The 454783-nt window shown below is 70.9% G+C and carries 406 protein-coding genes, 6 tRNA genes, 3 rRNA genes, 1 other RNA gene, 4 pseudogenes and 2 riboswitches (2 of these 422 cut by a window edge); of the genes and pseudogenes, 199 read left to right on the top strand and 221 right to left on the bottom strand.

Translation table 11 applies throughout. From position 1 onward, the window contains the following. The 4 genes from ssrS to rpiA form a co-directional block, all read left to right on the top strand. Positions 1-47: non-coding RNA, 6S RNA (gene ssrS, locus E2170_RS09845), on the top strand; it begins 139 nt to the left of the window's first position. A gap of 51 nt (positions 48-98) precedes the next feature. Continuing rightward, on the top strand, positions 99-680 hold the full coding sequence (locus E2170_RS09840) for a 5-formyltetrahydrofolate cyclo-ligase (protein WP_133000484.1): 582 nt from the start codon (positions 99-101) through the stop codon (positions 678-680). Then, a complete protein-coding gene (locus E2170_RS09835; protein WP_133000483.1) occupies positions 677-1159 on the top strand; it encodes an EVE domain-containing protein in 483 nt (160 codons plus the stop codon). Before E2170_RS09840 ends, E2170_RS09835 begins: the two co-directional genes overlap by 4 nt. Then, positions 1156-1803: a ribose-5-phosphate isomerase RpiA gene (rpiA, locus tag E2170_RS09830; RefSeq protein WP_133000482.1), complete on the top strand. Its 648-nt coding sequence runs from the start codon at positions 1156-1158 to the stop codon at positions 1801-1803. Before E2170_RS09835 ends, rpiA begins: the two co-directional genes overlap by 4 nt. 57 nt (positions 1804-1860) lie before the next feature. On the opposite strand, the gene E2170_RS09825 is transcribed toward rpiA, so the two are convergent. The 7 genes from E2170_RS09825 to E2170_RS09795 form a co-directional block, all read right to left on the bottom strand. Continuing rightward, on the bottom strand, positions 1861-2403 hold the full coding sequence (locus tag E2170_RS09825) for a hypothetical protein (protein ID WP_133000481.1): 543 nt from the start codon (positions 2401-2403) through the stop codon (positions 1861-1863). Beyond that, on the bottom strand, positions 2390-2914 hold the full coding sequence (locus E2170_RS09820; protein ID WP_133000480.1) for a hypothetical protein: 525 nt from the start codon (positions 2912-2914) through the stop codon (positions 2390-2392). Before E2170_RS09820 ends, E2170_RS09825 begins: the two co-directional genes overlap by 14 nt. A gap of 133 nt (positions 2915-3047) precedes the next feature. Beyond that, positions 3048-3161, bottom strand: a 5S ribosomal RNA gene (gene rrf, locus E2170_RS09815). A 170-nt stretch (positions 3162-3331) separates the two neighbouring features. After that, positions 3332-6209 (bottom strand): 23S ribosomal RNA (locus E2170_RS09810). 206 nt (positions 6210-6415) lie between these two features. Beyond that, positions 6416-6492, bottom strand: a tRNA-Ile gene (locus E2170_RS09805). 16 nt (positions 6493-6508) lie between these two features. Beyond that, positions 6509-6584 (bottom strand) — tRNA-Ala (locus E2170_RS09800). A gap of 96 nt (positions 6585-6680) precedes the next feature. Next, positions 6681-8225: ribosomal RNA gene (locus E2170_RS09795) — 16S ribosomal RNA — on the bottom strand. Together the 16S, 23S and 5S rRNA genes with 2 tRNA genes alongside form the textbook arrangement of a ribosomal RNA operon. A gap of 662 nt (positions 8226-8887) precedes the next feature. Between E2170_RS09795 and E2170_RS09790 the strand changes: the two genes are divergently transcribed. Then, positions 8888-9334 carry a DUF192 domain-containing protein gene (locus tag E2170_RS09790; RefSeq protein ID WP_133001161.1) on the top strand — a complete coding sequence of 149 codons (447 nt, stop codon included), beginning with the start codon at positions 8888-8890 and terminating at the stop codon, positions 9332-9334. A gap of 68 nt (positions 9335-9402) precedes the next feature. On the opposite strand, the gene E2170_RS09785 is transcribed toward E2170_RS09790, so the two are convergent. Then, positions 9403-9588: a rubredoxin gene (locus E2170_RS09785; RefSeq protein WP_133000479.1), complete on the bottom strand. Its 186-nt coding sequence runs from the start codon at positions 9586-9588 to the stop codon at positions 9403-9405. Between the two features lie 77 nt (positions 9589-9665). Here E2170_RS09785 and thiE point away from each other — a divergent pair, with 77 nt between their 5' ends. Genes thiE through E2170_RS09770 form a run of 3 tightly spaced genes read left to right on the top strand, consistent with a single transcriptional unit; the run spans position 9666 to position 12503 of the window. Continuing rightward, the gene (gene thiE, locus E2170_RS09780) at positions 9666-10325 is read left to right on the top strand and encodes a thiamine phosphate synthase (RefSeq protein ID WP_133000478.1); all 660 of its coding nucleotides are present in this window, start codon (positions 9666-9668) and stop codon (positions 10323-10325) included. Continuing rightward, complete coding sequence (hemL, locus tag E2170_RS09775) at positions 10322-11623, top strand: glutamate-1-semialdehyde 2,1-aminomutase (RefSeq protein ID WP_133000477.1); 1302 nt, start codon at positions 10322-10324, stop codon at positions 11621-11623. The genes thiE and hemL overlap by 4 nt, the downstream gene beginning before the upstream one ends. Then, the gene (locus tag E2170_RS09770) at positions 11607-12503 is read left to right on the top strand and encodes an ion transporter (protein WP_133000476.1); all 897 of its coding nucleotides are present in this window, start codon (positions 11607-11609) and stop codon (positions 12501-12503) included. The genes hemL and E2170_RS09770 overlap by 17 nt, the downstream gene beginning before the upstream one ends. A gap of 18 nt (positions 12504-12521) precedes the next feature. Here E2170_RS09770 and E2170_RS09765 read toward each other — a convergent pair whose 3' ends face one another. From E2170_RS09765 to E2170_RS09755, 3 genes are all read right to left on the bottom strand, one after another. After that, positions 12522-13727 carry an acetylornithine transaminase gene (locus E2170_RS09765; protein ID WP_133000475.1) on the bottom strand — a complete coding sequence of 402 codons (1206 nt, stop codon included), beginning with the start codon at positions 13725-13727 and terminating at the stop codon, positions 12522-12524. A 70-nt stretch (positions 13728-13797) separates the two neighbouring features. Further along, entirely contained in the window at positions 13798-14616 is an 819-nt protein-coding gene (locus E2170_RS09760) for an SDR family oxidoreductase (protein WP_133000474.1), read from the bottom strand. 95 nt (positions 14617-14711) lie between these two features. Continuing rightward, complete coding sequence (locus E2170_RS09755) at positions 14712-15377, bottom strand: protein kinase family protein (RefSeq protein ID WP_133000473.1); 666 nt, start codon at positions 15375-15377, stop codon at positions 14712-14714. A 51-nt stretch (positions 15378-15428) separates the two neighbouring features. On the opposite strand from E2170_RS09755, the gene E2170_RS09750 reads away from it, so the two are divergent. Next, the gene (locus E2170_RS09750; protein ID WP_243708137.1) at positions 15429-17429 is read left to right on the top strand and encodes a bifunctional DedA family/phosphatase PAP2 family protein; all 2001 of its coding nucleotides are present in this window, start codon (positions 15429-15431) and stop codon (positions 17427-17429) included. Here the strand turns inward: E2170_RS09750 and E2170_RS09745 are convergent. The 3 genes from E2170_RS09745 to E2170_RS09735 form a co-directional block, all read right to left on the bottom strand. Continuing rightward, positions 17426-17986: an LON peptidase substrate-binding domain-containing protein gene (locus E2170_RS09745; protein ID WP_243708136.1), complete on the bottom strand. Its 561-nt coding sequence runs from the start codon at positions 17984-17986 to the stop codon at positions 17426-17428. The two genes, E2170_RS09750 and E2170_RS09745, sit on opposite strands and share 4 nt — an antisense overlap. A 99-nt stretch (positions 17987-18085) precedes the next feature. Then, positions 18086-19462, bottom strand: coding sequence for a UDP-N-acetylmuramate:L-alanyl-gamma-D-glutamyl-meso-diaminopimelate ligase (gene mpl, locus E2170_RS09740; protein WP_279432866.1), 1377 nt, complete (start codon positions 19460-19462; stop codon positions 18086-18088). Between the two features lie 4 nt (positions 19463-19466). Beyond that, positions 19467-20033, bottom strand: coding sequence for an adenylate kinase (locus tag E2170_RS09735; RefSeq protein WP_133000470.1), 567 nt, complete (start codon positions 20031-20033; stop codon positions 19467-19469). 126 nt (positions 20034-20159) lie between these two features. On the opposite strand from E2170_RS09735, the gene E2170_RS09730 reads away from it, so the two are divergent. Beyond that, entirely contained in the window at positions 20160-21416 is a 1257-nt protein-coding gene (locus tag E2170_RS09730; RefSeq protein ID WP_133000469.1) for a 6-phosphofructokinase, read from the top strand. Positions 21417-21425: 9 nt separating this feature from the next. Here E2170_RS09730 and E2170_RS09725 read toward each other — a convergent pair whose 3' ends face one another. Continuing rightward, positions 21426-21932, bottom strand: a complete 507-nt coding sequence (locus E2170_RS09725) for a hypothetical protein (RefSeq protein ID WP_133000468.1) — start codon at positions 21930-21932, stop codon at positions 21426-21428. A gap of 178 nt (positions 21933-22110) precedes the next feature. Here E2170_RS09725 and E2170_RS09720 point away from each other — a divergent pair, with 178 nt between their 5' ends. After that, the gene (locus E2170_RS09720; protein WP_133000467.1) at positions 22111-24141 is read left to right on the top strand and encodes a sodium-translocating pyrophosphatase; all 2031 of its coding nucleotides are present in this window, start codon (positions 22111-22113) and stop codon (positions 24139-24141) included. 634 nt (positions 24142-24775) lie between these two features. Here E2170_RS09720 and E2170_RS09715 read toward each other — a convergent pair. Next, on the bottom strand, positions 24776-25429 hold the full coding sequence (locus E2170_RS09715; RefSeq protein WP_133000466.1) for a hypothetical protein: 654 nt from the start codon (positions 25427-25429) through the stop codon (positions 24776-24778). A 124-nt stretch (positions 25430-25553) separates the two neighbouring features. Continuing rightward, on the bottom strand, positions 25554-27125 hold the full coding sequence (locus tag E2170_RS09710) for a M91 family zinc metallopeptidase (protein ID WP_133000465.1): 1572 nt from the start codon (positions 27123-27125) through the stop codon (positions 25554-25556). 242 nt (positions 27126-27367) lie between these two features. Between E2170_RS09710 and ppa the strand changes: the two genes are divergently transcribed. Beyond that, positions 27368-27901 (top strand): inorganic diphosphatase, encoded by a 534-nt coding sequence (gene ppa, locus E2170_RS09705; RefSeq protein ID WP_133000464.1) that lies wholly within the window; start codon positions 27368-27370, stop codon positions 27899-27901. A 46-nt stretch (positions 27902-27947) separates the two neighbouring features. Here ppa and E2170_RS09700 read toward each other — a convergent pair whose 3' ends face one another. Then, positions 27948-28640: an ion channel gene (locus tag E2170_RS09700; RefSeq protein WP_133000463.1), complete on the bottom strand. Its 693-nt coding sequence runs from the start codon at positions 28638-28640 to the stop codon at positions 27948-27950. A gap of 151 nt (positions 28641-28791) precedes the next feature. Between E2170_RS09700 and E2170_RS09695 the strand changes: the two genes are divergently transcribed. Continuing rightward, positions 28792-29568, top strand: coding sequence for an RNase A-like domain-containing protein (locus E2170_RS09695; RefSeq protein ID WP_133000462.1), 777 nt, complete (start codon positions 28792-28794; stop codon positions 29566-29568). A 21-nt stretch (positions 29569-29589) separates the two neighbouring features. Then, positions 29590-29877, top strand: coding sequence for a contact-dependent growth inhibition system immunity protein (locus E2170_RS09690; RefSeq protein ID WP_133000461.1), 288 nt, complete (start codon positions 29590-29592; stop codon positions 29875-29877). Positions 29878-29890: 13 nt separating this feature from the next. Here E2170_RS09690 and E2170_RS09685 read toward each other — a convergent pair whose 3' ends face one another. From E2170_RS09685 to E2170_RS09665, 5 genes are all read right to left on the bottom strand, one after another. Next, the gene (locus tag E2170_RS09685) at positions 29891-30478 is read right to left on the bottom strand and encodes a DUF4136 domain-containing protein (protein ID WP_133000460.1); all 588 of its coding nucleotides are present in this window, start codon (positions 30476-30478) and stop codon (positions 29891-29893) included. Between the two features lie 109 nt (positions 30479-30587). After that, complete coding sequence (gene thiC, locus E2170_RS09680) at positions 30588-32468, bottom strand: phosphomethylpyrimidine synthase ThiC (protein WP_133000459.1); 1881 nt, start codon at positions 32466-32468, stop codon at positions 30588-30590. An 81-nt stretch (positions 32469-32549) separates the two neighbouring features. After that, a riboswitch (TPP riboswitch) is annotated at positions 32550-32647 on the bottom strand. Between the two features lie 36 nt (positions 32648-32683). Next, a complete protein-coding gene (locus E2170_RS09675; protein WP_133000458.1) occupies positions 32684-33739 on the bottom strand; it encodes a 2-oxoacid:ferredoxin oxidoreductase subunit beta in 1056 nt (351 codons plus the stop codon). Further along, positions 33736-35589 carry a 2-oxoacid:acceptor oxidoreductase subunit alpha gene (locus E2170_RS09670; protein WP_133000457.1) on the bottom strand — a complete coding sequence of 618 codons (1854 nt, stop codon included), beginning with the start codon at positions 35587-35589 and terminating at the stop codon, positions 33736-33738. Before E2170_RS09670 ends, E2170_RS09675 begins: the two co-directional genes overlap by 4 nt. Continuing rightward, complete coding sequence (locus E2170_RS09665; protein ID WP_133000456.1) at positions 35586-37424, bottom strand: FAD-dependent oxidoreductase; 1839 nt, start codon at positions 37422-37424, stop codon at positions 35586-35588. Before E2170_RS09665 ends, E2170_RS09670 begins: the two co-directional genes overlap by 4 nt. Before the next feature lie 172 nt (positions 37425-37596). Here E2170_RS09665 and E2170_RS09660 point away from each other — a divergent pair, with 172 nt between their 5' ends. Next, complete coding sequence (locus E2170_RS09660; protein WP_133000455.1) at positions 37597-38544, top strand: homoserine kinase; 948 nt, start codon at positions 37597-37599, stop codon at positions 38542-38544. A gap of 25 nt (positions 38545-38569) precedes the next feature. On the opposite strand, the gene E2170_RS09655 is transcribed toward E2170_RS09660, so the two are convergent. After that, positions 38570-41635 carry an efflux RND transporter permease subunit gene (locus tag E2170_RS09655; protein WP_133000454.1) on the bottom strand — a complete coding sequence of 1022 codons (3066 nt, stop codon included), beginning with the start codon at positions 41633-41635 and terminating at the stop codon, positions 38570-38572. Further along, a complete protein-coding gene (locus E2170_RS09650; protein ID WP_243708181.1) occupies positions 41632-42723 on the bottom strand; it encodes an efflux RND transporter periplasmic adaptor subunit in 1092 nt (363 codons plus the stop codon). The genes E2170_RS09655 and E2170_RS09650 overlap by 4 nt, the downstream gene beginning before the upstream one ends. A gap of 92 nt (positions 42724-42815) precedes the next feature. Here E2170_RS09650 and E2170_RS09645 point away from each other — a divergent pair, with 92 nt between their 5' ends. The 3 genes from E2170_RS09645 to E2170_RS09635 all read left to right on the top strand — a co-directional run bounded on the left by E2170_RS09645 (position 42816) and on the right by E2170_RS09635 (position 45632). After that, positions 42816-43472 (top strand): TetR/AcrR family transcriptional regulator, encoded by a 657-nt coding sequence (locus E2170_RS09645; protein WP_133000452.1) that lies wholly within the window; start codon positions 42816-42818, stop codon positions 43470-43472. Positions 43473-43603: 131 nt separating this feature from the next. Next, a complete protein-coding gene (locus E2170_RS09640) occupies positions 43604-44257 on the top strand; it encodes a protein-L-isoaspartate O-methyltransferase family protein (RefSeq protein ID WP_133001159.1) in 654 nt (217 codons plus the stop codon). A gap of 25 nt (positions 44258-44282) precedes the next feature. Continuing rightward, a complete protein-coding gene (locus E2170_RS09635; RefSeq protein WP_133000451.1) occupies positions 44283-45632 on the top strand; it encodes a TolC family outer membrane protein in 1350 nt (449 codons plus the stop codon). Positions 45633-45656: 24 nt separating this feature from the next. On the opposite strand, the gene waaA is transcribed toward E2170_RS09635, so the two are convergent. Further along, positions 45657-46964, bottom strand: a complete 1308-nt coding sequence (gene waaA / locus E2170_RS09630; protein ID WP_133000450.1) for a lipid IV(A) 3-deoxy-D-manno-octulosonic acid transferase — start codon at positions 46962-46964, stop codon at positions 45657-45659. A 68-nt stretch (positions 46965-47032) separates the two neighbouring features. On the opposite strand from waaA, the gene lpxL reads away from it, so the two are divergent. After that, entirely contained in the window at positions 47033-47938 is a 906-nt protein-coding gene (gene lpxL / locus E2170_RS09625) for an LpxL/LpxP family Kdo(2)-lipid IV(A) lauroyl/palmitoleoyl acyltransferase (RefSeq protein WP_133000449.1), read from the top strand. Here the strand turns inward: lpxL and E2170_RS09620 are convergent. The 5 genes from E2170_RS09620 to E2170_RS09600 all read right to left on the bottom strand — a co-directional run bounded on the left by E2170_RS09620 (position 47932) and on the right by E2170_RS09600 (position 51973). Further along, positions 47932-49287 (bottom strand): O-antigen ligase family protein, encoded by a 1356-nt coding sequence (locus E2170_RS09620; protein ID WP_133000448.1) that lies wholly within the window; start codon positions 49285-49287, stop codon positions 47932-47934. The two genes, lpxL and E2170_RS09620, sit on opposite strands and share 7 nt — an antisense overlap. Further along, on the bottom strand, positions 49271-50398 hold the full coding sequence (locus E2170_RS09615) for a glycosyltransferase (RefSeq protein WP_133000447.1): 1128 nt from the start codon (positions 50396-50398) through the stop codon (positions 49271-49273). Before E2170_RS09615 ends, E2170_RS09620 begins: the two co-directional genes overlap by 17 nt. A gap of 25 nt (positions 50399-50423) precedes the next feature. After that, a complete protein-coding gene (locus E2170_RS09610) occupies positions 50424-50618 on the bottom strand; it encodes a zinc-finger domain-containing protein (RefSeq protein WP_133000446.1) in 195 nt (64 codons plus the stop codon). Positions 50619-50681: 63 nt separating this feature from the next. Further along, on the bottom strand, positions 50682-51386 hold the full coding sequence (locus E2170_RS09605) for a cupin domain-containing protein (protein WP_133000445.1): 705 nt from the start codon (positions 51384-51386) through the stop codon (positions 50682-50684). After that, positions 51383-51973 carry a malonic semialdehyde reductase gene (locus E2170_RS09600; protein ID WP_133000444.1) on the bottom strand — a complete coding sequence of 197 codons (591 nt, stop codon included), beginning with the start codon at positions 51971-51973 and terminating at the stop codon, positions 51383-51385. Before E2170_RS09600 ends, E2170_RS09605 begins: the two co-directional genes overlap by 4 nt. An 89-nt stretch (positions 51974-52062) precedes the next feature. On the opposite strand from E2170_RS09600, the gene E2170_RS09595 reads away from it, so the two are divergent. From E2170_RS09595 to E2170_RS09585, 3 genes are all read left to right on the top strand, one after another. Beyond that, positions 52063-53049 (top strand): mitochondrial fission ELM1 family protein, encoded by a 987-nt coding sequence (locus E2170_RS09595; RefSeq protein ID WP_133000443.1) that lies wholly within the window; start codon positions 52063-52065, stop codon positions 53047-53049. Between the two features lie 87 nt (positions 53050-53136). Continuing rightward, positions 53137-53622 (top strand): Mpo1 family 2-hydroxy fatty acid dioxygenase, encoded by a 486-nt coding sequence (locus E2170_RS09590; RefSeq protein WP_133000442.1) that lies wholly within the window; start codon positions 53137-53139, stop codon positions 53620-53622. A 119-nt stretch (positions 53623-53741) separates the two neighbouring features. Beyond that, complete coding sequence (locus E2170_RS09585; RefSeq protein WP_133000441.1) at positions 53742-54629, top strand: DMT family transporter; 888 nt, start codon at positions 53742-53744, stop codon at positions 54627-54629. A gap of 15 nt (positions 54630-54644) precedes the next feature. Here the strand turns inward: E2170_RS09585 and E2170_RS09580 are convergent, their stop codons facing one another. Further along, positions 54645-55511 carry an NAD-dependent epimerase/dehydratase family protein gene (locus tag E2170_RS09580; protein ID WP_207914989.1) on the bottom strand — a complete coding sequence of 289 codons (867 nt, stop codon included), beginning with the start codon at positions 55509-55511 and terminating at the stop codon, positions 54645-54647. 165 nt (positions 55512-55676) lie between these two features. Here E2170_RS09580 and E2170_RS09575 point away from each other — a divergent pair, with 165 nt between their 5' ends. The 6 genes from E2170_RS09575 to E2170_RS09550 all read left to right on the top strand — a co-directional run bounded on the left by E2170_RS09575 (position 55677) and on the right by E2170_RS09550 (position 61611). After that, positions 55677-58508 carry a monovalent cation/H+ antiporter subunit A gene (locus E2170_RS09575; RefSeq protein WP_133000439.1) on the top strand — a complete coding sequence of 944 codons (2832 nt, stop codon included), beginning with the start codon at positions 55677-55679 and terminating at the stop codon, positions 58506-58508. A gap of 20 nt (positions 58509-58528) precedes the next feature. Then, entirely contained in the window at positions 58529-58891 is a 363-nt protein-coding gene (locus E2170_RS09570; RefSeq protein WP_133001158.1) for a Na+/H+ antiporter subunit C, read from the top strand. Then, on the top strand, positions 58888-60438 hold the full coding sequence (locus E2170_RS09565; RefSeq protein WP_133000438.1) for a monovalent cation/H+ antiporter subunit D: 1551 nt from the start codon (positions 58888-58890) through the stop codon (positions 60436-60438). The genes E2170_RS09570 and E2170_RS09565 overlap by 4 nt, the downstream gene beginning before the upstream one ends. Further along, complete coding sequence (locus E2170_RS09560; protein ID WP_133000437.1) at positions 60435-60926, top strand: Na+/H+ antiporter subunit E; 492 nt, start codon at positions 60435-60437, stop codon at positions 60924-60926. Before E2170_RS09565 ends, E2170_RS09560 begins: the two co-directional genes overlap by 4 nt. A 68-nt stretch (positions 60927-60994) precedes the next feature. Further along, positions 60995-61237: a K+/H+ antiporter subunit F gene (locus tag E2170_RS09555; protein ID WP_133001157.1), complete on the top strand. Its 243-nt coding sequence runs from the start codon at positions 60995-60997 to the stop codon at positions 61235-61237. Beyond that, complete coding sequence (locus tag E2170_RS09550) at positions 61234-61611, top strand: Na+/H+ antiporter subunit G (protein WP_133000436.1); 378 nt, start codon at positions 61234-61236, stop codon at positions 61609-61611. The genes E2170_RS09555 and E2170_RS09550 overlap by 4 nt, the downstream gene beginning before the upstream one ends. A 9-nt stretch (positions 61612-61620) precedes the next feature. Here the strand turns inward: E2170_RS09550 and E2170_RS09545 are convergent, their stop codons facing one another. From E2170_RS09545 to hppD, 4 genes are all read right to left on the bottom strand, one after another. Further along, a complete protein-coding gene (locus E2170_RS09545) occupies positions 61621-62574 on the bottom strand; it encodes a sodium:calcium antiporter (RefSeq protein ID WP_133000435.1) in 954 nt (317 codons plus the stop codon). A gap of 59 nt (positions 62575-62633) precedes the next feature. Next, the gene (locus E2170_RS09540) at positions 62634-63257 is read right to left on the bottom strand and encodes a lectin (protein WP_243708135.1); all 624 of its coding nucleotides are present in this window, start codon (positions 63255-63257) and stop codon (positions 62634-62636) included. Between the two features lie 94 nt (positions 63258-63351). After that, positions 63352-64674, bottom strand: coding sequence for a homogentisate 1,2-dioxygenase (hmgA, locus tag E2170_RS09535; RefSeq protein WP_133000434.1), 1323 nt, complete (start codon positions 64672-64674; stop codon positions 63352-63354). Positions 64675-64964: 290 nt separating this feature from the next. Then, positions 64965-66062: a 4-hydroxyphenylpyruvate dioxygenase gene (gene hppD / locus E2170_RS09530; RefSeq protein ID WP_165942213.1), complete on the bottom strand. Its 1098-nt coding sequence runs from the start codon at positions 66060-66062 to the stop codon at positions 64965-64967. 77 nt (positions 66063-66139) lie between these two features. Between hppD and E2170_RS09525 the strand changes: the two genes are divergently transcribed. Then, positions 66140-66625 carry a MarR family winged helix-turn-helix transcriptional regulator gene (locus E2170_RS09525; RefSeq protein ID WP_133000433.1) on the top strand — a complete coding sequence of 162 codons (486 nt, stop codon included), beginning with the start codon at positions 66140-66142 and terminating at the stop codon, positions 66623-66625. Between the two features lie 74 nt (positions 66626-66699). Then, positions 66700-68313 (top strand): tetratricopeptide repeat-containing sulfotransferase family protein, encoded by a 1614-nt coding sequence (locus E2170_RS09520; protein ID WP_133000432.1) that lies wholly within the window; start codon positions 66700-66702, stop codon positions 68311-68313. Positions 68314-68332: 19 nt separating this feature from the next. On the opposite strand, the gene E2170_RS09515 is transcribed toward E2170_RS09520, so the two are convergent. The 4 genes from E2170_RS09515 to E2170_RS09500 form a co-directional block, all read right to left on the bottom strand. Beyond that, positions 68333-69904, bottom strand: coding sequence for a peptide MFS transporter (locus tag E2170_RS09515; protein ID WP_243708134.1), 1572 nt, complete (start codon positions 69902-69904; stop codon positions 68333-68335). 162 nt (positions 69905-70066) lie between these two features. Next, on the bottom strand, positions 70067-71560 hold the full coding sequence (locus E2170_RS09510) for a peptide MFS transporter (protein ID WP_165942248.1): 1494 nt from the start codon (positions 71558-71560) through the stop codon (positions 70067-70069). 197 nt (positions 71561-71757) lie between these two features. Beyond that, positions 71758-73341, bottom strand: coding sequence for an AbgT family transporter (locus E2170_RS09505; protein WP_133000430.1), 1584 nt, complete (start codon positions 73339-73341; stop codon positions 71758-71760). Positions 73342-73433: 92 nt separating this feature from the next. After that, positions 73434-74309 carry a tryptophan 2,3-dioxygenase gene (locus E2170_RS09500; protein ID WP_133000429.1) on the bottom strand — a complete coding sequence of 292 codons (876 nt, stop codon included), beginning with the start codon at positions 74307-74309 and terminating at the stop codon, positions 73434-73436. A gap of 148 nt (positions 74310-74457) precedes the next feature. On the opposite strand from E2170_RS09500, the gene E2170_RS09495 reads away from it, so the two are divergent. The 7 genes from E2170_RS09495 (at position 74458) to E2170_RS09465 (ending at position 84107) form a co-directional block, all read left to right on the top strand. Next, positions 74458-78132, top strand: a complete 3675-nt coding sequence (locus tag E2170_RS09495) for a Calx-beta domain-containing protein (protein WP_165942212.1) — start codon at positions 74458-74460, stop codon at positions 78130-78132. A 160-nt stretch (positions 78133-78292) separates the two neighbouring features. Beyond that, positions 78293-79366, top strand: coding sequence for a pyruvate dehydrogenase (acetyl-transferring) E1 component subunit alpha (gene pdhA / locus E2170_RS09490; RefSeq protein WP_133000427.1), 1074 nt, complete (start codon positions 78293-78295; stop codon positions 79364-79366). Continuing rightward, positions 79363-80373, top strand: a complete 1011-nt coding sequence (locus E2170_RS09485; RefSeq protein WP_133000426.1) for a transketolase C-terminal domain-containing protein — start codon at positions 79363-79365, stop codon at positions 80371-80373. Before pdhA ends, E2170_RS09485 begins: the two co-directional genes overlap by 4 nt. A gap of 61 nt (positions 80374-80434) precedes the next feature. After that, positions 80435-81862, top strand: a complete 1428-nt coding sequence (locus E2170_RS09480; protein ID WP_133000425.1) for a dihydrolipoamide acetyltransferase family protein — start codon at positions 80435-80437, stop codon at positions 81860-81862. 154 nt (positions 81863-82016) lie between these two features. Continuing rightward, on the top strand, positions 82017-82778 hold the full coding sequence (locus tag E2170_RS14155; protein WP_133000424.1) for a peptidoglycan DD-metalloendopeptidase family protein: 762 nt from the start codon (positions 82017-82019) through the stop codon (positions 82776-82778). 67 nt (positions 82779-82845) lie between these two features. Continuing rightward, a complete protein-coding gene (locus tag E2170_RS09470; RefSeq protein ID WP_133000423.1) occupies positions 82846-83706 on the top strand; it encodes a HEAT repeat domain-containing protein in 861 nt (286 codons plus the stop codon). Between the two features lie 17 nt (positions 83707-83723). Continuing rightward, positions 83724-84107, top strand: coding sequence for a VOC family protein (locus tag E2170_RS09465; protein ID WP_133000422.1), 384 nt, complete (start codon positions 83724-83726; stop codon positions 84105-84107). A 52-nt stretch (positions 84108-84159) separates the two neighbouring features. Here the strand turns inward: E2170_RS09465 and E2170_RS09460 are convergent, their stop codons facing one another. From E2170_RS09460 to E2170_RS09415, 10 genes and pseudogenes are all read right to left on the bottom strand, one after another. Next, positions 84160-85113, bottom strand: a complete 954-nt coding sequence (locus tag E2170_RS09460; RefSeq protein WP_133000421.1) for an MBL fold metallo-hydrolase — start codon at positions 85111-85113, stop codon at positions 84160-84162. 70 nt (positions 85114-85183) lie between these two features. Further along, positions 85184-85495, bottom strand: coding sequence for a hypothetical protein (locus E2170_RS09455; RefSeq protein ID WP_133000420.1), 312 nt, complete (start codon positions 85493-85495; stop codon positions 85184-85186). A 119-nt stretch (positions 85496-85614) separates the two neighbouring features. Then, positions 85615-86820, bottom strand: a pseudogene (locus E2170_RS09450) (tryptophan--tRNA ligase); the annotation flags it as partial. A 171-nt stretch (positions 86821-86991) separates the two neighbouring features. Further along, on the bottom strand, positions 86992-87192 hold the full coding sequence (locus E2170_RS09445) for a CsbD family protein (RefSeq protein WP_133000418.1): 201 nt from the start codon (positions 87190-87192) through the stop codon (positions 86992-86994). Positions 87193-87319: 127 nt separating this feature from the next. After that, entirely contained in the window at positions 87320-87475 is a 156-nt protein-coding gene (locus E2170_RS09440) for an entericidin A/B family lipoprotein (protein WP_133000417.1), read from the bottom strand. Positions 87476-87611: 136 nt separating this feature from the next. After that, entirely contained in the window at positions 87612-88535 is a 924-nt protein-coding gene (gene rocF / locus E2170_RS09435) for an arginase (protein ID WP_133000416.1), read from the bottom strand. Positions 88536-88595: 60 nt separating this feature from the next. Then, positions 88596-88671: transfer RNA gene (locus E2170_RS09430), tRNA-Thr, on the bottom strand. A 29-nt stretch (positions 88672-88700) separates the two neighbouring features. Next, positions 88701-89519: an SPOR domain-containing protein gene (locus E2170_RS09425; protein WP_133000415.1), complete on the bottom strand. Its 819-nt coding sequence runs from the start codon at positions 89517-89519 to the stop codon at positions 88701-88703. A gap of 9 nt (positions 89520-89528) precedes the next feature. Continuing rightward, complete coding sequence (locus E2170_RS09420) at positions 89529-90269, bottom strand: type III pantothenate kinase (protein ID WP_133000414.1); 741 nt, start codon at positions 90267-90269, stop codon at positions 89529-89531. Continuing rightward, the gene (locus E2170_RS09415) at positions 90266-91306 is read right to left on the bottom strand and encodes a biotin--[acetyl-CoA-carboxylase] ligase (protein WP_133000413.1); all 1041 of its coding nucleotides are present in this window, start codon (positions 91304-91306) and stop codon (positions 90266-90268) included. The genes E2170_RS09420 and E2170_RS09415 overlap by 4 nt, the downstream gene beginning before the upstream one ends. Before the next feature lie 105 nt (positions 91307-91411). Between E2170_RS09415 and E2170_RS09410 the strand changes: the two genes are divergently transcribed. Together E2170_RS09410 and E2170_RS09405 are read left to right on the top strand one after the other, a co-directional pair. Further along, positions 91412-91681, top strand: coding sequence for a hypothetical protein (locus tag E2170_RS09410; RefSeq protein WP_133000412.1), 270 nt, complete (start codon positions 91412-91414; stop codon positions 91679-91681). Between the two features lie 9 nt (positions 91682-91690). Continuing rightward, positions 91691-92440: a M90 family metallopeptidase gene (locus E2170_RS09405; protein WP_425477850.1), complete on the top strand. Its 750-nt coding sequence runs from the start codon at positions 91691-91693 to the stop codon at positions 92438-92440. A 7-nt stretch (positions 92441-92447) separates the two neighbouring features. Here E2170_RS09405 and E2170_RS09400 read toward each other — a convergent pair whose 3' ends face one another. From E2170_RS09400 to dusA, 5 genes are all read right to left on the bottom strand, one after another. Next, positions 92448-93842: an ATP-binding protein gene (locus E2170_RS09400; RefSeq protein ID WP_243708179.1), complete on the bottom strand. Its 1395-nt coding sequence runs from the start codon at positions 93840-93842 to the stop codon at positions 92448-92450. Between the two features lie 70 nt (positions 93843-93912). Then, positions 93913-94599, bottom strand: coding sequence for a response regulator transcription factor (locus E2170_RS09395; protein ID WP_133000410.1), 687 nt, complete (start codon positions 94597-94599; stop codon positions 93913-93915). A 67-nt stretch (positions 94600-94666) separates the two neighbouring features. Next, the gene (locus E2170_RS14240) at positions 94667-95041 is read right to left on the bottom strand and encodes a PepSY domain-containing protein (RefSeq protein WP_425477849.1); all 375 of its coding nucleotides are present in this window, start codon (positions 95039-95041) and stop codon (positions 94667-94669) included. Positions 95042-95223: 182 nt separating this feature from the next. Continuing rightward, a complete protein-coding gene (locus E2170_RS09385) occupies positions 95224-96135 on the bottom strand; it encodes an arginine deiminase-related protein (RefSeq protein WP_133000408.1) in 912 nt (303 codons plus the stop codon). Between the two features lie 13 nt (positions 96136-96148). Beyond that, a complete protein-coding gene (dusA, locus tag E2170_RS09380) occupies positions 96149-97159 on the bottom strand; it encodes a tRNA dihydrouridine(20/20a) synthase DusA (protein WP_133000407.1) in 1011 nt (336 codons plus the stop codon). Between the two features lie 211 nt (positions 97160-97370). Between dusA and E2170_RS09375 the strand changes: the two genes are divergently transcribed. Beyond that, a complete protein-coding gene (locus tag E2170_RS09375; RefSeq protein ID WP_133000406.1) occupies positions 97371-97565 on the top strand; it encodes a heavy-metal-associated domain-containing protein in 195 nt (64 codons plus the stop codon). 48 nt (positions 97566-97613) lie between these two features. Here the strand turns inward: E2170_RS09375 and cueR are convergent, their stop codons facing one another. From cueR to E2170_RS09345, 6 genes are all read right to left on the bottom strand, one after another. Beyond that, complete coding sequence (cueR, locus tag E2170_RS09370) at positions 97614-98036, bottom strand: Cu(I)-responsive transcriptional regulator (RefSeq protein ID WP_133000405.1); 423 nt, start codon at positions 98034-98036, stop codon at positions 97614-97616. After that, entirely contained in the window at positions 98033-100318 is a 2286-nt protein-coding gene (locus E2170_RS09365) for a heavy metal translocating P-type ATPase (RefSeq protein ID WP_133000404.1), read from the bottom strand. The genes cueR and E2170_RS09365 overlap by 4 nt, the downstream gene beginning before the upstream one ends. A 58-nt stretch (positions 100319-100376) precedes the next feature. Next, complete coding sequence (locus tag E2170_RS09360; RefSeq protein WP_133000403.1) at positions 100377-100841, bottom strand: hypothetical protein; 465 nt, start codon at positions 100839-100841, stop codon at positions 100377-100379. An 11-nt stretch (positions 100842-100852) separates the two neighbouring features. After that, a complete protein-coding gene (locus E2170_RS09355; RefSeq protein ID WP_165942211.1) occupies positions 100853-101293 on the bottom strand; it encodes a copper resistance protein NlpE N-terminal domain-containing protein in 441 nt (146 codons plus the stop codon). 68 nt (positions 101294-101361) lie between these two features. Beyond that, positions 101362-102078: an HAD family hydrolase gene (locus E2170_RS09350; RefSeq protein WP_133000401.1), complete on the bottom strand. Its 717-nt coding sequence runs from the start codon at positions 102076-102078 to the stop codon at positions 101362-101364. 106 nt (positions 102079-102184) lie between these two features. After that, a complete protein-coding gene (locus tag E2170_RS09345) occupies positions 102185-102556 on the bottom strand; it encodes an EF-hand domain-containing protein (protein ID WP_133000400.1) in 372 nt (123 codons plus the stop codon). A 237-nt stretch (positions 102557-102793) separates the two neighbouring features. Between E2170_RS09345 and E2170_RS09340 the strand changes: the two genes are divergently transcribed. Next, complete coding sequence (locus tag E2170_RS09340) at positions 102794-103990, top strand: PQQ-dependent sugar dehydrogenase (protein ID WP_133000399.1); 1197 nt, start codon at positions 102794-102796, stop codon at positions 103988-103990. A 31-nt stretch (positions 103991-104021) separates the two neighbouring features. On the opposite strand, the gene E2170_RS09335 is transcribed toward E2170_RS09340, so the two are convergent. Further along, positions 104022-104414 carry a hypothetical protein gene (locus E2170_RS09335; RefSeq protein WP_133000398.1) on the bottom strand — a complete coding sequence of 131 codons (393 nt, stop codon included), beginning with the start codon at positions 104412-104414 and terminating at the stop codon, positions 104022-104024. Positions 104415-104512: 98 nt separating this feature from the next. Between E2170_RS09335 and E2170_RS09330 the strand changes: the two genes are divergently transcribed. Continuing rightward, a complete protein-coding gene (locus E2170_RS09330) occupies positions 104513-104785 on the top strand; it encodes a hypothetical protein (RefSeq protein WP_133000397.1) in 273 nt (90 codons plus the stop codon). Positions 104786-104801: 16 nt separating this feature from the next. Here E2170_RS09330 and E2170_RS09325 read toward each other — a convergent pair whose 3' ends face one another. From E2170_RS09325 to E2170_RS09300, 6 genes and pseudogenes are all read right to left on the bottom strand, one after another. After that, positions 104802-105269 carry a YbjN domain-containing protein gene (locus E2170_RS09325; protein WP_133000396.1) on the bottom strand — a complete coding sequence of 156 codons (468 nt, stop codon included), beginning with the start codon at positions 105267-105269 and terminating at the stop codon, positions 104802-104804. A 28-nt stretch (positions 105270-105297) separates the two neighbouring features. Then, complete coding sequence (locus E2170_RS09320) at positions 105298-106158, bottom strand: EcsC family protein (RefSeq protein WP_133000395.1); 861 nt, start codon at positions 106156-106158, stop codon at positions 105298-105300. A 100-nt stretch (positions 106159-106258) separates the two neighbouring features. Next, a complete protein-coding gene (locus E2170_RS09315; RefSeq protein ID WP_133000394.1) occupies positions 106259-107344 on the bottom strand; it encodes a hypothetical protein in 1086 nt (361 codons plus the stop codon). A 63-nt stretch (positions 107345-107407) separates the two neighbouring features. Beyond that, positions 107408-108217, bottom strand: coding sequence for a TSCPD domain-containing protein (locus E2170_RS09310; protein ID WP_133000393.1), 810 nt, complete (start codon positions 108215-108217; stop codon positions 107408-107410). Positions 108218-108290: 73 nt separating this feature from the next. Continuing rightward, positions 108291-108560: pseudogene (locus E2170_RS14235) on the bottom strand (hypothetical protein); the annotation flags it as partial. Between the two features lie 366 nt (positions 108561-108926). Further along, positions 108927-111086, bottom strand: coding sequence for an adenosylcobalamin-dependent ribonucleoside-diphosphate reductase (locus E2170_RS09300; RefSeq protein ID WP_133000392.1), 2160 nt, complete (start codon positions 111084-111086; stop codon positions 108927-108929). Between the two features lie 462 nt (positions 111087-111548). Between E2170_RS09300 and E2170_RS09295 the strand changes: the two genes are divergently transcribed. From E2170_RS09295 to E2170_RS09265, 7 genes are read left to right on the top strand one after another with little or no spacing between them, the layout of a single operon-like run. Continuing rightward, positions 111549-113000 (top strand): Do family serine endopeptidase, encoded by a 1452-nt coding sequence (locus E2170_RS09295; RefSeq protein ID WP_133000391.1) that lies wholly within the window; start codon positions 111549-111551, stop codon positions 112998-113000. A gap of 28 nt (positions 113001-113028) precedes the next feature. Continuing rightward, entirely contained in the window at positions 113029-113391 is a 363-nt protein-coding gene (locus E2170_RS09290) for a hypothetical protein (protein ID WP_133000390.1), read from the top strand. A 5-nt stretch (positions 113392-113396) separates the two neighbouring features. Then, positions 113397-113951 (top strand): phage holin family protein, encoded by a 555-nt coding sequence (locus tag E2170_RS09285; protein ID WP_243708133.1) that lies wholly within the window; start codon positions 113397-113399, stop codon positions 113949-113951. Positions 113952-113961: 10 nt separating this feature from the next. Continuing rightward, on the top strand, positions 113962-114504 hold the full coding sequence (locus tag E2170_RS09280) for a protein sip-5 (RefSeq protein WP_133000389.1): 543 nt from the start codon (positions 113962-113964) through the stop codon (positions 114502-114504). Between the two features lie 16 nt (positions 114505-114520). Continuing rightward, the gene (locus tag E2170_RS09275; protein WP_133000388.1) at positions 114521-115654 is read left to right on the top strand and encodes an AI-2E family transporter; all 1134 of its coding nucleotides are present in this window, start codon (positions 114521-114523) and stop codon (positions 115652-115654) included. 20 nt (positions 115655-115674) lie between these two features. Then, positions 115675-116415, top strand: a complete 741-nt coding sequence (locus tag E2170_RS09270) for an HAD family hydrolase (RefSeq protein WP_133000387.1) — start codon at positions 115675-115677, stop codon at positions 116413-116415. Further along, complete coding sequence (locus E2170_RS09265) at positions 116412-117788, top strand: leucyl aminopeptidase family protein (protein WP_133000386.1); 1377 nt, start codon at positions 116412-116414, stop codon at positions 117786-117788. The genes E2170_RS09270 and E2170_RS09265 overlap by 4 nt, the downstream gene beginning before the upstream one ends. A gap of 90 nt (positions 117789-117878) precedes the next feature. Here E2170_RS09265 and E2170_RS09260 read toward each other — a convergent pair whose 3' ends face one another. The 6 genes from E2170_RS09260 to E2170_RS09235 all read right to left on the bottom strand — a co-directional run bounded on the left by E2170_RS09260 (position 117879) and on the right by E2170_RS09235 (position 123909). Further along, positions 117879-118271, bottom strand: a complete 393-nt coding sequence (locus E2170_RS09260) for a hypothetical protein (RefSeq protein ID WP_133000385.1) — start codon at positions 118269-118271, stop codon at positions 117879-117881. A 138-nt stretch (positions 118272-118409) separates the two neighbouring features. After that, entirely contained in the window at positions 118410-119012 is a 603-nt protein-coding gene (locus tag E2170_RS09255; RefSeq protein ID WP_133000384.1) for a response regulator transcription factor, read from the bottom strand. Then, positions 119009-120238, bottom strand: coding sequence for a sensor histidine kinase (locus tag E2170_RS09250; protein WP_133000383.1), 1230 nt, complete (start codon positions 120236-120238; stop codon positions 119009-119011). Before E2170_RS09250 ends, E2170_RS09255 begins: the two co-directional genes overlap by 4 nt. 19 nt (positions 120239-120257) lie before the next feature. Continuing rightward, on the bottom strand, positions 120258-122111 hold the full coding sequence (locus E2170_RS09245; RefSeq protein ID WP_133000382.1) for a CIA30 family protein: 1854 nt from the start codon (positions 122109-122111) through the stop codon (positions 120258-120260). A gap of 107 nt (positions 122112-122218) precedes the next feature. After that, positions 122219-122995: an ABC transporter permease gene (locus E2170_RS09240; protein WP_133000381.1), complete on the bottom strand. Its 777-nt coding sequence runs from the start codon at positions 122993-122995 to the stop codon at positions 122219-122221. After that, on the bottom strand, positions 122995-123909 hold the full coding sequence (locus E2170_RS09235) for an ABC transporter ATP-binding protein (RefSeq protein ID WP_133000380.1): 915 nt from the start codon (positions 123907-123909) through the stop codon (positions 122995-122997). The genes E2170_RS09240 and E2170_RS09235 overlap by 1 nt, the downstream gene beginning before the upstream one ends. 149 nt (positions 123910-124058) lie before the next feature. Between E2170_RS09235 and E2170_RS09230 the strand changes: the two genes are divergently transcribed. From E2170_RS09230 to E2170_RS09215, 4 genes are read left to right on the top strand one after another with little or no spacing between them, the layout of a single operon-like run. Beyond that, on the top strand, positions 124059-125294 hold the full coding sequence (locus E2170_RS09230) for an efflux RND transporter periplasmic adaptor subunit (RefSeq protein WP_133000379.1): 1236 nt from the start codon (positions 124059-124061) through the stop codon (positions 125292-125294). Between the two features lie 36 nt (positions 125295-125330). Further along, the gene (locus E2170_RS09225; protein ID WP_133000378.1) at positions 125331-126023 is read left to right on the top strand and encodes an ABC transporter ATP-binding protein; all 693 of its coding nucleotides are present in this window, start codon (positions 125331-125333) and stop codon (positions 126021-126023) included. Between the two features lie 28 nt (positions 126024-126051). Then, entirely contained in the window at positions 126052-127218 is a 1167-nt protein-coding gene (locus E2170_RS09220) for an ABC transporter permease (protein WP_133000377.1), read from the top strand. A gap of 13 nt (positions 127219-127231) precedes the next feature. Next, positions 127232-128557, top strand: a complete 1326-nt coding sequence (locus tag E2170_RS09215; RefSeq protein WP_133000376.1) for an ABC transporter permease — start codon at positions 127232-127234, stop codon at positions 128555-128557. Between the two features lie 20 nt (positions 128558-128577). Here the strand turns inward: E2170_RS09215 and rarD are convergent, their stop codons facing one another. The 6 genes from rarD to E2170_RS09185 form a co-directional block, all read right to left on the bottom strand. Then, positions 128578-129486, bottom strand: coding sequence for an EamA family transporter RarD (gene rarD / locus E2170_RS09210; protein WP_133000375.1), 909 nt, complete (start codon positions 129484-129486; stop codon positions 128578-128580). After that, on the bottom strand, positions 129483-130445 hold the full coding sequence (gene yedA, locus E2170_RS09205) for a drug/metabolite exporter YedA (RefSeq protein WP_425477848.1): 963 nt from the start codon (positions 130443-130445) through the stop codon (positions 129483-129485). The genes rarD and yedA overlap by 4 nt, the downstream gene beginning before the upstream one ends. A 206-nt stretch (positions 130446-130651) precedes the next feature. Further along, positions 130652-132838, bottom strand: coding sequence for a carboxy terminal-processing peptidase (locus E2170_RS09200; RefSeq protein WP_133000373.1), 2187 nt, complete (start codon positions 132836-132838; stop codon positions 130652-130654). A gap of 165 nt (positions 132839-133003) precedes the next feature. After that, entirely contained in the window at positions 133004-134014 is a 1011-nt protein-coding gene (lipA, locus tag E2170_RS09195; RefSeq protein ID WP_133000372.1) for a lipoyl synthase, read from the bottom strand. Positions 134015-134117: 103 nt separating this feature from the next. Then, positions 134118-134828 (bottom strand): lipoyl(octanoyl) transferase LipB, encoded by a 711-nt coding sequence (gene lipB / locus E2170_RS09190; protein WP_133000371.1) that lies wholly within the window; start codon positions 134826-134828, stop codon positions 134118-134120. Then, positions 134816-135094 (bottom strand): DUF493 family protein, encoded by a 279-nt coding sequence (locus E2170_RS09185; protein ID WP_133000370.1) that lies wholly within the window; start codon positions 135092-135094, stop codon positions 134816-134818. The genes lipB and E2170_RS09185 overlap by 13 nt, the downstream gene beginning before the upstream one ends. 164 nt (positions 135095-135258) lie before the next feature. On the opposite strand from E2170_RS09185, the gene E2170_RS09180 reads away from it, so the two are divergent. Continuing rightward, a complete protein-coding gene (locus tag E2170_RS09180) occupies positions 135259-136176 on the top strand; it encodes a CsgG/HfaB family protein (protein WP_133000369.1) in 918 nt (305 codons plus the stop codon). Between the two features lie 48 nt (positions 136177-136224). On the opposite strand, the gene E2170_RS09175 is transcribed toward E2170_RS09180, so the two are convergent. From E2170_RS09175 to mltB, 3 genes are all read right to left on the bottom strand, one after another. Then, positions 136225-137451: a D-alanyl-D-alanine carboxypeptidase family protein gene (locus E2170_RS09175; RefSeq protein WP_133000368.1), complete on the bottom strand. Its 1227-nt coding sequence runs from the start codon at positions 137449-137451 to the stop codon at positions 136225-136227. A gap of 76 nt (positions 137452-137527) precedes the next feature. Further along, the gene (locus tag E2170_RS09170; protein ID WP_133000367.1) at positions 137528-139027 is read right to left on the bottom strand and encodes a septal ring lytic transglycosylase RlpA family protein; all 1500 of its coding nucleotides are present in this window, start codon (positions 139025-139027) and stop codon (positions 137528-137530) included. Further along, positions 139024-140178 carry a lytic murein transglycosylase B gene (gene mltB / locus E2170_RS09165; RefSeq protein WP_133000366.1) on the bottom strand — a complete coding sequence of 385 codons (1155 nt, stop codon included), beginning with the start codon at positions 140176-140178 and terminating at the stop codon, positions 139024-139026. The genes E2170_RS09170 and mltB overlap by 4 nt, the downstream gene beginning before the upstream one ends. 134 nt (positions 140179-140312) lie before the next feature. Between mltB and E2170_RS09160 the strand changes: the two genes are divergently transcribed. Next, positions 140313-141053, top strand: coding sequence for a hypothetical protein (locus E2170_RS09160; protein WP_133000365.1), 741 nt, complete (start codon positions 140313-140315; stop codon positions 141051-141053). A gap of 45 nt (positions 141054-141098) precedes the next feature. Here E2170_RS09160 and rodA read toward each other — a convergent pair whose 3' ends face one another. From rodA to E2170_RS09135, 5 genes are read right to left on the bottom strand one after another with little or no spacing between them, the layout of a single operon-like run. Continuing rightward, the gene (gene rodA, locus E2170_RS09155) at positions 141099-142211 is read right to left on the bottom strand and encodes a rod shape-determining protein RodA (protein ID WP_133000364.1); all 1113 of its coding nucleotides are present in this window, start codon (positions 142209-142211) and stop codon (positions 141099-141101) included. Next, entirely contained in the window at positions 142208-144241 is a 2034-nt protein-coding gene (mrdA, locus tag E2170_RS09150; protein WP_133000363.1) for a penicillin-binding protein 2, read from the bottom strand. Before mrdA ends, rodA begins: the two co-directional genes overlap by 4 nt. Then, positions 144241-144726 (bottom strand): rod shape-determining protein MreD, encoded by a 486-nt coding sequence (mreD, locus tag E2170_RS09145; protein ID WP_133000362.1) that lies wholly within the window; start codon positions 144724-144726, stop codon positions 144241-144243. The genes mrdA and mreD overlap by 1 nt, the downstream gene beginning before the upstream one ends. Continuing rightward, positions 144723-145691 (bottom strand): rod shape-determining protein MreC, encoded by a 969-nt coding sequence (gene mreC, locus E2170_RS09140; protein WP_133000361.1) that lies wholly within the window; start codon positions 145689-145691, stop codon positions 144723-144725. Before mreC ends, mreD begins: the two co-directional genes overlap by 4 nt. 23 nt (positions 145692-145714) lie before the next feature. Beyond that, on the bottom strand, positions 145715-146758 hold the full coding sequence (locus E2170_RS09135; RefSeq protein ID WP_133000360.1) for a rod shape-determining protein: 1044 nt from the start codon (positions 146756-146758) through the stop codon (positions 145715-145717). A 274-nt stretch (positions 146759-147032) separates the two neighbouring features. On the opposite strand from E2170_RS09135, the gene E2170_RS09130 reads away from it, so the two are divergent. Continuing rightward, entirely contained in the window at positions 147033-147965 is a 933-nt protein-coding gene (locus tag E2170_RS09130; protein ID WP_133000359.1) for a carbohydrate kinase family protein, read from the top strand. Between the two features lie 103 nt (positions 147966-148068). Here the strand turns inward: E2170_RS09130 and E2170_RS09125 are convergent, their stop codons facing one another. The 5 genes and pseudogenes from E2170_RS09125 to E2170_RS09105 form a co-directional block, all read right to left on the bottom strand. Beyond that, entirely contained in the window at positions 148069-148548 is a 480-nt protein-coding gene (locus E2170_RS09125) for a hypothetical protein (RefSeq protein ID WP_133000358.1), read from the bottom strand. A gap of 98 nt (positions 148549-148646) precedes the next feature. Next, a complete protein-coding gene (locus E2170_RS09120; protein ID WP_243708132.1) occupies positions 148647-149402 on the bottom strand; it encodes a hypothetical protein in 756 nt (251 codons plus the stop codon). Positions 149403-149568: 166 nt separating this feature from the next. After that, positions 149569-151557 (bottom strand): annotated as a pseudogene (locus tag E2170_RS09115) (M1 family metallopeptidase); the annotation flags it as partial. 115 nt (positions 151558-151672) lie between these two features. Next, complete coding sequence (gene ubiE, locus E2170_RS09110) at positions 151673-152431, bottom strand: bifunctional demethylmenaquinone methyltransferase/2-methoxy-6-polyprenyl-1,4-benzoquinol methylase UbiE (protein WP_133000356.1); 759 nt, start codon at positions 152429-152431, stop codon at positions 151673-151675. Between the two features lie 7 nt (positions 152432-152438). After that, positions 152439-153902: a metallopeptidase domain-containing protein gene (locus E2170_RS09105; RefSeq protein ID WP_133000355.1), complete on the bottom strand. Its 1464-nt coding sequence runs from the start codon at positions 153900-153902 to the stop codon at positions 152439-152441. Between the two features lie 136 nt (positions 153903-154038). On the opposite strand from E2170_RS09105, the gene E2170_RS09100 reads away from it, so the two are divergent. Continuing rightward, complete coding sequence (locus E2170_RS09100) at positions 154039-154494, top strand: nucleoside deaminase (RefSeq protein ID WP_133000354.1); 456 nt, start codon at positions 154039-154041, stop codon at positions 154492-154494. Between the two features lie 61 nt (positions 154495-154555). Here the strand turns inward: E2170_RS09100 and E2170_RS09095 are convergent, their stop codons facing one another. Next, positions 154556-155101 (bottom strand): carboxymuconolactone decarboxylase family protein, encoded by a 546-nt coding sequence (locus E2170_RS09095; RefSeq protein ID WP_133000353.1) that lies wholly within the window; start codon positions 155099-155101, stop codon positions 154556-154558. 109 nt (positions 155102-155210) lie between these two features. Between E2170_RS09095 and E2170_RS09090 the strand changes: the two genes are divergently transcribed. Then, a complete protein-coding gene (locus E2170_RS09090) occupies positions 155211-156056 on the top strand; it encodes an AraC family transcriptional regulator (protein WP_133000352.1) in 846 nt (281 codons plus the stop codon). Positions 156057-156081: 25 nt separating this feature from the next. On the opposite strand, the gene E2170_RS09085 is transcribed toward E2170_RS09090, so the two are convergent. The 11 genes from E2170_RS09085 to E2170_RS09040 all read right to left on the bottom strand — a co-directional run bounded on the left by E2170_RS09085 (position 156082) and on the right by E2170_RS09040 (position 166659). After that, the gene (locus E2170_RS09085) at positions 156082-156516 is read right to left on the bottom strand and encodes a hypothetical protein (RefSeq protein WP_133000351.1); all 435 of its coding nucleotides are present in this window, start codon (positions 156514-156516) and stop codon (positions 156082-156084) included. Between the two features lie 139 nt (positions 156517-156655). Continuing rightward, entirely contained in the window at positions 156656-158053 is a 1398-nt protein-coding gene (gene hslU / locus E2170_RS09080) for an ATP-dependent protease ATPase subunit HslU (protein WP_243708131.1), read from the bottom strand. 2 nt (positions 158054-158055) lie between these two features. Then, entirely contained in the window at positions 158056-158607 is a 552-nt protein-coding gene (gene hslV / locus E2170_RS09075) for an ATP-dependent protease subunit HslV (protein WP_133000350.1), read from the bottom strand. Positions 158608-158664: 57 nt separating this feature from the next. Continuing rightward, the gene (gene xerC / locus E2170_RS09070) at positions 158665-159567 is read right to left on the bottom strand and encodes a tyrosine recombinase XerC (RefSeq protein ID WP_133000349.1); all 903 of its coding nucleotides are present in this window, start codon (positions 159565-159567) and stop codon (positions 158665-158667) included. 77 nt (positions 159568-159644) lie between these two features. Then, a complete protein-coding gene (locus E2170_RS09065) occupies positions 159645-160325 on the bottom strand; it encodes a DUF484 family protein (RefSeq protein ID WP_133000348.1) in 681 nt (226 codons plus the stop codon). After that, positions 160322-161194: a diaminopimelate epimerase gene (dapF, locus tag E2170_RS09060; RefSeq protein WP_133000347.1), complete on the bottom strand. Its 873-nt coding sequence runs from the start codon at positions 161192-161194 to the stop codon at positions 160322-160324. The genes E2170_RS09065 and dapF overlap by 4 nt, the downstream gene beginning before the upstream one ends. After that, positions 161181-161459 carry an LPS translocon maturation chaperone LptM gene (lptM, locus tag E2170_RS13820; protein WP_165942209.1) on the bottom strand — a complete coding sequence of 93 codons (279 nt, stop codon included), beginning with the start codon at positions 161457-161459 and terminating at the stop codon, positions 161181-161183. The genes dapF and lptM overlap by 14 nt, the downstream gene beginning before the upstream one ends. A gap of 9 nt (positions 161460-161468) precedes the next feature. Beyond that, positions 161469-161891, bottom strand: coding sequence for a YbaN family protein (locus tag E2170_RS09055; protein ID WP_243708130.1), 423 nt, complete (start codon positions 161889-161891; stop codon positions 161469-161471). 52 nt (positions 161892-161943) lie between these two features. Then, entirely contained in the window at positions 161944-164130 is a 2187-nt protein-coding gene (locus E2170_RS09050; protein ID WP_133000345.1) for a S9 family peptidase, read from the bottom strand. Between the two features lie 57 nt (positions 164131-164187). Then, entirely contained in the window at positions 164188-166320 is a 2133-nt protein-coding gene (locus tag E2170_RS09045) for a prolyl oligopeptidase family serine peptidase (RefSeq protein WP_133000344.1), read from the bottom strand. Between the two features lie 75 nt (positions 166321-166395). Next, a complete protein-coding gene (locus E2170_RS09040; RefSeq protein WP_133000343.1) occupies positions 166396-166659 on the bottom strand; it encodes a hypothetical protein in 264 nt (87 codons plus the stop codon). 117 nt (positions 166660-166776) lie between these two features. On the opposite strand from E2170_RS09040, the gene E2170_RS09035 reads away from it, so the two are divergent. Beyond that, a complete protein-coding gene (locus E2170_RS09035) occupies positions 166777-167409 on the top strand; it encodes a lipocalin family protein (RefSeq protein WP_133000342.1) in 633 nt (210 codons plus the stop codon). 10 nt (positions 167410-167419) lie between these two features. Here E2170_RS09035 and E2170_RS09030 read toward each other — a convergent pair whose 3' ends face one another. Next, positions 167420-168388, bottom strand: coding sequence for a helix-turn-helix transcriptional regulator (locus tag E2170_RS09030; protein WP_133000341.1), 969 nt, complete (start codon positions 168386-168388; stop codon positions 167420-167422). 14 nt (positions 168389-168402) lie between these two features. Then, on the bottom strand, positions 168403-169791 hold the full coding sequence (locus tag E2170_RS09025) for an FAD/NAD(P)-binding protein (protein ID WP_133000340.1): 1389 nt from the start codon (positions 169789-169791) through the stop codon (positions 168403-168405). A 191-nt stretch (positions 169792-169982) separates the two neighbouring features. On the opposite strand from E2170_RS09025, the gene E2170_RS09020 reads away from it, so the two are divergent. The 3 genes from E2170_RS09020 (at position 169983) to E2170_RS09010 (ending at position 172854) form a co-directional block, all read left to right on the top strand. Further along, entirely contained in the window at positions 169983-171815 is a 1833-nt protein-coding gene (locus tag E2170_RS09020; RefSeq protein WP_133000339.1) for an SLC13 family permease, read from the top strand. 1 nt (position 171816) lies between these two features. After that, positions 171817-172041 (top strand): hypothetical protein, encoded by a 225-nt coding sequence (locus tag E2170_RS09015; RefSeq protein ID WP_133000338.1) that lies wholly within the window; start codon positions 171817-171819, stop codon positions 172039-172041. 132 nt (positions 172042-172173) lie between these two features. Beyond that, on the top strand, positions 172174-172854 hold the full coding sequence (locus tag E2170_RS09010; protein WP_133000337.1) for a DUF481 domain-containing protein: 681 nt from the start codon (positions 172174-172176) through the stop codon (positions 172852-172854). A 10-nt stretch (positions 172855-172864) separates the two neighbouring features. On the opposite strand, the gene hemC is transcribed toward E2170_RS09010, so the two are convergent. The 6 genes from hemC to E2170_RS08980 all read right to left on the bottom strand — a co-directional run bounded on the left by hemC (position 172865) and on the right by E2170_RS08980 (position 179880). Next, entirely contained in the window at positions 172865-173776 is a 912-nt protein-coding gene (hemC, locus tag E2170_RS09005; RefSeq protein WP_133000336.1) for a hydroxymethylbilane synthase, read from the bottom strand. Between the two features lie 24 nt (positions 173777-173800). Continuing rightward, the gene (locus E2170_RS09000; RefSeq protein WP_133000335.1) at positions 173801-174523 is read right to left on the bottom strand and encodes a LytR/AlgR family response regulator transcription factor; all 723 of its coding nucleotides are present in this window, start codon (positions 174521-174523) and stop codon (positions 173801-173803) included. A gap of 85 nt (positions 174524-174608) precedes the next feature. Beyond that, complete coding sequence (locus tag E2170_RS08995; protein WP_133000334.1) at positions 174609-175277, bottom strand: alpha/beta hydrolase; 669 nt, start codon at positions 175275-175277, stop codon at positions 174609-174611. Between the two features lie 58 nt (positions 175278-175335). Then, the gene (locus tag E2170_RS08990; RefSeq protein WP_133000333.1) at positions 175336-176367 is read right to left on the bottom strand and encodes an energy transducer TonB; all 1032 of its coding nucleotides are present in this window, start codon (positions 176365-176367) and stop codon (positions 175336-175338) included. A gap of 70 nt (positions 176368-176437) precedes the next feature. Further along, a complete protein-coding gene (mdoH, locus tag E2170_RS08985; protein WP_133000332.1) occupies positions 176438-178357 on the bottom strand; it encodes a glucans biosynthesis glucosyltransferase MdoH in 1920 nt (639 codons plus the stop codon). Further along, positions 178345-179880: an OpgD/OpgG family glucan biosynthesis protein gene (locus E2170_RS08980; protein ID WP_207914960.1), complete on the bottom strand. Its 1536-nt coding sequence runs from the start codon at positions 179878-179880 to the stop codon at positions 178345-178347. Before E2170_RS08980 ends, mdoH begins: the two co-directional genes overlap by 13 nt. Positions 179881-180032: 152 nt before the next feature. On the opposite strand from E2170_RS08980, the gene E2170_RS08975 reads away from it, so the two are divergent. Beyond that, positions 180033-181292 carry a TerC family protein gene (locus E2170_RS08975; RefSeq protein ID WP_133000331.1) on the top strand — a complete coding sequence of 420 codons (1260 nt, stop codon included), beginning with the start codon at positions 180033-180035 and terminating at the stop codon, positions 181290-181292. Positions 181293-181361: 69 nt separating this feature from the next. On the opposite strand, the gene E2170_RS08970 is transcribed toward E2170_RS08975, so the two are convergent. Continuing rightward, positions 181362-181955, bottom strand: coding sequence for a YceI family protein (locus tag E2170_RS08970; RefSeq protein ID WP_133000330.1), 594 nt, complete (start codon positions 181953-181955; stop codon positions 181362-181364). A 315-nt stretch (positions 181956-182270) separates the two neighbouring features. Here E2170_RS08970 and E2170_RS08965 point away from each other — a divergent pair, with 315 nt between their 5' ends. From E2170_RS08965 to E2170_RS08955, 3 genes are read left to right on the top strand one after another with little or no spacing between them, the layout of a single operon-like run. Continuing rightward, a complete protein-coding gene (locus E2170_RS08965; protein WP_133000329.1) occupies positions 182271-182978 on the top strand; it encodes a pirin family protein in 708 nt (235 codons plus the stop codon). Between the two features lie 15 nt (positions 182979-182993). After that, positions 182994-183578, top strand: coding sequence for a cytochrome b (locus E2170_RS08960; protein ID WP_133000328.1), 585 nt, complete (start codon positions 182994-182996; stop codon positions 183576-183578). 4 nt (positions 183579-183582) lie between these two features. After that, positions 183583-184140, top strand: a complete 558-nt coding sequence (locus tag E2170_RS08955) for a YceI family protein (protein ID WP_133000327.1) — start codon at positions 183583-183585, stop codon at positions 184138-184140. A gap of 36 nt (positions 184141-184176) precedes the next feature. Here E2170_RS08955 and E2170_RS08950 read toward each other — a convergent pair whose 3' ends face one another. From E2170_RS08950 to dtd, 7 genes are all read right to left on the bottom strand, one after another. After that, entirely contained in the window at positions 184177-185073 is an 897-nt protein-coding gene (locus E2170_RS08950) for a pirin family protein (RefSeq protein WP_425477873.1), read from the bottom strand. Positions 185074-185154: 81 nt separating this feature from the next. Next, a complete protein-coding gene (locus E2170_RS08945; RefSeq protein WP_133000325.1) occupies positions 185155-186264 on the bottom strand; it encodes an alkene reductase in 1110 nt (369 codons plus the stop codon). Between the two features lie 140 nt (positions 186265-186404). Then, positions 186405-187613 carry a beta-ketoacyl-ACP synthase I gene (gene fabB / locus E2170_RS08940; RefSeq protein ID WP_133000324.1) on the bottom strand — a complete coding sequence of 403 codons (1209 nt, stop codon included), beginning with the start codon at positions 187611-187613 and terminating at the stop codon, positions 186405-186407. A gap of 2 nt (positions 187614-187615) precedes the next feature. After that, on the bottom strand, positions 187616-188128 hold the full coding sequence (gene fabA / locus E2170_RS08935; RefSeq protein ID WP_133000323.1) for a 3-hydroxyacyl-[acyl-carrier-protein] dehydratase FabA: 513 nt from the start codon (positions 188126-188128) through the stop codon (positions 187616-187618). A gap of 493 nt (positions 188129-188621) precedes the next feature. Next, positions 188622-190010, bottom strand: coding sequence for an MBL fold metallo-hydrolase RNA specificity domain-containing protein (locus E2170_RS08930; RefSeq protein WP_133000322.1), 1389 nt, complete (start codon positions 190008-190010; stop codon positions 188622-188624). Positions 190011-190091: 81 nt separating this feature from the next. Beyond that, on the bottom strand, positions 190092-191969 hold the full coding sequence (gene rpoD, locus E2170_RS08925) for an RNA polymerase sigma factor RpoD (RefSeq protein WP_133000321.1): 1878 nt from the start codon (positions 191967-191969) through the stop codon (positions 190092-190094). A gap of 56 nt (positions 191970-192025) precedes the next feature. Further along, complete coding sequence (gene dtd / locus E2170_RS08920) at positions 192026-192466, bottom strand: D-aminoacyl-tRNA deacylase (protein ID WP_133000320.1); 441 nt, start codon at positions 192464-192466, stop codon at positions 192026-192028. A gap of 46 nt (positions 192467-192512) precedes the next feature. Here dtd and E2170_RS08915 point away from each other — a divergent pair, with 46 nt between their 5' ends. The 3 genes from E2170_RS08915 to E2170_RS08905 are packed head-to-tail and all read left to right on the top strand — an operon-like array spanning position 192513 to position 195470. Next, positions 192513-193439, top strand: a complete 927-nt coding sequence (locus E2170_RS08915; protein ID WP_133000319.1) for a lauroyl acyltransferase — start codon at positions 192513-192515, stop codon at positions 193437-193439. Beyond that, positions 193436-193927 carry a PH domain-containing protein gene (locus tag E2170_RS08910; RefSeq protein WP_133000318.1) on the top strand — a complete coding sequence of 164 codons (492 nt, stop codon included), beginning with the start codon at positions 193436-193438 and terminating at the stop codon, positions 193925-193927. Before E2170_RS08915 ends, E2170_RS08910 begins: the two co-directional genes overlap by 4 nt. Continuing rightward, positions 193905-195470 (top strand): PH domain-containing protein, encoded by a 1566-nt coding sequence (locus tag E2170_RS08905; protein ID WP_243708129.1) that lies wholly within the window; start codon positions 193905-193907, stop codon positions 195468-195470. The genes E2170_RS08910 and E2170_RS08905 overlap by 23 nt, the downstream gene beginning before the upstream one ends. An 18-nt stretch (positions 195471-195488) precedes the next feature. Here E2170_RS08905 and E2170_RS08900 read toward each other — a convergent pair whose 3' ends face one another. Then, positions 195489-196409, bottom strand: a complete 921-nt coding sequence (locus tag E2170_RS08900; protein WP_207914959.1) for a glycosyltransferase family 2 protein — start codon at positions 196407-196409, stop codon at positions 195489-195491. Between the two features lie 56 nt (positions 196410-196465). Here E2170_RS08900 and E2170_RS08895 point away from each other — a divergent pair, with 56 nt between their 5' ends. Next, positions 196466-197293 carry a glycosyltransferase family 2 protein gene (locus E2170_RS08895; RefSeq protein WP_133000317.1) on the top strand — a complete coding sequence of 276 codons (828 nt, stop codon included), beginning with the start codon at positions 196466-196468 and terminating at the stop codon, positions 197291-197293. Here E2170_RS08895 and E2170_RS08890 read toward each other — a convergent pair. Next, positions 197226-198290: a CDP-glycerol glycerophosphotransferase family protein gene (locus E2170_RS08890; protein WP_207914986.1), complete on the bottom strand. Its 1065-nt coding sequence runs from the start codon at positions 198288-198290 to the stop codon at positions 197226-197228. The genes E2170_RS08895 and E2170_RS08890 overlap by 68 nt on opposite strands. Here E2170_RS08890 and E2170_RS08885 point away from each other — a divergent pair. The 3 genes from E2170_RS08885 to E2170_RS08875 all read left to right on the top strand — a co-directional run bounded on the left by E2170_RS08885 (position 198286) and on the right by E2170_RS08875 (position 202076). Further along, positions 198286-199101, top strand: coding sequence for a glycosyltransferase family 2 protein (locus E2170_RS08885; RefSeq protein ID WP_133000316.1), 816 nt, complete (start codon positions 198286-198288; stop codon positions 199099-199101). The genes E2170_RS08890 and E2170_RS08885 overlap by 5 nt on opposite strands. A 10-nt stretch (positions 199102-199111) precedes the next feature. Continuing rightward, entirely contained in the window at positions 199112-201049 is a 1938-nt protein-coding gene (asnB, locus tag E2170_RS08880; RefSeq protein ID WP_133000315.1) for an asparagine synthase (glutamine-hydrolyzing), read from the top strand. A gap of 88 nt (positions 201050-201137) precedes the next feature. Beyond that, complete coding sequence (locus tag E2170_RS08875; protein WP_133000314.1) at positions 201138-202076, top strand: glycosyltransferase family 2 protein; 939 nt, start codon at positions 201138-201140, stop codon at positions 202074-202076. On the opposite strand, the gene rsmB is transcribed toward E2170_RS08875, so the two are convergent. The 3 genes from rsmB to def are packed head-to-tail and all read right to left on the bottom strand — an operon-like array spanning position 202066 to position 204978. Continuing rightward, a complete protein-coding gene (gene rsmB / locus E2170_RS08870) occupies positions 202066-203505 on the bottom strand; it encodes a 16S rRNA (cytosine(967)-C(5))-methyltransferase RsmB (RefSeq protein WP_243708128.1) in 1440 nt (479 codons plus the stop codon). The genes E2170_RS08875 and rsmB overlap by 11 nt on opposite strands. After that, positions 203502-204422, bottom strand: coding sequence for a methionyl-tRNA formyltransferase (gene fmt, locus E2170_RS08865; RefSeq protein ID WP_133000312.1), 921 nt, complete (start codon positions 204420-204422; stop codon positions 203502-203504). Before fmt ends, rsmB begins: the two co-directional genes overlap by 4 nt. A gap of 43 nt (positions 204423-204465) precedes the next feature. Beyond that, positions 204466-204978 (bottom strand): peptide deformylase, encoded by a 513-nt coding sequence (def, locus tag E2170_RS08860; RefSeq protein WP_133000311.1) that lies wholly within the window; start codon positions 204976-204978, stop codon positions 204466-204468. A 197-nt stretch (positions 204979-205175) separates the two neighbouring features. Between def and E2170_RS08855 the strand changes: the two genes are divergently transcribed. The 7 genes from E2170_RS08855 to E2170_RS08825 all read left to right on the top strand — a co-directional run bounded on the left by E2170_RS08855 (position 205176) and on the right by E2170_RS08825 (position 212953). Further along, positions 205176-206291 carry a LysM peptidoglycan-binding domain-containing protein gene (locus E2170_RS08855; RefSeq protein WP_133000310.1) on the top strand — a complete coding sequence of 372 codons (1116 nt, stop codon included), beginning with the start codon at positions 205176-205178 and terminating at the stop codon, positions 206289-206291. Positions 206292-206367: 76 nt separating this feature from the next. Next, positions 206368-207519 carry a DNA-processing protein DprA gene (gene dprA, locus E2170_RS08850; protein ID WP_133000309.1) on the top strand — a complete coding sequence of 384 codons (1152 nt, stop codon included), beginning with the start codon at positions 206368-206370 and terminating at the stop codon, positions 207517-207519. Positions 207520-207546: 27 nt separating this feature from the next. Further along, positions 207547-208020 carry a DUF494 family protein gene (locus E2170_RS08845; RefSeq protein ID WP_133000308.1) on the top strand — a complete coding sequence of 158 codons (474 nt, stop codon included), beginning with the start codon at positions 207547-207549 and terminating at the stop codon, positions 208018-208020. 173 nt (positions 208021-208193) lie between these two features. Further along, positions 208194-210734, top strand: a complete 2541-nt coding sequence (locus tag E2170_RS08840; protein WP_133000307.1) for a DNA topoisomerase I — start codon at positions 208194-208196, stop codon at positions 210732-210734. 67 nt (positions 210735-210801) lie between these two features. Beyond that, complete coding sequence (gene tsaC / locus E2170_RS08835) at positions 210802-211365, top strand: L-threonylcarbamoyladenylate synthase type 1 TsaC (protein WP_133000306.1); 564 nt, start codon at positions 210802-210804, stop codon at positions 211363-211365. Between the two features lie 80 nt (positions 211366-211445). Further along, entirely contained in the window at positions 211446-212270 is an 825-nt protein-coding gene (locus E2170_RS08830) for a DUF4124 domain-containing protein (RefSeq protein WP_133000305.1), read from the top strand. A 38-nt stretch (positions 212271-212308) separates the two neighbouring features. Beyond that, positions 212309-212953: a DUF4124 domain-containing protein gene (locus tag E2170_RS08825; protein WP_133000304.1), complete on the top strand. Its 645-nt coding sequence runs from the start codon at positions 212309-212311 to the stop codon at positions 212951-212953. On the opposite strand, the gene E2170_RS08820 is transcribed toward E2170_RS08825, so the two are convergent. Then, positions 212950-213615, bottom strand: coding sequence for a DUF2242 domain-containing protein (locus E2170_RS08820; RefSeq protein WP_243708127.1), 666 nt, complete (start codon positions 213613-213615; stop codon positions 212950-212952). The genes E2170_RS08825 and E2170_RS08820 overlap by 4 nt on opposite strands. 78 nt (positions 213616-213693) lie before the next feature. Continuing rightward, complete coding sequence (locus E2170_RS08815; protein WP_133000303.1) at positions 213694-214341, bottom strand: 2-hydroxychromene-2-carboxylate isomerase; 648 nt, start codon at positions 214339-214341, stop codon at positions 213694-213696. 158 nt (positions 214342-214499) lie between these two features. Between E2170_RS08815 and E2170_RS08810 the strand changes: the two genes are divergently transcribed. Beyond that, the gene (locus E2170_RS08810) at positions 214500-214859 is read left to right on the top strand and encodes a DMT family protein (protein ID WP_133000302.1); all 360 of its coding nucleotides are present in this window, start codon (positions 214500-214502) and stop codon (positions 214857-214859) included. A gap of 36 nt (positions 214860-214895) precedes the next feature. Here the strand turns inward: E2170_RS08810 and E2170_RS08805 are convergent, their stop codons facing one another. Beyond that, positions 214896-215234, bottom strand: coding sequence for a YegP family protein (locus E2170_RS08805; protein ID WP_133000301.1), 339 nt, complete (start codon positions 215232-215234; stop codon positions 214896-214898). Between the two features lie 596 nt (positions 215235-215830). Here E2170_RS08805 and E2170_RS08800 point away from each other — a divergent pair. The 3 genes from E2170_RS08800 (at position 215831) to E2170_RS08790 (ending at position 217450) form a co-directional block, all read left to right on the top strand. Then, positions 215831-215904, top strand: a tRNA-Pro gene (locus tag E2170_RS08800). Position 215905: 1 nt separating this feature from the next. Further along, positions 215906-215973, top strand: a tRNA-Lys gene (locus tag E2170_RS08795). Between the two features lie 355 nt (positions 215974-216328). Next, positions 216329-217450: a slipin family protein gene (locus tag E2170_RS08790; RefSeq protein ID WP_133001145.1), complete on the top strand. Its 1122-nt coding sequence runs from the start codon at positions 216329-216331 to the stop codon at positions 217448-217450. 69 nt (positions 217451-217519) lie between these two features. Here the strand turns inward: E2170_RS08790 and E2170_RS08785 are convergent, their stop codons facing one another. The 5 genes from E2170_RS08785 to E2170_RS08765 form a co-directional block, all read right to left on the bottom strand. Next, positions 217520-218035: a YciI family protein gene (locus E2170_RS08785; RefSeq protein ID WP_207914958.1), complete on the bottom strand. Its 516-nt coding sequence runs from the start codon at positions 218033-218035 to the stop codon at positions 217520-217522. 85 nt (positions 218036-218120) lie between these two features. Further along, positions 218121-218897 (bottom strand): SDR family oxidoreductase, encoded by a 777-nt coding sequence (locus E2170_RS08780; RefSeq protein WP_133001143.1) that lies wholly within the window; start codon positions 218895-218897, stop codon positions 218121-218123. A 5-nt stretch (positions 218898-218902) separates the two neighbouring features. Next, positions 218903-220798 (bottom strand): signal peptide peptidase SppA, encoded by a 1896-nt coding sequence (sppA, locus tag E2170_RS08775; RefSeq protein ID WP_133000300.1) that lies wholly within the window; start codon positions 220796-220798, stop codon positions 218903-218905. A 75-nt stretch (positions 220799-220873) separates the two neighbouring features. Next, positions 220874-222238, bottom strand: a complete 1365-nt coding sequence (locus E2170_RS08770; RefSeq protein ID WP_133000299.1) for an MATE family efflux transporter — start codon at positions 222236-222238, stop codon at positions 220874-220876. A 13-nt stretch (positions 222239-222251) separates the two neighbouring features. Then, positions 222252-223769 carry a DUF3106 domain-containing protein gene (locus E2170_RS08765; protein WP_133000298.1) on the bottom strand — a complete coding sequence of 506 codons (1518 nt, stop codon included), beginning with the start codon at positions 223767-223769 and terminating at the stop codon, positions 222252-222254. A gap of 440 nt (positions 223770-224209) precedes the next feature. On the opposite strand from E2170_RS08765, the gene E2170_RS08760 reads away from it, so the two are divergent. Continuing rightward, positions 224210-226429 (top strand): primosomal protein N', encoded by a 2220-nt coding sequence (locus E2170_RS08760; protein WP_133000297.1) that lies wholly within the window; start codon positions 224210-224212, stop codon positions 226427-226429. Positions 226430-226684: 255 nt separating this feature from the next. On the opposite strand, the gene E2170_RS08755 is transcribed toward E2170_RS08760, so the two are convergent. Next, a complete protein-coding gene (locus E2170_RS08755) occupies positions 226685-227554 on the bottom strand; it encodes an NYN domain-containing protein (RefSeq protein ID WP_133000296.1) in 870 nt (289 codons plus the stop codon). A gap of 52 nt (positions 227555-227606) precedes the next feature. Here E2170_RS08755 and E2170_RS08750 point away from each other — a divergent pair, with 52 nt between their 5' ends. Both E2170_RS08750 and zupT read left to right on the top strand, forming a co-directional pair. Beyond that, entirely contained in the window at positions 227607-228890 is a 1284-nt protein-coding gene (locus E2170_RS08750) for an NAD(P)/FAD-dependent oxidoreductase (protein WP_133000295.1), read from the top strand. Continuing rightward, positions 228887-229696: a zinc transporter ZupT gene (gene zupT, locus E2170_RS08745; protein WP_133000294.1), complete on the top strand. Its 810-nt coding sequence runs from the start codon at positions 228887-228889 to the stop codon at positions 229694-229696. Before E2170_RS08750 ends, zupT begins: the two co-directional genes overlap by 4 nt. Positions 229697-229795: 99 nt before the next feature. On the opposite strand, the gene rpoH is transcribed toward zupT, so the two are convergent. From rpoH to rhlB, 7 genes are all read right to left on the bottom strand, one after another. Further along, positions 229796-230671 carry an RNA polymerase sigma factor RpoH gene (rpoH, locus tag E2170_RS08740; RefSeq protein WP_133000293.1) on the bottom strand — a complete coding sequence of 292 codons (876 nt, stop codon included), beginning with the start codon at positions 230669-230671 and terminating at the stop codon, positions 229796-229798. A gap of 166 nt (positions 230672-230837) precedes the next feature. Beyond that, positions 230838-231551 carry a hypothetical protein gene (locus E2170_RS08735; protein WP_133000292.1) on the bottom strand — a complete coding sequence of 238 codons (714 nt, stop codon included), beginning with the start codon at positions 231549-231551 and terminating at the stop codon, positions 230838-230840. Further along, positions 231548-232234, bottom strand: a complete 687-nt coding sequence (gene ung / locus E2170_RS13900; protein WP_133001142.1) for a uracil-DNA glycosylase — start codon at positions 232232-232234, stop codon at positions 231548-231550. Before ung ends, E2170_RS08735 begins: the two co-directional genes overlap by 4 nt. Positions 232235-232257: 23 nt before the next feature. Continuing rightward, the gene (locus E2170_RS13895; protein WP_133001141.1) at positions 232258-233055 is read right to left on the bottom strand and encodes a response regulator; all 798 of its coding nucleotides are present in this window, start codon (positions 233053-233055) and stop codon (positions 232258-232260) included. A 53-nt stretch (positions 233056-233108) separates the two neighbouring features. Next, positions 233109-234056 (bottom strand): permease-like cell division protein FtsX, encoded by a 948-nt coding sequence (gene ftsX / locus E2170_RS13890; RefSeq protein ID WP_133000291.1) that lies wholly within the window; start codon positions 234054-234056, stop codon positions 233109-233111. Continuing rightward, entirely contained in the window at positions 234049-234741 is a 693-nt protein-coding gene (gene ftsE / locus E2170_RS08715; protein ID WP_133000290.1) for a cell division ATP-binding protein FtsE, read from the bottom strand. Before ftsE ends, ftsX begins: the two co-directional genes overlap by 8 nt. A 160-nt stretch (positions 234742-234901) precedes the next feature. Then, positions 234902-236737: an ATP-dependent RNA helicase RhlB gene (gene rhlB / locus E2170_RS08710; protein ID WP_133000289.1), complete on the bottom strand. Its 1836-nt coding sequence runs from the start codon at positions 236735-236737 to the stop codon at positions 234902-234904. Between the two features lie 220 nt (positions 236738-236957). On the opposite strand from rhlB, the gene trxA reads away from it, so the two are divergent. Both trxA and rho read left to right on the top strand, forming a co-directional pair. Further along, positions 236958-237284 carry a thioredoxin gene (gene trxA, locus E2170_RS08705; protein ID WP_133000288.1) on the top strand — a complete coding sequence of 109 codons (327 nt, stop codon included), beginning with the start codon at positions 236958-236960 and terminating at the stop codon, positions 237282-237284. 203 nt (positions 237285-237487) lie between these two features. Next, entirely contained in the window at positions 237488-239242 is a 1755-nt protein-coding gene (gene rho / locus E2170_RS08700; protein ID WP_133000287.1) for a transcription termination factor Rho, read from the top strand. A 51-nt stretch (positions 239243-239293) separates the two neighbouring features. Here rho and E2170_RS08695 read toward each other — a convergent pair whose 3' ends face one another. Next, positions 239294-240190: a hypothetical protein gene (locus E2170_RS08695; protein ID WP_133000286.1), complete on the bottom strand. Its 897-nt coding sequence runs from the start codon at positions 240188-240190 to the stop codon at positions 239294-239296. 196 nt (positions 240191-240386) lie between these two features. Between E2170_RS08695 and E2170_RS08690 the strand changes: the two genes are divergently transcribed. Then, positions 240387-242738, top strand: a complete 2352-nt coding sequence (locus tag E2170_RS08690) for an FdhF/YdeP family oxidoreductase (protein WP_133000285.1) — start codon at positions 240387-240389, stop codon at positions 242736-242738. A 39-nt stretch (positions 242739-242777) separates the two neighbouring features. On the opposite strand, the gene E2170_RS08685 is transcribed toward E2170_RS08690, so the two are convergent. Both E2170_RS08685 and E2170_RS08680 read right to left on the bottom strand, forming a co-directional pair. After that, the gene (locus E2170_RS08685) at positions 242778-243650 is read right to left on the bottom strand and encodes an energy transducer TonB (RefSeq protein WP_243708126.1); all 873 of its coding nucleotides are present in this window, start codon (positions 243648-243650) and stop codon (positions 242778-242780) included. A 32-nt stretch (positions 243651-243682) separates the two neighbouring features. Then, complete coding sequence (locus tag E2170_RS08680) at positions 243683-244897, bottom strand: NAD(P)/FAD-dependent oxidoreductase (protein WP_133000284.1); 1215 nt, start codon at positions 244895-244897, stop codon at positions 243683-243685. 147 nt (positions 244898-245044) lie between these two features. On the opposite strand from E2170_RS08680, the gene E2170_RS08675 reads away from it, so the two are divergent. Continuing rightward, a complete protein-coding gene (locus tag E2170_RS08675) occupies positions 245045-247168 on the top strand; it encodes a PQQ-dependent sugar dehydrogenase (protein WP_165942208.1) in 2124 nt (707 codons plus the stop codon). A 26-nt stretch (positions 247169-247194) separates the two neighbouring features. Here E2170_RS08675 and E2170_RS08670 read toward each other — a convergent pair whose 3' ends face one another. The 6 genes from E2170_RS08670 to E2170_RS08645 form a co-directional block, all read right to left on the bottom strand. Then, entirely contained in the window at positions 247195-247344 is a 150-nt protein-coding gene (locus E2170_RS08670) for a hypothetical protein (RefSeq protein ID WP_207914957.1), read from the bottom strand. 34 nt (positions 247345-247378) lie between these two features. After that, complete coding sequence (locus tag E2170_RS08665) at positions 247379-248155, bottom strand: energy transducer TonB (protein WP_165942207.1); 777 nt, start codon at positions 248153-248155, stop codon at positions 247379-247381. 58 nt (positions 248156-248213) lie between these two features. Beyond that, positions 248214-251486: an ankyrin repeat domain-containing protein gene (locus E2170_RS08660; protein ID WP_133000281.1), complete on the bottom strand. Its 3273-nt coding sequence runs from the start codon at positions 251484-251486 to the stop codon at positions 248214-248216. Continuing rightward, positions 251479-251751, bottom strand: a complete 273-nt coding sequence (locus E2170_RS08655; RefSeq protein WP_133000280.1) for a YcgL domain-containing protein — start codon at positions 251749-251751, stop codon at positions 251479-251481. Before E2170_RS08655 ends, E2170_RS08660 begins: the two co-directional genes overlap by 8 nt. Before the next feature lie 99 nt (positions 251752-251850). Beyond that, on the bottom strand, positions 251851-252864 hold the full coding sequence (cydB, locus tag E2170_RS08650) for a cytochrome d ubiquinol oxidase subunit II (protein WP_133000279.1): 1014 nt from the start codon (positions 252862-252864) through the stop codon (positions 251851-251853). Beyond that, positions 252864-254273: a cytochrome ubiquinol oxidase subunit I gene (locus tag E2170_RS08645; protein WP_133000278.1), complete on the bottom strand. Its 1410-nt coding sequence runs from the start codon at positions 254271-254273 to the stop codon at positions 252864-252866. The genes cydB and E2170_RS08645 overlap by 1 nt, the downstream gene beginning before the upstream one ends. Positions 254274-254436: 163 nt before the next feature. Between E2170_RS08645 and E2170_RS08640 the strand changes: the two genes are divergently transcribed. After that, positions 254437-256827: a S9 family peptidase gene (locus tag E2170_RS08640; protein ID WP_133000277.1), complete on the top strand. Its 2391-nt coding sequence runs from the start codon at positions 254437-254439 to the stop codon at positions 256825-256827. Between the two features lie 9 nt (positions 256828-256836). Here E2170_RS08640 and E2170_RS08635 read toward each other — a convergent pair whose 3' ends face one another. Then, entirely contained in the window at positions 256837-257424 is a 588-nt protein-coding gene (locus tag E2170_RS08635; RefSeq protein ID WP_165942206.1) for a cysteine dioxygenase family protein, read from the bottom strand. A 155-nt stretch (positions 257425-257579) separates the two neighbouring features. On the opposite strand from E2170_RS08635, the gene hemF reads away from it, so the two are divergent. Beyond that, positions 257580-258512, top strand: a complete 933-nt coding sequence (hemF, locus tag E2170_RS08630) for an oxygen-dependent coproporphyrinogen oxidase (RefSeq protein ID WP_133000275.1) — start codon at positions 257580-257582, stop codon at positions 258510-258512. Between the two features lie 26 nt (positions 258513-258538). Here hemF and glk read toward each other — a convergent pair whose 3' ends face one another. Together glk and polA are read right to left on the bottom strand one after the other, a co-directional pair. After that, positions 258539-259516, bottom strand: coding sequence for a glucokinase (glk, locus tag E2170_RS08625; protein ID WP_133000274.1), 978 nt, complete (start codon positions 259514-259516; stop codon positions 258539-258541). Between the two features lie 279 nt (positions 259517-259795). Continuing rightward, positions 259796-262564: a DNA polymerase I gene (gene polA / locus E2170_RS08620; protein ID WP_133000273.1), complete on the bottom strand. Its 2769-nt coding sequence runs from the start codon at positions 262562-262564 to the stop codon at positions 259796-259798. Between the two features lie 76 nt (positions 262565-262640). Between polA and E2170_RS08615 the strand changes: the two genes are divergently transcribed. From E2170_RS08615 to E2170_RS08600, 4 genes are all read left to right on the top strand, one after another. Then, a complete protein-coding gene (locus E2170_RS08615; protein ID WP_133000272.1) occupies positions 262641-262934 on the top strand; it encodes a DUF2782 domain-containing protein in 294 nt (97 codons plus the stop codon). Then, positions 262925-263659: a DUF502 domain-containing protein gene (locus E2170_RS08610; RefSeq protein WP_207914956.1), complete on the top strand. Its 735-nt coding sequence runs from the start codon at positions 262925-262927 to the stop codon at positions 263657-263659. Before E2170_RS08615 ends, E2170_RS08610 begins: the two co-directional genes overlap by 10 nt. 160 nt (positions 263660-263819) lie before the next feature. Then, on the top strand, positions 263820-264422 hold the full coding sequence (locus E2170_RS08605; protein ID WP_133000271.1) for a manganese efflux pump MntP: 603 nt from the start codon (positions 263820-263822) through the stop codon (positions 264420-264422). 98 nt (positions 264423-264520) lie between these two features. Beyond that, a complete protein-coding gene (locus E2170_RS08600; protein WP_133000270.1) occupies positions 264521-264766 on the top strand; it encodes a hypothetical protein in 246 nt (81 codons plus the stop codon). A gap of 3 nt (positions 264767-264769) precedes the next feature. On the opposite strand, the gene uvrD is transcribed toward E2170_RS08600, so the two are convergent. Beyond that, complete coding sequence (uvrD, locus tag E2170_RS08595) at positions 264770-266950, bottom strand: DNA helicase II (protein ID WP_133000269.1); 2181 nt, start codon at positions 266948-266950, stop codon at positions 264770-264772. Between the two features lie 70 nt (positions 266951-267020). Beyond that, positions 267021-267650: a TIGR00645 family protein gene (locus E2170_RS08590; protein ID WP_133001138.1), complete on the bottom strand. Its 630-nt coding sequence runs from the start codon at positions 267648-267650 to the stop codon at positions 267021-267023. Positions 267651-267827: 177 nt separating this feature from the next. Here E2170_RS08590 and E2170_RS08585 point away from each other — a divergent pair, with 177 nt between their 5' ends. From E2170_RS08585 to E2170_RS08555, 7 genes are all read left to right on the top strand, one after another. Beyond that, a complete protein-coding gene (locus E2170_RS08585; protein ID WP_133000268.1) occupies positions 267828-268529 on the top strand; it encodes a glutathione binding-like protein in 702 nt (233 codons plus the stop codon). A 175-nt stretch (positions 268530-268704) separates the two neighbouring features. Then, a complete protein-coding gene (locus tag E2170_RS08580; RefSeq protein ID WP_133000267.1) occupies positions 268705-271011 on the top strand; it encodes a S9 family peptidase in 2307 nt (768 codons plus the stop codon). A gap of 126 nt (positions 271012-271137) precedes the next feature. Continuing rightward, positions 271138-272334, top strand: a complete 1197-nt coding sequence (locus E2170_RS08575) for a beta-ketoacyl-[acyl-carrier-protein] synthase family protein (RefSeq protein WP_133001137.1) — start codon at positions 271138-271140, stop codon at positions 272332-272334. Then, positions 272331-273128 (top strand): beta-ketoacyl synthase chain length factor, encoded by a 798-nt coding sequence (locus tag E2170_RS08570; protein ID WP_133000266.1) that lies wholly within the window; start codon positions 272331-272333, stop codon positions 273126-273128. Before E2170_RS08575 ends, E2170_RS08570 begins: the two co-directional genes overlap by 4 nt. Continuing rightward, positions 273121-273954: a glycosyltransferase family 2 protein gene (locus E2170_RS08565; RefSeq protein ID WP_133000265.1), complete on the top strand. Its 834-nt coding sequence runs from the start codon at positions 273121-273123 to the stop codon at positions 273952-273954. The genes E2170_RS08570 and E2170_RS08565 overlap by 8 nt, the downstream gene beginning before the upstream one ends. Continuing rightward, positions 273954-275606 carry an NAD(P)/FAD-dependent oxidoreductase gene (locus E2170_RS08560; protein ID WP_133000264.1) on the top strand — a complete coding sequence of 551 codons (1653 nt, stop codon included), beginning with the start codon at positions 273954-273956 and terminating at the stop codon, positions 275604-275606. The genes E2170_RS08565 and E2170_RS08560 overlap by 1 nt, the downstream gene beginning before the upstream one ends. 25 nt (positions 275607-275631) lie before the next feature. Continuing rightward, a complete protein-coding gene (locus tag E2170_RS08555) occupies positions 275632-276885 on the top strand; it encodes a cation:proton antiporter (protein WP_133000263.1) in 1254 nt (417 codons plus the stop codon). Between the two features lie 33 nt (positions 276886-276918). On the opposite strand, the gene E2170_RS08550 is transcribed toward E2170_RS08555, so the two are convergent. The 10 genes from E2170_RS08550 to E2170_RS08505 all read right to left on the bottom strand — a co-directional run bounded on the left by E2170_RS08550 (position 276919) and on the right by E2170_RS08505 (position 284688). Next, entirely contained in the window at positions 276919-277407 is a 489-nt protein-coding gene (locus E2170_RS08550) for a hypothetical protein (protein WP_207914955.1), read from the bottom strand. Between the two features lie 81 nt (positions 277408-277488). After that, positions 277489-278241 carry a 3-oxoacyl-ACP reductase FabG gene (fabG, locus tag E2170_RS08545; RefSeq protein WP_133000262.1) on the bottom strand — a complete coding sequence of 251 codons (753 nt, stop codon included), beginning with the start codon at positions 278239-278241 and terminating at the stop codon, positions 277489-277491. A 7-nt stretch (positions 278242-278248) separates the two neighbouring features. Further along, positions 278249-278695 (bottom strand): hotdog family protein, encoded by a 447-nt coding sequence (locus E2170_RS08540; protein ID WP_133000261.1) that lies wholly within the window; start codon positions 278693-278695, stop codon positions 278249-278251. Further along, complete coding sequence (locus E2170_RS08535) at positions 278692-281040, bottom strand: MMPL family transporter (protein WP_133000260.1); 2349 nt, start codon at positions 281038-281040, stop codon at positions 278692-278694. Before E2170_RS08535 ends, E2170_RS08540 begins: the two co-directional genes overlap by 4 nt. Then, positions 281037-281714 (bottom strand): LolA-related protein, encoded by a 678-nt coding sequence (locus tag E2170_RS08530; protein WP_341777141.1) that lies wholly within the window; start codon positions 281712-281714, stop codon positions 281037-281039. The genes E2170_RS08535 and E2170_RS08530 overlap by 4 nt, the downstream gene beginning before the upstream one ends. Beyond that, complete coding sequence (locus E2170_RS08525; protein WP_133000259.1) at positions 281605-282609, bottom strand: lysophospholipid acyltransferase family protein; 1005 nt, start codon at positions 282607-282609, stop codon at positions 281605-281607. Before E2170_RS08525 ends, E2170_RS08530 begins: the two co-directional genes overlap by 110 nt. Next, complete coding sequence (locus E2170_RS08520; RefSeq protein ID WP_133000258.1) at positions 282606-282884, bottom strand: ApeI family dehydratase; 279 nt, start codon at positions 282882-282884, stop codon at positions 282606-282608. Before E2170_RS08520 ends, E2170_RS08525 begins: the two co-directional genes overlap by 4 nt. An 18-nt stretch (positions 282885-282902) precedes the next feature. Further along, positions 282903-283679 (bottom strand): lysophospholipid acyltransferase family protein, encoded by a 777-nt coding sequence (locus E2170_RS08515; RefSeq protein WP_133000257.1) that lies wholly within the window; start codon positions 283677-283679, stop codon positions 282903-282905. Positions 283680-283717: 38 nt separating this feature from the next. Continuing rightward, positions 283718-284401 carry a COG4648 family protein gene (locus tag E2170_RS08510; RefSeq protein ID WP_133000256.1) on the bottom strand — a complete coding sequence of 228 codons (684 nt, stop codon included), beginning with the start codon at positions 284399-284401 and terminating at the stop codon, positions 283718-283720. A gap of 20 nt (positions 284402-284421) precedes the next feature. Continuing rightward, complete coding sequence (locus E2170_RS08505) at positions 284422-284688, bottom strand: phosphopantetheine-binding protein (protein WP_133000255.1); 267 nt, start codon at positions 284686-284688, stop codon at positions 284422-284424. 66 nt (positions 284689-284754) lie between these two features. Here E2170_RS08505 and E2170_RS08500 point away from each other — a divergent pair, with 66 nt between their 5' ends. The 6 genes from E2170_RS08500 to aroE all read left to right on the top strand — a co-directional run bounded on the left by E2170_RS08500 (position 284755) and on the right by aroE (position 291379). After that, complete coding sequence (locus E2170_RS08500; protein ID WP_243708177.1) at positions 284755-286110, top strand: NAD(P)/FAD-dependent oxidoreductase; 1356 nt, start codon at positions 284755-284757, stop codon at positions 286108-286110. Positions 286111-286124: 14 nt separating this feature from the next. After that, a complete protein-coding gene (locus tag E2170_RS08495; RefSeq protein ID WP_133001134.1) occupies positions 286125-287126 on the top strand; it encodes a chorismate transformation FkbO/Hyg5 family protein in 1002 nt (333 codons plus the stop codon). A gap of 204 nt (positions 287127-287330) precedes the next feature. Then, positions 287331-287759 (top strand): post-PEP-CTERM-1 domain-containing protein, encoded by a 429-nt coding sequence (locus E2170_RS08490; RefSeq protein WP_133000253.1) that lies wholly within the window; start codon positions 287331-287333, stop codon positions 287757-287759. Continuing rightward, complete coding sequence (locus E2170_RS08485) at positions 287752-289356, top strand: PA domain-containing protein (RefSeq protein ID WP_133000252.1); 1605 nt, start codon at positions 287752-287754, stop codon at positions 289354-289356. Before E2170_RS08490 ends, E2170_RS08485 begins: the two co-directional genes overlap by 8 nt. A gap of 81 nt (positions 289357-289437) precedes the next feature. Further along, entirely contained in the window at positions 289438-290427 is a 990-nt protein-coding gene (gene hemB, locus E2170_RS08480) for a porphobilinogen synthase (RefSeq protein ID WP_133000251.1), read from the top strand. A 112-nt stretch (positions 290428-290539) separates the two neighbouring features. Beyond that, positions 290540-291379 carry a shikimate dehydrogenase gene (gene aroE, locus E2170_RS08475; RefSeq protein ID WP_133000250.1) on the top strand — a complete coding sequence of 280 codons (840 nt, stop codon included), beginning with the start codon at positions 290540-290542 and terminating at the stop codon, positions 291377-291379. Between the two features lie 39 nt (positions 291380-291418). Here aroE and E2170_RS08470 read toward each other — a convergent pair whose 3' ends face one another. Beyond that, positions 291419-291958, bottom strand: coding sequence for a gamma carbonic anhydrase family protein (locus E2170_RS08470; RefSeq protein WP_133000249.1), 540 nt, complete (start codon positions 291956-291958; stop codon positions 291419-291421). 32 nt (positions 291959-291990) lie between these two features. Between E2170_RS08470 and E2170_RS08465 the strand changes: the two genes are divergently transcribed. The 14 genes from E2170_RS08465 to E2170_RS08400 all read left to right on the top strand — a co-directional run bounded on the left by E2170_RS08465 (position 291991) and on the right by E2170_RS08400 (position 308380). Next, positions 291991-293406: a coniferyl aldehyde dehydrogenase gene (locus tag E2170_RS08465; RefSeq protein ID WP_133000248.1), complete on the top strand. Its 1416-nt coding sequence runs from the start codon at positions 291991-291993 to the stop codon at positions 293404-293406. Positions 293407-293651: 245 nt separating this feature from the next. Then, complete coding sequence (locus E2170_RS08460; RefSeq protein ID WP_133000247.1) at positions 293652-294926, top strand: tyrosine-type recombinase/integrase; 1275 nt, start codon at positions 293652-293654, stop codon at positions 294924-294926. A gap of 22 nt (positions 294927-294948) precedes the next feature. Then, positions 294949-295527: a hypothetical protein gene (locus tag E2170_RS08455; protein WP_133000246.1), complete on the top strand. Its 579-nt coding sequence runs from the start codon at positions 294949-294951 to the stop codon at positions 295525-295527. 104 nt (positions 295528-295631) lie between these two features. Then, complete coding sequence (locus tag E2170_RS08450) at positions 295632-295976, top strand: helix-turn-helix transcriptional regulator (protein ID WP_165942205.1); 345 nt, start codon at positions 295632-295634, stop codon at positions 295974-295976. Further along, positions 295973-296167 (top strand): hypothetical protein, encoded by a 195-nt coding sequence (locus E2170_RS08445; RefSeq protein WP_133000244.1) that lies wholly within the window; start codon positions 295973-295975, stop codon positions 296165-296167. The genes E2170_RS08450 and E2170_RS08445 overlap by 4 nt, the downstream gene beginning before the upstream one ends. After that, the gene (locus tag E2170_RS08440) at positions 296151-297191 is read left to right on the top strand and encodes a DUF1376 domain-containing protein (RefSeq protein ID WP_133000243.1); all 1041 of its coding nucleotides are present in this window, start codon (positions 296151-296153) and stop codon (positions 297189-297191) included. The genes E2170_RS08445 and E2170_RS08440 overlap by 17 nt, the downstream gene beginning before the upstream one ends. Beyond that, positions 297173-298051 carry an ATP-binding protein gene (locus E2170_RS08435; RefSeq protein ID WP_133000242.1) on the top strand — a complete coding sequence of 293 codons (879 nt, stop codon included), beginning with the start codon at positions 297173-297175 and terminating at the stop codon, positions 298049-298051. The genes E2170_RS08440 and E2170_RS08435 overlap by 19 nt, the downstream gene beginning before the upstream one ends. Positions 298052-298187: 136 nt before the next feature. Beyond that, entirely contained in the window at positions 298188-298469 is a 282-nt protein-coding gene (locus tag E2170_RS08430) for a hypothetical protein (RefSeq protein WP_133000241.1), read from the top strand. A gap of 26 nt (positions 298470-298495) precedes the next feature. Continuing rightward, a complete protein-coding gene (locus E2170_RS08425; protein ID WP_133000240.1) occupies positions 298496-299107 on the top strand; it encodes a hypothetical protein in 612 nt (203 codons plus the stop codon). 446 nt (positions 299108-299553) lie between these two features. After that, positions 299554-299760, top strand: coding sequence for a methylation-associated defense system helix-turn-helix domain-containing protein MAD1 (gene mads1, locus E2170_RS08420; protein WP_133000239.1), 207 nt, complete (start codon positions 299554-299556; stop codon positions 299758-299760). After that, complete coding sequence (locus E2170_RS08415) at positions 299757-302135, top strand: type I restriction-modification system subunit M (RefSeq protein WP_133000238.1); 2379 nt, start codon at positions 299757-299759, stop codon at positions 302133-302135. The genes mads1 and E2170_RS08415 overlap by 4 nt, the downstream gene beginning before the upstream one ends. Continuing rightward, on the top strand, positions 302132-303166 hold the full coding sequence (locus E2170_RS08410) for a phosphoribosyltransferase-like anti-phage protein (protein WP_133000237.1): 1035 nt from the start codon (positions 302132-302134) through the stop codon (positions 303164-303166). Before E2170_RS08415 ends, E2170_RS08410 begins: the two co-directional genes overlap by 4 nt. Next, positions 303166-305253: an NADAR family anti-phage protein gene (locus E2170_RS08405; protein WP_243708124.1), complete on the top strand. Its 2088-nt coding sequence runs from the start codon at positions 303166-303168 to the stop codon at positions 305251-305253. Before E2170_RS08410 ends, E2170_RS08405 begins: the two co-directional genes overlap by 1 nt. Before the next feature lie 58 nt (positions 305254-305311). Beyond that, complete coding sequence (locus tag E2170_RS08400; protein ID WP_133000236.1) at positions 305312-308380, top strand: type I restriction endonuclease subunit R; 3069 nt, start codon at positions 305312-305314, stop codon at positions 308378-308380. 152 nt (positions 308381-308532) lie between these two features. Here E2170_RS08400 and E2170_RS08395 read toward each other — a convergent pair whose 3' ends face one another. Together E2170_RS08395 and E2170_RS08390 are read right to left on the bottom strand one after the other, a co-directional pair. Next, a complete protein-coding gene (locus E2170_RS08395; RefSeq protein ID WP_133000235.1) occupies positions 308533-309126 on the bottom strand; it encodes a hypothetical protein in 594 nt (197 codons plus the stop codon). Further along, positions 309123-310328 carry an XRE family transcriptional regulator gene (locus tag E2170_RS08390; RefSeq protein ID WP_207914954.1) on the bottom strand — a complete coding sequence of 402 codons (1206 nt, stop codon included), beginning with the start codon at positions 310326-310328 and terminating at the stop codon, positions 309123-309125. Before E2170_RS08390 ends, E2170_RS08395 begins: the two co-directional genes overlap by 4 nt. 120 nt (positions 310329-310448) lie before the next feature. Between E2170_RS08390 and xth the strand changes: the two genes are divergently transcribed. Further along, positions 310449-311222 carry an exodeoxyribonuclease III gene (xth, locus tag E2170_RS08385; protein ID WP_133000234.1) on the top strand — a complete coding sequence of 258 codons (774 nt, stop codon included), beginning with the start codon at positions 310449-310451 and terminating at the stop codon, positions 311220-311222. On the opposite strand, the gene E2170_RS08380 is transcribed toward xth, so the two are convergent. The 3 genes from E2170_RS08380 to E2170_RS08370 all read right to left on the bottom strand — a co-directional run bounded on the left by E2170_RS08380 (position 311206) and on the right by E2170_RS08370 (position 314338). Continuing rightward, entirely contained in the window at positions 311206-312456 is a 1251-nt protein-coding gene (locus E2170_RS08380) for an MFS transporter (protein ID WP_133000233.1), read from the bottom strand. The two genes, xth and E2170_RS08380, sit on opposite strands and share 17 nt — an antisense overlap. Positions 312457-312605: 149 nt before the next feature. Next, positions 312606-312863 (bottom strand): GlsB/YeaQ/YmgE family stress response membrane protein, encoded by a 258-nt coding sequence (locus E2170_RS08375; protein ID WP_133000232.1) that lies wholly within the window; start codon positions 312861-312863, stop codon positions 312606-312608. A gap of 95 nt (positions 312864-312958) precedes the next feature. Next, on the bottom strand, positions 312959-314338 hold the full coding sequence (locus E2170_RS08370) for an AMP-binding protein (RefSeq protein WP_133000231.1): 1380 nt from the start codon (positions 314336-314338) through the stop codon (positions 312959-312961). 114 nt (positions 314339-314452) lie between these two features. Between E2170_RS08370 and E2170_RS08365 the strand changes: the two genes are divergently transcribed. From E2170_RS08365 to E2170_RS08310, 12 genes are all read left to right on the top strand, one after another. Further along, positions 314453-315073, top strand: coding sequence for a 4'-phosphopantetheinyl transferase family protein (locus E2170_RS08365; RefSeq protein WP_133000230.1), 621 nt, complete (start codon positions 314453-314455; stop codon positions 315071-315073). 55 nt (positions 315074-315128) lie between these two features. Further along, positions 315129-315785, top strand: coding sequence for a 16S rRNA (guanine(527)-N(7))-methyltransferase RsmG (gene rsmG, locus E2170_RS08360; RefSeq protein ID WP_425477872.1), 657 nt, complete (start codon positions 315129-315131; stop codon positions 315783-315785). A 69-nt stretch (positions 315786-315854) separates the two neighbouring features. Further along, a complete protein-coding gene (locus E2170_RS08355; protein WP_133000228.1) occupies positions 315855-316643 on the top strand; it encodes a ParA family protein in 789 nt (262 codons plus the stop codon). After that, entirely contained in the window at positions 316640-317572 is a 933-nt protein-coding gene (locus E2170_RS08350; RefSeq protein WP_133000227.1) for a ParB/RepB/Spo0J family partition protein, read from the top strand. Before E2170_RS08355 ends, E2170_RS08350 begins: the two co-directional genes overlap by 4 nt. A 303-nt stretch (positions 317573-317875) precedes the next feature. After that, on the top strand, positions 317876-318112 hold the full coding sequence (rpmB, locus tag E2170_RS08345; protein WP_133000226.1) for a 50S ribosomal protein L28: 237 nt from the start codon (positions 317876-317878) through the stop codon (positions 318110-318112). A gap of 10 nt (positions 318113-318122) precedes the next feature. Continuing rightward, complete coding sequence (gene rpmG / locus E2170_RS08340) at positions 318123-318287, top strand: 50S ribosomal protein L33 (protein ID WP_133000225.1); 165 nt, start codon at positions 318123-318125, stop codon at positions 318285-318287. A 213-nt stretch (positions 318288-318500) separates the two neighbouring features. Next, on the top strand, positions 318501-319121 hold the full coding sequence (locus E2170_RS08335; RefSeq protein WP_133000224.1) for a hypothetical protein: 621 nt from the start codon (positions 318501-318503) through the stop codon (positions 319119-319121). Positions 319122-319155: 34 nt separating this feature from the next. Next, entirely contained in the window at positions 319156-321033 is a 1878-nt protein-coding gene (locus E2170_RS08330; protein ID WP_133000223.1) for a flotillin family protein, read from the top strand. 61 nt (positions 321034-321094) lie between these two features. Next, on the top strand, positions 321095-326416 hold the full coding sequence (locus E2170_RS08325; RefSeq protein WP_133000222.1) for a DNA repair ATPase: 5322 nt from the start codon (positions 321095-321097) through the stop codon (positions 326414-326416). A gap of 2 nt (positions 326417-326418) precedes the next feature. Further along, positions 326419-327165: a hypothetical protein gene (locus E2170_RS08320; RefSeq protein ID WP_133000221.1), complete on the top strand. Its 747-nt coding sequence runs from the start codon at positions 326419-326421 to the stop codon at positions 327163-327165. A gap of 33 nt (positions 327166-327198) precedes the next feature. Further along, positions 327199-328302 (top strand): toxic anion resistance protein, encoded by a 1104-nt coding sequence (locus E2170_RS08315; RefSeq protein ID WP_133000220.1) that lies wholly within the window; start codon positions 327199-327201, stop codon positions 328300-328302. A 25-nt stretch (positions 328303-328327) separates the two neighbouring features. Further along, positions 328328-331786, top strand: a complete 3459-nt coding sequence (locus E2170_RS08310) for a hybrid sensor histidine kinase/response regulator (protein WP_133000219.1) — start codon at positions 328328-328330, stop codon at positions 331784-331786. 51 nt (positions 331787-331837) lie between these two features. On the opposite strand, the gene E2170_RS08305 is transcribed toward E2170_RS08310, so the two are convergent. Together E2170_RS08305 and acs are read right to left on the bottom strand one after the other, a co-directional pair. Next, positions 331838-332506, bottom strand: coding sequence for a response regulator transcription factor (locus tag E2170_RS08305; RefSeq protein WP_133000218.1), 669 nt, complete (start codon positions 332504-332506; stop codon positions 331838-331840). 6 nt (positions 332507-332512) lie between these two features. Beyond that, positions 332513-334456: an acetate--CoA ligase gene (gene acs / locus E2170_RS08300; RefSeq protein ID WP_133000217.1), complete on the bottom strand. Its 1944-nt coding sequence runs from the start codon at positions 334454-334456 to the stop codon at positions 332513-332515. Between the two features lie 109 nt (positions 334457-334565). Between acs and E2170_RS08295 the strand changes: the two genes are divergently transcribed. The 6 genes from E2170_RS08295 (at position 334566) to E2170_RS08270 (ending at position 341234) form a co-directional block, all read left to right on the top strand. Continuing rightward, a complete protein-coding gene (locus E2170_RS08295; protein WP_165942204.1) occupies positions 334566-336383 on the top strand; it encodes a putative nucleotidyltransferase substrate binding domain-containing protein in 1818 nt (605 codons plus the stop codon). After that, positions 336383-337012, top strand: coding sequence for an exonuclease domain-containing protein (locus tag E2170_RS08290; protein WP_133000215.1), 630 nt, complete (start codon positions 336383-336385; stop codon positions 337010-337012). Before E2170_RS08295 ends, E2170_RS08290 begins: the two co-directional genes overlap by 1 nt. 114 nt (positions 337013-337126) lie before the next feature. Further along, positions 337127-338497, top strand: coding sequence for a DcaP family trimeric outer membrane transporter (locus E2170_RS08285; protein ID WP_425477847.1), 1371 nt, complete (start codon positions 337127-337129; stop codon positions 338495-338497). Between the two features lie 30 nt (positions 338498-338527). Continuing rightward, positions 338528-338785 (top strand): DUF4212 domain-containing protein, encoded by a 258-nt coding sequence (locus tag E2170_RS08280; RefSeq protein ID WP_133000214.1) that lies wholly within the window; start codon positions 338528-338530, stop codon positions 338783-338785. A gap of 10 nt (positions 338786-338795) precedes the next feature. Then, on the top strand, positions 338796-340574 hold the full coding sequence (locus E2170_RS08275) for a sodium:solute symporter family protein (protein WP_133000213.1): 1779 nt from the start codon (positions 338796-338798) through the stop codon (positions 340572-340574). A gap of 135 nt (positions 340575-340709) precedes the next feature. Continuing rightward, positions 340710-341234, top strand: coding sequence for a hypothetical protein (locus tag E2170_RS08270; protein ID WP_133000212.1), 525 nt, complete (start codon positions 340710-340712; stop codon positions 341232-341234). Between the two features lie 9 nt (positions 341235-341243). Here the strand turns inward: E2170_RS08270 and E2170_RS08265 are convergent, their stop codons facing one another. The 3 genes from E2170_RS08265 to E2170_RS08255 form a co-directional block, all read right to left on the bottom strand. Next, complete coding sequence (locus E2170_RS08265) at positions 341244-342500, bottom strand: putative Na+/H+ antiporter (RefSeq protein ID WP_133000211.1); 1257 nt, start codon at positions 342498-342500, stop codon at positions 341244-341246. 67 nt (positions 342501-342567) lie between these two features. Then, on the bottom strand, positions 342568-342936 hold the full coding sequence (locus tag E2170_RS08260) for an EF-hand domain-containing protein (protein ID WP_133001130.1): 369 nt from the start codon (positions 342934-342936) through the stop codon (positions 342568-342570). Between the two features lie 52 nt (positions 342937-342988). Further along, positions 342989-344197, bottom strand: a complete 1209-nt coding sequence (locus E2170_RS08255) for a DesA family fatty acid desaturase (protein WP_133000210.1) — start codon at positions 344195-344197, stop codon at positions 342989-342991. Between the two features lie 152 nt (positions 344198-344349). On the opposite strand from E2170_RS08255, the gene mutM reads away from it, so the two are divergent. Genes mutM through E2170_RS08240 form a run of 3 tightly spaced genes read left to right on the top strand, consistent with a single transcriptional unit; the run spans position 344350 to position 348633 of the window. Continuing rightward, complete coding sequence (gene mutM / locus E2170_RS08250; RefSeq protein WP_133000209.1) at positions 344350-345174, top strand: bifunctional DNA-formamidopyrimidine glycosylase/DNA-(apurinic or apyrimidinic site) lyase; 825 nt, start codon at positions 344350-344352, stop codon at positions 345172-345174. 44 nt (positions 345175-345218) lie between these two features. Further along, a complete protein-coding gene (locus E2170_RS08245; RefSeq protein WP_133000208.1) occupies positions 345219-345782 on the top strand; it encodes an ECF-type sigma factor in 564 nt (187 codons plus the stop codon). Positions 345783-345807: 25 nt separating this feature from the next. Next, positions 345808-348633: a serine/threonine-protein kinase gene (locus E2170_RS08240; RefSeq protein ID WP_133000207.1), complete on the top strand. Its 2826-nt coding sequence runs from the start codon at positions 345808-345810 to the stop codon at positions 348631-348633. A gap of 12 nt (positions 348634-348645) precedes the next feature. Here E2170_RS08240 and E2170_RS08235 read toward each other — a convergent pair whose 3' ends face one another. Together E2170_RS08235 and E2170_RS08230 are read right to left on the bottom strand one after the other, a co-directional pair. After that, positions 348646-349269, bottom strand: a complete 624-nt coding sequence (locus E2170_RS08235) for a thymidine kinase (protein WP_133000206.1) — start codon at positions 349267-349269, stop codon at positions 348646-348648. A gap of 9 nt (positions 349270-349278) precedes the next feature. Further along, a complete protein-coding gene (locus tag E2170_RS08230) occupies positions 349279-350052 on the bottom strand; it encodes an SEL1-like repeat protein (RefSeq protein ID WP_133000205.1) in 774 nt (257 codons plus the stop codon). 92 nt (positions 350053-350144) lie between these two features. Between E2170_RS08230 and E2170_RS08225 the strand changes: the two genes are divergently transcribed. From E2170_RS08225 to E2170_RS08215, 3 genes are all read left to right on the top strand, one after another. After that, a complete protein-coding gene (locus tag E2170_RS08225) occupies positions 350145-352124 on the top strand; it encodes a UvrD-helicase domain-containing protein (RefSeq protein ID WP_133000204.1) in 1980 nt (659 codons plus the stop codon). 100 nt (positions 352125-352224) lie between these two features. After that, entirely contained in the window at positions 352225-353121 is an 897-nt protein-coding gene (locus E2170_RS08220) for a 5'-nucleotidase, lipoprotein e(P4) family (RefSeq protein ID WP_133000203.1), read from the top strand. Positions 353122-353389: 268 nt separating this feature from the next. Beyond that, positions 353390-354937: a hypothetical protein gene (locus E2170_RS08215; protein ID WP_133000202.1), complete on the top strand. Its 1548-nt coding sequence runs from the start codon at positions 353390-353392 to the stop codon at positions 354935-354937. Here E2170_RS08215 and E2170_RS08210 read toward each other — a convergent pair whose 3' ends face one another. From E2170_RS08210 to E2170_RS08190, 5 genes are all read right to left on the bottom strand, one after another. After that, the gene (locus E2170_RS08210) at positions 354938-355651 is read right to left on the bottom strand and encodes a hypothetical protein (protein ID WP_133000201.1); all 714 of its coding nucleotides are present in this window, start codon (positions 355649-355651) and stop codon (positions 354938-354940) included. It abuts the gene before it with no gap. Between the two features lie 72 nt (positions 355652-355723). Next, complete coding sequence (locus tag E2170_RS08205) at positions 355724-356083, bottom strand: hypothetical protein (protein WP_133000200.1); 360 nt, start codon at positions 356081-356083, stop codon at positions 355724-355726. A 77-nt stretch (positions 356084-356160) separates the two neighbouring features. Beyond that, positions 356161-356763 carry a hypothetical protein gene (locus tag E2170_RS08200; protein ID WP_133000199.1) on the bottom strand — a complete coding sequence of 201 codons (603 nt, stop codon included), beginning with the start codon at positions 356761-356763 and terminating at the stop codon, positions 356161-356163. Between the two features lie 118 nt (positions 356764-356881). Then, a complete protein-coding gene (locus E2170_RS08195; protein ID WP_133000198.1) occupies positions 356882-357184 on the bottom strand; it encodes a hypothetical protein in 303 nt (100 codons plus the stop codon). 3 nt (positions 357185-357187) lie between these two features. Then, positions 357188-357397 carry a hypothetical protein gene (locus E2170_RS08190; RefSeq protein WP_133000197.1) on the bottom strand — a complete coding sequence of 70 codons (210 nt, stop codon included), beginning with the start codon at positions 357395-357397 and terminating at the stop codon, positions 357188-357190. A gap of 159 nt (positions 357398-357556) precedes the next feature. On the opposite strand from E2170_RS08190, the gene E2170_RS08185 reads away from it, so the two are divergent. After that, positions 357557-358129, top strand: a complete 573-nt coding sequence (locus E2170_RS08185; RefSeq protein ID WP_133000196.1) for a GNAT family N-acetyltransferase — start codon at positions 357557-357559, stop codon at positions 358127-358129. Here E2170_RS08185 and E2170_RS08180 read toward each other — a convergent pair. The 13 genes from E2170_RS08180 to E2170_RS08120 all read right to left on the bottom strand — a co-directional run bounded on the left by E2170_RS08180 (position 358099) and on the right by E2170_RS08120 (position 369926). After that, positions 358099-358686, bottom strand: a complete 588-nt coding sequence (locus tag E2170_RS08180) for a hypothetical protein (protein WP_133000195.1) — start codon at positions 358684-358686, stop codon at positions 358099-358101. The genes E2170_RS08185 and E2170_RS08180 overlap by 31 nt on opposite strands. Next, positions 358686-360335 (bottom strand): LysM peptidoglycan-binding domain-containing protein, encoded by a 1650-nt coding sequence (locus tag E2170_RS08175; RefSeq protein WP_165942203.1) that lies wholly within the window; start codon positions 360333-360335, stop codon positions 358686-358688. The genes E2170_RS08180 and E2170_RS08175 overlap by 1 nt, the downstream gene beginning before the upstream one ends. A gap of 134 nt (positions 360336-360469) precedes the next feature. Further along, positions 360470-361171 (bottom strand): hypothetical protein, encoded by a 702-nt coding sequence (locus E2170_RS08170; RefSeq protein ID WP_133000193.1) that lies wholly within the window; start codon positions 361169-361171, stop codon positions 360470-360472. 21 nt (positions 361172-361192) lie between these two features. Next, complete coding sequence (locus tag E2170_RS08165) at positions 361193-361675, bottom strand: hypothetical protein (protein WP_133000192.1); 483 nt, start codon at positions 361673-361675, stop codon at positions 361193-361195. Continuing rightward, complete coding sequence (locus E2170_RS08160) at positions 361672-363021, bottom strand: FliI/YscN family ATPase (protein ID WP_133000191.1); 1350 nt, start codon at positions 363019-363021, stop codon at positions 361672-361674. Before E2170_RS08160 ends, E2170_RS08165 begins: the two co-directional genes overlap by 4 nt. After that, positions 363018-363707 (bottom strand): FliH/SctL family protein, encoded by a 690-nt coding sequence (locus E2170_RS08155; RefSeq protein WP_133000190.1) that lies wholly within the window; start codon positions 363705-363707, stop codon positions 363018-363020. The genes E2170_RS08160 and E2170_RS08155 overlap by 4 nt, the downstream gene beginning before the upstream one ends. Further along, positions 363704-364354, bottom strand: coding sequence for a hypothetical protein (locus E2170_RS08150; protein WP_133000189.1), 651 nt, complete (start codon positions 364352-364354; stop codon positions 363704-363706). The genes E2170_RS08155 and E2170_RS08150 overlap by 4 nt, the downstream gene beginning before the upstream one ends. A 3-nt stretch (positions 364355-364357) precedes the next feature. Continuing rightward, positions 364358-365128 carry an EscJ/YscJ/HrcJ family type III secretion inner membrane ring protein gene (locus E2170_RS08145; RefSeq protein WP_133000188.1) on the bottom strand — a complete coding sequence of 257 codons (771 nt, stop codon included), beginning with the start codon at positions 365126-365128 and terminating at the stop codon, positions 364358-364360. 16 nt (positions 365129-365144) lie between these two features. Next, complete coding sequence (locus E2170_RS08140; protein WP_133000187.1) at positions 365145-365576, bottom strand: hypothetical protein; 432 nt, start codon at positions 365574-365576, stop codon at positions 365145-365147. A 24-nt stretch (positions 365577-365600) separates the two neighbouring features. Further along, positions 365601-365933 carry a hypothetical protein gene (locus tag E2170_RS08135; protein ID WP_207914953.1) on the bottom strand — a complete coding sequence of 111 codons (333 nt, stop codon included), beginning with the start codon at positions 365931-365933 and terminating at the stop codon, positions 365601-365603. A gap of 42 nt (positions 365934-365975) precedes the next feature. Further along, entirely contained in the window at positions 365976-367169 is a 1194-nt protein-coding gene (locus tag E2170_RS08130; RefSeq protein ID WP_133000186.1) for an FHA domain-containing protein, read from the bottom strand. Between the two features lie 59 nt (positions 367170-367228). Continuing rightward, on the bottom strand, positions 367229-369265 hold the full coding sequence (sctV, locus tag E2170_RS08125; RefSeq protein ID WP_133000185.1) for a type III secretion system export apparatus subunit SctV: 2037 nt from the start codon (positions 369263-369265) through the stop codon (positions 367229-367231). Between the two features lie 271 nt (positions 369266-369536). Next, positions 369537-369926, bottom strand: coding sequence for a FliO/MopB family protein (locus E2170_RS08120; RefSeq protein ID WP_133000184.1), 390 nt, complete (start codon positions 369924-369926; stop codon positions 369537-369539). 90 nt (positions 369927-370016) lie between these two features. Between E2170_RS08120 and E2170_RS08115 the strand changes: the two genes are divergently transcribed. The 6 genes from E2170_RS08115 to sctT are packed head-to-tail and all read left to right on the top strand — an operon-like array spanning position 370017 to position 374985. Continuing rightward, the gene (locus E2170_RS08115) at positions 370017-371123 is read left to right on the top strand and encodes a sensor histidine kinase (protein WP_133000183.1); all 1107 of its coding nucleotides are present in this window, start codon (positions 370017-370019) and stop codon (positions 371121-371123) included. Beyond that, on the top strand, positions 371120-371725 hold the full coding sequence (locus E2170_RS14150; protein ID WP_133000182.1) for a response regulator transcription factor: 606 nt from the start codon (positions 371120-371122) through the stop codon (positions 371723-371725). The genes E2170_RS08115 and E2170_RS14150 overlap by 4 nt, the downstream gene beginning before the upstream one ends. Continuing rightward, on the top strand, positions 371712-372866 hold the full coding sequence (gene sctQ, locus E2170_RS08105) for a type III secretion system cytoplasmic ring protein SctQ (protein WP_133000181.1): 1155 nt from the start codon (positions 371712-371714) through the stop codon (positions 372864-372866). Before E2170_RS14150 ends, sctQ begins: the two co-directional genes overlap by 14 nt. Before the next feature lie 3 nt (positions 372867-372869). Further along, positions 372870-373931 carry an EscR/YscR/HrcR family type III secretion system export apparatus protein gene (locus E2170_RS14145; protein WP_279432864.1) on the top strand — a complete coding sequence of 354 codons (1062 nt, stop codon included), beginning with the start codon at positions 372870-372872 and terminating at the stop codon, positions 373929-373931. A 1-nt stretch (position 373932) separates the two neighbouring features. After that, positions 373933-374199, top strand: coding sequence for a type III secretion system export apparatus subunit SctS (gene sctS, locus E2170_RS08090; RefSeq protein ID WP_207914952.1), 267 nt, complete (start codon positions 373933-373935; stop codon positions 374197-374199). A gap of 3 nt (positions 374200-374202) precedes the next feature. Continuing rightward, entirely contained in the window at positions 374203-374985 is a 783-nt protein-coding gene (gene sctT / locus E2170_RS08085; RefSeq protein WP_133000180.1) for a type III secretion system export apparatus subunit SctT, read from the top strand. Here sctT and sctU read toward each other — a convergent pair whose 3' ends face one another. Then, positions 374986-376050, bottom strand: coding sequence for a type III secretion system export apparatus subunit SctU (gene sctU, locus E2170_RS08080; RefSeq protein WP_133000179.1), 1065 nt, complete (start codon positions 376048-376050; stop codon positions 374986-374988). Between the two features lie 216 nt (positions 376051-376266). Between sctU and E2170_RS08075 the strand changes: the two genes are divergently transcribed. The 5 genes from E2170_RS08075 to bamE all read left to right on the top strand — a co-directional run bounded on the left by E2170_RS08075 (position 376267) and on the right by bamE (position 381813). Next, positions 376267-376587: a hypothetical protein gene (locus E2170_RS08075; RefSeq protein WP_133000178.1), complete on the top strand. Its 321-nt coding sequence runs from the start codon at positions 376267-376269 to the stop codon at positions 376585-376587. A gap of 39 nt (positions 376588-376626) precedes the next feature. Continuing rightward, a complete protein-coding gene (locus tag E2170_RS08070) occupies positions 376627-377304 on the top strand; it encodes a hypothetical protein (protein WP_133000177.1) in 678 nt (225 codons plus the stop codon). Between the two features lie 74 nt (positions 377305-377378). Beyond that, a complete protein-coding gene (locus E2170_RS08065) occupies positions 377379-378326 on the top strand; it encodes a hypothetical protein (protein ID WP_243708123.1) in 948 nt (315 codons plus the stop codon). Positions 378327-378375: 49 nt separating this feature from the next. After that, a complete protein-coding gene (gene plsB, locus E2170_RS08060; RefSeq protein ID WP_425477846.1) occupies positions 378376-381060 on the top strand; it encodes a glycerol-3-phosphate 1-O-acyltransferase PlsB in 2685 nt (894 codons plus the stop codon). A gap of 147 nt (positions 381061-381207) precedes the next feature. Next, positions 381208-381813: an outer membrane protein assembly factor BamE domain-containing protein gene (gene bamE, locus E2170_RS08055; RefSeq protein ID WP_165942202.1), complete on the top strand. Its 606-nt coding sequence runs from the start codon at positions 381208-381210 to the stop codon at positions 381811-381813. Between the two features lie 23 nt (positions 381814-381836). On the opposite strand, the gene E2170_RS08050 is transcribed toward bamE, so the two are convergent. Then, positions 381837-382052, bottom strand: a complete 216-nt coding sequence (locus E2170_RS08050) for a YdcH family protein (protein ID WP_133000173.1) — start codon at positions 382050-382052, stop codon at positions 381837-381839. A gap of 156 nt (positions 382053-382208) precedes the next feature. Next, complete coding sequence (locus E2170_RS08045) at positions 382209-384398, bottom strand: Ig-like domain-containing protein (RefSeq protein ID WP_133000172.1); 2190 nt, start codon at positions 384396-384398, stop codon at positions 382209-382211. Positions 384399-384613: 215 nt separating this feature from the next. Between E2170_RS08045 and E2170_RS08040 the strand changes: the two genes are divergently transcribed. The 5 genes and pseudogenes from E2170_RS08040 to E2170_RS08020 all read left to right on the top strand — a co-directional run bounded on the left by E2170_RS08040 (position 384614) and on the right by E2170_RS08020 (position 389897). After that, positions 384614-386443 (top strand): tetratricopeptide repeat protein, encoded by a 1830-nt coding sequence (locus E2170_RS08040; RefSeq protein ID WP_165942201.1) that lies wholly within the window; start codon positions 384614-384616, stop codon positions 386441-386443. Positions 386444-386455: 12 nt separating this feature from the next. Further along, a pseudogene (ttcA, locus tag E2170_RS08035) lies at positions 386456-387343 on the top strand (tRNA 2-thiocytidine(32) synthetase TtcA); the annotation flags it as partial. 210 nt (positions 387344-387553) lie between these two features. Continuing rightward, entirely contained in the window at positions 387554-388459 is a 906-nt protein-coding gene (locus tag E2170_RS08030; protein WP_133000169.1) for a recombination-associated protein RdgC, read from the top strand. Positions 388460-388526: 67 nt separating this feature from the next. Continuing rightward, positions 388527-389330: a M48 family metallopeptidase gene (locus tag E2170_RS08025; protein WP_133000168.1), complete on the top strand. Its 804-nt coding sequence runs from the start codon at positions 388527-388529 to the stop codon at positions 389328-389330. Positions 389331-389381: 51 nt separating this feature from the next. Next, entirely contained in the window at positions 389382-389897 is a 516-nt protein-coding gene (locus E2170_RS08020; protein WP_133000167.1) for a hypothetical protein, read from the top strand. A 7-nt stretch (positions 389898-389904) separates the two neighbouring features. Here the strand turns inward: E2170_RS08020 and E2170_RS08015 are convergent, their stop codons facing one another. Further along, positions 389905-390747: an alpha/beta fold hydrolase gene (locus E2170_RS08015; protein WP_133001126.1), complete on the bottom strand. Its 843-nt coding sequence runs from the start codon at positions 390745-390747 to the stop codon at positions 389905-389907. Next, positions 390747-391712, bottom strand: coding sequence for a ferrochelatase (gene hemH / locus E2170_RS08010; RefSeq protein WP_133000166.1), 966 nt, complete (start codon positions 391710-391712; stop codon positions 390747-390749). The genes E2170_RS08015 and hemH overlap by 1 nt, the downstream gene beginning before the upstream one ends. 185 nt (positions 391713-391897) lie before the next feature. Here hemH and E2170_RS08005 point away from each other — a divergent pair, with 185 nt between their 5' ends. From E2170_RS08005 to E2170_RS07985, 5 genes are all read left to right on the top strand, one after another. Further along, positions 391898-392833, top strand: coding sequence for a lipid-binding SYLF domain-containing protein (locus E2170_RS08005; protein WP_133000165.1), 936 nt, complete (start codon positions 391898-391900; stop codon positions 392831-392833). Positions 392834-392911: 78 nt separating this feature from the next. Next, positions 392912-393136 carry a Sec-independent protein translocase subunit TatA gene (tatA, locus tag E2170_RS08000; protein WP_133000164.1) on the top strand — a complete coding sequence of 75 codons (225 nt, stop codon included), beginning with the start codon at positions 392912-392914 and terminating at the stop codon, positions 393134-393136. A 21-nt stretch (positions 393137-393157) separates the two neighbouring features. Then, positions 393158-393634, top strand: a complete 477-nt coding sequence (tatB, locus tag E2170_RS07995) for a Sec-independent protein translocase protein TatB (RefSeq protein ID WP_133000163.1) — start codon at positions 393158-393160, stop codon at positions 393632-393634. After that, the gene (tatC, locus tag E2170_RS07990; protein WP_133000162.1) at positions 393621-394373 is read left to right on the top strand and encodes a twin-arginine translocase subunit TatC; all 753 of its coding nucleotides are present in this window, start codon (positions 393621-393623) and stop codon (positions 394371-394373) included. Before tatB ends, tatC begins: the two co-directional genes overlap by 14 nt. Further along, positions 394373-395089 carry an RDD family protein gene (locus tag E2170_RS07985; protein ID WP_133000161.1) on the top strand — a complete coding sequence of 239 codons (717 nt, stop codon included), beginning with the start codon at positions 394373-394375 and terminating at the stop codon, positions 395087-395089. The genes tatC and E2170_RS07985 overlap by 1 nt, the downstream gene beginning before the upstream one ends. Before the next feature lie 15 nt (positions 395090-395104). Here the strand turns inward: E2170_RS07985 and E2170_RS07980 are convergent, their stop codons facing one another. Together E2170_RS07980 and E2170_RS07975 are read right to left on the bottom strand one after the other, a co-directional pair. Continuing rightward, positions 395105-396001: a hypothetical protein gene (locus tag E2170_RS07980; protein WP_133000160.1), complete on the bottom strand. Its 897-nt coding sequence runs from the start codon at positions 395999-396001 to the stop codon at positions 395105-395107. 68 nt (positions 396002-396069) lie between these two features. Next, the gene (locus tag E2170_RS07975) at positions 396070-396798 is read right to left on the bottom strand and encodes a glutamine amidotransferase (protein WP_133000159.1); all 729 of its coding nucleotides are present in this window, start codon (positions 396796-396798) and stop codon (positions 396070-396072) included. Positions 396799-396909: 111 nt separating this feature from the next. Here E2170_RS07975 and glyQ point away from each other — a divergent pair, with 111 nt between their 5' ends. From glyQ to E2170_RS07955, 4 genes are all read left to right on the top strand, one after another. Then, positions 396910-397821: a glycine--tRNA ligase subunit alpha gene (gene glyQ / locus E2170_RS07970; protein ID WP_133000158.1), complete on the top strand. Its 912-nt coding sequence runs from the start codon at positions 396910-396912 to the stop codon at positions 397819-397821. 4 nt (positions 397822-397825) lie between these two features. After that, on the top strand, positions 397826-399934 hold the full coding sequence (glyS, locus tag E2170_RS07965; RefSeq protein ID WP_133000157.1) for a glycine--tRNA ligase subunit beta: 2109 nt from the start codon (positions 397826-397828) through the stop codon (positions 399932-399934). 86 nt (positions 399935-400020) lie between these two features. Next, on the top strand, positions 400021-401928 hold the full coding sequence (locus E2170_RS07960; RefSeq protein ID WP_133000156.1) for an autotransporter assembly complex protein TamA: 1908 nt from the start codon (positions 400021-400023) through the stop codon (positions 401926-401928). Positions 401929-402020: 92 nt separating this feature from the next. Continuing rightward, positions 402021-405860 (top strand): translocation/assembly module TamB domain-containing protein, encoded by a 3840-nt coding sequence (locus tag E2170_RS07955; protein ID WP_425477871.1) that lies wholly within the window; start codon positions 402021-402023, stop codon positions 405858-405860. Positions 405861-405876: 16 nt separating this feature from the next. Here E2170_RS07955 and E2170_RS07950 read toward each other — a convergent pair whose 3' ends face one another. Next, positions 405877-407151 carry a sialidase family protein gene (locus tag E2170_RS07950; RefSeq protein ID WP_133000154.1) on the bottom strand — a complete coding sequence of 425 codons (1275 nt, stop codon included), beginning with the start codon at positions 407149-407151 and terminating at the stop codon, positions 405877-405879. Positions 407152-407178: 27 nt separating this feature from the next. On the opposite strand from E2170_RS07950, the gene E2170_RS07945 reads away from it, so the two are divergent. Both E2170_RS07945 and E2170_RS07940 read left to right on the top strand, forming a co-directional pair. Then, complete coding sequence (locus tag E2170_RS07945; protein ID WP_133000153.1) at positions 407179-407640, top strand: putative signal transducing protein; 462 nt, start codon at positions 407179-407181, stop codon at positions 407638-407640. Between the two features lie 124 nt (positions 407641-407764). Beyond that, positions 407765-410173, top strand: coding sequence for a Tex family protein (locus E2170_RS07940; protein WP_133000152.1), 2409 nt, complete (start codon positions 407765-407767; stop codon positions 410171-410173). Between the two features lie 9 nt (positions 410174-410182). On the opposite strand, the gene E2170_RS07935 is transcribed toward E2170_RS07940, so the two are convergent. Beyond that, positions 410183-413170 (bottom strand): ligand-binding sensor domain-containing diguanylate cyclase, encoded by a 2988-nt coding sequence (locus E2170_RS07935; RefSeq protein ID WP_243708174.1) that lies wholly within the window; start codon positions 413168-413170, stop codon positions 410183-410185. 158 nt (positions 413171-413328) lie between these two features. On the opposite strand from E2170_RS07935, the gene E2170_RS07930 reads away from it, so the two are divergent. The 3 genes from E2170_RS07930 to E2170_RS07920 are packed head-to-tail and all read left to right on the top strand — an operon-like array spanning position 413329 to position 414889. Continuing rightward, positions 413329-413724 (top strand): hypothetical protein, encoded by a 396-nt coding sequence (locus E2170_RS07930; RefSeq protein ID WP_133000150.1) that lies wholly within the window; start codon positions 413329-413331, stop codon positions 413722-413724. A gap of 5 nt (positions 413725-413729) precedes the next feature. Further along, positions 413730-413909: an oxidoreductase-like domain-containing protein gene (locus tag E2170_RS07925; RefSeq protein WP_133000149.1), complete on the top strand. Its 180-nt coding sequence runs from the start codon at positions 413730-413732 to the stop codon at positions 413907-413909. A gap of 59 nt (positions 413910-413968) precedes the next feature. Then, the gene (locus E2170_RS07920) at positions 413969-414889 is read left to right on the top strand and encodes a cation diffusion facilitator family transporter (protein WP_133000148.1); all 921 of its coding nucleotides are present in this window, start codon (positions 413969-413971) and stop codon (positions 414887-414889) included. Positions 414890-414905: 16 nt separating this feature from the next. Here E2170_RS07920 and mnmG read toward each other — a convergent pair whose 3' ends face one another. Then, complete coding sequence (gene mnmG / locus E2170_RS07915; RefSeq protein ID WP_133000147.1) at positions 414906-416792, bottom strand: tRNA uridine-5-carboxymethylaminomethyl(34) synthesis enzyme MnmG; 1887 nt, start codon at positions 416790-416792, stop codon at positions 414906-414908. A 408-nt stretch (positions 416793-417200) separates the two neighbouring features. Continuing rightward, positions 417201-418061, bottom strand: coding sequence for a hypothetical protein (locus tag E2170_RS13885; RefSeq protein ID WP_207914951.1), 861 nt, complete (start codon positions 418059-418061; stop codon positions 417201-417203). A gap of 125 nt (positions 418062-418186) precedes the next feature. Between E2170_RS13885 and E2170_RS07905 the strand changes: the two genes are divergently transcribed. Both E2170_RS07905 and E2170_RS07900 read left to right on the top strand, forming a co-directional pair. Continuing rightward, positions 418187-419143 (top strand): pyridoxal-phosphate dependent enzyme, encoded by a 957-nt coding sequence (locus E2170_RS07905; protein ID WP_133000146.1) that lies wholly within the window; start codon positions 418187-418189, stop codon positions 419141-419143. Beyond that, on the top strand, positions 419140-419766 hold the full coding sequence (locus E2170_RS07900; RefSeq protein WP_133000145.1) for a YdcF family protein: 627 nt from the start codon (positions 419140-419142) through the stop codon (positions 419764-419766). Before E2170_RS07905 ends, E2170_RS07900 begins: the two co-directional genes overlap by 4 nt. Positions 419767-419781: 15 nt before the next feature. Here E2170_RS07900 and E2170_RS07895 read toward each other — a convergent pair whose 3' ends face one another. The 6 genes from E2170_RS07895 to bioB form a co-directional block, all read right to left on the bottom strand. After that, positions 419782-420417, bottom strand: coding sequence for a hypothetical protein (locus tag E2170_RS07895; RefSeq protein WP_133000144.1), 636 nt, complete (start codon positions 420415-420417; stop codon positions 419782-419784). A 94-nt stretch (positions 420418-420511) separates the two neighbouring features. Continuing rightward, positions 420512-421411: a malonyl-ACP O-methyltransferase BioC gene (bioC, locus tag E2170_RS07890; RefSeq protein WP_133000143.1), complete on the bottom strand. Its 900-nt coding sequence runs from the start codon at positions 421409-421411 to the stop codon at positions 420512-420514. Further along, positions 421408-422220 carry an alpha/beta fold hydrolase gene (locus tag E2170_RS07885; protein WP_133001125.1) on the bottom strand — a complete coding sequence of 271 codons (813 nt, stop codon included), beginning with the start codon at positions 422218-422220 and terminating at the stop codon, positions 421408-421410. Before E2170_RS07885 ends, bioC begins: the two co-directional genes overlap by 4 nt. 8 nt (positions 422221-422228) lie before the next feature. Further along, positions 422229-423275 carry a multidrug resistance efflux transporter family protein gene (locus E2170_RS07880; protein WP_243708122.1) on the bottom strand — a complete coding sequence of 349 codons (1047 nt, stop codon included), beginning with the start codon at positions 423273-423275 and terminating at the stop codon, positions 422229-422231. After that, complete coding sequence (gene bioF, locus E2170_RS07875) at positions 423238-424437, bottom strand: 8-amino-7-oxononanoate synthase (protein ID WP_133000141.1); 1200 nt, start codon at positions 424435-424437, stop codon at positions 423238-423240. Before bioF ends, E2170_RS07880 begins: the two co-directional genes overlap by 38 nt. Positions 424438-424446: 9 nt before the next feature. Next, complete coding sequence (gene bioB / locus E2170_RS07870; protein WP_133000140.1) at positions 424447-425511, bottom strand: biotin synthase BioB; 1065 nt, start codon at positions 425509-425511, stop codon at positions 424447-424449. A 49-nt stretch (positions 425512-425560) separates the two neighbouring features. Here bioB and E2170_RS07865 point away from each other — a divergent pair, with 49 nt between their 5' ends. Continuing rightward, complete coding sequence (locus E2170_RS07865; protein ID WP_133000139.1) at positions 425561-426307, top strand: ComF family protein; 747 nt, start codon at positions 425561-425563, stop codon at positions 426305-426307. Positions 426308-426311: 4 nt separating this feature from the next. On the opposite strand, the gene E2170_RS07860 is transcribed toward E2170_RS07865, so the two are convergent. Together E2170_RS07860 and ubiA are read right to left on the bottom strand one after the other, a co-directional pair. Continuing rightward, entirely contained in the window at positions 426312-427997 is a 1686-nt protein-coding gene (locus E2170_RS07860) for an MFS transporter (RefSeq protein ID WP_133000138.1), read from the bottom strand. Further along, positions 427997-428899, bottom strand: coding sequence for a 4-hydroxybenzoate octaprenyltransferase (ubiA, locus tag E2170_RS07855; protein WP_133001124.1), 903 nt, complete (start codon positions 428897-428899; stop codon positions 427997-427999). Before ubiA ends, E2170_RS07860 begins: the two co-directional genes overlap by 1 nt. Between ubiA and E2170_RS07850 the strand changes: the two genes are divergently transcribed. From E2170_RS07850 to E2170_RS07835, 4 genes are all read left to right on the top strand, one after another. Further along, the gene (locus E2170_RS07850; protein ID WP_133000137.1) at positions 428898-429632 is read left to right on the top strand and encodes a hypothetical protein; all 735 of its coding nucleotides are present in this window, start codon (positions 428898-428900) and stop codon (positions 429630-429632) included. The genes ubiA and E2170_RS07850 overlap by 2 nt on opposite strands. 30 nt (positions 429633-429662) lie before the next feature. Next, entirely contained in the window at positions 429663-431198 is a 1536-nt protein-coding gene (locus E2170_RS07845) for a T6SS phospholipase effector Tle1-like catalytic domain-containing protein (RefSeq protein WP_133000136.1), read from the top strand. A gap of 52 nt (positions 431199-431250) precedes the next feature. Continuing rightward, a tRNA-Arg gene (locus E2170_RS07840) sits at positions 431251-431327 on the top strand. Between the two features lie 209 nt (positions 431328-431536). Next, entirely contained in the window at positions 431537-432271 is a 735-nt protein-coding gene (locus tag E2170_RS07835) for a cupredoxin domain-containing protein (protein WP_133000135.1), read from the top strand. Positions 432272-432293: 22 nt separating this feature from the next. Here E2170_RS07835 and E2170_RS07830 read toward each other — a convergent pair whose 3' ends face one another. After that, a complete protein-coding gene (locus E2170_RS07830; RefSeq protein ID WP_133000134.1) occupies positions 432294-433586 on the bottom strand; it encodes an FAD-dependent oxidoreductase in 1293 nt (430 codons plus the stop codon). 100 nt (positions 433587-433686) lie between these two features. Between E2170_RS07830 and E2170_RS07825 the strand changes: the two genes are divergently transcribed. The 4 genes from E2170_RS07825 to zapE all read left to right on the top strand — a co-directional run bounded on the left by E2170_RS07825 (position 433687) and on the right by zapE (position 437593). After that, positions 433687-434202 (top strand): c-type cytochrome, encoded by a 516-nt coding sequence (locus E2170_RS07825; protein ID WP_133000133.1) that lies wholly within the window; start codon positions 433687-433689, stop codon positions 434200-434202. Between the two features lie 80 nt (positions 434203-434282). Further along, positions 434283-435725 (top strand): ExeM/NucH family extracellular endonuclease, encoded by a 1443-nt coding sequence (locus E2170_RS07820; RefSeq protein WP_133000132.1) that lies wholly within the window; start codon positions 434283-434285, stop codon positions 435723-435725. A 55-nt stretch (positions 435726-435780) separates the two neighbouring features. Continuing rightward, positions 435781-436452, top strand: coding sequence for an alpha/beta hydrolase (locus E2170_RS07815; RefSeq protein WP_133000131.1), 672 nt, complete (start codon positions 435781-435783; stop codon positions 436450-436452). Then, positions 436445-437593 carry a cell division protein ZapE gene (gene zapE / locus E2170_RS07810; protein WP_133000130.1) on the top strand — a complete coding sequence of 383 codons (1149 nt, stop codon included), beginning with the start codon at positions 436445-436447 and terminating at the stop codon, positions 437591-437593. Before E2170_RS07815 ends, zapE begins: the two co-directional genes overlap by 8 nt. 32 nt (positions 437594-437625) lie before the next feature. Here the strand turns inward: zapE and E2170_RS07805 are convergent, their stop codons facing one another. The 3 genes from E2170_RS07805 to E2170_RS07795 form a co-directional block, all read right to left on the bottom strand. Next, positions 437626-439581: a choice-of-anchor X domain-containing protein gene (locus tag E2170_RS07805; RefSeq protein ID WP_133000129.1), complete on the bottom strand. Its 1956-nt coding sequence runs from the start codon at positions 439579-439581 to the stop codon at positions 437626-437628. Positions 439582-439773: 192 nt separating this feature from the next. Next, positions 439774-441342 carry a hypothetical protein gene (locus tag E2170_RS07800; protein ID WP_133000128.1) on the bottom strand — a complete coding sequence of 523 codons (1569 nt, stop codon included), beginning with the start codon at positions 441340-441342 and terminating at the stop codon, positions 439774-439776. Positions 441343-441468: 126 nt separating this feature from the next. After that, positions 441469-443922: a winged helix-turn-helix domain-containing protein gene (locus tag E2170_RS07795; RefSeq protein ID WP_133000127.1), complete on the bottom strand. Its 2454-nt coding sequence runs from the start codon at positions 443920-443922 to the stop codon at positions 441469-441471. A 134-nt stretch (positions 443923-444056) separates the two neighbouring features. Then, a riboswitch (cobalamin riboswitch) is annotated at positions 444057-444278 on the top strand. Positions 444279-444463: 185 nt separating this feature from the next. On the opposite strand from E2170_RS07795, the gene E2170_RS07790 reads away from it, so the two are divergent. The 6 genes from E2170_RS07790 to E2170_RS07765 all read left to right on the top strand — a co-directional run bounded on the left by E2170_RS07790 (position 444464) and on the right by E2170_RS07765 (position 449855). Next, positions 444464-447004, top strand: coding sequence for a ribonucleoside-diphosphate reductase subunit alpha (locus E2170_RS07790; RefSeq protein ID WP_133000126.1), 2541 nt, complete (start codon positions 444464-444466; stop codon positions 447002-447004). Between the two features lie 164 nt (positions 447005-447168). Further along, positions 447169-448230 (top strand): ribonucleotide-diphosphate reductase subunit beta, encoded by a 1062-nt coding sequence (locus tag E2170_RS07785; RefSeq protein WP_133000125.1) that lies wholly within the window; start codon positions 447169-447171, stop codon positions 448228-448230. Positions 448231-448246: 16 nt separating this feature from the next. Then, entirely contained in the window at positions 448247-448771 is a 525-nt protein-coding gene (locus E2170_RS07780) for a flavodoxin (protein WP_133000124.1), read from the top strand. Further along, complete coding sequence (locus E2170_RS07775; protein ID WP_133000123.1) at positions 448743-449084, top strand: thioredoxin family protein; 342 nt, start codon at positions 448743-448745, stop codon at positions 449082-449084. The genes E2170_RS07780 and E2170_RS07775 overlap by 29 nt, the downstream gene beginning before the upstream one ends. Then, positions 449081-449521, top strand: a complete 441-nt coding sequence (locus E2170_RS07770) for an acyl-CoA thioesterase (RefSeq protein ID WP_133000122.1) — start codon at positions 449081-449083, stop codon at positions 449519-449521. Before E2170_RS07775 ends, E2170_RS07770 begins: the two co-directional genes overlap by 4 nt. A gap of 31 nt (positions 449522-449552) precedes the next feature. Further along, a complete protein-coding gene (locus E2170_RS07765) occupies positions 449553-449855 on the top strand; it encodes a DUF2789 domain-containing protein (protein ID WP_484496904.1) in 303 nt (100 codons plus the stop codon). 25 nt (positions 449856-449880) lie between these two features. Here E2170_RS07765 and E2170_RS07760 read toward each other — a convergent pair whose 3' ends face one another. Then, complete coding sequence (locus tag E2170_RS07760; RefSeq protein WP_133000120.1) at positions 449881-453198, bottom strand: S41 family peptidase; 3318 nt, start codon at positions 453196-453198, stop codon at positions 449881-449883. A gap of 130 nt (positions 453199-453328) precedes the next feature. Between E2170_RS07760 and E2170_RS07755 the strand changes: the two genes are divergently transcribed. Then, on the top strand, positions 453329-454642 hold the full coding sequence (locus E2170_RS07755) for a M20 family metallopeptidase (RefSeq protein ID WP_133000119.1): 1314 nt from the start codon (positions 453329-453331) through the stop codon (positions 454640-454642). 75 nt (positions 454643-454717) lie between these two features. Beyond that, on the top strand, positions 454718-454783 hold the start of the coding sequence (gene queF / locus E2170_RS07750; RefSeq protein WP_133000118.1) for an NADPH-dependent 7-cyano-7-deazaguanine reductase QueF. Its footprint extends 765 nt past the window's final position; 66 of the gene's 831 nt are visible here — the first part of the coding sequence; its start codon is at positions 454718-454720; its stop codon lies off the right edge, out of view.

The following is a 454783-nucleotide window of genomic DNA, read 5'->3' as shown; positions in this document are numbered from 1 at the left end:
CCCCGGGTTCAAGGTCGTTTGGCTCGCATCGACATGGCGGAGGACGTATTCCTTCTTCCCGCTGGCCGCCAGGCCGCTTGCCCCGTCGCGATGGCGGCATGAGCGGACGGCGCGCCACCCTTCGCCGCCTGATGCGCGAGCGCCGCCGCGAGATGCCGCCGCCCGCCCGCATTGGCGCGGCCGATGGCCTGGCCGGGCAGCTGCTCGCCCTGCCCCTGCCGCCTGGCGCACGGGTTGCCGGCTACTGGGCCGCCGACGGAGAGATCGCGCTGCATGCCTGGCAACTCCGGTTGCCACGCGAAACCACCTACTGCCTCCCGGTACTGCACGGGGACGGCCGCCTGCGCTTCGCACCCTGGCGTCCGGGTGAGGCCGTGGCTCCGAACCGTTTCGGCATTCCCGAACCGGTGGTCGAAACGGGCGAGCTGCTGGATCCGGAAGCACTGGATCTCGTGGTCGTGCCCCTGGTCGGCTTCGATGTGCGCTGCCACCGCCTGGGCATGGGCGGCGGCTGGTACGATCGCAGCTTCGCGTTCCGCCACCTGCAGCCGGCACCTCCCAGGCTGGTCGGTGCCGCGTTCGCATTCCAGCAGGTCGACGACGAGCTACCCAGCGAAGACTGGGACGTCCAGCTCGACGCCATCTGCACCGACCAATCCACCCTGTTCCGACCCGCATGAGCACTGGCAAGCGCAAGCGATACTGGCTGATGAAGTCCGAGCCCGAGGACTTCTCGATCGAAGACCTCGAGCGCGTCGGCACCGAACCCTGGACCGGCGTGCGCAACTACCAGGCGCGCAACTTCATGCGCGACGGCATGCAGGTCGGCGATGGCATCCTGTTCTACCACTCCAACTGCGAGGTGCCCGGGATCTACGGCATCGCCGAGGTGGCCAGCGCCGCCTATCCGGACCCCACCCAGTTCGAGCGCAAGTCGAAATACTTCGATGCCAAGGCGACGCTCGAAGAGCCTCGCTGGATGCTGGTCGACGTGGGTTTCGTGCGCAGGTTCGGCGCGCCGGTCACGCTGGCAGCCATCCGCGACCGGGCCGACGCGCTGGGGGAGGAATTCGCCCTGATCCGCAAGGGCACCCGCCTGTCCGTGCTGCCGGTGACCGCCGCGCAGTGGAAGATCCTGCTGGCCATGGAGCCGAAATGAGCGAAGCAAAGCGCCTGGCCGGCGAACAGGCCATTGACTACGTCGAGGACGGGATGATCGTCGGCGTGGGGACCGGTTCCACCGTGGCGTACTTCATCGACGCGCTGGCGGGGATCCGCGACCGCATCGCCGGCGCGGTGTCCAGCTCCGAGCAGAGCACCGAGCGCCTTCGCGGGCACGGCATCGAGGTGCTCGACCTCAACGCCTGCGGCCCGATTCCGCTCTACGTCGACGGCGCCGACGAATGCGACCCGGGCAAGCGCCTGATCAAGGGCGGCGGCGCCGCACTCACGCGCGAGAAGATCATCGCCGAGGCCGCGGCGAAGTTTGTCTGCATCGTTGATCCGTCGAAGGAAGTGCCGGTGCTCGGCCGCTTCCCGCTGCCGGTGGAGGTGATCCCGATGGCGCGCAGCCTGGTCGGCCGCGAGATCGTGGCCATGACCGGCGGCCAGCCGGTGTGGCGGCAGGGCACGGTGACCGACAACGGCAACTGGGTTCTGGACATCCACGGCCTGTCGATCACCGACCCGGTGGCGCTGGAGCAGGCCCTGAACCAGGTGCCCGGCGTGGTCAGCGTCGGCCTGTTCGCGCGCCGGCCCGCCGACGTGGTGATCGTCGGCGGAACGCCTCCGGTAGTGCGCTGAGCCAGTCGGCTGCCGCGACCTGGCCCGCGATCCGGGCCAGGAGCACACGGTGTCTGCTCAGGAGCCGATATTTTCGTCGTAGGTAACGGCCAGGTAATGGATGGCCGTACCCGGAGAGAGCCTACACTGCAGCGCCGGGCGGAAAATATGCTCCGGATAGCCAGCGATCTCGACCGGCTGCCAGGTCATGGCCACGCCGCGCTGCCCCGAGTACACGTCCGCGGACTTTGTGCGATAGATGACCTCGCCCTGCTCATGCCCCTCGACAAAGGTACAGGTCACGCGGCCGGAACGCTGGCCGGTCGCGCCCGCCTCGACCAGGACCTTCATCGCACCACGGCCGCCCGGGCGTGGATCCCCTCGCAGCGCGCAGGAAACGAATACGGTGCTGGTGCCCTTGTTCACCAGGCTCAACGGACGGAAATCCACGCCTTCGGCGTAGGCGAAAGTCGCCGGCTGGCAGATCGACGAAGCACCCTGGAAGTCATAGCGAACCACTTCAGCCGCGAACGTTGCACCGGAAGCGGCGGAAAGCACCAGTGCGGACAGCAGCGCGGTCACGCTCGCGGGCAGACGCCCGCCGGCCTCAGGCGCCGACATTTTCGTTGTACTCGCGACGAGTGTGCTGCAGCGAGGTCTGCGAGGGCAGCAGACAACTCAGAGAGGGGCGATCAATGCCCGACGGCTTGGCGTTGGAAACCTCGCCCGGCACCCAGGCCAGTTCGGCATAGCCACCGGCCGGGACGCTGACCGTCTTGGGGACGTAAACCGCGAACTCGAGCCCGCCGGTCTGGTGGCCATTGACCAGGGTACAGGTCACGCTGCGGGCGGCACTGCCGGCGTTGCCGACCACGATCGACAGCCGCTTGGAGCCTCGTTCGCTGCTGCTGCGATCGTCGCCCTGCCAGTTGCAACTCGCGTACATGTTCCCGGTCCCCTCGTTCACCAGCGCGAGCGGGCGATAGCGCGTGCTCTGGGAGAAGGCGAACGTGGATGCCTTGCACATGCCGGTCGCGCCCTGCACGTCGACGCGCGGCAATTCTGCCGCACCGGCGGCTGGCAGCAGGAGCAGGCAGACTGCGGAAATCAGGAGGCTGGCGGTACAGCGCATGGACGTCACCGGTATGGGGGAGGTCGCACACGTTAGCCGAAGCGGCCAACGGCGGCAAGGTGAGCCGGACGGGCTCCGATGATCGCGCAAAGAAAAACCCCGCAGCCGTGGCTGCGGGGTTTTGGGGTAAAGACCCTGGCGATGACCTACTCTCGCATGCTGGATGCACACTACCATCGGCGCGTTCACGTTTCACTTCCGAGTTCGGAATGGGATCGGGTGGTTCCATGAAGCTATTGTCACCAGGGAGAGGGTGGAGGGTCGCGGGCCGTTGCCGGCTTGACGCGCACACGCTCTCGTTGGTTTGCCTCCGAACGGAACTGGATACAGTTCCGCCTTCGGCGAATAAGTCAGGGACGTAGCGAACTTTGTGCCGAACATCGACGCGTCGTCGAGTCCAAGGCCACTTGAGGTTATATGGTCAAGCCACACGGATCATTAGTACTGGTTAGCTCAACACCTTGCAGTGCTTACACACCCAGCCTATCAACCACCTGGTCTTGATGGTTCCTTCAGGGGGCTTGTGCCCCGGGAGATCTCATCTTGAGGCGCGCTTCCCGCTTAGATGCTTTCAGCGGTTATCGCTTCCGAACGTAGCTACCCGGCAATGCCACTGGCGTGACAACCGGAACACCAGAGGTTCGTCCACTCCGGTCCTCTCGTACTAGGAGCAGCCCCTCTCAAATCTCCAACGCCCATGGCAGATAGGGACCGAACTGTCTCACGACGTTCTGAACCCAGCTCGCGTACCACTTTAAATGGCGAACAGCCATACCCTTGGGACCGACTACAGCCCCAGGATGTGATGAGCCGACATCGAGGTGCCAAACACCGCCGTCGATATGAACTCTTGGGCGGTATCAGCCTGTTATCCCCGGAGTACCTTTTATCCGTTGAGCGATGGCCCTTCCATACAGAACCACCGGATCACTAAGTCCTACTTTCGTACCTGCTTGATCCGTCGATCTTGCAGTCAAGCACGCTTATGCCTTTGCACACAGTGCGCGATGTCCGACCGCGCTGAGCGTACCTTCGAGCTCCTCCGTTACTCTTTGGGAGGAGACCGCCCCAGTCAAACTACCCACCATACACGGTCCCCGATCCGGATAACGGACCTAGGTTAGAACGTCAAGCACGACAGGGTGGTATTTCAAGGATGGCTCCACTGCAGCTAGCGCCACAGTTTCACAGCCTCCCACCTATCCTACACAGACGAACTCAACGTTCAGTGTAAAGCTATAGTAAAGGTTCACGGGGTCTTTCCGTCTTGCCACGGGAACGCTGCATCTTCACAGCGATTTCAATTTCACTGAGTCTCGGGTGGAGACAGTGCCGCCATCGTTACGCCATTCGTGCAGGTCGGAACTTACCCGACAAGGAATTTCGCTACCTTAGGACCGTTATAGTTACGGCCGCCGTTTACCGGGGCTTCGATCAAGAGCTTCGCCTTGCGGCTGACCCCATCAATTAACCTTCCGGCACCGGGCAGGCGTCAGACCCTATACGTCCACTTTCGTGTTTGCAGAGTCCTGTGTTTTTGATAAACAGTCGCAGCGGCCTGGTATCTGCGGCCCCCCTCAGCTCAGCCACGCACGTGGCCACCAAAGGGGGCGTACCTTCTCCCGAAGTTACGGTACCATTTTGCCTAGTTCCTTCACCCGAGTTCTCTCAAGCGCCTGAGAATTCTCATCCTACCCACCTGTGTCGGTTTACGGTACGGTCTGCACAAGCTGAAGCTTAGGAGCTTTTCCTGGAAGCGTGGTATCAGTCACTTCGCTCTAATGAGCTCGTCTCGGTGCTCGGAATAAAGGATCCCGGATTTGCCAAAGATCCATTCCTACCGCCTTTCCCCAGGACAACCAACGCCTGGTAGACCTAACCTTCTCCGTCCCTCCATCGCACTTGTGCGAGGTGCTGGAATATTAACCAGCTTCCCATCGACTACGCATTTCTGCCTCGCCTTAGGGGCCGACTCACCCTGCGTCGATTAACGTTGCGCAAGGAAACCTTGGGCTTTCGGCGTGCGGGCTTTTCACCCGCATTATCGTTACTCATGTCAGCATTCGCACTTCCGATACCTCCAGCAGACTTCTCAATCCACCTTCGCAGGCTTACGGAACGCTCCTCTACCGCGCATACAAAGTATGCACCCCAAGCTTCGGTTCCATGCTTAGCCCCGTTAAATCTTCCCCGCAGACCGACTCGACCAGTGAGCTATTACGCTTTCTTTAAAGGATGGCTGCTTCTAAGCCAACCTCCTGGCTGTCTGTGCCTTTCCACATGGTTTTCCACTCAGCATGGAATTTGGGACCTTAGCTGTGGGTCTGGGTTGTTTCCCTTTTCACGACGAACGTTAGCACCCGCCGTGTGTCTCCCGCATAGTCTGTCCTGGTATTCGGAGTTTGCCATGGTTTGGTAAGTCGCAATGACCCCCTAGCCATAACAGTGCTCTACCCCCAGGAAGATTCGTGCGAGGCGCTACCTAAATAGCTTTCGAGGAGAACCAGCTATCTCCGGGTTCGATTAGCTTTTCACTCCTAATCACACCTCATCCCCTACCTTTGCAACGGGAGTGGGTTCGGGCCTCCAGTACCTGTTACGGTACCTTCACCCTGGGCATGACTAGATCACCCGGTTTCGGGTCTACTGCCCGCGACTATGCGCCCTTATCAGACTCGGTTTCCCTTCGCCTCCCCTATACGGTTAAGCTCGCCACGAACAGTAAGTCGCTGACCCATTATACAAAAGGTACGCAGTCACCCCGAAGGGCTCCTACTGCTTGTACGCACACGGTTTCAGGTTCTATTTCACTCCCCTCTCCGGGGTTCTTTTCGCCTTTCCCTCACGGTACTGGTTCACTATCGGTCGGTCAGGAGTATTTAGCCTTGGAGGATGGTCCCCCCATGTTCAGACAGGGTTTCTCGTGCCCCGCCCTACTCACTTTTCATCATTCCGGCCCTTTCGCATACAGGGCTGTCACCTTCTATGGCCAGTCTTTCCAGACTGCTTTGCTAGAACCGGAACAACTTTTGGGCTGCTCCCCGTTCGCTCGTCGCTACTGGGGGAATCTCGGTTGATTTCTTTTCCTACGGTTACTTAGATATTTCAGTTCACCGCGTTCGCCTTGCATGGCTATGTATTCACCATGCAATACCTCTTGCGAGGTGGGTTTCCCCATTCGGACATTGCCGGATCAAAGCTTGTTGCCAGCTCCCCGACACTTTTCGCAGGCTACCACGTCCTTCATCGCCTCTGACCGCCAAGGCATCCACCGTGTGCGCTTATTCGCTTGACCATATAACCCCAAGTCGCCTCGGGGTCGTCGCGCGAATATCAACGACAACTTCAAATGTAGGGCCTCTAGGGCCCCGCCTTAGCCTCAACGACACGTTTGGATATTCGTCTCAAACGCTCGCTACGTCCCTGGTTTTCAAAGAACACGGATCGGCCACAGTGCCAATCCGCTTCAAAATCTTTATGTGTGCGCAGAAACATCCAGGGTGGTGGGTCTGGGAGGACTCGAACCACCGGCCTCACCCTTATCAGGGGTGCGCTCTAACCACCTGAGCTACAGACCCAATGTCTTCCCCAGCGTGGTGGAGCCAGTCGGGATCGAACCGACGACCCCCTGCTTGCAAAGCAGGTGCTCTCCCAGCTGAGCTATGGCCCCGTATAAAGGGGTCGGTTCCCGGCTTTCGCCGTGGAACTCCTGGATGCAGGTCACTTGTGCGGACGCCTGACAGGCAATTAGCTGTCTTTAGTCTCTAAAGGAGGTGATCCAGCCGCACCTTCCGATACGGCTACCTTGTTACGACTTCACCCCAGTCATCGGCCACACCGTGGCAAGCGCCCTCCCGAAGGTTAAGCTACCTGCTTCTGGTGCAACAGACTCCCATGGTGTGACGGGCGGTGTGTACAAGGCCCGGGAACGTATTCACCGCAGCAATGCTGATCTGCGATTACTAGCGATTCCGACTTCACGGAGTCGAGTTGCAGACTCCGATCCGGACTGAGAGAAGGTTTCTGGGATTGGCTTGCCCTCGCGGGTTCGCAGCCCTCTGTCCTTCCCATTGTAGTACGTGTGTAGCCCTGGCCGTAAGGGCCATGATGACTTGACGTCATCCCCACCTTCCTCCGGTTTGTCACCGGCGGTCTCCTTAGAGTTCCCACCATTACGTGCTGGCAACTAAGGACAAGGGTTGCGCTCGTTGCGGGACTTAACCCAACATCTCACGACACGAGCTGACGACAGCCATGCAGCACCTGTGTCACGGTTCCCGAAGGCACCAATCCATCTCTGGAAAGTTCCGTGCATGTCAAGGCCAGGTAAGGTTCTTCGCGTTGCATCGAATTAAACCACATACTCCACCGCTTGTGCGGGCCCCCGTCAATTCCTTTGAGTTTCAGTCTTGCGACCGTACTCCCCAGGCGGCGAACTTAACGCGTTAGCTTCGATACTGAGTTCCTAGTTGAACCCAACATCCAGTTCGCATCGTTTAGGGCGTGGACTACCAGGGTATCTAATCCTGTTTGCTCCCCACGCTTTCGTGCCTCAGTGTCAGTGCTGGTCCAGATGGCCGCCTTCGCCACGGATGTTCCTCCTGATCTCTACGCATTTCACTGCTACACCAGGAATTCCGCCATCCTCTACCGCACTCTAGCCTGCCAGTATCCAATGCAATTCCCAGGTTGAGCCCAGGGCTTTCACATCAGACTTAACAAACCACCTACGCACGCTTTACGCCCAGTAATTCCGAGTAACGCTTGCACCCTTCGTATTACCGCGGCTGCTGGCACGAAGTTAGCCGGTGCTTATTCTTTGGGTACCGTCAGAACAACCGGGTATTAACCGATTGCTTTTCTTTCCCAACAAAAGAGCTTTACAACCCGAGGGCCTTCTTCACTCACGCGGCATGGCTGGATCAGGCTTGCGCCCATTGTCCAATATTCCCCACTGCTGCCTCCCGTAGGAGTCTGGGCCGTGTCTCAGTCCCAGTGTGGCTGATCATCCTCTCAGACCAGCTACGGATCGTCGCCTTGGTGGGCCATTACCCCTCCAACTAGCTAATCCGACATCGGCTCATCCAATCGCGCAAGGCCCGAAGGTCCCCTGCTTTCACCCGTAGGTCGTATGCGGTATTAGTCCCGGTTTCCCGAGGTTATCCCCCACGACTGGGCAGATTCCGATGTATTCCTCACCCGTCCGCCACTCGCCACCCGGAGAGCAAGCTCTCCTGTGCTGCCGTTCGACTTGCATGTGTTAGGCCTGCCGCCAGCGTTCACTCTGAGCCAGGATCAAACTCTTCACTTAAAATTGCTGGACCGAAGTCCAAACTTTTGAGTGCAGTCGTCGTCCAGCCCAAATTACTCACTGCATTTGCATGCTTTGAATCGACTTGGTTCTGTTCGAACGTCTGCAAGATGGACAACCATCCACTTGCCAGACGCCCGCACAAGTCACCTGCGCACACTGTCAAAGATCCGGGGAGAGGCCTCAGCGCCTTCTCCGCGACCCCCGTCGTTTCCTCCGGGGTGAGCCGCCCATTATAGCGCGGCTTTTGCTTCCGTCAACACCCTGTCGGGCATTTTCTTCAGCGTCCCTGGACTTCGTGGCCAGAGGCCGTTCCGTCCAGGGGAGCCGCACATGATAGCGCGGCTTTTGCTTCCGTCAACACCCTGTGAGGGGTTGATTTCAGCCTCCCTTGTCTTGGCGGCCCGGAGGCCGTTTCCGTCAGGGGAGCCGCACATATTAGCGCGGTTTCGGAGAACGTCAACACCCTGTGAAGCGGCTTTTTCGTTCTCCCCCGCCTCGTCGTTGCCGGTCGTGCCGGCCGCTCCGTGGCGGGGCGCGCATTGTGCAGCGCCTCGAGGACTTTGGGAAGGGGGCAATGGGAATTTTTCCTGCTTGACCGCGAAGCCGCGCTCCAAGACTGTTGTCCTACATCTCCCGACCCGCAGGAAAACCACATGCGCATGCCGCTCGTCGCACTCCTACTCTGCTGCACCAGCGTGCTGGCAACCGCATGCGCAAGCGACGGGCGGTGGGTCGAGCTGGCGGGCGAACGCTACCTGGTGGAAGTCGCCGACGATGATGCGGAGCGTGCGCGCGGCCTGATGTTCCGCGACTCGCTCGCCGAAGGCCACGGCATGCTGTTCATCCACGACCGCGAGGAACGCCAGGCCTACTGGATGAAGAACACGCGGATCCCGCTCGACATCCTCTACTTCGATGCCTCGCTGCAGCTGGTGACCCAGCAGCGCAGCGTGCCGCCGTGTTCGGCGGGGGATCGCTGCCCGCCCTACCCCAGCCGTGCGCCCGCGCTCTACGTGCTGGAGCTGAATGCGGGCGAAGCGCGGCGACTGGACCTCAAGGACGGCGCGGTGCTGGAACTGGGGCCCGACATCGCCCCGGGGCGCTGAGGCGCCGCGCGCCGGACATCCACCCGGCCGGACATGAAAAGGGCCGCCCCGGGGCGGCCCTTGCCGTTTCAGACGACCATCATCTCGAAGTCGTCCTTGGTCACGCCGCAATCCGGGCAGGTCCAGGTCTCGGGAACGTCCTCCCAGCGGGTGCCGGGCGCGATGCCCTCTTCCGGCAGGCCCAGGGCCTCGTCATAGATGAAGCCGCAGACGACGCACATCCAGGTGCGAAAGGCGGGGGCGGAGTCGTTCATCGGATAATGCGCTGGCGGCTGCGTGCACGACGCGGGCCGCCATTGTCACACCCCGCCCGCACACAGGAAACCACGCGATGCACGACGCCGGATCCGCATACGCGCAGCCCGCGCCCCTCGGACGCGGGCTTTACCTGCTCACGCCGGACGAGAACGACACCGCGCGCCTGCTGGAGCGGACGAAGCCGGTGATCGGCTTCGCGCGCCTGCTGCAGTACCGCAACAAGCAGGCCGATCCCGCGCTCGCGAGGAAGCAGATGGACGTCCTGCTGCCGCTGTGCCGCGAACACGGCGTGCCGCTGCTGGCCAACGACGACTGGCGCCTCGCCCAGGCGAGCGGCGCGCAGGGCGCGCACCTGGGCGAAGACGACGGCGGACTCGAGACGGCGCGGCAGGCGCTCGGCCCTGGCGCGATCATCGGCGCATCCTGCTATGACAGCCTCGACCACGCCGCGGCCGCGGCGGCCGCCGGCGCGAGCTACCTCGCCTTCGGCGCATGCTTTCCTTCGCCGACCAAGCCCCGGGCGCGGCGCGCGACGCCGGCGCTGCTGCGCGAGGCAAAGCGCTTCGGCCTGCCCGTGGTGGCGATCGGCGGCATCACTCCGGACAATGCCCGCATCGTGGTCGACGCCGGCGCCGACCTGGTCGCGGTGATCAGCGGCGTGTTCGACGCGCCCGATCCCGCAGCGGCCGCGCAAGCCTATCTCCACGCCTTCACAGGAACCCAAGCGCAATGAAGCACGACAAGTCACAGGCCCTGTTCTCGCGCGCGACGCAGCTGCTGCCCGGCGGCGTCAATTCGCCGGTGCGCGCGTTCAAGTCGGTGGGCGGCGATCCCTTCTTCGTCGAGCGCGCCGACGGCGCATACCTGCACGACGTCGACGGCAACCGCTACATCGACTACGTGGGCTCGTGGGGGCCGATGATCGTCGGCCACAACCATCCGGCCGTGCGCGAGGCGGTGGCGCAGGCGATCGGCAGCGGCCTGTCCTTCGGCGCGCCCTGTCCGGCCGAAGTGACGATGGCCGAAACCATCACCCGCCTGGTCCCGACCTGCGAGATGGTGCGCATGGTCAACTCCGGCACCGAGGCCACGCTGTCGGCGATCCGGCTCGCGCGCGGCGCGACCGGGCGCCAGCGCATCGTCAAGTTCGAGGGTTGCTACCACGGCCACGGCGACTCTTTCCTGGTGAAGGCGGGTAGCGGCATGCTCACGCTCGGCGTGCCGACCTCGCCCGGCGTTCCCGCGGGACTGAGCGAGCTGACCTCGACCCTCAGCTACAACGATTTCAAGGGCGCGAGCCAGCTGTTCGACGAGGTCGGCGCCGAGGTCGCGGCGGTGATCATCGAGCCGGTGGTCGGCAACGCCAACTGCCTGCCGCCGCGCGAGGGCTACCTGCAGCACCTGCGCGAACTGTGCACGAAGCACGGCGCGCTGCTGATCTTCGACGAGGTGATGACCGGGTTCCGCGTGGCGCTGGGCGGAGCGCAGGCGCGCTACGGGGTCACGCCCGACCTGACCACCTTCGGCAAGATCATCGGCGGCGGCATGCCGGTGGGCGCCTATGGCGGCCGCCGCGAATTGATGGAGCAGATCGCGCCCGCGGGCCCGATTTACCAGGCCGGCACGCTCAGCGGCAATCCGGTGGCGATGGCGGCGGGCCTGGCGATGCTGGAGCTGATCCAGGCCCCGGGCTTCCACGACCGGCTCGAAGCGACCGCGAACACGCTGTGCGACGGTCTCGAGGACGCCGCGCGCGCGGCCGGCGTGCCGCTGACCACCAACCGCGTCGGCGCGATGTTCGGGCTGTTCTTCACCGATGCGAAGGTCGACACCTACGCCGGTGCGACCGCGTGCGACATCGGCGCCTTCAACCGCTTCTTCCACGCCATGCTGGAGCGCGGCGTGTTCCTGGCGCCGTCCGCGTACGAGGCGGGCTTCATCTCCAGCGCCCACGACGACGCGGTGGTGGAAGCGACGCTGGAAGCCGCGCGCGGCGCGTTCAGGGCAGTCGCCGATGCAGCCGCCCGCTGACGGAGAACGGCCGGCCGAAGCCGGGCCGAGCCCGTTCGAGCGCGATTTCCTGCCGGCGTCGGAGCAGGGCGCGCGCCACCTCTGGTACCGGCGGATCTTCCACCACGACGCGCCCGACGAGCGCAACTTCGACCTCGTCCTGATCCTGGTCATCCTCGCCAGCGTCGTGGTGGTGATGCTCGACAGCGTGCCCGCGGTCAAGGCGCGCTGGCATGCCTGGCTGTACGCCCTGGAATGGCTGTTCACGCTGGCCTTCGCCTTCGAGTACGCCGTTCGCCTGTGGGTGGTGAAGCGGCCGCTGCGCTACGCGACCAGCTTCTTCGGCGTGATCGACCTGCTGGCGATCCTGCCCACCTTCCTGTCACTGCTGTTTCCCGCCAGCGCTTCGTTCGCCGTGATCCGCGCGTTGCGCCTGCTGCGCGTGTTCCGGGTGCTGAAGCTGGTCGAGTACTCCAGCGAGGCCGGCGTCCTGATCCAGGCGCTGCTGCGCAGCCGGCGCAAGATCTTCGTGTTCATCGCCACGCTGCTGACCATCGTGGTGATCTTCGGTGCGCTGATGTACGTGGTCGAAGGCCCGGAGCACGGCTTCACCAGCATCCCCACCGGCATGTACTGGGCGATCGTGACCGTGGGTACCGTGGGCTTCGGCGACGTCGCCCCGGCCACCGGCCTTGGCCGCTTCATCACCTCGGTGCTGATCGTCATCGGCTACAGCATCATCGCGGTGCCGACGGGCATCTACACCGCCGAGCTCGCGCGCTCCCTGCAGCCGCGGCGGCGGCGGGTCCGCTGCACCGAATGCGGGCTGCCCGACCACGAGGCCGACGCCTGGCACTGCCGCAAGTGCGGCCGGGCGCTGGCGCCCGAAGACGCCGACTGAGCGGCGCCGGCGGGATGCTCAGCGCAGGGCGGCCTCGAGCCGCTCGAGGCCTTCGGCCACGTCCGCATCGGTGATGGTCAGCGCGGGCACGAAACGCAGCACGTCCGGGCCCGCCTGCAGAAGCAGCAGGCCCTGCGCCGCGGCGCGGTCGAGGATCTCCGCCGCGCGGCCGGCATGCTCAGGCCTCAGCACCGCGCCCAGCATCAGCCCGCGGCCGCGCACCTCCTGGAACAGTCCGTGCCTGGCGTCGATGGCCGACAGGCCCTCGCGCAGCGCGACCGCCTGCCGCGAGACGTTGTCCACGACCGCAGGCGACGCGATCTTGCGCAGCGCCACGCGCGCCACGGCCGCCGCCAGCGGATTGCCGCCAAAAGTGGTGCCATGGTCGCCGAACTGCATGGCCGCGGCGGCCTTCGCGCCCACCAGCATCGCGCCGATGGGGAATCCACCGCCCAGCGCCTTGGCCAGGGTGACGATGTCCGGCACCACGCCGTCGTGCCAATGCGCGAACAGCTTGCCGGTGCGGCCCATGCCGCTCTGGATCTCGTCGAGCACCAGCAGCGCGCCGTGGCGGTCGCACAGCGCGCGCACGGCCTGCAGGAAGCCGGGCGCCGCCGGCAGCACGCCGCCCTCGCCCTGCACAGGCTCGAGCATGACCGCGGCGACGTCGCCACCGGCCATCGCGGCCTCCAGCGCGGCGACGTCGTTGAAGTCCACGTAGCGGAAGCCGCCGGGCAGCGGCTCGTAGCCGGCCTGGTACTTCGGCTGCGCGGTGGCGGTGACCGCCGCCAGCGTCCGGCCATGGAAGCTGCCGCGGAAGGTGACGATGGTGCGGCGCACTGGCTCCCGGCCCTGCGCCGCCGCCCACTTGCGCACGAGCTTGATGGCGGCCTCGTTGGCCTCGGCGCCGGAGTTGCAGAAGAACACGCGCTCGGCGAAGCGCGAGGCCTGCACCAGTTCCTGCGCCAGGCGCAGCGGCGGCTCGCTGTGGAAGACGTTGCTGGTGTGCCAGAGCCGGCCGGCCTGCTCGACCAGCGCGGCCACCAGATCGGGATCGGCATGCCCCAGGTTGCAGACCGCGATGCCGGCAGAGAAGTCGACGTACTCGCGCCCCTCGCTGTCCCACAGTCGCGCACCCTGGCCGCGCTCGAGCACCAGCTCGCGCTGGCGGTAGACCGGCAGGTAATGGTCGCGGCCGAGGGCCAGCAGGTCGTTCAGGGACATGGGAGCGGTGCGTGCGGATGGGCCGGGCATTGTCTCACCCGGCCCGCGGGTGCCGGGCCGCGCGCCGCCCTCAGTCGAGGAACAGGTCGGGGAACAGCGGCTTCGAGGAGTCCACGGCATATCCGGACAGATCGGTGACGCCGGCTTCGGCCAGCACCTCGTCGTCGATCAGGAAGCGGCCGCTGAAACCCTTGGCCTCGCGCACCAGCACGGCATGCGCGGCGTCGGCCATGATCTCGGGCCGGCGGCCGTTGCCGGGCTCCACGCCCGGAATCATGTTCAGCGCATCGGTACCGATGATGGTGCGCGGCCACAGCGCGTTCACCGCCACGCCCTTCGGCCCGAACTCGGCGGCCAGGCCCAGGGTCACGAAGCTCATGCCCATCTTGGCCAGGGTGTAGCCGGTGTGCGGCCCCCACCACTTCGGGTCCAGCGAGGGCGGCGGCGCAAGGGTCAGGATGTGCGGATTGGCCGCCTCGAGCAGGTGTGGCAGGCAGGCCTGGGCGCAGAGGAAGCTGCCGCGGGCATTGACCTGCTGCATCAGGTCGAAGCGCTTCATCGGCGTGTCCAGCGCGCCGCGCAGCCAGATCGCGCTGGCGTTGTTGACCAGGATGTCGATGCCGCCGAAGGCATCGACGGTGGCCGCGACCGCGGCGCGCACCTGGTCCTCCTCGCGGATGTCGCACTTCAGCGCCAGGCCCTGGCCGCCGGCCTCGGTCACTGCGCGCGCGGCGGTATGGATGGTGCCCGGCAGCTTCGGGTTGGCCACGTCCGACTTGGCGGCGATGGCGACGTTGGCGCCGTCGCGCGCGGCTCGCAGGGCGATGGCGAGGCCGATGCCGCGCGAGGCACCGGTGATGAAGAGGGTCTTGCCGGCAAGGCTGGTCATGGCGGGCGATCGCTGTGGGAGCGGCTATAGCCGCGATGCAGGGATGATAGGGCAGGCCATCGCGGCTATAGCCGCGCCCACAGCAGAACCCCGGTTCAAGGCTTCGGGCCCTGCCCCTCGTTGTCCTCCCACTTCAGGATCCGGCGGGTAACGAAGCGGTACACCGGCTTGCCGGTGGCGAACCAGGCCTCGCGCAGCCAGGAGGTGCGCTTCAGCACCCGGCGCTCGACCGGGGTTATCGCACCGGGGCAATAGGTGCGCTTGTGCTTGAGCAGGTGGCGCAGGTCCTCGCGCGCCAGCAGGCGCATCCAGCGCGAGCGCGGCCGGCCGCGCACGGCAAGCTGGAAGTCGATGATCGCCGGGCGGCCGTCGTCGAGCACCAGCCAGTTGGCCTCCTTGGCCAGGTCGTTGTGGGCCACGCCGCGGCGGTGCAGCTGCTGCAGCAGGCGCCGCGCGCGACGGAAGTACGCCAGCTCCCCGCGCGGCGGGCGCTGGTACATCGCGTCGCCGGCCATGTAGCTGCGATCGAGCACGCGCCCGTCCCAGGCCAGCAGCTGCGGCACGTCGGCCATGCCGGCCACCGCCTGCAGGCCGCGGGCCTCGCGTCGCGCCAGCCACCACGCCGGCAGGCGCAGCCACCAGGGCACGTGGCGCAGGTCGCGGCGGACGAACGGCGTGCCGTCAGCGGCGCGCATCAGCGCGATGCGGCCGAAGCTGTCCGCCTTCAGCGCCGCGACCTCGACTGAACCCGAATGATCCATCCCGGCATTGTAGGCGGCGCAAGGCGGCCAGCCGCTGCCATAATTCCCCCGGTGAGTGCCTGGTTCGACAGCCTCGTTGCCTGGATCGGCGCCCATCCCGTGGCCGCCGGCGTGGTCATATTCCTGATCGCGTTCTGCGATGCGGTGATCATTCTTGGCGCCATCGTGCCCGCGCTGCCGATGCTGTTCGCGATCGGCGTGCTGATCGGGCTGGGCGAGATCTCCGGTCCCTACGCCATCGCCTGCGCCGCGGCCGGCGCCCTCCTCGGCGACGCCAGCAGCTACTGGATCGGCCACCGCTGGGGCCCGCAGCTGCGCGCCACCTGGCCCTTCAGCAAGTACCCGCAGCTGCTCGATCGCGCGGAAGTCCTCTTCCGCCGCAACGAGATCAAAGGCATCTTCATTGCCCGCTACGTCGGCCCGGTGCGCCCCTTCGTGCCCGCGATCGCCGGCATGGCGCGGATGCCGCTGCGCCGCTACGTGCCGACCAGCGTGGTCGCGGCGATCAGCTGGGCGGTGCTGTTCCTGGCCCCGGGCTGGCTGTTCGGCGAGGCCTACGAGGCCGTGGCCGCGGTCGCCGACCGCCTGGCGCTGGTGGTCGGCGCGCTGCTGGCGGCCATCGCCCTGGCCTGGGCGGTGGTGCTCTACAGCTACCGCTGGTTCGCCAGCCACGCCGACGCCCTGCTCGCCCGCGCCCTGCGCTGGACCCGCGACCATCCGCGCCTGGGCCGCTACGCCGCCGCCCTGATCTCGCCCAACCGCCCCGAGTCGGCCTCGCTGATCCTGCTGGCGGCCTGCCTGCTCGCGATCGGCATCGCCTGGTTCACCCTGCTGGCGACCATGCTCGCCCGCGGCGAGCCGCTGGCGCTGGACCTGCGCATCCACGACGCGATGTACGCCCTGCGCAACCCGCTGGCCGACCGGCTGATGGCGGCGCTGGCCTCGATCGGCGACCCGGTGGTGCTGGCCCTGCCGGTGGCGCTGTCGACCCTGTGGCTGCTGTGGCGCCGTCGCTGGATGGCCGCCGCGCACTGGCTGGCGGCGCTGGCCTTCGGTCTGGTGCTGACCGCGGCGCTGGAAGCGGCGATCGACATGCCGCGACCGCCGACCGCGCTCAGCGGCTTCGGCTTCCCCTCGGTGGGCCTGACCATGACCACGATCACCTTCGGCTTCTTCGCCGTGCTGATCGCGCGCGAGCTGCCGGGGCGGCAGCGGGTCTGGCCCTACCTGGTCTCGGGCGCGGTGGTCGCGGTGCTGGGCTTCGCGCGGCTGTACCTCGGCGCGCACTGGCTGACCGACCTGGTCGGCGGGATGCTGCTGGGCATCGCCTGGCTGCTGGCCCTGGGCATCGCCTACCGCCGCCACGTGGCGCGCTCGTTCTGGATGCGGCCGCTGGCGCTGCTGTTCTACGGCGCCTTCCTGGCGGCGGCGGCATGGCACGCGCCGCGCGCCGTGGATCCGCTGCTGGAACGCTTCGCACCGCTGCCGCCGCCGGCCAACATCGACCTCGCCACCTGGTGGCAGGACGGCTGGGCGGAGCTGCCCTGGCAGCGCAACGAGGCCGATGCCAGCCACCGCTGGCCGCTGGACGTGCAGGTGGCCGGCCCGCTGGCACCGCTGGAATCGCAGCTCGCCGCCCGCGGCTGGATCACCCAGCCGCAGGCCGACTGGCGCGACACCCTGCTGCTGCTCGACGACGACACACCGGCGCTGGAGCAGAAGGTGCTGCCGGCCACGCTCGGCGCCAGCGCCGAGGCACTGCTGATGCGGCGCGAGCTCGACGACGGCCGGATCCTGGTGCTGCGCCTGTGGCGGGCGCCGCGGCAGCCGCGCGACGGCACGCCGCTGTGGATCGGCACGGTGCAGACCCTGACGCACCTGCGGCCCTTCGACTTCTTCGGCCTGTGGTCGCCCGACGCCGACACCGATGGCGCCTACGCCCGGCTGCGCGAGGACCTGGAAGGCCTGGAGCAGCGCGAAGACCCGCATCCGGCCTCGGGCGAACCGGTGCTGCGCCTGCAGTTGCCGCGGGTGCCGGTCAGCGCGCCCTAGCCGATCAGGGCCAACAGGCCATCCAGCCTGGCGTGCGGATCGTCGATCGCCAGCAGCTCCATCCGCCGCTCCTCCGCCATCGGCAGCATCTCGAGCAGGCGCCAGCCGACCCAGGCGGCATCGTCGAGCTCGCCCTCGTCGCCCGGCGGCTTGCCGACCTGGTCGAAGATCCGCTCCAGCAGGGTGCCCAGCAGCGCGTGCTGCGGACGCAGGCGGGTCGGCACCGGCGCGTCCGCGCGCCACTCGACCTCGGCCTCGACCAGGCCGTTGTCGCGTACCCGGGTGCGGGCGACGCGGAAGCGCCGCGCGCCGCGCACGCGCAGGGTGAGCAGGCCGTCGTCGCCGGTGCCGAAGTCCTCGATCACCGCCTCGGTGCCGAACCCGGCCGGCACCGCGGGCGCGCCGACCTCGGGGCCTTCGGCGATCAGGCAGATGCCGAAGCCGCCGCCGCTGCGCCCGCACTCGCCGACCATGTCCAGGTAGCGCGGCTCGAACACGCGCAGGCCGAGCACCGCGCCGGGCACCAGCACGGCCGGCAGCGGGAACAGAGGGAGCATCGTGGTCTCGGCCATCGGGCCGCAGTCTACGCGCCCGCTGGCTCAGCGCCGCGTCGACGCCCCCGGCACGAGGCGCGGTGCGCAGCGCACGGCCGCCCGTCAGGCGTCGCGCAGCATCGCCAGGAAGCGCCGCGGCGCGCCGTCGAAGCCGCCGTTGGACATGAACACCACGTGGTCGCCTTCGCGCGCGATCGCTCGCAGGCTGGCCAGCAGCGCGTCCGCATCCGGCACCGCCACGCCCTGGCCGCCGAGCGCGCCGACCACCGCGCCCGCGTCCCATTCGAGCTCCGGCCGGTGCAGGAACACCACCGCGTCGGCCAGCGCCAGCGAAGGCGCCAGCGCCGCCGCGTGCGCGCCCAGGCGCATCGAGTTGCTGCGCGGCTCCATCGCGACCACGACCCGGCCGGCCGTGCCGACCTTCGCGCGCAGGCCTTCGAGCGTGGTGGCGATCGCCGTGGGATGGTGCGCGAAGTCGTCGTAGACGCTGATCCCCCCGGCTTCACCCAGCAGTTCCATGCGCCGCTTCACGCTGCGGAAGCCCGCCAGCGCCGGCAACACCGTGGCCACGTCGACGCCGACCGCATCGCAGGCGGCCAGCGCGCCGAGCGCGTTCATCACGTTGTGGCGGCCGAGCAGCGGCCAGCGCACCTCGCCCACTGCCACGCCATCCTTCAGCACTTCGAAGGCGCTGCCGTCGTCGGCCAGCAGCCGCGCGCGCCAGTCCAGCGGCGCGCCCTGGCCGGGGTCGATGCCGAAGCGGTCCACCGGCGTCCAGCAGCCCATGGCCAGCACCTCGGCCAGGTGCGGGTCCTCGCCGTTGACCACCAGCCGGCCGCGGCCGGGCACCGTGCGCACGAAGTGGTGGAACTGGCGCTGGATCGCGGCCAGGTCCGGGAAGATGTCGGCGTGGTCGAATTCGAGGTTGTTGAGCACCGCGACCCGCGGCCGGTAGTGCACGAACTTCGAGCGCTTGTCGAAGAAGGCGGTGTCGTATTCGTCGGCTTCGACCACGAATTCGCGGCCGCCGCCGATGCGCGCGGACACGCCGAAGTCCTCGGCCACGCCGCCGATCAGGAAGCCGGGCTCGCGCCCCGCAGCCTGCAGCAGCCAGGCCAGGATCGTGGTCGTGGTCGTCTTGCCGTGCGTCCCCGCCACCGCGATCGTGTCGCGGCCGGGCAGTACGTTGTCGCGCAGCCACTCGGCGCCCGAGGTGTAGGCCGGGCCGTGGTCGAGGACATGTTCCACCGCGGCGTTACCGCGCGAGAGCGCGTTGCCGATGACCACCTGGTCGCAGCCGGGCGAGATGTGCGCCGGGTCGTAGCCCTGGCGCAGGCCGATGCCCAGCCGTTCCAGCTGGGTCGACATCGGCGGATACACGGCCTGGTCGCTGCCCTCGACCTTGTGGCCAAGCTCGCGCGCCAGCGCGGCGACGCCGCCCATGAAGGTGCCGGCGATGCCGAGGATGTGCAGCTTCAAGGCGTCAGGACCGTCCGAGCGCCGCCAGGATGCGGGCAAAGACCTCGTCCAGGCTGCCGACGCCGTCGACCACGCCCAGCTTGCCGGCGTCGCGGTAGAAGCCGATCACCGGCGCGGTCTGCTCGTCGTAGACCTGCAGGCGCTTGCGCACCGATTCCGGATTGTCGTCGGCGCGGCCCTCGGCCTGGGCGCGACCGGCCAGGCGCTCGATCAGCAGTTCGTTGTCGACCTCGAGCTGGACCGCGGCGTCCATGGGCTGACCGATGCGCTCGAGCAGGGCATCGAGCGCGGCGGCCTGGGCCAGGTTGCGCGGGTAGCCGTCGAGGATGAAACCATCGGCCATGTCCTCGCGCGAGAAGCGGTCTTCCAGCATGCCCAGCAGGATCTCGTCGGAAACGAGCTCGCCACGGGCCATGACTTCCTTCGCCTGCAGGCCCAGCGGGCTGCCGGCCTTCACTTCGGCGCGCAGCAGGTCGCCGGTGGACACGTGCGGCACCTGCAGGTGCTCCTTCAGGCGGGTGGCCTGGGTTCCCTTGCCCGAACCGGGCGCACCAAGCAGTACCAGTCGCATCGAACGCTCCATATCTGATCGCAGGGCGTGGACCCGGCGGGGCGTAGAATCCACCACCTGCGGCCTTCACCGCGCCAGCTTACCGTAATCCACCCCCCGTCCCGAAGCCCCTTGCACGGTGCCACGATGCCCAAAGGCAACCTGTTCTACGCCCAGTCCGGCGGCGTCACCGCCGTCATCAACGCCACCGCCTCGGCGGTCATCACCGAGGCGCGTGCGCGCAAGGTCCGCGTGTTGGCCGGCCGCCACGGCATCCTCGGCGCCCTGCGCGAGGAGCTGATCGACACCTCGAAGGAGCCGGCGGCCGCGATCCGCGCCCTGGCCCACACCCCCGGCGGCGCCTTCGGCTCCTGCCGCTACAAGCTCAAGTCGCTGGAAGACGACCGCGCGAAGTACGAGCGCCTGCTCGACGTGCTGCGCGCCCACGACGTGCGCTGGTTCCTCTACAACGGCGGCAACGATTCGGCCGACACCGCCAACAAGGTCTCGAAGCTGGCGGCGGAGTTCGACTACCCGCTGACCTGCATCGGCGTGCCCAAGACCGTCGACAACGATCTGGTGGTCACCGACTGCTGCCCGGGCTTCGGCTCGGCGGCCAAGTACACCGCGGTCTCGGTGCGCGAGGCGGCGCTGGACGTCGCGGCCATGGCCGATACCTCGACGAAGGTGTTCGTGTACGAAGCCATGGGCCGCCACGCCGGCTGGCTGGCCGCGGCGGCGGGCCTGGCCGGCGACGGCCCCGACGCCGCGCCGCACCTGATCCTGTTCCCGGAGCGGCCTTATGACGAGGCCGACTTCCTGGCTCGCGTGCGGAAGGTGGTCGACCGCGTCGGCCATTGCGTGGTGGTGGCCAGCGAGGGCATCCGCACCGCCGACGGCAGCTTCGTCGCCGACGCCGGCGGCGGGAAGGACTCCTTCGGCCACACCCAGCTCGGCGGCGTGGCCTCCTACCTGGCGGGGCGGGTCAAGGACGGCCTCGGCCTGAAGGTGCACTGGACCCTGCCCGACTACCTGCAGCGCTCCGCGCGCCACATCGCCTCGAAGACCGACCTCGACCACGCGATGGCCGTGGGCAAGGCCGCGGTGCGCTACGCGCTGGAGGGCCGCAACGCGACCATGCCGGCGATCATCCGCAGCTCGGACGCGCCCTACCGCTGGAAGATCGAGCCGGCGCCGCTGGACCGGATCGCGAACCGCGAGAAGACCATGCCGAAGGGCTTCATCCGCCGCGACGGCTACGGGATCACCGCCGCCGCACGAAAATACCTCGAGCCGCTGATCCGCGGCGAGGCCTACCCGCCCTACCGCCGCGACGGACTGCCGAAGTACGTCGAGCTCCGCAACACGCCGGTGAAGAAGAAGCTGCCGGCCTGGGAGGGCTGAGAGCGGCGGTCAGCCGCCGCAGGCCTTGCCTTCGACACCCATCTCCGCGGCGAACATCGGAGTGGCCGCGATCTTCCCGGCGGCGGCGGCTTCCTTCGCCTCACCGACGTAGATCCGCGACTGGCCCTGGCCATCGAGTTCGATGGTCTGGTCGACGGGCTTGCGCCAGACCCGCACCACCGCCTGCTGCGAGGGGCAGGCGGCATTGGGTACGCGCAGCAAGTCGTTGAATACCCAGCCCTCGGCCTGCGACGGGCGGGCCTTGGCGGCATCCACGAAGCGCGCACGCGGCTGGCAGTTGGGGCTGGTGCGCACCACCGCATAGCGATAGGGCTCGGCGGGGTCGCCGGTGAAGGCGCCCTCGATGCGCGCGCAGGCCTCGGGAATCTGGCGCAGGGTGTGGACGACGCCCACCGCCTGCGGCTCGACCGCGGGGCGGTCGATCTCGGGCTTCGGGTCGGCGGCCAGCGCCGGGGTCGCGGCGGCGGCGAGGAGGGTCAGGACGGCAAGGCGCATTGCGGGACTCCGCAGGTTCATGGCTGGCGCGCAGGCTCGCACGGGGCGCCTGAATCGGGTCTCCACACCCGCGCCGACGCGCTGCAGCGCCGCAATACCGCGCCGTAGGCCTATGCCATAGTCGGGCGGTTCCGACTGAAAGCAGGTTCTTTTCGTCCACACCCTGGGGAGGGTTTCAATGCTCGAGCAACAAGGACTGTGGCTGGCACTTGCCTGTGCCGGCCTGGCGATCGTCTACGGCATCTTCTCCGCGCGCTGGATCCTGGCGCGTCCCGCGGGCAACGAGCGCATGCAGCAGATCGCTGCCGCCATCCAGGAAGGCGCCGGCGCCTACCTGCGCCGCCAGTACACCACCATCGCCATCGTCGGCGTCGTGCTGTTCCTGGTGATCGGCTTCGTGCCGGCGCTGGGCTGGGCCACGGCGATCGGCTTCGCCATCGGCGCGGTGCTGTCGGGCGTGGCCGGCTTCATCGGCATGTTCGTCTCGGTGCGCGCCAACGTGCGCACCACGCAGGCGGCCACCGTCGGCCTGAACGAGGCGCTGGCGGTCAGCTTCCGCGGCGGCGCGGTCACCGGCCTGCTGGTCGTGGGCCTGGGCCTGCTCGGCGTGGCCGGCTACTTCATGTTCGTGATCGGCGAGGGCCGCGATGCGGCGGCGGTGGAAGCCGCCCTGCAGCCGATGATCGGCCTGGCCTTCGGCTCCTCGCTGATCTCGATCTTCGCGCGCCTGGGCGGCGGCATCTTCACCAAGGGCGCCGACGTCGGCGCGGATCTCGTGGGCAAGGTCGAGGCCGGCATCCCCGAGGACGACCCGCGCAATCCGGCGGTGATCGCCGACAACGTCGGCGACAACGTCGGCGACTGCGCCGGCATGGCCGCCGACCTGTTCGAGACCTATGCGGTGACCATCATCGCCTCGATGCTGGTCGCGGGCATCAGCTTCGCCACCTACGGCTGGGCCGGCGTGGTGCTGCCGCTGGTGCTGGGTTCGGCCGCGATCGTGGCCTCGATCATCGGCACCTTCTTCGTCAAGGTGCGCCCGGGCGGCAAGATCATGAACGCGCTGTACCGCGGTCTGGCCGTGTCGGGCGTGCTGGCGGCGGTGGCGTTCTGGTTCATCACCCGCGGCATGTTCGAGGCCGATCTGGCGATGCCGCTGTTCTGGTGCGCGATCGTCGGCCTGGTGCTGACGGCGCTGCTGGTGGTGATCACCGAGTACTACACCGCGACCGAGTATTCGCCGGTGCAGGAAGTGGCGCGCGCCTCGGAAACCGGCCACGGCACCAACGTGATCGCGGGGCTTGCGGTGTCGATGAAGTCGACGGCGGCGCCGGTGATCGTGGTCGCCGCGGCGATCTGGGCCTGCTACGCGGTGGCCGACCTGTACGGGCTGGCGATCGCCGCAACCGCGATGCTGTCGATGGCCGGCATGATCGTGGCGCTCGACGCCTACGGCCCGATCACCGACAACGCCGGCGGCATCGCCGAGATGAGCGGCCTGGATCCCGCGATCCGCGAGACCACCGACGCCCTCGACGCGGTGGGCAATACCACCAAGGCGGTGACCAAGGGCTACGCCATCGGTTCGGCCGGCCTGGCGGCGCTGGTGCTGTTCGCCGACTACGCGCACAAGCTCGATGCCTCGGGCACCGCGGTGAACTTCTCCATCGACAACCCGAACGTGGTGATCGGCCTGCTGATCGGCGGCATGATCCCCTACCTGTTCGGCGCGCTGGCGATGCAGGCCGTGGGCCGCGCCGCGGGCGCGGTGGTGGAAGAGGTGCGCCGCCAGTTCCGCGAGATCGCGGGGATCATGGAGGGCACCGGCAAGCCGCAGTACGACCGCGCGGTCGACCTGCTGACGAAGTCGGCGATCAAGGAAATGATCATTCCCTCGCTGCTGCCGCTGGTGATTCCGATCATCGTCGGCCTGACGCTGGGCGCGGACGCGCTCGGCGGCCTGCTGATGGGCACGATCGTGACCGGCCTGTTCCTGGCGATCTCGATGTGCACCGGCGGCGGCGCCTGGGACAACGCCAAGAAGTACATCGAGGAAGGCCACCACGGCGGCAAGGGCTCCGAGGCGCACAAGGCCGCGGTCACCGGCGACACCGTGGGCGATCCCTACAAGGACACCGCGGGCCCGGCGGTGAATCCGCTGATCAAGGTGACCAACATCGTGGCCCTGCTGCTGGTGCCGCTGCTGTAGGAACGGCCACTCCCCACCCCTGCCGTGGATCACGGCCGGGGTGCCGGGGACAGAAATGGAAAAGCGGCCTGCGGGCCGCTTTTTTGTTGTTCACCCGACTCCGCATGATGGCAATGATGCGTGGCTGTGGCGCAGTGCGCAGGTACTTGCCAGGTCGGTGCCTTGTCCGCTCGGTTGCAGATCGGAGCGGCTTCGTTGGAGAGCTCGCTGCCCGCCCCGTACACAGGGGGTGTGCTCCCCCGGCCGCCTCCGCGTCCAGCTACGGAAGCCGGCCGCCGGCCATCCATGGCCGGCTGTCCGCACACCCCCTGTGTACGGGACGGGCTGTGGCATTACTCGGCTTCGGGTCGAAGGGCAATAGCGAAGAGCAAAGGCCAAGAGCAAGAGCCACAAGCCAAGAGACGGCGCGCTGGAGCCGTTGTTTGTTTCCGGCTCGCGGGGACTTCTTCGCCCGCGACGCTCTTTTCTTCCAGATCGCAGAGGCAGTCGGGCCCGCCGTGGAGGCAGGGGGGATGTCCAGAGCCGGCCATGGATGGCCGGCGGCCGGATATGGGAGCTGGACGCGGACTCTATCCGGCTGGGCATCCCCCCTGCCTCCACGGCGGGCAGCGAACATTCCCAGCGGAGAGTGCGCTCAGTCTGCTTCGAACCCGCCGGCTGCAACGTCGAACCACGGCGTGCACAGCCGCTGCTGGCTCTCGGCGACATCGAACGACGCTGTCCACACCGCGACCTCGCCCTCCGATTCCGAGGCCTCGAACGTGGTCTCGTCGAACGGCGCCACGCCCAGGCACCAGCGCACGCGCTCCAGCCCCACGGCCAGCGACAGGTCGAACTCGAAGGCGCCGTCCACGCTTGCGCCGGGCGCCAGCCGGGTCGCCAGCGGCACCGGCGGCACCGTGGGCGTCGGCTGCGGCAGCGCGCGCGCGACGTGTGAAAGGGTCAGGGAGACATCGTCGGCCTGTTCGAAATGCGGCGCGGGCACCTCTCCGGCCTTGAGCCGGCCGGTCAGCACGGCGTGGCGGTCGCCGCGGTCGAACACCGCCAGCGGCGCATGGCCCGTGTTGCTGATGCGATAGCGCACGGCAAGCCTTTCGCCGTCGGGATCGAAGGCCACCTCCAGGGTCGCGCCTTCACCATCGATGCGGGTTCGTGCCACCCGGTCTTCCTCATGCGTGGATGCGGCGCCGGGCTGCGCCGCGGCCGTTGCAGGATGCGGCAAAGACAGGGCCGCGGACAAGGCGGCGACCATCGTGGCGCCGGCGAAGGGGATCGACTTGCGGGTCATGCTTCACCTCTGACGGGTGCGTCCACGCGGAACGCCGGTACGCACAGACTGGACGAAACAGCAGCAGCCTGCGGTGAAGGCAGGCTGCGGCTGCCCGGCGTCCATGCCGGCCGGGTCGAAGTGATCAGAGCGCGTAGCTCGGGCGATCCGGCAGGCCCAGTTCCTCGCGGATCCCGTTCTCGGTCAGGTGGTCGGGATTGGCGGTGGTCGGCGGGGTGCTGGGGTCGCCATCGAAGTCATAGGCGGGGGCGGAAGTCTCCAGGCCCACGGCCTGGCGCTCGGCATTGGGGACGCGGCCGGAGTCAGGGCCCTCGCCGCGGTAGGTGCCCGGCTGGAAGGTGCCGTTCACGCCGTTGTAGGCATGCGACATCTCGTGGTACAGCACCACGACGGGCGCGGGGAAGGCGTCCATGTGGAAGGAGGGGTTGTAGCTGATGTCGACGTTGCCGCCGGCACCGGCGCGGCCGTTGATGATGTCGGCATCGCGGCTGAAGGTCTGGGCGTAGCCGTTCTGCTCGTTGGCCAGCTCCTTGATGGTGACCACGTTGCCCTTCACGTCGGCGGCCTTGTCGAACTCGGCCAGCATCTGCTGCCCCACTGGGGACGCGCGCAGGAAGTCGAGCTCGGCCTGGATGCGCTGCACGAAGGCGTCCGAGCCCTCGACCTTGATCGTGTGGCCGACGTTGGCGTCGATGGCGACGTTGACCACGGTCGGCTTCGCGCCGGTGGCGGCGTTCACCAGGTCGCCGACCTCGGCGTAGACCGTGGCGTTGACGCCGGCGTTGTCGATCGTGTCGTCGCCGGCACCGGCGTAGACGGTGCTCTTGCCCTCGCCCACGGCGATGCGGTCGTTGCCGGTGCCGCCGGAGAGGATGTCGCTCTTGCCGGCGCCGGTGATCACGTCGTCGCCCGCGCCGCCCTCGATGAAGTTGGTGCCGGCGCCGGCGGTGATCTCGTCGTTGCCGTCGCCGCCGTGGATGATGTTGACGCCGTCGCCGCCGGTGATCACGTCGTTGCCGCTGCCGCCGAAGATGTCGTCGCGGCCGGCGCCGGAGAAGATGGTGTCGTTGCCCGCGCCGCCGTCGATGCGGTCGTCGCCGGCACCGGTGGTGATGGTGTCGTCGCCGTCGCCGCCCTCGACCACGATGTTGACCCTGACGTTGGGCGCGACCTCGATGACGTCGTCGCCGGCGCCGGCGCGGATGGTCAGCTCCTGGCCTTCGCCGAGACGGACCTCGTAGCTCTCGCCGTTGACGTTCACGTCCAGGGTGCCGTCGTCGCGCTGCTTGACCCCGATGCTGTCGTCGGCGGCGCCGGTGGTGAACACCAGCTGGTCGCTGCTGACGTACTGGCCGTCGGCGACGGTGCGCTCGCGCGCGACCTCGACGCCCTTCCCGGTGTGCAGCGGATCGACCACGATCGGCTTGCCGTCCGGGGTGCTGCGCTGGGTCCGCTCGCCGGCATTGTCGGCGGTGCCGTCGATCTTCGTGCCGTCGCCCTCGGGGGCATCGACATCCAGGGCATCGCCGCCGCCGATGACATCGATCGGGCGCGGCGCCGGGGCCTCGCTGCCCAAGGCGTCGGGACCGTGGTCGTGGCCATGGCCCGGGGCCTCGGGGTTGTTCCAGTACCCCGCTCGCTCGAACTGGGCGGTGGCGCTGGCGCCGGGATCGAAACTGGCGGACTGGATGCTCATGCGGGGGCTCTCTCGCTGGTGGATACGGTGGCGTACTGTGTAATCCGCCCGTCATGTCGCCACCAAGCTGGGGCGTGCCCCACCTCGGGTCAGCCCTGTAGCCTTTCCGAACGCCCCACGGGCCCCGAAAGCCCGTCCTTCCGCCGTTTGCTGCGTCGCAGCAGCCTGCCGCGTAGAATGGGCGCCTTATCCCCACCCCGCGGCCCGGGCACCCTCCCGCCGGCCGCCCGACTGGAGCCACCATGGGCCTGGACCACGTGAAGACCGGCAAGAATCCGCCGGACGAGATCAACGTCATCATCGAGATCCCGAAGGACGCCGAACCCGTCAAGTACGAGGTCGACAAGGAGTCCGGCGCGATCTTCGTCGACCGCGTGCTGTCCACTCCGATGCGCTATCCCTGCAACTACGGCTACGTGCCCGACACCGTCTGCGGCGACGGCGACCCCGCCGACGTGATGGTGATCCTGCCGCTGCCGCTGGTGCCGGGCTCGGTGATCCGCTGCCGCCCGGTGGGCGTGCTGAAGATGACCGACGAGGCCGGCAGCGACGAGAAGCTGCTGGCGGTGCCGGAGCCCAAGGTGTTCGCCGGCTACGCGCACATCACCGACATCGAACAGGTCTCCGGCCACTGGCTGGAGCGCATCGGCCACTTCTTCGAGCACTACAAGGACCTGGAGAAGGGCAAGTGGGTGAAGCTCGACGGCTGGGGCAACGCCGCCGAGGCCAAGGCCCTGCTGGTCGACGCGATCGAGCGCTACCGCAGCGCGGGCTGAGCGCCCGCCGCGCGCCGGCCCACGGGGCTGGCGCGCCACCGCCGGCTCAGCGGCCGGCCTTGCCGCGCTGGCGCACGATGCTCAGCGCGATGAGCCGCGACACCACCGCGGCGATGTAGCCGACCCCGGCGAACTGCTCCAGCATCACCAGCACCCGCGCATAGGGCAGCAGCGGCATGACGTCGCCGTTGCCGGTGCCTGACAGCGTGGAGAAGCTCAGGAACAGCAGCTCGATCCAGCGCCGCGGCCGCTCGGGCTCGACCACGCCGCCGAAACTGCCCGGCGCGATCGCCTGGCAGACCAGGAAGGCGTAGGCGAAGCCCCAGGCCAGCAGGGTGAAGGCCGCGGCGGCCGCGAACAGCTCGTCCGCGGTCACCGTGTGGTCTTCGAGCATGTACACGATCAGCGCGCCGGCGGCGTAGAAGTACAGCAGCGACTCCAGCGCCGCCGAGGCGGCGGCCAGCGCCGGCAGGCCGAGCGCGATCGCCGCCACCGCCAGCAGCATCGCCGGCACCGCCAACGCCCAGGCGAACCAGTTCGCCGCATGGCTGCGGAACACCACCCAGACCGCCAGCGGCACCGCCACCAGGGTGAAGGCGCTGAACAGCACGCGACTGTCGCGGCCGTCCATCAGCGGATACGCCAGCAGGCTGGCGAGCTGCACCGCGAGCAGCAGCGCCGAGGGATGCCTGGCCGCGATCGCGGGCCAGCGCAGCGGGGAACGTGGACGATCGGGCATCGGCGAAGTGTGCACTGCCGCCGCGACCGCCGCATCCGCGCGCCGGCATCGCCACGGGTAGACCCGAGCCTCGGGCAGGCACCAGCTGTCCGCGTCCTGCCCCGCCGCCTAGGCTTTCCGGCTTCCCTCCCCCGAAGAGGTTGTCGCCGGTATGGATGTCGCCCGAGCCCTTTCACCTGCGACCGAATGGTCGCTGTCCGCGCTGCAGGCCCCCGCAGGCCGCATGGCCATGGCCGCCGCGTCCGATCCCGATGCCGATCTCGCCGCGCACATCCAGGACCTGGCCGACGCCGGCGAGATCGAGGAATTCCTTGGACAGGTCCTGGACGCGATCGTGCTGGCCGGCGGTGACCCGACCTTCGGCGAACACCTTGATCCCCTGCTCGGCCGCATCCGCGACGCCCTGGGCGAACTCGACACCCGCCAGCTTCCGCGCGTCGAGCGCGATGCGGTCGAGGCCACCCTCGAGGAACTCGATGCCCACCTCGGCACCGGCGAGGTCGATGGGCCCGACGGCCCCGATGAACCCGACGGCCCGGGCCAGGTGCCCGGCGGCGGCCTGGAAGCCCATGAAAACGTCGGTGGCCACCTGATCGAGCGCCACGTTGGCAAGAGCGAGGAGTGGCTGGTCGACCGCGTGCGCCGCGAGAACATCAGCGCCGCCTCCAGCTTCCGCGATCTTCCCGAGGCCGAACACTTCGTCGCCGCCACCCTCGCCGAGCACCAGGGCCGCATCGACGCCTGGGTCGACGGCCAGGGCGGCAACCGCTTGGTGATCGACGCCCGCTTCGACGCCAGCACCGGCATCTCGGTCTCGCGCGGCGACGACAGCGCCGAGGACGTGTTCTCCGTGCGCCTGGTGCTGGAGCGCTCCAACGCGCTCGACACCGGCTACCGGATCGTGACCGGCTATCCTTCAGCGCCCTGATCCCGAAGACGAGCCCCACGCATGAGCGACACGCCCGCGCTTGAGAACTTCCTGTCCGCCTACTTCCACCAGGACTGGGCGATGGAACACGACACCGCCGACGGCGTGGTCGCGGCCTACCTCGACAGCGAGGCGGACGCGGAGATCGTCGCGGTGCGCGACGACCTTGCCCGCATCGCCGCCGAAGGCCTGGACGAGGCCACGCTGGGCGCGCGGCTGCAGGGCCTGGGCAGCGAGTACGACCCGACCCGCGACGGCGGCAGCTGGCAGGGCTGGCTGGCCGCGCTGCAGGCGGCCTTCGCGCGCTGACCCTTGGCCGGGCTCAGCGCGCCCCGGCCTGATGTGGATAGGCCGCGAAGATGTCGCGGATGGTCGAGTCGATGGCCGCGTCGCGCGCGGCGGCATCCTGGTTGCGCGTGACCCGGCCCACCGCGATGCCCTCCCACACCAGCGCATTGCGCCCCGCATCCACGAGGTCGATGTTCATCGTGCCCTCGGTGTAACGGTGCACCGTGGTGCGGTCGCTCCAGTAGGGCACGGCGACGTAGCGGCGGGCGCGATAGCTGTAGTAGTAGGCGTAGTCGACGTCGGGGATGGTGCTGACGTCGGTGCGCTGCTGCATGTAGGCGTTGATGTTGAGCCACAGGTCGGGATTGTCCTCGCTGTAGCGGTAGCCGCGCGCCTCCATTTCGGCGCGCGCGGCGGCCTTCATGCGGCCGCTGACCAGGCTGGCGTAGCCCTCGCGCTCGATCGCCAGCGGCGAGTAGAAGGCGAAGGTCCGGTAAGCGGAGAAGTCCGCGCGCGGGTCGGAATCCGAGCTGATGCGCGGGCCGGTGGCGCAGGCGGCGAGCAGCCCCAGCAGGAGCGCGGCAAGCAGCCAGCGGAGGGAGGAAGGACGGATGAGGGCCATGGCCTGGATCTCCTGGACTGGATGCCGCGAACCTAGCACGGCGGCTGCCGCCGCCAGGTGATGCGGACGCCCGGAAGGGCGTCCGTTCGCCGGGGTACTTTCGCGCCGTTCAGCCCGGGCGGTAGACCTCGGCGCCCTGGGCGCGGAATTCGGCGGACTTTTCCGCCATCCCGGCCTCCAGCGCCTCGGCGGCCTCGTCGATCCCCTGCCCCGCGGCATAGTCGCGCACGTCCTGGGTGATCTTCATGCTGCAGAAGTGCGGGCCGCACATCGAACAGAAATGGGCGAGCTTGTGCGCGTCCTTGGGCAGGGTCTCGTCGTGGAACTCCTTGGCCTTCTCCGGATCCAGGCCGAGGTGGAACTGGTCCTCCCAGCGGAACTCGAAGCGCGCCTTGCTGAGCGCGTTGTCGCGGACCTGGGCGCCCGGATGGCCCTTGGCGAGGTCTGCGGCATGGGCGGCGATCTTGTAAGCCATGATCCCGTCGCGCACGTCCTCGCGGTTGGGCAGGCCCAGGTGCTCCTTGGGCGTGACGTAGCAGAGCATCGCGGTGCCGAACCAGCCGATCATCGCCGCGCCGATCGCGCTGGTGATGTGGTCGTAGCCCGGTGCGATGTCGGTGGTCAGCGGGCCCAGGGTGTAGAACGGCGCCTCGCCGCATTCGGCCAGCTGCTTGTCCATGTTCTCCTTGATCAGCTGCATCGGCACGTGGCCGGGGCCTTCGATCATGGTCTGCACGTCGTGCTTCCAGGCGATCTTCGTCAGTTCGCCCAGGGTTTCCAGCTCGCCGAACTGGGCGGCGTCGTTGGCATCGGCGATGCAGCCCGGGCGCAGGCCGTCGCCGAGCGAGAAGGCCACGTCGTAGGCCTTCATGATTTCGCAGATGTCCTCGAAGTGGGTATAGAGGAAGTTCTCCCGGTGGTGCGCCAGGCACCACTTGGCGAGGATGCTGCCGCCGCGCGAGACGATGCCGGTCACCCGCTTCGCGGTCAGCGGCACGTAGCGCAGCAGCACGCCGGCGTGGATGGTGAAGTAGTCCACGCCCTGCTCGGCCTGCTCGATGAGCGTGTCGCGGAAGATTTCCCAGGTCAGCTCCTCGGCGCGGCCGTCGACCTTTTCCAGCGCCTGGTAGATCGGCACCGTGCCGATCGGCACCGGCGAGTTGCGGATGATCCACTCGCGGGTTTCGTGGATGTGCTTGCCGGTGGACAGGTCCATCACCGTGTCGCCGCCCCAGCGGATCGACCAGACCAGCTTCTCCACCTCCTCCGCGATGCCCGATGACACCGCGCTGTTGCCGATGTTGGCGTTGATCTTGGTGAGGAAGTTGCGTCCGATGACCATCGGCTCGCTTTCGGGGTGGTTGATGTTGTTGGGCAGGATGGCGCGGCCGCGGGCGATCTCGTCGCGCACGAACTCCGGGGTGATGATCTTCTGGATGCTGGCGCCGAAGGCTTCGCCGGGGTGCTGGCTGCGCAGCATCTCATCGCGCACCAGTTCCAGGCGCTGGTTCTCGCGGATGGCGACGTACTCCATCTCCGGGGTGACGATGCCGCGGCGGGCGTAGTGCATCTGGGTGACGTTGGCACCGGCCTTGGCGCGGCGCGGCAGCAGGCGCGCCGGGAAGCGCACCGCGTCGAGCTTCGCATTGGCCTCGCGCGCGCGGCCGAACTCCGAGCTCAGCGCCGGCAGCGGCTCGGTGTCGCCACGCTCCTCGATCCAGCGCGCGCGCAGCGCCGGCAGGCCGGCCGAGAGGTCGATGCGGGTATCGGGATCGGTGTAGGGACCAGACGTGTCGTAGACGGTGACCGGCGGATTGTCCTCGCCGCCGAACAGGGTCGGCGTCTTCGTCAGCGCGATCTCGCGCATGGGCACGCGCAGGTCGGGGCGCGAGCCTTCGACGAAGATCTTGCGCGAGCCCGGGATCGGGCGGGTGACCGACTCCGAAAGCTGGTCGGTCTGCTGCTGCAGCGGTGAGGGCACGGCGTTCATCGGCATCGTCCTGGAGTGGCGGGACGAAGCGGCGGCGCATGCTGCGGACGGATCGGGAGCCGGCATGTCCGGCGGCGATACGGCGCATCCTGCGAAGCTTCCCTACGGCGGTATCAACCGCGTCAGGTTCGAAGGGACTGTCTCAACCGCGCCTTGGCGCGGTACCCCCGCTTCGGGCGCCATTTGACCACGACGGGCGGCCCGGGCGCCATGGCTCACCTCAGCGCGGCGTTGATCTTCGCCAGCGCGGCGGCGCCCGGCCCCAGCTCGGCCGGCCCCAGCGCATTCAGCGGGGTGTCCACCGTGCCCAGGTGCGCGTGCAGGTCCTCGGCGCCGGGGTCGACGTAGAGCAGGCCGGTGACCACCTCGCCGCGGGCGTGGCGCTGCTGCACCAGGTTCATCGCCGCGATCCGGTCGCGCGGGTCGTAGCCGGCGTCGAGCTTGTGCAGGCGCAGCAGGCTGCCGTCGTGCTGGGCGACGTCGATGGTGGTGCCGGCGTCCTGCTCCAGCTCGATCGCCGTGCGCGGCGGCATCACGTCGAGCCGGTTGACCGCCTCGTTGTGCTCGCGCACGTAGTCGTAGCTCTTGGTGCTGCCGGCATGGTTGTTGAACGCCACGCAGGGGCTGACCACGTCGATGAAGGCGGCGCCGCGGTGCGACAGCGCGCCCTTGATCAGCGGCACCAGCTGCTGCTTGTCGCCGGAGAAGCCGCGGCCGACGTAGCTCGCGCCCAGCTGCAGCGCCATGGTCACCAGGTCGAGCGGCGAATCGGCGTTCGCCACGCCCCTCTTCGACACCGAGCCCTGGTCGGCGGTGGCCGAGAACTGGCCCTTGGTCAGGCCGTAGACGCCGTTGTTCTCGACAATGTAGGTCATGTCCACGCCGCGGCGGATCGCGTGCACGAACTGGCCGATGCCGATGGACGCGGAATCGCCGTCGCCGGAGACGCCGAGGTAGGTCAGCGAACGATTGGCGAGGTTGGCGCCGGTCAGCACCGAGGGCATGCGCCCGTGCACGGTGTTGAAGCCGTGCGACTGGCCGAGGAAGTAGTCCGGGGTCTTGGAGCTGCAGCCGATGCCCGAGAGCTTGGCGATGCGGTGCGGCTGGATGTCGAGCTCCCAGCAGGCCTGGATGATCGCCGCCGAGATCGAGTCATGCCCGCAGCCCGCGCACAGGGTGCTGATCTTGCCCTCGTAGTCGCGGCGGGTGAAGCCGATGGCGTTGCAGGCCAGTGTCGGGTGGTGCAGCTTGGGCTTGGTGAGCCAGGTCATGCCACCTTCTCCTGTCGCGCCGACGGGCGCAGGTGGTCGCCGATCGCGCCGCTGATGAAGCGCGCGGTGACCGGGGTGCCGTCGTAGTGCAGCACCGCCACCAGGCGCGCGGGATCGGTGCCGAAGGCGTCGATGAGGAGCAGGCGCAGCTGCGCGTCGCGGTTCTGCTCGACCACGAACACCTGCTCGTGGCCGTCGATGAAGTCGCGCACGGAGTCCGGGAAGGGATAGGCACGCACCCGCAGCGTGTCCAGCGCGATGCCGGCCTCGCGCAGCTGTTCGATGGCCTCCGCCATCGCCGGGCTGGTCGAGCCGTAGAAGATCGCGCCGAAGCGTGCCGGCGCATCCGCCTGCGACGGCGCCGCGCTGGACAGCACCGGCTGCGGTACCAGCGCCTTCGCGGTGTCGAACTTCTGCAGCAGGCGCTGCATGTTGTAGACGTAGTCCGGACCACGCTCGGAGTACTGCGCCTGAGGATTGCGGGATGTGCCGCGGGTGAAATACGCGCCCTTGTCGGGATGCGTGCCCGGCCACGTCCGCCACGGAATGCCGTCGCCGTCGACGTCCTTGTAGCGCGCGAACTCGCGTCCGGACTCCAGGTCGTCGGCGGTCATCACCTTGCCGCGGTCGTAGCCGCGGGCGTCGTCCCATTCGAAGGGCTCGCACAGGCGCTGGTTCATGCCGATGTCGAGGTCGGTGAGCACGAACACCGGCGTCTGCAGCCGGTCGGCCAGGTCCAGGGCGGCGGCGGCGAAGTCGAAGCACTCGCGGGGATCCTCGGGAAACAGCAGCACGTGCTTCGTGTCGCCGTGCGAGGCGTGGGCGCAGGCCAGCACGTCCGACTGCTGGGTGCGCGTGGGCATGCCGGTCGACGGCCCGCCGCGCTGCACGTCGATGATGGTCACCGGGATCTCGGCGAAGTAGGCCAGGCCGATGAACTCGTTCATCAGCGACACGCCTGGCCCCGAAGTGGTGGTGAACGCGCGCGCACCGTTCCAGCCGGCGCCGACCACCATGCCGATCGAGGCGATCTCGTCCTCGGCCTGGATGACCGCGTGGCGTGCCCGGCCCTCGTCGTCGGTACGGAACGTCCGGCAGTACTTCTGGAAGCCCTCGGCCAGCGAGGACGAGGGCGTGATCGGGTACCAGGCACAGACCGTGGCCCCGCCGTAGACGCAGCCCAGGGCCGCTGCGTCGTTGCCGTCGACGAAGATCCGGTCGCCGACCGCGTCCGCCGGCCACACCCGCAGGCCGATCGGATGCGGCAGGTTCGCCACGACCCATTCGCGCCCCATGTGCAGGGCGGCGACGTTGGGCGCCTGCAGCTTCGGCTTGGCCTTGTACTGCTCGCCGATCAGCGCCTCGACCACAGCCATGTCGATGTCCAGCAGCGCCGACAGCGCGCCGACGTAGGTGATGTTCTTGAACAGCTGGCGCTGGCGCGGGTCGTCCCAGGCGGCGTTGCAGATCTCGGTCAGCGGCACGCCGATCACGGTGATGTCGTCGCGCAGCCGCGCGCGCGCGATCGGCTTGCTGCTGTCGTGGAACAGGTAGCCGCCGGGCTCGATCTCGGCGACGTCGGCGTCCCAGGTCTGCGGGTTCATCGCCACCATCAGGTCGACGCCGCCGCGCCGGCCCAGCCAGCCGGCCTCGCAGACCCGCACCTCGTACCAGGTCGGCAGGCCCTGGATGTTGGAGGGGAAAATGTTGCGCGGGCTGACCGGCACGCCCATGCGCAGGATGGCCTTGGCGAACAGCTCGTTGGCCGAGGCCGAACCCGAGCCGTTGACGTTGGCGAACTTGACCACGAAGTCGTTGACCGCCTGCAGCGGCGAGTGGCCCGGGGTCATGCCGCCTCCTTCGCGCGGTCGGCGCGGCGGTCGCCGCCGGCATGGGTCTCCAGCAGCAGGAACTTCTGCATGTCCCAGGCGCCGGTGGGGCAGCGCTCGGCGCAGAGGCCGCAGTGCAGGCAGACGTCCTCGTCCTTGACCATCACCCGGGTCGTCTTCAATGGCTCGGACACGTACAGCGGCTGCTCCGTGTTCAACGCCGGCGCGGTCAGCCGCGTGCGCAGCTCGGCCTCCTCGCCGTTGGCGGTGAAGCTGATGCAGTCGGTCGGGCAGATGTCGGCGCAGGCGTCGCATTCGATGCACTTGTCGCGGGTGAACACCGTCTGCACGTCGCAGTTGAGGCAGCGCTGGGTCTCCTTCCAGGCGGTGGCGGCGTCGAAGCCCAGCTCGACCTCGACGTGCATGCTGTCGAGCTTCTTCGCCGCCTCCGACCACGGCACCGCGAAGCGCTCGTCATGCGAGACCGCGTTGTCGTAGCGCCACTCGTGGATGCCCATCTTCTGCGATTCCAGCGTCACGCCGGGCGCGGGCCGCTCGTGCGTGTCCTCGCCCTCGAGCAGGCGGTCGATCGTGATCGCGGCGGCGTGACCGTGCGCCACCGCCCAGATGATGTTCTTCGGCCCGAAGGCGGCGTCGCCGCCGAACAGCACCTGCGGCAGGGTCGACTGGTGGGTCACCGCGTCGACCACCGGCATCCCCCATTCGTCGAATTCGATGCCGAGGTCGCGCTCGATCCACGGAAAGGCGTTCTCCTGTCCAACCGCGATCAGCACCTCGTCACAGGGGATCACCTCGTCCGGCTCGCCGGTCGGGACAAGCTTGCGGCGGCCGCGTTCGTCGTACTCGGCGCGCACGCGCTCGAAGCGCATCCCGGTCAGCCGCCCGCTGGCGTGCTCGAAGGCCTTGGGCACGCGGTAGTCGAGGATCGGGATGCCCTCGTGCATCGCGTCCTCCTTCTCCCAGGGGCTGGCCTTCATCTCGTCGAAGCCCGAGCGCACCACCACGCGCACGTCCTCGCCGCCGAGCCGCCGCGCCGAGCGGCAGCAGTCCATCGCGGTATTGCCGCCGCCCAGCACCAGCACGCGGCGGCCGACACGCGTGACGTGGCCGAAATAGACGTTGGCCAGCCAGTCGAGGCCGACGCGGATGCTGGCCGCGCACTCTTTCCGCCCCGGCAGGTCGAGGTCGCGCCCGCGCGGCGCGCCACTGCCGACGAAGACCGCGTCGAAGCCCTGCGCCAGCAGCTCGCGCATCGACTCGATGCGCGTGTCGCCGACGAAGTCCACGCCCATGTCGAGGATGTAGCCGGTCTCCTCGTCGATCACTTCCTCCGGCAGGCGGAAGCGCGGCACCTGGGTGCGCATGAAGCCGCCGGCCTTCGGATCGGCCTCGAACACCGTCACCGCATAGCCCAGCGGCGCGAGGTCGCGGGCGACCGTGAGCGACGAAGGCCCGGCGCCGACGCAGGCGACACGGCGCCCGTTGCCCTGCGCCGGCGGCTTCGGCATCCGCCCGCGCACGTCGCCCTTGTGGTCGGCGGCGACGCGCTTGAGCCGGCAGATCGCCACCGGCTCGGGCTTGTCGCGCATCGACGCGGGGCCGTTGTTCTCCTCGACCCGGCCGCGGCGGCAGGCGGGTTCGCAGGGCCGGTCGCAGGTGCGGCCGAGGATGCCCGGGAACACGTTGCTCACCCAGTTGACCATGTAGGCGTCGGCGTGGCGGCCGGCGGCGATCAGGCGGATGTATTCAGGAACCGGGGTGTGCGCGGGACAGGCCCACTGGCAGTCGACGACCCTGTGGAAGGTGTCGGGCTTGCTGATGTCGGTCGGCTTCACTGCGCCCCCCGTGGCTGGCTGGCCGGACGCGCCGGCGGTCGCTCGCGGACCCAGTCTAGGCGCAAGCGCGCGCAGGCATTGCCGCGCCGCAGCACGGCCCAGGGGCCGGCCCGATCGCGCGGATACGGTCCCTGCCTGTCCGCGATACGGTGCAGGATGGGAGAATCCCGGCATGGATCCACAGCATCGGCAGGCCCGCGCCTTCGCCCCGGCCAGCGTCGGCAACATCGGCGTCGGCTTCGACCTGCTCGGGCACGTCATCGACGGGCCGCGGGACCTCGCCACCGTGCGCCTCGTCGACGAGCCCGGCGTGCGCGTGGACGCGGTGCGCGGCGAGGTGCGCGGCATCGAAAGCATTCCGCTGGAGGCCGAAGCCAACACCGCCGGGCGCGCGCTGATGGCCCTGCGCGAGGCGCTCGGCCTGACCCAGGGCTTCGCGGTCGAACTCGACAAGGGCATTCCGCTGGGCTCCGGCCTCGGCGGCTCGGCGGCGTCCTGCGTCGCCGCCCTGGTCGCGGCGAACGCGCTGCTGGAACAGCCGCTGTCGCGAGAGGCGCTCTACCCCTTCGCGCTCGAGGGCGAGTGGGCCTCGACCCACAGCCGCCAGGGCGACAACGTCGGGCCGATGCTGGTCGGCGGCATCGCACTGGCCACGCCGACCCGGTTGCTGCGCCTGGACGCGCCCGACTGGCTGCACTGCGTGGCGATACGGCCCGACCTGGTGCTGGAAACGCGGCATGCGCGCGCCGTGCTGGCCGAGCCGTATCCGCTGGCACAGGTGGTCGCGCATTCAACGCATCTGGCGCTGTTCCTCACCGGCCTGGCACGCGCGGACGCCGCCATGATCGGCGAAGGCCTGCGCGACATCCTGGTGGAACCGCGGCGCGCGCCGCTGATCCCCGGCTTCGCCGCGGTGAAGCAGGCCGCGCTCGACCACGGCGCGCTGGGCGCCAGCATCTCCGGCGGCGGACCCTCATGCTTCGCATGGTTCGCGACGCGGGACGCCGCGGAGGCGGCGCTGCCGGCAATGGTGGAGGGCTTCGCCGCCGCCGGCCATGCCGCACGGGGTTACGTATCGCGCGTTGCAGGCCCACGCGCCGAAGTGACGGAAATGCAGTGAGCCCAAGCCCTCCGTACCGCGCCCATCAAGCCGCCGGCTCGTCCCGCCGCACCCGGAACCAGGCCGCATACAGCGCCGGCACGAATAGCAGGGTGAGCACGGTCGCCACGGTCAGCCCGCCCATGATCGCCACTGCCATCGGCCCGAAGAACACGCTGCGCGACAGCGGGATCATCGCCAGGATCGCCGCCAGCGCGGTCAGCACGATCGGCCGGAAGCGGCGCACGGTGGCATCGATCACCGCGTCCCAGCGCGCATGCCCGGCATCGATGTCCTGCTGGATCTGGTCGACCAGGATGATCGAATTGCGCATCACCATGCCCGCCAGCGCGATCGTGCCCAGCAGGGCCACGAAACCGAAGGGCACGCGGAACACCAGCAGGAACAGCACGGCGCCGACCAGCCCCAGCGGCGCGGTGGCGAACACCAGCAGGCTGCGCGGGAAGCTGCGCAGCTGCAGCATCAGCAGCGTCGCCACCACGATCAGGAACAGCGGCATGCCGGCCTTGATCGAATCCTGCCCGCGCCCCGAATCCTCCAGGGTGCCGCCGGTCTCGAGCAGGTAGCCCGCCGGCAGGGCCTCGCGGATGCCCTCCAGTGTCGGCAGGACCTGCGCCACCACGGTCGCCGGCATGGCATCGCCGCGCACGTCGGCGCGCACGGTCACCGTCGGCAGGCGGTCGCGGTGCCAGATGATGCCGTCCTCGAAGGCGTATTCCAGGCGCGCCACCTGCGACAGCGGCACCGGCTGGCCGTCGGCCCCGTGCACCACCAGGTCGCCGAGCGCGTCCAGGCCGGTGCGCTCGTCCAGCGGCCCGCGCACCAGCACCTCGATCAGTTCGTTGCCTTCGCGGTAGACGCTCACCGCCTGCCCCGACAGCGAGGCCGACAGGAAGCGCGCCAACTGCTGCGAATCCACGCCCATCACCCGCGCGCGTTCCTGGTCGACCACCAGGCGCACCACCTTGCTCGGCTCGTCCCAGTCCAGGTTGACGTTGGCGACGTGCGGGTTCTCGCGCACCCGGTCGGCGACCTCGCGGGCGATCGCGCGCGCCTGGTCGGCGTGTTCTCCGGAGATGCGGAACTGCACCGGATAGCCCACCGGCGGCCCGTTCTCCAGCCGGGTCACGCGCAGCTGCAGCTCGGGAAACTGCGGCGCCACCTCGTCGACCAGCCAGTCGCGCAGCGCCTCGCGGGATTCGACGTCACGCGCCAGCACCACGAACTGCGCCAGGTTGGTCTGCGGCAGCTGCTGGTCCAACGGCAGGTAGAAGCGCGGCGAACCGCTGCCGATGTAGGCGACGTGGTTGTCGATCCCGTCGCGCCCGGCCAGCAGGTCCTCCAGGCGCAGCGCGGCGGATTCGGTCGCGCGCAGCGAAGCGCCCTCGGCCAGCTCCAGGTCGACCATCAGCTCCAGCCGCTGCGAATCCGGGAAGAACTGCTGCGGCACGAAGCGGAAGCCCAGCAGCGACAGCACCAGCAGGGCCACCGTCGCCGCGATCACCAGCCAGCGATGCACCAGGCACCAGTCCAGCAGCCGGCGAAGCCGGCGGTAGAACGGCCGCTGGTAGGGGTCGTGGTCGTGCGCCTGCGCCGGATGGTCGGGCAGCATCTTCTCGCCCAGCCACGGAATGAACAGCACCGCCGCCACCCACGACACCACCAGCGCGATCGTCACCACCTGGAACAGCGAGCGCGTGTACTCACCCACCGACGAAGCCGCCGTCGCGATCGGCAGGAAGCCCGCCGCGGTCACCAGCGTCCCGGTCAGCATCGGGAAGGCGGTGTGCGTCCAGGCATAGCCGGCGGCCGCCAGCCGGCTGTCGCCCTGCTCCATGCGGATGGCCATCATCTCCACCGCGATGATGGCGTCGTCCACCAGCAGGCCCAGCGCCAGCACCAGGGCGCCCAGCGAGACCTTGTGCAGGCCGATGCCGAACCAGTGCATCGCGGCGAAGGTCATCGCCAGCACCAGCGGGATCGACACCGCCACCACCAGGCCGGTGCGCAGGCCCAGCGAGAAGAAGCAGACCAGCAGCACGATCACCACCGCCTCGACCAGCACCTTCACGAACTCGCCCACCGACTCGCGCACCGCGGCCGGTTGGTCGGACACCTTGTGCAGCGCCATGCCCAGCGGCAGCGTGGCCTGCAGGCGCTCGGCCTCCGACGCCAGCGTCTCGCCCAGCGCGAGGATGTCGCCGCCGTCGCGCAGGGCCACGCCGATGCCGATCGCGTCTTCGCCCATGAAGCGCATCCGCGGCGCGGCGGGGTCGGCGTAGCCGCGGCTGACCTCGGCCACGTCGCCCAGGCGCAGGGTGCGGTCGCCGGCGCGCACCGGCAGCGCGCGGATGTCGTCGATCGAACGGAAGGCGCCATCCACGCGCAGCTGCACGCGATCGCTCCCGGTCTCGACGAAGCCGGCCGCCGCCACCGCGTTCTGCTGCGACAGCGCCTGCTGCACCGCCGCCAGCGGCACGCCGAGGTTGGCCAGGCGGGCGTTGCTGGCCTCGATGAAGACCTTTTCGTCCTGCAGGCCGATCAGCTCGACCTTGCCGACGTCGGGCTGGCGCTGCAGTTCCAGCTCGATGCGTTCGGCGTAGTCCTTGAGCACGGCGTAGTCGAAACCTTCGCCGGTCAGCGCGTAGATGTTGCCGAAGGTGTCGCCGAACTCGTCGTTGAAGAAGGGCCCGATGACCTCCGACGGCAGCGTGGCGCGAATGTCGCCGACCTTCTTGCGCACCTGGTACCAGAGGTCGGGAACATCGCGCGAGGGCAGCGAGTCCGCGGCCATGAAGATCACCTGCGATTCGCCCGGCCGCGAGTACGAGCGGACCATCTCGTAGCGGCCGGTTTCCATCACCGCGCGCTCGATGCGGTCGGTGACCTGGCGTGCGACCTCGTCGGCGGTGGCGCCCGGCCACAGGGTGCGCACCACCATGGCCTTGAAGGTGAAGGGCGGATCCTCGGACTGGCCGAGCTGCCGGTAGGACCAGGCGCCGACCAGGGCGGCGACCAGCATCACGTACAGGACCAGGCTGCGGTTGCGCAGCGCCCATTCCGACAGGTTGAAGCGGGACCCGCCGCTCATCGCGCCGGCGCCACGACCGCGCGATTTTGCCGGTCGACCGCGGTGACCTCCTGGCCTTCGCGCAGCAGGTGGCCGCCGGCCACCACCACCCAGTCGTCCGGCGACAGGCCGGCGACCACCGGCACCTGCTCGGCGCCGAAGTCGCCGGCATCGATCGCGACCGCATGCACGCGGCCATCCGCGAACACCCAGACCGACGCCCCGCCACCGTCAGCGGCCTGCACCGCCGAAAGCGGCACCGACAGCGCCGAACCCTCGTGGGCGGCATGCACCTTGGCACTCTGCCCCAGCGCGACGCGCGCGGCGTCGGCCTCGTCGATCGCCACGCGCGCGGCATAGGTGCGCGCGGCCGGGTCGGCGGCCGGCGAGATCTCGCGGAACCGCCCGCGCAGGCGTTCGCCCGGCGCATTCCACAGTTCGACCTCCACCACCTGCCCCACCGCGTAGTCGCCGACCGCCGATTCCGGCAGCGCGATCGCCACCTCGCGGCCGTCGTCGCCGGCCAGCGTGAACACCGCCTGCCCGGCCGCGACCACCTGGCCGGCCTCGGCCTGGCGACTGGCGACCACGCCGTCGGCCGGCGCACGCAGTTCGGCGTAGCCGGTCTGGTTGCGCGCGACCTCGACCTGGGCGCGGGCGGCGCGGACCTCGCCCTCGGCGGCGCGCCAGGCGGCCTCTTGCGCGTCCATCGTCGAGCGGCTGACCAGTTGGTCCGCGGCCAGCGCGGCGTAGCGGGCGCGATCAGCCGCGGCGCGCTTGAGCTGCGCCTCCGCGGCCGAGAGCTGGGCCTCGGCGGCGCGGGCCTGGGCCTGGAAGTCGCCGGGATCGATCACCGCCAGCAGCTGGCCGCGGACGACCCGGTCGCCGACATCGACCTCGCGCCGCACCAGCTCGCCGCCCACGCGGAAGGCCAGCGGGCTTTCCTCGCGCGCGCGGACCTCGCCCGGGAAGCTGCGGGCGACGCCCGGCGCGGACTGCGGCTGGGCTACAAGCACGGGGCGCGCGGGCGCCGGTTCGGCCCTGTCGCCGCCGCAGGCGCTCAGCGCAAGCACCAGGGAAACGGCCACCGCACAGCAGATTCCGCGCATAGACGACATGGGAGCTCCTGCTGCAGGCCTGCGGCCCTGTTCCGGGTCGGCGAATGCTATAGTTACCAAACTCCACGGTCCAGTATTTATCGATGCCCAAGCCAAGCGACAGCCAGGCACCCCAGCGCCCCGCACCCGGACGCCCCAAGGACCTCGCCAAGCGCGCCTCGATCCTCGAGGCCGCCAAGTGCATGTTCCTGGCGCACGGCTTCGAGGGCGTGAGCATGGACCAGATCGCCGCCCGGGCCGGGGTGTCCAAGCTCACCGTGTACAGCCATTTCGGCGACAAGGAAGCCTTGTTCGTCGAAGCCGTCGAGCACTACTGCGACGAGCAGGTGCCCGCGGCGCTGTTCACCCCCGCGCCCGAACAGCCGCTGCGGCCGCGCCTGCTGGGCATCGCGCGCGCGGTGCACGCGCTGATCGCCTCGCCCGAGGCGGTCTCCGCCTTCCGCCTGATGTGCACGCCGGTGCCCGTGGGCTCGCAGCTGCCGGACATGTTCTGGAACGCCGGCGCCGGCCACCTCCAGGCCGGGTTCGCGGCGCTGCTGGAACGGCGCACCGCCGCCGGCGAACTCGCCGTGGACGACTTCGCGCGGGCCGCGGGACAGTTCTTCGCCCTGCTCAAGGGCGACCTGCATCCGCGTCTGCTGATGGGCTGCGGCGCCCCGCCCGGCTACGACGCCGAGGCCCACATCGCCGCCACCGTCGACATGTTCCTTCGCGCCTATGCCCCGCCCCCTGCGCCCTGACGCCGCCGCCACCCGGCCCGGTGACTTCCGGCACTCAATCCACGACCGCGGCCGCGGCGATGCTGTCAACGCCACGCCGCAGGATTCCCAGTAAAATGGCCGGTCACCCCGACCAGCCAGGCCCCGACACCATGACCCTCGATTTCGCCAAAGCCCGTGAAGCCATGGTCGAGCAGCAGGTCCGCCCCTGGGACGTGCTCGACCCGCGCGTGCTCGACGTCCTCCTGCGGCTTCCGCGCGAGGCCTTCGCGCCGGCCGTGCACCGCGCGCTGGCCTATACCGACATCGCGCTGCCGCTGGCGCACGGCGAATCGATGCTGAAGCCGGTGGTCGAGGGCCGCGCCCTACAGGCACTGGCGCTCGAAGGTTCGGAGGACGTGCTCGAGATCGGCACCGGCAGCGGCTTCACCGCCGCCTGCCTCGGGCGCCTGGCGCGCTCGGTGACGACGATCGAGCGCCACGAGGACCTGGCCACCGCCGCGCAGGCGACGCTGCTGGGGCAGGGCGCCACCAGCGTCTCGGCCGTGCACGCCGACGCCTTCGCCTGGGAGCCGGGCCGCCAGTTCGACGCCATCCTGGTCGGTGGCGCGGTGGACGCGATCCCCGAACGCTTCCTCGGCTGGCTGCGCCCCGGCGGCCGCATGTTCATCGTGCGCGGCCGCGCGCCGGCGATGGAGGCGGTGCTCGTGCACGCCGACGTCAACGGCCCGCGCCTTGAATCGTTGTTCGAAACCGACCTCGCCTACCTGGCAGGCGCAGCGCCGGTCCCGGCGTTCGCGTTCTGACCGCCGCCCCTACAAGGATCCCCCGATGACCCGTCGCCCCCTCGCCCTCGCGCTCATCCTCGCCCTGGTGCCCGCCGCGGCCTCGGCCGAAGACCTGCTGCAGACCTACGAGCTGGCACGCAACAGCGACACCCAGCTGGCGATCTCCGAAGCCAACCGCGACATCTCGCGCGAAGGCCGCGTGCAGGCGCGCGCCGCACTGCTGCCGCAGATCAACGGCAGCGCCTCGCTCAGCCGCAGCTACGCCGCCGGCGTGGACGGCGACGCGCGCAGGCGCAGCGTCGGCGTGGACCTGAGCCAGACCGTGTTCGACCTGGGCGCGATCTCCAACCTGCGCGCGCAGCGCGACCTGGACACCGCCGCCGGCTTCGACCTCGAGGCCGCCAACCACGAGCTGATCACCCGCACCTCGGCCGCCTACTTCAACGTGCTGGTGTCGATCGAGACCCTGGCCGCCGCCGAAGCCGCCGAGGCCGCGCTGCAGAAGCAGTTCGACTTCGCCGACAAGCGCCTGGAGGTCGGCCTGGCGCCGATCACCGACGTGCACGAGGCCCGCGCCCAGTACGACGCCGCCCGCGCCAACACCATCCTCGCGCGCAACGCACTGGAAGACGCCTACCAGGCGCTGGCCGAGATCACCGGCCGCCCGGTGCGCAGCCTGCGCGCCCTGCCCGAGGACTTCCAGCCGCAGGCGCCGGAAGGCAATGGCCTGGAGCGCTGGCTGGCCACCGCCAGCGAGAACAACCCCTCGCTGCGCGCGGCCGAGTACAACGTGAGCGCGGCCGAGCACAGCGTGGCCACCGCCCGCGCCGGCCACCTGCCGCGGCTGACCCTGGGCGCCGGCTACGACAACGGCGCGGCCTGGGGCGACCTGGGCACCGGTGGCGGCACCGGCACCTCGACCGGCGAAGGCCACAGCGTGGGCCTGACCCTGACCGTGCCGATCTTCGCCGGCGGCGCCACCCAGTCCCAGGTCCGCCAGGCGCTGTCGCGCCGCGACATCTCCGAGCAGTACCTGGAGCAGGCCCGCCGCTCGCTCGACCGCAACACCCGCAACGCCTACCAGACCGTCGTGGCCGGCGTCAGCGAGATCGAGGCCCGCCGCCAGGCACTGGTCTCCGCGCGCAGCGCCTACGAGGCCTCGCAGGTCGGCCTGGAAGTCGGTACCCGCACCGTGGTCGACGTGCTGATCAACCAGCAGAACCTGTTCAACGCCGAACAGCAGTACGCGCTGGCCCGCTACAACTACCTGCAGAACCGCCTGCTGCTGGCCCAGGCCGCCGGCACGCTCGGCATCGACGACGTGCGCGAGATCAACCTGCTGCTGTCCGCCGAGGCGGCAATGCCGGACACCCAGGTGGGCAGCGGCGGCTGAGCCCCGCGACCAGGCGACACCCGATCACGCCGGAGGAAGCTCCGGCGTGATCATTTCCAGGGTCCGCGCCAGCGCGCCCCGCCCTTCTTTCACCAAGCGCAGGCCTGCGTCCGCCATCGCCGCGCGCGCCGCGTCGTCGGCCAGCAGGGCCTCGAGCTCCGCACCCACGGCCTCGGCATCGGCGCCGATGCGCAGCGCGCCGGCATCCTCCATCCGCTGCGCGATGTCGGCGAAGTTGTGCAGGTGCGGCCCGGTGACCACGGCCACGCCCAGGGCCGCGGGTTCGAGCAGGTTGTGCCCGCCCACCGCCTGCAGGCTCCCGCCGACGAAGGCGACCTGTGCGCAGGCATAGAAGTGCACCAGCTCGCCCAGGGTGTCGATGACGAATACGTCGTCCTCGGCATCCGGCCACTGCGTGAGCTTGCGCGTGGCCACCCGCCAGCCGGCCTCGACGCAGGCCTGGGCCACCGGCCGGAAGCGCTCGGGATGGCGCGGCGCCCACAGCAGGACCAGGCCCGGCCAGCGCGTGCGCAGCCGGCGGTGGATGGCGATCACCGCGGCCTCTTCCTCTGGATGGGTACTGGCGGCGATCCAGGCGATCCGGCCGCCGTCGTGTTCCCGGAAGGCCGCCGCGGTGCGGCGAACGGCGTCGTCGACCTTGATGTCGAACTTGAGGTTGCCTAGCACCGACACTGCATCGGGCAGCGCACCCAGCCGCACGAAACGCTCGCCGTCGGCCTCGGACTGCGCCGCCACCCGAGACAGGGTGCGCAGCGCGCGACCCACCAGCGGCCGCAGCACGCGATAACCGCGCAGCGAGCGCTCCGACAGCCGCGCATTGACGAGGTAGGCGGGCACGCCATGGTCGCGGCAGCAGAACAGCAGGTTGGGCCAGAGCTCGGTTTCCATCACCAGCGCCAGCCGCGGACGGAAGTGGCCGAGGAACCTGCGCACCGCGCCCGACAGATCGTAGGGCAGGTAGACGTGCTCGACGCGATCGCCCCAGAGCGCGCGCACGCGCGCCGAGCCGGTCGGGGTGATGGTGGTGACCAGCAGGCGCTGGTCCGGCCGCTGCTCCAGCAGGGCGTTGACCAGCGGCGCGGCGGCGTTGACCTCGCCCACCGAGACCGCGTGCACCCAGATGCAGCCTTCCTCCAGTGGCGGCGTGCCATAGGCGGCATAACGCTCACCCCAGCGCTCCAGGTACTCGGCCTGGCGGAAGCCGCGCCAGATCAGGTGATAGACGGTGACCGGGACGAGCACGTACAGCACGGCCGAATACAGGCCGCGCAACAGGCGTTCGACGGCGCGGTCTCGGGGGGCGGCCTCCATGCGCCAAGGATAGCGAAGCCACCGCGGCAGCGGGCGGACGCCGACGCAACGCCCGGTAGAATCCCTCCATGGCTGGAGCACAGGACAAACCGCCGCTGGGACCACGGCACTGGCCGACCTGGCTGGGCATCGGCGCGATGGCGCTGCTCGCTCGCCTGCCCTGGCCGCTGCAGCGCGCACTCGGCCGCGGCATGGGCGGCCTGCTGCTGCGCGCGCTGCCTTCGCGGCGGCGCGTTGCCGCGCGCAACATCGAACTGTGCTTCCCGGAACTCGACGCAGCCGCGCGCGAGGCCCTGCTGCGCCGCCACTTCGCCGCCATCGGCATCGGCCTGTTCGAATTCGCGCGCGCCTGGTGGGGCTCGGTGGAACCGCTGCGCCGCGGCCTGGTGGTCGAGGGCCTTGAGCACATGGAGGCCGCGCGCGCCGGCGGCCGCGGGGTGATCGTGGTCAGCGGCCACTTCACCACGCTCGAGGTCTGCGGGCGGCTGATGTGCGACCACGTGCCGCTGGCCGGCATGTACCGGCCGCATGCGCAGCCGGTGATGGAATGGGCGGTGAAGCGCGGCCGCGCACGCTACGCCGCGGCGATGTTCCCCAAGCAGGACCTGCGCGGCAGCGTGCGCCACCTCAAGCGCGGCGGCCTGCTCTGGTACGCGCCCGACCAGGACCCGAGCCGCGGCGATGCGGTCTACGTGCCCTTCTTCGGCCGTCCCGCGCACAGCCTGACCTCGACCCACCAGCTCGCGCGCATGTCGGGTGCGACGGTGCTGTTCTACCAGCACGCGCGTCGCGACGACGGCGGCTACACGCTTCGCCTGTTCCCGGCCAGCGAGGGCTATCCCTCGCGCGATGCCACCGCCGACACCGCCGAGGTCATGGCCGCGATCGAAACCATGGCGCGGGCGGCGCCGGAGCAGTACCTCTGGATCCACCGGCGCTTCAAGCGCCAGCCCGACGGCGGCTCCGCCTACTGAGGCGGCGGCGCGGACGCAGCGCCTTCGTCCGCGTCGCCGGCGCGCGCCAGCAGGCTGCCGGCGTAGAGCGCGGCCAGCATCAGGGTCAGCGCACCCCAGAAGGTCGAATAGAAGGCCAGGTGGGTGTTGAGCGGGAACACGGTGACCAGCAGCGCCAGCATCGCCGGGCCGGCGCGCCGGCGCGCCGCGGCGCTGGCATAGCGCCACGCGCGCAGGGCCAGGGCCACGCCCGACAGCCATAGCAGCAGGCCGACGATGCCGGTCTCGCTCAGCACCTCGAGCACGATCTGGTGCGCGTGCAGCGCGGGGCCCTCGCCCCAGGCGGCGATCGCCCCATCCTCGGGGTCGCAGGCCGGGAAGGCTTCGCGGAAACCGCGCGCGCCGACGCCATTGACCGGGTGCTCGCGCACCATGCACAGCGCCGCGCCCCAGATCCGCGTGCGCCCGGACAGCGCGGCGTCGACGCCGGCCTCGTTGTCCTGGAAAGCCTGGGTGGTGCGCTCGAATCGGCCGCGCACTTCGGGCGAAGCCAGGCTGATCGCCACCGTCGCCACCACGCCGATCGCGAACACCAGCAGCAGCCGCCGCCAGCCCAGCAGGCGCCAGCCCGACAGCAGCAGCACCAGGGCATAGGTCAGCCAGGACGCGCGCGAGCCGGCAAACACGATGACCACGCCGATCGCCGCGGCCGCGAGCACCCAGCCGGCGGTGCGCCAGCGGCGCCCCGCGGCATACAGCGCGAACGGCGACAGGCTGGCCAGCACCAGGCCGAGCTTGAGGTTGCAGGGCCCGAGCACGCCGCCCAGGCGATCGGCGCGCGCCAACTCGTCGAGGTCGCACATCGGCCGGCCGCTGATCGCCTGCTTGGCGGCGTCGATGCCCCAGAACAGCGGGCTGGCGTCGAAGACCACCTCGACCAGCGCGTCCAGCGTCCAGATCCCGACGATCACGGCCAGGCCGGTGAAGGTCAGGCGCCGGCCGCGGTCGTCGGCCACGGCGATCGCCACCAGCCAGAGGAAGGGCAGGTAGCGCAGGTCGACCGCGGCCTCGCGCAACGCGCGCCCGGCGTCGACCGAGCCCACCGCCGACAGCAGTTCCGGCAGCCAGTAGGCGAAGAACAGCACGCTGGTCAGCGCCCAGGCCGGGCCGCTCAGCAGCTGGGCGCCGCCGCGGAAGCGGCTGGTGCCGAGCTTGATGATCGCCGTCAGCGCTCCCAGCACCACGATCGCCTCGGCATAGCCGGGGGCCGGCCACAGCGCGACGAAGGCCAGCACCCAGTGCGGGGCCCAGCGCCATCCGGTGGCGGTCGCGTGCGGCGCCGCGGGCGCGATGTCAGCGGAGTTCGTCATAGACCCTGAGCGTGGCGTCCTGCATGGACCGGAGCGAATACCTGTCGGGAACGGCGGGAATCGTAGCCGCTGCGGAACGATCGCGCGCGAGCAGCGCGGTCGCGCGGGCGCACAGGGCACCGGCATCGAAGGCCGGCACTGCGCCGTCGGGCTGGAGTTCGCGCAGCAGTTCGCCGACGCCCCCGTGGTCCCAGCCGAGCACCGGGCGACCCACCGCCAGGGCTTCGATCACGGTGCGGCCGAAGGCCTCGGGCTTGCGCGAGAGCTGCAGCACCAGGTCGCAGGCGGCATAGGCGGCGGCGATGGCGTCGGTCGGAGGTGTGATCGCCAGCGCGTCGGCAACGCCCAGCGCCTGCGCCTGCGCCTCGAGCTCGGCGACATAGGCCGCGCGCGCCGGGTCGAGGGCGCCGGGCATCCACAGGCGGGCATCGAGGCCGTCGGTGCGTAGCGCGGCCAGCAGGTCGATGGCATCGGCATGGCCCTTGAGGCGGGTGCCGCGCCCGGGCAGCAGCAGCAGCGGGCCCTCGCCACCCAGGCGGGGATCGGCCGTGGCCGCGGCGGCGCGCGCGGCGCGGTCGGGCAGCGGCGCGCGCGGGAAGGCGGACGCGTCGATGCCGCGCGGAATCACGCGCAGGCGCTCCGGTTCGGTGCCGGGGTAATGCTGCAACACGTAGTCGCGCACGGTGGCGGACACGCAGACCACGCGCTCGCCGCGGGTCATGACCTCGCTGTAGCGCGAGGGCGAATTGAGTCCGTGCACCGTGGTGACGAAGCGAGGCCGCGATGCCGCCGGCAGGCCGCGCAGCGCACGCCAGCCGATCCAGGCCGGCAGCCGCGAGCGCGCATGCACGATGTCCACGCCCTGCTCCACGACCAGCCGCCGCAGCGGGCGCACCAGGCGCAGGGTGGCCAGCGACTTGCGGCCGAGGTCGAGGTCGAAGTGCTCCGCGCCCGTCGCACGCAGCGCCGGCAGCAGCCGGCCGCCGGCCGAAGCGACCAGCGCGCGGTGCCCGGCCGCCACCAGCGCCGCGGAGATCTCCAGCGTGGAGCGCTCGACGCCGCCCGACTCCAGGGCCGGGAGCAACTGCAGGACGGTCAGTGGCCGGGGCATGCGCCGGCGGCGCGCGGCGCCGGGCTCAGTCGACCAGGACGAAGTGGGCGCCGCAGTAGGGACAGTCGGACTGCCCGCCCTCGCTCTCGATCGGCAGGTAGACGCGCGGGTGCGAGTTCCACAGCGCCATCGACGGCAGCGGGCAGCTCAGCGGCAGGTCGGCGCGACGCACCTCGTACTGCTTCTGGGCGTTGGCGGGCTGCGGCTGGGCGGTGGACATCGTGGCGGACCGGGGTTGCGGGGACGGCGACAGTTTAGCCTGCCACGGCGCCGCTGGCCCGGTTCAGGCCGGCAGCGCGAGCAGCAGCAGACGGGCCGGGCCGCCGCAGGATGCGGAGACGGACGCGGGCGCGTCGGTGCTGCCGACGAGCCAGCCAAACCCATCGCCGGCGGACAGGTGCGTGCCGTCGGCCGCGGCCGTGGCCAGTGGCGCGTCCGCCCCGCCGCACGCGATCACCTCTCCCTCCAGCACTTCGAGCCAGCAACGGCCACCCGCGCACGCGGGGATCGCGACCGGCATGTCTGGCTCCAGGTCGACCAGCGTCGCTCCGGGCGGCGGGTGCGGCGCCACCGCAGGCACCGCGTTCACGCGGTCGGGCTGCAGCCAGGCTTCGAGCAGGCGCAGCGGCGCATCCTTCGACGCATTGCCCAATCGCGACGCCAGGCCGTGGCCGGTACTGATCCACAGCGAACCACCGGCGGACACGCGATGGCGCCCGAGGTCGCCGCAGTCGGCATCGAGCGCGCCATCGAGCACCAGCAGCAGCCGCTCCATGTTGGCCACGCGGCCCTCGTCGCGGACGGCGCCGGGTACCCAGTCCTGGCGCGAGAGCACGCGCAGCGCGCCCCAGCCCATCCAGGCGCGGTCGATGGCGTCGCCGCGGGAAAAGGCCTCGACCGCGACGATGCCGTCGCGGCTGGAACGCGCACGTGCCGAGGCCGGGCGCAGCCGCGCCGCGCCGGGGCGGGTGTCGCCGCTGCCGTTCATTCGATGCGCGCGGCCTCGTCGAAGGACAGCCGCGGCGAGCGCGGGAACAGCTGCGCCGGGTCACCGTGGCCGAGGTTGACCAGGATGTTGGAGCGGATCGAGGTGCCCTTGAAGAAGGCCTCGTCGACCATGGCGTTGTCGAAGCCGCTCATCGGCCCGCAGTCCAGGCCCAGCGCACGCGCGGCCAGGATCAGGTACGCGCCCTGCATGCTCGAGCCGCGCAGGCTCACGCGCTCCAGGCGCGCCTCGTCGGAGCCGGCGAACCACGAGCGCGCGTCGGTGTGCGGGAACAGCACCGGCAGCTTGTCGTAGAAGGCCAGGTCATGGCCGACGATCACCGTCACCGGCGCGGCCAGGGTCTTGTCGCGGTTGCCGTCGCTCAGCGCCGGCGCCAGCTTCGCCTTGGCCTCGGGCGAGCGCACGAACACGAAGCGTGCCGGACAGGAGTTGGCCTCGGTCGGGCCGAACTTCACCAGGTCGTACAGGGCGCGCAGGGTGTCGTCATCGACTTCGCCGCCGATGGCGTTGTGGGTGCGGGCTTCGCGGAACAGGCGGGCGAACGTGGCGTCGGACAGCGCTTCGGACATCAGGATCCCTCGGTGGTTCGGTGGTGGCAGGGCGCCAGTGTAGAGTCCCGACGGTGATTCCACCGCCCCTCGGCCGCAACGCCATGGCCATGAACACTGCAGACGGCGCCCCCGCCGGCGTGCCCGCGCTCAGCGACGGACGCGCCGGCAACGCCCGCCAGGCGCTGGCGCTGGCCGCGGCGCTGGCGCCCGCGCCGCGCGAACTGGTGCTGGCGCCGCGCACGCCCTGGCGCTGGCTGGCGCCGCGCCGGCTGCCGGGCGACCGCAATGCCTTCGGCCCGGACTTCGCGGCGCTGATGGCCGCGCCGCCGGCACTGGCCGTGGGCTGCGGCCGGCAGGCGGCGCTGGCCACGCGCATCCTGCGCGGACACGGCGCGCGCGTGGTCCAGGTGCTCGATCCGCGACTGCCGACGCGGCACTGGGATCTGGTGGTCGCCCCGGAGCACGACGGGCTGCACGGCGACAACGTCATCACCCTTGCCGGCAGCCTGCATCCGGTCGACGAGGCCTGGCTGGCGCAGGCGCGCGCTGCGTTCCCGGCCCTGGCCGCGCTGCCCTCGCCGCGCATCGCGGTGCTGGTCGGCGGTCCGAGCGCGCACGCCGACCTCGGCGTCGCCGGTTTCGAGGCGCTGATGGCCGCGGCCGAAGCCATGGCCGCGCGCGAAGGCGGCAGCCTGCTGGTGGCCGCCTCGCGGCGCACGCCCGACGCGGTGCGCGCGGCACTGCGCGGGCGCCCGCGACAGGTGCCGACCCTGGCCTGGGCCGACGCCGGCGACGGCGCCAACCCCTATGCCGGCATGCTCGCCTGGGCCGACCGCATCGCCTGCACCGCCGATTCGGTGAACATGCTGTCCGAGGCCTGCGCCACGGCGGCGCCGGTGTTCGTGCACCGGCCCGAGGCCCTGCGCGGGCGCCCGCGGCGCTTCGTCGACGACCTGCTCGCGCGCGGGCGGATCCGGCCGCTGGACGCCGATGCCCGGCCCTTCGAGGCCACGCCCCTGCGCGAGACCGCGCGCGTCGCCGCCGAGGTCCGCCGCCGGCTCGGGCTGCGCACCACCGGCGCCGCGGAGTCCTAGCCGCGCGCCGCGGCCGACGACGCCGCGTCGCGAACCGGCCGCGGATTGGCCTATGCTCGGGGCAGGCAGCGACCGGGGGAACCGACCATGGCAGCAAGCGCGCACGCGGACCGTCCGATCGACCGCTGGTTCGACAGCTATTCCGGCGACCATCGCAACGGCACCAACCAGGCCATCCACGTCTTCGCGGTGCCGGCGATCCTGTGGAGCGTGATCGCCCTGCTGTGGTGCATCCCGGCGCCGGGCACGCTGTTCAAGCCGGGAATCTGGGCGGCGCTGCCGATGTTCGCGGCCTGGCTGTTCTACCAGCGCAGTTCGCGCCCGCTGGGCGTGGGCATGCTGCTGGTGTTCCTGGGGCTGTCGGCGTTGACCTGGTGGCTGTTCGGGGAACTCGGCCGCATGGGCCTGCTGAAGCTCGCCATCGCCGTGTTCGTGATCGCCTGGATCGCACAGTTCATCGGCCACAAGATCGAAGGCGCCAAGCCCAGCTTCCTCACCGACCTGGTCTACCTGCTGATCGGGCCGGCCTGGGTGCTGTCCAAGCTGTACCGGCGACTGGGCCTGCGCTGGTAGCCGGCCTCGCGGCGCCGCGTGCTCATCACAAGCAAGCGGCAGGGCCGCGAAACGCAGCGTGCCACCGCGCGATGCCGGCCGCGCCCCCAAAGCGCCGTCGCCAGGGGCGACAATGACGCATGTCCCCCCGTGACCTCTTCCTGATCCTGGCCATCTGCACGGCCTGGGCGGGGAACTTCCTGTTCTCCGCCTACGCCCTGCTCGAGATCCCGGCCTTCCTGTACACGGCGCTGCGCATGGCGATCGTGGCCCTGGTGCTGGCACCGTTCCTGAAGCCCGTTCGCCGCGAGCAGTGGCCTCGCTTCCTGGCGGTGGCGCTGTGCATGAACGTGCTCCACTTCGGGCTGAGTTTCTGGGCGTTGCGCCTGGCCGGCGAGCTTTCCGCGGTCGCGATCGTGATGCAGAGCTACGTGCCGATGTCGGCGCTGCTGGCCTGGGCGGTGCTGGGCGAACGCTTCGCCTGGCGCACGGGCACCGCGATCGCTGTGAGCTTCATCGGCGTGCTGGTGATCGGCTTCGACCCCTCGATCATCGACAAGCCGGCGGCGATGCTGGCGATGCTGGTCTCAGCCGGCTTCCTGTCACTGGGCACGGTGATGATGCGGCGCCTGGGCGGGATCGGCATGGTCACCCAGCAGGGCTGGAGCGCCATGATCGCGGTGCTGCCGCTGCTGGCGATCAGCCTGGCTTTCGAACCCGGCGGCCTGGCGGCGCTGGCCACGGCCAGCCCGCGCGCCTGGATCGGCGTGAGCTACTCGGCGCTGGTCGCGTCCCTGCTCGGCCACGGCGTCTACTTCCTGCTGCTGCAGCGCCACCCGGTGGCCCAGCTCACGCCCTGGCTGCTGCTGACGCCACTGCTGGCAGTGCTGCTGGGCGTCGTGTTCTGGGGCGACCGGCCGGGGCCGCAGCTGTGGATCGGCGGCGCGCTGGTGCTCGGCGGCGTGGTGGCGATCGCGCTGCGGGCGATGGCCAAGGCGCGGCCGCTGCCACCGGCCCGCGACATCTGAGACGCGGCCGCGCGCTCAGCGCGGCCCGAACATCGCGGCGTCGGGCCTGAACGGCCGCGGCGCATAGCCGAGCGCAGCCGCCGCCGGCGCGATGTCGAACACCAGGTCCTGGCGCAGGCGCGCCTGCGCCCCGGCACCGAAGCCCTGCAGGCGGCCGCCGGCACGCAGCGCGGCGGCCAGCGCCGAGAACAGCGGCGCCGGCAGCTCCAGCAGCCGCGCCGGCGGATCGAGCGCCGCCAACACCCGCGCCACCATCTCGCGATAGGCCAGGGTCTCGCCACCGGGCAGGTCGTAGCCGCGGCCGCCGGCATCGCGCGCGGCCAGCGCCGCCATGGCGGTGTCGGCAAGGTCGTCGACGTGCACCGGCTGGCGCAGCCCGACCGCGCCGCGCGGCAGCGGAAACACCCGCCAGCGCCGCGCCATGGCCGCGATCCGGCTGAGGCTCTGGTCGCGACCGGCGCCGTAGACCAGGGTCGGGCGCAGCACGATGGCCTCGCCCCCGCGCGCGCGCGCCGCGGCGAACAGCGCGGCTTCGGCGGTCGCCAGCCGCTCCGCCAGTTCGCGCTCGGCAGCTTCGGCCGAATCCCGCTTCACCGCGAGGCTGGTCGAGCCGAAGGCCACCATCCGTGGCGCCGCGACGCCGGCCGTCGACTGCCAGCGCGCGTAGTGGTCCAGCGGACCGCAGCTGAGGATGGCGTCGTAGCCACCGGCCAGCGCCGGCATCGCCTCGAAACCACCGCGCAGCCAGCGGATCCCCGGCCGCTCCGGACGCACCTCGCGCGAGGTCGCATCCACCGTCCACCCCGCCTGCAGCAGGCGTTCGAGCACCGCGGCACCCACCTGCCCGCTGCCGCCGAACACCAGCGCGCGCCGGCCGCCCACGGTCACGGCCGCGGCTTCCGGGCGGTCTGGGGAACGCGCAGGACGATGGAACGCATCGGACCAGCATAGGCGAGAGCGGACACCGGGCGTGACATCCGGCGCTGCTAGAATCTCCCGGATGGCCGTGCGGAGCGCGGCTTCCCCCTGCAAGACCCAAGGACACCGATGCTAGAACTGATGCTGGCCCTGCCCTTCGTGCTGGCGCTGGTGCTCGCGATCCTGCGCGACGCACCGGCGAAGGCGGTTGCCTGGCTTGCCGGCCTGGCACCGCTGCTGGCGCTGGCGGTGCTGGTATGGCTGACGCCGGCGGTGATGGCCGGCGACATCCCCCGCACGATGCACGAATGGCTGCCGCAGGCCGGACTGGCCTTCAGCCTGCGCCTGGACGGTCTGGGCTGGATGTTCTCGCTGATGGTGCTGGCGATCGGCGCCCTGGTGGTGCTGTACGCCCACTACTACCTCGGCCCGCAGGAAAAGACCCGACGCTTCTTCTGCTTCCTGCTGCTGTTCATGGGCGCGATGCTGGGCATGGTGCTGTCGGGCAACCTGCTGCTCACCGTGGTGTTCTGGGAGCTGACCTCGATCAGTTCCTTCCTGCTGATCGGCTTCTGGTTCCAGCGCGACGACGCCCGCGAGGGCGCGCGCATGGCCCTGACCATCACCGCCGCCGGCGGCCTGGCCCTGCTCGGCGGCGTGGTGATGATCGGCCGCGTGGTCGGCAGCTACGAGCTCGACGCCGTGCTGGCCTCCGGCGACGCCATCCGCGCCCACGCGCTCTACCCCTGGATCCTCGGCCTGGTGCTGGCCGGCGTGTTCACCAAGAGCGCGCAGTTCCCGCTGCACTTCTGGCTGCCGCACGCGATGGCGGCGCCGACCCCGGTCTCGGCCTACCTGCACTCGGCGACGATGGTGAAGGCCGGCGTGTTCCTGCTGGCACGCCTGCACCCCTCGCTGGCGGGCACCGACCTGTTCTTCTACGTGGTGTCCACGGTCGGCGCCTTCACCCTGCTGGTGGGCGCCTGGAACGCGATCTTCCAGCACGACATCAAGGGCGTGCTGGCCTATTCGACCATCTCCCACCTCGGCCTGATCACCCTGCTGCTCGGCCTGTCGACGCCGATGGCGGTGGTGGCGGCGATGTTCCACATCCTCAACCACGCCACCTTCAAGGCCTCGCTGTTCATGGCCGCCGGCATCGTCGACCACGAGGCCGGCACCCGCGACATGCGCCGCCTGGGCGGACTGCGCCGGCTGCTGCCCTACACCAGCGCGCTGGCGATCACCGCCTCGCTGGCGATGGCCGGCATCCCGCTGCTCAACGGCTTCCTGTCGAAGGAGATGTTCTTCGCCCAGGCGCTGGAGATCGAGGGTCACGTGGCGATGCGCAACTTCATCACCGTCGCCGCCTTCCTGTTCGCGACCTTCGGCGTGGCCTACAGCCTGCGCTTCGTGCACGACACCTTCTTCGGCCGCGGTCCGCGCGCGGTCGAGAACGAGATCCACGAGCCGCCGCGCTTCATGCAGGTGCCGGTGGCGGTGCTGGTGGTGGCCTGCGTGGCGGTGGGCATCGCGCCGCAGTGGACGATCGGCCCGGCGCTGGACACCGCCGCGCGCGGCGTGCTCGGCGACAACGTGCCCGAGTACAGCCTGGCGATCTGGCACGGCATCAACACCCCGCTGCTGATGAGCCTGGGCGGCGTGGTCTGCGGCGTGCTGCTCTACGCGGGCCTGCGGCGGCTGCTCGACCTGCACGCGGTGGTGCGCCAGTCGCAGGGCCGCAAGCTGTTCCACCTCAACATCGAGGCGCTGTTCCGCTTCGGTCGCCGCTTCACCCACACGGTGGCCAACGGCAGCATGCAGCGCAGCCTGCTGTGGCTGCTGATGGTGGCGGTCGCCGCCGGCGCCGCGCCCTTCGTCGCCGCCTGGGGCGAGCCGACGCAGCCGGTGGTGTTCGCCGGCCAGCCGATGGTGCGCCTGGCCTGGGTGCTGTGGTGGATGCTGGTCTGCTGCGCGCTGGCGACGCTGGCGCTGTACCGCCATCGCCTGGTCGCGGTGCTGGTGATGGGCGGCTGCGGGCTGGCGGTGAGCATGACCTTCGTCGCGCTGTCGGCCCCTGACCTGGCGCTGACGCAGCTGCTGGTGGAACTGGTGACGGTGGCTCTGATGCTGTTGGGCCTGCACTACCTGCCCAAGGATTCGCCGCCCGAACGCTCGCTGCCGCGGCGCCTGCGCGACGGCACGGTGGCCCTGGCCGCCGGCCTCGGCACGGCCGGCCTGGCCTGGGCGATGATGACCCGGCCACCGGTGAACGCCGCGGCCGCCGAGATCACCGCGCGCTCGCTGCCCGAGGCCTGGGGCACGAACATCGTCAACGTCATCCTGGTCGACTTCCGCGGCTTCGACACCTTTGGCGAGATCACCGTGTTCGGCATCGCCGGCCTGGTGGTGCACGCGATGCTGCGCCGCGCGCGCATGGCGCCGGAGAAGGTCATGCCCGGCCCGCCGGTCAAGCTGCCGGTGCCGGCCGACCTCGCGCAGATGATGTTCCCGCTCACGCTGGTGGTCTCGATCTTCCTGTTCCTGCGCGGCCACAACGCGCCCGGCGGCGGCTTCATCGCCGGCCTGACGCTCGCCGTGCCGCTGCTGATCCAGTACGTGATCCAGGGCGCGGCCTCGGTGGAGTCGCGGTTTGGCTTCGACTACATCCGCATGATCGGCATCGGCCTGCTGGTGGCGCTGATGACCGGCGTCGCGGCGATGCTGCTCGACCTGCCCTTCCTCACCAGCGGCCACTACGACCTCGAGGTGCCACTGCTGGGCACCATCCCGCTGGCCAGCGCCGCGGCCTTCGACCTGGGCGTCTACCTGGTCGTGTTCGGAAGCACCATGCTGATCCTGTCGATGATGGGCACCCTCGAGCCCTCCAAGAAGATGATCGCCCACCGCGGCGCGATCGATCCCGCCTCGCGCTCGGCCATCACCGGGGAGGCGGCATGACGTTCCTTGACATGGTTTCGCTGGAAGCGGCGATCGCCAGTGGCATCGGCGTGCTGGTGTTCGCCGGCGTCTACCTGGTGCTGCGCGCGCGCAGCTTCGACGTGATCCTCGGCCTCACCCTGCTGTCCTACGCCACCAACCTGCTGATCTTCTCCAGCGGCCGCCTGACCGTGGGCAAGCCGCCGGTGCTGCGCGAGGGCGTGGAAGCGACCCTCGCCAACCACACCGACCCGGTTCCGCAGGCGCTGGTGCTGACCGCGATCGTGATCTCGTTCGCGATGACCGCGGTGAGCATCGTGCTGGCCATGCGCAGCCGCGCCGACAACGACAGCGACCACGTCGACGCCGGCGACGTCCGCGACGAGCGGGAGAGCGGCCGATGACCCAGCTCCCGATCCTGCCGATCCTGCTGCCCCTGCTTGGCGGCGCGCTATCGCTGCTGGTCGAGCACCGCCGCATCGGCACCGTGGTCCAGCGCTCGGTGGCCTGGACCTTCATGCTCGCCACCCTGCTGGCGTCGGTCCTGCTGGTCATGCGCGCCCACGACGGCAACGTGCTGGTCTACCTGCTCGGCGACTGGCCGGCGCGCATCGGCATCGCGCTGATGGTCGACCGGCTGTCGGCGCTGATGGTGCTGGCGACCTCGCTGCTGGGGGTGGCCTGCCTGCTGCACGCCTGCTCGGGCTGGGACCGGCGCGCGCCGCACTTCCACGCCCTGTTCCAGCTGCAGCTGATGGGCCTCAACGGCGCCTTCCTGACCGGCGACATCTTCAACCTGTTCGTGTTCTTCGAGGTGATGCTGATCGCCTCCTACGGCCTGCTGCTGTCGGGCGGACGCGGCGTGCGCATGAGCGCGGGCCTGCACTACGTGGCCTTCAACATCGCCGCCTCGACCCTGTTCCTGATCGCGCTGGGCATGATCTACGGCGTATTCGGCACGCTCAACATGGCCGAACTGGCCGAGCGCGTGGCGGCGGTCCCGGACGCCAGCCTGCCGCTGGCCAAGGCCACGATCGGCCTGCTGCTGGTGGTGTTCTGCGCCAAGGCCGCGCTGCTGCCGCTGTACCTGTGGCTGCCGGAAGCCTACACCCGCGCGCCGGCGGCAGTGGCGGCGCTGTTCGCGATCATGACCAAGGTCGGCATCTACGCGGTGCTGCGGATCAGCTCGCTGCTGCTCGGCGAGGATGCCGGGGCCATGACCGGCTACGGCTGGGACTGGATGCTCCCGGCCGCGGTCGGCGGGCTGGCGCTGGCCACGCTCGGCGTGCTCGCGGCCTCGCGCCTGCGGGTGCTGGTGGCCTATGTGGTGCTGGTGTCGGCGACGACGCTGTTCATCGCCTTCGGCCTGCGTTCGGCCGGCACGATCGCCGCCGGCCTGTACTACCTGGTGCACAGCAGCTTCGTGGCGGCGGCGCTGTTCCTGATCGCCGACCTGGTGCGCCGCGGGCGGGGCGACGCCGGCGACGCCCTGCGCGCCTTCGTGCCGGCGCCGGGCGTGCGGGTGATGGCCGGCGCCATGTTCATGGTCGGCGCGATCTCGGTCGCGGGCCTGCCGCCACTGTCGGGCTTCATCGGCAAGACCCTGCTGCTGCAGGCGGTGCCCGAGGCCGACCTGCAGTGGGCCTGGCCGGCCCTGCTGGGCAGCAGCATGCTGGTGATCGTGGGCCTGACCCGCGCCGGCACCCGGATCTTCTGGAAGCCGGCGCCGGTGCAGGCCTCCCCGGCCGGCGACGGGCCGCGCAACGCCCGCGGCCGCCTGCGGCTGCCGGAGACCATCGCGACCATGCTGCTGTTGTCCTACGGCGTGGCGATGGCGGTGGTGCCGGGCCCCGTGACCGCCTACACCCGCGCCACCGCCGAGCAGCTGCTGGCGCCGGCGACCTACATCCAGCAGGTGCGCGCCGCCCTGCAGCAGGAGCGACTGCCATGAACCGCCGCGACTTCCTGCCGTCGCTGCCGCTGACCCTGACCGTGATCGTGTTCTGGCTGCTGCTGGTGTCCGAAATCAACCTCGCCCAGTTCAGCCTGGCCCTGGTGCTGGGCCTGGTGATCCCGCTGTACGCTGCGCGCATCGACCGCGAATTCGCGCGCATCGGCAGCCTGCGCCCGCTGCCGAAGCTGCTGCTGGTGCTGATGGTCGACATCGTGATGAGCAACGTGCGCGTCGCGCGCCAGGTGCTCGGGCGCGAGGCGAAGATCCATTCCGGCTTCATCTGGTACCCGCTGGACCTGGAGAACATCCACGGCATCTCCGCGCTTGCCTGCATCATCACCCTCACCCCGGGCACCGTCACCGCGGCGCTGTCGGACGATCGCCGCTACCTGCTGGTCCACGTGCTCGACCTCGACGACGAGGCCGCGCTGGTGGCCGACATCAAGCGCCGATACGAGTGCCCGCTGATGGAGATCTTCCCGTGAACACCCCCGAACTCGACGGCATCCAGCTGTTCGGCCATGGCCTGGTCGACATCGCGATCGGCGTGTCGATGTACGTGGTCGGCGCGGCCATGCTGATGGCCCTGTGGCGGCTGCTGCGCGGCCCCACGGTGCCCGACCGCATCCTCGCCCTGGACACGCTCAACGTCACCGCCATCGCCGAGCTGATGCTGCTGGGCATGTACATCAAGAGCGCCGTCTACTTCGAGGCCGCGCTGGTGATCGCCATGCTCGGCTTCGTCAGCACGGTGGTACTGAGCAAGTACGTGATCAGGAGGGACATCGTCGAATGAGCATCTTCTGGGAACTGCTGCTGGTGGTCCTGCTGCTGACCGGCAGCTTCTTCATCCTGATGGGGGGGGTGGGCCTGGTGAAGCTGTCGGAGTTCTTCCGCCGCCTGCACGCACCGACCAAGGCCAGCACCCTGGGCGTGGGCTGCGTGCTCGCGGCCTCGGTGGGCTACCACCTGTTCATCGACAGCGACCCGCAGCCGCGCGAGCTGCTGATCACCGCGTTCCTGTTCATCACCGCGCCGATCAGCGCGCACCTGATGTCCAAGGCCGCGCTGTCGCTGCGCATGGACGAATGGCCGCAGCTGCCGGGCAAGTCCGACGAGGACACCCACGTGCCGCCGCGTCCGGACGGCAGCGACGACGACGGCTATTGAGGCGGCGGCTCAGCCGAGCAGCGCGAACTCCAGCACCACCCAGGCCGCGAAGGCCACCAGCAGCAGCCCGCCCTCGCCGCGGCTGACGGTGGTGTTGCCGCGCAGCACCGGCACCAGCAGCAGGGCGAACAGGAAGGCCACCGGCAGCTCCAGGCGCACGAAGGAGGCCGGCACCGGCACGTGGCCCCCGATCGCGGCCATGCCGCCCAGCACCACCAGCAGGTTGAACAGGCTGGAGCCGACGACGTGGCCGGCGACGATGTCGCCCTGACCGCGGCGCGCGGCGGCGATCGCGGCGGCGGCCTCGGGCAGCGCGGTGCCGATCGCCACCAGCACCAGGCCGGCAACCAGGGAGTCCATGCCCAGGGCATGGCCGATGGCGGGGATGTGCGCCACCACCCAGCCGGCGCCGAACCACAGCAGCACCACGGCCAGCGCCACGCGCACCAGGTTCTGGGCCAGGCCACCGCGGGTGGCGGTGAAGGCGTCGATCTCTTCGCGCACCTGCGGCGACTCGTCGCTGGCGCGCAGCGCGGTGAAGGCCACCACGGCCACGAACACCAGCAGCAGGGCCACGCCCTCGATGCGCGACAGGCCGCCGTCGAGCGAGAGCACCACCACGCCCACCGTCGCCAGCAGCAGCACCGCCAGCAACGGCTTCAGCACCCGCCAGCCCAGCACCAGCGGCGCCGCGAGCGCCGCAACACCCAGGGTCAGGCCGATGTTGGCGATGTTGCTGCCCACGGCGTTGCCCAGCGCCAGCGCGCGGTCGCCCGCGGCCACCGCGCGCGCGTTGACCGCGAGCTCTGGCAGCGAAGTCGCCACCGCCACCAGGCCCAGGCCCAGGGCGAAGCGCGGGATGCGCAGGTGATTGCCCAGGCCTGCGGCACCCTTGACCAGCGAATCGCCGCCGAGCGCCAGGAACAGCAGGCCCAGCAAGGTGAATCCGATCGCCTCGAACATGTCCGTCCCCTCCGTTCAGCGCCCGGGCCCGGCCATCGCGGCCGCGTCCGTGGTCCGTATCAGCCGCAGCCTTCGACGTAGCCGATCTGCGGCGGCAGGCCCACGCGCCAGCTGCTCACGCGGCCGTCGGCACCAAGCTCGAAGAACAGGCGCGAGGGCACGGTACCGGCGTCTTCGGGGCTCATCAGCACCTTGGCACCCTCGACGTACTTGTGCGGCGCGACCTGCAGGCGCTTGCCGTACAGGCCCTCCAGCGCCGCTTCGTCCATGCCGACGCGGCCGCCGCCCGGGGCGGTGATCGCATCGGACTCGACGCTGTAACGGACCAGCAGGTCGTCCTCGAACATGAAGGCCGGCCCGCCGTCGTGGTCCTGTCCGGTCGGGACCAGCAGGTGGCAGGCCATGGGATCGGCGACCGCGCCGGCCGCTTCGAGGGGGTTGCCGTTCCAGTCGGCACGCGCCTCCTCGGCCGTCATGCCGAAGTCCAGCGTGCCGTAGCCGTCCATGCGCGAATCGCCCGAGGCCGGGATCGCAGGGGCCGCACCGGGCGGCTCGGTGCCGGGCTCGATGGCCTCGATCGCGTCGGCGGCCGCGTCGACCCCCGCCTCGGCGGTGCGTTCGGCGTTGCAGGCCGCCAGGGCAAGGGACAGGGCCAGCAGGGCGACGGCGGGGACAGGGCGCATGCGGTTGCTCCGGGTGATGGGAGCCCAAGGCTACGACAAAACCGTGCGCAGGCGGCGTGCAGGCGGGGGGGGGCGGCGGGCGGTCGCGCGCCTGTCAGCCGGCCTTGAAGTGCTTGCGCAGCCCCGCCCAGCAGGCCTGGTAGCCGCGCTGGCGGTGGGCGGCGTCGTGCGCCTGCCGCGTGGGCCGGATCACCGCGCGGGTCTCGAACATGAAGGCCATGGTGTCGGCGATCACGTCGGGCTTCGACAGATCGGCGCTGGAGGCCTTCTCGAAGGTCGCCGCGTCGGGGCCGTGGCCGGTCATGCAGTTGTGCAGCGAGCAGCCGCCGGGCGCGAAGCCCTCGGCCTTGGCGTCGTAGGCGCCGTGGATCAGGCCCATGAACTCGCTGGCGATGTTGCGGTGGAACCACGGCGGCCGGAAGGTGTCCTGCGCCACCAGCCAGCGCGGCGGGAAGATCGCCAGGTCCATGTTGCCCACGCCCGGGGTGTCGCTGGGCGAGGTCAGCACCAGGAAGATCGACGGATCCGGGTGGTCGAAGCTGATCGAACCGATGGTGTTGAAGCGGCGCAGGTCGTACTTGTACGGCGCGCAGTTGCCGTGCCAGGCGACCACGTCCAGCGGCGAGTGGCCGATGGCCGCGCGCCACAGGTGGCCCTGGAACTTCGCGACCAGCTCGAAGTCGCCCTCGTCCTCCTCGTAGGCCGCGACCGGGGAGAGGAAGTCGCGCGGGTTGGCCAGCCCGTTGGAGCCGATCGGGCCGAGGTCGGGCAGGCGCAGCATGGCGCCGTAGTTCTCGCAGACGTAGCCGCGCGCGGCGCCGTCGGGCAGTTCGACGCGGAAACGGATACCGCGCGGCACCACCGCGATCTCCTGCGGCTCCACGTCGATGACGCCCAGCTCGGTGGCGATGCGCAGGCGGCCCTGCTGCGGCACGAACAGCAGCTCGCCGTCGGCGCTGTAGAAGAAGCGCCCCTGCATCGACGCATTGGCCGCATACATGTGGATGCCCACGCCGGTGCCGGCCGCGGAGCCGCCGTTGCCGGCCATGGTGAACAGGCCATCGACGAAGTCGACCTTCGCCCCATCGGCGGGCATCGGCAGCGGATCCCAGCGCAGCTGGTCCGGCGTCACCGGGCCCTGGCCGAAGTCCTCGTGCAAGCGTGGCTGCACGAAGGGCTCGAAGCTGCCGTGCATCGCCGCCGGCCGGATCCGGTACAGCCAGCTGCGCCGGTTCTCGTGCCGCGGCGCGGTGAACGCCGTCCCCGACAACTGCTCGGCGTACAGCCCGTGCGCCACCCGCTGCGGCGAGTTCCGCCCCACCGGCAGCGCCCCGGCCACCGCCTCGGTCGCGAACTCATTCCCAAAACCCGACATGTACTCGGTCACGGCTCTCTCCCGGAACGGCTTGAACAGCATTTTTGCCACGGATGACGCGGATGGGCGCGGATTTGCACGGATAGAGCAAAAGCTCTTTTCAGCCACGGATTTGCGCGGATTACGCGGATCTGGCCGAGGCAAGGTTGCTGCCGGAAGCCAACTTGTAAAGAGCAAGTGCGGAGCGTGGTGGTGGTGCCGGCCCCGGCCAGATCCGCGTAATCCGCGCAAATCCGTGGCAAAAAAAGCCCTTCCGCTTTTTCAACCCTTCCCGCTCTATCCGTGCAGATCCGCGCCCATCCGCGTCATCCGTGGTAAAGCGAAGCGTGCTTTTAAAGCACGCCCCGCTTCATCTGGTCGCGCTCGATGCTCTCGAACAGGGCCTGGAAGTTGCCCTCGCCGAAACCCTCGTTGCCCTTGCGCTGGATGATCTCGAAGAAGATCGGGCCGAAGGCGTTCTGGCCGAAGATCTGCAGCAGCTTGCGCTGCTTGGTCTCGGGGTCTGCGTCGATCAGGATCGCGTTCCTGCGCAGGCGGTCGACGTCCTCGCCGTGGTCGGGCACGCGCTGGTCGATCACGTCGAAGTAGGTGTCGGGGGTGTCAAGGAAGGCGATGCCGGCTTCGCGCATCTTCTCCACCGACTCGTAGATGTCGTCGGTGAACAGCGCGATGTGCTGGATGCCCTCGCCCTTGTAGTCGCGCAGGTACTCGTTGATCTGGCTCTTCTCGTCGCTGGACTCGTTGAGCGGGATGCGCACCACGCCGTCGGGCGCGGTCATCGCCTTCGACAGCAGGCCGGTCTTCGCGCCCTTGATGTCGAAGTAGCGGATCTCGCGGAAGTTGAACAGCGTCTCGTAGTAGTCCGACCACTTCTGCATGTTGCCCAGGAACAGGTTGTGCGTGAGGTGGTCGATGAAGGTCAGGCCGAATCCGCGCGGGTGCTGGTCGACGCCCGGCAGCGGCTCGTAGTCGGCATAGACATCGCTGCTGGCATCGTCGATCAGGTAGAGCATGCAGTCGCCGATGCCCTTGATCGCCGGGAAGTCGACGGCGCCGGTCTCGGGCTTGAAATCGGCCTTTTCGCCGCCGTTGGCGAGCACGTGGTCGAGCACTTCGCCGGTCGGGGTCTTGAAGCGGATCGCGAAGCCGCAGGCCGAGGGGCCGTGCTTGGCCGCGAAGTCGGAGGCGAAGGAGTCCGGCTCCTCGTTGAGCAGGAAGTTGATCGTGCCCTGGCGGAACAGGGTGATCGCACGCGCGCGGTGCTTCGCGACGGCGGTGAAGCCGAGCTTCTCGAGATAGTCGCGCATGCGCGCGCCCTGGCCCTCGGGCGCGGCGAATTCGACGAACTCGAAGCCGTTGATGCCCATCGGGTTCTCGAAGGTGGTGACCTGCATGCCGAGGTTGGGCTGGGCCTGGGTCTGGGCGCTCATGGCGGCTCCTGGGAGTGGACGGGAGGGAGGCGCTGTTATAGTTTCATATGAAACCAGTTGCAAGGCGCGACGCAGCAATGAGCCGATCCCCAGACACCCCCAGCGGCCGCGCGACGGACGCGGATACCGGCGCGCTCCTCGACCTCGAACGCTTCCTGCCCTACCAGCTCAGCGTGCTGTCGAACGTGGTCAGCCAGGACATCGCCCAGGCCTACGGCGAGCGTTTCGGCCTGGCGGTCACCGAGTGGCGGATCATCGCCGTGCTCGGGCGCTTCCCGGGCCTGTCGGCGGTGGGCGTGGCCGAGCGCAGCGCGATGGACAAGGTCGCGGTCAGCCGCGCGGTGGCGAGCCTGCTCGAACGCGGCCTGCTGCACCGGGAGACCCACGGCGAGGATCGCCGCCGCTCGGTGCTCGAACTCAGCGAAGCCGGGCGGGCGGTCCATGCCGAGGTGGCGCCGCTGGCCCTAGCCTACGAACGCGAACTGCTCTCGCCGCTGGACGAGGACGAGCGCGCGCAGTTCTCGCGCATGCTCGACAAGCTTGGCGAACGCTACGGCCTCTAGCGGGTCATTCCAGCGGATCACGCGCTACAGTCGTCCGGATATCCGCGGCCACGGCCGCGCCAGCAGACTGCACGATGCCGCCAGACACCGGTCCCGCGGACCGTCCCATCACCACCACCAGCGCCGATGCCTGGCGGCAGGCCAATGCGCTTGCCGCGGCCCGCGACTGGGCCGGGGCCGCCGAAGCCTGCGAGCGCCTGGTCGAGGCCGCGCCAGGCGACGCGGCGGCCTGGATCGGCCTGGCCAAGGCCCGCGGCCGCAACGGCGAGTACCGCGCGATGCACGCCGCCGCGATGCGTGCCCATGCCTGCGGGCCGCGCAGCTGGCCGCACGCGCTGGCGCTGGCGCGCCTGTTGCGCGACCTGCACGAGACCCGCGCACTGGCGCAACTCTCCGCGACCCTGGCCGCCGACGCCGATGCCGCCGCGATCGACGACCTGGTGGCGCTGGCCGACCTGCTCGGCGACGAAGACCTGCACGACGACGCCCTCGCCTGGCTGGATCGCGCCGTCGCGCGCGAACCCACGCACGCCCCGGCGCGCTACGTGCGCGGCAGCGCGCGCCTGTTCACCGGCGACATGGACGGCGCCCGCGACGACCTCGAGCAAGCGATCGCCACCACGCCGCATTTCGCCCACGCCCACCGCCGCCTGTCGCAGCTGCGCGCGGAGGATCCGGCAAGCGCGCGCGCGCGCATCGAACGCCTGCGCGCCGAACGCGCGCGCGTGGCGCAGGGCAGCGAGCACGACGTCCACTTCAGCCACGCCCTGTTCGATGAACTGCACGACCTCGGCGAGCACGAGGCCGCCTGGCCCGAACTCGAACGCGGCATGCGCGCCAAGCGCGCCAGCCTGCGCTACGACATCGCCGACGACCTGCGCCTGGTCGAAGCCATCCGCGCGCGCTGCGACGCCGGCTTCGTCGCCGGACCCGGCTTCGAACCGGCCGCGGACACACCGGCCCCGGTGTTCATCGTCGGCCTGTTCCGCTCCGGCTCCACCGTGCTCGAACGCATGCTCGGCGGCCACTCCGCGATCGCCGCGGGCGGCGAGAGCATGGGCTTCGCGGCGGCGCTGCGCCTGGCGACGGACCACCGCAGCCGCGGGCTGGTGGACGAGGCCATGCTGGAGCGACTGGACACGGTCGACTGGCCGGCACTGGGACGCGCCTTCATCGAAGCCAACGCCTGGCGCGCGCAGGGCCGCGCGCTGTGGACCGAGAAGCTGCCGACCAACGCCCTGCTGCTGGGCTGCATCGCCCGCGCGCTGCCGCAGGCGCGCTTCATCCACACCGTGCGCGCACCGATGGACGTCTGCTTCTCCAACCTGCGCATGCTCTACGGCGGCTTCGCGCCCTGGTCCTACGACCAGGCCGAACTGGCCGCGTGGCACCAGGCGCATGCGGCCCTGATGGCGCACTGGCACGGCGTGCTCGGGCCCCGGCTGGTCGACGTGGTCCACGACAACCTGCTGCGCGCGCCGGAAGCGGAGCTGCGGCGCGTCCTCGGCCACCTGGGCCTGGACTTCGATCCCGCCGTGCTCCGGCCCGAACGCCGCGGCGGCACGGTGGCCACCGCCAGCGCCGCCCAGGTGCGCTCCGGACTGAGGGCGCCGCGTCCGCCGGACTGGCTGCCCTACCGCGACCACCTCGGCCCGCTCGCGGCGGGCCTCGGGGTCGAGCCGCGCTGACCCGCGCGGCGCCTGCGCCTCAGCGGCGCTCTTCGGTGATGTCGATCCCGGCCGCCGCGGACTCGGCCAGCTCCGACTGCCCTGCCAGGTCGTCGTCGCGCAGGGTGTCGAGGTGCATCAGCTTGCGGATCAGCGGCGCGATCACCAGCATCACCACGCCCACGCCCACCGCCAGCCAGCCGACGTTGGAATAGACCTCCAGCACCTTCTCCGGCCCGGCACCTTCGCCGCCGGTCGCGGCCGAGATCAGGCCCGCGGCGAAGTTGCCGGTGGCCGAGGCGAAGAACCAGGCACCCATGATCAGGCTGGCCATGTGCGCCGGGGTCAGGCGGTTCATCGCCGACAGGCCGACCGGCGACAGGCACAGCTCGCCCATGGTGTGGATCAGGTAGATCAGGAAGATGTAGACCACCGGCGTCGCGCCGGCCGTGGATGCGTTGGCGCCGGCGACCAGCGCCAGGAAGCCCGCGCCCACCAGCACCACGCCGATCGCGAACTTGGCCGGCGTGGACGGCTCGAAGCCGCGCTTGGCGAGCCCCAGCCACATCATCGCGAACAGCGGCGCCAAGGCGATGATGTACATCGAGTTCAGCGACTGGAACATCGAGGCCGGGACTTCCCAGCCGAAGATGTGGCGATCCACCGAGCGGTCGGTGAACAGGTTCAGCGAAGCGCCGGCCTGCTCGAACAGCGCCCAGAACAGGATCGAGCCGATGATCAGGTACATCGCGGCAATGATCCGGTTGCGCTCCTCGCGCTGGAGCTTGAACACGGCGGTGAACAGCACGTAGCCGACCAGGATCGCGCCGGCGCCACCGAGCAGGAAGCCGACCAGCTTCTGGTGCTGGATCATGAACCACACCAGGCCCACGGCCGCGAAGCCGAGCACGTAGAGCAGCCATTCGAACTTGATGCCCATCACCGGCGCCGCCAGGCGCTGCGGATCGCGCGACTCGCCGCGGCCCATCAGCAGCGGCTTGCCGACCACGAACACCACCAGGCCCAGCAGCATGCCCACGCCCGCCGCGCCGAAGCCCCAGGCCCAGCCGTAGGTCTGGCCGAGGTAGCCGGCGATCAGCGAACCGAGCATCGCGCCCAGGTTGATGCCCATGTAGAAGATCGTGTACGCCGGGTCGCGGCGGATGTCGGTGCGCGGATACAGCTGGCCGACCATCACCGAGATGTTGGCCTTCAGGAAGCCGGAGCCGACGATGATGAAGGCCAGCGCCAGCCAGAAGATGTTGAGCTCGGCCGCGCCCTGGCCGCCGTCGCCCTCGAAGGCCATCAGGAAGTGGCCGAAGGTCAGCAGCACCGCGCCGAACAGCACCGCCTTGCGCTGCCCGAGGTAGCGGTCGGCGAGATAGCCGCCCACCACCGGCGCGATGTACACCAGCGCGGTGTAGGCGCCGTAGATCACCGAGGCCTCGGAGTCCGAGAACATCCAGTGCTGGACGAGGTAGAAGATCAGCAGCGCGCGCATGCCGTAGTAGGAGAAGCGCTCCCACATCTCGGCGAAGAACAGCATGAACAGGCCGCGCGGATGGCCCAGGATGGTCTTCTGCTCCTCGGCTGCGTATGGATTCGGGGTCACTCGCTACTCCGTGATTGCGCCCGGGCTTCTGCGGGCCGAATCCGCCAAGTTAGCGCGATGCAGGTGCGCAATGGAAGCTGAACGGGGCATCCGGACGCGCGAACGGCGGTCCGAAGGCCGCCGTCCATGGCCTTCTCCCGGGCGCCGGAACGCCCGCAGGCCCTACTTCACCCCGTGCATCAGCCGCTGGATCAGCGGCGCGATCAGGAACAGCAGCACGCCGGCGCCCAGCAGCGCCCAGAAGCCGAAGGTGTAGCCGGCGTGCGCCGATTCGACCGTCATGCCGCCCTCGCCGCTGACGCTGGAGGCGAAGATGCCCGACAGGTTGTTGCCGATCGCGATCGACAGGAACCAGCCGCCCATCGCCAGGCCGGTCAGCTTGGCCGGCGCCAGCTTGGTGGTCATCGACAGCCCGATCGGCGACAGGCACAGCTCGCCCACCGACTGGATGACGTAGACCATGAACAGCGTCCAGAACGGGATCTTCAGGGTCTGCGGATCGACCATGCCCGACAGCGCCAGCATCAGCAGCAGGAACGCCAGGCCGTTGAAGATCAGGCCGAGGCCGAATTTACGCGGGATCGACGGATTCGCCTTGCCCATCTTCACCCACAGCCAGGCCATGACCGGCGCGAGCGTGATGATGGCGATCGAGTTCACCGACTGGAACCAGCCGACCGGGAAGATCCAGCCGCCGAGGTCGCGGTTGACGATGTTCTGCGCGAGGAAGTTGAACGAGCTGCCGGCCTGTTCGAAGAACATCCAGAACAGCACGTTGAAGCCGAAGATGATCAGCATCGCGATCACCATGTCGCGCTGCCGGGAACCCTCGCGGATGCCCTCCACCAGCAGCATGATCGCGGGCACGATGAACAGCGCCAGCAGGATCCAGTTGAGGACGCCGGCCTCGATGGTCAGCAGGAAGTAGTACACCGGGACCGCCGCCACCGCGCCCACGGCCACGGCCAGCACGCGGCCCAGGCCCGGGGCGTCGGCCGGGGGTGCGCCGATGCCCTTGAGCTGGCTGCGGCCGAACCAGAACCACACCAGGCTCAGCACCATGCCCAGGCCCGAGGCGAGGAACACCACCTTGTAGGCCGGCATCGCTTCGGTTCCGAAGACCTTGTCGGCGAGGATGCCGGTCAGGATCGGCGCGATGAAGGCACCCATGTTGATGCCCATGTAGAAGATGGTGAAGCCCGAGTCGCGGCGCTCGTCGCCGGTCGCGTAGAGCTTGCCGACCATGGTCGAGATGATCGGCTTGAACAGGCCGTTGCCGACGATCACGGTGGCCAGGCCGAGCTTCAGCCAGGCGTCGCTGGGAACCGTGATCAGGAACAGGCCCGCGGCCATGAACACGGCACCGAGCAGGATCGCACGCTGGTAGCCGATCAGCTTGTCGGCGACGTAGCCGCCGAAGATCGCCGCCGCGTAGACCAGCGCCAGGTAGGCACCGTAGAGCTCGCTGGCCGGCGCCTCGCCCGAGGCGTCGCCGTTGTGGAACTGGGCCACGATGTACAGGACCAGCGCCCAGCGCATGCCGTAGAAGGCGAAGCGCTCCCAGAACTCGGTCATGAACAGCATCCACAAGGGACGCGGGTGGCCCATGACCTGGGCGAATTCCGGAATGGCGGCGCCGCCAGCCGGCTGCTCCATGCCCGGCCCTGCGGGCTCGACGCGGTTCGAATTCATGCTCTGTGACTCCCCGGTGGATGGATCGGACTTCCGCCCACCCGGGTCCACGGGCTTCGGCGGCGCCACGGCCGCGCTTTCGCCGGTCGTACCGGGCGCAAACTTAGCCCGGACGGGGTGCTTTGGGAACTGCCGTCGCCCGTGGCCCCGGCTCCCGGGGCTCAGGCCGCGGGATAGACGTAGCTCGCCCCCACGCCCAGCGGCACGCCGAAGGCCCAGAACGCCAGCAGGAACAGCGTCCACAGCACCGACAGCGCGATCGAGTACGGGATCATGGTCGACACCAGGGTGCCGATGCCGGCCGACGTCACGTAGCGCTGGCAGAACACCACGATCAGCGGGAAGTACGGCATCAGCGGCGTCAGGATCGTGGTCATCGAATCACCGACGCGGTAGGCGGCCTGGGTCAGGTCCGGCGACACGCCCAGCTGCATCATCAGCGGCACCATGATCGGCGCCAGCAGCGCCCACTTGGCCGAGGCCGAGCCGATGAACAGGTTGACCACCGCGGTCATCAGGATCAGGCCGATGATCGTCATCCACATCGGCAGGCCCAGGGCCTTGAGGAAGTCCGCGCCCTCGACCGCCATGAGCGTGCCCAGGCCCGAGCCGTTGAAGCCGGCAAGGAACTGGGCGATGAAGAAGGCGATGACGATGTAGTAGCCTAGGCCCGACATCGACTTCGTCATCGCCGCGATCACGTCGCGATGGCTCTTCACGGTGCCGGCGACGTAGCCGTAGACCACGCCGGGCAGCAGGAAGAACACGAAGATCAGGGCCACGATCGACTGCATCACCGGCGCCGCCGCGACCAGCAGCGGGTGGCTGCCCTCGGGCACCTGGTCGGCGGCCGCGCGCCAGGGGCTGGTCTCCGGCCACAGGCTCAGCGCGAACAGCACGCCGGCCACCGCCATCGCCGCCAGCGCCCAGCCCAGGCCGCGCTTCTCGGCGGCCGACAGCGGCTCCATCGTCGGCAGCTCGCGGGTGTCGCCGTCGACCTGCATGCGCTGCAGCCGCGGCTCGACGATGCGGTCGGTGACGAACCAGCCGATGGCGATGACCAGGAACGAGGACGCGGTGGTGAACACCCAGTTGTTGAGCGGGTTGACCACCAGCGCGGGATCGAGGATGTTCGCCGCGCTCTGGGTGAAGGTGGCCAGCATCGGGTCCAGCGACGAGGGCACGAACAGGGTCGCCGAGAAGCCGCCCGACACGCCGCAGAACGCCGCCGCGATGCCGGCGATGGGGTGGCGGCCGGCGGCGTAGAAGATCACTCCGCCCAGCGGGATCACCAGCACGTAGCCGGCATCGACCGCGACGTGGCTGAGCACCGCCACCGCGACCAGGGCCGGGGTAAGCAGCTGCTTGGGCGTCACCGACAGCGCGCGGCGCAGGGCGGCGTTGATGAAGCCGGTGTGCTCGGCCACGCCCAGGCCGAGCATCGCCACGAGCACCACGCCCAACGGTGCGAAGCCCAGGAACACCCGGACCATGTTGGCCATGAACGCGGTCAGCGACTCGCCGGAGAGCTGGTTGACGATGCGGATCGGCTCGCCGCTGCGCGGATCGGCGGCGGCGAAGTCGATGCCCGACAGCGCCCAGGACAGCGCCCAGACCAGGAGCATCAGCAGCAGGAACAGCATCGCCGGATCGGGCAGCCGGTTGCCTATGCGCTCGATGGCATCGAGGGCGCGGGCCATGGCGCCGCGCGGCGCCGTTGCGGTGTCCGGATCGGGTTGCTGCATGCGGGATTCCCCTGATTGCCAGGGGGCGATCCTAGCAGGCACCGGCGCGGGCGCCCGCGCCGGGATCCTGCCGCCGGATTCCTCCAGTGCGTTCAGTACGCGGCGTCGGCGCCCTTGCCGCCGATCCGGGTGCGCACCTCGAACAGCTCGGGGAAGAAGGTCAGGTCCAGCGCCTGCTTGAGAAAGCCGACGCCGCTGGAGCCCCCGGTGCCGCGCTTGAAGCCGATGATCCGCATCACCGTGCGCATGTGGCGGAAGCGCCAGAGCTGGAACTCGCTCTCCAGGTCCACCAGGTCCTCGCAGAGGTGGTAGGCCTCCCAGTCGGCGGCGGTGTCGGTGTAGATGCGTTCGAACACCGGCACCAGGTCCTCGTCCATGACGTGCGGGCGGGTCCAGTCGCGCTCCAGGTGGCGCTCCGGCACGGCGTGGCCGGTCCGGGCCAGGTGGCGCAGGGCCTCGTCGTACAGGCTGGGCGCCTCGAGCGCGCCGCGCAGCATCGCCTGCGCCTCCGGGTCGTGGGCGAAGACTTTGAGCATGCCGGCATTCTTGTTGCCGAGCAGGAATTCGACCGTGCGGTACTGCGCCGACTGGAAGCCCGAGGACGGCCCCAGCAGGTCGCGGAACTCGGCGTACTCGGAGGGCGTCAGCGTCTCCAGCACCGACCACATCGCAGTGAGCTGGCGCAGCACGCCCTTGCAGCGGGAGAAGATCTTCTGGCAGGGATCCAGGCGGCCCTCGCGCAGGTGGCCGACGGCGGCCTGCAGCTCGTGCACCAGCAGCTTCAGCCACAGCTCCGAAACCTGGTGCTGGATGATGAACAGCATCTCGTCGTGGTGCGGCGGGCTGGACACCGGCTCCTGGGCCGACAGCAGCCGGTCCAGGCGGAGGTAGCCGCCGTAGGTCATGCGCCCGGACAGCTCGGTGTAGATCCCGGCCTCGAGGGCACGTTCATTCTTTTCAATGCTCATGCGTGAAAGGTTAACGCAGGGCGTCCGTACGGCCACGGATGGATCGGCTCCCGGCAGGCCACGGCCTGTCACCCCGTTGCCGCACGACTGCTGCACAATCGGCCGGTCGCGGCGGGGGCCGCGCAGCCACTTCCAGGGGATCCACCACATGCAACCGAATCCGCGCCGCCTGGCGCTCGCGCTCGCCCTTTCCGCGGCCATCGCCGCCGCGCAGGCCAACGATACGCCGCAGACCCTGCCCTTCTCGCAGGACTGGACCAACATCGGCCAGATCACCACCAACAACGACTGGTCGGGCGTGCCCGGCATCATCGGCTTCCGCGGCGATGGCCTGGCCGGCGGCACCGCGGCCGATCCGCAGACGATCCTGGGACCGGATTCGCCCGGCGTGGTCAACGTCATCGCCAACCACGCCAACCCGAACACCAACAACACCGGCGGCGTGGCGGAGTTCCACATCGACAACCCGGTGGTGGCCCTGCAGGGCAGCGGCACCGCGCGCGCGCCCTACCTCCGGATCCATCTCGACACGCGCGGCGCCAGCGGCATCCAGGTGTCCTACCTGCTGCGCGACGTCGACAGCAACAACGACAACTCGGTGCAGCCGGTGGCGCTGCAGTACCGCGTCGGCGGCATCGGCAACTTCATCAACGTGCCCGAAGCCTTCGTCGCCGACGCCAGCAACGGCCCGGGCCTGACCAAGGAAACGCAGGTCTCGGTCACCCTGCCGGCGGCGGTCGACAACCAGGCGCTGGTCGAGCTGCGCATCATGACCGCCGACGCCGTGGGCAGCGACGAGTGGATCGGCATCGACAACATCAGCGTCGTCGCCGGTGGCGGCGGGAAGGTCGATCCGGTGATCAACGTCGGCGATGCCAGCGTGGCCGAGGGCGACTCCGGCACCAACAGCCTGACCTTCCAGGTCAGCCTGACCCAGCCCGCGGGCAAGGGCGGCGTGAGCTTCGACTACGCCACCGTCGACGGCACCGCGACCGCCGGCAAGGACTACATCGCCGCCAGCGGCAGCGCGAGCATTGCCGAGGGCGAGCAGTCGGTGTCGCTGCCGGTCAGCGTGCTCGGCGACACCGTGGTCGAGCCCGACGAGACCTTCAGCCTGCAGATCTCGAACGTCAGCGGCGCCCAGGACGGCACCCTGGCGGGCACCGGCACCATCCTCAACGACGACTTCGTGACCATGCCGATCTCCGCGATCCAGGGCGCGGGCGCGACCTCGCCGCTGGAGGGCGAGGTGGTGGTCACCACCGGCATCGTCACCGCGCGCAAGAACAACGGCTTCTTCATGCAGACGTCGGACGCCGAGGCCGACGACAACGAGGAGACCTCCGAGGGCCTGTTCGTGTTCACCTCCGCGGCCCCCGGCCCGGAGGCGGCCGTGGGCAACCGGGTGCGCGTGCAGGGCACGGTGCTGGAGTACATCCCCGCCGCCGACCCGCACCAGCTGCCGATGACCGAACTGAGCTTCGCCACCGTCACCCAGCTGTCCACCGGCCACGCCCTGCCGGCACCGGTGGTGATCTCGGCCGAAAGCGCCCTGCCCGACGGCGGCCTCGACCAGCTCGAGCGCTACGAGGGCATGCGCGTGGTGGTGCCCAACGCGCGCGTGGTCGCGCCGACCCGCGGCAACACCAACGAGACCCAGGCCACCTCCACCGGCAACGGCCAGTTCGCCGTGGTCGCCGACGGCGTCGCGCGCCCGCTGCGCGAGGCCGGCATCCAGGTGCCCGACCCCGACCCCAGCGGCACCACCGCCACCGCGATCCCGCGCTGGGACTTCAACCCCGAGGTCATCGCGGTGGACAGCGACACCATCGGCGCGCCGCAGGCCAACCTGGCCGCCGGCTGCGTGATCATCGACGACACCCTGACCGGCCCGCTGGACTACACCTTCCGCCGCTACACGGTGTATCCGGAAACCACGCTCGCGATCGAGTGCGGCGGCCTCGACCAGCCGCGCTCCTCGGTGCTGCCGGGCGACGACCACGCCAGCTTCGCGACCTACAACCTGCAGCGCTTCTTCGACACCGTGAACGACCCCGGCATCAGCGAGCCGGTGCTGACCGCGGACGCCTTCGCCAGCCGCCTCAACAAGGCCTCGCTGGGCATCCGCGCCTACATGCATTCGCCCGACGTGATCGGCGTCAGCGAGGTCGAGAACCTCAACGCGCTGCAGGCGCTGGCCGCGAAGGTCAATGCCGACGCGGTGGCGCTGGGCCAGCCCGACCCGGGCTACGTCGCCTACCTCGAGGAAGGCAACGACGTCGGCGGCATCGACGTCGGCTTCCTGGTCAAGGCCGGAGAAATCGGCGCGTCGCTGCGGCGCGTGCAGGTGCTCTCGGTCGAACAGGTGGGCGCGGACGCCACCTGGACCTACGACGGCGACGGCTCCACGACCCTGCTCAACGACCGGCCGCCGCTGGTGCTCGACGCGGTGGTGAACTTCGCCGACGGCCGCGAGCTGCCGGTGACGGTGGTCACCGTGCACCAGCGTTCGCTCAGCGGCATCAACGACGAAACCCCGCTCGGCACCGGCACCAACGGCGACCGCGTGCGCCAGAAGCGGCAGAAGCAGGCCGAATTCCTGGCCGGCATGCTGCAGGACATGCAGCAGGCCGACCCGGAGCGCAAGCTGATCGTGCTCGGCGACTTCAACGCCTTCGAGTTCAACGACGGCTACGCCGACGCCATGGGCACCGTGACCGGCATGCCCTCGGCCGATGCGACCACCGCGGTGAATGGTGACGGCGCCGACCTGGTCGAGCCGGACATGTACAACGCGACCTTCGGCGTGCCGGCGGAAGAGCGCTATTCGTTCGTGTTCGAGAACAACGCCCAGTCGCTCGACCACATCCTGGTCAACGACGCGGTGCTGGCCTCGCCGCTGGTCAACTCCTGGACGATGAGCCACGCGCGCATCAACGCCGACTTCCCGGAGACCGCGCGCAACGACGCCAACAGCGCCGCGCGCCTGTCCGACCACGACCCCTCGGTGCTGCTGCTCCGGCTGCAGGCGATCCAGTTCGCCGACATGCAGGCCGTGGTGACCGCCCCGCAGCCCTCGGTGGCCGTGGCCGGCACCATGACCTGGCTGGTCGAGGCCACCAATGCCGGTCCGGATGCGGCACAGTTCCCGGGCCTGGGCATCGCGGTCGACGCCGAACTGCCGGGCCTCACGGTCACGGCCCCGAGCGGCTGGACCTGTGAACCGGGCAGCGTGACCGGTGGCCAGACCACCGCCGCGTGCACCGCGGACGAGCTTGCCGTTTCGCAGCCGGCCGGATTCAGCGTCCAGGCCGCGGCGCCGCCGGAAGCGGCCGGCTCCACGGTCACCCTGACCGCGGCCGCGACCTCGCAGACCGAGGACCCGGAGGCCGGCAACGACAGCGACAGCGCGGCGATCTCGGTCGCAAGCATCGCCGACCTGTCGGTGCAGGTGTCCGGTCCGGCCGTCTTCCCGCGCACGGCACCGACAAGCTGGTCGGTGGTGGTGGCCAACGACGGCCCGTCGCCGGCGCCTTCACCGGTGCTGGACGTGGCGGCCTCGGTGCCCACCGCGCGCGTGACGCTCGAGGTCGCGCCGGGCTGGACCTGCACGCCCGCGGCCGCGTCGTCGTTCCGCGCGACCTGCATCGCCGACGACGGCGCCCTGGCCAGCAGCGAAACCCTGCTGTTCACGGTGACCGTGGACACCACGGGCAAGCTGATGCCGCCGATGTTCTCGATCGAGGTCGACGTGGACTCGGCGGCGACCGATCCGGCGCTGCACGACAACAGCGATTCCATCCAGGTGAAGATGGGGCGCTGAATCCGGCCATCGCCGGGATGCAAGCAGGAGCGCGGCCCCGGCCGCGCTCCTTTTTTTCGCACCGCGGCGGGCCGACCGCCCTTGCCGCACCGCGCAACAAACCCCGAACATCGTCCGGGTATCATGTCCGGCTCCCGTGGATGACCGAGCACGTGACCGCATGAGCGTTGCCGCGACCTTCGAAATCGAATATCTCCAGTACCTTGGCCCGGATGGCACCCTGGTGGCCGAGCTGCCGCCGGAAGCGCCCTCGGCGACCGAAATCCTGCCGCTGTTCAAGCAGATGCTGCTGGTGCGCACCTTCGACGCCAAGGCCATCGCCCTGCAGCGCACCGGCAAGCTCGGCACCTACGCCGCCTGCCTGGGCCACGAGGCCACCCACGTCGGCATTGGCGCCGCGATGCGGCCCGAGGACGTCTTCGCCCCCAGCTACCGCGAGTACGGCGCGCAGTTCATGCGCGGCGTGAAGCCGCGCGACGTGCTGATGTACTGGGGCGGCGACGAACGCGGCAACGATTTCTCCGGCCCGAAGCACGACTTCCCCTGGTGCGTGCCGATCGCGACCCAGTGCCTGCACGCCGCCGGTTCCGCGCTCGCGTTCAAGCTGCGCGGCGAGGATCGCGTGGCCGTGACCTGCTGCGGCGACGGTGGTTCGTCGAAGACCGACACCTACGCCGCGATCAACTCCGCCGGCGCCTACGCCCTGCCCTTCATCCAGTGCATCATCAACAACGGCTGGGCGATCTCGGTGCCGCGCAAGGCGCAGACCGGCGCCAAGACCCTGGCGCAGAAGGGCCTGGCCGGCGGCCTGCACTGCCTGCAGGTGGACGGCAACGACCTGTTCGCCGTGCTCGAGGGCATGCGCCGCGCGATGGCGCGCGCGCGTTCGGGCGAAGGCGGCAGCGTGATCGAGTTCATGACCTACCGCCTGCACGACCACACCACCGCCGACGACGCCCGACGCTACCGCGACGACGCCGAGGTCAAGGACGCCTGGACCCGCGACCCGATGACCCGCCTGCGCACCTGGCTCAGCGCCCAGGGCGCCTGGGACGAGGCGCAGGAGAAGGCCTGGATCGAGGAGTGCGGCCGCATGGTCGACGAGGAAATCAACGCCTACCTGGAGAGCAAGGTGCAGCCCGTGGAAGCCATGTTCGACTACCTCTACGCCGATCCGCCGGCCGACCTGCTGGAGCAGCGCGCCGCCGCCATCGCCGCGGAGAAGCGTTCGTGAGCGCCGCGGCGAAGAAGGACGCGGCGCCGGCCGCGATCACCCTGATCGAGGCGATCACCCAGGCGCTGGCGTACGAGATGCGCAACGACGACTCGGTCGTGGTGCTGGGCGAGGACGTGGGCGTCAACGGCGGCGTGTTCCGCGCCACCGCCGGCCTGCAGGCCGAGTTCGGCGACCAGCGCGTGATCGACACCCCGCTGGATGAAACCACGATTGCCGGTTTGACCGTAGGCATGGCCGCGCAGGGCATGAAGCCGGTGGCCGAGGCCCAGTTCGACGGCTTCGTCTACCCGATGCTCGACCACGTGATCTGCCACGCCGCGCGCTTCCGCTACCGCACCCGCGGTCGCCTGACCTGCCCGATGGTGCTGCGCGTGCCGTGGGGCGGCGGCATCCGCGCGCCGGAGCACCACTCGGAGGCCAACGAGGCGCTGTTCACCAACGTCCCCGGCCTGCGCGTGGTCCTGCCCTCCTCGCCGGCACGCGCCTACGGCCTGCTGCTGGCCGCGATCCGCGAGCCGGATCCGGTGATCTTCATGGAGCCCAAGCGCATCTACCGCCAGTACAAGGAGCTCGTGCCCGACGACGGCGAAGCGCTGCCGCTGGACGTGTGCTTCGTGCTCCGCGACGGCACCGACGTCACGCTCGTGACCTGGGGCGCGCAGGTGAAGGAAACGCTGGAAGCCGCCGAGGCCCTGGCGAAGGACGGCATCAGCGCCGAGGTCATCGACGTCGCCACGCTGACACCGCTGGACTTCGCCACCATCGCCGAATCGGTCGCCAAGACCGGCCGCTGCGTGATCGTGCACGAGGCGCCCAAGACCGCCGGCTTCGGCGGCGAGATCGCCGCGCGCCTGGCCGAGGAGTGCATGTACGACCTGCTGGCCCCGGTCGAGCGCGTCACCGGCTACGACACCCACATCCCGCTGTTCCGTCTGGAAATGAAGTACCTGCCCAGCGTCGAGAAGATCGTCGCCGCGGCGAAGCGGACCATCGCCGCCGGCTGAGGCCGGCGCGCACGACAAATACGCAAACGCTCCCGCGAGCACCGATTTCCCGAGGACCGACATGGCCGACAAGAAGACCTTCCACCTCCCCGACCTCGGCGAGGGCCTGCCCGACGCCACCATCGTGGAGTGGTACGTCAAGGAGGGCGACACCATCCGCCTGGACGACAACCTGGTGTCGATGGAGACCGCCAAGGCCGTGGTCGACGTGCCCTCCCCGGTCTCGGGCAAGGTGCTGAAGCTGGCCGGCGCCGCCGGCGACGTGGTGATCACCGGCGCGATGCTGGCCGAGTTCGAGATCGATCCCAGCCTGCCGCAGCGCGCCGAGGGCCAGGACACCGGCCACCACCACGGCGGTGGCGGCCATGGCGTCGGCAGCCAGGACCCGGCGCCCGACGACAGGGTCGTGGCCTCCGACGAAGGCGGCGCGATCAGCGACGCCGGCGAGCCCGCGCCCAAGGGCGAGGCCGGCGGCGAGCGCAGCGACAGCGGCACCGTGGTCGGCGCGATGCAGTCGTCGGACGCCGTGCGCAGCGAGCAGGCGGTCGCCGTGGGCGGCGTGCGCGCCATGCCCGCGGTGCGCGCGCAGGCGCGCAAGCTCAAGGTCGACATCACCCGCGTACAGGGCACCGGCGCCGACGGCACCGTGACCATGGCCGACGTGAAGCGCGCCGCCGCCGACGGCTCCGCGGCGATCGGCGCCGCGCCTGCGGCCGCCCCGGCGGCCCCGGCCGCGCAGCGCCCCGCTGCCGCACCCGCACCCGCACCCGCCGCGCGCGACGCCGGCGACCGCACGCGCCTGTCCGCCTCCGGCAAGCCCATGCGCACCCAGCCGCCGGGCGTCGCCGCCAGCGGCCAGCCCGAGCAGCTCAAGGGCGTGCGCCGCAACATGGCGCGGGTCATGGCCGACGCCCACAGCAAGGTGGTGCCGACGACGCTCGTCGACGACGCCGACCTGCACGCCTGGGTCGGCAAGCAGGACATCACCGCCCGCCTGATCCGCGCCATCTGCGCCGCGGCGAAGGCGGTGCCGGCCCTCAACGCCTGGTTCGACGGCGACAGCCTGACCCGCACGATGCATCCGCAGGTCGACATCGGCATCGCCGTCGACACCGAGGACGGCCTGTTCGTGCCGGCCCTGCGCAACGCCGACGTGCTCGACCCCGCGGGCGTGCGCGCCGGCATCCAGCGCCTGCGCCAGCAGGTCGAGGACCGCAGCATCCCCGCCAGCGAGCTGTCGGGTTACACCATCAGCCTGTCCAACTTCGGCATGTTCGCCGGTCGCTACGCCACGCCGGTGGTGGTGCCGCCGTGCGTGGCGATCGTCGGCGCGGGCAAGCTGAGCCAGGACGTGGTCGCGGTGATCGGCGGCATCGAAGTGCATCGCCGCATGCCGATCTCGCTGACCTTCGACCACCGCGCCGCCACCGGCGGCGAGGCCGCGCGCTTCCTCAAGGCGCTGCTCGACGACCTGTCGCTGCCGGGCTGACACTGCAGCAGACCGGAAGCGGCAGCCCGCCGCTTCCGGGTTTCCCCCAGGTATCCGGGTCGATTTCCCCTGGCGATGATCGGCGGGTGCGCGGAACCCGCGCATCCGGCGCGGCCAGCAGGCCGTGTCGCCATGCCGGAAAGGGGAGATCCACATGCGCCGTCGCCCGCTCACCCGCCTTGCCCTGCTCGCCGTGCTCGCGTCCCTCGGGACCGCCGCCCACGCGGCACCCGCCTTCCAGCTGCCGTTTCCCTGCAACCAGACCTGGTCGGGCCAGACCCGCACCAACCATTCGCCACAGCGCTCGATCGACTTCAACCGCGCCAACGATCTTGGCGACCCGGTGGTCGCTTCGGCCGCGGGCAGGGTCACCGTGGTGCGCAACCTCGGCAACACCAGCTATGGCCGCTACGTCGTGATCGACCACGGCGGCGGCTGGACCACCTACTACGCCCACCTCAACTCCTGGTCGGTGTCGGTTGGACAGCAGGTCTCGCGCGGCCAGCGCATCGGCACCGTCGGTTCCACAGGCGGTTCCACCGGTCCGCACCTGCACTACGAACAGCGCCGCAACGGCTCCGCCGTCAGCATCGTCTTCAACGGCAGCGGGGCCTACTACTGGGGCACCCGCAGCTACACCAGCCGCAACGGCTGTGGCGGCGGTGGCGGCGCCGCAGGCACGGTCCGCACCAACGGCGCCAACCTCAACGTGCGCAGCGGTTCGTCCACCAGCCATTCCATCGTCGGCTCGCTCGCCAACGGCGCCAGCGTGAGCATCCAGTGCCAGACCCGCGGCCAGTCGATCGCCGGCTACTATGGCACCAGCAACATCTGGAACCGGATCGGGACGGGCCGCTTCATTCCGGATGCCTACACCTACACAGGCTCGAACGGTTTCGTCGCACCACAATGCTGACCCCTTGCCCCACCGGGTTCCGGCGCCCGCCCTGCACGGCGGGCGGCCGTGACGCGTGGGAGTTGCGATGAGTCGCCGCGGCCTGGTCACCGGCCTGGCCGTGGCCGTTCTGGCCGCTGCGTTGCTTGTCGCGACGTGGATTCGGCAGGCCGGGCCGGGTACCGCGCCCACGGTGACGGACGCCCTGCCCGGCGGCGCTGCGCCTTCCGCGGAGGGCGCGGCACTGGCGATGCAGGGCAACGCCACCACCTGGGGCGTCCCGGACGGGGACGCGCGCCGGGCGCTCATGCAGCGCTATGCCACCGAGCTCGATGAAGACGTGCGTGGCGCCCTGCTCGCCGAACTGCAGCGACATCCCGACGACGAACTGCGCGACTTCGCACTCGAACTCGTGTCCGGCGGCGACGCCGCGACCCGCCTACGCGGCTACGACCTGCTGGCCGCGTTCCCGCTCGATGCTGCGGAGGTCCGCGACGCGGTACTCGCCGGCCTGGGCAACGAACGCGATCCACAGGTGCTCGCCCAGGTCGTCGGCCTGGCCGTTCCGACGGTGTTGCCGGCCTCGGACACCGAGCCGATGGCCGATGCCCTGCAGGCGCTCACCAGCCACCGTGATCCGGACGTGCGCGCGCGCAGCGTGGTTCACGCCGCGCAATGGGCCGAGCCGGAGCAGGCGAGGCAACTGCTCACCCGGGCCATCCTCGATGAGTCCCCGCAGGTCCGGCACGCCGCCATTGCCGGCGTGATCGCCACACGTGCGCACTCCCCGCAGCTGAAGGAAGCCCTGCTGTGGACCGCCAGCGACGCGGGCACAAGCGACGAGCAACGCGCGGCGGCGGTGTTCGCCCTGCAGTGGTACCGTCTGGACGACAAGGAGTACGCGATTTACCGCCAGGCCGAGAGGGACACCGGCGGCCACGCCCACTGATATCCCGGAGCAGCCCCATGACCCACCACAGCCGCTTGTCCACCTTCGTGCTGGATTGCCGGGTCGACGACCTGGCGCCGCATGTGGCGTTCTGGAGCCAGGCGCTGGGCAAGCGCGTGCAGTCGGCGGACGAGGACGGCGACGGCAAGTACGCGCGCCTGTGCACCGAACGCGACGAGCCCATCCTGCTGCTGCAGAAAGTCGGCCATGACAGCCGCATCCACCTCGACATCGAGGCCGACGACGTCGACGCCGAAGCCTCGCGCCTGGAAGCCCTGGGTGCGAAGCGGATCGAAAAGATCCACACCTGGTGGGTGATGGAGGCACCCAGCGGCCACCGCTTCTGCGTGGTGCGCATGCAGCGCACGCCACCGGGGCCGCACCTCAACGCCTGGGACTGAGCGCGCCAGCCGGCCGCAGCTTCTGCATGCCCCGCTGCGGTCCCGCGCGCGATCAGGCCGTCTGTGCCTTCTTCCGCTCCCGCTCCAGCCACACGGCCAGGCCCTGGGCATTGAGTTCGATGTCCAGCGCTAGCAGTTCGGGCACCGTCCGCTCCGGGTCGGAGACGCCGTGGATCCGCGCGCGGTCCACGTAGAGCTTCGTCAGCGCCTGCTTCAGCGCCTCGTGGCGGTCGGGCGCATCGGCCAGAAACTGGGCCAGCGCGACCATCGCGTCCACCTGTTCGACCAGGCGCAGGCCGACGCGCTGCACGTCGCCGCGCACGGCGCCGTAGTGGGTGACGTGGCAGGCTGCCGGCTGCCTGGCGAGCATGCGCCGGATCGAATCCTTCATCTGAGCCGGATCGAACTGCACCGGCGAGGTGGTCGGGATCACGAAGGCGCTGCCGCCGACGTCGAATTCCCGGTAGGAGATGCCGAAGCTGTCGCCGGTGAACCAGGTACGGCTGCGCTCATCCCACACCGAAAGATGGTGCAGGGCGTGCCCCGGCGTGTGCGCGAGCAGCAGCGGCCGCCCGGCAAGGTCGACGACATGGCCATCGGCGGCCTCCACCACCCGCTCCGGCGGCGCCGGCACCAGCCCGCCGTAGGCCTGTTCGAACAGCGCGTCGCCGTAGACCTGGCGCGCGCTGGCGATCAGCTTCGCCGGATCGATGAGATGCGGTGCGCCGCGCGGATGCACCACCAGCTTCGCCGCCGGCAGTTCCCGGAGCAGCGCGCCCGCGCCGCCGGCATGGTCGAGGTGCACATGGGTGGCGACGACGAAATCCACGGCATCGCGCGCCAGGCCCGCCGCGTCCAGCGCCGCGAGCATGGTCGGCACGCTGTGCAGGGTGCCGCAGTCGATGAACGCCGCGCGCCCAGATTCCACCAGCAGGTAGGCGGCGCAGAACGCGGGGCGTTCGCCGAAGCCGGTGTCGATGAGGGTGATGCCATCGCCAGGTTGCACGCTCGGAACTCCGTTGCAGGCCAGCCCCGAGTCTAGTGCCCGCGGCGTCCGCGGGCCCTCCTGCCTTGGTCTAGGTCCTGCGCCGGAACAGCATCGCGCGCACGACGAACGCCACCAGCATCGCGCCCAGGAACACGCCGTAGCCGGCCGCGGTCGCGAGGATCTGCCGCCACATGCGCCCGTGCGCCGGGTCGGCGATGTCCTGCAGCCAGTACAGGCTGGCCACGAACAGTCCGAGCGAGAGCGCCACGGCGGCGAGGTCGTAGAGGCGACGCGCGAACCCGCGGGGCTGGCGCGGGTAGATCCAGAACAGCACCGACAGGATCAGGAACCACGGCAGGAACAGGATCAGGGTCAGGTTGACCTCGACCAGCGGATTCATTCCGCATCCTCCGTGAAGCGTTCCAGCGCGCGCAGCAGCGCCTCGGGGTCGACGCCCTCGCCCAGGCCGCCGATGTGTGCATCGTCCAGCCACACGCGGCCGGCGCCGTCGACGCGCGGTGCGACGGCGCCGGATTTCAGCAGGGCGACGATGCGCCCGACCTCGCGCGGCGATTCGAAGCCCTCGCCCTGCAGCAGGAGCAGGTCGCCATCGACCAGCTTGAAGTGGAAGCGGCCGTCGGCCTCGCGGTACTGCTTGAACGCCGGCGGCGCGGTCTTCGCGGCATCGTCGCCGGTATCGCTGCCGCCGCCATGCACGGCCGCCAGGTCGCGCAGGCCCACGGCGTGCCGGAGGTGTGCGAGGAAGGGCCGCGCCTGCTCGTCGCGCAGCCGCTCACCGCCGACGCGCAGGATGCGCTCGATCCCGGCCGGATCGGCGGACAGTGACTGGTAGCGCTCACGCAGTGGCGCCAGTTCGGCGTCGATGCGCTCGAAGACCTGCTCCTTGGCCTCGCCCCAGGCGACGCCGGCGGCGAAGGACCTGGCCATGGCTTCGGCCTCACCCCCGTCGGCGAAGGCCTGGTAGAGCTGGAACAGGGCGGAACCCCCGGTGTCCTTGGGCTCGCCCGGCGCCCGCGAGTCGGTGACGATCGAGAACACCAGCCTGCGCAGCTGTTCGCGCGGCGCGAACAGCGGGATGACGTTGTCGTAGCTCTTGGACATCTTGCGGCCGTCCAGGCCGGGCAGGGTCGCCACCTGCTCCTCGATCGCGGCCTCGGGCAGGGTGAAGTGCTCGCCATAGACGTGGTTGAAGCGCTGCGCGAAGTCGCGCGCCATCTCGATGTGCTGCACCTGGTCGCGACCCACCGGCACCTTGTGCGCGTTGAACAGCAGGATGTCGGCGGCCATCAGCACCGGGTACATGTACAGGCCCGCGGTGACGCCGGCGTCCTCGTCCTGGCCCTCGTCGCGGTTGCGGTCGACCGCCGCCTTGTAGGCATGCGCGCGGTTGAGCAGGCCCTTGCCGGCCACGCAGGACAGCAGCCAGGTGAGCTCGGTAGTCTCGGGCACGTCGGACTGGCGGTAGAAGGCCACGCGCTCGGGGTCGAGCCCGCAGGCCAGCCAGCTGGCCGCGATCTCAAGCGTCGAGCGCTGCACGCGCACCGGATCCTGGGTGCTGATCAGGGCGTGGTAGTCGGCGAGGAAGAAGAAACTCTCGACGTCATCCGCCGCGCTCGCCGCCACCGCCGGGCGGATGGCGCCGACGTAGTTGCCGAGGTGGGGAACGCCGGTGGGCTTGATGCCGGTGAGGACGCGCAGGCTCATGAAAAGGCCGGAAGATTGGGAACGGCGCATTTTAGCCCGCGCGGGGGGCACTGGCCGGACCCGCGCCCCTTGGGACCATGCCCGTGTCCCGAATGCACGACGGGCCGGCAGAGGCCGGCCCGTCGTGCGTACTACATCGTGGATCAGTGGACCGGGGCTCCGGTCGGGAACTCAGTCGAGGGTCTTCTCGAATTCGCGGACCTCGCGCTCGGCCTGCTCGCGCTCCCAACCGTACTGCTCCTGCAGCTTGCCGGCGAGGTATTCGCCGTTGCCCTCCGCGACGTCGAACACGTCGTCGGTGAGCTTGCCCCACTTGGCCTGGGCCTTTCCCTTCACCTGCGTCCACTTGCCGGCAATGATGTCCTTGTTCATGGTCTTACCTCGTTCGATGGGGGAACGATCTCCGCGATGCGGAGGATCGGGGTCCATCCTGCCCAAGCGGCCATGGTGGTGCGGTCAAGGATTCGTTGCGCCGGTCTTCACTTCGATGACCCGGCGTTCAGCGCGGATCGGTCGCACCGGTGTCTTCGGCGGCGTCCTCGACCTTCTCGCCGACCTTCTGCACGTCCTTGCCCGCACCCTTGACGGTGTTGCAGGCGGACAGCATGCCGACAGAGAACATCGAGATCAGGCACAGCAGGGCAATACGCTTCATGGGACTCTCCAATGGTGGTCAATGCCGCGGGCGTGATTCGCCCGGGTCGGACCATGAAACGCAGGCAGGGGTGAAAATCGCGTTTAGACGCCGCCCGGGCGGCCCGGGAGCGGCGGTGTCCATTCATGGACTGCGCTCAGTCGCGCATCAGCGTGGACTTGCCGAACAGGCTTTCCACCAGGTCCACGGCCAGCCGCGCAGTGCGGTTGCGGCGATCAAGCGCGGGATTGACCTCGACCACGTCGAGCGAGTCGGCACCGCCGGCGTCGGCGATCATCTCCATCATCAGCTGCGCCTCCCGATAGTCGAGGCCACCGGGAACGCGGGTGCCGGTGCCCGGCGCGATGGAAGGATCGAGCACGTCGACATCGAAACTCACGTGCAGGTGGGTGTCGGCGTCGATGCCGGCCAGCGCCTCCTCCATCACCTGCTTCATGCCGACCTCGTCGATGTAGCGCATGTCATAGATGTCCAGGCCGTGCTCGCGCACCAGGCGCTTCTCCTCCGGGTCGACCGAGCGGATGCCGATCTGGCGCACGTCGGCCGGCGAGATCATCGGCCCCTGCCCGCCCAGGTTGACCAGCACATCGGGCCCCAGCCCGCAGAGGCAGGCCACGGGCATGCCGTGGACGTTGCCCGAAGGCGTGATGGCGGAGGTGTTGAAGTCGGCGTGGGCGTCGAGCCAGAGCACGCGCAGGCGCTTGCCCTTCGCGCGACAGTGGCGGGCGACCGCGGCGATCGAGCCCATGCCCAGGCAATGGTCGCCGCCCAGCATCACCGGCATGCGTCCGGCCTCGAGTTCAGCCGCCGACATCTCCATCACCGCGCGGTTCCAGGCCACGACCTCGTCGAGGTGGCGGTAGCCGTCGACGGGCGGCATCCACGGATTGCGCGGCCCGCTGACATCGCCGCGGTCGACCACATCGACCCCGCGTGCGGCCAGTGCCTCGACGAATCCCGCCACGCGCAGCGTCTCCGGGCCCATGGATGCCCCCCGCGTGCCGGCTCCCACGTCGGTGGGCACGCCGAACACGGACACGGGCTGCAGTTTCAGGGACATGGGGTTCCTCCAATGGAAAGTCGGCGATCCGCGCAGGGGGCGCATGCGCCACGCGCATCGTGGTGCCGGCAGTCCGATTCGAACGGACGACCTACCGCTTACAAGGCGGTTGCTCTACCAGCTGAGCTATGCCGGCACGATGCGCCACGTCGGGCGCGCCGCATTCTAGCCTGCCGTGGTGGCATCCACGATGCCGGCGCAGCCGATGTCCCGCGCCTGCGCCGCGCCGGCCGCGCGGCGCGCGGCCTCGGCGTCGAACCCCGGCCCCGCGGCCACGTCCAGCCAATGGCGCGTGCCGGCATCGCCGACGGGCTGCGCCAGGGCCGGGAAGCCGGCGGCGCGCAGCGCCGATTCACGACGGCGGGCGGCGGCTTCGCTGCCGTAGCGGCCCAGCGCGATGCCGTTGGCCTCTTCGCCGCCCGGCACGACCAGCAGGTCGTCGAAGCCCGCGGCCCTGATCTTCGCCGCCAGCGCATCCGCCGCCGCACGGTCGGCCTGCGGTGCCATCGCCACGCGCCAGCCGCGGGGGGCCTCCACCTGGTCGCGAACGCGCATGCGCGCCGCGCCCAGAGGTTGCAGCAGCCCGCGGGCGGCGGCGACCGGGGACGCATCCGCGAAGGGACCGAAGCTGAAACAGCGCAGCTCGGCGACACCCTGCGTGGACGCGGCGGCATCGGCAACCTGCTGCGGAGCCGCCACGACCGCGGGCGTGCCACTCCCGGCGGAAGGTCCGTTGGCGTGGTCGCCTGTCGCCGCGGCCGGGACGGCCGTCGGCATGGCCTCCGGTTCGCCGGCAGGTGCGGGCGCCGCGACATTCCCGCTGGCCGCACCGTCCGCCGACGTTTCGCCCAGCAGTTGCAGCCGCGGCACGTCGTCGGGCTGCAGCCACGCTGGCGGCGACGACGGCCCCGGGCGCAGCAGCCACCAGGTGGCGACGCCGAAGTTGAGCATGACCATGAGGACAAGCAGTGCGCGTGCGGGCATGGCCGGATTCTAGCCCGCGCGCGCAGGTTGCCGCGCCAGCCGCGCGAGGCCTTCCATGACCAGTGAAGGCGCGTGCACGGCATCGTCCAGGTGCGGTAGCAGCGCGCGCGCGCCACCGCCGTGCAGCAGCAGCATCGGCGCCTGCCCGGCGCGCGCGGCGGCGGCTTCGCGGCTGCGTGCGACCAGACCCAGTGCGGCGCCGAGACAGCCCGCCGCCAGCGCGTCGGCCGTGTCCACGCCGAAGTCCATCGCCGAACCCCCCTCGGCGGGCAGCTGCGACGCGCGCGCATGCAGGGCTTCGCGCATCAGGGTAGGCGAGGGCGCGATGCTGCCGCCATGGTGGAGGCCCTCGGCATCGAGCAGGTCGACGGTCAGCGCCGTGCCCACCCCGATCACCAGCGCCCAGCCGCGCGCATACGCACGCGCACCGACCATGGCCAGGGCGCGGTCCACGCCCAGCCGGGCGGGCTCCGCGTAGCCGACGCGCACGTCCGCCATGGTGCGCTCCACCCGCACTTCGACCACGCGGGCGGCACGCGGCACCAGCGCCTGCAGCAGGGATGCGCGCAGCGCAGCGGGACCCACGCTGGCCAGCCATGCCACTTCGATCCGCGGCGGCAGGGCCGCGGTCCAGGCCGGGTCAAGCACACCGCCTTCGTGTGCGAACGCGACCACGTCGCCGGCGCCGCCGGCACCGAGCGCCGCCAGCTTGAGCCGGGTGTTGCCGAGGTCGAACAGCCAGTCGCTCACGCCGCCACCCGGCGTGCGCGCAGGCTGGCCTCGCCAGCATGGAAGTGGCGTTCCGCGCCGTCGATGTCCACGCGCAGCGCGCCATCGGGCGCCAGGCCCAGCGCCCGGCCCGCGTGCACCCTGTTGCCGGCGCGCACGTCGACCGCACGGCCCGACAGCGCGTCCAGCGCGGCGTGGCGCGGCAGGAAGGGGCCCAGGCCATCGTGATCGAACTGCGCCAGCGCCGGCACCAGGCGCGAGACCAGGGCCGCGGCCAGTGCATCGCGCGAAGGCGGCGTCGGATGCCCGAGGCCCGCCAGGTCGCACCACGGCTGGTCGATCGAAGCCGCAGCGGCCGCGGGCATGCGCACATTGAGGCCAAGCCCGACCACCGCGCGCACCGGCCCCGCATGTTCGCCGCCACCCTCGACCAGCAGACCGCCGAGCTTGCGCAGCACACCGTCCGCGGGATCGGGCACCACAAGGTCGTTGGGCCACTTCAGTCGCACCCTGCCGTAGCCGAGCCCGTGCAGGGCCTCGGCCGCGGCCACGCCGGCGACCAGGCCCAGCCCGCCCAGGCGAGCCAGTCCGCCCTCGAAGCCGCGCGAGAGCGACAGGTAGAGATTGGCTGCCAGCGGCGACGCCCACTCGCGTCCCAGCCGCCCGCGCCCGCCCAGCTGCCGCTCAGCGAACAGCACCTCGACGCCGCGTGCCGGCGTGCGCCGCCGCAGCAGCTCGCTGTTGGTGGAATCGATCGTCCAGGCGACCACGGGGCCGTGCACGGCCTCGCGGACATCGGCGGACAGAGCAGCGGCGATCGCGTCGGCATCGAGCAGGTCCGGGGGCGCATCCAGCGAATAGCCGAGCCCGGGCCGCGCACTGACCGCGACGCCGGCGGAGCGCAGGGCCTCGATCCGCTTCCACACCGCGGCCCGGGTCAGGCCCGCCTCGCGCGCCAGTGTGTCGCCCGACACCGGCCCGGCGGCCAGGCGCAGCAACAGGGCCTTTTCGGCGGCATCGACCTCGCGCGGGGCCAGGGCTTCGTCATGGGCGGGCATGGCCGGATTATCACACCTGGCGGAGATCCGGCCCGCCAGCGCGTGCATGTCACCGCCAGCCATGTATGATCCGGAGGTTCACCCGGTCATCGAACAGGCTCTGCCATGTCCGTCCGCGCCCTGCCCATCGCCCTCCTGCTCTGCCTCGCCCTTCCGGCGGAGGCCCGCGATGCGCGCATGGCCAGCGCCGGCGGCGACGGCTCGTCCTGCACCGCCGACTACCCGGCCGGCGCCGCGCCCGACGTCGATCCCGCGCGAGCCGCCAGGCGCCAGGATTCGGAGAAGCCGGCGATTCCCCGCGGCACGACGGGCACGGATGTCGACGCCACGCGCCCGCCACGCTGGCACAGCTTCCTGCCAGGGATGTTCCGCTAGGGGCGAAGCGTGATCAGGCGCCTCTTCCGGCGCCCCCCCGCCGACATCGATCCCGGCACCTGGCGGCAGGTCCGCCGCGACGTGCCCTGGGTGGCCGCGCTCGACGAAGAACGCGATGCGCGCCTGCGCGCGCTGGCCGCGCGTTTCCTGCACGAGAAGGCCATCACTCCGGTCGGCGACCTCGCGCTCGACGATGCCGCGCGCGCCTCGCTGGCCGCACTGTGCTGCCTGCCGCTGCTGGAGTTCGGCGCCGAGGGCCTGCACGGCTGGTCCCAACTGCTGGTGTATCCCGACGCCTTCCGCGTCGACCGCAGCCATGTCGACGCCGCCGGCGTGATGCACGAGTGGGAGGACGACCTTGCCGGCGAAGCCTGGGAACACGGCCCGCTGGTGCTGTCCTGGGCCGACGTCGCCGCCGACCTGGAGACCCCGCGCGAGGGCTTCTGCGTGGCGGTGCACGAGATGGTGCACAAGCTCGATGCGCTCGACGGCCTGCTCGACGGCACCCCGCCGCTGCCGCGCGCCTGGCAGCGCGAATGGGCTCGCGACTTCCAGCAGGCCTACGACGCCTTCGTCGAGCGCGTCGACCGCGGCCTGCACACCCCGATCGACCCCTATGCCGCCGAGGCGCCGGAGGAATTCTTCGCCGTCTGCAGCGAGTACCACTTCAGCGATCCGGCCCTGCTCGCGCGCGAGCTGCCGCCGGTCGCCGCACATCTGCGGCGCCTGTACGGTCCCTCGCCCTTCGCCCACGGCTGAGCCGCGGTCACAGCCCCGGAGGCAGCCGCACCAGGAAGCGCGCGCCGCCCAGCTCCGGCGATGCCGACACCTCCATCTCGCCCCGATAGCTGCGCACGATGTCCTGCACGATCGACAGGCCGATGCCATGGCCCTGCACGCGCTCGTCGCCGCGCACGCCGCGCTGCAGGACATGGGCGATGCGCTCGGGCGGGATGCCGGGTCCGTCGTCGTCGACCATGAGGACCAGCCCCGGCCGCCGCTTCGGCGCGCTCTCGCCCTGTTCGACGGTGAGCAGCACGCGTGACCGCGCCCACTTGAAGGCGTTCTCGAGCAGGTTGCCCAGCAGCTCCTGCAGGTCGCCCGGCTCGCCGTGGAAGCGCGCCTCCGGATCGATCTCGAACTCGCACACCGCGCCCTTGGCGGCGTAGATTTTCTCCAGCCCGCGCACGATGCCATCGGCGTAGGGCTCGATCTCCACCGGCGCAGCGAACAGCTGGTGCCCGCCCGACGCCCCGCGGCTGAGCTGGTAGCTCACCAGCTCGTTCATGCGCTGCACCTGGTCGGCGACGTCGGCGCGCAGCTCAGCCTCGCCGGCGTCGCTGTCCAAGCGCGTGCGCAGCACCGCCAGCGGCGTTTTCAGGCTGTGCGCGAGGTCGGCCATGGTGTTGCGCTGGCGGTCGAGGTTCTGGCGTTCGCTTTCGACCAGGGCATTGATGCTCTCGGTCAGGGGCTCGAGCTCGCGCGGGTGCAGTTCGCTCATGCGGTCGGCCTGGCCGCGCTGCACGCGGTTGAGCTCGGCCACCACCCGGCGCAGCGGCAACAGGCTCCAGCGCAGCACCACGGCCTGCAACAGCAGCAGCACCAGGCCGGCGATACCAAGGTAGCCCCAGAGCGCGGCGCGGAACACGCGGACCTGCTGCGGCAGGATGCCGGCGTCCTCCATGATGTAGATCGTGTACGGGAACTCGGCCTCCGGACGCTGCTCGAGGTCCCAGATGAAGCCCTTGCCGTAGCGCAGCACCTCGCCGTAGGCGCCGTCGCCGTGGGTGATCGCCAGCGGGCCTTCGAACTTCTCGAGGCCGCCCTCCAGCAGTTCCGCCTCGGGAAGTTGCGGGCCACGGGTGGACTCCGACGACCAGTTGCCATTGGGCAGCACCACTTCGGCGTACAGGCCGCTGCCCGGGCGCTCGAAGCGCTCGTCGGGCTGGGTATAGGGCGGGATCAGGTTGCCGGCGCGATCGAATTCGATGTCGCGCGCGTACGAGGTTGCGTAGCTGCGCAGGCGGTCGCGCTGGAGTTCGCTGGCGACGTCGACGAAGGCGCGATCCAGGGCGTAGCCTGCACCGGCCAGGAAGGCGAGCAGGCCCAGGCTCGCGGCCAACAGCTGCCGCGCCTGCAGCGAGCGCGGCCTCCAGGCCAGTGTTCCTTGCTTGCTCCCCTGCCCCACGCCGCCTCCTGCCGCCCGCGGGCGCGCCCTGCGCCCGCCGGGCTCAGCCCTCGCCGTTGCGCGGGATCGCGAAGCGGTAGCCGCGGCCGCGCACGGTCTCGATCGGCTTCAGCGTACCCTCGGGGTCGAGCTTCTTGCGCAGGCGGCCGATGAAGACCTCGAGCACGTTGGAGTCACGGTCGAAGTCCTGCTGGTAGATGTGCTCGGTGAGGTCGGCCTTCGAGACCAGTTCGCCGGCATGCATCATCAGGTACTCGAGCACCTTGTACTCGTAGCTGGTGAGGTCGACGTTGCTGCCGTTGACGGTGACCGTCTGCGCGGCCAGGTCCAGCACCACCGCACCACATTCCAGGGTCGGCTTGCTCCAGCCCGCGGCGCGGCGCACCAGGGCGTTGATGCGCGCCAGCAGCTCCTCGACGTGGAACGGCTTGACCAGGTAGTCGTCGGCGCCCTGCTTGAGGCCGTCGACCTTGTCCTGCCAGCTCGAGCGCGCGGTCAGGATCAGCACCGGGAACTGCTTGCCCTCGTCGCGCAGGGCCTTGACCAGCTCCATGCCCGACATCTTCGGCAGGCCGAGGTCGATGATGCCGACGTCGAATGGAACCTCTCGGCCCATGTACAGGCCTTCCTCGCCGTCCTGCGCGGCGTCGACCGCGAAGCCTTCGCGCTTCAGGCGCGCGGCGAGGGTCTCACGCAGGGGGGCTTCGTCTTCGACCAGGAGGATGCGCATCGATATCTCCAGTAGGTCCGCCGCGGACATCCGCGCCGGGCTTGGGGGCTCACGCTAGGGTGCGAATTCAGTCGTCGTCGCCACGTGTAGGACGCGGCGCGCGGCGCGAGCTCGGGTCGTCCATGTAGACGCGCACGCGGCCGCGGTCGTCGACCACCTTGACCCGGCTGATGTCGCGTCCGTCGTAGGGCACGCGTTCCGCGCTCAGTACCTGCCCGCCGGTCCGGCTCTGCACCCGCCGGACGGAGTCGGCCAGCGCGTCGTTGCGGGCGGCCCGCGGCGACGGCACGACGGGACGCTGGGGACGGGCCGCCTGTTCGGCGGCTCGAGGCGGTGGCGTGGCCCCACGGGCCGGGCGACGGCCGTCGTCAGCATGCGCCAAGCCTGTCAGCGCAAACGCGGCCGACAGGCAGGCAACCAGGGACAGGCGACAGGCGGTCATGGCGGGCATTTTCAAGAGAATACAGAAAGTTACGCGCCCGGACAGCCGAAGCCCCGGGGCGATGCGGAGATTCTCGGAAGCAGGCGGTGAATTGGTCCTTAACTTTTCCGGCCCCTTGGCGGCCCCGGCTCCCTCCCTGTTCATAATTGGCCGGGCCCCGCCCGGACAGAGATCCCGGCCGATCAGTAGATCTCGGCCACGCAGCAGCGCAGCGAGCCGCCCGCGGCCTCGATCGCGTCCAGCGGCACGCCGCGGACCGCGAAGCCGGCCGCGGTGAGCGCCTCGCGGCTGGCCGGCGCCAGGGCCTGCGCCGCGCGTTCGCTCATCCACACCGAATCGTCGGACAGGCTGATGGCGTTGCCGGCAAAGGCGGCCTGCTCCTGTGCCGACAGCAGCACCGCGTGCGGCGCGTACAGCGCGGCGATGGCCTCGACCACGGCCGGGTCGGCGATGCCCGCCGGACAGATGATCGCCGCGCGCCCGGCCAGCACCGCCAGCACCACGTTGGTGTGGTACTCGCCGGGCGCCAGGTCGAACATCAGGGTCGCACGCAGGCCCAGGGCCTCATGCATCAGCCGCGCGCCTTCTTCGTCGCAGCGCTCGGACAGGCCGCACAGGCCGAGGCCACGGGCACGGTCGATGGCCAGGGCGCCGGTCAATTCGCAGGGATGCGGCTGCCGCGACAGGTCGCGCTCGGCGTAGCCAAGCATGTCGCGGAAGAAGCCGCGGATGTCGGGGCGCTCCGCCTCGCGCTGGCGCACCGGGTGGCGCATGCGCCCGACCACCAGGCCGCCGGCCACGGTGGCGAAGACGTTGTTGGGGAACAACGCGTCGGGCGCGCCGGGAATGCCCGGGAAGCACAGCGTCGGCAGCACCCCGGACAGCGCGCGTTGCAGGCCGCGGTGCTGTTCCGAAGCGCGCACGGCATCGAAGCCCTCGACTTCGGCCATGTAGCGGTTGTCGGTCGCCGATTCCTCGGCGCGGCCGAAGCCGTCGGGCGCGACCAGGAAGGCGGCGCGCGCGGTGGCGGGGCCAAAGTCGGGGGCACAGCTGCGGGCGAACTCGAGGAAGCTCGCGGTGTCGCGGGTCAGCATGGTTGTCGTGTCCTCAGGCAGCGGCGCGATCCGCTCCGCCGGTGTGTGAAAGGGCTTCCTCCACCAGCGCCCAGCCGGCGCCGGGCCGGTGCGCACCCTCGCTGAGCACCTGGCGGAAGGCGCGGCCGCCGCGCTCGCCATGGAACAGGCCTAGCAGATGGCGGCTGATGTGCTTGAGCTGGGCGCCGCGCGCGAGCTGGGCTTCGACGTAGGGCCGCATCGAACGCAGCACGTCGGCGCGGGTGGACAGCTCACCGCCGTACCAGGCCACGTCGAGCCGGTGCAGCAGCCAGGGATCGTGGTAGGCGGCGCGGCCGAGCATCGCGCCGTCGACGTGTCCCAGGTGCGCGGTGGCCTCGCCTTCGTCGGCGATGCCGCCGTTGACGATCACGGCGAGCTCCGGCCGCTCGCGCTTGAGCGCGTAGGCCCAGTCGTAGCGCAGCGGCGGCACCTCGCGGTTCTCCTTCGGCGACAGCCCCTTGAGCCAGGCGTTGCGCGCATGGACCACGAACATCCGGCACCCGGCGTCGGCCACGGTGTCGATGAAGGCGAGGAAACGCCCGTACTCGTGGTCGTCGTCGACGCCCAGGCGGCATTTCACCGTCACCGGCACGTCCACCGCCGCGATCATCGCCGCCACGCTGTCGGCGACCAGCGCCGGCTCGCGCATCAGGCAGGCCCCGAAGCGGCCGGCCTGCACCCGGTCGGAGGGGCAGCCGACGTTGAGGTTGATCTCGTCGAAGCCGTGTTCCGCGCCGATCCGTGCGGCCTGCGCCAGCAGCGGCGGCTCGCTGCCGCCGAGTTGCAGCGCGACCGGGTGTTCGACCGGATCCGCCGCCAGCAGCTTCGCGCGGTCGCCGTGGATGACGGCGTTGGCGTGGACCATTTCGGTGTACAGCCGGGCGTGCGGCGCGAGCAGGCGATGGAAGACCCTGCAGTGGGAGTCGGTCCAGTCCATCATCGGGGCGACGGACAGGCGGATGGAGGCCGCATAGCGCGATTCTCGACGCGGATCCGGTGTCATCACTGCGTCCTGTTGCCTGTCTACCGCGGTCATCGTCTGGCCCTGCAACAGCCTCTGGGCACGGGTGGGCGTGCCGGGACGCATAGGTTACACGGCCACCTCCGGACGCTCCGGCGGACCATCCGGCGCAGGCCACGGCCTGGCACAGGCTTGACCTTGCCACCGTGGCAAGCCCCAAGCTGTCGGCAGACCCCACCATGGCGGAACCCCCATGCGATTCCATCTCGAAGACATGACCTGCGGCGGCTGCGTGCGCGGCGTGACGCGGGCGATCCAGTCGGTCGATCCCGGCGCGAAGGTCGAGGCGGACCCGCCCAGCCGCACGGTCGAAGTCACCACCACTGCGACACGCGAACAGATCGAAGCGGCGCTGGCCGAGGCCGGCTTCCCATCGGGCGCTGGCTGAGCCTCCACGGCGCCGGCCGCTGCCGGTCCGGTCCGCGTGGCGTTGGCGTCAGGCGGATGCCGCGCCGCGCGTGCCGCCTTCGCCATCGTCCTCCAGCCCGGCCAGGATCGGACAGTCCGGCCGGTGATCGCCGGCGCAGCAGTCGGCCAGGGTGCGCAGCGTGTCGGCCATCTGCCGCAGCTTCGCGATCCGGCCCTCGAGGTCGGCAATGTGCGCCTGCGCCAGGCGCTTGACGTCGGCGCTGCGGCGCGACCGGTCGCTCCACAGGCCCAGCAGTTCTTCGATTTCGACCACCGCGAAGCCGAGGTCGCGCGCGCGGCGGATGAAGCGCAGCCGGTGCACGTCGGCGTCGCCGTACAGGCGGTAGCCGGCCGCGCTGCGTTCGGCCGGGGGGATCAGCCCTGCGTCTTCGTAGTAGCGGATCATCTTCGCGGACACGCCGGATGCCGCCGCGGCTTCACCGATGTTCATGCCTGGCCTTCCTCCATGCCGGCCGCCGGCGCTGGCGGCGTGAACCCTCGCAGCCGCAGCGCGTTGCCGAGCACGAACACGCTCGACAGCGACATCGCGCCGGCGGCCAGGATCGGCGAAAGCAGGATGCCGAAGGCCGGGTACAGCACGCCCGCCGCCACCGGAACCAGGGCGGTGTTGTAGGCAAAGGCCCAGAACAGGTTCTGGCGGATGTTGCCGATGGTCGCCTTCGACAGCGCGATGGCATTGGGCACGCCCTGCAGGCTGCCCGACATCAGCACCACGTCGGCCGCCTCCACGGCGATGTCGGTGCCGGTGCCGATGGCCAGGCCGACGTCGGCCTCGGCCAGCGCCGGGGCGTCGTTGATGCCGTCGCCGACGAAGGCGAGGCGACCGTGGGCGGCCTTGAGCCGGCGCACCGCATCGACCTTGCCCTCGGGCAGCACCTCGGCCACCACCTCGTCGATGCCCAGGCGCGCGGCGATGGCCTGCGCGGTGCGGGCGTTGTCACCGGTGACCATCGCGACCTTCAGCCCGAGCGCATGCAGCGCCGCGATCGCCGCGGGCGTGTCGGGCTTGACCGGATCGGCGACCGCCAGGATCGCCGCCAGTCGCCCGTCGACGGCGGCGTACAGCGGCGACTTGCCCTCGCCGCCGAGCCTGGCGGCCGTGGCTGCGAACGCGTCCGCGTCCAGCCCCAGCGCGCGCATGTAGCGGTCCGCGCCGACCTCGACGCGACGCCCCCCGACACCGGCGCACACGCCCATGCCGGTGACCGACTCGAAGTCGCCCGCTTCCGGCACCGCGATGCCAGCCGCCTCGGCGGCATCGACGATCGCACGCGCGATCGGGTGCTCGGAGCGCGACTCCACCGCCGCCACCAGGCGCAGCACCTCGTCGCGCGCGAAGCCCTCGGCCAGTTCCAGGTCGGTCAGCGCAGGCCGACCTTCCGTGAGCGTGCCGGTCTTGTCCACCGCGACCACGGTGGTGTCGCGGAGCAGCTGCAGCGCCTCGCCCTTGCGGAACAGCACGCCCAGCTCCGCGCCGCGGCCGGTGCCGACCATGATCGAGGTCGGCGTGGCCAGGCCCATGGCGCAGGGACAGGCGATGATCAGCACCGCCACCGCGTTCACCAGCGCCAGCCCCAGCGCAGGCTCGGGGCCGAACAGCATCCACGCGAGGAAGGTGAGCAGCGCCGCCAGCATCACCGCCGGCACGAACCACAGCGTGACCCGGTCGACCAGGGCCTGGATCGGCAGCTTGCCGCCCTGCGCCTGCTCGACCAGGCGGATGATCCGCGCCAGCACCGTGTGCGCGCCCACCGCCGTCGCACGCACGGTCAGCGCGCCCTGCTGGTTGACGGTGCCGCCCACCACGGCGGCGCCGACCGGCTTTTCCACCGGGACCGGCTCGCCGGTGATCATGGATTCGTCGACGAAGCTGCGGCCTTCGACCACCTCCCCGTCCACCGGCACACGCTCGCCCGGGCGCAGCTCCAGCAGGTCGCCCGGTACGACGTCGTCGATCGGGATCTCGACCGAGCGCCCCCCGCGCACGACGCGCGCGAGCTTCGGCTGCAGGCCGACCAGGCGCTGGATCGCCTCCGACGTGCGCCCCTTGGCGCGCGCCTCCAGGTAGCGGCCCAGCAGCACCAGGACCACGATCACCGCCGCCGCCTCGTAATACACGTTGACCGTGCCCGCGGGCAGCAGCCCCGGAGCGAAGATGGCGACCACCGAATAGCCCCAGGCCGCGAGCGTGCCCACCGCCACCAGCGAGTTCATGTCCGGCGCCAGGCGCAGCAGCGCGGGGATGCCGGCGACATGGAAGCGACGCCCCGGGAACAGCAGCACCAGGGTGGCGAGGACGAACTGGATCAGCCAGCTCCGCTGCATGCCCAGCGAATGCTCGACCCAGTGGTGCATCGCCGGCACCAGGTGCGCGCCCATCTCCAGGATGAACACCGGAAACGCCAGCGCCGCCGCCAGCAGCAGCTCCCGCCGCAGGACACCGCGCTCGGCCTCGCGGCGCGCGGCCGCGTCGTCGGCGACGGCGGCGCCTTCGGGGTCGATCGGGCGCGCGTCGTAGCCTGCCTTGTCCACGGCCGCCAGCAACGCCTCCAGCGGCACGGCGCCCTGTACGCGGGCGCGCTCGGTGGCGAGGTTCACGCTGGCGTCGTCGACGCCCGGCACCGCCCTGAGCGCGCGCTCGACGCGGCCTACGCAGGACGCGCAGGTCATGCCTTCGACGGAGAGTTCGGTGGTGGCGTTGGTCGGGGACATGGGCGCAGCCTAGACCTTCCCATGATGTGAAGGTCAAGCGCCGGCCATCCGCGCCTGCTCAGTCAGTGGCGTCGGGCAGCGGCCGCCCCCAACGCGCATAGCTTTCGGCGATGCCCTCGCGCAGGCGCCGGGCGCGCGCGTCGCCCGGCTGCACGCCCAGCGTCCTGGCGATGTCCTCCCAGGCCTCGTCGGGCGCGGCGGCCCGGGCCTCGAGCACGCCGCGGCAGGGCCGGCCGGACACGCGCGCCAGCGCGCAGGCGTAGTACAGATCGCCCGGCCCGCGGCCCTGCTTTTCCAGCAGGTCCTCGATCAGCGGCCGCGGCGCATCGAAATAGCGCACCAGTTCGTCGACGAAGGCGTCGGGGTAGCGCGCGGCATAGACGGCGACGTCGGCCAGCCGGGCGTCGACCACGGCGTCGCCCGTGCGCGGCGCGTCGGCGCCGGAGCCATCCTCGCCGAGGACGGTGGCGGGCATGGCAAGCCACAACAGGGCGGCAAACAGCAGGGGAAGTCGAAGATCCATGGCACTCCGGTTCAGGGATGGCGGCCGACGGGCAGCAGGACATCGCCCTCGCGCCCCGGGAATGCGCGGCCGCGCGGGTCGCGCACCTGCAGCCCACCGCCGCGCAGCAGGCCATAGCGGCGCAGGCCGCCGGTGCTGGGCTCAAGGCTGAGCACGGTATTGTCGAGCCGCCATTGGCCGGCCTCGTCGAAGCGCATGCTGCCGTCGACCGCAACATACACCTCGACCAGTTCGTACAGGTGCTCCCCGCCGCTGCGCTTGAGCACCAGCCGGGTGTCGATGACCTGGCAGTCCGCGCAGGGCAGGCTGCCACGCCATTCCACCGCGCCCTCGCCCGCGCCGAGGCCGGACAGGGTCGCATCCGCATCCGTGCCCGGACCACCGCCGCGGCCGCAGCCGGCGGCCAGGCCGAACAGGATCAGCGCGAACAGGAGGGTGCGGAGCCATCGCATGCCCCGATTGTGCCGCAGGCAGGAGGCGCGGCGCGCACCGGACTGGACCGGCACACGCCGCGCGTCGATCATGCGGCCTGCAGGATCGACCGCAGCGCGGCCGGCAGGCCGGCGGCGGAGTCGAGGGTGCGCATGCGCGCGCGATGGCCCTCATCGACCTCCGCCTCGCGCTCGTGCGCCCAGGTCGTGTGGTAGGGCAGGTGCACACCCCAACCGCCCAGTTCGAGCACCGGCGCGATGTCCGAACGCAGGGAGTTGCCGACCATCACGAACTCGTCCGGTGCGATCGCGAACTCCTCCAGCAGCCGGCGGTAGGTCGACACGTCCTTCTCGCTGACGATTTCGATGCGGCGGAACAGCGCGGACATGCCGGAATCGCGCACCTTGGCTTCCTGGTGGAACAGGTCGCCCTTGGTGATCAGCACCACCGGCAGGTCGGCGGCAACCGCCTCGACCGCGTCGCGCACGCCCGGGAGCAGTTCCACCGGGTGGCGCAGCAGGTCCTTGGCGAGGACGACGATGCGGTGCAGGTCGGCGGCGCTGATGCGGCCGCCGGTGATGTCGATCGCGGCCTCGATCATCGACAGCGCCATGCCCTTCACGCCGTAGCCGAAGACGGCCAGGTTGGCCTTCTCCACCGCGTACAGGCGCTCGCTGGTGCGGACGTCGCCGTTGACGTAGCAGGCGATGATCGCCTCGAAGTCGCGCTGCGCCTGGTCGAACCAGTCCTGGCTGCGCCAAAGGGTGTCGTCGGCATCGAAGCCGACCATCTTGATACTGGCCATCGGGCCATTATCCGGGAAACGGAAACGACGCGGCGGCGGCATTGCTGCCGCCGCCGCGTCCGGGCGGTCACCAGGGCCGCCCGAAGCGGCCCCGTGACGATGCTGCTTACTCCTCGCCGCCGCCGGCCTGGGCAGCGTGGGCGCGATACTCTTCGGGAGTGAGTTCGCCATCACCGTCGGCATCGGCCTCGCTGAACACCGCGGCCAGCGCCGGCAGCGCCGCGGACTCGGCCTGCGAGATCGTGCCGTTGCCGTCGGCATCGACGTCGTTCCAGCCAAGCTGGCGGCTTTCGGGCTGGGCATCGGTCGCCTGCTGCGCGGCCTGCTGGGCGTCCTGCGCGGCCTCGGCGGCCTCGGTCGCGGCTTCCTGCGCCTCGCGGACCTCGGGGCTCACTGCGCTCTGGGCAAAGGCCAGCGGCATGGCGAGCGCGGCGCCCAGGGCGACGACAGTGGCGATATGCGTGCGTGCGTTCTTCATCAGGGGATTCTCCTCAGCGGATGCGGGGGCATCCGGCAGGTTCAGGGGGATGTCGCGGCCGGCGCGTTTCCCGGCCACGGCGACACCCTGCAATGCCACGCATTAACCCCGCACCCTCCACGATCCGCGCGTCGACATGGCGTTAACCACTCGTGGGGCCGGAGCGGTTATGGCCCGGGATGCGTCGACCCGCTGCGTACCGGATACTGGGGATCCACCACGTCCGGAGCCGATGCGATGAACCTGAACACCCTTGCCGCCGCCACCGCGTTCGCCCTCGTCCTGGCCGCCTGCAACGGCAGCGCGCGCCCCGCCGAAGACGCCACCGCCGCGGCGCCGGACGCGCAGGCGGCGCCGGAACCCGATGCAGGCGCAGGCGCCGCGGGCGACGGCCGGCCGTTCGAGGTCGACGTCATCGCCGTCCTGGACGAACCCTGGGCCATGAGCTTCCTGCCCGACGGCCGCCTGCTGGTCACCGAGAAGAAGGGGCGGCTCAAGCTGGTCGACGTGGAGACCGGCGCCAGCCAGGACGTCGCCGGCGTGCCCGAGGTCGCCTACGGCGGCCAGGGCGGCTTCGGCGACGTGGTCCCGCACCCCGCTTTCGCCGACAACGGCATCGTCTACCTCAGCTACGCCGAGGCCGGCGGCCGCGACACCCGCGGCGCGGCGCTGGCGCGCGCGAAGCTGGCCACCGCCGACGACGGCAGCGCGGCGCTGGAAGGCTTCAAGGTGATCTGGCGCCAGGTGCCCAAGGTCAGCGGCCAGGGCCACTACGGCCACCGCATCGCCTTCGACGGCGAAGGCAAGCTGTGGCTGAGCTCGAGCGAGCGCCAGAAGTTCGACCCGGCGCAGGACATGGCTTCGAACCTGGGCAAGATCCTGCGCCTGGAGGACGACGGCAGGCCGGCGACCGGCAATCCCTTCGCGGCCGACGGCGGCGTGGCCGCCGAGGTCTGGTCGCTGGGCCACCGCAACGTGCTCGGCCTCGCCTTCGACGCGCAGGGCCGGCTGTGGGACGTGGAAATGGGCCCGGCCGGCGGCGACGAACTCAACCTCGTCGAGCGCGGCGCCAACTACGGCTACCCGGTCGTCTCCAACGGCAACCACTACGACGGCCGCCCGATCCCCGACCACGACACCCGTCCTGAATTCAACGCACCTGCGGTGACCTGGACGCCGGTGATCTCGCCCTCGAGCCTGGTGTTCTACAGCGGCGACGCGTTCCCCGCATGGCAGGGCAGCGCCTTCATCGGCGGCCTGTCGTCGCAGTCGCTGGTGCGCGTCGAGTTCGATGGCGCGCAGGCGCGCGAGGCGGAGCGCTTCGAGATGGGCAAGCGCATCCGTGAAGTCGAGCAAGGGCCGGAAGGCGGCCTGTGGCTGCTCGAGGACGGCGAAGGCGGACGGCTGCTGAAGCTGCTACCCGCCGGCGGCTGAGGCCGGGCAATGCCGCCCGCATCGCGGGCGGTCAGGGCAGGACGGTCCCCGAGGCGATCACGGCACCGTCTTCCAGCATGCGGAAGCCGCGGCTGCCATCGTCCGGCAGCCGTACCGCCGCTGTGCAGATCAGCCGGACCTCGTGGCTGCTTCCTGGTGCAATCTCGGCCAGTTCGCCACGCTCGATGCCGCAGCGTGTGCGGTCGCCGCCATCGAACTCGAATTCGCCGCGCCAGGCGCCGGCAATCGCCACCGCGCGACCGCCGTCCGCCGTGGCGAGCATGTCCAGGCGTACCGGGATCGGCCGCTTGCCGCTGAAGTCGAGCCGCGGCGGCTCAGGTACGGCCGCCGCCGGCGCCGCGGACTGGGGCGCGCCACCGCAGGCGGCGAGGACAAGCGGCAGCAGCATCGGGATCCAGCGCATGGTTTCTCCGGGACTCTTGGTGCCGCGGGCATCGCGGCCATTCATCGCGCCTGCACGCGAGCCTGACATAGTACGGTGCCCCGACCGATGCGACACCGATGACCACCGCGACGCCCACCCACGATGCCGACTCCGAACTCGAACAGGCGATCGCCGGGCTCGAGGACGAGATGGCCGATCTGCAGCTCAGGCACCGTGATCTGTTCGCCTATGCCAACGCCTGGGCGGAGCGCCACGATGCGATCATGCGGCTGGCACCGCCGGACCTGCGCGAAGCCACCGAGGCACGGCTGCGCCGCATCGCCATCCGCTGGGGCCTGGCCGACGGCATGCGCATGACCCGGCAGTTCCCGGCCCTGCGCCAGGCCTGAGCCGGGATCGCACGGATCAGAAATCCACTGCGCGGGTGAAGTCGCCCAGGAGCTGCCCGAAGATCTCGACCTGGCTCTGGATATGGGCGGCGTGGCTGCTGTGCAGGACCTCGAAGTCGTAGTGCAGGAACGGGTCCATCTCGTCGTCCAGGCTCATCCGCCCGTAGCGGTAGCGGCTGTTGTAGACGTTGGCCACCTGCAGCGACGTGCCGCTCTCCAGGTCCAGCCCGACTTCGAGCTGCAGCGAGCCGCAGCGGCCTTCGCTGCAGTCGTAGAAGTTCATGTAGGCGTTGAGGTCGTTGATCCGGAACTTGATCATCGGATCGCCCTCGCGGTCCTCGAGCATCTCCGGTTCCAGCGACATGCCCTGCAGCACGGCCATGGCCTCGGCGCCGGTCACGCCCCGGCCGTCGGCGGCCAGCACGGGCGCGGCGGCCAGCGCCATCAACGGGGCCAGCAGGCCCGCGGTCAGTCGTCGCATCATCGTGTCTCCCCTGTGGTGGCCGCAAATGCTAGCCGAAACCCGCGCCCTTGCGGTCCTGCACGGCGGCATCGGCGGTGCCCAGCGCTTCATAGGCCCGGCGCACCGCCTCCACGCCATGCTGCCGCTCCAGCCGGCGCACGGTGAAGTGGCCGCGGGCCATGGCCTGGAAGTGGCGCATGAACAGCGTGTTGAGCGCGGCGCCGGTCGCCGCACCGACCACCGGCACTGCCTGCAGCGCCAGTTTCTGGCTGACGTTGACCGAGAAGCGCGAGGCGATCGCCGACAGCAGTTGCACGATCAGCGGTCCACCCTTGCCGACCAGGCCGTGGACGGCGACGTATTCGGCGGCGGCGGCCACCTGCTGGGCCAGCACTGCGCGCGCGGCGAAGTAGCCCGACTCGGTGCCGTCGTCGCTGCGGGCGCGGCCGCCCATGGTCAGCACTTCGAAGCAGGCCAGCGTCGTGGCCGGATCGTCCAGGGGCTCGCCTTCGGCGCGGGCGATCTCGGCGATCGAACGCAGGATCAGGGTCGTGGTCAGCGGCAGCTCGACCGCCAGTCCGGGCAGGCCGAAGGCGCCACCGGCGGCCCCGCTCGCGGCCACGGCGACCGCGTGCGTGCGCGTGCGCGGTGCCGGCGACGCGGCCTTGCCCAGCGTCGCCACCGCCGCGCGCAGCGACTGCTGCAGGGCCTTGCGCACCAGCGAATTGACCAGCTTCGTGGCCGGTGCCGGGAGGCGCTTCTCCATCACGTATTCCAGCGGCGCACCGACCAGGTTCGCCAGCTGCGCGGCGAGGCCGGGGTTCTCGAGCAGGGCACGCGCGCGCCCGAGCTCCCCGATCGCGGCGGCATCGAGCACGGTGGACGCGGGCGGCGGAAGCGGCGCGGGCATCTGCATGCCGCCCACGTTAGCGCAGCGGGCGTCGGGGCTGCGACAAGGTCCATGGCCACGCTGGCCCGTCGAACGACAGGTGGCCTGCCCTGCGTCGGGGTCAGCCCGCCGGGGACGGCTCCTTCGCCGCCACCGGCGCGCCTTCGCCGGACCAGTCATGGTCGTGGTCGCCATCGAGCAGGCGCATGCGGCGGCGCTCGATGCGGAGCTCGCCGGCGGCGCGCACGGTGCGGGTGGACTCGAAGACCTCGGGTACGCCCGTGGAGATCCGGAACAGCACCCGGCCCTCGTCGATGATCGACATGTCTTCCATGACCTGCCTGCGCGCCTCCTCGGGCACGTCGATGCCGTACATCGTCCCGGCCGCGCGGAGCGCGATCTCCGCGGCCTTCTCGCGGTCCATGTGCGTCGTCCAGGCCAGGACGGCATCGTCGGATCCCGGCTCGCCCAAGTGCACCAGCAGAGACACCCGCGCGGGCAGCGCACCGCCGCCGATGGGGTTGTCGATCTCCACGTCGACCTCGTAGGGCGTGTCGACCTCGAGCTCGGCGTCGAAGGCATCGTTGAACATGGCCACGTCGCGCGACAGCAGGACGCCGAGGATCGCCGGATCGGTCATGCGCTCGACCATGCCGTCGACGAACTCGAGCGCCTGCGCGCGGGCCGCGGCGGTCGTCGCCTCGTCGCCCTCGCCACCGGCGGACTCGACTCCGGCGGCGAACAGGGCCAGGAAGCCCTCGCGCATGGCCGGCCGCATGCGCGCGGCCAGGGCGTCGATGTTGCGCAGGCCGGCGTAGTTGCCGGCCGCGTCGAGATCGACCTCGAGCCGGACGTCGGCCAGCGAATCCATCATCTGCTGCATCACGGCCTCCTGCCCTTCCCCGCCCTCGAGCTGCTGGTAGCGGGTGTCGGCGAAGGACCACTCCTGCACGAAGCCGTCCTCGCGCGCCTCGGTGATCCGCAGGGTCTCGATCGAGGTGGTGCGGGAGCTCTCCCGGCCGCCCTCGCCCACGCTGACGTCGTGGTCCTCGGTCGCATAGCGCAGCGCCATGCCCTCGCGCCAGGGCGTGACCCAGTGGACCGTCGGGACGGCGGCGGGCGCACGGTTCTTTTCCACCTGGGCGGCCACCGGCCAGGCCAGCGCGAGCAGCAGCACCGCGCCCAGGGCGCGGCGTTTCACATCCACCATCATGTTCTCCCCCGGGCGCCCCCGCGCCCCATGTCGCCGCTCAGCCGGATACCACCCGGCTCAGCCGCACTTCGAATAGCCGCAGTTCAGGCAGGTCGCGCAGCCATCCATGATCACCAGGGCCTTCGTGCTGCACTTGTGGCACATGGTGGCCGAGGGCGGGAAGCTGGTGCCCTCGCCGGTGACCGCGATGTCCTCGCCGCTGCGGTCGGCGCCCTGGTCGGCGAACAGCCCGCCCACCGGGCCAGCATCGGCCGCGGCTACGCCGGCGTCACTGTTTTTTTTTGAGCGGTCTTCGTACTGGCGGCGCTTTTCCTCGATCAGCGCGCGCTGCGCCGGGCTCAGGTCCGGGTCGTGGATCATGCCGATCGACTTCAGGTGGTCCTCGACGATGGCGCCGAGCTCGGCCACCAGCGACGGCATGTACACGCCGCCGGCCTTGAAGTAGCCGCCGCGCGGATCGAACACGGCCTTCATCTCCTCCACCAGGAAGGTCACGTCCCCGCCCTTGCGGAACACGGCCGACATGATGCGCGTGAGCGCGACGATCCACTGGAAGTGGTCCATCGACTTCGAGTTGATGAAGATCTCGAACGGTCGCCGCGACTCGTGCTCGGTGCCGGCGTTGAGCACGATGTCGTTGATGGTCACGTACATGGCGTGCTCCACCAGCGGCGACTTGATCTTGTAGGTGCTGCCGACCAGCACCTCCGGGCGCTCGATGCGCTCGTGCATCTGGATGACTTCGGCCGTCGGCCGTTCGGCGGCGGCGTCCTGCGCGGCCGGGGCATCGGCGCGCGCGGCGGCCTTGTCGCCCTCGGCGGTTGCGACGGAGTAACCAGTGATTTTCTTCTCGATCCTGACGGCCATGACGCGTGTTTCCTGCTGTTCGTTGATGCCGGCCTGCCCCGCGGACGCGGGGCAGGCGGGCCGGATTGCCTTACTTGCCGGCGACCTTCTTCGTCGCCTTCTTCGCCACCTTCTTCACCGCCTTCTTCGTGGCAGCGGCCTTCTTGGCGACCTTCTTCGTGGTCTTTTTGACCGTCTTCTTGACGGCGGCCTTCTTGGCGGTCGCCTTCCTGGCCAGGGTCTTCTTCGCCACGGCCTTCTTCGCCGCCGCCTTCTTGGCGGTCTTCTTGGCGGCCTTCTTCACGGTGCGCTTGCGCTTGAGCGCGGCGGCCTCGGCCTTGGCGCTGGCGCTGGTGGCGGCCAGCGAGGTCTTGGCCTTGGCCACCCGCTTGGACACGGCCTTCTTCGCCTTGTCCGCGGTCTTGCCCACCGTCTTCTTCGCGTCGCCGGCGGTCTTCGTCACCGCCTTCGTGGCCTTGCCGGCGGTCCTGGCGACGGCCTTCTCGGCCTTGCCCGCCGCCTTCTTCGCCTTCTTCACCGCCTTCGACGCGCGTTTGGACACCGCACTGCCGACTTCCTTCGCCTTGTCGGCGACCGCCTCGGCGGCGGAGCCCAGGGTCGCGGCGACCCCATTGCCGTTGCTCATCGTGTTTCCCTCGTCGTCATGTTGGCGGGCGGGGCGCCCGCGGTGGGAAATGTAGCGCGGTCCAAGCCCTGCAGAGAGCCTTCCTCAGAATTTTCCGTAGTAGCCCTCTTTCAGGGCGTCGAAGAGGTTGGCGGCGGTGTGGGTCTCACCGTCGTACTCGATCTCCTCGTTGCCCTTCACCTCCACCGTGCTGCCGTCCTCGAGCTCGAAGCGGTAGGTGGTGTTGGCGAGGTCGGAGTCCTTCACCAGCACGCCCTGGAACGCGGCGGGGTTGAAGCGGAAGGTGGTGCAGCCCTTCAGGCCCTTCTCGTGGGCGTAGAGGTAGATGTCCTTGAAGTCCTCGTAGGGATAGTCGGTCGGGACGTTGGCGGTCTTGGAGATCGACGAGTCGACCCACTTCTGCGCCGCGGCCTGGACGTCGACGTGCTCCTTCGGGCTGATGTCGTCGGCGGAGATGAAGTAGTCCGGCAGCTGCGCGGCCGGATCCTCGCTGAAGGGCATGGCCTCGGCGTTGACCAGGTGGCGGTAGGCCAGCAGCTCGAACGAGAACACGTCCACCTTCTCCTTGGACTTCTTGCCCTCGCGGATCACGTTGCGGCTGTAGTGGTGCGCGAAGGAGGGCTCGATGCCGTTGGAGGCGTTGTTGGCCAGCGACAGGCTGATGGTGCCGGTGGGCGCGATCGAGCTGTGGTGGGTGAAGCGCGCGCCGGTCTCGGCCAGCTGCTCGACCAGCTCCGGGGCGACGCCGGCCACCTGCTGCATGTAGCGGCTGTAGCGGGCGTGCAGCACCTTGCCGGGGATTTCCTGGCCGACCTTCCAGCCGTCGGCGGCCATCTCGGGGCGCTTGCGCAGCATCTCGGCGGTGACCTCGAAGCGCTCCTCCATGATCGGTGCCGGACCCTTCTCCTGGGCCAGCACCAGGCCGGTTTCCCAACCTGCCACGGCCATCTCGCGGGCGATGCGCTCGGTGAACTCGCAGCTCTCCTTCGAGCCGTACTTCATCTTCAGCATGGTCACCGTCGAGCCCAGGCCGAGGAAGCCCATGCCGTGGCGGCGCTTGCGCATGATCTCGTCGCGCTGCTGCTGCAGGGGAAGCCCGTTGACCTCGACCACGTTGTCGAGCATGCGGGTGAACACGCGCACGACCTCCCTGTATTCCTCCCAGTCGAACTCGGCCTGGTCGGTGAAGGGGTCGCGCACGAACTTGGTCAGGTTGACCGAGCCCAGCAGGCAGGCGCCGTAGGGCGGCAGCGGCTGCTCGCCGCAGGGGTTGGTGGCGCGGATGTTCTCGCACCACCAGTTGTTGTTCATCTCGTTGACGCGGTCGATCAGGATGAAGCCCGGCTCGGCGTAGTCGTAGGTGGACACCATGATCATGTCCCACAGGTGCCGGGCCTTGACCTTGCCGTAGACCTTGCAGGCCACCAGGCCGTCGTCGCGGACGACGTAGCCCTGGTGCTGCGGCCAGTCGCGCCAGACCACCTGGCCGGCGTCGGCCAGGTCGATGTCGCCCTGTTCCTTCTCGTTGATCGGGAACACCAGCGGCCAGTCGGCGTCGGCCTTCACCGCCTCGATGAAGCCGTCGGTGACCAGCAGCGAGAGGTTGAACTGGCGCAGGCGCCCGTCCTCGCGCTTGGCGCGGATGAAGTCGCGCACGTCGGGGTGGCTGACGTCGAAGGTGCCCATCTGCGCGCCGCGGCGGCCGCCGGCCGACGACACGGTGAAGCACATCTTGTCGTAGATATCCATGAAGGACATCGGGCCGGAGGTGTAGGCGCCGGCGCCGGCGACGAAGGCGCCGCGCGGGCGCAGGGTGCTGAACTCGTAGCCGATGCCGCAGCCGGCCTTGAGCGTCAGGCCGGCCTCGTGGACCTTCTCCAGGATGCCGTCCATCGAGTCGACGATGGTGCCGCTGACGGTGCAGTTGATGGTGCTGGTGGCCGGCTTGTGCTCGAGCGCGCCGGCGTTCGAGGTGATGCGGCCGGCCGGGATCGCGCCGCGGCGCAGCGCCCAGAGGAAGCGCTCGTTCCAGTACTTGCGCTTTTCGGGCGTTTCCTCGGCCTCGGACAGGGCGCGCGCGACACGCTGGTAGCTGCCGTCGATGTCGGCGTCCAGCGCTTCGCCCTGCTTGGTCTTCAGGCGGTACTTCTTGTCCCAGATGTCGACCGAGGCCGGCTGCATCGGGATGTCCTGGCCGGTGCCAGCCATCGTGTTCTTCACAGCCTCCAGGCGAACCGTGCTCATGCTGCTTCCATCTCCTTCATCCTGCCCGGTCGTGCGCGAACCGGGCGTCGTCGTGTCTGTTGTATTCCGTGCCGGTCGCGGGGCCCGCTGCACGGGTCGCGCCGACGGCAAAGCCGCAAGCGCGCGCCGCGCGCCATGCTGCTGTCATCGTCTTCGTCTGCGGGCCGCGATACCGTGCATGCGAACCTCCCCCTGGTCCTGCCATTACCCGGCCCGCAACAACTAGTACTGGGCCAAGCCCGCCTGCCTGACCCCAAGATGTTGTGGCCGACAGGGGATGACCCTAAGGCCGGCGAAGGGCGAAGTCAATTGCCGGATGCGGCATCCTGCGCGAGCCCTGCGCTGTCGCCGTTCGCACATGAACTTGAGACGTACGACACACCTGTTCAGTCTCGACCGGTGCGCCGACCCGGGCGACACTTCACGGTCCCGAGACCCTGCAACCGGGATAAAGACAGACCGATGCCTGCACCCACCCGCACCACGCTGCTCGCCCTCGTCACCGCGGCCGCCTTCGGCGGCTTTGCCGCGACCCTGGTCCGCGGCGCGCTGGAATCCCCCGTCCGTGCCGAACCCGCCACGGCCGCGACCGTGCCCATGGCCGCCACCCTGCCGGCCGCCGTCGACGGCCAGGCCCTGCCCTCGCTGGCGCCGATGCTGCGCGGGGTCACCCCCGCGGTGGTCAGCGTCCATTCCAGGCAGCGGGTGCGGATCAACAATCCCTTCGCCAACGATCCCTTCTTCCGGCGCATGTTCCCCAACATCCCCGATGAGCGGATCAACGAGTCGCTGGGCTCGGGCGTGATCGTGGATGCCACCCGCGGCTACGTGCTCACCAACCACCACGTGATCGAGGGCGCCGACGAGGTTTCGGTGACCCTGTCCGACGGCCGCACCCTGGCCGCCGAGTTCGTCGGCTCCGACGCCGACACCGACGTCGCGCTGATGAAGATCCCGGTGCCCGGCGACGGCCAGCCGCTGCAGGCCATCGCCCTGGCCGACAGCAGCACGCTGCAGGTCGGCGATTTCGTGGTCGCGGTCGGCAATCCGTTCGGCGTCGGCCAGACGGTGACATCGGGCATCGTGTCCGCGGTCGGCCGCAGCAACGTGCCCGGCGTGGGCTACCAGAACTTCATCCAGACCGACGCCAGCATCAACCCCGGCAACTCCGGTGGCGCGCTGGTCAACCTGCGCGGGGAACTGGTCGGCATCAACACCGCCAGCTTCAACCCGCGCGGCAGCATGGCCGGCAACATCGGCCTGGGCTTCGCGATCCCCGCCAACCTGGCGCGCGGGGTGATGCAGCAGCTCGCGTCCACCGGCGAGGTGCGGCGCGGCACGCTCGGCATCGACACCCAGGACCTGGACGACCGCCTGGCCGCCAGCCTCGGCTTGCCCGCGGGCAGCCGCGGCGCGGTGGTGACCCGCGTCCACGCCGATTCCGCCGCGGCCGCCGCCGGCCTGCGCGCGGGCGACGTGGTCGTGGCCGCCAATGGCGAACGCATCGCCGACAGCGAGGCCCTGCGCAACTTCCAGGGCCTGCAGCCGGCTGACGCACGCGTCGCGCTCGACATCCGGCGCGACGGCGAGCCGCTGCAGCTGCAGGCGACCCTGCGCGAGCAGCCGCGCGCGATCGCCGGCCAGCAGCTCGACCCGCGCCTGGCCGGCGCCAGCTTCGCCGAGCTGCCCGAGGCGCTGCGCCGCAGCGGCCTGGCCGGCGTGCTGGTGGAAGACGTGGCCAACGGCAGCCGTGCCGCGCGCAACGGCCTGCGCGCCGGCGACGTGGTGGTGGCGGCCGCCGGCGCCCGCGCCACCGACCTGTCCGCCCTGCGCACGGCGGTGGCCGGATCCCCCCAGCAACTGGTACTGCGCATCCAGCGTGGCCGCGGCCAGGGCAACCTGGCCATGGAATGATGTTTCCCGACCCCCAAGGAGAACCGCGATGAGCCCGACCCACACCGACAACCTGAAGTCCAACCTGTCCGAAGCCGGCAGCCACCTGAAGCAGGCCGCTTCCGACACCGCCGACGCCGTGCGCGGCGCCGCCGCCGCCGCGGGCGAGGAAATGCGCCTGGGCCGCGCCAACCTGAAGGCCGATCTCGCCGACGGCGCGATCGCCGGGCTCTCCGCGCTGGAGGAAGCCGCCGGCGCCGGCAGCGAGCAGGTCGACCAGCTGCTGGAGAAAGGCCGCGACCTCGTCGACAGCGCCGCCGACCTGATCCGCGAGCGTCCGATCGCCTCCTTCGGCGTCGCCTTCGCCGCCGGCTGGATCATCGCCAAGCTCGCCCGCGGCAGCGACAGGTAAGCCGCGTGGAGCAGGCGCCCCCCAACGGAGCCCGGCCCGGTCCCGAGGACGGCGCCGGCCGCCGCCCCGACGACGGTCCCACGCCCGACCTGGCCGAATCCCTGCGCGAGCTCAGGGACAGCGGCAAGGCCGGGCTGGGCGCCGCCGGGGATGCGGCCCGCGCGCTGCGCGACCTGGTGGCCGCCGATGTCTCCCTGGCGCGCAGCGCGGCCGGGCGCGCGGCGGTGTTCGCCGGGATCGCGGTCATGTTCGGTGCCTCGGCCTGGCTGCTGCTGATGACCGCGCTGATCGTGGTGCTGAGCAACCGGGTCGGGCTGCCCTGGTGGCTGTCGCTCTCCAGCTGCGGGGCGCTCAGCCTGCTCGCGGCCTGGCTGGCGCTGCGCAAGGCCACCGGCTATTTCGAACACACCCGGCTCAAGGCCACGCGCAGGCAACTCGCCCGCCTGGGCATCGGCGAGCTGTCCGACCTGATGCCGCCCCCCGGAACGCCCGGCTCCGCACGCGAGGCCGGCTCGGCCGCCGAGGCCGAGGCGCGCCGGAGCGGCAAGACGCCACCGTGAGGCAATGGACATGAGCTTCGAACAACTCCAGGCCAAGGTGGCCCGTGCCGAAGACGCGCTGGAAGCGCACGAGCGCCAGGTGGCCGCGGATTTCCGCGTACTCGGCACGTGCTGGCGGCAGGCCTGGTCGCCGCCGCGCGTGATCGGGGCCGGCCTGGCGGCCGGGTTCCTGGCCGGCTGGGTGCGGCCCGGGCGGGCCGTGGCGGGCGTGCAGCCCGCGCGCTGGCTGCAGCTGGCGGGCAGCCTCGCCGGCCTGGTCGGCTCCATCCAGGCGGCGTTCGCGGCCTCGGAAGCGCAGGACGCCGCCGGCGAAGCCGGAGCGGTGGCCGCGGCAGCGGCGACGGGCACGGTGCCGGCGGCTGCGGCCGCCGCTGCGGGCGCTGGCGTGGGTGCTGGCGCGGGCGTGGGCGTGGGCACGTCGGCCGCCGCGGCCGACCTGCCCCGCGGGCCCTCGGCGGTTCCACCAAGCGCGCGCCGCTTCGTACCCGACCCGCAGTGGGACGCGCCGCCGCGGCCGGCCGAAGCCGCCACCGACGTGTCCGAAGGCCGCTGACGGCCCCGCGCCCGCCATGAGCAGCGGCGACGAAACCCTCCGCGGACCCGTGCCGGTGCCAGGCGACGACCCGACCGGACCGGCCGAAGAGCCACAGGTACCGCCGCCGCGCCCGCGCGCACCGACCGCCGTCGTGGTGCTGGCCTGCCTGGCCATGGGCTACACGCTGTGGGCGGCCCAGGGCGTGATCCTGCCGGTGCTGCTGGGAATGTTCTTCGCGCTGGTCGGCAATCCGGTGATCCGCCTGCTGCGGCGCCTGTACGTGCCGCGCTTCCTCGCCGCGCTGCTGGTGGTGGCCGGCGGCATCGCCGGCACCGGCCTGCTCGGCAAGCAGCTGCTCGCGCCCGCCGTGGACTGGATGCAGGAAGCCCCCCGGCAGATGCGCCAGGTGGGCCGCGAGCTGGGAAAGCTGGCCAAGCCGGTGCACGAGGCCAACCGCGTGGCCGAGGACATCGCGCGCCAGGCCAGCGGCGGCGACGCGCGCAAGGTGGAAGTGGTGCGCACGGTGCCCGACGATCCCTATGCGCTGCTCATGCGCGCCCCGCAGGTACTGGGTTCGGTGCTGGCGGTGGTGCTGCTCACGTTCTTCTTCATGGTGTTCGGGGAAGACCTGCAGCGCCGCGCGATCGCGCTGCTGCCCACGCGGCAGCGCAAGAAGATGACCGTCGAGATCATGCAGGCGATCGAACACGACGTCTCGCGCTACGTGTTCACCATCAGCCTGATCAACGCTGGCGTGGGCCTGGTGCTGGCGGCGGTGCTCCACTTCGCCCTCGGCCTGGACGTGCCCGAGGCCCTGCTGTGGGGCACGATCGCGATGCTGCTCAACTTCGCGCCCTACGTCGGCCCGGCCATCGGCGTGGTGCTGATGCTGCTGATGGGCTTCGTGACCTGGGACGAGGTCGGCCGCTCGCTGCTCCCGGCGGCGATCTACCTCGGCCTGCACACGCTCGAGGGCCAGCTGGTCACGCCGCTGGTGCTGGGCCAGCGCATGCAGCTGTCGCCGCTGGTGCTGATCCTCGCCCTGCTGCTGTTCGGCTGGCTCTGGGGCATCGTCGGGCTGCTGCTCGCCGTGCCGCTGCTGGTCTGCGTGAAGCGCGTGCTGGCGCGCATCGAGGGCATGGACGGCTGGGCGCGGCTGCTCGGCTGACCGCGCCGTACAATGGCCGCATGGCCTTCGCCGCCCGCGCCATCACCCTCGACCTCGACGACACCGTCTGGCCGTTCGCCCCCATCGGCGCGCGCATCGAGCGCGTGCTTGACGACTGGATGCGGCGGCACAGCCCGGCGACCGCGGACATGTTCCCGGTGGAGGCGATGCGCGCGCTGCGCGAGCGCGTGGCGGCGGAGCACCCCTCGCTGGCGCACGACATGTCCGCGCTGCGGCGGCTGACGCTTGAAGCCGCGCTGCGCGAGAGCGGCGGCGACGTCGCGCTGGCCGAAGCCGCCTACGAGGCCTTCTTCGCCGAGCGCAATCGGGTGGAGTGCTATCCCGATGCGATCGACGCGCTGGAGCGGATCAGCGCCCGGCTGCCGGTGGCGGCGCTGAGCAACGGCAACGCGGACTTGGCGCGCATCGGGCTGGACCACCTGTTCACCGCCCAGCTCAGCGCCTGCACCTTCGGCAGTGCCAAGCCCGACCCGGCCATCTTCCTCGCCGCCTGCGAGCTGCTGGAACTGCCGCCCGGCGAGGTCCTGCACGTGGGCGACCACCCCGAGGCCGATGTCGCCGGCGCCGCGCGCGCCGGGCTGCGCAGCTGCTGGATCAACCGCGCCGGCGACGACGGCCGACGCGCGGCCTGGACCCTCGCTGGGGTCGAGCCCGACCTGCATTTCGATTCCCTGGCCGGACTGGCCGACTGGCTGGAGCAGGCCCTGCCGGCCACACGCATACGGAGCACGCACACATGAACCCCGACACCGCCTACGCCCCCGCCGGCAGCACCGGCACCCGCCCGCTGCACGTCGTCGACAAGGAGGGCTTCGCGGCCTGGCGCGCGACGCAGCCGGCCGGCGTCGCCGCCTGGCTCGACGCCCACGGCTTCGACGCCTCGCCGGGCAGCTGCCTGGTGCTGCCGGGCGCGGACGGCGTGCCGGCGGCCGCGGTGCTCGGCATCGGCGATCCGCTCGATCCCTGCGCCTATGCCCACGCCCCATGCGCGCTGCCGGCCGGCGACTGGGCCCCGGCCGGCGATCCCGGCGCCGACGCACTGCGCGCGCTGCAGCTCGGCTGGGGCCTGGGCAGCTACGACTTCGCCCGCTACCGCAAGGCCCGGCCGGCGCGCGCGCGGCTGGCGCTCGACGCGCTCGACGACGAAGTGCGGGACGTCCTGGCCGCGACCGTCCGCGTGCGCGACCTGGTCAACACGCCCACCCAGGAGATGGGCCCGGAGCAGCTGGAGGCCGTTGCCCGCGGCATCGCGGAAGCACACGGCGCCCGCTTCGAGGCGATCACCGGCGACGCCCTGCTCGAGCAGAACTTCCCCGCCATCCACGCCGTCGGCCGCGCCTCGCACCGCGCGCCGCGCCTGCTCGCGCTGCGCTGGGGCGAAGACGCGCACCCGCACGTCGCGATCGTCGGCAAGGGCGTGTGCTTCGACACCGGCGGCCTGGACCTCAAGCCCGCCGACGGCATGCGCAACATGAAGAAGGACATGGGCGGCGCCGCGCACGCTATCGCGCTGGCCGAGCTGGTGATGGCGCGGAAACTGCCGCTGCGCATCACCCTGCTGGTGCCGGCGGTGGAGAACGCGATCGGCCCGGATGCGTTCCGCCCGGGCGAAGTGATCGCCACCCGCACCGGCGTCAGCGTCGAGATCGACAACACCGACGCCGAGGGCCGCGTGATCCTCGGCGACGCACTGGCCTACGCCGGCGAACAGGAGCCGGAACTGGTCCTCGACTTCGCCACGCTCACCGGCGCCGCGCGCATCGCGCTCGGCCCCGACCTGCCGGCGCTCTTCAGCAACGACGACGCCGTCGCCCAGGCCTGGCTCGACGCCGGCATGCAGGTGCGCGACCCGCTGTGGCGGATGCCGCTGTGGCGGCCGTATCTGCGCTACCTGACCAGCAAGGTCGCCGACCTTGCCAACGCCGGCTCGAAGATGGCCGGCAGCGTGACCGCGGCCCTGTATCTGGAGCGCTTCGTGCCGAAGGACATGCCCTGGGCGCACCTGGACACCTACGCCTGGAACGACGGCGATCGCCCGGGTCGCCCGGCCGGCGGCGAGGCGCTGGGGCTGCGCGCGGCCTACGGCATGCTCAAGGCGAAGTCGGGCGGCTGATGGGGCGTCCGCGCGGCTGGAGCGGATGTCCGGTCGGCGCGGAAACGCAGGCCCCCCTGCCGGTACCGCTGGGCAGCCGCAGCGGTGCCCTCAGCGCAGCCAGCCGCGCGTGACGGCGCGGCGCGCGTACCAGAACAGGAAGACGGCGATGCCGATGATCACAAGCGTCATCGGCAGCCCTGATGCGCCCGAGGCCTGCCACGCCGGCGTCAGCGCGTAGACCGCGACCATCTGCACCAGCACCGAGGCCAGCGACAGCGCGAACAGCGGCATCGCCCAGCGCCTGCGCAGCAGCAGGCCCAGCGAACCCAGCGCGCCGGCGAACACCGACAGGCCGTAGAAGACCGCCAGCCACGCGGGCATCGCCTCGTAGACCACGCGCTGTTCGTCAGGCATCGCGGCGATCTGCTCGGGCGTGAGGCCGGTCTGCAGGAAGAACATCGTCACGCCGATCAGGTTCCACGCCAGGGCGAGAACCGACACGGCGCGAAACGAAGCTGGCGTAGCAGTGGCCATGCGTCGACTCCCGGACTGTGGAAGAGGCAGCCTACGCCCGCGGGCGATCCTGTGGGTAGTGCCCGCTCCCTGGAAGAAGCGCCAGCCGCCATGCCGGCACTGCCGCTAGAGCCAGCCCTTCTGCCGCGCCAGCCGCGCGGCCTCGATGCGGTTGCCGACGCCGAGCTTGCCGATGGCCTCGGACAGGTAGTTGCGCACCGTGCCCTGCGAGAGATTCAGCGCAGCGGCGATCTCGCCGGCGCTGCGGCCTTCGCCCGCCAGGCGCAGCACCTGGCGCTCGCGCTCGTTGAGCGGATCGGCGTCCGACCAGGCCTCCAGCGCCAGCTGCGGATCGATCGCGCGGCCGCCCGCGTGCACGCGGCGCAGCGCCGCGGCCAGCTCCTCCGCCGGGGCGTCCTTGAGCAGATAGCCCTGCACGCCGGCATCCAGCGCGCGGCGCAGGTAGCCGGCGCGCGCGAAGGTGGTGACGATGACGACCTTCGTCGCCAGCCCCTGGCGCTGGATGCGCTGGGCCAGCTCCAGGCCGGTCAGCCCCGGCATCTCGATGTCGGTGACCAGCAGGTCGGGCGCGGTGCGCTGCAGTTCGCGCCAGGCGGCTTCGCCGTCACCGGCGGCGCCGACGACCTCGATGTCGTCCTCCATCGCCAGCAACGCCGACAGCGCGCCGCGCAGCATGGCCTGGTCCTCGGCGAGCACGATGCGGATCATGCCGCGTCACCCATGGCCTGCGGTCCGGCTTCGGGCGCGTCGCCATCGTCGTCTTCCACCAGCGGCAGCCAGGCTTCGACCACGGTGCCGCGACCGCGCACCGAATCGACGCTCAACCGACCGCCCAGCGCCTCGACGCGCTCGCGCATGCCGCCCAGGCCGTTGCCCGGCGCGATCGCGCCGCCGCGGCCGTCGTCGCTGACCCGCAGCACCACGCCGTCATCTCTGGTACGCAGCGCGACTTCCGCGCTGCGCGCGCCGGCGTGGCGCTGGATGTTGGTCACCGCCTCGCGCACCACCAGTGCCAGTGCGGTTTCCATCCGCGGCGGCAGCGCGCCGCCGGCCAGGCCGCTTTCGTCCCAGTCGTGGCGCAAGGCCACGCCGTCGCACTCCAGCAGCAGCTTCGCCGAGGCCAGCTCGGCGGCGATGCCCGCGGCGCGGATGCCGCTGACCGCCGAGCGCACCTGCGCCAGCGCCTCACGCGCCACCCGGCTGACCGCGTCGATCTCGCCGCGCGCCGCCACCGGATCGCGCTCGACCAGGCGCGCGGCGAGGTCGGACTTCAGCGCCACCAGCGACAGCGTGTGCCCCAGCAGGTCGTGCAGGTCGCGACCGATGCGCTCGCGCTCGGCAACCGCGGCCAGGCGCCGGACCTCGTCGTGCGACAGCCGCAGCGCGGCGTCCCGGCGCTGGTTGGCGTTGTCGACATGGATCAGCAGCGCGACGATCACCGTCACCAGCGGCAGCCACACCAGCGCCTGCCACGGGTAACCCACCGCCAGCGCCAGCCCGATGAACACGATGTTGAGCGCGGCCAGCAGCAGCGCGTAGCGGCGCAGCGAGCCGAACTGCCCGCAGCGCAGCATCACGCAGCCGAACACGAAGTAGCTCATGCCCGAGGGATACCAGGGCAGCAGGACGAAGCTGAGCGCGACCATCGCCAGCGCGGCGCGTCCGGCCTGCTTCGGCGGGCGCAGCAGCGACACCGCGTACAGCAGCACGAACAGCGGGTAGGACAGCAGGGTCAGCAGCGCCCAGCGCAGGCTGTAGCCACCGGGCGCGAACAGCGGGGTGATGAACACCCACACCGTCCACATCAGGTGCATCCACTCCGTCCACTGCGGGCGGCCCAGGCGCAGGCTCGTCGCCATCACCGAGTCGGGTGCCGGCACCCGCCACGCGCGCCAGCCGGTGGACGTGTCGCGTGGCGCGTCGGACTGTTCCATGTGCCGATGATGCCGCATGTCAGCGCAGTTCGACCTGGTCGATGAACAGTTCGAACGCGCCTTCGGGCAGGCCCGCGGTGATCGCGACCGCGCGCAGCGTGGCCGGGTCGGCGCCGGCGAAGGCCGACAGCGGCATCCGCACCTCCTCCCATTCCGGGCCGGCGGTGAAGGACTGCATGCTCGGCATCGCCTGCATCGACGAGCCGGAGAACAGCATCACCTGGTAGCTTCGGCCGTCGCCGCGGGCCTGGAACACCAGCTCGCTGCGCGCCGAGGCGTCGACCGGCTGCATCGGCTGCGCGCCGGGGTGGAACATGGTGCCGGCCCAGGGGAAGGCGAAGCCCGGACGGATCTCGCCGCTGACCCGCAGCGCGCCGCGCGAACCCTGCGCGCCGCGCTCGGCCCAGGCCTGCCCGGCCACCGAGCTCCCGCCGGCCATGGCATCGGTGGTGATCTGCCAGCCGTGGCCGTAGCGCACGCCGGTGCCTTCGGCGAAATCGGCGACCAGCGCGCCTTCGGCGATCACGGGGGACGCCGCGGCCTGATCCATGCGCGGGCGGGCGACGGCGTGGCCGTTCTTCCAGATGCCGACGATGCTGCGCGTGGCTTCGATGTCGCTGCCCGGATCGCCCTCGACCAGCAGCAGGTCGGCGCGCAGGCCCGGTGCGATGCGGCCGCGGTCGTCGAGACCGAAGCGGCGCGCGGGCAGCGAAGTCGCGGCCGCCAGCGCCGCGGTCGGCGACAGCCCGGCGCGCACCAGCAGCGCGAGTTCGCCATGCATGCTGGCACCGTGCGCGGTGCCGGGATTGCCGGCGTCGGTGCCGGCGAGGATGTCGACGCCGGCGGCATGCAGGGCGGCGACGCTCGCCAGCGCGTTGTCGAGCGGCGCGGCGCGCGGCGGCCCGGGGAAGGCCGCTTCGAGCGCACCGCGCTGGCCTGCGGTCAGCCAGGGGGCCAGCCGTGCGTCTGAGGCCAGCGCGGCACCGTCGCCCGCCTGGGCGAAGCCGGCGATCACCGACAGCGTCGGCACCACGAAGGCGTCGCCTTCACGGGCCGCCGCGGCAAAGGCGGGCGTGGCCACTTCGTCGTGGAAGATGTGCACGAGGCCGTCCGCACCGGACGCGACCGCGTGCAGCGCATCGGCCTGTAGCGAGGCGTGGACGACAGCGCGGCGCTCCTGCGCGTGCGCCGCGGTGATCGCGGCGGCGACCTGCGGCGGCGTGATCGTCGGCAGTCGGCGCGTGTCCGAGTGGCCGCTGAAGTCCTCCACGATCAGCTTGATGTAGTCCGAGCGCTCGGCCACGCGCGCAGCGACGAAGGCCGCGGCATCGCCGTCGGCGGCGAGCGTGGGCACGGGGAAGCCGAACTGGGTGCCGTGGCCGCCCTCGGTGGTGACGGTGGCGCCGGCGGTCCACAGGTCGGCCTGGTCGGTGGCATCGAAGGACTCGCGCTGCGCGCGCAGCTGCGGGATGCGGTTCCAGTCGCCGAACATGTCCAGCTCGGTGGTGACGCCGAAGCGCAGGGCGTCGCGCTGCGCATCGCCCCAGCTGTGGGTGTGGGCATCGATGAAACCGGGCAGCAGGGTCCGGCCGGCGCCATCGACCACCTCGATGCCGGCGGGGATGGCGACGTCGGCACCCACGGCCTCGATGCGGCCGTCGCGGACGACGACGTTGGCGGCGGGCAGCATGCGCTCGCCGTCGAACACGCGGACGCCGGAGATGGCGAAGGCTTCGCCCGCGCCTCCTGACGGCAGCGTGGCGGCAGCAGGCGCCGCGGCTGGCGACGCCTGCGGCGGCCCCTGGGCGACCACGGCACCGGCGATGGCGAGGGCAATGGCGCTTGCGGCGAGGATTTCCGGCCAGCGACTCATGGAATGAATCCTTCTCAAAGCGTTGTCAGGGACGGAAGCGAGATCGCGACCGTAGTTGGAAGTTGGACCGGGGTCGACGCCTGCGCCGTGGCAGGGCGCGGCGGCCTTCAGCCGCGCCGCGCCAGGCGCGCGCGGGCCAGCACGAAGAAGCCCACGCTCACCACCGCGAGCACGCCCAGGTGCAGCGCCAGCGGCTGGCCCGCATCCATGCCGACCACCTTCAGCGCGAGCTGGCCCTGGTGGTACGAGGGCCACACCGGTGCCATCCGCGCGAGCACGCCGGGCAGCATCGACACCGGCAGCCACAGGCCGGACAGGAACGACATCGGCAGGTACAGCAGGTTGACCACCACCGGCGCCGCCGAACCCTTCACCAGCACGCCGATGTACAGGCCGATGGCGCAGAACGGCAGCGCGCCAGCCACGTGCACCAGCCACAGCAGGATCCACTGCCCCGGGGCCAGCGACACGCCCGCCAGCACGCCCGCGATCACCGCCAGCAGCAGCGAGACGATGGCCGAGAACAGCAGGGCCATCGCCATCTTCGCCAGCAGCCAGGCGCCGGGCGGCATCGGCAGCGCGCGCTTGAGCGCGAGCAGGCCCTGTTCACGGTCCATGGCCACGGTGACGCCGAAGCCGAACAGCGCCGCACCCATCACGCCGAACACGCCGTAGGTGGCCAGCAGGTACTGCGCGGCGCCACCACCGCCGCGGTTCATGGCTACGCCGAACAGCAGGTAGAACATCACCGGGAACAGCAGGGTCGGCAGCGCGAAGATCGGCGTGCGCAGCAGGCGCAGGAACTCGTACTTCGCTTCCAGGACGTAGCTGCGCAGCAGCGGGTGGGGGCGCGCGGCCACGGGTGCATGGGCGATGGTGTTCATCACGCGGCCTCCTTCAGGGGCGCATCACGGGTGATTTCGAGGAAAGCCTCGGCGAGGCCGGCGCGGCTGACATCCAGCCCCGACAGCGCCGGATCGGCGGCCAGCAGGCGACGCACCACGTCCTCGGCGGCATCGGCAACGACCTCCAGCCGCCCGCCGTCGCGGTTCGCGGCGCGCACCTGCGGCCAACGCGCCACCTCGGCGGCGTCTAGCGTGGTCCGGCAGCGGATGCGGCGCTGGTCGACGCGCGCACGCACTTCGTCAAGGCTGCCGTCGGCCACCACGCGGCCGCCGGCCAGCACCACCACGCGGTCGGCCAGGGCTTCGGCCTCTTCCAGGTAGTGCGTGGTCAGCAGCACCGACGTGCCCGCGGCCACCAGCTCGCGCAGGCCGCGCCACAGGCCCTGCCGCGCTTCGATGTCGAGGCCGGTGGTGGGTTCGTCGAGGAACAGCAGCCGCGGCCGCCCACAGATCGCGAGCGCGAACTGCACGCGCCGCTGCTGGCCGCCGGAGAGCGCGCCGTAGCGGCGCTTCAGCAGGCCATCGAGGCCGGCGATGGCGGCGCAGTCCTCGACGCTGCGCGGATCCGGGTAGTAGCTGCGGGTCAGGTCGAGCAGCTCGGCCACGGTCAGCGTCTCGACGATCGCGCCGGACTGCAGCATCACGCCCACGCCCTGGCGCGCGGCCAGCTCGCGCGGATCGCGGCCGAACAGCCGCACCTGGCCGGCATCGGGCTCGACCAGGCCCAGCAGCAGCGAGATCGCGGTGGTCTTGCCGGCACCGTTGGCGCCGAGCAAGGCCAGCACCTGGCCGCCACGCAGTTCGAGGTCGACCCCGTCCAGGGCGGCGATCGCGCCATAGCGCTTGCGGGCATCCTGCAAGCTGGCCAGCGGCATGTCGAAGCGGTGGTCCATGGTCCGTCCTCCTCCGGTGTGGACACAGGCTAGGCAGCCCCGCCCGCCCGCGGCAGTCCAGGCGATCACCCATCGCACATGACAGGCGTCAGGTGACGGCGCGCGCCCGATGCCGTCACACTCGGCCCCCTGCCACCGTCGGGGATCGCATGAACACGAAAGCAGACCTGCTGCGGGAGCTCCGCATCGACCGCCAGCCCACGCCTCCGCCCTCGCGCCGCGGACTGTGGATCGGACTCGCGGTCGCCGTCGCCGTGCTGCTGCTCGCCGGCCTCGCCTGGGCGCTGCTGGGCGGCGAACGCGCGGTCGAGGTGCGCACGGCAACTGCGGTCGCCACCGGCGGCGGCGCGGCCTCGGCCTCGGTGCTCGACGCCAGCGGCTACGTGGTCGCGCGGCGGATGGCCACGGTCTCGGCCAAGATCACCGGGCGCGTGCGCGAGGTGTTGATCGAGGAAGGCATGGCGGTGAAGGAAGGCCAGGTCATGGCCACCCTCGACCCCATCGACGCCGACGCCCAACGCAATCTCTCGGCCGCGCAGCTCGCCGCGGCGCGCACCCAGGTCGGCAACGTGCAGGCCCAGCTGAAGGAGGCCGAGGCCAATGCGCGCAGGCTGGAGGGCCTGGTCGGCCAGCAGCTGGTCTCGCGGGCGCAGTACGAGCAGGCCATCGCCACCCGCGACTCGCTGCGCGCGCAGCTGGCCTCGGCGCAGCGCCAGGTGGACGTGGCCGGCGACCAGCTGCACATCGCCGACCTCGGCGTCGACAACACCATCGTGCGCGCGCCCTTCGCCGGCGTGGTGATCGCCAAGGCGGCGCAGCCGGGCGAAATCGTCTCGCCGCTGTCGGCCGGCGGCGGCTTCACCCGCACCGGCATCGGCACCATCGTCGACATGGATTCGCTGGAAGTGGAGGTCGATGTCGGCGAGGCCTACATCGGCCGCGTGCAGCCGAGGATGCCGGTCGAAGCCACGCTCAACGCCTACCAGGACTGGAAGATCCCGGCAGAGGTGATCGCCATCATTCCCACCGCCGACCGCGGCAAGGCCACGGTCAAGGTGCGCGTGGCGCTGAAGGAGAAGGATCCGCGGATCGTGCCGGACATGGGCGTGACCGTGAGCTTCCTCGAGCGCGCGCCGGAGCAGGCCGAAGGCGACGAGCCGCGCGGCGTGCGCGTGCCGGCCGCGGCCATCGCTTCGCGCGACGGTGCCGAAGTGGCCTTCGTCGTCACCGGCGAAGACCGCGTCGAGCGCCGCACCGTCACCACCGGCGGCGGCGCGGGCGCGCAGCGCAGCGTGCTGTCCGGGGTCGCACCCGGCGAAACCGTCGTCCTCGACCCGCCGGCCAGCCTGGCCGACGGCGACAAGGTCGCCGTGGCCAGTCCCTAGCAGTTCCCCATCCAACCCATCCACCGGAGCATGGCGATGACCACCCTGGTATCGATCCGCAACCTCACCAAGACCTACCAGCGCGGCCCCGAGAAGGTCGAGGTGCTGCACGGCATCGACCTCGACATCGCCAGCGGCGACTTCGTGGCGCTGATGGGGCCCTCGGGCTCGGGCAAGACCACGCTGCTCAACCTGATCGGCGGCCTGGACGCGCCCACCGGCGGCGAGATCGACATCGCCGGCCAGCGCATCGACCGCATGGGCGCCGGGCAGCTGGCGACCTGGCGCAGCCAGAACGTCGGCTACGTGTTCCAGTTCTACAACCTGATGCCGGCGCTCAGCGCGCAGAAGAACGTGGAGCTGCCGCTGCTGCTGACGAAGCTCGGTGCGGCGCAGCGCAAGCGCAATGCGCAGATCGCGCTCGAACTCGTCGGCCTGTCCGACCGCACCTCGCACAAGCCGACCGAACTCTCCGGCGGCCAGCAGCAGCGCGTGGCCATCGCGCGCGCGATCGTCTCCGATCCGACCTTGCTGATCTGCGACGAGCCCACCGGCGACCTCGACCGCCAGTCGGCCGAGGAGATCCTGGGCCTGCTGCAGGAGCTCAACCGCGAGCACGGCAAGACGATCGTGATGGTCACCCATGACCCGAAGGCGGCCGAGTACGCCAGCCACACCCTGCACCTCGACAAGGGCACCCTGGTCGAACAGCAGGCACACGCGGCTTGAGCCACACCGGCAACCGGAGGAGGTCGACATGAAGTACTTCCACCTGGTCTGGGCGGCGCTGTTCCGGCGCAAGACCCGCACCTTCCTGACCCTGGCCTCGATCATGGCCGCGTTCCTGCTGTTCGGCCTGCTCGACGGCATCCGCACCAGCTTCGCCCAGCTCGGCCAGAACGCCGACGGCGCCCAGCGCCTGCAGACCGCGTCGAAGCTGTCCTTCATCGAGACCCTGCCGCTGTCGCTGCAGGCGCGGATCGCCGCCATCGACAACATCGAGGCGGTGACCCACGCCAACTGGTTCGGCGGCGCCTACCAGGATCCGAAGAACCAGCTGTTCACCTTCGCGGTGGCACCGAACTACCTCGACCTGTATCCCGAGATGGACGTCGATCCGGCCCAGGTCGAGGCCTGGAAGCGCAGCCGCACCGGCATCCTCGTCGGCGACACGATGATGAAGCGCTTCAACTGGGAGGTCGGCCAGCGCATCCCGCTGCAGTCGACCATCTACCCCAACAGCGACGGCAGCCTGAACTGGGAGTTCGACATCGTCGGCGTGCTGCGCGCGAAGGACAAGAAGAGCGCCGGCTTCACCGAGGCGCTGATCCTGATGCATTACGACTACTTCGCCGAGTCCTCGCCCTACATCGACGGCGACGTGGGCTGGTACATCAGCCGCGTCTCCGACGTGCGCCGCAGCGACGCCGCGGCCAAGGCGATCGACGCGCTGTCGGCCAACTCGCCGCACGAGACCAAGAGCATGAGCGAGCAGGCGGCGATGGCCTCGCAGCTCAAGCAGATGGCCGACATCGGCCTGATCGTGGGCTCGATCATGGGCGCGGTGTTCTTCACCCTGCTGCTGCTCACCGGCAACACCATGGCGCAGGCGGTGCGCGAGCGCACCTCGGAGCTGGCGGTGCTGAAGACGATCGGCTTCTCCAGCACCAGCGTGCTGGGCATGGTGCTGGCGGAATCGATGCTGATGGTGGTGATCGGCGGCGTGCTCGGCCTGGGCCTGGCCGCGGTGATCGGGCCGGCGGCCTCGGCCGGCAGCGGCGGCATGATCAGCCTGCCGCCGGTGGGCCTGCAGAGCTGGATGCTGGGACTGGCGCTGATGCTGGGCATCGGCCTGCTGGTGGGCGCGCTGCCGGCGATCCGCGCCATGCGCCTGAACATCGTCGACGCCCTCGCGGGCCGCTGAAGGAGCGCATGCCATGAAAAAGTTCAAATCGTTCCTGCGCGGCGCCGGCCTGGTGCTGCTGCTGGCGGTGTTCCTGGCGGCCTGGATCGCCCTGCCCTGGCCGGCCCTGCTCGGCGTGGCCGTGGCCTTCGCGCTGTGGATGCTGTCCACCCGCAGCGGCCGCCAGGCGGCCTCGGTGACCGGCATCGGCGTCAGCACGCTGGCGCAGCGCCTGGGTGCCTCGTCGGTGGTGATCGTCGGCATCGCCGGCGTGGTCGGCGTGCTGGTGGCCCTGCTGGCCATGGCCGAGGGCTACCGGCACACGGTCAGCAGCAGCGGCGACGAACAGACCGCGATCGTGCTGCGCGGCGGCTCCTCGGCCGAGCTGATGTCGGTGCTGTCGCGCGAGTCCATCACCGCCATCGAACGCGCGCCCGAGATCGCGCGCGACGCCGACGGCCGGCCGCTGGCCTCGCCGGAGCTGGTGGTCGCGGCCAACCTGCCGATCCGCGGCGGCGGCGCCGACGAGGACGGCAGCGTGCAGCTGCGCGGCGTCGGCGACATGGCCTGGGCGGTGCGCCCCAACGTGCGCCTCGTCGAAGGCCGGCGCTTCGAACCGGGCAAGCGCGAACTGGTGGTCGGCAAGGGCGCGCGCAGGCAGTTCACGGGCCTGGAGCCGGGCACGGAGCTGCGCCTGGGCAACCAGCCCTGGACGGTGGTCGGCGTGTTCGAGTCCGGCGATTCGATGGAGTCGGAGATCTGGTCCGACGCCGAAGTGGTCGCCACCAGCTATCGCCGCGGCTCGAGCCGCGCCTCGGTGTTCGCGCGGCTGGCCGACGCCTCGGCCTTCAACGCCTTCAAGGCCACCCTCGACGCCGATCCGCGCCTGCAGGTCGAAGCGCAGACCACGCTGGCCTATTTCCAGGGGCAGTCCGAGGGCCTGTCCAAGGTGCTGCGGATCATCGGCATCGTGGTCGGCTCGATCATGGCCATCGGCGCGGTGTTCGGCGCGCTCAACACCATGTTCGCCAGCGTCGCCTCGCGCGCGCGGGAGATCGCGACCCTGCGCGCGATCGGCTTCCGCGGCATGCCGGTGGTGGTGGCGGTGATGCTGGAGACCATGCTGCTCGCCGCACTCGGCGGCGCGCTCGGCGGCCTGCTGGCCTGGCTGGTGTTCAACGGCTACACCGCCTCCACGCTCGCCGGCGGCGTCGCCCAGCTCAGCTTCGAGTTCAAGGTCTCGCCCGGGCTGCTCTGGGAGGGCCTGAAGTGGGCGCTGGCGATCGGCTTCGTCGGCGGCCTGTTCCCGGCCCTGCGCGCGGCGACCATGCCGGTCACCGACGCCCTGCGCGCGGCCTGAGCCACGTTCGCGGCGGCGGCTCAGGCCTGCTGGGCCACGACCCGCCGCCGCGAACGGATGAAGCCGTCGGCGGCGAACACCGCCAGCCCCAGCCAGATCACCGCGAAACCGATCGCACGATCGCGGCCGAAGGCCTCGCCGAACACCAGCACGCCGCAGAGCAGCTGCAGGGTCGGCGCCAGGTACTGCAGGAGGCCGACCGTGGTCAGCGACACCTGGCGCACGGCGTAGGCGAAGCCGATCAGCGGCAGCGCGGTGAGCGCGCCGCCCAGCACCAGCAGCAGGTTGCTGCCCCAGCCCCAGCGCGCCTCGGTGAACCCGCCGTGGCCGCCCAGCTCCAGCCAGGCCAGCAGCGCCGACGCCGGCACCAGCAGGTAGAGGTTCTCCACGCCCAGGCCCGCCACGGCGTCCACCTGCGCCTGGCGCCGGATCAGGCCGTAGAACGCGAACGAAGTGGCCAGCGCCAGCGCGATCCACGGGAAGCTGCCGTAGTTGACGGTCAGCCAGAGCACGCCGCAGGCCGCCAGCGCCACCGCCACCCACTGCGCCGGCAGCAGCCGCTCGCGCAGGAACACCACGCCGATCACCACGTTCAGCAGCGGATTGATGAAGTAGCCGAGGCTGGTTTCGACCACGTGGCCGGCGTTGACCGCCCAGACGTACAGGCTCCAGTTGAAGCCGATCAGAAGCCCCGACGCCAGCAGCATCCCGGCCAGCCGCGGCTGCGAGAACACCGCGCCGAGCCAGCCGCGGCCACGGGTGAGCGTAAGGAAGGCGGCCACCAGCAGCGCCGACCACAGCGCGCGGTGCAGCACCACCTGCAGCGAGGGCACGTGCTTGAGCAGGTGCCAGTACAGCGGCATCAGGCCCCAGAGCACGAAGGCACCGACAGCCATCCACAGGCCGCGGACGCGTGCGTCCATGCTCATCGTCGCGCCTCCCCTTCGGCGGCCACGCTGGCCGGTGCGTCACAGGTCGCCGCGGCGATCGGCTCGGCGACGGTCGACGGCGCCGGCTGCACCGCCGCGCGTCGGCGCCGACGCGCGGTCGCCACGGTGATCGCGACCACGCCGGCCAGGATCACCGACATCGCCCCCAGGTCGTGGGCGTTGAAGCGCTCCCCGGCCAGCAGCGTACCCAGCAGCACCGCGATCACCGGATTCACGTAGGCATAGCTGCCGAGCAGGCTGGCGCGCACGTTCTGCAGCAGCCAGGCGTAGGCCGAGAACGCCACGATCGAACCGAACACCGCGAGATAGGACACCGCCAGCCAGCCGCGTGGCGTCGGCATTCCCTCGAAGCGCTCGCCCGTCAGCAGGCCGGCCAGCACCAGCAGCACGCCACCGCACAGCATCTGCGCGGCGGCGGCCATGAACGGCGACGGCAGCGCGCGGCCGCGGCTCCACACCGAACCGAAGGCCCAGGCCAGCGGTGCCACCAGCAGCGCGACCAGCCCCACCGGCGAAGCGGTCAGCGAGCTGCCGGCATTGAGCCAGGCCACGCCGGCGAAGCCGATCGCCAGCCCCACGGTTTCCAGCCGCGAAGGCCGCTCCCCGCGCAGCGCCGCGAACAGCCCGATCCACAGCGGGCACGAGGCCACCGCCACCGCCGCCAGCCCCGACGACACCGTCTGCTGGGCGATGCAGACCATGCCGTTGCCCAGCCCAAGCAGCAGCAGGCCCATGATCCAGAGGTCGCGCCACTGCGCGCGCGTCGGAGCGGGCATGCCGCGCAAGCGCAGCACCGCGTAAAGCAGCCCGCCGGCGGCCAGGAAGCGCACGCCCGCCATCAGCAGCGGCGGCCAGCCGCCCTCCAGCGCGAAGCGGATGCCGAGGTAGGTCGATCCCCAGACGACATAGACCGCGCCCAGGGCGAGGGCGATCGCCATCGCACCAGGCGGCGTGCGGGCGGGAAGGGACGGCGAAGCGGCACCCATGCTGGCGTCCGGGCGGAAAGAGGAAGGCGGGAAACGCGGCGACGCGCCGGAAAGGCGCGTCGCCAGGCCGTCGATTCTACGCCGCGCACCGGCCCATGCGCGGATCACTGTGGCCCGCCAGCCGCGCGATCGGCGCGACCGCGGTCACTCCAGCGTACTCAGCGTGCCCAGCGCCCGGGACCCGTCGACTCCGGCAGCACCGAGGCCGACAGCTGGCGGTCGCCGTCGAGCAGGCGGACCGCGTCGGCGAGGATCGCGGCCGACTCGCGCAGCAGCGGATCCGGGCGCTTCTCCGCGGCCTGCTCGCGCGCGGTGTCCGCGGCGATGTCGCGCTCGTTGGCGGTCAGGCCGTCGTCGTCGGCCAGCTCGGCCAGCGGGTCGAGGTCCAGGCCCAGGCGCTTGCGCTCTTCCTGGCGCGTCTTGCGCTTCTCCGCCTGGCGGTCGCGTTCGGCGCGGCGCTCGGCCTCGTTGAGCGAGATGTACTCCTTCTCGGCCTCGGCGCGGAACTCGGCCACGTCGTCCTTCCACCACGTGAACTCGAGGTCGTCGGCCACGCGCGCGGCGTGCCGCTCCTCGAGCCGCGGCAGCAGCGGCGCGAAGTTGCCGTAGCGGGTGTGCGGCACCGCCGAGATGCGGGTCCAGGGCAGCGCGTTGTCGTAGGTGCTCTCGCCGAACTCGCTGCCGTTGACCGTGGCCGGGAAGCGGATGTCCGGCACCACGCCCTTGTTCTGGGTGCTGCTGCCGCCGGGCAGGAAGAACTGGGCGATGGTCATCTTGACCTGGCCATGGCGCGTGCCCTCGTTGGCCGGCCAGCGGTCGAGGTCGAACAGGTTCTGCACCGTGCCCTTGCCGAAGGTGGTCTCGCCGATCACCAGGCCGCGGCCGTAGTCCTGGATGGCGCCGGCGACGATTTCCGACGCCGAGGCCGAGGCGCGGTTGACCAGCACCGCCAGCGGGCCCTCCCAGGACACGCCGGCCTTGCGGTCGGACTCCACGTTCACGCGGCCGCCGGACTCGCGCACCTGCACCACCGGGCCGGTGTCGATGAAGAGACCGGTAAGCTCCACCGCCTCGTTGAGTGAACCGCCGCCGTTGTTGCGCAGGTCGAGCACGATGCCGTCCACGCCCTGGCCCTTGAACTCGCCCAGGATCCGGGCCACGTCGCGCGTGGCCGAGGCATAGTCGCCGTTGCGGCTGCGGCGGCCCTCGAAGTCCTGGTAGAACGCCGGCAGCTCGATCACACCGATGCGCTTGGCATCGCCGGCGGCGTCGGCCGGGATCTGGATCACCTTGGACTTGGCGGCCTGCTCCTCCAGCCGCACCTTGGCGCGGGTGAGGGTGATGCGCACCGGCTCGCTGTCGAGCAGCGCGTCCACCGGCACCACGTCCAGCCGCACCTGGCTGCCGGCCTTGCCCTTGATCTTGTCGACCACGTCGTCGATGCGCCAGCCGATCACGTCCTCCATCGGGCCGCTGGTGCCCTGGCCGACGCCGACAATGCGGTCGCCCGGAGTGAACCTGTTGCTGGTCGCCGCCGGGCCGCCCGCGATCAGTTCGCGGATCACCACCACGTCGTCCTGCTTCTGCAGCTGCGCGCCGATGCCTTCCAGCGACAGCGACATGCTCTGGTTGAACAGGCCGGCGGTGCGCGGGTTGAAGTAGTCGGTATGCGGGTCGATCGACGCCGTGTAGGCGTTGAGGAAGGTCTGGAACGCGTCCTCATTGGTCAGCTGCGAGGCGCTGGTGGCGATGTTGGCGTAGCGCTTGTCCAGGGTCTTGCGGATCTCGTCGGGCGCCTTGCCGGCGAGCTTCAGGCGCAGCCAGTCGTTGCGCACCGACTTCTTCCACAGCTCGTCGAGCTCGGCGCTGTCGGCCGCCCAGTCCGCGTCCTCGCGGTCGTAGTACCAGCGCTCGTCGCCCTCGAAGTCGAAGATGTCCTGCTTGAGCAGGCCGCGGGCGTGGGCCACGCGCTCGTCCACGCGCTGCTTGTAGAGCGCGTACATCTCCATCGCCGGCATCGGGTCGCCCTGGCGCACGGCATCGCCCATCCGGGACTCGTAGGGCTTGAAGCGGGCGATGTCGGCGGCGTCGAAGAACAGCTTGTTGCCGTCGAGCGCTTCGAGGTAGCGGCGGAAGATCTCCTGCGACAGGCCGGCATCGAGCCCGCGCGGGCGGTACGCGTAGCGGCTGTCGGACAGCAGGCCGTAGACCAGCTTGGAGGTCGTCGCGTGGTCGGTGGTCGGTGCGGCCGGGACCGCGTCGCCATCCGCGCGCGCCATCAGCGCCAGCGGCATGGCCAGCGCAAGGGCGACGGCGGAAACGGACAGGACCTGGCGTGCTTTCATGCGGTGTACTCGGTGCTCACGGTGGGGGCGTGGCGTCAGCCTGCACCGTGCCGGCCCGGAAGCGGGCCGGACAGTGCTGGAAGTCGCGTCATGGCGCCCGGAACCACTCTAACCGTGGCCACGGGACAGGGTGTGAACAATTCGCCAAGCGGCGCGGCACAGGGTTCAGGCGGCGACGCCAGCGCCCGCGGCCTGGCGGTCGGCGTGGTAGGACGAACGCACCAGCGGCCCGGAGGCGACGTGGGTGAAGCCCAGCGCCATGCCGTAGTCCTCGAAGTGCTTGAACTCCTCCGGGGTCCAGTAGCGCAGCACCGGGTGGTGGTGGGCGCTGGGCTGCAGGTACTGGCCGATGGTGACCATGTCGACGTCGTGCGCGCGCAGGTCGCGCAGGGTGGCCTCGACCTGTTCCTGCGTCTCGCCGAGACCAAGCATGATCCCGGACTTGGTGGCGACCTCGGGATGCTGGGCCTTGAAGCGCTGGAGCAGGGTCAGCGACCACTGGTAGTCGGCGCCCGGGCGCACGTTGCGATACAGGTCCGGGACGGTTTCGACGTTGTGGTTGAAGACGTCCGGCGGGTTGGCGGCCAGGATCTCCAGCGCGCGGTCCATGCGGCCCTTGCCGCGGAAGTCCGGGGTCAGGATCTCGACCTTGGTCCCCGGCGTGGCCTCGCGGATGGCGGTGATGCAGTCGACGAAGTGCTGGGCGCCGCCGTCGCGCAGGTCGTCGCGGTCGACCGAGGTCACCACCACGTACTTCAGGCCCATGTCGGCGACGGTCTGCGCCAGACGACGCGGCTCGTCGGCGTCCGGCGGCTTCGGCCGGCCGTGGGCGACGTCGCAGAAGCTGCAGCGGCGGGTGCAGACCTCGCCCAGGATCATGAAGGTCGCGGTGCCGTGGCCGAAGCACTCGTGGATGTTCGGGCAGCTCGCGTCCTCGCAGACCGTGACCAGGCGGTTCTCGCGCAGCTTCGACTTCAACGCCGCGACCGCGCCGTTGGACGGTATCCGCACCCGGATCCACGACGGCTTGCGCAGCACCGGCGCATCCACGAACGCCACCGGCGACCGCCCGATCTTGTCCCCGGCCACCTGCTTCACCCCCGGCACCAGCGACGGCGCCGCGTCGCTGACCACGTTGAGCGGGATGGATCTGGAATTTGCGGAAATATCGGACATTTTTTTTGCCACGGATGAACGCGGATAACGCGGATTTACACGGATAGAGCAAAAGCCAAGGCAGATGCGTCAGAAAGCGGATTCTCTTCCAACTGTTTTCGCTTTATCCGCGTAAATCCGCGTTATCCGCGTTCATCCGTGGCAAAAGCTCCTGCTCTTCCGCAGCCTCTACAGGCGCGAGCCCGAGCTGTGCGGCAAGTGCCGCGACCAGGGGGGGCTGGGCGGCTTCGAGGCTGGCGGGACCGCCGCATTCTAGCACCGAGGTCACTTCCAGCCCCGCGTAGCCGCAAGGGTTGATGCGGTGGAAGGGTTCGAGGTCCATGGCGATGTTGAAGGCCAGGCCGTGGAAGCTGCGGCCGCGGCGCACGCGGATGCCGAGCGCGGCGATCTTGGCGCCGCTGTCGACGTAGACGCCCGGCGCGCCCTCGCGGCGCTGCGCGTGGATGCCCCAGCCGGCCAGGGTGTCGATGATCGCCTGCTCGATGCGGCAGACGTACTCGCGCACGCCGATGCCGAGGCGCCGCAGGTCCAGCATCGGATAGGCCACCAGCTGTCCGGGGCCGTGGTAGGTCACCTGGCCGCCGCGGTCGACCTTCAGCACCGGGATGTCGCCGGGCATCAGCACGTGCTCGGGCTTGCCGGCCTGGCCGAGGGTGAACACCGGGTCGTGCTCGACCAGCCAGAGTTCGTCCGGGGTGTCGTCGCCGCGGGCATCGGTGAACGCCTGCATGGCGCGCCACACGGGCTCGTAGGCCTGGCGGCCGAGGTCGCGCACCCGCAGCGGCGGCACGCCCTGGGCGATTACAGCGTCCACTTCACCTCGGGATGCTCGCGCAGCGCGGCGTGCGCGCTCTCGTACTCCTCGCGGGAGTTGGCGCGGAAGGTCAGCTTCACCGACACGAAGCGGCCGCCGCTGGAGGGGCGGCTGGTCAGGGTCTCGTGGACCACGGTGAGCCCCGCCGCGCGCAGCAGGTTGGGCACCTCGACCTCGAGCCCGGCAGACGCCGGCCCCATCGCGGTGATCTCGAAGTCACCGGGGAACTGGAAGCCGTGTTCAGGATTGTCGGACTTGATCTCCATGGTCCCGATTATGGGCCCGCGGGCGCGCGATCCCAATGCCATGGCTGAAACGCCGCGACCCGCGCCCGGCCCCGGAACCGCTGTCTGACGGCGGCCGAGCGGCCGCTGGCGGGCAAGCGCTGCGTTTGGCGATGTGGAATCGACCCATATCCACGGAGCACGCCATGCCACGCAAGCCCCTCGCCGCCGCCCTCACCGCCTGCCTGCTGGCCGCGCCCACCGCGGCTTCCGCCCAGCAGGCCACCGATGTCCCGGTCTGCTCGCGCAACCTGGGCACGATCGCCGTGATCGAGCCGACCGGACAGAACTGGTGGACCGGCCAGCGCCTGCCCTCGCCCGCGGCCCTGATCAAGGTCTACGTCAACCGTTCGCGCTGCTTCACCCTGGTCGACCGCGGCACCGGCATGCAGGCGATGCAGGCCGAACGCGCGCTGGCCTCGTCGGGCGAGCTGCGCGGTGGTTCGAACATCGGCAAGGGCCAGATCCGCGCCGCCGACTACGTCCTGGTGCCGGACGTGGTGTCGCAGAACCGCAACGCCGGCGGCACCAACATCGGCGGCGTGGTCGGCGGCCTGCTGGGCAACCGTCGCGCCGCGGCCGTGGTGGGTGGCGTCAACCTCAAACGCAGCAGCGCCGATGTGGTGCTCACCGTGACCGACGCCCGCTCCTCCGAGCAGGTGGCGATGTCCGAAGGCCATGCCACCAGGACCGACGTGGGCTGGCGCGGGGGTGGCGGCGGCTTCGGTGGCGCCCTGGTCGCCGGCGGCGCCTCGGGCTATGCCAACACCGAGATCGGCCAGGTCGTAGCGCAGGCCTACATCCAGGCCTACAGCGACCTCGTCGCCCAGCTCGGTGGCCTGCCGTCCGACGCCTCCGCGGCGAACGTCGCGCAGGCGGTCACGCTGTCCCGGCCCGGCCGGCTGCTGAAGTCGCCCGACGGCAGCGGCGGCGCGGTGCGCGACCTCGAGCCGGGGATGCTGCTCTATCCCACCGGCACGAAGGAAGGAACCATGTGGGAAGTCGAGGACGAGGTGGGCAACCGCGGCTGGGTCAATTCGACGCAGGTGTCGAACGCCCGCTGAGGCTCGCCCGTTCCGGCCGGGTTCCCCGCGGGCCCGGCCCGGCGACGGTCAGAGCGACTGCCACCACATCAGGAGTTCGTGCCACAGGCGCTTGAAGAAGCCGGCTTCCGGCACTGCTTCCAGCGCCACCAGCGGCGCTTCGGCCACCAGCTTGCCGTCGAGCATCACCCGCACCTTGCCCACGGCCTGGCCCTTTTCCAGCGGCGCCACCAGGGTGCGCGGCACGTCCATGCTCGGCTGCAGCTTCGAATATTTGCCGCGCTGCATGCTCACCAGCAGCGGCTCGGCCACGCCCAGGGAGATCTCGTTGGCCTGGCCCTTCCACACCTTCTGCGTCGCCACGACCTCCTCGGCGGCGTAGAGCTGGTGGGTTTCGTAGAAGCGGAAGCCCCAGTTGAGCAGCGCCTGGGAGTCGGTGGCGCGCTGGGCCTCGCTGGTCGAGCCCATCACCACCGAGACCAGGCGCTGGTCGCCGCGCTTGGCCGAGGCCATCAGGCAGTAGCCCGCGCCGGAGTGGTGGCCGGTCTTGATCCCGTCCACGCTCTGGTCGCGCCACAGCAGCACGTTGCGGTTGCGCTGGGTGATCGGGCCGACGGTGTACTCCTTGATCGCGTTGTAGGCGTAGTGCTCGGGGAAGTCGCGCGCCATCGCGCTGCCCAGCTTCGCCAGGTCGCGGGCGGTGGAGTAGTGCTCGGGCGCCGACAGACCGGTGGCGTTCTGGAAGTTGGTGTCCTTCATGCCCAGGCGCGCGGCGTAGGCGTTCATGAGCGAGGCGAAGGCCTCCTCGGAGCCGGCGATGTGCTCGGCCAGCGCGATCGCGGCGTCGTTGCCCGACTGCACGGTCATGCCCTTTTCCATCTCGATCAGCTTTGCGGTCTTGTTGACCTCGAAGCCGCTGTAGCTGCCGTCGGTGCCGGCGCCGCCGGTGCGCCAGGCGTTGACGGTCATCATCACGTCGTCGTCGGCGCTGATCTTGCCGGCCGCCATCTCGGCGGCGATCACGTAGCTGGTCATGACCTTGGTGATGCTGGCGGGCTCGACGCGCTCGTCGACGTTCTCGCCGGCCAGCACCTGGCCGGTGGCGTGGTCCATGACCAGCCAGGCGGTGCCGGTGATCGAAGGCGCGTCGGGCACCGGGAGTTCGTCGCTCAGCGCGCCTGGTCCGGCGGCAGCGGGAGCGGGCGTGGCAGGCGCGGGATCCTGGGCAAAGGCGAGGCCGAGCGTGGCGACGGAAACGGCGGCGAACAGCGCGACGCGGACGGCGTGGGCTTTCATCAGGCTGGAGACTCCGGGAATTTCGGGCCGCCCGCGGGCGGGCGGCGGGGACAAGCGTTCATTTTAACCGTGCGGCTCACTCGCGCACGGGATGTGGCGCACCAAACCCGAGACCCGCGACGCGGGCGCTGAGTTCCTGGACCAGGGCCGGGGCCACCGGACCCACGCGCAGGCGCCAGACCGGCTTGCCCGCCGAAGTACCGCCCTGCAGGCGCGCGTCGGCGATGCCGGCGCCGCGCAGCATGGACAGCGCACGCTCGGCGTTGTTGCGCGAACCGAAGGCGGCGACCTGCAGCAGGATGCCGCCGGCCGTCGGCGCAGGTACCGATGCAGGTGCCGCGACCGCGACAACCGGTGCCGCCGCGGCCGGAGCCGGAGCCGGGGTCGAAGCAGCGGGCATGGGCGCCGTGGCGGCGGCCTGCGGCGCGGCGTTCGATGCCGCCGCCAGCGCCGGGTCGCGCGGATCGGGCGTGCCGGCGCGGCCGGTGGCCACGCGCGCGCGGCGGGACTTCATCCAGGCGTCGAACTCGTCGGCGGTCATCGCCCGGCCGTCCTGGTGCATGTCGAAGCGCCAGTCGCCGGAGGACGCGCCGGCCGGAGCGGGCGCCGCGCCGGACGCTGGCGCGGACCCGGCTGCGGACGTCGAAGCAGGCGCCGCCTGAGGCGTATCCGCGCGCAAGGCGACCGCCTGCGACATGGCCGCGGCAGCGACCGGTGCTGCCGCGGGCGCCGCGGTTGCCACTGCCTGGCCCGAAGCCGGCAGCCCGGCCACCAGACCGTCCATTCCGCTCGGCGGCATCGCCTGCGGCTTGCCGGTGGCCACGCGCACGCCGGGCGGCAGGCCGGTGGCCGGGTCCACGGCGGCGGCGGTCCGGGTGTCGGCCGGCCGATGGCGGGCATCCTCGCCCGGGCTGAGCGCACGCACCTCGACCCTCGCGGTGCCACGCGGGTGCACGCCGATCTTCACCGCCGCGGCGTAGCTCAGGTCGACCACGCGGCCTTCGTGGAAAGGTCCACGGTCGTTGACGCGCACCACCACCGATTGGCCGGTGTCGAGGTTGGTCACCCGCGCGAAGCTCGGCAGCGGCAACGACTTGTGCGCCGCGGTGAAGGCGTACATGTCGTAGACCTCCTGGTTGGAGGTCCGGCGCCCGTGGAACTTCTGGCCGTAGTACGAGGCCGTCCCGGTCTCGACGAAGCCGCGGGTGTCGTCGAGCACGCGGTAGCGCTTGCCCAGCACCGTGTAGATGGGGCCGTTGCCGTAGCGCGACCGCGGCAGGTCGACGACCTCCGGCTCGGGGATCGCGTCCACGTCCGGGATGTAGTCGGGGGTCGTGTCGGCGACACCGGGCTTGTACAGGCCGCCGGCGACGTAGTCGCCGCGGGTGGAGGGATCCTCCTGCGCCGGCGCATAGGGCGAGACCTTCGGGCCGTCACCGCGCGGGGCGGTGCCGGCGGCCGGTCCGGTCGCGGTGGCGGGTGCGTCATCGCGCTTTGGCGATCCCGCGCAGCCGGCCAGCAGCACGACCACCGCTGCGACTGCCCAGCACGCGGACTTCGCGCGCCGGACGCTCATCGCGGCTCGCGCCCCGCGATCGCCTGCGCCAACTGGTGCACCGCCAGCGAATACATCGGCGAACGGTTGTAGCGGCTGATGACATAGAAGTTGCGGTAGCCGAGCCAGTACTCACGCCCGGCGTCGCCATCGAGCGCGATCACGGTGGCGCCTTCGGCCAGCGGCTGGCCGGGCCGCGGGGTGAAACCCAGTTCCGCCAGCCGCGGCAGCGGATGGTCGGGCTCGAGCGACTTCGGATCGCCGCTGGGCACGAATTCCGCCGCGCCTTCGGCCTTGTCGGCGCGCGCGACCACCGGTGCCCCGCGCTCCCAGCCGTGGATCACGAAGTAGTTGGCAATGGATGCGAAAACGTCGGGCTTGTGGGTCAGCAGGTCGCGGCGGCCGTCGCCGTCGCCGTCCTTCGCCCACAGGCGGTAGCTCGAGGGCATGAACTGGCCCATGCCCATGGCGCCGGCATAGCTGCCCTTGAGCGCGGCGAGGTCGAGCTGCGGCTCCTCCTTCTCCAGCGCGAACAGCTGCGCCAGCTCGCCGGCGAAGAACGGCGCGCGCCGGGGGAAGCCGAAGGCCAGGGTGTACAGCGCATCGAGCACGCGGTAATTGCCCGTCACGCGCCCGTAGCTGGTCTCGACGCCGATGATGGCGACGATGTACTCGGCCGGCACGCCGGTCTCGGCGGCGACGCGGTCGAGCGCGGCGCGGTTCTCGGCGTAGAAGGCCTTGCCGCCGCTGATGCGGGCGTCGTTGATGAAGATCGGGCGGTAGTCGCGCCAGGGGCGCACGGCCTCGGCCGGGCGCGACATCGCGTCGACGATCGACTGCCGGTGCTCGGCGCCGGCGAGCACGCTGCGGATGTGCGCGCGGTCGACGCCATAGGTGTCGGCGGTGTAGTCGACGAAGGCGGCGATGCGCTGCTCGCGCGGGATGTCGGGATCGGTCACCGATGGCGGCGCCACCGGTCGCTCGGGCGGCTGCGGCACCGCCGGCAGCAGCGTGGGCGCGGAGGCCTCCGGCGACGACGCCGGAGCCGCGACCGGCTGCGAACCTGCTTCGGCATCCGCCGCAGCCGGCGTGGGTTCGACCGGGGTCGCACAGGCGGACAGCGAGAGCGGCACCAGGGCGGAGAAGAAGGCGGTCAAGAGTGGCTTGGACATCGTCGGGAGCGTATCACGGGGCCTCGCGGCGATGGCCCTGCGGAGAATGAACTGGCGCATGACCTTGTGCACGCTCCCTGCCCGTGTTCACGCGAATAGCCTGCGGTTTCCACAACGCCAGATGAAGGACCGTCATGAACCGATCGGAACGCTTCCTCACCCTCTATGCCGGCGTGCTCACCGTCGCAGTGGCCACCGCGCTGCTGACTGGTGCGACTTCGGGCAACAAGGCGAGCTTCGAGGAGATCGACGTACAGCGGCTCAACCTGCGCGAACCCGACGGCACCCTGCGCTACGTGCTGTCGAGCTCCGCCCGCTTTCCCGGCGCGATCATCAAGGACAAGGAATACGAGCACCCGCGGCCGCAGGCGGGGATGCTGTTCTACAACGACGAGGGCAGCGAGGTCGGCGGCCTGATCTTCGCCGGCAGCAAGGATGCCGACGGCCGGATCCGCTCCGGCGGGAGCCTGACCTTCGACCGCTACGAACAGGACCAGATCGTCCAGATCATGGGCCTGGACCAGGGCGGCGAGCGCACCCTGGCCGGCATGCAGGTCTCCGACCGGCCGTCGCGATCGATCGCGGTCGACTTCGAGGAGAAGGACACGCTCGAGGCGATGCCCGAGGACGAGCGCAAGGCGCTGATGGCCACGCGCCGGGCGGAGAACCACCATGGCGCGGGCCGTCTGTTCGTCGGCCGCAACGGCGGCGGCGACGCGACCCTGATGCTCAGCGACGCCGGGGGCAAGCCGCGGATGCAGCTGAAGGTCACGCCAGACGGCGCGGCCTCGATCGACTTCCTGGACGAGCAGGGCGAGGTCGTGGGCCAGGTGACGCCCGAAACCCTGGCATCCGCCGCCCCGCCCGCGGGCTGAGCCCGGCCATGCGCCGCCGTGCCGGCTGCAGCCGGCCGGCGGCTTTCAGCGTCCGCGCACCGGCCGGCCGGCATGCACCGCCATCACCACGCCCATGCCCGCCAGCAGCGACACCGCCGCGGTACCGCCGAAGCTCAGCAGCGGCATCGGCACGCCCACCACCGGCAGCAGGCCCGAGATCATGCCGCCGTTGACCAGCACATAGACGAACAGCGCCAGGCCGAGGCCACCGGCCAACAGGCGCCCGAAGCCGTCGCGCGACTCCGCCGCGATCCACAGGCAGCGCCCCACCACCACCAGGTACAGGGCCAGCACCATGACCACGCCGAACCAGCCGAACTCCTCCGACAGCACCGCGAAGATGAAGTCGGTGGTGTGCTCCGGCACGTAGTTCAGGTGCGACTGCGAGCCCTGCCCCCAGCCCTGTCCGCCGAGCCCGCCGGAGCCGATCGCGATCTTCGACTGGATGATGTTCCAGCCCGCGCCCAGCGGGTCCGACTCCGGGTCGAGGAAGGTGAGGATGCGGTCCTTCTGGTAGGGCCGCAGCAGCCAGAACCAGGCCACCGGCGCCACTGCGGCCGCGCCCGCGGCGGCGGCCACGAACCACCACCAGGACATGCCGGCCAGGAACAGCACGAAGGCGCCGCTGCTGGCCACCAGCATCGCGGTGCCGAAGTCCGGCTGCAGCAGGATCAGCCCGGTCGGGATCGCCACCAGCAGCATGCCGACCACGGTGGTCAGGAACGAGGGCGGCATCGGCCTCGAATTGAGGTACCAGGCCACCATCATCGGCAGACTGAGCTTGAGCAGCTCGGCGGGCTGGAAATAGAACACGCCCAGATTGAGCCAGTGCGCGCCGCTGCGCCCGGTGCCGACGAACAGCACCGCCACCAGCGGCAGCAGCGACAGCAGGTAGGCGGCCGGCGCCGCGTCACGCAGGCGCAGCAGCGGCACCCGCGACAGCAGCCAGAGCACGCCCAGGCCGACGACGTAGCGCGTGCCCTGCGACACCACCAGCGCCGGATTCTGGCCACCGGCGCTGTGCAGCACCGCCAGGCCGATGCCCATCAGCGCCAGCAGCGCGCCCAGCAGCACCCAGTCCAGGGTGCGCACGAAGCGCAGCAGCAGGTCCAGCAGGAAACGCAGGATGACGTTCATGGCCGGCCCTCCCCTGCGCCTGGCACGCCATCGTCGCCGCTGCCGGTCGCCGGCATGTCCGGCGCTGCGACCGCGGCCTCGCCCGCCGGCTCGATCCCCGGCCCGGCGACCACGGTCGCGACCACGTTGTCGAACAGCGCGACCACCGGCGCCGCCTCGCCCTCCGCGGCCGGCACCTCGGGCATCTCGCCCAGCAGCCAGGCGTCGAAGATCCGGCGCGCGATCGGCGCCGCGGTCGAGCCGCCGTAGCCGCCGTGCTCGACCACCACCACCACGGCGATGGTCGGGTTCTCCGCGGGCGCATAGCCGGCGAACAGCGCCTGGTGGCGCAGGTGGTAGGGGAGCGAGCGCGGATCCATGCTCGCGCTGCCGCGGCGGCTGACGCGCTGCGCGGTGCCGGTCTTGCCGGCCATGCGGTAGGGTGCGCCACGGGCCATGGCGGTGGCGGTGCCGCGGCCGTGGATGGTGTTCTCCATGCCCTCCTGCACCGCGCGCAGGTGCGCGGGGTTGTCGGTGATGCGCGGCGCCGCCGCCAGGGGCAGCGGGGTCCAGGGCGCGTCATAGCCGCTGCGCCGCTCCGCCACCAGGCGCAGCGGATGCAGGGTGCCGCCGTTGGCGATGGCCGCGGTGCCGCGCGCCATCTGCAACGCCGTGGCCACCCAGTAGCCCTGGCCGATGCCGGCGATCACGGTCTCGCCCGGGTACCAGGGTTCGCGGCTCTGCTTCGCCTTCCATTCGCGCGAGGGCACGATGCCCGAGGTCTCGCCGGTGAGGTCGATGCCGCTGGGCTGGCCGAAGCCGTAGCGGTGCATGTACTCGGCCAGACGGTCGATGCCCATGTCGTAGGCGAGCTTGTAGTAGTAGTAGTTGATCGAGCGCGAGATCGAATCGCGCAGGTCGACCCAGCCGGCGCCGCGGCCGGCGTCGCGGTAGCCGCGGCTCTGCCCCGGGATGAAGAACTCGCCGGTGGAAAACACCCGGCTTTCGGGCGTGCGCAGCCCGCTGTCGACGCCGGCCAGCGCCACGAAGGGCTTCACGATCGAGCCCGGCGGTCCGCCGCCGAGCACGTTGCGGTTGAACAGCGGCCGCGCCGGGTCGTCCATCAGCGCGCGATAGTCGGTGGTGGAGATGCCGTTGACGAACAGGTTGGGGTCGTAGCTGGGCAGGCTGACCATGGCCAGCACCTGGCCGGTGGCCGGGTCCACCGCCACCGCCGAGCCCTGCATCTCGCCGAAGGCCGCGACCATCGCCTGCTGCAGCTCGACGTCGATCGACAGCCTGAGGTCGGCACCGGCGCTCGCCGGCACCAGGCCCAGACGGCCCAGCGCGCGGCCCTCGACATTGGTCTCCACCTGCTCGTAGCCGACCACGCCGCGCAGGGCCTCGTCGTAGTAGCGCTCCAGCCCGGTGCGCCCGGTGTGGGTGAACACGCCGTGGCCTTCGCCGAAGCGGGCGATGTCGTCCTCGTCGGTGCGCCCGACGTAGCCGACGATGTGCGCCATCAGGTCGGCATACGGGTAGCGGCGGTTGAGGTAGGGCACCAGCTCCACGCCCGGAAAGCGCCAGCGCTCGACCGCGAAGCGCGCGGCCTCCTCGTCGCTGATGCGCAGCTTCAGCGGGATCGCACGGAAGCCGCGCGTGGTCCTGCGCGCCGCCTCGAAACGCTCGATGTCCTCGGGCGCGAGTTCGACCACCTCCGACAGCGCCTCGACCAGGGCCTTCGGATCGCCGGCGTCCTCCGGGGTCACGTCCAGGCGGTAGGCGGGCACGTTGTCGGCCAGGATCCGGCCCTCGCGGTCCAGGATCAGGCCGCGCCCGGGCACCACCGGCCGCGGCTTGATGCGGTTGGCCTGCGAGCGCTTGGCGTAGTCGTCGTGGTCGAGCACCTGCAGCTTGAAGTACCAGCCGGCCAGCCCGCACAGCGAAATCAGCACCACGCCGAAGCCCAGCAGCGCGCGGCCGCGGAACAGGCGCGCCTCGGCCTCGGCGTTGCGCAACCGCCGGCCCCGCGGACCGAGCTTGGCCTGCATCACAGCCGGGCGCCGCGGCCCATGCGCAGCGCGTCGAGCAGCACGAACAGCGGTGCCCACAGCAGCATGCCGACCAGCGGCGCCCACCAGTAGGCCAGCGGCAGCACCGGCTCGCCCAGGGCGAGGTGGAGGATGGTGCTGATCACCCGGTCGTTGAGCAGCAGGCCGCCGATGGCCAGGGCCTGCTGCGGCATCGGGAAGAAGCGCATCTGGGTACGGAAGCGCTGCAGGATGAAGGTCATCACCACCAGCCGCAGCGCCTGCTCTCCGAGCAGGCCGCCGAAGGCCACGTCGGCAACCAGGCCCATGGCGAAGGCGACGCCGAGGCCGACGCGCTCGCTGTCCTCGATCACCCAGTACGCCAGCACCAGCGCCAGCCAGTAGGGGCGCAGCGGCTGCAGCAGCGCCGGCATCGGCAGCAGGCCCAGCAGCAGGGCCAGCAGGATGCTCACCGGCAGCACCCAGGAGCGGCCGCGGGCGCTCATTCCACCGCTCCGTCGGGCGTGGCGGCGGCCTCGGATTCGGCGTCGGCTTCGCCCCCGCTGGCCTCGGCGGCCTCGGCGGCCTTGGCGCCAGGCTCCACATCGGCCGGTGCGGCCGGCGCGGCCTCCCCGGGGTCGCCGCGCAGCAGCAGCACGTCGCGGCCACGGTCGAGCTGCGCCGCGGCATCGATGTCGCCGACCAGGAAGGCCCGGCTGTCGTCGGGGCGCAGCGCAGCGATGGTGCCCACCGGGAAGCCCGGCGGAAAGCGCCCGCCCAGGCCCGAGGTGATCAGCACGTCGCCTGCACGCACTTCGCTCGAAAGCGGCACGTTGCGCAGTTCCAGCCGGTCGCTGCGGCCGGTGCCGTAGGCGATCAGGCGCACGCCGGTGCGCGCCACCGCCACCGGCACCGCGTGGTCGGGGTCGGTCAGCAGCAGCACCACGGCCGTGGTCGGAGTGGCGTCGATCACCTGCCCCACCAGGCCGCCGGCGTCGATCACCGCCTGGCCCCGGCGCACGCCGTTGCGGGTGCCGGCGTTGAGCATCAGGCGCTGCCGGGTCGGGTCAAGGTCGACGTCGAGGATCGGCGCCAGCTGCACGTCCAGGCCGCCGCGCTCGGCGGCGCCCAGCAGGCCGCGCAGGCGCGCGTTCTCCTCGGCTTCGACCTGCAGCCGGGCCTGGCGCGCGGCGCCGAGCAGCAACTCGTTGCGCAGGTGGCGGTTCTCCTCCGCCAGCCGCGAGCGCGTGGCGGCGTCGTCGCGCAGGCCCTCGCCCAGGCGCGAGGGCAGGCCCGCCAGCCACCACACCGGCTGCATGGCGACGCTGGCATGCCCGCGGATCTGGACCAGCCAGTCGCCGCGGTGGTCGAACACGACGAGGGCGACCGAAACAGCAAGGTAGGCCAGCAGCCGCAGCGTGCCGGCGACGTCGCTGGAGCGGGGGGCGGAGGGGCCGGCGTAGTTGGACACGGTGGGTGGCCGGGGCTGTCAGCTCACTCCGAGGCGAAGAATTCGTTGCCGTGCATGTCCAGCAGTTCCAGCGCGCGGCCACCGCCGCGGGCCACGCAGGTCAGCGGGTCCTCGGCGACCTGCACGTGCAGGCCGGTCTCCTCGCTGAGCAGGCGGTCGAGGTCGCGCAGCAGGGCGCCGCCGCCGGTAAGCACGATGCCGCGCTCGGCGACGTCGGCGCTGAGCTCCGGCGGGGTCTGCTCCAGCGCCTGGCGCACCGCGGCGACGATGCCCATCAGCGGCTCGCGCAGCGCTTCCAGTACCTCGTTGTTGGTGATGGTGACCATCTTCGGCACGCCCTCGGCCAGGTGGCGGCCCGAGATCTCGGTTTCCTCCACCTTCTCTTGCGGGTAGGCGCAGCCGAGTTCGATCTTGACCCGCTCGGCCGTGGCCTCGCCGATCAGCATGCCGTGGTTGCGGCGCACGTAGTTGATGATCGATTCGTCGAAGCGGTCGCCGCCGATGCGCGCGGACTGCGAGTACACGATGCCGTTGAGCGCGATCACCGCGACCTCGGTGGTGCCGCCGCCGATGTCGACCACCATCGAGCCGCGGGCCTCGGTCACCGGCATGCCGGCGCCGATCGCGGCCGCCATGGGCTCCTCGATCAGCGACACGTCGCGGGCGCCGGCCTCCATCGCCGAATCGCGGATGGCGCGCTTCTCCACCTGGGTGGAGCCGGCCGGGACGCAGATCAGCACCCGCGGGCTGGGCCGCAGGAAGCGGCTCTTGTGCACCTTGCGGATGAAGTACTTGAGCATCTCCTCGGTATAGGTGAAGTCGGCGATGACGCCGTCCTTCATCGGGCGATGCGTGGTGATGTTGCCCGGCGTACGGCCGAGCATCTGCTTGGCCTCGGCGCCCACCGCGGCGACCGCCTTGGGGCCGCCGTTGCGGTCCTGGCGCACCGCCACCACCGACGGTTCGTTCAGCACGATGCCCTGGCCGCGGACGAAGATGAGGGTATTGGCCGTGCCCAGGTCGATGGACAGGTCATTGGAGAACATGCCGCGGAACTTCTTGAACATCGGGAACAGGAATCCGTCAGGAGGGGGCGGGGAACGGGGGGATTTCCCGCGAAAACGGGATCGTGAAGCGTAGCAACCACCCCCTGCCCCGGCAAGGAAAACCGGGGCGCAGGCCGCGTCCCTGCTTGGCCCCGTGCGCCCGCAGCGGCTAACCTATCGAACCGCCGTGTCCCCAGGGTCCCGGCTTGCGACGGCCGGCCTTCGCCGGCTCCACCCCAGAAACCGAGACCGCCGTCCCACCCGGGGCCGGCCCCCACCCCGGAGCGCCTACCCGATGCCTGCACTGATCTGCGGTTCCCTGGCCTACGACACCATCATGGTGTTCCCCGACCAGTTCAAGAACCACATCCTGCCGGACAAGGTGCACATCCTGAACGTCTCGTTCCTGGTGCCGCGGATGCGCCGCGAGTTCGGCGGCTGCGCCGGCAACATCGCCTACAACCTGAAACTCCTGGGCGGCGACCCGATCCCGATGGCCACCGTCGGCGGCGACTTCGGCCCTTACCGCGACTGGTTCGACGAGAACGGCATCACCCTGGACCGGGTCAAGGTGATCGACGAGCTGTTCACCCCGCAGGCCTTCATCACCACCGACCACGACAACAACCAGATCACCGCCTTCCACCCGGGCGCGATGATGCGGTCGTACGAGAACCACGTGAAGGACGTGCCGGGCGTCACCATCGGCATCGTCAGCCCCGACGGCTACGAGGGCATGCTGCAGAACGCGAAGGAATTCCACGAAGCCGGCATCCCCTTCATCTTCGACCCCGGCCAGGCCATGCCGCTGTTCAACGGCGAGGAGCTGCGCGCCTTCATCGAGCAGGCCGACTACGTCACCGTCAACGATTACGAGTCCAACCTGCTGCAGGAGCGCACCGGCTGGGACGACAAGACCATCGCCGGCAAGGTGAAGGCCTACATCGCCACCCGCGGCCCCAAGGGCGCCTGCATCCACGCCGACGGCAAGCTGCACAACGTGCCGCCGGCGCACGAACGCCGCATCACCGACCCCACCGGCTGCGGCGACGCCTTCCGCGCCGGCCTGATCTTCGGCATCGAGAAGGGTTACGACTGGGAGACCATCGGGCGCATCGGCAACCTGATGGGGGCGCTCAAGGTCGAGCACCCCGGCACCCAGAACCAGCGCTTCGACTACGAGGAATTCTCGCTGCAGTTCCGGCAGCAGTTCGGGTACGCGCTGTAGGGCCGACCCTGCCGCGGCTGCCCGGCCCGCGCATGCCGACGCCCGGCCTCCGCACCGGAATGCGGGGACAGGGCGTCGGGCCGGGTACGGGATGCTTCCAGGCTCAGGAAGCTGGCTGGGTGGCGATGTAGCTCAGCTCGGTACCTGGCTTGAGGTTGCAGCTGAAGTTCGCCAGGTCGCCACCGTCCGGCGCCGTTGCCCCCGGGTAGAAGATCATCCAGTCCGACGTGTTCGCCGGCAACTCGATCGTTTGCGTCTCGCTCTGCGGCGCGAAGTTGAATCGGCCGTTGACGAAGGTGCAGCTCAGACTGGTGGCGACGGCATTGCCGTTGTGCACGCGAAGGCCGACGAGCGCAAGCCGCGTGCCGTGCTCGGAAGGCACCGAGCAGGAGATGAAGGCATTGCTGGTGCCCTCGTTGCGGACGCCCAGGGGACGGCTGCGGATGTTGCCGTCAAAGACCGGCAGCGCGCTCTTGCAGGCACCGGTGGCATTGACCTGGGTTTCGGCATGCGCGGCCGGCGCGGCGGCAAGGGCGATGATGCCAACCGCCAGCATCGTGGCGGCAGTGATGACTCTGGACATGCGTGGTACTCCCCATCGGATCCGGGCGCAGCGGATTGCCGGCCCTGGCATCAACAACGTGGAGTCCCGCCTGCGCCGGACAGGACGACGGACCGCCTTCAGTTCCAGGCCTTGAGCTGGTCGCGGTCCAGCCCGCCGACCTCGAACTCGACGGTGCGGGTGCCGCCAGCCTTGACCGGGTACTCGACCTTAAGCCGCTTCGCGCCGTCGATCATCCGCCACAGCGCCTTCTCGTCGTCGATGAACATGGCGATGGCCTCGTCGGTGTCGGGGCGGTTGGCGGCCATGCGCTTGGGCGCGGCGGCGTCCACGGTGACTGCAACCCGGCACGCGCCGTAGCAGTCGAAGTCGCCGGCCTGCATCACCAGGTAGCTGCTGCGGCCCCAGGACGGGTGGTCGCGGAAGATCAGGCGCACCGGCTTCGCGCCGCTGCCGTCGCTGTCCACGTTCTCGCGGGAATAGATCGCGGCCGACAGCTGGTTGCCGCCCTTCACCGGCTCGCTCTGGTAGGCCCAGAGCCCTTGCAGCCGCGCGTCCTCGCGCACGGCGTTGCCCTTGGCGCGTGCCTCCTCGTGCAGGGGGCGGATGCGTTCGGCGGCGGCGGTGTCGGGGTAGCGCGCCAGCAGGACGTCGCCCTGGGCGGCGGCCAGCGGCCAGTTCTCCGCGGCGAAGGCGGCGTCGAAGTCGGCTGCGGCCTGCTCCGCGGCGGCCTCGTTGGCCTGGGCCTGGCTGGCCGCCTGGGCCTCGGCCTGCGCGGCCGGGTCCTGGCAGCCGGCCAGCAGGGCCAGCGCCAGCAGGGCCGGGGCTGCGCGCAGTGCGGCACGCGCGACGTGGGCGGAAGTGTGCGTGCTCATCTGGCCTCCATGGATGCCTGGTCCGGGGGTACTGCGACCGCGCCGAGCGGCGTCAGGTGCCGTTCGGCGCCGGCCGCGTGGGATCGCCGTCGGCCGCCGGGATCGCCGGCGCTTCTTCCGCCGCGTCGCTGGAACCGCCTTCGGCATCGGCGGCGTCCGCGTCGTCAGGCTTCGGCTCGGCCGGATCGACGCCCGCGGGCACCGCCGGCATGCCGCTGCCCGGCGCCGGCTTCGCTTCGGCGATCAGCTTCTCCACCGAGCCGGTGGTGATCGGGTGGTAGCCGGGGCGCGCGGCTTCCAGCTGCTCCTTCGCGAAGGCCAGCCCGGCCTCGGTGGCGACCAGGGCCTGGTAGGTCGGCATGATCAGCTTGCGGCGGCCGATGCCGCGCACGAAGTCGGCGATCGCCGGATAGGCCTGCAGGTAGCCGCTGCGCACGACCAGCGGGTACCAGCGCTGGGCGATCTCGCCGTTGGGCGTGCCGGTGAAGCCGTAGGCGGTGTCGAGCTGCGAGAGCTGCTCGATGGACAGGGTCTGCGGCAGGCCCTCCAGGAAGTGCACCCACTCCTGCGTGCTCCAGTCGTCGGTGATCGCCGCCGGCGGCACCGTGCCGCTGCCCAGCCAGCCCAGGCGCGCGCTGTCGACCACGCCGAAGTTGCGCGACAGCACCTGCGGCGCGCTGGCGGGGATGCCCGGCTCGTACAGCCAGGCCTCGAGTTCCTCGCGGGTGACCTTGCCCGGGTACTGGTCGAGCAGGTGCTTCTGCGCGTAGTCGACGAAGCGCGCGGTCGGGATCGACTGGAACGCGAAGTGGTCGAAGTAGCCGCGCAGGAAGGCGTCGAACTCGGCGCGGCCGTAACGCTCCTCGAGGAACTGCAGGAACCACGCGCCCTTGTCGTAGGACACCGCGCTGAGCGAATCATCGGGATCCTTGACCACGCCCGGGCGCACGGCCAGCGCCTGCTCCTCGGGGCTCATGCGCTCGATCTCGGCCTTCAGCCCGTTGCGCGAGATCACGTACTCCATGTCGGCGCGCTCCTTGCCGTACAGCGCCTCGACGATGCGGTTCTCGACGTAGCTGGTGAAGCCCTCGTTGAGCCAGCCGTCCTTGGCGCTGGAGTTGGTGACCAGGTTGCCCGACCAGCTGTGCGCCAGCTCGTGCGCGATCAGCGACACCAGCGACTTGTCGCCCACGATCACCGTCGGGGTGATGAAGGACAGGCGCGGGTTCTCCATGCCGCCGTAGGGGAACGACGGCGGCAGGATCAGCAGGTCGTAGCGCTCCCAGCGGTAGGGGCCGTACAGCGACTCGGTGGTCGCGATCATCTTCTCGGTGTCTTCGAACTCGGCCACGGCGCGGTCGACCATGGTCGGCTCGGCCCAGACGCCGGCGCGCGCGGAGATCGGCTTGAACACCAGGTCGCCGGCGGCGATCGCCATCAGGTAGGACGGGATGCGCTGCGGCATGCGGAAGCTGTAGTCGCCGTCGCGGGCCGCGGCCGGGTCGTTGTCGGCGCTCATCAGCACCATCACGTCCGCCGGCGAGGTCACGTGCGCGCTGTAGGTGTAGCGCACGCGCGGCGTGTCCTGCAGCGGCACCCAGGAGCGGGCGTGGATGGCCTGCGACTGGCTGAACATGAAGGGCGTGGCCTTGCCCTCGGTCATCGAGGCCTCCAGCCACTGCAGGCCCGAGGCCGCCGGCGAGGTGCGGTAGGCGACGCGGATGCGCGTGTTGCGCTCGGGCGCCTGGATGGTCAGCTTGCTGCCGAGCAGGTCGTCGCGGCCGGCCAGCTCGAACTGCAGCGGCTGCCAGCTGCCGCCCTCGCCCTCGCCTTCCGCGCGCTCGATGGTGAGGTCGCGGGTGTCGAGCACCAGGGCGGTGGCCGTGTCGTCGCGCCAGTCCAGGGTGTAGGTGGCGGTGCCGCTGATGGTGCGGGCATCGAAGTCCAGGGCCAGGTCCAGCGCGAGGTCGTCGATGGCGACCTTGTCGGGCTCGGCGTAGGAGTGCTCGTCATAGTCGTCGCTGGTGGCGGCGGCCTGCGGCCTGGGGGCCGGCGCGGTGGCGTCGGTGGGCGTCGGCTCGCGCTTGCAGGCGGCGACGGCGAGGGCGACCAGCGCCGCGAGCGCGGCCAGGCGGAGGATACGGCTCAGGATCATGGACGGGGGTCCGGTGACTGGAACAGCCCCCGATTCTAGCCGCAGGGCGGCACCGGGTGCGCCGCGGGGGGCTTGCCCGGGCGCGACCCGGCCCCCGAAAGCCCGTGGAACGCCCTCAGGCCTTGTAGCCGTCGTGGATGGCGACGATGCCGCCCGAGAGGTTGCGGTAGCGGCAGCGCGCGAAGCCCGCGGCCTCCATCATCGCCTTCAGCTCGCCCTGCGGCGGGTGCTTGCGGATGGATTCGGCCAGGTACTGGTAGCTGTCGGCGTCGCCCGCGAACAGCTGGCCCAGCTTCGGCAGCACCTTGAAGGAGTGGAAGTCGTACAGCGGCCTGAACCAGTCCGGCACCTCGGAGAACTCCAGCACCCGCGCCTGGCCGCCGACCTTCAGCACGCGCAGCATCTCCCGCAGTGCCATGTCCTTGTCGGTGACGTTGCGCAGGCCGAAGGCGATCGTGACCAGGTCGAAGCTCGCGTCCGGGAACGGCAGCGACTGCGCATTGCACTGGACGTAGCTGAAGCCGCGCACGTGGCCGCGGTCGACCATGCGGTCACGGCCCACGCGCAGCATGCTGCCGTTGATGTCGCCCAGCACCAGCTCACCGGTCTCGCCCACGCGCGAGCGCAGCAGCGCGGCGATGTCGCCGGTACCGCCGGCGAGGTCGAGCACGCGGTCGCCGCGGCCGACCTGGGCGGTGGCGACGAAATAGCGCTTCCACACCCGATGGATGCCGAACGACATCAGGTCGTTCATCAGGTCGTAATTGCCGGCCACCGACGAGAACACCTCGCCGACCAGCTTCTGCTTGTCGGCCACCGGCACGTCGCGGAAGCCGAAGTGGGTGGTGTCGGGGCGGGGGTCGCGGTCGCTCATGCCGCGATTATCGCACCGTCCCGGGCCGCTGGTTGCCGCCGGTGCGCACGGGGCTGCCGGCCACCACCCGGAAGCCGGTGGCGGTCTGCGCCTCCACACGCACCATGAGCCGCCCGTCGGGCGATATCCAGGTTTCCCCGACCTTGAACATCGAACCCTCGTTGTTCGAGACGTCCGCGGGCGGCACGTCGGCATCCAGACTTCTCGCCTTGGCCGAGTAGTCGCCACCAACGCTGTGGATGATGATCGCGTCGCCCGCCAGGGCGGCCTCGTAGTCGCCGCTCCTGCGCCGGGCTTCCACCGTATAGACGGTATCCAGGTACGGGTCCGCCGCGCCCCGGGTGCGCAGGACCAGCATCTGCACGTTGCCCGAGCCACGCAGGCTGGCGTAATCGATCAGCAGCGAAACCGGCGACTCGCCCGTTTCGACGGTGCGCTTGCGCGCGGCGGCCACCCAGCCCAGGCGGTCGCGCTGGTGGATGTTGACGTGCTTGGGCAGCACGCCGTACTGCGGGTTCGTCGCGGCGTTGTGCCAGGTGCTGCTCATGACGTCCCAGGGATTGTCGTAGGTGTCGTCGTCGCCGTCTGAGTTGTCGGAATGGGGCAGGCCGTAGCCGTGGCCCATCTCGTGCGCCAGCACCGCGATGTTGTTGAACGACCATGGCGGGTTCCAGGTCGTCGACCAGCAGCTGCGCACGCCATCGAGCACGCCGCATTCGCCGCCACCCCAGGCATAGCCGTCGAGATCGCCGTTGAACATCAGGTTGACGCCGAGCACCTGCCGGAAGTCGACGTGCGGATCGGCCGCCGCCGTGCAGTCGCGAAACAGCGCGCCGAGGTCGACGCTTTCTTCGTCCGTACTTGCGTCCGTGGTCACATAGTGCGAGCGCGGATGGGGCAAGGCATACCAGCCCACGGCCGTGCTGCCCTGCAAGTTGATCCTGTCATGGGACACTTCACGCCAGTAGTGGCCGAGCTGCCCCGGCGCCTCCCCGTACTGGCCCTGGAAGAACGAGACCGGCCGGGGCTCCGCCTCCACGTCCGCGAACCTGCAGGCGATGGAGACCCACCGGGTCGCGCCCAGCACCGCCTGCGGCGTGGTGTCGGCCTTGCCCGCGACCAGATGCTCCGCCTGCGGCGCGCCGAAGCGGTCGGCCGGCACGATCGCCTCGATGAAGCGCGCTCCCCGCGCGCCTCCGGCCCGCGAGAACTCGATGGCCACCCGGCGGTTCGCGAGCGCCAGCAGGTCGCCGGCGCCGCGACGCGCCTGGGCGGGATCGAGCGGCAGGCGCTCGCCGCTGTCCAGCACCAACTGGGCCTCGAAGCGCGGTGCGCGGCGGACCTCCATGCCCACGGGCACGTGGGGGTCGCCCCAGCGCAGCTGCAATGCGCCCTGCACCACCTCGGCGCTCGCTGCTGGTGTGAACGACAGCAGCGCGAGCGCCGCCAGGCCTGCCTTGATTCCCTGCATTCCCCTGTCCCCCCGACCGGCGTCCGTCGGCCCGATTCTGTGCCAGCCCCCAGCCCGCGACAAGCCGCCGGACCCTGGCCCGCCGCGGCCCGCGCGGCTGGCGGTATCGTGGAGCCTTTCCCGACGATGGATCCCGATGATCGCGACCCCCGACTACCGCGCCCTGCTCGACATCGCCATCGCCGAGGCCCGGCAGGGCCTGGCCGAGGGCGGTATCCCCATCGGCGCCGCCCTGTACCACGCCGACGGCCGCCTGCTGGGCTGCGGCCACAACCGCCGCGTGCAGGAGGGCGATCCTTCGATCCACGGCGAGACCGACGCCTTCCGCAAGGCCGGCCGCCAGCGCGCCTACCGCGACACCATCATGGTCACCACGCTGGCGCCCTGCTGGTACTGCAGCGGCCTGGTGCGGCAGTTCAACATCGGTACGGTGGTCGTGGGCGAAGCGGTGAACTTCGACGGCGGCGTGGCGTGGCTGCGCGAGTCCGGCACCGAGGTGGTGGTGCTGGATGACGAGCGCTGCATCACGATGATGCGGGAGTGGATCGAGGCGAATCCGGGGTTGTGGAACGAGGATATCGGGGAGGAGTGAGGGGCCGCACGGCGGCCCAGGCTTTGGCCGCGAACTGGTGCGGACGGATCAACGAGCTGTGTCAACCGCGGGCGCGCAGCTTCACCTCCGGGAAATCCAGCGGCACCCCGAAAGCGACGTTGGTGTAGTTGGTGAACAGGTTCAGCGCGACGTGGGCCAGGATCTCCATCACCTGGCCGTCGTCGAAGCCCTGGTCGCGCAGGCGCTGCACGTCGGCGTCCGACACCTGGCCGCGGTCCTCCACCAGCTTGAGCGCGAAGGCCAGCGCGGCGGCCGTGGCCGGATCGTCCGACTCGCCGGCCTGGGCGCGCGCCATGTCTGCGGCGCTGGCGCCGGCCTTGCGGCCCAGCGCGGTGTGCGCGGCCAGGCAGTACTCGCAGCGGTTGCGGTCGGCGATCGCCACCGCGATCTCCTCGCCCAGGCGCGGCGACAGGCTGCCGGCGCCCAGCGCACCGAACGCGCCCCACATCGCGCGCAGCGCCGCGGGCGAGTTGGCCACGGCACGGAACATGTTCGGGGTGGCGCCGAACGCACCGTGGATGTCGTCGAGCAGGGCCTTGCGGTCGGCGCTGGCGGCGGCGGGGTCGACGAGGGCGATCCTGGACATGGCGGGTTTCTCCTTGGCAGGGCGCGGAATGCGCCGGGGAGGCCAGTCTGTGGCGTCATTCCATCCGATTGGGTACAATTCGGCGATATTTTCATGCAGAACGGATGACATGTCCCTGGACCGCCTCGAAGCCGTGCTGCGCCGCTTCCACGTGGGCGTCGAGCTCTTCCACACCGGTCCGCTGTGCGGCAGCGAATCGTTCGACGCGCGCCCGGGCCGCGGCTTCCTGCACCTGCTGCGCAACGGCGCCATGGAGGTGCGGCACGCGGTGCCCGGGCACCCGCGCGTGCAGCGGGTCGACGAACCGATGCTGCTGTTCTATCCGGCCGGCGACGCGCACCGCTTCCGCGCCATCGACGATGCAGCCGCACCGGTGCTGACCTGTGCGGCGCTGAATTTCGACGGTGGCCAGCAGCACCCGCTGGTGGCCGGACTGCCGGCGCTCGTGGCCCTGCCGCTGCGGGAGGTCGGGGGCCTGGAGGCCTCGCTCGCCCTGCTCTTCGACGAGGCCGACCACGTGCGCTGCGGCCATCGCGTGCTTGCCGACCGCCTGCTCGAAGTGGTGCTGATCCAGCTGCTGCGCTGGCTGTTCGACCACCCCGACCTCGCCGGCGCCACGCCGGGCCTGATCCACGCGCTGTCGGATCCGCGCTTGGCGCGCGCGCTGGTCGCCATCCACGCGCGCCCCGGCCACGCCTGGACTCTGGATGCGCTGGCGGCGGAAGCCGGCATGTCGCGCGCGAGCTTCACCGCCGCCTTCCGGCGCCAAGTCGGCCGCAGCGCTGGCGATTACCTCGCCGACTACCGCATGCTCGCGGCCCGGCGCGAACTGTCGCTGGGGCGCCCGGTGGCGCGGGTGGCCGACGAACTGGGCTATGCCAGCCCGGCCGCCTTCGCGCGCATGTTCAAGGCACGCGCGGGGCAGACGCCGAAGCAGTGGGCGCTGCGAGCCTGACAGGCAACGCAGCGGCGCGGGCGACTCAGCGCGCCTCGATGGTGAAGGCGCCGAAGGCCACGCCCAGGTCCACGCCCTCGCCCGTCCCGGCCAGGGCCAGCGACACCTCGCCCTTGGTCATCACCTGGGCCTTGCTGGACTTCACCACGCCGGCGTGGGCTTCGGCCGTTGCATAGGTGCCGAGCACTTCGTTGATCGAGCGCACCCCGGAGAACTCGCCGCGGCCGCCGCGGATCTCCGACTTGCCCACGGTCAGGCCACCGCCCTTGGCGCTGATGCTCACGGCCATGGCCTGGCCGTTGTCGCAGCTGACGCGGCCGGTGCCCGAGGCGGTCTTGTAGAACGCCGACCAGCCGGCCATGTCGAAGTCGAGGCGGCAGGAGACGTCACGGGCAGCGGCGGGCGCGACGGCGAGAAGCAGCGACAGGGCCGCGGTGGAAGCCAGGAGGGGCCGAAGCATGGTGGACCTCGCGAGAACGACAGGAGTCACCCAGTCTGCCAGCCCACAAGCAACAGAAACGTAATGGGCATGCCACCGTGTTCCCCCGCGAATCGGGGAAGGGCCGGGAGTCGGGAGAGTCGGGAAGATCGTGGCGGAGTCAGAGGATGTAGCGGCTCAGATCCTGATCCTGCACCAGTCCGCCCAGCTGCTCGTCGACGTAGGCACGATCGATGGCCACCTGCCCGCCGCGGTCCGGCGCCTCGAAGCTCAGGCTGTCCAGAAGCCGTTCGAGCACGGTGTGCAGGCGACGGGCGCCGATGTTCTCCTGACGCTCGTTCACGTCCGCGGCGATCTCGGCCAGCCGGTCCACGGCATCGTCGGTGAACGCCAGCTCCAGGCCCTCGGTCTTCATCAGCTCAACGTACTGCCTGGTCAGCGCGGCCTTCGGCTCGGTCAGGATGCGCACGAAATCATCCTTCGACAGCGCCGAAAGCTCCACGCGGATCGGGAAGCGGCCCTGCATCTCCGGGATCAGGTCGCTGGGCTTGGCCAGGTGGAAGGCGCCGGAGGCGATGAACAGGATGTGGTCGGTCTTCACCGGGCCGTACTTGGTGCTGACGGTGGAGCCCTCCACCAGCGGCAGCAGGTCGCGCTGCACGCCTTCGCGGCTGACGTCGGCGCCCATGCCTTCGCTGCGCTTGGCGACCTTGTCGATCTCGTCGATGAAGACGATGCCGTGCTGCTCGCAGGCCTCGATCGCGGCGGCGCGCACTTCGTCCTCGTTGACCAGCTTGCCGGCCTCTTCCTCGATGAGCAGCGGGCGCGCGGCGCGGATCGCCAGCGTGCGCTTCTGGGTCTTGCCGCCGCCGAGGTTGGCGAACATCTGCCGCAGCTGCTGGCCCATTTCCTCCATGCCCGGCGGGGTCATGATGTCGACGCCGGCACCGGCGGCGAGGTCGAGTTCGATTTCGCGGTCGTCAAGGTCCCCGGCGCGCAGCTGGCGGCGCAGCTTCTGCCGCGTCTCCGATTCCTGCGACGAGGGCTCGGCGCCGATGTCCACCGTGGTGCTGCCCTGCGCCGCGGCGCCGAAGCCGAACCCGGGCGCGGTGCCCTGCCGCTTCGGCAGCAGCGCGTCGAGGATGCGGTCTTCGGCGCGGTCCTCGGCCTGGGTGCGCATCTTCTGCTTGGCCTGTTCGCGGTAGAGCTTGACCGCGGTGTCGGCGAGGTCGCGGATGATCTGCTCGACGTCCTTGCCGACGTAGCCGACCTCGGTGAAGCGCGTGGCCTCAACCTTCACGAAGGGCGCGTTGGCCAGCGTCGCCAGGCGGCGCGCGATCTCGGTCTTGCCGACGCCGGTCGGGCCGATCATCAGGATGTTCTTCGGCATCACCTCGTTGCGCAGCTCGTCGCCGAGCTGGGCGCGGCGCCAGCGGTTGCGCAGCGCGATCGCGACCGCGCGCTTGGCCTGCTGCTGGCCGATGATGTGGCGGTCGAGCTCCTGCACGATCTCGCGCGGGGTCATGGTGGCGTGGGAGGTATCGATCTTCATGGCCATGCTCAGAGTTCCTCCACCACGACGTTGCGGTTGGTGTAGATGCAGACGTCGCCGGCGATGTTGAGCGCCTCCACGGCGATCGCGCGCGCGTCCATGGTGGTGTGCGCCAGCAGCGCGCGCGCGGCGGACAGGGCGTAGGGGCCGCCGGAGCCGATCGCGACCAGGCCGTCCTCGGGCTCGATCACGTCGCCCGTGCCGCTGATGATCAGCGAGGTGTCCTTGTCGGCCACCGCGAGCAGGGCCTCGAGCTTCCCGAAGCGGCGCTCGGTGCGCCAGTCCTTGGCGAGTTCGACCGCGGCGCGGGTGAGCTGGCCGTGCTTCTCGAGCTTGGATTCGAAGAGTTCGAACAGGGTGAACGCGTCCGCGGCGGCACCGGCGAAGCCGGCCAGGATCTGGCCGTCCTTGCCGAGTCGACGCACCTTGCGCGCGTTGGCCTTCATCACCGTGTGGCCGAGGGTCACCTGGCCGTCGCCGGCGATGGCGACGCGGCCCTCGCGGCGCACCGAAACGATGGTGGTGGCGTGGAATACGTGGGGGTTCTGGCTGGGGTCCATGCGGGCCTCCGGGGGCTGAATCCCACACGTGGGGACAGGCCGCGGTGGCTTCAAGCGCTACTTCCGCCGCTTCGCCCGCGGGTGTGCGTCGTCGTACACCTTGGCCAGGTGCTGGAAATCCAGGTGCGTGTAGATCTGGGTGGTGGCGATGTCGGCGTGCCCCAGCAGCTCCTGCACCCCGCGCAGGTCACCGGAGGATTCGAGCACGTGGCTGGCGAAGGAATGCCGCAGCAGGTGCGGGTGCACGCGCTTGAACAGACCCTGGCGCTTGGCCAGTTCGCGCAGCCGCACCTGCACCGCGCGCGCGCTGATCGGCGCGCCGCCGCGACCAGGGAACACCGGCGCATCCGCCGATGCCGGCGCAGTCTCGCCCGTGCCGACACTCTCCGCGCGCCACTCGGCCAGCGCCTTGCAGGCATGCGAACCCACCGGCACCGTGCGCTGCCGACTGCCCTTGCCGAGCACGGTCACCAGCCCCTGCGCCAGGTCCAGGTCGCGCCAGCGCAGCAGGCGCAGCTCCGACAGGCGCAGGCCCGAGGAATAGAACAGCTCCAGCAGCGCGCGGTCACGCAGGCCCAGCGGGGCCTCGGTGGGCACTTCCACCAGGGCCATCGCCTCGTCCACGTCCAGCACCTGCGGCAGCTTGCGCGGCGCCCGCGGGGCGCGCACCCCGGCGGCGGGGTTGGCCACGACGCGGCCGTGCTTCAGCAGCCACTGGTAGAAGCTGCGGCAGCCCGACAGCCGCCGCTGCAGGCTCTTGGGCGACAGGCCACGGCGATGTTCCGCGGCGACGAAGCCGCGGATCGCGGCGCTGTCCAGCGCCAGCAGGTCACCTCGCCCCTGCGCCGCCGCCCATCCCACCAGCGCTTCCAGGTCGCGGCGGTAGGCATCCAGCGTATGCCCCGACATCCGCCGCTCGACCTCGAGGTGCGACAGGTACTCCCCGACCGCGGGATGCATCCCGCTCCCGGTCGAGTCCCTCGCCTGCCCCACCCCCATCGCAGCCGCCTCCTTCGTGCCTTCGCGGCTTCGCGGGATCAGGCCTGGTCCCGATGCCGCCGCAGCGCCACCGAGAACGCCTCGCCCATCATGCGCAGGAACAGCGTGCCCATGCCCGGATAGAAGCGGTTCGGATCACGACTGCCCACCGCCACCAGTCCCACGCCCTCGACCGGCAGCAGCGCGGTGGAGGCCGCTTCGTCCACCCGCGCGGCGTACAGCAGGGCCTGCTTGTCCGGATGCAACCGCCCGCACAGCGGTTCGCCGTCGCGGATGCAGTCGGCGAAGGGCTGCAGGCTGCGGTCGTCGCGGGGAATGACCTGCAGCCATTCCTCATCGGACAGGCCCGGCAGCGGTTCGAACAGCACGACGCGCACCAGGTCGCCGCTGAAGTCCTCGGCCAGCGTGGCCACCATCGCGCGGACCACGCCGGCGGGACTCTCCGGGCGCATCAGCGCCAGGGTCAGCTGGTGGGTGCGCACGGCCAGGCGCTCGTTCTCCTGCGATACCGCGTACAGGTCCTGCAGGCGGCGCGAGAGCTCGCGGTTCTTGTCGCGCAGCACTTCCAACTGGTAGCTGGCCAGCGAGGCGGCCGGGCCGTCCTCGCGCGGGACCACCAGGCTGAGCGCGAGGTCCGGGAACTGCTGCAGGAAGCCGGGGTGGCGGCGCAGCCAGGCCGCGACCTCGTGGGCGCCGAGCTTTTCGACGGTGTCGTTCATGCGTTGAATTCCCCTTCGTAGACGAATGCCGCCGGACCGGCCATGTACAGACTGCCGTCGGCGCCAAGATGGATGCGGAGCGTGCCGCCAGGCAGTTCGACATCGACGCCCTTGGCGGCATCGACGCGCCCGCGCCGCGCGAGCACCGCCACCGCGGCGCAGGCGCCGCTGCCACAGGCCAGCGTTTCACCGACGCCGCGCTCGTACACGCGCAGGCGGATGCGGCCGCGGTCGAGCACCCGGGCGAAGCCGACGTTGCACTGCTGCGGGAAGACCGGGTGCTGCTGCAGCGCCGCGCCAAGCTCCGTCACCGGCGCGGCGTCGATGTCATCGACCTCGATCACCGCATGCGGATTGCCCATCGAGACCGCGCCCAGGCGCAGCCTGCGGCCGACGACCTCGATGGCGTAGTCGTCGGCGTCCCCGCCGACGCCGGCCAGCGGGATCTCCGCCGGCGCGAACACCGGCGCGCCCATTTCGATCTCGAAACCGGCGTCGCCGAGCTCACGCACGCGGTGGCTGGCCACGGGGCTGTCGAGCACGAAGTCGCCGGACGCCGCGCCGTCGCGCACCAGCCAGGCGGCGACGCAGCGCGCGCCGTTGCCGCACTGCTGCGAGGGCGATCCGTCGGCGTTCCAGATGCCGTAGGACGCCACGGCGCCTTCGCTGCACGGCGCGGCGATGGTCAGCACCTGGTCGCAACCGACGCCACGGTGGCGGTCGGCCAGCAGCCGGCACAAGGCGGCGTCCGGCGGCGGCGCGCCGCCGCGAAGGTCGAGCACCACGAAATCGTTGCCGGCGCCGTGCATCTTGCTGAAGCGCAGCCCGGCGCGGGCGGCGGCGGTGGCCACGGGATCAGGCGTCGCCATCACCGTCGTCGCCGGCGGGCGGCACCGGGTCTTCGGCCGGATCGTCGCCTTCGTCGTCGATGTCGGTGTCGTCCGCATCGGTGTCGACACCGGTGGCATCGAGCGCTTCGCCCTCGCCGTCCTGGTCGTAATCGTCCGTCTGCTCGGCCGGCCATTCATCGTCGTCCGGGGCCGGCGGCGGGAGCAGCGGGCCCTTGTTGCCGCAGGCGGACAGGGCCAGCGCGGAGACCAGCAGGGCGAGGGGCAGCAGTGCGCGGATGTTCATGGCCGCAGTCTAGCGCGGCGGCGGTTCCGGCCGCATCCACAGCCAAACATTGACCACGGCCATGCAGGCGATCGGCAGCGCCACCGCCCACCAGCGCTGGTAGGCGGTGAACCAGGCCAGTACCAGCAGCACCACCGCGGACGCGGCCATGGCGCCGGTGGCCATCCACTTCGAGCGCCGGGTGACCGCGCCGTGCTCGTGCCAGTCGCGGATCATCGGCCCGAAGCCCGGGTGCGCCAGCAGCCAGGCGTGCAGGCGCTCGGAGCCCTGTGCCGCGGCCCAGGCCGAAAGCAGGATGAAAGGCACCGTCGGCAGACCGGGCAGCACCACGCCCAGCAGGCCGAGGCCCAGCGCGACGTAGGCCAGCAGCCACCAGGCCCAGCGGAAACGCGAGCGCGGGCGGGAAGCCGGATCCCGGGGAGCGTCGTTCATGGACGGCATGATGCCGCGCGCGGCGGGCGGCTGTCGCCCGCCGCGCACGGACTCAGCGCGCTTCGGGCGCCTCGGCGGCGTCGACGCCCAGCTGGTCGAGCATGAAGGCATACATTTCCGCCAGCTCGCGGTAGCGGCGGAAGCGCCCGGACTTGCCGCCGTGGCCGGCATCCATGTTGGTGCGGAACAGCACGGTCGCGTCCGACGTGTTCAGGTCGCGCAGGCGGGCGACGTACTTCGCCGGCTCCCAGTACTGCACCTGCGAATCCCACAGGCCGGTGCCGATGAACATGGCCGGATAGGCCTTCGCTTCCAGGTTGTCGTAGGGCGAGTAGCCCAGCATGTACTCGTAGTCGCCCTTGCGCTCCGGGTTGCCCCACTCGTCGTACTCGTTGGTGGTCAGCGGGATGGTCGGGTCGAGCATGGTGGTCACCACGTCCACGAACGGCACCTGCGACAGGATCAGGCGGTACTTCTCCGGCGCCATGTTCGAGATCGCGCCCATCAGCAGGCCGCCGGCGCTGCCGCCGTAAGCTGCGACGCGATCCTTCGCCGCCCAGCCCTCGGCCACCAGGTGGTCGGTGACGTCGATGAAGTCGGTGAAGGTGTTGACCTTGTTGCGCAGCTTGCCGTCGTCGTACCACTGGCGGCCCATCTCCTGGCCACCGCGGATGTGGGCGATGGCGTAGACCATGCCGCGGTCGAGCAGGCTGGTGGTGGTCAGGCTGTAGCCTGGGTCCATCGACATGCCGTAGCTGCCGTAGGCGTACTGCAGCAGGGCGGCGCTGCCGTCCTTTTCGAAGCCCTTGCGGTAGACCAGCGACACCGGGATGCGGGTGCCGTCGCGGGCGGTGGCCCAAGTGCGCTCGGTGGCGTACTTCGAGGGGTCGTAGCCGATCACCGGCTGCTGCTTGAGCAGGCGGCGCTCGCCGGTGGCGACGTTGAGCTCGTAGGTGGTGCCCGGCGTGGTCATCGAGGTGTAGCCGTAGCGCAGCCACTGCGTGTCGGGCTCGGCGTTGACCGACAGGCCCATCGAGTACGCGGGCTCGTCGGCGGCCACGTACTCCTCTTCGCCATCGGGCTTGAGCAGGCGGATGCGCTCCAGCGCGTTGGAGCGCTCGGCGATCGCGGTGAAGCCGTCGAACAGCTCGTAGCCTTCCAGCAGCACGTCGTCGCGGTGCGCGATCCACTCCTTCCACTCCGCGCGCGAGGTCGCGGCGGTCGGCGCGGTGGCCAGGCGGTAGTTCGGCGCCTTGTTGCCGGCGGCGTCCGGGGCGTTGGTGAGGATCACCCAGCGGCCGTCGAAGTGGTCCGCGTCGTATTCGACGTCGCGCTCGCGCGGGGCGAGCACGGTGAACTCGCCCGGGTCGGCGGCCGGGGTGCAGCGCAGCTCGCTGGACACCGTGCTTTCCACGCCGATGCAGATGAAGCGGTCGTCGCGGGTGCGCGAGACGCCCATGTAGAAGCTGTCGTCCTTCTCCTCGTACACCAGCACGTCGTCGGCGACCCGGGTGCCGAGCACGTGCTTCTTCACGCGCACGGTGAGCAGGGTCTCCGGGTCGTTCTCGACGTAGAAGAGCGTCCTGTTGTCATCGGCCCAGACCATGTCCGCGGACAGGCCTGGGATCGATTCGGGGAAGTCCTTGCCGGTCTCGAGGTCGCGGAAGCGGATCGTGTACTGGCGGCGGCCGACGCTGTCGTCGGCCCAGGCCAGGATGCGGTTGTCGGGGCTGACCTCGTAGACGCCGACGCTGAAGTAGTCCTTGCCCTCGGCCATGGCGTTGACGTCGAGCAGCACCTGCTCGGCGGCGAAGTCGCCGGCCTCGTTCAGGCGCATGATCTCCGCCGCGCCCAGGCCTTCGGCGTCCTGGCGGCGCGCATGCACCGGATAGTCCTTGCCGGTCTCGTAGCGCGAGTAGTACCACCAGCCGCGCTCGCGGAAGGGCACGCTGGCGTCGTCCTGCTTGATGCGACCGACGAACTCGTCGTACAGCCGGTCCTCGACCGGCTTGAGCGGCGCCACCACCGCGTCCACGTAGGCGTTCTCGGCTTCGAGGTAGGCCAGCATGGCCTTGTCCTCGCGCTTGTCGTCGCGCAGCCAGTAGTACTCGTCCTGGCGCACGGCGCCGTGCGGGGCGCGGACTTCGTGGGCGCGCTTCTCGACGTCGGGCGGCGTGGGCGTGGCGGCGTGGCTGGTGGCGGTCATGAGCAGCAGGCTGGTGAGTGCGAGGGTCTTCATGGATGGGGCTTCCGGGGTTGCAATGCAACGGGGCGCCCGCAGGCGCCCCGTCGGTCCTTATTCGGCGTCGTTGCCGAGCTGTTGCCAGAGAAAAGTGAGGTAGAGCGCGTCCATGTGCGCCTGCTGGCGGTTGTTGGCCGCGCCGCCGTGCCCGCCCTCGATGTTCTCGTAGTAGCGCACGTCCTTGCCGGCCGCGGTCATCAGCGCGTGCATCTTGCGCGCATGGCCGGGGTGGACGCGGTCGTCGCGGGTCGAGGTCAGGATCAGGGTCGGCGGATAGTCCTTGTCCGCGTCGAACAGGTGGTAGGGCGAGAAGGTCTTGATGAATTCCCACTCCTCGGGCTTGTCCGGGTTGCCGTACTCGGCCATCCACGAGGCGCCGGCCAGCAGCTTGTGGTAGCGCTGCATGTCCAGCAGCGGCACTGCGATCACCACCGCGCCGAACAGCTCCGGATACTGGGTGAGCATGTTGCCGGTGAGCAGGCCGCCGTTGCTGCCGCCGCGGATGCCGAGGTGCTGCGGCGAGGTGATCCTGCGGTCGATCAGGTCCTGCGCGACCGCGGCGAAGTCCTCGTAGGCCTTGTGGCGGTTGGCCTTGAGCGCGGCCTGGTGCCAGCGCGGACCGTACTCGCCGCCGCCGCGGATGTTGGCGACCGCATAGGTGCCGCCCTTCTCCAGCCAGCCCTTGCCGACGCCGCCGGAGTAGCCCGGCGTCAGCGAGATCTCGAAGCCGCCGTAGCCGTACAGCAGGGTCGGATTGCTGCCGTCGGCCTTCGCGCCCTTCGGATGCACCAGGAAGTACGGCACGCGGGTGCCGTCCTTCGAGGTGGCGAAGTGCTGCTCGACCTCGTGCTTCGAAGCGTCGAAGAACGCCGGCTGGGTCTTCAGCACCTCGGGCGCGGCCGCGCCGGGTGCGGCGCTGGCGAGCATCAGCGTGGTCGGGGTCAGGTAGTCGGTGACCGTCATCCACAGCGCGTCGGACTCGTCGCTGTCCACGGCGCCGGCGCTGACGGTGCCGAACTCGGGCACGCCGGCCAGCTCGCTGCGAGTCCAGCCGTCCGCGCCCGGCGTGAGCACGGTCAGGCGGTTCTTGACGTCCTCCAGCACGTTGAGCACGAGGTGGTTCTTCGTGAACGAGGAGCCCGCCAGGGAGGTGGTGTCGGTCGGCTCGAACAGCACTTCGAACTCGCGCTTGCCGGCCATGAAGTCGTCGAACTTCGCGACCAGCAGCGAGCCGGCCTTGTACGACTTTCCGCCGACGTCCCACGGCTCGCGCAGCTCGAGGCCCAGCCACTCGCGCTGCACCGACTTCTGTGCCGAGTTCGGCACGTCGACCTTGGTCAGCGAGCCGTCGGCGTTACGCAGGTAGAGCTCGTCGTTGTAGAAGGCGATGGTGCGGGTGACGAAGTCGCGCTCGAAGCCCGGCGTGTGGTCATGGCCGGCGGCGATGTACATGTCGTCCGGCGTGCCCTCGTACACCACGCCGGCTTCGGACATGGGCGTGCCACGCTTCCATTCCTTGACGATGCGCGGGTAGCCGGAGCTGGTCAGGCTGCCGTCGCCGAAGTCGGTGTAGACGTAGACCGTGTCCTGGTCGATCCACTGCAGGCCACCCTTGGCCTCCGGGCGGAAGAAGCCGCCCTCGACCCACTGCTTCGTCGACAGGTCGAACTCGCGGGTGACGTCGGCGTCGGCGCCGCCGCGCGACAGCGCGACCAGGCAGCGGGTGTACTCGGGGCGCAGGCAGTTGGCGCCATGCCAGACCCAGTTCTCGCCCTCGGCCTTGTTCAGCGCGTCGAGGTCGAGCACGGTCTCCCACTTCGGCTGCGGCTTGCGGTATTCCTCGAGCGTGGTGCGGCGCCAGATGCCGCGCTCGTGGTTCCGGTCGCGCCAGAAGTTGTAGTACCAGTCGCCCTGCTTGTAGACGCCGGGGATCTTGTCGTCGGAGTCGTAGATGGCCAGCAGGTCGGCTTCCAGCGCCTTGAAGCCGGCGGTGTCGGCCAGTTCGGCCTCGGCCTTAGCGTTCTGCTCGCGGACCCAGGCGAGCTGCTTCTCGCCCTCGACGTCCTCGAGCCACTGGTGCGGATCGGTCACTTCGGCGCGCTCCTGTTCGGCATGATCCTGTGCGGTCACGCCGAAGGAGGCGACGGCCAAGGCGGCGAACAGGCAGGCATGGGGCAGCTTGGACATGCGGCAGGCTCCGGCGGGTGGGCCGGCAACGCTAGCACAGGCCGCGGCCCCGGGCCCCGGGCCGAAGGTCGTGCCTCAGCGCCCGCCAGTGCCGCGGCGGGCCACCGCCAGGGCCAGCCAGGCCGTGGCCGGCAGGCCCGCCAGCCACAGCGGCAGCCAGCCGAAAGTGGCGCTGGCCCCGCGTGCCTGCGGCAGCGAAAGCATGGCCACCGCGGCCAGGAACATCATCGCCAGCACCGCGCGCCCGGCCCAGTCCGCGCCTTGGCGGGTGGCGTGGGGTCGTACGGCGGCACGGCTCGAAAACCGGGACTGGGACAGGTCGCTGTGGCGTGGTGTCATGATGGCTCTCCAGAATGTAAAGCCAGCCTGCAGGCGGACCATCTCAGGGGCTGCGACCGCGTTGACGCCGCCTTCGCCGCTCCGCTGTCAGGCTGACGCGGCACCACGGACCACGCGATGACCCAGCACTCCCGAAGCGCCACCGCCAGGCCCCCGACCTTCCTCCGCGCACTCTGCAGCCTCGCGTTGGGCCTGCTGCTGGTGGGCTGCGCCTCGGCCGGTGGCGCGCGCGCTGACGGGCACGAGGAGCAGGCCGACATGCCGTCGCTCGAAGCCCTGATGGGCGACTGGCACGTCGCCGCTCGCGTGCCCTGGTTCGGCGAACGCGGCCGCGTGGCCGCGCGCTTCAGCGTCGCCGCCGACGACGGCGACGCCACCCGGATCACCATCACCCGCCGCTGGCGCGACGGCTTCGGCGAACCGCTGGAATCCGACCAGACCACCGCACGGCGCGACGGTCCCAGCGGCCGCTTCTGGAAGCTGCGGGCCTGGCGCGTGCTGCCCGCGCGTCTGCGCGTGCTGGAGGCTGCCGAAGACGGCAGCTGGCTGCTGCTGGACTCCGCCGATCACGACCATGCCTGGATCCTGACCCGCGCCGAAGTGGTCGGGGACGACGCCTACCTCGAACTCGAACGCCGCATCCGTGGCCACGGCGTCAACACCGACAAGCTGCGCCGCGTGCCCCAGGTCCCGGAGCAGGAAGGCCGGCTGGGCTTCGAACCGGCGGCGGTTCCCACGCCCGGCCGCTGACCCCGCGGTCTCAGCGCGCGTAGTTCGACAGCGCCAGTTCCAGCAGGGTCCTCGCCTGCTCGCGCAGGGACTGCGGTTCGACGATCTCGGCGTCGCTGCCGTAGTGCAGCACGTCCATCAGCAGCTCGCGCGCGGCGCTGTAGGGGACTTTCAGTTCGTAGCGGCCGTCGGCCAGGTGCCGGCCCTGCTGCTGCGAGTGCCAGTGCTCGTCGGCCACCCAGCGCGCGGCCTTGGCGCTGAACACGATCGTGGCCACGCCCTTGGGCGTGCCGGAGAAGATGCCGTAGCTGCCGCCCAGGTGGCGGTCGAGCTCGCTTTCGTCGACGTCGATCGCGGCCTCGTCCAGGCTGCGCGCGTGCGCGATGCGGTCCACCGAGAAGCTGCGCAGGCCCTCGCGCTCGTGGTCCCAGGCGTCGAGGTACCAGTTGTCGCGGTAGTGGGTGATGCGCTGCGGCGACACCGTGCGCCGGGTCTTCTCGTCGGTGGAGCGCGCGCGGTATTCGAAGGCCAGGCGCTTGCGCCCCAGCACCGCCGAGCACACCGTGCGGAAGGCGTGTTCGTCCAGGCGCCGGGTGCGGTGCGGGATCACGCGCACGCGCTCCATCGGCCAGGGCTTGCCGCTGGCATGCTCGCTGAGCAGCTTCTCGATGCGCGACTGCAGCGGCGCCAGCGCCGCCGACAGCACGCCGCCGCCGCTGCGCGACAGCAGCTGCTGGGCGGCAAGCAGGGCGTGCAGCTCTTCCGAACTCAGCCACAGGCCGGGCAGCTCGAAGCGGCCGCTTTCATCGGGGTCGTAGCGGATGCCGGCCTCGCCGTCGCCGACGATCGGTGCCATCAGCGCGTCGCGCAGGAAGGCGACGTCGCGGTAGACGGTGGCGCGCGAGCAGCCCAGTTCGTCCTGCAACCGGGCCACGGTGACCGGGTAGCGCGAGGTGCTCAGGATGCGGTGCAGCGAAAGGATGCGCTCGTATCGGTCCATGGCGGGATTATGGCTCAGCCGGCCGCGTCCAGGTGTGCGCGCACGGCCGCGGCCACGCGCTGCGCCTGGCCGCGCAGTTCCGGCATGGCGATGCTTTCCCAGAGGTCGCCCACGCGCAGCGCGCCGAGGGTCCACAGGCCGACCACGGGCCTGCCATCGGCGCCGAGCGGGACGCCCTCGCCGGCGGTCGCCGCGCCGATGCGGTGCGGGCCCGGGCGCAGCAGCCCGCGTGTGCACAGCCGTGCCAGCAAACCCGCCCCGCCCTCGATCCGCTGGTCCATGCCCAGCGCATTGACCAGCACGTCGGCCTCGAACCGGGCGACGTCGGCGCCGCCGCGGGGACGCCAGACGATGGTCATCCGCGGGCCGGGCCCGACCGCGAGCAGGCGGCCCGCCAGCCGCTCGAGCTGTCCGGAGGCGGTAGCCTCGTCGAGCTGCCGCGCGATCTCCGGCGCGATGCGGTGACGATGCACGTCCCAGTGGCGCACCACATGGCGCAGGAAGCGGCGCTGGCCGGCGTCGTCGAGGCTGGTCCACAGCGCCTGCACGTGCGGCCGCAGCGCGTCCAGGACCGCCTGCCAGGGCCTGCCCTGCGCCTGTTCCCGCGCCGCCAGCGCGCGCATCGCGCGCACCCGCGCGGCCAGGTCCATCGCCAGCAGCCCGGCAAGGTCGACGTCGGCCGGCGGTGCCGGCGCCGCGTGCGGCAGCGGCAGCAGGCCACGCCGGGACAGCGAGGTGATCCGGCCGCGATGGCCGTTCGCGCGCAGGGTCAGCACCACGTCGACCATGCTCAGTCCGGCGCCGAGGATGCAGACGTCGGCATCGGGCGCGATCGCGGCGACGGCGGGATAGTCCCAGGCCTCGATGGCGGCCACGCCCGCGTCGGCGTCACCTTCCAGCCGCGGCAGGCGCGCGGGGCGGTTGCCTATCGCCAGCACTACCGCCCGCGCATGCAGCCGCTCGCCCGAAGCGAGTTCCACTTCGAACCCACCGGCGACCGGCACGACGTCCTCCGCGGCACCAGCGATCCTGCGCAGCCGCGCCTGCCCCGGGCGCGAATCGAGCAGATCGCCCAGGTAGCGCGCATAGTCCCTGCGCGGCATGAAGCGCGCACCGATCGCGGCCGGGTCCTCCGCGGCGTACTCGGGCAACGTGCGCAGGAAGCGGACGAAATCCCCGGGGCTGTCATCCAGCGCGCTCATGCCGGCGGCACGCACGTTCAACAGGTGCTCGCCGTGCCGGGTCGAATACGCAACGCCTTCGGCCATCGCCGGCCGCGACTCGACCAGGGCCACGTGGAGCGGGGACGCGTCGTCGCCGACCAGATGCGCCGCCACGAGCGTGCCGCTCGCGCCGGCGCCAATGACGACGGCGTCGAACCGGGAAGCATCTGGGCTGGACAAGCGGTTCCCCCACGGTGCCGGAAAGCGGCAAGTATCCCACCGCCCCGCGGCACGCAGCCACCGCCGCGGCCACGGCGGACGACCCCGCGGCCGCGCGCGCCTTCATCCCGCCTCCCCGGCCAGCGGATATCCTGTGCGTCTTCCTGCCGCCGCCTGCAGGGCGGAAGCGCAAGCCTGGGGATGTTTACCGGATGGACCTGCCACTGGAGCTGTTGACCACCGTCGCCGTGATGCTGGTGGCGGTCTACCTGTTCATCACCGAGAAGTTCCGCGTCGACGTGGTCGCGCTGCTGGTGATGACCGCGCTGCTGGTGCTGGGCGTGATCTCCCTGCCCGAGGCGCTGTCGGGCTTCAGCAACCAGGCCACGGTGATGGTGGCCTGCATGTTCGTGCTCAGCGGCGCGCTCAAGGCCAATGGCGCGCTGGTCGCGATCGGCGAACTGCTCTCGCGCATCCGCTGGCGCTGGCTGTTCCTGCTGGTGATGCTGTGCCTGGTGGTGAGCGTGGCCGCCTTCATCAACAACACCGCGACCGTGGCCGTGTTCCTGCCCCTGGTGCTGATGGCCACCGCGGCCAACGGCTGGGCGCCGTCGAAGTTCCTGATCCCGCTGTCCTACATCTCGCAGACCGCGGGCGTGTGCACCCTGATCGGCACCTCGACCAACCTGCTGGTCGATTCGATGGCGCGGGATTCGGCAGGCGTGGGCTTCACCATCTTCGAGTTCGCGCCGCTGGGCATCATCTTCGTCGGCATCTGCGCGGTCTACCTGCTGACCGTGGGCTGGCTGGTCCTGCCCGATCGCGGCACCCCGGACGCCGACCGCGACGAGCACGTGGGCCGCTTCGTCGCCGAGCTGATGGTGCCGGCGGATTCCCCGCTGGTCGGCAACGCGCCGCGCCAGGCGCTGCCCGACAGCATCGACGACGTCGACCTGCTGGAGGTGCTGCGCCGGGGCGCACCGGTGCATGGCGCCGAAGCCAGCGTGGAAGCCGGCGACCGCGTGCTGCTGCGCGGCGACTGGCCGCGGATCGAAGCCGCGCGCAAGGCGCTGAAACTGCGGTTCGACCAGCGCTCCAGGGCGCCCGCGCGCGCGTCGGCGAATGGCGACGGGGACCGGGGCGACAAGGAAAAGGACAAGGACAAGGACGCCCCGCGCAGCGACGAGCGCCTGCACGTCGAGGCGATGGTCGCGCCGGGCTCGCACCTGATCGGCCGCACCCTGTTCGGCATGCGCTTCGCCCACACCTACCGCGCCAGCGTGCACGGCATCCATCGCCGGCAGCTCGCGATCCGGGTGCCGCTGGACCGGGTGCCGCTGTCGGTCGGCGACGTGCTGCTGCTCGACGCACCGGCCGACGCCATCGACGACCTGCGCGCCGACCCGGGCATGATCGTGCTCGGCGAGCGCGCGCAGAAGCGGGTCAAGCCGCGCCGGGCGATCGCGTCGGCGGTGATCATGTTCGCAGCCATCGGCATGGCGGCGCTCGGCTGGCTGCCGATCGTGGCCTCGGCCCTGCTCGGCTGCCTGGCGCTGGTGGCGCTGCGCCTGCTGACGCCCGACGAGGCCTACGAATCGATCGACTGGCAGGTGATCCTGCTGCTGGCGGGCATCATCCCGCTGGGCATCGCGCTGCAGAAGACCGGCGGCGCAAGCATGGCGGCCGATGCCCTGCTCAATGTCCTCGGCCCCTACGGCCCGCTGGCCACGCTGGCAGCGATCTACCTGATGACCTCGGCGCTGACCGAGGTGATGAGCAACAACGCCTCGGCGGTGCTGGTGGTGCCGATCGCACTGGCCACCGCGGAATCCATGGGCGTGGACCCCAAGCCGCTGCTGATCGCGGTCGCCTTCGCGGCCTCGACCAGCTTCGCCACCCCGATCAGCTACCAGACCAACACCATGGTCTACACCGCCGGCGGCTACCGCTTCAGCGACTTCGTGAAAGTGGGCATGCCGCTCAACATCATCTTCTGGATCTCGGCGATCATCCTGATCCCGCGCTTCTTCCCCTTCCATCCCTGACATGAAGACCCTGCAGCGGGTCATCGGCATCCTGATGGTGGTCGGCGGAATCGCCGGCGCGGTGGCCTGCACCTGGGCGCTGGTGGATCCATCGATCATGCAGGCCTCCCCGCCGGGCGCCTTCGATCCGCCTTCGCCGCGCTGGCGGGCCGCGTTCGGCCTGGTGTTCTCGATCGCGATGCTGCTGTTCGGCAGCGGCAGGCTGCGCCACCGGCCACTGCCCTAGTCGCGCCGGCCTGGGCGAGGGAAGGTCAGGCGTCGGCGCCTGGTGGCTGAACGAATCTGTGGGCATCGTCTTGGAACGGTGACGAATGCCGCGGATAATGGCCATGTAAACGTTTTCCTGGACCCACCGCACATGCTCGCGGCCCTCTGGCTGGCCCTCGCCGCCCCGCCCGTGTTCATCCAGCCCTTGCCGGAATCGCCCGGCGAGCCGTCGGCTGTCGCGCTGGTGGCCGGCCGCGCCGACCTGCGCCGCCCCTGCTACCACCTGGTCTGCGAGGACGCCGGCTGGCGGGCACCGAACCGGTTCACCCGCATCGGGCAGCCCAAGGCACCCGGCAGCGTGGATCCGCTGGCGAAGGTCCGCCTGCCGGTGATCGCCGCGCGCCACTACCCCCTGTATTCCCCGGCCCGGCGCCGCGACTGGCGGAGCAACCACGGCAGCCACTCGCGCTTCACCACCAGCTTCGGCTACGAGGCCGTGCGCACGCCGGACACCCAGGTCAAACTCGAGTTCGGCACCGGCTACCGCCTGCAGCCCTATGCCGACTACGGCACCGCCAGCGAGGGCCCCATCGCCCGCGGCAGGCTGGAGCTGCGCCAGAGCATCGCCGACCGCGCACTGCTGACCCAGAACCTGCTGGTCGAGACGGGCCGGTTCAACACCACCACCCGGCAGGTGATCGGCCTGGACCTGCAGCTGCAGCCGCAGTGGACGCTGCACTCCAACTTCGAACTGCGCCACGACAGTGCGGGGAATGGTGGAAGCGGCGCCACCGACACCGAAGGCTCGATGCACGTCCGGTACCGGTTCTGACGGACTTTTTCTAAGCAGGCAGGAACTCGCCCGCGCCGCCAGCCATCAGTTTCGCCGCCACCTCGCGCCCCAGCGCTTCCGGGTCCGCCGTGTTGCCGGCGCCTTCCGCCCGCACGGCACGGCCATCGCCGGCTGACCCCACCAGCGCCTGCAGACGCAGCGCCTCGCCGTCCAGCCTTGCGAACGCCGCCACCGGCACGTGGCAGCTGCCGTGCAGCGCCAGGTTCAGGGCGCGCTCGGCGCCGGCGCAGGTGCGCGTGGGTCCGTGGTCGAGCACGCGACACAGGTCCATGGTCGCGGCATCGTCGCCGCGGCACTCGATCGCGATCACGCCCTGCGCCGGTGCCGGCAGCCAGTCCGGCGCATCCAGGCGCGCACGGGTGCGCTCGCCCAGGCCCAGCCGCTCCAGCCCGGCGCAGGCCAGGACGATGGCGTCGTATTCGCCGGTATCCAGCTTGGCCAGGCGAGTGTTGACGTTGCCGCGCAGGTCGCGGATCTCCAGGTCGGGCCGCAGCGCGCGCAGCTGGGCCTGGCGCCGCAGCGACGAGGTGCCGACGCAGGCACCCTGCGGCAACGCGTCGATGCCGGCGAAATGGTTGCTGACGAAGGCATCGGCATGGTCGGCCCGCGCGAGGAAGGCCGGCAGCGCGAACGGCGCATCGACCTCCATCGGCACGTCCTTGAGCGAATGCACGGCGCAGTCGGCCTCGCCACGCAGCATCGCCAGCTCCAGTTCCTTCAGGAACAGGCCCTTGCCGCCGATCGCCGCCAGCGAGCGGTCCAGCACTTCGTCGCCACGGGTCGACATGGGCACGAGCTCCACTTCGAGGCCGGGGTGCGCGGCGCGCAGCAGGGCGGCGACGTGTTCGCTCTGCCAGAGGGCGAGCGGGCTCTTGCGGGTGGCGATGCGAAGGATGGTCATGCGGGACATTATCCCCCGCCACGGTCAGAACAGCCGCAGCGCCTCGCGCAGCGGAGCGACGCAGCGACGGCTGACCTCCAGCGGCTGCGAGCCGTGGCGAAGGATGGCCTGGACGTGTCCTTCCGGGTCGCGTCGCAGCTCCACCAGCTCGTGGCGGGCCACCAGGCAGTTGCGGTGGATGCGCAGGAAACGGTCGCCGAACTCCTCCTCCAGCGACTTCAGCGACTCCTCGATCAGGTCCTCGCCGCGGGCGTGGTGCACCACCACGTACTTCTCCTCCGCCTGCAGGTAGTGCACGTCCTCGATCGGGATCAGGCGCAGGCTGCCGCGCAGGCGCGCGCACAGGTGCTGGCGGCGCGCATCCCCGCCCCGGCTGCGATCAAGCCCGGCGGCGAAGGTGCGCACGCGGTCCAGCGCCGCCTGCAGGCGCTCGGCCCGCACCGGCTTGACCAGGTAGTCCACGGCCGCGGCCTCGAAGGCCGAGAGCGCGTGCTCGTCATAGGCGGTGCAGAACACCACCGCCGGGCGCGGCTCGAAGGCGGCCAGGTGGCGCGCGGCCTCCAGGCCGTCGATCCCGGGCATGGCGATGTCGAGCAGCACCAGGTCGGGCTCGTGCCCGGCGCAGGCCTCCAGCGCGCCGCGGCCGTCCCCGGCCTCGGCCACCACCTCGATGTCGGCATGCGCGGCCAGCAGGCTGCGCAGTCGCTCGCGGGCCAGCGGCTCGTCGTCTGCGATGACCACCTTCATGCGGTCCTCCTCACGCGTCCCAGCGGCAGTCCGGGCTCACCGGGATAGTAGCCCGCGCCCCGGCGACGGTCATGCCCGTCCGGGTTCAACCCGCCGCGAACCGCCGTGACAACCAGTCGCCAAGGTCGCGGATTTCCTCGGCGCAAACCGAATGCGGCATGGGATAGGCGTGCCATTCGACCTCGAAGCCCAGCTCGCGCAGCAGCGCCGCGCTCTGCTGGCCGGCCTGGAAGGGCACCACCGGATCCTGGCTGCCGTGGCCCATGAACACCGGCTGCCGTTCCGCGCCCGCGGCCAGCGCGTCGCGCGCCTTGCCGGCGGAGGGCACGTAGGTGGACAGCGCGACCAGTCCACCCAGCGGATCCGCGCTGCGCAGGCCCGTGGCGAGGGTGACCGCGCCGCCCTGCGAGAAACCCGCCAGCACCACGCGCGACCGCGGCACGCCGCGCTCGACCTCGCGGGCGACCAGCGCCTCGACCTGGGCGATCGACTGCGCCACGCCCGCCTCGTCGGCACGGTTGGCGAGGTCGATGTCGACGATGTCGTACCAGGCGCGCATCGGCACGCCGTTGTTGATCGTCACCGGGCGCACCGGCGCGTGCGGGAACACGAAGCGCAGCGCCGGCCAGTCGCGGCGCAGCAGCTCGGGCACGATCGGCACGAAGTCGCCGCCGTCTGCGCCGAGGCCATGCAGCCAGACGATGCTCCAGGCCGGTGCCGGACCGGTCTCGCGCTCGATGCATTCCAGCAGCATGGCAACCTCGTTGGATCGGGCGCGCCATTATGCATGGCGCGCCGCGCGGGGCCGGCGGCTACTGGCTGAGGGTGAAGCGGACCGTGACCATCGACGCCGTGGCCTGGGCCATGGGCTCGAAGCGGTAGCCGCTCACGGCGGCCAGCGCCGAACGCTCGAACACGCCCGGCGGCGTGGAGCTCACCACGCGCGTGTCTTCGACGCGGCCGTCCGGGCGGATGGTGAAGGCGACCTGCACCGAGCCTTCCATCTTCCGGCTCAGCGCCAGCGGCGGAAAGCGTGGGGCGGGCTGGCGCAGCAGGCGCGGCGTGGCGGCTGGCGCGGCGGTCTCGCGGGCGGCAGCCGCGGTCGGTGTGCGCGCAAACTGCGCCGGGGCCGGCGCGGTCCCGACGGCCTCGGCCTGTGATTGCGGCGGCGGCTGCACGGCGGGCGATTGCGGCCGCGCATCGGCGACTGATGCCGATGTCGGTGACGAGGGCGCAGGCGCAGCTGGCGGCTGCGCGGCGGCCGCCGCGACCTGCGCCGCGGCCACCCGGCCCTGTGCCGCGCTCGCCATCTCCGCGGCGCGCACCTCGGCCTCGGCGCGCTGGCGCTGCGCTTCCTCGGCGGCCAGGCGCACGGCTTCGGCGCGCCCGGATTCGGCCTCGGCGGCTTCGATCGCCATCGCCAAGCGCTGCAGCGCCGGTGCACCGGCGTCGCTGGCGGCGATGAGGCCGTGCAACCGGCGCGCCTCTTCGAAGTCATGCCGCGCGATGGCCTGCTCGCAGCCGATCAGCAGGTAGGGCTGCAGTTCGACGATCGCACTGGCGACCGCCGCGTTGCCGGGGTCGCGGTCGCGCGCCTGGAGCCAGTATTCGATCGCGCTGTCGCCGGCCGGCGCATAGAGGCGGCCTTCGCGCAGCGCGCGCGCAGCGGCTTCGTCCAGGCCGCTGCCCGCCTGCTTCGAAGCACCGCTGCCCTCCGCATCGCCGGCCGACGCGACGACCTGCGTGGATGCAGCGTCCGCCTCCACGGCCGACGGCGCCCGCGGCTGGCAGGCGGATGCGAGAAGGGCCGCGGCAAGCGCCGCGACCATCGAGTGAAGCCTCATGTCCTAGCCCCCGTGGCTGTCGGGGGCGAATGCTGCCGCGCCTCGATGACGCTGGTGCTGCGGTTGTGCGTCAGTCCGCCGGCGGACCGTGCTCCTCGCGCAGCCGGGTCGCACGCACCAGCACCGGCGGCGGCGCCAGTTCCTCGGGCGTCACGAAGATGCGCCGCCGGCGCAGCCATTGTCCGGCCGCGCGCGACGCGCCCAGGGCAACGATCGGGATCGCAAGCAGCAGGCCCAGCACGACCGGCGACATCCAGGCCAACAGCATCGGCGAGACCATCCACGCGGCCACGGCCGCCACCACGCCCGCCAGGGTCAGCCCGCCGTACAGGCGCAGCAGTTCGCGCAGCGGCAGCGTGCCGTCATCGCGGCGCTGAGACTCCCAGCCCGAGTCCTTGCCGGCCAGCACCTCGGCCACGCCACGCGACTGCACCCACATCGTCACCGGCGCCATCAGCGCGGCGAGCAGGGTCTCCAGCAGCATGCCGACGAAGGCGCGCCAGGCGCCGCCGCAGCCGCGGCGCATCGCCGGATCGATCACGGTGGCCATCCAGCCCATCAGCTTCGGCGCCAGCAGCATGGTCATGGTGACGATGAAGACGCCGACGAAGCGGTCGCCGTCCTGCTCGCGCCAGTACGCAGTGGGCGTGAAGCCTTCGATCGAAAGCTGCCCCCACGAGAAGCCCTCGTGCAGCAGCGGGATCGAAACGCCGATCAGCATCAGCATCGCCCACATCGGCGCGGTGAAGTAGTGGCCGATGCCGATCAGCAGATGCCAGCGGCTGACCCAGTGCAGGCCGCGCGCGGGCAGCACGCCGCCGTGCTGCAGGTTGCCCTGGCACCAGCGGCGGTCGCGCACCAGCATGTCGGTCAGCGAGGGCGGGCCCTCCTCGTAGCTGCCCGGCAGGCCCGGGATCATGTGCAGCGCCCAGCCGCCGCGGCGCATCAGCGCGGCCTCGACGAAATCGTGGCTGAGCACGGTGCCGGCGAAGGGCTTCACGCCGCGAAGTTCCGGAAGCCCCGCGCATTCCGCAAAGGCGCGGGTGCGGATCATGGCGTTGTGGCCCCAGTAGTTGCTTTCCGCGCCGTGCCACCAGGCCACGCCATAGGCGATCACCGGGCCGTAGACGCGGCCGGCGAACTGCTGCATCCGCGCGAACAGGGTGTTGCCGTTGACGATCACTGGCAGGGTCTGGATCAGGGCCACGTCGTCGTGGCGCTCCATCGCCGCGGCCAGGCGGACGATGGTGGCGCCGTCCATCACGCTGTCGGCGTCGAGGATCAGGAACTGCGGCCAGGCGCCGCCCCAGCGCCGCACCCAGTCGGCGATGTTGCCGGACTTGCGCTCACTGTTGTCGTCGCGCAGGCGGTAGTGCACGCGCGCCCCCGTGCCCAGCCGCGCGCGCAGCGCCATGAACGCGGCGGCTTCGGCGGCCTGGATCTCCGGCCTCCGGGTATCGCTGAGCACGAAGAAGTCGAAGCGCCCCAACTGCCCGCTGGCGGCCAGCGATTCGTGCATCGCCTGCAGGCCGGCCATCAGCCGCTCGGGATCCTCGTTGTAGATCGGCATCAGCAGGGCGGTCGGCGTGGTCACCTCGGGCAGCGGGCCATCGGCGCTCATGCCCATGCGCAGCGGGCGCCGCTGCAGCAGCAGGACGAAACCGGCGACGGCACCGACGAAGGCCTGCACGATCCAGGCGAACAGGGCCACGAACAGCACCAGCAGCGTGCCTTCCAACACGTCGATGCCGCCGCCGCGCAGCAGCCACCACATCTGGTAGGTCGCGATCGTGGTCAGCAGCGCGGCGCCACCGATCACCGCGAAACGGCGCCAGGCCATGTTCGGCGGCGTGGTCGGGCGCGGCGGGTTGGCCAGCTCGCCGCGGTCGAGCGACTGCACCGGCATCGCCATCGGCGACTCCGGCGGCAGCGGCGGCAATGCAGCGGCGGCGCCCTGCGGAGTGGCGGCACCCACGGTCATGCCGTCCATCGCGAGAGCCAGGTTTCCGAGAGGCGTCCACCCGCGCCTTCCAGCCACAGGCGCATCTCGACCGCGGGCGCGTCGCCGGGTTCGAGTTCGAAGCCCACGCGCCAGCCGCCGGCGGCGGGATTGCGGTAGGCCACGGCGTTGCCCAGAGCGCCCGCGCTGGCCGAGGCCTGCACCTGCACCGCGCCATCGGCATCGGGCAAGGCATCGCCGGCGAAGTCGACGAAGTACTGGCGACCCTCGCGGCCGTCCAGCGCCCCGCTCCGGGTGGCCACCACCTGCGCCAGCGACGGATTCCCCGCATAGGCCGCGCCCCAGTGCAGGCGGTAGCGCCAGCGATGCTCGCGGCCCGGCGCCAGCGGCGCGCGCGGGCGCCAGAAGGCGACGATGTTGTCGGCGTACTCGTTGGCAGTGGGGATTTCGACCAGGTGCACCTCGCCCTCGCCCCAGGGGTCGAGCGGCTCCACCCGGCAGCCCGGCCGCTTCTCGTAGCCGGCCTCCAGGTCCTGGTAGTCCTCGAAGCGGCGCTTGCGCTGCATGAGCCCGAAGCCGCGCGGATCGCGGTCCTGGAAGCCGCTGTGTTCGACGTTGCGCGGGTTGCGCAGCGGCCGCCAGGCCTGTTCGCCGCTGCCCGCGAGCAGGACCAGGCCGTCGGAGTCGTGCACCGCCGGGCGCGGATCGTCGATGCCCGCGCGGTCGTGGGCATCGAACTCGAACATGCTGGTCAGCGGCGCGATCCCGGCCGTGGCCAGCTCCACGCGCGGGTACAGCCGGGCGTCGACGTCGAACACCGTGTCCGTGCCGGGCGTGATCGCGAAGCGGAAGGCGCCGGCGACGCTGGGCGAATCGAGCAGCGCATGCACGACGACCTCAGCCGCGCCCGGTGCCGGCGCCTCCAGCCAGAACGCGCGGAACACCGGGAACTCCTCCGGCCCGGGATCTCCGGTGCCCAGCGCCAGGCCGCGCGCGGACAGGCCGTAGCCCAGGCCGCGCGCGACGGCACGGAAATAGCTCGCGCCGAGGAAGGCGGCGATCTCGTCGAGCACGCCGGTGCCATGCACGTCGCCGTGCAGGCGGAAGCCGGCGAAGCCGATGTCGGCGCCCTCGGCCGGCGCGGGCACGCCGTGGTCGAAGCGGAACAGCGAAGGCGAGTACGCGAACGGCCGGCTGCGGCCCGCTTCGACCACGTGCATGTCGACGCGGTCCAGGAACATGTAGCCGCGGTGGAAGAACTGGGCCTCGAAGCCGCGCCCCTCGCCGTGCCACAGCGCATGCGCGGCGTCGTAACGATAGTCGCGGTAGCTGTCGTAGCCGATGCCGGCCAGCGCCGCCGGCAGCTCGCGCGAAGGCGGCGCGTAGGCGTTCGCGGCCAGCGCGGCGGCCAGCGCCGGCACGGTGCGATCGTCGAACGCGCCATCGGTCGCGGCCGCCATCCCGGCGTCGCGGGCGAACGCGCGCAGGGGCAGCGCCGTGGCGAACGGCAGCGCGAGGCCGGCCAGCAGGAGTTCTCGTCGATGCAAGGGCATGCGGGGGTCGGGGGAGATGGCGGCGGAATATATCGTGCGGCCGCGGCATGCCTTCACGCATGGATAACGAGCCCGCGGCCGCCGCCCCGGCATGACGCCGGCCCAACGCCCCGCGTGCGATGCTCGGGCACCTGCTGGCCCACGGGATTCCGATGCCGACGACCACCCCGCTCGTCTGGGAAGCGACGATCGCCCTGATCATCGGCCTGCTGGCCTTCGACTGGTTCTTCCACGTACGCAAGGCGCACGCGCCCAGCCTGCGCGAGGCCACGGTGTGGTCGGCGCTGTACGTCGGCATCGCCCTGCTGTTCGGCGTGGCGGTCTGGGTCCTGGGCGGCCCGCGCATGGGCGCGGAGTACTTCTCGGGCTACATCACCGAAAAGGCGCTGTCGATCGACAACGTCTTCGTGTTCCTGGTGATCATGTCGAGCTTCAAGGTCCCCCGCGAGGACCAGCAGAAGGTGCTGCTGTTCGGCATCACCTTCGCGCTCATCGCGCGCACGGTGTTCATCCTGCTGGGCGCGGCGCTGATCGAACGCTTCTCGTGGGTGTTCTACCTGTTCGGCCTGGTGCTGCTGGTGACCGCGGGCCACCTGCTGGTGCCCGACGACCACGATCCCGACAAGCCCAACATCGTCGTGCGCATCGTGCGGCGGCTGTTCCACGCCAGCCCGCACTACGACGGCGACAAGCTGTTCACCACCTGGCAGGGCCGCCGCGCGCTCACGCCGATGCTGCTGGTGATGCTGGCCATCGGTGGCACCGACATCCTGTTCGCCTTCGATTCGATCCCGGCGATCTTCGGACTGACCCAGAACGTCTTCATCGTCTTCACCGCGACCGCGTTCTCGCTGCTGGGCCTGCGCCAGCTGTACTTCCTGGTCGGCGGGCTGCTGGAGCGCCTGGTCTACCTGTCGCTGGGCCTGGCGGTGATCCTGGCCTTCATCGGCGTGAAGCTGGTGCTGCACGCCCTGCACGAGAACAACCTGCCCTTCATCAACGACGGCGAACCGGTGCCGGTGATCGAGATCGAAACCGGGGTCTCGCTGGTGGTGATCGTGGCCATCCTGCTGTTGACCGTGGTGGCGTCGCTGTCGAGCCCGAAGGGCAAGGCGAAGGTGGCGGTGTCCGCCCTGCGCACGCGCGTGGCCGACTACCTGTCGCTGGGCAGGGACGCGCCACCGGTGCTGCGGCGCTCGGCCTTCGAAGGCATGGTCGCGGCGCAGGCGCGGGTGCAGGCGCTGGAACCACGCTTCAAGGCGCTGGTGCAGCGGCCCGACGCGCTGCAGAACGACCTGGACCGCGCACACCGGGCACATGCCGCGGCCACCGGCACGGCGCCCGCAACCGGCAGACTGGGCTTGCCGCCTGCGGCAACAGGCGACGACGACGACCGCGATCGCGCGGATTGACGACCGCACGCGTAAAGGCCGCCGCACCCTTCGATGCGGCGGCCCCGTTGCACGCGCGTCGCGGGCGGTTTACTCGCCCTGCTTGGGCACCGAGGCTTCGGTGGTGATGCGCAGCTGCACCTCGTCGCTGACGTTGGGCGCGTACAGGCCCAGGTCGAAGTCGGTGCGCTTGATGGTGGCCACCGCGTCGAAGCCGGCGGTGGGTTGCTTGCTCATCGGGTGGGCGGCGACGCTGTTGATGGTGGTGTCGAGCACCACGGGCCTGGTGATGCCCTTGATGGTCAGGTCGCCGGTGATCTTCAGCTTGCCCTCGCCCGCGGCCTCGACGGCGGTGCTCTTGAAGGTTGCCTGCGGGAACTTCTCCACGTCGAAGAAATCGGCGTTGCGCAGGTGGTCGTCGAAGGCCTTCACGTGCGAGGACAGGCCGGCCAGCGGCAGCACGACCTCGACGCGGGAGGCGGCGACGTTGTCCGGGTCATAGGTGATCGTGCCTTCGACCTGGCCGAAGTGGGCGATCGGGTTGGAGAATCCGAAGTGGTTCCACTGCGCGACCACGTCGGTGTGGTTCGGGTCGATGGTGTAGGTCACAGGGGCGGCGAAGGCCGCGGCGGAGGCGGTGGCGAGGGCGGCGGCGAGCAGGGCGCGCTTGAAATGACGGGACATGGCAGGCTCCAGATGGGTTCGGATGGAATGGGGATGCGGGGGGCTCGATGGGGACCGCCGGCGGCGGGCATCAACCGAGGCCGGCAGTGTATCGTTCTGAAAATGCGTATTTACTACTCTTTTCGGAACGAATGATCGCATCTACGGAACAAAAGACCTTGCAGCTGCGGAACTGCGCAGGCACGCCGTGGCGCCAGCAATAACATCATAAACAGAACAATAACTGCCATTTGTGGCTGTTTATTCTGTTTTGAAGATCAATCAAGCTCCTCCCCGTCGCGGCGCTGCCGCATACGGACACCGGAGCCTAGCACCATGATCAGCCTGCGCCCCGCCAACGAACGCGGCCACGCCGACCACGGCTGGCTCGACTCCTGGCACAGCTTTTCCTTCGCCGGTTACAACGACCCCCGCCACGTGCACTGGGGCCCGCTGCGCGTGATCAACGAGGATCGCGTCCAGGCCGGCCAGGGCTTCGGCACCCACAGCCACCGCGACATGGAGATCATCAGCTACGTGCTCGATGGCAGCCTGGCGCACAAGGATTCGATGGGCAACGCCGCCAGCATCGTCCCCGGCGAGGTGCAGCGCATGAGCGCCGGCACCGGCGTCACCCACTCCGAGTACAACCACGAGACCGACCGGAGCACCCACTTCCTGCAGATCTGGATCATCCCCGACACCCAGGGCATCGCGCCCGGCTACGAGCAGAAGGCCTACACCGAGGCCGAGAAGCGCGGCCGCCTGCGCCTGGTCGCCAGCCCGGACGGCAGCGACGGTTCGGTGCGCATCCACCAGGACGCCCGCATGCACGCGGGGCTGTTCGACGGCGACGAGCACGCTACGCTGGACATCGCGCCCGGCCGCCTGGCCTATGTGCACCTGGCGCGCGGCAAGGCGGTGGTCAACGGCAGGGCCCTGTCCGCCGGCGACGCCCTGCTGTACGCCGACGAGCCGCGCGTGGAGATCGAGCGCGGCGCCGACGCCGAGATCCTCGTGTTCGACCTGCCACGACTTCACTGACACGGAGCCGAAGCCATGCAACTGAAGAATTCCGACCGCCGCTGGGGCGCCGTCAGCAAGCTCCTGCACTGGGCGGTCGTGATCCTGATCGCCTGGATCGCATGGCTCGGCCTGACCATGGTCGACATGCCGCCCACTCCGGCCAAGATCAACGCCTATGCCCTGCACAAGTCGCTGGGCCTGACCCTGCTGGCGCTGGTCGCGCTGCGCCTGGCCTGGCGCCTGTACGCGGGCGCGCCGGAGCCGGTGCCGGGCACGCCGAGCTGGCAGGAGCGCATCGCCACGGTGACGCACTGGGCGCTGTACGCACTGATGTTCGCGATGCCGGTCAGCGGCTGGCTGTTCAACTCGGCCTCCGGCTACCCGCTGCAGTGGTTCAAGCAGTTCAATCTGCCGGCCATCGCCGGGCGCAGCGAAGACCTCGCCGCGACCGCCATCCAGGTGCACGAATACGGCTTCTGGCTGCTGCTCCTGCTGGTGCTGGCGCATGCCGGCGCCGCCTTCTACCACCACCTCTTCCAGGGCGACGACACCCTACGCCGCATGCTGCCCTCGCTGCGCCGCGACGACCCGCCCGCCCGACCCGATACGGAGAACTGATCCCATGCACGTCCGCAACCGCATCCTTCCGCTGGCGCTGGCCGCCGCCTTCGCCGCCGCACCCGCGGCCGCCGCCGACTACGTCCAGGCCTCGGGCGCGCTGAGCTTCGCCAGCGAGTACCAGGGCGAAACCTTCGTCGGCCTGTTTCCCGACTTCAGCACCACGCTCAGCTTCGACCCCGCCGCGCCGCAGGACGCGAAGCTGGACGTCAGCATCCCGCTGGCCAGCGCCGACACCAAGAACGGAGAGCGCGACGGCACGCTGAAGACCGCCGACTTCTTCAACGTCTCGAAGTTCGCCACCGCCCGCTACACCGCCACTGGCTTCCGCAGCATCGGCGACAACCGCTACGTCGCCGACGGCACGCTGGAACTGCGCGGCGTGAAGAAGACGGTGCCGCTCACACTCACCTGGACCCCGGGCGAGCGCCCGGTGCTGTCGGGCAAGGCCACGGTGAAGCGCCTGGACTTCGGCGTCGGCGCCGGCGACTGGGGCGACCTGTCGATCATTCCGAACGATGTCGCGGTGTCGACCCGGGTGACGTTCCGCCCCGCGCCCTGAGCGCCTGCCTGCTGCAACGCGGGTCGCGGCAACGGACTAGGACATCGGCTCGGGTTCCCGCGGCGTGCCGATCTTGGGCGGTAGCGGGATGAACTCGTCGTTGTCGAGGTCGGGCAGCTTCATCCGCCCCGCCGCCCAGTCGGCGCGGGCCTGCTCGATGCGCTCCTTCGACGAGGACACGAAGTTCCAGTCGATCCAGCGCGGCCCGACCGGCTCGCCGCCGAGCGCCATGACCACCGCATCGCCGAGCGCGGCGATGGTCGCCGCCTTGCCCGGCGACAGCACCGCCATGCTGCCGGCGTCGACCCGCTGGCCGTCGATCTCCACCTCGCCGCTGGCGACGTAGACCGCGCGTTCGCTGTACTCCGGCGGCAGCGGCGCGCGCGCACCGGCGCGCAGCTGCCAATGCACGTAGAACTGCGGCGAATCCACCGCCACCGGTGATTCCACGCCCGCGAGGCGCCCGGCGATCAGGCGCCCGACGATGCCGTCGCCGTCGAACAGCGGCAGCGAATCGCTCGCGTAGTGCCAGAAACCCGGATCCATTTCCTCGCGCTCGTCGGGCAGCGCCACCCAGGCCTGGATGCCGTCCATCGGGCCACCGTGGGCGCGCAGCTCCTCGAAGCGCTCGGAATGGGTGATGCCGCGGCCGGCGGTCATCCAGTTGACCTCGCCGGGACGGATCGCCTGCTCGGAACCGAGGCTGTCGCGGTGCATGATCTCGCCGTCGAACAGATAGGTGATCGTCGACAGTCCGATGTGCGGGTGCGGGCGCACGTCGGCTTCGCGCGGCAGGCCCGGCGCCAGGTCCTTCGGGCCCATGCGGTCGAAGAAGACGTAGGGTCCGACCATGCGCCGCTTCGCGTAGGGCAGCACGCGGCCGACTTCGAAGGCGCCGAGGTCGCGGCGGCGCTGCTGGATGACGAGTTCGATCATGTCGCGGCTCCCGGTGGTGATGGTGGCTGGCGAGGTGTTCGTGGCCCGATGATCGCACCGTCGGCGCGCCGGCGGTGGTCAGGCCGGTTCGGGCTCGCGGCGATAGGCGGGATAGTCGGTGTAGCCGACCGCGCCGCCGCCGTAGAAGGTGGCGGTGTCGCCCTCGGCCAGCGGCCAACCGTTGCGCAGGCGCTCCACCAGGTCGGGGTTGGCGATGAAGGGCCGGCCGAAGGCGACCAGGTCGGCCAGGCCGCCCTCGAGGTCCGCCGCCGCGCTTTCCCGCGTGTAGTTCCCGGCCAGGATCAGCGTGCCGCCCCAGGCTTCGCGGAAGGCCCGCAGGAAATCCTCGCCGGCGGACGCCATGATCGCCGCGCGGTTGCTGAGGTGCACATAGGCCAGGCCGCGCGTGGACAGCTCGCGCGCCAGCGCCAGCCAGGTCTCGGCTTCGCCCTCGAAGGCCGGCATGTCGAAGACGCGGTTGAATGGCGACAGCCGGATGCCCACGCGATCGCCGCCGATGGCGGCCACGACCGCATCGACCGTCTCGATCACGAAGCGCAGGCGGTTGCCGATGTCGCTGCCACCGTAGGCGTCGTCGCGGGTATTGAGCCCGCCGTTGATGAACTGCTCGAACAGGTAGCCGTTGGCGCCGTGGATCTCGACGCCGTCGAAGCCGGCCTCGATCGCGTTGCGCGCCGCGGCGACGAAATCGCCGGTGATCCCGGGGAGCTCGCCTGCGGCCAGTGCGCGCGGCGTGCTGGCCGGCATCTGCCCCGGCGTGCCGTCCTCGCGGTAGCCGTAGGCCTGCACGCCGGCGGCAGCCTTGGCCACCGCGCTCACCGGCGCGCGCTCGCCCGGCTGCAGCGAACAGTGCGACAGCCGGCCCACGTGCCAGAGCTGCGCGAACACCGCGCCGCCGGCGGCGTGCACAGCATCGGTGACCGCCTTCCAGCCGGCGACCTGGGCCTTCGTGTGCATGCCGGGCGTGAACAGGTAGCCGCGCCCCTGCTCCGAGACCTGCGCGCCCTCGGTGACGATCAGGCCCGCGCCCGCGCGCTGCGCGTAATAGGTCGCGGTGAGCGCGTCGGGCACGGTGGTGGTGGCGCGGGAACGGGTCATCGGCGCCATGACGATGCGGTTGCGCAGCGCCAGGCCACCGAGGTCGCAAGGTTCGAACGGGAGGTTCACGGGACAGGTCCAATCGCTTGTGGTGACGTAGGCATCCAATCTACGTCGCCGCCGCGGAATGCGAAGGCCCAGCCGTGGAATGATGGGTTCCGGACGCGCTGTACCACGGCACCGCGCGGGTGCCGGGTACGCACGACGCGTCAGACCCGCGCGAACACCAGGGTGCCGTTGGTGCCACCAAAGCCGAAGCTGTTCGACATCACCGTGTCCAGCTTCGCCTCGCGGCTTTCGCGCACGATCGGGTAGCCCTCGGCGCGCGGATCGAGCTGGTCGATGTGCGCCGAACCCGCGATGAAGCCGTCGCGCATCATCAGCAGGCTGTAGATCGCCTCGTGCACGCTGGCCGCGCCGAGCGAGTGTCCGGTCAGCGCCTTGGTCGAGGACAGCGGCGGGATCGCGTCGCCGAAGGCCGCGCGCACCGCTTCCAGCTCCACGATGTCGCCCAGCGGTGTCGAGGTGCCGTGGGTGTTGAGGTAGTCCACCGGTGCGGTCACGTTCGCCAGCGCGTTCTGCATGCAGCGCACCGCGCCCTCGCCGCTGGGCGCGACCATGTCGGCGCCGTCGGAGGTCACGCCGTAGCCGACCAGCTCGGCGTGGATGGTCGCACCGCGCGCCTTCGCGTGCTCGTACTCCTCCAGCACCAGCATGCCGCCGCCGCCGGCGATGACGAAGCCGTCGCGACCGGCATCGTAGGGGCGCGAGGCCACCGCAGGCGTGTCGTTGAAACCGGTGGACAGCGCGCCCATGGCGTCGAACATCACGCTCATGGTCCAGTGCTCTTCCTCGCCGCCGCCGGCGAACACGATGTCCTGCGCACCGTGGCGGATCAGGTCCGCGCCGGCGCCGATGCAATGCGCGGACGTGGCACAGGCCGCGGAGATCGAATAGCTCAGGCCGAGGATGCCGAAGGCGGTGGCCAGGGTGGCCGAGACCGTCGAGCACATCGTGCGCGGCACCATGTACGGCCCGACCTTGCGCACGCCCTTTTCGCGCAGCAGGTCGGCGGTGGCGACCTGCCATTCGGCAGAGCCACCGCCGGAGCCGGCGATCACGCCGACCCGCGGATCGCTGACCTGCTCCGCCGACAGCCCTGCATGCGCGATCGCGTCGCGCATCGCCACCCAGGCATAGGCCGCGGCATCGCCCATGAAGCGCTTGCGCTTGCGGTCGATCTCCGCGTCCAGGTCGATCACCGGTACGCCGGCGACCTGGCTGCGCAGGCCCAGCTCCGCGTATTCCGGCACCGCGGTGATGCCGCTGCGACCCTCGCGCAGCGCGCGCGAGACTTCATCGAGCTTGTTGCCGAGGCAGGAAACGATGCCCATCCCGGTCACGACTACGCGGCGCATGTTCAGTCCTCGAGGTTCTTGAACAGACCGACCCGCATGCTGCTCACCTGGTAGATCTCGTTGCCGTCGACGAAGGTGCGTCCGTCGGCGATCACCAGCGGCACCTTGCCGCGCATCACGCGCTTGATGTCGATCTCGTAGCCCACCTTCTTCGCCGTCGGCAGCACCTGGCCGGAGAACTTGAGTTCCCCGCAGCCCAGGGCGCGGCCGCGGCCGGGCTCGCCCAGCCAGGGCAGGTAGAAGCCGGCGAGCTGGAACATCGCGTCCAGGCCCAGGCAACCCGGCATCACCGGGTCGCCGAGGAAGTGGCAGTCGAAGAACCAGAGGCCCGGATCGATGTCGAGCTCGGCCTTGATGACGCCCTTGCCGTAGGCACCGCCCTCGCTGGCGATGTGGGTGATGCGGTCCATCATCAGCATCGGCGGTGCCGGCAGGCGGGCATTGCCCTCGCCGAACATTTCACCCCGGCCGCAGGCCAGCAGCTGCTCGCGGTCGAGCGAAGAGGGACGCGTCATGGGACTCCTGGTGGCATGCGGCCGAAGGGCCGGAAAAGACCACCATTTTTAACACATCCGGGCGTCCACCTTCTCGATTCCGGGCGTGTTTCCCCCCGGAATTCAGTGCGTTGGCGTATGGTGCGCGTGTTTTGGTGGGCCCACCAGGACTCGAACCTGGAACCAAGGGATTCGCGTGGTCCGGAGGTTTCCCCCCGGCGCGGACTATCTCTTCACCCTCCGCCGTGGCGGGTGGGGTGCGGGACGCTCGAGCCTGTGATCAAGGGCACTGCAGCCCTCAGGTAGTCTCTGCACCTTCCGGCGGTGTACCTCCGGCTTGGCTCAGGATTGCCACCGTCCGCGCCAGGCGCGCCGCTGAGGTTTCCCTGAGTTCATCCCGTTCCCGTCCGCGCATTACTGCGCGGCGGCACCTTTCGATGAGTCCCCTGCTCTAACCATTGAGCTATAGGCCCGTAGGCAGGGATCTTACCGATTGCGCCGCCGCCGCGCTCCCTCAGAGCTCGATCTGCTCACCATACCCCGGCAGCCGCGCCTCCACCCCGAACTCCGCCCGCACCCGCGCCGCCAGCCCCTCGCGCCCGCGCGCCTCGCCGTGCACCAGCACCAGCGGCGGCCCGCCTTCGATCGCGCCGTACCACGCCGCGAGTTCGTCCTGCCCCGCATGCGCCGACAGGCCGCCGACGGTGTGGATGCCCGCGGCCACGCGGATCTCCTCGCCGTGGATGGTGACCCGCTCCGCCCGGTCCACCAGCCGGCGCCCGAGCGTGCCCTCGCCCTGGTAGCCCACGATCATCACCCGGCACTCCCGGCGCCAGAGGTTGTAGCGGAAGTGGTGCAGGATGCGGCCGCCGTTGCACATGCCGCTGCCGGCGATCACCAGGGCGCCGCGGCGGATCGCGTTGATCCGCATCGACTCCTCGGTGGATACGGTCTCGCGCAGGTTGGGCAGCAGCTCGCGCAGGCTGCGGCCGGCGAACAGCGGGCGCGCATCGTCCTTGAACAGGCCGTCGTGGCGCAGGTGCACGTCATTGGCCTGGATCGCCATCGGGCTGTCGACGAACAGCAGCCAGCGGTCGAGCTTCCACGCGTCGTAGTGCTGCGCGAACAGGGTCAGCAGCTCTTGGGTGCGGCCGATCGCGAAGGCGGGGATGAGCAGGTTGCCGCCCGCTTCCCAGGCGCTGTCCAGCACCTCGCCGATCTCGCGCAGGGTGACGGCGCGGACGCGGTGGTTGCGGTCGCCGTAGGTGCTCTCCAGCAGCACCAGGTCGGCGCGATCGGGCGGCCGCGGCGGGGGCAGCATGCAGCTGTCGTCCTGGCCGAGGTCGCCGCTGAAGGCGACGCGGCGCCTGCGCCCGTCCTCTTCGAGGTCCAGGACCACGCTCGCGGCACCGAGGATGTGGCCGGCGGGCAGCAGGGTCGCGCGCACGCCCGGCGCGACCTCGGTCGGCGCGTCGAATTCCAGCGGGCGGAACCGGCGCAGCGTGGCCTCGGCGTCCTCGCGGGTGAACAGCGGTTTCACCAGGCCCTTGCCGGCGCGCTGGCGGCGCCGGTTCTCGCGCTCGGCGTCGGCCTCCTGCAGGTGGGCGGCGTCGCGCAGCAGCACGCGCGCGAGGTCGATGGTGGCCGGGGTCGCGAAGACCGGGCCGCGGAAGCCGCGCCGGACGAGGATCGGCAGCCGGCCGCTGTGGTCGACGTGGGCGTGGCTCAGGACCACGGCATCGAGCGAGGCCGCATCGAAGGGAAAGGGGTCGCGGTTGTGCGCCTCCTCTTCGCGCCGCCCCTGGAACAGGCCGCAGTCGAGCAGCACCGCACGGCCGCCGACGCGGACAAGGTGGCAGGAGCCGGTGACGCCGCCGGCGGCGCCCTGGAAGCTGATGTCCATCGCGGCACGCTATCGCGTCCGCCGCGAAAATGGAAAAGGCGCACCAGGTGCGCCTTCTCCTCCACTACGCCACCGCGGCGCTCACTCGATGTCGAGGAAGCTCCGCAGCTGCTCCGAGCGGCTCGGGTGGCGCAGCTTGCGCAGCGCCTTCGCCTCGATCTGGCGGATGCGCTCGCGGGTGACGTCGAACTGCTTGCCGACTTCCTCGAGGGTGTGGTCGGTGTTCATGTCGATGCCGAAGCGCATGCGCAGCACCTTGGCCTCGCGCGGGGTCAGGCCGGCGAGCACGTCGCGCACGGTTTCCGACAGGTTGATGTCGGTGGTGTTGTCGATCGGGGACATCACGTTGGTGTCCTCGATGAAGTCGCCCAGGTGCGAGTCCTCGTCGTCGCCGATCGGGGTCTCCATGGAGATCGGTTCCTTGGCGATCTTCATGACCTTGCGGATCTTGTCCTCCGGCATGTCCATTTCCTTGGCCAGCTCCTCCGGCGTGGCCTCGCGGCCGAACTGCTGGAGCATCTGGCGGGAAATGCGGTTCAACTTGTTGATCGTCTCGATCATGTGCACCGGGATGCGGATGGTGCGCGCCTGGTCGGCGATCGAGCGGGTGATCGCCTGGCGGATCCACCAGGTGGCATAGGTCGAGAACTTGTAGCCGCGGCGGTACTCGAACTTGTCGACCGCCTTCATTAGGCCGATGTTGCCCTCCTGGATCAGGTCCAGGAACTGCAGGCCGCGGTTGGTGTACTTCTTGGCGATCGAGATCACCAGGCGCAGGTTGGCCTCGACCATTTCCTTCTTGGCCTTGCGGGCCTTGGCCTCGCCGTAGGCCATGGCGCGGTTGATCTCGCGCAGGTCGGACAGGGTCACCATCATCGCCTTCTCGATGGCGAGGGTGGCTTCCTGCTCGGCGATGATCTGGTCCTTGACCTCGCGCAGGCCGCTGGCCCACTTCTGCTTGCGCTTGAGCAGCTCGTCGACCCATTCGAGGTTGGTCTGGTTGCCGTCCCAGGCGCGGATGAAGTCCTTGCGCGGCATCTTGGCCACGCGCGTGGACAGGTCGAGGATGCGGCGCTCGTGGTCCTTGATCTCGCCCACCACGTCGCGCAGCTTCCTGACCAGCACGTCGGTCAGCGGCAACGGCAGCTTGAAGCTGGTGAAGGTGGTGGCCATTTCCTCGCGCAGCTTCAGCGCCGGCTTGGCGGTCGGGCCACCCTTGGCCACGGCCTTCTGGAACTTGGCGTAGGCGGCGCCCATCTCGTCCATGCGGCGCGCGACCTCGACCGGGTCGGGGCCGGTGGGCGCGGGCTCGTCGCTGGAGCTGTCGTCGTCGTCGTCGTCGGAATCGTCGGAGTCGTCGTCCGAACCCGAGGCATCGGCGGTGCCGGCGTTGTCGTTCGCGGCCGCGGCCGGCGGCTCCGGATCGTCCAGGCCGTCGGTGAAGCCGACCACGATCTCGGCCAGGCGCTTCTTGCCGGCCTTGTGCAGCTCGTAGTCCTCCAGCAGCATCTCGACCGACCACGGGAAGCTGGCCAGGGCGGCGCCCATCTGGTTCAGGCCTTCCTCGATGCGCTTGGCGATGGCGATCTCGCCCTCGCGGGTCAGCAGCTCGACCGTGCCCATCTCGCGCATGTACATGCGCACCGGGTCGGTGGTGCGGCCGCCCTCGCCGTCGAGCGCGGTCAGCGTGGCCGCGGCCTCTTCGGCGGCGGTGTCGTCGACGTCGCGGTTGCCGCCGGAGTCGCCGGAGAGCAGCAGCTGTTCGGCATCCGGGGTGCTTTCGTGCACCTCGATGCCCATGCTGTTGATCATGCCGATGATGTCTTCGATCTGCTCCGGATCGACCAGGTCGTCGGGCAGGTGGTCGTTGACCTCGGCATAGGTCAGGTAACCCTGCTCGAGCCCCTTGGAAATCAGGAGCTTGATGTCGGACTGCGGGGCAGGACGCTCGTTCGCCATGTGGCGCGCACCGTAGGAAAAAGTGAACCCGTAATTATACCATCCTGCGCGGGGGCTCAGCTACGCAGCAGGAAGGTGACCGGACCGTCGTTGGTAAGGCTTATCGCCATATGGGCCCCGAAGCGGCCAGTTTCCACCCCCCGGGGGTGAAGTCGGCGACATTCGGCCACCAGCGCACTGAACGTGCGTTCAGCCTCGGCCGGCGGCGCGGCGGTGCTGAAGCCCGGGCGCAGGCCGGAACGGGTGTCCGCAGCCAGGGTGAACTGGCTGACCAGCAACAGGCCGCCTCCGGTGTCGGCCAGCGAGCGGTTCATGCGCCCTTCGTCGTCGGCGAACACCCGGTAGGCCAGCAGGCGCCGGGCCATCTTCCCGACCTCGGCCGCGCCGTCGCCGGGTTCGATCCCGGCCAGCACCAGCAGCCCGGGGCCGATCGCGCCGACGGTTTCGCCTTCGACCTCGACGCTGGCATGGGTCACGCGCTGCAGAAGCAGGAGCATCGGCGGGCGTCCTCTGGGCGATGAACAGGCCGGCTAGACTCTCGCCATGACCGACCTCCTCGCAAGCCTGCTGTACGCCATCGCCGCCCTGGTGGGGCGGCTGCCGTGGCCGCTGCAACGCGCGCTGGGCGATGGCCTGGGCTGGCTGGTGCGCCGGACCGGCGCCCGCGAAAGCGTGGTCGCCCTGCGCAACCTGGAGCTGGCGCTGCCCGGCCTCGACCCCGCCGCCCGCGAGGCGCTGCACCGCAAGACGATGCGCACCACCGGCCGCCAGGCGGTCGAGACCCTGCGCCTGTGGACCCGGCCGCACGCCGACAACCTGGCCCTGATCCGCGAGCGCCACGGCGAGGACCTGTTCGACGCCGCCCTCGCCTCGGGCAGGGGGCTGATCGTGGCCGCACCGCACCACGGCAACTGGGAGCTGCTCAACCAGTGGCTGGCCGCGCGCACGCCGCTGGCGATCCTGTACAAGCCGCCGGAGTCGAAGGTCGGCGAAGCCTTCCTGCGCAAGGTGCGCGCGGACACCGACGCCGGCCGGGTCACCCAGGTCCGCGCCGAGGGCCCGGGCATCCGCCAGCTGTTCAAGACCCTGAAGGACGGCGGCGTGGTCGGGATCCTGCCCGACCAGCAGCCCAAGGCCGGTGACGGCGAGTTCGCGCCCTTCTTCGGCGTGCAGGCGCTGACGATGACCCTGCTGTCGCGGCTGGCCGAGCGCAGCGGGGCGACGGTGCTGTTCTGCTGCTGCGAGCGCCTGCCGGGCGACGACCTGGCCTATGCGCTGCGCATCGATCCGGCGCCCCCGGGGATCCACGACCCCGACACCGCGGTCTCCGTCGCCGCGCTCAATGCCGGCGTGGAGCACATGGCGCGGCGCGCGCCGGCGCAGTACCAGTGGACCTACAAGCGCTACACCCTGCGCCCGCCGGGCAGCGGTGAAACCAACCCCTACCGCGACCTGGAGATCGGGCGATGACCGACGATGCCGGCTGGCAGCCCCTGCCGCCCCGCGCGCGAACGATGTTCCTGATCACCCACGTGCTGGGCTGGTCGGTGCCGGTGGTGCCTGCGCTGGTCCTGGTCGGGCGCCTGCTGACATGGCCCTGGCCGGCATTGCCGGCGGCGCTGGCGGCCCTGGTGCTGCTGCCGGCCTGGGGCCTGTGGCTGGCGCTGCGCCGCTACCGGCACACGCGCTGGCTGCTCGACGACACTGGCTTCGGCTACCGCCGCGGCCGCATGTGGCAGGTCGAGACCCGGGTGCCGCGCACCCGCGTGCAGCACGTGGACCTGAAGCACGGGCCACTGGAACGGCGCTTCCGGCTCGCCACCCTGGTGGTGCACACCGCGGGCACGCGCGACAGCGCCGTGGCCGTCTCCGGGCTGGACGCCGACGAAGCCGCACGCCTGCGCGACCAGCTCGCACGCCAGGTGGACAATGACGATGATGCACACGCCGTCGCCTGAGGATCCCGCGCACCCTGCGCCCGCAGGCGGCGACGCGGCGCCGGCCCCGTCGACCGGCCACGAGCGCCGCCTCCACCCCTGGTCGTGGCTGTTCGTGCTGCTGCAGCAGCTGCGCCAGTTCATCGTGCCGCTGCTGGTGCTGGTGTTCCTCGGCCGCGGCGACAGCTACGCGCTGTGGCCGCTGGTGGGCGTGGCCGCGCTCGCCGCGGCCTCGGTCTGGAAGTACTTCACCTACCGCTACGAGGTCGAAGCCGACCGCCTGGTGGTGCGCGACGGCCTGCTCGAGCGCAACGTCCGCCAGGTGCCGTTCGCGCGGATCCACAACGTGGCCCTGCACCAGAACCTGCTGCACCGCGCCTTCGGCGTCGCCGAAGTCCGGCTGGAGTCGGCGGGCGGCACCAAGCCCGAAGCCGAGATGCGCGTGCTACGCATGGGCGAGGCGCTGGCGCTGGAGCGGCTGATCCGCACCCGCGGCTCCACTGCCGCAACCACCACCACCGACAACCCGGCCGGCATCGACGACGGCGATGACGCCGGCCGGCTCATGCTCCAGCTCCCCTTCGGCGAACTGGTGCGTCTGGGCCTGGTGAGCAACCGCGGCATGGTGGTGGTGGCCGGCGCCTTCGCGGTGGCGTGGCAGGCGCTGCCCGACCGCATGCTGGCCGACCTGGTGCGCGAGTTGCTCGGACAGGTGATGGGCCACGTCGGGACCCTCGCCCATGGGGTCGCGGGGCGTGCACTGGCGGTGGCGATGGTGGTGGTCCTCGCCATGGCGCTGCTGCGGCTGCTGTCGATCCTGCTGGCGCTGACCCAGTACCACGGCTTCAGGCTGCTGATGCAGGGACGCCGCCTGACGGTGGAGCGTGGCCTGCTCACGCGCCTGCGTACCAGCGTTCCGCGGCGGCGCATCCAGGCCTGGACCCTGCGCGAAGGCCTGCTGCACCGGTTGCTGGGACGGCGTTCGCTGCACGTGGACACCGCCGCCGGCGCGGGCGAGGGCGGCGAGCAACGCGGCCTTCGCGAGGTCGCGCCGATCGCCACGCCCGAGGCCTGCGACACCCTGGTGTGCGAGGTGCTTCCAGGCGCGGCCTGGCCCCCGCCAACCTGGCAACGCCTGCATCCACGGGCCTGGTTGCGCCTGGCGCTGCCCGGCGTCGCGCTCTCGATCCTGGCTGCGGGGGGCGCCTGCTGGCATTTCGGCCCGCCGGGCCTGGCCATCCTGGCCTGGGCACCGTGGGCCACGTTCGTCGCACGCCGGCACGCCGGCCTCGCCGGTTACGCGCTGGACGGCCGGCTCGTCGCGGTGCGCGCCGGCTGGTGGTCGCGGCACTGGCGCTTCGCCGAGATCGACAAGATCCAGGCGCTGCGGCTGGAGCAGTCGCCGCTGGACCGCTTTTTCGGGATGGCTACGCTGTGGCTGGACACCGCCGGTGCCCGGCCCACCACGCCGTCGCTGCGCCTGCGCTTGATGCCCCTGGCCGAGGCGCGCGCCCTGCACCGCCACCTGGCGGCGGAGTTGGCGCACATGCCGCTGCGCTGGTAGCCGATCTGGCCCTCGCCGTCAGGCCGCCGCGGGCACCGGCGTGGCCGGCGCAGCGCCTGGTCTGATCCCGAATCCGGTCCAGGTGCGCCCGCTGCGCCGGGTTTCCGCGCGCAGGGCCCGGTTGAAGGCGATGCTGTCCTCGGTGGCGTAGCCGCGCGGATGGTCGAGGTGGACCACGACCGCGCGATGGCGGATGCGCTTGCCGCGAATCCCGGCGTTGGCCAGGCGCTCGCCGAATTCACGGTCCTGGCCGCCGTAGCGCATGCGCTGGTCGAAGCCGTTCACCGCCAGCACATCGCGCGCCCAGCCCGAGGCGTTGTGCCCGTTCCAGCTCGCGCGCGCAGTGCTGACCAGGTCGAGCAGGCGCGCGACGCCGGGGCCCGCGGTGAGCTTGCGGTCGCGGTGCGAGCGCGGCATGTCATGGGCATGCAGCCAGCCGGCGTCGAAGCAGCGCTGCGCGCGGATGTCCTTCGCGGTGATCGCCCGGCTCGTGGCCATCGGAAGCTTGTGGTAGCCGCCCGACAGGAAGCGCCCCGGCTCTCGTTCCCGCAGGTGGGTGGACACGAAGTCCGCGCGCGGGATGCAGTCGCCGTCGGTGAACACCAGGTAGTCCGAGCGCGCGGCGCGGATCGCCATGTTCAGGGCCTCGCACTTGCGGAAGCCCTCGTCGGGCTGCCAGAGGTGGCGGACCGGCATCGGCAACAGCGGCCGCAGCGCGCGAAGGCGCTCGGCCGTGCGCTCGTCGCTGCCGTCGTCGGCCACCAGCACTTCGAAATCGTCGCGGTCCTGGGCGGCGAAGCCGAGCAGCACCTTCTCCAGCCAGTCTGGCTGGTTGTAGGTGGTGAAGATGATGCTGGCGGCGGGCACGGACTCCATCCGCGGCACCATCGCCGGCGCAGGTGACAGCACGGCGACGCCCGGACGACCGACAGGTTGCAATCTTCCATGCCGATACTCCCGCCACGCCCGCACCCCGCCGCGGCGCAGCGATCCCCATGCCAAAGCCGGTTCCCCTCTCCGCCACCGTGATCACCTTCAACGAGGCCGACCGGCTTGGCGACTGCCTCGCATCGCTGGCGTTCTGCGACGAGATCGTCGTGGTCGACTCCGGCTCCACCGACGCCACCCGCGACCTCGCCGCGGCCGCCGGGGCGCGCGTGCTGGTGCGCCCTTTCGACGGCTTCCGCAGCCAGAAGCAGTACGCGGTAGCGCAGGCCACGCATGACTGGGTCCTGTGCGTGGACGCCGACGAGCGCGTCACGCCCGCGCTGGCGGCCTCGATCCAGGCGGCGCGCGCAGGCGGCTTCGAAGGGGCGGCGGGCTACCGCTTCGCACGCTGCTCGGCGTACTTCCGGCGCTTCCTGCGCCACGGCAACGCCTATCCCGACCGCAAGCTGCGCCTGTTCGACCGCCGCCGCGGCGGCTGGCGCGGCGAGCGCGAGATCCACGAAACCGCAAGCGTGGACGGCCCGGTGCGCACCCTGGCCGGCGACCTGCTGCACCTTCCGTTCCGCTCCTTCGAGCACCAGTTGGCCAAGGGCCGCCAGTACGCGCAGATGATGGCGGAACACGCGCACGCCCGGGGCCAGCGGGCCAGCTGGACGAAGCTGGTGCTGGCGCCATGGTGGCGCTTCTGGCGCGGCTGGCTGCTGCGCGGCGGCTTCCGCGACGGCTGGGCGGGTCTGGTCTATGCCTATGTCACCGCCGACACCGCGCGCCAGAAGACGGTGCGGCTGTGGCTGCTCCAGCGCGGGCTCAGTGGCCCGTCGGCCCCCAGTAGCCCAGCTCGCGACGGATCTGCAGGCCCCGGTACAGGGCGGTGAAGGGGCGCCTGCGCAGTTGGCCGAGCCGGCCGGCAAGCAGGGCCTCCGTGGCGGCGATCACGCGCTGCGAAGAGCGGCCGTCGCGCCAGGGGTGGATGTCTTCGGCGCAGGCATCAAGCGCGGACCGCAGTGCCGGCGACGGCGCGAAGGCCTGTTCCAGCATCGCCGGCAATGCCGATGGATCGTCGAAGTCGATCATGTACGGCTTCGGCACGCGGTTTCGGAAGGTCACCACCGGCTTGCGCTGGACCACGAACTCGCTCACCACCGAAGTGGTGTCGGCCACCAGCACGTCGGCGGCGCGCTCGGCGCTGACCAGTTCCTCGGTCTCGACGAAGGCCGCGTTGGCGCCGGCCAGCGCGCGGTAGCGCTCGACCAGGGCCGGCGCGCACTTGGGGTGCAAGGTCAGCAGCCAGTAGCGGTGGCCGGCGGCCACTTCGGCGGCAATGGCATCGTAGAGGTGCGGTGCGGCGCTCAGGCGCTCGGTGAAGGTGGAGGCGAACATCGCCATCGGGCGGCCACCGGCCGCGGCGCGCATCCCCGTGGCCCGCGGATCCTCCGACACGAACAGCGGATCGAGCTTGGGCCAGCCGGTCTCCACCACCTTGAAGTGCCCGGCGCGCGCGGACAGGGCCTGGAACGGCACCGTGGTCGCCGGCCCCTGGGTGCAGTACAGGTCGAACAGCCCGCGCAGCCGGAAGTGGCCGCGCGCATCGTCGCGCTTCTGGACGTTGAAGCCATGGAACAGCTGGACCTTGGCCCCGCCGACGAAGGGCGGCACCCAGTTGGCCGCGCTGAACACGGCGCGCGGGCGCAGGTCCACGGCTTCGCGCGCGCCGCCGAGCATCCGCACCGGAGCCGCAAGGCTCGAACCGGCAGCGCCATCGACCAGCCAGGCGTGCACATTGTGGCCGGCATCTTGCAGGGCATCTGCCAGCGGTTGCAGGATGGGCAGCGCGTAGCGCTCGGTCGCGAACAACAGGTAGTCCGCCATCAACACCTCCTCCAGCCCGGGCCCCGCCCTGTCGGCCTGCATTATCGCGTTCAACGAAGCCGACCGGATCGGCGACTGCCTGGCCTCGCTCGCATTCTGCGACGAAATCGTGGTGGTCGATTCCGGCTCAACCGACGCCACCGCCGACATCGCCCGCGCCGCCGGGGCGCGCGTACTGCAGCGGAAATTCGACGGTTTCCGCAGCCAGAAGGCCTTCGCGGTGGCGCAGGCGACCCATGACTGGGTGCTGTGTCTGGACGCGGACGAGCGCGTGGGCGAAGCGCTGCGGGCATCGATCGAAGCCGCGCGCGCCACAGGCTTCGGCGATGCCGCCGGCTACCGCTTCGCCCGCCTGGACAACTATTTCGGCCGGTTCCTGCGCCACGGCAACGCCTACCCGGATCACGTGCTGCGCCTGTTCGACCGCCGCTGCGGCGGCTGGCGCGGCGACCGCGAGGTGCATGAGGCGGCCAGCGTCGACGGCCCCGTGCGCACCCTGGCCGGCGACCTCGTCCACTTCCCCTACCGCTCGCTGGAGCAGCAGTTGGCCAAGACCCAGCGCTACGCACGGATGATGGCCGAACACGATTTCGCCCGCGGCAAGCGCGCCACCCTGGGCAAGCTGGTGCTGTCGCCGGCCTGGCGCTTCTGGCGCGGCTGGCTGCTGCGCGGCGGCTTCCTCGATGGCTGGCACGGCCTGGTCTACGCCTACGTGCGCGCCAACTACGTGCGCCAGAAGACGATCATGCTCTGGCTGCTGCAGAACGGGCAGGCGGTGGCGACGCCGCCGGCGCCCGGCGCGGCGGACGACTGAGGCCGCCACGATGTGCGGAATCGCAGGCGCCTGGGCGCCGAAACCCGAGGACGCCGGCGTCCTGCACGCACTGGGCGCGGCGATGGGCACCGCCATCGCCCACCGCGGCCCCGACGACGCCGGCACCTGGGTCGACGCCGCGGCCGGCCTGGTGCTGTCGCACCGGCGGCTGTCGATCCTCGATCTCAGCCCGCTGGGCCACCAGCCCATGGCCTCGGCGGACGGGCGCTGGCAGCTGGCCTACAACGGCGAGGTCTACAACCATGCCGCGCTGCGCGCCGAACTCACGACGCTGGGGCACGGCTTCCGTGGCCATTCCGACACCGAGATCCTGGTAGCTGCGATCGCGCAGTGGGGCGTGGAATCAGCCCTGGCCCGCGCCAACGGCATGTTCGCGTTCGCGGCCTGGGACACCCGGGCGCGCGAACTCTGGCTGGCACGCGACCGCGTCGGCAAGAAGCCGCTGTACTACGGCTGGAGCGGCGACGGCAGCTTCGTCTTCGGCAGCGAACTGGCGGCGCTGCGCGCCCACCCCGCCCTGCGTAGCGAAGTCGATCCCGATGCGCTGGCGCTGCTGCTGCGCCTGGACTACATCCCGGCCCCCCACGCGATCCTGCGCGACGTGCACAAATTGGCCGCGGGCCGGCTGCTGCGCATCGATGCGGCCAGGCTGGCCGACGGCATCTCCGGGCATGATCCGGCGCGCGACCAGCAGGCCTGGTGGAGCGCCCGGGAACGCCAGGAAGCGATGATCGAGCGCGGCTTCGAGGGCGACGAGACCTCGGCGCTCGAAGCGCTCGACGCCCTGCTGCGCGACGCCACCGCGCTGCGCATGGAGGCCGACGTGCCGTTGGGTGCCTTCCTGTCCGGCGGCACCGATTCCTCGCTGGTCACCGCGCTGATGCAGGCGCAGTCGCCACGGCCGGTGCGCAGCTTCTCGATCGGCTTCGACAACGCGGTGCACGACGAAAGCGCGCACGCCGCCGCGGTCGCGAAACACCTCGGCACCGAGCACACCGAGCTGCGCGTGGACGGCCGCGCCGCGCTCGACCTGGTGCCGTCGATGCCGCGGGTATTCGATGAGCCCTTCGCCGATTCCTCGCAGTTGCCGACCACGCTGCTGTGCGAGCTCACCCGCCGCCATGTGACCGTGGCTCTCTCCGGCGACGGCGGCGACGAACTGTTCTTCGGCTACGGCCGCTATGCGCGCGCCCTGCGCAACCACCGCATGGCCGCGCGCGTTCCCGCACCGCTGCGGCGGCTGCTGGGCCGCGACCGCGGCGAGGCCGCGCGAGCCGGTGGGCTGGCCGCGTTCCGCGCCGCGCTGGCCGCCGATGGACTGCAGGGCGCGGCGCGCCAGCGCGTTCAGCGCTGGCGCGAGCCCGAAGCCGTGGTCATCGGCGCGCGCCGCCTGCCCACCGCCTACGACGACCCGGCCGCGCTGCCGCGCAACGGCACGCCCGCCGACGCACTGATGGCGCTGGACTTCGCCTGCTACCTGCCCGAGGACATCCTCACCAAGGTCGACCGCGCAAGCATGTCGGTGTCGCTGGAAGCACGGGCGCCGCTGCTGGACTGGCGCGTAGCCGAGTTCGCCTGGTCCCTGCCCATGGCGATGAAGTGGCAGGACGGCCGGCTCAAGCACCTGCCCAAGCGCCTGCTCGGCCGCTACCTGCCCGATGGACTGGTGCAGCGGCCGAAGTCGGGCTTCGGCGCACCCGTAGGCGACTGGCTGCGCGGGCCGCTGCGCGACTGGGGCGAAGCGCAGCTCGAGGAACGCCGGCTGCGCGATGAGGGGCACTTCGACCCGACGCCGGTCCGCGCCCTGTGGAACGCCTTCCAGGCCGGCGAGCGCAAATGGCACACCCACCTCTGGGGGATCCTGATGTTCCAGGCCTGGCTGGAGCACGCCAGGACCGGATCGGGGAGATCCTTGACGCTGCGCTAACACCCGGGGCCGGAACCTGCCGCCCTTCCAACCTTCGGAGCCTGCAGGGGGCAGGCAACGAAGCATCCATCCACGTTCCCGGCCCCCGATGTCCCTGTCACGCCGACCCCACCCCCACGCCCTGGGCACCAACGCCTCCCCCTCCCCCCATGATCCGCCCGCCTCCATCAGCCTGCTGGTGACCACCTACAACTGGAAGGAGGCCCTGCAGCGCGTGCTGGAAAGCGTCGCACGGCAGACCCGGCGGCCGGACGAGGTGATCGTCGCCGACGACGGCTCCCGCCATGACACGGCGGACCTGCTCGCGGCGATGGCGCGCGACTACCCGGTGCCGCTGCGCCACGCGTGGCAGCCCGACAAGGGCTTCCGCGTGGGCCGTGCACGCAACCTGGCGATCGCCGCGGCCAGCGGCGAATACGTGTTGCTGCTCGATGGCGACATGGTGCTCGAGCGCCACTTCGTCGCCGACCACGCGCGCGTCGCGCAGCGCGGTAGCTTCATCCAGGGCTCCCGTGTGTTGACCGGGCCCTCGTTCCGCGACCGCATGCTCGCCAGTGCGGAGCAGCGCCCGACGCCGCTGGCGCGCGATGTCGCCCGGCGCCGCAACGCGCTGCGTTCGCTGCCGCTGTCCGACGCCTGGCTGGCCGCGAACCGGAATACCCTCCCGCGCACCATCAAGACCTGCAACCAGGGCTGGTGGCGCGACGACCTGGTGCGCATCAACGGCTTCGACGAGCGCATGGAAGGCTGGGGCCGCGAGGACGTGGAACTGGCCTGGCGCGCGCATAACGCCGGCATCGCGTGCCGGCAGCTTCGCTTCTCCGGCCTGGCCTACCACCTCCACCACCAAGAGCGGCACCAGGACGGCGCCAGCCCCAACGACCGCTACGTGGCCGAAACCCGGGCGCTCGGGTCGACCCGCTGCGAGCGCGGCCTGGACGTCCATCTCGGCTCCGGCGGACGGATGCCGCTGCGCGACCTGTGCAATGACGTGGTGACTGCCCCGGTGGACGCGGCTACGGCCTAGGCCTGCCCGTCGACCTGCGCAGGCGCGAGACGAAGAAGCCGTCCATGCCGTCCTCGCCGGGCAGGCGCTGGCGACCGAAGCCGCTGGTGCGCCCGAAGCGCGCGTCCAGCGGCTCCGCGACGGCATCCGCGTGGCGGGCGAGGAAGGCATCGACCTGGCGCGCGTTCTCGTCGGCCAGGATCGAGCAGGTCGCGTACAGCATCACGCCGCCGGGCCGCAGCATCGTCCAAGCGGCGTCTAGCAGGCGCGCCTGCAGCGCGACCAGGGCGTCGACGTCTGCGGCGCGGCGGTGCAGCAGCACATCGGGCTGGCGGCGGATGATGCCGGTGGCCGAACAGGGCGCGTCGACGAGGATGGCGTCGAAAGGCTCGCCGTCCCACCAGGCAGCGGGGTCGGCCGCGTCGGCGACGCGGGCTTCCGCGGCCCCGCCGGTGTCAGTGGTTCCGGCGCCGCCGGCATCGTCCACGCCACCGACGCCCAAGCGCGCCCAGGTGTCGCGCACCCGCGCCAGCCGCGCGGGATCGACGTCGAGGGCGAGCAGACGCAGCGTGGGGTCGCGCTCGAGCAGGTGCGCGGACTTGCCGCCGGGCGCAGCGCAGGCGTCGAGCACGCGCGCGCCCGGCGCGGGCGCCAGCGCATCGGCCACCGCCTGGGCGGCGCCGTCCTGCACCGACACGTCGCCATCCGCGAAGCCGGGCAGCGCGCCGACCGCGATGCTGCCCGGCAGCAGCACGGCATCGGCCAGCGCCTCCCCGGCCGGGGAAGCTGCCGTGGGAGCGGCCATGGCCGCGATCGACTCGCCGGGAGGCTGATCGCGGCCATGGCCGCTCCCACAGGCTGGTATTCCGGTGGTTTCCAGGCCGGCCGCGTGGAGGCGGGCGAGGTAGGTGTCGCGGTCACCGCGGCGACGGTTCACGCGCAGCCAGGTCGGCGCCGGCTGCGCGCTGGCGGCGAAGATCGCCTCCGCGTCCTGCGGCCAGTCGGCGCGTACCCGGTCGCGCAGCCAGGCCGGCCAGGCGGCATCGGCGCCGACCCCGGGCAGGCCCTCGCGCTGGGCGCGCCGCAGCAGGGCGTTGACCAGCTTCGCCTGGTGGGCGCGGCCGATGCCGCGGGCGGCATCGACGGTCTCGGCGACCGCGGCGTGCGGCGCCAGCCCCAGCGGGTCGAGCTGGGCGAAACCGGCATGCAGCAAGGCGCGGAGGTCGCCGTCACGGCGCCCCGGCGGCTTCGCCATCCACGCCGAAAGCGCGGCGTCGGCGCGCGCGTGCTGGCGCAGGGCGGCGAAGCAGATGGCCTCGACCAGGGCGCGGTCGCGGGGATCGGGCAGGGCCGGCAGGGCGCGGGCCAGTTCGGCCTTCAGCGAGCGTCCGTGGTGGAGCACCGCGTGCAGCACGCGCGCGGCGGCCTCCCGCGGCGCGGCACCGCTCACGGCAGGGCCAGGTCGCGGCGGGCGTTGAGCCAGTCGGCGGCGGTGATCACCTTGCCGCCGTCGCGCTGCAGCACGCGGATGCGCAGGGCACCCTCGCCGCAGGCGACGTCGAGGCCCTCGCGGCCGCCGGCCAGCAGGGTGCCGGGCACGGCGCCGGCGTTCGCATCGACGGCGATCGCGCCGTGGATGCGCACGCGCTCGCCGGCCAGCACCGCCTCGGCCACCGGCCAGGGGTTGAAGGCGCGGACCTTGCGGGCCAGCACTTCGGCCGGCTGCGACCAGTCCAGCTTCGCCTCGGCCTTGTCCAGCTTGCGGGCGTAGGTCACGCCTTCGGCGGGCTGCGGCCGCGGCATCGGGCGGATGCCGGCGCGCAGCAGGCCCAGGCCATCGGCCAGCACCTGCGCGCCGAGCTCGGCCAGACGGTCGTGGAGCCGGCCGCCGGTCTCGTCTTCGCCGATCGCCAGCGACTGCGACAGCAGCACCGGGCCGGTGTCCAGGCCCTTCTCCATCTTCATCAGGCAGACGCCGGTCTGCGCGTCACCGGCCTCGATCGCGCGCTGGATCGGCGCCGCGCCGCGCCAGCGCGGCAGCAGCGAGGCGTGCACGTTCCAGCAGCCGTCCTCGGGGATGTCGAGGATCGCCTGCGGCAGCAGCAGGCCGTAGGCCACCACCACCATCAGGTCGGGTTTCAGCGCGCGCAGGGCGTCGCGCGAGGCCGGGCCCTTCAGGGTCTCGGGCTGCAGCACCGGGATCCCGCGCGACAGCGCCTCGAGCTTCACCGGCGAGGCCTGCAGCCCGCGGCCGCGGCCCGCAGGGCGGTCGGGCTGGGTATAGACCGCGACGACCTCGGCCTTGGTGCAGGCCGCGCGCAGCGACGGCACTGCGAATTCGGGCGTGCCGGCGAAGACGATCCTCATCGCGCCACCCCCGCCGTCCCTGCCCGCATGCGACGGTGGCCGGTCATGCCTGCCGCCGCAGCTTCTCGTACTTCTTCATCGCCCGCTCGCGCTTGAGCGGCGACAGGTGGTCGATGAACAGCTTGCCGTCCAGATGGTCGACCTCGTGCTGGATGCAGGTCGCCAGCAGGCCGTCCACCGCCAGGGTGAACGGCTTGCCGTGGCGATCCAGGGCCTCGACCTCGATGCCGTCTGCGCGGGTGACGTCGGCGAAGATGCCCGGGATCGACAGGCAGCCCTCCTGGTGCACGCGCAGGTCGGCCGAGCGCCCCCGGATCACCGGGTTGATGAACACCAGCGGCTGCTCGTGGTCCTCGGTGACGTCTATCACCATGAAGCGCTCCATGACGTCGACCTGGGTGGCGGCCAGGCCGATGCCCGGGGCGGCGTACATGGTCTCGAACATGTCGTCGAGCAGGCGCTGGAAAGCCGGGTCGGCGATGGCCGCGGCCTCGCGCTCGGCGGCGACCTTGCGCAGGTTCGGATGGGGGTGCTCGAGGATCGTGATCAGGGACATACGGACGTGTGATAAAGGAGGCGGCCGTCACAACCGTGTGGCGCGGGGCCCAATTGTAGCCCCAGCAGGCTTGCGCCGGATCGGTTCCTGTAGGCATAGTGCGGCCGCTATACGGGGAAATCTCCAAGGGGAGCAGGTAGATGGCCGGCAAGCTTCAGCGCCTTTCTAATGCGCTACGCACGGGTGTTGCGGTAGCAATGCTCACGGTGGCTACGTACGCGGCGGCCCAGGGCCTGCGCGGCGACCACCCTGACACTTACGTGGTCCAGCGCGGCGACACGCTGTGGGACATCGCCGGCCGCTTCCTCCAGAAACCCTGGCTGTGGCCGGAGATCTGGCAGGCCAACCCGCAGATCGCCAACCCGCACCTGATCTATCCGGGCGACGTGATCAGCCTGGCCTACCTCAACCGCGTCGGCGTCACGCCGGGCCCGCGGACCGAGGCGGCGCCGATCGACGCCGTCCCGCTGTCCGAGGTCGAGCCCTTCCTCAAGGATCTGCGCGTGGTGGACGACTTCGACCACCTGCCCTACGTGGTCGGCCTGGAAGAAGACCGCATGCGCGCCAGCCGCGACCAGGTGGTCTACGTCCGCGGCCTGGGCAGCGCCTCGCCGGGCACCCGCTACGCGGTGCTGCGCCCGACCGTGCGCTACACCCACCTGCTGCGTGCCGGCATGTGCTGCGACACCTTCGGCAAGGACGAGCTCGACGCCACCGGCCGCCGCAGCGTCGACTTCGGCAAGTACTGGGCCAACGTGGTCATGCCCGACAAGGGCCAGGAAGTGCTGGGCTACGAGCTGATGCGCGTGACCGCCGGCACCCTGACCCGCGGCGAAGTGGGCGGCATCCAGGCCAGCACCCTGCTGCTCGACGAGGAGGGCCGCGAGGTGCGCGTCGGCGACCGCGTGGTGCCAGTGGACGCCCAGCCCTACGACCTGCAGTTCTTCCCGCACCCGCCGAAGGTCCAGACCGACTACGGCAAGGCGCGCGTGCTGGCGGTGACCGACATGCTCACTTCCGGCGGCCCGCGCGACGTGATCGCGCTGTCGGTCGGCGCCCGCGAGGGCGTGGACAACGGCACCGTGTTCTCGATCTGGCGCGAAGGCAGCAACGTCGTCGACCGCGTCGAGAAGGGCCTGGCCCGCGACGAGGACACCGTGTTCTTCGAGAACAAGGTGCGCCTGCCCGACGAGTTCGCCGGCCACGTCATGGTGTTCCGCACCTTCGACAAGGTCAGCTACGGTCTGGTGATGGGCAGCGTGAAGCCGAGCCGCGTCGGCTACCACCTCAAGCACCCGGACGCGCCCTACTGAGGCCGCGGCCTTTCCCGACCGCAACACGCGACGGCGCCCCAGGGCGCCGTCGCCGTTTCCGGGCCAGGCTTCGGCCATGGACAGCGAAGACACCCGGGCGCTGCTGCGCCTGATCGCCGCCGGCGGCCGCGGCGAGCCCCGACGCCGGCTGCTGGAGAATCACGGCAGCGCCGCCGCAGCGCTGGCCGCCGGACGCAGCGCCTGGCGCGCTGCGGGGCTGTCCCCGGCCCAGCAGGGCGCCCTGGGCCTGCGCACGGGCGCGGGCGACCCCACGGACGACTGGCTGCGCTGGCTCGACGGCGCCCCCGGCCGACGGGTGATCGGCTTCCACGATCCGGACTACCCCGCCCTGCTGCACCGCCTTGAAGGCGCTCCGCTGGCGCTGTGGCTGGTCGGCGACGGCGACCTGCTCTGGCATCCCTCGGTGGCCGTGGTCGGCAGCCGCGCCGCCAGTGCCGGCGGCCTGCGCAATGCCTTCGACTTCGCGCGGGACTTCGCCGCCGCCGGCGTCTCCGTCACCAGCGGGCTGGCCGCGGGCATCGACACCGCCGCCCACGAGGGCGCCCTGGCCGCCCCCGGCGGGCGCACCGTCGCCGTGCTCGGCACCGCCATCGACCGCCCCTACCCGACGCGCAACGCCGCCCTGTACCGGCGGATTGCAGACACCGGCGCGGTGGTCAGCGAGCTGCCGCCGGGAACGGCGTACAGCCGTGGCGCCTTCCCCAGTCGCAACCGGATCGTGATGGGCCTGTCGCTGGGCGTGGTGGTGGTGGAAGCCGCCCTGCGCTCGGGCGCCGCGATCACCGCGCGGCTGGCCGGCGAGGCCGGGCGCGAGGTCTTCGCCATCCCCGGCTCGATCCACAACCCCAAGGCCCGCGGCTGCCACCGCCTGATCCGGGACGGCGCGGCCCTGGTGGAGACCCCGGGCGAAGTGCTGGAGGCGCTGGCGCCGCTGGCCCTGGTCTTCGCCGACGACTTGCGCAGGCGCCTGGACGCCCCCAAGAAGGGTCCCGGGAACGCCGCCGCGGCGGCCGGCATCGCCGGTCCGCCCGAAGGTTCCGACCCCCAGCGCTTGTGGCAGGCACTGGGCCACGACCCTACCGGTATGGATGAACTGGTTTCGCGGACCGGATTGACGGCCGCCGAACTAGGCAGCATGCTGCTGCTCATGGAGCTGGAGGGTCGTGTGGCGGTCGAGCACGGCCGGTATTCCCGAAAGTCTCAGTAACGCGCCTCCGGGCGCAGGCCGGGGGAAATGAAAGAGAGCATCCTGGACGTCCTGCTCTACCTGTTCGAACACTACTTCACCGAAGACGCGGATCTCGTCCGCGACCGCGACTCCCTCCAGAACGGCCTGCTCCAGGCCGGATTCAGCCCCACGGAAACCGGCAAGGCCTTCGACTGGCTCGACGGCCTGGCCGAACAGCGCCCGACCGACAGCGCCCCGCGGGCCGATGGCCCCACCCGCCTGCTCTCGCTGCGCGAAGAGGCCAAGCTGGACTTGGAAGCCCGCGGTTTCCTGATGTTCCTCGAACAACACGGGGTGATCGACGCCGATCGCCGCGAGCTGGTGCTCGACCGCGCCATGGCCCTGGACCAGGACGAGCTCGACCTCGACGACCTCAAGTGGGTGGTGCTGATGGTGCTGTTCAACCAGCCCGGCGCCGAGGCGGCCTATGCCTGGATGGAAACCCAGATGTTCATCGACGAGCCGGAAACGGTGCACTGATCCCGGTTCCGGCCACGCCCGGGCCCGGGGCGGGCGTCTTGACAGCCCCACCGCGGCCGTGATTCCACTATAAATAGCAGTCGTCGCACGCCCGGGGCCTTGTCCCGGGCGTCGCTGTCTACAACCCCCCACCCTCATGGCGCGGTCCAGGCCGCCCCGGAATCCCTGCCGCGATGGCCAAGAACCTCCTCATCGTCGAGTCGCCCGCCAAGGCCAAGACGATCAACAAGTACCTCGGCAAGGACTTCCAGGTCCTGGCTTCGTACGGCCACGTCCGCGACCTGGTGCCGAAGGAGGGCGCGGTCGACCCGGCCGACGGCTTCCGGATGCGCTACGACCTGATCGACAAGAACGAGAAGCACGTCGAGGCGATCGCCAAGGCGGCGAAGGCGGCCGACGGCATCTACCTCGCCACCGACCCGGACCGCGAGGGCGAGGCGATCAGCTGGCACATCGCCGAGATCCTGCAGGAGCGCGGCCTGCTCGAGGGCAAGGAACTGCAGCGGGTGGTGTTCACCGAGATCACCCCGCGCGCCATCAAGGAAGCGATGCAGAAGCCGCGCGGCATCGCCAGCGACCTGGTCGACGCCCAGCAGGCGCGCCGCGCGCTGGACTACCTGGTCGGCTTCAACCTGTCGCCGGTGCTGTGGCGCAAGGTGCAGCGCGGCCTGTCCGCCGGCCGCGTGCAGTCGCCGGCGCTGCGCATGATCGTCGAGCGCGAGGAGGAGATCGAAGCCTTCGTCGCTCGCGAGTACTGGACCATCGAGGCCGAACTCGCACACCCGTCGCAGGCCTTCAGCGCCAAGCTCACCAAGCTGGACGGGAAGAAGTTCGAACAGTTCACCGTCACCGACGGCGACACCGCCGAGGACGCGCGCGCGCGCATCACCGCCGCCGCCCAGGGCGCGCTGCACGTCACCGACGTCGCCAGCAAGGAGCGCAAGCGCCGCCCGGCGCCGCCGTTCACCACCTCGACCCTGCAGCAGGAGGCCTCGCGCAAGCTCGGCTTCACCACCCGCCGCACCATGCAGGTGGCGCAGAAGCTGTACGAGGGCGTGGCCATCGGCGAGGAAGGCACGGTCGGCCTGATCAGCTACATGCGTACCGACTCGGTGAGCCTGTCGGCCGAGGCCCTGGGCGAGATCCGCGACGTGATCGCCCGCGACTACGGCACGAAGGCACTTCCCGACAAGCCGAACTTCTACCAGACCAAGTCCAAGAACGCGCAGGAGGCCCACGAGGCCGTGCGCCCGACCTCGGCGCTGCGCACGCCCGCGCAGGTGGCCCGCCACCTGTCCGACGACGAGCGCCGCCTGTACGAGCTGATCTGGAAGCGCGCGGTGGCCTCGCAGATGGTCCCGGCCACGCTCAATACCGTGTCGGTCGACCTGGCCGCCGGCAGCGACCACAGCTTCCGCGCCAGCGGCACCACCGTGATCGACCCGGGCTTCCTGGCCGTGTACGAGGAAGGCAAGGACAGCAAGGGCAAGGACGACGACGACGAGGGGCGCAAGCTGCCGCCGATGAAGCCCGGCGACCGCGTGCCGCTCGACCGCATCCACGCCGACCAGCACTTCACCCAGCCGCCGCCGCGCTACACCGAGGCCTCGCTGGTGAAGACGCTGGAGGAATACGGCATCGGCCGCCCCTCGACCTACGCCTCGATCATCCAGACCCTGCTGTTCCGCAAGTACGTGGAGATGGAGGGCCGCGCCTTCCGTCCCAGCGACGTGGGCCGCGCGGTGTCCAACTTCCTCAGCGGGCACTTCACCCGCTACGTCGACTACGACTTCACCGCGAAGCTCGAGGACGAGCTCGACGCGGTCAGCCGCGGCGAGGAGGACTGGGTGCCTCTGATGGAGAAGTTCTGGGGCCCGTTCAAGGAGCTGGTGGACGAGAAGACCGAGAGCGTCGACCGAAGCCAGGCCACCGGCGCGCGCGAACTCGGCACCGATCCCAAGTCCGGCAAGCCGGTCAGCGTCCGCCTGGGCCGCTACGGGCCCTATGCCGCGATCGGCAGCACCGCCGAGGACTCGGAGGAGAAGCCGCGCTTCGCCTCGCTGCGCCCGGGCCAGAGCATGCACACGATCACGCTGGAGGAGGCCATCGACCTGTTCCGCCTGCCGCGCAAGCTGGGCGAGGACAAGGGCGAGGAAGTGAGCGTCGGCATCGGCCGCTTCGGGCCCTTCGCCAAGCGCGGCAGCACCTATGCCTCGCTCAAGAAGGAAGACGACCCTTACACCATCGAACTCGAGCGCGCGGTGTTCCTGATTGAAGAAAAGGAAGAGATCGCGCGCAACCGCATCATCAAGGAGTTCGAGGGCAGCGACATCCAGGTCCTCAATGGTCGCTTCGGGCCCTACATCAGCGACGGCAAGCTCAACGGCAAGATCCCCAAGGACCGCGAGCCCGCCTCGCTGACGCTGGAGGACGTCGTCCAGCTGCTGGAGGAGACCGGCAAGCCGGCGCGCGGACGCTTTGGCAAGAAGACGGCGGCCAAGAAGGCGCCGGCGAAGAAGGCCGCCGCGAAAAAGGCTCCCGCCAGGAAGGCCGCAGCCAAGAAGCCGCCGGCAAAGAAGACAGCCACGAAGAAGGCGGCAACAAAGAAGAAGGCCACGAAGAAGGTCGCGAAGAAGGCTGCCGCCAAGAAGACCGCGGCCCGGAAGGCGCCGGCGAAGAAGACCGTGGCGGCGGACGACGATGCGCCGTTCTGACACCCGCACCGGCGGATGCTCCGGGCGAGTCGGTTAAGCCACGGGCACGACAGGCCCGTCCCGTCCGATGAATCTCCCGCTCCAGCTCGATGCCGTCGTAGCCGCCCTCCGCGACGGCGGCGTCATCGCCTGTCCGACCGAGGCCGTCTGGGGCCTGGGCTGCGACCCCTTTGACGAGGCGGCGGTGATGCGCCTGCTCGCCATCAAGCAGCGCGAGATCGACAAGGGCCTGCTGCTGGTCGCCGCCGACGTCGACCAGCTCGACGGCCTGGTCGACTGGGATGCGCTGGAGCCCGGGCGCCGCGAAGCGGTGCTGGCGTCCTGGCCCGGCGCCAACACCTGGGTCCTGCCCGCCACCACGCGCGTGCCGCGCTGGATCACCGGCGACCACGATGGCGTTGCCGTCCGGATCAGCGACCATCCGCTGGTGGCGGCGCTGTGCCGGGGCTTCGACGGCGCCCTGGTCTCGACCAGCGCCAACGTCGCCGGCGAGGCGCCCGCGCGCAGCGAGGCGGATCTCGCGCCCTCGCTGCGCGCCGCGATCGACGCCCTGCTGCCCGGCGAAACCGGCGGCCTGGACCGGCCCACGCCGATCCGCGATGCCCGCAGCGGGGCCCTGCTCCGCGGCTGAGGCCCACTGCCGCCTGAACCGTCGTCACGCTTCCGGCCCGCAGGCTTTCCCCTGCGCTCCCCGGCGCGCAAGATGGCCGCATGAGCGCCACCACCGCCCGCACCGCCCTCGTCGCGCTGCTGCCGGCCTGCCTGGCCGCTGTCGCGCTGGCCGCCAGCATCGTGCCCGCTTCGGCCCAGGACGGCGGCGACGTCACTATCTACCGCTGCACCGGCGCCGACGGCGAGGTCGTGATCGGCAACGTGCCCTGCACGGAAGGCTCGACGCAGCAGGTGCGCAGCATGGTCCGCCCGGTGGACGGCGCGCCGCCCCCCGCACGTGAGCCGGACGCGGCACCGTCGCCGACGTCCCAGCCGGAGGTGCGCCATGTCGTCGTGCAGCCACCGCAGCCCCTGTACGAATGCACGCGCCCCGATGGCAGCGTGTACGAAAGCGACAGCGAGGAGGGCGAAGTACGCTGGGTGCCGCTGTGGACGACAGGAGGCTGGCCGGTCGGTGGCGGCTGGCACGGCGGCCACGGTGGGCGACCTGGCGGCGGCGCGCGCGGTCGCGGCAACATCGGCCAACGCGGCGCCACCACCCGGGCCGGGAGCGGCCTGAGCGCGCCGCCCGTGAGCCGCATCAGCATTCCCTCCGATCCCCCGCGCCCCGACCCGGACGCCGCGTCCGGCCCGCGTCCGCGCCCACCGCATGGCGGACGCGGATACGTCGGCGCCGAGCCCGGCAACTGGGAACGCGATCCCTGCCAGGCCCTGCCTCCGGCCGAAACCTGCGCCCGCCTGCGCGACCGCCGCGAGGAGATCCGCCGCCGCTTCTTCAACGCGCAACAGCGCGAGCGCGATACCCTGCGCGTCGAGGAACGCGGGCTCAACGCCCGCATCGACGCCGACTGCAGGACGTATTGATGCTCCGATCCACCCGATGCCGCCCGCATCTGGCGGCCATGCCGGCCGCCGCCGCGATCGCCATCGCCTTCGCCACCTCCGCCATCGCGCAGGCGCCGCAGGTCGTGATCTACCGCTGCACCGACGCCGGCGGCGCGCTCACCGTGCAGAACGACGAACCCTGCCCGGCCGGCAGCCGCCAGGAACGCAGCGTGATCGAACCGCCGCCGCCGATGCCGGTCTACGTGCCCCAGGCACCGCCGCCACCCGCCCCGGCGCCGGCACCTGCCCCCGCCGCCGAACCCGTGCCGGCGGCCCCGGAGCGTCCCGACGCCCCGCCGCCGGCCCGCATCGCCGACGCCGACCGCCTGCCCCCACCGCCGATCTTCCGCTGCCACACGCCGGGCAACGGCAGCTACATCCACGAGGATGCCGAGCCGCAGCCACGCTGCGTGGCGCTGCAGACCGTCGGCATCAACGGCGACCCCGGCCTCGGCGCGGGGGCGGCCTGCGAATGGCAATACGACCGCTGCGAGCGGATTCCCGACGAAGAAGCCTGCGACGGGTGGCACCGGCGCAGCCGGGAGATCGAATCCACCTGGCGCTATGCCCGTGGCGACGCACGGGCGCCGCTGCAGGAAGAGTTCGCGCGGGTGTCGACGATCCTCGCCGATACCACCTGCGGCCTGCCCGGCGCGCCCTAGGGCGCGGGCGACCCGTCCGCGGCAGGGGCCGCGTCGGGCAGCGACAGCATCGGCAATTGCAACGGATCGGGCGGGGTTTCCGGTTCCGGCGGCGGCGGCGGCGAGAGCACGCCTTCCGCACCCGGCAGGTAGTAGGCCACGCGGTCGAAGAAGCGGCGGTAGAAATCGGTGTTCTGCACCGTGTTGCTGGCCACGCGCACCAGGTTGGCGCCGCTGCTGCCGATCGGCACCGACACCGAGCCGAGCATGCTCAGGCCGACGCTGGCCGACTTGGTGGTGGTCTTGAGGTCGTAGCGGTCCTGCACTGCGTTGACGAACACGATCGAACCGTTGCCCGGCCTCGGCACGCAGGTGGCGCGCACGAGCAGCTGGGTGTGCACGTCGGACTCGGGCTGGAAGTTCTTGATCGCCTGCAGGCTGTCGCCGGTGGCTTCACTGATCACGTAGCCCTGCCCCAGCAGCGCGCGGCGGGTGGCTTCGCAGGCCGCCGGCGGCAGCGACTCGAAGCTGCGCGAATAGGTGTCCTCGGCCGAAAAGGTCTCACCCAGCGGCGGCGGCGGCTCCTTCTCCCGGCCCATGCCGCAGGCGGCCAGCGAGGCGACCAGAAGCGCGGCGAGGACGGCGCGTCCGCACGACGGGCGAGATGGAGGCATGTCGTTCATGGACCAATGCGTGGGGTCATCGAGTGTATCGACGGCGGCGTGCAGATCCCCTGAATGGCGGGCTCGGGCCGCCGCGCATCAGATCCCGCGGCGTGCGGTCGCGACCGGAAGCGATGCCAGCCGGCGCATGGCATCGGTCGCGAACAGGCCAGGATCGGCCAGGTAGTCCTCGAACATCGCGGTGGCGTCCTCGCCCCAGAACAGTTCGCCGTCCACCACCAGCGTCGGGACGCCGAAGACGCCGGCCTGCACCGCCGCGTCGAAGTTTTCGCGCAGCGCCTGCTTTACCGCGCCCTGCGCCAGCGCACCGGCATCATCGATGCCCAGCTTCGCGGCGACCGGCGCCAGGTCCTCGAAGGTTTCCGCCGCCCGCCCCTCGCGCCAGACGTGGTCGAAGATCGCGTCAACCGCATCCGTGCCCGAACCCGCCGCGATGCACAGCCGCAGCGCCGCCAGCGGATTGAAGGGATGCGCCGGCGGGAACGCCATGGGAATACCGGCACGGTCGGCCCGCCATTGCGCATGGCGGTAGGTGAACAGCCGCTTGGCCGGAATTTCCGCCGGCCCCTTGTGCGACAGGTGGGACAGCAGGCCCGCGAACAGCACCGGGCGGCAGGCCATCTCGATGCCCGGGAAGCGCTTGAGCGCCTGCCACTGCAGGTAGGCGAAGGGGGAGATGAAATCGAAGAACCAGTCGGCCCTTCGCTGTCCGGTGGCTTCGGCCATGGCGGGATGTCCTGCTGGTGCGCCTGCGACCAGGCGGCGCGGGGCCTCATCATCCCACGGCGTCGGCGGCGGCCTGCGGCGCGGACCATCGACGGTCGCCACCGCTTCGGGTATACGGATCGCGCGATCCACTACCCGGGATCGATCGAAGGAATCCCATGCGCGAGATCGGCCTGACCATCCTGCTGCTGACCCTGGGCAACGTCTTCATGACCTTCGCCTGGTACGCGCACCTGAAGGAACTGGGATCCAAGCCCTGGTTCGTGGCGGCGCTGCTCAGCTGGGGCATCGCCTTCTTCGAATACATGCTGCAGGTGCCGGCCAACCGCATCGGCTATACCGTGCTTTCGCTGGGGCAGCTGAAGATCCTGCAGGAAGTGATCACGCTGGCGGTGTTCGTGCCCTTCGCGGTGTTCTACATGAAGGAGCCGTTGAAGCTGGACTACCTGTGGGCGGGCCTGTGCATCCTGGGCGCCGTCTATTTCATCTTCCGCGGCGGCACCGCGGCCGCGGCCTGAGCGGCCGCGGGCCGGGGCACCGTCGCAGGCGCGACCTCAGGCCGCGCTGTCGTCCTTGATCGTCGTGGTCGGACCGTTGGTCTTCACCGAAGCGATGCCGTTTTCGCGCGCGGCCTCGGATTCGTACATCTCGCTGTTGCCGATGACCTGGTGGTTCGCGGCCTTCAGTACGAAATAGGGCTTGCCGTTCTTTGCTTCCTTGCGCTCGTAGCGCGCGTCGTCGGGTGAGTTCTTCTGCACCGACGCGATGCCGTTGTGCGCCGAATCCAGCGCCTTGTAGCGCTCGCTGACCAGGATGGTCTGGCCGTTGCCGGCCTTGAGCGCGAACTGGAACTGTCCGTCGGACGTCTTCGAGATCTGGTACCAACCCGCCATGTCGACTCCTTTGTCTGGTTGACCGCACGCAGCCGCGGCCCTGCAAACATACACCCGCTTCCCGCCCACCCGTGTGGCGGAACCGCTCGTCGCCGGATGAAATTTCTTATTGCATGTCCGAATCAGCGCGAGTAAGGTGCGCAACCTTCGCGGGCCCGGCGTCCGCGCTTTCACGCAAAACCACAAAGACCATGTCAATAACGAACCACATCGCCAACCGCCTGATCCCATCGCCGCTCAAGCGCGATGCGGGCCTGCGCGCGTGGTTTGCGTACGAAGGCGCCTGCGCCCTGACCTGACCGGCTCCGCCACGGGAGATCGGTCGCCCCGATCTTCCGAGGAACAGCGAATGCCCTCGGACTCCATGCCGGGGGCATTTTCGTTTTCGCATTCGCAAAGGACACCTGGAACAGGCGTGCATCGTGCGACTCCGCGGCAGGGACGCGGCGCGGTGCGACGCAAAAGGATTGCCGCTTCGAAACAGGCGGCAATGCGCAGTCGGATCTCGGTCGGCAACCGCGGTGCGGGCTCTGGTTCCGTCCGGTGCGCGCGGCGTTGCCGTGGCGTATGCCGATGCCGGTTCGAGGCGACTGCGACAACGTTGGCTCAATCGGTAGAGCAACAGCTTCGGATGCTGTCGGTTGCGGGTTCGAGTCCCGCACGTTGACCACTGGATAGCTCAGACGGGTAGAGCGATGGACTTTTAATCCATTTGTCGCGGGTTCGAATCCCGCTCCAACGATCGCTGATTGTCATCAGCACAACAGGGCGCAAGCCCGAATCGGGAACGTCCCGTGTCTGTTCCGCCAGGCGTCGCAATCCATCGCGATGCGCAACGAAGCAGGCAGCGGGCACCGCACCGGCACCGCGTCCTGGCGGTGGCCGACGGCGGGGAAAAGCGGAAGCGCGCCTTCATGGGCTCGCCGCAAAGCCTCGCCAGACGCCATTGCCAGCACCGGCCGCCCGCGCGGCGTCCGCCAGGGACGTTTCCACCTTTTCCGTCGGCCGCATCCCGTGGCCGGCAGCGCGGCAACCGGTTCCCCGCACCCCAGCGAACCGGATCACCAGAGCCATTCACAAGGAGAAAACCCATGATGTTCTGGACCCGAAGGGTCGTGATCGGTGACGCTGAGCGCGGCCTGGTGTATCGCAATCGCCGCTTCGAGCGCGTCCTCGCGCCGGGCGTGCACCGCCTGTTCGCATGGCGCGACCAGCTCGAGGTCGTCGTGCACGACATCCGCAAGCCGGAGTACGCCGGCCACGATGCCGACACGCTGATCGCCGCGCTGGGCGACCGCCTCGGCGAAACCTTCGTGCTCGCCGACATCGGCATGGACGAGGTCGGCCTGGTGTCGAAGAACGGCCGACTCGAGGACGTGCTGGCGCCGGGTCTTCGCACGCTGTACTGGCGTGGCCTGGTGCAGGTTGACGTCGAGAACGCCGCGCTGGCCGCGGGGCTGCGCGTCGCGCCGGACGTGGCGCGCCGCCTGCGCCAGCTCGGCATCCTGGCCCGCGTGGCCGTGGTGCTGGAGGTGCCGGCCGAATCGGCGGGCCTGGTGTTCGTCGACAACACGCTCGAGCAGGTGGTCGGCGCCGGCAGCTACGCCTTCTGGAACTTCCGGAAGAACGTGGCGGTGGAGACCATCGAGCTGCGCGTGCAGGCCATGGAAGTGTCGGGCCAGGAACTGTTGACCCGCGACAAGGTGAGCCTGCGCGTGAACCTCGCCGCCTCGCTGCGCGTGACCGACCCGGTCGCCGCGCGTACGCGGGTGGCGAAGTACGGCGACTACGTCTACCGCGAGTTGCAGTACGGCCTGCGCAAGGCCGTGGCCGCGAAGACGCTCGACGAACTGCTCGGCGACAAGGCCACGCTGGACGCGGAAATCTTCGCGTACGTGCGCGGCCGCGTGGAGGAGCTCGGCATCGAAGTGCTCGGCGTGGGCGTCAAGGACGTCATCCTGCCGGGCGAGATGCGCGAGATCCTCAACGGCGTGGTGCAGGCGGAGAAGCTGGCGCAGGCCAACGTGATCCGCCGCCGCGAGGAGGCCAACGCCACGCGCTCGCTGCTCAACACCGCGAAGCTGATCGACGAAAGCCCGGTCCTCATGCGCCTGAAGGAGCTGGAGGCCCTGGAAAAGGTCACCGAGAAGATCGACAGGCTGACCGTCTTCGGCGGCCTGGACGGCGTCCTCGGGCAGCTGGTGACGCTGAAGTAACACCCCCGCGCGTCGCATGGACGCGACGCGCGGGGCCTTTCCATTGGAGCGTGGGCCACCGGGCCTGCCCTAGAACGACTTTCGCGAAATCGTCCCGTGCGCCTCGTTCAACAGCAGCAGCGCGGCCGAACCGTAATACGCATGCAGTTCGGCCTCCATCTCGCCGCTGGCGATGACGGGATCCGTGGCCACCAGCGCACGGGCCTCTTCAAGGTCGGCAGTGTCGAACACGAAGATCCCGCGGCGGCCGTCGACGCCGTCGAGGGGACCGGCCAGCACCAGCTTCCCTTCTGCGGCCAGGCGCTTCATGTTGGCGAAGTGGCCCTGGAACATCGCGTCGCGGGCCTCGCCCCTGGGCAGCGGCGTGGGACCGGTCTTCAGGATCACCAGCACGTATTTGCGCATGCCGTAGTCGTCGGCGCCGAGGCGTTCGGCGAGCGCGGCGTCATAGCCCGGTGGCTCGGCCTGCGTTGCTGCGGTGCCGGTCGTGGCCGGCGCGCCCTGCGCGACGCAGGCCCCGGCCACAAGCAGCATGAAGAGCCCGGCCAGCACGGCCTGCGGGCGGAAAGTGTTCGATCGGATCATGGCTGACTCCCGGTGAGGCTGCAGGTGGCGGTTCCGGAGACCTGTCGCGACGTCCATCGCTGCCGAGCTGCCGCGATGGCGGAGGTTAGAAACCGTAGCGCAGGAAACCGCCGTCCACGGCGATGCATTCGCCGGTGACGTAGGACGACGCCGGCAGGCACAGGAAGGCCACCGCGGCCGCCACTTCCTCCGGTTCGCCGATGCGCCCCATCGGGGTGCGCAGCAGCACGTCGTCGAGGTAATCCGGATCGGCCAGCTTCGGCGAGGTGCGCCGGGTGCGGATGTACCAGGGCGCCACGCAGTTCACGCGGATGCCGTCCTCGGCCCACTCGCAGGCGAGGTTGCGGGTCATCTGGTGCATCGCGGCCTTGCTCATGCCGTAGGGCGCGCCGGTGCGCACGTGGGTGGCGCCGGAGACGCTGCCCACGTTCACGATGCAGCTCGTCGCGTGCTGTGTGAGCAGCGGATGCGCGTAGCGGCTGAGTTCGAAGGCGCTGAACAGGTTGACCTCGAAGATCTCCCGCCACTCGTCCTCGGTGTAATCGATCGCGGCCTTGCCGAGGTTGCCGCCGGCGTTGTTGACCAGGATGTTCAGGCCCTCGCCCTGGTCCTCCACCCAGTCCAGCAGCTCCCTGCGCTGTTCGTCGTCGGAGACGTCGGCGATCAGGGCGCGCACGTCGCCGTCGGGGAATTCGTCGAGCAGTTCCTCGCGCGCGGCCTCGAGCGCATCGCCGTCGCGCGCGGCGATCAGCACGCGCGCGCCGAAGCCCAGCAGCTCGGCCGCGATCGCGCGGCCGATGCCGGCGCTGCCGCCGGTGACCAGGGCCAGCTGTCCTTCCAGCCTCCAGCGCGACCGGTCCACGGCGCTCACGGCATGCAGAAGCAGTGCACGACGGCCTTCACCGGCTGGCCGTCACGGGACAGGGCCTGTTCGATGAAGCGCAGGTCGCCGGCGACGCCGGGCATCGCCTGCATCAGCAGGCGGTCGGCAAAGCCCGTGCGCGCGACCATCGTCGCGCCCAGCCGGCTCTCGGCCATGCCGGCGACGAAGCTCTCGAACGGCGTGAGCGGCTTCTCGACGTACTTCACACCCCAGGTGCCGGCCTCGCCCAGTCCGGCGCGCTCGGCGGCGTTCGCCAGCGCGTCGCGCAGGCCGCCGAATTCGTCGACCAGCCCCCGCTCCTTCGCCTGCGCACCGCTCCAGACGCGGCCGCGGGCCACCTGGTCGATCTCCTCCACGCTGCGGCCGCGCGCGGCGGCGACCTTGCCGGTGAAGTCGCGATAGCCCTTGTCGATCACGCTCTGGATCACCTCGCCCACGCCGGGCTGCAGGCTGCGGGTCGGATCGAAGGCACCGGCGAAGCGCGTGGTGCCGACGCCGTCGGTGCGCACGCCGATCTTCTCCAGGGTGCGGGGAATCGTCGGGATCATGCCGAAGATGCCGATCGAGCCGGTGATCGTGGACGGATCGGCATAGATCGCGTCGGCGTCCATGCTGATCCAGTAGCCACCGGACGCGGCGAGGTCGCCCATCGAAGCCACTACCGGCTTGCCGGCGGCCTTCAGGGCCTCGACCTCGCGGCGGATCTGCTCGGAGGCGAAAACGCCGCCGCCCGGGGAATCCACGCGCAGCACCACGGCCTTGACGTTGTCGTCCTCGCGCGCGGCGCGCAGCAGGGCCGAGGTCGACTCGCCGCCCACGTTGCCCGGGTTCTGCTCGCCGTCCATGATCGTGCCCTCGGCCACGACCACGGCCACCTGCGGGCGCGCGTCGGCGGCCGCCATCGGGCTGGTGACGTGCTTGAGGTAGGCGTCCCAGGCCATTTCGCGCACGCCGCTGTCGCTGTCCTCGTCGGCTTCGCCGCGCTCGGCAAGCAGCTGCTGCACTTCTTCCAGGGTCTTCAGGCCGTCGACCAGCTTCTGCTCCACGGCCAGCTTCGCGAGGTCGCCGCCGGCCGCCTGCACGCCTTCGGGCAGCGCGTCCACGGCCGCGGACAGCGCTGCGGCATCCAGCCCGCGCGCCTTGGCGATGTCGCCAACGAAGCGCCGCCAGATGTCGTTCATCCAGTACAGGTCGGCCTCCTTGGCCTCCGGCGAGGCCTGGTCGAGCACGTAGGGCTCGGCCGCGGACTTGTACTCGCCGACCTTGAACAGGTGGATGTCGACGCCGAGTTTTTCCTGCAGGCCTTCGCGGTAGTACTGGCGGTAGCGGCCGATGCCTTCCAGCACCATGCCGCCGTAGGGATCCATGTAGACCTCGTTGGCCTGCGCGGCCAGCAGGTACTGGGCCTGGCCGAAGTATTCGCCGAAGGCGATCACTTCCTTGCCGGACGCGCGCAGCGCGCCGATCGCGTCGGCGACTTCGCGCAGCGAGGCGTAGCCGGAGAACGCCATGCGGTCGGTGCGCAGCAGCACGCGCTCGATGCGCTTGTCGTCGGCCGCCTTCTCGATCACGCGCAGCAGGTCGCGCAGGCGCACTTCCTGCACGTCCTGGCCGCTCATCTTGCCGAGGGCGCGGCTCACCGGGTCGACGCTGAACTGTTCGACCAGGGCACCTTCGGGCGCGATCACCAGGGTGGTGCGGTCGAGCAGCGGCTTGGCCCGCTCGGCGCTGAAGATCGCCACCAGGACCACCACCAGCAGGAACAGGAACAGCAGGTTGAACACCAGCCGGCGGGTGAAGTTCAGGGCATCCCATGCACCGACGACGACGCGGGCGATGGGGCCGCGGCGGCGCGGAGCGTTCGGATACGTTTCGGACATGGCGGGCGACTCGATGGCAGGGATGCGACGCCGCCAGTATCACCGCTGGCGGCCGGCCCCGTCACCCGCCTTTGGTCACTGCGCCGTCCGGGGGAGCCGGCCGCTGGTGCGCAGGAAGCGCGCGGCCATCAACAGCGCCGCGACCACCAGGCCGGCGATCAGGCCGATCCACATGCCGCGCGGGCCGTGGCCCAGCCCCAGGCCGAGCCAGGCGCCGATCGCCATGCCCACGCCCCAGTAGGCGAAGGCGGCCAGCAGCATCGGCACGCGCGTGTCCTTGAGCCCGCGCAGGGCGCCGGCCGACAGCACCTGGATGCCATCGGGGAACTGGAACGCGGCCGCGAACAGCAGCAGCGAGGTCGCCAGCGCCGCGACCGCGGCATCGGCGGTGTAGACCGCGACGATCGCGTCGTGGCCGAGCACCAGCACCAGCGCGGAGAACGCCTGCGTCCCGAGCACCAGGGCCAGGCCCGCGTAGGTCGCCCGGCGCACGCCTTCGCGACCGCCGCCGGCGCCGAGCGCGTGGCCCACGCGCACCGTGGTCGCCTCGGCCAGGCCGAAGGGGATCATGAAGCACAGGCTGGCGACGTTGATCGCGATCTGGTGCGCGGCCGCCTCGACCTGGCCCAGGCGGCCGATCAGCAGCGCGGTGACGATGAACAGCCCGCCCTCCATCGCCACCGTCACCCCGATCGGCAGCCCGGTGCGCAGCAGCTCGCGGATCGGCGGCCAGCGCGGCGGATCGAAGCGCGCGAACAGGCCCAGCGGCGCGAAGCGCTTCGAACGCGCGAGGTAGGCCGCGAACGCCGTCGCCTGCGCCCACATCATCAGCGCCGAGGCCAGGCCCAGGCCGCCCGCGCCCATCTCCGGCAGGCCGAAGCGGCCGAAGGCGAAGGCCCAGCCCAGCGGCACCAGCAGCAGCAGGCCGCCGAAGCCGAGCAGCATCGTCGGCAGCGTCCAGTGCAGGCCGTCGCTGAGGTAGCGCATCGCGTAATAGAGCGTCAGTGCCGGCACGCCCCAGCGGATGCCGTGCAGGAAGTCGCGCGCGCCGGGGCGGATGGATTCGTCGATGCCCATCGGCGCCAGCGCCATCGTCGCCAGGCTGAGGAAGGCGAACAGCAGCAGGCCCAGCGCCAGCGCCAGCCACAACGACTGCCGGAACAGCGGCGCGATCGCGTCGCGGCGGCCGGCGCCGTCGAGCTGCGACACCGACGGCGGCAGCGCCATCAGCGTGCCCATCGGGATCATCATCGGCAGCCAGAACATGGCCGTGCCCACCGACACCGCCGCGAGCGTCGCGGTCCCGTGGCGGCCGGCGATCACGCTGTCGACGAAGCCGATCAGGCCGGTGGCGAAGTGGCCGGCGACCAGCGGCGCGGCGAGCACCGCGGTAGCGCGAACCTCGCCGCCGAAGCGCGCAGGGGGCGTGTGCAGGGACATGGGCAGGCCGGCGTCAGGGTGGCGACACGCGCGTGCGCAGCCAGCGGCCACGCTGCGCAGGCGGCGTGGCCAGCAGCTCGACGCGCAGTCCTGCGCGCGCCTGCGGCGGGGTGCGCGCGGCAAGCACCGCGAGGTCCTCGCGCGCCTGCGCATCGAGCCCGCGCAGGGCCTCGATCAAGGCCGCGCGCGCATCCGGCGGCACCTGCGCGACCAGGGGGTGCAGGCGCGGATAGTCGGCGCCGAGGTCGGGGCCGAGCAGCCAACCGTGGCGGAGGCTGGCGTCCAGGGCATCGAAGCGCGCGCGCAGGGCGGCCTGCTCGTCCGGCGCCAGCGCGGCGAAGCGGAGCGCCGAAGCGCGCAGCGCGGCGCGCTCGCCGGCAGGCAGTTCGCGCCAGGCCTGCCAGCGCTCGCGGCGTTCGCCGCGCTCGGCATGCGGCAGGGCATCCCAGGCGTCGCGGCGCTGTGCGAGCTGGCGGCGCGCGACCGGATCCAGTGCCGCCAGGCGCTGCGCCGGCGGCTGTGCGGCGGCGGCATCGGCACGCGCAGCGGCAGCCACCGCGGCGGCATCCGCGGCTGCCACGGCAGCGGCCGGGTCAGGCAGGGGACCGCCGGTGGCGGCAGTTTCTCCGGCATTGCCTTTGGCACCGGCGCCGGCTTCGCCTTCCATCCCTGCTTCGCCTTCGACCCGCAGCCAGGCATGGAAGGCCGGATCGGCCGCCGCGGCGTCTGCGTTGCCGGCATCCAGCAGCAAGGCCAGGTCGGGATGCAGCTCCAGCGCGTCCGACTCCGCATAGCGGCCGGCCGGCGGCTCGGCCTCCGGCAGGGCTTCGCTGAGGATGGCGTCGGGTGCCTCGGCCAGGCCCGCCGGCAACCGGCTCCAGGGCTTGAAGGTCGCGACCAGCGCCAACAGGGTCAGCAGCGCCACCAGCCACAGCGCCACGCGCACGCCGCGCGCCGGCGATCGTCGGCCTGGCGCCGCGTGATCGCTGCGGCGCAGGTCTGCGTCCGTCGACCGCGCCACCGCCGGCGCCGGCAGCTTGCGTACCCGTTCCTGCGCGGCCCGGCCCAGCGCCTGCCAGGCCTCGACGTCGGCGCTGCCGTCGGCGCCATGCGGCAGCGCGCGCTGCAGTCCCAGGCGATATGTCGGACGGGCGATGCCCAGCACGCTGGCGGCATCGGATTCCGCCAGGCCCGCCACCAGGCGCAGCAACAGGGCCGCGCGCGGGCCATGACCGATTTGCGACAGCCATTCGAAGCCGGGGTCCCAGGCGGGTTCGGCCGGCGGCGTGCGCAGGCCAGGCGCGGCCAGCAGCAGCGACCAGAAGCGGCGCGACCAGTCCCCGAACGGCGTCCGCCCGGCTTCGCTGCGAAACCGGTCCAGGGCCCAGGCCAGGGCCTCCGCTCCGGCCTCGCGCGAGCCCGACAGCAGCCACGCGAAGACCAGCCCACGGCGCTCCACTCCTCGCAGGAAGGCCCCCAGGGCGGTGGGCGCGGTGGCTTCGGCGGGGTCAGGCAGGCTTCGGGACGTCATGGGTTCAGGCACAGGCAGGGCGCCATGATAGCCGTCGTCCCGGCCGAAGCCGGGACTTGACGACCCGCACATTTCGCGTTCAACGACCGGGCCGGGGCCGATTCCGGCTGCGAAGGTTGTTCACAGCGGTCACGCGAATGTCATTGATCCGGCCTTCACGCCCACGTGGAGCAATGCTTCAACCATGTTTCACGGTCAAATAATTGATTCGAAAGGAATTTCATGGATTGATCAATTTTTCACCAAACCGTCGCGAATGCCGCTTTCACGGGCATTGCGGCCGCCACCGTGCGCACCATGCACAGACTTATCCACATTTCGTGTGGATAAGAGAAATTTCTTTTCAGTTCCGCGACTTGCAGCCTAAACGTAGTTTGCAAGGCAGCTTTGGCCCGCAACCCCCCCAACGGCGCCCCCGGGCGAGTCGCTAGACTTCCGCCATGCCCTCCGACGTCCTGCGCATCGCCCTGCCGCTGCCGCTGCCGCGCCTGTTCGACTACCTCGCGCCCGGCGGTGACCCGATGGGGCCGGACGACATCGGCCGGCGCGTGCGCGTGCCCTTCGGCCCGCGCGAGCTGGTCGGGGTGGTGGCCGCGACCGGCCCCGCCGCCGCCGACGCCCCGGCGCTGCGCGAAGCCGTGGCCTGGCTGGACCCGGCGCCCCTGCTCCATGGCGAACTGCTGGCGACCTGTCGCTGGCTGGCGCGCTACCTGCACGTCCCGGCGGGCGAAGTCTTCGCCACCGCCCTGCCCGCGGCCCTGCGTCGCGGCGAGCCGCTGCCCGACACCACGGCCTGGGGCTGGGCGCTGACCGCGGCCGGCGCGAACGCAGTGGCCGGGCTGCGCAACGGCGCGCGGCCGCGCCGTCTGGCCGAGGCGCTGCGCAAAGGCGCCGTGGCCGAGGACCTGCTCGACGACCGGATCGACGGCTGGCGCACGGCGGCGCGCAGCCTGGAGGAGCGCGGCTTCGCCCTTCGCGTTGCAATCGAAGCGGCGGCAACAGTCACCGCACAACCCGGCCCCGCACCCAATGCCGGACAGGCCGCCGCGCTCGAAGCGCTGCGCGCCGCCGAAGGCTTTGCGCCGGTGCTGCTGGAAGGCGTCACCGGCAGCGGCAAGACCGAGGTCTACCTGCAGGCGATCGCCGAGCGCTGCCTGGCCCACGGTCGCCAGGCCCTGGTGCTGGTGCCGGAGATCGGGCTGACGCCGCAGATGCTGGCGCGCTTTCGCGCGCGCCTGGGCGTGCCGGTGCACGCTCTGCACTCCGGGCTCAACGACGGCGAGCGCGCACGCGCCTGGGCGGCGGCGTGGCGAGGCGAAGCGCAGGTCATCGTGGGCACGCGCTCGGCGGTGTTCGCACCGCTGCCGAAGCCCGGCCTGATCGTGGTCGACGAAGAGCACGACGGCAGCTACAAGCAGCAGGACGGCATCCGCTACCACGCCCGCGACGTGGCCCTGGTGCGCGGCAAGGCGCTGGACGTGCCGGTGCTGCTGGGCAGCGCCACGCCCTCGCTGGAAACCCTGCACAACGCGCGCGCCGGCCGCCATGCCCACCTGCGCCTGCGCGAGCGCGCCGGCGAGGCGAAGCCGCCGCGGGTGCGCGTGCTCGACGTGCGCAAGCGCCCGCTGCAGGCGGGACTGTCGGAGGAACTTCTGGCGGCGGTACGCACCGCGCTCGACGGCGGCGGCCAGGTGCTGGTGTTCAAGAACCGCCGCGGCTACGCGCCGGTGCTGCTGTGCCACGACTGCGGCTGGAGCGCGGCCTGCCCGCGCTGCAGCACGCCCGAGCGCGCGGTGCCGATGACCGTGCACGCCGGTGGCCGCCGCCTGCAGTGCCACCACTGCGGCACGCGGCGGCCGGTGCCAATGGCCTGCCCCGACTGCGCCAGCCTGGCGCTGCAGCCGCAGGGCGTGGGCACCGAGCGCATCGAGGAACTGCTGGCCGCGCGCTTCGGCGACGTGCCGGTGCTGCGCATCGACAGCGCCAGCACGCGCCGCCGCGACGGGCTCGCGCGCGAACTGGCGAAGCTCGACGACGGCCCCGGCATCCTGGTCGGCACTCAGATGCTGGCCAAGGGCCACGACCTGCCGAAGCTGGTGCTGGTGTGCGTGGTCGGCATCGACGAAGGCCTGTTTTCCGCGGATTTCCGCGCCAGCGAGAAGCTGGCCCAGCTGCTGATCCAGGTCTCCGGCCGCGCCGGCCGCGCCGAGCGCCCGGGCGAGGTGCTGCTGCAGACCCACCATCCCGGGCATCCGTTGCTGGAGGTGCTGGTCAACGGCGGCTACCGCGCCTTCGCCGACGCCGAACTCGGCCAGCGCGAGGCCGCCGGCTTCCCGCCCTTCGCGCACATGGCCCTGCTGCGCGCGGAGGCGCAGCAGGCCGGGGTGCCGGATGCGTTCCTGCGCGCGGCCGGCGAAGCCTTCAATGCGGCGCGTGGCGCGCTGCCGCCGGAGGAAGCGCGCAGCCTGCTGGTTGCCGGCCCGATCCCGGCGCCGATGCCGCGGCGCGCCGGCATGCACCGCGCACAACTGCTGTTGTCGTCACCGCAGCGCCGCGCGCTGCACGCGGTGCTCGACGCGGTGGTCGCCGGCCTGCACGCGCTGCCCGAAGCGCGCCGCGTGCGCTGGTCGCTGGATGTGGATCCTGTCGACCTCTACTGATTTCGTCGGGCACCTGCGGGGCGTGCTTCGGGTAGCACTGAAGCAGCTCCGTTGGAGCGCGCGCTGCCCGTCCCGTGCACAGGGGGGTGTGCTCCCCCGGCCGCCTCCGCGTCCAGCTACGGAAGCCGGCCGCCGGCCATCCATGGCCGGCTGTTCGCACACCCCCTGTGCACGGGACGGGCTGTGGCGTTGGTCGGCTTCGGGACGATGAGCGAAGAGCCAAAGAGCCAAAGCCGGCGAACCGGGAAAGCGCGCTTACGAAGCTGCGGGTTTGGGCGGTGCCTTCCTTGCCCTGGGGGTTTTCGCGGTCTTGGCGGGCTTCGCAGCCTTGCTGGCGGCGCCACCCGACTTCGCCGCGGGTGCATCCGCATTGCCCTTCGCCGCCGCCTGCCGACGGCCACCGCCGCGAAGGCTGCGGTTGCGCACTTCGATCACCTGCCCCTGGCGGCGCACTTCGAACAGCTCGATCGCCTCGATCAGGTCGCTGAGCTTGCGGTAGCCGTGGTTGCGCGGGTCGAAGGAGCCCTGGTTGCCGATGTGGCTGCCGACCGCGCCGAGCCTCGACCAGCCGTCCTCGCCCTGCGTGGCGTCGATGGCGCCGCGCAGCAGGCGCACCAGGTCGGCATCGTGCTGCAGCTGCGACGGCGACGGGGCCGGCCGGGACTCCTCGTCGTCATCGCCGTCGGGCTCGCCCAGCTTCTCCAGGTACAGGAAGGTGGAACAGGCGCGCACGAAGGGCTGCGGCGTCTTCTCCTGGCCGAAGCCGTACACCGCCAGGCCGTCGTTGCGTAGGCGCATCACCAGCGGCGTGAAGTCGGCATCCGACGAAACGATGGCGAAACCGTCCAGGTTGCGCGCATACAGCAGGTCCATGGCGTCGATCACCATCGCCATGTCCGACGCGTTCTTGCCGCTGGTGTAGGCGAACTGCTGGATCGGGCGGATCGCCCAGGTGTGCAGGACCTTCTCCCAGCCCACCAGGTTGTGGCTCTTCCAGTTGCCATAGGCGCGGCGCACGTTGGCGACGCCGTGGCGGGCGATCTCGGCCAGGATCACCTCGATCTTGGAGGCGGGCGCGTTGTCGGCGTCGATCAGCAGTGCGATGCGCTTCTCATGCTCGGGCATTCCCGGTTCCCTGCTGGCGCCGCGGTCGGCGCGATGCGCGCACAATAGCGCAATGGACGTGACACCCCTCCCCCATGTGGTGGTCGTCGGCGGCGGCTTCGGCGGGCTCTGGGCCACGCGCGCGCTGGCCCGCGATCCGGTGCGCATCACCCTGGTCGACCGCAGCAACCACCACCTGTTCCAGCCGCTGCTGTACCAGGTCGCGACCGCGGGCCTGTCGGCGCCGGACATCGCCGCGCCGCTGCGCCACATCCTGCGCCGGCAGCGCAACGTCGAGGTCCGGCTGGCGGGCGTGGAGGCGGTCGAGGCGGACGCCGGCCGCATCCGCCTGGACGACGGCGGTACGCTGGATTACGACTACCTGGTGCTCGCCAGCGGCGCCACCCACGCCTATTTCGGCAACGAGCAATGGGCCGCGCATGCGCCGGGCCTGAAGACGCTGGACGACGCGCTCGGCATCCGCCGCCGCGTGCTGCTGGCCTTCGAGCGCGCGGAGGCCGAGACCGATCCGGCCAAGCGCGCGGCCTGGCTGGACTTCGCGATCATCGGTGGCGGCCCCACCGGCGTCGAGCTGGCGGGCACCCTGGCCGAAATCGCGCGGCACACGCTGCGCGACGAGTTCCGCAACATCGATCCGGCCGGTGCCCGCGTGCGCCTGGTCGAGGCGGGACCGCGGGTGCTGGCCTCGTTCCCGGAGGATCTATCGGCGCGCGCGCAACGGCAGCTGGAGCGCCTGGGCGTGGAAGTCGTCACCGGCACGCCGGTGACCGCGATCGACGCCGAAGGCTACCGGCTGGGCGACCGCTTCATGCCCTCGCGCACGGTGCTGTGGGCGGCCGGCGTCGCCGCATCACCGCTGGCGAAGTCGCTCGACGTGCCGCTGGACCGCGCCGGCCGCGTCGTCGTCGAACCCGACCTCGGCGTGCCCGGCCAGCCGCGCGTCTTCGTCGCCGGCGACCTCGCCGCGATCGCGCGCGAGGACGGGCGTCCCGTGCCGGGCGTGGCGCCGGCGGCCAAGCAGATGGGCCGGCACGTGGCCGGCGCGATCCGCGCGCGCCTGCGCAGCCAGGCGGCGCCTGCCTTCCGCTACCGCGACTGGGGCAACCTCGCCACCATCGGCCGGATGGCGGCGGTAGTGCACTTCGGCCGCCTCAAGCTGTCGGGCCTGCTGGCATGGTGGTTCTGGCTGCTGGTGCATATCCTGTTCCTGATCGGCTTCCGCAACCGCGTGGTCGTCATGTTCAACTGGACCTGGGCGTACTGGAGCTACCAGCGCGCGGCCAGGATCATCTTCGGCGACACCACCCCGGGCGACGACAGGGACGGACCCGCATGATCGAGATTGCCACCGCCAACATCCTCATCGCGCTGGCGGTGACCACGGCCGCCGGCCTGGCCACCGGCGTCGGCGGCCTGCTGGTGTTCGCGCAGAAGACGCCCAACGCGCGCCTGCTCGCCTTCGGCCTGGCCTTCGCCGGCGGCGCGATGGTCTATGTCTCGCTGTCGGAGATCCTCAACAAGTCGATCCTGTCCTTCAGCCAGGGCTACGGCGAGCGCATGGGCTTCAGCCTGGGCACGGCGGCCTTCCTGTGCGGCGTCGGCCTGATCATGCTGATCGACCGCCTGGTGCCGAACCCGCACGAGCGCCTGGAGGCCGACGACCCCTTTTTCCGCGAGCACAACGCCGCCTACATCAAGCGCGTCGGCCTGCTGACCGCGCTGGCGATCACCGTGCACAACTTTCCCGAGGGCCTGGCGACCTTCTTCGCCACGCTCGAAAACCCCGGCGTGGGCATGCCGCTGGCCTTCGCCATCGCCATCCACAACATCCCCGAAGGCATCGCGATCGCGGTGCCGGTGTACTTCGCCACCCACAGCAAGACCTACGCCTTCGGCGCCTGCCTGCTGTCGGGGCTGGCCGAGCCGCTGGGCGCGATCATCGGCTATGCGCTGCTGCGGCCGTGGATGTCGGACGCGGTGTTCGGCAGCGTGTTCGGCGTCATCGCCGGCGTCATGGTGTTCCTGGCGCTGGACGAGCTGCTGCCCGCCGCGAAGCGCTACGCGCGCGGCCACGAGACCGTCTACGGCCTGGTCGCGGGCATGGGCGTGCTGGCGGTGAGCCTGGTGCTGTTCAAGTGGTGAGGGCGCGCCGCCGTCCGTGGGAGCGGCTCCCACAAAAGAATGCGAAACGGCCCGGTTTCCCGGGCCGTCGCTGTGTCGCAGTTGCGGTTCGCTGTCGGATCAGGCCGCCAGCAGCGCTTTCATCTTCTTCATCGCGTTGGCCTCGACCTGGCGGATGCGCTCGGCCGAAACGCCGTACTCGTCGGCCAGTTCCTGCAGCGTGACCTTGCTGTCGGGATCGAGCCAGCGGCGCTGGACGATGTCGCGCGAACGCGCATCCAGGCTGGCCAGGCCCTCGCGCAGCAGCTCGAGCTGGTTCATTTCGCTGTCCTGGCGCTCGTATGCCTGCGAGGGATCCTCGTCGTGCGAGACCAGGTAGGCCGACGGCGACGGCGGCGCGCGCTCCTCGTCCTCGTCGGCCGGGGCGTCGAAGCCGATGTCGCGGCCGGACAGGCGCGACTCCATCTCCAGCACTTCGCGCTCGGAGACGTTGAGGTCCTGGGCCACGGCCGTGACCTCGGCGGCGTTGAGCCAGCCCAGGCGCTTCTTGCTGCGGCGCAGGTTGAAGAACAGCTTGCGCTGCGCCTTGGTCGTGGCGACCTTGACGATGCGCCAGTTCTTGATGATGTACTCGTGCATCTCGGCGCGGATCCAGTGCACCGCGAACGACACCAGGCGCACGCCGACCTCGGGGTCGAAGCGCTTCACCGCCTTCATCAGGCCGATGTTGCCTTCCTGGATCAGGTCGCCCAGCGGCAGGCCGTAGCCGTTGTAGCCGCGGGCCACGTGGACCACGAAGCGCAGGTGCGAATGCACCAGCTCGCGGGCGGCGTCGAGGTCGTCCTCGTCGTGGAAGCGGCGGGCGAGCGCCTGCTCCTCTTCCACGGAGAGCACCGGGATCTGGTGCACGGCGCCGATGTAGGCGTCCAGCGAGCCGAGCGCGCTGGGAACCGGCAGGTTGTTGGGGACGAGCGCAGTAGCAGTGGTTGCGGTCATGGCAGCGATTTTAGCAGTGGCCCCATGAGACTGCTGACCCCGGAGGAAGTTCCGTTGCGTTCCGTTAATGGAACGATTTACGTCGCATTCAATTGATTGTTCCGTATTATTCCGGCAATCCTTGCACGGATCCGGCCTCGCAACGCATCGCCGCCGGCCTTTCCGGTCAGGGACGGCGGGACGGCCCCTGACCGGCCATCCCTTCGCGCCGGGCCAGCGCCCAGCGGTAAAGCCCCACATCGGCGGCATGGTACCGGCGGATACGCTCGGCCAGCGCGGGATCGATGTCATAGCCCGCTTCCCCGCGCTCGGGATTGACCAGCGCGGCCGCAGCTACCGTTTCCCAGCCCAGTCGGCGGGCCAGCCGCTCGAGGTCGGCCTGGTAGTGCTCGGTGATGCCAATGAAATCGAAGCGCTCCGGATCGAAGCCCCACAGGTACTGCCGGTAGACGTTGCGCAGCTCCGGCCCCAGCGCGAAGCGCTCGAACGACCAGTCCTCGCGCAGCACGCGGTTGCGCAGCGGCTGGGTCGGGTCGCTGCCGTCGTAGTCGCGGCGCCAGAAGGCGTAGTGCGAGGCCAGGCGCTGCACCGGCTCGCGCATCCAGGTGATCCAGCGCGCCGGCCGCGCGCCCAGGGCGATGCGGTACTTGAGTGCGAGGAAATGGCCGTGGATGCAGCCGGCATCGTCCGGCACGCGCCCGCGCAGGGCCAGTCCGCCGCGTACGGCGTGCAGGCGCCGCTGCCAGGCCGGGTATTGCATCGGCACGTCGGCGTAGTCGTCGCGGTAGCCACCCGCGCTGGCCGCGCGCAGGGTCTCGGCGAAGCTGGTGCCCGCGGTCTTGGGCAGATGCAGGGAGACCAGCAGCGGCGCTTCGCTCACGCGTCCCCCAGCTGCGCGCGCGGTGGCAGCGACCAGTCGACCGGCGCACCGCCGTTGCGGACGAGGTAGTCGTTGGCCGCCGAAAAATGCCCGCAGCCGAGGAAGCCGCGGTGCGCGGACAGCGGCGACGGGTGGGTGCTGCGCAGCACGCGGTGCCGGCGCGGATCGATGACCTTGCCCTTGGCCTGGGCATAGCTGCCCCAGAGCATGAACACCAGGCCTTCGCGCTCGCGGCCGAGCACGTCGACGACGTGGTCGGTGAAGCCCTCCCAGCCGCGACCCTGGTGCGAACCCGCGCGCCCTTCCTCGACGGTGAGCACGGCATTGAGCAGCAGCACGCCGCGCCGCGCCCAGGGCAGCAGGCAGCCGTGGTCGGGACGCGCGATGCCGAGGTCGCGCTGGATCTCCTTGAAGATGTTGTCCAGCGACGGCGGCACGCGCACGCCCGGGCGCACCGAGAAACACAGGCCGTGCGCCTGCCCGGCGCCGTGGTAGGGATCCTGGCCCAGGATCACCACGCGCACGTCGTCGAAGGGCGTGGCGTCGAAGGCGGCGAAGATTTCCGGCCCGGGCGGGAAGATGCGCGCGCCCGCGGCCTTGCGCGCCTGCAGGAAGGTCGAAAGCCCGCGCATGTCGTCGCGCTCGAACCAGTCGCCCACCCGCGCCTTCCATGACGCGTCCATGCGCAGGCGATCGGCGGCCGCGCTCACGCCGCCGGCGCCCCGGCCTCCGGCAGCCGCGACAGGCGCAGCTGGAACAGGGCCTTGGTCACCAGCAACCGCTCCTCGATCGGCTTCAGCACCAGGTCGTTGGCGCCGTCGCGCAGCAGCGCGGCCTGGTTGGCCGGATTGGCGTCGCCGGTCATCACCAGCACCGGCAACCGGCGCTTGGAGCAGCCGAATTCGCCGCGGATCGCCTGCACCAGGTCGCCGCCGTCGAGTTCGCCCTTGAGGTAGACATCGGTGAGTACGAGGTCGACGCCGGGGCCCTCGCCCGCGGCGACGCGTTCGCGCAGGAACTCGAGCGCGGCCTCGACGCTGGTGACGTGCACCACCTCCATCTGCTGCGCCTTGAGCATGCGCGAGGTGGCGAGCGCGACGGTGCGGCTGTCCTCGACGTAGAGCACGCGCGCGCCCGGGATCGGCGCCGGCTGCACGTAGCCGCGGATGAATTCCGCCAGCGCGCGCTGGCCGTGCGACTTGTCGAAGTAGTCGGTGACGTCGTCGCTGAAGTGGCGACCCTCGAGGTGCTCCTGGGCGTTGCCCGAGATCACGATCACCGGCACGTAGCGCTGGCCGGCCGTGGCGCGCACCGCCTGGGCCAGCTGCTGCCCGTCGCCGTCGGGCAGCACCAGCGAGGTGGTGGCGAGGTCGATCGGCGCGGCCTCGAGCGCGGCGTGCGCTTCCGCGAGATCGGCGCAGGCGACCACGTCGGCGCCCGGCAGCTGGGCCTTCAGGGTGTCGCCGATCAGCTTGCGCACCAGGCGCGAGCCGTCGACCACCATGATCCGGGGCGCGGCGCCATCGAGGTGCCGGATGTCGGTGGGCTCGGCCACGCTCAGGTCTCCGTGGGCCGGGTCTGGCGCAGGAAGTGGCCGGTGACCGCGCCGGCACCGAGCCAGCCGAGCACGGTCGCACCCGCGACCACCGCCAGCGCCTGCCGGGGCGTGAAGCCCTGCAGCGCGAAGCCGCTGCCATAGCTGGCGGCGAGGTCGGCCAGCGGCAGGCGCAGCGCAGCGCCCGCGACGGCAAGCAGGCCCAGCGCCAGCGCGCCCGCGGCCAGCCCGTACCAGGCACCGAGATAGAGGAAGGGCCGGCGGATGAAGCCGTCGCTGGCACCGAGCAGCTGCAGCACGCCAAGCTCCTCACGCCGCGACTGGATGTCCAGGCGCACGGTGTTGCCGACCACCAGCAGCGCGCCCAGGCCGAGCAGCGCCGCCAGCACCCAGGCCACGCGGCCGCCGAAGCGCAGCCAGCCGTCCAGGCGCTGGCGCCAGCCGGCGTCGTGCTGCACCAGCTCGGCCTCGGGCAGGGTGCGCAGCGAATCGGCCAGCAGCGCCTCGTCGCCGGCCGGGGTCACGATCAGCACGTGCGGCAGCGGGTTCTCGCCCAGCATGTCGATGGCCTCGTCCAGGCCGCTGCGCTCGCGCAGCTCCTCCAGGCCCTGTGCCGGGCTGCGGTGTTCGACCCCGCCGATGTCGGCGCGGCGGCCGAGTTCGGCGGCCAGTTCGGCCGCGCGCGCATCAGCGGTGTCCTGCTTCAGGAAGATGCTCAGTTGCCGCGACGCCTGCACGTCGCCGGCGAAGCGCTCGACGTTGGCCAGCACCAGCCACAGCCCCAGCGGCAGGGCCAGCGCCACCGCCATCACCCCGACGGTGAGCGCGGTCGACCACGGCCGGCGCAGCAGGCGGCCGAGGCTGGCGACGACGCTGTAGGCGTGGTGGTCCAGCCAGGCGCCGGGGCGCGAGCGCGCGGGCACCTTCGCGCGGGCGATGGGCTCATTCATCGGCCAGGTCCTCCGGCGCGATGTCGTCGGCCAGCTGGCCGTGGTCGAGCACCAGCACGCGCTTCTTCATGCGCTTGACCAGGCCCAGGTCGTGGCTGGCGACGAGCACGCTGGTGCCCTGCTCCGGCAGCGAGGCGAACAGGTCCATGATCTCGGCGGCGAGCGTGGGGTCGAGGTTGCCGGTGGGCTCGTCGGCCACCAGCAGCCGCGGCTCGGCGACCACCGCGCGGGCGATGCCGACGCGCTGCTGCTCGCCGGCCGACAGTTCGCCGGGCAGGGCATTGCCGCGCGCGCCCAGGCCCAGGCGTTCGAGCACCGAGCGTACCCGCCGCGCCGCGTCGCCGCGGCGCATGCCGCGAAGCACCAGGGGCAGGGCGATGTTGTCATGCACGCTGCGGTCGGCGAGCAGGCGATGGTCCTGGAACACCACGCCGACCTCGCGCCGGTGCAGGGCAACGCGGCCGCCACGCACCTTCAGCAGGTTGCGCTCGCCGAACAGCACGGCGCCGCGGTTGGGGCGTTCGGACAGGTGGATGAGCTTGAGCAGGGTGCTCTTGCCGGCGCCGGAATGGCCGGTGACGAAGAGCATTTCGCCGGCATCGACGCTGAAGCTCACGTCCTGGAGCGCGACGTGGCCTCCCGGATACTGCTTGCAGACATTGTCGAAACGCAGGACCGGCGGCATCGCGGGGCTCGTGTCAGGGGAAGCGACGAGTATCGCTTGCCTGACACGATGGGGCCAGACGCAGGTCCTGTGGGAGCGGCCATGGCCGCGATTGCCGGCGTGCTGCGAGGCGTATCGCCGCTATAGCGGCTCCCACAAGGAGGGGGCTGTGCCGGCCCGCCTAGTGCTGGGAGCGCGGCGCGCGGGTGACCAGCTTGCGCAGACCCTGGCCGATGCGGCCGAGCAGCGACGGCGCCTGCGTCTGCGCCGGCGCGGCGGGCTGTGCCGTGGACGGCTGCGGCCGGGGCTTCGGCTGGCCCGCGTGCCTGGACGGCGCTTCGCCGCGCGGACCGCGCGGGCCGCCTGCGGCGCCTTCGCCGCCCTGCGACTGCGTGCCCTCGGCCTGCTGGCCGTCACCGTTGACGCGGCGGCCACCACGGCGGCGACGGCGCTTGCGCGGCGCGCGCTCGCCCTCGGCGCCCGGTACGGCGCTTGCGGACGGCGCGGTTGCGGTTGCGGCGGCAGCGGTGCCGGGCGCGTCTGCGCCGGCGATGGTCCCGCCTTCGGCCTGCACCGCCTCGCCGGCGCCTTCCGGCCTCGGTCCGCGCCGCCTGCGCGGACCACGGGCTCCGTCACCTTCGCCACGCGGGCCGCGTTCGCGACGGCCTTCACCGCCCTCCGCGCGCGGGCCACGCGACCGGCCACCACCGCCCTCGCGACGGCCACCGCCGCGGCGGGCCTCGTCGGCGGCGCGCTGCTCGCGCGCCTCGCGGAAGATCTCGCTGACGCTCTCGCCCTCCGCGGGATCGACCTCCACGCCTTCGCGCGGCTTGCGCGGCAGCGCGGTCAGCAGCTCCGGCGTCACCGGCTCGGAGGGGATCTTCTGCTCGATGTAGGCCTCGATGTCGGGCAGGCCGATGGCGTAGCGCTCGCAGGCGAAGCTGATCGCGTCGCCCTCCTCGCCCAGGCGCGCGGTGCGGCCGATGCGGTGGACATAGTCCTCGGCGTCGAAGGGCAGGTCGTAGTTGTAGACGTACTTGACGCCGTCGATGTGCAGGCCGCGGGCGGCGACGTCGGTGGCGACCAGGATCTCGAGCTGGCCGGCCTGGAACTTCTTCAGCAGCGACTCGCGCTTCTTCTGCGGCACGTCGCCCGACAGCACGCCGACGCGGTAGCCGGCGCGCTCCAGCGCCCGCGCCACGCGTTCGACGAACACCTTGGTGTTGACGAACACCATCGTGCGCGCGCCCTCGCCGCGGGACAGCAGGCCCAGCAGCAGCGGCAACTTCTCCTCGTCGGCGGGGTAGTAGAGCTTCTGGCGCACGCGCGCGGCGGTGATGGTCTCGGTCTCGACCACCAGCTTCTGCGGCTCGTTCATGTGCTCGTAGGCGAGCTCCAGCACGCGGTGGCTGAGCGTGGCCGAGAACAGCAGGGTCTGGCGCTCGGTGCGCACCGGCATCCGGCGCAGCAGGAAGCGGATGTCCTTGATGAAGCCGAGATCGAACATGCGGTCGGCCTCGTCGAGCACGCAGACCTCGCAGGCATGCAGGCTCACCACCTTGTGCTGCTTGACGTAGTCGATCAGGCGGCCGGGGGTGGCGATGATGACGTCGACGCCTTCCTGCAGCAGCTGGCGCTGCTTGTCGTAGTCGACGCCGCCGTAGACCAGGGCGAAGCGCAGGCCCAGCTCCGGCCCGAACTTCATCGCGTCCTTGTGGATCTGGATGGCGAGCTCGCGGGTGGGCGCCAGGATCAGGGCGCGCGGGTCTTCGGGCTTGCGCTCGGCCAGGGCCGGGCGGGTCAGCAGGCGGTTCACCACCGCGACCAGGAAGGCCAGCGTCTTGCCGGTGCCGGTCTGGGCCTGGCCGGCGACGTCGCCGCCGGGGAGCGCGACCGGCAGGGTCAGCGCCTGGATCGGCGTGCAGCGGGTGAACCCGGCGGCCTCCAGGCCGGCCTGGAGCTGCGGGTGCAGATCGAAGGAGGAAAAGGTGAGGTCGGTAAGTGGCTTGTCGGTCATTCGTCGGAAGTCTGCGCGGCGCGGCGCGCTTGCGTGGAAGGCGGCAGCCAAGCAGACTGCCGTGGGGAATGTCGCGGCGGCTTGCCCCCTTCGAAGCTGGCCCCCTCCGACGGGGCAGCCCCTTGAATCGGCCGCGAATCGCCCAAGTTTAACAGCTACCGCGGCCGCCCACCGCCCCGCCCGTCCGGGCCGGGCCGGCCGCCCCACGCAGGAGACCCCCGTGAGCCAAGCCGTCATCCACGCCAGCGACGCCGATTTCGACGCCACCGTCCTCGCCTCCGAGGAGCCGGTCCTGGTCGACTTCTGGGCGCCCTGGTGCGGCCCGTGCAAGATGATCGCCCCCGCCCTGGACGAACTCGCCGGCGAGTACGCCGGGCGCGCCAAGGTGGTGAAGATCGACATCGACCAGAACCGCGCCACCGCCCTGAAGTACCACGTGCGCTCGATCCCGATGCTGCTGCTGTTCAAGGGCGGCCAGGTCCAGGCCACCCAGATCGGCGCCGTCGGCAAGCCCGTGCTGGCGCAGATGATCGACAAGGCGCTGTAAGGCGCCCCGGGACGGCCCCCCCCGCGCCGGACCCACCCGCCGGGCGGCCGTCGCCGCCCGCGCCCCGCTTGCCGCAGGCCGCGGGGAGTGCTAGCTTCAGCGACACCCCGGCGCGCGACTGCGGCGCCGCACCTTCTGCAACACCCCACCAGTCCAATCGCCTACGCCCGTCCCGGGCGCTCGCAGCGAGCGAGGTTCCCCACTTGTCAGACAATCCTTCCGATTCCGGCGAAACCGCCGTGAAGCGCGTGCGCAAGCCGCGCGCGACCAAGGCTGCCGAAGCCACCACCGAGGCCCCCGCGCAGGCGCCCGCGGAAAAGTCCGCAGAAAAGCCGGCGGCCGCGAAGCCCGTCCAGGCCGAACTCCAGGTCGATGCGCCCAAGGCGCCGGCCCCCGCCGCCGAAGCACCGGCGGCCCCCGCAGCCTCCGCACCGCAGGCGTCCGCGCCCGCCGATTCCGGCGCCCAGAACGATGGCGGCGAGCGCCCGCAGGGCGGCCAGGACGGTGGCGGCCAGCGCCAGCAGCAGGGCGGCGGCCAGAACCCGCAGCAGGGCCAGGGCAACAACCGCCGCGAGCGCTTCCGCAACCGCCGCGACCGCCAGCGCGACCGCCAGCGCGACGACGGCCTGCCGCAGGACAACGGCAACGACCATGCCAACCGCCTGCCGCCGCCGAACATCCCCGAGGGCTTCCCGCAGTACTCGCTGTCCGACCTGAAGCGGATGCCGGCGCAGAAGCTGCTCGACATCGCCGAACAGCTCAACATCCATGAAGGCGTGGCCCGTGCCCGCAAGCAGGACGTGATCTTCGCCCTGCTGAAGGTGCTGACCCGCCACGGCGAGGGCGTCGTCGCCGACGGCGTGCTGGAAATCCTGCCCGACGGCTTCGGCTTCCTGCGCGCGGCGGAGGCCAGTTACCTCGCCGGCCCGGACGACACCTACATCTCGCCCAGCCAGATCCGCCGCTTCAACCTGCGCACCGGCGACCACCTGTCCGGCCGCATCCGCTGGCCCAAGGACGGCGAACGCTACTTCGCGCTCAACGTCGTCGACACCATCAACGGCGAGCCGCTGGAAGCGTCGAAGAACAAGGTGCTGTTCGAGAACCTGACCCCGCTGTTCCCGCGCAGGAAGTTCAAGCTCGAGCGCGGCGACGGCTCCAGCGAGGACATCGCCGGCCGCATCCTCGACCTCATGGCCCCGCAGGGCAAGGGCCAGCGCGCCCTGATCGTGTCGCCGCCGAAGGCGGGCAAGACGATCATGATGCAGCAGATCGCCAGCGCGATTACCTACAACCACCCCGACGTGCACCTGATCGTGCTGCTCATCGACGAGCGGCCCGAGGAAGTGACCGAGATGCAGCGCACCGTGCGCGGCGAGGTCATCAGCTCGACCTTCGACGAGCCGGCCGCGCGCCACGTGCAGGTCGCCGAGATGGTGATCGAGCGCGCCAAGCGCCTGGTCGAGCACAAGAAGGACGTGGTGATCCTGCTCGACTCGATCACCCGCCTGGCGCGCGCCTACAACAACGTGGTGCCGAGCTCGGGCAAGGTGCTGACCGGCGGCGTCGACGCCAACGCCATGCACCGCCCGAAGCGCTTCTTCGGCGCCGCGCGCAACGTCGAGGAAGGCGGTTCGCTGACCATCATCGCCACTGCGCTGGTCGACACCGGCAGCGCGATGGACAAGGTGATCTACGAGGAGTTCAAGGGCACCGGCAACTCGGAAGTGCACCTGGACCGCCGCATCACCGAGAAGCGCGTCTACCCGGCGATCAACGTCAACCAGTCCGGCACCCGCCGCGAGGACCTGCTGATCGAGCCGGAGCTGCTGCAGAAGATCTGGATCCTGCGCAAGCTGCTGCACCCGATGGACGAGCTGGCGGCGATGGAATTCCTGCTCGACAAGATGAAGACCACCAAGTCCAACGACGAGTTCTTCGCTTCGATGAAGCGGTAGGGACGGGATCCCCGGTCATGGAAACGCCCCGCACTGCGGGGTGTTTCCGTTTCAGGCCTCAGGCACCTCGTCACGAACCAGCCGCGGCCCGCTTCCCACGAGCTGCGGGGCGCTGTTCCCGGAGCCGTCGACGCCATCGCCATCCACGCCATAGTCCGCCCACTCGGCGTACCGGCGTGGGCCAGGCACGTACGTCGACCATGACCCGTACGGCACCTCTTCGCCCTTGAGCGCGAAAGTCACGGGGACGCGCACCGCATGGTGGGAACGCTGCGCATCCAGCCCGACCGAAGGAACATCGAACTTCCACTCCGGCACCACGGCGAGCACGGCGTCCGCCAATTCGCGCCGCAGTTCCTCGAGGACGTGTTCGTAGGCCAGCACCTCCAGGTTCACCTGCTCGATGAACGCATCTTCGACGCCGCCGACGGAGTCGACCCGGAGCAGCACGTAGACCGTCCCTGCCGCGCGGGCACGCCCGGCCGCGGGCGGATACGCCGGAGGTTTCAGCGGGGCACTGCTGCGCAGCCTGGCCGCGGGATCGCCGGGCATGCCACCGAGGCGCGTGCTGGCGATGCGCAGGCGGTGGGCATCGCCATCCGGCGTCGCCACCAGGCGCACGCTGAAAGAGAGCGAAGTGGCTTCGGGCGTCCCGACCCCCTCGTCCCATGCCACCCGCCAACCGTCGATCCGATGGTCGAGGTAGGCCAGCACCTGCGCGGGAACCTGATCGCGGTCATCGATCGAGTGCGACCGCACGCGACCATCCGCCGCCACGTCGAGGCGGCCCTTCAGCACCATGGAAACCTCGGTCCCCACCTGCTTGAGCCTGTGCGCCCGCGACTGCGCTACCGGCCGGGCCGACTGCGCCACCACCGGCGGCGACCAGGATGCCAGCGGCATGGCCACCGCGAGCGCCGGCAGCACCCACCATGCCTTGAACCCCATTCCCGATCTCCCCGGATCCTGTCGCACCAGAGGGTGTGCGCCCGGCAGGTAACCTATCCATCGACCCATGCGCTGCGCAAGGCCCTGATCCTGTTCACCTGATCCCGAGGCCGCGCCCACCCTTCCCGGGGCGGGCGCATACTTCCGACCTGGCCCGACCCCGAACCCGTGCGCACGCAGGCCACGGAGCCATGCCATGAGCAAGACCATCCGCAAATACCACGGCCCCGCAGGCGGCTGGGGCGCGCTGAAAAGCGTCGCCAGGCACCTGATCGAGCAGGACATCGAGATCAAGGGCGCGAAAACCCTGTTGCGCGCCAACCAGCCCGACGGCTTCGACTGCCCCGGCTGCGCCTGGCCCGACCGCGACCACACCTCCACCTTCGAATTCTGCGAGAACGGCGCCAAGGCCGTCGCCGCCGAGGCGACGAAGCATCGCGCCGGCCCCGACCTCTTCGCGAAGTACAGCGTCACCCGGCTGGCGCAGTACAGCGACCACTGGCTTGAGCAGCAGGGCCGCCTGACCACGCCAATGCGCTACGACGCGGCCAGCGACCACTACGTGCCCACGACCTGGGACGAGGCCTTCGCGCTGATCGCAAGCCACCTCAACGCCCTGCCCTCGCCGGACGAGGCGATCTTCTACACCTCCGGGCGCACCTCGAACGAGGCCGCGTTCCTGTACCAGCTGTTCGTGCGCGAATACGGCACCAACAACTTCCCCGACTGCTCGAACATGTGCCACGAGTCCTCGGGCACGGCGATGAAGAAGCAGATCGGCGTCGGCAAGGGCACGGTGTCGCTGCAGGATTTCGAGCAGGCCGACGCGATCTTCATCTTCGGCCAGAACCCGGGCACCAACCACCCGCGCATGCTCGGCGAGCTGCGCGATGCCGCCAGGCGCGGCTGCAGGATCGTGTCGTTCAACCCGCTGCGCGAGCGCGGGCTGGAGCGCTTCGCCGATCCGCAGGACACGCTGCAGATGGCGACCTACGGCTCGACCCGGATTTCCTCGGACTACCTGCAGCTGAAGATCGGCGGCGACCTGGCCGCGATCAAGGGCATCATCAGGCACGTCCTGGAGCGCGACGCCGAAGCCGTCGCCGGCGGCGGGGCGTCGCTGCTCGACCGCGCCTTCATCGACGGGCACACCACCGGCTTCGACGCCTTCGCAGCGAACGTGCTCGCCGAGCCGTGGGAGACGATCCTCGCCGAATCCGGGCTCGACGAGGCGCAGATCCGCCATGCCGGCGACATCTACCTCGCCTCCGAACGGGTCATCGCGTGCTGGGGCATGGGCATCACCCAGCACAAGCACTCGGTGGCCACGATCAACATGATCGTCAACCTGCTTCTGCTGCGCGGCAACCTCGGCCGGCCGGGCGCGGGCGCCTGCCCGGTGCGCGGCCACAGCAACGTGCAGGGCGATCGCACGATGATGATCTGGGAGAAGCCACCCGCGGCCTTCCTCGACCGCATCGAACAGGTGTTCGGCTTCGAGCCTCCGCGCAACGACGGCTACGACACCGTCGGCGCGATCGAAGCGATGATCGAAGGCCGCGCGAAGGTGTTCTTCGCGATGGGCGGCAACTTCGCCATCGCCACGCCCGACAGCGATGCCACCGCGCGTGGGCTGCGCAACTGCGCGCTGACCGTCAACGTCACCACCAAGCTCAACCGCAGCCACCTGGTCCACGGCCGCGACGCACTGATCCTGCCCTGCCTGGGCCGCACCGAGATCGACATCCAGGCCGCCGGCCCGCAAGGCGTGACCGTCGAGGATTCGATGAGCATGGTGCACCTGTCCTCGGGCATCAATCCGCCGGCCTCGGACATCCTGCTGTCGGAGCCGGCGATCGTCGCCGGCCTGGCCCACGCGACGCTGGGCGAACGGTCGAAGATCGGCTGGCTGTGGCTGATCGAGGACTACGACCGCATCCGCGACCTGGTCGCGATGTGCTTCGACGACTTCCACGACTTCAACGCCCGCGTGCGCGTGCCCGGCGGCTTCCGCCTGTCGAACCCCGCGCGCGACCGCGCGTGGGCGACTGCGACCGGCAGGGCCAACTTCATCGCCGCGGACGTGCCCACCGACAATCCGATCCACCGCGCCCGCCGCGCACAGGGCACGCAGCCGGTGTTCACGCTGGCCACCACGCGATCCCATGACCAGTACAACACCACGGTCTACGGCCTCAACGACCGCTATCGCGGCGTGTTCGGCGAGCGCCGCGTGCTGTTCATCCACGCCGACGACATCGCTGCGCTGGGCATGAAGGCCGGCGACTGGGTCGACCTGGAAAGCCTCTGCGACGACGGCGTCAGGCGCACCGCCCGGCGCTTCATGCTGGTCGAGTACGACATCCCACGCGGCTGCCTGGCGGCCTACTACCCGGAAACCAACCCGCTGGTCCCGCTGTCGAGCTTCGCCGACGAGTCGCGCACGCCGACCTCGAAGTCGATCCCGGTGGTGCTGGCGCCGCACGTCGCCGAAACCGTGGCGTCCGCGCCGCGCCAGCGCGACATTCCGTCCGCCGTCGTCGGCTGAGGCGGACGTCGCGCCGCCGCCAGCCGGGCCCGTCCGGCATCAGCCCTCCAGCGGCGTCAGCAGCCTCAGCTCCCTGCCTTCCTGGTAGACGCCCCCGGCCAGCATGGCGTCGGGGCTCTGCCAGGGGCCGAGCGCCTGTACCTTCCAGGGTGCCCGCTCCCGGGGACCCGGGATGTAGGCATGCCACTCGCCATAGGCCGGCGGCTTGTCGTCGCCGAACATGTAGTCGACGGGGACGCGCAGGGTCCAGAACGGCTCGTCCGCATCCTCGCCGGTGGTGGGGATCGCGAAGGTCCAACCGCGTGCGGCGGCGATCGAGGGACGCGCCAGCATCTCCCGCATCTTCGCCATCTGGCGTTCGCTGCCGACGGTCCTGAGGTTGACCTGCTCGGCGAACACGTCCTCGACGCGGCCGTCGCGGCCGACCTTCAGCACCAGGTACACCGTGCCCTTGACCCCCGCCCTGAGCGCGTGGTCCGGATACCTCGGTGGATCCATGCGCTCCTTGCGGACGTCGTCGGTGCCGGCGAGCTCCGCGCGTTCCTGCGGCGTCATCGCGTCCCCGCCGAAGTAGCCGCTGCGGATGGCGATCGCGTAGTTGTCATCGTCCTGGCGCGACATCACCACGCGCAGGCTCATCCTCGCCTTCACCTGGACCGGCGCGCCATCGACCATGACCGGCTCGAAGCGCCAGGCGGCCATGGATTTCCCGACCAGGCCCACCACCGCATCCGGGAGTTCTTCGCGCCGGTCGACCTCCCAGCCCGAGACGCGCCCGTCGGGCTCCACCATCATCGACCCGGTGACCAGCATGCTCGCCTCGACCTGCTTGCGCACCGCGCGTGGTCCCTGCGCGAACACCGTCGTCGCCAGCACGGCCAGCACCACGCCTGTCCAGAACCTGCCCTTCATGAGCCATCCCCGATCCATTTTTCCGGGGCCGATCATAAGCCCAGCCGCCCGAACGAGAACAGCCGGGACAGCGGATGCCGCCGGCGCTCCACCCGCGCGCGCAGCAGGCCCGCGCCGAGCATGCTGTAGGTGATGCCGTTCCCGCCGTAGGCCATGGCGAAGTGCAGGCGCGGGCCGTGCTGTGCGTGCGGGCCGAAGAACGGCAGGCCGTCGTCGGTCTCGGCGAAAGTGCCGGCCCAGGCGTAGGCGGGTTCCAGCGGCAGCTCCGGGAACAGCTTGCTCAGCTTCCTGCGCAGCTTGCGCGCCTTGGCGTCGACGCGTCGGTCGCGCTTTGCCGGCACGTCGACGGCGTCGTCCTCGCCACCCACCAGGAGACGGTCGTCGGCGGTGGTGCGCACGTAGAGGTAGGGCCGGGCCGACTCCCACAGCAGGGTCCTGCGCAGTGTCCCGAGCACGTCGCGATCCACCGGGTCGGTGACGAAGGCATAGCTGCTGCGATTGCGCGCCACGCGCTTTCGCAGCCACTGCTGGCCGGCATAGCCCGTCGCCATCACGACGTGCCCGGCGCGTACGGTGGCGCCCTCGGTGGTGCGCAGGGTGACGCCGCGGCTGCCCGCCTGGATGTCCTCGACCCGGCTGCGATCGTGGACCTGTACGCCCGCGCGCTGCAGCTGCGCGAAAAGCCGCAGCGTGAGGCGGTAGGGATCGACCTGCGCCGCGCGCCGGCTGAGGATGGCACAGGGCGCATCGAAGCCTTGGCGCTCGCGCACGTCGCCGGCATCGAGCCATTCCACCTCGAAGCCGTGGGCGGCGCGCAGCTCGTACTCCTCGCGCAGCGCACGCATGTCGCGGCGCCGGCTGGCGTAATAGAGGCTGTCGCAGCGGCGGAAGCCGGTGTCGCGCACGCGCGCGGCCAGCGCGGCCAGCAGCTCGATCGCGTCCACGCAGGAGCGGTACGCCAGCAGCGCCGCAGGCTCGCCGTGGCGCTTCGCGAGGTCGACCATGTGGGTGTCGATCTCGTACTGCAGCAGCGCCGTGCTGACCGCGCTGCTGCCCCAGCCGAGGTCGCGCTCGTCCAGGACCGCGACTTCGTGGCCGTGGCGCGCGAACTCGTCGGCGATCAGGGCACCGGTGATGCCGCCGCCGACCACCGCCACGTCGCAGCGCAGGTCGCGATGCAGCGGAGGGAACGCGTGCATGAGACCGTTCTTCACCGCCCACCACGGGTAGCCGCTCTTGAGGTCCATGTCGTCCGTCCGCCGCAAAGGACGGAGTGTGCGGAAGCCCCGTGGGCGGAGCGTGATCGCGCGGTGGGTCGACGCCGTCACGGATGGCACCGCCCGGGATGCGCAATACTCGGCCCTCCGGCACAGCCAACCTCCGGGGGTTCCGCAATGCGCAAGGCCTTGTTCCGTCCGCTGATGGCCGTCGCCGTCCTGCTCGCCTGGGGCACCGCGGACGCCAGCCTCCACGGCCGCAACGGCTTCTCCGGCAACCCGGGCACCAACGGCGGCGCCACCTGCGCCGCCTGCCACGCGCCTGGCGCGGCGGTGCCCACGGTCAGCATCAGCGGGCCGCAGCAGCTCGATGCCGGCACCATCGCCGAGTACACGGTGACCATCAGCGGCGGGCCCGCCGTCACCGGCGGCCTGGGCGTGTCGGCCACCGGCGGCTACGGCAGCTTCCAGGCGATCGGCAAGGACGTGCACGTGGTCGGCGGCGAGCTCTCGCACACCCAGCCCAAGGCCTTTTCCGGCGGCACGCTCAGCTTCAGCTTCCGCTGGCAGGCGCCTGCGCACAACGGCCCGGTCACGCTGTACGCGGCCGGCAATTCCAGCAACGGCCTGCTCGACCTGCTCGGCGACGGCGTCGGCACCGGGCAGCTGGCGGTCAACGTCAGCAACGGCGATCCGGACCCGCCGGTGCCGCCCGTGCCGCCGCCGTCGGAGGCCACGCTGGAGCCCTTCGCCAGCGGCCTGTCGCAGCCGGTGGTCATCACCCACGCCGGCGATGCGCGATTGTTCGTGGCCGAACAGCCAGGACGCATCCGCGTGATCGACCAGGGCGTGGTGCTGCCGGTGCCCTTCCTCGACATCCGCGACCGCGTAGACAGCTCGGGCAACGAGCAGGGCCTGCTCGGCCTCGCCTTCCATCCCGACCATGCCGACAACGGGTATCTCTACGTCAACTACACCTGGGATCCGCCCGGCAGCAACCTCGACCGCACGCGCATCTCGCGCTTCACCGTCGGCACGGACGCGAACGTGGCCGATCCGGCCTCCGAACTGGTGCTGATGGAATTCGAGCAGCCCTACAGCAACCACAACGGCGGCGACATCCAGTTCGGCCCCGACGGCTACCTCTACATCGCCTCCGGCGATGGCGGCAGCGGGGGCGATCCGCAGAACAATTCGCAGAACCCGAACCGGCTGCTCGGCAAGCTGCTGCGCATCGACGTCGATGGCGATGGTGGCGCGCCCGACTGCAGCATCGCCGCCGGCGAGCACTACGGCATCCCGGCCGACAACGCCTGGACCGACGGCCGCGGGGGCGCGGGCTGCGACGAGATCTTCGCGCTGGGCCTGCGCAATCCCTGGCGCATCGCCTTCGACGCGCTCACCGGCGACCTCTGGATCGCCGACGTCGGCCAGAACGCCTACGAGGAGATCAACTTCATCCCCGCCGGCGCCGGCGCCGGGCTCAACTTCGGCTGGCGCTGCTACGAGGGCGACCAGCCCTACAACACCTCCGGCTGCAACGGCGCGTACTTCGACCCGCTGGTGACCACCGCCCACTCCGCCGGCAACTGCTCGATCACCGGCGGACGGGTGTACCGCGGCGCGGCCTATCCGTCGCTGGCCGGGCGCTATTTCTTCACCGACTACTGCAACACCGCGATCCGCACCATCACCTTCGACAACGGCCAGCCACGGGTGGAGAGCCCGATCCCCGCCGGCGCGATCAACCAGCCGGTCGCCTTCGGCGAGGACGTGTTCGGCGAGCTGTACGTAGCCGGCCTGACCGGCGCGATCTACCGCGTCGTCGGCACCGGCGACACCGCCCAATCGCAGGTGTCCACGCTGTCGGGCCAGTGCCTGCACGCCCACTCGCCCGCGGCGGGGGCGGCGCTGTCCACCTGGCCGTGCATCGGCGGGGACGGCCAGCGCTGGGTGCTGCGCGCTGACGGATCGCTGTACAACCCGGCCGCGGACCGCTGCGCCGCGGTGGATGCCGCCACCCACGGCACGGCGATCCGGCTGCAGGACTGCAGCGGCCAGCCCGCCCAGCAGTTCAGCGCGACGCAGGACAACGAGCTGCGCGTGGGCGGCCTGTGCGTGGACCACTCGCGCAGGATGCGCCGCGGCGTGCAGGCCTCGACCTGCACCGGCATCGACAGCCAGGTGTGGCTGCTCACCCCGGCCGGCGACGCGGCCGGGGTGGCGCCGCCACGGAACGCGCCGGCCGTGAAGCCGACGGCGCCGGCGCCGGTACCGTCCACGCGGCTGAAGAAACCCTGAGCCCGGCTACCAGGCCAGGTGGAACATCAGCTTGGCGAGCAGCACGATGCCGACCATGTGGCAGAAATCGACAGCATCAGCGCGAAGCTGCTGTCCAGCGGGTGCGCAAGGACGTCGCAGTAGCGCCAGGCCATCGCCAGCCCGCTGCCATAGAGCACCAGCAGGACCCAGGGCATGATCCGGCGCGCGCGGCGGCCGCATCGCGGCCTGTCAGCCGGGATCGAGCAGGAACAGCGACTGGCTGGACACCGCCAGCCCGGCAGGCTGGCGGCCCTCGGCGGCGAGGCATTCCGGTGAAGGCGCGGGAGCCTTCAACGGCGTTTCCAGGCCCGGCGACCGGAAACTTCCGTCCGGGCCCGGGCCCGGACCACCGATGATGAACTCCACCGTGGTGTTCATCCGCGTGCGTACCGGCTGCCCTGCCAGCTGTTCGGGCAGATAGCGCATTCCCTTCACCCAGTCGCGGATCGCGGCTTCGAAGGTCCGCTTCTCATCCGAGCGCACGAAGCCGCCGAAGTCGATGTTTTCCAGGGTGGCCGAGCCGTCGGTCTCGACCACGAAGTCGACCTCCATCTTTCCGGTCTGCCCACGCCTTATCGCCTTGGCGGGATAGCGGGGAGGCATCAGGTGCGGCACGCCATCGGCACGCACCGGGCCATTGCCCCGGTAGTCGGCGGCGAGGACGAGGTCGCCGCCGCGCTGCACGGCGCAGACGCCCATCACCACGTAGGTCGTGCCTCCCATCGGCTGCCCGTCCAGCATGGCAGGTCCAAACTTCAGCTCCCGGACGCTCGATTCGACGAACTCCCTGACTGGCGCCGGCAGTTCGCTGGACGCCTCGACCTCGACCGGCCGACCGGCTTCATCCACGACCAGCTTCACTGGCGTTCGGAACGCCGTCGCCTCGTCCTGCGTCGCACCCATCGCCCCATTGCTGGCCAAGGCAAGCGCGCAGGCCAATGCACGCACCACGGTCGTCATGTCCATCCCCCTATCCCCTGAAAAAACGATCATAGCGCCGGGCGGAGCGTCGGCCCGACGCCGGTCAGCCGCGGTCGCGCAGGAACCGCGCCATCGACACCCCCGACGGCGGCGGCGCGAACTCGGCGGCGACGTCGACGAAGCCGCGCATCACCGCGACCTCGCGCGGGCTGCGGTTGAGCGCGTCGCGCAGGTCCGGGTCGCAGCCGGCGCGCAGCAGGTGGCGGGCCATGCGCAGCAGCCCGTGCAGGGCGGCCAGGTGCAGCGGGCCGAAGCCGCGCGGGTCCTGGGCGTCGAGGCGGGTGTCCTCGTCCAGCAGGCGGTCGACCGCGGCCAGCACCACGTCCTCGTCGCAGGCGGTGCCGGGTTCGGCGCGCGCGCCCAGCAGCAGCAGCAGCGGCGTCACGCCGCCGGCGGCCGCGGCGTCGGGCTCGGCGCCGGCCAGCAGCAGGGTGTCGAACAGGGCCAGCAGGCGCGGCCGGTCGCGCGCGGTGAAGCCGTAGAGCGCGGCGCAGTGCAGCGGGGTCAGGCCCTGGGCATCGGCGGCCTGGATGTTGGCGCCGGCGGTCAGCAGGCGCGCGCAGATGTCGGGCATGCCCAGGGCAGCGGCGATCATCAGCACGGTGACCTCGCCGGGCAGGCGGTGCTCCAGCGCGACCTTCGCGCGCAGCAGGCGCTCGACGATGGCGCCGTGGCGCATGCTCACCGCCGCCGACAGCGGGGTGGCACCGGTGTGCGCGGCGCGCTGCGGGTCCGCGCCGCGATCCAGCAGCAGTTCAAGCGCTTCGGCGTGGCCGCCACCGGCGGCGCGCAGCAGCGCGGTGCAGCCCTTGTCGTCGGTCGCGTCCACGGGGAAGCCGAGTTCGAGCAGGCGGCGCACCGCCCCGACGTCGCCGGCCATGGCCGCGGCCGGCAGGTCGCCTTCGCCCAGGGGACGGCCGGGCAGCGCCCAACCGCTCCAGTCCAGCCAGTCGGCGAGGTCGCGGCGCCCCGCGGACAGGGCCACTCCCAGCGGCGTCTGGCCGTCGGCGGCGCGCACCGCCGGCGAGGCGCCGCCCCGGACCAGCAGCTTCAGCGCCGGCTCGCGGGCGAGCGCCGCGGCCAGGTGCAGGGCGGTCATGCCGTGCCCGTCGCGGCGGTCGAGGTCGACGCCGTCGGCGACCAGGCGTTCGAGCAGGCGCATCCAGCCCAGGCGCACGGCGAGCGCCGCGGGCGGGTCGCCGGCCGGCGACGGCGCGAACACGTCCGCGCCGCGCTCGACCAGCTCCAGCGCGAACTGCTCCAGTCCACGCGCGGCCTGGTCCTCGCGCACGCAGGCGTCGAGGAAGCGCGCGAGCCCGCCGGCACCGGCCGGCGAGGCTCCCCCGCGCAGCAGTGCCTGGATCGCCGGCAGGGCGTCGGTGCCGCGACCCAGCAGCCGCATCAGCGCGGTGTCGCCGCCGGCTTCGCGCGCATCGGCATCGGCGCCGTTGAGCAGCAGCCATTCGATGCGCGCCGGCGACGGCGCGGTGTCGCCGTGCAGCAGCAGGCCGCCAAGTTCGGCCGGCGTCACCAGCTGCGCCAGCGGTTCGAGCCCGTCGAAGCGGCCTTCGCCCAGCTGTTCGCGCAGCACCTCCAGCGGCGGACGGTCGGGCGGAAGCTCGCTGTCGCCGCCGAGCACGCTGGCCGGCAGCGGGTGCGCGGGGTCGAGCGCGGCCACCATCGCCCAGCGGCCGCCGGTGGCGGCGTGGTCGACCGGGCGCTTGCCTTCGCCATCAGCCACGGCGGCGTCGATGCCCAGTGCCAGCAGGCGTGCGGCCAGTGCGGCACTGCCCGTCTCGCACAGGCAGGCCAGGTGCAGGGCGTTGCGGCCCTCACCATCCACGGCATGCAGGTCGGCGCGCTCGGCCAGCAGGTCGACCGCGGCCAGGTGGCCGCCGAAGGCGGCTTCGAGCAGCGGCGTGCGGCCGCCGTCGTCGCGGGCATCGGCGTCGGCGCGGGCCTCGAGCAGCGCCTCCATGATCCCGGCATGGCCGGCCAGCGCGGCCTCGTGCAGGGCGCTGCGGCCGCGCGCGTCGCGGGCATCGACCCGGGCCTTGTGCTTGAGCAGCAGGGCGACGCCGGCGGCATCGTCGTCGTCGCCACCGGCCGCGGCCAGCAGCGGCGGCGAGCCGGCCTCGGGCTCGGTGCGCGCACCGCGCTCCAGCAGGAAGCGGGCGAGGCGCCAGTTGCCGCAGCCGCAGGCGATGCCGAGCGGGGTCACGCCGTCGGCGTTGCGGGCATCGAGCTCGGCGGCGGCGTCGCGCAGCAGGGCGGCGACGCCGGGGTCGGAGCTGCGCGCGGCATGGTGCAGCGGGGTGTTGCCGTCGCGGTCGGTGGCGCGCGGGTCGGCGCCGTTGGCCAGCAGGGTCATCACCGCCTCCGGCCGGCCGTGCCAGCTGTCGCGGGTGGCGGCCAGCAGCGGCGTCAGGCCGGCGTGGGCGTGGTTGAGGTCGACGCCGCGGGCGATCAGCGCGCGCAGCAGGCGCAGGTCGGGCAGCACCGCGGCCAGCACGGCCAGCGAGCGCTGGTCGCGACCCTCGGAGTCGGGCAGCGCGTGTGGATCGGCACCCTCCTCCACCAGGGCCAAGGCGCGCTCGACGCGGCCGCCGCGGGCGGCGGCGTACAGGGCGGCGACGGCATCACCGGCTTCGACCTCGTCGATGAGGGCCGGCTGCGCCGGTTCCGGCATGTCGACCACGTCGAGCTCGGCCGCCGCCAGCGGCGCGCGCAGCACCACCCGGTGCAGCAGCGGCCAGGCGACCGCGGCCACGCCAGCCAGGATCCAGCGCGCGGTGCCGGCGACCAGGTCCGGCCAGGCCAGCACCAGGGCCAGTGCGAGGATGACGGCGATCGCCAGCGCCGCGCCCAGGCCGCGCCAGCTGGAACCGTCATGCGCCTCCAGCGCACGCCAGTGGCCCGCCAGGCCCTGGCCACCCTCGCCTTCGACCAGTTGCCACAGCGGCCACAGGCGCCAGAGCGCGATCACGCCCAGGCCCGCCGTGGCACTGAGCGCCACCGCCGAACCCAGCGAGGCGCCGCCGCTGGCCAGCAATGCCGACAGCGGCCAGCCCACCAGCAGCACGGTGACGGCCACGGCCAGTGCCCACAGCAACGCCAGTGCCAGCACGTCGCGGCGCAACGCCGCGCCCGCGGGCAGTACCGCGCGCAACCCCAGCGCGAACGCCGGCTGCGCCAGCCAGGCCGCCATCGCCGCGACCGCGGCCTCGGGGATTCCGGCCAGCAGGGCCAGCACGACGCCGCCAGCCAGGGGCAGCCACTTTTTCACGGGCGATTGCACGATCGGACGCTCAGGCATCGGTGCCCCAGTCATCGCTCAGCGGATCAATGCCGGCGCGCGGCGGCATCTGCAGGTGGAAGCCGCGGCCGGCAAGGTTGGCCCGCACCGCGTCGGCGTCCTCGCGCGCCAGCCGGCGGCCGGGGTCCAGCGCGACCTCGAGCACGAAGCGAAGCTCGCCGAGTTCGCCACGGACCGGACCGGGGATGCGGTCGAAATCATCGCGGCCGGCGAGGTAGACGTAGGTGTCGGCCTTTTTCAGGCTCTTGTAGACGAAGGCTTGCATCGACGGTTCCAGCGCGCGGTCGCACGCGTGCAGGGGGAAGCATAAAGCAAGCGCGCCGCGACGCCCCGATGCGGGCCGCCCTTCGCCCCGCCCGCGCCTTCAGTGGTAGCCCGCGTCGGCCTGGATCTTGCCCCTGAACACCGAGTACGACCACGCCGTGTAACCGAGGATGACCGGCAGCAGCAGCACCAGTCCGACCAGGGTGAAGACCTGCGTCGACGGCGGCGAAGCCGCGTCCCAGATGCTCAGCGAGGGCGGGATGATGTTGGGCCAGATGCCCACCACCAGGCCGATGAAGCCGAGCACGAAGAAGCTCAGCGTCAGCACGAAAGGCCGGGCGTCGCGGCCCGTGCGCATCGCCGCTCGCCACAGCCACCAGGCGTTGGCCAGCGCCAGCAGCGGCACCGGCGCCAGCCACCAGAAGTTCCCGCCCTCGAACCAGCGCGCCATGATCTGCGAGTCCAGGAACGGCAACCAGGCGCTGACCAGGCCCATGAAGGCCACCACCACCAGCACCAGCGGCCGGGTGACGGTGCGGGCGACCGACTGCAGCGGTCCCTCGGTCTTCAGGATCAGCCAGCCCGCGCCCAGCAGCGCGTAGCCGAACACCACCGCGACCCCGGTCAGCATCGAGAACGGGCTGAACCAGTCGAAGGCGCCGCCAAGATACTTGCCCTCTTCCAGCGGCATGCCTTCCACCAGCGCGCCCAGGATCAGGCCCTGCGCGAACGCCGCCACCATCGAGCCGAGCGCGAAGGCACCGCCCCAGAACGGCTTCCCGCGCCGCGCCTTGAAGCGGAATTCGAAGGCCACGCCCCGGAAGATCAGCGCGATCAGCATCAGCAGCACCGGCAGGTACAACGCTGACAGCAGGATCGCGTAGGCCTTGGGGAAGGCCGCGAACAGCGCGGTGCCGCCGAGCACCAGCCAGGTTTCGTTGCCGTCCCAGATCGGCGCGGCGGTGTTCATCATGTGGTCGAGCTGGTCGCCGTCCTCGGCGAAGGGCGCGAGGATGCCGAGGCCGAGCACGAAGCCATCGAGCAGCACGTACATCAGCACGCCGAAACCGATCACGCCGTACCACGCCACCGGCAGCCAGGTCGCGGTGTCCATCAGCCGTCCTCCGCACGCGCGTGGTCGTGGCCGCCGACCGACAGCGGCCGGGCCGGCGTGCGGTCGCCGCCGCCGGTCTCCGGTGAGTCCTCGTGTAGCAGCGGGCCCTTGCGCACCAGGCCCAGCAGATAGTGGATGCCCGCGCCGAAAATCACCGCATAGGCAGTGGCATAGACGACCAGCGAAGACATCACGGCGGCGGCGGTGATGTTGGGGCTGACCGCCTCGCTGGTGCGCAGCAGGCCGTAGACCACCCAGGGCTGGCGACCGATCTCGACCACGTACCAGCCCGAGACCAGGGCCACGAAGCCGGCAGGACTCAGCCATCGCCAGCCGTCCAGCAGCCATTTCGATTCGAACAGCCAGCCCCGCCACCATGCCCAGGCGGACGCCAGCGCCAGCAGCAGCATGGCCACGCCAAGACCCACCATCACCCGGAACGCCCAGAACACCGGCGCCACCGGCGGCCGCTCGTCGGCGGGCACCGCGGCCAGCGGCTGGATCTCCCCGTCCCAGCTGTGGGTGAGGATCAGGCTGCCCAGGCGGGGAATGGCCACTTCGTAACGGTTGGTCCCGGCGGCCTCGTCGGGCCAGGCGAACAGGACCAGCGGCACCCCCGCACCGGGTTCGCCGGCCTCCCAGTGCGCCTCCATCGCCGCGAGCTTCACCGGCTGGTGCTTGCCGACGTTGAGGCCGTGCAGGTCGCCGACCAGCACCTGCAGCGGCAGCGTGATCGCGGCGAAGGCCACCGCCAGCTTCAGCATCCTCCGCCCCGCCGCCAGGTGCACCCCGCGGCGCAGGTACCAGGCGCTGACGCCGCCGACCACGAAGCAGGTGGTGATGAACGCGGCCAGCACCATGTGCGCCAGCCGGTAGGGGAAGGACGGGTTGAAGATGATCGCCAGCCAGTCGACCGGGTGGAACACGCCGTCGACGATCTCGTGGCCCTGCGGGGTCTGCATCCAGCTGTTGGCGGACAGGATCCAGAAGGTCGAAAACAGCGTGCCCAGCGCGACCATGCAGGTCGACAGGAAATGCAGCTTCGGCGACACACGGTTCCAGCCGAACAGCATCACGCCCAGGAAGCTGGCCTCCAGGAAGAAAGCGGTCAGCACCTCGTAGCTCAGCAGCGGGCCCAGGATCGCGCCCGCACGCTCGGACAGCACCGCCCAGTTGGTGCCGAACTGGAAGCTCATCACGATGCCGCTGACCACGCCCATGCCGAAGCTGATGGCGAAGATCCGCAGCCAGAAGAAATAGAGGTCGCGCCACATCGCGTCGCGGGTGCGCAGCCAGCGCCACTCGAGGAAGGCCAGCCAGTGCGCCAGGCCGATGGTGAAGGCCGGGAACAGGATGTGGAAGGTGATCAGGAAGCCGAACTGGATCCGCGACAGCAGCAACGCGTCCACGCCGTTCTCCGCGGTGCGAACCGGGCACCGCGCCCGCCATTGTGCCCCTCTTCGCGTCGTCACCGGTTCAGGCGGCGTGAATCCGGGCATGACCACCGGCCCAGAGGCATCGCGCGCGCGGCTGATACGCTGGCGCGTCAACGTCCCGAGGGGTCACTGCACCATGCGCCACCGCACCGTCGTTTCCTTCCTGTCGCTGTCGCTGCTGCTGGCCGTCGCGCCCGCATCCACGGCCCTGGCCCAGCCCGCGCCGGCGCTCGACCTGCACCAGGTCATGGCCGACCCCGACTGGATCGGTCCGCCTGTGGAGCGGATGTGGTGGTCCTGGGACGGCGCCACCGCTTATTACGCGGCCAAGCGCAGCGGCAGCAACGTGCGCGACACCTTCGCCCAGCCGGTGGCCGGCGGTGCGGCAAACCGGGTCGACGGCGCAGCGCGCGCGGGCATCGACGGCACGGACCCGATATTCGACGCCACCCGCGCGCGCATGGCCTTCCTGCGCAATGGCGACGTCTTCGTGCGTGACCTGCGCGGCGGCGCGCTGACCCAGATCACCCGCACCGAGGCCGGCGAATCGCAGCTGCAGTGGGGCCGCGACGGCTCGCTGTCGTGGCGCAGCGGCAACGACTGGTACCGCTGGACCGCCTCGGGCGGCGTCGGCCAGGCCGCGAGCCTGAAGGCCGAGGATGCTCCCGGCACGCCGCCCAAGGCCGACGCCCTGCGCGAGCGCCAGCTGCGCTACATCGAAACCCTGCGCACCGAGCGCGAACGCCGCGAGGAGCTGCGCACCCAGGCCGAAGCCTGGCGCAGCGCCGACCCGAGCCGCGCGCCGGCGCCGGCCTTCCTCGGCAAGGACGTCGAGATCCAGGGCAGCGCGCTCTCGCCCGACGGCCGCTGGCTGTTCGCGGTCACCCAGGCCAAGGGTGCCGACGCGGGCCAGGGCGGAAAGATGCCGAAGTACGTCACCGAGTCCGGCTACGAGGAGTTCGAGGACGTGCGCACGCGCGTGGGCCGCAACGATCCCGCGCCGCAGTCGTTCTGGCTGGTGTCGCTCGACGACGGCAAGGTGCGCGAACTGAAGACCGATCCGCTGCCGGGCATCACCCAGGATCCGCTGGCCGCGCTGCGCAAGGCCGCCGGCAAGGATGCGCTGAAGGGCAACCGCCCCGTGCGCATCGAAGGCTGGGGCGGCGACGTCTCCGGCGGCGCGCGCTGGAGCGACGACGGCCGCGGCCTCGCGCTGATGCTGCACTCGGTCGACAACAAGGACCGCTGGCTGGCGACGGTCGACCTCGCCGGCGCGAAGCTGCAGCCCGTGCACCGCCTGAGCGACGAGGCCTGGATCAACTGGAGCTTCAACGAGTTCGGCTGGATGCCGGATGCGCGCACGCTGTGGTTCCTGTCCGAGGAGTCCGGCTGGTCGCACCTGTACACCACGTCGGGCGGCCGCGCTCGCGCGCTGACCTCGGGCCGCTGGGAAGCCTCGCAGCCGGTGCTGGCCGCGGACGGCGCCAGCTTCCTGTTCCTGTGCAACCGCGCCCGCCCCGGCGACTACGAGGTCTGCCAGGTCGGCGCCAACGGCGGCGAAGTGCGCGAAGTGACCGCGCTGAACGGCGTCGAGGACTTCGTCGCCTCGCCCGACGGCCGCCGCGTGCTGGTGCGGCATTCGAGCAGCTACGTGCCGCCGCAGCTGTCGGTGGTCGACGCCGCCGGCGGCGACGCCCGCCAGCTCACCGACACCCGCAGCGCGGAGTTCAAGGCACGCGAATGGATCCAGCCCGAGACCGTGCAGGTGCCCTCGAAGCACGGTGCCGGCACCGTCTGGGGCAAGTACTACGGCCCGGCCACCATGGAGCCCGGCCGCGAATACCCGGTCGTGCTGTTCGTGCACGGCGCCGGCTACCTGCAGAACGTCAGCGACCGCTATCCGAACTACTTCCGCGAGCAGATGTTCCACAACCTGCTGGTGCAGCAGGGCTACATCGTGCTCGACCTCGACTTCCGGGCCTCCGAAGGCTACGGCCGCGACTGGCGCACCGCGATCTACCGGCAGATGGGCCACCCGGAGCTGGAGGACTACCTCGACGGCATCGACTGGCTGGTGGAAAACCGCCAGGCCGACCGCGACCGCGTCGGCATCTACGGCGGCAGCTACGGCGGCTTCATGACCTTCATGGCCCTGTTCCGCGAGCCGGGCACCTTCAAGGCGGGCGCCGCGCTGCGCCCGGTGACCGACTGGTCGCAGTACAACCACGGCTACACCGCCAACATCCTCAACACCCCGGAGCTCGACCCCGAGGCCTACGCGAAGTCATCGCCGATGGAGTACGCCGAGGGCCTGCAGGACCACCTGCTGATCGCCCACGGCATGATCGACGACAACGTGTTCTACAAGGACTCGGTGATGCTGGCGCAGCGCCTGATCGAGCTGCGCAAGGACAAGTGGGAATTGGCGAGCTACCCGCTGGAGCGGCACGGCTATGTGCATTCCGATTCCTGGTACGACCAGTACCGACGCATCTACGAATTGTTCGAGCGCGCGCTGAAGGACTGAGGGCGCGCCTCAGGCCATGGCCAGCCGCACGCGCTCCGGACGATAGAGATCGTCCTCGACGTGCACGAAGCGGCGTACCTCGTCCAGCGGCGTGCCGTAGATGTGCAGGGTCACGGTGGTTTCCCGCGCACTGGGATTGCGGCAGGAATGCAGGTCGTGCGGCGGCAGCAGGCCGATCACGCGGCCATCCTCGAGCGCGTGGTGGTCGCTGGCATGCATGCGGACGAGCGCGCGATTGCGGTCGCGGACGCGGTAGTCGAGCACTTCCAGGTGTCCGCGCAGCACCGCCTCGACGCCCCAGGTGTCGGCATGGTCGTGCACGGAGCTGCCCTGCCCGGGGCCCCAGGTCATGGCCAGCACCTGGTAGCCGTGGCGCGGCGAGCGGTACAGCTCGCGACGCGTGTAGCCGGCGGGGTCGGGGATCAACAGCGCGGGCGGCAACGCGCCGGCGTTGGGGAGCAGGTTGCGCAGCCCTTCGACCAGCGTGGCGACGATCCGGCGCGGTGCGCGCATGCGCATGGCGGCGTCGGCCACAACGATCACGTCGTCGAGCAGGGGGAAATGCGCGGTGCGCGGTTCCGCAGTGTGCAAGGTCATCGAAGTCCCCTTCATGATGATTGCGATGCCGATGATGACGTGCAGGCGCGTTCGCGTTTCCCTAAGCAGACGTTAGCTGCGCGTTAGGGTTGCGTCACCGGTGGAACACTGCCGACGCGCCGCCGGGATGGTGTCGGCCGCCTTACAATTGCCACATGACCGATTTCGACGCCGTCCGCGACTACCTGACTGGCCTGCAGGACCGCATCTGCGCGGCCATGGAGGGCGCCGACGGCGCCGCGCGCTTCCACGAGGACGCCTGGACGCGCCCGGACGAGAGCGCCAGCGGCGGCCTCGCCGGCGGCGGTCGCACCCGCATCATGCGCGACGGTGCCGTGTTCGAGCAGGCCGGCATCGGCTTCTCCGACGTGCGCGGCACGCGACTGCCGCCGTCGGCCACGGCGAACCGGCCCGAACTGACCGGCGCCTCGTGGCGCGCGGTCGGCGTTTCGCTGGTCTTCCACCCGCGCAACCCGTACCTGCCGACCACGCATGCCAACGTGCGCCACTTCCGCGCCGAGCGCGACGGCGCGACCGTGGCCTCATGGTTCGGCGGCGGCTTCGACCTCACGCCCTTCTATCCCTTCGACGAGGACGTGCTGCACTGGCACCGCACCGCGCGCGCGCTGTGCGAGCCCTTCGGCAGCCAGGCGCGCTACGAGGCGCACAAGCGGTGGTGCGACGAGTACTTCTTCCTGAAGCACCGCGACGAGACCCGCGGCGTCGGCGGCCTGTTCTTCGACGACCTGGCCGACGACTTCGAGCGCGACTTCGCCTACCTGCGCGCGGTCGGCGACGGCTTCCTCGACGCCTGGCTGCCGATCGTCGAACGCCGCAAGGCCACGCCCTGGGGCGAACGCGAGCGCCAGTTCCAGCTCTACCGCCGCGGCCGCTACGTCGAATTCAACCTGGTCTGGGACCGCGGCACCCACTTCGGCCTGCAGTCCGGCGGCCGCAGCGAATCCATCCTGATGAGCATGCCGCCGCTGGCGCGCTGGGAATACGGCTTCGAACCGGAGCCCGGCAGCCCCGAGGCCCGCCTGGCCGACTACCTCCGGCCACGCGACTGGCTGGCGGAGTTGGGCTGAGGAAGAGCTTTTTTGCCTCAGCCGGCTCAGCGCGCGCTCCCCGGACATGGCCCAGGCCCCAGGGCCACGGCCGCGCCCAGCAGTCCCGGGTTGGGATGGACCACGACCTGGATCGACACCGGCTCCAGCCAGGCGGCGAAGCGGCCCTTGTCCAGGAAGCGCTCGCGAAAGGCGCTGCTGCGCAGGAAGGGCAGGAAACGCGGCACCATGCCGCCGGCGATCACCACCGAGCGCGCGCCGTGCGCCAGCGCGATGTCGCCGGCAACGCTGCCGAGGATCGCGCAGAAGCGCGCGAGCGCTCGGCGCGAAACCACGTCATGGCCGTCCAGCGCCGCGGCCACGATCGCGGCAGGGTCGCGCAGCCCACCGTCTTCGTCCCCGCGCAGCACCGCATCGATGACCGACAGGCCGCTGCCCGACAGCAGCCGCTCCCAGGACGCGCGGCCGTGGCGCGCCGTGATCCGGGCCGCGAGCAGGCGTTCCTCGTCGCCCAGGGGCGCGAAGCCGACGTGGCCGCCCTCGGTCTCCACCACCTGCCAGCCGCCGTCGGCACTGCCGACCAGCAGGGCGACCCCGAAGCCGGTGCCGGGCCCGATGACGCTGACCGGCCCCCGCGACAGCTCGTGCGACTGCCCGTGCAGCACCACGCGCTCGTCCGCCGCCAGCACCGGCACCGCGCGCGCGATGGCGCCGAAGTCGTTGAGCAGGCGCAGCTCCTCCAGCCCCAGCGAGTCGCGCAGCTCATGGCGACTGAACGACCAGGCGCGGTTGGTCAGCCGCATTTCGTCGCCGTCGACCGGGCAGGCCAGCGCCATCGCGGCCCGCCGCGGGCGGACGCCGACGGCGGCGAGGTAATGTTCGGTGGCGTGCTGCAGGCTGGCGAACTCCGCATTGCGCAGCGCCATCGGCTCCACGAGTCCCGGCACCACCGCCGCGGGGTCGCACAGCGCGAACCGCGCATTGGTTCCTCCGATGTCCGCGACTAGCGCCAGGTCTCCGGTCAAGGCTTCGCTCCAGGCAGCGGGTCAGGCCCCATAGGCTACAGGCAATAAAAAGCCCCGCAGGCAGGGGGGGCCGGCGGGGCTGGAGAACGGGGCTCGGGGAGAAGCCTTACGTTCCGGGGTCGATCAGCTCCAGGGGAGGGGAGTGATCTGCGACAGACCTTGCATCTGTCACGGGCTATATGACCATCGCGGACATGGATGGTTCGTGAAGATTGCCGTTAAGTTTTTGTTGGATTCAGCCTGCGTTTAGCGGCCCTTTCCGGGCCCTTTGCTGAATACTCAATGCGCCTGTTCCCAGTTGTCGCCAACGCCGCTGTCGACCACCAGCGGCACCCTCAGTTCCGCCGCGCCGGTCATCCGCGAAACCACCTCGGGGAGCAGGGTGTCGACGAAGCCTTCGTCGCACTCGAACACCAGTTCGTCGTGCACCTGCAGGATCATCAGTGCGCGTTCGCCGTGCGGCTGCAGCCACTCGTCCACCGCCACCATGGCGCGCTTGATGATGTCCGCCGCCGTGCCCTGCATCGGCGCGTTGATCGCGGCGCGCTCGGCGCCGGCACGCTGGGCCTGGGTGCCGCGGCTGATGTACTCCAGCCACAGGCGGCGGCCGAAGACGGTTTCGACATGGCCCTGCTCACGGGCCTGGCTGCGCGTGCGCTCCATGAAGTCACGCACGCCGGGATAGCGCGAGAAGTACAGCGCGATGTAGTCCTGGGCCTCGGCGCGCGAGATGCCGAGGTTGCGCGCCAGGCCGAAGGCGCCCATGCCATACATCAGGCCGAAGTTGATCGCCTTGGCGGCGCGACGCTCGTCGCCGGTGACCTCGTCGAGTTTGCGCCCGAACACTTCCGCGGCGGTGGCGCGGTGGATGTCGGCGCCGGCCTCGAAGGCCGCGACCAGGCCGGCGTCCTGCGAGAGGTGGGCCATGATCCGCAGTTCGATCTGCGAATAGTCGCAGGCCACCAGTTTCCGCCCCGGCGGCGCGACGAAGGCGGTGCGGATGCGGCGGCCGTCCTCGGTGCGGATCGGGATGTTTTGCAGGTTGGGGTCGCTCGAGGCCAGGCGCCCGGTGGCGGCGCCGGCCTGCTGGTAGCTGGTGTGCAAGCGGCCGGTGTCGGGATTGACCATCTCGGGCAGCTTGTCGGTGTAGGTGCCGCGCAGCTTGGCCAGGCTGCGGTAGTCGAGGATCACCCGCGGCAGCTCGTGCTGGTCCGCGATGGCCTCCAGCGCCTCTTCATTCGCCGACGGCTGGCCCTTGGGCGTCTTCACCAGCGCCGGCAGGCCGAGTTCGTCGTACAGGAGGGCGCCGACCTGCTTCGGCGAATCCAGGTTGAAGCTGCGGCCCGCCAGCTCGGTGGCGCGCTGCTGCAGCTCCAGCATGCGCCGGCCCAGCGCCTGGCCCTGGCGGCGCAGTTCGTCGCCGTCGAGCAGCACGCCGTTGGCCTCCACCCGCGCCAGCACCGGCACCAGCGGCATCTCGATATCGCGGTACACGGGCTGCAGGCCGGGCTCGGCGTCAAGCCGCGCGGACAGCACCCGGTGCAGGCGCAGGGTGACGTCGGCGTCTTCTGCGGCGTAGCGGGTGGCGTCGTCGATGGCGACCTGCGAGAACGGGATCTGCTTGGCGCCCTTCCCGGCCACGTCGGCGTAGGCGATGGTCTGGTAGCCGAGTTCGCGCCGCGCCAGCGAATCCATGTCGTGGCGGGTGCGGCCGGCGTCGAGCACGAAGCTCTCCAGCAGGGTGTCGTCGGCGTAGCCGGCCAGGGCGATGCCGTGGCGGCGCAGCACGTGGAGGTCGTACTTGCCGTTCTGGCCGACCTTGCGCACGGAGGCGTCCTCCAGCAGCGGGCGCAGCAGGTCCAGCGCCTGCGCGCGGTCGATCTGGGCCGGCGCGCCGGGATAGTCGTGGGCCAGCGGCAGGTAGGCGGCGCGGCCGGGCTCGCCGCTGAAGCTGATGCCGACCAGGTTGGCGCGCAGGGGATCGAGCGAATCGGTCTCGGTGTCGACCGCGAATAGGCCGGCCTCGCGCAGTCGTGCGATCCAGTCTTCCAGCGCCGCGGCGTCGAGGATCGTGTCGTAGCGGCCTTCGGCCGCCAGCGCGGGATCCGGCGCAACGCCATCCGCGGCCGCCGCCGGCGCGACGAAGCCGCTGCCCGCGCGCGCGATCGTCGCCTTCGCCGGCACATTCCCGTTCGCGGCGCTGCCACCATCGAGCTCCTTGAGCGCCTGCACGAAGCCGTAGCGCGCGTACAGCGCACGCAGCGTGTCCACGTCGGGTTCGCGCAGCGCGAGATCGGTGGCGCCGACCTCGAGCTCGACGTCGGTGCGGATGGTCGCCAGCTCCCTGCTCAGCGGCAGGCGGTCGAGCGCGGCGCGCAGGTTGTCGCCGACCTTGCCCTTGATCTCGCCGGCCGAGGCCATCACGCCGTCGAGGCTGTCGTAGGCGGCCAGCCACTTGGCGGCGGTCTTCGGCCCGCACTTCTCCACGCCGGGGATGTTGTCGACGCTGTCGCCCATCAGCGCCAGCAGGTCGACCACCTGGTCGGGCCGCACGCCGAACTTGGCGACCACCGCCTCGTCGGAGTCGGTGCGCGTGCCGCTCATGGTGTTCACCAGGCCCACGCCCGGGCGCACCAGCTGGGCGAAATCCTTGTCGCCGGTGGAGATGGTGACGTCGATGCCGTCGCCGGCCGCCTGCAGTGCGAGGGTGCCGATGACGTCGTCGGCCTCCACCCCGGGCACGCGCAGGATCGGGATGCCCAGGGCCTCGACCACGTCGCACATCGGCTGCACCTGCGCGCGCAGGTCGTCGGGCATCGGCGGGCGGTTGGCCTTGTACTCGGGATACAGGTCGTCGCGGAAGGTCTTCCCCGGCGCGTCGACCACGAAGGCGACGTACTCGGGCCGTTCCTTGAGCGTGGAGCGCAGCATGTTGACCACGCCGAACAGCGCGCCGGTCGGCTCGCCATCGGCATTGGACAGCGGCGGTAGCGCGTGGAAGGCGCGGTAGAGGTAGGAGGAACCGTCGATCAGAACCAGGCGTTTCATGCCCGGATTCTACGTCCTCACCGCCCGTGGTCACGGCACTGGCGCATAATCGGCGGCAGCTCCCCGGGAGACCGCCATGAACCGCTTCGCCGCCCCCACGCTGGTCGCCACCGCCCTGCTGCTGGGCGCCTGCGCCACCGCCAGCGACCCCTACGACCAGATCCCGGAAGGCGCGGACGAAACCATCCGCACCGAGGCCAATGGCGACGTGGTCACCGAGTACCGCATCGATGGTCGCCTGCGTGCGCTCAAGGTGGAGCCTTCGCGCGGTCCCACCTACTACCTCTACGACCGCGACGGCGACGGCGTGGTCGATGGCGAACGCGACGGCGTCTCGCCGGTCTACTTCAAGCTCTTCGAGTGGAACTGATCACGCCACCCGGGCACGACCGCGGTGACGACGCAGGCTACGTCGGCCTGCGCCGCCACCTGCAGCCGGTCATCACCACCTGGCTGACCGGACTGCTGGCGGTGCTGCCGCTGGTGCTCACCCTGGTGCTGCTGGGCTGGGCGGTGGGCCTGGTCAACCGCTTCCTCGGCCCGAGCAGCCTGTTCGGGCGTTCCTTCACCGTGTTCGGGGAGTGGTTCGAGGCGCACCCGATGGTGGCCTGGCTGCTGGGCACGGCGCTGACCATCGGCCTGGTCTACCTGCTCGGCCTGCTGGTGCAGTCGCGGCTGAAGGCGCCGTTCAAGGCCCTGGTCGGCAACACCATGCGCAGGATTCCGCTGGTGGGCAGCGTGTACGCGCTGGCCGAGCGCTTCGTCTCGGTGATCGGCGACCGCCAGCATGCCGACATCGCCGCGATGAGCCCGGTGTGGTGCTTCTTCGGCGGCGACGGCGTGGCCGTGCTCGGCCTGCTGCCCAATCCGGAGCCGATCGAGATCGACGGCCGCATGCACCTGACCGTACTGGTGCCGACGGCGCCGATCCCGGTCGGTGGCGGTCTGCTGTACGTGCCGATCGACTGGGTGAAGCCGGCCGAGATCGGCATCGACACCCTGACCAGCGTCTACCTGTCGATGGGCATCACTCCGCCCAGGCCGGGGAACGCGTCCGCGGCGCGTGGTAGAATGGGTGTTCCCGTTGGGGAGTAGCCTGCTTCCGTAGCCGGAAGCGTCCGCGTCAACACACTCGGCAGCCCTTGCCGTGGCGCGCGACACCAGTCCAGGTTGGCGAGACCATCGGCGTGCCGGCGCAACTTCAGGGTTGGGCGCGCGGCATGCCGTCGTCCGCACGCCCGACTCTGGACAGCACATGCACCCGCTATCGATCCTCATGCTCGGCATCGCGATGTCGACGGACGCCTTCGCCGCGGCCGTGGGCAAGGGCGCCGCGATGCGCACCCCGCGCCTGCGCGACGCGCTGCGCGCGGGCCTGATCTTCGGCACCATCGAGGCGGTCACGCCGCTGGTGGGCTGGGCCCTGGGCACCGCCGCCGCGGGCTATGTCACCACCTGGGACCACTGGATCGCGTTCACCCTGCTGACCGCGCTCGGACTGCGCATGGTCTGGCTCGGGCTGCGCGACGACGACGACGACGGCGACGGCGACGGCGACGGCGACGGCGACACGGACGAAGCTCCTCGCCGCCACGGGTTCTGGGGGCTGGCCGCCACCGGCTTCGCGACCAGCATCGATGCGATGGCGGTCGGCGTGGGCCTGGCCTTCCTCGAGGTCAACATCCTGGTGGTCGCCACGGTGATCGGCCTCACCACCTTCGTGATGGTGACGCTCGGCATCCTGCTCGGGCGCGTGCTCGGTGCGATGGCCGGCAAGCGCGCCGAGGTCGGTGGCGGCGTGCTGCTGGTGCTGATCGGCGCCTTCATCCTGTTCGAGCACCTGTCCGGCGCGGCGTGATCGGCACGGCGGGCGTCCGGAAACCGGCGCGCGTTCACACCGCCGCGTCGGCACACGGGCCAACATCGTGCATTGCACCACGACCTGCCAGATCCTCGATGTACGGACGCGAACGCCGCCGAGACACGCCACTCGACCCCGCCGCCCTGCGCGCCGGCCTGACGCCAGGCCAGCTCAAGGCACTGGAGACGCTGGAGCAGTTCAAGTGGACGCTGAAGTTCGTGCGCCGGCCGATGTTCGTGGATCCGATCCCGGTGGTGTTCGACCGCACCGGGGAGCGCTGGGCGGTGCTCGAATCCGATGGCTCGCTCAACGAGTCGCCGGGTTTCAGGCTGCGCGACTGAGCCTCAGGCCGGCTGCAGCTTCGCGTAGGCCAGCACCAGCCATTTGCTGCCGGCGTCTTCGAAATTGACCTGCACGCGCGCGTGCGCGCCGGCGCCTTCGATGCCGGTGACCACGCCGCTGCCGAGGCTGGGATGGACCACGTCCTGGCCGATGGTGATGCCCGGAATTTCCTCGAGCACTGCGTGGCCCGGGTCGCGGCGCGGTGCCTGCGCGTAGCGCGAGCGCGAGACCTGCACCTTCGGCCGCACGTCGTTGAGCAGGGCCGGCGGGATCTCGCGCAGGAATCGCGAGGGCATGCCGTACATATCCTGGCCGTGCAGGCGCCGGGTCTCGGCGTGGCTGAGCACCAGCTTCTGGCGGGCGCGGGTGATGCCGACGTAGGCAAGCCGGCGCTCCTCCTCCAGCCGCCCGCTCTCCTCGATCGAGCGCGCGTTCGGGAACAGGCCCTCCTCCAGCCCCGCCAGGAACACCAGCGGGAACTCCAGCCCCTTGGCGCTGTGCAGCGTCATCAGCTGCACGCCGTCCTCGCCCGCCTGGGCCTGGCCCTCGCCGGCCTCGAGCGCGGCATAGGCGAGGAAGGCGACCAGCTCGGTGAGCGCGGCCGACTCGTCGTCGTCGCCGCGCACGAAGCGCGAGGCCACCGACACCAGCTCGTCGAGGTTGTCGACGCGCGAATCCAGGCTGCCCTTCGACTCGCGCGCGTAGTGCTCGCGCAGGCCGGACCGCAGCAGCACGTGGTCAACCTTGTCCTTCAGCGGCAGGTCACCAAGTTCGCCATCGATCGCGTCGATGAGCGCATGGAAGGCCGCCAGCGCGTTGCGCGCGCGCGCCGCAAGGTCCGTGCCCTGCGCACAGCGCAGCGAGGCTTCCCACAGCGCAACGCCGTCGGCGCGGGCACGCATGCGCACCTCGTCGAGCGTGCGCCCGCCGATGCCGCGCGTGGGCGTGTTCACCGCACGCTCGAAGGCCGCGTCGTCGTCGCGGTTGGCGACCAGGCGCAGGTAGGCCAGGGTGTCCTTCACTTCCGCGCGCTCGAAGAAGCGCACGCCACCGTAGACGCGGTAGGGCACCTGCGCGTCCAGCAGCTTCTCCTCGATGATCCGCGACTGCGCGTTGCTGCGGTAGAGCACGGCGCAGTCACCGTAGCTGCCGCCATCGCGCACCCATTCTCGGACGCGGCCGACGATGTAGTCGGCCTCGTCGATCTCGTTGTAGGCGGCGAACAGGTCGATCGGGTCGCCCGCGCCGCTCTCCGTCCACAGCTTCTTGCCCAGGCGCCCCGGGTTGTGCGCGATCACCGCGTTGGCGGCATCCAGGATGGCCGCCGTGGAGCGGTAGTTCTGCTCCAGGCGGATGGTCTGCGCACCCGGGAAGTCCTGCAGGAAGCGCTGCACGTTCTCGACCTTGGCGCCGCGCCAGCCGTAGATGGCCTGGTCGTCATCACCGACCACGAACACCTGGCCCGAATCCCCGGCCAGCAGCCGGATGAAGCCGTACTGGATGGCGTTGGTGTCCTGGAATTCGTCGACCAGCAGGTGCGCGAAGCGCTGCCGGTAGTGCGCCAGCAGCACCGGCGTGTCGCGCAGCAGCTCGTGCGCGCGCAGCAGGATCTCGGCGAAATCGACCAGGCCGGCGCGGTCGCAGCGCTCCTGGTAAAGCGCGTAGGCCTTGAGCATCACCGAGCCCCACTCGTCCTGGCCGTCCTGGATGTGCGCCGGGCGCCGGCCCTCGTCCTTCTGCGCGTTGATCCACCAGGCGATCTGCCGCGGCGGGAAGCGCGCCTCGTCGAGTTCCAGCTGCTGCACCACGCGCTTGACCAGGCGCAGCTGGTCGTCGGAGTCGAGGATCTGGAAGCCCTCGGGCAGCTTCGCGTCCTGCCAGTGCAGGCGCAGCAGCCGGTGGGCCAGGCCGTGGAAGGTGCCGATCCACAGTCCGCGCGCGCCGTGGCGCAGCAGGGCGTCGGCACGGTGACGCATCTCGGCCGCGGCCTTGTTGGTGAAGGTGACCGCGAAGATGCCGTGCACCGGCACCCCGAAGACCTCGTTCAGCCAGGCGATGCGGTGGGTGAGGACGCGGGTCTTGCCGGAGCCGGCGCCGGCCAGCACCAGATAGTGGCCCGGCGGCGCGGAGACAGCCTCGCGCTGGGCGTCGTTGAGCCCGTCGAGCAGGTGGGAGACATCCATTGGCGCATTTTACGCGAGGCAGGGCCGCCCCACCCGGCGGCCCCGCAGCCATGGGGCCCGGCCTGCTGCGTCAGTGCGCGTGTTCGCGACGACTCGCCGACCCCGTCATCAGCTTGTCGGTCCAGGCGATGCCCATGGCCGAAAGGATGAAGGCGAAGTGGATGATGGTCTGCCACAGCACGCCCATCTCGGTGGCGTTGGTGCAGGCCTTGCCCTTCAGCCCCGCGGCGGTGGCGGCGGCGGCCGCGGCGATGCCCTCGGCCGAGGTGCAGTGCGGCAGGCCGCTGCCCAGCGTGCCGGCCTCGATGAAGGTCTTGAGCAGGTGGATCGAGGAGATGCCGATGATCGCCATCGCCAGCTTGACCTTGAGCACGCTGGCGTTGACGTGGCTCAGCCACTCCGGCTGGTCGGGATGGCCGGACAGGCCCAGGCGCGAGACGAAGGTCTCGTAGCCGCCCACGATCACCATCACCAGCAGGTTGGAGATCATCACCACGTCGATCAGGCCGAGCACGATCAGCATGATGTCCTGCTCGCCCAGCGACGGGGTCTCGTGGATCAGGTGCCAGAGCTCCTTGCCGAACAGGAACACGTAGACGCACTGCGCCACGATCAGGCCGAGGTAGAGCGGCAGCTGCAGCCAGCGCGAGCTGAAGATGAGGGCGGGAAGCAGCCCCAGACGGGGGGCCTGGGCCTGCACGGGCGGGTTCGACACGGGGGTTCCTTGGCGGGCGGAAAACCGGCGGAAGGTTAATGGGCGCAGGTTGCAGCTGCCAAGCGCTTTCCGGGCCGGCTGCAACACGGCGTTGCGGGAGCACGGGCCCCGCCCGGGCCGTCGCGGCCTAGACTCGTGGGCCCCAATCCCCGGAGCCCCGGCATGATCGACCTCCACTACTGGCCCACCCCCAACGGCCACAAGGTCACCCTGTTCCTGGAGGAGGCCGGGCTCGAGTACCGCATCCACCCGGTCGACATCGGCAAGGGCGCGCAGTTCGAGCCGGACTTCCTGGCGATCTCGCCCAACAACAAGATGCCGGCCATCGTCGACCACGCACCGGCCGACGCCGGCGCGCCGCAGAGCGTGTTCGAGTCCGGCGCGATCCTGCTGTATCTCGCGGAGAAGACCGGCCGCTTCCTGCCCGCCGACGCGCGCGGCCGCACCGCCACGCTGGAGTGGCTGTTCTGGCAGATGGCCGGCCTCGGGCCGATGACCGGCCAGTACGGCCACTTCAACGTCTATGCGCCGGAGAAGATCCCGTACGCCATCGAGCGCTACACGAAGGAGGTGCAGCGCCTGCTCGGGGTGCTCGACAAGCGCCTGGCCGGCCGCGCGTTCATCACCGGCGACGACTACACCATCGCCGACATGGCGGCGTATCCCTGGATCAACGTCTACGACAAGGCGCCGCTGGATCTGGGACCCTTCCCGGAAGTCCGCCGCTGGCAGGCCGCGATCGCAGCGCGCCCAGCCACGCAGCGGGCTTATGCGCTGTCGAAGCAGGTCAATCCCGACGCCGGCAAGCCGATGAGCGAAGAGGAGAAGGCGCTGCTCTTCGGCCAGGGCCCCCGCCCCGCCTGACTCCCACCCGTGCCGCGCTCTTCCCCCGCCCGCGGGGGAAGATGCCCGAAGGGCAGATGGGGGCAACCTCGCGGGAATGCCCGCTTGAGTTTCCCGTCAGCAGGGAAAGGACCGACGTGGTGTGGGCTGTCCATGCTGCGGCATCATGGCCCCTCGATTCTTCCCGGACCGCCCCATGCGCCTGCTGCTGGCCACCGCCCTGATGTCCATGACCTTCGCCCACGCCCACGCCGCCACGCCCGCCCGCGCGGAGGCCGCGCCGCTCACCCTCGAAGCCATCACCGGCGACGCCCCGCTGTCCGGCCCAACCCTGCTCAGGCCGCAGGTCGCGCCCGACGGCTCGCGGGTGACCTTCCTGCGCGGCAAGGACAGCGACCGCAACCGCCTCGACCTCTGGGCCTTCGACGTCGCCAGCGGCGAAACCGCGATGCTGGTCGATTCGGCGGTGGTGCTGCCGGGCGACGAGGTGCTCAGCGACGAGGAGAAGGCGCGCCGCGAGCGCCAGCGCATCGCCGCGCTCTCGGGCATCGTCGACTACCAGTGGGCGCCGGATTCGCGGCGCCTGCTGTTCCCGCTCGGCGGCGAACTCTATCTCTACGACCTGGACAAGTCCGGGGCGGACGCGGTGCGCAGGCTGACCACGGGCGAAGGCTTCGCCACCGACCCGCGCGTGTCACCCGAGGGCGGCTACGTCAGCTTCATCCGCGGCCGCAACCTGTGGGTGGTCGACCTCGCCAGCGGCGACGAGGTGCAGCTCACCCGTGACGGCGGCGGCGCCATCGGCAACGGCGTGGCCGAGTTCGTCGCCGACGAGGAGATGGCGCGCCACACCGGCTACTGGTGGGCGCCGGACGATTCCGCCATCGCCTACGCGCGCATCGACGAAAGCCCGGTGCCGGTGCAGAAGCGCTACGAGGTCTATCCCGACCGCACCGAAGTGGTCGAGCAGCGCTACCCCTCGGCCGGCGACGACAACGTGCGCGTCGAGCTGTTCGTCGCCCGCCCCGACCGCCCGCGCGCCGCGCCCACGCGCATCGACCTCGGCGCCAACCCGGACATCTACCTCGCGCGCGTGGACTGGCGCGATCCGCAGCGGCTGACGTTCCAGCGCCAGTCGCGCGAGCAGCAACTGCTGGAGCTGATCGAGGTGGAACTGGCCAGCGGCCGCCAGCGCATCCTCGCCACCGAGACCTCGGACACCTGGGTGCCGCTGCACGACAACCTGCGCTTCCTCGCCGACGGCCGCTTCCTGTGGTCGTCCGAGCGCGACGGCTTCGAGCATCTCTACATCGCCGACGGCGACGGCGCGAACCTGCGCCAGCTGACCCGCGGCGACTGGCCGGTGGACAGCCTGCTGGCGGTGGACGAGGCAAAGGGGCTGGTCTACTTCAGTGCCGGTATGCGCACCACCCTGCCCGGCGTGCGCAGCGACAATGCGCTGCCCTTGCCGGTCGCCGCACCGACGGAACGCCATATCCACGTCGTGCCGCTCGATGGCGGACGCATCACCACCCTTTCGCAAGAGGGCGGCAGCCACAACGCCAGCTTCGCGCACACGGCAAACGTGTACGTGGACAACTGGTCGAACACGACCACGCCGCCGCAGATCGAGCTGTTCAAGGCGGACGGGGCGAAGCTCGCCACGTTGCTGCGGAACGACCTCGACGATCCGGCACATCCCTATGCGCCTTACCGCGCCGCGCATCGACCCACGGTGTTCCACCCGTTGACGGCAGCCGACGGTGAAACCGCGCTTTTCTTCAGCCTGATCACTCCACCCGGCTTCGATCCGTCGAAGAAGTACCCGGCGGTGGTCTTCGTCTACGGCGGCCCCGCCGCGCAGACCGTGCTCGACGCCTGGCCGGGGCGCGCGGACGCCTTCTTCAACCAGTACCTGGCGCAGCAGGGTTACGTGGTGTTCTCGCTCGACAACCGTGGCACGCCGAGGCGCGGGCGCGACTTCGGCGGCGCGCTGTACGGCAAGCAGGGCACGGTGGAGGTCGAGGACCAGCGCAAGGGCATCGAGTGGCTGCGCGCCCAGCCCTGGGTCGACGGCGACCGCATCGGCGTGCACGGCTGGTCGAACGGCGGCTACATGACCCTGATGTTGCTGGGCCAGGCGCCGGACGATTACCGCTGTGGCGTCGCCGGCGCACCGGTGGCCGACTGGGCCCTGTACGACACCCACTACACCGAGCGCTACATGGGCCTGCCGAAGGCCAACGTCGAGGGTTACCGCACCGCCAGCGTGTTCACCCACCTCGACGGCATCCGCGACGATGCGCTGCTGCTGGTGCACGGCATGGCCGACGACAACGTGCTCTTCAGCAACGCCACCGCGCTGATGTCGAAGCTGCAGGCGCAGGACACCCGCTTCCAGCTGATGACCTATCCCGGCGCCAAGCACGGCCTGCGCGGCGGCGATGCGCTGCACCGGTACCGGATGGCGGAGCGGTTCTTCTGGGAGTGCCTGGGAGGCTGAGCCCGCCCGGAAGGCGGAAGGCCGGGGCATCATCCGGCCCTTCCACCGCCATGGCTATACTCGCCCCCTTTCCACCGCCGGACCCCCGCCTTGCCGTCGTCGCAGTCGCAGTCCCTGCCGCCCCCCATGTCGGCGCTGGCGATCACCGCCTACTCAGCCACCACCGCCCTCGGCCGTGGCCGCAGCGCCCAGCTCGAGGCGCTGCGCGCGCGCCGCGGCGGCCTGCGCCCGAACGATTTCGGGCCCGACCCGCTGCCGGCCTGGATCGGCCGCGTCGACGGGCTGGAGGACGAGGCGCTGCCGGCGGAATTCGCCGACTGGGACTGCCGCAACAACCGCCTGGCCTGGATGGCGCTGCAGCACGACGGGCTGATGGACGCCGTGGCCGCCGTCCGCGAACGCCACGGCGCCGAGCGCGTCGCGGTGGTCATCGGCACCTCGACCTCCAGCATCGGCGCCAGCGAGGAGGCCTATGCGCGCCTGGTGCCCGGCACTGATGGCGCGCCCGCCTTCCCGGCCGACCTGGCACGGCCGATGATCCACACCCCGCACTCGCTCGGCGACTTCGTGCAGGCCGCCACCGGCCTGCGCGGCCCGTGTGCGACCGTGGCCACCGCCTGTTCGTCCAGCGCCAAGGTGTTCGCGCAGGCGGCGCGGCTGATCCACGCCGGGCTGGTGGACGCAGCCCTGGTCGGCGGCGTCGACACGCTGTGCGGCAGCGTGCTGTTCGGCTTCAATTCGCTGGGACTGGTGTCCGCGAATCCCTGCCGGCCCTTCGACCGCGACCGCGACGGGCTGTCGCTGGGCGAGGCCGGCGGCTTCGCCGTGCTCGAACGCGCGGCCCCGGGCGACACCGGCCTGCAGCTGCGCGGCTACGGCGAATCCAGCGACGCCCACCACATGTCGGCGCCGCATCCCGAAGGCCTGGGCGCAAGCCTGGCGATGCGCGATGCGCTGGCGCGCGCGGGCATCGCTGCGGCCGAAGTCGGCTACCTCAACCTGCACGGCACCTCGACCCCGGCCAACGACGCGGTCGAGGCCGCGGCGGTGGCCACGATGTTCCCGGACACGCTGCACGCCAGTTCCACCAAGGGCTGGACCGGGCACACGCTCGGCGCGGCGGGCATCGTGGAATCGGTGTTCGCCCTGCTCGCGCTCGAGCACGGCCTGCTGCCGGGCATCCTGCACAGCGAATCCCCGGACCCCGCCTGCGGACCGCAGATCCGCTTCGACAACGCGGAGGACGCGGGCATCCGCTACGCGATGAACAATTCATTCGGTTTCGGCGGCAACAACGCCGCCCTGGTCTTCGGACGCGCATGAACACGCTCTGCGCGGACATCGAAGGCATCGGCTTCTGGGCCCCGGGCCTGCCCTCGTGGCAGGCCGCGGTCGACCACGTCGCCAACGGCACGCCGACGGGTGATGGCGGCAAGCCCTCGCCGCAGTTGCTGGCCCCGAACGAGCGCCGCCGGGCACCGCCTTCGGTGGCGGTGGCGCTGGACGTCGCACTGGCCGCCTGCGAGGCCGCCGGACGCGAGCCCGCGGCGCTACCCTCGGTGTTCGCCTCCACCCACGGCGACCTCGCGATCACCGACTACATGTGCGCGACGCTCGCCGACGACCCGCGCGCGATCTCGCCGACGAAGTTCCACAACTCGGTGCACAACGCCGCCGCCGGCTACTGGACCATCGGCGCCGGCTGCCTGCGCCCGGCCACGGCGCTGAGCGCGCACCGCGCCAGCTTCGCCCAGGGCCTGCTGGAAGCGCTGGCGCAGATCGCCTGCGGCGACGAGGCGGTGCTGCTGGCGGCCTACGACACCGAGGGCACCGGGCCGCTGGGTGCGGTCTCGCGCAGCCGGGGCCTGCTCGGCGGCGCCCTGGTGCTGGGCCGCTGTGACGACGACCGCCGCGGACCGGGCGCCGGCATCCGCCTGCGCGCGACCCTGCTGGACGGCGATGCGCCGCAGCGCCACGGGCCGCTGGCACGCCTGGGCGCCGGCAACGCGATGGCGCCCATGCTGCCGCTGTTCGATGCCCTCGCCGGCCTGGGCGACCTCGCCCTGCTGCACGCCGGCCCCGGCCGCACCCTGCGGGTGGAACTCGCGCATGCCTGAGCAGGTCCCGCTGGCCCGCGAAGACGTCGCGGTGGTGATCCCGGCACTCAACGAATCCCTGCGCATCCGCGGCGTGGTCGAGGAAGCGCTGACCCAGGCGTCGACCGTGATCGTGGTCGATGACGGCTCCGACGACGACACCGTCGAACGCATCGCCGACCTGCCCGCCCGCGTGGTGCGCCACCCGCGGCGCATGGGCAAGGGCGCGGCGCTGCGCAGCGGCTTCGCCGAGGCGGAACGCCTGGGCGCGCGCGCCGTGGTCACCATGGACGGCGACGGCCAGCACGACGCGGCCGACATCCCGCGCCTGGTCGCCGCCGCCAACCGCCATCCCGGCTGCGTGATCGTGGGCGCGCGCCTGCGCAAGCGCGCCTCGCAGCCGCCGCACCGGCGACTGGGCAACGACTTCGGCGACTGGGGCATCAGCTGGGGCTGCGGCTTCCGCGTGGTCGACAGCCAGAGCGGCCAGCGGCTCTACCCGCGCGCCGTGTTCACCCTGCCCGACGTGCCCGGCGAGGGCTTCGTGTTCGAGGCGCAGATGCTGATCTCGGCCGCGCGCGAAGCCGGTGCCGGCGTGGTCGCGGTGCCGATCGAGACCCGCTACGCGGGTGGCGAGCCGGGCCTGGAATTCCGCAAGAGCCATTTCCGCCTGTTCCGCGACCTGTGGGCGATCACGTCGCACGTGGTGGCGCAGGTCTGGACCCATGGCGACGTCGTGCGCGAGTACCGCCGCGCGCGCGCGCATCCCCCCGTGATCGACGACGCTGGCAGCGCATCCGCGCCCCTGTACGATCCGCTCAGCAACCACAGCAACGGACCTGCCTGATGACTGAAACACCGCGCTACGACGTCGCCATCCTGGGCGGGGGCCTTGCGGGGCTCACGCTCGCCATCCAGCTCAGGCAGCGCAATCCGGGGATCGAGGTCGCGGTGGTGGAGCGTCGCGGGCATCCGGTGCGCGAGGCGGCCTTCAAGGTCGGCGAGTCGACGGTCGAGATCGGGGCGCACTACTTCGCCGAGGTACTGGGCTTCCGCGAACACCTGGAGAACGAGCAGATCCGCAAGTACGGCCTGCGCTACTTCTTCAGCGAGGGCGAGGGCGACATCGGCCGCTGCACCGAGCTCGGCGTCAGCCGGCTGCTGCCGACGCCGTCATGGCAGCTCGATCGCGGACGCTTCGAGAACTTCCTCGGCGAACAGGCGCTGGCGCTGGGCATCACCTTCCTCGACGGTGCCGTGGTGCGCGCCATCGACCTCGCCGAGGGCGACGGCGACCACCAGGTCGGCTACGAGCGCGAAGGCGCGACGCACACGCTGCGGGCCCGCTTCCTCGCCGACGCCTCCGGCCGCGCCGGCCTGGTCAAGCGCAAGCTGGGCCTGGCCGAGTCCAACGACCACGACGCCAATGCGGCCTGGTGGCGGGTGGACGGCTTCATCGATTTCTCCTCGTGGTCCGACGACCCCGCCTGGCACGAGGCCTTCGCGCCCGCCGAGCGCTGGCGCTCGACCAACCACATGTGCGGCCCCGGCTACTGGTTCTGGCTGATCCCGCTGGCCTCGGGCGCGCATTCGCTGGGCATCGTCTGCGACGCGAAGATGCACCCGCTGGACACGATGAACACCCACGAGAAGGCCATGGCCTGGCTGCGCGAGCACCAGCCGCGGGTCTACGCCTCGATCGACCGGCCCGAGCACGCGCTGCAGGACTTCCTGTTCCTGCGCCACTTCTCGCACGGCTGCAAGCAGGTGTACTCGGGCGACCGCTGGGCGCTGACCGGCGAGGCCGGCGTGTTCCTCGACCCCTTCTATTCGCCCGGCAGCGACTTCATCGCGATCAGCAACACCTACGTCTGCGAACTGGTCGAGCGCGACCGCGCCGGCGAGCGCATCGCGCCCTATGCAGACGTCTACCAGCAGCTGTACTTCTCGTTCTACGAAAACACGCTGACCCTCTACCAGGACCAGTACCCGATCTTCGGCGATCCGCAGGTGATGCCGCTGAAGGTGCTCTGGGACTACGCCTACTACTGGGCGCTGCTGGCGCCGCTGTTCTTCGGCGGGCGCCAGGCGGAGCTGAGCCTGCTCAACCGTCTGCGCCCGGCGTTCCAGCGCGGCCGCGCGCTGAACCTGGCGGTGCAGGCCCTGCTGCGCGACTGGGGGCTGCGCAACAGCGGCCCGGCGGCCACCGGCCTGCGCCCGCTGGACCAGTACCAGCTCGACTGGTGCCGCGAAATGAACCGCGCGCTGACCGACACCCTCGACGACGATGCCTTCGTCGCCCGTGCCGAACGCTACGTCGGCTGGATGGAGCACCTCGCCAGCGACCTGCTGGCGCAGGCGCGCGCGATGCACGCCGGCATCGACGACCACGGCCTGGACGCGCTGCTCGAAGGATGCGCCCACGCCGGGGCCGCGCTGCCGCCACGCTGGCTGGGCACGACCGCGCACGCGGTCCGCGGCGAGGCCGCCCTGGCATAGGCCGGGCGCGCCGCCTGCCTCCAGCATGGAACCGCTGCCGATCCTGCTCCTGCAGCTCGTGGTGATCGTCGCCACCGCCCGCGCCTGCGGCTGGGTGCTGCGCCACTTCGGCCAACCCTCGGTGGTCGGTGAGATGGCCGCCGGCATCCTGCTCGGGCCGGTCGTGTCCGGCGCACTGTTTCCGGATACCCACGGCGTGCTGTTCGCAGCGGAGTCGCTGCCGCCGCTGGCGGCGCTGTCCAACCTCGGGCTGGTGCTGTTCATGCTCATCGTCGGCGCCGAGCTGCGCGCGCCCGACGGCGTCCGCGCCCAGGTCCGGGCGGCGGGCGCGGTGGCGCTGCTCGGCCTGCTGCTGCCGATGGCGCTGGGCCTGGCGATCTCGCCGTGGCTGCATGCGCGCGTGGCCCCGGAGGGCGTCGCCTTCTGGCCGTTCGCGCTGTTCATGGCGGTGGCGCTGTCGATCACGGCCTTCCCGGTGATGGCACGCATCCTCAAGGACCGCGGCATGAGCCAGAGCCGCGTCGGCCAGCTGGCCATGGGCGCGGCGGCGCTGGCCGACGTGATGGCCTGGGTGATGCTGGCGCTGGTGGTGGCCCTGGTCGGCGCCGGCGATGCGCACGGCTTCCCGCGCATCATCGCCGGCATCGTGGCCCTGGCGGTGGTGGTGTTCGGGCTGCTGCGGCCGCTGTACGCGGGCCTGCTTCGCCGCCATGCACCCGACGGGCGGCCCTCGGCCGGCATGCTCGCCGTGATCCTGGGCGGTGCCTTCGCCTGCGCCGCGGCGACCGAGTGGCTGGGCCTGCACGCGGTGTTCGGCGCCTTCCTGTTCGGCGCCTGCCTGCCGCGCGACGATCGCCTGCTGCGCTTCCTGGTCGAACGCATCGAGACCCTGGCGATCGTGCTCCTGCTGCCGATCTTCTTCGCGCTGGCCGGTCTCAGCACCACTGCCGACGCCTTCAGCCCGGCCAGCCTCGGCGTGATGGCGGTGATCGTGGCGGTGGCGGTCGCCGGCAAGCTGGCCGGCGGCACCGCGGGCGCGCGCATCGCCGGCTATGGCTGGCGCGACAGCCTGGCCACGGGCTCGCTGATGAACGCGCGCGGGCTGATGGAGCTGATCGTGATGAAGGTCGGCCTGGACGCGGGCCTGATCGGCCCGGAGCTGTTCACCATGCTGCTGGTGATGGCGTTGCTGACCACGGTGATGACCGGGCCGCTGCTGATCCTGTTCGGCGGGCGCGCCGCCGCCGATGCCGCCCGGCGCTCGTCGTCGCCGGCGTGAGCCCGGGGCCCTTCCGACCCCGGTCCGCCGCGTTCAGTCCTCTTCAGGCACCGGCGCCGGCGCCGGCGGCGCTGCCTGCTCCGGCGGCGGATGGGGCAGGTAGATCGCCACGCCGCGCCCCTCCTTCTGCCGCGGGCTGATGTTCACGCCCACGCCGGCGCTGCTGAAGCCACGGCCACCGATGCGGCCGCCACCGGCACCGACGCTGACCCCACCGCCGCCGTAGCCGTCGGCGGTGCCCTGGAACAGGATGCCGTTGGCGCCCAGCGACGCGGCCTCTTCGCGCAGCTTGCGCATCACCGCATTGGTCTTGTTCTGCTCCCCATAGGTGAACGCGCCGCTGGAGGTCTCGAGCAGCGCGACCTCTTCGTAGGGCACGCCGGGCGCGCCGTAGTACACGCGCACCTGGGCCGGATCGATCGGCGCGCGCGGCGTGCCGGTCAGGATGTGCGACGAGGCGCAGCCGGCCAGCAGCAGCACGGCGCTGGCGGCGGCGATGCGGAACATGCGGGCGGGCGTCATGGCGTCACCTGAGGGTGGGTACGAACCCGGATCATCCTCCACGGCGGATGAATCCGGCGTCACCTCCCGCGGCCCGGGTATTCAGCCCATGCCGCCGTTGACGCCGATCACCTGCCCGGTCACGTAGGCCGCGGCGTCCGAACACAGGAAGCGCACCACGGCGGCGACCTCGTCCGGGGTGCCTGCGCGGCCGGCGGGCACCATCTGCTTCACCACTTCGGGCGGGAAGGCTTCTTCGGCCATGCGCCCGGCGACCACGCCCGGCGCGACCACGTTCACGGTGATGCCGCGGCTGGCCATCTCGCGCGCCAGCGACTTCGAGGCGCCGTGCAGCGCCGATTTGGCGGCCGCGTAGTTGGCCTGGCCGCGGTTGCCGAGCACCGCCGCCACGCTCGACACGCTGACGATCCGGCCCCAGCGCGTGCGCGCCATCGGCAGCAGCAGCGGCTGGGTAACATGGAAGAAGCCGTGCAGGGACACGTCGATGACGCGCCGCCACTGGGCTTCGGACATGCCGGCCATCGGCGCGTCGTCGTGGATGCCGGCGTTGTTGACGACCACCTGCACCGGGCCGGACTCGAGCAGCGCGGCGATGGCGGCGGCCGTGGCCTCGCCGTCGGCGACGTCGAAGGCGATCGCCTCCGCGCTGCCGCCCGCGGCGGCAATATCGGCGACCACCGCTTCGGCGCGTGCGAGGTTGCCGTTGGCGTGGACGATGACGTGGACACCGTCGGCGGCGAGCTGGCGGCAGATCGCGCCGCCGAGGTCGCCGCTGCCGCCGGTGACAAGCGCGCGGCGCGGCGCGGCGGAGGATGGAGTGGTGTTCTGGTTCATGCGTCGATTATCCCGGCATCTTCGCGGCATCGGCGAGCACCACCGCGGCGCGGCCTTCGGCCAGCAGCAGGCCGTCGTGGCGGATGCGGAAGGTGTACTGCTGGCTGGACTCGCCCTCCATCAGCAGCTCGGCCTCGCCCTCGAGCGCGCCGGGCAGGTCGTCGATGCGCGCGCAGTGCAGTTCGACGCCGCGCAGCGCGACCAGCATGCCCGGGCGCACCGCGGCGCCGGAAGCGCGCCCGCGCAGGCCGCCGTGCACGGCCATCGCCTGTGCGCCGTATTCGCAGAGGTGGACGGCGCGCAGCAGGCCATTGCTGCGCAGCGGGTGCTCGGGATCGCGGTGGTTGTGGGCGCGGAGGACGATGCGGTTCTCGTCGTGGACGATGACCTCATCCCAGAGGCACATGGTGTGCTGGTGCGGGACGAGGGTGAGGATGTCCTGGCGGCCGATCATGCGGACGCTCCCGCAGGCGGGGAAGGCACGTCGCGATCGGAGGCGGCGTGGCGCGACACCAGCAGCGCCAGCACGAAGTTGGAGAACACGCCGATCGCCACCGTGCTGCCGATCGCGCGCAGCACCGGGATCGAGGACAGCGCCAGCAGGCTGAACACCAGCAGGGTCATCAGGCTGCACACCAGCACCGCGTGCAGGGTGCGCAGCTGGTCGTCGCGGCGGTCGCCGGCGTGCTCGAAGAACAGTGCGTAGTCCAGGCCGAGGCCGGCGGCGAGGATCAGGGCGACGAGGTGGAACAGGTTCAGCTCGACCCCGAAGCCGCGCAGCACCGCCAGGATCACCAGGGTGGTCAGCGCCATCGGCAGCAGCACGCGCGCGACGCGGCCGGGCGTGCGCAGCGAGAACCACACGGTGGCCGCCAGCAGCAGCGCCGCCACCGCCAGCGCGGCGAGCACGCGGCCGCGGTACTCGGCGACCAGCGATTCGGAGGCCTGCTTCATGTCCAGCAGCTCGCCGCCGGCTTCGGCCGCGGCGCGCGACACGGCTTCGACGTCCGTGAGGCCGCTGAGCGAAACCAGCGCGGTGGCGGCCGGCAGCAGCAGGCCTTCGACGGTGGCGGCCAGCGGCGTGCCGGCCAGATCCGCCGGCCGCAGCGGCGCGGCGTTGCGCGCGCGCTCGACGTCGGTGAGGAAGGCTTCGAAGGCATCGGCGCGGAACGGCGAGGCGGCCACCGCTTCGTCCAGCGCCGCGCGCAGTTCGTCCGGCGGCGGCAGGGCCTGCTGCCGCGCGCGCTGGGTGGCCGCGGAGGGCAGGTAGCGCGCCGCGCTGTCCCAGCCGTCGAGCGCGCCTTCGGCGACCAGGGCGTCCAGGCGCGGGTGCAGGGCTTCGGTCGCCGCCAGTGCGGCATCGGCGTCGGCGCCGCGAAGCACCACCACATAGCGCACGTCGGGCGCGCCCAGCGCCTGGCGCAGGCGTTCGTCGAGCGCCATGCCCTCTTCCGGCACCGGGGTCAGCTTCGACAGGTCGTTCTCCCAGAACGGGCCGCGCACGCTCGCCAGCACCGCCACGCAGGCAGCGGCGACTGCCAGCAGCAGCCAGCCACGCGGTCGCGGCAGGCGCTCGATGCCGCGCCACAGCGCCTGCAGTCGCGGCGAATCCGCCAGGTCGCGCGGCGCGGGATCGACCAGGGCCGGCAGGCCGAAGCGGGTGGCCAGCGCCGCCGCCGCCAGCGCCGAGATGGTGAACACCGCCAGTTGGCGCAGGCCGTCGACGCCGGAGAACAGGAAGGTGAGGTAGGCGATGCAGGTCGCGACCACGCCGGTGAACAGCGCCGGCCACAGCGCACGCACGTTGTCGCGCGGGCTGATGCCTGCGCGCTGCTGGCTCAGGAAGTGGATCGGATAGTCCTGCACCACGCCGATCAGGGTGAAGCCGAAGGCGACGGTGATGCCGTGCACGGCCTCGAAGGCCAGCGCCACCGCGCCGAGGCCGGCCAGCCCGGCGGTGGCCAGCGGCAGCACGCCCAGCAGCGGCGCCCGCCAGCTGCGGTAGGCGATGAGCAGCAGCAGGACCAGGCCGATGGTGTCGACGGTGCCGATCCACTGCGCCTCGCGCGCGGTGCGGCCGCCGATCTCGACCGAGAACGCGCCCGGGCCGGTCATCCGCAGTTGCGCGCCGCTGTCGCCCGCGGCCTCGGCGAAGGCGGAATACACGGCGTCGTAGGCGCGCTGCTGCGCGGTGGGGTCGAAGCCGCCGGCGGCGGTCTGCGCCAGCAGCAGGGCTTCGGTGCCGTCTGCGTCGAACCAGACGCCGTGCAGGCGCCGCGGCGCGGCCTTCGGTTGCCAGGCCTCGGCCAGGGCCAGCATCTCCAGCGTCGGGTCCGAGGGCAGCAGCGGTTCCACCAGGCCCGCCATCGGCGAGCCCAGGTCCTGCAGGCGCTCATCGAGCTGTTCGCCGAGGTAGTCGGCATCCAGGCGGCGCCCGTCCAGCGCCGTCGACAGCAGGTAGCGGTAGGGACGCAGCGATTCGGGCACCGCCTCCAGTCCGGCGTCGATGCCGTTGGCGATGAACTCGAAGCCTGGATCGGCGGCCAGCGCGGCGGCCAGCGCGCGCGACTGGTCGGCCAGCGCTTCGGGATCCGCACCGGACAGCGACACCAGCAGCAGGCGCGAGCCCGGGCCTTCGCCCAGTTCGTCGACCAGCAGCTTCTGCGCCGGCGTGCGCGGCTCGGGCATGAAGCGGCGCAGGTCGCCGCTGAGCTCCAGGCGCTGGCCGATCAGCCAGCCCGCGGCCAGGAGCGCCGCCAGCCACAGCAGCGCGAACGCGGTGCGGCGCGCAGGACTCATTGCGCCGCGGCGCCGGGCTCGCGGCACAGGGACTCGTAGGCGGCGGCCTCACCGGTGGCGATCGCGGCACGGGCGGCGCCGGCGAGCAGGGTGCGCTGCAGCTCGCCTTCGACCGGGCGGGTTTCGATGCAGCGCAGCTCGGCGCCGCGGCCGCGCAGGGTGATGTCGCGGACGCTGGCGGCCAGCGCGGCGTCGCGCGGCACCAGCTCCAGGCGCCAGTCCTCGCGGCTGCCGTGCGAGGTGATGCGGTAGTCGCGCGACAGCGCCGCGGTGTCGCCGGCGAGCAGGGCCCCGAAGCTGGCCTGCAGCCCGGCCAGCTCCGGCGCGCGCGACAGGGAGAACGTGCGCGGCGAGCGGTTGCCGCGCGCGATCGTGGCCTCGCCTTCGCGGATGGTGGTGGTCTCGGCGTAGGGCACGCGGACCTGGCGCACCAGGGTGTCGGCGTCGGGGCGGGCGTACTCGCCCTCGATGCGCAGCGGCGCCTTCAGCATCGCCGAACCGCGAAGTTCGACAAAGGGCGTGGTCACCGGCGCCGGCCGCGCCAGGCGCTGCAGGATCCAGTCGCTATCGACCGCCGCCGGCTGCGCGCTGGAAGGCAGCGCGATCGTCGCCGCCAGCAGCGCCAGCAGCGCCAGCGTCGGGCATGGATTCGTGCGGATTTCGGCTGTGCTCACGGTCGCCCCAGAAATCGTAGAAGTTGAACCAGTTGTACGGCGCATCGCGCACATGATGTTCCAGTCGCGCGACATAACGCCGGATGAGCGCCGGCACCGCCGCGGCGCGCTCGCGCCGCGGGATCGCCACGCCATCGCTGAACGGTTCGAACACCAGATCGTAGCGGTTGCCGCCGCGGTACAGGCCGAAGGCCAGCTGCACCGGCACCTGCAGCACCGCCGCCAGCAGCCAAGGCGCCACCGGGAACGGCGCCTCGTCGCCCAGGAAAGGCACGCCCAGCGAGGCCTCGCCCGGCTGGATGCGGTCGACCAGCAGGGCCACCAGCGCGCCTTCGGACGCCGCCTTCTGGATCTCGAACATGATCGCCGGGCCGTCCTGGCTGGCGTCGATCACCGAGGCCGCGATATCGGGGTTGAGCGCGTCCAGAAGCTGGGTGACCGCCGGACTGTGCGCCTTGTCCAGCACCACGCGGATCTGCTGTTCCGGACGCTGGCGGCCGAGCACGCGCAGCACCTCGAAGCTGCCCAGGTGCGAGCCGAACACCAGCACGCCCTGGCCGCGGTCCAGCGCGGCGTGCAGCGATTCCAGGCCGCTGACGCGGATGTCGAAGCGGCGCATGTCGCCGCCGAGCAGGAACACGCGGTCGAGGATGGTGGCGGCAAAGGTGTGGATGTGGCGCGCGACGTCGCCCAGGCGCGCCGGGCGGCCGAGCACGCGGCGCAGGTAGGCGCGCGAATCGCGGCGCTCCTCGGTGCGGCGCGCCAGGAAATACAGCGTGATCGGGTACAGCAGCAGCCGCGCCAGCCCGCGCCCGCCGCGCAGGCTGACGCTGCGCAGCAGCCAGAGCGCGAACCAGCCCCCGCCCTCGCGGCGCTGCTTCCAGTGGCCGCTCATGCCAGCGCGACCTCGCCGGAGGCGACCAGGGTCGCACCGCGCAGCACGCGGAAGCGCCAGCGCGGCGCGGCGCCATCAAGCTCCACGCGGGCAGGTTCGCCCGGACGCAGCGGGCTGGCGAATTTCACCTGCGGCAGCCGCAGCGACCCCAGCGGCCCGTGCCCGGCCTCGATCGCGGCCAGCACGTGGTCCAGGACAACCACGCCGGGCACCAGCGGATGGCCGGGGAAATGCCCCGGCAGGCAGGGATGGTCGTGCTCGACAACGAACTCCATGGGACTGCCCTGCGCGCCTCAGGCCTGGCCGCGCAGCAGCGCCACCACCGAAGCATGCGCGGCATCGGCCAGCGCCTGGCGGGCCGACGCGCCCGGGCCCGCGTCCACGGTCGGCAGCGGCGTGCCGAAGCGCACCGTGATCACCCCCGGGCGGGCGCGGAAGCCGTCGGGCGGCAGCACCGCGCCGGCGCCCTCGATCGCCACCGGCAGCACCTCGGCGCCGGCGTCGATCGCCGACTGGAAGGCGCCGCCCTTGAACGGCGCCACCGCGCCGGTGCGGCTGCGCGTGCCCTCGGGAAACAGGCACAGGGTGTGGCCGTCGCGCAGCAGCGCCGCGGCCTCGCGGCGCAGGCGCGGGCCGGCGCGCGGGTTGTCGCGTTCGATGAACAGCATGCCGCAGGCGCGCGCGTACCAGCCCACGAAGGGCACTTTCGTCATCTCCTGCTTGAGCAGGAAGTGCAGCGGCACCGGCACCGCGCGGAACAGCGCGCAGATGTCGATGATCGACTGGTGGTTGGACACCAGCAGCCGCGGCTTCGACCAGTCGATGCGGTCGGCACCCTCGACCTCCAGGCGGGCGAAGGTGCCGGCGATCAGCGCCGGCGCCCAGCAGCGCGCCGCCATGCGCAGGGCGAAGTCCCGGCGCCGGGTGACCAGCAGCACCAGCAGCGCGAGGCTGATCCAGAAGGCCGTCCAGGCCAGGGTGAAGGCGAAGCCGACGGCGTTGTGGACGCCCCAGGCCAGCCGCTGCAGGGCCGATTCGGCCACTTCCATGTTGTCGACGCGCTGCTGCATCGGCAAAGCATACCCAATGGCCGGGTCCCGGCCCCCGTTCAGCGCAGGAAATCGCGCCAGAACGCCGGCCCCAGCCCCGCCATCTGGCGCAGGAAGGCCGCGAAGCTGCTGTAGCGCCCCGGGAAGCGGCGCTTGCGGTAGGCGAATTCGACCAGGAAGAAACCGCCCACCAGCCCGTAGTTGAGGATGTTGGCGAACAGCGACCACTGCTCGCGGGTGATGGTGAGCGGCGCGCGCAGGCCGAGGCTGGACAGCAGGCCACCGGGTTCCGCGACCATGGCCAGCACCAGGTTGGCCAGCCCCAGTACGCCCAGCACCAGGGCCCAGGCGGCGGTCAGGCCGCGGCTGTAGGCCAGCAGGTCCGGGGCCAGGGTGGCCGGGGTGCTGCCGTCGAGCGCGGCCACGATGCGGGTGATCAGCGCCCCGTGCGGCGACCACAGGCTGCGCGCGAACAGCCAGGCGATCGCGGCCACGAAGGCCACCGGCACCAGCAGCAGGGGCAGGCCGGCATGTCCCGAGGCATACAGCAGGTGGCAGGCACCCAGCGCCAGCGGCAGTGCCACCCAGGCCCAGGCCCGGCGCGCCACCAGGCCTGCGGCGAGCATCATCGCCACCAGCGCCAGCAGCGCGGCGTAGGCGTAGCGGTCGTCATGGGTGGCGCTGGCCAGGTGGGCGAAGGCCGCATAGGCCACCGCCATCGCGACCGTGAGGGCCAGGCCCATGGCCGGCACCGGGCCGCGCCTCAGGCGCGGTGGGCTTCGACGTGCGCCGACAGGGCCCGCAGCGAGGCGAAGATGCGGCGGTTCTCCTCGCTGTCCGAGCGCAGCTGGAAGCCGTAGCGCTTGCCCACCGCCAGCGCCAGCTCCAGCGCGTCGATCGAATCCAGGCCCAGGCCGGCATTGAACAGCGGCGCTTCGGGATCGATGGAGGCCGGATCGACGTCGTCGAGGTTCAGGGCCTCGACCAGGAGTTCGGCGAGTTCGCGTTCGGCGGGGGACTGGCTGGACATGCGGCGGCATCCGTTGCGGCTATCATTCTTGGCCCGGATGATCGCATGGCCAGCGCGCGCAGCGAAATGCAGAACCCCGCGAACGACACACCCGCCTGCCCCCAGGCCATGGACTGCGACGTCCTGGTCATCGGCGGCGGGCCCGCGGGCAGCACCGCGTCCGCCCTCCTCGCCCGCCGCGGCTGGCGGGTCGTGATGCTGGAGAAGGACGCCCACCCGCGCTTCCACATCGGCGAATCGCTGCTGCCGATGAACCTGCCGATCTTCGAGCGCCTGGGCGTGCTCGACCAGGTCCGCGACATCGGCGTGTACAAGGCCGGCGCCGACTTCCCGGTCCAGGACGAGGCCGACACTACCCACGTGTTCCGCTTCAACCGCGCGATCGACCCGAAGTTCGACCACGCCTTCCAGGTGCGCCGCGCCGACCTCGACCTGCTGCTGTTCCGCAATGCGCAGGCCGCCGGCGTCGATGCCCGCCAGCAGGTCAAGGTCGAGCGGGTCGACTTCGTGGACGGCCGGCCGCGCGTGGCCCATGCCCGCGATGCCGACGGCGGCGCGCTGGAGGTCCGCTTCCGCTACCTGGTCGACGCCAGCGGCCGCGACACGTTCCTGGGCAGCAAGCTCAAGCTCAAGCGCAAGAGCCAGGCGCACCAGTCGGCGGCGATCTTCAGCCACTTCACCGGCGTGGTCCGCCGCGACGGCGAGGACGCCGGCAACATCACCGTCGACCGCTTCGAGCACGGCTGGTACTGGCTGATCCCGCTGCCCGACGGCGTGATGAGCGTCGGCGCGGTGTGCTTCCCCGAATACCTGAAGACCCGCCGCGGCGACACCGAGGCCTTCCTGATGCAGACCCTGCGCCTGGCGCCCACGGTGTGGAAGCGCATGGGCCAGGCCGAGCGCGTGGCACCGGTGCACGTCACCGGCAACTACTCCTACAGCTGCACGCGGATGGCCGGCCCGGGCTGGGTGATGGCCGGCGACGCCTACGCCTTCATCGACCCGGTGTTTTCCTCGGGCGTCTACCTCGGCATGAACAGCGCCGAGCACGCGGTGGACGTGGTCGATGGCGCGCTGCGCGAGCCCGCTCGCGAGGCCGCGCTGCAGCGCGCGATGGACACCCGCCTCCGGCGTGGCCTGAAGCATTTCTCCTGGTTCATCCACCGCTTCACCACGCCGGTGATGCAGCGCCTGTTCGCCGCGCCGCGCAACGATTTCCAGCTTGAACAGGCGGTGATCTCGATGCTGGCCGGCGACGTCTTCGACAATCGCAAGGTGCTGCGCCGGCTGCGCCTGTTCCGCCTGGTCTATGCCGCCAACGCGATCGCGATCGCGCCCAGCGCGGTGCGCGGCTGGCTGCGCCGCCGCCGCCAGGTCGGCGAGAGCTTCGCCGGCGACACCCTCCAGGACGGCAATCCGTGAGCCGTCCACTGCCCATGTCGCCCGTCGATGCCACCCCGCGACTGGCGGTCGAATACGTGCATTCCGACGGTCCCGAGGCCCTGCTCGGCGACGACGTGCTGGCGGTGTTCGGCTTCGGCAGCCGGGCACCGGTGCTCGACGACCCGCGCTACCTGCGCGTGCCGCTTGAGCCGCACGATGAGGCCCCGTTCGAGGTATGGCACACCAACGCGCCGGTGATGCGCGGCCGCGAGGGCGACGTGCGCTGGGCCAGCGACGGCCAGCTGCTGTTCGGCGCGATCGAGGTCGCGGAGGGCGCGGACCAGGGCGATATCCAGGAAGCCTCGCGCCACGCCTATTCCCGTCTGGCCGGGTTCACTCGCGGCAGCCGCACCCCGCACCTGCTGCGGGTCTGGAACTACGTCGATGCCATCACCTTCGGCGAGGGCGACGACGAGCGCTACCGCGCCTTCTGCGTCGGCCGCGCCCAGGGCCTGGGCGACTTCGACGTGCGCAGCCTGCCGGCGGCCACCGCGATCGGCCGCTGCGACGGCCAGCGCGTGGTGCAGGTCTACTGGCTCGCCTCGGTGGCACCGGGGACGCCGGTGGAGAACCCGCGCCAGGTCAGCGCCTACCGCTATCCGCGCCAATATGGCCCGCAGCCGCCCAGCTTCGCGCGCGCGATGCTGCCGCCCGCAGGCAGCGCGATGCCGCTGCTGCTGTCGGGCACCGCGGCCGTGGTCGGCCATGCCTCGATGCACGACGGCGAACTGCTGGCGCAGCTCGACGAGACCTTCGCCAACTTCGATGCGCTGGTGGCTGCGGCACGCGCGCACGACGACGCCCTGCCCGCACGCTTCGGCGCCGGCACCCGCCTGAAGGTCTACGTGCGCGACCACCACGACCTGCCGCTGGTCGCCGACGCACTCGAGCGCCGCTTCGGCGACGCCGTGCCCCGGCTGCTGCTGCACGCGGCGATCTGCCGGCGCGAGCTCGCCGTGGAGATCGACGGCGTGCATGGCCGTCCGGCCGGCTGAAGGAAGCCACCCAGCATGCGTCCGCCGGGTGTTGCGCTGCAAGATTGAGCAAACACCCCGACACGATGCAGACTCGGCAAGGGCCAAGGGGACACGGCCTGTCGGCAACACCACCTTCGCATTGACCATGGAGGCACCGTTCGGGGGGGACGGTGGCTACGGCCACAGCCTTTCCGGGTGCCTCATTTCGAGGACCACACCCAGATGAATCGCACTACCTTGCTGTTGCTCGCGGGCCTGTCCGCGGGCTTCGCCGCGCACGCCGCCGAACCGGTGGACGCCACCGAAACCGCCACCGGCAGCTATGCCGGCGCCACCGTCGCCATCGACCCCGCCACCGGCCGCCTGCGCGCGCCGACCGCGGCCGAACAGGCGCAGCTGCGCACCGCTGTGTCCTCGCGCCTGCGCACGGCCGACCCGATGTCGATCGCAAAGCCCGGCCCGAAGACCCGCGCCGAGGCCGAGCGCACGATGAAGCGCCACCCCGACGGCCGCGTCAGCATGCAGGTGTCCGAGGACATGATGTCCTTCGTCACCGCCACCCGGCTCGAGGATGGTTCGATCGTGATCAGCCACGGCGACGCCGACGGCCACGCCGCCCCCGTGACCACCGTGGAGGCCGCCCGTGAATAAGACCCTTCTCGCTTGCGCCCTCGCGGCCGCCTCGACCTTCGCGATCGGCAGCGCCGATGCGGCCAACGTCATCCTGGTCAACATGAACGCCCCCGACGTCGGCCTCAACGACCCGACCCCGGCCAGCCCCGTCGGCGGCAACCCTGGCACCACCGTCGGCGAACAGCGCCAGATCGCCTACCAGTTCGCCGCCGACCTCTGGGGCGCCGTGCTGGAGAGCGACGAGGACATCCGCGTCCGCGCCCAGTTCACCGCGCTCAGCTGCACCGCCACCAGCGGCGTGCTCGGCTCGGCCGGCGCCCGCTTCATCCAGCGCGACTTCGAGGGCGCCCTGGCCGGCCACTGGTACGGCGAAGCGCTCGCGAATTCGATCACCGGCACCGACCTGAGCCCTGGCGAAGACGAGATCAACAGCAACTTCAACGCCAACCTCGGCACCCCGGGCTGCATGGAGACCTCCGGCTGGTACTACGGCCTGGACGGCAACACCCCGGCGGGGATGATCAACTTCCTCGACGTGGTGATGCACGAGATCGGCCACGGCCTGAACTTCCAGGGCTTCTACAACCTGGCCACCGGCGCGCCGCAGAGCGGCTACCCGGACATCTATTCCAGCTTCGTGTTCGACAACGTCTCCGGCCTGGCCTGGACCAGCATGAGCAACGCCCAGCGCGTGGCGGCGGCGACCGCCGGCGGCCTCGCCTGGACCGGCGCCAACGTCAACGACCAGGTGCCGGTGGCCCTCGCACCGAAGGTCACGCTCAACGGCGGCGGCACCGTCGCCGGCACCTACGTGTTCGGCACCGCGGCATTCGGCGCCCCGGCCACGCCGGCGAACTTCAACGGCCAGCTGGTGCTGGTCAACGATGGCAGCGGCGCTCCGTCCGAAGGCTGCGCGGCATCGCCGGCCAATGCCTACGCCGGCAAGATCGCCGTCGTCGACCGCGGCACCTGCGCGTTCGAGATCAAGGCGAAGTTCGCCGAGGATGCCGGCGCGATCGCGGTCCTGGTGGCCAACAACGCCGCCGGCGTGATCAACATGGCGGAGGACGCCACGGTGGTGGCCACCGTGCCGACGCTGATGGTCTCGCTGGCCGACGGCAACACGCTCAAGGCCGGCATCCCCGGCGCGACCGTGGCGCTGCTGGAGGACCCGAACGCTTATGCAGGCACCGATGCCTCGGGCCGCGCGCTGATGTATTCGCCGACCCCGCTGGCCCAGGGCTCCTCGTTCTCGCACTTCGACATCAGCCATTCGCCGAACGCGATCATGGAACCGTCGATCAACCAGGACCTGGACGCCAACCTGCGCCTGGACCTGACCCCGGCCCTGTTCCAGGACCTGGGCTGGGTGCTGAACCCGGGCAATGCCACCACCAATGGCGGCAGCTGCAACACCGGCGTGCCCGCCGTGCTGGAGCCCGGCCTGATCGGCGGCGCCAACCTGCAGGCCGCGGACGCGATGTGCCGCGACACCCACGGCAGTGGCACCGCGGGCTACCGCGGCTGCATCGCGCCGTTCGTCGCCAAGCTGAGCGAGCTGGGCTTTGTGCCGAGGTCCAAGGCCAACGGCGTGACCCTCTGCACCAAGCGCTGATCGCGCCGGTGCGGTGAAACGGGGCCGGCGTCCTTCGGGGCGCCGGCCTTTCCATGCCTGCGGCGGGCGTAGAATGGCGGCATGGCCTATCCAGACACCCGCTTCCGGCGCATGCGCCGCGACGCGTTCTCGCGCCGCCTGATGCGCGAGTACACGCTGACCGTCGACGACCTCATCCATCCCGTCTTCGTGCACGAGCCTGCCGGCCGCGCCGCGGTGCCTTCGATGCCCGGCGTCGAGCGCCTGTCGATCGACGAACTCCTGCGCCAGGCGGAAGCCGCCAGCGAGCTCGGGGTGCCGGCGCTGGCGCTGTTCCCGGTCACCGCGCCCGAGGCCAAGTCGCTGGACGCCGCCGCGGCCTGGGACGACGACGGCCTCTGCCAGCGTGCGGTGCGCGCGCTGAAGTCGCGCTTCCCGGAGCTGGGCGTGATCACCGACGTCGCGCTCGATCCCTACACCAGCCACGGCCAGGACGGCCTCGTCGACGACGCCGGCTACGTGCAGAACGACGCCACCGTCGAAGCCCTGGTGAAACAGGCCCTGTCGCACGCGCGCGCCGGCGCCGACGTGGTCGCCCCCAGCGACATGATGGACGGCCGCATCGGCGCCATCCGCATGGCGCTGGAAGAGGACGGCCATGTGCATACGCGCATCCTGGCCTATGCCGCCAAGTACGCCTCCAGTTTCTACGGGCCCTTCCGCGACGCCGTGGGTTCGGCGTCCGCGCTGGGCAAGGCCGACAAGCGCACCTACCAGATGGATCCCGGCAACACCGACGAAGCCCTGCGCGAAGTCGCCGCCGACCTCGACGAAGGCGCCGACATGGTGATGGTGAAGCCGGGCATGCCCTACCTGGACGTGGTGCGCCGGGTGAAGGAGACCTTCGGCGTGCCCACCTTCGCCTACCAGGTCAGCGGCGAGTACGCGATGCTCAAGGCCGCCGCGGCCAACGGCTGGCTGGACGAGCGCGCCTGCGCGCTCGAGGCACTGCTCGGCTTCAAGCGCGCGGGTGCCGACGGCGTGCTGACGTACTTCGCACTCGACGCCGCGCGCTGGCTGCGCGAAGGCTGAGCCGGCCGCGGGCCGGCACCCGGCGCGAATGACGCCATCCGGCACGGCCCGGGCGTAGACTCCATGGCACGGGCCGGCGCTCCGCGCGCCGCCACGCATCCGGGAGGCAGTCATGAAGCACTACGCCGTGTTCGGGCATCCGGTCGCGCACTCGCTGTCGCCGCGCATCCACGCCAGCTTCGGCCGCGACGCCGGCATCGCCATCGACTACCAGGCCATCGACGCCGGGCCTGACGACTTCGCCCGGCTGCTGGCCGAATTCGCCGCCCGTGGCGGCGCCGGCGCCAACGTCACCCTGCCGCTGAAGGAGGCCGCGCTGGCGCTCTGCGCCGACGTCACCGAGCGCGCGCGCCGCGCCGGCGCCGCCAACACCCTGGTCCGCAACGGCGACGACTGGCACGGCGACAACACCGACGGCGAAGGCCTGGTGCGCGACCTCACCGGCCGCCACGGCCTGGACCTGCGCGCGCGCCGCACGCTGCTGATCGGCGCCGGCGGCGCCGCGCGCGGCGTCGCCCCGGCCCTGCTCGACGCCGGCATCGGCGACCTCTACATCGTCAACCGGACGCCCTCGCGCTCCGACGCCCTGGCCGACCTGCTCGGCCAGCCCGGGCGCGTGCATCCACGGCACCTGGGCGACATCGGCTCACTGGGCGAGTTCGAACTGGTGGTCAACGCCACTTCGGCCGCGCGCAGCGACGGCCTGCCGACGCTGCCGCGCTCGCTGGTCGGGCGGCGCATGGCCGCGGTCGACCTCAACTACGGCGAAGCGGCCGTGCCCTTCCTGGCCTGGGGCCGTGCCAGCGGCGCCTATGCCGTGGTCGATGGCCTGGGCATGCTGGTCGAGCAGGCGGCGCTGTCGTTCGCGCGCTGGCACGGGACCGCGCCGGAGACGGACGCGATCTACGGCGAACTGCGCGCGGAGCACGCGCACCTGGTGACGGCCGACTGAGACATGCGCCACTGCTCCGCAGCGCGCCGCCAAAAACGCTCACGTGGCCGCGAGGTACTCATCCTTGAGACGGACGTAATGCGCCGCGCTGTAAAGCAGGCCTTCGACCGCGGCATCGTCGATCAGGCGCACCCGCTTCGCCGGGTTGCCGAGCCACAGCTCGCGGCTGCGCACCACCTTGCCCGGCGGCACCAGCGCGCCGGCGCCGACGTAGCCGTGGTCCTCGACCACCGCGCCGTCCATCACCGTCGCACCCATGCCGATGAGCGCGCCGTTGCCGATCGTGCAGGCATGGACGATAGCGCCGTGGCCGATGGTCACGTCGTCGCCGATGATCGTCGGGTAGCCATCCATGCGCGAATGCGGGCCGCGGTGGCTTACGTGGACGATGGTGCCGTCCTGCAGGTTGCAGCGTGCGCCGATGCGCACGAAGTTGACGTCGCCGCGGACCACGGTGCCGGGCCAGATCGAGCAGTCGTCGCCAAGCTCGACGTCGCCGATGACGGTGGCGGCCGGGTCGATGTAGACGCGCGCGCCGAGCTTCGGCAGCTGGCCGCGGTACGGTCGGATGTTGGTCATTCGACGATTCTAGCCCGGCTATAGTCGCGGCCATGATCGAGGACACGCCGGTGGACGCGCTGCGGCCCACGCTGGAACGCCTGCGCGGCGCCTGGGAGCGGCAGCGCCCCGACGCCCGCCAGCGCCGCGCCGACCTCGGGCGCCTGGCCGAGGCCCTGCGCGCCGGCCGCGATGCGATGGTCGAGGCGGTCAGCGCGGACTTCGGCCACCGCTCGAGCCACGAAACCCTGCGCGCCGAAGGCATGGGCGCGGTGTCCGAGGTGCAGCGCCTGCAGCGCTCGCTCGGGCGCTGGATGCGGCCGGAGCGCGGCGGCGCCGGCTGGCGGCTGTGGCCGGCGCGCGCGCAGCTGCGCCGGGAGCCGCTGGGCGTGGTCGGCGTGATGTCGCCCTGGAACTACCCGGTGGTCCTGGCGCTGGTGCCGCTGGCCACCGCGATCGCCGCCGGCAACCACGCCTTCCTCAAGCCCTCCGAGCACGCGCCGCGCACCGCCGCCTGGCTGCGCACGCTGCTGGCCTCGGTGTTTCCGGAAGATCGCGTGGCGGTGGCCCTCGGCGGCCCTGAAGTGGGCGCCGCGTTCTCCGCGCTGCCCTTCGACCACCTGGTGTTCACCGGTTCCACCGCCGTCGGGCGCAAGGTCATGGCCGCCGCCGCCCCCAACCTGACGCCGTTGACGCTGGAGCTGGGCGGCAAGTCGCCGGCCATCGTCGCCGCCGACTACCCGCCGGCCAAGGCCGCCGCGCGCCTGGCCACCGGCAAGTGGTTCAACGCCGGACAGACCTGCATCGCCCCGGACTACGTGCTGGTCGCGCGCAGCTCGCGCGACGCGCTGGTGGCGGCGCTGCGCGCGGAGGTGCGCGCGCGCTACCCCGACCTCGCCGCCTCCGGCGACTACACCCGCATCATCAATCGCGGCCACCACGCCCGGCTTCTCGCCCTGGTCGACGATGCCCGCGCGCGCGGACTACAGGTCGTCGAACTGGCGGACATCGACCCGGCCACGGCCGCGCATGGACGCATCATCCCGCCGACCCTGGTGCTCGATCCCGGCGACGACGCCCTGCTGATGCAGGAAGAGATCTTCGGCCCGGTGCTGCCGGTGATCGCCTTCGACACGCTCGACGAGGCCATCGCCGCGGTGCGTTCGCGCGACCGGCCGCTGGCGCTGTACCCCTTCAGCCATGACCGGGCGACGGTCGAAGCCGTCCTCGGCCAGGTGATGGCCGGCGGCGTCACCGTCAACGACACCCTGCTGCACTTCGCCGCCCACGGCCTGCCCTTCGGCGGCGTCGGCGCCAGCGGCATGGGTGCTTACCACGGCCGCGCCGGCTTCGATGCCATGACCAAGGCGGTGCCGGTGCTGTGGCAGCGCCGGCTCGCGGCCAGCGACCTGCTGCGGCCGCCGTACCGCGGCCTGGCTGACCGGCTGGTGCGGATGCTGGCGCGGTGAGCGGAGCGGTTTGCCCTTTGCGATGCGGAACGAGGATCATCGGCGCATGAAAATCGCCAGCTGCAATTTCTTCTAGCACCTCTTGACGTTTCACGTCGTTGCGCCATTACCTATAGGTAATTGTTTCTGCCGGAAAAAGTGCTTCACAACGTGTCTCATTGTTTCGTATGTTTGCAGCGAAATTGGGTAGCTAAGTGGGTAGCCAGAAGCATCTGGCAACTAGCTACCCATGGGGGCGCGACAGCATGGCAAAGACCACTAATCTTCTTAGCGACATTCAGATCAAGCGTTGGATCGCCAAGGGCGAGTCGGTAGCAAAGTCCGACGGCGACGGTCTGACTTTCACCCTCTCCAAGAGTGGAACCGCTGCTTGGGTGCTTCGCTACCGCACGGGCGGGCGACGCAAGGAACTCACCCTCGGGAACTACCCCGACCTCGGACTCGCCTCCGCCCGCGAAAAGGCTCGCGCCCACCGTGTCGCTATCGACGAAGGGCGCGATCCGGCTGCCGAGAAGCAGGAGCAGAAGACTCGCGCCATGGCCGCATGGACGATGCGTGAGCTGGTAGCCGACTACCGGGAGAAGTGCCTGACGGAGACAAGTCTCGCGTCGGGGACGATCAAGTACAGGGGGTATGACCTCGACGACGTAGTGCTTCCCCGCCTCGGTTCGCGCGAGGTCCAGCGCGTCACCACGACCGACATTGTGTCGGTCCTGATCGACATCAAGCGCACATGGACGATCACCCGGCGGGTCAAGACCACACTCTCCCAGCTGTTCGATCACGCTATTGCCCTGCGGATCGTTTCGGCCAACCCCTGCACCGGCATCAAGATGAACGCCCTCAAGGGCGCCCGGCCGCCGATTCGTAAGCGCGTGATGCTCTCCGAAGACGAACTGCGGAAGCTCCTTCCGGACATCGAAATCATCGGCATGGAGAACGCGCTCGCCTTCCGCATTCTGCTGGCCACCTGCGTTCGCACCTGCGAATTGGTCAAGGCGAAGAAGGCCGACATCGACCTCAAGCGCGGAGTCTGGTGGGTGCCAGACGAGAACGTGAAGACCCGTACCGGCTTTCTGGTGCCGCTGACCCCCACTGTCGTCGGCTGGTTCCGCGAGCTAATTGAGCTTTCCGGCGGTTCGGAATACCTGCTTCCAGCCCGGCAGGAGCGGCGCAGGCGCAACAAGGGCGGCGACACTCACACGGTCGAAACCACGCTGTGGGCGGCCATCCAGCGCGCCTTCAACCGCAAGGAAATCGAAATCCGCAAGTTCACGCCCCATGACACTCGCTCGACGGCGAAAGGCCACCTGAGAAACATGGGCATCTCTCGGGAAATCTCCGAGGTTGCCCTCAACCATGTCTTGAAGGGAATGGAGGCAGTCTACGACGTGCGCGAAGAAATCCCTGAACGCCGCGAAGCGCTGGAGAAGTGGGCCAACTTCATCGTCGCCTGTGAAAAGGGTGAGCCTAGCCCAACACCGGCATCCAACGTCGTGCCTTTCCGTCCCGCCGCCTGAACCTCTCTGAAAGCCTCAACACATGAAGATTGCCGACGCCACCACCCTGTTCAAATACTTCCGTCAGTGCGGCATCAGCGCAAATCCGCAGGCGCGTGCCGACATCATGGGCAAGATTGCGGATGATGAGCTGAAGGCGTACACGACGGTCACGTCCGCGCCGTCTGGAAGTAGCTGGCAAGCGATGGCGAGGGATGCGCTACTAAGGGACGCCTACGGGCCAAAGATCGTTCCGGCGACGTCGGTAGCGGTAGTCAGGTCTGAGATTGAAAAGGCTGCCATTGGTGCAGATGCGGACTGGGGCCTCCTCAATCGCTTGTTGATTGATGTCCCTGTCGAAAACGCCACGAAGCAGATCGAGTCGCAGCAGTCAGACCGGCATGTTTACAAGAAAGAGAAGCATCTGGGGTTGATCCTTGACGCTCTCAGGGCTGGGGGCTTTGAACCCAAAGCGCTCCCAGCCCGCGAAGATGGTAAGGCGACACCGAAAGCTGCGGTCCGCAAAATTTTGGTGGGAAAGAAATCCTTGAGCGCATCGCAATTCAAGCGCGGCTGGGAGTATGGCAAGGAAATCCAAGAGGTCGCTTTCGTAGCGATCTAGCCAACAGACCGCACCCAACCCGCTTTGGGTCGGGTGGGGACGGTAGATTCTGGGGATGGTGGCTGACGCCTAATCGCTGGCAATAACCAGCAATGAGGCGACACGTGCCGCACTCCATCGTCACCACCATCAATCCCGATTTGCCTGTTGAAGGCAAAATCCGCTTCAGCGCCGTCAAGCGCCTGACCGGAACCGAGTCCCGCTCCACGATTTGGCGCTGGGAGCGTGCCGGCAAGTTCCCGAAGTCCACCCGCATCACTCCCCGCCTGACGGTGTGGGATGCCGCTGAGGTACGCGCGTGGCTGGCCGATCCGGTCGGCTGGGCGAAGGCCGCTGCCTTGAAGGCGGAAGTAGTCGCCAAGGAGAAGCAGGCGGAAGCTGCCGAGACGAAGAAGGAAGCAGCCGCCGAAGACGACGATGCGGACGGGTTCGCCGGGGGCGCCTCGTGAGCGCCGCAATCACCGAAGCAAGCCTCGTGGAGATCGGTGACGCCATCCGCAACCAGCTCCACGCGCTGGCCAACCGCCCCGATGCCGACTACGCCGCTGATGTCGCCGTGAACCTCAACGGTGCCCGCCGCGCGGTGCTGCGCCTCCGCGAGAGCTTGATGCAGGAGGCGAACGATGCCGGCGCCGGGTAAAAAGGAAAACCCCGCCGGTGGGGAGCCTATGGGGTTCGTAGACACACAGGCCGGGGGCGGCGTGCAGGTTAATGATGGCGCCACCGAGCAGGTGGCCGTCGCCGTAGTTTCCGAGCTGCCGGCGCCACCGTACCCCGCAACGACAAAGGCCGGCGGCTTTCGGTTCGAGCTGGACATTGAACGCGTGTGCCAGTCGGACTCGTGGGCGATTGCCGAACCGCGCCAGCGCCCGTTCATGGTGATGGTCTGGATCGTGTCGTGGACGCAGCTCCCGGCCGGGTCTCTGCCCGACAACGACGCCGTTATCGCGGCCCGCATCGGCATGCCCTTGCCGGAGTTCAAGGCCAGCAGGGATGTCCTCATGCGCGGCTGGTGGAAAGCCAACGACGGTCGGCTCTACCACCCAGTCATCACTGAGCAGGTCTTCGACATGACCAAGCGGAAGATCCGGAAGGCGAAAAATCAGGCTGACTACCGCGAACGACAGAGGCTGAAGGACGCAGGTGATGATGAAGAGACCGGTGACGCGATGGTGACTGACCCCGAAGTGACCGGTTACTCACCGGTGAGTGATTGCACCACCACCAACACCACCAACACCACCAAAGAGCAAGAGCATCTTTCCGGAGCTGAAGCTCCGCGCTGCCGGAATGGTCATCAGGATGAGGTTCATCAGAGCAAGCAGGATGTAGCTGTCACCACCCCGGCGGCAGGAACCGGAATCTCGATCCTCCTGAAGGACGGCAGTGAACACGTCATCACGAACGCCGAAGTCCGGGAATGGGAAGAGGCATACCCGAGCAAAGACGTGCTCGCCGAACTGAAGCAGATGAGGCAGTGGTGCCGCGTGAATCCCACCAAGCGGAAGACTCGGCAGGGAATCGGGAAGTTCATCAACGGCTGGCTGGCGCGACCGGCTCTGGCCAGTTCCCCACGCGGTAGCCGCCCGAAACCCTCCGCGCACACCGGCTTCGACCACATCGACTACCAGAAGGACGCAGACGAATGGAACACCAAGAGCTGAACACCACCACCTTGACCCGTACCGCTACTTGCAACAAGCACGGCGAGTACGAGGAGGTCCAGAAGGAGTGCTACGGCCCCGGCAAGGACGAGTTCGGGGACTACACCGTGGTGAAATTTCTGAAATGGACTGGCCACTGTGCCGAGTGCGTCGCGGAGATCGTTCGCCGCGAAGAGGAGCACAAAGCCAAAATGGAGCGTCACAAGTTGCATGAGCGAATCCGTGCCTCCGGCATTCCCGGGGGCTTCCTCGAAGAAAGTCTCGACAGCTACATCGCAGACAATCCGGGCCAGCAGAAGGCGCTGAGCGTTGCCCGAGACTACGTGGCCAACTTCGGCGAGCACGTCTACTCGGGGCGTAACTTGCTCTTCACCGGCAAGCCCGGTTGCGGAAAGACTCACCTCGCCGTAGCCATCGGGATGGCCCTGATGAAAATGGGCGCCAGCGTCCGCTGGACCACCGCGAGCGACATGACGCGGCGATTCACGGACACATGGGGCCGTCGCGAAGGCGAGAACGAAACGCAGGTGCTGGCTGACCTGACCGGCGCCGACCTGCTCATCCTCGACGAGGCCGGCGTCCAGTCGGGGAGCGAAGTCGAGCTCCGGACCATCTTCAACGTGATCGACGGTCGCTACCGCGAGAAGCTGCCCACGCTGGTCGCCTCCAACCTGTCCATCAAGAACCTCACGCCCTATGTCGGCGAGCGCGTCATCGACCGCCTCCGCGACAACGGCAGCGAACTGGTCGCCTTCGACTGGGAGAGCTATCGCGGCAAGAAGGGAGCGCGCAACACCAGCGCCCCCCGACCGTTCATGTCCTCCGCCGGGCACGCAGTTGCTGCCGGCAAGCCGAAGTAGGCCACAACGAAGGAGATGCTCCTTGAGTGAGTATCTGAACTTCTGGTGCCGATGAGCCTTTGCCCCTGACCTCGCTGGACCGCGCCGACTGGAAGCGCATAGCCGGCGCGTAACCCAACCACAAGGAACCCAAATGATGACCAAGAAGAAGACCGCGAAGGGCACGAAAATTGATTGGCAAAATCACGTCAGGCCGCTGGACTGGGTTGAACGGTGTGGCGAGATGTACTCCTTCAAGGGTGAAGATCAGGAGGACGCAATAGTATTTCTGGCAAGCAGGTTCATCCTGACGCTGGATGCAGAGACAAGGCTGCGGGCGTTCCTTGCGGATGAAATTGCCAAGAGGGATGACCTGCCCGAACTTGTCGCAAAGCGGGAGTCCGGGTACTGGCTCTACGACGATGAGGGCAAGCGGTAAGAGGCGGCCCCAATGTGGATTTAGGTATGGCCGGCAAAGCTCGAAACCGGAAACCGCTGGAATGGGCAACCTTCATCGGCATCGACAGCCTCAGCCTTGCCCGGCAGCCGGCAGGGTGGAACAGGCGCGGTGAGGCGAGGCGGGTGGTCGGGATTCGCCACCTGCGCGGCGGCAGCGCCATCGCGGAGACGATCCTGCGCGCCGAGGTTGGGGTTACGGCCGGTTTGCTCACCATCGAGCACCGGGGCGCCGATGGCATGAAGATCGAGCAGTCCGTGGAGCTTGCACCCATCGCCATGCCTCGCGGCGGCCAGCGGTGGTGCTTCGTATGTCCTGTGACAGGGGGCCTCGCGCGCAAGCTCTACCGCTACCCGGGCTTGTGGCACTTCTGCAGCCGGAAGGGACTGCCAGAGCCTGTCACTTACGGCTGCCAGCGTGACAGCGCGGCGAAGCGCACGATGCGTCAGATTTGGGAACTGCGAGAAAGGCTGGGCGACAAAGGGCCGTTGCTTGGCTCCCTCGCCGAACCCGATGGCATGAGCGAAGCGGAGTTCCTGCGCCATGTCCGTCGCTATCTGCAGCTCGCCAGCCGACTGAACTTCTCGCCCCACGGCATCAAGATGAGGAAGGCCAGTTGAGTTCGCCATCAACTGGGTGAAAAAGTGGTCATCGTGGGGGGACGCATAAGCCGAAGCCAAGACTCCACCGTCAACCGCCCGAAAGAGGCGCAGCAGAGTACGATTTTTCTGGCTTTCACGATGACCGGGTGTCCGGCAACCGGCGCGACGATGGACACCGCCGGTTCAAGGGGTATGGATGACAAGGCTCGCCATGCCGCCAGACGAGCGGATTTTAGCTCGACTCCGTCACGTACACGCGATGCGGGCCAGCTTGGCGATGGACAGGATTTGGTACAGCGGCAACGCCTCTCAAGCCGCCTCGTAGCCGGATGCCATAGCTCTCCATCCAAGCCGGTCAGGCATCACTGATGCTGCCAAGTTTGCCCAAGTCTGCCAGATCTCGAAGTCCTATGCCATGATTCGCCAGTAGACCAGCCGCACTGCAAGACGACGAGGTAAAGCAGATGAGTGACCCGCCGGACGAAATCCTCACGATTGACGAGGTGGCCGCCTACCTGAAGGCAGGCAAGCGCACGGTTTATCGGCTTGCGGCGGACAAGAAGATTCCTGCGTTCAAGCTCGGCGGCACTTGGCGGTTTCGCAAGGCCGATCTTGAGCAGTGGATTGCGCGAGAAACGACAGGCGACGGCAAGCCCAAGGGGGAGGCATGACGAAGCAGCAAGACCAGAGCCAGATCAAGTGGGTCGCCGACTTCATCTGGAACATCGCCGACGACCGCCTGCGCGATGTGTATGTGCGCGGCAAGTACCGCGACGTGATCCTGCCGTTCACCGTGCTGCGCCGTCTGGACGCCGTGCTGGAGCCGACCAAACAGGAAGTGCTGGAGCGCAAGAAGTTCCTCGACGCGCACAACGTGGCCGAGCAGGACGGTGCACTGCGCATGGCGGCGGGACAAGCTTTCTACAACGTCTCCGAGTTCACGCTGGCCAAGCTCAAGGCCAGCGCCGCCGGGCAGCGCCTGCGCGAGGACTTCATCGCCTACCTCAATGGCTTCTCGCCGAATGTGCAGGAAATCCTCACCAAGTTCAGTTTCCGCAACCAGATCCAGAAGCTGGTTGATGCCCACGTCCTTGGCTACCTGATCGAGGACTTCCTTGACCCCGAGGTCAACCTCTCGCCTCTGCCGGTCAAGGACGCCGACGGGCGAATCAAGCTGCCGCCGCTGGACAACCACGGCATGGGCACCGTGTTCGAAGAGCTAATACGCCGCTTCAACGAGGAGAACAACGAGGAAGCGGGCGAGCACTTCACGCCGCGCGACGTGGTCAAGCTCATGGGCAAGCTGCTGTTCCTGCCCGTGGCCGAGCGCATCCAGTCCGGCACCTACCTGCTCTACGACGGCTCCTGCGGCACCGGCGGCATGTTGACCGTGGCCGAGGAAACCTTGCAGGAACTGGCCGACGACCATGGCAAGGAAGTCTCCATCCATCTGTTCGGGCAAGAAATCAGCGACGAAACCTACGCCATTTGCAAGGCCGACCTGCTGCTCAAGGGCGAAGGCGGCTCGGCGGAGAACATCGTTGGCGGCGCGGACAAATCCACGCTGTCCGCCGACCAGTTCCGTTCGCGCGAGTTCGATTTCATGATCTCCAATCCGCCCTACGGCAAGAGTTGGAAGACCGATCTGGAGCGCATGGGCGGAAAGAAGGGCTTCAACGATCCGCGCTTTATCGTCAGCCACGGCGACAACCCGGAACTCAAGCTCATCACGCGCTCCAGCGACGGCCAGCTCATGTTCCTCGTGAACAAACTGTCCAAGATGAAGCACAACGCGCCTGCCGATGGCGTGGGCAGCCGCATCGCCCTCGTCCACAATGGCTCCGCGCTGTTCACCGGTGATGCCGGGCAAGGCGAAAGCAACATCCGCCGCTGGGTGCTGGAGAACGACTGGCTCGAAGCCATCATCGCGCTGCCGCTCAACATCTTTTACAACACCGGCATCGCCACCTACATCTGGGTGCTGGCCAACCGCAAGGCGGAACAACGGCGAGGTAAGGTCCAGTTGATCGACGCCAGCCAGTGGTTCCAGCCGCTGCGCCGCAACCTCGGCAAGAAGAACTGCGAACTGGCGGAGGCCGACATTCAGCGCATCCTCGACCTCTACTTGGGTGAGGCACAGGAAACGTCGCAGTCCAAATGGTTCGACACGCAGGACTTCGGCTACTGGAAGATCACCGTCGAGCGCCCGCTGCGCCTGAAAAGCCAGTTGAAGCCCGCCGCCATCGAAACCCTGCGCTTCGCCAGCGGCGACGACGCACTGCGTGCGGAAATCTACGCCCAGCACGGCGACAAACTCTACACCGACTTCGTCAAGTTGAAGCCCGAGATCGAAGCATGGCTCAAGGGCGACGGTGACAACGATGATGACGAAGCCGAGGACGGTGAAGACAGCGCTCCCGCGAGAAAGGCCGTGCCGGAGAAGCGCCGCAAGAAGCTGCTGGACGCCGCGACGTGGCAGCGTGACAAGGCGCTGATCGACTTGGCGTGGCTGGCGCATCAGGATTTGGGCGACGCTGTGTTCGAGGACCACAACGTCTTCCGCGAGCGGTTTGATATGGCGATGAAGGCACGCGGTCAGAAGCTCGGCGCTACGGACAAGAAGGCCATCTTCAAGGCCGTGAGCTGGCGCGACGAAACCGCGCCACCGGTAGTCGCCAAGCGGCAGAAGCTCAAGGCAAGCGACGACTTCGAGCCGGTCATCGACGGGCGCTACCTCGTGGGCGATGGCAAGAGCCGCGAAGTGATCTGGTATGAGTCGGACACTGACCTGCGCGACACCGAGCAAGTGCCGCTGAAGGAACCGGGTGGCATCGAGGCATTCTTCCGGCGCGAGGTGCTGCCGCACGCCAGCGATGCGTGGGTGGATGGCGATAAGACCCAGATCGGCTACGAGATTTCGTTTGCCCGCTACTTCTACAAGCCCGCGCCGCTACGGTCGCTGGAGGAAATTCGCGCCGACATCCTGAAGCTGGAGCAGCAGACCGAAGGCTTGCTGAACAAGATCGTGGGAGGCGCTCCCGCATGAGCCAGCGCGATGACCTACTGGCGTCCATCGCCAACACGATTCAGGATTACCGGGACGGCTCGCTCCCGCAGCCCATTCCCGCCCACGTCGAGCGCTGGGTACAGCAGTTCGACGCAGCCGTGCAGTTGCCCATCCTGCAAGAGGTCGACCACGTCCTGAAGAACATCTACTTCTCGAAGGAGAAAGTATCTCAGTTCATGCGTGGCGCGATCCGTACCCAGAAGCTCACCGGCGACAATGTGCAGCAGTTCTGGTGCAACGCTAACTTCCTCGACATTCAGGGCGGCGGCGACAGCCAGACCGACATGCTGGCCCTGTTCTCCGAGCAACTGACGGGCGAGTTCGGATTCGGCATCGACGGCTGCGGGCGCGGCGGCGATGTCTTCATCTATCTGGATGACGGCATTTTCACCGGTAACCGAGTGCGGCGCGACTTGGAAGGATGGGTTCGTGACCACGCGCCCGCTCAGGCCAAGGTGCATGTGATCTGCATCGCCCAGCACAGTGGCGGGCAGTACTACGCGAACACCAAGATTCAGGAAGTCATCAGAGCTTCGGGAAAGAGCGTCGACATCACTTGGTGGCACGCCATCGTGCTGGAGGACAGACGAGCCTACAGCGCGTCGTCGGACGTGCTGCGTCCAACGGTGATCCCGAACGATCCAGCGGTGCAAGCCTACGTGGCTGCTATGCAGTACCAGCCGACGCTCAGAGCCGCTGGTAACCCTGGCACTGCGGGTCTGTTCTCCAACGACACGGCCAAGATTCTGTTGGAGCAGGAGTTCCTGAAGGCCGGTGTCCACATCCGGCAGATTTGCCCCAACCTCGGCACCACGCAGCGACCGCTGGGCCACATGACGCTGGAAACGCTGGGCTTCGGCTCACTTATCGTCACCTACCGCAACTGCCCCAACAACGCCCCGCTGGCGTTCTGGGTAGATGCGCCATGGTATCCCCTGTTCCCGCGCACCACGAATACGCAGACAGCGGTGAGAAGGATGTTCGCCGATCTGACGGGAGACGATCTCTGATGGGTGGAAGAGATCAAACCCGTTCCTACAGCCGGAAGGAGAGCGTCGTTTTCCTCAAGACGGATGAGCCGTTTGGGGGACTCTCCAACATGGCCGGGGGTTACCCAATCCATGTAAGTGGGGTGCGGATACTGACTTCCGAGGCGCTGTATCAGGTCTGCCGCTTTCCGCATCTTCCCGATGTGCAGAAGATGATCGTCGGTCAGATCAGCCCGATAACGGCCAAGATGCGGAGCATGCCCTATCGCAAGGATTCGCGTCCTGATTGGGAGCAGGTGCGCGTTCGAATCATGCGCTGGAGTCTGCGTATGAAGCTGGCCAACAACTGGAACACCTTCAGCGCGCTGCTGTTAAGAACCGGCGAGCGGCCTATCGTCGAAGAGTCGCGCAAGGACGATTTCTGGGGAGCCAAGGTCGTAGACGACGGGGATACCCTAGTTGGCATGAACGTCTTGGGCCGGCTGCTGATGGAACTGCGCGAACAGGTCAAGCAGCAAGGGCGCGATGCGGCCCTCGATGTTGCGCCCCCTGACATTCCACAATTCCTGCTGTTCGGGCGTCCGATTGAAGTGACCTCGGAATCACCCCTACCGCAGGAAGCCGAGACTCGGGAGCAAGGATCCCTGTTCGGTGCGGATATTGCCGCCACCGTCGAGACCCCCGCTCCTCCGGCGGCGGCCCCGTCAGGCACGACGAAGTATGAAGCGTATCGCCCGGTTCGTTCCCGTTGGGTTCCGCGTGTGCCGGAGCATTGGTCGTTGCTTCGTGCCAAGAACTTTCTGCGAGAGATCGACGACCGCACAAAAACGGGCGACGAAACGCTGCTGTCCATGCGTATGCACCGTGGCTTGGTTCCGCACAACGATGTTTCGGTCAAGCGCATCGCACCGGAAGATCTCATCGGCTACAAGAAGGCGCAACCAGACGAACTGGTGTTGAACCGGATGCAGGCGGGCAACGCGATGTTCTTCCGCAATCGTCAGCCCGGCTTGGTCAGCCCGGACTACGCGGTGTTCCGCTTGCTACGCGACGACAACCCCGAGTACCTCGGCCACCTGTTCCGCTCGTGGCCGATGCGCGGATTATTCCGCTCCGAATCGAAGGGGCTTGGCACGGGCACATCGGGCTTCTTGCGGCTCTACTCGGATCGCTTTGCGGCGTTGGAGATTCCGCTGCCCCCGCGCCCCGAGCAAGACCAGATCGTCGCCTATCTGCGCGCGCAAGACGCGCACATCGCCCGCTTCATCAAGGCCAAGCGCGACCTAATCGCGCTGCTGACCGAGCAGAAGCTGCGCATCATCGACCACGCCGTCACGCGCGGTCTGGATACGTCCGTGCACCTCAAGCTTTCCGGTATCGAGTGGCTGGGCGAGGTGCCGGGGCATTGGGAAGCGAAGCCGCTCAAGCGTTGGGTGCGCCTCAACGCCAGCACGCTCGGCGAGAAGACCGCCCCGGATCTTGAGTTCCGTTATGTGGACATCGGCTCGGTGAAAACGGGCCGTTTGGCGAAGGAATTGGAGCGTATCCGCTTCGAAGCTGCGCCATCCCGCGCGCGCCGCGTCCTGCGCCGCGGCGACACCATCATCTCCACCGTGCGGACGTACTTGAAGGCCATCTGGTATGTGAACGAGGAAGCCGACGATCTGATTGCATCCACGGGCTTCGCGGTGCTCACGCCCGGCAACGGCGTAGAGCCGGAATACCTCGGCTACGTCATCCAGAGCAGCGCCTTCGTGAACCGGGTGACGGCCAACTCCATCGGCATCGCATACCCGGCCATCGCAGAATCCGTGCTTGGGCGTTTCCCCATTGCAATGCCGCCTACCGTGGCCGAACAGCAGGCCATCGTCGCGCACATCCAGTCTGAAAGCGCCCCGCTGGACACGGCCATCGAACAGGCAGTGGCCGAAATCAAGCTCATCCGCGAGTACCGCGACCGCCTGATCGCCGATGCCGTCACCGGGCAGGTGGACCTGCGCGGCTGGCGGCCCGGCCCGGATGACGTGGTCAGCGATGACGACCTAGCCGCGCTGAGTGAGGATGACGTGGGCAGCGCCGACGAGGAGAACCCCGATGGGGAGGATTGATCTCAGCGGAAAGTGCGGCGTCAAGGGCTTTTATGATGCGCGATGAGAGAGGCGACGCATGAAACCGACCGACACCAGCGAGAAGGAACTGGAACGGCTGATCGTGCGCCATCTGGCGGGCATCACCGAGCATCCGGCCGTTCCGGAGGATGCAGCCGGCGAAGATCGGGCGATCTATGCGGCCGGCGGCTACGTGCTGGGTCGCACCTCCGACTACAACCGCGACGTGGCGCTGGATGTGGCCAAGCTGCTGGAGTTCCTGCGAGCCACGCAGCCCAAGGTGGTGGAAACACTGAATCTCGCCGCTGACGGCATCCAGCGCACGCAGTTCCTGCACCGGCTGCAAGGCGAGATCGCCAAGCGTGGCGTGGTGGACGTGCTGCGCAAGGGTGTAAGCCATGGGCCGGTGTCGGTCGATCTCTACAAGCTGCTGCCAACGCCGGGCAACGCCGCTGCCGCCGAAGCCTTCGGCAAGAACATCTTCAGCGTCACCCGGCAGGTGCGCTACAGCAACGATTCGGGCAACGAACTTGACTTGGTGGTCTTCATCAACGGCCTGCCGGTGCTGACCTTCGAGCTGAAGAATTCGCTGACCAAGCAGACCGTCACGGACGCCGTCGTCCAGTACCAGACCACGCGCGATCCGAAGGAGTTGCTGTTTCAGTCGGGTCGCTGCATTGCGCACATGGTGGTCGATGACGCCGAGGTGCGCTTCTGCACTGAACTGAAGGGCAAGGCATCGTGGTTCCTGCCGTTCAATCAGGGCTGGAACAGTGGCGCGGGAAACCCGCCCAATCCGGATGGCCTGAAGACCGATTACCTGTGGAAGCAGGTGCTGATAAAGGACTCGCTCGCCAACATCATCGAGAACTACGCGCAGGTGGTGGAGGAAGAGGAGGAGGATTCAAACGGTAGGAAGAAGAAGCGGCGTAAGCCGATATTCCCGCGCTTCCACCAGTTGCGCACGGTGCGCGCCCTGTTGCGTCGAAGCCGTGAAGATGGGGTTGGCAAGCGTTATCTGATCCAGCACTCGGCGGGCAGCGGAAAGAGCAACTCCATCGCGTGGTTGGCGCACCAGTTGGTAGAATTGAAGACGGAGGCGGACGAGACGCAGGCGCTATTTGATTCGGTCATCGTCATAACTGACCGGCGCGCGCTCGACACTCAGATCCACAAGACCATCAAGGGCTACGACCATGTGGCCTCGATCCTCGGCCATTCGGACAACGCTCAAGAGCTACGCGACTTCCTGCGCCGGGGCAAGAAGATCATCGTCACCACGGTGCAGAAGTTCCCCTTCATCCTCGACGAGCTGGGCGACCTTGGCGACCGCAAGTTCGCGCTGCTCATCGACGAGGCGCATTCCAGTCAGGGCGGCAAGACCACGGCCAAGATGCATCAGGCCCTCGGCGGCAAGACGGACGAGGAAGACTTCGAAGAAGATTCCACGCAAGATGCGGTGAATGCCGAGATCGAAAAGCGCATTGCGTTACGCAAGCTGCTGCCCAATGTCAGCTACTACGCCTTCACCGCGACTCCGAAGGCAAAGACGCTGGAATTGTTCGGCGAACGGGTGGCGGTGGGTGACAAGGTGCAGTTCCGCTCGCCGGAGGAACTGACCTACACCACCAAGCAGGCGATACAGGAGGGTTTCATCCGCGATGTGATCGCCAACTACACGCCGGTGGATAGCTTCTACCATGTCGCCAAGACCATCGAGGATGATCCACAGGTAGACAAGCTCAAGGCACTGAAGAAAATTCGCCGGTACGTCGAGTCGCACGACAAGGCCATTCGCCGCAAGGCTGAGATCATGGTCGATCACTTCACCGCGCAGGTGATCGGCGCGAAGAAGGTCGGCGGCAAGGCGCGGGCGATGGTCGTCTGCAACGGCATCGCCCGAGCCATCGACTACTTCCGTGAGGTGTCGGACTACCTCGCGGAGATCAAAAGCCCATACAAGGCCATTGTTGCGTATTCGGGCGACTTCGAGGTCGGCGGGTCGAAGAAGACCGAGGCTGACCTCAACGGCTTTCCGAGCAAGGACATTCCGGACAAGCTGAAGAATGACCCGTATCGCTTCCTCATCGTTGCCAACAAGTTCGTCACCGGCTTTGACGAACCGCTGCTGCATACGATGTACGTGGATAAGCCGCTGGCGGGCGTTATGGCTGTGCAGACGCTGTCGCGCCTCAATCGCGCACACCCGGAGAAGAAGGACACCTTCGTGCTCGACTTCGCCGACAATGCCGAGGCCGTAAAAGCGGCATTTCAGGAGTATTACCGCGCCACGATTCAGGACGGCGAAACCGACGCGAACAAGCTGCACGACCTCAAGGGCGAGCTGGATGCGCAGCAGGTTTACAGCGCGCAGCAGGTGGACCAATTGGTGGCGCTGTATCTGTCCGGTGCCGACCGGGACAAGCTTGATCCCATTCTCGATATCTGCGTGGCCGAGTACGTCAGCAAGCTCGGCGAGGACGATCAGGTCAAGTTCAAGGGTACGGCGAAGGCGTTCGTGCGCAGCTACGCCTTCCTCTCGGCGATCCTGCCTTACGGGCATCCGGGGTGGGAGAAGCTGTCGATCTTCCTGAACTTCCTGATTCCGAAGCTGCCAGCCCCGAAGGAAGAAGACCTCTCCAAGGGCGTGCTGGAGGCTATCGACATGGACAGCTATCGGGCGCAGGCGCTCGCATCCATGAAGATGGCGCTGGACGACGCGGATGCTGTCGTCGAGCCTCCTCCTCCCGGCGGCGGCGGAGGGGGCGGTGAACCGGACTTGGACAGGCTCTCGAACGTCATCAGGCAGTTCAACGACCTGTTCGGCAACATCGAATGGCACGACGCTGACAAGATCAAGAAGGTCATTGCCGAGGAAATCCCCACGCGCGTGGCGCGGGACAAGGCGTATCAGAACGCACAGGCCAACTCCGGCAAGCAGAACGCGCGGCTGGAGCACGACAAGGCGCTCAACCGCGTTGTGCTGGAGTTGCTGGACGACCATACCGAACTGTTCAAGCAGTTCAGCGACAACCCGAACTTCAAACGCTGGCTGGCTGACATGGTGTTCGACTCGACCTATCGCCCCGGCACGAAACCGCCAGAGTCACCCCAACCGGGAGCGTGAGGCCACTTATTCGAGGTGCCCGGCGTCATCGCGGTGTTGGACACTGATGACTTGAAGGCACAGGTGACAAATCTCGCTGCACCGCCGGACAGCCCATCCCAATCTGGTTCGATGTCGTGCTGCATCGAGCCGCCGTGCGGATAGACCAGTTCCTACTTCTTGGCGGTGCTAAAAATCTTGGGGAACTTGGTGTATCGCGCTGCCCGCCAACTCGCAGGGAGGTCGCCATTGGCCTCCAAGGCGTCGAAAATTTCCTTGACCAACACCGAATCAACGGCCTTTGCATTGAGCAACGCTTTCAACAGTTCGTAGCCGTGCCAGACGCGGATGTCGAACTCACCCGCCAGCTTGTGCATGCTCAGGTCATCGGTGGTGACAAGGCATCCCCTCACGAAACCATGGGCCAGCACACGGCAGTCCACCGGACTGGGAGGTGAGCCTCCGCCGGCCATGAATCGCATTGGGTCCGCCAAGACAGAAGCCCGCAGCACGCTTGCTGCGGCATCGATACTGGTCTTCTGCTCCTGTGTCAGCCGAACCCGAGCGGCAAGCCGCTCATCGGCCAATACCTGCTCATCAAACCACGGGAACTTGAACCGGAGGTTCGGATTGCGATGGACCTCTTCTTCCACATCTTTCAGAACGGTGAGGACGTACTCTTTCGTTCCGAATGCCACACCCAGCATCGGCCTGACCCGCTTGGCCAGACGCAAGTAGGCATTGGTATCGAGCAGGACGAGCGTCAACCAGCCAACGCTCTATGGAGGGACACGGAGTCCTTCAGGGGAGCATCCAGAATCTGCTGGATGTAGCCGGCCCCGACTTCGCGCTCCTTGACCAACCTTTCCAGTGCAGTAAAGAAGTCCGACTGGAAAACCGAGCTGGCAATGGAAATGTAGTTCTTTGCCTCGGGAGGTGCCGGGTCAAAGAGCGCATCGCTGACAGTAGGGCCTGCGGTGCTGTTCCGAACCTGATGGATGGTCTTGTCTTCCATTGGCAGGAGCGGAAGGCCGGCCTGCTTCGCAAAGCGCTTAACTTGCTGATGCACCGTGTACAAAGACACTTGGTGATGATCGGCGTACCCAGCTAGCACGCCGATGAGCGCACTCTTTGGCTGGCTGCAAGCTTCGCGATAGGCGCTCTCCGCGCACTCATGCGGGAACAGCAATGCGCCGGCGAACGCATCCGCGAAGTCTTCACCTTCCTCCGTTCCGGCAAGCTCCGGCGTATAAACATGCGCCAGTTCGTGAGCCATCCAGAACTTAAAGTCCTCCAACCTGACGTCTAGGTTGAGGAAGATGAAGGTCACATCCTCTTCCGGCAGGCGGATGTGAAGGGCATTCTCATGATTGCCCTTCTTCCCCCAGAGCACGGGGACCAAGATGGCAGCGTTCTTCTTGAACTGGCCAATGAGGTGGTTGTAGGACAGAACCGCATGCTGCCCGATGCCCAACTCTGACCGAGTCTGCTCAACCGCTTTGCGCAGCTGGCCGTATTCACAACTCGGAGAAGTAATCAGGGTCCGAAGTTGCCTTGTCTCAGGAAGAACGGGCACCAGCGGCTTCAGCAACTGCCCTATGCCACGGGCTTTGCTGATGTGATGGTCAGTGGTCTTTGCTCCGGCCTTCTTGCGGAAGGCGATGATTGGCTCGGAGGATGCTCCGGAGTCAACCAGCTTCTCGAATCCGAGGCCCAACGTCACTGCAAGCTTCAGCAACGCGCTCGGTCGGGGAAAATCCCGCCCCTTGAGCCAGTTGGTAACGGTCTGGGCGCTCACGCCCACTTGCTCAGCCAAGTGGGCCTGAGTCCAGCCCCTCTCCTGCATCTTCCCCGTTACTGCATCGATGCGAAGGGTCTTTGTCATCTGAAGATCATGCCGGAGGCCATCCTCGAAATCAAGTTCTATCAACTTTTGAGGTAAGCCCGCTCTCTCTTCGTTCAGGCTCACTGCTATGCTCAAAGGCGTGGCCCAGTACTCTAAATTTGGGTAGCCAGACGGGTAGCTGGGCCAAGTTTTCCGCGGCGATTTTCAGCTATCTAACTGATACGAAAAGAGATTTCTTGACCCGTGAAAATCGCCAGCTGGAACGTCAACTCCCTCAACGTCCGCCTGCCGCACCTGCAGCAGTGGCTCGCCGCCTTCGCGCCCGACATCGTCGGCCTGCAGGAGACCAAGCTCGACGACGCCCGCTTCCCCGACGACGCGCTCGCCGCGCTCGGCTACCGCAGCGTCTTCCTCGGCCAGAAGACCTACAACGGCGTCGCCATCCTCGCCCGCGACCGTGCGATCGGCGAGGTGCAATACGGCATCCCCGGCTTCGAGGACGAGCAGAAGCGCGCGCTTGCCGCTACCGTCGACGGCGTGCGCATCGTCAACCTCTATGTCGTCAACGGCCAGGACATCGGCACCGACAAGTACGCCTACAAGCTGCGCTGGCTGGCCGCGGTGCGCGACTGGCTGGCCGATGAGCTGCAGCGGCATCCGAAGCTGGTGGTGATGGGCGATTTCAACATCGCCCCCGACGCGCGCGACGTGCACGACCCCTCGGTCTGGAACGAAGGCCACATCCTCACCTCCACCGCCGAACGCGCCGCGCTCACCGCCCTGCTCGACCTCGGCCTGCACGACGCCTTCCGCCTGCACAGCGACGAGGCCGGGATCTTCAGCTGGTGGGACTACCGCCAGGCCGCGTTCCGCCGCGACCTCGGCCTGCGCATCGACCTGACCCTGGTCTCCGAGGCGCTGCGCCCCGCCGCCGTCGCCTCGGGCATCGACCGCGAGCCGCGCACCTGGGAGCGGCCCAGCGACCACGCGCCTGCCTGGGTCACGCTGGCGGACTGAGCCCGCACCGCGCCGCCCGCCGCGCCGGCTCCGCTGCGCGCCGCGCCAGCAGGTACACCAGCAAGCCGGCGACCGCGGTCGCCGCGCCCACGTATCCGGTGCTGGTCCAGCCCCAGCCGGCGGTGATCGCCATGCCGCCCAGCCACGGGCCGAGCGCGTTGGCGGTGTTGAAGGCCGAGTGGTTGGAGGCGGCCGCCAGCGTCTGCGCGTCGCCGGCCACGTCCATCAGGTGCGACTGCAGCACCGGGGCCAGGGCACCCATGGTGCCGACCAGCGTGATCGCCGGCAGCACCGTCCACGGCGACTGCGCCGCCAGCGGGTACGCCAGCAGCACCGCCGTCGACCACAGCAGCATCCGCGCCGCCGCGCCGAAGCCGTAGCGGTCGAACAACCAGCCGCCGGCCAGCGAGCCGGCGATGCTGCCGGCGCCGAACGCGGCCAGCGCCAGCGGCACGAAGCCCTCACCCGTGCCGGTGACGTGGACCAGGGTCGGCGGCAGGTAGGCGAACACGCTGAACATGCCGGCGAAGCCGATGGCCCCGGTGCCCAGCGCCAGCCACACCGGCGCGCGGTTGAAGTCGCGCAGTTCGCGCAGCGCGTCGGTGCGCGGCGCACCCAGGCCGGCCGGCAGCACCCGCGCGGTCATCGCCATCGTCGCCAGCGCGATCAGCGACACCAGCGCGAAGGCGTAGCGCCAGCTGAAGGCCTGCCCCATCCAGGTCGCCAGCGGGTTGCCGACCAGCAGCGCCACCGACAGTCCCAGCATCACCCGCCCCACGGCCCAGCCACGCTTCTCCGGCGGGCTGACGTGCGCGGCCACCAGCGCGGCGATGCCGAAGTAGGCACCGTGCGGCAGGCCAGCGACGAAGCGCGCCAGCAGCAGCGTCGCATAGCCCGGCGCCAGCGCGCTGAGCAGGTTGCCGACCGCGTAGAACGCCATGAACCCGAGCAACAGCGTGCGACGGCGGCGTTTCGCGCCAAGGATCGCCAGCACCGGCGCGCCGACCACCACGCCCAGCGCATAGGCGCTGATCGCATGGCCGACCAGGGGCTCGGTCACGTCGAGATTGCGGGCGATCTCGCTGATCAGGCCCATCGCCACGAACTCGCTGGTGCCGATGGCGAAGCCGCCCATCGCCAGCGCGAACAGGATCAGAGCAACCTGGCGCGGCGCCAGCAGCGGCGCGGCCGCGGCGGAAGCGGCGTCCGCGCGGAGGGAGGAAGAAGAGGTCATGCGATGCATCATGCTGCGGCGCAGCAAGGCTGTCGATATGCGGGTGCGAACGGAGCGTGCCGCGGGCGGTCACGCCCACGCGACCCGGCGCCCGAACGAAGAAGGCCCGGCATGGCCGGGCCTTCGATCACTGCGATCGCGGGGGTGCGTCAGCGCACGCTGCCGCGCCGGAACAGGTTGATGATCGCCAGCAGCACGATCGCGCCGATCAGCGCCGTGATCAGGAAGCCGAGCCAGCCACCGCCCAGGCCAAGGCCGAGCAGGGGCAGCAACCAGCCGCCCAGGAAGCCGCCGATGATGCCGACGATGATGTTCAGCAGGATGCCCTGCTGGCCATCGGTACGCATGATCATGCTGGCCAGCCAGCCAGCGATACCGCCGACGATCAGATAGATGATGAAGTTCATGGTTCCTCCCTATGAGTCTTGCCATCGCCGGAACGGCGCGAGCGCAAGTCTGGGGGGCGGGCCGTGACGGTCATGTAGGCAAACCGCGGCCATGGTCACACTGCCGAGAGCAGTTCCAGCAGCGCCCGGCGCGGCAGCTTGCCGGTCTCGTTGCGCGGCAGCGCCTCGACCAGGCGCAGCGGTCGGGGCAGGAACACCGGGTCGATGGCGCGGCGCAGGACGTCCCGGACCGTGGCCTCGTCCAGGCCTGGCGCCACCACCACCGCGGCCAGCCGGCGGACGCCTGCGGCGTCGGGGTCGAGCTGGACCAGGGCCGCATCGCGCACGCCCGGGATCGACAGCAGGCGATGGGCGAGGTCGCCCAGGGAGGCGCGCTTGCCGGCGATCTCCAGCATGTCGGTCTGGCGCCCGCGGAGGCGGAAGCATCCGCCGGGCAGCAGTTCGACGATGTCGGCCAGGGCCACCGGCCCGCCCAGATGGGCGGCACGCACCAGGGTGCCGTCGGGCTGGGGCTGCAGCTCGACGCCCGGCAGCAGGGTCCAGGCCTCGTCGACCGCGGTGCGGCGGCGGGCGAGGATGCAGGTTTCGGTGGAGCCGAACAGTTCGCGCACCTCGCAGCCGAAGGCGGCCTCGGCCTGGGCCGCCAGCGCCTGCGGCAGCGGCGCGGTGGAGGCGACGATGCCGGCCAGGGGCGGCAGCGACACGCCCGACTCGACCAGGGCGCGCAGGTGCACAGGCGTGGTCACCAGCAGCGGCGGCAGCGGCGCGGCCGCCAGCGCGGCGGCGATGTCCTCGGGGAAGAACGGCTTGGCCTGGTGCACGGCCACGCCACCCACCATCGGCAGCAGCACCGACATCTCCATGCCATACATATGCTGCGGCGGCACCGTGGCCACCACGTGGGCGGTGCCGTCCGCCGGCAGCAGCCCCACCAGCGCGGCCATGTTCTGCGCGGTGCTGGTGGCGAAGCTGCCCCAGGTCTTGGGGTTGGCCTTGGGCACGCCGGTGCTGCCCGAGGTGTAGCCGATGGCGACGGTGGCATCGTCGGCCACCTGCAACATCCCGCCGTCGGCACGCGGCAGGACCGCAGGCAGGCGCAGGTAGTGCGGCAGCGGCGACAGCGCCTCGCAGCCGCAGGCGTCGGCATCGCCCATGCAGTAGCTGTCGGGATGGTGGGCGCGAACCTCGTCGATCGCCGCGCGCGTGCGCGAGGGCGGCAGCAGGGTGACCTGGCCGCGCACCGCGGCGGCGGCGAAGGCGACCAGGAAGCGGTAGCGGTCCTCGCACAGGTTCACCGCGAAGGGGCGGTCGGGCAGCAGTGCGGCAATGCCGCGGACCTCGGCGAGGAAATCGGCCAGCGCGACGCCCTGGACGTCGCCAAAGGCAATGGGCCTGTCCCCGGCTCCGATGGCCAGCGGCGACGCGGGGCCGTCGGTGGCGTCCTGCCGCCCATGGATGGTGATGACTGCCGACATGCGCTCGATTCTCCCAGACGCGCGTGCGCCCCCCGTGACTCCCACCGGAATCCCCGCCGGCGGAAGCGGTACTTTACGCTGGCAGGCCGCCCGCTCCAAAGGATCCCGCCGCCGATGCCGCCCGCCCTCGCCGCCGGCCAGCTCCAGCTCGGACCCGTCCGCTGCGCCTGGCGGCCCTACGGCCCGGGCCGGCCGGCGGAACCGCTGGCCCGCGAATGGCTGGCCGGCGAACTGGGCACGGCCGCGGAGGCCCTGCCGATCCAGCGCACGGCGCAGGGCCGGCCCCTGCTCGGCCCGCCGTTCGCGGACTGGGACGCCAGCTGGAGCCACAGCGGCCAGGGCCTGCTGATGGCGCTGGCCCGGAATCTGCGCGTGGGCATCGACCTGGAGCTGAGGCGGCCGCGGCCCAAGGCCCAGGTGCTGGCCAACCGCTTTTTCGCGCCGACCGAGGCCAGGGCCCTGGCAGCCATGCCCGACGCCCTGCGCGAGGCGGCCTTCGTGCGCCTGTGGTGCGCCAAGGAAGCGGTGCTGAAGGCGCATGGCCAGGGCATTTCCTTCGGCCTGCACCGCCTGGCCTTCGCGCTGGAGGGCGAGGACTGGCATCTGGTCGACTGCGATCCCGCCCTGGGCGCGCCCGCCGACTGGTCGCTGCGAACCTTCCGGCCGGCGCCCGACTACCTGGCCACGGTCGCCTGGCGCGCGCGATGGGCCGCGGCCGTGCCGGAACAGCCTTGACCGCGGGTTCCGGCGGCCCGCCCCACCGCCGCGGCTACCGCGGCCACGGCCGCCCCTGCAGAATGTCGGGATGCATACCGATCCGCACGCCGCGCTCGACGCCGGCCTTGCCACGCTGGGCCTGGACCCGGCGCCGGCCGCGCCGCTGCGCGCCTACCTCGACCTGCTCGCGCGCTGGAACCGCACCTACAACCTGACCGCGATCCGCGACCCGGGCGAAATGGTCACCCTGCATCTGCTCGATTCGCTGTCGATGCACGCCCACGTGCGCGGCATCGCCACGCTGGCCGACCTCGGCACCGGCGCCGGCCTGCCGGGCATCCCGCTGGCGATCACCCTGCCCGCGCTGCAGGTCACGCTGGTGGAATCCAACGGCAAGAAGGCGCGCTTCCTGCGCGAGGCCGTGCGCAGCCTGGGCCTGGGCAATGCGCGCGTGCTGGAATCGCGCGCCGAGGCGGTGGACCAGCCCGGCGCCTTCGAAGCGATTACCGCCCGCGCCATGGCCACCCTGGGCGACATCCTGGCCGTCGGCGGCCACCTGCTGGCCCCCGGCGGCCGGCTGCTGGCGATGAAGGGCGCGCGGCCCGATGCCGAGATCGCGGCGCTGCCCGCCGGCTGGCAGGTCGAAGCGGTGCATCCGCTGGCCGTGCCGGGGCTCGACGCCGAGCGTCATCTGGTGACGGTGGGCCGCGCGGCGCCCGGCGGGGCATAATCACCGATCCGGCCTGCTCTCCAGGGCCGGGACATCCGCGACATCCCCGCATCAGAGGCAGCCGAGCCCATGGCCCGCATCATCGCCATCGCCAACCAGAAAGGCGGCGTCGGAAAAACGACGACGGCGGTGAACCTCGCCTCGGCGCTGGCGCAGACGCCCAGGCGCGTGCTGCTGGTCGACCTCGACGCGCAGGGCAACGCCACCATGGGCAGCGGCGTGGACAAGCGCGAACTCACGGCATCGACCTGCGACGTGCTGCTCGAGGAAATGCACGCCGCCGACGCGGTGGTGCCCACGCCGGAAGGCTTCGACCTGATGCCCGGCAACACCGACCTCACCGCGGCCGAGATCGAGCTGATGGACGAGGACGGCCGCGAGCAGCGCCTCAAGCGCGCGCTCGACACCCTGCGCGAGCGCTACGACTACATCATCATCGACTGCCCGCCGGCGCTGTCGCTGCTCACGCTCAACGCGCTCACCGCCGCCGACAGCGTGCTGGTGCCGATGCAGTGCGAGTACTACGCGCTGGAGGGCCTGACGTCCCTGCTGCAGACGATCGAGGCGCTGAAGCAGAAGCTCAACCCGGCGCTGGAGATCGAGGGCGTGCTGCGCACCATGTTCGACGTGCGCAACAACCTGGCCAACGCGGTCTCGGCCGAACTGGTCGAGCATTTCGGCGACAAGGTCTTCCGCACCATCGTGCCGCGCAACGTGCGCCTGGCCGAAGCGCCCAGCCACGGCCAGAGCATCGTCGGCTACGACAAGGCCTCGCGCGGCGCGATCGCCTACCTCGGCCTGGCCGGGGAGCTGATGCGCCGCCAGCGCGAACGCGAACAGAAGGAGAAAGCGGCATGACCGCTGCCAAGAAGGCACCGCCGGCGAAGGCCGCGGCCAAGAAGCGCGGCCTGGGCCGCGGACTGGAAGCCCTGCTCGGCCCCAAGGCCGCCGAGGAGGCCCCGGCGCTGGAAGCGCGCCCCGGCGACGCCCTGCGCACCCTGCCCGTGGACGCGCTGGCGCCGGGCAAGTACCAGCCGCGCCGGCACATGGACCCGGCCAAACTGACCGAGCTGTCGGAGTCGATCCGCGCCCAGGGCGTGATCCAGCCGATCGTGGTCCGCCAGCTGCCCGACCGCACCTTCGAGATCATCGCCGGCGAACGCCGCTGGCGCGCCTCGCGCGAGGCCGGCCTGGCCGAAGTGCCGGTGGTGGTGCGCGAGGTCGACGACCGCACGGTCGTCGCCATGGCGCTGATCGAGAACATCCAGCGCGAGGACCTGAACCCGCTGGAAGAGGCCCAGGCCCTGCAGCGCCTGATCGACGAATTCGACCTGACCCACGCCGCGGCCGCCGAGGCCGTGGGCCGCTCGCGCGCGGCGGTGTCGAACCTGCTGCGCCTGCTGGAGCTGCCGCCGGCGATCCGCGCCCTGGTGGAAGCGCGGCGGCTGGAGATGGGCCACGCCCGCGCCCTGCTGACGCTGTCGCCGGAACTGGCCAGCAAGCTCGCATCGGATGCCGCCGAGCACGGCTGGTCGGTGCGCGAGGTCGAACACCGCGCCCAGCAGTTCGCCGCCGGCCGGCTGCCGGCCACGGCCAAGAAGAAGGGCAACGGCGGCAAGTCCCGCCCGCAGGCCGACATCGTGGCCCTGGAGAACGAGCTGTCCGAGGCCCTCGCGACGAAGGTCAGCATCGCCCACGGCCGTGGGAACAAGGGGAAGCTGGTGATCCATTACAGCGACCTGGACGCGCTGGACGGCGTGCTGGAGCGGCTGCGGGGGCAGCGCTGACCAGCTGGGACCCACAGTGGGAGCGGCTATAGCCGCTCCCACTCGCAAGGCAAGACCAAGCCAAAGGCCAGACCAGACCGCACCGGACCAAGCCTGGCCTTGCCGGCCAGGCCCTGAACCCGCATAATGCCCGGCTCCCTGCGTCCGGCCGCCCACAAGGCGACCCTCGCGGCCCCGGAATGCGATCCGGCGCCTCGCGGCAGTGACCACCGACCCGCATCGCATGGCATGCCCCGAAAGGGCCTTGCCGGGGCCGCCGTCCCCCAGGCCATGGGGAACACCCCATCACCATCGAGGTGCGTTATGTCCCGAGTTTGCCAGGTCACCGGCAAGCGCGTGCAGACCGGCAACAACGTCTCGCACGCCAACAACAAGACCCGCCGCCGTTTCCTCCCGAACCTGCACGAGCGCCGGTTCTGGGTCGCCAGCGAGAACCGCTGGGTGAAGCTGCGCGTTTCCACGGCTGCCATGCGCACCATCGACAAGAACGGCATCGACGTCGTCCTCGCCGAGCTGCGCGCCCGCGGCGAAAAGGTCTGAGGAGAACACCATGGCTAGCAAGCGCGACAAGATCCGTCTGATCTCCTCGGCCAACACCGGCCACTTCTACACCACCGACAAGAACAAGAAGAACACCCCCGGCAAGATGGAGATCAAGAAGTACGATCCCGTCGTCCGGAAGCACGTGGTCTACAAGGAAGGCAAGATCAAGTAAGACCTGCCCGACCGATGTTCCGCGAAAGCCCGCCGCAAGGCGGGCTTTTTCGTGGGCGAACAGAGGCCACGGACCCCACCGCGCGTACGCCTCCCGTCACATCCGCGGCATGGGATGCGTCTGGTCACTGAACGGATGGCAACCGGGACTGGCATCATGTCCAGCCCCGGGGGCAGGCCCAGGCCAGGCGGAGCCGGCCGATCAGGAGGCGGGATGGAAGCGTTCCTCACCACATCGCTGGATTTCCCGACGCTCGTCTACAGCGTGCTGCTGGGCGTGTGCGTGGTGTACTGGCTGCTCGCGGCCACCGGCCTGGTCGAGATCGACGGCCTGGACCTGGACCTCGACGCCGAACCCGACGGCATCGCCGGCATCCTCGGCCGCCTGGGGCTCAACGGCGTGCCGCTGATGCTGGTGCTGACCCTGGTGGTCTTCTTCGCCTGGGTCGCGACCTACTTCGTCCACCTGCTGGTGCTGGCGCACGTGCCCGGGCCGCTGCGCTGGCTGCTGGGTGCCGGCGTCGCCCTGCTCGCGCTGCCGCCGGCGATCCTGGCCACCGCCGCCGCGCTGCGGCCGCTGCGGCGCCGCCTGCTCCTGCTGCGCCCGCCGACCGGGGTTTCGCTGCTCGGGCGCGTGGCCGTGGTCCGTACCCCGGACATCGACGAGTCGCACGGCATGGCCGACCTCGACGACGGCGGCGCCGGCCTGGTGCTCCAGGTCCGCGGCGACCCGGCGGCCGGCATGAAGCGCGGCGACCGCGTGGTGCTGGTCGCCCACGCCCTGGACAGCAACACCTGGAACGTCGTGCCCGAGCGCGACTACGAACACCTCTGACACGAACGAACAAGACACGACTGGAGAAGCACCGATGGAATTCGCACTGTTCGCCCCGTTCCTGATCGGCATCGGCATCCTGGTGGTGCTGCTGGTCGGCATCGCCGGCCTGTTCAAGGCCTTCTACAAGAAGGTCGACCAGGGCACCGCGCTGATCGTCAACGACCTCAGTTCGACCCCGAAGGTGCGCTTCACCGGTGCGCTGATCATCCCGGTGCTGTACCGCGCCGAGCTGATGAAGATCAGCCTGATCACCCTGCAGATCGACCGCCGCGGCAAGGAGGGCCTGATCTGCCGCGACAACATGCGCGCCGACATCGCCGTGGCCTTCTACCTGCGCGTCAACGAGACCCCGGCCGACGTGCTGCGCGTGGCCAAGTCGCTGGGCGCCGACCGCGCCTCGGACAAGCACGCCGTGGACGAGCTGTTCAACGCCAAGTTCTCCGAGGCGCTGAAGACGGTGGGCAAGAAGTTCGAGTTCACCGACCTGTTCGAGAAGCGCCAGGAGTTCCGCGACGAGATCATCAAGGTCATCGGCAACGACCTCAACGGCTACGTGCTGGAAGACGTCGCGATCGACTACCTGGAGCAGACGCCCAAGCAGGTGCTCGACCCGCACAACATCCTCGACGCCGAAGGCATCCGCAAGATCACCGAGCTGACCGCGTCGCAGAACGTGATCACCAACGAGCTGTCGCAGAACGAGCACCTGGCGATCACCAAGAAGAACGTCGAGACCCGCGAGGCGACGCTGGCCCTGGAACGCCAGCAGGCCGAGGCCGAGGCGCGCCAGAAGCGCGAGATCGAGACCATCCAGGCGCGCGAGGAGGCCGAGACCGCGAAGGTGCAGGAAGAGCAGCGCCAGCTCGCCGAGAACGCCCGCATCGAGGCCCAGCAGCTGATCGACATCCGCGACCAGAACCGCCTGCGCGAGGTCGAGGTGGCCGAGCAGAACCGCCAGCGCGCGGTCGCCATCGAGGCCGAGCGCGTCGCCCGCGCCAAGCAGCTCGAGCAGGTCACCACCGACCGCGAGGTCCAGCTGCAGGGCGTGGAGCGCGACAAGGTGGTCGAGCAGGGCAAGATGGACGTGGCCAACATCACCCGCGAGCGCATCGCCATCGACAAGACGGTGGCGCAGGAAGAGGAGCGCATCAAGGAGGTGCGCGAGGTGTCCGAGGCCGACCGCCTGAAGCAGATCGCGATCCTCGACGCCGAGGCCCGCGCGCAGCAGGCGCTGCTGGAGCAGGTCAAGGAGGCCGAGGCCAGCGAGACCGCCGCCAAGCACCGCGCGGTCGAGATCACCACCCTGGCCCAGGCCGAGCTGGAAGCGGCCAGCAAGCAGGCCGAGGCCAAGAAGGTGCTGGCCGAGGGCGTGCGCGCCGAGAAGGCGGCGCCCGGCCTGGCCGAGGCCCAGGTCAAGGAGGCCGGCGCGATCGCGATCGAGAAGGTCGGCGCCGCCGAGGCGCGCGTGGTCGACGTGATGGCCGACGCCAACCTCAAGCAGGGCAAGGCCGAGGCCACGATCCTGGCCGAGAAGCTGTTCGCCGAGGCCGAGGGCCTGACCAAGAAGTTCCAGGCCATCGACGCGCTGACCGACAACGCGCGCAGCCACGAGGAGTACCGCATGGCGCTCGACACCAGCCTCAAGCAGGCCCTGGCCTCGATCGAGGCCGGCAAGGAAGTGTCGAAGGAGAACGCCGAGGTCATCGCCACCGCGCTGCGCAACGCCGACATCGACATGGTCGGTGGCGACGGCGGCATGTTCGACAGCCTGGTCAAGGCGATCTCGCTGGGCAAGTCGATCGAGGGCCTGACCGACAAGAGTCCGGTGGTGCAGGAGCTGCTGCAGAAGTACCTGGGCGTGTCCGCCGGCGGCCGCGCGCTGGCCGGCAAGGCCGCCGACGCGGGCTGAGCCCACGCGCCCGCGCCCACCGTGGCGCGGGCATCGCCGAAGGAGAGGAAGGACGCAGACGATGACCGAACCCGACCAGGCCAGCGCACCCGGGCAGGCTGCCGCGGACGCGGGCGACAGCGGCGTCGACCGGGCGGTCGCGCAGGGCGGTGCCTACGAAGTCCTGCGCCGCCGCCTGGCCGAACAGGGCGCACAGCTGCGCGGCATCGTCGACGGGCTCAACGCGCGCCGGCTCGAGGAGTTCGGCGACAGCCGGATGGAGGTCGTCGGGCGCTTCCGCATCCGCACCGAGAACAACTGCGTCGGCCGCGACATCGTCCAGGTCGGCGGCGACCTGCTGCTGTTCGGCTACAACGTCTACCTCGGGCTGAAGACGCAGACCCGGATCGAGGACGTCTTCGGCCTCTACCGCCTGGTCGAAGGGCCGGACGGCTACGACGTCACCCCGGTCGACTTCAAGGGCAGCTTCCTGGCCGACCCCGGCTTCGTCCACGACTTCACCGAGCTTTACGCCTATTACAAGCACGCCCGGCTGCTGCAGCTGATCGTGCGCGACGGCAGGCTGCTGGCCGCGTTCCAGATCGGCGAGCGCAGCAGCGACGTGCGCGTGTTCCGCTGGGCGGTCTCCAGCAGCGGCGAACTCACCTGGATCGACTCCCGCGGCGAGCGCGACATCGCCCTGCCGCCGCCCTTCGACTTCGAGTGGACGCGCGCCACCCGCGACCTCGAGGAAACCGGCCGCCACCCGCACCTCAACATCCTCGACACCGTCTTCGTCGAAACCACCGGCGGCGACCTCACGGTCAAGGTCGAGAACAACACCGACACCGGCCAGGGCGTGTACAGCGAGCCGGTGGAGGACGCGACGCAGTCGCTCGACGACGCCACGATCGATTTCGCCCGCGTGGGCTCGCTGGTGCTGCTGAAGATCCTGCCCTACCGCGAGACCGAGTGGCGCGGCCTGGTCTACAACACGCTCACCGGCACCGTGCTGCGCAACGACGCCATCGTCCAGGCCTGCGTGCAGCTGCCCGAAGACCACGGCATCGTCTTCCCCGGCGGCTACTACCTGCAGAACGGCGAGCACAAGGCCTTCGACGCGCAGATGGACGGCATGCAGTACAAGCGCAGCCTCCGCTCGCCCAACGGCGAGGACGTGATGTACGTCTTCTACGACCGCGAGGCCGGGCGCTCGGCGCTGTTCGTCTACAACTCGATCCGCCGTGCGCTGCAGAACCCGGTGTTCGGCCACGGCTACGCGCTGCTGGCCGACGGGCGCATGGTGCTGTTCAACGCCGAGGGCGACGCGCCCACCCGCATCCACCCGATGCAGGTCTGGCAGACCCCGTTCACCAGCGAGGAGTTCGCGGCGCAGCGCCCGCCGGGCACCAGCTTCATGGGCCGGATCGGCAACGCGGCGCTGGTGCGCGGCATCTCCGACCTGCTGGAGCTGGCGCGCGCGATCGACGACCCGCGGGCCTCGCTGCAGCGCTACCAGCTGCTGGTCCACGACGCGCGGCGCATGTTCGACGCCCACCACTGGATCGACGACGCCCACTGCGACGGCGCCGCGGCGCTGCTGCACGCGATCAGCGCCACCGGCGAGTCCGTGCTCGACGAGTACGAGAAGGTCGAGGACATCCGCCACCAGTCCGACGCGGCGATGGCCACGGCGAGCGCGGCGCACAAGGCCCTGCTCGGCCGCCTGCGCCCGGAGAACTGGACGGCCATCGGCGAGTACGTCGACGCCCTGCGCGAGATCTCCAGCCAGCGCGGCCAGCTGCTGACCATCCGCGACTACCGCTACATCGACACCGACGCCATCGACGCCATGGGCGCCGAACTGCAGGAAGCGCACGACGCCATCGGCGTGGCCACCGGCGAGTTCCTCGGCGGCGACAAGGCGCTGCAGCCGTTCCAGCAGCGCCTGAAGGAACTCGACCAGGCCGCGCAGGACGCGGGCACCGCGCGCGCGCTGGGCGAGGCCCTGGAAGGCATGCGCGCGATGTCGGCCGAGCTCGACATGCTGTCGGAGCTGATGGCCAGCCTGAAGGTCGACGACGCCACCCGGCGCACCGCGGTGGTGGAGGCGATCTCGGCGATCTACGCGCGCCTCAACCAGGCCCGCGCGCGCGCCGACCAGAAGCGGCGGACGCTCGGCTCGGCCGAAGCGGTGGCGCAGTTCGGCGCCCAGTTCACCCTGTTCGGCCAGTCCATCGCCAGCGCCCTGGGCCTGGCCACCGACCCCGAGCGCGCCGACGAACAGCTGTCGCGGCTGATGGTGCAGCTGGAGGAGCTGGAGAGCCAGTTCGGCGAACACGAGCAGTTCCTGGGCGACATCCTCGCCAAGCGCGAGGAGCTGCTGGACACCTTCGAGGCGCACAAGCAGACCCTGCTCGACGACCGCCAGCGCCGCGCGCAGGCGGTGGCCGACGCGGCGGCGCGCATCCTCGACGGCCTGCCGCGGCGCACCGAGCGCTTCACCGGCGCCGACGAGCTCAACGCCTTCTTCGCCGGCGATCCGCTGATCCTCAAGCTGCGCGAACTGGCCGGGCGCCTGCGCGAGCTGCGCGACAGCGTCAAGGCCGACGACGTCGAGGCGCGCCTGAAAGGCGTGCGCGACCAGGCCGTGCGCAGCCTGCGCGACCGCAGCGACCTGTTCGAGGACGGCGGCAGCGTCATCCGCCTCGGCCCGCGGCACCGCTTCAGCGTCAACACCCAGCCGCTGGACCTGACCATCCTGCCGCGCGGCGATGCGCTGGCGATCCACCTCACCGGCACCGACTACTACGAAACCCTGCACGACCCCGAGCTCGAGGCCCTGCGCGACTGGTGGCAGGTCGCGCTGGAATCCGAATCGCCGGCGCTGTATCGCGGCGAGTACCTGGCCGGCCTGGTGCTGGACGCCGCGGCGCACGGCCGTGACGGCCTCGACATGGACGCGCTGGAACAGGCCGCCGCGAACCCGGAGGCGCTGGAACGACTCGTCCGCGACTTCGCCGCGCCGCGCTACCGCGAGGGCTACGAGAAGGGCATCCACGACCACGACGCCGCCCTGCTGCTGCGCGCGCTGCTGCCGCTGCACCGCGGCGCCGGCGCCCTGGTGCACGCGCCGGCCGCGCGCGCGCTGGCGCTGGTCGCCTGGCAGCAGCTGCAGGACGACGCCGAGGTCGCGGCCTGGTCGCAGCGCGCGGTCGGCGCGGACGCCGTGCAGCGCCTGTTCGCCTCGCGCGAGGCGCTGGACGCACTGCGCGCGGAGATCTCGACGCGGCTGTCGGCCTTCGTCGCCGGGGCCGCGCTCCCGGTCGACGACGCGCTCGCCGGCATCGCCGCCGACTACCTGGTCGAGGAGCTGCGCGGCGGCGACCCGACCTTCGGCTTCAGCCACTACGCCCGCGACCTGGTCGACGCCCTGCGCGCCCGGCTGCAGGGCGCCGGCATGGAGGAGTCCTTCGACCGTTCGCTGGAACGGCTCGCCGGCCGCCCCGCGGCGCAGTGGGCGCTGGCCGCGCAGTGGCTGCAGGCGATGTGCGCCGACGGCACGCAGGCGGAGCTGGCCGGCTACGTGCCCGAGGCCATCGCCCTGCTGCTCACCGGGCGCGCGCTGCGCCACCGCATCGTCGACGCGACCCTGATCGCGCGGGTCGAGGGCCTGCTCGGCGAACACCCGCGCATCCGCGAGGGCCGCATGGCCCTGTCGGTCGACGATTTCCTGCTGCGCTTCCGCCAGCACCGCGGGCACTTCATCCCCGGCTTCGAGGGCTACCAGGCGATCCGCCAGCGCATCGCCGCGCGCGAGCGCGACGCGCTGCGGCTGTCCGAGTTCAAGGCGCGGCCGCTGAGTTCGTTCGTGCGCAACAGGCTGCTCGACCAGGTCTACCTGCCGATCATCGGCGACAACCTCGCCAAGCAGATGGGCACGGTGGGCGAGGACAAGCGCAGCGACCTGATGGGCCTGCTGATGCTGATCTCGCCGCCCGGCTACGGCAAGACCACGCTGATGGAGTACGTGGCCAACCGCCTGGGCCTGGTCTTCATGAAGATCAACGGCCCGGCGCTGGGCCACGAGGTGAAGTCGCTCGACCCCGAGCAGGCGCCCGACGCCACTTCGCGCCAGGAGCTGGAGAAGCTCAACCTCGCGCTGGAGATGGGCAACAACACCATGCTGTATGTCGACGACATCCAGCACACCCATCCCGAGTTCCTGCAGAAGTTCATCTCGCTGTGCGACGGCACCCGCCGCATCGAGGGCGTGTGGAAGGGCCGCACGAAGACCTACGACATGCGCGGCAAGAAGTTCTGCGTGGTCATGGCCGGCAACCCCTACACCGAGTCCGGCGAGGTGTTCCGGATCCCGGACATGCTCGCCAACCGCGCCGACATCTACAACCTGGGCGACGTGCTTGGCGGCATGGAGGAGGCGTTCAAGCTCAGCTACATCGAGAACAGCCTGACCTCCAGCCCGGTGCTGGCGCCGCTGGCCACCCGCGACCTCGCCGACCTGCACCTGCTGGTGGAGAAGGCCGAAGGCCGTGACGTGTCGACCAACAACCTCTCGCACGCCTACAGCGGCGCCGAGGTCAACGAGATCGTCGCCACCCTGCAGCGGCTGATGCAGGTGCGCGACGTGGTCTACCGCGTCAACCAGCAGTACATCGCCAGCGCCGCGCAGGCCGACCGCTACCGCACCGAGCCGCCGTTCAAGCTGCAGGGCAGCTACCGCAACATGAACAAGCTGGCCGAGAAGGTCTCGCCGGTGATGAACGCCGCCGAGCTGCAGCAGCTCATCGCCGACCACTACATGGGCGAGTCGCAGCTGCTGACCACCGGCGCCGAGGAGAACCTGCTCAAGCTGGCCGAGCTGCGCGGCGCCATGACGGAGGCGCAGTCCGAGCGCTGGGCGCAGGTCAAGCGCGACTTCCTGCGCAACAAGGCCATGGGCGGCGAGGACGCCGACACCGGCGCACGCGTGGTCGCGCAGCTGGCCGACATCGCGTCCAACCTGCAGTCGCTGCAGGACGTGCGTGCATCGGCGCCGGTGCAGGCCGAGGTGCCGTGGGAGCAGCTTCTGTCCTCGCTGCGCGCGGACAAGCCGGTCCCCGCCGAGATTCCCCACCTCCTGCAGGCCCTGCCCGAAGCGATGCGCGGCGCCTTCGAGCCGGTGCTGCGACATCTGTCCGGCAGCCAGGAGCGCCAGGCCGAGCTCAATACCGCGCTGGTGCGGATCCTCGACCTGTTGCGCACAAGGATGGGCGAGGCCCCCGCGACCGGAACCGCACCCTCATCGCGACGCAAACGCACGCTGACCGCGCAGGAGATCGAGCTGGAGGAGCTGCTGCGCCAGCTTCGCATCCGCAACGGCGAGAAGCCGGACGAGGTCTGAGCATGCCCGGGCCGCACGCCGATCCGCCGGTCGACCTCGACGACGCCCTGGCCGTGCTGCGCTACGGCGACGACGCGCTGGACGAAGGACTGGAAGCACGCATGGCCGCCGCGCTCGACCACGCCGCGGCCACCGCGCTGGTGGCGCGCCTGGACGAACTGCGCCGCGCGCTGCAGGCCGATGATCCGCGCAGCTCGCGCCGCGGCGTGGGGCTGTTCGGGCGCCTGATGGGCCACGACGTGCAGGCCGAGTCCGAGGCCGCGGGCCTGCGCGCGCGCATGGGCACCCTGGTCGTCGCCGCCGACCGCAGCGCCGAAGCGCTGGAGGCGCGTGGCACCGTCCTGCAAGGCCTGCAGGACGAGGCCGCCGCGGCCGTGACCGGGCTCGCCGCGGTGATCGCGCGGGCGCGCGACTGGCTGGACGCCCATCCGGAGGCCGGCGCCAGCGCCGATGGCACCGCGCGGCAGGGCATCCTTCCGCCGCGCGCGGGCCTGGAGCGCCGCCTGGAACAGCTCGCCACCGTGCAGGCCACGCGCGAACTCGGCGCGCGCCAGCTGGCCCTGCTCCGTGCCCAGGACCTCGAACTGCTCGCCCGCTACCGCCGCATCCGCGACGTGCTGCTGCCGGCCTGGCGCCAGCAGGCGCTCGCGGACGCCGGCGCCGCGGGGCAGCACCGCGCCCGGGCCGCCGCCGAAGCCTGGGCGGCCATCGAATCCGAAGTCGATGCGATGGCCGCTAAACTCGACTGATCCCGACCGACGACCCATCCACGGAGAACCCGCATGAGCCAGGACCCCACGGACCACGGCGCCCTCGTCCCCGCCGCCGACGTGCTCGACGACGCCACGCTCAAGGGCCTCGGGCTGACCGCCGACGACACCGGCGCCATCGCCGAGATCGGCCGGTCGCTGCAGGACATCACCCCCGGCAACCTGCACGTCTTCGGCCGCGAGGCCGCCAGCAAGACCGCCGCGTTCTCCAGCCAGATGCTCGACCAGGTCCGCAACCGCGACCTCGACGAGGCCGGCGACAAGCTCGGCGAAGTGGTGCGCATCGCGCGCTCGCTGGATCTTGAGAGCTTCGTCGGTCGCTCCAAGGTGCCGGTGATCGGCGGCCTGATCGACCGCCTGCGCGCCTCGAAGGACGACCTGGTGCACAAGTTCAGCAGCACCAACCAGCAGATCGAGCAGCTGATGCGCGACGTGGCGCAGAAGCAGGGCACCCAGGCCCAGCGCGTGGGCGAGTTCGACCGCATGCACGACATCGTGCGCGAGGAGCGCCACGCCCTGGGGCTGCACGTCGCCGCCGGCAAGGTCCGCCTGGCCGAGCTGGCCGCGGAGCAGCAGGCGCTCGCCGGCCTGGAAGACCCGGCCTCGCGCGACCGCCGCGCAGAGGTCGAGAACGCCATCCGCCTGCTCGACAAGCGCGTCGGCGACCTGGGCGTGATGCAGCACGCCGCCGACCAGTCGCTGCCGATGATCCGCCTGATCCAGGCCAATGCGATCCAGCTGATCGAGAAGTTCAACGCGGTGCGCAACATCACCATCCCGTCGTGGAAGCGCCAGTTCGCGATCCAGCTCTCGCTCAACGAGCAGAAGAACGCGGTCGAGCTGTCCAACGCCATCGACGACGCCACCAACGAGATCATGCGCAAGAACGCCGACCTGATGCGGCAGACCTCGGTGGAAACGGCCAAGGCCAACCAGCGCGCGGTGATCGACATCGCCACCCTGCGCCACGTCCACGAGCAGCTGATCCAGACCGTCGAGGAAGTGCGCACCATCCACCGCGACGGCATGCAGGCGCGCCGCCAGGCCGAAGTCGAGCTGTCGCAGCTGCGCGAGGACGTGCAGAAGCGGCTGGCGGCGCCGGCCACGGAGGGCTGAGGCCCGGCAAAGGGAGGACGGGCGGATGCTGCCGGGCTGGATCCTGCTGCTGGTGTCGCTGGGCTATGCGGCGCTTCTGTTCGCCGTGGCCTGGTGGGGCGACCGCAATCCCGTGCACATGCGCGCCGGCGGCACCTGGCTGCGGCCGCTGGTCTACAGCCTGTCGCTGGCAGTGTACTGCTCGTCGTGGACCTTCTACGGCGCGGTCGGCTCGGCCAGCCGCAGCGGCATCGGCTATTTCGCGATCTACCTTGGCCCGCTGCTGATGCTGCTGTTCGGCTGGCGCATCCTCGAGCGCCTGGCGCTGATCGCGCAGAGCCAGAGCACGGTCTCCATCTCGGACTTCATCGCCGCCCGCTACGGCCGCGCGCAGCGGCTGGCGGCGCTGGTCAGCCTGATCGCGCTGATCGCGGTCGTGCCCTACCTGGCGTTGCAGTACAAAGCGGTGACGTTGAGCTTGCATGTGCTCGGCGGCGGCGACGAGCTGCTGGCCAGCGTCGGTGACCCGGCGCTGTACGTGGCGGTGCTGATGGCGGTGTTCGCCATCCTCTACGGCACCCGCCAGGTCGACGCCACCGAACATCGCCCCGGCATGATGCTCGCGATCGCGCTGGAGTCGATGGTCAAGCTGGTGGCGCTGGTGTTCGTGGGCGTGTTCGCGGTGTTCTGGTTCAGCGACCACGAGCTGCCGCTGGGCGAAGCCACCACCACCCTGTTCACGCAGTCGCCGCCGGTGGGCTTCATCGGCCAGACCCTGCTCGCCTTCACCGCCATCATCTGCCTGCCGCGGCAGTTCCATGTCGCGGTGGTGGAATGCATGGACGTCGCCGACATCCGCCGCGCGCGCTGGCTGTTCGGCGGCTACCTGATGCTGGTGTCGCTGGCGGTGGTGCCGATCGCGGCCGCCGGCCTGGCGATGCACGGCGGCACCCCCGACGTCTCCGCCGACACCCTGGTGCTGAGCCTGCCGATGGCCGAGGGCCGCAAGCTGCTGGCGCTGTTCGCCTACGTCGGCGGCTTCTCCGCCGCCACCGGCATGGTGATCGTGTCCAGCGTGGCGCTGGCGACCATGGTCTCCAACGACCTGGTGATGCCGCCCCTGCTCGCCCGCGGCTGGGCGCAGCGCCACGGCGGCAACGTCGCCTCCACCGTGCTGTGGATCCGCCGCGTCGCCATCTTCTGCTTCGCGGGGATGGCCTACGGCTACTACCGGGTCAGCGGCAGCGACACCACCCTGGCCTCCTACGGCCTGATGTCGTTCGCGGCGGTGGCGCAGTTCGCGCCGGCGCTGATCGGCGGCCTGTACTGGCGCGGCGCCAGCCGCCACGGCGTGGAGGCCGGCCTGCTGCTGGGCTTCGCGATGTGGATCTACACCCTGCTGCTGCCGACGCTGACCGAGGCCGGCTGGTTCGCCGACGACTGGCTGTACCAGGGCCCCTTCGGCATCGACTGGCTGCGGCCGCAGCAGCTGTTCGGCCTGACCGGCTGGGATCCGCTGACCCACGGCACCTTCTGGTCGCTGCTGGCCAACATCGGCGCGCTGTTCCTGGTGTCCGCGCGCTGGCGGCCGAGCTTCGAGGAGCGCCTGCGCAGCGCGCCCTTCCTCGATCCCTATGCCTCGGCGCAGCTCCTGCCGGGCAGCGGCGTGCCGCACAGCAGCGCGCAGTTGGGCGACCTGATGGCGCTGGCCGGGCGCATCGTCGGCGAAACCACCGCGCGTCGCGCCTTCGCCGACCACGCCGCCGCCAGCGGGCGCAGTCCCGACCCCTCGGCGCCCACCGACCGCAGCTGGGCGCAGTTCACCGAGCGCCTGCTGGCCGCCGCCATCGGCGCCTCGTCGGCGCGCCTGGTGATGACCAGCGCGCTCAAGGGCTCGGGCATGGACGTGGCCGAGGTGGTGGCGGTGCTGGACGAGGCCGGCCAGGACCTGCGCTTCGACCGCGCGATCCTGTCGGCCACGCTCGACAACCTCGACCAGGGCGTCAGCGTGGTCGACCGCGACATGCGCCTGGTGTCCTGGAACCTGCGCTACGCGGAGATGTACGAGTATCCCGAGGGCATGCTCTACGTCGGCCGCCCGGTGGCCGACCTGATCCGCTACAACGCGCTGCGCGGCGAGCTCGGCGGCGGCAACACCGACATCGAGGCCGAGGTCGCCAAGCGCATCGAGTACATGCGCATCGGCTCGCCGCACGTCTTCGAGCGCGTGCGCAGCACCGGCCAGGTGGTGGAGATGCGCGGCCAGCCGCTGCCCGGCGGCGGCTACGTCACCAGCTACAGCGACGTCACCGAGTACAAGCGCGTGGAGCGCGAGCTGCGCGAGGTCAACGAGACCCTGGAGCAGCGCGTGGCCCGGCGCACCCGCGAGGCCGAGGCCGCGCAGGCCTCGCGCACCCGCTTCCTGGCCGCGGTCAGCCACGACGTGCTGCAGCCGCTCAACGCCGCGCGCCTGTTCGCCTCGGCCCTGCGCGAGAGCGACACCGTCGCCGAACAGCGGCACCTGGCCGAGCGCGTGGACACCTCGCTGCGCGCCGCCGAGGAGCTGCTGGAAGGCCTGCTCGACGTCTCGCGCCTGGACGCGGGCGCGCTGGAGCCGCAGCTGTCGGACTTCGACGCCGCCGAACTGCTCGACGACCTCGCCGCGCAGTACGCGCCGCTGGCCGCCGCCCGCGGTATCGACCTGCGCGTGCACGCACGCAGCCTGGCGGTGCGCAGCGACCGCCGCCTGCTGCGCCGCGTGCTGCAGAACTTCCTCGCCAACGCCCTGCGCTACACCCGCGAGGGCCGCATCGTGCTGGCCGCGCGCCGGCGCGGCGGCTACGTCGAGCTGCAGGTCTGGGACACCGGCCCGGGCATCCCCGAATACCACCTGGCGCAGATCTTCGAAGAGTTCTTCCGCATCGACCAGCCCGGCAGCTGGGATGCCCAGGGCCTGGGCCTGGGGCTTTCAATCTGCCAGCGCATCTCCAACGTGCTCGGCCACCCGCTCAACGTGCGTTCGCGCGCCGGCCACGGCAGCATGTTCTCGATCCGCGTGCAGCGCTCCGAAAGCGCCGTGCTGCCGCGTGCGCCGGTGCCCGAGGCCGCCCTGCCGGACTCGCTGGAGGGCATGCGCGTGCTGTGCGTGGACAACGACGTCGACATCCTCGCCGGCATGGTGCTGCTGCTGGGTCGCTGGAAGATCGAGGTGCTGCGCGCGACCACCGTCGACGAGGCGCTGGAGAAGATGGCCGAGGCGCCGGACGTGCTGCTGGTCGACTACCACCTGCACGACCGCCTGGACGGCCTGGACACCCTGGATGCCCTGCGCGAGCAGGGCCCGCGCGTGCCCGGCGCCCTGGTGACCGCCGACGGCAGCGACCAGGTCAAGCGCGATGCGCGGGCGCGCGGCTACCGGGTGCTGACCAAGCCGATCAAGCCGGCGTCGCTGCGGGCGTTCCTGGCGGCGCAGCGCAGTGCGCACGTGGCCGGGCACACCCCCTGATCGCGGGATCGCCCCGCCGGGGCGTCCATGACCGCGCGCCCTCGCCGGTGATCAGTCGCCCTCGTCGGGCTGCGGCACCAGCTCGCCCGGCTCCAGCGCCAGCTTTCCGGCGATCAACACGGCCTGGGTGCGGTTGCTGGCGCCCAGCTTGCGCAGGATCGCGGTCATGTGCGCCTTGATGGTGGCCTCGGACACGCCCAGTTCCCAGGCGATCTGCTTGTTGAGCAGGCCTTCGCCCAGCATCTGCAGCACGCGGAACTGCTGCGGGGTGAGGTCGGCCACGCGCTGGGCGGCATCGTGCTCGTCGGCCGCGGCCGCCGGCGCGCCCTGCGCCGCGGCCGGCGCCCAGCGGTCGCCTTCCAGCACCTGGGTCAGCGCCTGGCCCAGGGTGGCCGAGTCCACCGACTTGGGGATGAAGCCCATCGCGCCGTGGTCGAGCGCGCGGCGCATCACCGCCGGTTCCTCGCGCGCGGACACCACCACCACCGGCAGCTCGGGATGCTGCGCGCGCAGGTGCACCAGGGCGCTGAAGCCCTGGGCGCCGGGCATGTTGAGGTCGAGCAGCAGCAGGTCGGCGTCGGGTTCGGACTCGACCAGGGCATACAGCCGGTCGACGTTGTCCGCTTCGCGCAGGGTGGCCCCCGGCAGCACGCGCGCGACCGCGCCCCGCAATGCTTCGCGGAACAGCGGGTGGTCATCGGCGATCAGCAGGGTGGGCACGTGGCTTCAGGCGCCTCGTCGGTTGCCCAGCAGCGCGTCGACCACGGACGGGTCGGCCAGCGTGCTGGTGTCGCCGAGCTGGTCGGGCGCATTCTCGGCGATCTTGCGCAGGATGCGGCGCATGATCTTGCCCGAACGCGTCTTCGGCAGGGCCGGCGCCCACTGCAGGAAGTCGGGCGAGGCGATCGGGCCGATCTCCTTGCGCACGTGGGTGACCAGCTCCTTCAGCAGCTCGTCGCTCTCGACCTCGCCGGCCACCAGGGTCACGTAGGCGTAGATGCCCTGGCCCTTGACGTCGTGCGGGAAGCCGACCACCGCGGCCTCGGCCACTTTCGGGTGCAGCACCAGGGCGCTTTCCACCTCGGCGGTGCCGATGCGGTGGCCGGAGACGTTGATCACGTCGTCGACGCGGCCGGTGATCCAGTAGTAGCCGTCGGCGTCGCGGCGGCAGCCGTCGCCGGTGAAGTACATGCCCGGGTAGGCGGCGAAATAGGTGTCGAAGAAGCGCTGGTCGTCGCCATAGACGGTGCGCATCTGGCCCGGCCAGGAGTCGAGGATGACGAGGTTGCCCTCGGCCTCGCCCTCGAGGATGTTGCCGGCGGCATCGACCAGGGCCGGCTGCACGCCGAAGAAGGGCAGCGTGGCCGAGCCGGGCTTGGTGGCGATGGCGCCGGGCAGCGGCGAAATCAGGATGCCGCCGGTCTCGGTCTGCCACCAGGTGTCGACGATCGGGCAGCGGCCGTCGCCGACCACGTCGTTGTACCAGCGCCAGGCCTCGGGGTTGATCGGCTCGCCGACGCTGCCCAGCAGGCGCAGCGACTTGCGCGAGGTCTTCTTCACCGGCTCGTCGCCCTCGCGCATCAGCGCGCGGATGGCGGTGGGCGCGGTGTAGAAGATCGTGACCTGGTGCTTGTCGATGACCTGCCAGAAGCGCGAGGCGTCGGGGTAGCTGGGAATGCCCTCGAACACCAGCGAGGTGGCGCCGTTGGCCAGCGGGCCGTAGACGATGTAGCTGTGGCCGGTGACCCAGCCGACGTCGGCGGTGCACCAGTAGACGTCATCGTCCTTGAGGTCGAAGACGCATTCGTGGGTGTAGGCGGCGAACAGCAGGTAGCCGCCGGTGGTGTGCAGCACGCCCTTGGGCTTGCCGGTGGAACCGGAGGTGTAGAGGATGAACAGCGGGTCTTCCGCGTTCATGCGCTCCGGCTCGCAGGTGTCGGGCTGGCCGTCGACCACGGCGTCGTACCAGCGGTCGCGCGGCATCTGCATGTCGACCGCGCCGCCGGTGTGGCGCACCACCAGCACCGTTTCGACGGTGGTGGTGCCCGGCAGCTTCAGCGCGGCGTCGACGTTGGCCTTCAGCGGCACCTTCTTGCCGCCGCGCAGGCCTTCGTCGGCGGTGATCACCAGCTTCGCGCCGCTGTCGCGCACGCGGTCGGCGATCGAATTGGCCGAGAAGCCGCCGAACACCACCGTGTGTACCGCGCCGATGCGCGCGCAGGCGAGCATGGCCACCGCCGCCTCGACGATCATCGGCAGGTAGATGGTGACGCGGTCGCCCTTGGCCACGCCCAGGCTGCGCAGGGCGTTGGCCAGGCGGCAGACGCGGGCGTGCAGCTCGCGATAGCTGACGTGCTTCGCCTCGCCGTCGGGGGCGTCGGGCTCGAAGACCAGCGCGGTCTTGTCGCCGCGTTCGGCCAGGTGGCGGTCGAGGCAGTTCACGCTGACGTTGAGCTCGCCGTCGGCGAACCAGCGGATGTGGAAGTTCTGGCGGTCGTAGCTGACGTCGCGGATGCGGGTCGGCGGCTTCATCCAGTCCAGGCGCTGGGCGATGCGGCCCCAGAAGGCGTCCGGATCGCGGATGGACTCGGCGTAGTCGCGCTCGTAGTCGGCCTTCTTGACGTTGGCCTGCGCGGCGAAGGCGTCGGGCACGGGATACAGGTCGGACATGGCGTTTCATCCTCTGGAACGTGGCCGCCCCAGTTTGCCGCATTGCAGCGCGACGCGGTTTAGACCTTGGTCTATTCACCACCCGGCGGCGGCGACGCACAATGCGGCCATGGACCCCGTGCCCGGCCTGGACCTCAGCCTGCCGCCGTTCGACCTGCTCGACGATGCGGGGCGCCGGCGCCTGCAGGCCAGCGTCGACATCGGCTTCCATCCCGGCGGCACCACCCTGATCGAGGCCGGCAAGGCCTCGCCGCACGTCTTCGTGATCCTCAAGGGTCTGGTGCACGCCTTCCAGGTGGACGACCGCGGGCGCGAGGAGCGCTTTGCCGACTACGGCCCGGGCGACGTCATCGGCGCCTGGGCGGTGATGGCCGGCCGCGCGCGCCTGAGCTACCGCAGCGACGGCGACTGCCTGAGCCACCTGATCCCGGCTGAGGTCTTCCGCCAGCTGCTGGCCGACAACCCCGCAGTGGCGGCGTACTTCCACGAAGGGCTGGCGACCAAGGGCCGGCTGTCCAGCGGCGCGGAGCGGAGCGAGTCGGCCGAACTGATGGTGATCCGGGTCGGCGAGGCCGGGCTTGCGCCGCCTGAGCGCGTCGACGCCGACACCAGCATCGCCGAGGCCAGCGCGCGCCTGCGCGAGCGCCACGTGGACTGCCTGCTGGTCTACGACCCGGCGCACGATGCGCCGGGCATCGTCACCCGCACCGACCTGCTGGAGGCGCTGACCCGGCAGCGCCTGCCGCTGGACGCGCCGATCGGGCCGCTGGCCAGCCGCCCGCTGGTCAGCATCGGCACCGGCGAAGTGCTGTTCCAGGCCCTGATCGACATGACCGAGCGCGAGATCGAGCGCGTGGTGGTCACCGAAGGCAGCCGGATCGCGGGAACCCTGGGCATGGCCGAAGTGCTGGCCCACTTCGCCAGCCATTCGCACCTGATCAGCCTGGGCCTGGCCCGCGCCCGCGACATCGACGCGATCGCCGATGCCGCCTCCGGCATGACCCGCCTGGTGCGCAGCCTGAACGTCAACGGCACGCGCATCCCCTACATGATGGAGCTGGTCAGCGCGCTCAACAGCCGCATCATGGGCCGCATCTTCGAGCTGGTCGTGCCGGCGGAGCTGCACGACCGCGTCTGCCTGCTGGTCATGGGCAGCGAAGGCCGCCGCGAGCAGCTGCTCAAGACCGACCAGGACAACGCGCTGGTGCTCGCCGACGGCCTCGACTGGCCGGGGCTCGCGGCGGCGATGGAGCGCTTCAGCGCCGCGCTGGCCAAGGTCGGCTATCCGCCCTGCCCGGGCCGCGTGATGGTCGACAACCCGCACTGGCGGATGGCCGCGTCGGAGTGGCGCGATCGCATCGGGCAGTGGAAGCGCGTGCACGGCGGGCAGGGTGCGCTCGACCTGTCGATCGCGCTCGATGCGCGGCCGGTGGCCGGCAATGCGGCGCTGTTCGCGCCCGTCAAGGACGCGCTGATGGCGCTGGGCGACGACGAGATCCTGCTCCACCACCTGGCCGCGGCCACGCTCGAATTCGCCACCCCGCTGACCTTCTTCGGACGGGTCAGGAGCGGGGGCGCCGGCACCGACATCAAGAAGGGCGGCATCTTCCCGGTGGTGCATGGTCTGCGCTGCCTGGCGCTGCGCCACGGGATCACGGCCACCAACAGCCGCGAGCGCTGCGCCGCGCTGGTGGAATGCGGCGAACTGTCGCCGGCGCTGGGGCGCGACCTGCCGCAGGCGCTCAACGTGTTCCAGCACATGCGCCTGGACGCACAGTTCGCCGCGCTCGCCGAGGGCCGCCAGGCCGACAACCACATCGACCCCTCGCGCCTGCGCCGCCTCGACCGCGAACTCATGCGCGACGCGCTGCACGTGGTCAAGGACTTCCGCGCCCACGTCCGCCAAAGCTTCCACCTGCGCGACTGATGCACGCGCTGCAACGCTGGTGGCTGGGACGGCGGGCCGGCAAGGGCGAATGGGCCGGCCTGCTGCGGCCCGCGCCGCCCGGCGAGTGGGTCAGCCTGGACCTGGAGACCACCGGCCTGGACCCGAGGCAGGACCACATCCTCAGCCTCGCCGCGGTGCCCGTGCGCGACGGGCGCGTGCTCACGTCCGCGCGCTTCGAGCGGCGCATCCGCGCCGACCGCGACTTCGGCATCGAGTCCATCCGCCACCACCGCATCACGCCTGAAGAGGCCGCCGGGGGCGTTTCAGTCACCACCGCCGTGCGCGAGTTCCTGCACTGGCTGCAGGGACGCAGGCTGCTCGGCTACCACCTCGGCTTCGACCTGGCGATGCTGTCGCCGCACGTGCGCGGCCTGACCGGCTTCGCGCTGCCCAATCCGCGCGTGGACCTGGCCGACGCCTTCGCGGCGCGTGCCCGCCGCGCCCAGCCCAACGCGCCGCCCAACCTCGACTTCCAGCACATCGCCGACAGCCTCGGCGTGCCCGTGCTCGGCCGCCACAGCGCGCTGGGCGACGCGGTCACCGTGGGCCTGTGCTGGCTGGCGCTGCAGACCCCGCACCGGCCCCACGCGGCGGGACCGGGCCGGTAGTCCGCCGCCGCTCCGCCTGCCGGCGTATTCGACCAATGGCGAATAGGCGAGCCCCGGCCACCCGGTCAGTCTCGGGGGACCGCGCGCTGCGTGGACGTCCTGTGGGAGGGAGAAATGATGACGAAACGACGCAATTCACGGAAATTGCTGGCCACCGCAGTGCTGGTCGCGCTTGCGGCACCCGGCGTGGCCTTCGCGCAGACCGCGAAGGAAGCCGAGCTGGAGGCCCGTGTCGCCCAGCTCGAAGCGCAGATCCAGACCCTGCTGCAGGCGCAGCAACAGCAGCAGGAAAGCATCACCCAGGCGCAGACCCGCCTGGACGAGGTCCAGGTCGCCCAGCCGGCGGCGAAGCCGGTCCAGTCCAAGCCGATCCTGGCCAACCCGGATGCGGTGTTCACCTACGGCGGCTTCATCAAGTTCGATGCGATGGTCACCGACACCAGCGACGGCCCGATCGCCGAGGGCTCCGCGGGACGCATGTTCTACGTGCCCAGCACGATCCCGGTGACCGCCAACGGCGCGGAGCCCGACAGCGATCCCTACACCGACTTCCACGCCGCCTTCTCGCGCTTCTGGTTCGCGGCCGACCACACCACCGAGGGCGGCGACAAGTTCCGTGCCTTCATCGAGGCAGACATGTTCGGCGGCGGCACCTCGAACCTGGGCAACGAGGTGTCCACCAACACCCACGGCATCACCCTTCGCCATGCCTACGTGAGCTGGAACAACTGGCTGGCCGGCCAGACCTGGTCCAACTTCCAGGACGTGGCGGCGCTGCCCGAGGCCGTGGACTTCGTCGGCGTCACCGAAGGCACGACCTTCGTCCGCCAGGCGCAGATCCGCTACACCAACGGCCCGTTCTCGGTCGCGCTGGAGAACCCGCACACGACCGTCAGCGACATCGCCACCGCGGCCCGCTTCAACGCCGGCGGCAGCGACTCGATGCCCGACGTGACCGCGCGCTACGTGACCTCGGGCAAGTGGGGCCACTTCAGCGCCGCCGGCCTGCTGCGCCAGCTCAAGTACGGCGACGAGAGCGAAACCGGTGCCGCGTTCAGCCTGTCGGGGCGCTTCAACATCGGCGCCAACGACGACATCCGCTGGATGGCGAACTACGGCAGCGGCATCGGCCGCTACCTCGGCTTCGGCCTGGGCACCGACACGGTGGTCGACGCCAACGGCAACCTGCACGCGCAGGACGGTGCCGGCGGCTTCGTCGCCTGGCGGCATGCGTTCAGCGACAAGCTGCGCAGCAACCTGATGTATTCGGTCGCCGAGTTCGACAACGACCGCGGGCTCGCGGGCTGGGGGCCGGGCAGTTTCGCCGCCACCGAGCGCGCGCAGTCCTTCCACGCCAACCTGATCTATTCGCCGTTCCCGAAGCTCGACATCGGCGCGGAGATCGGCTGGGCCGAGCGTGAGCTCGAGGACGACCGCAAGGGCGACCTCAAGCGCATCCAGACCACTGTCAAGTACAGCTTCTGATCGACCTGCCTGAGGGGGGCAAAGACAGACATGTCCGAGAAATCATCAAGCAACTACTGGAAGGCCAATCTCCGGATCATCTTCATCTGCATGGGGATCTGGGCGCTGGTCTCGTACGGGTTCGGCATCATCCTGCGCCCGCTGCTCGCGGGCATCCGCATCGGCGGCACCGACCTGGGTTTCTGGTTCGCCCAGCAGGGGTCGATCCTGACCTTCATCGTGCTGATCTTCTACTACACCTGGTACATGAACCGGCTCGATCGCGAGTACGACGTGCACGAAGACTAAGGGACCGACCATGGACCAGTTCACTCTCAATCTCATCTTCGTCGGCGGCTCGTTCCTGCTCTACATCGCGATCGCGATCTGGGCACGCGCGGCGTCCACGTCGGAGTTCTACGCCGCGGGCCGCAGCGTGCATCCGGTCACCAACGGCATGGCGATCGCCGCGGACTGGATGTCGGCGGCCTCGTTCATCTCGATGGCCGGCCTGATCGCCTTCGTCGGCTACGGCAATTCGGCCTATCTCATGGGCTGGACCGGCGGCTACGTGCTGCTGGCGATGCTGCTGGCGCCCTACCTGCGCAAGTTCGGCCGCTTCACCGTGCCCGACTTCATCGGTGACCGCTACTACAGCCGCACCGCGCGCCTGGTGGCGGTGGCCGCGCTGCTGATGATCTCGATCACCTACGTGATCGGCCAGATGACCGGCGCCGGCGTGGCGTTCTCGCGCTTCCTGGAGGTGGACACCAACACCGGCCTGCTGATCGCATCGGCTGTGGTGTTCGTGTACGCGGTGCTGGGCGGCATGAAGGGCATCACCTACACCCAGGTGGCGCAGTACATCGTGCTGATCATCGCCTACACCATCCCGGCGGTGTTCATCTCCCTGCAGCTGACGGGCAACCCGATCCCGCAGCTGGGCCTGTTCTCGACCCACGTCGATTCGGGCATGCCGCTGCTGGCCAGGCTGGACCAGATCCTGGTCGACCTCGGCTTCGCCGACTACACCGGGCTGCACGATTCCACCCTCAACATGACGCTGTTCACGCTGTCGCTGATGGTCGGCACCGCCGGCCTGCCACACGTGATCATCCGCTTCTTCACCGTGCCCAAGGTGTCCGACGCGCGCAAATCGGCAGGCTGGGCGCTGGTGTTCATCGCCCTGCTCTACACCGTCGCCCCGGCGGTGGGTGCGATGGCGCGCCTGAACATCCTGACCACGATCTACCCCGAGGGCACCCGCGCCGCCGAGTCGCTGACCTATGAGGCTCGCCCGGACTGGATGCACAATTGGGAGCAGACCGGCCTGCTGAAGTTCGAGGACAAGAACGGCGACGGCATGATCCAGTCCTACAACGAGGGCAGCACCGAGTTCGCGGCGGTGGCGGCCGAGCGTGGCTGGCAGGGCAACGAGATGGTCACCTTCAACCAGGACATCCTGGTGCTGGCGAACCCGGAGATCGCGGGCCTGCCCGGCTGGGTGATCGCCCTGATCGCGGCCGGCGGCCTGGCGGCGGCACTGTCGACGGCGGCGGGCCTGCTGCTGGCGATCTCGTCGGCGGTGAGCCACGACCTGATCAAGAAGACGTTCAAGCCCGACATCACGGAGAAGGGCGAGCTGCTGGCGGCACGCGTGTCGATGGCATTCGCGATCGTGGTCGCGACCTGGCTGGGCATGAATCCACCCGGATTCGCGGCCCAGACCGTGGCCTTCGCCTTCGGTCTGGCGGCCAGCTCGCTGTTCCCGGCGATCATGATGGGCATCTTCTCCACGAAGATGAACTCCACCGGCGCGGTCGTGGGCATGCTGGTCGGCCTGATCTCCACCAGCGTGTACCTGTTCACCTACAAGGGCTGGTTCTTCATCGCCGGCACCAACATGCTGGCCGACACCCCGGAGAACTGGCTGTTCGGCATCTCGCCGCTGGCCTTCGGTGCGGTCGGTGCGGTCCTGAACTTCATCGCCGCCTACATCACGATGAAGCTCACCAAGCCGGTGCCCGAGCACATCCAGCACCTGGTCGAGGACATCCGCGTCCCGCGCGGCGCAGGCGTGGCCACCGGCCATCACTGATCCGGCCTGACGCGCTGCAACGGCGGCCCGCTCCCGGCAACGGGGCGGGCCGCCCTTTTGGGGGCGGGCAATGCCGCGCGCCGGCCCCGCACTACAATCCCCACCCACCGCCCTGCCAATGCATCGGGAGCATCCATGCTGCTGGAGTTCATCGCCATCATCGCCGCCGGCTTCGGCCTGGCCGGCATCGCGCTCTCGATCAACATCGCGCTGCGCAGGCGCCTCCCGCAGTGGATCGTGCCGGCGGCGGCGGGTGCCGGGATGCTGCTGATGGCGGTGTGGTTCGAGTACTCGTGGCTCGACCGCACCACGGCCACCTTCCCTGACGGCGTCGAGGTGGCGTCCACGAACCAGACGCGCAGCTGGTACCGGCCCTGGACCTACGTGGTGCCGCTCACCAACCGCCTGATCGCGGTCGACCACCGCTTCGACCGCCGCCATGCCGATGCGCCGGGGCAGGTCCTGACCCGCGTGATCCTTGCCGGGCGCTGGGAACCGACCCGCCAGTACGGCGCGGTGTACGACTGCAACGCGCACCGCCGCGCCGACCTGCTCGACGACGTCGGGCTCGCCGAGGGCGGGCGCCTGGAGAACGCGGACTGGGTGCAGCTGCCCGCGGACGACCGCGTACTCCGCAAGGTCTGCGACTTCCGGCCGTAGCCGGAGGCGCTACAGCCAGCGCAGCGCCACGATCGCCACCAGCGTGGGTGGCAACGCCGCGAGCAGCAGCCCCCCCGGATGCACCGACTGGTCGTTGAAGTAGCGCCGGACGATCGACATGCCGGCCGGGTTGGGGGCGTTGGCGATCACGGTCAGGCCGCCGCCGGACACCGCGCCGGCCACCAGCATGTACTTGAACTCGTCGCTCAGGCCCTCGACCAGGGAGCCCAGGTAGGTCAGCGCGGCGTTGTCGGTGAGCGCGGTCAGCGCGGCCGCGCCGAAGAACACCGCATCGCTGCTCATGTTCATCAGCAGCGGCTCCAGCCACCACTGCTGCTTGCCGCCCAGCACCACCAGGCCGGCCAGGAAGAAGGCGACCAGCAGGCCCTCGCGCAGGATCAGGCGGTCCTGGTACCGGCTGTACGCGGTGGCCACGCCGAGGAACAGCAGGAAGATGCCCATGAACACCGCCGGATGGTGCGCGAACACCACCAGCCCGAGCAGGAAGAGCAGGTGCACGACCACCAGAGGGATCGACATCGGCGCACTCGCGCCCTGCTCCGGCGAAGGCAACCGGCCCAGCTCCTTGCGGAACACGAACACCACCAGGGCGGCGTTGACCACCACCGCGATCGCGGCCTTCCAGCCGAAGTTCGCCATCATGAAGGCGATGTCCCAGTTCCACTTGCCGGCCACCATCAGCACCGGCGGCGCGGCGAACGGGGTCAGCACGCCGCCGATCGAGACGTTGACGAAGAGCGTGCCCAGCAGCGCGTACTTGACCTTGTTGGACACGTTCACCGCATAGACGCGGCGGGCCAGCATCATCGCCGCCAGCGTCATCGCCGCCGGCTCGGTGATGAACGAGCCCAGCAGCGGCACCAGCGCCAGCACGCTGAAGCAGAATTCCAGGCCGTTGCGCCAGGGCAGCAGCCGCGCGAGCCCGTCCACCAGGTGCGTGGCCGCCCACAGGATCGGCCGCGTGCCGGCGATCACCATGATCGCGAACACGAACATGGGCTCGGTGTAGTTGCGTGAATCCACGTACGCGGTGGCATCGGGCACGCCTTCGAACAGCGCGATCGCCACCACCAGCACGAGGGCCCAGAAGCCGAACACCACCTCCACTTCGCCCAGCAGGTGCCAACTGCCGGCATGCGCCGGCTGGCGGTGGGCCAGGCGCAGGAAATACTTGGTGCTGAAGGTGTGCACGATCGCGAGGGCGAACAGCACGGTGGCGACGATTTCGATCGTCGCCGGATTCATGGACGAAGCCCCGCACATCCCCGCATGCGACCGATACTACCAGTTGGGCGCCGCACCACCGGCTGCCTCAGCGCTGCGGCGGCGCGGCCAGCTCCCGGGCGTCGAGGACGCCGTCGCCGTTCGCATCCTGCTTCGCGAAGCGCGCCGCGAGCCGCTCGCGGTGCTGCGCAAGCGTGATCGGACCGCCGCGGCCACCGGGCAGTTCGTGCGCGGCCAGCACGCCGTCGCCGTCGCGGTCCATTTCGCGGAAGGCGTAGCCCATCCAGTCCAGGTACTCGGGCAGCGACACGCGGCCGTCGCCATCGGTGTCCATGCGCTCGAGGTACTCGGAGGTCGCGGTCACTTGGGCCGCGGCCGGCGCGACCACTGCGGCCACGGTGCACGCGACCGCGAGGGCCAGGATCCGCGGCGCACGCAGCGCATACATCGCCCGCATCACGCCAGGGCCCACGCCGATGCCGGGTGCCACGGTCGGCATCGCCACCGCCTCAGCCGCGCGCGGGCTGCAGCGAATAGCCCTTCAGCCGCGCGGCGTAGTCCTGCAGCGCGCGGATGCCGCTGGCCTCGGCCTCGCGGCACCAGGCCTGCAGCTGGGCCAGCGACTCGGACGCGTTGTGGCTGCGCGCTTCGAGCAGCGCGGCCAGTCGCGCGCGGTATTCGACCAGGGTGCGGATGCGCGGACGCGCGGCCACCCAGTCCTGCAGCTGCGCACGGGCATCGGGCTTCAGCCAGCGGCCGTCGTCGACCAGGCCGCGGCGCAGCTTGCGCGGCAGCAGCGCGCGCAGCTTCGCACCGGCGGCGGCGGCTTCCTCGCGCAGCGCCGGCTTGAGTACGCGCTTCTGGTAGTCGGTCATGGCCTGGAAGCGCAGCGCCAGCAGGGCCTTGAGCGTGTCGCCGTCGGGCACGTTGATGTTCGGGCGCACGTCCAGCGAAGGCGCGACGCGCAGCACCTTGGCCAGGCGCAGCGCCTGCAGGCCCTTGATCGCGGCCCAGCCGATGTCGAACTCCCAGCGGCGCAGCGCGAACTTGGCCGAGCTCGGGAAGGCGTGGTGGTTGTTGTGCAGTTCCTCGCCGCCGATCCACACGCCCCAGGGACTGAGGTTGGTGGCGGTGTCGGTGGTCTCGAAGTTGCGGTAGCCCCACCAGTGGCCGAGGCCGTTGACCACGCCCGCGGCCCAGAACGGGATCCACAGCATCTGGATCGCCCAGATCGCGATGCCGGCCGCGCCGAACAGGGTGGCGTTGATGGCCAGCATCAGCACCGGTCCCAGGTTGGCGTGCGGCGTGTACAGATGGCGCTCGATCCAGTCGTCGGGCGTGCCGCGGCCGTACTGCTCCATGTCGGCTCGGTGCGTGCGCGCCTCGCGGTAGAGCTCGGCGCCCTTCCAGAACACTTCGCGGATGCCCTTGTGCATCGGGCTGTGCGGATCCTCTTCGGTCTCGCAGCGCGCGTGGTGCTTGCGATGGATCGCCACCCACTCCTTCACGATCATCGACGTGGTGAGCCAGCACCAGAAGCGGAAGAAGTGCGCCAGCGCCGGATGGAAATCGACGCCGCGGTGGGTCTGGCTGCGGTGCAGGTACAGCGTGACCGTGAAGATGGTCAGCTGCGTGACCACCAGCAGGTAGGCCAACAGGCCCCAGATGCCGGACTGGACGAGGCCGCCGGCGATGACGTCGAGCAGGGAAGCGGGCATGGCGTAGACAGTTGTGCGGGAATTCGTCCGCCATCATGGAATGCGCCCGCGTCGATTGCCACCCCGCCACGGCAATCCGCGCGCCTTCGTTCACGATGACGGCCCCGCGACGCCGCTTGCCAGCGCCCGGACGCGCCCCCACGCTGCAGGCCATGCCCGAACTGCCCGAAGTCGAGACCACCCGCCGCGGCCTGGCCCCGCACCTGGAAGGCGCGCGCGTGGCCCACGTGCTGCTGCGCCGCCCCGACCTGCGCTGGCCGATCCCGCCCGAAGTCGGCGAACACCTGCCCGGGCAGCGCATCGACGCCGTGCGCCGCCGCGCCAAGTACCTGCTGCTCGACACCGCCGCCGGCAGCGCGCTGTTGCACCTGGGCATGTCCGGCAGCCTGCGCGTGCTGCCCGCGGGCACGCCCGTGAAGCCGCACGACCACGTCGACATCGCGCTCGCCGGCCGTTCCGGCGCCGGCCGTGTGCTGCGATTCGCCGACCCGCGGCGCTTCGGCTGCCTGCTGTGGCAGCCGCCGGGCGAGACCCACCCGCTGCTCGCCCGCCTCGGCCCGGAGCCGCTGGGCGACGACTTCGACGGCGACTACCTGTTCACCCGCAGCCGCGGCCGGAAGGCGCCGGTGAAGGCCTTCCTGATGGACCAGCAGGTGGTGGTGGGTGTGGGCAACATCTACGTCGCCGAAGCGCTGTTTGCCGCCGGGGTGTCGCCGCTGCGGCCCGCCGGCCAGGTCTCGCGCGGACGCTACGCGCGCATCGCCGACGAGATCCGGGCGGTGCTGTCGCACGCGATCGCCCGCGGTGGCACCACGCTGCGCGACTTCATCTCCCCCGACGGCGCCCCGGGCTATTTCGAGCAGGAGCTGTCGGCCTACGGCCGCGGCGGCGAGCCCTGCCCGCGCTGCGGCCGCCCGCTGCGCCAGGCCCTGGTCGCCCAACGCGCCACCGTCTGGTGCGGAACCTGCCAGCGCTGAGCGCAGGCGCTATGATCGTGCCTCGAGGGGAGCGGGGAGCGCTCATGGTCGATACCGCCGAGATCACCCTGTTGCTGGATGCCGCCCGCGGCGGAGACCGCGGCGCGCTCGACAGCGTGCTGGCCACGCTCTACCAGGAGCTGCACGGCATGGCCCGGCGCCAGTTGGCCGGACAGTACGGGCAGACGCTCGACGCCACCGCCCTGGTGCACGAGGCCTACCTCAAGCTGATCGGCCGCCGCGAAGCCCAGTTCGACGACCGCGCCCACTTCTTCGCCTACGCCGCCTCGGCCATGCGCAGCGTGGTGGTCGACTACGCCCGCCAGCGCATGGCGCAGAAGCGCGGCGGCGACCTGCACCGGGTCACCGACCTGCCCGAGGACATCGAGGGTGGCCTGCGCCTGGACGAAGACATGCTCGCGCTCGACGTCGCCCTGACCCGCCTGGCCGCGGTCGACCCGCGGCTGGCCCAGGTGGTGGAGCTGCGCTACTTCGGCGGCCTCTCCGAGCTCGAGATCGCCGAACTGCTCAAGCGCTCGGAGCGCAGCATCCGCCGCGACTGGCAGAAGGCGAGGCTGTACCTCCTGGCCTCCCTGAAGTCGGACTGAGGGGGCGCCGGCGGGCGCGCGGCCGATGGATCCCGATCGCTGGCAGCGCCTGTCGCCACTGCTCGACGCCCTCCTCGAGCTGGAGCCGGCCGCGCGCGCGCAGGGGCTGGCCTCGCTGCGCGAGGATGACGCCGACCTGGCCGACGAACTGGAGGCCCTGCTGAAGCTGGAGGAGGACGAGGAGGACTTCCTGTCCGAACCCATGGTCTCGCCGCTGCCGCTGGCGCGCGCCAACGCGATCATCGGTCCCTACCGGCTGGAACGCATGCTCGGCGAAGGCGGCATGGGCCAGGTCTGGCTGGCCAGCCGCGCCGACGGCCTGTATGAGCGCCGGGTGGCGCTGAAACTGCTGCGCCCGGGCCTGGCCGACCCCAACCTGCGCCTGCACTTCACCCGCGAGCGGCAGATCCTCGCGCGGCTGGAGCACGCCCACATCGCGCGCCTGCTCGACGCCGGCATCAGCAGCGACCAGCAGCCCTACCTGGCCCTGGACTACGTCGACGGCGAACCGATCACCGACTGGTGCCGGATGCGCGAACCCTCGGTGGAAGCGCGCCTGCGCCTGTTCCTGCAGGTCTGCGAGGCGGTCAGCCACGCCCATGCCAACCTGATCGTGCACCGCGATCTGAAGCCCTCCAACATCCTGGTCACTTCGCTGGACGAGGTGCGCCTGCTCGATTTCGGCATCGCCAAGCTGCTCGACACGCCCGACGTCGGTGCCGAAGCCACGCGCACCGGCGTGCGCGCCTTCACCCTGCACTACGCCGCGCCGGAACAGGTCCGCGGCGAGCCGGTCACCACCATGACCGACGTCTATTCGCTGGGCGTGGTGCTGTACGAGATGCTGGCCGGCTGCAAGCCCTACCAGCCCAAGCGCAAGAGCGACGCCGAGTGGGAAGAGGCGATCCTCAGCATCGACCCCATCCGCCCTTCGGCGGCGCTGCAGCGCGCCGCCGGCGGCCAGACCGGCGCGAAGACGCCGGCGCAGGCACGCCGCGATGCGCGGCTGATCGCGGGCGACCTCGACAACATCGTGCTCAAGGCGCTGTCGAAGGCGCCCGAGCAGCGCTACCCCTCGGTCGAGGCCATGGCCCAGGACCTGCGCCGCCATCTGGGTGGCAAGCCGGTGCGGGCGAGGCCGCAGGGCCTGGGCTACCGCGCGCGCAAGTACATGCTGCGCCACCGCTGGGCGCTGGCCACCGGCGGCGCGATCGCGCTGGTGCTGGTGTCGGCGCTGGCCATCGTCGCCTGGCAGGCGCAGCAGGCGGTGCAGCAGGCCGCCCGCGCGCGCGCGCTGCAGGGCTTCATGGTCGGCCTGTTCGAAAACGCCGGTGCCACCCCGGGCGGTGCGCCGCTGGACTTCCGCCAGCTCCTGGAGGAAGGCGTGCGCCGCGGCGAACTGGAGCTGGCGCAGCAGCCGGTGGCCCTGGCCGAACTTCTGGGCGTGGTCGCGCGGCTGCGCGCGGGCCTGGGCGACTACGCGCAGGCGCTGGAGCTGCAGCAACGCCAGGCCAGCATCATCACCGGCATCGACGACCCGCCGGCGGGCCTTCGCCTGCAGGCCGCGACCGACATGGGACGCACCCGGCGCCTGCTCGGCCAGGCCGACGCCTGCCGCGAGGCGATGCTGCCACTGCAGCCGCTGGCGCTGCGCGAGGAGGAACGGCTGCCGCCGCTGGCCGCCGAGTTCCACACCGAACTGGCGCGCTGCCGCCGCGACGAGGGCCGGCTGGATGCCGCCCGCGCCGGCTTCCAGCGCGCGCTGGCGATCCGCCGCGAGGCGCCGCAGCACGAGGCCGGCGTGGTCGAAAGCCTGTCCGACCTGGCCACGCTGCGCGCGGCCGCCGGCGAAAGCGCGCTCGCCCTGCGCGAGCAGCGGGCCGCACTGGCGCTGCTGCGTTCCAGCGTCGGCCCGCGCCATCCGCAGGCGATCGACATCCTGCGCTCGACCTGCTCCCTGCAGCGCGAGCTCGGCGACCTGCACGCGGCCGAGGCCGACTGCCGCGAAGCCCTGGATCTGGCGCTCGAACTGCGCGGCGCCCGCCACCACGCCACCGTGGACGCCCGCCGCCAGCTGGCCGCGCTGCTGGTCGACGATGGCCGCCTGGGCGAGGCCGACGTCATCTTCCGCGACGCCCACGCCTGGCTGGTGTCGCGCCTGGGCCAGCGCCACAGCGACGTCGCGCGCAACGAGAACAGCCTGGCCATCGTGGCCTGGGAGCGCGGCGACCTGGAGACCGCGCTGGCCGGGCTGCAACGGGCGACATCCACATGGCGGGCGCTGGACAACGACAGCCTGCTGGCCGCGGGCCTGTTCAACGAGGCGCTGGTGCTGCACGAGGCCGGCGACCAGGAACAGGCTGCGAAGGCGCTGGAGGAATCGCTGCGCCTGCGCAGCAAGCGCTTCGGCGCCGACCACGGCCTGGTCGGCACGACCCTGCGCCTGGTCGGCGAGGTCGAGGCCGCGCGCGGCCACCACGAGCGGGCGCTGGCCGCCCTGCGCCGCGCGGTGGCGCTGTCCGGCGCCTCCTACGGCGTCGCCCATCCCGCCACCCGGCGCGCCGAGCTGGCGCTTGCGCAGGTCGAAGCCGAAGCGGGCACCGATGGCGCGATGGCGCGGCTGGACCACCTCGCCACCCTCCCCGAGGGCGACATCGAACTGCGCAAGGTCGCCTGGCGGGCCCGCGCCACCGCCGCCGCGCTGCGCTGCGACGGACCACGACGCGAGGAATCGCTGGCGATCTTCGCCGCGCTGGAACAGCGGGTGGCGATGGCGCGCCCCGAAGGCGGCGTCGTGGTGCGCGAGATCGGCCGCTGGCGTCAGCGCTGCGACCTGCCGCCGGCAGGTTGAAGGGCCCGCCGCTCAGTCCAGCGGCAGGTCCGGCTGCGCCGGCTCGATCCGGCCCTCGCCGCGCATCACCCGCTTGAACTCGGCGCGGCTGACCGAGACGTAGCGCTCGTTGCCACCGATCTCCACCTGCGGCCCGTCCTGCACCGCGCGGCCCTGGTCGTCCACGCGCACGGTCATCGTCGCCTTGCTGCCGCTGTGGCAGATGGTCTTGATCTCCTGGATCTCGTCGGCCCAGGCCAGCAGGTGGCGGCTGCCCTCGAACAGTTCGCCGCGGAAGTCGGTGCGCAGGCCGTAGCAGAGCACCGGCACGCCCAGCGCATCGACCACCTCGGACAGCTGCCAGACCTGCGGGCGCGCCAGGAACTGCGCCTCGTCCACGAGCACGCAGTGGAGCCGACCTTGCGCCTGGATGTCGCGCGCGACGATGGCCTGGAGGTCATCGGCCGGACCGAAGGCCAGCGCTTCCGCCTGCAGTCCGATGCGCGAGGCCACCGTGCCGCTGCCGGCGCGGTCGTCCAGTGCCGGCGCCAGGATCAGCACCCGCATCCCGCGCTCGCGGTAGTTGTGCGCGGACTGCAGCAGGGTGGTGGTCTTCCCGGCGTTCATCGCCGAGTAGTAGAAGTAGAGCTTGGCCATCGGCGAAGTCTACCGGGGCGGCTGCTCCACCTTCTCCACCTCGCCCACGTCGACCCGGCCTTCCAGCGGCGCCGTCCACAGCCGGTCCTGCACCTGGCGGTAGGCCGCGGCGTCGAAGTTCTCCTCCGCGTAGAACTTGCGTCCGTCGATCGCGACCGGCTTGCCGTTCTCGTAGGCGGTGATGGTGGCGGCCTGCCCGGAGGCATCCAGCATGCTGCCGGTGCCGCGCTGGCGCTCGCGGCGCAGCACCCGGGCCAGCCGCGGGGCGGCGGCCTCATCGCCGAACTCGGCCTTCAGCACCGGGCCACGCGCGGCCACCTCGGCGCGCTCGGCCTCGTCGAGCTGCTCCCAGTACATCTGCGCCCAGACCTGGAACTCGTGGTAACCGCGCTCCGCGGCCAGGAACATCCACAGATAGCCGGCGACGCGGTCCACTGGCGTGCCCTGTCCGGTCCAGTTTAGTTCGCCGAGCATCGCCTGCGAGGGCTTGTCGCCGTAGCGTGCGCCGCGGCGGAACTGGTCCAGCGCATCCTCCGGGCGACCGTCGAGCAGGGCGTCCATGCCGCGCTGGCGGCCGGCGAGGTCGGGGTGTGCCTCGAGCATGCCGGCGGTGATCACCGCCGGGTCGAGCTCGGGGATGAAGCGGCCGCGGCCGCTGTCGGCGTGGGCTTCGACCGGCGCCCCGGCGTCCTGGCCCGCAGCGGCACCGGCAGCCGCTGCGGGAACGGCGGATGCGAGGGCGGCAAGGACAATGGCGACGGCAAGGGTGGCTTCCTGGCGCATGCTGGGCTCCGTTTCGTGGGTCTCATAGTGGAGACTGCAGAAAGGGCTGTCCTGTGACATTGGTTACAATCGCCGGCCGTTCCGGAGCCTCCATGCACGGCCTCAATCCCCAGCAATCCGCGGCCGTCATGCACTGCGAAGGCCCGCTCCTCGTGCTCGCCGGCGCCGGCAGCGGCAAGACCCGGGTGATCGTGGAGAAGATCGCGCACCTGATCGGCTCCGGGCGCTATCCGGCCAAACGGATCGCAGCGATCACCTTCACCAACAAGTCGGCGAAGGAGATGCGCGAGCGCGTCGCCCGGCGCATCCGCGGCGACGCCGCCGAGGGCCTGACCGTCTCCACCTTCCACGCCCTGGGCCTGCGCATGCTGCAGATCGAGCACGAGCGCGCCGGCCTGCGCCGCGGCTTCTCGATCTTCGATTCCGACGATGCCACGGCGCAGTTCCGCGACCTGATGCCGGGCGCGAAGCCCGACGCGGTGCAGGCCATGCAGGGCCTGGTGTCGCGGGCCAAGAACGCCGGGCTGTCGCCGGAGCAGGCGCGCGCGCTGGCGCGCTCCACGCCCGAGCACGAGGCGGCGATGCTGTACGAGCTCTACCAGGCGCGGCTGGCGGCCTTCAACGCGGTCGACTTCGACGACCTGATCCGCCTGCCGGTGCAGTTGCTGGAGAACGACGAAGACTGCGCGCTGGCCTGGCGCGAGCGCATCGGCTACCTGCTGGTGGACGAATGCCAGGACAGCAACGACGCCCAGTACCGCCTGTTGCGCGCGCTGGCCGGGGACAAGGGCAACTTCACCGCCGTGGGCGACGACGACCAGTCGATCTACGCCTGGCGCGGCGCCAACCCCGAGAATCTCTCGCAGATGGCACGCGACTACCCGGCGCTGCGGATCGTGAAGCTGGAGCAGAACTACCGCTGCAGCAACCGCGTGCTGCGCGCGGCCAACGCGCTGATCGCCAACAACCCGCACGAACACCTGAAGACGCTGTGGAGCGCCAACGCCGACGGCGAGCGCATCCGCATCTGGGAGTGCCGTGACGCCGCCCACGAGGCCGAGCGCGTGGCCGCCGAGATCCAGTTCACCAACGCCGCGCGCAAGGCCGAGTGGAGCGAGTTCTGCATCCTGTTCCGCAGCAACCACCAGTCGCGCGCGCTGGAAAAGGCGCTGCAGATGCTGCGCGTGCCCTACCACCTCTCCGGTGGCACGGCGTTCCTGGATCGGGGCGAGGTGAAGGACGCACTGGCCTGGCTGCGCATGCTCGCCAACCCCGACGACGACGCGGCCTTCCTGCGCGCGGTGCAGTCGCCGGGCCGCGGCGTCGGCGCGACCACGCTGGCGAAGCTGGCCGAGCTCTCGCGCCATGCCGGCATGCCGATGTCGCGGGCGATCGAGTCGATAGGTCTTCTCAAGCAACTGGCGCCGCGCGCGGCCTCGGCGCTGTCGGGCTTCGCCGACCTGGTGCGCGGGCTGCGCGCCGAGGCCTCGCGGCTGCCGCCGGCCGAGCTGGTGCGCGTGCTCAACGAGCGCTCGGGCCTGCTCGCCGCGCTGCGCGCGCAGTGCAAGAGCGAGGAAATGTTCCGCATCCGCCGCGGCAACCTCGACGAGCTGGCCGACTGGTTCGACGGTGCCCGCGGCGGTGCCGGCCCGGGCGAGCTCGCCGCCTCGCTGGCCCTGCTCAGCCACGCCGACAAGGGTGACGCCGGCAACCAGGTGCGGCTGATGAGCCTGCACGCGGCCAAGGGCCTGGAGTTCCGCTACGTCTTCATCATCGGCGTCGACGACGACACCCTGCCGCACGAGGCCAGCGTCGAGGAGGGCCGCATCGACGAGGAGCGGCGCCTGCTCTACGTCGGCATCACCCGCGCCAAGGAGCAGCTGTGGCTGTCCTGGCCGCGCGAGGCGCAGCGCTGGGGCGAGCGCCTGAAGCTGGTGCCGAGCCGCTTCCTGGACGAACTGCCGGCCGCCGAGCTGCAGCGCGACGGTGCCGACCCGGTGGCTGATGCCGCGCGCAAGAAGGAGCGCGCCGACGTCGGCTTCGCGGCGATCAGGGCGCTGCTGGAGGGCTGAGGCCCGGCGCTGCGCCTGGCTGCGCGGCAACCGTGGCGGGCGCATGGCCGGTCACCGGCGTCGGCTAGACTCGGCGCCTGTCCCGGATCCCGGTATCTCCATGCGTACATCCCTGCACACCGTGGCCCTGCTCGCCACCGCGCTGGCGCTGGCCGGCTGCCACACCCTGCCCGCACCGGCCGACGCGCCGCAGTCCACCGCGCCCGCGCAGGCCGTCCCCGCCGACGACAACCTCAACGCCGTGCTCTGGCTGCAGCGCTCGATGGAATACCGGGCGCTGTCGGAAACCGTGTTCCGCGCCGCCGCCGAGCGCCTGGACGCGGCCCTGGCCGACCCGGCCTGGGACGCCCTGGTTCCCACCGAGCGCGCCGCCGCCGGCGACGCCTCGAAGCTGCCGCCGGCGATCATCCTCGACATCGACGAGACCGTGCTCGACAACTCCGCCTACCAGGCGCGCCTGGTGGTCGACGGCCAGGAGTTCGCCGACCCGGCCTGGGAGGCCTGGGTGGAGGAGCGCAAGGCGGTCCCGGTGCCGGGCGCGGCGGCCTTCACCCGCGCTGCCGCGGACAAGGGCATCACCGTGTTCTACATCTCCAACCGGCTGGCGACGCAGACCGATGCGACGCTCGACAACCTGCGCAGCCAGGGCCTGCCGGTGAAGGACGGGGGCGTGTTCCTCGGCCTGGGCATGGAGGTGCCGGGCTGCGAGCAGAAGGGTTCGGGCAAGACCTGCCGGCGGCAGCTCGTGGGGCGCGGCCACCGCGTGCTGATGCAGTTCGGCGACCAGCTGGGCGACTTCGTGCAGCCCTCGGCCAACACGCCGGCAAAGCACGACGCGCTGCACGCCGAGTACCAGACCTGGTTCGGCGAGCGCTGGTGGGTGCTGCCCAATCCCACCTATGGTGCCTGGGAACCGGCGCAGTTCAACGGCGACTGGAGCCTCCCGCGCGATGAGCGACGCCAGCGCAAGCGTGATGCCCTGCGGATCGACAGATAGTTATTTCAATAACTTAGATGATGATACCTAAGGTATTGCATAAGAAAACCGGGCGGAGTAGGCTGTCCGCGCCACAACACAGTCCTCCGGCCCCGGCCGGCTTCACGGGAGGCCCTCCGGCCTCCCGTTTTTTATGCGCGCGCGCCCTGCGCACACCCCACCCTGGGGTTTGCCCGAGGGTGCGCGCCAGCCGGGAACGCATTAGCGTCGGACCGGGGATCCCTCCGGGCAACGGCACGGCCGTTCCCGCCAGTCAGAGAGGCGCCTGATGTCCGTTGAGCTCAACCACGTTCCGGACATTGTCACCAAGCAGCCGGCGGAACGCGGTCCGCACGGCTCTCACGGCACCCAATGGCCGAACAGCCACAAAGGGCCCCACGAAGGTGGTGGCAACCAGAACTTCCCCGTCAACGGCGGCAACCATGGCGTCGACCGCCCAGGGAACGGCCACGGCCCGGGCGGCAACCAAGGTGCCGACCGCCCGGGGAACGGCCACGGCCACGGTGGCAACCACGGCGTCGACCGCCCCGGGAACGGCTACGGCCACGGCGGCAACCACGGCGTCGACCGCCCCGGGAACGGCTACGGCCACGGCGGCAACCACGGCGTCGACCGCCCCGGGAACGGCTACGGCCATGGCGGCAACCACGGCGTCGACCGCCCCGGGAACGGCTACGGCCACGGCGGCAACCACGGCGCGGATCGGGGCGGACCGGGCTATGGCCTGCCGGGACAGGGACTGGTCCGCGACGTCCTCGCCTTGCCGGGGCAGATCCTCGGCCAGACGGGCAGTCCGCCTCAGGGCCATGCATATGGCCACTACGGCCAGGCGCAGCAGGCGCAGGCAAGCCTGCCACCTCCGGTGCATGCCCAGCACGCGCAATACGCGCAGGCCGTACCGATGCAGCAGGCCGCGCCCGCGGCCGTGCTCACGGGCGCGCACGCAGGAAACGTGGCCATGCACGCGGCCGTCGTGCAGGCACAAGCACCGCAACAGGCGACCCTGTTCCAGCAGGGTCAGGGCCATGTAGCCCAGCCGGGCGCAATGACGGCCCGCGCCGACGTCGCGCCGGCCCAGTTGGCGCAACCCGGCGTCGCGGTGCGTGGCGAAGCCGCCCTGGCCATGCCGCCGCGCGCCGATGCGGCGCCCCTCCCGCGCGCCGACGCCGCTGCCCTGCAGCGTGCGCCGACGGGCCCGGCACCGATGCCGGCCAACACCGCCGCCACCGGACCGGCCTCCAGCACGGCGCCCGGCGCCACGGCTGCCAATGCGCCCGTCGCCAGTACGGCAGCCGCGGCTCCGGGTGCCACGCAGGCAGCAGCACAGGCGCAGGGCGTGGAGGGGCGCAATGCCAGCAATCCGCTGGCAGCGGCCGATCGCGGCCAGGTCATCGGCCGCCCCGACGTGGCAGGCACTTACACCGGCGACGGCCCGCGAGGCCGTCTGCGCCGTTCGATAAGCACGCTGTCCAGCGGCGGACTGTCCAGCCTGCTGGTTGCACTCGGCGCCCAGGGCGGCATGACCGGCGCCGGCCGCGACCCCGCGGCGGTCGAGCGCGAGCTCCGCGAGACCGCCCTGCAGTGGCTGTTCTGGCTGCTGGCCATCATCGCCTATGCCTGCGTGGCCTTCGCGATCATCGGCCTGCTGCCGCCGGGCAGCCTGGGATCCAGCGGTGCCGGCGTGGTCGGCAACCGCAGCTGGACCGGCGGCTTCGCCATCGCCGGCCTGCTCGCAGGGGTGGGGGCCTGGTGGTTCGCACGCGGCATCACGCGCGGCGAAGATCCGCACAGGGACCAGGACACGCCTGGCCAGTAATCAGTAGCGGCACTCCGGCACCTGCACCATGCCCATCGCGCCTCCGCTGAGATTGGGCACCAGCTTGGTCCGGTACACGACCTCGCGGCAGTCATCGTCACCGGCCGCCTGCGCGCCTCCTTCGTAGGGCCGCCAGAGTTCGTAACCGAACCGGAAGCGCGTACCCGCAGGGAAGCCCCCCGCGCTCGGGGCCTGCAGCTCGAGTTCGAAGTACAGATCGAGCTTGCGTCGGGTCAGCGTGCCTTCGATCGTCATCCGGTTGCCGCCGGCCAGACCGCCCCCGCTGATGGCGCCGCCGGGGGCGATCCGCAGCTCGACGCCGTCGCTGCCGCCCGACCAGCCGCCGCCGGCGAAGTCGCCTTCGGCCGCGAAGCCTGCGTCGGCATCCTCTTCCAGACTGCCCACCACCATGAAACGGCCCGAGGGCTGCAGCTCGGCGCTCGCCTTGCCGCTGCGCCGGAGGCTGCGGGTTCCCGACCCTTCCGGCGGCAGCACCTGCGACCTCACCAGGCCGAAGTAGGCGCCATCGGCCAACGCCCGGATATCCGCGGCGTCCGCTGCATCTTCCGCACCGTCGTCCGTGGCGGCGGCGGCCGCAGCGGCCCCTCCCGTGTCCCCGGCCGCATCGGTCGAGGCATCCGGCTTCGCACAACCCGCGAGCGGCACGACCAGGAGCAGCAGCAGGACCAGGACCTCGGGCCGGGGTTTGCGCATGGACTCCTCCTCCGGAAACAGGAACGGTCCCGGATTGCTCCGGGACCGTTCGGTAACGCTCTACCCGCGGGATTACTGCTTGCGGGCCACGTCCTTGTTGGCTTCGCCCACGCTCTTGATCACGGTGGTCATCGCCTGCATGAACATGTTCATGATCTGGGTCTGGGCCTGCAGCTCGGCGGTGAGCTTGTTCTCACCCATGCCGCCCGGATCCTTCTTGTCGTTCTTCATCTCGGCCTTCTTGTCCTGGAGGTTGTCCAGGTCGCCGGCCAGGTCCATGACGCGGTCGAGCATCTTGTCGGCGATCTCGCCCAGCATCAGGGCCAGGGCCATCAGGTAGCTGCCATTGCCCTTGGCCGCCTGCGCTTCGTTCTGGCGCTGCGACTGGACGTTCTGGACGAAAGAGAAGGTGTAGCTGTTGATCTCGCTCATGGTCGTATTCCTTTGAATGCTGAAGGGGGTCTTGCGGGACTGCGCATGCCGGCGGCCGCGGGTGCGGCTTCGGCGCGTCAGCGTCCCGGCGGCCCCCTCAGGCGACGCGACTTCGAGCCGGTCACTTCGCTGCGCAGCACGCGGACGCTGTCATCGAGCTGCGAGCGGCCCGGGATGGCGCTGGCACCGCCCGCCGACGCGCTCACCGCCTGGCTGCGGAACCAGGCCAGGGCCTGCTCCTCGCCTTCGGAGGCCAGGCGGCGTGCGAATTCCAGCGCAACCCGCGATTCCCGCCGCTCCAGCGGCTGCAGGGACGCATCGAAGGTGCGGATGAGGTTGTTGGCCTCGTCGTCGCCGATGGCGCCGTTCTCGTGCAGGGCCTGGACCGTTTCCGACCAGGACGCACGATCAGGCAGCGCCGCGGTGGCGGTGGCCGCGGTGGCGGCCGCATCCTCGAGGGCGCGCGCGAACTCGGCGTGGAGCTGGTCGCGGGTCTCGCGGTCCACCGCGGGATTGCCGGCCAGCAGGGCATCGAACTCGCCCAGCAGCTGGCTCATCGCCGCTGCGGGATCGAAGCCGCCCTGCGCACCCTCCGCCGGACCCTGCACGGGCGCGCCGCCGGTCCCGGCGTTGGCGCCGGCCCAGGCTTGCATCTCCGCGGGGGTCTTGGTTCGGGACATCTGCTGCTCCGATGCGGGTGGCCGTGGGGCCAAGGATTGCCTGTGATCGAGTCTGTCCAGCGTGAACACGGCCGGCAAGCTGGGGGAAACCCCTAGCGAAGGGCCATCCGGCCCGGCCTCAGCCGGTCACCACCCGCAACTGGTCGGTGATCGCCCGGGTGGCCTCGCCGTGGCGGCGTCCGAGTTCGGTCGCGGCCTCGCGCAGCCATTCGTTGGCGGACTCCAGACCGTCGTCGCGAAGCCGGCGGTTGTACTCCGGCTCCAGCCGCGCCTTCTCATCGTTGACATCGCGGAGCATGGCGTCGAACTGCTCGAGCAGGCGTTCCTCTTCATGCGTGTCGAGGATGCCCTGCAGGCGCAGGTCGGCGAGGCGCTCGACCAGCTCCTCGCGGCTTCTGGGCGGGGCGCCGTCCATGGACATGCGTCAGGCGTCCCCGAAGCCGAGGTCGAAGCCGCCGGAGTAGGCGTTGCCGAACAGCGAGCCGAAGTCGAAGCCGCCGGAATCACCCGAGCTCTCGCCGCCGATGACGCCGCCGAGCCAGGAGCCGATCTGCTGGCCGATGGCCGCGCCGGCGGGGCCGCCGAAGAAGGAGCCGACGAGACCGCCGACGATCGAACCGATCTGACTACCCATGTCCGTGTCCTCTCAGTAGTGGGTTGGTTGGGCCCGGTGGACTCCGGGCGCAGTTCGCAGTTTCCGCGCCCCCGCAACCGCGGCAAGCTAGTGCGTACCCGACCTAGGGGCCGCCCCGGGCCCGGCGCGCGGGCGCTTGCCGGGAGGCATACTCCGGGCATGGTCACCGTCGACGACGAATTCCTGCGCACCCGCCGGCTGGTCCTGCGCGGACTGCGCCACGCCGACGTCTTCGATCTCCAGCGCCTGGGCCGCGACGCACGGGTCTCGCATGCGCTGCTCGACGCTCGCGTCGATGACATCGCGTCCGCCTGCGCCCTGATCGAGGCCGCGCAGCACATCCAGCGCGAAAAGCCCGGTCTGGGCTTCTGGCGCGCGGACGACGCCGACGGCTTCCTGGGCTTTTTCTCGCTGGTGGCGGAACTGCCCGGCAGCGAGGTCGAGATCGGCACCCGCCTGCTGCCGCGCGCCTGGGGCCGCGGCTATGCGCTGGAGGGCGGCGCGGCGCTGTGCGCGCATGCCTTCGACACGCTCAGGCTGCCGGCGCTGGTGGGGCTGTGCGATCCGGAGAACCGCTCGGTGCCGCCGCTGCTGGCGCGCCTGGGCTTCAGCCCGGACGGTCGCACCGAACAGTTCGGGAAGCCAGCGCTGCGCATGCGGCTGCGCCGCGAGGACTGGCGCGGGGTGCGTCGCCGCGGCGCTCAGTCACCGGCGGCAGGCGCGGGCACGTAGGCCGTGCCTTCGTAGCGCAGCAGCATGTCGCCGGCGGCGTCGCGCTGCAGGCGCAGATCGCTGAAACCGTCGCCTACCGGCAGCAGTTCCAGTGCGCGCGCGCGCGCCGCGGCCGTGAGCAGGCGATGGCCGCCATCTTCGCCGGCATAGACCCACCAGTCCGCGCCGTCGTTGCCGGCAAGGCAGCGATGACGGCCTTCGACCAGCCAGTCGTCGCGGCCGTCGCCATCAAGGTCCAGCGGATGCGCCACGACCCAGCCGGACTCGAAGGCCGACTGGCCGTCGACCACGCCATCGGCGCAGTCGAGCACGCGGGCATCGGTGGCCAGGCCGCGGGCGATGTCGTCGGGCAAGGCCTCGCCCGGGTCGATCTGGCCGGCCACGTAGCGGCGGCCCGGCGCGGCGGCGGCGGCATCCGCGGCGATTGCGGCGGCGGTGTGCGCCGGTGCCGGGGCAGGCTGCGGTGCCGGCTCCGCAAGCTGCGGGCCGCGATCGCAGCCGGCAAGCACGAAGCCGGCGGCCAGCAGCGCCGCCAGCCCGGCCCGCGCCGGCCGCACTAGCGGCGGACGCCGTCGAAGCGGCCGTCGAGCAGGTCGTGTACCCATCGATCGATGGTGGCACCCGAAGCTTCGATGTGCACGTGCGGGCCGGTGGAGTTGCCGGTGGAGCCCTGGTTGCCCAGGTCCTGGCCGTACTCCACCCGCTGGCCCTGGCGCACATCGATGCTCGACATGTGGAAGATGTAGACCAGCTGGCCCTGGTCGCCGCGCAGGATCACCGAGTTGCCGGCGTTGCCGTTCGGACCGGCCTGGATCACGGTGCCCGAGATCGGCGCGGGGATCGCCTGGCTGGTTTGCGACTGTCCGTTGCGGTGCAGGACGATGTCGCGCACCTCCAGCGTCTGGCCGTCGCGGACCTTGGTCTGGTAGTCGTGGTGCGGCTGCATCTGGTCGGGATGCGAGACCGAGATCGCGGGCTGGTGGCCGGTGCTGTAGACGGTGTACGGCGCATACGTGGGCACCTCGCCCGACGGCGGCGGTGCGGGGGCAGGACCCGGCGCCGGTGCGGGTGACGGCGCCTGGCCGCCACCACCGCCACCGGGCACGTGGACGGTCTGGCCCGGATGGATCAGATTCGGGTTCGATATCTGCGGGTTGGCCGCGATCAGCGCGTCGAGCGCGACGCCGTTGCGCGCGGCGATGCCCGACAGCGTGTCGCCGCTGCGCACCGTGACATCGTGGGTGGCACCGGCGCCGCCCGGCAGCTTCACGGTCTGTCCCGGATGGATCAGGTCGGGGTTGCGGATCTGCGGATTGGCACCGAGCAGCGCGCCCAGCGACACGCCATTGCCCGCCGCGATGCCCGACAGGGTGTCGCCGCTGCGCACGGTGACCTCGCCGCCGCCACCGCCCGGCAGGTGCACGGTCTGGCCGGGATAGATCAGGTTCGGGTTGCGGATCTGCGGGTTGGCCGCAAGCAGGTCGCCGAGCGACACGTTGTTGCGCGCCGCGATCCCGGAGAGCGTGTCGCCGCCGCGCACCGTGACCGTGCCCGAAGGCGAGGGCGAGGGCGTCGGCCGGTCCGGATCGTTGCCGCCCGGGCCTGGCGCGGGCCGGTCGACCGGCGGCGGCGCCTCGCCGTCGATGCGCTGGCGGACGAAGGAGGTCGCCTCGCCGGCGGTGATGCGGCCGTCGCCGTTGAGGTCGAGCGGCGCATTCATGCGGTAGGCCGCGGTGCCCTGGCTGAACAGCGTGGAGTTCGGATCCGGCCGCGGGCTGCCGTAGAGCACCGTGGTGTAGACGCCCTCGAGGGTGTTGAGGTCACCCGGGTCGGAGCGGTTGTTGAAGTAGCGCTCCACGTACTGGAGCTGGTCGACCGCGCTCATCCGCGCCAGGGCGTCGGTGGAGGTGCCGAGCTCGCGCGCGGTGTTGGGCATGAACTGGATCAACCCGGTGGCGCCGCTGCCGGCGCCGTTGCGCACGCCGGGGCTGAAGCTGCCGCCGGTCTCGAAACTCATCACCGCCATCAGGTACTCGGGCTGCGTGCCCAGGCGCTGCGCCATGGCCTCGACTTCGCGGATGAAGGCGGGGGTGACATTGGCATTGCCCTGCACGCCCTGGATCCGGTTGTAGTCGAAGCCCGAAGGGCTGGTGTGGTCGCCGGCGACGTTCTGCGCGCCGGCGTTGCTGGTGACGGGTCCGACCATGGGTAGGCTCCTGGTGGCATGCGGCGAAACGCCGCGCATGCCGCCATTACAGGCATGCCGTCGCCACGTTGCCAGCTAGGTCCGACCCTAAGTCGCGGCCGCCGTGCACGTGCACGACGCGACCGCCGTCGCATTCATCCGTGGAAATGCGGATCCACGCGCAGCGTCCCGAGTTCGCGTTCGGCGAAACGCCGGGACAGCTCCGGCGCGGCGTCGCGAATGGCGTCGTAGCTGGCGCGCGAACGCACGTCGGCGCGCAGCACCCAGCCATCGCCCTCGCGGCTGAGCAGGAGGTCGGTGCCGGGCAGGGTGGCGTCGGCCATGCGCAGCAGCACCTGGCCATCGCCCTGCGGATCGGTGGCCCCGCCCGCCACCGCCAGCTGGCGGACATGGCGCTCGATCAGCTCGACCACCGCATTGCTGGCGCCCACCGTCGCCGGCATCGCCGCCGGTGCGTCGCCGCGCAGCGCGTGCTGCGCCTGCCAGAGCAGGGCCGGGTCGAGCAGCTTCGCCTCGCCTTCGGCGCCGTCGTGGCCGTGGCCGCCGCCATCGCCGCGCTCACCGCGGTCGCTGGCGCGATGCACCGCGTCGTCGGTCGCGGTCTGGCGCAGTTCCGCGGCCTCGCCTTCGCCATGCTCGATAGCGCCCTTGGCCTCGCCCTGTTCCTTCGGCTGCGGCTGCGACTGCACGCCCTGGCGCGCGCTGTCGAGCGCGTCGCGGAAGCGGTCGGTCTGTTCCCGGTTCGCCGGCGGGCGCTCGCGCGCCTCCTGCGTGCCCTCCGGGCTGCGCGCGGCTTCGGCGGTGGAACTCTGGCTGCTGCTGCGTTCGATCGACATCTTTGCGTCTCCTTGTCTGCCTCAGGTGCCCGCCAGGTGGCGGGCCTGCAGCAGATCCTCGGCCGCGCCCTCTTCCTGGCGCGCTTCGAGCGCGGACTGTTCGCCGCGCCATACGTCGCGACGCTTCTCGAGTGCGTCCAGCCGCCCCTTGGCGCGGAAGAACGCGGTGCGTGCCTCGGCCACCGCGACCTCGGCGGCGCGCAGGACCTCCTGCGCCTTGAACAGGCGCTGGCGCGCGGCCTCGGCCTGCTCGCCCAGCAGCCCGATGTGCGCCTCGCGCTGGGCCAGGGCGCTGGGCCAGGGCACGCCCGGCGGCGGTGCGTCGAGCAGGCGCGCGCGCTGCTGCTTCTGCTCGAAGTCCAGGGCGATGATCTCACCCTCGACCTTGAGGCAGGCGTCGCGGCAGGCCTGGGCCTCGCGCTGCTTTTCCAGCACTTTCTGGCGCGCGGCCTCGGTGCGGTGTTCGCGCAGCTTGACCAGGGTCTGCAGGGGATAGCGCTTCACGGGAACAGCTTCCGGATCGCGTCGGCCGACTGCTCGAACGGCACCAGCTCGTGCGCGGACTGCTGCAGCAGCTTGCGGATCGCGCCGATCTTCTCGATCGCGGCGTCGGCATCGGGATCGGTGCCGCGCTTGTACTCGCCCAGCTGGATCAGCAGCTCGATGTCCTGGTACTTGGCCAGCAGCTTGCGCAGCTGTCCGGCGGCGCGCAGCTGGGCCTGGTCGACCACGCGCGGCATGGTGCGGCTGAGGCTGACCAGCACGTCGATGGCCGGGTAGTGGTAGGCGGCGGCGAGCTTGCGCGAAAGCACGATGTGGCCGTCGAGGATCGAACGCACTTCTTCGACGATCGGGTCGCCGCCGTCCTCGTCCTCGGCGAGCACGGTGTAGAAGGCGGTGATCGAGCCCTTGTCGTTGTTGCCCGCGCGCTCGAACAGCCGCGGCAGCGCGCTGAACACCGAAGGCGGGAAGCCGCGCCGCGCCGGCGGTTCGCCCACCGCGAGGCCGACGTCGCGCAGCGCGCGCGCGAAGCGGGTCACCGAATCGACCAGCAGCAGCACGCGCTTGCCCTGGTCGCGGAAATGCTCGGCGATCGCGGTGCCGACCCAGGCCGCACGGCTGCGCTCCAGCGCCGGGCGGTCGGAGGTCGCGACCACGATCACCGACCTCGCCAGGCCCTCGGGCCCGAGGTTGTCGTGGATGAACTCGTTGACCTCGCGGCCGCGCTCGCCGACCAGGACGATGACGTTGACCTCGGCGTCGCCACCGCGCGCGAGCATGCCCAGCAGCGTGCTCTTGCCGCCGCCGGCGACGGCGAAGATGCCGATGCGCTGGCCCTCGCCGGCGGTCATGGTGGTGTCGATGGCGCGCACGCCGGTGGAGAACGGGCGTTCGATCAGGCTTCGCGCCAGCGGATTGGGCGAGGCGGCGTAGATCGGCGCATCGACCGTGGGACCGACCGGGCCGAGGTCGTCGATGGGCTCGCCGTGGGCGTCGAGGATGCGGCCGAGCAGGCCGGCGCCCACGCGCACCGCCGCCTGGCGGCCGCTGGCGTAGACCTCGGTGGTGGCGGACACGCCGTCGAGCGCACCCAGCGGCGTGAGCAGGGTGAGCTGCTTGGACACGCCCACCACTTCGGCCGACAGCCGGAACGAGGCATCGCCTTCGCCGCGCGGATTGCGCAGTTCGCACAGTTCGCCGATCGAGGCCTTCAGGCCGGTGGCGCGGATCAGGGTGCCGTAGGCCTCGGCGACGCGGCCCACACGCTCGATCGACTGCACCCGCGCCAGCGCATCCAGCAGCGGATCAGGCGTGCCGGCCGCGTCGGCGAAAGGCGCGCTGGCGCTCAAGCCGGGCTCTCCGCGTGGCCGGCGGCGCTGCCGGCCAGCGCCGTGCGGATCGCCTCGATCTGCTGAGCCACGCCGGCGCGGACCTCGCCGGCCTCGGAGACCACCACGCAGCTGGTGGGATCGAGGCTGGGATCATCGACCAGCTCGATCACACCGACCGCCGGGTGCGCCTGGCGCACCGCGCCCAGACCGGCGCTGACGCTTTCACGCACGCTGGGATGCACGCGGATAAGCAGGAACTGCTCGGCCTGCGCCGCTTCCACCGCCTGCATCACCAGCGGCGGCACCACGCTGCGCGCGTCGAAGCCCGGGGCGATGCGCGCGACGATCGCGCAGGCCAGTTCGGTGATGCGGCCCGACGCCTCGCCCAGCACGCGTGCGCGGCGTTCGTTGAGCGAGGCCAGCTGTTCGGTCATCTGCAGCTTGGCCGCGGCGATGCCCTCGGCGAAGCCTTCGGCATGGCCCTGCTCGCGGGCCTGCGCGATCTCCGCGCTGGCTTCGCCGTACAGGTCGTTGACGCGCTCAAGCAGGGCGTCGAGCTCGGCCAGCTGCGCCCAGGCCGCAGCGGGAACCACGCTGGCGCCGAGCGAACGCATGAAACGCCGCTGCTCGAACACGGCCACGCCGCCGGCTCCGGGGGAGCGGTCGGCGGTCGCGGCGGCGGACGTGGCGGATTCGACGTTCATGCAGGGGATTCCATGCGCCCCTGTGCGGCGCGCGATTCGTGATGGGTGTAGACGCGAAGCACCGGCTTCTCGGGCAGCCAGGTGGCTGCGTCCGCGGCCGGCGGATGCAGCAGGTCGCACCAGTCCGCCAGCGCGGGGTCGCGTTGCCGCGCCCAGGCCTTGAGCTCGGCGCGGCCCTGGCGGTCGAAGAGTTCGAACAGCGGCGTCGGATCGTCGGTGGACAGCGCGGCATAGAGCGCGCCGCCGAAGTCGGCCGACAGCGCCTGCAGGCGATCGGGCGGCACGCGGCCCTCCCAGACGCCGCGGTCCAGGGCCAGCAGGTAGCTGTTGCCCAGGGCCGCCTTCAGCCGCCGCACCGGTTCGCGCCGGACCTCGGCACGGATCGGCGGCGCGTGCGCGAGGATGCCGATGTCGCGGCACAGCGCCTGCAGGCGCGGGCGCGTCCAGCGCGCACGCGTCGCGTCGGGGCCGCGCACCGGATCCGGTGCCAGCAGCGAGGCGGCGGGACCGCCTGCCAGCCAGCCGGCCAGCAGGCGGCGGCCGAGCGCGCTGTCGCGGGCACGCCGGACAAGATCCTCGTCCAGCGGGGCGCCTGCGTCCTCAAGCCACCCCGGATCGACCTCCGCCAGCAGCGCCCGCAGCGACATGCCTCAGCCGTTCCAGACCTGGTCCGAGGCCTTCGCCGGCTGCGCGGCGTTGCGCAGGCGGCCACGGAACGCGACCAGCAGGCCGAGCAGCAGCACCACGCCGGCGGCGATCGCCAGCGCAGTCGGGCTGATCGCCGACAGGGCCGGGCCCTGCGGCTTGCGCGCCGGCATCGCCGGCGCCTCTGCGAACTTCACCGTGACCTTGTTGAGATCGACCAGGCCGGGCACCGCGTCCTTGATCAGGAGCTTGATGTCGGCCTCGCGATCGCGCGCGCTGGCACCCGGCGCCTCGAAGATCGCGACCGACGCCGAGGAGTCCTGGCTGGACCCGCCCAGCGGATCGCGCTCGGCCAGGGTGACGTGCACGCGCGCGTCGACCACGCCCGGGAAGCGGGTCAGGGTGTCGGCCAGTTCCTGCTGCAGGCTGCACTGCTCGCGGCCGCGCTCCTCGGTGGACGAGGACGCGAAGCCTTCCTTCTTGAACACGTCACAGGTGTTGGCGAACTGCGCGCGCGGCAGGCCGTGCGCGCCGAGCACCTGCATGGCATACGGGAAGTCGGACGTCGCCACCCGCACCTCCCAGCCCACCTTCGACGGCGACGGGTTCTTGTCGGCGTCGATACCCGCGGCGATGAGCACGCCCATGATCTGGTTGGCCTGGCCCTCGTCGAGCTGGCTGTACAGGGGCTTGCCGCCGCAGGCGGCGAGCAGCGCGGCGGCTGCGAACGCGAACAGCGTCGCGCGCAGCGGCCGCGACCATCGGAGGAACTTCATGGAGTGTTCCCCCCGGTCAGGACTGCTGCCGGAACAGCTGCTGGATGCCGTCCGACGTGCGGTTGGCGACGTTCGACGTCAGCTCGGCCTGGAACAGGAACTGATGGCACTTCATCGTCATTTCCATCATCTGTCCGGGCGTGAGCTCGGCGACGTTGCCGCTCATGCTCCGCGAGATCGCGTTGATGTTGTCGGCACCGGTGTTGAGGTTGTTGATGGCCGAGATCAGCGCACGGGTGCCCTCGGACGGCGGCGCCGGCGCGAGGTCGACCGGTGCCGGCGCGGACGCCTGCTGCGGTGCGACGCCGCCGGTGCGCTCGAGCGCGGCGGCGAAATCGCGGATGTCGTAGGGCGTGGCCTGCGACAGGCCGCCCGCCCCCGCGCCCGGCGTACCGGCCTGCCCGGCCATCGCCGGGTCCATGGCCGCCACCTGGATGGCTTCGATCATGTCTATCTCCCTTATGCAGCGCGTTTAGTTGCGCTTGCCCAGCGTTTCCAGCGCCTGGCCCACGCTGTTCTGCGAGGTGGAGGCGTTGTTCGACATGAACTGCATCTTCAGGCTCGCGGCGGTCAGCTGGACCATGTCCGAGGGCTGGTCGTTGCCGTTGCTGATGGCGGAGGACATGTCGGTGATGACGGCGGCCTGCGAATCCAGGGTCTGGCCCCAGGCGCGGGACATGGCTTCGTACCAGCTGCCGCGGTCACCGGCGGACGAACCGCCACGGATGCCGCCCGCGCCACCGGTGGCCGCGGCGCCTGCGATGAACTGGCCCAGTCCGACGTTACTTGCTGCGATGTTGGTCATGGTTCTCTCCTTCTTCTCTGCTTGGTCGTTGGTTGTACTGCGTTACAGGCGCAGGGGCGCTGCCTCGCTGCGCACGTTGGAAAAATCCTTCGGTTCCACTTCGTTCTCGCCTGTGGACGGCGCCGGCTCCGGCTTCAGCCGCTCCAGGCTGCCGTCGGCGCGCAACGCGTGCGCCGAGTTCTCGGTGATCGACACCAGGGTGCCGATGCCCGGGAGGTCCGCGCCGACCTCGTAGCGGTCGCCCTTGCCGGACACCACGTGCGGATTGTCGCCGCGCACGATGGAGGCGATGCGGATGCGCACGGGCTTCGGCGGAGCGGCAGGCTGCTGGCGGCGGGCAACGGCGGCCTCCGACACGTTCACCGGGATCAGCCGCGCCACGCCCTTGACCTCGCGCATCGCGCGCGAGAGCGAGGCGGCCTTGAGCGCGGCTTCGTCGTCGAAGCTGCCGGCGATCTCGACGTCACCGTTGCCCAGGTAGCGGGTGCGCGCGCGGATGCCCTGGCCGCGCAGGATCTCGGCGACGTCGCCGGCGATGTCGTCGCCGGTGCGCAGTTCGAGCCGGGCGTCGATCTGTTCTTCCGCGAGCCGGCGCGCGATCCGCTCGCGGGTCGCGGTGTCGGGGACGGTGCCGTTGAGCACCAGGTGGCCGTTGAGGTCGAGGCGGGCCTGGCCGTCGTCGATGCCGTACTCGGGCACCAGCCGCTGCAGCTGTTCGAGCGGATCCGGCGTGGCTTCGCGCTGCGGCATCACGGCGGCGAAAATCGCCAGCGACGCCAGCGACAGCACCGCCACGCCCGCGACCAGCGGCAGGCGGCGAAGGTAGGGACGCGCGGGTGGCGAAGGTGCGGCGCGCGGGCCCAGCCCGCCGGGCACCAGCCGCTCCCAGCCGGCGTCGTCGGCGGCACCGAAGGCGATCGCGGACTCGCCGATGCCGACGCGCTGCACGCGATCGAGTTCGATCGGATCACCGGGATGGATCATCGCCGTGCCCACGTGCAGCGGCGCGTCCAGCGCGCGCAGCGAGAAGCGACCGTCGACGAAGCTCAGCAGCGCGTGGTGCGCGGCGACGCCAGCATCGGCAAGCACCATGTCGCAGTCGTCGCCGCTGCCGATCAGGATCATCTCGCTGCCGGCGAGGTCGCGCTCCGCACCGGCATGCAGGCCCGACACGACGCGCAGCACGATGCCGCGCTCTTCCGTCGTCGTCGTATCCCTGTCCCTGCCAGTACCCATGCGAGCCTCCGTCGTTCGAATCCTGCAGCTGCGTCGTTACCTTGCGGTGAATACCCCGTTCAGGCGTTGACCTGGCCGGCCTGCACGATGCGCAGGTCGGGGGCGAGTTCCTGGTACGAGAGCACCGGGAGCTCGAAGAAATCGATTTCCATCAGTTTGCGCAGGTGCCTGCGCACGTCCAGCGAGCACAGCAGCGCGGGACGCACCCCCGGCGCCTGCCGCGCCAGGTGCGCGCGCACCTCGTTGCCCAGCCGCGACGCGAGTTCGGGCGAGATCGCCAGCTGGCTGGCGCCGCCGGCCACGCGCACCGACTGGCGCAGCTTGTCCTCGAGTTCGGGATGGATCAGCAGCACGTGCAGCGTGCGCTCCGCATCCGCGTGCCGTTCGGCGATCTCGCGCTTGAGCGCGACGCGCACGTACTCGGTGAGCAGCACCACGTCCTTCTCGCGGCCACCGACATCGGTGATCGCCTCGAACACGTCGCGCAGGTTGCGGATCGGCACGCCTTCCTCGGCAAGCCGGCGCAGCACGTCGGCCACGCGCTGCGGCGCGACCACGCGCAGCATCTCCTTGACCAGGTCCGGGTAGTCGCGCTGCATGCGCGCGAACAGGTTGGCCGTCTCCTGGATGCCGATGAAGCCACCCATCCGGCGCTGCAGCGCGGACCGCGCGTGCGCGGCCAGCAGGTCGTCGGCCGCCAGCGCGCCCTCGCTGCCGGCGGCGACCCATTCGCCGGCCAGCGCCGGGAAGAAGCCGGTCTGGCGGTTGGCGTCGGTGGCGGGCGCCTGGCGGAAGGCGGCGTCGGTGCGCAGCTGTCCCGAGGCCAAGCGCGCTCCGAACGCGCTGAGCCGGTAGCCGCCCTCGTCCAGGCCGTCGACCACGCGCGCCTTCGGCGTCGGCAGCGGCACGCCGAACTCGTCGCGCATGCCCTTCGCCACCGCGGACACGCGGGCGAGCAGCGCGTCCTGGATCGGCGCCAGCGAGGGCGACAGGTCGAGCTGCAGCGGCGCCGGCGGCGCAAGGTCGTCGACCTGGGTGGGCAGTTCGGACTCGGCGACCTCGCCTTCGGGCACGCGGAAGGCGCGGCGCAGCACCTGGAAGCCGTGTCGGTAGCGCCAGGCGCTGATACCGATCAGGACCACGCCCAGGGTCAGGAACACCAGCTTCGGGAAGCCCGGCACCAGGGTCATCAGCAGCGCCAGGATGCCGGTGATCAGCATCACCCGCGGCTGGCCGCTGACCTGGCGGCCGATGGCGGCGCCCAGGTGCTTGTCGTCGACCTCGCTGGTGGTGCGCGTCACCACCAGGCCGGCGGCGATGGTGGCGAGGATCGCCGGGATCTGCGAAACCAGGCCGTCGCCGATGGTCAGGATACTGTAGGTGCGGGTGGCGTCGGCCAGCGCCATGTCCTTCTGCAGCACGCCGATGGCCAGGCCACCGAGCAGGTTGATGATGATGATGACGATGCCGGCGATGGCGTCGCCCTTGACGAACTTCATCGCGCCGTCGAGCGCGCCATGCAACTGGCTCTCGCTCTCCAGCAGGCGGCGCTTGCGCTTGGCCTCGTCCTTGTCGATCAGGCCCGAGCGCAGGTCGGAGTCGATCGAGAGCTGCTTGCCGGGCATGGCATCGAGGGTGAAGCGCGCCGAGACCTCGGCCACGCGCTCGGCGCCCTTGGCGATCACGATGAACTGGACCACGGTGATGATCATGAACACCACCAGGCCGACCACCAGGTTGCCGCCGGCCACCATGTCGCCGAAGGTCTCGACGATGTGGCCGCCCTCGGCGTCGAGCAGGATCGAGCGGGTGATCGCGATCGACAGCGCCAGCCGGAACAGGGTGGTCAGCAGCAGCACGCTGGGGAAACTGGAGAACGCCACCGGCGTGGGGATGTAGATCGCCAGCAGCAACAGGCCGAAGCCGATGGAGATGTTGACCGCGACCAGGGCGTCGATCACCACCAGCGGCAGCGGCAGGATCATCACGCTGATGATCAGGACCGCGGCGACGGCGAGCACGATGTCGCTGTAGCCGAGCTTGATGCGCCGGGTATTGGCCGGCGCCGCGAAGATGTTGCCGATCAGCGCGCGCATGCAGTCATGTCTCCCACGCAGGGGCGAGCGGCGGTATGCCCGCCACCTCCTGCCACACCCCCTGTATCGTCATCTGCTTGCCGCATCGATCGCTGACCTCATGCGTCACTTTATGGCAAATTACGATAGTCTCATTGCAAGAGCAATCGTGGGAAATTTCTGAGTCCGCGGTCGCTCTCCAGCGCCGGACAGGGTCTGGGGAGGTGGAGGCAAACGTCTGTAGTGAAACGGAAATTTTGCGGTAACAGGGAAACGTGACCGCGTTGGCTGTTTACCCGGCACCACCCTCGGGTTCACCCGGGCTTGCAACATCCTCCGCCTCCAGATCCGTGATGAACGTCACGGTTTGAGCGGCGACGCCCACGGTGAATACGCGACCCGACCGCGACTTCACCAGCACCAGGCGTTCACGCGGACCGAGCGGAAGGATCTGCAGGATCGACAGCGGAGCATCCGGGCCGGTCAGTCCATAGCGCTTGCGGACCAGGCGCAGGACGACCACCAGTCCGGCAATGATGAAGGCCAGAGGCAACACGATGGCCATCAGTTCCCCGGCAAGGGACGACGCCGCTGGAGCATCGGTTACGGCCTCCGCCGACACGGCGGTGCCACTTGTGAGGAGCAGGATGGCGGTGATGGCAGTCAGGGTTCGCTTGGACATGGCAGGAAGCTTCGGCCTCGGGGAACGCGCGGAAGGCGCGCGCGCAGCCTACCGCAGGCCGGTGGCCAGGCACCCGGCGGAGACGGCTGCGTGACCCCCGCGCGCGGATCCGGTGGCCGCCGACGCGCGGCCGGGGGCGACAGCGACGCCGTGACCGCCCTGCTCGAGGCCATTCCCTTCCCCTGCGCCGCATTCTCCCGCGGTGGCAGCCTGGCCGCCGCCAACGACGCCTATCGCGAAGCCTTCGCGGGTCTCGACGGCCATGACGACCGCACGCGCCTGCTGGCCTCGCTCGATGGCGGCGACGGCGACGACGGCGACGCCACCGCCCCGCGCGAGGTCAACGCGCCGCACAGCAACCGCTGGTACGCCCTGCACTGGGGCCGGGCCGAGGTCGAAGGCACCGCGCTCGACCTGCTGACCGCGGTCGACATAAGCGCCCGCATCGAAGCCCTGGATTCGCACAAGAGCCAGCAGGAGAAACTGCTGTTCACTTCCCGCCTGATGTCGGTGGGCGAGATGGCGGCGACCCTGGCCCACGAGCTCAACCAGCCGCTTTCGGCGATCGTGAACTACCTCAACGGCAGCCTGCGCCTGGTCGACCAGGCCGGCGGCCCGGTGCAGGTCGAGCGCGCCCTGGTCGCCGCGCGCACCCAGGCCGAGCACGCCGCGGCGGTGATCTCCCGCGTCCGCGAATTCGTCCGCGCGCGCGAGCCGCGGCGCGACGCCCACGACGTGGCCGAGATCACCCACACCGTGGTCGAGCTGCTGCGCCTGGAGGCCGAGCGCCAGCAGCTGCGCATCGAGCTCGCGCTCGCCCCCGGCCTGCCGGCAGTGCATGCCGACCGGGTGATGGTCGAACAGGTGCTGCTCAACCTGGTCAAGAACGCGATCGAAGCCATGCGCGAGGTGCCTGCGGCGCAGCGCGGCCTGCGCATCGAGGGCCGGGTGAACCTGGACGGCGAAGTCGAGGTCCGCGTCTGCGACCGCGGCGAGGGCCTGAGCGAGGAGCAGGGCAAGCAGCTGTTCTCGCCTTTCTTCACCACCAAGAGCGACGGCCTGGGCATCGGTCTGGCGATCTGCCGCTCGATCATCGAGTACCACGAGGGGCGGCTGTTCTTCGAGCCGCGCGAAGGCGGCGGCAGCGTGTTCGGCTTCACCCTGCCGCCCTCGGAAGACGGGGGGAATGGGACATGACGGTGACACGCGTCTACCTGGTGGACGACAACGACGGATTCCGCGATTCGACCGCCTGGCTGCTGGAAACGTCCGGCTTCGAGGTCGAAAGCTTCGACTCCGGCCCGGCCTTCCTGGAGGCTTACGCCGGCCATCGCCACGGCGACGCCAGCGAATGCCTGGTATCGGACATCCGCATGCCGGAGATGAGCGGGCTGCAGCTGCAGGATGAGCTCGGGCGCCGCGGCATCAAGCTGCCGCTGGTGTTCGTGACCGCGCACGGCGACGTACCGCTGGCGGTCGAGGCCATGCGCAAGGGCGCGTCGAACTTCCTCGAGAAGCCGTTCTCGGAGGAGGCACTGGTCGATGCGCTGCGCACCGCCCTGGCCCGGGCCGGCAACCGCGGCGGCACCGGCGGCATGGCCAACGAGCTGCTGGCGAAGCTGAGCCCGCGCGAACGCCAGGTGCTGGACCTGGTGGTGGCGAGCAAGCCGAACAAGATCATTGCCGACATCCTCGGCATCAGCATCAAGACCGTTGAATTGCACAGGGCCAACATGATGAGCAAGCTGGGCGTGCGCTCCCTGCCGGAGCTGATGAAGGTGGCGCTTGGCCACGGCTGAGCGCGGCGCGCGCGCAGACAAGCCCCGGCGCGCGCGCGTGGCCGAGGCGTCGAGCGTGGCCGTTCCAGCGGCGCGTCCGCTGCGGGGGCTGCTGCCCGAGGTCGACGCGCCGGCCTGCGAGGCGCTGCGCCAGTTCTTCTCGTTGCCGCGCTGGTGGCTGCTGGGCGACGGCGCCGCGGTGCAGGCGTCGCCCGCCGCCGCGCCGTCGGCGGCCTTCGCCATCGATGCCGAAGGCACGCGGCTGGCGCTGCACGTCGACGGGCCCGCCATGGCCGGCGACGACGAGGCGCGCCTGCGCTGGAGCGACCACGGCGGGCGCTCGCGCGTGCTTGCCTGGAGCCTGGCGCAGGAAACCACCCTGCGCCGGCTGAGCGAATGGCTGGGCGCGTCGCTGCTGCCGGTGCTCGACAACGAGGCCGAGGCGGCGGGTGCGGACGACGCGCCCTCGCTGTGGCTCGCGGTGCGCATCGAGGATGCGCCAGCCGAGGCCGGCCACGATCCCGCCGCCACGCCCCCGCCCGCGGCCACGCACGCACGGCTGCGCCTCCCGGCCACCTGGCTGCAGCGCCTGGCCGCGCGCGCCGAACCCCTGCACGAGGACGACCCGCTTCCCGACGCCGGGCGCTGGCGCGACTGGCCGGTGCAGGTCTCGCTGCTGTTCCCCATCCCGCTGGCCCAGCGCGACTGGCGCGCGCTGCGCCCCGGCGACGTGATCGTCGCCGGCCACCGCTCGCAGCCGCCCGCCTGCATTGCCCGGGCCGCCGGGCGCGACTGGCCGCTGGCCCCGGTGGCCGGCGGCTGGGCCGTGAACGGCACTCCCTTGAACACCCCTGTCCACAACGAGGACTCCCCCATGAGCGAACAGGAACCCGACGGCGGCGCCACGCCCGAATCCCCCCACCCACCCCCGCCCGCGCCCGACCCCGCGCGCAGCCTGCCGGTCCATGTCGAGTTCGAACTCGGCCGCACGGAAATGAGCGTGGGCGAGATCGCCGACCTGCAGCCGGGCTACGTGTTCCCGCTGGCGGCCGCGCTGGAGGGCAGCAACGTCACCATCCGCGCCAACGGCCGCGTCGCCGGTCGCGGCGAGCTGGTCGCCGTCGGCGACACCCTGGGCGTGCGCCTGCTGTCCTGGAGCTGATGGATGGACTTCACCACCTTCTCGCCGGCGGTCGTCCTCGTCACCGTCGTCTTCATCGCGCTGGCGCCGTTCGTGGCGGTGATGGTGACCTCGTTCACCAAGATCGTGGTGGTGCTGAGCCTGCTGCGCAACGCGCTGGGCCTGCAGCAGGTGCCGCCGAACGTGGTCATCAACGGCCTGGCGATCGTGCTGTCGGCCTACGTGATGTCGCCGGTGATCCTGGACACGCACGCGGCGGTCAGCGCCTACATGGCGGGACAGCCACCGCCGCCGCAGATCCAGGCCCAGATCGAGGCGCGCGCGGTCGCGCGCGCCGAGCGTATCGCGGCGCGCCGCGCCGCCGCACCCACCGCACCGGACGAGACCCCAGCGGAGGATGCCCCCGGAGCGGCCGTCGACGAACCGCCACCCGCGAGCCCTGCCGCGGCCGACGCGCTGCGCGCCGAGGCCGAGGCCCTGTCCGCGGGGGCGAGCGGTGGCGAGGCCGCCGATCCGGCCGGTCCGGGTCCGCAGCGCGCACCGCAGTTCGCGAACGTCAGCAACGGCGTCGAACCGCCCGCGGATGAAGGCGACGCCGCGACGACCGGCGGCCGCGACGAGGGCCCGATCGTGATCACCGCCACTGGCAGCCCCGCGCCACCGACGCCCGCGGCCGGCGCGCCGATGGACGCCGTGCGCATGCTCGGCATCTTCGAGGCCGGCAAGGAACCGCTGCGCAACTTCCTGATCAACCACTCCAACGACAAGGAACGCGCCTTCTTCCTGAGGAGCGCGCAGCGCCTGCTGCCCGCAGACCACCGCGACGACCTCGACGTCGACGACTTCATCGTGGTGATCCCGGCATTCACCGTCAGCGAACTCACCACCGCCTTCCAGATCGGCTTCCTGATCTTCCTGCCGTTCCTGATCATCGACCTGGTGGTGGCCAACATCCTGCTGGCGCTGGGCATGATGATGCTCTCGCCGACCACGGTGTCGCTGCCGTTCAAGCTGCTGCTGTTCGTGCTGGTCGACGGCTGGGCCAAGCTGGTCCACGGCCTCGTCCTGACCTACGGGGGCGGATGAGGTGAACGAGGTCCTCGAGCTCACCAAGGAAGCCCTGTTCCTGGTCATGCTGCTGTCGGGGCCGCCGATCGCGGCCGCCGCGCTGATCGGCCTGGTGATCGCCTTCCTGCAGGCCGCCACCCAGCTGCAGGAGCAGACGTTCGCCTATGCCTGCAAGTTCCTGGCGATCGTGCTGATGCTGTTCGTGACCGCGGCGCTGATCGGCGGCTCGCTGTACGGCTACACCGAGCGCATCTTCCGCGATTTCCCGGGCCTGGTGCGGCAGTAGCCCGTGTTCGACTTCCTCGGCAACCCGCTGCTGGCGCTGGCGCTGGTGCTGCCGCGGGTCATCGGCGCCTTCCTGATGCTGCCGCTGATGACCCAGCAGACGGTGCCGCCGATGGTGCGCAACAGCTTCATGGTCAGCCTCGGCATCATGATCCTGCCGATGGCCCTGGTCGGGCTGCCGCCGATGGAGAACCTGGGCGCGATCGAATGGCCGCTGATCGTGCTCAAGGAAGTCTTCATCGGGGTCGCGATCGGCTTCTGCTTCGGCATCGTGTTCTGGGCCGTGGCCGCGGTGGGCAGCGTCATCGACACCCAGGTGGGCATGTCGATGGCGCAGATCTTCGACCCCATCCAGGGCCACCAGGTCACCCTGCACGGCGAATTCCTGTCGCAGCTGGCCACCTGGCTGTTCATGGCCAGCGGCGCTTTCCTGGTGTTCCTCGACCTGCTGATGGGCAGCTACCTGCTGTGGCCGGTGACGTCCTACTTCCCGGACCTGCCCGCGGTGGGCATGAACCTGTTCGTGGGCCAGTTCGATTTCATGATGACCACGGTGCTGGTGATGGCGGCGCCGGTGATGGTGATCCTGCTCATCATCGACCTGTCCTTCGGCCTGGTGAACCGCTACGCGCCGCAGCTCAACGTGTTCGCGTTGACCCTGCCGATCAAGGCCTGGCTGGCGACCGCGCTGATCCTGCTGCTGATCGGCGTGTACGTCGAGATCCTGCTCGAGCGCCTGGGCAGCAACCGCTTCCTGCTGGGCCTGATACGGCAGGCGCTGGGCTGATCAGCCGTCGTCGCCGCGGCGGATGCCCTCGGCCCAGAACAGCACCTCGGCCACGGCGTCGAAGAACTCGCTGCCGATGTAATCATCCACCTCGACCTTCTCGTGCAGCCCGCGCGCCAGCGGGATGTTCTGCAGCACCGGCACGCCGGACTCCTCGGCCACGCGCTTGATCTCCTCGGCGGTGGCGCCCTCGCCCTTGGCGACGACCACCGGCAGGTCGGTGACCCCGTCCTCGAACTGCAGCGCGACAGCGATGTGGGTTGGATTGGTCACGACGACATTCGACCCCCGGACGGCATTGAGCATGTTCTGCTGCGACCACTCCTGGTGCAACTGCTTGCGCCGCTGCTTCACGTAGGGGTCGCCCTCGTTCTCCTTGACCTCCTGCTTGATGTCGCGGCGGCTCATGCGCAGCTGCTTGAGGTAGGAGAACTTCTGGTACCAGGCATCGAGCACGGAAACGAAGAAGAACACGCCGATGGTCCAGATGCCGATGCGCACCAGGCCGTGCCAGATGGCCGTGCCCATCGCCTCCGGTGGCGCGTGCGGCAGCATCAGCAGGCTGTGGCGCATGCCGTAGAGCACGAAGCCGCCGATGAAGATCAGGCCGGCGCTCTTGAAGAAGGCCTTCACCAGTTCGACCAGGTTGTCCATCGAGAACATCTTCTTGATGCCCTCGACCGGGTTCATCTTCGACATGTCCGGGGTGAGCTTCTTCATGCTCGCCACCGGGCCGACCTGGAGGAACTCCACGATCAGGCCGAGGAACACGGCCAGCAGCAGCAGCGGCACGCTCAGCGCCACCAGGGTCCAGAAGGCCGCCATGCCGACTTCGGGCAGGGCCTCCATGAACGGCCGGCCCATGGACGCGAGGCTGGTGTCGAACAGCGCGCGCATGCGGTCCCACATGAAGCCGAGCAGCATCCAGCCGCCCACCAGCCAGCCCAGCACGAGCACGGTGCTGGTCAGCTCCCTGCTCTTGCTGACGTTGGCGTCCTTGCGCGCGTCGCGCAGCTTCTTCTGGGTCGGCTGCTCGGTCTTGTCGGCGCCCTGGTCCTTGGCCATCGGGTGCTCCGCCTGAATCTCCCGGGCACGCTAACATGGCCGTGTGGAGGGTCTGCAGCCACCGGGCGGCGGTGCCGCAGCGGCCGCGGGGCCGACAGGCCACTCCAGGCTGAACAGCCGACGCCGGTCTAGGGTCGGCCCGAGGTGGCAAGCGCGACGGGCGGCGATAAAGTCCCCCCATCGCCCCGACTCCCCCCAAGGTTCCGCAGCATCCCCATGAGCACCATCGGTCCCGACTCCTCCCACCTCAGCCTTGCCGCCGGCCTGCACCGGATCGACGGCCAGCTGGACGACCTGCGTCGCCAGCAGGGCGGGGAGGCGCACGAGGCCCAGGGCAGCAGCCCCGCCGCGGAGGCGGACGCCGCCCCGGCCGCGCTGGCCGACGCCGGTGAGCGGGTGCTGGCCGCACCGGCCTGGGACCTTGCCGGCAGCCGGATGTTCTCCGGCGACCTCGCCCTCGAGGGCCGCCTGGGCGCGCTGCCGCTGGCACAGGCCGCGGAAAGCGCGGTCGATGCGGTGCTCGACGCATTCAGCTGACGCGCACGCATCGCCGCCAGCCGCGATAATGCCGCGGCCATGATCGACCCCCTGCCCAGCCCGGATGCCCTGCGCACCGCCGCCGACCGACTGGTTTCGGCGCTGGCCGCGCACACCGACCCCGAATACCGCCTGGCCGTGCTCAAGCGCCTCGCGCGGCGCCTGGGCGAGGACCAGTACCCGCTGTTCCTGCGCATCGTCGGCGTGATCGCCGAAAGCGACGACGAGCACGCGCAGCGGCTGCTGGCGGAGACCTTCGGCACCGCGCTGCGGCGCATGGACCTGCCCGGCGGCGCGCTCAGCTCCTGGGGTGCGACCGGCCTGCCCGACCACGGCGCGCCCGTGGCCGCCAGCGCGCTGTCGGGGCATTTCTTCGGCGCCACCCCGCGACGCATGCTCGGCCCCGTCGAGTACCTGGTGGTCTGGCACCTGCAGCGCACCCAGCGCACGGCGCTGTCGCCCGACGGCTTCCGCACCAGCCTGGCGCGCATGATCGCGATGCTCAACCGCAGCGAGGACGCGCGCAGCCTGTACCCGCAGAAGCTGGCCGCCGATGCCCAGAACGAGCTCGAGGGCGCCTACACCCGCGCCACCCGCGACCGCCTGGCCGCGATCGCCGCCGCCTGGGCCGCGGGCGAGTCGCCGGAGCGCGTGGCCGAGGCCGCGGTCGACGCCCCGGCCAGCACCTCCCACGGCTGGGTCGTCCGCGACCTGTGACCGCGTTGGCTTGCCGCGGGCAGCCACCCGCGGCCAAGATGCGGCCTGCCTCCCGGGGAGGGGATGCGATGCCGATGCCACCAACCCTGCGGTCGCTGCTGGCCGCCGCGGCGCTGGCGGGCCTGCTCGCCGCCTGCCGCCCGGCGCCGACCGAGCCCCAGGGCCCGGCGCGCAGCGACCTCAGCCGACCCGCCCTGGCGGTGCAGGCGCTGACCGGGCACATGCGCAGCGGTGACTATGCCGCCTTCGCGCGCGATGCCGTGCCGCCGGAGCTGCACGCGCGGCTGCAGGCCGCCTGGCGCGCCGGCGACACCCGCTGGCCGCTGGACGAACTGCCGTTCTCCGAACGCCTGCCCGAAGTGCTGGGCGCGCTGGCTGCACCCGACGCCGAAACGGCGCTGGCCGCAGGCTTCGACCGCCAGTTCGCGGGCGCCACCCGCGAGATCCGCGCCGCGGCCGCCACCCTGGGCCTGTTCGGGGTCCAGTACGTCGAGCACCAGGGCGATTTCAGTGACGCCGAACGCGACCACTACGCACAGCTGGTGGCCGCGATGGCGCAGTGGGCCGCGCAGGCACCGCTGGCCGACGGCGAGCGCGCCCACGCGGCGATCCCGCGCCTGGCCGCGGCCGCGCGCGCAGTGGGCCCGACGACCGCCGAGGGCATCGCCGAAGCCGGGATGGACGCGTCCCTGGCCCGCATCGGCGCCTTCGCCAACGAGGCCAAGGCGGTGCTGGCCGGCTACGGCCTCGACCTGGACGCCACCTTCGACAGCGTCGAGGCCGGCCTGCAGGTGCAGCAGGGCGACCGCGCCACGGTCCGCCTGCGCTATACGCTGGCGGGCGCCGCCATCGACACGGTGGTCGACATGGAGCGCATCGACGGCCAGTGGTACCTCGCCGACTACCTGCGGCACGCGCGCGAAGCCGCTGCGGCGATCGGGGAACCGGTCGAGCCGGCCGTTCCCGGGGAACCGGCGGCGCCCGAGGCCGGGCCACCGGCCGGGCCGGTGGCCGCTCCCTGAGCGCGACGCAGCCGCGCACCCTCCAGGCCCGACGCCACGCTTGGGCATAATGCCGACGATGCCGACCCAACCTTCCCTGTTCGAACCCCGCCCCGACGGTGCCCAGGACGACGACGCCTCGGCGCCGGTGCGCCATGGCGAGGCGGACATCGCCGCCACGGTACCCGCGGCCGACCCGCGCCCCGGCCGCGGCCGGCGCGCGCGGCCCTGGTGGGCGCGCCTGGCCGGGCGCCTGCTCTCGCCCTGGATCGGCCTGAGCATCGAGCCCCAGGGCCCCGGCGAAGCCATCGACGAGCGCCCGGTCTGCTACGTGCTGGAGGACTACGGCCTCTCCAATGCCCTGATCCTCGACCGCGCCTGCCGCGAGGCCGGGCTGCCTTCGCCGCTGGTGCCGCTGGCCGGCGATCCGCTGGGCCGCAGGCGTGCCTACGTGGCGCTGTCGCGGCGCAGTACCGCCGGTGCGCTGGCCCTGGCCACCCAGATCGCCACCCAGCGCAGGCCGAAGCGCAACAGGAGCCATTCCGATTCGCTGGCCCGCCTGCTCGAGGCCCACCGCGCCGATCCCGTGCTCGACGTCCAGCTGGTGCCGGTGTCGATCTTCGTCGGCCGCGCCCCGGACAAGAACAGCGGCTGGTTCTCGGTGCTGTTCTCGGAGAACTGGGCGCTGGTCGGCCGCTTCCGCCGCCTGCTGGCGATCCTGCTCAACGGCCGCGACACCCTGGTGCGCTTCTCGCCGCCGGTGGCCCTGCGCGACATCGTCGCCGAGGGCCTGGAGCCCGAGCGCGAGGTGCGCAAGCTCTCTCGCCTGCTGCGCACGCACTTCAACCGCATCCGCGCCGCGATCATCGGCCCCGACCTGTCCACCCGCCGCCTGCTGGTGGACAAGGTGCTGGCCTCGGCGCCGGTGCGCGAGGCCATCGCCGACCAGGCGCGGCGCGAGAGCGGCGCCGGCGACAAGGCGCGGGCGGAAGCCTGGAAGAAGGCCCATGGCTACGCCTACGAGATCGCCGCCGACTACTCGCACCCGGTGGTGCGCTCGGCCAGCTTCCTGCTGACCACGGTCTGGAACCGGATCTTCCGCGGCGTGCTGGTGCACCACCTCGACCCGCTCAAGGCCGCCGCGCCCGGCCACGAGGTCGTCTACGTGCCCTGCCACCGCAGCCACATGGACTACCTGCTGCTGAGCTACCTGCTCTATACCCGCGGCATCGTGCCGCCGCACATCGCCGCCGGCATCAACCTCAACCTGCCGGTGATCGGCACCATCCTGCGCAAGGGCGGGGCGTTCTTCATCCGCCGCAGCTTCCGCGGCAACGCGCTGTACTCGGCGGTGTTCACGGAATACGTCGCGCAGCTGGTGGCCGGCGGCTATTCGATCGAATACTTCATCGAAGGCGGGCGCTCGCGCACCGGCCGCCTGCTCCAGCCCAAGGGCGGCATGGTGGCGATGACCGTGCGCGCCTACCTGCGCCAGCCCACGCGCCCGGTGCTGTTCCAGCCGGTCTACATCGGCTACGAGAAGCTGATGGAGGGCAACAGCTACCTCGATGAACTCTCCGGCAAGCCCAAGGAGAAGGAATCGATCTGGGCGCTGCTGTGGGGCATCCCCAAGGTGCTGCGGCAGAACTACGGCCAGGTGGTGGTGAACTTCGGCGAGCCGATCGCGCTGTCGGACGTGCTTGCCGAGCATGCCGGGGCCTGGGACGGCAAGCCGCTGCCCGACGAGGACAAGCCCGACTGGCTGGCCGCCACCGTCGACGCCACCGCGCAGCGCATCCAGGAGCGCGTGAACGGCGCCGCCGACGTCAACCCGATCAACCTGCTGGCGCTGGCCCTGCTGTCCACGCCCAAGCACGCCATGGGCGAGGGCGACCTGACCGCACAGATCCTGCTGTCGAAGAAACTGCTGGCCGAGGTGCCCTACAGCCCGCTGGTCACCGTGACCCCGCACTCGCCGGCGCAGATCATCGCCCACGGCGAGGAGATCGGCGTACTGCACCGCGTCGCGCACCCGCTGGGCGACGTGCTGCGCGTGGACGGCGACACCTCGGTGCTGCTGACCTACTTCCGCAACAACGTGGTGCATCTGTTCACCGCCTCGGCCTGGATCGCCTGCTGCTTCCTGCACAACCGGCGCATGTCGCGCGACGCGCTGCTGCGCCTGGGCCGGGCCATGTATCCCTTCCTGCAGGGCGAGCTGTTCCTGCCCTGGGACGAAGACGGCTTCGCGGCGCGCATCGACGCCACCATCGGCCTGTTCATCCGCGAAGGCCTGCTGGAGCAGGTCGGCGAGGACGACGGCGGCATCATCGCCCGCCAGGCGGGGCAGTCGGACGAAGTATTCCGCCTGCGTGCGATCGGGCATCCGCTGCAGCAGGCCTTCGAGCGCTATTACATCGCGATCTCGGTGCTGGCCAAGAACGGTTCGGGCACCCTCGGCGCCGGCGAACTGGAAAGCCTGTGCCAGCTGGCCGCGCAGCGGCTGAGCCTGCTGTACGCGCCGGCGGCGCCGGAGTTCTTCGACAAGGCGCTGTTCCGCGGCTTCATCCAGAAGCTGCGCGAACTGGGCCTGGTGAAGCTGGACCACAACAGCAAGCTCGCCTTCGACGAGCGCCTGGCCACGTTCGCGCGCGACGCGAAGGTGATCCTCGGCCGCGAGCTGCGGCACACGATCGAGAAGATCAGCCCCGAGGCGGCGCGGGAAGGAGAGAACCCGGGCTTGCCAAAGGGCTGACGCACCGGTAGTGACGCGCGGGCTCGGGCCTGCGGCACAATGCCGCGGCGCCATGGGGGGACAGGGCGCCCAGGGGGAGAAGCGCAGCGCCTCCTGCGAACAGCAACGTCCGCGGCGGGTCCGGCCGCAATCCGACAGGAACATCCCATGCGCTCGAGAAACCTTGCCCTCGCCCTGGCCACCGTGGTCCTTGCCGTCGCCACCGCACCGGCGTACGCACAGGGCCGCGCCAAGCCGGTGGCCGGATCCGGAAGCGGAACCAGCGGCTTCCTCTGCTGCAACATGATCGCCTTCGGCGACGAGATCTACGACATCAACTATGAGGGCGACGGCTCGGACCTGCTGCCCTACGGCACACCGGTCACGGTGACCGGGCAGACCCGCCGCAAGCTCAGGTTCACCGCCGGCAGCGAGCGCTACGTGCTCGAGAACCACTACAGCCGGGATCTGTCGGAAGCCGCGTTCGCCGCGCGCTACGTCGTGGCCGAGGATCCTCGCGTGGTCGCAGCCGGCTTCCCGGAGAAGATCCGCGAGGCCATCGCCGCGGCGCGCATCACCGAGGGCATGACCCGCGAGCAGGTGCGCATGGCGCTGGGCTGGCCGGTGAGCAGCGAGAATCCCGACCTCGATGCCGACGTCTGGCGCTACTGGCTGAGCAGCTTCGACGAAGTGCAGGTGGAGTTCGGCAGCGACGGCCGGGTGGCGGGCATCAGCGCCAGCGTCCTCGCCCGGCGCAAGATCTGGCTGCCCTGAATCCTCTGCCGCGCGGGCCGGCCTCAGGCCGGCTCGTCGGGAATCAGCGCCGATTCCAGGCGCTCGATGCAGTCCTTCAGCTGGAGCTTGCGCTTCTTCAGGCGCTTGACCATCAGTTCGTCGGCGCCGGGATCCAGCTGCAGCCGCGAGATCGCGGCATCGAGGTCGCGGTGCTCGATCCGCAGCTCGACGAGCCGCTGGGCGAGACGGGCTTGTTCGGCGGGATCGACGGGCTGCATCGCCCCGAGATTACACGCCCGGCGCGGCAACGGCATCGCGTCGGGGCGCGAAGACGCGGCTGTCTTCCCGCGGAGCGTTACCTGCGCGGGCGGTCCCCCCCGGGGGGGACCGCCACGCCGTGCCGTGCCGGTGGCCTGGCCACGGCAGTGTCTCGCTCAGCGGCCGGATCGGGTGTCGGGCTTCGTCGCCGGACGGGCCACGGCCTTCGGCACGTCCAGCCGCGGCGGCGCGAACGGGACGGCGATGCCGCTGTCGTAGAAGTTGCCTCGCTGGTTGGTGACGTCGAGGTCGCCGTCGCCGTCGATATCCCAGAGGAACTCCTCGATCACATGGATACGGTTGCCGTCGGAGGCCACCGGGCGCCAGCGACGCACCATGTTGATGTAGCAGCCGTCCACGCCGACCTGGCACCAGTGCACGGGCTCATTGCTGCCGTTGCGGTACATCGTCAGGTCCATCACTCCACCCTGTACCGTCCAGCCCGCGGGGACCGGCCACATGCCGCTTTCGGAAAGGCTGAGCGTCCACCCCAGGTATCCGGCGCGCAGCAGGATATGGAAGCCGGTATCGCTGGCGAGGTAGGCGGTCCGGCTGATGCTCTGGCCCGACATCCAGTCGGCCTGTGCCGTGCCTGCATCGAACGTGAAGCCGTCGGCCAGCGCCGAGATCTGCAGCATGGCGCTGCGGTTGCCGTTGGCCGAGGTCCAGTCGAAGGCCAGGCCTTCCGCGCCGCGGCCGTCGCTGCTCACGCGGGCGTAGGCTCCGGTCGATCCGTCGCCGTAGACCACGCGAAGCCGGCCGGCTTCGTCGATGTCCCAGTCGAACGCAGGACCATCGGCACGGCTGCCGGTGCCGTCGGCGGCAAAGGTGAAAAGCTCCGAGCCGTTGTAGTTGCTGTTCGCATAGGCCGTGTCCGAAATCGCCATGCTGCGCGTGGTTCCCGCGATCTCCCCGGTGGTGAAAGGCCAGGAGCCGGCACCGTCGCGGATGCCGATGTTGGTGGCCGTTCCCGTGCGCGAACCGCCGGGGATCCCGGGGTTGTCGGGATAGCTGTAGTCGGTGGTCGTCGTCACCGCCAGCGTGTCACGGCCGTTGCCCTCGAACAGCTTGGCCACCTCGTAGCGCGAAGTGACGTCGAAGCGGCGGACCTGGCCGATGCCGTCGATGATCTCGTAGCTGACCAGCACGAAGGGGCTGTTGGGCACGACCACCGCCCGCCCGCTGGCCTCATCGAAGCTCCAGGTCACCGATGGATCGTGGTTGGGCGACGGGCCGACCATCTCTCCACCGCTCCCGGCATCCAGGGTCATGCGCGAACCCTGGATGTACCCGGTGTTGACGGTCCCCGGCACGCCCAGGTCATGGACCAGGGTGTAGGTGCCGACCATATCGTCCGCGGCCATGGGCACGGTCAGGTTCGGATCGCTGGCGATCTCGTTGATGGTTTCGGCCAGCGCGCCCGGCGCCTGCTCCTCGACTTCGGTCAGGAAGCCTTCCAGTGCGCCGGGATTGCTGAGCAGCGCCAGGGTGTCGGTGGTGCCCTCGGGCAGCGGGAAGCCGCCGTCCACCGCCAGCTTGATCGCGGCCGAAGCGGTCAGCAGCTGCCCGTTGTCGATCGCTTCGCGAGCGACCTCGAGTGCGGCGTCGTCGGTGATCGGGACGCCGCCGGCGGCGACCTCCATCAGGTAGGCCTGGGCGGTGCTGACATTGGTCACCTGGACCTGGTTGTTCTCGTCGCGGCTCAGTTCGCCGTCGTCGCCGGCCTCGCTCGCCAGGCGGTCGAAGCCGCCGACGATGCTGACGAAGTTGACGATCGCCTGGTCGCCACTGCCCTGTGCGCCGAGGGTCACCATGCCGCCGTCGACGCCGATGATCTCGAGACCGTAGTTGCCGTCGGCATCGGCCTGGGTAGTGAATACGTGGCCATCGACCGAGGCCTGGACCTCGGCGTTGGCGATCGGGCCGTCGGTCACCTTGCCGCGCAGCACCAGGGCGCGGCCCACGTCCACCGTCACCGTGGCCGTGCCGAGGCTGCGCACGCCCTTGACCAGGTAGCTGAAGCTGTCACGCCCCTGGAAGCCGGGCGCCGGCGTGTACTCCAGGCGTCCCTTGACCACGCGCGCAGTACCGTTCGCCGGTCGCGTGTGGATCGAAAGCGCGGAGCCCGGGGTGGTCCCGGGGTCGTTGGCCAGAACATCCACCAGCACCACTCGTCCTTCGGCGGTGACGGCCAGGTCGGCCTGGGCATCGATGGTGGTGACCGCCAGCGCCGGCGCGGCCGCCAGCAGGCCGAGCGGCAGCACCCAGGCGGAGCCGGGTCCGTTCCTGCGTCGTTTCGCGTGCATTGCATTCCCCTGTCTGTATGTGTGACGGCCCGTCCGGGCCGCCGGCCGAGGGTGGCGCGCCGACGGGGCGGCAATCTTTGCCGGGGCTGGAAAGATTCGGAAAATTTCGGAATCGGCGCCCCGGCCGCCCTGGATCCGCGGCGTGGCGGCCGTTGCGGAGCCTGCCGGAAGGCCCCAAGCTGTCGCCCGACGCAACACGGTGGGGGGCCGTGGCCATGCAGCAGGTGCAGGGAGTCTGGCGCTTCGGAGCCGCCACGCTGGACGAGCGCACGGGTCGGCTGGTCGTGGGCGGGGAACGCATCGACCTGGACCGCAGCTGCCACGACGTGCTGCTGGCCCTGCTGAGGCAGGCCGGCGCGGTCGTCGGCAAGGACGAGCTGCTGGAAGCCGGGTGGCCCGGTCGCGTGGTTTCGGAGAACTCGCTGTCCAAGGCCGTGGGCCGCTTGCGGCAGGCGCTGGGTGCCGATGGGCAGGCGCTGCGCGCCATCCACGGCTACGGCTACCGCCTGGCGCTCGATGCGCAGTACGAACCCGCGCCGACGGACGATCCAGCCCACGGCGACGCCCCGCCGCGGGAGGAAGGCCGCGTCCCGGCAGCGCCGGGTCCAGCCTCCCGGGCACAGGCCGCCGGTCGCCGCCGCCACCTCGGCATCGCCGCAGCGCTGGTGCTCGGGCTGCTCTCGACGACCCTGATGTACGCCTCCGCCGAGCGCGCGCGGCAGGCCGCCGAGGACGCGGCGACCCGGCATCAGGCCATGCTCGACTTCGTCACACGCGACATCCTCGGCCAGGCCGACCCCTATCGCGACGGACGCACGCGCCCCGCGGCGACCCTCGAGACGGCGATCGACAATGCCGCCGACAGCGCCATGCACAGGCTCGACGAAGATCCCGTCGCCGCGGCGGCGGTCCAGCACATGCTCGGCACCATCCGCTTCGGCCAGGACCGGTATGCGGAAGCGGCGGCGGCCTTCGAACGCGCCCGCGCCCTGTACCGGCCGCTCGGGAAACGGCACGTCGATGCGCTGGTCCGGGCCGGGACCGCGCTGTGCGACGTGTACCGGATCAGCAATCGCCTCGAGGAGGCGGAGGCGGTCTGCGCCACGGCGCTCGCGGAGGCGCGCGGAGGCCGGGACCGCGAGGCACTGGCCCAGCTCAAGCTGGCGCAATTGCGCAGCGAGCAGGGGCGCCACGCCGAAGCGCTGGCGATCCTGCTCCCGCTGCACCGGGACGATGCCTTCGTGGATGCACCCCGGCTGTCGGGCGAGCTGCAGTGGGCTCTTGGGCTGGCCCAGCGTGCCCTCGGCCGCCACCGCGAGGCGAAGCAGCACTTCCTCGCCCTGCTGGAGATCGCGCGCGAAGGCGGCGAGCGCAGCACCTGGACCGCCTGGGCCTACAACTCGCTGGGCAGCGTGCTGGTGGAGCTCGGCGACTACGACCGCGCCGAAACCCTGCTGCTGGCCGCGCATGCGCTCTTTTCCGAGAACCAGGGCGGCGACCAGGTCGAGGCGCAGATGCCGCAGGCCTGGCGCGCCGAACTGAGGCTGCGGCGCGGCGAGTGGGCGCAGGCGGCCGCGATCCTGCGCGGCCAGATCCGGGCCTGGGAGGCCAGGCTGTCGCCGGACCATCCGCTCAGGCTGCGCGCGGAGGCCGACCTGGCCTGGGCCGAGGCCATGTCGGGCGACCACCGCACCGCGGGCGAGCGGCTGCAGTCGGCACTGCACGGTCCCGGGACGCAGGGCGACGACCGCATGGCCGGCCTGCGCAGCCTGCGCTGGGCGCGGACGGCCTTCGCCCTCGGCGACCGCACGCGCGCCGGCGACCTGCTGGCGGGATTCGACGCCCGGCACCGCGGGCGGTTGGGCGCCGGACATCCGCTGGTGACCGAAGCCGATTGCCTGCGCTCGCAGTGGACACGCCCCGATGCGGTCGCGCAGGCCTGCGGCCCCGGCCCGGCGTCGGCCCAGTCCGCGCCGACGGCGGCGTCCGCGCGCGCCGGCACCGCCACCGAGGTGGCCGCACGGGGCGCCGAAGCGAGCCGGTAGAATGACCGGTCCATGAGCATCGTCCTGCCCCTCGCCGAACCCGCCCCCCGCGCCCGCCGTGCCGCCCACGAGGCGCAGCGTCTGGGCAAGCGCCTGCGCCACCAGGTGGGCCGCGCGATCGCCGACTTCGGCATGATCGAGGACGGCGACCGGGTGATGGTCTGCCTGTCCGGCGGCAAGGACAGCTACACGATGCTGGACATCCTGCTGCAGCTTCAGAAGAAGGCGCCGGTGTCGTTCTCGATCACCGCGGTGAACCTCGACCAGAAGCAGCCCGGCTTCCCCGAGCACGTGCTGCCCGACTACCTGCGCTCGCTCGGCGTCGACTTCCACATCATCGAGCAGGACACCTATTCGGTGGTGTCGCGGGTGGTGCCCGAGGGCAAGACCATGTGCTCGCTGTGCTCGCGCCTGCGCCGCGGCGCGCTGTACACGTATGCCGCCGAGCACGGCTACACCCGCATCGCGCTCGGCCACCACCGCGACGACATGGTGGCAACCTTCTTCCTCAACCTGTTCTTCCACGCCAAGCTGAGCGGCATGCCGCCGAAGCTGCTGTCCGACGACGGAAGGCACGTGGTGATCCGCCCGCTGGCCTACGTGCGCGAGGACGACATCGCCGCCTACGCGGAGGCGAAGGACTTCCCGATCATTCCCTGCAACCTCTGCGGCTCGCAGGAGAACCTGCAGCGCAAGCAGGTGCAGAGGATGATGGCGCAGTGGGAACGCGAGACGCCCGGGCGCATCGACCAGATTGCGCGCGCGCTGGGCGACATCCGGCCCTCGCAGCTGGCCGACCCGAAGCTGTTCGACTTCCTCGGCCTCGGCCACCGCGAATCCGCGGCCGTCGCCGACGCCCACCGCTGGCTGGCCGGCGAGCCCCACGACGCGACGCACGCTGGCCCACTGCACGCCGGTAACCGGCCCGCCGACGCAGAGCACTCCGACCCGTCGCAGGTCGCCACCGCGCAGGTCCCGACGCGCCCGGGCGACGCCGCCTGATGCGCCAGCCCCGCAGTCCCCGACCCGCCCGCGCGGGCCGACCGCGCGTCGGCGGCGCAGCGGCGCGCCCATGCTGACTCTCCCTCCCCATCACGGCATCCATTCCGCATGTTCTTCCGCAACCTGACCCTGTTCCGCTTCCCCGTTTCGCTCGACCTCGAAGGCCTCGAAGAAGCCCTGGCATCGCATCCGCTCAAGCCGGTCGGGCCGCTGGAGCTGTCCTCGCACGGCTTCGTGCCGGCGCTGGGCCGCGACGCCGAAGCGTTCTCGCACCGCGTCGGCGATGCCGCCTGGGTGGCGATGGGCGGCGAGGACCGGCTGCTGCCGGCGGCGGTGGTCAACGACATGCTCGCGCGCAAGCTCGACGAGGTGGAGGAGCGTGAAGGCCGCCGCCCCGGCGGCCGCGCCCGCAAGCGCATCAAGGACGAGCTGGTGCACGAGCTGCTGCCGCGCGCCTTCGTCCGCCCCTCGCGCACCGACGCCATGCTCGATCTGAAGCACGGCCTTTGCATCGTCGACAGTTCCTCGCGCAAGAACGCCGAGGCGGTGGTCTCGGCGCTGCGCCAGGCCCTGGGCAGCTTCCCGGCGCTGCCGGCGAACGCCGAGGTCGCGCCGCGCAGCGTGCTCACCGGCTGGATCGCCGGCGAACCCCTGCCCGAAGGCCTGTCGCTGGGCGAGGAGTGCGAGCTCAAGGACGGCAACGACACCGGCGCGATCGTGAAGTGCCAGCGCCAGGACCTGGGCAGCGACGAGATCGCCCACCACCTCGAGGCCGGCAAGCAGGTCACGCGCCTGGCACTGGTGCTCGACGACCACGTCTCGTTCGTGCTCGGCGAGGACCTTGTGGTGCGCAAGCTCAAGTTCCTCGACGGCGCGGTGGAGCAGCTGGAAGGCAACGACCGCGACGACATCCGCGCCGAGCTCGACGCGCGCTTTGCGCTGATGTCGGCCGAGGTGCGCCGCCTGTTCGAGATCCTGGAGCCGGCGCTGAAGCTCTCGCGCGTGGATGCCTGAACAAGGCAAGTCCAACGTAACGCGCAAGGATGCGCATCGCCCGCGGCCACGCCGGTAGAATCGCACCATGTCGTCCCTGCTCCGCCTGCTGCTCACGAAGTCCGACGCACCGGGCCCCCGCAACATCCAGCGCGACACCGTCGCGCTCGCGATGGACGACGGCACCGAGGTCGAGGTGGTGCGCGTGCGCGACCCGCGCGCGCGGCGCCTGCGCCTGTCGGTCGACGAGCGCGGCGCGCGCCTGACCCTGCCGCCGCGCGCGAGCGCGGTGTCCGGTGAACGCTTCCTGGTCCAGCACCGCGACTGGCTGGCCGCGCAGCTGCGCGCGCACGCCATTGACGACCTGGTCGCGCCGCTGGAACGCGGCGTGACCGCGGCGCTGCCGCTGCGCGGCGCGATGCTGCCGCTGCGCTGGGAGCCGGGCCGCTATGCCTGCGTGCTGCGCGAGGGCGACGGCCTGGTGTTCCGCCACACCGGCCGCGGCGGCGACGCCGCGCTGCGCCGCGCCCTGCGCGACTTTTACGAAGGCGAGGCGCGCGCCGACGTCGGCGCCTGGCTGCCGCGCTACCTGCCCGGCCTGCCGCGCGCGCCGGCGCGCATCCGGATCAAGGCCATGTCCTCGCAGTGGGGTTCGCTGGCACCCGACGGCACCCTCGCCCTGGACCTGTCGCTGGTGCTGGGCCGGCCTTCGGCCTTCGAGTACGTGCTGGTGCACGAACTCTGCCACCTGGTCCACGCCGACCACTCGCCGGCGTTCTGGGCCGAGGTCGAGGCCCGCAGCCCCGACTGGCGCGACGAGCGCGACTGGTTCCGCGAACACGGCCGTCGCCTGAAGGCGATGCTGAGGCTGCTGGCCGGTCCAACCGCCTGAGGGCGTTACAGGAGTCGGGGTTCCATGCCGCCGGAGCCCGGAGACCGACCCATGCGCCACCGCCTTCCGCTGCTGCTCGCCGCCACCGCCATCATCCTGCTGGCGGCCGGCTGCCAGAAAGCCGCGGATGCCGCCACCGAGGCGGCGATCGAGCGCGCGAGCGGACAGAAGGTGCAGCTGGACCGCGACGGCAACCGGCTGCGCATCAGCGCCGGCAGCGGCGCCGACGAGGTGAGCGTGGTCACCGGCGAGGGCATCGCCCTGCCCGCCGATTTCCCCGACGACCTGTTCCTGCCCGCGGACTACGGCGTGAGCAGCGTCATGGACGTCGGCGGCGCGCGACTGCTGAACCTGCAGTCCCGGGGTGCGGTGGCAACGGTGTTCGAGGACGCGCGCACGGCCATGCAGGACAAGGGCTGGTCGCAGACGATGGCGATGCAGCAGGCCGACAGCGCCATGCTCGGCTTCAGCCGGGACGGGCGCGAGGCGGCCTACACCTTCACCCGCCACGGCGACGAGCAGCTGATGATCGGCATCCAGCTGCGCGAGCAGGCGCAGCGGCAGTAGCCGCGCCTCAGACCGACAGGAAGCCGCCGATCGCGGCCGCGACCTCGCGCGGCTGCTCCATGTGCAGGTGATGGCCGCCGTCGAGCACCACCAGTTCGCCCGCCGGCAGCAGGGCCGCGCGCGCGCGGCGCACCGGATCGGGCAGGTAGGGCTGGGCCGGATCGGCGAACAGCACCTTCGCCGGGCAGGCGATGCCGGCCACCAGGTCCTCGATCTGCGCTTCGGTCATGCGCACCATGGTCGGCAGGGTCAGGCGCGGGTCGCTGCTCCAGCACCAGCCGCCGTCCACCGCCACCACCCCGCGCTCGACCAGCAGGCGCGCGGCGTCTTCGGTGAGGCCATTGGCCTTCATCCGCGCGCGCACCGCGGGCTCGATGTCAGGAAACACCCGCAAGCGCTTGCCCGGCAGGGCGCGGGTGGCGGCCACCGCTTCGCGCAGCCGTTCGACGGTGCGCTCCGGCACTTCGGCCAGTGCGCCCAGGGCCTCGATCGCGACCAGGCGCTCGATGCGCTCCGGACAGGCGGCGGCGACCAGGCTGGCGATGCCCGCGCCCATCGAATGGCCGAGCAGGCTGAAGCGCTCCCAGCCCAGGGCATCGGCGACGTCGAGCACGGTGTGCACGGCGCCGGCGAAGGAATAGTCCATGCCGCGCGGCAGGTGGTCGCTGCTGCCGTGGCCGGGCAGGTCGGGCGCGACCAGGTCGAGTACCGGCAGGTGCGGGGCCAGCGGCACGAAGCTGGCGGCGTTGTCGAGCCAGCCGTGCAGGGCCAGCACCCGCGGCGCGCCTTCACTGCCGGTGCGCAGGCCGCGCACGGTGCCCATCGGCAGGGCGAGTTCGAAGTCGCGCATCACGTCCATGCCGAGAACTCCCGTGCCGCGATGCCCGCGATCGCGCGCGCATGCGCCGGATCGTCGTTGAGGCAGGGGATGTAGGACAGGGTTTCGCCGCCGGCCTCGCGGAAGAAGCCGTCGTTCTGCATCGCGATCTCCTCCAGCGTCTCCAGGCAGTCGGCGGAGAAACCGGGGCAGGCGACGTCGATGCGCTTCACGCCCTCGCCGGCCAGCGCGCGCACGGTGGCGTCGGTCGCGGGCTGCAGCCACTTGCCGCCGCCGAAGCGCGACTGGAAGCTGGCCTGCCACGCATCGTCGGCCAGGCCCAGCGCACCCGCGATCGCGCGCGCACCGGCGTGGCACTGGCGTTCGTAGGGATCGCCCTGGTCGACCACGCGCTGCGGGATGCCGTGGAAGGAGAACAGCAGCCGTTCGCCGCGGCCGTGGCGCGCCCAGTGCGCGCGGATCGACGCGGCCACCGCCTGCACCCAGCCCGGGTCGACGTGGTAGTCGTCGACCATGCGCGCGCCGGGAAGCTCGCGCGCGAGCACGTCGCCGACCGAGGCGGTGGTGGTGGTGGAGTACTGCGGGTACAGCGGCAGCACCAGCACACGGGCGCCGTCCGCGCGCAGTTCGCGCAGGCGGCGCGCCAGCGCGGGTTCGCCGTAGCGCATCACGTGCTCGACGCGCACGCCGGGCAGCAGTGGCCGCACCGCTTCGGCCAGGCGGCGGGTGTGCACCTCCAGCGGCGAGCCCTCGTCCATCCAGATCTCGGCGTACTTGTGCGCGACCCGGCGCGAGCGCAGCGGCAGCACCACCAGGCGCAGCAGCGGCAGCCAGAACAGCCGCGGCAGCTGCACCACGCGCGGGTCGGACAGGAACTCGCGGAGGTAGCGCGACACCGCCGGCGCGGTCGGCGCCGAGGGCGTGCCGAGGTTGGCCAGCAGCAGGACGTCGCGGGGACGCGGGGAATCGTCGGTCATCGGGAATGCGCTGGCGGTCTGCGGGGGGGCATCGGCCCACCAGTGTACGGTCCGGTACGGCCGGGGGCACGCGTGGCTCACCGCGGATTCATCGCGCCGCGCATAGCCTGAAGGCCCCGCGCGGCGGTCGACATCGCGTCCGCTGCGCCGCATCCTTCCAGACGCATTCCGTTCCGGAGTTCCCCATGCCTGCCAAGCGCCATCTGCTCCGCATCCCCGTCCTCGCCGCCGCGCTCGGTCTTGCGCTGGCCGCCGCGCCCGCCGTCGCCGGCCCGCAGGAGGACGCGCGCGCGCTCAACGCGGTGCGCGTGCTCACCGACATCCAGGCGATCCCGGAATCGGCGATCCCGGAGAAGCTGTTCGACGAGGGTCGCGCGATCGTGGTCGTGCCCGACACCATCAAGGCCGGCCTGGTCATCGGCGGCCGCCGCGGCCACGGCCTGATGTCGGTGAAGAATCCCGACGGCACCTGGTCCAACCCCAGCTTCGTCAAGCTCACCGGCGGCAGCATCGGCTTCCAGGCCGGCGTGCAGTCGGCCGACGTGGTGCTGGTGTTCCGCAGCGAGCGCGGCCTGGAGTCGATCGTCAACGGCAAGTTCACCCTCGGCGCCGATGCCGGCGTCGCGGCGGGCCCGGTGGGCCGCAACGCATCCACCGCCACCGACGGCGAGCTCAAGGCCGAGATCTGGTCGTGGTCGCGCGCCCGCGGCCTGTTCGCCGGCATCGCACTGGACGGCGCCGTGCTGTCGATCGACGACGCGGCCAACGAGGCCGCCTACGGCCGCGACACCACGCCGCGCATGATCTTCGAGGGCCGCGCCCAGGGCCAGCCGTCGACGGCGGTGGTCGATTTCCGCGACAGCCTCGAGGAGGCCACCGCGCTGGCGCGCGCCAACCGCGGCACCGAGGGCAGCAGCCAGGTCGCCGCGGCCACCCCGGCCCGCGACGCGGCACCGCCGGCCACCGGCAGCGCGCCGCTGGTCGAAACCGCGCCGATCGGCAGCAACCCGGAGCCCGCGCAGGCGCCCAGCGCCTTCGAACCGGTCGACCAGTCCCCGGTGACCTCGGAGCCGCTGCCCGCCGACGACCTGCCGGCGCCGCTGCCCGACCCGATCGACTGAAGGGCATGACCTTCGCCCGCGGCCAGCGTCGCGGGCGACTGTTATCCTGAAGCCCCGAACACATCCAGGTATCGCGGCATGGGCAGTTTCAGCATCTGGCATTGGATCATCGTCCTGGTGGTCGTGCTGCTGATCTTCGGCACCAAGCGCCTGCGCGGCGCCGGCCGCGACCTCGGCGAGGCGGTCAAGGGCTTCAAGAAGGGCATGGCCGACGAGGACGACAAGCCCGCCGGCCAGCTCGGCGACCAGACCCGCGAGGGCGAGCGCAAGGCCGAGCGCGACAGCGACTCCGTCGAGCGCTGATCCCGGCGCGGGCGTCCGGGCATGTTCGACCTCGGTTTCGGCGAGCTGCTGCTGATCGCCCTGGTGGCGCTCGTGGTCCTCGGCCCCGAACGCCTGCCCAAGGCCGCGCGCTTCGCCGGCCTGTGGGTGCGGCGCGCGCGCGCGCAGTGGTATTCGGTGAAGTCCGAGCTCGAACGCGAGCTCGCCGCCGAGGAACTCAAGCGCAACCTCGACGCCGCGCGCACCGCCGCCACCGATTTCGAACGCCAGGCGCGCGACGCCGTCAACGACCTGGACGCCAGCGCGCGCAAGGCCGAAGCCGACACCCGCAGCGAACTCCGCGCGCTGCGCGAAGACCTCGAAGGGGTTTCACCCGGGACCGCTGGCGAAACGGACGCCGATGCCGCGATCGATGCCGCGGACCCGCCGGCGACCGCGGCGGGTCCGGCATCCTTGGACGCGCCCTCCGATGCCGGCACCCCGCCCCCGGACCAGGGAGACGACGATGGCCGGCGCTGAGGGCGAGGGCCACCTCTTCGACCACCTGCTGGAACTGCGCTCGCGCATCCTGCGCGGGATCGTGGGCCTGGGCGTGGCGCTGGCGGCGCTGCTGCCGTTCGCGAACAAGCTCTACGCGCGGCTGTCGCAGCCACTGGTGGACAAGCTGCCCGAAGGCGCGCACCTGATCGCGGTCGAGGTCGCCTCACCGTTCTTCGCGCCGCTGAAGCTCGCCTTCTTCGCCGCGGTGGTGCTGAGCATGCCCTGGCTGCTGTACCAGGCCTGGGCCTTCGTCGCGCCCGGCCTGTACAAGCGCGAGAAGCGCCTGGCGCTGCCGCTGCTGGCCAGCTCGCTGGTGCTGTTCTACGCCGGCTGCGCCTTCGCGTTCTTCATCGTGCTGCCCTCGGTGTTCGGCTTCCTGACCATGGTCACGCCCGAGGGCGTGGCGATGATGACCGACATCAACGCCTACCTCGACTTCGTGCTGGTGATCTTCCTCGCCTTCGGACTGAGCTTCGAGCTGCCTGTGGCGCTGGTGATCCTGGTGCTGATGGGCTGGGTGACGCCGGCGCAGCTGAAGGAGGCGCGCGGCTACGCGATCGTGGGCATCTTCATCCTCGCCGCGATCATCACTCCGCCGGACGTGGTCTCGCAGCTGATGCTGGCGATCCCGATGTGCCTGCTGTACGAGGCCGGGATCCTCGCCGCGCGGCTGCTCGCCCCGCGCGGGGCCGCGACCGGCGACAGCGGCCAGGCCTGATGCGCCCCGCCGGCTTCTGGCGGCGCGGCGCGGCCTGGTCGCTGGATGTGCTGCCGGTGCTGCTGGTGGCGCTGGCGCTGTGCTGGAACCAGCTGCGGGCCGCGGGCACGGCGGCGGCCTCGGCCTGGGCGGCGCTGGCCGATGCCGCGGCGCAGCGCATGGCCGGGACGCTGCTGGCCGCCGACGCCGGCGACATGGCCGGCGTCGCCACCCTGATGGCGACGGTGCGCGCCGCGATGCACGATGCCGCGCTGCGCGCGGCCGCCGGCGGGCTGCAGTCCGCGCTGTTCGCGCTGTGCGGGCCGCCGCTGGCGGTGTTCGTGGCGCTGTTCCTGGCCTGGTGCGTGGGCTTCGAGCGCTCCCGGCTGCGGGCCACGCCCGGCAAGCGCGCGCTCGGCCTGCGGGTGGTGGCGGCCGATGGCGGCATCGCGGGCACGGGCCGGGTGCTGCTGCGCTTCCTGGCCGGCAGCCTGTCGTGGCTGAGCCTCAACATCGGCCACCTGATGGCGGCGATGCCGCCCGCCTTCGCCGCGCTGCACGACCGGATCAGCGGCACGCGGGTGGTGCTCGATGCATCCGCGCCGGCGCGGATGCCGGCGTGGGCGACCGCTTGGTTGGCGGCGGTGGCGGCGGCGGCGCTCTACGCCACCGCCTGGACCAGCGCGGTGCTCGCCGCCGGCCTGCAGGTGGCGCTGGAGCGCGCGCTCTGGGGCTGAGCCTGAGCCGCGGCCTCAGGCCGCGACGTGGTCGTGGCCACGCGGTGCATCGCCGCCGGCGTCACCGCAGATGTCGCGCCACATGGCGTACATCACGCCGAAGCTGACCACGATCATCGCCAGCACCAGGGCCAGGTACAGCGGCACGCCGATGACGATCGCCAGCACCATCACGACGCCGCTGCCGCTGCCGAACGCGGCGAACAGCATCGCCAGCAGGCCGACCACGATGCCGATCACGAACATCGCCACCAGGCCCAGCAGCATCAGCACCACCAGCGGCAGCACGTTGCGGATGGCACCCGTGGCGCCGTCGGCCAGCGCCTGGCCGACCCCGCGGCCGCGCAGCGCGACCTGGCCCAGGCCGATGGCCTGGGCGGCGTAGACCAGCACGCCCACGACCATCGCCACGGCGAAGGCGCGCCCGAAGCCCGGCGGCAGCGCGGCCGGCTCGGTGGCGGACATGTTCTCGACGTACCAGCGACCCGCCTCCGGCGCGACCAGCATCACCGCGCCGCCGATCAGCACGTACTGGAGCACGGCCAGCACCAGCAGCAGCCCCATCGCGCGCAGCCAGGCGCCGCGGTCGGAGAAGCCCGAAAGCACCTGGGTCGGGGCGGCGGGCCGGCCGTTCTCCACCGCGTCGATCAGGCGCAGATAGCCGACCAGCAGGCCGGCCATCAGCACCAGCAACGGGGCCGTGATCAGCAGGCTGAGCAGCAACTGCGCCGGGCCCGCCCCGGTGGGGGCAAGCACGGCCGCGGCGACGCTGAGCACCACCGCGGCCACGAACACCAGCAGCACGATCAGCGCCGCACCACCGAAGATCGCCTTGGGGTTGCTCCCGCCCAGGTTCACCGCGTTCATCAGCCAGCGCCAGCCCGAAGCCGGCCCCATCGTGCGAGTAGTCATCCCGTGTCCCCGGAAGAATTTGTTGGCGGATGGCCTCGTGCCACCCACCGCCATCCTAACTGATGGCCTCAGGCGTGACGTCGGGCGCGGCGCACGAAGCGGCGCAGCACGCGACGCGCCTCCGGGGCCGCGCGCACCGCGGCGTGGATCGCGTCGGGGTCGTGGCCGCCAGCCGCCAGCCGCTCGCGGCGCGCGGCGACGTAGCCGCGCATGTGGCCTGCGCTGAACTCGGGATGGAACTGCACGCCCCAGGCGGACTCGCCCCAGCGGAAGGCATGGCAGTCATCGAGCGGCGAGGTGGCGAGCACGGTCGCCCCCGCCGGCGGCCGCAGCACGCTCTGCACGTGGGTGGCCTGGGCCTGGATGCGCGCCGGCAGGCCGCTGAACAGCGGATCCCCGGCCGCGTCGTCGAGCAGGTCCAGGCCGATCGTGCCCATCTCGATGCCGCGCGGGTTGTCCGCGACTTCGCCGCCGAGCGCGTGCGCCAGCAGCTGGTGGCCGTAGCAGATACCGAACACCGAGGCACCGTCGTGGACGGCATCGCGCAGCCAGTCGGCGCTGCGCTCGCTCCAGGGCTCGCGGTCGCTGACCATGGCGCCGGAGCCGGTGACCAGGATCCCGGCATGGCCGCGATGCACGGGCAGCGCTTCGCCGGACTGCACGTCGACCACGTCTATCTCACCGCGCGCGAGGCCGGCGGCGGTGCGGATCCAGTGGGGAAAACGCCCGTGGCGGCGCATGCCGGGGACGGGCTTCCCGGTCTCCAGGACCAGGAACGGAAGGTGTTTTCGACTCATGCACGACACCGGGAAGGGGCACCGCCGCCGCGCGGGCCGCGCGGACGTGGCCGGTATACTAGCGCGTCCCCATTCATGGCGGCGCGGCCGCCGCGCCGGCCCGGAGCACGCATGAGCGCACCCACCTTCCAGCAGCTGATCCAGCGGCTCAACGAGTACTGGGCCGCACAGGGCTGCGTGCTGGTCCAGCCGCTCGACCTCGAGGTCGGCGCCGGCACCTTCCACCCGGCCACCTTCCTGCGCGCGATCGGGCCGGAGCCGTGGAACGCCGCCTACGTGCAGCCCTCGCGCCGCCCCACCGACGGCCGCTACGGCGAGAACCCCAACCGCCTGCAGCGCTACTACCAGTACCAGGTGGTGATGAAGCCCTCGCCCGACAACATCGTCGAGCTGTACTTCGATTCGCTGAAGGCCCTGGGCGTGGATCCGCAGGTGCACGACCTGCGCCTGGTCGAAGACAACTGGGAATCGCCCACGCTCGGCGCCTGGGGCCTGGGCTGGGAGGTCTGGCTCAACGGCATGGAGGTGACCCAGTTCACCTGGTTCCAGCAGGCCGGCGGCCTGGAGTGCCGCCCGGTGCTGGGCGAGATCACCTACGGCCTCGAGCGCCTGTGCATGTACCTGCAGAACGTCGACGACGTCTTCGACCTGGTGTGGACGCACGGCCCCGACGGCACGCCGGTGACCTACCGCGACGTCTACCACCAGAACGAAGTCGAGCAGAGCACCTACAACTTCGAGCACGCCGACGTCGCCGAGCTGTTCCACCGCTTCGACGCCTGCGAGGCCGAGGCGATGAAGCTGGTCGGACTGGGCCTGCCGCTGCCCGCCTACGAGCAGGTGATGAAGGCCAGCCACAGCTTCAACATGCTCGACGCCCGCCGCGCGATCAGCGTCACCGAGCGCCAGCGCTACATCCTGCGCGTGCGCAAGCTGTCGCAGGGCGTGGCCGAGGCCTATTACGCCCAGCGCGAGAAGCTCGGCTTCCCCGCCCTGAAGCCCGCGAACGAACAGGCCGCCTGACCCCATGAGCGAACACCTCCCCCTGCTGATCGAACTGGGCACCGACGAGCTCCCGGTCAACGCCCTGCCGGGCCTGGCCCGCGCTTTCCTCGACGGCGTGCAGGGCGCGCTGTCGCGCCGCGGCGTGGCCTTCGCCGAAGGCGCCCGCCCGCTGTACACGCCGCGCCGGCTGGCGGTGCTGCTGGAGGACGTCGCCACCACCCAGCCCGAGCAGGCCTCCGAAGTCCTCGGCCCCTACCTCAACATCGCGCTTGACGCCGAGGGCCAGCCCACGCGCGCCCTGCAGGGCTTCGCGCAGAAGGCCGGCGTCGAATGGACCGCGCTGGAACGCACCAGCGACCAGAAGGGCGAGCGCTTCGTGCACCGCTCGGTCACGCCCGGCGCGGCCACCCGCGACCTGCTGCAGGCGGTGGTCGACGAGGCCATCACCGCGATGCCGATCCCCAAGCCGATGCGCTGGGGCGCCCACGCACACGCGTTCGCGCGGCCGGTGCATTGGCTGGTCGCGCTGCTGGGCGAGGACGTGGTGCCGGCGAGCGCCTTCGGCATCACGTCCGACCGCATGAGCCGCGGCCACCGCTTCATGCACGACAAGCCGGTGTGGATCGGCGGCCCCGGCGACTACGTCGACGCCCTGCGCGCGGCGAAGGTGCTGGTGGATCCGGACGAGCGCCGCGACGCGATCGTCGAAGGCGTGCAGGCCGCGGCCAGCGCCGGCGGCGGCGTGGCCCGCATCGACGCCGGCAACCTCGCCCAAGTGGAGTGCCTGGTGGAGTGGCCGGTGGCGGTCGCCTGCTCGTTCGAGACGGAGTTCCTCGCGGTGCCGCAGGAGGCCCTGGTGGCGACCATGGAAGCCAACCAGAAGTTCTTCCCGGTGCTCGATGCCGAGGGGCGGCTCACCGAACGCTTCATCGGCGTGGCCAACATCGTCTCCCGCGACGAGGCCGAGGTGCGCAAGGGCTACGAGCGCGTGATCCGCCCGCGCTTCGCCGACGCCAAGTTCTTCTTCGTCGAGGACATGAAGCAGGGGCTTTCGGCGATGAACGAAGGCCTGGCCACGGTGACCTGGCAGGCAAAGCTGGGCAGCGTGGCCGACAAGGTCGCGCGCGTGGCGAGGCTGGCCGAAGCGCTGGCACCGGCGGCCGGCGTCGAACCGGCGCTGGCGCGCCAGGCCGCGCTGCTGTCCAAGGCCGACCTGCAGTCGCGCATGGTCAACGAGTTCCCCGAGCTGCAGGGCATCGCCGGCCGCTACTACGCGATCCAGGACCCGGCCCTGGCCGACCTGGCGCACGACGACCGCGAGGCCCTGGCCAGCGCGCTCGACGAGGCCTGGCAGCCGCGCGGCGCCGGCGACGCCATCGCGCCCTCGCCGCTGGGCCGGCTGCTGGCCGTGGCCGAGCGCGTGGACACGCTGGCCGGCGGCTTCGCCGCGGGGCTGAAGCCCACCGGCAACAAGGATCCCTTCGCCCTGCGCCGCGCCGCGCTGGGCCTGGCGCGCACGGTCATCGAAGGCGGGATGGCGCTCGACCTGCCGGCGGCGCTGGCCACCGCGGTCGCGGCCCTGCCCGACGCCGCGCGACCTGTGGACGCCGCCGCACTGGCCGGCGAACTCTACGACTTCGTCCTCGACCGCCTGCGCGGCTACTACGCCGAGCGCGGCGTCCCGGCGCAGCACTTCAGCGCCGTGGCCGCGCTGCGCCCGGCCTCGCTGAGCGACTTCGACCGCCGCATCGAGGCCATCGCAAGCTTCGCGAAGCTGCCCGAGGCCGAGGCCCTGGCCTCCGCCGACAAGCGCATCCGCAACATCCTGCGCAAGGCCGACGACACGGTGGCCGACGAGGTCGATGCGGCGCTGCTGGTCGAACCCGCCGAGCAGGCGCTGGCGTCCGCCGTCGAGGCGGCCTGGGCCGAGGCCGGCCCGGCGCTGGACGGCGGCGACTACGTGGCGGCGCTCGCGCGTCTGGCGCGCCTGCGCCCGGAGGTCGATGCCTTCTTCGACGCGGTGATGGTCAACGCCGAAGATCCGGCGCTGCGCAACAACCGCCTCGCCCTGCTGCAGCGGCTGGCCAGGCGCCTGGGCGGCGTCGCGGAGTTGGGGCAGCTTTCGGCCTGAGGATGCCGCTTCCCCCGCCCTGAGGGGAAGAAGGCCGCTGCGTCGGCATTAATGGATCATCGACACGTCACCGGTATCCTGCCCCGATGCCAGCCCTCCCCCGTGTCGCAGCCGCCCTGCTCCTTCTCGCCTTCGCTGGCGGCACCCACGCCGCCAGCGTGTCCTCGGTCGAAGTCGTCGGCCTTGACGACGAGATGGAGGAAAACGTCCGCACCTCGCTCTCGCTGGTCGATGCCATCGGCGACGAGGTCACCTGGCGCCGCCTGGCCTACATGCTGCGCGCGGCCGGCGACGAGACCCGCGAGGCGCTGGAACCCTTCGGCTACTACTCGCCGCGGATCGTGGTCGAACGCGTGCGCGACGGCGAACGCCGGGTGGTGCTGGACACCGCGGCCGAGGCGGCGGAGGCGCCCGCCGACAGCGCCGCCGCCACCGCCGAGGTGGTGCGCGAGGCCGGTGCCGCGCGCGCGCGGGGTGTCGGCCAGGCACCGCTGCAGGTCGTGATCACGGTCGAACCCGGCGAACCGGTGCGCGTGCGCAGCGCCGACATCGCGATCATCGGCGACGGCAGCGACGACCCCTACCTCGAGGAGGAGCTGGACGATTTCATCCCGCGCGAAGGCTCGATCCTGCACCACCCCACCTACGAAGCCAGCAAGGCGCGGGTCAGCCGCCGCCTGGCCGAGCGCGGTTACTTCGACGCCGACTTCAGCGCGCGCCGGATCGCGGTCACCCGCGCCGAGCACGCCGCCGACATGGAGCTGGTGTGGACCAGCGGCGAGCGTTACGACATGGGCCCGACTCACATCGTGCAGACGCCGCACGAGGTCGTGGACAACGCCCTGCTTGAGCGCCTGGTCTACTGGAACGAAGGCGAGTACTACCATCAGGGCCGCCTCGACCGCCTGCGCACCTCGCTCAATTCGCTGGACTACTTCAGCCGCGTCGACATCACCCCGCGTCCCGAAGACGCGATCGACCACGAAGTGCCGGTGGACGTGACCCTGACCCCGGCCAAGCGCGACGTCTACACCGCCGGCATCAGCTACGGCACCGACAGCGGCCCCGGTATCCGCCTGGGCCAGCAGCGCCGCTACGTCAACCGGCGCGGGCACAAGGCGCTGTGGGACATCGACTATGCCGACAAGCGCAAGATGCTCACCCTGCAGTACCGGATCCCGGCCTTCCGCTGGCTCGACGGCTGGTACACCGTCAGCCTCCAGGCCGCCGACGAGCAGACCGACTACATCGACAGCCGGCGCGTGGAGTTCGCCGCCAGCCGCAGCGGCCAGTACAACCGGCACCTCAACCTGGTGGCCTCGATGCATGCCCTGCGCGAGCGCTGGGCCTACGAGTACGAGGACGACGACGACCCCACCACGCCGCCGGTGTACCGCTACGCCACGTTCACCTACCCCTCGCTGCGCGCGACCTACGTCGACATCGACGACACCCTGTTCCCGCGCAGCGGCTACAGCGGCAGCCTGCTGCTGCGCGGCGGCGTCGAGGGCGCGGGCTCCGAGGCCAGCTTCCTGCAGTTCCACGCCCGCGCGCACTGGTACCTGGGCGTCGGCGACAGCGACCGCTTCATCCTGCGCGGCGAATACGGCCGCACCGAGACCGACGCCCTGAACGGCATGCCGCCCAGCCTGCGCTTCTACGCCGGCGGCGACGGCAGCATCCGCGGCTACGAATGGCGCGAGGTCGGCCCGCGCGTGGTCGGCGACGACGACAAGGGCTTCGCCCTGGGCGCACGCCACGTGATTACCGCCAGCGCAGAGTACGAGCACTACTTCGGCGACGGCCCCTGGGGCATGGCCGCCTTCGTCGATACCGGCAGCGCCTTCGACGGTTCGCCCGACCTGCGCACCGGCGTCGGCATCGGCCTGCGCTGGCAGACGCCGGTCGGCCCGCTGCGGCTGGACATCGCCCGCGGCCTCGACGACCCGGATTCGCCCTTCACCCTGCACCTCAACATCGGCACCAACCTCTGATGGCACGCAAGGCACGCACGCCCGACCTGACCCCCGAGGAGCGCGAGGCGCGGATCGCCGAGCTGCGCGCCCGTCGCCGCGCGCGCGCGCGGATGCTGGCGGTGCGCAGCGCGATCGGCATGGCCGCGCTGGGCGCGCTGGTGCTGGTGCTGGCCTGGTGGCTGCTGTCCACGCTCGGCGGCCGCGACTTCCTGCTGTCGCAGGTGGTGGCGCGCCTGCCCGCGGGCACCACCCTGGAGTGGCGCGATGCCGAAGGCCCGGCGTCCGGACCGCTGACCCTGCACGACGTCGCCTTCCAGCAGCTGGTCTGCCCCGAGGTCGACGACCAGCCGGTGCCCTACGGCCAGTGTGCCTCGCCCAATGCGCTGCGCTTCAGCGCGAAGCGGATCACCCTCGACCCGGCGATCCGCCCGCTGTTCGGTCGCCTGCTGCGCCTGGACGCGGCGCAGGTGGAAGACGCGGTGCTGGAGCTGCCGCCGTCCGACGACGGCGAGCCGTTCTCGCTGCCGCGCTGGCCGGAAGTGCTGCCGCAGATCGAGCCGCCGCTGGGCCTGCAGGCGGACATCATCGAGATCGACGGCTTCCGCGTGCTCCGCGGCGGCGAGCCGATGATCGACATCGCCCGCGTGCGCGGCGGCCTGCACGCGCGCCGCGGCGAGTTGCAGCTGCGCGACGTGGTGGTGGACAGCGACCGCGGCCTGTTCCTGGCCCACGGCGACTACGCGCCTGGCGACGACTACCGCATGGACCTGACCGCCTCGGCGCTGCTGCCGGCGCCGGCCGGGAGCACGCGGCCGCGCCTGGGCCTGGTCGCCCGCGGCGACGTGTCCGCGCTGGACGTGGCGCTGTCGGGCCACGCGCCGGCACCGGTGCGCGCGCGCCTGATGCTGCGCGGCGCGGGTGCGCCGGACTGGACCTTCAAGGCCGCGAGCGAGGCGCTGGATCCCGCGCTGCTGGCCGGCCTGGGCGAGCCGGGCACGCCGCTGTCCTTCGACCTGTCGGCCGAAGGCAAGGGCGGCCGCGCCGAGCTGCAGGGCGAACTGGCCCGCGGCGAGCTGCAGGCCACGATCCAGCCCTCGGTGGTCAGCCTCCACGAGCAGGTGCTGGAGTTCGATCCACTGGTGGTCGATGTGCTGGAAGGCCGCGTGACCGTGACCGGCCGCGGCGACTTCGAGGATCCGCAGGCCGCCAACGTGCGCTACGCCGTGGTCGCCCGCGGCCTGGCCTGGGCGCCGACGCCGGAAGACGGCGGCGCGCCCGACCCCGCGGCGACCGTGCGCGCCGACGCCGACCTCGGCATCGCCGGCACCGCCCAGGCCTGGGCCATCGTCGGCAAGGCCGAACTCGGCCGCGATGGCGACACCGCCCAGGTCGAACTGCGCGGCCGCGGCAACCAGGAGCGGCTTGACCTGCGGAGCCTGGTCGCGCGCACGCCGACCGGGCGCCTGGAAGGCAGCGGCCACGTGGCCTGGGCACCGGCGCTGGGCTGGCAGATCGACGCCTCCCTGAGCGGCTTCGACCCCGGCTACTTCGCGCCCGACTTCAAGGGCGCCATCGACGGCCGCCTGGCCAGCACCGGCCACACCCGCGACGACGGCGGACTCGAAGTCACCGTCGATGCCGACCGGCTCGGCGGCCAGCTGCGCGGGCGCCGGCTGTCGGGCCAGGCCAGCTTCGCCATGCACGGCGCCGCGGCCGGCAGCGCCGCGGCCGCCGCCTTCGACGGCGAGGCGGCGCTGGTCATCGGCGCAAGCCGGATCGATGCCCGCGGCCGCGTCGACGACCGCCTGGACATCGAGGCCTCGCTGTCGCCACTGCGCCTGGACGACCTCCTGCCCGGCGCCGCCGGACGCCTGGACGGCACGGTCGAAGTCACCGGCGGCCGCGACAGCCCCGACCTCCGCGCCAACCTCGATGGCAGCGGCCTGCGCTACGGCGACTACGTCGCCGACAGCCTGCACCTGGACGGCCGCCTGCCCTGGCGCGGCGGCAGCGGCGAGCTCGGCCTCGACGCCCGCGGCGTGCAGGCCGGCGTCGCGCTGGACACGCTGGCCGTGCGCGCGCGCGGTGCGATGGAGGACCTGCAGTTCGACGCCGACGCCCAAGGCGAGATCGGCAACGCCTCGCTGTCCGGCAGCGCGCGCCGCAGCGCCAACGGCCTCTGGCGGGGTGCGCTGGACAGCCTGCAGGCGGCGCCCGCGACCGGTGCCTCCTGGCGCCTGGAAGCCCCCGCGGCCTTCGTGCAGACCGGCAGCGCGGCCTTCACCCTGTCCCCGGCCTGCCTGGCCTCCAGCGTCGGCGGCCAGCTCTGCGCCAGCGCCGACTGGCCGCGGCAGGGGCTGGAAGTCGACGGCCGCGGCCTGCCGCTGGCCCTGGCCACGCCCTACCTGCCGGAGCAGGAGAGCGGCCGCCCCTGGTTCCTCGACGGCAGCATCGACATCGACGCCCGCCTGCGCCCCTCGGGCAACGCCTGGCAGGGCCACGTCAACGCCAGCTCGGCCAGCGGCGCCCTGCGCGCCAGCGCGCGCTCGCGCCGCGACGTGGTCTCCTACAGCGGCCTGGCGCTGGAATCGAGCTTCGACGCCAACCGCATCGACGCCACCGTGGGCCTGGGCTTCAACGGCAACGGCCGCATCGACGCCCGCCTGCGCACCGGCTGGGACGCCTACGCGCCGCTGGACGGCAACATCACCGCCGCCACCAGCGAGCTGACCTGGCTGGAGCTGTTCTCGCCCGACATCGTCTCGCCCACCGGCCAGCTTGACGCCGACATCCAGCTGGCCGGCACCCGCGCCGAGCCGCTGCTCGGCGGCCATGCCAGGCTCAGCGCCTTCGCCGCCGAGATCCCCTCGCTGGCGATCGCGATCGTCGACGGCCAGGCCAGCCTGGACGCGCTGCCCGACGGCAACGCGCGCATCAGCGGCAGCCTCGGCACCGGCGGCGAGGGCCGGCTGGCGATCGACGGCAGTCTCGGCTGGCGCAGCGAGGGCACGCCACTGCAGCTGCGGATCAGCGGCGACAAGGTGCTGGTGTCCGACACCCGCGACCTGCACGCGGTCGCCAGCCCCGACCTCGAGGTCAACTACGCGGCGGCACGGCCGCTGCAGGTCAGCGGCCGCGTGCTGGTGGCCAGCGCGCGCATGGACCTGGAGCGCCTGAGCGACGGCGTTTCGACCTCGCCCGACGTGGTGGTGCTGGATCCGGTGAAGCCCGACGACGGCCCGGCAACGCCGATGGAACTCGACCTCACCCTCGCCATGGGCGACGACGTCCACCTCAACGGCTTCGGCCTGGAGGGCGACCTCACCGGCGAGTTGCGCGTGCGCTCGCGCGCAGGCCGGGAGATGACAGGCACCGGCCTGCTCGAGGTCGCCGGGCGCTACGAGGCCTACGGCCAGGAGCTTGTGATTTCCCGTGGCCGGCTGTCGTGGTCGAACACGCCGGTCTCCGACCCGGTGCTCGACATCCGCGCCGAGCGCAAGGTCGACAGCGTCACCGCCGGCATCGACGTCAGCGGGCGCGCCTCGGCGCCGCGCGCGCGGGTCTGGACCGACCCCGCCAGCGACGAATCCGAGGCCCTGGCCTACCTCGCCCTGGGCCGGCCGCTGTCGAGCCTGAGCGGCAGCCAGGCCAGCGACCTCGACGCCGCCTCGGCCGCGCTCAACGCCGGCGGCAGCCTGCTGGCCGGGCAGCTGGGCAAGCAGATCGGTCTGGACGACGCCGGCGTGAGCCAGTCGCGCACCCTGGGCGGCAGCGTGCTCGGCATCGGCAAGCAGCTGTCACCGCGGCTGTACGTCGGCTTCGGCGTCTCGCTGCTGGGCACCGGCCAGGTGCTGACGCTGAAATACCTGCTGCGCAAGGGCTTCGACGTCGAAATCGAATCGAGCACGCTGGAGAGCCGCGGCTCGATCAACTACCGGCACGAGCGCTGACAGACGCCCCCCGGGCCTATCGGGTGACCAGGCGCGCGCCGCGCAGGCCGGCGACGCCATTGTCGACATCGGTCCACACCACGTGGGCGATGCCGGCGGCCACCGCCAGCTGCGGGAAGCCGGTGCCGCGGCCGCGGCCGGCGAGCGCGGCCACCTGCAGCCGCTGGTGCTCGGTGGCGAGGTCGGGCGAGCGCCGCGACAGCCAGATCGACTGGCCGTCGGCGTCCTCGCGCAGCCACAGCACCCAGGCCTGGCCGTCGGCGAGCGCGACGGCGACGCGGCCGTGCACGGCCTCGCCGGCATCGACCACCACCGGTGCGGCGAAGCTGTCGCCGGCATCGCTGCTGGCGGCGATGCGGACCTCGGGCTCGCCACCGGCGGCGGTGTACCAGCCGACCACGGCCGTCTCGCCTTCGGCGGCCACCGAGGGTCCGTTGACCGGGCAGGCGGGCATTTCCCAGCCGTCGGCATGCACCGGCTTGGGCGCGGTCCAGGCCTCGCCGTCGAGGCGGGTGGCGAGGATGTCGCGGATCTCGCCCTCGCTGCGGCCGCGGTAGACCAGCAGCGGTCCGCGCGCGGTGACCGCGGCGCTGGTCTGGCAGCAGTCGCAGACGCGGGCGTCGATCTCGACGTCGGCGCTGCGGCGCAGGGCGCCGTCGATGCCGGACGCGCGCAGGGTCATGGCACCGGCATGCTCGCCGTGCCCGTCGCCGCGGGCCGCCGTGTTGCGGCCGTCCAGCCAGGCGATGCCCAGCCCGCCGTCGGCCCGCGGCCACAGCGAGACGAAGCCGTGCTCGGTCTGCGTGCCGTCGTCGTGCGGGCTGACCGGCTCGCTCCAGCGGCGGCCGCCGTCGCGCGAGGTCGCGAGCATCACGTCGTAGGCGTAGGGCGCGTCGCCGTTCTTCTGCAGCCAGTGCGCCCACAGCGCGCCGTCGCGCGTGGCCATGATGTGCGGCGTGTCGGCCCAGTTCACGAACATGCTGTTGCCGACCGCGATCGTGGCCGGCGCGGTTTCCCAGCGCTGTCCGGCCACGTCGTAGCTGGAGAACTGCAGGATGTGGCGGCGGCCGCGCTGCGAGTTGGTCCACGACAGCAGCAGCTTGCCGCCGTCCACCGATACCAGGTCGGGCAGGGCCGAGCCGGGCAGCATGGCCGGCAGCGGCCAGTCCTCGACCACGCGCTCGACGGCGGGATCGATCGAGGGGCCGGCGGAAGCGGCGGGGGCCGGCGCCTCGCCGCCGCAGCCGGCGACGAGGCCCAGCACGGCGAGGGCAAGGATGGCGGTACGCATGGTCGCAGCGTACCGTAGGCCCCGGACATGTTCACCACCGTCGCCGCCTACTCCGATCCGATCGAAGCGCAGCTCGCGCTCGGCCTGCTGCAGGCCGAAGGCATCCCCGCGCGCCTGGACGACACCGGCACCGCGATCGCCAACTGGGAGTGGCGGCTGGCGATCGGCGGCATGCGCCTGCGCGTGCCGGACGAACAGGTCATGCATGCGCGGCGGGTGCTGGCGGCGCTGGAGGCCGGCGAGTACGCGCTTGATGAAGACACGGTCTCTCGCGAAGACCGCGAGGACCGCGAGGGACGGGACCACGGGGCGTGTGGCGTGGACGGCAGGGGCGCGGCGGGCGGTGCCCGGCGCGAGCCCGATGCGCTGCTGGCGCCCGACCGGGAAAGCCTTTCCAGCCGGATCGCGTGGGCTGCGCTGATGCTGTTCGGGCTGCCGCTGCCCTGGCGCCGCCGCGCGGATGCTGGATCATCGGTGCGTCGCGTCTGAAGCCAGCGGCTGCCGGGCGCCCGCGCAGCGCAGCCGCGCGCCCCTGTCAACGGGTACCGCGCGCCGCGGCAGGGGGCGACAATCGGCGGTTCCGCGGCCCTGGCCGCACGATGCAAGCCTCCTGATGCCCGAAGTGTCCCCCGCGCTCGCGCGCAAGATCGCCCAGACCATCGCCGAGGAGATCGGCGCCCAACGCAGCCAGGTCGAAGCCGCCGTGGGCCTGCTCGACGAAGGCGCGACCGTGCCCTTCATCGCCCGCTACCGCAAGGAAGTCACCGGCGGCCTGGACGACACCCAGCTGCGCGACCTCGAAGTGCGCCTGGGCTACCTGCGCGAGCTGGAGGACCGCCGCGCCGCGATCCTTGCCAGCATCGACGAACAAGGCAAGCTCAGTGACGAACTGCGCGCCGACATTGAAGCCGCCGACAGCAAGGCGCGGCTGGAAGACCTGTACCTGCCCTACAAGCCGAAGCGCCGCACCCGCGCGCAGATCGCGCGCGAGGCCGGGCTGGAGCCGCTGGCCGACGGCCTGCTGGCCGATCCCTCGCAGGTGCCGGAAGACTTCGCCGCCGGCTTCGTCGACGCCGACAAGGGCGTGGCCGATGCCAAGGCCGCGCTGGAAGGCGCACGCGCGATCCTGCTCGAACGCTGGGGCGAGGACGCCACCCTGGTCGGCGAACTGCGCGAGTGGCTGTCCAGCGCCGGCGTGATCCGCTCGAAGGTCGCCGAAGGCAAGGAAACCGCCGGCGAGAAGTTCCGCGACTACTTCGACCACGCCGAACCGCTGGCGAAGATCCCGTCGCACCGCCTGCTGGCGCTGTTCCGCGGCCGCCGCGAGGAATTCCTGCAGCTCGAACTCGACCCCGGTGCCGACATCGAAGCCGGCAACGCCTACGCCGAGGGCCGCGTCGCCCTGCACGCCGGCATACGGGCCGCCGGCCGCCCCGCCGACGCCTGGCTGCTCAACGCCTGCCGCCTGGCCTGGCGCGCCAAGCTGCAGCTGCACCTGATGCTCGACCTGTTCACCCAGGCGCGCGAGAAGGCCGAGGCCGAGGCGATCACCGTGTTCGGCGACAACCTCGTCGACCTGATGCTGGCCGCGCCCGCCGGCCCGAAGTCCGTGCTCGGCCTCGACCCCGGCCTGCGCACCGGGGTGAAGGTCGCCGTGGTCGACGCCACCGGCAAGCTGGTCGCCACCGACACCATCTATCCGCACGAGCCGCGGCGGCAGTGGGATGCATCGCTGGCCACGCTGAGGAAGCTGTGCACCGCGCACGGCGTGCAGCTCATCGCCATCGGCAACGGCACCGCCTCGCGCGAGACCGACCGCCTGGCCGCGGATCTGCTGAAGCTCGCGCCGGAGCTGAAAATGCAGAAGATCGTGGTCAGCGAGGCCGGCGCCTCGGTGTATTCCGCGTCGGAACTCGCGGCGAAGGAATTCCCCGGCCTCGACGTCTCCCTGCGCGGCGCGGTGTCGATCGCCCGCCGCCTGCAGGATCCGCTGGCCGAGCTGGTGAAGATCGAGCCCAAGGCGATCGGCGTCGGCCAGTACCAGCACGACGTCGACCAGTACAAGCTCGCGCGCGCGCTTGATGCCCGCGTCGAGGACTGCGTGAACGCGGTCGGCGTACACGTGAACACCGCCTCCAGCGCCCTGCTCGCGCGCGTGTCCGGGCTGTCGTCGACGGTGGCCGAGAACATCGTCACCCACCGCGACGCCAACGGCCCGTTCAAGCGCCGGAAAGACCTGCTGAAGGTGCCGCGCCTGGGCGACAAGACCTTCGAGCAGTGCGCCGGCTTCCTGCGCATCGCCGACGGCGACGAGCCGCTGGACGCATCGGCGGTGCATCCCGAGGCCTATCCGGTGGTCGAGCGCATCGTCGCCGCCACCGGCAAGCCGATCCAGGCCCTGGTCGGCGACGGCGGCTTCGTGCGCACGCTGAAAGCCCGCGACTTTGTTGACGAGCGCTTCGGCGAACCGACCGTGCGCGACATCCTCGCCGAGCTGGAAAAGCCCGGCCGCGACCCGCGCCCCGAGTTCAAGGCGGCGAAGTTCGCCGAGGGCGTGGAGGACATCAAGGACCTGCGCGAGGGCATGATCCTGGAAGGCGTGGTCAGCAACGTCGCGGCGTTTGGCGCCTTCGTCGACATCGGCGTGCACCAGGACGGCCTGGTCCATATCTCGGCGCTGTCCGACCGCTACGTGAAGGACCCGCGCGAAGTGGTGAAGGCCGGCGACATCGTCAAGGTGAAGGTGCTGGAGGTCGACGTCGCCCGCAAGCGCATCGCGCTCACGCGGCGGCTGGACGACAGTCCGGCGCCGCGCGAGGCGCGCGAAGAGGCACGCCGCGACGGTGGCGGGCGCGAGGCGCGCAACCGCCCGGGCGGCAACGGCCCGGGTAACAGCGCGCGCGGCAATGGTCCGGGCAACGGCCCGCGCGGCGGGCGTCCGGGCGGCGGCGCGGCGAAGCCCTCGGCGGCGCCGGCCAACAACGCCCTCGCCGACGCCTTCGCCCGCGCCAGGCGCAGCTGAGGCGCGCGCTCAGGACGCGACGATCCGGTCGCGTCCGCGCCGCTTCGCCTCGTACAGCCCCTCGTCCGCGCGCCGCAGCACACCGTCGGAACCCTCGCCCGCGCGGTAGGCCACCACGCCGATGCTGATCGTGCACGCCAGCACCTCGCCGTCGGGCTCCAGGCGCATGGCGGCGATATCCAGGCGCGCGCGCTCCAGCCGGGCGATCGCGTCGGGCATCGTCGCTTCTCGCATCACCGCCAGGAACTCCTCGCCGCCGGTGCGACCCACGAAGGTTGGCGGCTGCCGCAGCGACGCGCGCAGCTGCTGCGCCACGCGCGCCAGCACGCGGTCGCCGGTCTGGTGGCCGTGGCGGTCGTTGATCGCCTTGAAGCGGTCGACGTCGATGATCGCCACGCACAGCGGCCGCCCGGTCGCATCGGCCTGCGCGATCGCGGCGGCCAGCGCCTGGTCACTCGCGCGACGGTTGGGCAGGCCGGTCAGCGGGTCGTGGCTGGCCTGGTGGGCGAGCTGCTCCATCAACCGTTCGCGCTGGCGCGACGCGTCCTCCAGTTCGCGGTTCTTTTCGCGCAGTTCGGCGGTGCGCTGCGCCACGGTCGATTCCAGGCGACGCTGGCGCCGGCGCTGGTGGCGACCCAGCCACTGGTGGATGGCGACGAACAGCAGCAGCAGGACGGCCACGGCCAGCGCCGGCGCCCAGGGTTGCGTCCACCAGTGCGAACCCACGCGGACGCCGACCCCGGTCGTGCTCGCCGGCCGCGACCAGTCGACCGGCGCCCGCGCCACCTGCACCTCGAAGCGCAACCGCCCCGGCGGCAGGTTGGTATAGGTCACCTCGTCGGCCTGCCCGGCCTCGATCCAGTCCGGGTCGAATCCGTGCATGCGGTAGCGGTAGCGCAGGCCGTTGGGGTTGCGCAGGCTGATGCCGGTATAGCGGATCACCAGGCGCGCGCCCGCCGGCACCGCGTGTTCGGTCGCGCCGGTGGCCACCGCCTTGCCGTCCACAACCACCTGGTCCACCCGCAGCGAGACCTCGCCGCGATAGGCATCCATCACCCGCGCCGGGTCGAACACCGCGATGCCCTCCGCGGTCGGCATCCACAGGTCGCCGTTGGCCATGCGCGCGCCCGCCGGTGCGCTGCCGCCGTTGGACTGGCGGCTGGGCATGCCGTCGTCGCGCGCGAAGGCCTGCATGTCCAGGCGCGTGGCCTGGCCGCGGTCGATGGCGTCGAACGAGGCCCGCGGGATGCGGGTCACGCCTTCGTTGCCGCTGACCCACAGGTTGCCGTGGTCGTCGCCGAGGATCCGGAACAGGGCGCTGCCGGTGAGTCCCTGCTCGCGGCCATACAGGCGGAAACGGCCATCGCGGTATCGGAGCATGCCGCGGTCGCTGGCGATCCACAGCGTGCCGTCGTCCTCGTCGCGGAAGTCGAGCGCGGAGCGCGCCGGGAAATCCTCCTCCGGCTCCAGCACCGCCAGCCGGCCTTCGGCGTCCAGGTGCGCAAGGCCACCGAGCAGGCCGATCCACAGCGAGCCGTCGGCGCTCCGGTGCAGGGCACGCACCGGCAGTTGCGGCAGATCCGGCAGCGGCCGCGGCTCCAGGCGCCCCTTGCGCCAGGCCACGAGTCCGCGTTCGGTGCCGATCCAGAGCGTGCCGTCGCGGTCCTCCAGCAGCGCGCGCACCTGTTCGCTGGCCAGCGGACTGCCGCCTTCGGCCAGCGCCCTGGCCGGCGCGCCGGGGCCCGCGCCCACGTGCAGCACGCCGCGGTTGTAGGTGCCCGCCCAGATGCCGCCGTCCGCGGCCCGCGCCATCGACAGCACCGACGAGGCGTCCGGCCAGTGCGGGCCCGGGATCACGGTTTCGATCCGCGAGCCGCGCATCCGGCTCAGGCCGCCCGAATGCCCGATCCAGGCCTGTCCATCGGGGGTCTGCAGCAGGCTGCGCACGTAGTTGTTCGCCAGGCCGTGCTGCCGCCCGATGCCCCAGACCGGGCCGTCGGCGATGCGGAACAGGCCGTGGGTGGTGCCGAACCAGATCAGCCCCTCGCGCCCCTCGAACAGGGCTCCCGAAGCGTAGCCGGCGATGCCGTGGCGCTCGTCGAGCTGCTGCCACTCGCCCTGCCAGTAGCGCAGCACCCGGCTTTCGGTCGCCGCCACCCACAGCGCGCCGTTGCTGTCGTGCAGCAGGCCTTCTGCGCGGTCGCTGCGCAGGCGCTCCAGGCGCCGGCCGCGCAGCCGCCACACGCCGTGGTCACCACCGATCCAGACGTCGCCATCGCCGGACTTCTCCAGACCGCGCACCTCGCCCGGCGGCAGCCCCAGGCGCTCGCCCAGCGGCTCGAACCGGCCCTCGTGCCAGCGATACAGCCCGCGCCGATTGCCGATCCAGAGGCTGCCGTCGTCCTGCGCCAGCAGCGCCAGCACGTCCATTCCGGCCAGATCATCGCCGTGCTCCAGCCGGACGCATCCACCATCGGCCTGCAGCCGGTACAGGCCGTCCCTGGCCGCGATCCAGGGCAGCCCGTCGCCGCCGCGCGCGACGCGCATGACCTCCAGTCCGGGATGCTGCGCACAGGCGGGCTGCGCATCGCCGCGCCCGTCGACCCGCATCAGACCGAGGTGGTCCACGGCGACCAGCAGGTCGCCATCGGCCTCGCGCCAGAACCGCCGGGACGGCAGGCGGCGTCCATCGGGATGGTTGAGGTACTCGACTTCGCGGAAGCCGCGCCCGTCGAAGCGCACCGTACCTTCCCAGGTCGCCACCCACAGGAAACCGTCGCGGTCCTGGCTGATGTCGTGGATCTGGCTGTGCGGCAGGCCGTCGTCCGCGCTCCAGCGGGTGACGGTGTAGCGCTCCGACGGCAGCGACGGGTCCAGTGCCTGCGCAGGGCCTGCGGCCAGGGCCAGGACGAGCCAGGCACAGACGGGGATCCACGCGGCGAACGCGCTCGTCAGCCGCGCGCGCGCGGCCGGGATGGATGCATCCAGTCCTGGCATGCCGGTCAACGCGCCCCTGTCCACGTCTGCGGTGGATTGTAGCAAGTGCCACCCGCCATGGTGGCCGGCGCCCCCCGGTGCCGGACGGAACTGCTACGGTGCCGCGGCCCCATTCACGCATCCGCGCCACGCACGCGTGCACCGCACAGGAGCGCCCCATGCCCACGCTGGAAACCCTGCACCGCCACGTCCGGCTGATCGCCGCGTTCGCCATCCTCGCCAGCCTAGCCACCTGGGCCGTCGACCTCGCCGGCCTGGTCTACAACTGCCCCTACTGCCGCACGCAGCGCACCGTGATCGGCCTGCTGGGCCTGCTGATGCTGCTGCCCGACCTGCGCCACTGGCTGCCGCGCTGGCTGGCGGCCTCGCTCGCCAGCCTCGGCCTGGTGGTGGCCGCGACCCAGCATTTCGCCGGCTGGCGGCGGATCAACGCCGGTGAATTCAGGCTCGCCGATCCCTGGATCATCGACCCCTTCCTGCTCTCGGGCGTGGCGATCTTCATCATCACCGGCCTGGTGCTGCTGATCTTTTCCTGGCGGCCGGTGCGAAAATAGGCGGCGTGAGCAGCCCGAAACTCCCCGACAACGATCCCCGCCCCGTGCCGCCCGAGTCGCCCCTGCCCAGCGACTGCTGCGACAGCGGCTGCGACCCCTGCGTCAACGACACCTATAGCGAAGAGCTGCAGTACTACCGCGAGCAGCTGGCGAAGTGGCTGGAGCGGCATCCCGACCAGGCCTGAGGCCGGGCCACGCCCGGGACGCGGCGCGACCACTGCGGGCGGCAGGGCACAATGACGCCATGGAACACGCGCGCGAACCGGCCGCGGCGAGGCCGGACCTGAGGAAGTACGCCTGGCTTGCGATCGGGACGGCGGTGCTGACCGTCCTGCTCAAGGCCAGCGCCTGGGCCATCACCGGATCGGTCGGCCTGCTGTCGGACGCCGCCGAGTCGATGGTCAACCTGGTGGCGGCGATCGTCGCCCTGGTTTCGCTGACCATCGCCGCCCGCCCCGCCGATGACGACCACCACTTCGGGCACACCAAGGCCGAGTACTTCTCCGCCGCGCTGGAAGGGATCATGGTGTTCGTCGCCGCGGCCTCGATCATCTACCTGGGTGTGGAGCGGCTGATCCATCCCCGTCCACTGGAGTCGCTGGGCATCGGCCTGGCCATCTCGATGGTGGCCGCCGTGCTCAACGGCATCGTCGGGCGGATCCTGATCCGGGTCGGCACCCGGCACCGCTCGATCACCCTGCGCGCCGACGGCAAGCACCTGATGACCGACGTCTACACCTCGTTCGGCGTGGTGCTGGGCCTGGGGCTGGCGTGGATCACTGGCTGGAACTGGCTGGATCCGGTGATCGCGATCCTGGTGGGCGTGAACATCCTGGTCACCGGCTACCGGCTGGTGTCCGAATCCACCGCCGGGCTGATGGATGCGTCGCTGTCGCCGGAGGACAACGCCAGGATCCAGGCCATCCTCGATGCCCATGTCGAGCCCGGCCGGATCGAATTCCACGCGGTGCGCACCCGCGAGTCCGGCGCCCGGCAGTTCATGGAGATGCACATGCTGGTGCCCGGCGAATGGACGGTGCAGCGCGGGCATGACGCCATGGAGGATCTGGTCGAGAAGATCGTCGCGGAGTTCCCGGCCATGGTCGTGACCGGGCATCTTGAACCCGTCGCCGATCCCCGCAGCTACGAGGACATGGTCCTGTAGCCGGTGCCGGGACGCGTCAGGCCGCGCTGCGCCGCGCGCGCTCCAGGTGCACCAGCAGCAGCGAGATCGCCGCCGGCGTCATGCCCGGGATGCGCTGCGCCTGGCCGATGGTCTGCGGCCTGACCTGCTCCAGCTTCTGCCGCAGTTCGGCCGACAGGCCGCGCACCGCGGCGTAGTCGAAGCCATCGGCGATGGCCGCTTCCTCGCTTCGCCGCTGGCGCGCGATCTCCTCGCGCTGGCGCTCGAGGTAGCCGGAATACTTCGCCTCGATCTCCACCTGTTCGGCCACCGCGGGATCGTCCACCGCCGGGCCGAAGGACGCCACGCCGGCCAGCTTCGCGTAGTCCAGCTCCGGGCGGCGCAGCAGGTCGATGCCGCTGCACTCGCGGCTGATGTCGATGCGCAGCGTCGCGGCGGCGTCGCGGCCGGCGGCGTTGTTCGGCGAAGCCCAGAGCGCGCCCAAGCGCTGCGTCTCCGCCGCCACCGCGTCGCGCTTGCGCGCGAACGCGCCCCAGCGCGCATCGTCCACCAGGCCCAGATCCCGACCCACCGGCGTCAGCCGCAGGTCGGCGTTGTCCTCGCGCAGCTGCAGGCGGTACTCGGCGCGGCTGGTGAACATGCGGTAGGGCTCGCTGGTGCCGTGGGTGACCAGGTCGTCGACCAGCACGCCGAGGTAGGCCTGGTCGCGCCGCGGCGCCCAGCCTTCCTCGCCCTGCACCGCACGCGCGGCATTGGCGCCGGCCAGCAGTCCCTGGGCGGCGGCCTCTTCGTAGCCGGTGGTGCCGTTGATCTGGCCGGCGAAGTACAGCCCGGCCACGGCCTTGGTCTCCAGCGTCGCCTTCAGGCCTCGCGGATCGAAGAAGTCGTATTCGATCGCATAGCCCGGGCGGGTGATGTGCGCGCGCTCGAAGCCGGTGATCGAGCGCACCAGCTCGAGCTGCACGTCGAAGGGCAACGAGGTGGAGATGCCGTTGGGATAGATCTCGGCGACATCCAGCCCCTCGGGCTCGACGAAAATCTGGTGGCTGGCCTTCTCGGCGAAGCGCACCACCTTGTCCTCGATCGACGGGCAGTAGCGCGGCCCGGTGCCTTCGATCTGCCCGGAGTACATCGGCGAGCGGTGCAGCGCGCCGCGGATGATGTCGTGCGTGCGCTCCGTGGTCTGGGTGATCCAGCACGACACCTGGGCCGGATGGTCCTCGCGCGAACCCATGAAGGAGAACACCGGGCGCGGGTCGTCGCCGGGCTGTTCGACCATCACCGAGTAATCGAGGGTACGGCCGTCGATGCGCGGCGGCGTGCCGGTCTTCAGGCGGTCGACCACGAAGGGCCCGTCGCGCAGGCGTTCGGCCAGGCGCACCGAGGGCGGATCGCCCATGCGCCCGCCGGCGTGCTGCGCTTCGCCGACGTGGATGCGGCCGGCCAGGAAGGTGCCCGCGGTCAATACCACCGCCTGCGCCTCGAAGCGCAGGCCGGTATGGGTGATCGCGCCGCGCACCGCGCCGTTCTCGACCACCAGGTCGTCGACCGCGGCCTGGAACACGGTGAGGTTCGGCTGCGCCTCCACGGCGCGGCGGATGAAGGCGCGGTACAGGGCGCGATCGGCCTGGCAGCGCGTGGCGCGCACCGCCGGGCCCTTCGAGGCGTTGAGCCGGCGCCACTGGATGCCGGCCGCGTCGGCCGCGCGCGCCATGATCCCGCCCAGCGCGTCGATCTCGCGCACCAGATGGCCCTTGCCGATGCCGCCGATCGCCGGATTGCAGCTCATCGCGCCGACGGTTTCGATGCTGTGCGTGAGCAGCAGCGTGCGCGCGCCGGCACGTGCGGCCGCAAGCGCGGCTTCGGTGCCGGCGTGGCCGCCGCCGATCACAATGACGTCGTGGCGATGGAAGTCGTGATGCATGTCTCGATTATCGCTCGTGGTCGCCGGACGCCGCCGGCAGGGCGAAAGGTTGGCACGCATCCTGCGTTCGATACAGGCGCACCCGGGATGGCAATCGCCAAGGGGGGCGTGGCCGGAGATTGGAACAGGGCTGGCCGAGCGCATCCCGGGGAAGCGAAGGGGCCGAACGTCGGGGGACGTTCGGCCCCGTTTTTTGTCCGGCAGGCGGGAAGCGGCCTGCGGCGCCGGAAGATGGCGCCGACGCCCGGCGGGAGCGGAACAGGGGGGATCCGGGCTCCCCCGCCGGGTGTCGACATTGGTCACCCCGGAATACGTCAGGAAGCGACGCAACCGGTCAGTCGGCCTAGCTTGCGACGACTGCGCCCCGGGCGCAAGCGTCCGGGGACCCATTGCGCGACGGGGTTCGCGTTACGGCTCTTCCCTCGAGGACGAGGAGCGCGGGGCCGGCCGCGACGGTGCCGCGCGCGGTGCAGGCGCCGCACGCTGGACAGGGGTCTGGCGCGGAACAGCCGCCGGCCGCGACGTGGCCGCCGGTGACACTGGGCGGGGCGGTGCCTGGCGCACTGCCGGAGCGGCCGGGCGCGGCGCGGACATCCGCGGAACACCACCGGTCGCAGGCACCGGCGGGCGGACCCCCTGCGGCTCGCGCAGCCGGCTGGCCGGGGCCGTGGGCCGCGGCGGCGCCGGCGAGACCCGCTGGGCCGGGGCATTGCCACTGTTTCTGGGAGGCGCCACGCCGGGTCGCAGGCCCTGCGGGGGACGCAGGCGGTTGCGCGGCGCATCCGCTCCGGTGCCCGCGTCCACCCGGGACGGCGGCTGCGGTCGTGCCATCGATGGCACGCCGCGCTGCTCGCGCATCCGCTGGAGTTCTTCGGGCGAACGCAGGCGGTTGGGCGGCAGCGGGCCGCTCATCGGAGGCGGACGAAGATCGTCGCCATCCCCGTCGACCGGCGGTCGCGGACGCGGGCGATGCGGCGGCCGGTAGTAATAGCCGGGCCAGCCGTAGCCGCCATACCACGGATAACCCCAGCTGCCGTACAGGCCGCCGCCGTAGTAGCCGTAACCCCGGTAATGGCCCACGCCGCCACGCCAGTACCCGTAGGGCCCGTAGCCATGCGGCGCGTAGTAGTAATCGTCGTAGTAGCCGCCGTAGGACGGGCTGCCGTAGTAGTAGTCGCCGTAACCGTAACCGTCGTACTCGCTGTAGCCATAACCCGTGGCGCAGCCGGCCAGAAGGGCGGTGGCGAGGGCGATGAGGATCTTGCGCATGTCGCGTCCCCCTGTTATGTGGTCGCCTTCACAGCGTCTGCCCACGCCATTGAATTGGGCCTTAACCCCTGTCTGACGGGGTGAGCGCTGCTGAACCGCAGCGGCAAGTCGGCTAGTCTGAACACATGTCCGCCGCCTTGGCCACCTTCGACGAAGTCCTCGCCGCCGCGGCCCGGATCGCGCCCCATGCACACACCACGCCGGTCCTGCGTTCGCGCGCGATCGACGCCATGGCCGGCTGCAACCTCGCCTTCAAGGCCGAGCACCTGCAGCGCGCCGGTGCCTTCAAGTTTCGCGGCGCCTGCAATGCGGTGTGGCGACTGACCGACGCAGAGGCAGCGCGCGGCGTGGCCACGCATTCATCCGGCAACCACGGCGCGGCGCTGGCGCTGGCAGCAGCCACCCGCGGCATCGCCTGCCACGTGGTGGTGCCACGCGGCGCGGTGGCCAGCAAGCTGGCCGCAATCGCCGGCTATGGCGCCGTCCTCCACCGCTGCGAGCCCGGCATCGCCGCCCGCGAAGCGGCCTGCGCGGCCGTGGTCGAGACCACCGGGGCGAGCCTCGTCCACCCCTATGCCGACGCCGCGGTGATCGCGGGCCAGGGCACGGCGACGCTGGAGCTGCTGGCCACGGCCGGTCCGCTGGACGCGCTGGTGGTGCCGGTCGGCGGCGGCGGCCTGGCGGCGGGCACGGCGCTGGCCCTTGCCGCCATCGCCCCGGACTGCCGGCTGTACCTGGCCGAACCCGCGGGCGCGGCCGAGACCCGCGACTCGCTGGCCCGCGGCGAGCGCGTCACCGACTTCACCCCGGACACGATCTGCGACGGCCTGCGCGGCACCCTGGGCCAGCCCGGCTTCGACACCCTGCGCGCGCACGGCGCCGAGGTGCTGGTGGTCGACGACGCCGACACCGTGGCCGCGATGCGCCTGCTCTGGCAGCGCATGAAGCAGGTGGTCGAGCCCTCGTCGGCGATCACGCTGGCGGCGGTACTCGGCAACCCCGGGCGCTTCGCCGGCCTGCGCGTGGGCGTAGTGCTGTCGGGGGGCAACGTCGACCTCGACGCCCTGCCGTGGGCCGCATGAGTCGCCGGCGCCGACGACGCAGCGGTTCCGCGCGCCCGCGCCGGGGGCTGCGCTGGCTGCTGCGGCTGTTCCTGCTCGCGGTACTGTGGCTGCTGGGCGTGGCCGCCTGGATCATCTACGTCGGCAACCGCGACCAGGCCGGCCCGGCGGATGCGGTCGTGGTGCTGGGCGCGGCCGCCTACGACACCCGACCCTCGCCGGTCTTCACCGAACGCATCCGCCACGGCATCGATCTCTACGAGCGCGGCTACGCCGGGACGATCGTGTTCACCGGCGGCTACGGCGACGGCGCGCGCTTCTCGGAGTCGCAGGTGGCGCGCACCTATGCCCTGCGAGCGGGCGTGCCCGAGGACGCGATCCTGATCGAGACCCTGTCGCGCACCACCTGGCAGAACCTCGCGCGCAGCCGCGACCTGCTGTCCGACCACGACCTGCAGAAGGTGATCGTGGTCAGCGACCCGCTGCACATGGCGCGCGCGCTGCGGCTGTGCCGGCGCCTGGGCATCGACGCGGTCGGCTCGCCGACGCCGAGCACGCGCTTCCGCAGCTTCCGCACGCAGTGGCGCTTCCTGGCGCGCGAGGTGTACTTCTTCCACCGCGACCTGGTGGTTTCGCCGGACTGAGCGGCAGCGAAGGATCTAGCGGCCGCTGTCGCCGACCAGGGTCAGGCCCTCGCGCCGCAGCCAGCGGGTGGCCGCGGCGCGGTCGGCCAGCGGCACGCTGTCGAGCACCCCCACCAGCCAGCGGAAGGAACGGCAGCGCGCCTGGCGGCTGGCCTCGTCGGCGCCGTCGGACGCCATGCCGAGCATGAAACCTTCGTGCAGGAAGGTCGCGCTGACCGCGGCCTGCCGCAGCACCTGCTGCGCGTGCGCGGGATCGTAGGGCTGGAGTTCGCCCTGCAGGCCGTTGAGCGCGATGTCGGTGAAGGCGTTGGCGAAGCGCGCGCGGCTGTCGTCGCCCAGGCGGTCGACCACGCGCTGGAAGGCCACCACGTCGCGCGCCGCCTCGGGCTCGAACAGCGCGCACAGCGCCGCGGACTCGGTGTCCGAACGCGAGCTGGCGTGCACGGCCTTGAACAGGCGGTCGATCGACGCATCCGGCGCGCGCAGGAGCACGCCGTCGCCAAGCTGCATCACCGCGGCGGGATCGATCTGCGAGAGGTCGACTTCATAGCGCTGCGCGGAAGCCGGCGGCACGAGCGCCATGCACAGCGTGAAGGCGCAGGCGGGAACCAGGCGGCGGGCACCGCGGCGTCGGGAAGTCAGGCTCGTCATGCCGCGAGTGTAGGCAGCGCCGTGCGTGGCATGATGAACCGGAGCCCCTTTCGCGGCGGCGGATCCGGCCGTGCCTGCGGGCGGCCGGGCGCGCTCAGCCGCGGCGGCGGCGCACGGGGATGCCGGCGGCGGGGAAGCGGGCGACGTCCTCGCCGCCCTCGCGGATCGGCTGGCCGTGCGCCGGCGCCCAGGCCATGGCGGTGATGGTTTCCCAGGTGGCGGGCAGCAGGCCGTCGGCGTCGCGCCACTGTTCGTAGGCGTCGCGCGCGGCGGCGAAGCGGCCGCGCCCGGTCAGCGCGCGGCGGCGCGCGGCCAGGGCGTTGGTGGCGCCGATCTCGCGCAGGCCGCGCATCAGGTCGGCCATGTCGGCATGGCGGTGCAGGTCGACGTCGCGGTCGAGCACGGGATCGCGGAAGCCCGCGCGCATGAGCGCGTCGCCGAATTCGGAGATGCCGGCGAAGGGCGAGACGTGCGCCGCCTCGTCGGCCTCGGCGAAGGCCGCGCGCAGCTCGTGCAGGGTGCCGGGGCCGAAGGTCGAGCACAGCAGCAGGCCGCCCGGGCGCAGCACACGGCGGAAGCCAGCGAACAGGGAGTCGAGGTCCTCGACCCACTGCAGGCAGAGGTTGCTGAAGATGAGGTCGACGCTGTCGTCGGCCAGCGGCAGGGCGCGGGCATCGGCGCAGACGCGGTCGATCGGGCGCTGCAGGGGGTTCCAGCCGCGCTTCGGCGCGACCCGGCGCAGCATCGGCAAGGCCAGGTCGACCGCGACCACGCGCGCCTTCGGCCAGCGCTGGCGGAGCGCCACCGCGGCGGTGCCGGGGCCGCTGCCGAGGTCGAGGATGCTGGTGGGCTGCTGCTCGCCGAGGTATTCCAGCGATTCGAACAGGCGCGACTCGACCTCGCGCTGCAGCTCGGCGGCGGCGGAATAGCTGCCGGCCGCGCGCGAGAAGGCGCGGCGGACCTGGCGGTGGTCGAAGACATCGCGTCGGTTCATGGCGTTGCGAGGAAGCCGGCGATGGCCTCGGCCACCTCGTCGGCATGGGTGAGGAAGGGGGCGTGGCCGCCGTGTTCGACCTGGACGAAGCGCGCGCCGGGCGTGCCTTCGGCGGCGGCGCGCATCGCGCGCGGATCGACCACGCGGTCACGGCGGCCGGCGATCCACAGGCTCGGCACTTCGAGCCCCGGCAGCAGCGGACGCTGGTCGACGGTGCGCAGCAGGTCAAGGCCCTGCGCCAGCGCCGAGGCCGGCGGCTCGCCGCGCGCGAAGACCTCGTCGCGCAGCGCGCGCAGTTCGCCGCGGGCGTCGTCGGAGCCGAAGGCTTCGAGCGCGATGAAGCGTTCGAGGGTGCCGTGGTAGTCCTCGCGCAGGCCCTGCGCGAAGCCGGCGAAGACTTCGGGCGACATGCCGTAGCGGCCGTCCGCGGAAGTCGCGACGGTGGCGCTGCTCGCGGCTGCCGGCGCGGTGGCGGCCATGTCGCGCACGAAGCGCGGCGCCGAACACATCATCAGCAGCGCCGGCACCGCCCCGGGCCGCGAGGCCGCCGCGCGCAGGGCGAACATCCCGCCCAGCGACCAGCCCAGCCACGGCGCCGCCGGCACGTGCGCGGCGATCGCCTCGACCACGGCGTCGGGCTCGAGCGGCACCGCGCTGTCGCGGCTGCGGCCGTGGCCCGGCAGGTCGACCAGGTGCAGTTCGAAGGCATCGGACAGCCGCGCCGCCAGCGGCGCGAACACGCCGCCGTGCATGGCCCAGCCGTGCAGCAGCACCAGCGGCGCGCCACGGCCGCGGACTTCGATGTGCAGGTCGCCGCTCATGCGCCCTTGTCCGTGCGCAGCGCGCGCGCCCGCGCCGGGCTGCCGGCCGCGGGCCGCGCCACCAGCCAGGCGAAGGCGACGATGCCGCCGACGATCAACAGGCCACCGAGCAGGCCGACGATTCCGGGCAGCGGCTCGTGCAGGAACAGGGTGCCGATCAGGATCGCGAACAGCAGTTCGGAACCCTGCATCGCCTCCACCGCGCCGAGCGCGGTCGGGTTGTTGCGGACCATGCCGGTGGCCTGGAAGAACAGGATGGTGGCGATCACGCCCGCGCTCAGCGCAACGCCGCCCGCCAGCCAGACCTGCTCCACCGGCGGCGCGCCGCTGCGCGTCCAGGCCCAGGCCGCGACCGCCCACCACAGCGGCTGGCTGGCGAGCGTCATGCCGAACACGCGCTGGGTGGCGTTGAGATCCTCGCCGCTGCGCTCCAGGTGCAACAGCAGCAGGCGGTTGCCCAGCGGATAGGCCACCGCCGCGCCCAGCACGCAGGCGAGGGCGATCCAGCCGGCGCGGTCGATCGCACCGCCGCCGTGGCCGGCCTGCAGCAGCAGCACGCCGGCCAGGATCAGCGCCGCGACCATCAGCGCCGCCGGCGGGATGCGGCGGCGCGCGTCGCGGTAGAGGAAGGGCGCGCACAGGATCCCGGCGACCACGGTGAACTGGAAGCTGCCGGCCACCAGCCACGACGGCCCGCTGGACGCCGCGAACGACAGCAGCAGGTAGAAGGCGCCGAAGCCGATCGCGCTGCAGCGCAGCCAGGTCCAGGGGTGCCGGCGGATCGCACGCCACACCGGCGCGCCGCCGCCCTGCCAATGCAGCAGCGGCAGCAGCAGCGGCAGGGTGATCAGGTAGCGCAGCGACGCGGTCCAGGTCCAGTCGCCACCGGCGCTCGCGCTGACCCGGTTGAGCACGTAGGTCATGGTGAAGAACAGCGCCGAACCCAGGCCGATGCCGACGGCGGCCAGCGCGAGGCCGGTGGCGGGCGCGTCCTGCGACACGGGTTCAGGCCGCGCGCGCGGCGTCGAGCTGGTCGCGGGCACGACCGATCGCATCGACCAGGGCATCCACCTGGTCCTCGCCGTGCGCCGCGCACAGGGTCACGCGCAGGCGCGCGCGGCCTTCGGGCACGGTCGGCGGGCGGATCGCAGCGACGTGGAAGCCGTCGCTCTCCAGGCGCGCGGCCATCGCCAGCGCGCGGGCGTTGTCGCCGCAGGGCACGGGCTGGATCGGCGTGTCCGAAGGCGGCAGCTCGAAGCCGCGCGCCTGCATGCCGTCGCGGAAGCGCTGCACCAGCGCCGACAGCTTGTCGCGGCGCCAGTGCTCGCGGCGGGCGAGCTTGACCGACGCCAGCGCCGCGGCGGCCTGCGGCGGCGGCAGCGCGGTGGTGTAGAGGTAGGGCCGCGCGGTGCCGGCGAGGTGTTCGATGAGGTCGACGTCGCCGGCCACCACCGCGCCGTAGCCGCCGAGCGCCTTGCCCAGGGTCACCAGCTGCAGCGGCACCTCGTTCGCACCCAGGCGCGCCTCGGCCACGCTGCCGCGGCCGCCCGGGCCGAGCACGCCGACGCCATGGGCGTCATCGACATAGAGCAGGGCCGACTGCATGCGCGCGGCCAGCGCCAGCTGGCGCAGCGGCGCGACGTCGCCGTCCATGCTGAAGACACCGTCGGTGACCAGCATCGCCGCACCGGTGGGCACGGTGCGCAGCTGGCGCAGCGCGCCTTCGGCATCGCCGTGCGGGTAGCGGCGCAGGCGGCAGCCGGCCAGGCGCGCGCCGTCGATCAGGCTGGCGTGGTTGAGCCGGTCCTGCACGCTGGTGTCGCCATCGCCCAGCAGCGCCTGCTGCACCGCGAGGTTGGCGATGTAGCCGCTGCCGAACACCAGGGCGCGCGGCACTTCCAGCCAGTCCGCGACCTCGCGCTCCAGCGCCTCGTGGGCGACGTGGTGGCCGCAGACCAGGTGCGAACCGATGCCGCCGACACCGTCGCGGCCGGCGGCGTCCTGCATCGCATCGACCACCTGGAACTGCTGCGACAGGCCGAGGTAGTCGTTGCCGCAGAAGTTGACCAGCCAGCGGCCGTCGATCTCGATGCGCACGCCGTCGCGGCGACCGACCACGCGGCGGCTGCGCACCAGGTCATGCGCCAGGGCTTCAGCACGCTGGGCCTGGGCGCGGCGGCGCAGGTCGGGACGCTTCGCGGTCATCGGGCTGCCTCAGGCCGCGCAGGTCCGCGGCCGTGGGTCGATGATATCCGCGTGCACGGTGCCGCCGTGGTCATGGCCTTCGGCGTCGACCGTGACGGCCATCGCACGCAGGCCCAGCCGGTCGAACAGGGCCTGGTCGTGGGCGACGTCCGGGTTGCCGGTGGTCAGCAGCTTCTCGCCGTGGAAGATCGAGTTGGCGCCGGCGCTGAAGCACAGCGCCTGCAGTTCGTCGGACATCTGCTCGCGCCCGGCCGACAGCCGCACCATCGACTTCGGCATCAGGATCCGGGCGACGGCAATCGTGCGCACGAATTCGAAGGGATCGAGCTCGGCGGTGCCGTGCAGCGGCGTGCCCTCGACCTGCACCAGGCGGTTGATCGGCACCGAGTCCGGGTGCGCAGGCATGGTCGCCAGCGTCTGCAGGAAGCCGGCGCGCTGGCGGCGGGTCTCGCCCATGCCGACGATGCCGCCGCAGCAGGTCTTGAGCCCGGCGTCGCGCACGTGTTCGAGGGTGTCGAAACGGTCCTGCAGCTCGCGCGTGCGGATGATGCTGCCGTAGTGCTCGGGATCGGTGTCGATGTTGTGGTTGTAGTAGTCCAGGCCGGCGTCCTTCAGCGCCTGCGCCTGCGATCCGGTGAGCATGCCGAGCGTGGCGCAGGTCTCCAGCCCCAGCGACTTCACGCCGGCGATCATGGCGGCGACCTTCGGGATGTCGCGGTCCTTGGGCGAGCGCCAGGCGGCGCCCATGCAGAAGCGCGAGGCGCCGGCGGCCTTGGCCTGGCGGGCCTTCTCCATCACCGCCTCGGTTTCCATCAGCTTCTGCGCGTTGACGCCGGTGTCGTAGCGCTGGGCCTGCGGGCAGTAGGCGCAGTCCTCGGGGCAGCCACCGGTCTTCACCGACAACAGGGTGCTGACCTGGACCTCGGCCGGGTCGAAATTCTGGCGATGCACGCTGGCGGCGCGGAACAGCAGCTCCGGGAACGGCAGGTCCAGCAGGGCCTCGACCTCGCTGCGGGTCCAGTCGTGGCGCGGGGTGGCGGCTTCGCTGGCGCGGAATTCGCTGACGGCGGGCATGGCGTGATCCTGAGTGCCTGACGGTGGCTGACCCGGCAGTCTGGAAAGCATGCCTGGGCCTGTCAACCTCGAGCAGGACGTTCCGGTTGACGGTTGGCTGGCCCGGCTGGGCCGAGGGCTGTGGGCGCCGCGCTGCCTGGTCTGCGGCGAGGCGGCGGGCGGGCGGCTGGACCTGTGCGCGCGCTGCGAGGCCGGATTGCCGTGGATGCCGGGGGCCTGTCTGTGTTGTGCGATGCCCTTGGGGGCTGGCGCGGTGGCGGGGTATCCGGCACGGCTGTGCGGGGCCTGCCAGCATGATCCGCCGCCGTTGGCGGAGGCGCATGCGGCCTTCCTCTACGGCTTTCCGCTGGATCGGCTGCTGCCGCGGCTGAAGTTCCACCGCGATCTTGCCGCGGGACGGTTGCTGGCGCAGGCCATGGCGGCCGCTTTCGTGGGCTGCGAACGGCCGCAGGCGCTGGTTCCGGTGCCCTTGCACCGCACGCGCCTGCGCCAGCGCGGCTACAACCAGGCGCTGGAGCTGGCACGACCGCTGGGCCGGATGCTGGAACTCCCGGTCCGGCCGGACCTGCTGCAGCGCAGCCGCAACACCACCGCGCAGTCGCGCCTGGACGCCGATGCCCGCGCCGGCAACCTGCGCGACGCCTTCGACGTGCCCCTGCGCGCCACGGTCCCGCGGCATGTCGCCCTGGTCGACGACGTCATGACCACCGGCGCCACCCTGCACGCCGCCGCCGAGGCACTGCTCGACGCCGGCGCCGATCGCGTCGACGCCTGGGTCTGCGCCCGCGCGCCGTAGCGGCCTACGAGGCCCGGGTGGGATCGGTGACCGGCTCGGTGATGGCCGACGGCCCGGACTCGGGCACGGTGTGCAGCGCGCTGGTCTGGCGTTCGATCATCCGTCGTACGCGCGGGGCGCCGGGCCCGCGATGCAGCGCGCGCAGGTGCTCGGGGATGGTCGCGTCGTCATGGGTGATGCGGCTGTTGAGCCGGATGTACTCCAGCCACGTCGGCGTTTCGTAGCGCTCGATCCAGACCTCGGGGTCGGCCAGGTCGCGCAGCACCCGCCAGTTGCGCGCGCCGTCGCGGCGCCGGATGCGCCGCCGCTCCGCCATCGCACCAAGGAACTCCAGCACGTCCTGTTCGCGGATGATGTATTCGATGGTGACAACCACCGGCCCGGTCCGCGGCTGCACCGGCACCACGGTGGCGGGCTCCTTCCAGCGGCTCAACGGGTCCAGGTTGAGGTCGGCCAGCTTCGCCAACGGCATCCACAGGCCGAGCAGCGCGCAGGCGACCATGACCAGCGCCGCCGCCAGCAGCGCCGTGCGCACATCGCCGTGATCGGCCACGAAACCCCACAGCCAGCTGCCCAGCGCCATGCCGCCGAAGGCCGCCATCTGGTACAGCGACAGCGCGCGCGCCACGACCCAGCGCGGGGCGGACAGCTGCACCGTCACGTTGAAGGTCGACAGCGCCAGCACCCAGGCCGCACCGGCCAGCATGAGCGCCGCCATGGTCAGCAGCAGCACCGTGCTCACCGCGGCGATGGCCACCGCGGCCGCGAACGCGATGCAGGCGCCGCGCACCAGCCCCTCGGTCGACAGCAGGCCGCGCAGGCGCGTGCTGGTCATGGCGCCGGCGATCGCGCCCAGGCCGAAGGCGCCCAGCAGCAGGCCATAGGTCATCGGCCCGCCGGCGACGAGATCCCGGGCCACCAGCGGCATCAGCGCCATCGCCGCGCTTGCGCCGAGGCCGAAGACGGCGGCGCGGCCGAGGACGATGCGGATCGAGGGCGACATCGCCACGTAGCGCACGCCCGCGGCGATCGCCCCGCCGAGCGCCTCCGGCGGCAGCAGCCGCGGACGCGGCGGCGGGCGCCAGCGCGCCAGCACCACGATCAGGGCGACGTAGCTGACGGCGTTGATCGCGAACGCGGCGGCGGCGCCCGCGGCGGCGACGATGGCACCGCCGACCGCCGGCCCGACGCTGCGCGCGATGTTGAAGCCCATGCTGTTGAAGGCCACCGCGCCGGGCAGCTCCGCGCGCGGCACCATGTCACCGACCGAGGCCTGCCACGCCGGCGCGTTGAACGCCGCCCCGCAGCCGATCAGGAAGGTGAAGGACAGCAGCAGCCAGGGCGTGATCACCCCGGACCACGCACAAGCCGCCAGCGCCACCGACACCAGCAGCATGAACACCTGCGCGCCGAGCATCATCCGGCGCCGGTCGAAGTTGTCCGCCATCGCGCCGGCCACCAGCGAGAACAGCATGATCGGCAGCGCGACCGAGGCCTGCACCAGCGCCACCATGTCGGCCGACTCCGCGATCGAGGTCATCAGCCAGGCCGCGCCGACCGACTGGATCATGCCGCCGAAGTTCGACGACGCGCTCGCGAACCAGACCTTGCGGAAGACCGGGTAGCGCATCGCCGACAGCGCCGTCGGGCGCGGCGCGGGCTCGGGCGGGGTCGGGTCGGGTTGCGTCATCAGCCCTGGCCGCGCAGCGCCAGGTCGGCGGCGATGCCGGCGAACACCGCCATCCCCACCCAGTGGTTGTCGAGGAAGGCGCGGAAGCAGGGCTCGCGCTCGCGGTGGCGGCAGATCCAGAACTGCCGGACCACCAGCAGCGCGGCGACGCCCAGGCCGGCCCAGTACCAGGTGCCGAGCCCGGCCTGTCGCCCCACCAGCAGCAAGCCCAGGAACACCAGCGCGTACAGCACGCCCTGGATCACCAGGTCCATGTCGCCGAACAGGATCGCGGTCGACTTCGAGCCGACCTTGAGGTCGTCCTCGCGATCGACCATCGCGTACCAGGTGTCATAGGCCGTCGACCACAGGATGTTGGTCGCGTACAGCACCCAGGCGATCGGCGGCACCTCGCCCTGCACCGCGGCGAAGGCCATCGGGATGCCCCAGCCGAAGGCCATGCCGAGATACACCTGCGGCAGGTGGGTGTAGCGCTTGAGGTAGGGATAGGTCGCGGCCAGGACCACGCCGACGAAGCTCATCAGGATCGTGAGCCGGTTGAGCGTGAGCACCAGGGCGAAGGCCGCCAGCATCAGCACCGCGAACAGCGCCAGCGCCTCGCGGCCGCGCACCGCGCCGGTGGCCAGCGGGCGCTCGCGGGTGCGTTCGACGTGGGGATCGAGCCAGCGGTCGGCGTAGTCGTTGATCACGCAACCGGCGCCGCGGGTCAGCCACACGCCGGCGCTGAACACGAACAGGATCCACAGCGGCGGCACGCCTTCCGCGGCGATCCACAGGCCCCACCAGGTCGGCCACAGCAGCAGCAGCCAGCCGATCGGGCGGTCGGCGCGCATCAGTTTCCAGTACAGGCCCAGGCGGTCGTGCCAGGCGGCTGGCCTCGGCTCGAAACGTTCGTATCCCATGGCGGCCATGGTACGCCTGCGCCGCGCGACTGGCCGCTGGACCGCCGCGCCTTGCGCCGGGCATCGCGCCGGTGTAAACCGGACCGACATCGTGCAAGGAAGCGCCATGAAACGACACCGGATCCGTCCGCGCCTGGCCACGCTCGCATTCTCGCTCGCTGCGCCATGGCTACTGCAGGGATGCCAGACCACCATGAACACCGCAAACACCGCCAGCGGCGACGCCACGGCCCCGCCCGGCGACGGCCTGTACTCGCCGTGGCCGCTGAAGTTCAAGAAGCACAACCTTGGCATCCACTGCTTCGAGACTTACGGCTGCAAGGTCGTGTACGACGGGTGGGTGCAGGCGATGCAGGATCCGGACGTGCTGCGGCCGTCGTCAGCAAGCCTTGGGCCGGACTACCGCAGGAACTGGCTGGGCGGCCGCCTCGGCTTCCGCAACTTCCCGCCACCGGCGAAGGTGACCTGGAGGTCGAAGGATGGTACCGCGCACAAGGCGGAGATCGACTTCGGGGAGATCTTCAAGGACGAGCTGATCCGGCACAACGTGGCGCACGAAGACGTCTACCCGCGGGCGACTTTCATCAGCACGGACATCCATCTCGAGATCAACGACCGTACGATCAATGTCTACATGCTCGCGTCGATTCCGTTGCGCGAACCACGGATTCCGGGAAACCGCTACAGCAATGCGCGCCACGACCTGATCCTGGTCCACACGGAGACGTTCTAGCGTCGCGGCACGGACAGGGAGCAGCATGCCATGGGTGGCAGGAAGCCGGATGGCGTCGGTACGATCGCGATCAATGCCGCAGATCTGGAGACCTACGAGGCAGCCCAGCGTGACCTGTCACAGATGCAGGTGCCCGTCCTGTACCGGAGCGACAATCCCGACAGCTACCTGTACTTCGCCACCTTCGATGGCAGCGGGCAGGATGTCCGCCGCGAGGGCGAAGTGCCGACCAACGTCGGCGTCATCCACGAGCAAGTTGAAATCCTTCGGGGCAATCCAGGCATGCGCATCGCCAGTGGCTATGTCCCAGGTCCCGGCACCCAGCGCAATCTCCTCGTCGGCCTCCTGGACAACGCATTCGCCTTCAGCTACGACGACCGCATCATCGATGCCTACAAGCAGTTTGCGCGCCAGGCACAGCTCTGGCTCCAGCAAAACCCCAACGCCGAAATCCACATCGCCTCGATCGGCTACAGCCGCGGCGCCACGCTGATCCCGGGCTTTGCGCGGCTGGTCGAGCGCCACGGCATCCTCGACCCGGCCAGCCTCGAGTTCCACAAGGACACCAGCGGCGAACTGGTCGCCACCAGCCAGCGGCCACCGCTGGTGCCGCCGGGCCGCACCGCGCACGCCGTCGCCCTGTTCGACCCGGTGTCCACCAGCCTGCCGCGCCATTACGACCTGCGCCTGCCGTCGAGCGTGATCTCCGGCTACTCACTGTTCTCACGCGACGAACTTCGCTGGCTGTTCGCACACACCTCCGTGATCCCCGACGGCGTCACGCCCGACGGCCGCTTCGGGCGCAGCACCGTCGCTGGCGCGCACTCCGATGTCGGCGGCGGCAACCGGCTCAAAGGCCTGGAGATCCGAGCCGGCAACGTCGTGATCGACTACCTGAACTCGCTCTCGGACGTCCCGCTGCTGCAGGTGCGCGCCCTACCCGACGACCCCGCCATGGACGTCATCCACCGGTCCGAGCAGGGCATGCTCGGCGCCTATGCGCTGGGCGCGGCGTCGCGCGGCGAGCGCTACGTCAAGCAGAAGCTCTGCGTCGTGGTCGACCCCTGCCGCGACGCCATGCCACGCGACGAGGCGCTGGCGGCGGGCTTCGAGTACCGCCGGCCGGCCGCGCCGAGGCCCGAGCCCGCGCCGCCGGACCGGGCGGTGCTGCTGGACGATCCCGCCCACCCCGCGCATGCCCTCTTCCTGCAGGCACGCGAAGGCGTGCACGCGCTTGACGGCCGCCTCGGACGTGCCCCGGACGCAGGCAGCGAGCGCCTCGCCGCTGCGCTCGCCGCGGCAGCGCACGGCGACGGGCTGCGGTCGATCGACCACGTCGTCACCGGCCGCGACGGCCGCCGCATGTTCGCGATCCAAGGCGCACTGCACGATCCGGCGCAGCGGCGCGCCGCGGTCGACACGGTGATCGGCCTGTCGCAGCCGCTGGCAGAAAGCACCCGCCGGCTGGCGCGCCTGCAGGACGAAGCGAGGACGGCACCGACCATCGACATGGCACAGGGGCAGGCACAACCTCCCGCGGAGCACCGGTTCGCACCCTCGTTCTAGAAGCGCGGATGGCTCGCGCAAACCCACGCAATCATGGACAATGGTCAGCCACGCGCCTGTAGCTCAGCCGGATAGAGTAGTGGCTTCCGAAGCCATTGGTCGGGGGTTCGAATCCCTCCAGGCGCGCCATTCCCGTGACAAGCCCATGTGACCCGCCACCCCGACCGTGCCCCGCCTTCCGCGGAACGCAGCTGTCGCGCTGGTGTCCCGCTGCACTCGTCTGGGCGTTCATGGTCTCCACTCCGGCCCTTGCCGCAGCGGATGCCGTTGGCACTGGTACAGCGGGCTGCGATGGACAGGACCTGTCAGCGCTGCGCATCTGCTCGGATCGCGAAGCCATGGACGTCACCGGCCGCGCTGCCTGGATGGGCTGCGGCGGGCAATGCGTCATCACCCATCAGGTCGACGGCGTGACCGTGCTGGATCGACCGTCGCAGGTCGCCACCCGCTTCGAAGGAGTCCGATTCCTGCCCGGTGCCGGCAGTACGCGCAACCTTCGGCACCTGCCGCTGCTGGCCGCGGACGGCCAGCTCATCCTGATCGCTGCCGATGGTCTCGAACTCGCCGGCAGGATCCCGCTGGTGGATGTCGTGGATGGCGACGCCGCACTCGCACCCCGGTTTGTCGAGGAGGCCCGCATTTCGACCGATGGCCGCCGCTTCTTCATCCCCTCAGCCGATGGCCCGGGCTTTTCAGTCCACGCGATCGAGGGTGACGCCCTCAGGCCGCTGCTTCCCGCACACCCGGCGATCCTGGTTTCGCCATCCGGCCGCTACGGGCTGACCGTGGACCCCGACGGCGATGGCCGCTACGCGCTGACGGATTACGTCTCCGGGACGTCCTTTCAAACGCGCGCGCGATTCGAGATCGATGTGCCCTTCTTCGACGTTGACGAACGCTTCCTGCTCACGCGCCGGCAGCACGTGGACGGCACGCACGTCAGTGCGTACCGGCTGGCGGATGGCGAGCTGGTGGGCACGTTCGCCCGCCCGGACGCGGCCGGGCAGGTCGTGCGTGTCGAAACGGGAACCAACGGCACCACGCTGGCCGACATCCCGCTGCCGCAGGACTGAGTACCGCCCCGAACCCGGCCACTCAGGGACGACTGGGCTCGCCGTGTGCGGATGTCCATTCCCGCACCGGCGCTCCTGAGCCCGGATCCACGGGCCGCGCCAACGCCTCCACGAACGCCTCCTCCAGCCCCAGGCGCCCGAACAGGCCGCGCTGCGTGCCGGCCAGCACGCGCAGCATCTGGCCGCGGCCGCCCGGCACGCGACCCAGCGGCAGGAAGGTGACATCGCGCAGCTTCGCGATGGCGTCGCGTTCGGACTGGAACAGCGGCGTCAGCCACCGGCTCCACAGCTGGTAGATCCAGACGTGCGCGCGGCGTTCTCGCTGGTACGCGGCCAGCGCGGCGTCGAGCGGGCCCGCGTCGCGCAGGGCGTCCGCCAGCGCCTGCGCGTCCATCAGCGCCATGTTCACGCCCTGCCCCAGCTGCGGGCTCATCGAATGCGCGGCGTCGCCGGCCAGCACCACGCGACCGCGGTGCCAGCGCTGCACGATGGTGTCGCGGTAGCGCGCGCGGGCCAGCTGTCCTGGATCGACCAGGGCGGCGAACACTTCGCCCGCTTCCGGCCAGAGTCCGTGCAATTCGTCGAGCCAGGCATCGAGGCCCGCGGATTCCCAATTCGCGAAGGCGTCGGTGCGCAGGCTCCAGAAGAAGCTCAGCCTGCGGGTCGGGTCGCCGGGACGGGCGCCCACGGGCAGCAGCCCGACCATCCTGCGCGCGGCCACGTAGCGCTGGCGCAGTTCGCTGACCCAGGGCCAGGTCCCCGCCGGCAGCAGGCACCACAGCGCGCCCCAGGGATAGGGGCGATCGACGCGCGGCACGGCCACGCCGCCGCGCAGGCGCGAGGCGGCGCCGTCGGCCACCACCACCAGGTCGAAGGGTCCGTGCACTTCGCCATCGGCATCGCGCAGCAGGCCGCGGTCGGCATCGACTTCAACGATGTCGCGGCCCGCGTTCAGCGCGCGCCCGCGATCGGGCCACGCGGCATCCAGGATCGAGAACAGCGTCCCGCGCTGCAGGCCGACGCCGTAAAGCCGCGACTCCAGCCCGGCATAGCGCATGTCCATCACCGCGCGACCGCAGGGGGTGTCGCCGAACAGGCGATCGACGCGCGCGCCGTGGGCCAGCACCGGCGCCAGCAGCCCCATGCGCCAGAGCGCCTGCAGGCCGCTGGGCTGGAGCAGGAAACCGGCGCCCACCGGACCCGGCCGCGGCACGCGCTCGAAGACACGGACGTCGTGTCCATCGCGCGACAGCAGCACGGCGGCGGCCTGGCCGGCCGTGCCATAGCCGACGATGGCGATGCGGAGCACTCCCATGCCGCAAGTCTGTCCCACCCGGGCGACCATGTCCCGCGCCGGGCCCGTGCTCTATAATCCGGCGCAGCTGTGGCCCAGGCCATGCCCGCCAAGGTGTTCCGTGCGCAACTACGACCTCGATTTCCTCAAGCGCTTCTCGATGGTGATCGCCTTCCTGTCCCTGGTCACCCTCGGACTGATCATCGCTGCGTACTTCCTGCACAAGTCGCTGCCTACCGAGGTCGATCCGGGCGTGGCCCAGCGCACGGCTAACCGCATCGCTCCGATCGGCGCGGTGTATGCCGGCGACACCGGCGCCGCCGCGCAGGCCGCGGCCGCCGCGGCAGCTGCTGCGGCCGCCGCCGCCCAGGTCGCCTACGGCGGCACGCTCGACGGCTCGGTCATCTACAACAACCTGTGCGCGGGCTGCCACACCTCGGGCGCCGGCGGCGCGCCGAAGCTGCTGCGCGGGGAGTGGTCGGCGCGCATCGCCCAGGGCACCGAGACCCTGCACCGCCACGCCATCGAGGGCTTCACCGGCGCGGCCGGCATGATGCCGGCGAAGGGCGGCAACCCGGCGCTGACCGACGAGCAGGTGATCGCCAGCGTGGACTGGATGGTCGAGAACCTCCAGTAAACTCCGGCCTTCTGCTGGTCGCCGACGCCGCCCACCGGGCGGCGTCTTCGTTTCCGCACCCACGAACGTCCGAGGCCGCCATGTCCCGCTCCGCGACCCCCTTCCTGCCCACGCTTTCACTGGGCCTGGCGCTCGCGCTGGCCAGCTGCGCGATCGCCCCGGAGCGCACGGCGGTCGCGCCCGGGCAGCCCGCGCCTTCGGCCCTCGCCGCGATCGAACTCGCGGCCGCGCCCGGGGACTGGGCGGCGCTGGATGGTCGCAATGTCCGCATCACCGCACCGCTGGTGGTCTCGGGCAACCACCGCCTGGGCCGCGACGGCACCGTGGTCGCCGCCTTCGGCGGACGCCTGCGTTCCCCGACCGAAGTCGCCCGCCCCGGTGCCGAGGCCACCGCGGTCGCCGCCGGCAACCGCGCGCGCAGCCTCACCCTGGTGCTGCCCGGCAAGGCCGCCAGCCACCCGGCGCTGTGGCGCAGCGGCAGCCTGCTCGAAGTCGCCGAGGGCGAGATCGCGGTCGGCCCCGACGGCCCGCGCCTGCACCTGCGCGACGCCGAGGCGCTGCAGCCGGCGTCGCGCCCGGCCGCGCCCACGGTGGCCGGCGAGCTGCGCCTGGCCAGCCTCAACCTCGAGAACCTGTTCAACGGCGACGGCCGCGGCGGCGGCTTCCCGACCGCCCGCGGCGCGCGCACGCCCGGCGAGTACCAGGCCCAGCTCGGCCGCCTGGTCGCCACCCTGAGCTCGCTCGACGCCGACGTGGTCGCCCTGCTGGAGCTGGAGAACGACGGCTACGACGCCGATTCCAGCATCGCCCAGCTGGTCGCCGCGCTCGACCCTTCCGGCACGCGCTGGCGCTTCGTCGACGCCGGCACGGGCCCAGGCGACAACCCGATCCGGGTCGGCGTGGTCTACCGCGCCGACCGCGTCGCGCCGCTGGGCCGCCCGGCCACGCTCGAGGCCGGGCCCTTCGGGCCACTCAGCCGCGCGCCGCTGGCCCAGGCCTTCCGCGCCGGCAACGGCCCGGCCTTCGTGGTGGTCGCCAACCACTTCAAGTCCAAGGGCTGCCGCGACGCCGAAGGCGCCGACCGCGATCAGGGCGACGGCCAGGCCTGCTTCAACGCCACCCGCAAGGCCTCCGGCGAGGCCCTGCGTGCCTGGCTGGCCGGCGATCCCACCGGCAGCGGCAGCGATCTGGTCGCGGTGCTCGGCGACCTCAACGCCTACGCCATGGAAGACCCGGTGCGCGGCTTCATCGACGCCGGCTGGCACGACGCGCTGGCCGGCGTGGACGACGGCCAGCCATGGACGTACGTCTACGACGCGCAGGCCGGGCGCCTGGATCACGTGCTGCTGAGCCCCGCCCTGGGCGAGCGCCTTCAGGACGCCGCGATCTGGCACAGCAATGCCGATGAACCGGCCAACGTCCGCGATCACGTCAACAACAGCGGCGAACAGCAGGTAACGCCCTGGCGTGCTTCGGACCATGATTCCGCCGTGGTGGGCCTGCGCCTGCGCTCGGTACGCTGATCCCACGGGCCCGCGGCGCGCCGTGGCGGCGGCCGCCAGCGCTTATCATGGCGGCATGACCAGCCTCCCGCCCTTCCCGGACGCCTCCGGCACCCTGGTGCTGCCCGGCCCCGCCGGCGCGCTCGAAGTCGCCGTCGACCTGCCCGAGGACGACGTCGTCCGGCTGCCGGCCACCGCCATCGTCTGCCACCCGCTGCCCACCGAGGGCGGCACCATGCACAACAAGGTGGTGACCATGGCCGCCCGCGCCCTGCGCGAGCTGGGCCTGGCCACGGTGCGCTTCAACTTCCGCGGCACCGGGGCTTCGGAGGGTGAGTTCGACAAGGGTGACGGCGAGCGCGGCGACCTGCGCGCGGTGGCCGAGTGGGTGCGCGAGACGCGGCCCGACGACCAGCTGTGGCTGGCCGGCTTCAGCTTCGGCGCCTACGTCAGCCTGGCGATGGCGGCCGAGCTGCAGCCCTCGGTGCTGGTCTCGATCGCGCCGCCGGCCGGACGCTGGGACTTCGATTCGATCACCACGCCGACCATGCCCTGGCTGGTGGTGCAGGGCGAGGCCGACGAGATCGTCGACCCGCAGGCGGTGTACGCCTGGCTCGACCGTCTCAAGGCCGAACCCGAGCTGGTGCGCATGCCCGACACCAGCCACTTCTTCCACCGCAAGCTGATCGACCTGCGCGGCGCGATCAAGAGCGGCGTGCGCCGCCACCTGCCCACCGCCCATGGCTGAAGCCGGCGGCGGGGCCGCGGCGCGGCCGTCGGAGGCCTATCGCGCGGGCGTGGCCCGCGGCGACTGGGACGACGACCCGGCGCAGCACGCGCCGATCGCGGCACTGGACCGCGTGCATGATGAACTGCTGGCCGCGACGCCGCGACGCGGCTGGCTGGCGCGCGCCTTCGGCAGCGGCGGCAGCGACGATGCCCCGCAGGGCCTCTACCTCTGGGGCGGCGTCGGCCGCGGCAAGACCTTCATGGTCGACCTGTTCTACGCCGACCTGCCGCTGCCGGTAGCCAAGCTCGATGCGACGGGCGGCGACGGCAACGGCAAGCGCCGCACCCACTTCCACCGCTTCATGCGCACCGTCCACGAGCGCCTGCGCGAACACGCCGGCGAGCGCGACCCGCTGGCCACGATCGTGGCCGAGTGGCGGCGCTCGCTGCGGCTGCTGGTGCTCGACGAGTTCTTCGTCAGCGACATCGGCGACGCCATGTTGCTGGCGCGGGTGCTGGAGCGGATGTTCGCCGAGGGCATCGTGCTGGTGACGACCTCCAACATACAGCCTTCGGGCCTGTACGCCGACGGCCTGCAGCGCGCGCGCTTCCTGCCGGCGATCGACCTGCTCGAACAGCACTGCCAGGTGCTGGAGATCGTCAGCGACACCGACTACCGGCTGCGCGAGCTGACCCGTTCGCCGGTGTACCGCGCGCCGCTGGACGGCGAATCGGACGCCTGGCTGGGATCGCGCTGGCACGCGCTCGGCGGTGATGACGCGCACCGCGATGGCAGCATCGAGCTCGACGGCCGCCGCATCGCGACCCGCGCGCGCTGCCCGGGCATGGCCTGGTTCGACTTCGCCGCGCTGTGCGAGGGCCCGCGCGGGTCGTCGGACTACATCGAGATCGCCAGCGAGTTCCACACCGTGCTGCTGGGCGGCATTCCGGTGATGGACGCGCTGCGCGACGACGCCGCGCGCCGCTTCGTCACCTTCATCGACGAGGCCTACGACCGCAACGTCAAGCTGGTCTGCACCGCCGACGCCGCGCCGCCCGCCCTGTATGCCGGCGAGCGCCTGGCCGGGGCCTTCGAGCGCACGGCGTCGCGGCTGATCGAGATGCAGTCGGCGGACTACCTGGCGCGGCACCACCTGTAGGAGCGGCCGGAGCCGCGCCCACGGAGGCTGCCTCAGCGCGCCGCGTTCGCGCTCATGGTGGCGTTGCGCGCCGCATCCAGGTATTGCGCCGGGTCGCGCATCCCGGTGGTGTGGCACTGGCCGACGGTGTGGCCGCGGTTGCTCGCGCCCGGCAGCTGGGCATAGGCCTGTTCGACCGTGCCGTCCTCGGGATCGCCAAGCACGAGGTCGGAGGCGAAGTGGCAGTAGTCATTGGTCCACCAGTTGGTGCTGCGGAAGGACGTGGTGTAGTAGTTCGCCTTCGCCCGCGCCCAGGACGGGATGCCCGACAGCCAGGCCGAGGCACCGCTGTAGGTCATGTTGCTGTTCGACCCGCAGGCCACACCGAACCAGTTGCCGATGGTGGCGAGGATGCCGGAGAGATTGGTGCCCTGGTAAGGCGTGCCCACCGACTGCATCAGCCGCGCGCCGCTGGCGTTGTCCAGGCCGCTCCAATAGTAGGTGTACAGGTGCAGCGAAGCGGCGCCTCCCTGGCTGTGGGCCACGGTGCCGAAAGAGTTCCACTGCGCGCCAAAGTCGCGGATCCGCAGCGCGAACTGGTCGTGGCTGCGGTTCTGGTGGGCATCGAGGAAGGTCGCGGCGTTGGCGAACTGCGCCTGCGGCCAGACGCCGGCGGAGCAGTAGCCGTGCACCAGCACCAGCTTTGAACCGGTGGCGGCGGCGCCGGCTTCGGGCATGGCCGGGCGCGGGCCCATGGTCATCGCCTCGTCGATGCGGATGCCGGCAGCGGGAGCGATGCGCAGCGGCGGCACGGCAAGCGGCACGCGGTCGGCGGTGGCCAGTGGGATGAAGTGATCGGGATCCTCGATCCGCAGTCCGCGCAATTCGAAGGGCGCGATGGCGCCCGAGCGCGCGATCCAGCGTTCATCCAGGCCGAGCGCGACGCGGCCGTCGACCACGTCCGCCATGCCGCCGATCCAGGCCACCGGCACCGATGCGCCCCTGCCGTCGCGGCCCCAGACCTCGGCCAGGACGCGGTAGTGGCGATCCGGCACGGCGTCGGCCAGCGGCAGCGCCACCGACAGCCGGTTCCGCGCTTCGCGCGCGGCAACCGCGGTGCCGGCGATGCGCGGACCCGGTTCGATCACCGGCAACGCGTGTTCGACCGTGCGCACGAAGGGCGTGCCGCTGCGGTCATGGCCGCGCACCACCACCTGGGCGATCCAGGTGCCGGTGGCGGTGGGCGTGAAGCTGCCGGCGTAGCGGCCGTCGCGCGCGGCGCCGTCGCCGTGGCGGCCGTCGTCGAACATCGGTCGCAGGCTCTCGCGGCCATCGGGCGCGACGATGCGAAGGTGCGCGGAGGCGACATGGCCGGCGTCCCGGCCCAACTGCGGCGTCGACCGGCCGTCATCGGCGGCCAGCATGGCGACGATGCCCATGGATTCGCCGACGACCTGGCGGCGATGCGCCTGGTGCGAGGCGAGCTCGAGCGCATCGTCGCCCTGCAGCAGCAGGTAGCCGCGCGCGTCGCTGCCCGGCTTCGCCTGCAGGTGCAGGCTCCAGTCGCCGCGCGCGAGGCCGTCGAGCCGGACCACGGTGCCGGCCTGGCCGTCGTGCTCCCCGCCCAGGTGCGAGGCGCGGGCGCTGCGCGCCAGCGTGGCCGCGGCCAGCTCCACGCCCGCCGGCGACACCAGGCGCGGTGACCAGTCGGTGCCACCGGACAGCAGCATCGCGTTGAGCCGCCCGTCGTGCACCGGCAGGCGCAGGCTTGCGCGCCCCGAGGCATCGAAGGCCACCGGCAGCAGGGCGCTGCGCGACAGGATCGTGGCCTCGGCCGGGTCGGGCGCGCGCATCGCCGCGAACTCTTCCGCCGGCCCGGCCAATTGCTTCGCCAGCAGCGGCGCTCCGGGGTCCGGCCCGGCGGCAGGTGCCGCTCCGGCCAATCCCGCTCCTGACAGCGACCACGCACACAGCAGCGTGCCTGCGACCCTCCAAGTCCGCTTGCGCATTCCATCTCTCCCCGTTGGTGTGGCGGATCCCCCGTCCGTCGCCACCTCTTATAGACCCGCCCCCTGCCCGGAAACGTGCGCAGTGCCACGGAGCCACCGTACCTTTCACGGGCCTTGCGTCCTGTCGGGCCGGGCCCCGATCCGGGGCGGCGAGGACGCCGCCCCGGGGAATACGGGGCCTGTGCCGGCCCCTCAGTCCTTTCCGCGCGGGCGCCAGGTGGTGGTGGCGGAACCGTTGCGGCGCTCGGTCACCCCGGTGACCAGGCCCCGGCGGTCGCGGGTGAAGCCCAGGCGCAGACCGCTCGCGGGGTCCAGATACTGGTCGCCGCCCAGCGGCAGCAGGGCGGCCATCCGGCCCTTGCGGGTGCCACCGTACAGGCGGGTGCCGCGCGGCTCGACGACATAGGCCGCGCCACCGCGGCTGGTGCCGGCCGCGAAACGGCCGAACGGCAGCTCGCGGTCACCGGCCGCGGAGGCCTGATCCGAAGTGGCCGCGGCCACGGTCGCGCCCGACATCGGCGGCGGCGTCAGCCGGGACCGCTTCGGACAGGCGGTGTAGTCCTCCTTGCCGCCGGTGGCCACCGGCGTTTCGCCGAAGTCGATGTGCCAGCCGCGGGTCACGCCGCGGGCGTCGTCGCCCCAGCCCACCAGATAGCGGCCGTCGTCGGACATGCCGGTGATGTTCACGTTCAACCAGTCCTGGAACGGCGCCACCCCCAGGCCGGCGAGGTAGGCGGTGAGCTCGTGCATGGTCCCGCCGTTGGCGTCGCCGATCCACAGGAAGCCCTTGGCGACGTTGCGCGCCCAGCCACCGCCCGGCGGCACCTCGTCGTAGTAGTAGGTGCCGGCGACGATGTTGCCGCTGCCGCTGGTGGCACGCGCGTAGTAGCGCAGCGCGGTGGTGTCGGCGGTGGTCTCGGGGTTGAAGTGGCAGACCGACGCGACGCCGCGGCCGTCGGTCACGTGGCGCCAGGCCAGCACCGGCTGGAACATGCTGTTGCCCCCGCCCCCGCCGACGATCACGCTGCAGTCGCGGTTGCAGGCCACGCTCTCGCCGCCCAGGGCCTTGCCGGTGCCGTCATAGAGCTGGCGGATGCGGCCGTCGGTCCAGACCACGGCGTGGAAGGCGCTGCTGGTGCCGGTGGTGGAGATGCCGGCCTGGATGAGGCCGTCGTCGGAAATCGCGGTCGCCTCGCCGAAGCTGCCCTTGCGGATCCTCGGCAGCTCCTGCCAGCCGTAGTCGGCCCAGCGGTCCTCCCAGGTGTCGGGGTTGAAGCTGAAGGCACGGATGTTGCCGAAGTCGATCGGCGGCGGGACGGTGACGCCGGCCAGGCGCTCGCCGTTGGCCGAGATCGCGTTGGCCTGCGTGGCCCAGCCCGGCATGGCAGGGATCAGGGGGAAGTCGCTGATGCGCTTCCAGCCCCCGGCCTGGGTCCAGAAGGCGGCTTCGGTGACGTTCGCGTCGTCCAGCCCGGGGAGGGTGGCGGCGATCACGCCGCCGTCGGCGGAGACGTCCGGGAATCCCCCTGTGGTGCCGCCGATGACCTGGGTGCCGCCAGCGGCGGTCCAGCGGGTGACGCCCTGTTCGCCCGGGGTGCCGTCGTACAGCACGCGCACGCCGACGGCGACGGCGCCATCGTCGGATACCGACTGCACGAAATTGCTCTCGCCGAGATCGGTGACCACGGGGACGGCGGCGAAGGCGGGGGCGCCGGCGATGGCCGCCGCACAGGCGAGGCCGAGGAGGGTCGGACGGGGCATGGACAGGTTCTCCTGCTTGCAGGGCGGGCGCGGCCCGCCGGGACATGGCCGGCGAGGATCGTCGGCCGGGACCCGATCCTTGGCGTCAGCCGGCCACGGTGTCATTCGCGATCGATGACAGGTCCGTTATGGGACGATGACGGCGGCTTCGCCGGACGGCAGCGGCGGCGGGCGGCGCTCGCCGGCCAGGCGCCGGACGGCCGCGCGCGCCTCGTCGGCCATCGCCGGATCGTCCAGCGCCAAGGCCAGCCGCAGCTGCAGCACCGCGCAGTCATGGCAGCGGTCCAGCCAGGGTGCGACCCGCCCGGCCAGGGCCTCGGCCTCGCGCACCCGGCCCTGGCGCAGCAGCCATGGCACCTGCACCGAGGCCACTTCGACGATGCCCGCCGGCGCGCCACGGGCTTCGGCCAGGGCCAGCGCCTCGGCCAGCAGCGGGCCGGCGGCGTCGACGTCGCCCAGCTCCACCGCGGCGGCCAGCAGCAGGTCCGGGGTCGGCCCCTGGGCGGTGTCGATCCGCGTGCCCGTAGGCGGCGGCAGGTCGGCGGCGGCCGCGGCCTGTGCCCGGCGCAGCCGCACCCGGTCGCGAAGGGTGTCGCCGGGCAGCCGGGTCCAGTCGGCAAGCACCGCGTCGGCGATCGCCACCGCCGCGGCCGGCTCGCCGCTGCGCCAGGCCAGCTCGACCAGGGTCTCGGCGCGACGGTGCTCGTAGGGCGGCGTGCTGCGCGCGGCGATGTCGGGCGATTCCAGCAGCCGCCGCGCCTCCGACAGCCGGCCGAGCGCGATCAGCGCATTGGCACGGTCCAGCGCCGCGGCCAGGCGCAGGGCCGGGTCGGGGGTCTTGGGCAACAGCTTCTGCACCTCGTCACTGGCGGCCAGCGCCGCCGCCGCGTCGAGCCGCAGCAGCTGCGCGGCCGACTGCGCCGAGCGGGTCACCTGCAGCTCGTTCATCGCGGTCGACCCCTCGAACACCGCCAGCGCGCTGCCGAGGTAGTCCAGGGCCTGGGCCGGGCGGCCTCGGCCCAGTTCCAGCGCGCCCAGATTGGCGTCCACGCGCGCCACCCCCAGCCGGTCGCCGGCGCGCTGCAGGCGGCTGCGGGCGGCGCCGAAGTCGGCGGTGGCCTCGTCGTCGCGGCCGAGCGCGGCCAGCGCCACGGCGCGCCCCATCAGCACCGCGCCGTGCTCGAGGTCGCCCTCGTCAGCGGGCCGCTCCGCCAGCGCCGCCAGCGCGCGGTCATAGTCGGCCGCCGCCTCGTGCAGGGCGTTGCGGCGGATCCGGGCGCCACCCCGGTAGGCCAGCAGGCGGGCACGGAACAGCGGATCGCCCGCCGCCTCCGGATCGCCCAGCAGGGCGTCGAAGGCGCGTTCGGCGTCGTCGATCGCGCCGGCGCGGTAGTCGACCTGGGCCAGCCGGAAGCGCAGCTGCGGCTGCGACAGCTGCGCGGGCGGCGCCGCCTCCAGGATGCGGCGGGCGGTATCGAGTTCATTGGCGAGGAAGGCCGCGCGCACCCGCTGCAGCCGCTCCTCCAGCGCCAGCGCCGCGCCGTCGGGCCCCGCCGGCGCGGTGCGGCCGAGGGCGGCCAGCAGCCGGTCGCAGGCGCCGGCGGCGGCGGTCAGCAGGTCGCCGGCCTCGGCTTCTGCCTGCAGGCGCAGGCCGTCCGCGGCCACCGCCTGCAGCCGCAGCCGCCAGCCGCCCCCGGACAGCGGCTCGACCTGGCCGCCGACCACGGTCGCCCCCGGCACGGCGCGCCGCAGCTGTCCGGTGCCCTCGTCGCCGCTGGCGGTGCCAAGCAATGCCAGCGTGCTTTCGCTGGGCGGCACCGAAAGTCCGGCCGCGCGCAGGCGCTCGGCCACGTAGTCCATCAGGCCCAGCCGCGCCCAGGCGATGTCGTCGCCGTCGCCGATGCTCAGCGGGAGGACCAGGGTGGCGGCGGGATCCGCGACCACTCCGGCGAGACCGGCGGCCGCCTCCGGCACCTCCGGTGCGGGCCGCCACGACCACCAGGCCAGGCCCGCCACGGCCAGGAGCACGGTGCCGGCCGCGAGCAGTAGCCAGCGGCTTCGCCGCTGGTCGGGGCTGGCGGCCGCGACGGCAGCGGGCTCCGCCACGGGTGCGGACTCCGCGGCGGGCGCGGGCTTCTGCGCGGCCGGAGCCGGTGAGGGTGGCCCGCCCGCCTCCGCGGCACCGGCACCGGCATCGGCGGCATCCCCGCCTGCCGCAGCGGGTGCCGTGGGCGTCCACGCGACGGTCGGCGCGGCCCAGCGGAAGCCGAAGCGCGGCACGGTGCGGATGCTGTGCTGCGCCTGGCCGTCGTCATCGACGCAGCGGCGGGCGCGCAGGATCACCTGGGCCAGCTGGCCATCGCTGACGTCGGTGCGGTTGAAGACGGCCTGCAGCAGCTCGTCGCGCCCCACCGCGCGGTCCCGGTTCAGGAGCAGGCACTCCAGGCACTCGAACACGCGCACCGGCATCTCGACCTGGACGCCGTCGCGGCGCAGCTCGCGGCGCCCGAGGTCGAGCTCGAAGGCACCGAAGCGGAAACCGGTCGGCCCGGGATCATTGGCGGGAAGCGTAGGCAACATGTGGACCGGGCACCCGTGGCACCCCCAAGAATGACAGAGCCCGCGCCGGGCTGCCCATGCCCGCCTCCCGTGGTCCGCCCCCCGCAAGCACAGCCCCAGCCACGAAATCTAGCGTTGACCACCGCCGGCAACCCCACTATGTTGTGCCTGTCGGTTCCCGCGCCGCAGGGCGCGGGATGAAAAGGGAAGCCGGTCGAATGCCGGCGCTGCCCCGCAGCGGTAGGTGGAAACGAGGTCGCACACGCACTGGGACGGTGGTCCCGGGAAGCGGCGGCCGAGGCACGGAGCCCGAGGCACACGGCCGAAGGACTCCCGGATCCACGAGCCCGAAGACCTGCCGACAGCCGCGCGCAAGCACACCGCGCGGTGCCGGCTGCGGAATCTCCGGGGGGAGATGGCTGGTGAAGCACGCGAGCGCCCGCCCTCCGTCCTCCGGAATGCCGTCGCGATCGCTGCGACGCCGCTGTTCCACTCTCCGAGCGTTCCCGGCCCGCCGCCTGCGGGGCCAGGCGGTCGTGCGCACGCCCCAGGGAGAGGACACATGAGCAGTTCCGAAAGCAGCACCCCCGCGACGGCGGCCTCCGCCGACGCCGCCAGCACCCCCGCCTCCCCCGCGGCGACCCCGGACGGTCCGGGCGCATCCGCCCTCCCCCCCGCCGCAGCGCCCTCGGCGCCCGCCGCACCGGACGCCACCGACGCGTCCGACACCATCCCTTCACCCCGTGCCGCCGAGCCCATGCCCACGACCCTCGATGCCACCGCCGACGCCGACGCCGACGTCGCCACCTGGATCACCAAGGAAGCCGGCAACCGCCGGATGCCGTACGACCGCACGCGCCTGGAGCGCGCCATCGACCGCGTCCACGCCGAATTCCCGCAGCTGGATATCACCGACTACAAGCGCAGCGTGCTCGGCTTCGTCGAGCGCAAGGACGCGGTCAACGCCGACGACCTGGTCGACCACCTGATCCGCGAGGCCGAGGCGCGCGTGGACGTGGCCGCGCCGGAATGGGAGATGTTCGCCGCCCGGATCTATCTGCACCGCCTGTACAAGCGCGCCAGCCGCAACCGCTTCTACGACACCGGGGAGAAGTACGGCTCCTACGTCGGCCTGCAGGAGTCGCTGGCCGACCGCAACGTCTATTCCAACGACATCCTGCGCGCCTACTCCAAGGAAGAGCTGATCGAGGCCGGGAAGATGATCGATCCCGAGCGCGACAAGCTGTTCGCCTACAACGGCCTGTACCTGCTGGCCACGCGCTACCTCGCCACCGACACCTCGCGCGCGGTGTACGAACTGCCGCAGGAGCGCTGGCTGACGATCGCCCTTTACCTGATGCAGGAAGAGAAGCCTCGCGAGCGCCGCATGCAGCTGGTCGGCGAGGCCTACTGGGCGCTGTCGAACCTGTACATGACCGTGGCCACGCCGACCCTGCAGAACGCCGGCAAGACCGGCGGCCAGCTTTCAAGCTGCTTCATCGACACGGTCGATGACTCGCTGCAGGGCATCTACGACTCCAACACCGACATCGCGCGCGTGTCCAAGGGCGGCGGCGGCGTGGGCGCCTACATGGGCTACGTGCGCGCCTCGGGCTCGGCGATCCGCGGCGTGCCTAACTCGTCCGGCGGCGTGGTGCCGTGGATCAAGCAGCTCAACAACACCGCGGTCTCGGTCGACCAGCTCGGCCAGCGCAAGGGTGCCGTCGCCGTGTACCTGGACGTGTGGCACCGCGACATCGAGGCCTTCCTCGACCTGCGCCTGAACAACGGCGACCAGCGCCTGCGCGCGCACGACGTGTTCACCTCGGTGTGCATTCCCGACCTCTTCATGGAGGCCGTCGAGCGCCGCGGCGACTGGTACCTGTTCGACCCGCACGAAGTGCACCGGATCAAGGGCTGGTACCTGCAGGACTTCTTCGACGAGAAGAAGGGCGACCCCAACGGCAGCTTCCGCCGCAAGTACGAAGAGGTTGTGGCCGACGAGCGCATCGCGCGCAAGACGGTCAAGGCCATCGACATCTTCAAGCGGCTGATGGTGAGCCAGCTGGAGACCGGCAACCCCTTCATGTTCTACCGCGACGAGGTCAACCGGAAGAACCCGAACAAGCACGCGGGCATGGTGTATTCCTCGAACCTGTGCACCGAGATCCTGCAGAACATGAGCCCGACGCGGATGATGCAGGAGATCATCAGCGGCAATCAGATCGTGACCACGAAGCAGGCCGGCGACTTCGTGGTCTGCAACCTGTCCTCGGTGAACCTTGGCCGCGCGGTCGTGCCGCAGGAGGACCAGGGCGACCTGATCACCGACGTGCTCGAGCGCCTGATCCCGATCCAGGTGCGCATGCTCGACAACGTGATCGACCTGAACCTGCTGCCGGTGCCGCAGGCCACGATCACCAACCGCAAGTACCGCGCGATCGGCCTGGGCACCTTCGGCTGGCACCACCTGCTGGCGCAGAAGGGGATCCACTGGAACACGCCGGAAGCCGAGGACTACAGCGACGCGCTGTACGAGCGCATCAACTACCTCACCGTGCAGGCGAGCATGGCGCTGGCCAAGGAAAAGGGCACCTATCCCGTCTTCCCCGGCAGCGACTGGCACAACGGCAACTACTTCCGCGACCGCGGCTACAACAGCGCGCAGTGGCTGGAGCTGTCGGCGCAGGTGGCGGTCAACGGCGTGCGCAACGGCTGGCTGCTTGCGGTGGCGCCGAACATGTCGACCGCGCAGATCGCCGGCAGCACGGCATCGATCGACCCGATCTACTCCGCGTTCTACTACGAAGAGAAGAAGGACTACCGCCGCCCGGTGGCCGCGCCGGGACTGTCGCTGGAGACCTGGCCCTACTACGAGAAGGGCGCGTACAAGGTCGACCAGTTCGCCAGCGTGCGCCAGAACGCGCGCCGCCAGCGCCACGTCGACCAGGCGATCAGCTTCAACTTCTACGTGCCGAGCACGATCCGCGCCAGCACCCTGCTGGAGCTGCACATGACGGCGTGGCGCGAAGGCATGAAGACCACCTACTACGTCAGATCGAACGACATCGATATCGCCGAATGCGAGTGGTGCAGTAGCTGACAGCGCGTTCGCGCTTTCAGCTTCCACGGTTCGCTTTGCGGACCGTGGACCCTGCACCACAAGCACCCAGACCCCCGCGCCTTCGGCGCGCCCCCCTGACTCAGGGGGGCTTTCCTCCAGAACATTTGCGCTGCTGCGCATGACCGAAACACGAGATTGATCCTATGTCCGCTACTGCACCGCTTACTTCGACGCCGCTTGACCGCATCCGCATCCTGGAGCCGCGGCATCCGAACCGGTCGACCGGGATCATCAACGGCCGCACCAGCGGCATCCTGAACTGGAACGACATTCCGTATCCGTCGTTCTATCGCGCCTACAAGGAGCTTTCGACCAACTTCTGGATCCCGGACGAGGTCGACATGAAGGGCGACGCCAAGCAGTACGGCGAGCTCTCGGCGCGCGAGAAGAACGCCTACGATTCGATCATCGGCCTGCTGGCCACGCTGGATTCGCCGCAGACGCGCTTCATCTACAACGTCGCCGAATACATCACCGATCCGGCCGCGCACGCCAACGCCGCGATCATCGGCCAGCAGGAGGTGATCCACAACGAGAGCTACAGCTACGTGCTGGCTTCGATCACCGACCTCAAGAACCAGAACCGGATCTTCGAGATCGCGCGCACGCACCCGACCATCCTCAAGCGCAACGCGCCGATCATGGCGTCCTACGACGACTTCATGCGCGAGAAGACCGCTGAGACCCTGCTGCGCTCGCTGATCCAGTCCTCGATCCTGGAAGGCATCAACTTCTATTCCGGCTTCGCCTACTTCTACAACCTGGTGCGCCAGAACCGGATGACCGGCACCGGCAAGATCATCAGCTTCATCAACCGCGACGAGCTGGCACACACCAAGTTCATCAGCGAGGTGATCCGCGCCATCGTCGGCGAGAACCCGGAGCTGCAGACCGACGAGCTGACCGACTACGTGCACAAGGCCTTCGAGCACGCGATCGAGCTGGAGGTGCAGTGGACCGGCGAGGTGCTGGACGGCATCGACGGCATCGACGTCGACGAAATGGTCCGCTACGTGAAGTACCGCGCCAACAAGATGGCCGGGATGCTGGGCATCGAGAAGCTGTACTCGGACACCACCGACAACGTGATGCCCTGGATCAAAGCCTACGCCGACAACTTCACCGAAACCAAGACCGACTTCTTCGAGATGCGCAACGCGTCGTACAAGAAGACCAACGTCGACAACGGCTTCGACGACCTCTGAGCCCGCCCGTCCTTCCATGCGGATACTGATCGCCTATGCATCGCTGAGCGGCAACACGCGCGAACTCGCGCGGATGGTGCGCGCGCGCTGCGAGGAAGCGGGGCATGCGGTGAGCTGGATCGAAACGGACATCCAGGGCCTGGCCGACGCCGGGCCCGATCCGCGCCACGACCTCTACCTGCTCGGCGCCTGGACCGACAACGCCGGACGCACGCCGCCGGAGATGAAGCGCTTCATCGCCGAGCTGGTCGAGGCCGTCGGCAAGCCGGCGCAGCTGGCCGTGTTCGGCACCGGCGAGACGCAGTGGGGCGAGGAGTACTGGTGCGGCGCTCTGCGGCGCATGGCGGCCTTCTTCGGCAGCCGCTACCCGCGGCTGGAGATCGAACAGATGCCGCATGGCGAGCGCGACGCGCTGAAGGTCCGGCGCTGGACCGACCACGTGCTCGGGATGGCTGCCGACGCCAGCCCCGCAGCCGAATCCGAATTCGAACCCGACAACACGAGCCGCCCCCATGCAGACCCTGCACGCCTCATCGCCTGAGGACTTCCACGCCGCCATTGCCGCCCACCCGCGCCTGCTGGTGGACTACTACAAGGACAACTGCCCCGGCTGCCGGATGCTCGACGCCTCGCTGCAGAAGTTCGCCACCACGCCCGACGCCGAGGGCCTGGTGCTGCTGAAGGTGAAGCTGGAGACCGTGGGCGAGGACTTCTTCCGCACGCTCGGCCTGCGGCAGACGCCGACCCTGTCGCTGTTCGCCGACGGTGCCGAGGCCGCGCGCCTGGCCGGTTTCCAGTCACCGGCCCAGGTCGCACAGGCGGTGGCGCAGCACTTCGCGCAGGCACCGGCGTGACGCCCGCGCCCGCCACCGCGCCCATTGAAGCCCGGCTGCTGGAAATCGTCTTCCCCGACCACACCAACCACCTCGGCACCCTGTTCGGCGGCACCGCGCTGGCCTGGATGGACAAGGCCGCCTTCATCGCCGCTTCGCGCTATGCGCGGCGCACCGTGGTCACCGCGCGCTCGGAGCAGGTCGACTTCAAGCTGCCGATCCGCCAGGGCCAGCTGGTGGAGACCATCGCCCGCGTGGTCGAGGTCGGCCGCACCTCGATGCAGGTCGAGGTGGAACTGGTGGCCGAAGACCTGCTCAACGGCGACCGCGAGCTCTGCACCCGCGGACGCTTCGTGATGATCGCGCTGGATTCGCGCGGGCGCCCGGCAGCGGTCGCGCCGCTGCCCGGCACAAGCACGGGCACGGGCACCGACGCCGGGGCCGTCACCGCCACCTGAGCGCGGCCTTTGCGGCGCATCCACCTCCGCAATGGCAGGATGCGGTCGACTTCAACGATGGCCGCGGGGCAACGCGATGGACGAGACCGAACCGAGAATGACCACCCTGTTCCAGCAGCTGGGCCTGGACGCCGGAGAACAGGCCATCGCCGACTTCATCGGCGGCCACCAGCTGGCCGCCGACGTGCATATCGCCGAGGCTCCGTTCTGGAACGAGGGCCAGCGCCAGTTCCTGGCCGAGCAGCTGAAGGCCGACGCGGCCTGGGCCCTGGTCGTCGACCAGCTCAACGAATCCCTGCACGAGGACGCGGTGAAGCGGCAGACCAGCCTCTGAGGCCGGTGCCGCCCTCCCTCGCCACTCAGGGCTCCGGCACCACCGGCTCGCCCTCTTCGTCATAGCGCCCGCGCGGCGGGAAGGCCTGCGGCTGCGGCCGCGGCACCGGCGAGGCCTCCAGCCGCCGCAGCAGTTCGGCCACGCCGCGGTCGAGCTGCGCGTCGCCGCCCTTCCAGGTCGCATGCGGCAGGTTCTCGACCGCGATGTCCGGCGCCACGCCCAGGCCCTCGATCAGCCAGCGGCCCTGCGGGTCGAACTGCGCGGTCTGCGCCGCGCGCATCACGCCGCGGTCGACCAGGCGGTTGCTGTCGCTGAGCCAGACCCCGGCGCCCGCGGTGCGTTGGCCGATCACCGGCCCCAGGCCCAGTGCCTTGATGCCGGCGGAGAAGGTCTCGCCATCGGAATAGGTCAGCTCGTCGGCCAGCACCACCAGGTGGCCGCGGAAGCTCTGCTGCATGTTCCAGTACGGCGCCGAGCCCGGCGGCGCCCAGAACGCCCAGGCACGGCGCAGCAGGGTGCCCAGCACCCAGCTGTCGATGTTGCCGCCGCGGTTGCGGCGAACGTCGATCACCAGGCCCTCGCGGTCGATGTTGGCGTAGAACTCGCGGGCGAAGCCGGCGATGTCGTTGGGGCCCATCGCGTACAGGTGCAGGTAGCCGATGCGGCCACCGCCGGCCTGCTCGACGCGCTCGCGGCGCGACTGCACCCAGTCGGAGTAGCGCAGCTGGGCATCGCGCTCCATCGTCACCGGCACCGCGACCGTGCTGCGGGCGCGGCCATCGCGACGGTAGTCGATGCGCACCTGCTGCCCGGCCTGGTGCTCCAGGCGCAGGGCGATGTCGGCGGGCGTGCGCACCGCCTGGCCGTTGATCGCGGTGACCACGTCGCCCACGCGCATCGCGGTCGCGGTCCGCGCCAGCGGCGCGCGCGCGTCGGGCAGCTCCGGGTCGGTGCGGTAGACGTGGGCCAGGCGCACGCCGTCGCCATGCGCCTCCCAGGTCCCGCCCAGCGACGCCGGCACAGGGCGCTCCGTGTCCTCGCGGTATTCGCCGCCGCGCACCTGCGAATGCAGCACGCCCAGCTCGGCCACCATCTGCCCGAGCAGGTCGTCGAGCTCGGTGCGCTCGCCGACGCGGGCCACCAGCGGGCGGTAGCGGGCGGCGATCGCCGCCCAGTCCTGGCCGCGCAGGCCGGGATCGAACAGGTAGTCGCGCTGCATGCGCCAGGCGTCGTCGAACATCTGCGCCCATTCCCGCGCGGGATCGACCGCCAGCCGCCAATCGTCGACCCGCACCTGGTGCTGGCCGAGGTCGCCGGGCAGCTTGTCGGCCACGGGCACCAGGTACAGGCGGCCCGGGCCGTCGCGCTCGGCCGTGCGGTAGAACAGCGTCTTCGCATCCGCCGACAGCGCGAACTGCGCCACCTGGGTCGCCAAGGTCTCGATGCGCGCGCGCTCGGCGCGGTAGGCGATGCTGCGCAGCACCGGCATCGCCCCCGCGCGCGAGGACTGGTCGAGCACGAACAGCTGCTTGTCGCCGGCGGCCAGCGCGCGGTAGTTGCCGGCGTCGACCGGCACTTCGTACAGCCGCTCCGCCAGGCCGGCGACCGCGATCCGCGGATGCCGCCCGCCGCCGGCCTCCTTCGCCTCCTCGGCCCGCTCGGCCTCCTTCTCCGGCACGTCGGCGTCGATCGCGGGATCGATGTCGCGCAGCTCGGTCGGCGGCTGGAAGGCGAAGCGATTGCCCGGCTGCAGCGCCAGCGCGTAGATGCGGGTGCGGCGGTCGAACATCGGCCCCATGTTGCGGTCGCCCCAGGGCGCGCCGGGGGTGGCATTGAATTCGCGCTCGGACAGGAAGTAGAGCCAGCGCCCGTCCGGCGTGAACGCCGGCGAATGGCTGTTGTAGCGGTCGCTGGTCAACACGTGGCGGCCGCCGTCGGCGACGGTGTGCAGCACCAGCTGGTCGCGCTGGTAGCTGGTGTCCGGGCGCACCACCACCAGGGCGCGACTGTCGGGCGACCAGGCCATGCCCTCGTAGCTGCGCACCGGGCTGCGGTCGATGCGGCGGTTGGCGCCGCTGGCCAGGTCGAGCAGCCACAGCGCGCCGTCGAAGTCGCTGTGCGCCAGCCAGCGGCCGTCCGGCGAGGGCAGCAGGTCGAAGCGCTGGGTCGTGCCGTCGCGGGTCAGCGGCTTGCCCGGGCCCGAGCCGTCGGCGGGGAAGCGCCAGACCTCGTGTTCGCCGCCGGCATCGCCGATGGCGTAGATCCAGCGGCCATCGGGGCTGGCGACGGCGTTGCGGGCGCGACTGCCGTCGGGCAGCGCCGGCTCGACCCGCCGCTGCGCGCCGGCGCCGGCAACCGCCACCCGGCCGCGCGCGGTCAGCACCACGCGCTTGCCGTCGGCGGACAGGCGCGCCGTGTCCAGCCAGGCCAGCGGCTTGTCCAGCCAGCGCGTGCGCCGCGAGGCGGTGTCGGTGGCCAGGTCCAGCGGCAGCAGCCGGTCCTCGCCGCTGGCGATGTCGTAGCGGGCGATGTCGGCGCCGCGCTGGTAGACGATGCGGCCGTCGCGCAGCTGCGCGCCGCGCACTTCGAAGTCGCGGTGCGCGGTCAGCTGCCGCGGGTCGCCGCCATCGGCGTCGAAGGACCACAGGTTGGGCACGCCGTCGGCGTCGCTGACCGCGTACAGCCGGCCCTGCCACCACATCGGCCGCGACAGCGTGCCGGCGTGGCCGGCGGCGATGCGCACCGCCTCGCTGGCACCGGGGTCGAATCGCCACAGCTGGCCGCGCGCGCCGCCGCGGTACTCGCGGGCATTGTCCGCGGTCACCGCCAGGCCGAAGCGGCTGAAATACAGCCGGCCGCGCTCGTCGAAGGCCGCTTCGCGGGCGTCGGCCAGCGGCAGTTCGCGCCGGGCCAGGGTATCGGGATGCACCGCGTGCAGGGTCCACGACCAGGTCGGGCCGACGCGCTGGTCGGTGGCGTAGAGCACCTCGCCGTCCGGGGTCCAGCCCTGCACCAGCACGCGCCCGCCCTCGAAGCTCAGGCGCTTCGGGGTACCGCCGGCAAGCGGCATCACATAGGCCTCGGTGGCGCCGTCGTAGTCGGCGGCGAAGGCCAGCCGGCGGCCATCGGCCGAAATCGAAGGCTGCGACTCGCGCGCGGGATGGCTGGTGAGGCGCCGCGCGGGCCCACCGTCGATGCCGGCCAGCCAGAGGTCGCCCTCGGAGGCGAACACCAGGTGTTCGTCGTGGATGGCGGGGTCGCGGTAGTAGCCCGTCACCGCCGCGGCGGTTCCCGAAACAAGCAGGCCGGCCAGGCAAAGCGCACGCAGAGAAGACAGCAGCATTCCGGATCCCTTGTGGCAGCCGCGCGTACGACGCCGCGGCGAGGCCCGCCAGCATAAGGGGTGCCGGCCGGCGCGACGGCCGGACTTGATGCACGATGGCGGCCACCACCCGCCGCCTAGGAGCGCCGCCATGTCCCGAGTCCTGCTGCTGTCCTGCGCCCTGGCGCTGGCCCTGCCCGCGCCGCACGCCCTCGCGCAGGAAGCACAGCGCGCCGAAGTCGCCGCGGCCGCGCAGCGGCTGCAGGGCAAGGTGGTCGAATGGCGCCGCGACATCCACCAGAACCCGGAGCTCGGCAACCGCGAGACGCGGACCGCCGCGCTGGTCGCCGAGCACCTGCGCGCGCTCGGCCTGGAGCCGGAGACCGGCATCGCCACCACCGGCGTCACCGCCGTGCTCAAGGGCGGCAAGCCCGGCCCGCGCATCGCCCTGCGCGCCGACATGGACGCGCTGCCGGTGACCGAGGCCACCGGCCTGCCCTTCGCCTCGAAGGCGACCACGAGCTTCCGCGGCGAGACCGTCGGCGTCATGCACGCCTGCGGCCACGACGCCCACACCAGCATCCTGATGGGCGTGGCCGAAGCCCTGGTCGCCATGCGCGACGAGCTCCCGGGCGAAGTGCTGTTCGTGTTCCAGCCCGCCGAGGAAGGCCCGCCCGACGGCGAGGAAGGCGGCGCGAAGGAGATGCTGGCGCAGGGCATCTTCAAGGACTTCAGGCCCGATGCGGTGTTCGGCCTGCACGTGTTCTCGACCCTGCAGGCCGGCCAGCTCGGCGTGCGCAGCGGCCCGACGATGGCGGCGTCGGACCGCTTCAACATCGTGGTCAAGGGCCGGCAGACGCACGGTTCGCGGCCCTGGGGCGGGGTCGACCCGATCGTCGCCGCGGCCGACATCATCGGCACCGCGCAGACCATCGTCAGCCGCCGCCAGGACCTGTCGAAGCAGCCGGTGGTGGTGAGCTTCGGCGCGATCAAGGGCGGCATCCGCTACAACATCATCCCCGACCAGGTCGAACTGGTCGGCACCATCCGCACCTTCGACGACAGCATGCGCGAGGCGGTGTTCGCCGACCTGAAGAACGTCGCGGAGAAGGTCGCCGCCGCGCACGGCGCCAGCGTCGAGGCCAACGTCCCCGATCAGGACGGCAACCCGGTCACCGCCAACGACCCGGAACTCACCGCGCGCATGCGCCCGAGCCTGGAGAAGGTCGCCGGCGTCGGCAACCTGGTCGACATGCCATTGAACATGGGCGCCGAGGACTTCTCGTTCTACGCCCGCGAGGTGCCGGGGCTGTTCTTCTTCGTCGGCGCGACCCCGGCCGGCAAGGACCCGGCGACGGCGCCCAGCAACCACTCGCCCGAGTTCTTCCTCGACGAATCCGCGCTCGACCTCGGCCTGCGGGCGATGCTGCAGATCTCGCTCGACTACCTGCACGGCGGAGGGTGACTTTGCGCGGAAGCCTTTGCCACGGCCCCACGACGCCAGAGCCCGGAATCCGGCGGCGCGCGCGATAATGGCGGCATGACCAGCGAACTCCCCCTGGGCCGCGAGGTCGCCTATCCGCGCGCCTACGACCCCTCCCTGCTG

It is taken from the genome of Luteimonas arsenica (genome assembly GCF_004352825.1).
Lineage (GTDB): Bacteria > Pseudomonadota > Gammaproteobacteria > Xanthomonadales > Xanthomonadaceae > Luteimonas > Luteimonas arsenica.
Note: the sequence above shows the minus strand (reverse complement) of the source record. Positions and strands in the feature narration are given on the sequence as shown.

Coding starts and splice junctions, on each gene's coding strand:
- E2170_RS09840 (WP_133000484.1), top strand. CDS start 99: ATGAGCGGACGGCGCGCCACCCTTCGCCGCCTGATGCGCGAGCGCCGC.
- E2170_RS09835 (WP_133000483.1), top strand. CDS start 677: ATGAGCACTGGCAAGCGCAAGCGATACTGGCTGATGAAGTCCGAGCCC.
- rpiA (WP_133000482.1), top strand. CDS start 1,156: ATGAGCGAAGCAAAGCGCCTGGCCGGCGAACAGGCCATTGACTACGTC.
- E2170_RS09825 (WP_133000481.1), bottom strand. CDS start 2,403: ATGTCGGCGCCTGAGGCCGGCGGGCGTCTGCCCGCGAGCGTGACCGCG.
- E2170_RS09820 (WP_133000480.1), bottom strand. CDS start 2,914: ATGCGCTGTACCGCCAGCCTCCTGATTTCCGCAGTCTGCCTGCTCCTG.
- E2170_RS09790 (WP_133001161.1), top strand. CDS start 8,888: ATGCCGCTCGTCGCACTCCTACTCTGCTGCACCAGCGTGCTGGCAACC.
- E2170_RS09785 (WP_133000479.1), bottom strand. CDS start 9,588: ATGAACGACTCCGCCCCCGCCTTTCGCACCTGGATGTGCGTCGTCTGC.
- thiE (WP_133000478.1), top strand. CDS start 9,666: ATGCACGACGCCGGATCCGCATACGCGCAGCCCGCGCCCCTCGGACGC.
- hemL (WP_133000477.1), top strand. CDS start 10,322: ATGAAGCACGACAAGTCACAGGCCCTGTTCTCGCGCGCGACGCAGCTG.
- E2170_RS09770 (WP_133000476.1), top strand. CDS start 11,607: ATGCAGCCGCCCGCTGACGGAGAACGGCCGGCCGAAGCCGGGCCGAGC.
- E2170_RS09765 (WP_133000475.1), bottom strand. CDS start 13,727: ATGTCCCTGAACGACCTGCTGGCCCTCGGCCGCGACCATTACCTGCCG.
- E2170_RS09760 (WP_133000474.1), bottom strand. CDS start 14,616: ATGACCAGCCTTGCCGGCAAGACCCTCTTCATCACCGGTGCCTCGCGC.
- E2170_RS09755 (WP_133000473.1), bottom strand. CDS start 15,377: ATGGATCATTCGGGTTCAGTCGAGGTCGCGGCGCTGAAGGCGGACAGC.
- E2170_RS09745 (WP_243708136.1), bottom strand. CDS start 17,986: ATGCTCCCTCTGTTCCCGCTGCCGGCCGTGCTGGTGCCCGGCGCGGTG.
- E2170_RS09735 (WP_133000470.1), bottom strand. CDS start 20,033: ATGCGACTGGTACTGCTTGGTGCGCCCGGTTCGGGCAAGGGAACCCAG.
- E2170_RS09730 (WP_133000469.1), top strand. CDS start 20,160: ATGCCCAAAGGCAACCTGTTCTACGCCCAGTCCGGCGGCGTCACCGCC.
- E2170_RS09725 (WP_133000468.1), bottom strand. CDS start 21,932: ATGCGCCTTGCCGTCCTGACCCTCCTCGCCGCCGCCGCGACCCCGGCG.
- E2170_RS09720 (WP_133000467.1), top strand. CDS start 22,111: ATGCTCGAGCAACAAGGACTGTGGCTGGCACTTGCCTGTGCCGGCCTG.
- E2170_RS09715 (WP_133000466.1), bottom strand. CDS start 25,429: ATGACCCGCAAGTCGATCCCCTTCGCCGGCGCCACGATGGTCGCCGCC.
- E2170_RS09710 (WP_133000465.1), bottom strand. CDS start 27,125: ATGAGCATCCAGTCCGCCAGTTTCGATCCCGGCGCCAGCGCCACCGCC.
- ppa (WP_133000464.1), top strand. CDS start 27,368: ATGGGCCTGGACCACGTGAAGACCGGCAAGAATCCGCCGGACGAGATC.
- E2170_RS09700 (WP_133000463.1), bottom strand. CDS start 28,640: ATGCCCGATCGTCCACGTTCCCCGCTGCGCTGGCCCGCGATCGCGGCC.
- E2170_RS09695 (WP_133000462.1), top strand. CDS start 28,792: ATGGATGTCGCCCGAGCCCTTTCACCTGCGACCGAATGGTCGCTGTCC.
- E2170_RS09690 (WP_133000461.1), top strand. CDS start 29,590: ATGAGCGACACGCCCGCGCTTGAGAACTTCCTGTCCGCCTACTTCCAC.
- E2170_RS09685 (WP_133000460.1), bottom strand. CDS start 30,478: ATGGCCCTCATCCGTCCTTCCTCCCTCCGCTGGCTGCTTGCCGCGCTC.
- thiC (WP_133000459.1), bottom strand. CDS start 32,468: ATGAACGCCGTGCCCTCACCGCTGCAGCAGCAGACCGACCAGCTTTCG.
- E2170_RS09675 (WP_133000458.1), bottom strand. CDS start 33,739: ATGACCTGGCTCACCAAGCCCAAGCTGCACCACCCGACACTGGCCTGC.
- E2170_RS09670 (WP_133000457.1), bottom strand. CDS start 35,589: ATGACCCCGGGCCACTCGCCGCTGCAGGCGGTCAACGACTTCGTGGTC.
- E2170_RS09660 (WP_133000455.1), top strand. CDS start 37,597: ATGGATCCACAGCATCGGCAGGCCCGCGCCTTCGCCCCGGCCAGCGTC.
- E2170_RS09655 (WP_133000454.1), bottom strand. CDS start 41,635: ATGAGCGGCGGGTCCCGCTTCAACCTGTCGGAATGGGCGCTGCGCAAC.
- E2170_RS09650 (WP_243708181.1), bottom strand. CDS start 42,723: ATGCGCGGAATCTGCTGTGCGGTGGCCGTTTCCCTGGTGCTTGCGCTG.
- E2170_RS09645 (WP_133000452.1), top strand. CDS start 42,816: ATGCCCAAGCCAAGCGACAGCCAGGCACCCCAGCGCCCCGCACCCGGA.
- E2170_RS09640 (WP_133001159.1), top strand. CDS start 43,604: ATGACCCTCGATTTCGCCAAAGCCCGTGAAGCCATGGTCGAGCAGCAG.
- E2170_RS09635 (WP_133000451.1), top strand. CDS start 44,283: ATGACCCGTCGCCCCCTCGCCCTCGCGCTCATCCTCGCCCTGGTGCCC.
- waaA (WP_133000450.1), bottom strand. CDS start 46,964: ATGGAGGCCGCCCCCCGAGACCGCGCCGTCGAACGCCTGTTGCGCGGC.
- lpxL (WP_133000449.1), top strand. CDS start 47,033: ATGGCTGGAGCACAGGACAAACCGCCGCTGGGACCACGGCACTGGCCG.
- E2170_RS09620 (WP_133000448.1), bottom strand. CDS start 49,287: ATGACGAACTCCGCTGACATCGCGCCCGCGGCGCCGCACGCGACCGCC.
- E2170_RS09615 (WP_133000447.1), bottom strand. CDS start 50,398: ATGCCCCGGCCACTGACCGTCCTGCAGTTGCTCCCGGCCCTGGAGTCG.
- E2170_RS09610 (WP_133000446.1), bottom strand. CDS start 50,618: ATGTCCACCGCCCAGCCGCAGCCCGCCAACGCCCAGAAGCAGTACGAG.
- E2170_RS09605 (WP_133000445.1), bottom strand. CDS start 51,386: ATGAACGGCAGCGGCGACACCCGCCCCGGCGCGGCGCGGCTGCGCCCG.
- E2170_RS09600 (WP_133000444.1), bottom strand. CDS start 51,973: ATGTCCGAAGCGCTGTCCGACGCCACGTTCGCCCGCCTGTTCCGCGAA.
- E2170_RS09595 (WP_133000443.1), top strand. CDS start 52,063: ATGAACACTGCAGACGGCGCCCCCGCCGGCGTGCCCGCGCTCAGCGAC.
- E2170_RS09590 (WP_133000442.1), top strand. CDS start 53,137: ATGGCAGCAAGCGCGCACGCGGACCGTCCGATCGACCGCTGGTTCGAC.
- E2170_RS09585 (WP_133000441.1), top strand. CDS start 53,742: ATGTCCCCCCGTGACCTCTTCCTGATCCTGGCCATCTGCACGGCCTGG.
- E2170_RS09575 (WP_133000439.1), top strand. CDS start 55,677: ATGCTAGAACTGATGCTGGCCCTGCCCTTCGTGCTGGCGCTGGTGCTC.
- E2170_RS09565 (WP_133000438.1), top strand. CDS start 58,888: ATGACCCAGCTCCCGATCCTGCCGATCCTGCTGCCCCTGCTTGGCGGC.
- E2170_RS09560 (WP_133000437.1), top strand. CDS start 60,435: ATGAACCGCCGCGACTTCCTGCCGTCGCTGCCGCTGACCCTGACCGTG.
- E2170_RS09555 (WP_133001157.1), top strand. CDS start 60,995: ATGTACGTGGTCGGCGCGGCCATGCTGATGGCCCTGTGGCGGCTGCTG.
- E2170_RS09550 (WP_133000436.1), top strand. CDS start 61,234: ATGAGCATCTTCTGGGAACTGCTGCTGGTGGTCCTGCTGCTGACCGGC.
- E2170_RS09545 (WP_133000435.1), bottom strand. CDS start 62,574: ATGTTCGAGGCGATCGGATTCACCTTGCTGGGCCTGCTGTTCCTGGCG.
- E2170_RS09540 (WP_243708135.1), bottom strand. CDS start 63,257: ATGCGCCCTGTCCCCGCCGTCGCCCTGCTGGCCCTGTCCCTTGCCCTG.
- hmgA (WP_133000434.1), bottom strand. CDS start 64,674: ATGCTGTTCAAGCCGTTCCGGGAGAGAGCCGTGACCGAGTACATGTCG.
- hppD (WP_165942213.1), bottom strand. CDS start 66,062: ATGAGCGCCCAGACCCAGGCCCAGCCCAACCTCGGCATGCAGGTCACC.
- E2170_RS09525 (WP_133000433.1), top strand. CDS start 66,140: ATGAGCCGATCCCCAGACACCCCCAGCGGCCGCGCGACGGACGCGGAT.
- E2170_RS09520 (WP_133000432.1), top strand. CDS start 66,700: ATGCCGCCAGACACCGGTCCCGCGGACCGTCCCATCACCACCACCAGC.
- E2170_RS09510 (WP_165942248.1), bottom strand. CDS start 71,560: ATGGAGCAGCCGGCTGGCGGCGCCGCCATTCCGGAATTCGCCCAGGTC.
- E2170_RS09505 (WP_133000430.1), bottom strand. CDS start 73,341: ATGCAGCAACCCGATCCGGACACCGCAACGGCGCCGCGCGGCGCCATG.
- E2170_RS09500 (WP_133000429.1), bottom strand. CDS start 74,309: ATGAGCATTGAAAAGAATGAACGTGCCCTCGAGGCCGGGATCTACACC.
- E2170_RS09495 (WP_165942212.1), top strand. CDS start 74,458: ATGCAACCGAATCCGCGCCGCCTGGCGCTCGCGCTCGCCCTTTCCGCG.
- pdhA (WP_133000427.1), top strand. CDS start 78,293: ATGAGCGTTGCCGCGACCTTCGAAATCGAATATCTCCAGTACCTTGGC.
- E2170_RS09480 (WP_133000425.1), top strand. CDS start 80,435: ATGGCCGACAAGAAGACCTTCCACCTCCCCGACCTCGGCGAGGGCCTG.
- E2170_RS14155 (WP_133000424.1), top strand. CDS start 82,017: ATGCGCCGTCGCCCGCTCACCCGCCTTGCCCTGCTCGCCGTGCTCGCG.
- E2170_RS09470 (WP_133000423.1), top strand. CDS start 82,846: ATGAGTCGCCGCGGCCTGGTCACCGGCCTGGCCGTGGCCGTTCTGGCC.
- E2170_RS09465 (WP_133000422.1), top strand. CDS start 83,724: ATGACCCACCACAGCCGCTTGTCCACCTTCGTGCTGGATTGCCGGGTC.
- E2170_RS09455 (WP_133000420.1), bottom strand. CDS start 85,495: ATGAATCCGCTGGTCGAGGTCAACCTGACCCTGATCCTGTTCCTGCCG.
- E2170_RS09445 (WP_133000418.1), bottom strand. CDS start 87,192: ATGAACAAGGACATCATTGCCGGCAAGTGGACGCAGGTGAAGGGAAAG.
- E2170_RS09440 (WP_133000417.1), bottom strand. CDS start 87,475: ATGAAGCGTATTGCCCTGCTGTGCCTGATCTCGATGTTCTCTGTCGGC.
- rocF (WP_133000416.1), bottom strand. CDS start 88,535: ATGTCCCTGAAACTGCAGCCCGTGTCCGTGTTCGGCGTGCCCACCGAC.
- E2170_RS09425 (WP_133000415.1), bottom strand. CDS start 89,519: ATGCCCGCACGCGCACTGCTTGTCCTCATGGTCATGCTCAACTTCGGC.
- E2170_RS09415 (WP_133000413.1), bottom strand. CDS start 91,306: ATGCCCGCCCATGACGAAGCCCTGGCCCCGCGCGAGGTCGATGCCGCC.
- E2170_RS09410 (WP_133000412.1), top strand. CDS start 91,412: ATGTCCGTCCGCGCCCTGCCCATCGCCCTCCTGCTCTGCCTCGCCCTT.
- E2170_RS09395 (WP_133000410.1), bottom strand. CDS start 94,599: ATGCGCATCCTCCTGGTCGAAGACGAAGCCCCCCTGCGTGAGACCCTC.
- E2170_RS14240 (WP_425477849.1), bottom strand. CDS start 95,041: ATGACCGCCTGTCGCCTGTCCCTGGTTGCCTGCCTGTCGGCCGCGTTT.
- E2170_RS09385 (WP_133000408.1), bottom strand. CDS start 96,135: ATGCTGACCCGCGACACCGCGAGCTTCCTCGAGTTCGCCCGCAGCTGT.
- dusA (WP_133000407.1), bottom strand. CDS start 97,159: ATGACACCGGATCCGCGTCGAGAATCGCGCTATGCGGCCTCCATCCGC.
- E2170_RS09375 (WP_133000406.1), top strand. CDS start 97,371: ATGCGATTCCATCTCGAAGACATGACCTGCGGCGGCTGCGTGCGCGGC.
- cueR (WP_133000405.1), bottom strand. CDS start 98,036: ATGAACATCGGTGAAGCCGCGGCGGCATCCGGCGTGTCCGCGAAGATG.
- E2170_RS09365 (WP_133000404.1), bottom strand. CDS start 100,318: ATGTCCCCGACCAACGCCACCACCGAACTCTCCGTCGAAGGCATGACC.
- E2170_RS09360 (WP_133000403.1), bottom strand. CDS start 100,841: ATGGATCTTCGACTTCCCCTGCTGTTTGCCGCCCTGTTGTGGCTTGCC.
- E2170_RS09355 (WP_165942211.1), bottom strand. CDS start 101,293: ATGCGATGGCTCCGCACCCTCCTGTTCGCGCTGATCCTGTTCGGCCTG.
- E2170_RS09350 (WP_133000401.1), bottom strand. CDS start 102,078: ATGGCCAGTATCAAGATGGTCGGCTTCGATGCCGACGACACCCTTTGG.
- E2170_RS09345 (WP_133000400.1), bottom strand. CDS start 102,556: ATGAAGAACGCACGCACGCATATCGCCACTGTCGTCGCCCTGGGCGCC.
- E2170_RS09340 (WP_133000399.1), top strand. CDS start 102,794: ATGAACCTGAACACCCTTGCCGCCGCCACCGCGTTCGCCCTCGTCCTG.
- E2170_RS09335 (WP_133000398.1), bottom strand. CDS start 104,414: ATGCGCTGGATCCCGATGCTGCTGCCGCTTGTCCTCGCCGCCTGCGGT.
- E2170_RS09330 (WP_133000397.1), top strand. CDS start 104,513: ATGACCACCGCGACGCCCACCCACGATGCCGACTCCGAACTCGAACAG.
- E2170_RS09325 (WP_133000396.1), bottom strand. CDS start 105,269: ATGATGCGACGACTGACCGCGGGCCTGCTGGCCCCGTTGATGGCGCTG.
- E2170_RS09320 (WP_133000395.1), bottom strand. CDS start 106,158: ATGCCCGCGCCGCTTCCGCCGCCCGCGTCCACCGTGCTCGATGCCGCC.
- E2170_RS09310 (WP_133000393.1), bottom strand. CDS start 108,217: ATGGCCGTCAGGATCGAGAAGAAAATCACTGGTTACTCCGTCGCAACC.
- E2170_RS09300 (WP_133000392.1), bottom strand. CDS start 111,086: ATGAGCACGGTTCGCCTGGAGGCTGTGAAGAACACGATGGCTGGCACC.
- E2170_RS09295 (WP_133000391.1), top strand. CDS start 111,549: ATGCCTGCACCCACCCGCACCACGCTGCTCGCCCTCGTCACCGCGGCC.
- E2170_RS09290 (WP_133000390.1), top strand. CDS start 113,029: ATGAGCCCGACCCACACCGACAACCTGAAGTCCAACCTGTCCGAAGCC.
- E2170_RS09280 (WP_133000389.1), top strand. CDS start 113,962: ATGAGCTTCGAACAACTCCAGGCCAAGGTGGCCCGTGCCGAAGACGCG.
- E2170_RS09275 (WP_133000388.1), top strand. CDS start 114,521: ATGAGCAGCGGCGACGAAACCCTCCGCGGACCCGTGCCGGTGCCAGGC.
- E2170_RS09270 (WP_133000387.1), top strand. CDS start 115,675: ATGGCCTTCGCCGCCCGCGCCATCACCCTCGACCTCGACGACACCGTC.
- E2170_RS09265 (WP_133000386.1), top strand. CDS start 116,412: ATGAACCCCGACACCGCCTACGCCCCCGCCGGCAGCACCGGCACCCGC.
- E2170_RS09255 (WP_133000384.1), bottom strand. CDS start 119,012: ATGATCCGCATCGTGCTCGCCGAGGACCAGGCCATGCTGCGCGGCGCG.
- E2170_RS09250 (WP_133000383.1), bottom strand. CDS start 120,238: ATGGAACAGTCCGACGCGCCACGCGACACGTCCACCGGCTGGCGCGCG.
- E2170_RS09245 (WP_133000382.1), bottom strand. CDS start 122,111: ATGAGTCGCTGGCCGGAAATCCTCGCCGCAAGCGCCATTGCCCTCGCC.
- E2170_RS09240 (WP_133000381.1), bottom strand. CDS start 122,995: ATGAACACCATCGCCCATGCACCCGTGGCCGCGCGCCCCCACCCGCTG.
- E2170_RS09235 (WP_133000380.1), bottom strand. CDS start 123,909: ATGGACCACCGCTTCGACATGCCGCTGGCCAGCTTGCAGGATGCCCGC.
- E2170_RS09230 (WP_133000379.1), top strand. CDS start 124,059: ATGAACACGAAAGCAGACCTGCTGCGGGAGCTCCGCATCGACCGCCAG.
- E2170_RS09225 (WP_133000378.1), top strand. CDS start 125,331: ATGACCACCCTGGTATCGATCCGCAACCTCACCAAGACCTACCAGCGC.
- E2170_RS09220 (WP_133000377.1), top strand. CDS start 126,052: ATGAAGTACTTCCACCTGGTCTGGGCGGCGCTGTTCCGGCGCAAGACC.
- E2170_RS09215 (WP_133000376.1), top strand. CDS start 127,232: ATGAAAAAGTTCAAATCGTTCCTGCGCGGCGCCGGCCTGGTGCTGCTG.
- rarD (WP_133000375.1), bottom strand. CDS start 129,486: ATGAGCATGGACGCACGCGTCCGCGGCCTGTGGATGGCTGTCGGTGCC.
- yedA (WP_425477848.1), bottom strand. CDS start 130,445: ATGGCGATCGCCCTCGCCCTGGGCGCGGTCTATGTCGTCTGGGGATCG.
- E2170_RS09200 (WP_133000373.1), bottom strand. CDS start 132,838: ATGAAAGCACGCCAGGTCCTGTCCGTTTCCGCCGTCGCCCTTGCGCTG.
- lipA (WP_133000372.1), bottom strand. CDS start 134,014: ATGTCCGATATTTCCGCAAATTCCAGATCCATCCCGCTCAACGTGGTC.
- E2170_RS09185 (WP_133000370.1), bottom strand. CDS start 135,094: ATGGAGATCAAGTCCGACAATCCTGAACACGGCTTCCAGTTCCCCGGT.
- E2170_RS09180 (WP_133000369.1), top strand. CDS start 135,259: ATGCCACGCAAGCCCCTCGCCGCCGCCCTCACCGCCTGCCTGCTGGCC.
- E2170_RS09175 (WP_133000368.1), bottom strand. CDS start 137,451: ATGAAAGCCCACGCCGTCCGCGTCGCGCTGTTCGCCGCCGTTTCCGTC.
- E2170_RS09170 (WP_133000367.1), bottom strand. CDS start 139,027: ATGAGCGTCCGGCGCGCGAAGTCCGCGTGCTGGGCAGTCGCAGCGGTG.
- mltB (WP_133000366.1), bottom strand. CDS start 140,178: ATGTCCAAGCCACTCTTGACCGCCTTCTTCTCCGCCCTGGTGCCGCTC.
- E2170_RS09160 (WP_133000365.1), top strand. CDS start 140,313: ATGAACCGATCGGAACGCTTCCTCACCCTCTATGCCGGCGTGCTCACC.
- rodA (WP_133000364.1), bottom strand. CDS start 142,211: ATGAACGTCATCCTGCGTTTCCTGCTGGACCTGCTGCTGCGCTTCGTG.
- mrdA (WP_133000363.1), bottom strand. CDS start 144,241: ATGCAGGCCAAGCTCGGTCCGCGGGGCCGGCGGTTGCGCAACGCCGAG.
- mreD (WP_133000362.1), bottom strand. CDS start 144,726: ATGAGCGCCCGCGGCCGCTCCTGGGTGCTGCCGGTGAGCATCCTGCTG.
- E2170_RS09135 (WP_133000360.1), bottom strand. CDS start 146,758: ATGTTCAAGAAGTTCCGCGGCATGTTCTCCAATGACCTGTCCATCGAC.
- E2170_RS09130 (WP_133000359.1), top strand. CDS start 147,033: ATGCCTGCACTGATCTGCGGTTCCCTGGCCTACGACACCATCATGGTG.
- E2170_RS09125 (WP_133000358.1), bottom strand. CDS start 148,548: ATGTCCAGAGTCATCACTGCCGCCACGATGCTGGCGGTTGGCATCATC.
- E2170_RS09120 (WP_243708132.1), bottom strand. CDS start 149,402: ATGAGCACGCACACTTCCGCCCACGTCGCGCGTGCCGCACTGCGCGCA.
- ubiE (WP_133000356.1), bottom strand. CDS start 152,431: ATGAGCGACCGCGACCCCCGCCCCGACACCACCCACTTCGGCTTCCGC.
- E2170_RS09105 (WP_133000355.1), bottom strand. CDS start 153,902: ATGCAGGGAATCAAGGCAGGCCTGGCGGCGCTCGCGCTGCTGTCGTTC.
- E2170_RS09100 (WP_133000354.1), top strand. CDS start 154,039: ATGATCGCGACCCCCGACTACCGCGCCCTGCTCGACATCGCCATCGCC.
- E2170_RS09095 (WP_133000353.1), bottom strand. CDS start 155,101: ATGTCCAGGATCGCCCTCGTCGACCCCGCCGCCGCCAGCGCCGACCGC.
- E2170_RS09090 (WP_133000352.1), top strand. CDS start 155,211: ATGTCCCTGGACCGCCTCGAAGCCGTGCTGCGCCGCTTCCACGTGGGC.
- E2170_RS09085 (WP_133000351.1), bottom strand. CDS start 156,516: ATGCTTCGGCCCCTCCTGGCTTCCACCGCGGCCCTGTCGCTGCTTCTC.
- hslU (WP_243708131.1), bottom strand. CDS start 158,053: ATGGCCATGAAGATCGATACCTCCCACGCCACCATGACCCCGCGCGAG.
- hslV (WP_133000350.1), bottom strand. CDS start 158,607: ATGGACCCCAGCCAGAACCCCCACGTATTCCACGCCACCACCATCGTT.
- xerC (WP_133000349.1), bottom strand. CDS start 159,567: ATGCATCCCGCGGTCGGGGAGTACCTGTCGCACCTCGAGGTCGAGCGG.
- E2170_RS09065 (WP_133000348.1), bottom strand. CDS start 160,325: ATGAACGACACCGTCGAAAAGCTCGGCGCCCACGAGGTCGCGGCCTGG.
- dapF (WP_133000347.1), bottom strand. CDS start 161,194: ATGGCGACGCCTGATCCCGTGGCCACCGCCGCCGCCCGCGCCGGGCTG.
- lptM (WP_165942209.1), bottom strand. CDS start 161,459: ATGAACATCCGCGCACTGCTGCCCCTCGCCCTGCTGGTCTCCGCGCTG.
- E2170_RS09055 (WP_243708130.1), bottom strand. CDS start 161,891: ATGAACGACGCTCCCCGGGATCCGGCTTCCCGCCCGCGCTCGCGTTTC.
- E2170_RS09050 (WP_133000345.1), bottom strand. CDS start 164,130: ATGAAGACCCTCGCACTCACCAGCCTGCTGCTCATGACCGCCACCAGC.
- E2170_RS09045 (WP_133000344.1), bottom strand. CDS start 166,320: ATGTCCAAGCTGCCCCATGCCTGCCTGTTCGCCGCCTTGGCCGTCGCC.
- E2170_RS09040 (WP_133000343.1), bottom strand. CDS start 166,659: ATGACACCACGCCACAGCGACCTGTCCCAGTCCCGGTTTTCGAGCCGT.
- E2170_RS09035 (WP_133000342.1), top strand. CDS start 166,777: ATGACCCAGCACTCCCGAAGCGCCACCGCCAGGCCCCCGACCTTCCTC.
- E2170_RS09030 (WP_133000341.1), bottom strand. CDS start 168,388: ATGGACCGATACGAGCGCATCCTTTCGCTGCACCGCATCCTGAGCACC.
- E2170_RS09020 (WP_133000339.1), top strand. CDS start 169,983: ATGGACCTGCCACTGGAGCTGTTGACCACCGTCGCCGTGATGCTGGTG.
- E2170_RS09015 (WP_133000338.1), top strand. CDS start 171,817: ATGAAGACCCTGCAGCGGGTCATCGGCATCCTGATGGTGGTCGGCGGA.
- E2170_RS09010 (WP_133000337.1), top strand. CDS start 172,174: ATGCTCGCGGCCCTCTGGCTGGCCCTCGCCGCCCCGCCCGTGTTCATC.
- hemC (WP_133000336.1), bottom strand. CDS start 173,776: ATGACCATCCTTCGCATCGCCACCCGCAAGAGCCCGCTCGCCCTCTGG.
- E2170_RS09000 (WP_133000335.1), bottom strand. CDS start 174,523: ATGAAGGTGGTCATCGCAGACGACGAGCCGCTGGCCCGCGAGCGACTG.
- E2170_RS08995 (WP_133000334.1), bottom strand. CDS start 175,277: ATGCTGCTGGAATGCATCGAGCGCGAGACCGGTCCGGCACCGGCCTGG.
- E2170_RS08990 (WP_133000333.1), bottom strand. CDS start 176,367: ATGAGGCTTCACTCGATGGTCGCGGCGCTTGCCGCGGCCCTTCTCGCA.
- mdoH (WP_133000332.1), bottom strand. CDS start 178,357: ATGGACGGCATGACCGTGGGTGCCGCCACTCCGCAGGGCGCCGCCGCT.
- E2170_RS08980 (WP_207914960.1), bottom strand. CDS start 179,880: ATGCCCTTGCATCGACGAGAACTCCTGCTGGCCGGCCTCGCGCTGCCG.
- E2170_RS08975 (WP_133000331.1), top strand. CDS start 180,033: ATGCCGACGACCACCCCGCTCGTCTGGGAAGCGACGATCGCCCTGATC.
- E2170_RS08970 (WP_133000330.1), bottom strand. CDS start 181,955: ATGTCCCGTCATTTCAAGCGCGCCCTGCTCGCCGCCGCCCTCGCCACC.
- E2170_RS08965 (WP_133000329.1), top strand. CDS start 182,271: ATGATCAGCCTGCGCCCCGCCAACGAACGCGGCCACGCCGACCACGGC.
- E2170_RS08960 (WP_133000328.1), top strand. CDS start 182,994: ATGCAACTGAAGAATTCCGACCGCCGCTGGGGCGCCGTCAGCAAGCTC.
- E2170_RS08955 (WP_133000327.1), top strand. CDS start 183,583: ATGCACGTCCGCAACCGCATCCTTCCGCTGGCGCTGGCCGCCGCCTTC.
- fabB (WP_133000324.1), bottom strand. CDS start 187,613: ATGCGCCGCGTAGTCGTGACCGGGATGGGCATCGTTTCCTGCCTCGGC.
- fabA (WP_133000323.1), bottom strand. CDS start 188,128: ATGACGCGTCCCTCTTCGCTCGACCGCGAGCAGCTGCTGGCCTGCGGC.
- E2170_RS08930 (WP_133000322.1), bottom strand. CDS start 190,010: ATGGACATCAGCTTCCAGGGCGCCGCCGGCGGCGTCACCGGCTCCTGC.
- rpoD (WP_133000321.1), bottom strand. CDS start 191,969: ATGGCGAACGAGCGTCCTGCCCCGCAGTCCGACATCAAGCTCCTGATT.
- dtd (WP_133000320.1), bottom strand. CDS start 192,466: ATGCTCCTGCTTCTGCAGCGCGTGACCCATGCCAGCGTCGAGGTCGAA.
- E2170_RS08915 (WP_133000319.1), top strand. CDS start 192,513: ATGACCGACCTCCTCGCAAGCCTGCTGTACGCCATCGCCGCCCTGGTG.
- E2170_RS08910 (WP_133000318.1), top strand. CDS start 193,436: ATGACCGACGATGCCGGCTGGCAGCCCCTGCCGCCCCGCGCGCGAACG.
- E2170_RS08905 (WP_243708129.1), top strand. CDS start 193,905: ATGATGCACACGCCGTCGCCTGAGGATCCCGCGCACCCTGCGCCCGCA.
- E2170_RS08895 (WP_133000317.1), top strand. CDS start 196,466: ATGCCAAAGCCGGTTCCCCTCTCCGCCACCGTGATCACCTTCAACGAG.
- asnB (WP_133000315.1), top strand. CDS start 199,112: ATGTGCGGAATCGCAGGCGCCTGGGCGCCGAAACCCGAGGACGCCGGC.
- E2170_RS08875 (WP_133000314.1), top strand. CDS start 201,138: ATGTCCCTGTCACGCCGACCCCACCCCCACGCCCTGGGCACCAACGCC.
- fmt (WP_133000312.1), bottom strand. CDS start 204,422: ATGAGGATCGTCTTCGCCGGCACGCCCGAATTCGCAGTGCCGTCGCTG.
- def (WP_133000311.1), bottom strand. CDS start 204,978: ATGTCCCTGATCACGATCCTCGAGCACCCCCATCCGAACCTGCGCAAG.
- E2170_RS08855 (WP_133000310.1), top strand. CDS start 205,176: ATGCTCACGGTGGCTACGTACGCGGCGGCCCAGGGCCTGCGCGGCGAC.
- dprA (WP_133000309.1), top strand. CDS start 206,368: ATGGACAGCGAAGACACCCGGGCGCTGCTGCGCCTGATCGCCGCCGGC.
- E2170_RS08845 (WP_133000308.1), top strand. CDS start 207,547: ATGAAAGAGAGCATCCTGGACGTCCTGCTCTACCTGTTCGAACACTAC.
- E2170_RS08840 (WP_133000307.1), top strand. CDS start 208,194: ATGGCCAAGAACCTCCTCATCGTCGAGTCGCCCGCCAAGGCCAAGACG.
- tsaC (WP_133000306.1), top strand. CDS start 210,802: ATGAATCTCCCGCTCCAGCTCGATGCCGTCGTAGCCGCCCTCCGCGAC.
- E2170_RS08830 (WP_133000305.1), top strand. CDS start 211,446: ATGAGCGCCACCACCGCCCGCACCGCCCTCGTCGCGCTGCTGCCGGCC.
- E2170_RS08825 (WP_133000304.1), top strand. CDS start 212,309: ATGCCGGCCGCCGCCGCGATCGCCATCGCCTTCGCCACCTCCGCCATC.
- E2170_RS08820 (WP_243708127.1), bottom strand. CDS start 213,615: ATGAACGACATGCCTCCATCTCGCCCGTCGTGCGGACGCGCCGTCCTC.
- E2170_RS08815 (WP_133000303.1), bottom strand. CDS start 214,341: ATGGCCGAAGCCACCGGACAGCGAAGGGCCGACTGGTTCTTCGATTTC.
- E2170_RS08810 (WP_133000302.1), top strand. CDS start 214,500: ATGCGCGAGATCGGCCTGACCATCCTGCTGCTGACCCTGGGCAACGTC.
- E2170_RS08805 (WP_133000301.1), bottom strand. CDS start 215,234: ATGGCGGGTTGGTACCAGATCTCGAAGACGTCCGACGGACAGTTCCAG.
- E2170_RS08790 (WP_133001145.1), top strand. CDS start 216,329: ATGTTCTGGACCCGAAGGGTCGTGATCGGTGACGCTGAGCGCGGCCTG.
- E2170_RS08785 (WP_207914958.1), bottom strand. CDS start 218,035: ATGATCCGATCGAACACTTTCCGCCCGCAGGCCGTGCTGGCCGGGCTC.
- sppA (WP_133000300.1), bottom strand. CDS start 220,798: ATGTCCGAAACGTATCCGAACGCTCCGCGCCGCCGCGGCCCCATCGCC.
- E2170_RS08770 (WP_133000299.1), bottom strand. CDS start 222,238: ATGTCCCTGCACACGCCCCCTGCGCGCTTCGGCGGCGAGGTTCGCGCT.
- E2170_RS08765 (WP_133000298.1), bottom strand. CDS start 223,769: ATGACGTCCCGAAGCCTGCCTGACCCCGCCGAAGCCACCGCGCCCACC.
- E2170_RS08760 (WP_133000297.1), top strand. CDS start 224,210: ATGCCCTCCGACGTCCTGCGCATCGCCCTGCCGCTGCCGCTGCCGCGC.
- E2170_RS08755 (WP_133000296.1), bottom strand. CDS start 227,554: ATGCCCGAGCATGAGAAGCGCATCGCACTGCTGATCGACGCCGACAAC.
- E2170_RS08750 (WP_133000295.1), top strand. CDS start 227,607: ATGGACGTGACACCCCTCCCCCATGTGGTGGTCGTCGGCGGCGGCTTC.
- zupT (WP_133000294.1), top strand. CDS start 228,887: ATGATCGAGATTGCCACCGCCAACATCCTCATCGCGCTGGCGGTGACC.
- rpoH (WP_133000293.1), bottom strand. CDS start 230,671: ATGACCGCAACCACTGCTACTGCGCTCGTCCCCAACAACCTGCCGGTT.
- ung (WP_133001142.1), bottom strand. CDS start 232,234: ATGGACGCGTCATGGAAGGCGCGGGTGGGCGACTGGTTCGAGCGCGAC.
- E2170_RS13895 (WP_133001141.1), bottom strand. CDS start 233,055: ATGGTGGTCGACGGCTCGCGCCTGGTGCGCAAGCTGATCGGCGACACC.
- ftsX (WP_133000291.1), bottom strand. CDS start 234,056: ATGAATGAGCCCATCGCCCGCGCGAAGGTGCCCGCGCGCTCGCGCCCC.
- ftsE (WP_133000290.1), bottom strand. CDS start 234,741: ATGCCGCCGGTCCTGCGTTTCGACAATGTCTGCAAGCAGTATCCGGGA.
- rhlB (WP_133000289.1), bottom strand. CDS start 236,737: ATGACCGACAAGCCACTTACCGACCTCACCTTTTCCTCCTTCGATCTG.
- E2170_RS08695 (WP_133000286.1), bottom strand. CDS start 240,190: ATGGGGTTCAAGGCATGGTGGGTGCTGCCGGCGCTCGCGGTGGCCATG.
- E2170_RS08690 (WP_133000285.1), top strand. CDS start 240,387: ATGAGCAAGACCATCCGCAAATACCACGGCCCCGCAGGCGGCTGGGGC.
- E2170_RS08685 (WP_243708126.1), bottom strand. CDS start 243,650: ATGAAGGGCAGGTTCTGGACAGGCGTGGTGCTGGCCGTGCTGGCGACG.
- E2170_RS08680 (WP_133000284.1), bottom strand. CDS start 244,897: ATGGACCTCAAGAGCGGCTACCCGTGGTGGGCGGTGAAGAACGGTCTC.
- E2170_RS08675 (WP_165942208.1), top strand. CDS start 245,045: ATGCGCAAGGCCTTGTTCCGTCCGCTGATGGCCGTCGCCGTCCTGCTC.
- E2170_RS08670 (WP_207914957.1), bottom strand. CDS start 247,344: ATGCCCTGGGTCCTGCTGGTGCTCTATGGCAGCGGGCTGGCGATGGCC.
- E2170_RS08665 (WP_165942207.1), bottom strand. CDS start 248,155: ATGGACATGACGACCGTGGTGCGTGCATTGGCCTGCGCGCTTGCCTTG.
- E2170_RS08660 (WP_133000281.1), bottom strand. CDS start 251,486: ATGCCTGAGCGTCCGATCGTGCAATCGCCCGTGAAAAAGTGGCTGCCC.
- E2170_RS08655 (WP_133000280.1), bottom strand. CDS start 251,751: ATGCAAGCCTTCGTCTACAAGAGCCTGAAAAAGGCCGACACCTACGTC.
- cydB (WP_133000279.1), bottom strand. CDS start 252,864: ATGGACACCGCGACCTGGCTGCCGGTGGCGTGGTACGGCGTGATCGGT.
- E2170_RS08640 (WP_133000277.1), top strand. CDS start 254,437: ATGCGCCACCGCACCGTCGTTTCCTTCCTGTCGCTGTCGCTGCTGCTG.
- E2170_RS08635 (WP_165942206.1), bottom strand. CDS start 257,424: ATGACCTTGCACACTGCGGAACCGCGCACCGCGCATTTCCCCCTGCTC.
- hemF (WP_133000275.1), top strand. CDS start 257,580: ATGACCGATTTCGACGCCGTCCGCGACTACCTGACTGGCCTGCAGGAC.
- polA (WP_133000273.1), bottom strand. CDS start 262,564: ATGAAACGCCTGGTTCTGATCGACGGTTCCTCCTACCTCTACCGCGCC.
- E2170_RS08615 (WP_133000272.1), top strand. CDS start 262,641: ATGAACCGCTTCGCCGCCCCCACGCTGGTCGCCACCGCCCTGCTGCTG.
- E2170_RS08605 (WP_133000271.1), top strand. CDS start 263,820: ATGCACCCGCTATCGATCCTCATGCTCGGCATCGCGATGTCGACGGAC.
- E2170_RS08600 (WP_133000270.1), top strand. CDS start 264,521: ATGTACGGACGCGAACGCCGCCGAGACACGCCACTCGACCCCGCCGCC.
- uvrD (WP_133000269.1), bottom strand. CDS start 266,950: ATGGATGTCTCCCACCTGCTCGACGGGCTCAACGACGCCCAGCGCGAG.
- E2170_RS08585 (WP_133000268.1), top strand. CDS start 267,828: ATGATCGACCTCCACTACTGGCCCACCCCCAACGGCCACAAGGTCACC.
- E2170_RS08580 (WP_133000267.1), top strand. CDS start 268,705: ATGCGCCTGCTGCTGGCCACCGCCCTGATGTCCATGACCTTCGCCCAC.
- E2170_RS08575 (WP_133001137.1), top strand. CDS start 271,138: ATGTCGGCGCTGGCGATCACCGCCTACTCAGCCACCACCGCCCTCGGC.
- E2170_RS08570 (WP_133000266.1), top strand. CDS start 272,331: ATGAACACGCTCTGCGCGGACATCGAAGGCATCGGCTTCTGGGCCCCG.
- E2170_RS08565 (WP_133000265.1), top strand. CDS start 273,121: ATGCCTGAGCAGGTCCCGCTGGCCCGCGAAGACGTCGCGGTGGTGATC.
- E2170_RS08560 (WP_133000264.1), top strand. CDS start 273,954: ATGACTGAAACACCGCGCTACGACGTCGCCATCCTGGGCGGGGGCCTT.
- E2170_RS08555 (WP_133000263.1), top strand. CDS start 275,632: ATGGAACCGCTGCCGATCCTGCTCCTGCAGCTCGTGGTGATCGTCGCC.
- E2170_RS08550 (WP_207914955.1), bottom strand. CDS start 277,407: ATGACGCCCGCCCGCATGTTCCGCATCGCCGCCGCCAGCGCCGTGCTG.
- fabG (WP_133000262.1), bottom strand. CDS start 278,241: ATGAACCAGAACACCACTCCATCCTCCGCCGCGCCGCGCCGCGCGCTT.
- E2170_RS08540 (WP_133000261.1), bottom strand. CDS start 278,695: ATGATCGGCCGCCAGGACATCCTCACCCTCGTCCCGCACCAGCACACC.
- E2170_RS08535 (WP_133000260.1), bottom strand. CDS start 281,040: ATGAGTCCTGCGCGCCGCACCGCGTTCGCGCTGCTGTGGCTGGCGGCG.
- E2170_RS08525 (WP_133000259.1), bottom strand. CDS start 282,609: ATGAGCGGCCACTGGAAGCAGCGCCGCGAGGGCGGGGGCTGGTTCGCG.
- E2170_RS08520 (WP_133000258.1), bottom strand. CDS start 282,884: ATGGAGTTCGTTGTCGAGCACGACCATCCCTGCCTGCCGGGGCATTTC.
- E2170_RS08515 (WP_133000257.1), bottom strand. CDS start 283,679: ATGCAGCAGCGCGTCGACAACATGGAAGTGGCCGAATCGGCCCTGCAG.
- E2170_RS08510 (WP_133000256.1), bottom strand. CDS start 284,401: ATGGGCCTGGCCCTCACGGTCGCGATGGCGGTGGCCTATGCGGCCTTC.
- E2170_RS08505 (WP_133000255.1), bottom strand. CDS start 284,688: ATGTCCAGCCAGTCCCCCGCCGAACGCGAACTCGCCGAACTCCTGGTC.
- E2170_RS08500 (WP_243708177.1), top strand. CDS start 284,755: ATGCAGAACCCCGCGAACGACACACCCGCCTGCCCCCAGGCCATGGAC.
- E2170_RS08495 (WP_133001134.1), top strand. CDS start 286,125: ATGTCGCCCGTCGATGCCACCCCGCGACTGGCGGTCGAATACGTGCAT.
- E2170_RS08490 (WP_133000253.1), top strand. CDS start 287,331: ATGAATCGCACTACCTTGCTGTTGCTCGCGGGCCTGTCCGCGGGCTTC.
- hemB (WP_133000251.1), top strand. CDS start 289,438: ATGGCCTATCCAGACACCCGCTTCCGGCGCATGCGCCGCGACGCGTTC.
- aroE (WP_133000250.1), top strand. CDS start 290,540: ATGAAGCACTACGCCGTGTTCGGGCATCCGGTCGCGCACTCGCTGTCG.
- E2170_RS08470 (WP_133000249.1), bottom strand. CDS start 291,958: ATGACCAACATCCGACCGTACCGCGGCCAGCTGCCGAAGCTCGGCGCG.
- E2170_RS08465 (WP_133000248.1), top strand. CDS start 291,991: ATGATCGAGGACACGCCGGTGGACGCGCTGCGGCCCACGCTGGAACGC.
- E2170_RS08460 (WP_133000247.1), top strand. CDS start 293,652: ATGGCAAAGACCACTAATCTTCTTAGCGACATTCAGATCAAGCGTTGG.
- E2170_RS08455 (WP_133000246.1), top strand. CDS start 294,949: ATGAAGATTGCCGACGCCACCACCCTGTTCAAATACTTCCGTCAGTGC.
- E2170_RS08440 (WP_133000243.1), top strand. CDS start 296,151: ATGCCGGCGCCGGGTAAAAAGGAAAACCCCGCCGGTGGGGAGCCTATG.
- E2170_RS08435 (WP_133000242.1), top strand. CDS start 297,173: ATGGAACACCAAGAGCTGAACACCACCACCTTGACCCGTACCGCTACT.
- E2170_RS08430 (WP_133000241.1), top strand. CDS start 298,188: ATGACCAAGAAGAAGACCGCGAAGGGCACGAAAATTGATTGGCAAAAT.
- E2170_RS08425 (WP_133000240.1), top strand. CDS start 298,496: ATGGCCGGCAAAGCTCGAAACCGGAAACCGCTGGAATGGGCAACCTTC.
- mads1 (WP_133000239.1), top strand. CDS start 299,554: ATGAGTGACCCGCCGGACGAAATCCTCACGATTGACGAGGTGGCCGCC.
- E2170_RS08415 (WP_133000238.1), top strand. CDS start 299,757: ATGACGAAGCAGCAAGACCAGAGCCAGATCAAGTGGGTCGCCGACTTC.
- E2170_RS08410 (WP_133000237.1), top strand. CDS start 302,132: ATGAGCCAGCGCGATGACCTACTGGCGTCCATCGCCAACACGATTCAG.
- E2170_RS08405 (WP_243708124.1), top strand. CDS start 303,166: ATGGGTGGAAGAGATCAAACCCGTTCCTACAGCCGGAAGGAGAGCGTC.
- E2170_RS08400 (WP_133000236.1), top strand. CDS start 305,312: ATGAAACCGACCGACACCAGCGAGAAGGAACTGGAACGGCTGATCGTG.
- E2170_RS08380 (WP_133000233.1), bottom strand. CDS start 312,456: ATGACCTCTTCTTCCTCCCTCCGCGCGGACGCCGCTTCCGCCGCGGCC.
- E2170_RS08375 (WP_133000232.1), bottom strand. CDS start 312,863: ATGAACTTCATCATCTATCTGATCGTCGGCGGTATCGCTGGCTGGCTG.
- E2170_RS08370 (WP_133000231.1), bottom strand. CDS start 314,338: ATGTCGGCAGTCATCACCATCCATGGGCGGCAGGACGCCACCGACGGC.
- E2170_RS08365 (WP_133000230.1), top strand. CDS start 314,453: ATGCCGCCCGCCCTCGCCGCCGGCCAGCTCCAGCTCGGACCCGTCCGC.
- E2170_RS08355 (WP_133000228.1), top strand. CDS start 315,855: ATGGCCCGCATCATCGCCATCGCCAACCAGAAAGGCGGCGTCGGAAAA.
- E2170_RS08350 (WP_133000227.1), top strand. CDS start 316,640: ATGACCGCTGCCAAGAAGGCACCGCCGGCGAAGGCCGCGGCCAAGAAG.
- rpmB (WP_133000226.1), top strand. CDS start 317,876: ATGTCCCGAGTTTGCCAGGTCACCGGCAAGCGCGTGCAGACCGGCAAC.
- rpmG (WP_133000225.1), top strand. CDS start 318,123: ATGGCTAGCAAGCGCGACAAGATCCGTCTGATCTCCTCGGCCAACACC.
- E2170_RS08335 (WP_133000224.1), top strand. CDS start 318,501: ATGGAAGCGTTCCTCACCACATCGCTGGATTTCCCGACGCTCGTCTAC.
- E2170_RS08330 (WP_133000223.1), top strand. CDS start 319,156: ATGGAATTCGCACTGTTCGCCCCGTTCCTGATCGGCATCGGCATCCTG.
- E2170_RS08325 (WP_133000222.1), top strand. CDS start 321,095: ATGACCGAACCCGACCAGGCCAGCGCACCCGGGCAGGCTGCCGCGGAC.
- E2170_RS08320 (WP_133000221.1), top strand. CDS start 326,419: ATGCCCGGGCCGCACGCCGATCCGCCGGTCGACCTCGACGACGCCCTG.
- E2170_RS08315 (WP_133000220.1), top strand. CDS start 327,199: ATGAGCCAGGACCCCACGGACCACGGCGCCCTCGTCCCCGCCGCCGAC.
- E2170_RS08310 (WP_133000219.1), top strand. CDS start 328,328: ATGCTGCCGGGCTGGATCCTGCTGCTGGTGTCGCTGGGCTATGCGGCG.
- acs (WP_133000217.1), bottom strand. CDS start 334,456: ATGTCCGACCTGTATCCCGTGCCCGACGCCTTCGCCGCGCAGGCCAAC.
- E2170_RS08295 (WP_165942204.1), top strand. CDS start 334,566: ATGGACCCCGTGCCCGGCCTGGACCTCAGCCTGCCGCCGTTCGACCTG.
- E2170_RS08290 (WP_133000215.1), top strand. CDS start 336,383: ATGCACGCGCTGCAACGCTGGTGGCTGGGACGGCGGGCCGGCAAGGGC.
- E2170_RS08285 (WP_425477847.1), top strand. CDS start 337,127: ATGATGACGAAACGACGCAATTCACGGAAATTGCTGGCCACCGCAGTG.
- E2170_RS08280 (WP_133000214.1), top strand. CDS start 338,528: ATGTCCGAGAAATCATCAAGCAACTACTGGAAGGCCAATCTCCGGATC.
- E2170_RS08275 (WP_133000213.1), top strand. CDS start 338,796: ATGGACCAGTTCACTCTCAATCTCATCTTCGTCGGCGGCTCGTTCCTG.
- E2170_RS08270 (WP_133000212.1), top strand. CDS start 340,710: ATGCTGCTGGAGTTCATCGCCATCATCGCCGCCGGCTTCGGCCTGGCC.
- E2170_RS08265 (WP_133000211.1), bottom strand. CDS start 342,500: ATGAATCCGGCGACGATCGAAATCGTCGCCACCGTGCTGTTCGCCCTC.
- E2170_RS08260 (WP_133001130.1), bottom strand. CDS start 342,936: ATGCGGGCGATGTATGCGCTGCGTGCGCCGCGGATCCTGGCCCTCGCG.
- E2170_RS08255 (WP_133000210.1), bottom strand. CDS start 344,197: ATGCCCGCTTCCCTGCTCGACGTCATCGCCGGCGGCCTCGTCCAGTCC.
- mutM (WP_133000209.1), top strand. CDS start 344,350: ATGCCCGAACTGCCCGAAGTCGAGACCACCCGCCGCGGCCTGGCCCCG.
- E2170_RS08245 (WP_133000208.1), top strand. CDS start 345,219: ATGGTCGATACCGCCGAGATCACCCTGTTGCTGGATGCCGCCCGCGGC.
- E2170_RS08240 (WP_133000207.1), top strand. CDS start 345,808: ATGGATCCCGATCGCTGGCAGCGCCTGTCGCCACTGCTCGACGCCCTC.
- E2170_RS08235 (WP_133000206.1), bottom strand. CDS start 349,269: ATGGCCAAGCTCTACTTCTACTACTCGGCGATGAACGCCGGGAAGACC.
- E2170_RS08230 (WP_133000205.1), bottom strand. CDS start 350,052: ATGCGCCAGGAAGCCACCCTTGCCGTCGCCATTGTCCTTGCCGCCCTC.
- E2170_RS08225 (WP_133000204.1), top strand. CDS start 350,145: ATGCACGGCCTCAATCCCCAGCAATCCGCGGCCGTCATGCACTGCGAA.
- E2170_RS08220 (WP_133000203.1), top strand. CDS start 352,225: ATGCGTACATCCCTGCACACCGTGGCCCTGCTCGCCACCGCGCTGGCG.
- E2170_RS08215 (WP_133000202.1), top strand. CDS start 353,390: ATGTCCGTTGAGCTCAACCACGTTCCGGACATTGTCACCAAGCAGCCG.
- E2170_RS08210 (WP_133000201.1), bottom strand. CDS start 355,651: ATGCGCAAACCCCGGCCCGAGGTCCTGGTCCTGCTGCTGCTCCTGGTC.
- E2170_RS08205 (WP_133000200.1), bottom strand. CDS start 356,083: ATGAGCGAGATCAACAGCTACACCTTCTCTTTCGTCCAGAACGTCCAG.
- E2170_RS08200 (WP_133000199.1), bottom strand. CDS start 356,763: ATGTCCCGAACCAAGACCCCCGCGGAGATGCAAGCCTGGGCCGGCGCC.
- E2170_RS08195 (WP_133000198.1), bottom strand. CDS start 357,184: ATGTCCATGGACGGCGCCCCGCCCAGAAGCCGCGAGGAGCTGGTCGAG.
- E2170_RS08190 (WP_133000197.1), bottom strand. CDS start 357,397: ATGGGTAGTCAGATCGGTTCGATCGTCGGCGGTCTCGTCGGCTCCTTC.
- E2170_RS08185 (WP_133000196.1), top strand. CDS start 357,557: ATGGTCACCGTCGACGACGAATTCCTGCGCACCCGCCGGCTGGTCCTG.
- E2170_RS08175 (WP_165942203.1), bottom strand. CDS start 360,335: ATGGTCGGACCCGTCACCAGCAACGCCGGCGCGCAGAACGTCGCCGGC.
- E2170_RS08170 (WP_133000193.1), bottom strand. CDS start 361,171: ATGTCGATCGAACGCAGCAGCAGCCAGAGTTCCACCGCCGAAGCCGCG.
- E2170_RS08155 (WP_133000190.1), bottom strand. CDS start 363,707: ATGAACGTCGAATCCGCCACGTCCGCCGCCGCGACCGCCGACCGCTCC.
- E2170_RS08150 (WP_133000189.1), bottom strand. CDS start 364,354: ATGTCGCTGCGGGCGCTGCTGGCGGAGGTCGATCCGGGGTGGCTTGAG.
- E2170_RS08145 (WP_133000188.1), bottom strand. CDS start 365,128: ATGAAGTTCCTCCGATGGTCGCGGCCGCTGCGCGCGACGCTGTTCGCG.
- E2170_RS08140 (WP_133000187.1), bottom strand. CDS start 365,576: ATGATCGAAGCCATCCAGGTGGCGGCCATGGACCCGGCGATGGCCGGG.
- E2170_RS08135 (WP_207914953.1), bottom strand. CDS start 365,933: ATGACCAACATCGCAGCAAGTAACGTCGGACTGGGCCAGTTCATCGCA.
- E2170_RS08130 (WP_133000186.1), bottom strand. CDS start 367,169: ATGGGTACTGGCAGGGACAGGGATACGACGACGACGGAAGAGCGCGGC.
- sctV (WP_133000185.1), bottom strand. CDS start 369,265: ATGCGCGCGCTGATCGGCAACATCTTCGCGGCGCCGGCCAATACCCGG.
- E2170_RS08120 (WP_133000184.1), bottom strand. CDS start 369,926: ATGTCCAAGCGAACCCTGACTGCCATCACCGCCATCCTGCTCCTCACA.
- E2170_RS14150 (WP_133000182.1), top strand. CDS start 371,120: ATGACGGTGACACGCGTCTACCTGGTGGACGACAACGACGGATTCCGC.
- E2170_RS14145 (WP_279432864.1), top strand. CDS start 372,870: ATGGACTTCACCACCTTCTCGCCGGCGGTCGTCCTCGTCACCGTCGTC.
- sctU (WP_133000179.1), bottom strand. CDS start 376,050: ATGGCCAAGGACCAGGGCGCCGACAAGACCGAGCAGCCGACCCAGAAG.
- E2170_RS08075 (WP_133000178.1), top strand. CDS start 376,267: ATGAGCACCATCGGTCCCGACTCCTCCCACCTCAGCCTTGCCGCCGGC.
- E2170_RS08070 (WP_133000177.1), top strand. CDS start 376,627: ATGATCGACCCCCTGCCCAGCCCGGATGCCCTGCGCACCGCCGCCGAC.
- E2170_RS08065 (WP_243708123.1), top strand. CDS start 377,379: ATGCCACCAACCCTGCGGTCGCTGCTGGCCGCCGCGGCGCTGGCGGGC.
- plsB (WP_425477846.1), top strand. CDS start 378,376: ATGCCGACGATGCCGACCCAACCTTCCCTGTTCGAACCCCGCCCCGAC.
- bamE (WP_165942202.1), top strand. CDS start 381,208: ATGCGCTCGAGAAACCTTGCCCTCGCCCTGGCCACCGTGGTCCTTGCC.
- E2170_RS08050 (WP_133000173.1), bottom strand. CDS start 382,052: ATGCAGCCCGTCGATCCCGCCGAACAAGCCCGTCTCGCCCAGCGGCTC.
- E2170_RS08045 (WP_133000172.1), bottom strand. CDS start 384,398: ATGCACGCGAAACGACGCAGGAACGGACCCGGCTCCGCCTGGGTGCTG.
- E2170_RS08040 (WP_165942201.1), top strand. CDS start 384,614: ATGCAGCAGGTGCAGGGAGTCTGGCGCTTCGGAGCCGCCACGCTGGAC.
- E2170_RS08030 (WP_133000169.1), top strand. CDS start 387,554: ATGTTCTTCCGCAACCTGACCCTGTTCCGCTTCCCCGTTTCGCTCGAC.
- E2170_RS08025 (WP_133000168.1), top strand. CDS start 388,527: ATGTCGTCCCTGCTCCGCCTGCTGCTCACGAAGTCCGACGCACCGGGC.
- E2170_RS08020 (WP_133000167.1), top strand. CDS start 389,382: ATGCGCCACCGCCTTCCGCTGCTGCTCGCCGCCACCGCCATCATCCTG.
- E2170_RS08015 (WP_133001126.1), bottom strand. CDS start 390,747: ATGCGCGACTTCGAACTCGCCCTGCCGATGGGCACCGTGCGCGGCCTG.
- hemH (WP_133000166.1), bottom strand. CDS start 391,712: ATGACCGACGATTCCCCGCGTCCCCGCGACGTCCTGCTGCTGGCCAAC.
- E2170_RS08005 (WP_133000165.1), top strand. CDS start 391,898: ATGCCTGCCAAGCGCCATCTGCTCCGCATCCCCGTCCTCGCCGCCGCG.
- tatA (WP_133000164.1), top strand. CDS start 392,912: ATGGGCAGTTTCAGCATCTGGCATTGGATCATCGTCCTGGTGGTCGTG.
- tatB (WP_133000163.1), top strand. CDS start 393,158: ATGTTCGACCTCGGTTTCGGCGAGCTGCTGCTGATCGCCCTGGTGGCG.
- tatC (WP_133000162.1), top strand. CDS start 393,621: ATGGCCGGCGCTGAGGGCGAGGGCCACCTCTTCGACCACCTGCTGGAA.
- E2170_RS07985 (WP_133000161.1), top strand. CDS start 394,373: ATGCGCCCCGCCGGCTTCTGGCGGCGCGGCGCGGCCTGGTCGCTGGAT.
- E2170_RS07980 (WP_133000160.1), bottom strand. CDS start 396,001: ATGACTACTCGCACGATGGGGCCGGCTTCGGGCTGGCGCTGGCTGATG.
- E2170_RS07975 (WP_133000159.1), bottom strand. CDS start 396,798: ATGAGTCGAAAACACCTTCCGTTCCTGGTCCTGGAGACCGGGAAGCCC.
- glyQ (WP_133000158.1), top strand. CDS start 396,910: ATGAGCGCACCCACCTTCCAGCAGCTGATCCAGCGGCTCAACGAGTAC.
- glyS (WP_133000157.1), top strand. CDS start 397,826: ATGAGCGAACACCTCCCCCTGCTGATCGAACTGGGCACCGACGAGCTC.
- E2170_RS07960 (WP_133000156.1), top strand. CDS start 400,021: ATGCCAGCCCTCCCCCGTGTCGCAGCCGCCCTGCTCCTTCTCGCCTTC.
- E2170_RS07955 (WP_425477871.1), top strand. CDS start 402,021: ATGCTGGCGGTGCGCAGCGCGATCGGCATGGCCGCGCTGGGCGCGCTG.
- E2170_RS07950 (WP_133000154.1), bottom strand. CDS start 407,151: ATGCGTACCGCCATCCTTGCCCTCGCCGTGCTGGGCCTCGTCGCCGGC.
- E2170_RS07945 (WP_133000153.1), top strand. CDS start 407,179: ATGTTCACCACCGTCGCCGCCTACTCCGATCCGATCGAAGCGCAGCTC.
- E2170_RS07940 (WP_133000152.1), top strand. CDS start 407,765: ATGCCCGAAGTGTCCCCCGCGCTCGCGCGCAAGATCGCCCAGACCATC.
- E2170_RS07935 (WP_243708174.1), bottom strand. CDS start 413,170: ATGCCAGGACTGGATGCATCCATCCCGGCCGCGCGCGCGCGGCTGACG.
- E2170_RS07930 (WP_133000150.1), top strand. CDS start 413,329: ATGCCCACGCTGGAAACCCTGCACCGCCACGTCCGGCTGATCGCCGCG.
- E2170_RS07920 (WP_133000148.1), top strand. CDS start 413,969: ATGGAACACGCGCGCGAACCGGCCGCGGCGAGGCCGGACCTGAGGAAG.
- mnmG (WP_133000147.1), bottom strand. CDS start 416,792: ATGCATCACGACTTCCATCGCCACGACGTCATTGTGATCGGCGGCGGC.
- E2170_RS13885 (WP_207914951.1), bottom strand. CDS start 418,061: ATGCGCAAGATCCTCATCGCCCTCGCCACCGCCCTTCTGGCCGGCTGC.
- E2170_RS07905 (WP_133000146.1), top strand. CDS start 418,187: ATGTCCGCCGCCTTGGCCACCTTCGACGAAGTCCTCGCCGCCGCGGCC.
- E2170_RS07900 (WP_133000145.1), top strand. CDS start 419,140: ATGAGTCGCCGGCGCCGACGACGCAGCGGTTCCGCGCGCCCGCGCCGG.
- E2170_RS07895 (WP_133000144.1), bottom strand. CDS start 420,417: ATGACGAGCCTGACTTCCCGACGCCGCGGTGCCCGCCGCCTGGTTCCC.
- bioC (WP_133000143.1), bottom strand. CDS start 421,411: ATGAACCGACGCGATGTCTTCGACCACCGCCAGGTCCGCCGCGCCTTC.
- bioF (WP_133000141.1), bottom strand. CDS start 424,437: ATGACCGCGAAGCGTCCCGACCTGCGCCGCCGCGCCCAGGCCCAGCGT.
- bioB (WP_133000140.1), bottom strand. CDS start 425,511: ATGCCCGCCGTCAGCGAATTCCGCGCCAGCGAAGCCGCCACCCCGCGC.
- E2170_RS07865 (WP_133000139.1), top strand. CDS start 425,561: ATGCCTGGGCCTGTCAACCTCGAGCAGGACGTTCCGGTTGACGGTTGG.
- E2170_RS07860 (WP_133000138.1), bottom strand. CDS start 427,997: ATGACGCAACCCGACCCGACCCCGCCCGAGCCCGCGCCGCGCCCGACG.
- E2170_RS07850 (WP_133000137.1), top strand. CDS start 428,898: ATGGCGGCCATGGTACGCCTGCGCCGCGCGACTGGCCGCTGGACCGCC.
- ubiA (WP_133001124.1), bottom strand. CDS start 428,899: ATGGGATACGAACGTTTCGAGCCGAGGCCAGCCGCCTGGCACGACCGC.
- E2170_RS07845 (WP_133000136.1), top strand. CDS start 429,663: ATGGGTGGCAGGAAGCCGGATGGCGTCGGTACGATCGCGATCAATGCC.
- E2170_RS07835 (WP_133000135.1), top strand. CDS start 431,537: ATGGACGTCACCGGCCGCGCTGCCTGGATGGGCTGCGGCGGGCAATGC.
- E2170_RS07830 (WP_133000134.1), bottom strand. CDS start 433,586: ATGGGAGTGCTCCGCATCGCCATCGTCGGCTATGGCACGGCCGGCCAG.
- E2170_RS07820 (WP_133000132.1), top strand. CDS start 434,283: ATGTCCCGCTCCGCGACCCCCTTCCTGCCCACGCTTTCACTGGGCCTG.
- E2170_RS07815 (WP_133000131.1), top strand. CDS start 435,781: ATGACCAGCCTCCCGCCCTTCCCGGACGCCTCCGGCACCCTGGTGCTG.
- zapE (WP_133000130.1), top strand. CDS start 436,445: ATGGCTGAAGCCGGCGGCGGGGCCGCGGCGCGGCCGTCGGAGGCCTAT.
- E2170_RS07805 (WP_133000129.1), bottom strand. CDS start 439,581: ATGCGCAAGCGGACTTGGAGGGTCGCAGGCACGCTGCTGTGTGCGTGG.
- E2170_RS07800 (WP_133000128.1), bottom strand. CDS start 441,342: ATGCCCCGTCCGACCCTCCTCGGCCTCGCCTGTGCGGCGGCCATCGCC.
- E2170_RS07795 (WP_133000127.1), bottom strand. CDS start 443,922: ATGTTGCCTACGCTTCCCGCCAATGATCCCGGGCCGACCGGTTTCCGC.
- E2170_RS07790 (WP_133000126.1), top strand. CDS start 444,464: ATGAGCAGTTCCGAAAGCAGCACCCCCGCGACGGCGGCCTCCGCCGAC.
- E2170_RS07785 (WP_133000125.1), top strand. CDS start 447,169: ATGTCCGCTACTGCACCGCTTACTTCGACGCCGCTTGACCGCATCCGC.
- E2170_RS07780 (WP_133000124.1), top strand. CDS start 448,247: ATGCGGATACTGATCGCCTATGCATCGCTGAGCGGCAACACGCGCGAA.
- E2170_RS07775 (WP_133000123.1), top strand. CDS start 448,743: ATGCAGACCCTGCACGCCTCATCGCCTGAGGACTTCCACGCCGCCATT.
- E2170_RS07765 (WP_484496904.1), top strand. CDS start 449,553: ATGGCAGGATGCGGTCGACTTCAACGATGGCCGCGGGGCAACGCGATG.
- E2170_RS07760 (WP_133000120.1), bottom strand. CDS start 453,198: ATGCTGCTGTCTTCTCTGCGTGCGCTTTGCCTGGCCGGCCTGCTTGTT.
- E2170_RS07755 (WP_133000119.1), top strand. CDS start 453,329: ATGTCCCGAGTCCTGCTGCTGTCCTGCGCCCTGGCGCTGGCCCTGCCC.